Here is a 456,197-nt window from a genome sequence, read left to right as displayed (position 1 = left end):
GGCAAGTGGGCGAACATCGCCAGCCGCACCGCCGGTTTCCTGCACACGCACTTCGGCGGCACGCTCGCCAACCGTTTCGACGTCGAGGCGACCGCGCTCTGGAAGGAGCTGCTCGCGCAGTACGACGGCATCGAGGCGGTGTACGAGGCGGACGAGTTCGCCGAGGTCTCGCGCCGGTTCGTCGCCATGGCCGACGCCGTCAACGGCTACATCGCCGCGAAGGCGCCGTGGGTGATCGCCAAGGACGAGGCCCGCCGCGACGAGCTGCAGCAGGTGTGCACGTTCGCCATCAACGCGTTCCGGCTGCTCTCGGGCCTGCTCAAGCCGATCCTGCCGATCACGGTCGCCGCCGCCGAGGCCTTCCTCGCGGCGCCGATCACCGGCTTCGACGACGCGCGCCGCGAACTCTTCGGCCATACCGTCAACGCGTTCTCGCCGCTGTTCGGCCGCCTCGATCCGAAGAAGATCGACGCCATGGTCGACGCGTCGAAGGAATCCCTCTCGCCGGCGGAACAGGCCAAAGCCGTCGCCGCGGAAAACAAACCCTCCAAGAAAGCCAAAGAAGCACCGAAGCCGATGACCGACGCCACGACCGACACCGCCACCATTTCCATCGACGACTTCGCGAAGCTCGACCTGCGCGTCGGCAAGGTGGTCGCCTGCGAGTTCGTCGAAGGCTCCGACAAGCTGCTGCGCTTCGAACTCGATGCCGGTCCGCTCGGCACGCGCCAGATCTTCTCGGGCATCCGCGCCGCCTATGGCGAGCCGGAGAAGCTTGTCGGCCGCAACGTCGTCTTCATCGCCAACCTCGCCCCGCGCAAGATGCGTTTCGGCATCTCGGAAGGCATGGTGCTGTCGGCCGGCGACGGCGGCAGCGACCTGTTCCTGCTCGATGCCGACCAGGGCGCGGCGCCGGGCGCGACCGTCCGCTGATTCCCCTCCCCGGCACGCGCCAGCCATGACGCCAACGCTCGCCGACCGCATCGACGACCTGCTGCCGCAGACGCAGTGCGAGCAATGCGGTTTCCACGGGTGCCGCCCGTATGCGGAGGCGATCGCCGCCGGCGAGGCGGCGATCGACCGCTGTCCGCCCGGCGGCGCGCTCGGCATCGCCCGGCTGGCCGCGCTGCTCGGCCGTCCGGCGATACCGCTCGATACCTCGCGCGGCGTCGAAAAACCGCGCACGCTCGCGCGCGTCGTTGAAGCCGACTGCATCGGCTGCACGAAGTGCATCCAGGTCTGCCCCGTCGACGCGATCGTCGGCGCGTCGAAGCAGATGCACACGGTGATCGCCGATCTCTGTACCGGCTGCGAGCTCTGCGTGCCCGCCTGCCCCGTCGACTGCATCGCGCTCGACCCGATGCCGCTGGCGCAGGCCGGCGACAAGGCGCACGCCGACGCCGCGCGCACGCGCTTCCAGCGTCGCGAGCGCCGCCTCGCCCACGATCGCGAACAACGCGAACGCCAGCTGGCCGCCAGCAAGGCCGACGTCGCGGCGCCGACCGCGCGAAACGCCGTACTCGAAGCGCTCGCGCGGGCGAAAGCGAAGAAGAAGGATCCGACGTGAAGAAGGCCGACATCGTCGAGATGTTCACGCGCCTGCGCGAACTCAATCCGCATCCGAAAACGGAACTGGAGTACACGACCCCGTTCGAACTGCTGGCGGCCGTGGCGCTATCCGCGCAGGCCACGGACGTCGGCGTGAACAAGGCCACGCGCAAGCTGTTCCCCGTGGCGAACACGCCGCAAAAGATCCTCGATCTCGGCCTCGAGAAGCTCAAGAGCTACATCAGCACGATCGGCCTCTACAACAACAAGGCGAAGAACCTCATCGCCATGAGCCAGATCCTCGTCGACCGCTACGCTGGGGAGGTACCGACGACGCGCGAGGCGCTCGAGGAACTGCCCGGCGTCGGCCGCAAGACGGCGAACGTCGTTCTCAATACCGCGTTCGGCCAGCCGACCATCGCCGTCGACACGCACATCTTCCGCGTCGCGAACCGCACCGGGCTCGCGCCCGGCCCGGACGTCCGCAAGGTCGAGGACAAGCTCGAGAAGGTCATCCCGAAGGAGTTCATCCAGGATGCCCACCACTGGCTGATCCTGCACGGCCGTTACGTGTGCAAGGCGCGCAAGCCGGAATGCCCGACCTGCGCGATCGTCGACCTGTGCGCCTACCGGCACAAGACGAAGGCCTCCTGACCGCGACGAACCGCTGTGGGAGCCGACCTGGCCGGACGAAGCGCTGTGGGAGCGGACCTGGCCGCGACGACGCACTGTGGGAGCGGACCTGGCCGCGACAGCCCTTCGCGATCGGCAGCAGGACCTGTTGCTCATCGCGAAGGGCTGTCGCGGCCAGGTCCGCTCCAACAGATGAGGGAGGACAGGCGGCCGTCAGGCCGCCCGTCGCGATCCTTCCACGCGTCGGCCGAGCTCCTGCCAGTCGACGATCAGTTCGCAACCACGCTTCGACGCGTTCCGGCCCCACTCGCGGAGCAGTTCCAGGGACGCCTGATCGACGTGATGCAGTCGATCCATCATCACCGACAGACGCGTGTTCGGCGGGATCGCCTCCAGCGTGCGGGCCATCGTCGGCACCTTCAGGAACGTGGCCGAGCCTTCGAGATGCAGCGTCGCCGCACCCGGCTCGTCGTGGTGCGTGACATCCATCTTCAGTTTCGACGAGAGCAAGGCGAGGCGCAGCAGCGACAGGCCGAAGCCGACGATCACGCCCGTGAGCAGATCGGTGGCGACGATGGCGACGGTCGTGGCGACGTACACCGCGGCCGTGCCCTTGCCGTAAGCCGCGAGATCCTTGATCTGCTTCGGGTTCACCATCTTCACGCCGGTGAACACGAGGATGCCCGCGAGGCACGAGACCGGCGTCATCCGCATCAGCCACGGCAGCAGCATCACGAACGCCAGCAACATGGCGCCGTGGTAGATCGTCGCCATGCGCGTGGCCGAGCCGGCCTGCACGTTGGCGGCGCTGCGCACGATCACGCCGGTCATCGGCAGCGCGCCGAGGAAACCGCAGACCAGGTTGCCCACGCCCTGCGCGGTCAGCTCACGGTCGTAGTTCGTGCGCACGCCGTCGTGCATGCGATCCACCGCGGCCGCCGACAGCAGCGTCTCCGCGCTCGCGATGAACGCGAACGTCACGGCGGCGATCAGCAGGGTCGAGTCGAGCAGGCCGAAGAGGCTGCCCATCGTCGGCAGCGACACCGCCGAGAACAGGTTCGCCGGCACGTCTACCCGCTTGACGTCGAGCGCGCCGAACTGCGCCGCCGCCGTCATCGCCACGACGGCCAGCAGCGCACCGGGAACGAAGCGCAGCTTCGCCGGACGAAGCTTTTCCCAGAAGAACATGATCGCGATCGTGCCGAGGCCGATCATCAACGCCGCGGGCGCCTGCCCTTCCGCCGCGCCGGTCACCGACTCCCACGCCGCCGCCGGCAGCGCGGCGAAGTTCTCGAGGCCGCGTGCCTTCGGGATCGCGTCGAGCAGCACGTGCGATTGCGACGCGACGATCAGGATGCCGATGCCCGAGAGCATGCCGGCCACCACGGCCGGCGAGGTCATCCGGAACCAGACGCCGACCTTGCACAGGCCGGCGACGAGCTGGATGAGACCCGCCAGCAGCACGACGGGGCCGAGCGCGGCCACGCCGTGCTCGCGCACGAGTTCGAAGACCAGGACCGCGAGGCCCGCCGCGGGGCCGCTCACCTGCAACGGCGAGCCGGCGATGGCGCCCACGACGATGCCGCCGACGATACCGGTGATCAGTCCCGCGCTGGGCGGCATGCCCGACGCGATCGCGATACCCATGCATAGCGGCAGTGCGACAAGAAAAACGACCACCGATCCGAGGAGGTCGCGGCCAAAGAGGCCCTGGGAGAAATAAGCGCGCATGGCTCGATGTTCCTTCGTTAAGCCGCCGTCGCCACCGGCAGCGGCGTGGAGAAGCGCGCGTGCGGCGTGGCATCCGGGTGGTTCGCGTCGTCGGCGAGGAGCGGACGGAAGCGGCCCTCCAGCGGATCGAACGCGGTGATTTCGGTGTTGGCGATGTCGTAGATCCAGCCGTGGATGCGCAGGCTGCCGTTGGCCATCGCGGCGGCGACCGCGGGCAAGGTACGCATGTGCTCCAGCTGGCCGACGACGTTCTCCTCGGTGAGGTAACGCAGGCCTTCTTCGCCCAGGATCGTCGGGCGGTTCTCGGCGACGACGTAACGGGCGACGTCGGCGTGCTTCAGCCACTGCTCGACGGACGGCTTGCCCTTGAGCGCCGCCGGATTCTGCAGGGCCTTCATCGCGCCGCAGTCCGAATGGCCGCAGATCACGATGTGCTGCACCTTCAGCGCCGTCACGGCGTATTCGATGGCGGCGACGACGCCGCTGACGTGCTGCGCGTACGGCGGAACGATGTTGCCGACGTTACGGTAGACGAACAGGTCGCCCGGCTGGGCGTTGAAGATCATTTCAGGCATCACGCGCGAGTCGGCGCAGGTGATGAACATCGTGTGCGGCGTCTGGCCGGAAGCGAGGCGCGCGAAGGTGTCGCGCTGCTCGTCGGTCATGTGGCGGCGGAAGTGATCGAAACCCTGGATGAGACGTTCCATGGTGTATTCCTCGTTGGGGAAGCGGGATGGTCGGGCGCAGGCGCCCGTGGACGATCGGTCCTCGAGGACCGGCGTCGGGAGATGAGGCGATGCAAGGAAACCGCGCGCGGACGCGCACGGTCGGGCCGCTCGATCAGGCGATCGGAGGGCGAAGCTCGGCGTTGGGCGCGTGCGCGTGCGCGCCGGCAGCGATGCCCGGCGGACGCACGGCGATAAGGTGCGACACGGCGACCGCGTGCTCGGTCGGCACGTCGAAGGTGTCGTCGAGTCCGCCGGTATTGTCTTCGAGGGACGGGACGGCGTCCTGGTCGTCGGGCGCGACGCCATCGTCGGCCGCGGCGAGGAGCACCTCGTGCTGCGTCTCCGCGTTGGCCGGGGACGACGGACACGGCATGGCCTGCACGCCGCCGCACACGACGAACAGCGCGATCAGCACGAGGAACGTGCTGGCGATGCGTCGCAGGAGCGTGGTGGGATGGCGGTCCATGCGGCCGAACGTACGCAGCGCACGTAGCGATTGCAAGTGTGGCGACGCACCAAATTCAGAATCGATGCGTACCTTTCGCCAAAAACGTGATATGGCCACGGTTTTTCGCAGTTCGCGAACACGTTTACGGTGCGCTGCGTTCAGGGTTTGGACGTCCGAACGTCCATCACCGGACTGAGACGTTTCGCAATCTGGTCAGTGAGCGCGCCACGCTTGCGAAAACACTCAGAAGAAAACGGCGGGCTTGCGCCCGCCGTCGGTTCGTCCTTGAGTCGAACTCCTTTCCGATACCGGTTCAGAAGCTCAGCATGCCCCAGAAGCCGACTTCGTCGGTCTTGTAGTGGTACGGCGTCGCGAACGGGCCGTCGAGCTTGTTGTGCTTGTAGACGAGGGCGAGCTTCAGGTTCTTCAGCACATCGTACGAGACGCCGGCGTTGTAGTACTTGTCCTTGAGCTTGCGCTCGACGTTCGTGAGGGTCGTGTACTTGTAGTCGACCTTGTCGTAGCGGGCGAAGACGGCGAACTGGTCGTAGAACTTCCAGTCGGCGAACAGCGAGTAGCCGTCGGCCTTGTCCTTCTTCGTGCCCTGCGCCGTGCCGACGCCGTTGCCGCTGCCCGGGTACTTCAGGATGTCGTCCCAGTTTTCGGTGTGGAAGTACTCGAGACCGACACCCCAGGTCTTGTCGCGCCAGGCGACGAGGCCGTCGCCACGCGTCGCGGTGCGGGTCGGCGCGCCGTTCTCGACGTCGTTGCCGCGCTTGCCGGTGTAACCGCCGACGGCAAGGATCAGCTGCTCGATCGGGGAGTAGGCGAAGCGGGCTTCGGTATCGACCGACTTGGAGCGGCTCAGGTTGCGGAAGCCACGGCCGTTGACCACCGAGACCTGGTAGTTGATCGAGTTGTCGCCGGTCGTCGCGCCCAGGGCGTGGACACCCCAGTCGGCCGAGTTGCCGAACGCGCCGACGCCGCCGGCGGTCGCGGTCGAGCCGCTACGACCGCCTTCGAACGAACGGTCGGTGATGGTGTTCTCGACGTAGCGATAGCCGTACACCTTCTCCACGAACGGGATCCAGGGCATGTCGGCAGAACCGAAGCGCACGGTGAAGAGCGGATCGAACTTGCCCTGCACGTAGGCCTTCTTCACGAAGAGGCTGGTCTGCGACAACGTCGACTGGTAGTTGAAGTCGGTGGTCAGGTTGGCCGACCAGACGTCGTCGAAGGTGTGGTCGACGATCAGGTAGAAGCGCTTGACGTCGAAGCCGGTGCCGTTGACGGCGCCGTGGCCGTCCACCTGGCGGCCGCGGGCGTTGCCGACCTTCTCGTTGTGGTCGATGTTCGACACGTCGAAGAACATCGTGCCGCCGACGTGGGTGTTGTCCACGACCTTGGCGAGCTTGTCGAGACGCTTGGTGAGGTCGTCGGTCGGCTTGGCGGCGGCGACCTGGACGTCGTTGATCGTCTTGGCGGTCTCGACCTGCGCGTCGGCCTGCGCTTCCTGCTTGGCTTCCAGCTCGGAAACCTTGGCCTGGAGGGCGGCCAGCTGCGCCTGCAGCTGCTGGAGGGTGGCGGCGTCGACCGTGACCCGGGCCGGCTGCGACTTCGGCGTCGCGGCCAGGGCCGAGAAGCTGGTCAGGCCCAGACCGGCGGCGATGGCCACCGTGAGCAACTTGGAACGCATGGGATGTCTCCGCTTAAGGATGGAATGTGTGTGGAACCCCTGTCCCCCGGCATGAGTTTTTTCTGTCCGAAAAACCTCAACGGGGCCAACGGCGCGAAGAATGGGCCGCGGCGTTTACGGTTCGATGCCGTTTTTGTGACAGAACGGCGACACGAGCACGTTTCCTTAACGCCCGTGCCCGTAGGGGCGCCGGACTGATATCCTTCGTGGATGGATACGACGAGTAACAGCACCGCTACGACCATGGCCGGGCGGTTCAGGGGATTCCTTCCGGTGGTGGTCGACGTGGAAACCGGCGGCTTCGACGCCGAGCGCGACGCCCTGCTGGAGATCGCCGTCGTCACCATCGCGATGGAACCGTCCGGGCTGCTGGTGCCCCAGCCGGTCGTGGCGGCGAACGTCGAGCCGTTTCCCGGCGCGAACATCGATCCGCGCTCGCTCGAGGTCACCGGCATCGATCCGGACCACCCCTTCCGCGGCGCCCTACCCGAGCGCGAGGCGCTGGATCACGTGTTCAACGCGGTGCGCGAGGCGGTGCGGGTCGCCGGCTGCCAGCGTGCGGTGCTGGTCGGCCACAACGCCGCCTTCGACCTCGCCTTCCTCAACGCGGCGGTGCGCCGCGTCGCGCACAAGCGCAACCCGTTCCATCCTTTCAGCTGTTTCGACACGGCGACCCTCGGTGGCCTGGCCTATGGGCAGACAGTGCTGAGCAAGGCCGTGCTCGCGGCGGGCATCGACTTCGACACCCGCGAGGCCCATTCGGCCATCTACGACGCCGAGCGCACCGCCGAACTCTTCTGCGAGATCGTCAATCGCTGGCGACGGCTGGAACTCGGGGCTGCGGAAACGGCCGTTCCGCTGGTCGCGCAAGGCGCTTGAGAGATTTCGTAAGTTCCTGAATATGACAGCAAAGCGGCGGGTGTCATACCGCTGAAACATTCGGTACGTCTCATTGCAACACGGCAGGGCTGGAATACGGCCCCGGGCGGGCCTCGCCCGACACTTTCTCCACCGAGGATCACTCCGTGTTCACACGCAAACTCCGTATTGCCGCGCTGGTCGCCGCCTCCATCTTCGGCATGGGCGCCGCTCAGGCCACCGACATTACCGGTGCCGGTTCGAGCTTCGTCTATCCCGTCCTCTCGAAGTGGTCGGCCAAGTACGCCGAGGCTACGGGTAACAAGCTGAACTACCAGTCCGTGGGCTCGGGCGCCGGTATCGCCCAGATCAAGGAAGGCACCATCGACTTCGGCGCCTCCGACGCCCCGATGAGCAGCGAAGACCTCACCAAGTTCGGCCTGGGCCAGTTCCCCAGCGTCGTCGGCGGCATCGTGCCGGTGGTGAACATCCAGGGCATCCAGGCGGGCCAGCTGAAGCTGACCGGCGCCGTGCTCGCCGACATCTACCTCGGCAAGATCGCCCGCTGGAGCGACCCGGCGATCGCCGCGCTGAACCCGGGCGTGAAGATCCCCGACGTCAAGGTGACGGTCGTGCACCGCTCGGACGGTTCGGGCACCTCGTTCAACTTCACCAACTACCTGTCGAAGGTGAGCCCGGAGTGGGCGTCGAAGGTGAAGTTCGGCACGGCCGTCGAGTGGCCGGCCGGCGTGGGCGGCAAGGGTAACGAAGGCGTCGCCCAGTACGTGCGCCAGATCCCGGGCTCGATCGGTTACGTCGAATACGCCTACGCGAAGAAGAACAACATCGCCTTCGCGCAGATGCAGAACGCCGCCGGCAAGTGGGTGCAGCCGAACGCCGAGTCGTTCGGCGCCGCCGCCGCTACGGCCGACTGGGCCTCGGCCAAGGACTTCAACGTGATCATGACCAACGCCTCGGGCGACCAGGCATGGCCGATCACCGCGACGACCTGGATCATCATGTACAAGAAGTCGAAGAACGCGTCGCACACCAAGGTGGCGTTCGACTTCTTCAAGTGGTCGCTCGAGAAGGGCCAGGCCGACGCCGCTTCGCTCGACTATGTCGCGCTGCCGGCCACGCTGTCGCAGAAGATCCAGGCCTACTGGGCTTCGGACTTCAAGTAATCGGCCGGTCCCTGCCATCCGGCTGACACATCGGCCGGTCAGGGTTACGACCTACCGGGGTCGCCGCCTCCTCGCGGGGCGGCGACCTTCAAGCTTGCAAGAGCCAGGAATCGCATTCGCATGCACGCCACCGTCAGCACCGCCGTTCCCAGCGCCGAACGCGCTTCCGAAGCGGCCCGCAACGCGAAGGACTCGCGCGACGACCGCCTCTTCGGGTGGGTCCTCAAGGGTTGTGCCCTGCTCGTCCTGCTGGCGCTCGTCGGCGCCGCCGGGTCCACGTTGTGGCTCGGCATGGACGCCTTCCATACCTTCGGCTTCGGCTTCCTCACCAGCGCCGCCTGGGATCCGAGCAACGACCAGTACGGCGCACTCGTACCGATCATGGGCACCGTGGGCACCGCCTTCATCGCCCTGCTCTTCGCCGTGCCGGTGAGCTTCGGCATCGCCCTCTTCCTCACCGAGATCGCCCCGCAGTGGCTACGCGGTCCGGTCAGCTCCGCCATCGAACTGCTCGCGGGCATCCCATCGATCATCTACGGCATGTGGGGCCTCTTCATCTTCGCGCCGTTCGTCGCCGAGCACGTCAAGCCATGGCTGATGAACAACTTCAGCGCCGATCCGCCCGACGGCCAGGTCTCGTGGATCGTGCAGCACGTGCCGTGGGTCGCGAAGTTCTTCGCCAGCGAATATCCGTTCTTCGGCGCGGGCGTCTTCACGGCCGGCCTCGTGCTGGCGGTGATGATCATTCCCTTCATCTCCTCGGTGATGCGCGAGGTGTTCCAGACGGTGCCGACGCGCCTCAAGGAATCGGCATACGCCCTGGGCTCCAGCACGTGGGAAGTGGTCTGGGACATCGTGGTTCCCTATACGCGCACAGCGGTCATCGGCGGCATCTTCCTCGGCCTCGGCCGCGCGCTCGGCGAGACGATGGCGGTGGCCTTCGTGCTTGGCAACACCTTCAAGTTCTCCTGGTCGCTGCTGGAGACGGGCAGCTCGATCGCCTCGACCATCGCCAACCAGTTCGGCGAGGCGCAGGGCCTGCAGCGCTCGGCGCTGATGGCGCTGGCCTTCCTGCTCTTCGTGGTGACCTTCATCGTGCTGCTCATCGCGCGCCTTATGCTGCGCCGCCTGGCCACGAAGGAGGGCAAGTAATGTCCACGGCCCTCTACACCACGCGCCGGATCAAGAACGTCATCGCGATGGCGCTGAGCATGGCGGCCACCGCGATCGGCCTGCTCTTCCTGGCCTGGATCCTCTGGGAGACCCTCAGCCAGGGCATCGCCGGCCTGAAGCCGCAGCTGTTCACCAAGATCACCGCATACCGCGAGGAAGGCGGTCTGGCCAACGCCATGGTCGGCAGCCTGATCCTCAACATCCTCGGCATCCTGATCGCCACGCCGATCGGCGTGGCCGCCGGCACGTGGCTGGCCGAGTACTCGATGCGCTCGAAGCTCGGCCCCACCATCCGCTTCCTCAACGACATCCTCCTGTCCGCGCCGTCGATCGTGCTGGGTCTGTTCGTGTACACCGTGGTCGTGCTGCCGTCGAAGTGGCTGACCAACGGCGACGTGACGTTCTCCGGCATCGCCGGCGGCATCGCGCTGGCCCTGATCGCCCTGCCCGTCATCGTGCGCACCACCGACGAGATGCTCCGCCTGGTGCCTGGCACCCTGCGCGAGGCCGCGCTCTCGCTCGGCGTGCCGCAGTGGAAGCTCACGATGCAGATCCTGGTCCGCGCGGCGCGCTCCGGCATCGTCACCGGCGTGCTGCTGGCGCTGGCGCGCATCAGCGGCGAGACGGCACCGCTGCTGTTCACGGCGTTCGGCAACAACTTCATGACGTTCAATCCGATCGACAAGATGCCGAGCCTGCCGCAGGTCATCTACGAATACACGAAGGACCCGAGCCCCGACATCAACGTGCTCGCCTGGGCCGGCGCCTTCGTCCTCACCATGTTCGTGCTGGCGCTCAGTCTGATCGCCCGCTTCGCCTTCTCGCGCTCCAAGGTGTCCCATGACTAACATGAACGAAGTCGCTTCCCAGCCGGGCTTCGGCACGTCGCCCCACGCCGCGACCGCGGACCTCGACCAGGCGGCGCCGAAGATGGTCGCGCGCGACGTGAACTTCCACTACAACGATTTCCACGCGCTCAAGCACATCTCGATGGACGTGCCGGAGAAGAAGGTGACGGCCATCATCGGCCCGTCCGGCTGCGGCAAGTCCACCCTGCTGCGCATCTTCAACCGCATCTACGCGATCTATCCGGGCCTGCGCGCCAGCGGCGAGATCATTCTCGACGGCGAGAACATCCTCGACCCGAAGTACTCGCTCAACCGCCTGCGCAGCAAGGTGGGCATGGTGTTCCAGAAGCCCGTGCCGTTCCCGATGACCATCTTCGAGAACGTCGCCTACGGCATCCGCCACCACGAGAAGCTGTCGCGCTCGGAGATGGAAAGCCGCGTCGAGCAGGCGCTGCGCGGCGCCGCGCTGTGGGACGAGGTGAAGGACAAGCTCAAGAACAGCGCGCTCGGTCTGTCCGGCGGCCAGCAGCAGCGTCTATGCATCGCGCGCGGCATCGCGCTGAAGCCGGAAGTGCTCCTGCTCGACGAGCCGACCTCGGCGCTCGACCCGATCGCGACCAGCCGCATCGAGCAGCTGGTGGAAGAGCTGAAGAAGGATTTCACGATCGTCATCGTGACGCATAACATGCAGCAGGCCGCGCGCGTCTCCGACCTGACCGCGTTCATGTACATGGGCGAGCTGATCGAATTCGACCGGACGGAAAAGATCTTCACCAAGCCGGACAAGAAGCAGACCGAAGACTACATCACCGGCCGTTTCGGCTGAGCCCCCGACTCCGAGGCAAGCGATGAACACCACGCACCAGCACATCATCAAGAGCTACGACGACGAACTGAAGCGCCTGACCCGCGAGATCGTCCGGATGGGCGAGCTCGCCATCGCGCAGCTCGAAGCCGCCATCGACGTCGTCGAGCGCCGCGACGAGCGCGCGGCGCAGCGCGTGGTCGACAACGACGACGCCATCGACTCGCTCGAGCAGGAAGTCAGCCAGGACGTGGTGCGCCTGCTCGCGCTGCGCGCCCCGATCGCCGGCGACCTGCGCAACGTGTTCGCCGCGCTGCGCATCGCCGCCGACATCGAACGTATCGGCGATTACGCCGCGAACGTGGCCAAGCGCTCGATCCCGCTCAGCCGCGTCGCCCCGATCACCGCGGCCGGCGGCCTCGCGAACCTCGCCGAACTCGCCGCCGACCAGCTGCGCAACGTGCTCAAGGCCTACGACGAGCAGGACGCCGAGGCGGCGTACGAAGTGTGGAAGTCCGATGCCGAGCTCGACGAGGCGTACACCGTGGTGTTCCGTGCCCTCCTCACCTACATGATGGAAGACCCGCGCAACATCACGCCGTGCACGCACCTGCTGTTCATGGCGAAGAACATCGAACGCATCGGCGACCACGCGACGAACATCGCGGAAAACGTCTGGTTCGTGGTGCACGGTGAACCGCTGGTCGCGCCGCGCACGAAGCGCGACACCACGGCGAATCCGGACTTCGACAAGACCTGATGCGCACATCGCCGATACGATCGGCTCCCACCCTTCGGTAGGGTGGGAGCCGATCGTATCGGCGATTTCAACCCGACGTCAGCTTCAGCCCGACGATCCCCGCCACGATCAAGCCGACGCACAGCAGCCGCAACGGCTGCGCGGACTCGCCAAACAGCACGATCCCGAGCGTCACGGCACCTACGGCACCGATGCCGGTCCACACGGCGTAGGCCGTACCGAGCGGCAGTTTCTTCGCCGCGAGCGCCAGCAACACGATGCTGACGACCATCGCCGCGCCGGTCAGCACGCTGGGTACGAGGCGGGTGAACCCTTCGGTGTATTTGAGGCCGATGGCCCAGCCGATCTCGAACAGGCCGGCGACCACGAGGACGATCCAGTACATGGCTTGACTCCGCGCTGCGCGGGGTCGTCCCCGAATTCCACAGGCGCCGGCGGGTCGTCCCGCCAGGCGGCATCGCGCGATGCCGTCGTGCATTTTACGATGCCAGCCTGCCCTGCCGTAACCCGCCTACCGAAGGGTGGGAGCCGATCGTATCGGCGATACGAGCCGCGATGGCGTCAGGGCACCACGGTAGCGGCTTTCCTCGCCCGCACGCCCCGCACGATCCCGTAGACGCTGATCAGGAACCACGCCAGCTCCTGCAGGAACGCCGACAGGTTGAACATGCCGAAGATCAGCGACAGCAGGATGCCGAAGGCGCCCACCAGATTCATCCACTGATAGGGATACCCCTGCCCGGAGAGCTTGTGCGCCTGGAGCAGGAAGAACGCCAGGAGCACCAGCGCCACGCCGATCAGGCCGGCCCAGTCGTGCCAGAACAGGTTCATCGCTTGACTCCTCGCTGACGCAGCGCCTCGAACAGGACGATGCCGGTGGCCACGGACACGTTGAGGCTTTCCATGCCCCCGGGCATCGGAATCTTCGCCACGAAGTCGCAGGTCTCGCGGGTGAGCCGGCGCATGCCGTCGCCCTCGCTACCCATCACCAGCGCGACCGGCCCCTTCAGATCGATGTCGTAGATCGACTGGTCGGTGTCTCCGTCCAGCCCCGTGATCCACACGCCGGCGTCCTTCAGCAGCCGCATGGCGCGCGCGAGATTGGTCGCCGCGATCACGGGCACGAGATCCGCGCCGCCGGCGGAGGCGCGACGCACCGTCGGCGTGATGCCCACGGCGCGATCCTTCGGCACCACGACCGCCGTGACGTTCGCCGCCGCCGCGCTGCGCAGGCACGCGCCGAGATTGTGCGGATCGGTCACGCCGTCGAGGACCAGCACCAGCGCATCGGCACCGGCCTTCTCGAGCAGCGCGGGCAGGTCGTTCTCGCCACGCAGCGGCGGCGTTTCGTAACGCGCGATCACACCCTGGTGGCGCGCCTCGCCACCGAGCTTCTCGAGCTGCTCCTTGCCCACCGGTTTCACGGGCAGGCCCAGCTTGCGGGCCTGCGCGGCGATCTCGTTGACGCGCGCGTTCTTCGAATTCTGTTCGATCAATACTTCACGGACACGATCCGGGTCGTTGGCGAGGGCGCCTTCGACCGGATTGATGCCTACGATCCACGTCTCGCTCATACCTGCGGCTTGCTCCTGGGTTTACGCGGTGCGGTCTTCGCCGCCGTCTTCGCGGTGGCGCGCTTCGCCGGTGGCCTAGGCTCCGGAGCGGCTTTCTTCGTCGCCGCCTTCGCGGCGGTCTTCTTCGGGGCGGCCGCGGCCGGCTTCGTCTTCGTGCCGAACAACTTGCCGACGGCTTTCTTCGCGGCGCGGCCGATGGCCTTGCCGGCGGCCGCCATGCCCGAACGCGGCGCCGGTGCCGGCGGCGGCGCGAGCACCGGCGGAGGCGGCTTCGGCAGCGCGTCGAGGCGCGCGACCAGACGGAAGTCGATCTTGCGATCCTCCAGGCTCGCGCGCAGCACCTGCACGCTCACGTAATCACCGAGACGATAGCGCGCCCCCGTGCGCTCACCCGACAGCAGGTGACGCACCGGATCGAACTTGTAGTAATCGTTCGGCAGCTGCGACACGTGCACCAGCCCCGAGACGCGCGACGCCGCGAGCTCGACGAACAGGCCGAACGACGTGACGCCCGTGATCGTGCCGGCGAATTCCTCGCCGACGTGCTTCTCCATCCAGGCGCACTTGAAGCGCTCGTCCACGTCGCGCTCGGCCTCTTCCGCACGGCGCTCGCGCTGCGAGCAGTGCACGGCCATGGAGGCCATCTGCGCTTCGCTGTACGTGTAGTCGGCCGGCTTGGCCTTGGTCAGCGCGTAGCGGATGGCGCGGTGCACGAGCAGGTCGGGATAGCGGCGGATCGGCGACGTGAAGTGCGCGTACGCGTCGAGCGCGAGGCCGAAGTGGCCCTGGTTCTCGGGGTGGTACACGGCCATGCTCTGCGCGCGCAGGAGCACCGACTGGATCAGCTCGGCCTCGGGACGGTCCTGCACTTTCTTCAGCAGCGCAGAGAAATCGGCCGGGGTCACTTCGTCCGCCGGCGGCATCTTGAGCTTGAACTCGCGCAGGAACTGCAGGAGGTCTTCGTACTTCTCGGCCGGCGGTGGCGCGTGCACACGATACAGCGCGGGAATCTTGCGCTTCGAGAGGAACTTCGCCGCCTGCACGTTCGCGGCGATCATGCATTCCTCGATGAGCTTGTGCGCGTCGTTGCGATCGGTGGCGCCCATCGACACGACGTCGCCCGACGGCGCGAGGCGGAACTTCACCTCCGGCGTCTCGAAATCGATCGCACCGCGGCGCTTGCGCGCCTTCGCCATCGACTTGTACAGCTTGTACAGCGTCTCGACCTGCGGCAGCACGTCCGCGATCTCGTCGCGCACGTCGGCGTCGCGCTCGCCGACGGCCTGCCAGACCTTGTTGTACGTGAGGCGCGCATGCGAGTACATCACCGCCTCGTAGAACTTCGACCGCACGACCTCGCCGTCTTCGTCGACCTCCATGTCGCACACCATGCAGAGGCGTTCGACCTTCGGATTGAGCGAGCAGATGCCGTTGGACAGCGTCTCGGGCAGCATCGGCACGACGAAGCCGGGGAAATACGTCGACGTGCTGCGGTCGTACGCTTCGACGTCGAGCGGCGTGCCCACGGGCACGTAGTGCGACACGTCCGCGATCGCGACGATGAGACGGAATCCACCGCCCTTCAGGGACTCGGCATAGACCGCGTCGTCGAAGTCGCGCGCATCCTCGCCGTCGATCGTGACCAGCGGCAGCTTGCGCAGGTCGACCTTGCCCTTGCGCTCTTCCGCGGTGACCTTAGGCTCGACTTCTTCCGCCTGGCGGACGACCTGCGCCGGCCATTCGTGCGGCAGGTCGTGGCTGGCGATCGCCATCTCCACCACGAGCGACGGCTGCAGGCGCTCGCCCAGCACCGCGCGGATCGTGCCAAGGGGGCCACGGTGCGGCGTCGGCGGATCGGTGATCTCGGCCACGACGATCTCGCCCGAGCGGGCACCCGCGTCGCGGCCGGCGGGAATCATGATGTTCTGGTGCAGGCGGCGGTCGTCGGGCTCGACGAGCGTCACGCCGTTCTCCACCACCACGCGCCCGACCAGGCGCGGCGAGCGGCGTTCGAGCACCTCGACGATCGCGCCCTGCCGGCGTCCGCGACGGTCGATGCCGACGACGCTGGCGAGCACGCGGTCGCCGTGCAGCACGCTGCGCATCTGCGACGGCGACAGGTAGAGGTCTTCGCCGCCCTCGTCGGGCCGCAGGAAGCCGTAACCCTCGGCGTTGGCGATGACGCGGCCCGGAATCAGGCTCAGCTTCTGCGCCGGGGCGTAACCGCCGCGGCGGTTCCGGAGCAGCTGCCCGTCGCGGACCATCGCGCCGAGGCGCCGGTCCAGCGCGTTGATCTCGTAATCGGTGAACAGGCGCAGCGCGCGTGCGATGTCCTCGGCCATCAGCAGCTCGCCGCGCTCCTCGAGCAGGGCGAGGATCGCCTCGCGGCTGGGAATGGGCTTTTCGTAGCGCTGCGCTTCGCGATCGGCGTGGGGATCGACGACCGCGGGGGCCGGCATGCGGTCGCGGTACTTCGCCAGCGCCTTGCCGGGTCGGCTGGCCTTGGCTTTGCGGGGGCCGTGACCGGCTTCCGCACCTTTCTTTTTCTTCGTCACGTAAGGACCTTTGAAGGGGGACGCGAAATAGTTTCACATCCTGAGTGCAAAATCGTTGACAAGTTTCCCCGACCTACCTAATCTACGCGGCTCACGGGGCGGCAACATCGCTTCGGGACACCTGCCCAGGTGGCGGAATTGGTAGACGCACTAGTTTCAGGTACTAGCGGGTAAAACCGTGGAGGTTCGAGTCCTCTCTTGGGCACCAATTATAGACGAAGCCCCGCAGCGATGCGGGGCTTTGTTGTTTTCAGGGTTTCGTATTCGCGCGTCGCGCTTTCAGCGCCGCGATTTCACCACCATCAGCACGATGAGCGCCGCGGTCAGCGCGAGCTTGATCGAGGCGTCCATGACGCGATGCGCGCCGTCGGTCGAAAGGGCCGACGACGCGATCATCAGCGCGACGTAGGCGGCGATCGCCAGCCATCCTTCCCAGCTTCGGGGCCCGATGCCCCAGCCCACGCGTTTCCTGCCGAACCATGCCTTGCCCGTCGCATTCATGACCGCACGCCCTCCGAAGCAGTGGTCAGGCGATGCTAGCGCGGCACCGGGCGGTACGCCACGTGGCGAGCCTGCGTCGATTGCCTCGTCATTTCGATAAAACTAGAATAATCGAGACTGATGCCGGGCATGCCGATGACAACCACAGTACCGCACCTGGAAATCGACCACCTTCCCCTGCCCGACGCTGCGCGACTGCGGACGCCGGACGACGGCGGCCATCCGCCACGGATCCTGATTCTTTACGGCTCCCTGCGCCCGGTTTCGTATTCGCGGAAGCTCGCCCTCGAGGCGGAACGCATTCTGCGGCACCTCGGTGCCGAGACCCGGGTATTCGACCCGCACGATCTTCCGATGCTCGACAGCGTCCCGGCGAGCCATCCGGAGGTCCAGCGCCTCAGGGAGCTCTCGCTGTGGTCCGAGGGGCAGGTATGGATCAGCCCGGAGCGGCACGGCACGATCACCGGCGTGTTCAAGAACCAGATCGACTGGCTGCCGCTCGACGACGGTAGCGTGCGGCCGACGCAGGGGCGCACGCTCGCGGTGATGCAGGTATCGGGCGGCTCGCAGTCGTTCAACGTGGTCAACGCGCTGCGCGTGCTGGGCCGCTGGATGCGCATGGTCACGATCCCCAATCAGTCGTCGGTCGCGAAGGCCTGGCAGGAGTTCGACGAGGACGGACGGATGAAGCCGTCCGCTTATTACGATCGCGTGGTCGACGTCATGGAAGAGCTCGTGAAGTTCACGCTGCTGGTGCGCGGCAGGAGCGACTACCTGGTGAGCCGCTACAGCGAACGCAAGGGCGACGCGGCGCAACGGCGCCTCGCGGAAGCGGCGGGCGCGGTGGAGGCGCCCGCGCGGGATCGTTCGTGATTCGTGCCGCTCAGAACGACCGGGCGAGTTACTTCATCCGGCCATTCTCCAGAACGACGACTCCCCTCTCCCCGTCGTCCTGCCTCGACACGGCGACGAACGCGCGTGCGATGTCGTCCTGATCGACGACGCCGAACTTGCCCGGCACGAGGCGGCCCAGCCACGCAACGTAGCCGGGCGTGTGGGCGTTGCCGGCGATGATGCCCGGGCGAAATATCGCGAGGCGCGGGAAACCGACTGCTGTTACCGCCTCTTCCTTCAGGGCCATGACCCTGACGTAGCGGAACCTGCTGGTCGAGGTACTGCCGACCGCCGAAAGCAAGGCGAAACGATCGACACCGCCAGCGCGGCAGCCACGAGCGAAAGCACCGACGACGCCGACTTCCAGGGCGATCAACGCGTCTTCCGACCACTTCAGGCTGCCGGCTCCGACGCCGACGCACGAGACACCAACGACCGGTTCGCCCGATGCCTGCATGTCGCGCGCCAGACGCGCCACGGCGTCGGCGAAGGAGACGGACGACGTGTCGAGCGTGACGTGGCGAAGGCGGTCGTCGGTGGAAGGGCCGACATCGCGGCGATTGATCTGCACGACTTCGGCGCACGCCGGCTCGGCGAGCAGTGAACGCACGACGGCGGCGCCGACCTGCCCCGTGCCTCCGATGATCAGCACCCGAAATGCCATCGCCCACCCCTTACGATCATGTTGAGGATATTCCCGCCACGCGACGGTACGCCATCCCGCGTCACGGCTCGATCGGACGGGCCGATGCCTGCAGGTACGCACGACACATGACCGGGAGTTCCGTTCGAAGCATCGCGAGCGCGCGCGGCGATACGTCGTTTTCGAGTATCGCGCGCACGACGCCGCCGAGCATCGCGCGAAACGCGTCGGTGACACGCGCAAGGTCGTCGAAGCGGACGTCGCTGGCGGTGGCGAGCATGCGTGCGATGGGCGCCTCGCATCGGGCGCAGATGTCACCCATCAGGTCGGTCGTCTCCAGTTCGGTGGCGACCACATAAAGGACCTGCGCGCCCGGCAGATGGCGCATCTTGGCATCGAGATAAGAGTGGACCAGGCCATCGGACATCTCGGCGAGGGGCAGGCCCCGGTAACGATCCGAGGCGGTCTCGAGCGCGCCGACGACATCGTCGAGGTAATCCTCGAGCACCGCGTACAGCAGGGCGTCCTTGTGCGGAAAGTACTGGTACATCGTGCCTACCGATACCCCTGCCCGGGCGGCCACCCGCGTCGTCGTCAGACCAGCGAGTCCATCTGAGAGCAAAACCTGAATCGTCGCCTCGAAAATGGCCTCCACCGTCGCGGCCGAACGGGCCTGGCGCGGTCGTTTACGGGGTTTCAGGGCGTGCTCGGGGGCGACGGGCATATGCGAATGGGAAAGGCAGGCGGCGATACCTAAGTCGAGGGATGGGGATACCCCGCCCGTATTCAACAAGGAACCGCCATGAATCACCAAGACCGCGTCACCCTCGTCACCGGTGCCAACAAGGGCATCGGTCTGGAAGTGGCCCGCCAGCTCGGCAAGGCCGGCCATCGCATCCTCCTCGGCGCCCGCGACGCCGGCCGCGGCCAGGCCGCCGAGGCCACGCTGCGTGGCGAGGGGATCGACGTTCGTTTCGTTCCCCTGGACCTCGGCGACGAGGCCTCGCTGACCCGGGCGGCCGCCGACATCGAGGCCAACGAGGGGCGGATCGACGTCCTCATCAACAACGCCGGCGTGGCGCTCGAAGGCGACGGCAACGTCGCGTCCGCGAACCTGGACGCCGTGAAGCGCGTCTTCGACACCAACTACTTCGGTACCGTCGCGGCGACGCAGGCGCTGCTACCGCTCGTGAAGAAGTCGGCCGCCGGCCGCGTGATCAACGTCTCCAGCCGCCTCGGCTCGATCACCTACAACGCCGACCCGGCCTGGGAATTCGCCGCAGTGAAACTGCTCGGTTACAACGCGTCGAAGGCCGCGCTGAACATGTTCAGCGTGATCCTCGCCGACGAGGTCAGGAACGACGGCATCACCGTCCATGTCGCCTGCCCGGGCTACACGGCCACCGACCTCAACGGCAACAGCGGTCCGCAGACGCTGGAGGAAGGCGCCGAAGAGATCGTCCGGCTCGCCTCGACCGCGAACCCGGCGCCCACCGCGTCGTTCACGGGTCGCGAAGGCCCGGCTCCGTGGTGATGCGCGGTACCCACTGAGCGGAATCGACGTGGCGATGGCATCCATCGCCACGTCGTCGCCTCAGAGCCCCTGCCGGAGCACTTCGACGTACCAGCGCTGGTCGTCGCTGACCGGTGCGAACGATGCCCACGCGTCGTCGATGGGAATGGGCCGCGAGCCGGCCGGTGCCGGCTGCAGGTCCACGCCCGGGCGCGGCGCGTTCGGGTAGTTGGTCCACGGTTCGAGTGGCGTCGCGAAGGGGTTCACCGGGTAGTCCTGGAACCGTCCCGGCGGCGCCTGGAAGCGTACCTGCCCGTTCTCGACGTACAGGCGGTAACGCCCGTGGTCGACGAGCGAGTGCAGGCGATCGGCCCGCCATTGCCACTGCTTCTCGAACGTGACGTTCTCACATGCCTCGGTGACGACGTTGCCGCTGGCGGGCTGTGTCGCGAGGCAGCGCCCCGTGGCCCGGTTCACGTATCGCTTCGCCGCGTCGAGACCCCACATCTGCCGCCTGTCCGTGACGTTGCACGGGGCGAGCCCGACCACGTCGCCCCCGGTGAGGCACGGCCCCGAACCGACCGCGGAACGGATCAGCACGGTGGTCTCCGCCGAAAGGTAGGGATCGGACATGTCGATCGCGAACGATGCCGGAACGTCGCGCTCGTCCTGCGCGAACGTGTGCACCAGATCGACCCGTTTCCAGCGCCACTCATTGCGATCCAGCGTGTAGCCGGCGGCCACCGTGACGGTCGCCATGCCCTCGAAGCCACCCGGCAGCTTCCACTGCGACAGCGTTTCCAGTGTCGCCGAACGCATCATCGGCGTCATCCACTCCTCGGTGAGTTGCGGCTCGTTCGCACGCACGCGTTTCACCAGCACGTTGATCAGTTTGGGCGCCAGCAGCGCGGTCCAGCGGACCGACCGGTTGGCCTCGGGCGCGGCGAGCAGCGAATAGTCCTTGAAGGTGGTGGTGACACTGGACTGCCACTTGTGCTCATAACCGAACGACAGGTTGAACGGCAATTTCGCCGCGAGCAGCTCGTCCGGCTTGCCCGAATGACTGACCTCGGATCCCGTGGAGCCGCCGACCGTGAATCCGCGCATCTTCGTATCCGTCTGCGTGAACTCCGTCCTGCCGTCGGTGAGGGGAAAGTGGTCCACGTACACCGGCGTAGCACCATCCGCGTCGATCGAGTGAGCTACCCGATAACGCGTGGGAAGCCATGTCGCCCAGAGGTTCTGTCCGGTCAGCTTTCCGTCGCTGATCCCGTTCTTCGCGGTGGTCACCGTCGCCTTGGAGGTGATCGTGACGAACTTGATGTCCGCGGCCGCCGTGCGACTACGCAGCACGTCGATCCCGGTGACGCCCGAGACCTCGCCGGCGGCGTCCACGAAGTTCACGTCGAAATGCCGCGCGGGCAGCAGCGGGGTGTCGCCTGCGGTCGCGCTTTCCAGCCGAGCGGAGAAGCGCGCCACGTCCCTGCCCTGGATCGCCGGGGCCGGTGTCGCATGCGAAGAGGCATCGCGATCGGTGGCCATGGCCAGGAGCAGGTCGGCGTCGTCGGCCCCTGCCGTCGGCGCGTAGACGCGGATTCCGCCGTCATCGCGACGGCGCAGGACGACATCGCCGCCTGTCGGCGCGATACCGAAGATCTCGGTCACCCGCGCGAGGTCGGCGGGGCCGGCCTGATCCATGTGGAGCAGGACCGGAACGCCCTTCGAGAACAGCTGCCGGAGCGTCGTCGACTCGGCGGCGGAGAGGGGCAACGTGGCGGTGTCCAGCTCGGATAGCACGGTGCCCGCCGGGGCCGACGCGAGGGCGTCGATGCGTTCGGGCGTCAGGCGGCTGGCGGACGTGGCCGCGCCGTCGTCGCCGAAGGTGATCAGGGTGGGCGCGGCAGGATCGGTGTGGGCGGAAGCCGTCGCGGACAGCGAGGCGGCGATGGCGACGGACAGGGCGGGGATGCACGGGGGGAGTTTCATGGGGGACCTCCTTGTGTAGTCCGGAGACGACGTTATTCCCGCGATTTCATCGCCGCGTGAGAACACTCTCATCAGATCACGGAGAGCGTTGAGAACCGGCGCACCATGTTCACCGCCGTTCGCAGCCCGATCGCTGGAGATGGAAGCAGCCCGACCCGGACACGAGGCGACCGGCATGCGACGCTGGCCCGGATCCCGACACGGCACCACGTCACCGCCCTACCCGGCTCGGGACCGGACGCCGCGTTCCGGCGTCCGGCGAACACGGCTGGCGGCCTGCCTGTATAATCGGCGTGGTAAAGCTCGGTGGGAGAAGCGGACGGACCCGCTGCCGAAGGCGCAACGCCCGTAATCGCTCAGGCCCCCATACCACCGCGCGGTCATCACTCTGGAGAGACCGGTTCGATCCGGCGCCGAAGGTGCAAGAGGCTTCCCGCCTCCAAACTCTCAGGCAAAAGGACAGAGGGGCGCCCCACGTGCCGGCACGGCGCGTTCTTCCGGATGCCTCCCATGAGCCAGAAAACCTCTCCTTCGCTGCGCGACCTCGAGCACCATGGCGCGTTCATCGAACGCCACATCGGCCCCAACGACGCCGAGATCGGCGACATGCTGGCCGTGGTCGGCCATGCCTCGCTGGACGCCCTGACCGACGCCATCGTTCCCGGCTCGATCAAGTCCCCCGCCCCGCTCTCGCTGCCGCGCGCCGTGACGGAAGAAGAAGCGCTGGCGAAGATCCGCGCCATCGCCGACAGGAACACCGTGTTCCGCAGCTTCATCGGCCAGGGCTATTACGGCACGCTCACCCCGAACGTCATCCTGCGCAACGTGCTCGAGAACCCGGCGTGGTACACGGCGTACACGCCGTACCAGGCGGAAATCTCGCAAGGCCGCATGGAAGCCCTGATCAACTTCCAGACGATGGTGGCCGACCTCACCGGCATGGACATCTCCAACGCGTCGCTGCTCGACGAGGGCACCGCGGCCGCCGAGGCGATGACGCTGGCGAAGCGTTCCGGCAAGTCGAAGTCGAACGTCTTCTTCGTCTCGCAGGACGTCCATCCGCAGACGCTCGACGTGCTGCGCACGCGCGCCGACGGCGTCGGCATCGAACTGCACGTCGGTCCGGACGCCGAGGCCGGCACGGTCGACAGCTTCGGCATCCTGCTGCAGTACCCGAACACCTACGGCCGCATCAACGATTACAAGGCCCTTGCGGAGGCCACGCACGCGCGCGGCGCCGTCGTCTGCGTCGCCACCGATCTGCTCGCCCTCACCCTCATCGCCTCGCCGGGCAGCTGGGGCGCGGACATCGTGGTCGGCAACACGCAGCGCTTCGGCGTGCCGTTCGGCTTCGGCGGCCCGCATGCCGCCTACCTCGCCTGCCGCGACGCCTACAAGCGCTCGATGCCGGGCCGCCTCATCGGCGTCTCGATCGATACCGAGGGCAAGCCGGCCTACCGCCTCACACTGCAGACCCGCGAGCAGCACATCCGCCGCGAGAAGGCCACGTCCAACATCTGCACCGCGCAGGTGCTGCTGGCCGTGATGGCGAGCATGTACGCCGTGTATCACGGTCCGGAAGGCCTCGTCCGCATCGCGCGTCGCACGCATCGCCTCGCGGCGATCCTCGCCGGCGCGCTGGGCAAGGCCGGCGTCTCGGTCGGCGGCGATTACTTCGACACGCTGCACGTGACGGGCGTCGACGCGAAGGCGCTGCACGCGAAGGCCGCCGCCGCTCGCGTCAACCTGCGCGCGATCGACGCTTCCAGCGTCGGCATCTCGCTCGACGAGACCACCACGCGCGCCGACATCGTCACGCTCGCCGGCCTCTTCGGCGCGGACGCGAACGACATCGACGCGCTCGACGTCGCCACGCCCGACGCGCTGCCCCAGGGCCTGTTGCGCGACGTCGATTTCCTCCAGCACCCGGTGTTCAATACGCACCACAGCGAGCACGAACTGCTGCGCTACCTGCGCGGCCTGGCCGACAAGGACCTCGCGCTCGACCGCACGATGATCCCGCTGGGCTCGTGCACCATGAAGCTCAACGCCACCGCCGAGATGATCCCGGTGACGTGGCCGGAGTTCGCCAACATCCATCCGCTGGCGCCCGCCGACCAGGCGCAGGGCTACAAGCAGCTGATCGACGAACTCGAAGCCATGCTGGTCGAGTGCACCGGCTACGACGCCGTCAGCCTGCAGCCGAACTCCGGCGCGCAGGGCGAATACGCGGGCCTGCTCGCGATCCGCGCCTACCACCGCTCGCGCGGCGAAGGCCATCGCGACATCTGCCTCATTCCGGAATCGGCGCACGGCACCAACCCGGCGTCGGCGCAGATGTGCGGCATGACGGTCGTGGTCACGCGCTGCGACGCCAACGGCAACGTCGATGTCGACGACATCCGCGAGAAGGCCGAGAAGTACGCCGACCGCCTCGCCGCGATCATGATCACCTACCCGTCCACGCATGGCGTGTTCGAGGAAGACGTCGTGGCGATCTGCGAAGCCGTCCACAAGCACGGCGGCCAGGTCTACACCGACGGCGCCAACATGAACGCGCTGGTCGGCCTCGCCAAGCCGGGCAAGTGGGGTTCGGACGTCTCGCACCTGAACCTGCACAAGACGTTCTGCATCCCGCACGGCGGCGGCGGCCCGGGCGTCGGCCCGTGCGCGGTCAAGTCGCACCTGGCTCCCTTCCTGCCGCGCGCTTTCGGCGGCGAGGGCGAGGTGGGCATGGTCAGCGCGGCCACGTTCGGTTCGGCATCCATCCTGCCGATCTCGTGGATGTACATCACGCTGATGGGCACGGAAGGCCTGCGCAAGGCGACCCAGGTCGCGCTGCTCAACGCCAACTACGTGGCCAAGCGCCTCGAGCCGTACTTCAAGACGCTCTACACCGGCCGTAACGGCCTGGTGGCGCACGAGTGCATCCTCGACCTGCGTCCGCTCAAGGACGCCACGGGCGTCGGTGCGGAAGACGTCGCCAAGCGCCTCATCGATTTCGGCTTCCACGCGCCGACCCTGAGCTTCCCCGTCGCGGGCACGCTGATGGTCGAGCCGACCGAGAGCGAATCGCTGCACGAGCTGGACCGCTTCATCGACGCCATGATCCAGATCCGCGAAGAGATCGCCGCGGTGCAGGACGGCCGTCTGGATCGCGAGGACAACCCGCTGCGCAACGCCCCGCACACCGCCACCATGGTGACGGGCAGCGAGTGGACCCACGCGTACCCGCGCGAGCTGGCGGCGTTCCCGCTGCCGTCGCTGAAGCTGTCGAAGTACTGGCCGCCGGTGTCGCGAGTCGACAACGTCTACGGCGACAAGAACGTGATGTGCGCCTGCATCCCGATCGACGCCTACAAGGAAGACGTGGAGGCGTAAGGCCTCCACGGCACCCGGTGCGCTCCCTCCTCGCCGTAGGAGCGCACCTGGGCGCGATGGCTTTTCGCGTGGCTTCTCGCGACAGCGTCACACGGCCGGATCGGTTCCCACGTCAGCCGCTCCATACCCTCACGCATTCCGTCCCGCCCGCTTTGGCTTAAACTTCCCGTTCGAGCCGCCATGCATTCGCACGGCGCACATGTCGAAGGTGAAGCCATGAGCCAGGAAACCCCCAGCGACGACAGCCTCGTCGGCCTGTTGAAGGGCGTCGAAGACTTCAGTCGGAACGTCTTCCCGGAAACCCAGCAGCTGTTCAGCGAACTGGCCGAAGGCCAGAGTCCTCACACGCTCTTCATCACCTGCGCGGACTCGCGCGTGGTGCCGGAGATGATCACGCAGACCCAGCCGGGCGAACTCTTCGTCTGCCGCAATATCGGCAACATCGTGCCTGGCTACGGCGAGATGCTCGGTGGCGTGTCCGCCGTCGTCGAATTCGCGGTCGCGGTGCTGCGCGTGCGCCACGTCGTCATCTGCGGCCATAGCGACTGCGGCGCGATGAAGGGCCTGCTCAACCCCGAATCCACGAAAGACCTGCCGACGGTTGAGGCGTGGCTGCGCAACGCGCAGGCCGCCCGCAGCGCCGTGTTCGCGCGCAAGATCGAAGGGCCCGAGGCCATCGGCGCCGTGATCGAGGAAAACGTGCGCCTGCAGCTCGTCCACCTGCGCACGCATCCGGCCGTGGCGGCCGCGCTGGCCAACGAGGCGATCCAGCTGCACGGCTGGGTCTACGACATCGGCGAAGGCACCGTGTCGGTCCTCGACGCGGAGTCCGACCGCTTCCTTCCGCTCGCGGACGCGATCCGCCGGGAAAGCCGCGGATGATCGTTCCGGGGCGGGCTCACCTCGGACACATCCTGCGTTACGTCGGGCGGCCGCTGGTCTGGCTGCTCGCGTGGGACATCGCGGTCACGGCGTTCTGGTACTTCGTGGGCGCCCACTGGGTGGAATTCCCCGCGCTGCCGCTCACCCTGCTCGGCTCCGCGGTCGCGGTGTACCTGAGCTTCCGCAACACCACCGCGTACGCGCGCTGGTGGGAGGCCCGCACGCTGTGGGGCGCGATGGTCAACGCGTCGCGCACGCTCGCCCGAGAGGCCCTCACGCTGCTGCCCGACCGCGGCCTCGCGAAGGATGTGATCCACCGGCAGATCGCGTACGTACACGCGCTGCGGCTGCACCTGCGACGCCAGCAGCCGTGGGACGAACTCGCCCACCGCCTGCCGACCGCCGACCTCAGCGCGTTGCGCACCGTCGCCAACGTGCCCAACGCGATCCATGCCCGTACCGCCGGACTGATCGCCGACTCGCGCCCGGACCCGATCCTGCTGGCGACCATCGCGCGCACGCTGTCGGACATCTCGAACGCGCAAGGCGGCATGGAACGCATCAAGAACACGCCGCTTCCGCAGCAGTACGCCACCTACCCGGCGATCTTCACGCACGGCTTCTGCCTGCTGCTGCCGCTGGGCCTGGTCGAGACGCTGGGCCTGTACACGCCGCTCGGCTCGACGGTGGCGGGCTTCCTGTTCCTCGCGCTGCTACAGATCGGCAACGACATCCAGAATCCGTTCGAGAACCTGGAAGACGACGTGCCGCTGACCACCCTCACGCAGGCCATCGAGATCGACCTGCGCGACGCCCTCGGCGAAAACCACGGCCTGGAGCCGTGCAAGCCGGTGAACGGCATCCTCTGGTAAATCGCCTGTGGGAGCGGACCCGGCCGCGACAGCTTCCGCATGCCCTTGTGGGAGCGGACCTGGCCGCGACAGCCTTTCGCCGTGCCCTGGAGCTGGCGCGCAAGACCACATACCGCCGCGAGCGGCCATCGCGGCCAGGTCCGCTCCAACAGCGACATCCTGTGTCGCGGCCAGGTCCGCTCCAACAGGGACATCCTGTGTCGCGGCCAGGTCCGCTCCGACGTCACCATGACCCATGGCACGGGACATCCGGTCCGCCAACGATTTCAATCGATATAAATACCGGTCCCACGGAGAACTCCCCTTGCGCGTGTTTCGTCCGATCGCCCTCGCCGCCGCCCTCGTCCCCGCCGTCGCCGCCGCGTCGTCGGGCCCCGCCGACCTCGTCAACCCGCTGATCGGCACCACGAACGGTGGCAACGTCTTTCCGGGCGCGGTCGTGCCGTTCGGCATGTTGCAGTTCAGTCCCGAGGCGTCGCCGCTGCCGGGCAAGAAGGCGCCGATCGCCGCGCCGGGCGGTTACGAATACCGTGCCGATGCGATCCGCGGATTCAGCCTGACCAATGTCGAAGGCTGGGGCTGCGCCGGCGCGTCGGGCGATGTGCCCTTGATGCCGGTCACGGAAGACATCGTCGCGTCGCCGTCGACCGACTTCCGCCATGCGTATGCGTCGAAGTTCTCGCACGCCAACGAAACCGCGAAAGCCGGCCACTACCGCGTCGCTCTCGACAACGGCGTGACGGCCGACCTCACCGCCGCGTTGCATTCGGGCGCGGCACGGTTCGCCTTCCCCGCCGGCAAGCCGGCGAACGTCCTCGTGCGGGCGTCGGATTCGGAAGTGGGATCGGAGCGCGCATCCGTCACGGTCGACGCGGCCAACCGCCGCGTCAGCGGCCAGGTGACCAGCGGCAACTTCTGCGGCTACATCAACGAGGCGGACCGCCGCAGCTACTACACCCTCTACTTCGTGGCGGAATTCGACCAGCCCTTCGCCTCGACCGGCGCCTGGCAGGACACCACGGTCACGAAGGGTGGCACGCACGCCGAGGGCGGCACGGGTTACGGCCCGAAGGGATTTCCCGAAGCCGGCAAGGGTTCGGGCGCATGGGTGGGATTCGCCAAGGGCACCGGCGCCGTCAACGTGCGCGTCGGCATCTCGTACGTGAGCGCCGCGAACGCGCAGGCGAACCTCGACGCCGAGATCGCGAAGGGCACGACGTTCGAGTCCCTGCGCGACAAGGCCGTCGCCGCGTGGAACGAGCGCCTGTCCCGCATCGACATCGAAGGCGGCACGCCCGACCAGCGCACGGTGTTCTACACCGCGCTCTACCACTCGCTGATGCATCCGAACGTCTTCAGCGACGTCAACGGCGAATATCGGGGATTCGACGACAAGGTGCATCGCGTCGCCGGCATGCAGAGGGCGCAGTACGCGAACTTCTCCGGTTGGGACGTCTACCGCTCGCAGCTGCCGCTGGTCGCGTGGCTGGAGCCGGACACCGCGAGCGACATCGCGCAGAGCCTCTTCAACCAGGCGCAGCAGAACAACGGGGTGTGGGATCGCTGGACGCACAACAACGGCGGCACGCACGTGATGAACGGCGACCCGGCGGCGCCATCGATCGCCGGTATCCACGCCTTCGGCGCGCGCGGGTTCGACGCGAAGGGCGCCCTCGCCTCGCTGGTGCATGCCGCGGACAACCCCACGGCACTCGATACGTCGCACGACGGCTGCGAAGTCGAATGCGTCGGCCAGCGTCCCGGTCTCGACGCGTGGCTCAAGCTGCATTACATCCCGGTCGGCGCACCCGCCTGGGGTCCGGCGGCCGACACGCTCGAAACGGTCGCCGCCGAGTTCGGTATCAGCGCGCTTGCACAGCGCCTCGGTGACGACGCCACGTCGAAACGATTCCTCGATCGTGCGCAGTACTGGCGCAACCTGTTCGATCCGCAGGCCACGCCGGAGGGCGGCTACATCCGCAACCGCAACGCGGACGGCACCTGGGCGCTGGTGAAGGACGACGACGACAAGGAAGCCCATGCGTTCACGCCCGCCACGGGCGACGGCTTCGTCGAAGGCAGCGCCGCGCAGTACGTGTGGATGGTGCCCTTCAACGTCGGCGGCCTGTTCGACGCGATGGGCGGTCGCGAAAAGGCGCGCAAGCGTCTCGACGCGTTCTTCTACCAGCCCGACGGCAGCTTCGCGGTGACGAAGTCCGGTCCGCTGCATGCGGAACTCGACAACGAGCCGTCCATCGGCACGCCGTGGCTCTACAACTACGCCGGCCAGCCCTGGAAGACGCAGGAACTCGTCCGCCGCGTGCTCGACACGATCTGGCTGAACGCACCCAACGGCATCCCGGGCAACGACGACCTGGGCGAGATGTCGTCGTGGTACGTGTTCGCGTCGCTCGGCGTCTACCCGGCCATTCCGGGTCGCGCGGAGCTCGTGGTGGGCAGTCCGCTCTTCAGGCGCGCGACGATCCATCGCGCGAACGGCGACGTCGTGATCGAGGCGCCGAATGCCGGGGCGGGCAAGCCGTACGTCGTCGCGCTGAAGGTGAACGGCAAGCCGTCCGCCCGCTCGTGGCTGCCGGAGGATTTCGCGCTCAAGGGCGGCAGGCTCGAGTTCGATCTCTCGACGAAGCCGAACAAGGCGTGGGCATCGAAGGCGTCGGACGCACCGCCTTCGTTCGACGTTCGCTGACACGGCGACCGTCTCGGGTTCCCATCGCCGATACGATCGGCTCCCACCCTCCGGTAGCTACGCAGCTATCGGAGGGTGGGAGCCGATCGCATCGGCGATCCGGCGCCGCGACTCCGTCAGATCTTCTCGGAACGCAACCGCAACGCGTTGCCCACCACCGACACCGAACTCAGGCTCATCGCCAGCGCGGCGAACATGGGCGACAGCGTGATACCGAACAACGGATACAGCGCGCCGGCCGCGAGCGGCACGCCGATGGCGTTGTAGACGAACGCGAAGAACAGGTTCTGGCGGATGTTCTTCACGGTCGCCTCCGACAGCGCCCGTGCGCGCGCGATGCCGGCGAGATCACCCTTGAGCAGCGTCACGGACGCGCTCTGGATCGCGATGTCGCTGCCGTCGCCCATGCCGATGCCGATATCGGCGGCCGCGAGCGCGGGCGCGTCGTTGACGCCGTCGCCGGCCATCGCGACCACCGCTCCGTCGGATTTCAGCGCGGCGACGAGACGCGCCTTGTCCTCCGGCGAGACACCCGCGTGCACCTCGTCGATCGGCAGCGACGCCGCCAGCGCCCTCGCCGTCGCCTCGTTGTCGCCCGTGGCCATCACCAGGCGCACGCCCGCCTCGCGCAAAGCCTCGAGCGCGGGCGCCGTCGACGGCTTCACCGCGTCCGCGAGGCAGATCAGCGCCGCGAGCCGTCCGTCGATCGCGAGATACATCGCCGTGGCGCCCTTGCGCCGGGCGCGGTCCGCGGCGTCGTGCGCCGCGCCGATCTCGACGCGCTCGTCGTCCATCAGTCGCGCATTCCCCAACGCGAGGTCATGACCGTCGACGCGACCCGACACGCCGCGTCCCACGGCGACGCGGAAGCCGGAAACGGCGGATGTCGCCAGACCCTCGGCTTCCGCGGCCGCGACGATGGCCCGCGCCAGCGGATGCTCGCTCGGACGCTCCAGTGCCGCCGCCAGCGCGAGCGACTCCGCGCGGTCGCGAGCGAACGTCACGATCTCCGTGACCACCGGACGACCTTCGGTGAGCGTGCCCGTCTTGTCGAACACCAGGACGTCGACCTCGCGCAGGCGCTCGATCGCGGCCGCGTCGCGAAACAGCACGCCCGCGCCGGCACCACGGCCGCTCGCCACCATGATCGACATCGGCGTGGCGAGACCCAGCGCGCACGGGCACGCCACGATCAGCACGGACACCGCGGCCACGAGCGCATGCGCGAGGACGGGTTCGGGACCGAGCAACCACCAGGCCACGAACGCGGCGAGCGCGATGACCACCACCGCCGGCACGAACCAGGCGGCCACCCGGTCGGCCAGTCGCTGCAGCGGCGCGCGCGAACGCTGGGCTTCGGCCACCATCGCGACGATGCGCGAGAGCACCGTGTCGGCACCGACATGCCCGACGCGCATCGTCAGGGCGCCGTGCTGGTTCTGCGTGCCGCCGGTGAGCCGGTCGTGCGCCTTCTTCGCCACCGGCATGGGTTCGCCGGTCAGCATCGATTCGTCGACATGGCTCTCGCCGTCGACCACGTCGCCATCCGCGGGCACCTTCTCGCCCGGGCGCACGCGCAGCGTATCGCCGACCCGCAGCGCTTCCAGCGGCACGTCGTGCTCCGACCCATCGGCGTCGATGCGCCGGGCGGTCTTCGGCACGAGGCCGAGGAGTCCGCGCAGGGCTTCGCCCGTCCGCCGACGTGCACGCAGTTCGAGGAAGTCGCCCAGCGTCACCAGCGCGACGATCACGGCCGCGGATTCGAAATAGACTGCGACATGGCCGTGCATGTCGCGCAGGGATGCCGGGAACAACGACGGCGCCACGAACGCGACCGCGCTGTAGACCCACGCGACGCCCGTGCCCAGCGCGATCAGCGTGTACATGTTCGGCGACCACGGCACGAGCGAACGCCAGCCGCGCGCGAAGAACGGCGCACCGCCCCAAAGCACGACGACGGTCGCCAGCACGGCTTCGATCCACCGCGCCGCGCTCGCCCAGGGTTCCGGCCACATCCAGCCGAACAGGTGCGGGCCCATCGCCACGACGAGCACAGGCAGCGTCAGCGCCACGAGGGCGGCGAGGCGACGCCCGAGCGAGCGCACCTCGCCATCGTCGTCGTCCAGCGACGGCATCGCCGGTTCGAGCGCCATGCCGCACTTCGGGCACGATCCCGGGCCGACCTGGCGCACTTCCGGGTGCATCGGGCAGGTGTAGACGGTGCCGGCCGGGACGTCGGCCGGCGCGGGCTTCGGCGCCAGGAACGTGGCCGGCGCGGCGACGAAGCGCTCGCGGCAGCGTGCGCTGCAGAAGTGGTATTCGTGGCCCTCGTGCGTGGCGTGGTGCGCCGTCTTCGCCGGGTCCACGGTCATGCCGCAGACGGGATCCAGCACGGTCGTGGTGGCGTGAGCGGTGTCGTGCGAACAGCAGCCGTGGCTCATGCGACCGGCTCCACGAGGGCCTTGAGGATCGGACAATCCTCGGGCGCACCGTGACCGGGACAGGCATCCACCAGCTCGGCCAGCCCCGCGCGCACCCGCTGAAGTTCCGCGATGCGGTCGTCGATCGCACGCAGCCGGGTGCTCGCCCGTTCCCGCACGCCTTCGACGCCGCCCTGCCGGTCGGTGGACAGGGCGAGAAGTTCGCGGATCTCGTCGAGCGTGAACCCGAGGTCCTTCGCCTTGCGGATGAAGCGCAGGCGCGCCACGGCGCTGGCGTCGTACTCCCTGTAGCCGGAAGGCCGGCGGCGGGGCTCGGGCAGCAGCCCTTCCCGCTCGTAGAACCGGATCGTGTCGATGGCGACACCCGCGCTGCGCGCGATGCGGCCGATGGTGAGGGCGGATTGAGTGGTCATGAATAAAGTCTAGACCCTTGATATAGGTCGAGAGTCAAGAGGGCCCGCGGAGCGCTGCGGCGCTCCGCGGGACGGATGGCCCGGACGGGCCTACTTCAGGCCGTCGTAGACGATCCGGGTGAAGAAATCCGGGTCGATCACGAAATGCCCGTAGACGGCGTCGTACTTCGCGGTGGGCTTGGCCGCGATGACTTCATCCCGCGACTTGCCCTGCTTCTTCAGCGCGGCGACGTTGTCGCGGATACCGGCGAGCATGTCCCGGAAATCCTGCAGTTGCTTCTTCGTGCCGACCGGACCGTGCCCAGGAACGAGGACGACGTCGTCGTTCAGCTGCGCGAGGATCGCGTCGTTCGCCTTGATCATGCCGTCGATGCCGCCACCGTTCTCGTTGTCGATGAACGGGTAGACGCCGTTCCAGAAGAGATCGCCGAGCGAGGCGACGTTCGCTTCCTTGAAGAAGACGTACAGGTCGGTATCCGTGTGCGACGGATCGATCAGCCGGATTTCCACGGTCTGCCCGTCGAAACGGATCGTCCGGTTCGCCTTGACCACGTCGGTCGGGATGCCCGCCTTCGCCATCGGCTTGAACGTGTAATCCCAGTCGTCCACGCGCGTCGACGTCGACACGCGGCGCACCGTGCCCGCCGTCGCGAGGATGGTCGCGCCATCCTCGTGCACCCACGGATTGCCGTCCGTGTGGTCCCAGTGGTAGTGCGTGTTGATCAGGTACTTGATGGGGCCCTTCCCGAGCGCGGTGATCGCGGGTTCGAGGCGCGGCCGCGACACGGCGATACCTGCGTCGACGAGCAGCTTGCCCTCTTTACCCACCAGCACCGTGATGTTGCCGCCCGAACCGGACAGCATGCTCAGCGGTCCGCGCAACGGCGTCGTATCGATCGGCGTGGTCGCCGCCGCTTCGTTGATCTTGATGACCGGGCTCACCGGCTTCGCCGTATCGGCCGCATGAAGCGGAGCGCAGACGAAGGCGACGGCGAACGCGGCGAGGACGGCCGTACCGACGCGGCCATGGTTTGACGAGAGGTACTTCATGCTGGTTCTCCCTGGTGAGGCAGGGCCGGTAACGGCGTCGCCGGTCCGCACGCCATTCTGGATCCCTCCACACGCCCGATCTTGTCGGATCACGCGATAAACGCCCCGAAGCATCCGCCGCGAGCGCATCACGCGTTCCCGCCGTTGGGCAACACGAGGTATTTCCGGTTCGTGCCGCGACGCATGCACTCCCTCAGCGCCTCGACGCTCAGCAACCCGGTGAGCGTGAAGCCGCCCTTGTAGTGGCTGGCGAACGTCGTGCGGATCTCCCTTGCGACACGCGCCTTCATCGCATCCACCGTCACGGCATCCAGCTTCGCGAGCTCCCAGACCATCAACCAGCCGCCGATGCTCCACGCGGTGCCGACGTCGAGATCGACGATGCGCGGACCGGGATCGAGCAGCCCGTAGTTGAAGACCTGCTTGCGCACGGGCGAGCCGTAGGCGCTGTACGAGGTCATGGTTTCCTTTCCGACGCGCTCCATCGCGGCGAGGATGATCGATGCCGTGCGACCGCCACCGATCGCGTCGAAGGCGAGGGTCGCGCCCGACGCACGCACCGCATCGGTCAGCCGGGGGACGAAATCGCTGGTGGAGCTGTCCACGACGTGCCGGGCGCCCTGCGCGCGAAGCAGCGCCACCTGCTCCGCCGAGCGCACGATGTTGACGAGCGGAACATCTTCCGCGATGCACAGACGGTTGAGCATCTGGCCGAGGTTCGATGCGGCCACCGTATGCACGAGCGCGGTGTGCCCTTCACGCCGAAGCGTCTGGACCATGCACAAGGCCGTGAGCGGATTGACGAACGCGCTGGCGGCCTGTTCGGGCGTCACGTCGTCGTCGACGACGATGCAATCGCGTAGCGAAACCACACGATGCGTGGCATAGGCTCCTCGCGCCGTCAGGAAGGCGACCGTGCGACCGACGAGATGGCGCGCGTCCTCTCCCGCCGCGACGACGACACCCGCGCCCTCGTTGCCCACGGGCATGCGCTGCCCGAGTCGGGCCGACACGCTGCCCAGCGCCACCTGCGGTACCCTGCCCTCCACCACCGCGCCGTCGCCTTCGCCCACGACCCTGAGTGTCGTCGGATCGACCGGACCCAACAGCAAGCGGAGGTCGGATGGATTGACCGGCGCGGCACGCACCTCGACGACCAGTTCGTCGCGGCCCGGCGGAGGCAATTCGGCATCCTCCAGCGAAAGGCGCAGCGTCCCGCCGGCGTCGATCGTGGAACGCAGTTCGCGGGTCTTCATGAAACGCATCGCAAGGGTTCTCAGAGTTCGAGTTGCAGGGGCGCCGAGCCTTCGGCCGGTACCGCGCTGCAGATGAGTACCTCGTCGTCCGGTACCTTCAGGGCGGTGGGAACCGGATACGTGACGGCACCGCTGATGAGCTTCGTGCGGCAGCTGCCACAGGTGCCGCTTCGGCAGCTGAACTCCGGTGTCAGTCCGCGCTGTTCCGCGAGATCGAGCAGGCTGCCACTGTCGGGCGCCCAGCGTGCTTCCTTCCCGGACGCCATGAAGAGCACGGGGACGGACGTCGTGGAAGGAGGCACGCCGGGTACCGCGGGCGCACCGGCATCCGGCAGCCGCGCGAGGGACGACGGACCGAAACTCTCGGCGTGGATGCGGGCATCGGAAACGTTCAGTTTGCGCAGGCCGTCGTAGACGTCCTGCATGAAACCCGCCGGTCCGCAAACGTAGAAGTCGTAGTCGTCGAACGGCAACGTCGACTTCAGCAGGTCCGCGCTGAAGCGGCCCTCAACGTCGTAGTCGCTGCCGATCGTCGCACCCTCGACGTTCGCCAGGATGCGGATGTGACGCAGGCTTCCCTTCGCTTCCGCGACCAGCGCGGCGAACTCGTCGGCGAACGCGCGCTCGCGACGGGAACGCGCCGCCTGGAACACCCAGGTAGGCCGCAGATAACGCGTGCGCAGTCCCTCCCGCACCACATGGCGCGCCATCGCCAGCGCGGGCGTCACGCCGACGCCCGCGGCGATCAGCACGGCGGGCCTGCGCACGCGCGAGTCCATCGTGAACGCGCCGTCGGGCGCCCGGGCCTCCAGGATGTCGCCCACGCGCAGCACGTCGTGCAGGTGGCTCGATACCGCACCTTCCCGCTTCACGCTGATGCGCAGGCGCGGGTCGGATGGCGCGCTCGACAAGGTGTACGTGCGCAGCACGGGCGCCGCCGAGCCCGGCAGTGCCACCCGTATCGGCAGGTGCTGGCCGGGAAGCGACGCCGGCAGACCCGCGCCGTCCGCCGGCGACAGATGGAACGAGCGGATCGACTCGCTCTCGTCGACGATGGCCTCCACGCGATACGGGCGCCACTGGCGCGCCAGCTCGGCGGCCCGGACACGGGCCTCCGCATCCTCCCAGCTACCGGTGATCGTCGCATTCGGCGAGGCGCCGCCCTCGACGTCCTGCCAACGCAGCGGGAGGCCGGCGGGCCGGTGGATCACGCGCTCGGGACGGAAGCGCCACAGACGTTCCGCACCCACGAACGCGGCGATCTCGGGCGCGTCGAGGATGACCTCCGCGCTGCCCGTCATCTGCAGCAGGTCGCCCGTGGCGAAATCCACGAAGACCATGCCCGCGCGTGGGTTGAGCAGGAAGTTGCCCAGCGTGTTGAAGAAGAGATTTCCCGAGAAATCGGGAATGGTCAGGACGCCGTCGTCGTCGACGTGGACGAAGCCCGGCTTGCCGCCGCGATGCGACGCGTCGACCTGGCGCGCACCGTCGCGCACCACATAGGAAGCGACATAGAAGCTGTCGGCGGCGCGGATCATCCGCAGCGCCTTTTCGTCGAGCCCGCTCGACTCCGTTACATCTCCCGGCGGCGCCGCGTCGAAGCGGTACTGGCGCAACTGGATGTACTGCGGGCAGTTGCCGTAGCTCTGCGTGGGGACGATACGGAATCCGCTATCGCCCTTTCGCTCGACGTTGCCGTTGAGCCGGTTGCGTCGACGCGTGTGGAGCTCGATTCCGAGCATCCCGATGCCGTCGCCGTCCTCCATCCCCGCGTCCGCCGGATCGCGCGGCTCGCGCGGCAGATCGAACACGAGGCTGCGCGGATCGGGCGAGTGCATGAAGCCCTCCGGGCCGGCACGCAGCGTGGCCCAGACGTCGCCCTTCGGGTCCACCGCGCCGAGCACCACGAACGGCAGCTGCGCGTAGAACTCGCGATGCTGGTCGGGCATGAAGTCCCGGGCCATCTGTCGCTGGCCCGGAATCTTCATGCGCTCCTCGACCCCGACGCTGCGCTGCAGCGTCAGCTCGCCTTCGTGCCAGGGAGACGCGGTGACGGGATTCAGTAGCGTCTCCATGACACGCCTCCTTCAGGCCAGGACCAGGCCGACCGCGGTCTTGTCGAACGGCACGAAGCCCGGCAGCGCCTCCACGCGATCGAGCCAGGCGAGCACGTTCGGGTAATCGGAGGTATCGACGTTGCCCTCGGGTGCCGCGGAGATGTAGCTGTACAGCGCGACGTCGGCGATCGTGGGCTGCGCGCCGGCGAGCCAGTCGCGGGTCCGCAGCTCGCTCTCCATCACGGCGAGAAGCGCATGGGCCTTCTTGATCGCGAGGTCGGCATCGAGCTTCGCGCCGAACACGGTGACCAGACGGGCGGCCGCCGCGCCGTTGGCGAGTTCGCCGGCGGCGACGGAAAGCCAGCGTTGCACGCGGGCGGCTTCGACCGGCGTCTCCGGGAGCCACTCGGTGCGGCCCGTCTTCTTCGCCAGGTAGACGAGGATCGCATTGGAATCGCCGATCGACGTGTCGCCGTCGACGAGCGCGGGCACCTGTCCGAACGGGTTGATGCGCAGGAACGACTCCGTCTTGTGCTCGCCCTTCATGAGGTCGACGAAGACCGGCTCGTAGTCGGCGCCGAGCAGGCCGAGGAAAAGGCGGGTGCGGTGCGAGTGACCGGAAAGGTTGTGGTAGTAGAGCTTCATGGTGTTGTCCCTGGGTCGGTGTGAGTGTCGGTGGAGAAAGTGTCGACGCATCGCCCCGCCCGGGAAACCACGCGGTGCGCAATTGATTCTTTCGCTGCGCGGTTCAATCGCCATGCGCCATGCGGGCGTCCGCCTGCCAGTGCAGCAGCCTGTCGTCGCGCAGCGACTGGCTCGCGAGATCGACGAAGGCGCGAACCTTTCGCGCCGCGTGCCGGCCCTCGTGATGCAGCACGTGCACGGGGAGAGGCACCGATTCGTGGTCCCGCAGCACTTCCACCAGGCGTCCCGACGCCAGGTGATCGTCCACCATGTAGGAGACGACACGCGTCAGGCCGAAGCCGGCGAGCGCGGCGCCGATCGCGGCCTCGTTGCTGGATACCGTCATGCGCGGGCGCACGCGGACGACCGTCGCCTGATCGCCCACGACGAACCGCCAGTCGACGGACGGCGTAATGCCGTTCGCCATGACGATCGTGTGATCCACGAGGTCCGCCGGACTGGAGGGCGCTCCGTGGCGGGCGACGTAACAGGGCGAGGCGCAGACGACGCGTCGCACGCGTCCGACACATCGGGCCTGGTAGGCGGAGTCCTGGAGGGGACCGATCCGCACGGCCACGTCCACGCCTTCGTCGATCATGTTGACGACGCGATCGACGAAACGGCATTCCACCTCGGCTTCCGGATAGCGGCGCAGATACTCGGTGACGATAGGCGTGACGCGCATCGGACCGAACACGCTCGACGCTGTCACCACCAGACGTCCGCGCACTTCACCGTGCGATCCGGCGGCGGCCTCCTCGGATTCGGCGACGTCGGCGAGGATCCGCCGGCAGTCGTTGGCGTAGCGCGCACCCGTCTCGGTGACGCGCACGACGCGCGTCGTGCGCGTCAGCAGGCGTACACCCATCGCGTTCTCGAGTTCGCTCACGGCGCGTGTCGCCATGGGTGCCGACAGTTCCAGTTTCCTCGCTGCGGATGCGAAGCCCCCCTCCTCCACCACCGCAAGGAAGATCGCCATCGCCTGTAGTCGGTCCATTCGCCCTCGCGCCCGTGAACATCATCGATCGGCCAGGCGGACATTCTTGCCGCGGCGCGGGATCATGGCTTGCACGTTAATCCCAAGTGGAAATCAGCTTTCCAGCCGTTTTCGTGCGTACAGGACGTTTTCCCTCACGCCATGGAGGTCAGGTCGTCGCGCAACTTCGGCACCGCGAAATCCATGAACCGGCGCATCTTGAGCGGCATCTGTCCGCGTGACGCGTGCAGCAGGCTCACCGGTATCGCCTCCGGCTCGAATTCGGTCAGGACGATGCGCAACGCACCTCGACGTACATCGTCGGCAACCTGGTAATGCAGCAGCCGCGCCGCGCCAACGCCGGCGACCGCGGCCTGTACGGCGGCCTCGGTCGTCGAGACACGCAACCTCGGCACTACCGCGACATCGACCGCCCCGAGTCCCTGCGCGGCACGGAAACGCCAGTTGGAAGCGAGCAGGTGCGTTTCGGCTACCACCGTTGGCAGCCCCGACAGGTCTTCCGGCGCTCGCGGTACGCCGTGGCCATCGAACAGGGCCGGGCTTGCGCAGACGACCGTACGCATGGCGCCGATGTTCGTCGCCACCATCCCACTGTCCGGAAGGCGGCCGATGCGGACGGCCATGTCGACGTGCGCGTCGATGAGGTCCACGTTCCGATCCGAAAGGAGCAGCCGAACGTTGATGTCCGGGAACCTGGCCAGGAAATCGTTCACCACGGGCAGTACGTACCGTCGACCGAAGTGCAGGGGCGCCGCCAGCACCAGCTCGCCCTTCGGCGTAAGGAACTCACCCGCCGCCTCGCGCTCCGCGTCGTCGAGCTGCTCGAGGATGCGGCGGGCGGCTGCGACATACGCGTTGCCCGCGTCCGTAAACGTTATCCGTCGGGTGGTACGCAGCAGAAGACGTGCGCCGAGCCGGGCCTCCAGATCGTTGATTCGGCGGCTCAAGGTAGGCAACGGTACCCGCAGGAGTCGCGCCGCGCCGGTAAGCGAACCCGCGTCAGCTACCGCGACGAGCATCGACATGGCCTCGAAACGATCCACTCTTCCAGTTCCCGGCAGGATGTTTACCGATCCTACCGTATTATCGAGGATGTCCCGGCGCTCCATCATGGTCTCCAGCGAGGCCACCAACGGCCGATCGCATTTCCAAGGAGAACGTCATGTCCCGCATCAACATCCCCTCGCTCGACGACGCGCCCATTGCTTCGAGGCCGACGCTCGAAGCCATCAGAAAGCAGCTTGGGGTCGTGCCGAACATATTTCGTCTCGCCGGCAACAGCCCAGTCGCGCTCGCCGCACTCACCGGGCTGCAGGGCACGCTCGCGAAGACATTCGACGTAAAGACTCGCGAACGCATTGCTCTCGCGGTCGCAGAGGTCAACGGCTGCGATTACTGCCTTTCCGCACACACGTACATCGGCCTGAACATGGCGAAGATCGGCCCGGAGGAAATCGCGCTGAACCGTCAGGGTGCGTCGAGCGACCCTGCGGCGAACGCCGCCGTGGCGTTCGCGGCTAAGGTGGCACGGGCCCGTGGCCGCGTGAGCGACGCGGATCTGGCGGAAGTCAGGGCCGCCGGTTTCGCCGACGCTCAGATCGTCGAGGTGATCGCCCTGGTGGCGGAGAACGTGTTCACCAACTTCCTCAACGAGGCGGCGCAGACGGATATCGACTTCCCCGTGGTGCGCCGCGGCGAAGCCGCCTGAGCGACGGGAGCCGGTGATCTACGCATCACCGGCTCCCAGCGAATGACTGCTCCCGCCATCGGCATGGTCGCACGTGGCTTCGCGTCGCCACACCAACGGCGTCGTGCGCACACGCCGCGAGAACGCTCGCGTGAAATGCGTCTGGTCGGAGAATCCGCACGCATAAGCGACTTCGCACAGAGGCAACGTCGTGTCCGCGAGCAGTGTCTTCGCTCTTTCAATTCGTTGGTCGAGCAACCACTGGTACGTGCTCAAGCCGGTCGAGACCTTGAAGAGCCGGCTGAAATAGCTTGGAGAGAGACCGCAAGCGCTGGCGATCTCCGGCAGCGAGACCCGCTCCGAGAGACGGGAAAGCATCAGATCGGTCGCCCGTCGCACCTGCCACGCAGCGAGGCCTTCCTGGCGACGCTGCGCATTCGCGGGGTCGGCCCCTCGGGTGCCGACGAGATGGGCGACGAGCGCACGGACGAGGTGCTCGATCGAGTCGCCGTGCGCATCGATGTCCTTCGCGAGCGAGACGAGCGCGCCGGCCATCTGTACCAGGGGTCGGTCCACGCACGGCAGGCCGGGCGCATCCGCCCAGGCGAGGCCCTTGAGTGCCTTCCCGGTGACATCGACGCAATGCATGACCAGCACTCGACCCGGGGATCCCGTGCCTTCCACTAGCCATGGCCGGTTTCCCGGGCGGAGGCGAACCACTCCGGCGTCGACGTCGTCGTCGCGATCGACGGCACGCACGCGGAATTCCGTCGCTTCGTCCAGGGAGACGAACAGGACCTGGGCGTCCGCGCCCAGCGCGGCCACATGACGAATGACACCCGGCCCCACGCTGAGAACGCCGCCATGGCAGAGCGTTTTGCCAGACGCGTCCACGGTCCAGTCTTCGGGCGGAAAAGTTGCCCCTGAAACGATTGTCGCGTCGATTTCTTCGACGTGTGCCATGCGCTGTCCCGTGATTCACGCCGACTCCGGCGCGAACACGATGGCTGCGCGGGACCGCGTATCGAACGTCCCGATGGTAAGCGCGCTAGGGAGAGGCTATCTATCCGTCGTTTTGAAACGCACCGTTTCAGAATCGTGAAGCATCGCCCTTCACGGACCCGACCGCGTTTCGGTCGAGGACGGGTCGGCCACGTCGTGGGTGCTGAACTCCTCGACCAGCATGTCGAGAAAGGCGACGACCTTGGGCGACCCGCGACGCTGTTCGGGGTAGAGCGCCCATACCTCGATAGGCCGACCGACGCGCTCGCCCCACCGCACGAGGCGGCCTTCGCGGATGTCGTCGCGAACGAGCGACGCGGGAAGGATGGCCGCGCCGAGACCTTCGCGAACGGCGTCCCAGATCATCGGCAACGACGACAGGCACAGCACCTCGCGCGGATGCGTGACGAGGACGCCCTCCTCCGTGTCGATGTGCCACGTGCGCTGCGCACGCGCGGCGCTGAGGAAGATGGCGGGGAACCCCTCGCCGTCCTTCGGCACGGGAATCGAAGGCGCCGCGACGATGACGGCCCGGTCGCGGCGGAGACACCGCCCCGCCAGTTCGGTGTTCGGCTCCGGGTTCGCGCGGATGACGAGGTCGAATCCATCCTTGAACGCGTCCACGAAGCGATCGTCGACGACGATCTCCAGCTGGACGTCCGGATAGCGGCGGGCGAATCGCGCCGCCATCTTGCCGATGCCGCGATGCGCGAACAGCATGGGCGCGCTCACGCGCAGGCTCCCCCTGGGATGTTCGGCCGTCGAGGCGAACTCCGTCGCGATGTCGTCGATGCGATCCAGCATCGCCCGTGTCTCCTCGTGGAAGCGCACACCTTCGTCGGTCAGGCGGAACGGCTTCGCGCCGCGGTCGACGAGGGCGACCTTGAGGAATTCTTCAAGCTCGCGAACGCGGCGCGACAACGAAGCCTTCGGTCGCCCCGTCTTGCGGCTTGCCTCGCTGAAGCCGCCATGCAGGGCGACCACGTTGAAATCGGAAAGCGACTGGAGGTCCATGCGATGCCGGCTCGGGAGATGCGAGCAGTGTCATCCAGGCGATCACGACACTCAAGCGCCCAGCGGGTCGAATACCCGAAGCCCTTCCACACCGTGGACGGATCCGGACGCGTCCGCGATGTCCTCCAGCTCCATCGGGATACGCGGCGACGGCGACGCGGCGGACGCGAGCTGTTCGAGGATCATCGCTTCGAGATGCTCGTCCGATGTGGCGACACCGGGAACCCGCTCTTCCCCCAGCATCGTCGAAAGCTCGCCCTGCCGCGCGAGGGCCCGGGCGAGACGCACGCCCCCGAGCATGCGCTTCCTGTCCCCCGCCGTCGCCAGCAGGTTGTAAGTCACACGCGGCGCGACGCGCGGATCGCGTGAGCGAAGCCGCAGGTAACCGACCGACTCCGGGCGGCTCATCGACACGACCAGCGCGATCGAGCGAAGCGCCGGATCGTCCTGCGCGTTCCCGATATTCAGCGGAAGGAGGGAAAGATCGATGTCCGTGCCGGGCACCGGACAGGCGTAGACCGCGTGGGCCTCGACGTTCCGCTCGTCCTTCCCCCGATGCGGCAACCCGTACACGATGTGGTAACGCGGTTTGACGAGGAGGCGCTCGCCGACGGGGAGGTTGCGGACGACGGGAATGCCGAACTCTTCGAGGCGCGCCGCCGGTCCGATGCCCGATCGAAGCAGGATGGCGGGGCCGAGCATCAGTTCCGCCGAGAGCACGACGTTCGCCGATCGGTGCAGGCGCCCGTCGGCGTCGACGACGCCGGCCACGCGATGGCCATCGAAGACGACGCGATCGGCGGCGACGCGTGTGCGCGCGGCAAGCAGCGAAGGCGGCCCGGCCCCGTCGGCGATCGGCGAAGCCACGTCTCCCGGAGCGCGCCATTCCATGTGTAGCACACGCAGTCCGCGTCCAAGGCCGGCGTGGCGCGCCAGCGTGTCCATGGAGCACGTCCGGCCGACGAGGATGACGTCATATCCCATGCACACCGAGCGAACCCCTGGACGGCCGAACACGTCGGACCCTTGTCACCGGATACTAGGCCGCGCGTCCCGAACGGGCTTGCATTCCCCCGCACTTCTTGACGAAAGCGCCACACCTTCCATGACAAGTGATCGCCGTCACGACGGGCTCAGCACGGAACGTCGAATGGCTCGTCGCATCCGGATGGAGGCACGTGCGCGCCCGCCGGATTGCACGACGCGACGCGGCGCCAGACTCGTGGACTCATCTGCATGCGTCGCGAGAACACGCGCGTGAAATGCGTCTGGTCCGCGAAACCGCAGGCATGCGCCACCTCGACGATGGGCAGGTCCGTCGATGCGAGCAGCACGCGGGCACGAGCGACACGTTGCTCGATGATCCACTGGTGCGTGCTCAGACCCGTGGACTTCTTGAAGAGGCGACCGAAATAGCTCGGCGACAGCCCGCACGATCCGGCGACCTCCGGCAGCGATATCTTCTCGCCGAGGCGAGACCGCATCAGGGCCGTCGCCTTGCGGACCTGCCACGCGGCGAGGCGGTCGGACGTTCCGGTCCCGTCGGGCGCGAAGCGCGCTTGCATCGACGCCAGACCGATCAGGAAGGCGTGGAGCATGTGCTCCATGGCTGCAGAGACGTGGGCCGCCGTGACCGGAGCGAGGGCGACGATACCTCGCGCCAGCGCGAGCAGCGCGGAAGCCGCCTGGGGCATCTCGTCGCGGTCGCGCTCGAAGTCGACGAAGCGCGAACCGGCCGGCGCGCAAAGCGACGTCATGCCCCCTGCTTCGAAGCCCACCGCGAGAAACTGCACGGATTCGTCGATGGGTCGCAACGTCCATTCGCGGGCGCGGTCGCACACGTGGATCGATCCTCGCGACTGGTGCCGATCCACGGCTGCGCCGTTCTCGAGCAGGCAGTAAGCGGGCGTGTCCCGCGGCAGCACGAAGGCCACGAAGGAGCCGGGACGTCGCGGCCATGTCAATCCACCACGATCGTCCCGATCGACGGCGACGACCGCCGCGTCGCAGGCGGAGCCATCGCCAAGGCGCGCCTCCCATGCCCGGAGCACGCACATCGCGGAGACGTGTCCGGACAGGCCTTCCAGTAACGCACTAGCCATTCGGGCCCCTGGGTACTTCCATCGTCGTCGTCACCACGTTGCAAGCGCTTTCACCCGATGGTAAGCGGCTCCGACGACGGTACACCACGCGCATTCGCGGCAACCCGGTTTCCGCCCCATGGAAAGAAGCGGTGGCGACGGGCACTCAACCGCCCCGGCGGTCGAACGACGAGGCTTCTTCCGAGAGCCGAGCGCGCAGCCGTGGCGTGACGAACTCGAGGAAGGCGGCCAGACGCCGCGGCATGCGCTGCAGCCCCTGGTACACGACGTGGACCGGCCAGGCGGGCAACTCGTAGCGTTCAAGGACGATCTCCAGGCCGCCGCGGCGGACCGCGTCGCCAACCTGGTATGAAAGGAGACGGGTGATGCCGAGCCCGGCTTCGGCGGCGTCGAGCGCGGCTTCCGCGGCGCTGACGACCAGACGGGAACGGACCGGCACGCTGCGCGTCGTGCCGCCTTCCATGAACCGCCATGCCTCGGGCGTCGCCAGGTTGTCGAAGGTGACGCAATCGTGGACCGCGAGGTCGTCGGGTACGCGTGGCATGCCACGGCGAGCGAGGTAACGCGGGCTTGCGCAGGTGACGCGGCGCACGCTGCCCACTTCGCTGGCGATGAGCGTGCTGTCCGGAAGGTGGCCGATGCGTATCGCGAGGTCGAGCTGCTTGTCGACGAGCGGGATGACCTTGTCGGACAGCTGAAGGCGCACGTCGACCTCCGGATGCATCTGGAGGAACTCGGCGATCAGCGGGCCAATGTGCGTGCGCCCCATCACGACGGGCGCGGTCATGTAGATCGCCCCCTTGGCCTCGCTGTAGGCACCGGCCGCGGCCTGCTCGGCCTGCCTCAGCAGATCGAGGATGCCGCGGATCGAAGCGACGTAAGCCTCGCCGGCCTCGGTAAGCATCGTACGCCGCGACGACCGGACCAGAAGACGCGCGCCGAGTTGTGCCTCGAGTTCGCTCAGATGACGGCTCACCGTCGCGATCGGGATGTCGAGGTCGCGCGACGCGGCGGAAAGGCTTCCCGTCTCCACCACCTTGAGCAGCAGCTGCATCGATTCGAACCGATCGATGCCGCGGCTCCTGGAAGGCTGGTTTCTGATTGTCATACGGCACGGCCCGGAAAAGTGTGATGAAATGCCGTTGCAGGGTCCCCTGCCGTCAGGACCAAACGATGTCTACCGAGCCGTTCGTCATCGATGCGCTTCGCGCGATCAGTCACGACACCATCGCTCTGGTCCGGCTGTTCGAAGCAGGAAATTACGAAGATGCCGCGCATTGCGCACGGCGCATCGTGACCCTTGCGCACGATGCCCGGTTGATGCGCGTATGGTCTGCGGCGATCGTCGTGCAGACGACGCTCGCCCGGGATGATCGCGCGATGCCGCATCCGGTGGACGCGGGCGTGGTGGGCCTCGTCGAGGAAGTCGAACGCGCATCGGCCGCGCTCGACAGCGATTCGCCTGGCGACGACGGTCCCTCGCCCCTCCATCGGGAGAGCGACCTCCACATCACGTCTTTCTAGGCTTGTGCGCCCTCGCCGGGTGCGTCGATCGACCATGGTTCTCCCCGCAGCGCGGCGCGGCGCAACGCTTTCGCGCCACCGGGCGAACACCCGACGGCTGGACACCGAAGTCTACGGAGCCCTGCCGTCCGCTTTATCGGACGAAGCATCGATAATTGTTCATTCCCGGCGACGGTACCGATCAGTCCGCCGCCGACCGGTCGCCCGCGTTGCGCCAGGCGACGACGAGCGCGATGGCGCTGAGCAGGCAGAGCAGCACGCACACGGCCGTCCAGCCATCGAGGCGCCAGGCCTGGATGCCAAGCGTGGTTCCCAGCGCGCCGCCCGTGAAGAACGTCGCGATGTATACCGTGTTGATCCGGCTGTTGGCCAACGGATCCAGCGCGTAGACCTGCGCGAGGCTGCTGACCTGCGTCGCCTGCACGCCGACGTCGATGACGACCGTCGCGAGCGCGAGGAGCCAGACGGATGACGCCCCGGCCGCCGCGAGCAGCGTGCCGACGAGCAGGACGCCGAGCGTGACGAGCTGCATGCGCGACGGCTTCAGCCGGTCGGAGAGCTTTCCGGCCAGCGGCGAAACGGCCGCGCCGAGCACGGCCGCGATGCCGAAGAGGCCGATCTGCCGCGTATCGAAGCCGAACGCGCCGCGCAGTTCGAACGTCAGCGTCGTCCAGTAGGCGCAGAAGACGCCGAAGGTCAGCGCACCGAGCAGCGACACCCGGCGCAGCGTCGCGAACCGCCCCCACTGGGCGGCCGTCGACGCGAGCAGCCTGAGGTACGGCGGCCCATGGCGGACGCCCTCGGACGGCACCATCGCGGCGGTCAGGCACGCGACGCCCGCGGCGGCGACCGCCGAGAGATCGAAGATGGCACGCCATCCCCACGATGCCGCCACCAGTCCGGCGACGATCCGCGCGGAAAGGATGCCCGTGAGCGTGCCCGTGAAGACCTGGCTGACCACGTGCCCCCGCCGTTCCGGCGGAGCGAGCGTCGCCGCGAGCGGCACGATCACCTGCACGGCGGTGGCGCAGACGCCCGTGAGGAACGCGGCGACGTAGACGGCGAGAAGGGTCGGCGCGACGCCGAGCGCGAGCAAGGCGACGCAGAGCATCGCTTCCAGCGCGATGACCAGCCGCTTGCGATCGATCAGGTCGCCGAGCGGCGCGACGAACACGAGGCCGATCGCGAACCCGGCCTGCGAAAGGATGGGCACGACGCCCGCCTGCGCGCCGGTCACGTGAAGTGACGCCGCCATGTCGCCGAGGATCGGCTGGCTGTAGTAGAGGTTCGCGACGGTCGTGCCGGTGGCGACCGCCATGCTCGCGACCTGCGCACGCGTGAGCGTGCCGGCGATCGACGGGATCGTGGACATGGGAATCCTGAAGACGAAAGCGCCGTCGCGCGGTGACCCGGACGACGGCGCGGGAGGGGGGAACGGGCGACGTTACTTGTCGAGGCCCGCCATCAGCGTGTACTTGACGCTCACGTATTCCTGGATGCCGTAATAGCTGCCTTCGCGTCCGTAGCCCGACTGCTTCACGCCACCGAACGGCACCGATTCCGTGCCGACCGAACCGCTGTTGAGGATCACCATGCCGGCCTTGATGTCGCGCGACATCCGGAACGCGCGGCCGAGGTTCGGCGTGAAGGCATAGGCGACGAGGCCGTACTCGCTGTCGTTGGCGCGCCTGACCACTTCCTCTTCGGTCGTGAACCGGTAAAGCGGCAGCACGGGTCCGAAGATTTCCGTGGTGCGCACCTGCGCATCGTCCGGAACGTTGGTCAGGATGGTCGGCTTGTAGAACAGCGAATCCGGCCTGGCCAGCTCACCGCCCGACAGCACCGTCGCACCGTGCTTCACCGCGTCGGCGACCAGCGCATCCACCTTGTTGACCGCCGACTGGTTGATCAGCGGACCGACCACGAAGTCTTCCTGCAGGCCCTGCTCCACGCGGATCCGCTCGATGGCCACCTTGAGCTTCGCGGCGAACGTGTCGTAGATCGCGTCCTGCACGTACACGCGGTTCGGCGAGATGCATACCTGGCCCGAGTTGCGCAGCTTCGCGGCGACCAGTCCGGCGACCGCGTCGTCGACGTCGACATCGTCGAAGACGATGAACGGCGCGTTGCCACCCAGCTCCATGGTCATCTTCTTCAGCGTGTCGGCGCTGTTGCGCGCGAGCAGCTTGCCCACGTTGGTCGAGCCGGTGAACGAGATCTTCTGGATGCGCGGGTCGCTGGTGAACGCCTCGCCGATCGTCTTCGGATCGCCCGTCACCATTTCGAACACGCCCTCCGGAATGCCGGCCTCGCGGGCGTATTCCAGCAGCTTGTACGCGGTGAGCGGCGTTTCTTCCGACGGCTTGATGATCATCGTGCAGCCGGCGGCCAGCGCCGTCGCGATCTTGCGGGTGACCATCATGAAGGGGAAGTTCCAGGGCGTGATCGCCGCGGTGGGGCCCACGGGCTCCTTCGTGACTATGACCTGGGCGTTATGCGCGTGGGTCGGGATGGTGTCGCCGTAGACGCGCTTGGCCTCCTCCGCGTACCACTCGATGAAGCCCAGGCCGTAGGCGATCTCGCCAAGGGCCTCGCTGAGGCACTTGCCGTTTTCCTTCACCATCAGCTCGGCGAACGCGCGGCGATCGGCGCTCACCAGTTCGAACCAGCGGCGCAGCTTCGCGCCGCGCTCCTTGGCCAGCAGGCGCGACCACGCCGGGAAGGCGTCGCAGGTGCGGTCCACGGCGGCCAGCACCTCGGCCGTGGTCATTTCGGGGGCTTCGCCGACGACGCTGCCGTCGGCCGGGTTGTAGACCTTGATCATGTGAAGACTCCTCGACAGGGGGGATATCGACCGCGGATTCGCGGCATGGGAGAGAGTCTCCACCTCGACAGCGGGGAGGACTATCGACTATTTTTGGTCAATCGTTGAGTTTATGGAAAGTGTCATGCGCCCGCTTCCGCCCCTCACCGCGCTGGTCGCGTTCGAAGCCGTCGCCCGGACGGGCGCGGTCGGTGCCGCGGCCGACGAGCTGTTCGTCACGCCCGGCGCCATCAGCCGGCAGCTCAAGGTGCTCGACGAGTTCTTCGAGACCAACCTGTTCGAACGGCAAGGCCGCGGTCTCGCGCTGTCCCCGAGCGGCGCGGCGTATTTCCAGCGCGTGGCCGGTCACATCGAAGGCCTGCGCAACGCGACGGCGGCCATGCTCCGCGACGGCACCCGCACCATCCTCCGCCTGCACTCGTACACCACGTTCGCGACGCGCTGGCTCATTCCTCGTCTGAGCGAATTCCAGGTGACGCATCCGCAGATCGAGATCCGCCTGACGACGTCGTCCGAGTGGACTCCCGGCAACGACGTCGACGCCTCCATCCGGCTCGGCGACGGACACTGGCCCGGCCACGAAGCGACGCCCCTCGTGAGCAACGTGCTCGTGGCGGTCTGCTCGCCGTCGCTCGTGCAGCGCAGCCGCCCGGTCGACGCGAACTGGCTCGCCGAGCAGACGCTGCTGCGCGTCACGGCGCGACCGGACGACTGGGATACCTGGTGCGCGGCCGCCGGTGTCGATCCATCGCACATGGCACGTCGGCGCGACTTCGAGAGTTCGGCCATCGCGTACGAGGCGGCCCAGGCGGGGCTCGGCGTGGTGGTCGCGCAGGAGATCCTCGTCGACGCGGAACTCGCCTCCGGCAAGCTGATCGCTCCGTTCGACGTGCGCGTGGACAAGGGCGACGAGACTTACTACCTCGTCGTCGAACAATCGCGCCGGCAGCGCCCGGCGCTCGTGCAGCTGCGCCAGGCGCTCAGCGAGCCGCCAGCCGTTCCTTCATGAAATCGATGAAACGCTGCGTCTTCGCCGGAACCAGGCGCGTCTCGGTCATCGCGTACACGGAAATGGGGCTGCCGTTCCACCCCGGCAGGATGCGACGCAACTTGCCCTGGGCCACTTCGTCGGCGACGACCTGCTCCGTCATGAGCACGATGCCCTGGTCGAGCGACGCGAGCCGTTTCATCATGCCGATGCTGTTCGCGTAGAAGCGTCCTCCGATCGGAAGATCCACCACGCGTCCTTCGCCGTGCAATTGCCACTGACCGTTGCGGGCGATGCAGAAGCACTCGTGGTGCAGCAGTTCCTCGGGCGTCGACGGTTCGCCGGAGCGCTCGAGATACCGGGGCGATGCGAAGAGATACGGCGTGAGCGTGGCGAGCTTGCGCGCGACGAGGCTGGAGTCGGCGGACTCGCCCATCCGGATCGCCAGGTCGTAGGGCTCGCTCACGAGGTCGACCCGCCGGGGCGTGAGGTCGAAGTCGAACGTGAGTCCCGGATAGATGCCCGCGAACTCCGCGATCAGCGGCGCGAGGAACGTCAGTGCGAAATCCACCGAAAGCGATACACGAAGGACGCCCGTGGGCTGCGCCAGCATGTCGCCGAGCTGTTCGTGCGCGAGGCGCGCCTCGTCGACGATGCGCTTGCTGCGCTCGTAGTACAGCTGCCCCGCTTCGGTGAGTTCGATGCGCCGGGTGGTCCGGTGGAGGAGGCGCAGGCCGATGGACTTTTCCAGGTCGGTGATACGGCGCGAGAGCGTGGAGTTGGGTATGCCCGTCGCCTCGGCGGCCTTGCGGAAGCCCTTCGCTTTGACGACTTCGACGAACAGCGCCATTTCCCGTAGGTAATCGTCCACGACCGTTCCACCAATGGATCAATTTGATCCAGATTACCATCTTTATCCCGCCCGCGAGGCAGCCCAATCTTTGCGTCAAGAGCGGCGGGGTGGTCCCGCCCGAGGATGCTGCGATGAACACCCTGTTTGAAACGGTCCGCCTGGGTCGCCTGACGCTTTCCAACCGCTTCGTCATGGCTCCCATGACCCGCTCGCGCGCGCAGACCAACGGCAGCCCGGGCACCAGCTCGGCCACCTACTACGGCCAGCGCGCCAGCGTCGGCCTGATCATCACCGAAGGCACGCAGCCGTCCGAGGCCGGCCAGGGCTACCTGACCACGCCGGGCATCCATGACGAGGTGCAGGTGGAAGGCTGGAAGGAGACCATCGACGCGGTGCACGCGAAGGGCGGCCACATCTTCATGCAGCTGATGCACGCCGGGCGCATGTCGCATCCGGACAACACGCCCCACGGCACGCAGGGCGTCGCCCCGTCGGCGATCGCACCGGGCGCGCAGATGTTCACGCGCAGCGGCATGCAGGACATCCCGGCACCCCGCGCGCTGACCACGGCGGAGATCGCGCAGACGGTCCAGGATTTCCGTCACGCCGCGCGGCTCGCCATCGAGGCGGGCGCGGACGGCGTCGAGATCCACGGCGCCAACGCGTATCTCGTGCAGCAGTTCTTCGCTCCCAGCGCGAACCAGCGCACCGACGCGTACGGCGGCTCGATCGAGAATCGTGCGCGCTTCGCGCTCGAAGTCGCCCGCGCCATCGTCGACGAGATCGGCGCGGACCGCACCGCGATCCGCCTGTCGCCGGGGCTCACGCACTACGGCATCGACGAGGGTCCGGAGGGCAAGGACCTCTACCGCTACCTCGTCACCGAACTCGACACCCTCGGCCTCGCCTACGTGCATCTGCTGCATCTTGGCGACGACGCGTTCCTGCGCGAGGTACGCGGGATGTGGAACAGCCGCCTCATCGTGAACCGCCCGGGCCGCCCGCGCGATGCCATCGGGTCCGATGTCGCCGCGGGCCTGGCGGACATGGAATCGTACGGCCAGATGGTGCTCGCCAACCCGGACTTCGTCGAACGCATCCGCACCGGCGCGCCGCTGAACGAAGCCCGTCGCGAGTTCTATTACGGCGGCGGCGACGAGGGCTACATCGACTACGCGCCGCTGTCCGCCGACGAAATCGCCTGACGGTGACCGCGATGAACCTCCTGAAGCTGCATCGCATGAACTTCGGTTCGCACTTCCGGGCCACCACGCTACGTGGTGCGCCCGGCGAGCTGGGCCCCTTCCTCGGCGTCGACCACGCCTGGATGAGCGCGCCTACGTTCCCGCCGCACATGCACCAGCACATGTCCGCCGTGTCGTACGTGTTCCTCGATTCCGAGTCCGGCGTGCAGAACCGGGACAGCCTCGGCACCGAGAACCTCATCCGGCCCGGCGGCCTGCACTGGACCACCGCCGGCCGCGGCATCACGCACGACGAGGTACCGGCCGTCGAAGGCAAGACCGTGCACTCGCTGCAGATCTTCGTGGACCTCGCGCCGGCGGATCGGAACATGCCCGCGGCCGCGCTGTCGCTCGAACCCGAGGACGTGCCGACCGTGCTCAAGCCCGGCGTGCGCGTCCGGGTGCCGCTCGGCGGCTACGAGAACGTGCGTTCGCCACTCGCGCCGCCGACGGACGTGACCATGCTCGACGTCTGCCTGAAGCCCGGCGCGGAATGGACGATGCCGGTCGCCGCGGGCCGGGCCCTCTTCGTTTTGCCGATCTACGGAGCGATCACGGTGGACGGCGTGGCGATGGACGCCAACGGCATGACCGCGCCACGCTGGCGGCCCTCCGAGGCCTCACGCACCGTCACCGTGCGCGCCGGTGACGCGCGTGCGCTGGCGGTGTTCTTCTCGGGCCCGCCGGTGCACTGATCGCGTGCGCCCGTCAGGCGATCGCGATCAGCTGCTGCGCCACGTAGCCGACGAGGAAGATCGCCACGATCACGACGAGCGTGGCGAGTACACCCTCCGGCGCGGCGCCCGAGTACTCGTGCAGCTCCTCTTCCGCGATCAGCTGACGGTTGCGGCGGTAGCGACGCGTCGCGAGCAGCGTCATCAGCGCGCCGACGAGGATCAGGCCAAGGCCGACCAGTTCGGACAGGCGGACGTGCAGCGCCGGCACGGCGTGCGCACGCTCCGCCGCGGCGAACGCCAGGAACAGGTCGAACCGTTCGATCAGGAAGCCGAAGGCCATGACGGCGATCGCCGTGCGCACCCAGGCAAGATAGGTACGCTCGTTGGCCGAGTGGTCGGTGAATCGTGGGATCAAGGCGGGCCTCCGCGGGACGATGGCGTCGAGCCTGCTCGCGGTGGCACGTTCACGCAATACCCCGGGCAGCCGAACGCACGAGGTCTGACACGGTGAGCGGGCATCCTGTTCCTTTTCCAGACCGACGTGCGGGTGTTTCAGCCGCGGAACACCGGCGTGGAGCCGGATGCGCGGGTGCGGTCGCCTTCGCGCTCGAGGGCCAGGCGGAGCGTCTCGATGTTCCGTTCGCCGGTGCGCAGGGCCTCCGTCGTCGTGTGCACCGAGTAGTACCCAAGGTGGAGGTCGTGAGGGTGCGGGATCGCCGAGCCGAGCACGAACGTCGCACCCTCGACGCCACCCGCCAGCTCGATCGCGCCGTCGGTCGAATCGAAGATCAGCAGCTCGCCGTTCGCAGCGGCAGACGGCCCCACGAGGCTACCCGCCGACATGGCGAGCCAACCCACGGTATGGCCGAGCGGCGGCCGGTACGTCCACGACTCGTCCGGCGCGAGCGTGACCAGCAGGTAATTGACGCCTGCCGGTGCCCTGACCGGGCTTTGCACGCCGTCGTACCTGCCGACGATCACGTGCGCGGGTCCCGCCCGGTGCATGTCCTTCGCTTCGACGTACTGGCTGTCGACCTCGGCCAGCTCGAGTTCGGGCGGAAGCGAGAGCCAGAGCTGGAAACCGTGGATGCGCTGCGACCGGCCCGACGAGAGCTCCTTGCCGTGCCAGACGCCGCCGCCGGCACGCATCCACTCCACCCCGCCGTAGTCGAGGTACCCGCTGCCGGCGTCGGGATCGTCGAAGCGCACGTCGCCCCGGGTGAAGACGGTGACCGTGCCGATCCCCGAGTGCGGATGCATGCCGCCACGCTCGGCGAACTCGCTCATGACCCCGCCGAAGCTGTCGAGGAAGACGAACGGCTTGAGATGCTCCCCGAGGTCGCCCGGGCTGATGAGTCGGAAAATCTCGCCGTGGCCACGTCCGCGCGTGCGCATGACGACCTTGCGAAGCGCGGTGCCTGCGACGGCGCGCGTCGCGCGGAGCCTGCTGTCGGTGGTGATCATGGGGCGTTTCTCGTGTTCGTTCACGCTAGTGGGCGGTACGGTCAGGCGGTCACGGCACGAGCGACCATCGTCGCGCGCGCCCACCAGGCAAGCTCATCGAGCGCGACGGTGGCGGACGGCAGCAGGCTCGGCTCGATGGTTTCGATCGGCTGGTTGCCGACGGCCGGAAAGATCGTGAAGAAGTCGCTGCCGCCGATGTGGACGGCCGCATGCGTGGACACCATCTGCAGCTCGATCCCGACGAGGCGGAGGTGCTCGATGGCGCGCGCCGCGCCCACCCCGCCATAACCGATCGCGGTGAACGGCTTGTGGTTCCACTCCGAGTAAGCCTGGTCGAGCGCGTTCTTCAGCGCGCCCGTCATCGAGTGGTTGTATTCGGCGACCACGAAGATGAAGCCGTCGAAGCGAGCGATGGTCTCCTGCCAGCGCACGGCCTCGGGGCTCGTGCTCGGCACGTACGCATTCGACGCGAATTCGTCGAAGAACGGCAGGTGGAAGTCGCGCAGGTCGACGAGTTCGACATCCATGTCGTCACGTGCGCGCGCCTGGCGCAGCATCCATTGGGCCGGCACGTCCGCGAAGCGCGATGCGCGGGTGGAGCCGATGATGAGGGCGATGCGGGGCTTGGCGGTGTCCGACATGGGAGGTTCCTCGAAGGCGATGAAGCCCGGCGGTTCCGGGCGGGTCGAGAACGAAGATGGACCACCCGCCGGGCCCACACTAGCCGCCGGTTTTGGCATTCTGTGTCGCGAAATGAGGAACACCCTCGGTGGCGGCCGATACGGTTTTGCCCGACACCTCCCGCGCCACGCCGTTCGTGCAAGACAGTCCGCCGGCAAGGCGCTATGGTCGTACCTCCTTCCGGGACAGGATCGCCATGGAGATCGAGGATCTTCGGACGTTCGTCGAGATCGCCAACGCGGGCGGCGTGAACTCTGCCGCCCGCCGGCTGGGCCTTGCCAAATCCATCGTCAGCCGCAGGCTGCTCCGTGTCGAGGAAACGCTCGGCGTGCAGCTGCTCGCGCGGACGACGCGAGGCGCCGCGCTGACCGAGGCGGGCTCGTCATTCAAGGAACACGCGGCAAACGTCTGCGCGATCATCGACGGGGCGCGCGAAGAGTTGTCGCCGGACGGCCTGCTGCATGGCCTGCTTCGCATCGCCGCCCCGGCCTCGTTCGCCGCGCAGCTCGCACCCACACTTGCCGAACTCGCGCGTCGGCATCCGGCGCTACAGGTGCACACGCGTTTCAACGATCGCTACGTGGACCTCGTAACCGAGGGCTTCGACTGCGGCGTTCGTGTCGGCTATCTGGCCGACTCCAGCCTCGTCGCTCGCAAGGTGGGCGAAGTGCCGGTACGACTCTATGCCAGCCCGGACTACCTCGCGTCGCACGGTGAGCCCGAGGGCCCTTGGGCGGTCGCGAAGCACGCCGCGATCACGCCCGGTACCGATGCCTGGCATTTCCAGCGCGACGACGCGACCTACACCGTTCATCCGCAAGGGCGCTTCAAGGCGGACAGCGCGTTCGCGCTCGCCGAGGCCGCCGCGGCCGGCGTGGGCATCACCGCGCTGGGCGACATCGTCGTGGCGCCGTACCTCGCGAGTGGCGCGCTGAGGCCGATCATGACCGCGTATACCCTGCCCCCGGTCGGTATCTTCGTCGTACGCCCTCAGGCCCAGCATCTGGCCCGCAAGGTCAGGGTGTTCATCGACCTGATGGTCGAACAATTCGCCGAACCGGCGGGCTAAGCGGAACCGTCGCGGCCTGGAACTCCTCGCAAAAGGCGATCGCGGCCAGGTCCGCTCCAACAGGCATCGGGCCGTTGGAGCGGACCTGGCCGCGACAGCTTCTCGCCGGGCGCATCAGGCCCTGCGGCTCACGGCTCCAACGGCGTCGCGGCCGGGTCCGCTCCCACTGAGGATCGCTCGACACGGCCCATGCACCCCCCGCGCGGGATAATGGCGGCATGAAGAAGCGAAACGACGGGATGGACGCCATGGCGAACCAGGGTTTCGTCCGGGTTCGCGGTGCGCGGGAGCACAACCTCAAGGACATCGACGTCGCGATGCCGCGCGACGCCCTCGTCGTGTTTTCCGGTGTCTCCGGCTCGGGTAAATCGTCGCTGGCGTTCGGCACGCTGTACGCCGAGGCGCAGCGCCGCTACTTCGAATCGGTGGCGCCGTATGCCAGACGGCTGATCGACCAGGTCGGCGTCCCCGACGTGGACGACATCGAGGGGCTTCCGCCCGCGGTCGCGTTGCAACAGCAGCGCGGCACGCCGGGCACGCGCTCGTCGGTCGGCAGCGTCACCACGCTGTCGAGCCTCGTACGGATGCTCTACTCGCGTGCCGGCAGCTACCCGCCGGGGCAGCCGATGCTGTACGCCGAGGATTTCTCGCCCAACACCCCGCAGGGCGCCTGTCCGCACTGTCATGGCCTCGGCAAGGTCTACGAGGTGACGGAGAAGACCATGGTGCCGGATCCGTCGCTGACGATCCGCGAGCGCGCCATCGCCTCATGGCCGCCCGCGTGGCACGGGCAGAACCTGCGCGACATCCTGGTCACGCTCGGCTACGACGTCGATGTCCCTTGGCGCGACCTGCCGAAGAAACAACGCGACTGGATCCTGTTCACCGAGGAACAGCCCGTGGTACCGGTCTATGCGGGCTTCACGCCGGCCGAGACGCGCGCGGCGCTCAAGCGCAGGACGGAGCCCAGCTACATGGGCACCTACACGGGCGCGCGGCGCTACGTGCTGCACACGTTCGCCACCACGCAGAGTCCGCTGATGAAGAAGCGGGTGTCGCGCTACATGGTCGGCAGCGTGTGTCCCGTCTGCGGTGGCAAGCGGCTCAAGCGCGAAGCGCTCTCGGTGACCTTCGCAGGCGTCGACATCGGCACCCTCGCCGCGATGTCGTTCGACGAGCTGGCCACGACGTTGCGCCCGGCGGCCGAGGGACGATTCGAGGACGCAGGCACCGCGACGACGCGCAGCCGCGCCGCGGGCAAGGCGGCGACGGCGAAGCGCGTGGCGGGCGGCGGTGCGTCGCACGAAGGTTCCTCGGACGTGCGCCGGACCCCGAATCTCTCGGCGGAAAAACGCATCGCCGCGCAGCGCATCGCACAGGACCTCGTCGCACGCGTCGGCACCCTGCAGGCGCTGGGACTCGGCTACCTCTCGATGGACCGGAGCAGTCCCACCCTTTCGCCGGGAGAACTGCAGCGCCTGCGCCTCGCGACGCAGATTCGCTCCAACCTCTTCGGCGTGGTCTACGTGCTCGACGAGCCGTCGGCGGGGCTGCATCCTGCCGATGGCGAAGCGCTGCTCGCCGCGCTGGAACAGCTCAAGCGTTCGGGCAACACGATCTTCGTGGTCGAGCACGATCTCGACGTGATGCGCCGTGCGGACTGGCTGATCGACGTCGGCCCCGACGCGGGCGAACGTGGCGGCGAGATCCTGTACAGCGGCCCGCCCGAGGGACTCGCGAAGGTACACGGATCGCATACCGCGCGCTATCTGTTCGGCGGGCACAGCGTCGCATCGCGTACGCTCCGGACGCCGCGCGGCTGGCTCGAACTGCGCGGCATCACGCGCAACAATCTCTCGAACCTCGATGTCGCCTTCCCGCTGGGAACGTTCACGGCCGTCACGGGCATCTCGGGCTCGGGCAAATCGAGCCTCGTCAGCCAGGCGCTCGTCGAGCTGCTCGGCGAACATCTCGGCCATGAGCCTTCCCGTCCCGACGACGAGGACGAGGAACCGAGCGTCCTCACCCCTGGCGGCGGCCACATCCACGCCGGTGCCGAAGCGATCACGCGTCTGGTGCAGGTCGACCAGCGACCCATCGGGCGCACGCCCCGCTCCAACCTCGCGACGTACACCGGTCTGTTTGACCAAGTACGCAAGCTGTTCGCGAGCACCAAAGCGGCGAAGGCGAAGCGTTACGACGCGGGGCGCTTCTCTTTCAACGTCGCCAAGGGGCGCTGTGAAACCTGTGAAGGCGAGGGCTTCGTCAGCGTCGAGCTGCTCTTCATGCCGAGCGTGTACGCGCCCTGCCCCACCTGTCACGGCGCGCGCTACAACGAACAGACGCTGAAGATCGTCTGGAACGGCAAGAACATCGCCGAGGTCCTGCGTCTGACCGTCGAGGAGGCCTGTGAATTCTTCGCCGACGAGGCGGCCGTGCTGAAGCCCCTCCTGCTCCTGCGCGACATCGGACTCGGCTACCTGCGCCTCGGACAGCCCGCGACGGAGCTATCCGGCGGCGAGGCGCAGCGCATCAAGCTGGCGACCGAACTGCAGCGCACGCAGCGCGGCAGCAACTTCTACGTGCTCGACGAGCCGACGACAGGCCTGCACCCTTCGGACGTCGACAAGCTGGTGACGCAACTGCAGGGGCTGGTCGACGCCGGCAACACCGTCGTCGTCGTCGAACACGAGATGCGTGTGGTGGCGGGCAGCGACTGGGTCATCGATGTCGGACCCGGCGCGGGCGCGGCGGGCGGCCGGATCGTCGCGTCGGGTCCGCCGACCGAGGTGGCCGCGGCGGCGGATAGCCGCACGGCCCCGTACCTTGCGCGGGAGGTCTCCCGCGGTGGGAGCGGGCCTGGCCGCGATGCCGTTGGAGCCGGGCGCATCGGGACCTGAGCGCCCCGCGAAAAGCTGTCGCGGCCGGGTCCGCTCCCACACGGCACCGAGGCCTGTTGGAGCGGACCTGGTGGCGACGCCGTTGGAGCCGTGAGCCGCAGGGCCTGATGCGTCCGGCGAAAAGCTGTCGCGGCCGGGTCGGCTCCCACACGCTACCTGTTGGAGCGGACCTGGCCGCGACGCCGTTGGGGCCGTGAGCCGCAGGGCCTGATGCGTCCGGCGAAAAGCTGTCGCGGCCGGGTCCGCTCCCACACGCTACCTGTTGGAGCGGACCTGGCCGCGACGCCGTTGGAGCCGTGAGCCGCAGGGCCTGATGCGCCCGGCGAAAAGCTGTCGCGGCCGGGTCCGCTCCCACAAGCGGCCGCTGCCTGTTGGAGCGGACCTGGCCGCGACGCCGTTGAGGCCCTGAGCCGCAGGGCCTGATGCGTCCGGCGAAAAGCTGTCGCGGCCGGGTCCGCTCCCACAAGCGGCCGATGCCTGTTGGAGCGGACCTGGCCGCGACGCCGTTGGGGCCGTGAGCCGCGGGGCCTGATGCGCCCCGCGAAAAGCTGTCGCGGCCGGGTCCGCTCCCACAAGCGGCCGATGCCTGTTGGAGCGGACCTGGCCGCGACGCCGTTGGGGCCGTGAGCCGCGGGGCCTGATGCGCCCCGCGAAAAGCTGTCGCGGCCGGGTCCGCTCCCACAAGCGGCCGATGCCTGTTGGAGCGGACCTGGCCGCGACGCCGTTGGGGCCGTGGGCCGCAGGGCCTGTCGCCCCTGGCGAGAACTGTCGCGGCCGGATCCCACCGAAGGATGCCGGGTCAGGCCTTGTAGTAATCGCGGTACCAGCGGACGAAGCGGTCGACGCCCTCTTCCACCGACACCTGCGGCGCGTAGTCGATCGCACGTTGCAGCTCGCTCACGTCGGCCGCCGTGTCGGGCACGTCGCCGGGCTGCAGCGGGAGCATCTCCAGGATCGCCTCGCGGCCGAGACACTGCTCCAGCCGACGGATGTAGTCGAGCAGCTCGACCGGCTGCTCGTTGCCGATGTTGTAGAGCCGGAACGGCGCCACGCCGCTGGACGACGGATCGGGCGAGGCGCCGTTCCAGTCGGTGTCGACGGTCGGCGGCCGATCGAGGCAGCGGATGACGCCTTCGACGATGTCGTCGACGTAGGTGAAGCTGCGCCGATGCCGGCCGTGGTTGAACACGCGTAGCGGTTCGCCGGCGAGGATCGCGCGGGTGAACAGGAACAGCGCCATGTCGGGACGTCCCCACGGCCCATATACCGTGAAGAAACGCAGGCCGGTGCTCGGGATGCCGTAGAGGTGCGCGTAGCTGTGCACCATCTGCTCGTTGGCTTTCTTCGTCGCGGCGTACAGCGTCAGCGGATGCTCGGCCGAATCGTGCTCCGAGAACGGCATCGTGCGGTTGGCGCCATAGACCGAACTCGTCGACGCGAACACGAGGTGTTCGACGCCGAGGTCGCGGCAGCCTTCGAGCACGTGCAGGAAGCCGGTGACGTTGCTCGACACGTAGACGTGCGGATTCTGCGCGGCGTAACGCACGCCCGCCTGCGCCGCGAGGTGCACCACCCGTCGCGGCTGGTGCGTCGCGAACACCCGGGCGACGGCCTCGCGGTCGGCAAGGTCGGCATGCACGTGGGTGTAGCGCGGATGATCGCGGAAACGGTCGAGGCGCGCCTGCTTCAGCGTCACGTCGTAGTAGTCGTTGAGGTTGTCGAGGCCGATCACCTCGTCGCCCCGCTCGAGCAGCCGCATGGCCACGTGCGACCCGATGAAGCCCGCCGTGCCGGTGACCAGTACCTTCATCGATCCGCTCCGCTTCAGAGTCTGCCGTCCACCGCGTCGCGCGGCAGCACGTATTTGACGTCGTAGATGACCGCGCCCGGCTTGCCGAAGGCGCGGATGCCCTCGGCGCCCAGCGCGTGGAACTGCCGGTGCGCCACGGCCACGACGATGGCGTCGTACGCGCCGGCGTCCGGCGCCGCGACGGTGCGCAGGCCGTACTCGTGCTCGGCCTCCGCGGCATCCACCCAGGGATCGTGGACGTCGATCGTCGCGTTATAGGTTTTCAGCGACGCGATGATGTCGACGACACGCGTGTTGCGCAGGTCGGGGCAGTTTTCCTTGAAGGCCAGGCCCAGCACGAGCACGCGCGCGCCAACGGGGTTGAGCCCCTTGCAGACCATCAGGCGGATCAGCTCACCCGCGATGTACGGACCCATGCCGTCGTTGGTGCGACGACCGGCGAGGATGACGTCCGGATGGTGGCCAACCTCCTGCGCCTTGTGCGTGAGGTAATACGGATCGACGCCGATGCAATGGCCGCCGACGAGCCCCGGTCGGAACGGGAGGAAATTCCACTTCGTGCCCGCGGCTTCCAGCACTTCCAGCGTGTCGATACCAAGCTTGTTGAACAGGATCGCCAGATCGTTGACCAGCGCGATGTTGAGGTCGCGCTGCGTGTTCTCGATGACCTTGGCGGCCTCGGCGACCTTGATGGCGCTCGCCTTATACGTGCCCGCGTCGATGATGCTGGCGTAGAGGCCGTCGACGAACTCCGCGGTCGCCGGCGTCGATCCAGACGTGACCTTGCGGATCGTCGTGACGCGATGCTGCCGGTCGCCCGGGTTGATGCGTTCGGGGCTGTAGCCGACGAAGAAATCCTCGTTGAACACGAGACCCGACTCGCGTTCGAGGATCGGGACACAGACCTCTTCGGTGCACCCGGGATAGACCGTGGATTCGTAGACGACCACGTCACCACGCTTGAGCACTTTCCCCAGCGTCTCGCTGGCACGCGTCAGCGGCGTCAGATCGGGGCGCTTCGCCCGGTCGATCGGGGTGGGCACGGTGACGATGTAGACCGTGCACTCGCGCAACGCGTCCAGGTCGCTGGCGTAGGTCAGCCGGGCCGCGGCGTCGAGCGCGACCTTGTCCACCTCCAGGGTGCGATCGGTGCCGGCACGCAGCTCCTCCACGCGGGAGGCGTCGATGTCGAACCCAAGGGTCGGATAGCGCTTGCCGAACTCGACGGCCAGCGGGAGCCCGACGTATCCGAGGCCGATCACCCCGACCCTTACCTTGTCCAGCTGCTGCATCGGGCATCCGTTGGCGAAAACGGCGCGACCGGGCTCGAACCCGGCATGGCCGTGGAGCCCGGAAGCCTAGCGGATCGTCCGTGCGGCGCGCCAGCGCCGCGCGGTCAGCCGCCTTCCGCGGCCGGCAGCTCGTTGACGTCGCGCACGCTGTAGACGTCGATCCCGTAAGGCGCCTTCGCGTCCCCGGTGGCCTTGAAGCGCCCGAAGACGGTGGCATCGGCCTTCACGCCCTTCTCGCCGACGGTCCGGCGGAACGCCGACACGTCGCGTTTCTTGCTGGCGTTGTCGTCCATGCTCAGGCTCAACGAGGCGGCGCACTGGGTGTCCGAGAGCGTGGTGACCTTGCCCTCGGTGCTGGCGACGCCCCTGACCGTGACCGTGGTCCCGACGTAACGCTGGGCCGTGCCGACGACGCTGCAGATCGAGTCCGGCGGCGTGTCGTCGGACCGGGCCGCGGCGACGCCGCTGGCGAACAGCAGGATGGCGACGCCCGTCGCCCGTGCGAAAGTGACGGCTTTCATAGGTATTCCCCCTTGATACCGGCCCTGCGCGGACCGAGCCGAATGGATGGCTAAACCAAGGACACCGCGTTTTCGGCAAGGGGTCAATAAGAAAAATGGGTAGACGGAGGGCCCGCGCCGGTGCGGTTGCCACATAATGGGCGTCCCCACCCGATCACTGGAACGCCATGGCCTCCTGGGAAGACGACGACTACGACGACCGCTTCGACCACGACGACGACGAGGATGCCGAGGACACCGTCGAGAAGCAGGTCTGGCAGTTGCTGCTGCTCATCAATCCGGGCGACGAGGACGGCGCGCTCCAGCAGTTCAACGCCTACCGCGAGACGACGGAGGAAGAAGGCGATGACGACCCGATGCACATCGTGGCGCGGGTGACGGACTGGCGCTCGGGGTTCGAGGTCGACGAAGACGACACCCGCACGCTGGTGGAGGCCATCAACGAGCTGGTCAGCCGCTGGAACCTCACGATCGACTGGGACGGGGACCCGGACGACGACGAGTTCCACGAGGACCTCGATGGCGCCGAGGTGTTCGCGCGCGCGTTCGATCAGCTGAACCAGCACGGCTACACCCTCTGGTCCCGCGAGGCCGACGACGAGGTGCTGGCCGGCTGGATCACGTCGTCGCGCGACGACGAAGCGATGCGGATCGTCGCCACGCGGCTCGGCATCAACCTGCGGTTGGGCAGCCAGCTGGGCTGAGCCGCCCTTCCGGAGCGGCGGGCGGGGGTGGCGCCCGCTATACTCCGCCGATGAACTACCGCCACGCGTACCATGCCGGCAACTTCGCCGATGTCCTCAAGCACATGGTGCTCGTGGCCCTGATCGACGCCCTCGAGCAGAAGGCCTCGCCCTTCTGCTACATCGACACCCACGCGGGCCGGGGCCGCTACGACCTCAAGGGCTCCGAAGCCCGCAAGACGAACGAAGCGGATGCGGGATTCGGCGTCCTCCGGACCGCGACCGGCCTGCCGCCCCTGTTGTGGAAATGGCTGGAGATCGTCCGCGCCTGCAACGAAGGCGACGAGATGCGCTTCTACCCGGGCTCGCCGTGGATCGCCGCGCACCTGATGCGACCGACCGACAGCGCGCAGTTGTGCGAGCTGCACCCCGAGGAGGCCGGCGCGCTGCGCCAGCTGTTCCACCACGACAAGCGCGTGCACGTGCACCAGCGCGACGGGTACGAGGCGCTCAACGCGCTCGTGCCGCCGAAGGAAAAGCGCGGGCTGGTGCTGATCGACCCGCCGTTCGAGGCGCAGGAAGCCGAGTTCCGCACGATCGAGAAATCGCTGAAGGCGGCCATGGCGAAATGGCCCACCGGCGTGTTCGCCGTCTGGTATCCGATCAAGCTGCGCAGCCACGTGCAGCCGTTCCACCGCTGGCTCGGCAAATGCGGCGCGAAGCGCGTGCTGGCGGTCGAGTTGCTGTTGCGACCGGACGACTCCCCGCTACGCCTCAACGGCACCGGCATGGTGATCGTGAACGCCCCGTGGAAACTCGATGACGCCCTTCGCGACTCGTTGCGGCTGCTGCCGAAGCTGCTCGGCACGCCGGGCGAATCCGAATACCGGCTGACCTGGCTGGTGGAAGAAGGCAAGGATGAAGCTCCCGCCCACGGTCCGCACGCGCCGCATTCAGTCCGGAGGCGCTAAAGTCGCTCCACACGCCAGGAGTCGACCCATGCGCCCGACCAACGCCCGTCTCGCCCTGTCCGCCGCCGTCCTCGCGGCCGCGCTCGCAGGCTGCGCACCCGCCCCCATCTACAAGCCCACGCCCAACAACGCCGCCGTGCCGCCGGCACAGGTCGCGCGCGAGCCGGAGCGCTACGCTTCGGCCGACGTGATCTGGGGCGGCCGCATCGTCAACGTCCGCAACTTCGCGGACCACAGCGAGATCGAAGTCCTCGCCTATCCGCTCGACGGCTCGCAGCGGCCGCAGTCGAACGACACCGGCAACGGCCGCTTCATCGCCGCCATGCCGGGTTACGTCGAAAGCCTCGACTATCCGCCCGGCGGCCTCGTCACCATCGCTGGCCGTCTCAACGGCACGCGCACCGGCAACGTCGGGCAGGCGCAGTACACCTTCCCGCTGGTCTCGGTGAACCAGTCGCACGTCTGGACGGCCAAGGAGATGTCCGGCGGCCATCCGAACGTGAGCTTCGGCGTGGGCGTCGGCGTCATACGGTAAGATCCTGCGGATCGGCCCGCGCGGAAGATGCCGCGGGCCTTCCTTCGACGCTAGGAACCTCATGTCCGGACATGCCGACTCGAAGCGCGCGATCTTTCTCGCGCTCGGTGCTAACTTCGCCATCTTCGTCGCCAAGCTGGTCGCGGCGATCTTCACGGGTTCGGGCGCGATGCTGGCCGAGGCGGTCCACTCGCTGGCCGACTGCGGCAACCAGGGCCTGCTGCTGCTCGGCATGCGCCAGGCGAAGCGGCCGCCCTCGCCGGATTACCCCCTGGGCTGGGGTCGGGCCCTGTATTTCTGGTCGTTCCTCGTCGCCATCCTGCTCTTCAGCGTCGGCGGCATGTTCTCGGTCTACGAGGGCATCCACAAGCTGACCCACCCGGAGCCGCTGCGTTACGCGTGGCTGGCCGTGGGCGTGCTCGCCTTCTCGATCGTGACGGAAGGCATCTCGATGCACGGCTGCATGCAGGAGGTGAACAAGGCGCGCGAGGGCCGGACCCTCTGGCAGTGGTTCCGCGAGACCCGCGCCAGCGAGCTGCTGGTGATCTTCGGCGAGGACCTCGCCGCGCTCGTCGGCCTGTGCCTGGCGCTGGTCGCCGTCCTGCTGACCATGCTCACGGGCGACCTGCTCTTCGACGCGCTGGGCACCATCGCCATCGGCGTCCTGCTGATCGTGGTCGCCGTCGCCGTCGCCCGTGAGGTGAAGGCGCTGCTGATCGGCCAGGGCGTCGAGCCGAAGCAGCGGGCCGCGATGCTCGCGTTCCTCGAGGCCCGCCCCGAGATCGACACCGTCTATAACGTCCTGACCCTGCAGATGGGTACGGACGTCATGGTGGCGATCAAGGCGAAGATGGCGCCGACACCCACGGCCCGCGCCATGGTCGAGGCCATCAACATCGTCGAGGCCGATTTCAAGGCGAAGTTCCGGGACGTCCGCTGGAGCTTCTTCGAGCCGGATATCGCCGACTGAGGGAAGTCTTCCTATCGCCGATGCGATCGGCTCCCACCCCTCCGGTAGATGGCTTGCTACCGGAGGGGTGGGAGCCGATCGCATCGGCGATGGCCGCGCAGCGGCCTTCCCCGAGTGCCGGGACCTTCACCTCCGGGTAGTACAATCGACGACTTGTCCGCAAGGCCGTCGCCCGATTCCATGCCCGTAGCGCTTCCCCGCCCTCCGCTCCCCGTCAACGCCAAGACCCGCCGCTACTGGGCCGCGCCGCACGGCTCGTCCTGGGCGCTGGAAATCGCCGAGGCGGCGCGCGCCCACGACGGCCTGCTGGTCGTCGTGGTGCGCGATACCCGCAGCGCCGACAACCTCGAGAGCGAGCTGGCGGTCTTCGCGGGCGAGCTGCCCGTGCTGCATTTCCCCGACTGGGAAACCCTGCCCTACGACGTCTTCAGCCCGCATCCGGAAGTCGTCTCGCAGCGCGTCGCCACCCTGTACCGCCTGCCGACCACGCGCCGCGGCGTGCTCGTCGTGCCGGTCGCCACGCTGATGCAGCGCATCGCGCCGCGCACGCACATCACCGGGTCGGGCCTCGTGCTGCGCGAGGGGCAGAAGCTCGATCTCGCCGCCGAGCAGCGCCGCCTGGAAGCCGCCGGCTACCGCAACGTGCCGCAGGTGACCGAGCCGGGCGACTTCGCGGTGCGCGGCGCGCTGATCGACATCTACGCGATGGGCGCGAGCGAGCCCTACCGCGTCGAACTGTTCGACGACGAAGTGGAGTCGATCCGCACCTTCGACACGGAAACGCAGCGCTCGCAACAGCAGGTCGACGGCGTCGACCTGCTGCCGGCGCGCGAATTCCCGCTGACGGAAGACGCCGCGAAGACCTTCCGCGCCAACCTGCGCGAACGCTTCCCGATCGACATCCGCCGCTGCCCGCTCTACCAGGACATGAAAGAAGGCATGACGCCGGGCGGCATCGAGTACTACCTGCCGCTGTTCTTCCCGGTGACGGAAACGCTGTTCGACTACATCGCGGGCGACGCGCTGTTCGTCCTCGGCGAGGGCACGCTGGAGTCCTCCGAACAGTTCTGGACCCAGACCGCCGAGCGCTACGACCAGCGCGCGCACGACATCGAGCGCCCCGTGCTTCCCCCGGCGGAGATCTACCTGCCGCCGGAACAGTTGCGCGAGCGCCTGAACCGCCAGGCGCGCGTCGACGTCGTGGCGAAGGGCCACGAGCACGCCGTCGATCTCGGCACGCAGCCCGCCCCCGAGGTGCCCCTCAACCGCAAGGGCGAGGAACCCGGCACCGCCCTGCGCCATTTCCTCGCCAGCTACCCGGGACGCGTGCTGATCGCCGCCGACTCCGCCGGCCGTCGCGAGGCGCTCATCGAGCAGCTGGCCGGCGCGGGGCTGAAACCGGTCATCGTCGACGGCTGGAAGGATTTCCACGCGCGCGGCGAGGCGCTGGCCATCACCGCCGCGTCGCTCGAACAGGGGTTCGCCCTGAGGGAACCGGCGCTCACGGTGCTCACCGAGCGCGAGCTGTTCGGCGAGCGCGTGCGCACCGACCGCAAGCGCCGCGCCGGCGCCGCGCGCGATCCCGAGAGCATCATCAAGGACCTGACGGAACTCTCCGTCGGATCGCCGATCGTCCATATCGACCACGGCGTGGGCCGCTACCAGGGCCTCGTCTCGCTCGACGTCGGCGACATGCCGGGTGAATTCCTCACCATCGAGTACGCCAAGGGCGACAAGCTCTACGTCCCCGTGGCCCAGCTCGGCCTCGTCAGCCGCTACACGGGCACCGCGCCGGAACTGGCGCCGCTGCATTCGCTCGGCGGCGACGCGTGGGAGCGTGCCCGCAAGAAGGCCGCCGAGAAGGTGCGCGACGTGGCCGCGGAGCTGCTGGCCATCTACGCCCAGCGCGAAGCGCGCCAGGGCGAGTCGCTGCCCGTCGACCGGCAGATGATCGAAGAATTCGCCGCGACGTTCCCGTTCGAGGAAACGCCGGACCAGCAGGCGGCCATCGATTCGGTGATCGTCGACCTGGCCGCGCCGCGCGCCATGGACCGCGTGGTCTGCGGCGACGTCGGCTTCGGCAAGACCGAGGTCGCGCTGCGCGCGGCGTTCGCGGCCGCCACCGCGGGCAAGCAGGTGGCGGTGCTCGTGCCCACCACCCTCCTCGCGCAGCAGCACTACCGCAACTTCGCGGACCGCTTCGCTGACTGGCCGGTGCGGGTCGACGTGCTGTCGCGCTTCAAGTCGAAGAAGGAAGTCGACGCGGCGCTCGAGCGCCTCGCCGACGGCCAGGTCGACGTCATGGTCGGCACGCACAAGCTCCTGCAGCCGGACATCCGCTTCAAGAACCTCGGCCTCGTCATCGTCGACGAGGAGCAGCGCTTCGGCGTGCGCCAGAAGGAGCAGCTGAAGAAGCTGCGCGCCGAGGTCGACCTGCTCACGCTGACCGCCACGCCCATCCCGCGCACGCTGAACATGGCGATGAGCGGTTTGCGCGATCTGTCCATCATCGCCACGCCGCCGGCGCATCGCACCGCCGTGCGCACGCTGATCTCGACCTGGCAGCCCGCGCTGATCCGCGAGGCCGTCCAGCGCGAGCTCGCGCGCGGCGGCCAGGTGTACTTCCTGCACAACGAGGTGGAGTCCATCGAGCGCACGGCGCGCGAGCTCGGCGAACTGGTGCCCGAGGCGCGCATCCGCGTCGCGCACGGACAGATGCCCGAGCGCGAACTGGAACAGGTGATGGCGGACTTCCACCGCCAGCGGTTCAACGTGCTCGTGTCGACCACGATCATCGAGTCGGGCATCGACATTCCCACCGCGAACACCATCATCGTCAATCGCGCCGACCGTTTCGGCCTGGCGCAGTTGCACCAGCTGCGTGGCCGCGTCGGGCGCTCGCACCATCGTGCCTATGCCTACCTGATCGTGCCGGACCGCAAGGCGATGACGGCCGACGCGGAGAAGCGCCTCGAAGCGCTCGCGTCGCTGGAGGAACTGGGCGCCGGTTTCACGCTCGCCACGCACGATCTCGAGATCCGCGGCGCGGGCGAGATGCTGGGCGAGGAGCAGTCGGGTCAGATCCAGGAGATCGGCTTCGGGCTCTACACCGAGCTGCTCGATCGCGCGGTGCGTGCGCTGAAATCGGGCAAGGTGCCGGACTTCGACCTCACCTCGGAACACGAGACCGAGGTCGAAATGCACCTGCCGGCGCTGATTCCCGAGGATTACCTGCCCGACGTCCACACGCGCCTGACGCTGTACAAGCGCATCGCGAGCGCACGAAACGAGGAAGGGCTGCGCGAGCTGCAGGTGGAGATGATCGACCGCTTCGGCCTGCTCCCGGACCAGACCAAATGCCTGTTCGCCGTGGCGCAGCTGAAGCTGATGGCGACGCCGCTGGGCATCCGGAAACTCGACTTCGGCGCCAATGGCGGACGCGTCACCTTCCGCGAGAAGCCCGACATCGACCCGATGGCGCTGATCAAGCTGATCCAGCAGCAGCCGCGCGTGTTCAAGATGGACGGGCAGGACAAGTTGCGCGTGATCCTCGATCTGCCGGGTTCGGCGGAGCGGGTGCGCACGGCGCAGGATCTGCTGGTGTCGCTGGGGGCGCCCAGGCCGGGCTAGTCCTCCGGTCACCTGCTCCCCATCGCCGATACGATCGGCTCCCACTCCGGCAGCAGGGCCTTCGACGGCATTGCTACCGGAGGGTGGGAGCCGATCGTATCGGCGATTACGCGCCCTCAGGCCACCGGACTGGACCGCACCAGGTACTGCACGCTGAAGCGGCGGTCCTCGTCCATCCAGACCTTTTCCACCGCGAGTCCGGCCTTGCTCGCCATCTGCGCGAAATCGTCGAGCGAGTACTTGCAGCTGTATTCCACATGCATGGCTTCGTCCTCGCGGAAGGCGAAGGTCTCGCCGCCCACGCGCACGTCCTGCCGCTTCGTGCTGACGAGGTCGGTCTCGATGCGTCCCGCGAGCGCGTTGTAACGCGCGCGGTGGCGGAACGATGCCACGTCGAAGTCGGCGCCGATCTCACGGTTCAGCCGCACCAGCATGTTGAGGGTGAAGTCGCGCGTGACGCCCGCGGCATCGTTGTAGGCGGCCTCGATCTGCGCCGTGTCCTTCTTCAGGTCCACGCCCACGACCACGCCACCGCCGTCGCTCATCTCGGCGCGCATCTGGCGCAGGATCCGGATGGCGTCCTTCGTCTCGAAGTTGCCGATGGTCGAGCCCGGAAAATAGATCACGGTGCGACGCGGTGAGCGCGACGCGACCGGCAGGCGCAGCGGCTGCGTGAAGTCGGCGCACACCGGCTGCATCGGCACGTCCGGGAAACGCGTCGCCAGTTCCGCGACGCTCTCCATCAACGCCGAACGCGAGATCTCCACCGGCACGTACGCGACCGGCGTCTCGAGGTGCTCCAGCAGCATGCGCGTCTTGATGCCGCTGCCGCTACCGTATTCCACCAGGCGAACATCGGGACCGAGCGTCGCGGCGATGTCCGCGGCATGGTCGCGCATGATCGCGATCTCGGTACGCGTGAGGTAGTACTCCGGCTGTTCGCAGATCGCCTCGAACAGGGCCGATCCGCGTTCGTCGTAGAAGAGTCGCGACGGCAGCCGCTTCGGCGTCGCCGCCAGACCGCGACGGACGGTCTCGAGGGTGTCCTCGACATCCGGATGACGGTCGTCGACGCGGATGTCTTTCGGTTGAGCGCTCATCGATCGGTTCCCAGTCGTATCCCCGTGAACTGCCAGCGGGCATGGGGAGGAAAAAAGTTGCGGTACGTCGGGCGGACATGATCGGCGGGCGTGGCGCAGGATCCCCCGCGAAGCACCCACTGGCCGTTCATGAATTTTCCGTTGTACTCGCCGAGGGCGCCGGCCAGGGGACGGAAACCCGGATAACTGACATAAGGGCTCATCGTCCATTCCCAAACGTCGCCGTACATCTGGCCCAGGGATGTCTCGAACGATGTCGCGCGCGGGTGGAACAGGCCCGATTCCTGGAAGTTGCCCTGCACGGGAATGCCGGCGGCCATCGTTTCCCATTCGGTTTCCGTCGGCAGCCGCGCGCCGGCCCATCGCGCGAAGGCGTCGGCTTCGAAATAGCTGACGTGGCAAACGGGCGCGTGCGGGTCGATGGCACGGCGCCCGTGCAGGGTGAATTCGGTTTCGCAGGCCTCGTCCCAGTACAGGGGCCGCGACCAGCCCTCCGCCTGCACCGTCGCCCAGCCGTCGGAGAGCCAGAGCGTCGGCTCGCGATAGCCGCCGTCCTGGATGAAGGCCAGGAACTCGGCGTTCGTCACCGGACGATTGGCCAGCGAACCTGCCTGCCGGTACGTGCGGTGACGCGGGCCCTCGTTGTCGAAATGGAAGCCATCGCCGGCGTGACCGACCTCGACCACGCCCTCATCGAACGGCACGTAGCCCAGGGCCGGCGCCGCCATCGACAGGGCCCGCGGCGCGTCCGGAGCGAAGGCCGGCTCGAGCGGATTCTGCGCGAACGCGTGCTTGATGTCGGTCAGCAGCAATTCCTGATGCTGTTGCTCGTGCTGGCAGCCCAGCTCGATGAGCGTCGCCAGTTCCGGATCGCCATGGCGCACGATGCGTTCCGCGATCGCCTCGTCGACGCGCGACCGATAATCCCGCACTTCGTCGAGCGTGGGCCGGGTTAGCATGCCGCGTCGCGGCCGCGAGTGCATCGGCCCCACCGACTGGTAGTACGAGTTGAAGAGGAAGTGCCATTCCGGATTCGGCGATACGTAGGCCGGATCGCGTTCGAGGATGAACTGCTCGAAGAACCAGGTGGTGTGGGCGAGATGCCACTTCGTGGGACTGGCATCCGGCATCGACTGCACGACCGTGTCTTCCGGCCGCAGGTGCGCGGACAGCTGCACCGTACGTTGGCGTACGCTGGAAAAACGATTCAGAAGCTCCGTGCTGGCCGATGGGTGGGGGGGCGTGCCAAGCGGGCGGACGGTCATGACGCTACGGTTCCGGTGCCGCCGGGGACGCGACGGCCAATGCCCGGAACGATGCCGGAGGAAACGTTCAACGGACGTGAGCGGAGCCGTCCGCCACCTTAACGAGCGGTGCACCCAGGCCGCATGGATACTCGCAACCTCGCCGATTCAGGCTTAACGTGGGACACCCCACGAAAGGACAGCGCCATGAACGTCCGACATTTTCTTTCCGCATCCCTGCTCGCCCTGAGCGCCCTCTCCGCCGGTTGCGCCTCGTCGGGCCTGCAGGCGCGCGACGAGCTTCCCTACGCCGACTGCATGCGTGCCGACCAGATCAACCGCTGGGCGGTCGTCGACGGCAGCACCTTTGCCGTGGCGAACGGTCCCAACTACTACCGCATCCGCACGACGACGGATTGCCCCCGCGCCGACCTCGGTGGCGGCATCCGCTTCCGCCAGTCGAACAGCGACAAGGCGGTGAGCGGCCCGGACATCCGCATGTGCGGCGGCATCAACGAGCAGATCGTCCGCCGCGACGATCCGCCGTGCCAGATCAAGTCCATCGAGAAGGTCGACAAGGGCAGCTTCGACAAGATGCTCGACGCGGCGCAATCCAAGGGCTCGGGCGCCGGCCCGACCGGCGCGGTGCCGTAACCCGGTCGATCCGCTCCAATGAAAAACGCCAGCCTTTCGGCTGGCGTTTTTTTTCGCTTACCGCTGGAATATCAGCAGTCGTCGCCGCCGAACGGGTCGTCGAGGACGATCGTGTCGTCGCGGTCGGCGCCCGTGGCCACGAGGGCGAGCTTGCAACCGGAGAGCTCCTCGACGGCGCGGAGGTACGCGCGCGCGGCCGGCGGCAGCTTGTTCCAGTCGCGGATGCCCGCGGTGGATTCTTCCCAGCCCGGGAACTCGAGGTAGACCGGCTTGCACTCGGCCCAGCCGTCGGCGTCGAGCGGCGCGAGCTCGCGGCGCTTGCCGCGGTACTCGTACGCGATGCAGACCTTGATGGTTTCAAGGCCGTCGAGGACGTCGAGCTTCGTGATCGCCAGGCCGTCGATGCCGTTGATCTGCACCGCGCGCTTCAGCGCCACGAGATCGATCCAGCCGCAGCGGCGCGGACGGCCCGTGCTGGCGCCGAACTCGTTGCCCTTCTTGCGCAGGAGCTCGCCCATGTCGTCGTTGAGCTCGGTCGGGAACGGACCGCCGCCCACGCGCGTGGCGTACGCCTTGCAGATGCCCAGCACGTAGTCGATGTCGCGCGCGCCGACGCCGGTGCCGGCGAGCGCGCCGCCCACCGTCGTGTTCGACGAGGTGACGTACGGGTAGGTGCCGTGGTCGATGTCGAGCAGCGCGCCCTGCGCGCCCTCGAACAGGATGTTGCCGCCTTCCTGGCGGACGTCGTGCAGGATCGTGGCGACGTCGTCGACCATCGGGCGCAGGTACTCGCCCCAGGTCAGCGCTTCGTCGAGGACGGTCTGGTAATCGACCGGCTCGGCCTTCAGCCACTGGGTGAGCACGAAGTTGTGGTACTCGACGGCGGCCTGCACCTTCTCGGGCAGCTCGTGCGGGTACATCAGGTCGGCGACGCGGATCGAGCGGCGGGCGACCTTGTCCTCGTACGCCGGACCGATGCCGCGGCCGGTGGTGCCGATCGCCTTGGCGCCGGAGGCGACTTCGCGCGCCTTATCGACGGCGATGTGGTACGGCATGATCAGCGGCGTGGCCGGGGAAATCTTCAGGCGCGGGCGGACGTCGACGCCCTGCTCTTCCAGCTCGGCGATCTCGCTCATCAGCGCCGCGGGCGAGAGCACCACGCCGTTGCCGATCAGGCAGAGCGCGTCGTCGCGCAGGATGCCCGACGGGATCAGGTGCAGGACGGTCTTCTTGCCCTTGATCACCAGCGTGTGGCCGGCGTTGTGGCCGCCCTGGAAACGAGCGACGGCACCGACGCGCTCCGTCAGGAGGTCGACGATCTTGCCCTTGCCCTCGTCGCCCCATTGCGCGCCGAGAATGACGACTGACTTACCCATGTGATGGTTCTCTTCGTTGCGGTTGCCCTTGCGGGCGATGTGGATCGGGATCAGCGCTGGCGGCCGGGGCCGTCGTTGAGATAGCGCAGGAATTCGGAGTCGGGCTTGAGCACGAACGTGCCCTTGCCGTCGGCGAAGGCCTTCCGGTAAGCGGAAAGGCTGCGATAGAACGCGAAGAATTCGGGGTCCTGGCTGTACGCCTGGGCGTAGATGGCCGCGGCCTGCGCGTCGCCATCGCCCTTGACCTTCGTCGCGTCGCGATTGGCGTCGGCGAGCAGGACGAGCTTCTGGCGATCGGCGTCGGCGCGGATCTTCTCGGCGCTCTCCTGTCCCGTGTAACGCAGCTCGTTGGCGAGCTGGAGGCGCTCGGCGCGCATGCGCTTGTACACCGAGCCGCTGACTTCGTCCGGAAGATCGATGCGCTTGATGCGGACGTCGACCACGGCGATGCCGAGGTTCTTGCGCGCCACGGTGTCGGTCTGCTGGCGCACGCGCTCGGTGATGTCCTTGCGGCCGCCGGCGATGAGGTCTTCGAGCGGACGAGCGTTGAACTCGTAACGCAGGGCGTCCTTCACGATGGGCGTGAGGCGCTGCGTGGCCTGCAGCTGTTCGCCCGACGTGGCGCGGTAGTAGGCGGCGTTGTCGGCGATGCGCCACTTCACGTAGAAGTCGACGTTGACGCTCTTCTTCTCGAGCGTGAAGTAACGCTCGGGCTGGGAGTCGAGGCCGAGGATGCGGTTGTCGAAGCGCATCACCTGCTGGACGACCGGGATCTTGAAGTGCAGCCCGGGCTTGTAATCCGCGCGCACGATGCGCCCGAACTGCAGGAGCAGCGCGTTCTCGCCTTCCTTCACGATGAAGGCGCTGTTGAAGCCGAGCAGGACGAGCGCGACGACGATGAGGCCGGAAACGATCTTCACTGGGCGCTCCCCTGCGGATTCGGATTGGCGTCGGTGGTCGCGGACTGGATGACGGTGCCGACGCCCGGCACGTTGCGGACGGTGCCGTTGTTGGGCTCCACCGGGAGCTGGACGATGTTCTTGCCGTTGCTGCCGTCGACGACCTTCGGATTGCCGGCCATGACTTCCTCGACGGTTTCCAGCCACAGGCGCCGGCGCGTGACCTCCGGCGCGGCGCGGTATTCCTTGAGCAGCAGGCTGAAGCGCTCGACGTCGCCGTTGGCGCGCGCGATGCGCTCGACGCGTTCGGCGTCGGCTTCCGCCGCGATGCGCGCGGCTTCGCCGCGGGCCACCGGGACCACCTGGCTTTCGTAGGCGCGGGCCTTGTTCTCTTCGCTCTGCTTGTCTTCGCGCGCGGCGTTGACGTCGTCGAAGGCGTCCTTCACCTGCGCGGGCGGCGACACGTTCTGGAAGCTGACGCCCGTCACCAGGATGCCGGCGTCGTACTTGTCGAGCGTGGCCTGGAGGATGTCCCGCGTCTGCTGCTGCAGCGTTTCCTTCGCCGCGGGCGCCACGCCGGCCACGGGGGCCTGCGCCGGTGCCGGCGTGTCCACGCCGGGCGTGGTCAGGATGTTGTCCATGATGTTCGCGCCGACGACGGAGCGAACGGCCGCCTCGGCGGCGTTGTGGATGGTGGTCTCTTCGCGATCGGCGTTCGAATACAGGAACTTCCGGGCATCGGAGACCTGGTACTGCACGTTGAAGTCGATGGCGATGATGTTCTCGTCGCGCGTGAGCATCGAGACGTTGTCGGACACCGAACGCACCTGCGTGGTCTCGACCTTGGTGACCGTCTCGACCGGGCTCGGCGCCTTGAGATGGAAGCCCGGCGGGAGCACGCGCGAGAACTGGCCGAAGCGCAGCACGACACCGACCTGGCGGGCGTCGATCACGGTGTAGCTGGAGACCAGCAGCCAGGCCACGATGAAGACCACGACGATGGCGAACACGCCGCCGCTGCCTGCGCCGAACCGGCCGAAACGCGCCTTCAGGTTTTTGATGGCGGCATCGATGTCGGGCTTGCGCCCGCCCGGCCTGTTGCGGTTCCAGGGATCCTTCTGGCCGTTGCCGGGTTCGTTCCAAGCCATGGGCGACAGTCTCCTTCGGGGACCGGAGGGTGGGCGGCTGGCAAGCCAATGGGGGTGAACCCGCGACGGTGGGGGTAGGCTCCGGACGCGCGAGCGCCCGGGACCGCGCCGTTGGGGCACGCAAACGACGTGAATTCTACCAGATGGGTACCGCCGAGTGGTCGCTCAGAACTCGGCGTGCGGGGGATCGATCAGGTCGCGCAGCGGCCGGGCGTGCACATCGTCCCCCAGCAAGGGGGCCAGCACGGAGCGCGGGGCGTCGATGTCGAGGTGCCAGCCGTGCTCGTCGACGGCCTCGCCGGCGATGGCGCCGGCCGCCTTCAGACGGGCATGCAGGCGCCCTGCCGTGAGAGGAAGCTCAAGGCCTGCCCGGATGCGGTCGCCGCCCAGCAGCTCGCCGAGCGCCTCGCGCAGGCCGTCGATGCCGAGGCCGGTCGCGGCGGAGAGCCAGACCTGGCGGGGCTTGCCATCGTCGCCACGGTCGACGCGCGGGGCGGTGTCGACCAGGTCGATCTTGTTCATCACCGACAGCTGGGGCACGTCGCCCGCGCCGATTTCCTCGAGCACCTCGTTGACGACGCGCTGGAGCAGCTCGCGCTCCTCGTCGGCGGCGTCGCTGACGTGGATCAGAAGATCGGCGTCGCGCGCCTCGGCCAGCGTCGCGCGGAAGGCGGCCACCAGGTCGTGCGGGAGCTCGCGGATGAAGCCGACGGTGTCGGCCACCACGGCCGGGCCGCACGCGAGCCCCTCGATCTTGCGGACCGTCGGGTCGAGCGTGGCGAACAGCTGATCGGCCGCGTAGACGCCGCCGGTGGTCAGGGCGTTGAACAGCGTCGACTTGCCGGCATTGGTGTAGCCGACCAGCGCGACGCGCGGCACGGTGTTGCGCAGACGGGCGCGACGCTGCTGGTCGCGCTGGACCTGCACCTTCTCCAGCCGCTTCGTCAGCATCTTCACGCGCTCGGCGAGGAGGCGGCGGTCGGTTTCGAGCTGGGTTTCGCCCGGGCCGCGGTTGCCGATGGCACCGCCTCGCTGGGCGTCGAGATGGGTCCAGCCGCGGACCAGCCGGGTGGCGATGTGCTTGAGCTGGGCCAGCTCGACCTCGAGCTTGCCTTCGTGCGAACGGGCGCGCTGGGCGAAGATGTCGAGGATCAGCCCGGCGCGGTCGACCACGCGGGCCTTCAGATGCTTCTCGAGATTGCGCTCCTGGACCGGCGTGAGCACGTGGTCCACCAGGACCAGGTCGGCCTCCAGCGCGCGGACGGCCTCGGCGACCTCGTCGGCCTTGCCGCTGCCGATGTAGAAACGGGGATTCGGCTCGGCCACGCGAGCGGAAATGCTGGTGAGGATCTCGGCACCCGCCGAGGACACCAGTTCGGCGAATTCCTCGCCACGGCGGATCGCGTCGCCCTCGCCCCGCGAATGCGGAAGCACCAGGATGGCGCGGTCGCCTTTCTTTTGTCTATCGAACACTTAGTGGTGTGACCTCATGGATGAGAAACGGGGCGCGCGCAGCGGAAAGCATACGCGCCCCCGTCCTTGTTCCATATGGGACTCGACGAAGGGCCCCTCAACCCTCGCCGTCACCCGACGACGCATCCGAATGATTCTCGTGACCGCCGACCCGGACGTTCCGGCTCGGCACCACGGTCGAGATGGCGTGCTTGTAGACCATCTGGCTGACCTGGTTGCGCAGCAGCACGACGAACTGATCGAACGACTCGATCGTGCCCTGCAGCTTGATGCCGTTCACCAGGTAGATGGCGACCGGCACGCGCTCACGACGCAGCGCATTCAGAAACGGATCCTGCAACGATTGCCCTTTGGACATTTCTTGTTCTCCCCTACGCCTCTCGAGCGGGTCCGGGAAAAAACGCCTGACGGCGCCCCGGCCCAAGTGTCTTGAATCTTAACTGCATTTAAATGCCCGCTGGAAGCGCCGAGCGTGACGCCCTCGGCATTCCCAGGAACTGCTCCACCGCGCGCTCCACCTCGGGCAACGGATCCCCCCGGTCCGGGTCGAACGTGCGGGCGTCGAGCTCGGCCCGGAGCCACGTGATCTGGCGCTTCGCGAGCTGACGCGTTGCATAGATACCACGGTTGCGGAATTCCGTGGCGTCGCCGTCGCCATCGAGGTACTCCCACGCCTGTCGGTACCCCACCGCGCGTATCGCCGGGAGATCCGGATGAAGGTCGCCGCGCTCGCGCAGCCCACGCACTTCGTCGAGGAAGCCGTCCGCCAGCATCGCGTCGAAGCGTGTGGCGATGCGCGCGTGCAGCGTGGTCCGGTCGGCAGGAAGCAGCGCCAGCTTGAGCACCCGCCAGGGCAGGCGCTCGCGACTCCCGCCCGTCTGCAGTTCGCTCAAGGTGCGCCCGCTGAGCGTCATCACCTCGAGCGCCCGCTGGATGCGCTGCGCATCGCCTGGCCGGATCCGCGCACCGGCGATGGGATCGAGTGCGGCCATGCGGGCATGCATCGCCTCCCATCCGATCGTCGCGGCTTCGGCGGCCAGCGTCTCGCGCAGCGCCGGATCGGCTTCGGGCAGATCGGAGAGGCCGCGCTGCAACGCGCGGAAATACAGACCGGTGCCACCGACGAGCAGCGGCACCCTGCCCTGCGCGGTGATCCGCGTCATGGCGGCCAGCGCGTCGGCGCGGAAATCGGCGGCGGAATACGGTTGCGACGGATCGCGGATGTCGATCAGCTCGTGCGGATAGCGCGAAAGCGTCGCCGCGTAGGGCTTGGCCGAACCGATGTCGAGCCCGCGATACACGAGCGCCGAATCGACGCTGACCAGACCCACGGGAAAGCGATCGGCCAGTTCGCAGGCGAGCGCCGTCTTGCCCGAGGCGGTCGGGCCCATCAGGAAGATGGCGAGGGGGCGTGTATCGAGACTCATGACGGCACTGCGCTGGCGAACGGCCGCAAGGGTAGCGCATGCGCGCTGGTCAGATACTGACCAGCGCGACGCAAGTGCGTGCCACGCAAGGGCGAAACGGACTTGTCCACACGGTTATGCAGGCGGTATCCACACCGGTTGTGGATAAGCGACGGACGCCTGCGCTCAACGCGACGCGGGCACGCCAAGCTCCTTCAGCAGCGCGGGCGACGGATACACCTTGTCGATCAGCCAGCGCATGTAGCGCATGTCGACGTGGATGGCGCGCTTGTACCGCGGGTCGTACATCCAGCTCGCGCTGACCGCCTCCCAGTTGCTGTCGAAGTTCAGGCCGACGAGCTCGCCCTTCGCGTTGAGCACCGGCGAGCCGGAGTTGCCGCCGGTCGTGTCGAGGTTGCTGAGGAAGTCGACGGGCATCGCGCCGGTCTTCGGGTCGGCGTAGCCGGCGAAGTCGCCCTTCGCGATCGCGTCGAGCAACGGCTTCGGTGCGTCGAACGGCGCCTTGCCCGTGTTCTTCTCGACGATGCCGGCGACGGTCGTCAGCGGCGCGTAGGTGACCGCGTCGCGCGCGACGAGCGGCGTGACCTTGCCGTAGCTGACGCGGAGCGTGGAGTTGGCGTCCGGATAGACCGCCTTGCCCTGCGATTCGCGGTAGCCGATCAGCGCCTGCATGTACGCCGGGCGCAGGCGCAGCAGCTCGCCCTCGCGCGCCTTGCGCTCGTCGTCGAGCCGCAGCAGCGCCGGGCGCAGCGTGCGCGCCGCGACCAGCAACGCGTCGTCGCTCTTGCCGACGTCCGCCGGGCTCGCCGCGAACAGACGCATGCGCTCCGCCTCGTCGCCAAGTTTCGTCGATCCGTAAGTGCGGTCGAGCGCCGACGCCAGTTCGGCGGGCGTGCGGCCGAAGACCTTGTCGAGCTCCGGCAGGTGCTGGACGGCCGGCAGCGTCTGGTAGCGAAGCATGAGCGAGGTCACCAGCGCTTTTTCCACGCGCGGATCGTAGCGGCGCTGCGCCTGCTTCAGCTGGCTCTTGATGAGCTCCTCGTCGCGCGTCTGGTAACCCGTCTCGCGCGCGGCGTCCGGCTTCGGCCGTTCGACCGAGAGGCGATCGATGGCGAGCGCGCCGCGCATCAGCTGCGTCTGGCTGGCCAGCAGCGCGAGCACCATGTCGCGATCGCGACTGTCCTTGCCCTGCGCGATGAGCGCCATGACCTGGTCGATCTCCGGCTTCAGGGCGGCGCCGTCGGGTTGTTTCGCCAGCCACGCCAGCATGGCGGCCTCGTCCTGGCGGCGCACGTCGACGGCATCGCTGCGGCGCAGGCCCTCGAGCTCGCCTTCGAAGCGCTTGATGCCGTTCTTCAGCGACTGCAGCTGCGAGGCGTAACGGATGCCGGCCTCCTTGTCCGTCCTGCCCTGTGTCTCGATGACGTCCTGCAGCGCCTTCATCGCGGCGACGTAGGTCGGCAGGCGCCACTCGATCTGGTCGGCGAACTCCGCGGCGGTCCGGTGACGGTAGGTGATGCCGGGATAGCCCGCGAGCATCACGAAATCGCCCTCCGCCACGCCGGCGGTCGAGAGCGTCAGGTGCGACGGCGGACGATAGGGCTTGTTCTCCGGCGAGTAGTCGGCCGGCTTGCCGTCCGGTCCGACGTACGCGCGCAGGATGGTGAAGTCGCCGGCGTGACGGGGCCAGACGAAGTTGTCGATCTCGTCGCCGTAGTTGCCGATGGCCCGCGGCGGAGCGTAGACGAGGCGCAGGTCGCGAAGCTCGAGCTGCTTCACCAGATAGAAGTCGCGCCCGTAGAACATGTTGGCGACGCTGCAGCGGATGCCGTCGCCCTTCTCGCACTCGGCCACGAGCGCCTTGCTCGCGGCGTCGACCGCGTCGTAGTAGGCCTTGCCGGTCTTGCCGCGCGCGGCGGCGAGCACGGTGTCGGTCACCTTGTCGAAGCCGACCGTCACGCGCAGGCGGTAGTCCGGGTTCGCCGGGAGCTCGCCCGCCCGGTCGGGGGCGACGTAGCCGTTCGCGATCAGATCGCGGTCGGGCCGGGAGTTGTACTGGATGACGCCGAAGGCCACGTGGTGGTTGGTGACGACCAGGCCCTCGGCGGAGACGAAGGCGCCCGTCCCGCCACCGATCCGGACGACCGCGTTCAGCGGCGCGCGGGTGAGGTCGGCGAGGTCCCTGGGATCGCCCCGGAAGCCGGCCTCCTTGAGATTCTTCGCAATCGAAGGCAGCTGCGAGGGCATCCACATGCCCTCGTCGGCCTTCGCGTCGATCGTCAGCGCCATGGCGGCTCCCAGCATCATCGAGCGGATTCGCATGTTTCTCATGTCCCCTGTGGGTCGTGCAGAGCGGTCCGACCATAGAGGGCCTCCCCGCCGCTGGCAATGGCGCGACGCACCACGAAAAGCACCCGCCCCGGCATATAATGGCGGTTTGGGTCCGCGCCGCGGGCCGCTCGCAGGAACCCCCGATCCCCATGCAGCAGACGATGAAGGCGCTGGTCAAGCGCAAGCCCGAACAAGGCATCTGGATGGAAGAAGTGCCGGTGCCGCAGGTCGGCCCGAACGAAGTCCTGATCAAGGTCGAGAAAACCGCCATCTGCGGCACCGACCTGCACATCTACAAGTGGGACGAGTGGTCCCAGCGGACGATCACGCCGGGCCTCACGATCGGCCACGAGTTCGTCGGCCGCATCGCGGAGATCGGCCCCGGCGTCACGGGCTACAAGATCGGCGACCGCGTCTCGGCCGAGGGCCACATCGTCTGCGGCCACTGCCGCAACTGCCGCGCGGGCCGCCAGCACCTGTGCCCGAACACGATCGGCATCGGCGTGAACCGCAACGGCGCGTTCGCCGAGTACATGACCATGCCGGCCTCGAACCTGTGGCCGATCCCGGACCAGATCCCGTCCGAGCTGGCCGCGTTCTTCGACCCCTACGGCAACGCCGCGCACTGCGCGCTGGAATTCGACCTGATCGGCGAGGACGTCCTGATCACGGGCGCCGGCCCGATCGGCGTGATCGCCGCGGGCATCGCCAAGCACGTGGGCGCCCGCAACGTGGTGGTGACGGACGTCAACGACTACCGCCTCAAGCTCGCCGCCGACATGGGTGCCACGCGCGTGGTGAACGTCGCCAACCAGTCGCTCCGGGACGTCGTGAAGGACCTGCACATCGAGGGCTTCGACGTCGGCCTGGAGATGAGCGGCAACCCGCGCGCCTTCGCCGACATGCTCGACTGCATGTACCACGGCGGCAAGATCGCCATGCTCGGCATCATGCCGCGCGGCGCCGGCATCGACTGGGACAAGGTCATCTTCAAGGGCCTCACCCTGCAGGGCATCTACGGCCGCAAGATGTACGAGACCTGGTACAAGATGACCCAGATGGTCCTCACCGGCTTCCCGCTGCAGAAGGTGCTGACCCACCAGATCGCCATCGACGATTTCCAGAAGGGTTTCGACCTCATGGACGCCGGGCAGAGCGGCAAGGTCGTCTGTTCCTGGACCTGAATAACCGGCGTTGACGCCACGCTCACGAAGGCCTCCGCCGGGTAGACTCCGGCGGGGGCCTTTTTGATTGCGGGAGCGGCGGCATGGAATCGCTGAGAGAGAGAAGCAGGGCCCACTGGCGCCGGGCGCGCGAGCATGGGATGACGGTCTACCGGTCACGTCGCGCACGCCGCATCGCGGCATGGTGCGCCGGCGTCGTGCTGGTCTTCGCGCTGCTCGGCTTCCTCGCCGCGCCGCCGCTGATCCGCGCGCAGGCCGAGAAGCACGCCAGCGCGGCGCTTGGCCGCCCCGTCACGATCGGCGACATCGACCTCAACCCGTTCACGCTCGACCTGACCGTCGAACGGCTGCACATCGCCGAGGCCGACGGACGCACGCCGTTCGTCGACGTCGACCGCATCGACGCCAACGCCTCGTGGGCGTCGCTGTTCCGCGCGGCGCCCATCCTCGACGCGCTGACGATCGACCGCCCGCGCATCCACCTGCGCCGCGACACGGCACGACGATTCAACATCTCGGACATCCTCGACCGCTTCGCGGGCGATCCGAAGGCTCCCGACACGGGTCCGGCGCGCTTCGCGCTGTCGAACATCGCCCTGCACGACGGCCGGATCGACTTCGACGACCGCGTGCTGGACGCGACGCACCGGGTCGACCGCATCGAGCTCGGCATCCCGTTCATCGCCAGCCTGCCGAGCGCGACGGACATCTTCGTCGAACCGCTGCTGGCGATGACCGTCGACGGCAGTCCGCTGCGCGCGCAGGGACACACCAAACCCTTCGCCAGCAGCCGCGAATCGAGCGTCTCGTTCCGGCTCGACCGTCTCGACCTCTCCCGCTACGTGGGCTTCGTACCGGGCCCCCTGCCCGTCCGTGTTCCTGCCGGTAAGCTCTCCGGCGTGCTCGACCTGCGCTTCCTGATGGCGGAATCCCATCCGCGCATCGTGCTCGGGGGCCGGCTGGTGCTGGACGACCTGCGCATCGAGGACGCGAAGGGCACGCCGTTCGTCGCACTGGCGCACGGCGATGTCGCGCTGACCGCGCTCGAGCCACTGACCTCGCGCTACCGCTTCGGCACGATCGCCCTCGACGGACTCGACGTGCGCTACGCGCGGCTGCCTGGCGGAAAGAGCAGCATCGACGCGCTCCTCCCCGCCCCCGATGCGAAGCCCGCCGCCGACGCCCGGCCGACCGACGTGCGCGTGGACGGCCTGGTCGTGAAGGGGTCGCGGCTCGAGTACGCCGACCTCGCCGCGCCGGCGCCGGCTCGCCTCGTGCTCGACGACCTCGCCGTGAACCTGCGCGGCCTGAGCACCGTCAAGGCTCCCGTCGCCACGCTCGATGCCACCGCGCGCATGGCGGGCGGCAGCCTTGCCACGCAAGGCAAGCTCGACGTCGCCGCGAGCCGCTACCTCGGGCGCCTCACGCTGAAGGACATCTCGCTGGCCGCGCTGATGCCGCTGGCACCGCCACTTCTCGATGCCGACATCACCGGCGGCACGCTCGGCGCCAACGGCGACCTCGCGCTCGAGTGGCACGACGCCGCCACGGTCCGCGTCACGACGGCGAAGGCGAACCTCGACGGGTTCCGCCTCGTGCCGCGCGACGGCCGCATCTCGCCCGTCACCTGGCGCTCGCTCGCCGCCGACGTCGCATCGCTCGACCTGGCGACGAGCGAAGCACGGCTCGACCGGCTGACGCTGGACGGCCTCGCGGTCGACCTGCGACGGCTCGCCAGCGGCGACCTCGACCTGCCGGCGATCCTGCGCACCAGCGCGCCCCCCGCCACGCCCGCGCCCGCCGCGACGCCATGGCGCTGGAGCATCGGCCATCTGGGACTCGGCGACGGCATGGTCACGCTGCGCGACGCGGACGCGGCGAAGCGCCGGCCCATCGCGCTGCAGGCGACGGCGTTCGGCATCGACGGCCTGTCCGACGACCTGACGAAGCCGCTGCGCCTCGACCTCGCCGGCGAACTCGGCAAGGGCGCCGCGTTCGCGATCGCCGGCCAGGTCACGCCGCGACCGCTCGGCGCCGACCTCACCGTCAAGGCGACGCGCCTCGACCTCGCGCCGTTGCAGGCGCTGGTGACCGTCCCGCTCAACGTGCGCATCGCCAGCGCGCTGCTCAGTCTCGACGGGCGCCTGCGCGCCGTGCTGCGTGGAAACGCGCCGGCGCGGATCGATTACCAGGGTGACGCGACGCTCGGCCGCGTGCGCATCCTCGACAAGCTCACCGACGCCGACTTCCTCCGCGTCGGCTCGCTCTCCGCCAGCGGCATGGGCGTGCATCTCGGCAACGGCGCGCCCAAGGTCGACATCGCCGGTATCGCGCTGGACGATTTCTACGCCCGCGTGATCGTCAACGCGAGCGGTCGGCTGAACCTGCAGGACGTCGTCGCCAGCCCCGAGGCGCCTCCGGGTGCCGTGTCCGTCACCGAAGCCCGCGGCACGACGGCGCCACCCGCCGAAGCCGCACCGTCCGACACCGCGCCGTCCGGGCCGGCGCCCGAGATCCGCATCGGCCGCGTCAGCCTGACGCGGGGACGACTCAACTACACCGACAATTTCATCAAGCCCAACTACACGGCCGACGTCACCGGCCTCACCGGCAACGTGGGCGCGTTCGGCACGACGGGCGGCGGGGCGCCGGCCGAACTCACCCTGCAGGGCCAGCTCGACGACAACGCGCCGGTCGACATCCGCGGCACCATCAATCCGCTCACGCCGGTGGCCTTCCTCGACGTCGCCGCGAAGGCCGAAGGCATCCCGCTGGCGAACCTGTCGCCCTACTCTGGCAAGTACGCGGGCTACCCGATCACCCGCGGACGTCTCAACGTGGACGTCCATTACCTGCTCGACCAGCGCAAGCTCACGGCCGAGAACCATATCTTCATCGACCAGCTGACCTTCGGCGACCGCATCGAAGGCCCGGGCATCACGCACCTGCCGGTGAAACTCGCCGTCGCGCTGCTGAAGGACAGCCAGGGCCGCATCGACGTGCGGATACCGGTCTCCGGCTCGCTCGACGATCCGCAGTTCAGCGTCGGCGGGTTGGTCTGGCGCGCCATCGGCAACCTCATCGTGAAGGCCGTCACCTCGCCGTTTCGGCTGCTCGCGTCGATCGGCGGCGGTCGCGAGGACCTCGGCTACATCGGCTTCGCGCCCGGCTCCGCCGAACTCGACGCCGGCGCGCAGGCGAAACTGGCGGACGTGGTCAAGGTGCTGAACGACAAGCCCTCGATCAGCCTGGACATCGTCGGCCGGATCGATCCGGCGAAGGACGAAAACGGGCTGCGCCAGGTGATGGTCGACGACCTGATCCGCCAGGAACAGGTCAACGACAAGGGCGACGACCCGGCGCCGCCCACGGACGAGGAACGCGAGAAGTACCTCGAACGCGCCTACCGCCACGCCTCGTTCCCCAAGGCGAAGAACCTGATCGGCCTGACGAAGTCGCAGCCGCCGGAGGACATGCGCCGCCTGCTCGAGACGAACATGCCCGTGGATGCCGACGCCCTGCGCCACCTCGCGGAACGACGCGCCAACGCCGTGCGCCAGTGGCTCCAGGGGAAGGTGGACGACAAGCGGGTCTTCGTCGTCGCCCCGAAGACGGACGCCAGCGGAATCGACGACGGCGGACCCACGACACGGGTGGATTTCGGCCTTCATTGATACGGGGCGATATCGAGGTTTTCTCACTCGCCCAAAGGCCTCACAATCGGGGGCTTCTCCGTCCCGGAAGCTCCCCGCCATGACTTACCCCGGCCAGAACCGCTTCGCCAGCGAACTCGAATCCATCCGCGAACAGGGTCTGTTCAAGCAGGAGCGGATCATCGTCTCCCCGCAGTCGGCCGAGATCGAACTGGCCGACGGTCGAAAAGTTCTCAATTTCTGCGCGAACAACTACCTTGGCCTCGCCGACCACGCCGACGTCATCCAGGCGGCGAAGGATGCCCTGGACACCCATGGCTTCGGCATGGCGAGCGTGCGCTTCATCTGCGGCACGCAGGACCTGCACAAGGCCCTCGAAAAGCAGATCGCCGAGTTCTTCGGCACCGAGGACACGATCCTCTACGCCGCCTGCTTCGACGCCAACGGCGGCCTGTTCGAGCCGCTGCTCGGCGAAGAGGACGCGGTCATCTCCGACGCGCTGAACCACGCGTCCATCATCGACGGCATTCGCCTGTGCAAGGCGAAGCGCTTCCGCTACGCCAATTGCGACATGGCCGATCTCGAGGCGCAGCTCCAGGCGGCCGACGCCGCGGGCGCGCGCACCAAGCTCATCACGACCGATGGCGCGTTCTCGATGGACGGCTTCATCGCCCCGCTCGACGAGATCACCGCGCTCGCGAAGAAGTACAACGCGCTCGTGCACATCGACGAGTGCCACTGCACCGGCTTCCTCGGCGACACCGGCCGCGGCTCGGCCGAACACCATGGCGTGATGGACAAGATCGACATCTTCACCGGCACGCTGGGCAAGGCGCTCGGCGGCGCGCTCGGTGGCTTCACCACCGGTCGCAAGGAAGTGATCGAGATGCTGCGCCAGCGTTCGCGCCCCTATCTCTTCTCCAACTCGCTGCCGCCGCACGTCGTCGCCGCGGGCAGCAAGGTGTTCGACATGCTCGCGTCCGCGGGCGACCTGCGCGAGCGCGTGAAGGAGAACACCCGCTATTTCCGCGAGAAGATGACGGAGGCCGGGTTCGACATCCGCCCGGGCGAGCATCCGATCGTGCCGGTCATGATCTACGACGCGAAGCAGGCGCAGGCCATGGCCAGCCAGCTTCTCGAGGAAGGCATCTACGTCACCGGTTTCTTCTTCCCCGTGGTCCCGCAGGGCAAGGCGCGCATCCGCACCCAGATGAGCGCCGCGCACACCCGAGAGCACCTCGACCGCGCCGTCGCCGCGTTCACGAAGGTGGCGCGGAACCTGGGCATCCTGAAGGCCTGACACCCCCTCGCATCGGGGCCTGGGCGCCCCGCGAAAAGATGTCGCGCGCAGGGCGCGCTCCTACGAGGGGCCATCGGCGGCACAATGGTTCACGGGATGCCGCCGTGGCCCCGGTAGGAGCGCGCCCTGCGCGCGACATCTTTTCGCGAAGAGCTCACTCCCGCCGCTGCGCCTGACGTCGCCGCAACATCGCCACTTCCGCCTCGGTCAGGGACCGCCATTGGCCTTTCGCCAGTTCACCCAGCGGCAGATCGCCGATCGCCACGCGCACGAGGCGCTGCACGTCGAATCCGAGCGCGGACATCAGCCGGCGGATATGGCGGTTCCGGCCCTCGTCGAGCGTCACTTCCAGCCAGGCGTTCTTCTCGCCCTGCCGGAGCAACGACGCCGTGCCCGCGCGGAGCGTCTCGCCCGCGTCGACGACGCCCGCGAGCATGGCGTCGAGCGTGGTCTGGTCCGGCTGCCCCGCGACCTGCACGTGGTAGGTCTTCGGCACGTGCGTCGCCGGATCGGTGATGCCCGCCGCCCACACCGTGTCGTTGGACAGGAGCAGCAACCCCTCGCTCGCCTTGTCGAGGCGGCCCACGGGGCCGAGCCACGGCAAGCCCGCGTCGGCGAGCAGCGAATACACCGTGTCGCGGCCGCGCTCGTCGGACGCGGAGACCACGATGCCGCGCGGCTTGTTCATCGCGACGTACACGGGCGCCGCCGCCTGCGCGGCGCCGCCGTCGATCTCGATCCGCTCTGGGCCCGCGATCGGGAACTCGGGATCGCGCACGATCTTTCCGTCCACCCGGACCCTGCCCTCCCGCGCCAGCTTCTCGCCCTGGCTGCGCGAACAGAGACCGCGCTTCGAGAGAACGCGGGCCAGGCCGAAGACGGGAACGGTGGGACGGCGCGATCGCGTGGCGGGCGCACGAGGAGGCTGACGGGGCATGGCGCATAGGATACATGCGCGACCGACAGCGCCACCGCCCCTGGAAACGCACAAAAAAAACGGCATGCCGGAGCATGCCGTTTCGGAAATATACGTTGAAGGGCTTCCGTCAGATCTTGGCGATGCCTTCGGGGCGCTTGGCGCCGACGAAGTGCTTGGACCAGTAGGCCTCGTTGAGGCTATCCACGCGGACGGTCTTGCCGGCCGACGGCGAGTGGATGAACTGGCCGTTGTCGATGTAGATGCCGACGTGCGAGATCGCCTTGCCGCGGGTGCGGAAGAACACGAGATCGCCCGTCTTCATTTCGTTGCGCTTGACCTTGAGGCCGGCGAGGAACTGGCTGGCCGAGTTGGTCGGGAGGTCGAGACCGATGCTGTGCATGAACACGTAGCGGACGAAGCCGCTGCAATCGAAGCCGGTGGACGGTGCGCGGCCACCACGGCGGTAGCGGATATCGCGGAGCTTCATGGCGAAGGCCATCAGGGCCTCGCGGGCGTGACCGTCGACATGACCGGCCAGCTTGTCGGTCGCGGCGGCGACCAGGCTGTCGTCTTCATCGTCGGCATCCGGCGCGGCGGCGTCGTTCACGGCGACGGCGGCGGTCTGCGGGGCGATGAGCGAAGCGACATCGGGGATGGTGGACTGCGCGAGACCCGTGGCGGGCGCGAAGACCGGAAGATCGGTGAGCAGGAGCGTGGCGGACTGGTCGAGACCCTGTGGAGCGGTGATCGTGTCGGCGACGGCGGGTGTAACGATGGCGATACAGCAGGTGGCTAACGCGAGAGCGGTCAGTCGCTTTAAGTGCATGAGCGAGAAGGCCTATTCATCGTGGAGTTAAGCCGCCGTGAAGGTGAGACGACCGTGAACGAGTGGTGAAGTTACCAAACCCGTTTGGTCCTGTTGTTGGCATAAAGTTAAAAAACGCCGTTCCTAGGAAACATTCAGACATCTCGCAGAAACCTGCGGCCTGCGGGACGAAATCCTGAACGGATTGAGCCACTTGCCTTCACAAACGTGAGGCCGCGACCGCGTCCGGGGCGTCTTTTCCTTGCCGAAAATGTGTAGGGGTTACCGCGCGGGCTTGTAAGCCCTTGCCCCGAAGATCGAACTGCCGATCCGCACCTCGGTACTGCCCTCGGCGATGGCCAGAGCGAAGTCCCCGCTCATGCCCATGGACAGCCGGTCGACCGCGTGGCCGGCCTGCCGGGCACTGTCACGCAGCCGATACAGGGTATGGAAACAGGCCCTCACCCGGGCTTCGTCCTCGCTCGCCTCGGCCAGCGTCATCAGACCCCGCACACGCAGGCTGGAGAACGCCCGTAGCGCGTCGAGGAAGGCGGGAAGTTCGCCCGGATCGAGGCCGGACTTGGTCTCCTCGGGCGAGGTCTTCACCTGCACCAGCACGTCGATCCCCCGCCCCGCCGCCTGCAGCGCCTTGTCGAGCGCCACGGCGAGGTCGAGCCGGTCGAGCGACTGGACCTCGCTCGCGAACTTCGCGACCGCCTTCGCCTTGTTGGTCTGCAGGTGGCCGATGACGACCCAGTCGAGAGCCTCGGCGGCGAGGGCCGTGGCCTTCGCCTGGATCTCCTGGACCTTGTTCTCGCCGAAGCGGCGCAGCCCGAGCGCCACCGCCTCGCGCACCACGTCCTCGCCGAAGGTCTTGCTGACGGGCAGGAGCGTCACCTCCGCGGGATCGCGCCCGGCGAGCCGGCAGGCCTCCGTGATCGAGGACCGCACGGCGGCAAGGCGCCCCGCGAGGGTGTCCTGCCCGGCCGTCATGCCTTCGACGCTTCCTGGAAGTGACGGGCGACGACGTCGGCGACCACCATGCTCACGCGCTTGCCGGTGGGAATGTGCAGGAACTCGTTCGGGCCATGCGCGTTGGAATGCGGGCCGAGCACGCCGGTGATCAGGAACTGCGCCTGGGGGAACTTCTCGCCCAGCATGCCCATGAACGGAATGCTGCCGCCTTCGCCCATGTAGGCGGCGGGAGCGCCGAAGTAATGCTGCGACGCCTGCGCGACGGCGTCTTCTAGCCACGGCGAAAGAGCGGGCGCGTTCCAGCCACTACCGTCCTTCTCGAGGTCGAAGGTCACCTTCGCGCCGTACGGCGGATCCTTCTCGAGCAGCTGCTTCAGGAACCGGCCGGCTTCCGCGCCCGAGAGCGTCGGCGGCACGCGCAGGCTGAGCTTCACCGCCGTCTTCGGACGCAACACGTTGCCGGCGCTGTCGAGCGGCGGCATGCCGCCGATGCCCGTCACCGCGAGCTGCGGGCGCCACGTGCGGTTCAGCACGAGTTCGGAGAGATCGTCGGTCACGGGCTTCATGCCCTCGACGAACGGGAACTTGTCGTAGACCGCCGTGCCGAGCACCTCGGCCGAACGACGCGCCTGCTCCACGCGCTGCGGCGGGATGTCGACGTACAGCTCGCGCGGGAGGATGGTGCCGGTCTTCGGATCCTCGAGGCGGCCCAGGATGTCGCGCAGGATGCGGAAGCTCGACGGGACCACGCCCGAGGCGTCGCCCGAATGCACGCCCTCTTCCAGCACCTGGACGGTGAGGTTGCCGCCGGTCATGCCGCGCAGGGAGGTGGTCAGCCACAGCTGGTCGTAGTTGCCGCAGCCCGAATCCAGGCACACGACGAGCGCCGGGTTGCCGATGCGGTCCGCGAGGTGGTCGACGTAGTACGGCAGGTCGTAGCTGCCGGACTCCTCGCAGGCCTCGATCAGGATGACGCAGCGCGCGTGCGGCACGCCCTGGTCGCGCAGCGCGAGCAGCGCGGCGAGCGAACCGAAGATGGCGTAGCCGTCGTCGGCGCCGCCGCGGCCGTACAGCTTGTCGCCCTTGATCACCGGCTTCCACGGACCGAGATCCTCGGCCCAGCCCGTCATCTCCGGCTGCTTGTCGAGATGACCATAGAGCACGACGGTCTCATCCGTGCCCTTGCCCTGGACGCCCTGCGCCGGCACGTCGATGTAGATGAGCGGCGTACGGCCTTCGAGGCGGACGACCTCGAGCGTCGCGCCTTCGAACGCCGAAAGCTTGCCGCGCGCCCAGGCCTCCATGAGCGTCACGGCCTGGTCCATGTAGCCGTGTTCCCGCCACTGCGCGTCGAACATCGGCGACTTGTTCGGGATGCGGATGTATTCGACCAGCTGCGGGACGATTTCCGCGTCCCAGAGGCCGCTGACGAAGGAAGTGATGCGGGAGGTATCCATGGGGAACGGACTCGTGGGGGACAAAGACCGATTGTAACAGCGCCGACAGCCGCGCCCGTGGCGCCGTGGGTGCCGGCGAGGCGCCGGCGGTGCGCGCACCCACATGGGACGGCGCGCGCCGCCGGTTCGCGAAAACCGCGGCGCGCCGCAGAGTGCCCCGGCGTCATTCGACGCGTCGATGAGGAGTACCACCATGAAACGCCACCTCGCCGCGCTCGCGGCACTGCTTTTCGCGCCGCTCGCCTTCGCCTCCACGCCGGTGAACGTCAACACCGCGGACGCTTCCACCCTCGCGGAATCACTCGACGGCGTGGGCCTCTCCAAGGCGAAGGCCATCGTCGCTTACCGCGAGGCGCACGGCCCGTTCGAGTCGGCCGACCAGCTGACCGAGGTCAAGGGAATCGGCGCCTCGCTGGTCGACCGCAATCGCGACGCGATCCAGGTCGACGGCGGTAAACCGGCCAAGAAAGCGAAAGCGCCCCGCGCGGCCAAGGCGAAAGCGGAAGCCGACGAGGGCTGACGAGGCCGTCCGGCCGTTCACGGCCCCGCCTGGCGCCGGGCGGGGTCCTCCCCTCTTTCATTACCGGACGATCGCGCTACACTCGCGCCCCATGCCGGGCAGGCACTTGCCTTCCCGCGGGTACAGGGGCGTCATGCAGCAATGATCCTTCCGCGTTACCGCATCGCCGATTCCGCCATCCCCGGCGCCGGCAAGGGCTTGTTCGTCGACGAATTCGTGGCCGCCGGCCAGATCGTGACCGCCCCCGACGGCATCGATGCCACCTACAGCTGGCAGGACATCACGTCGTCGCCCGAGCTCTCCGCGAACCTGTTCGCCGCCGCCCGCTGGTTCGGGGACCGCTACACCGTGTCGCCGGACTGGCCCGACGAGTGCTACGTGAACCACAGTTTCGAGCCGACCGGCCTCTGGCACCTCGGCTTCATCTTCGCGGCGAAGGACCTTCCGCAAGGCACTGAAATCACAGTCGATTATCGCCACCTTCTCGCACCGGGCCAGGAAGAGAGCTTCCAAGACGCCGCCACTGGTGGGAAAATAACGGGCTTGTCCTGGCAGGACAGCCTCGCGCAGAGCACCCGCGCCCTGGCACGCCTGCTCGGCTGACACCTGGTCACTTCGATGCCATTTGCAGACATTCCCGTTCTCGAAACGCCGCGCCTGCGGCTCACCGCCCTCACCGAACGCCACTTCGACGATTACGCGGCCATGCTCGCGGACGCCGACAGCACGCGCTGGATCGGTGACGGCCAGCCTCTGGATCGCATGAACGCATGGCGTTCGATGGCGATGCTGCTCGGTCACTGGGCGCTTCGCGGTTGCGGCATGTGGGCCATCGAGCTGAAGGACACCGGCGAGTTCATCGGCCGCGCAGGTCTGATGAAGCCCGAAGGCTGGCCCGACCTCGAACTCGGCTGGATGCTCAAGCCCGAGCATCGTCACCACGGCTACGCGACCGAGGCCGGCGAAGCCATCCTCGATTTCGCGTGGAAGGAGATGCACGCGCAGCGCGTGATCAGCCTCGTGCGCATCGGCAACGAGGCGTCCGACCACGTCGCCGAACGCCTCGGTGGCGAACACATCGACAACATCGATTTCCTCGGCGGCGCGACGCACCTGTTCGCTTACTACCCGCCGCACCGCGAAGTGCGCCGCGCGGGCTGAGCGCCCGCCGATGGTGACGCGGCTCGTCGGCTACTTGCGCAGCTCGACGAGCCGATAGTCCTTCTTCTCCCCGAAACGCGCGCCGCCCTTGACGATGCGCGCACACAGCCGCCCGTCGCCGCACGGTGCGACGTCGGCCTCGTCCACCGTTTTCAGGTACGCCACCTCCTCGAGCAATCGGGAATACTCCTGCCGGTAATGCCCGAAGAGCACCTGGTACACGATCACGAGACTGACGATCGCCAGGACGAGCAGACTACCGATACCAACGTAGAGGCGCCGGCGGAAGCGGAAGAACGTGTCGTGCGACGCCTCCACCTTGCTTACGGCGGCCTTCAATTGACCGAGAACGACCTGCTGCTCGTCGCGTGCCGTCCTGAGAGATGCCGCGACCTGCACGTCGAAGAGTCGCGCGGCCGCTTCCGCCTCGTTGCGGATGGTCCGCTCCAGCCGCATGATCTGGCTGTCCGCCATTTTCTGCAGCGCGACGATTTGCATGGCGGGTGCCATCGCGCCCCGTTCGTTTCGATAACCGTCCATTGAAGACCTCGCTCCTTCGCCACTGAAAAACTCAACCGCCGCCGTCGCCGCCGCCGAACGCACCGCCCATGTCCGCCGCCGTCAGGGGCTGCAGGTCGAGCGTGAGTACCTTCCCTCGCGGCCCGTGCTGCAGCGACTCGGCCTCCTGTTGCGCGCGTATCATCTCGTCGATCCTGCGTTGCTCGGCGAGCTCCGCCTCACGCTGCGCGGCCAGTTCGACGCGCTCGCGCTCGATGATGTCCGCCGCCTCCTGCAATAGCTGCTGGACCTCGGGCCGCTCACCCAGCTTGTCGAACGCCTTATCGATCGCCTGGGTGTCATTGGACTGCAACGCCAGCCACATGTCGGCCATGTCCTTGTCTTCCTCGGGCATGCCCGGGAGATAGGGGTTGTACGAAAACGGGTCGGCCGGGTCGAGGTTGGCGTAGGGATCGGGCGCGGGCGGGCCGACGACAGGGTGCATCGGCGTCGGAAAGGGGTTCTCATAGGTCCTGCCGCGGCCATGACTGTCGCTGGTGTCCCGGTGAAACACGATGCTCTCGGCCTCCCGGGTGTCATCCCAGCGTGGCGTGTCGAGGCTCATGAACCACGCATCGTCGATCGTCGAGGGATCGTGTGATGTTTCGGCGTTCCGTGCGTCGTGCATCAGCGGATCGTGCCCGGACGTATGGGCGTTCTGCCATGGAGGCGTGTTGTCCCATGAGCGATCCGCGGATGGACTACTCTCGATCCCGTCGTACTCCCGTTCGAGATGCGACGCGTGGCGCCATGCGTTGTCATGCGCGAATGGCGGGCTGTGGGTCGCCGCCTGTGCACTTCGCGCCACCTCGCTCTCGCCGCGCAGGCGATGCTCGTCCGGCGGACCTGGGGCGAGTCGCTCATCGTCGTTTCGTCGCTCACGCTCCGACGCCTCGCGACCCTCCCAGTACCGTTCTTCTTGATCGCGCGCGCGATCGGCCCGTGCGCGTTCGTCGCTAACGCGGTCGTTCTCGTGTCGCCTTTCGTCGCGTGCTTCCCGCGCACGTTCCAAAGCCTCCGCCTGCTCTTCCCGGTGGCGGTTCATCGCTTCGAGGAACAAACGGTGGTGTTCCGCTGCGTCGAAGAGGGGAAAGTTCGCGGGGAGGCCCGATGCGTCATCGGCTTCGTGAAGCGGCGACACCCGCCTGTCGGGCGCGGATGCGGACTCAGCGGCACGTACATCGCCACCACGGCCGACACCCCGCCCTGCCGGTCCGATAAACCGATGCGCGACGCCGACATTATCGATCGATGCGTCACGCTTCGGAACCAAGGCGCCGATGGACGCTGCGTTACCCGAATCGTTCGAGCCGGATGCCGTGGACTCATCGTCTGCCGCGGCAGACGGCCGCTGGAGACGTTCGTACGCCACGTCCAGCTGGTGCTGGAGGCCCGCTTCGGCCGGATTGCGACCGAAGAGCGCGCCGGGCGTAGTCCACCGGCCGTCGTCACCGCGCGTGTAAGCGTGGCCATCGGAAGCGAGCAGGCGCCCGGGATGCTGGATGGCGTCCTGGACCGCAGGCGGCATGTCGCCATGCCGCGACCAGCCGAACCGCTCGTAGGCCGTCTTGTATTGCGCGGCTATCGCTATCGGCGTCGTCTTGAGATTCGCCGCCACGATGTCCTGCGCCTGCCGGTCCAGCGCCGCGGCGCGCTCGCGCGACGCGATCTCGACCCCGAAGCGCTGCATGCTCAACCCGACATGGCTATCGGTCACCTGACGCGACCATCGACCGCTCCGCGCATCGCGCTGCCAGTCGCCTTCGTAGACGTTCCCCGGCCGATGATCCTCCGGCGTCGAGGCGACGTGGTACGGATTCACCGGCGCAGGCGGCGACGCGAGCGCCAGTTCCACCGCCCGGCTGGACGCCTGGTAGTTGAGCCGATCGGCCAGCTCGGGTGCTGCCGTCAGCGTGCGCGAGGTGTAGATGGGAACGCCTCGGTCCACGGTGGCCTGCGCATCGAGTTCGCCGTCGACGCGACGCGTCCAGCCCTGCGCCGGGTGCGCGGGATCGAACGCCCAACGATGTCCTCGCTCGTCGGTCTGGTGGTTGATGCGATGTCGATCGATCCACGCCGCCAGCCGGTCGCCAGCGACCGCACCCGCTATGCCGCCGATGGCACCGCCGAGAAACGCGCCCGGTCCGGTCTCGGCCGTGAGCGCCGCGCCTGTCGACGCGCCCAACGCGGCACCGCCCCACCCACCGACGTTGCGCCCCACCGCCCCGACGATGTGCGACTGCGCGCCGATGTCGTTACCCCGGTCGCTCAGCTGCATCGCCTCGCGAACCGATGCCACGCCATCGTAGACCGTGGTCGCCGCCCCAAGCGCCTTGGTCGCGACCTGCCCCACATGGAACGTCGCGCCCGGCGCGCGGCGCACGCCAGCCACCGGCGCGGCAGCGGGCGTCGACAGCAGGCCAGCAAGGGACGCTTCCCTGACATAGGCAGCCTGGACCTGCGGAAGTACACCCTCCACGCCGTGCGACGCATACGTCTCGCGCAGCAACTCCACCGGCACGCCGCCGAGGCTGCGCACAGCGGGATTGCGCAACGCCGTGGGAATTTCCACCTGCGCGAAGACCCGCTGCGGATTCGCATTGACGGCGATGACCTTCACGTCGCCGCGCAGCGACGAGGCGAAGTCGCGCGAGGCTTCGCACCAGAGGCAGTTCTGGATGCTGGTGGGAGCATGTGTCGGCGCGTTCGCATCGCCGAAGAGGAAGTCGCCTGCAAGCTGCTTTGCGGGTCCATAGCCCGCGCCTTGAGACTGAAAGATGCGCTTCGCCGAAGTCCTTATCGCTGCCTCGACCTGCTCATTAGCTAGAAAGTTGCCACGCGGAGTGTTATTGATGATCGACACACGGCTACTCCGCGCATGCTCGATCGCCAGATCGTTGGCCGATGCCTTTCCCACTAGACCGCTATAGATGGCTGCCGCACCCCCGGAAGATGTTGCGGAATAACCTCGTACGATCTCTCGGATCTGGCCTAAAGTATTCGCGTCCCTGATGCGTGCTACGTCTTCCCTGATGTCCACTAGATCTCGCTCTCGTCCCTGATTAATGCCCAACCGTCCTGAAAAATAACCTCGCCCATGAAGCGTGATTCGAAGTACTCCGTCAGAAACGGTGGTCGATCGTCCAGGCCGCGCCACACTTGAACAGCTTGACAAAGGAGCGCCTGCACCTTCTCAAGCTCCCTCGGCGTGAACGTCGCGCAGTCTCTGGGGTTTGGCTCGATGCCGCGCCACTCATGCTTCGTCCATCCGAATGACACAATCATCAGGTTGTAACGGTTTCCATCAGCTAGAAGTGACTCGCAGATTTCTCCGTAGTAGACGCGGTCGTAGAGTTCTATCGCGAAGGTCTCCATAGGCGGCTCGTCCCTCCCGCGCCTCCCACCCGCATAACGGACCCTTCCCTGCGGAAACTCGATCCATTCGAATGTTTTGCTGTAGTCGCCCACAAAACTCTCCTTGGCGGCGAAGCGAATCGTCGCGAATGCCGCAAATCCATGAAGCAAGACGGGCACGGACGTCGCAAGCACCTAGATCACGATTCCGCTGCGTCGTGGCGGCCGAGGAAGCAACGTTCACAGCGTCGCCGACAATGCGGAGTGTGCCTTATGGCAACCACTTCGTGCGATGTGATAGGCAATTTTTCAGAAAACTTCTATGTTTCGCGCCTGATACGCGCTAACCATCCAGCCGCGCTTCCGCACCCAATGCTCCGCGGGCCGATTGCGCAGTATTCAAACGCTGGACGTCCAGACATCGTGCCGGATCCCAGCGCGGTTGGTGCGATCAACATCCCGTAAGAAATCCACTACTACGAATCGTCGTCATCTTTGAGGATACGACCGAAGGCCTGTCTTCAAGCGCGAGCCATGCAGGCAGTGCCTGAAGGATCAGCTGCTGTACTTCTAACAGCTCTATCGAGCTATCGGAACTAACGGCCGCAGCTTAAGCACTGTAGCCTCCAAGCTCCCCGTGCATATCGTGGGCGACGCAGAAACTACCCGCTGTCATGAATGGTTACTAACGAACCTCACCGCGTGAGAGCGCAATCGACTATCCGAAGACTCAATGCGCTGACGCCGCATAAAAATTCCTGGCCCGATGTCGATTGAAACACAACTCCAAAGAGGTCCTCGCCGGGATTCCTTGCAGGCTCAAACCACCCAAATGCTCCATGCACTTCGACACTTTTAATCCAAATGGTAGGCTCGATTCGCCCGTATACGTCGCCATCGGGCGACACAATCACGATCTGGCGTCGGCCCATACCGTCGCTGGGGATCGTCGCTACAAAGTTCCCACCTTGCACGACGACACCGAGCACTCCCAGAGGCGCCGCAACGTTAACTGCCGCGCCGTTATAGGTCCACTCGAGCGCTATCACTTTTGATGGACTCCAGCCGAGGCCGAGCATTTCTTCGACGGTCATCGTAGAAGGGACGACGTTGCCGTCGGCACGAATTTCTACGAAGTTCGAAATCTTCATTACTCATAGCTCCATGGAAGGGAACCAAACGAACGTCTTCTCGTGTTAACCAAGAAAGAGTTCTCCGCCGCGTTTGGCCCAGATTGGCGCGGTTCATCGGACGCCGCCCTCTTCACTGATCAACGACCATCCATCCCTAAAAACAATCTCGCCAGTAAAGTGAGTTTGAAGAGACTCGTACAGAATGGCTGGCCTGTCCTCAAGACTTCGCCAGATCGACACCGCCGCACAAAGCAAAGACTGTACGTCGCTCAGATCGTTCAGAGTAAAGGACGCGCAATGCTCGGGGTCTGGCTCATTGCCAGACCAGTCGTGCTTTATCCACCCAAACGAAACGACTTCGATGCTGTAGTCGTTCTTCTCAGGCGGGAATAGTTCACGAATTTCGCCGTAATAGATCGCTCCGCGAAGCTCAACAGCGAACGTCTCTATCGATGGCTCATCCCTGCCACGCATCCCTCCTGCGTATCGAACCCTCCCCTGCGGGAGATCAATCCATTCGAACGTTTTGCTGTAGTCGCCCACGAAACTCTCCTTGGCGGCAAACCGAATCATCGCGAATGGCGCGAATCCTTGAGGCAGGTCGGCACGATCCTCGCGAACACATAGATCACGACGGCACAGCGTCATGCCAGGCAGCAACACAGCGCCTGACAGCGTTACCGAGGATGCGGAGTGTGCCTTATGGCAACCGATTCGTGGGCGGCGAGGGCAACTTTTCAGAAAACTTCTATGTTTCTGGACGACGGCGTCGTGGGGCGGGTGCGGTGCGGTGTGGGGCGATTTGGCGGGGATGTTTGACGGTTCATGCTGCATCACTTCGCCGGCGCTGAGGGCGCGAAGATCTCGTGGCTTCACTCGTGGGGTGCCCGCTGCGCGGGATCGCCGATGCGATCGGCTCCCACCGTTCCGTAGGGGGATGCCCGCGAGATTGCCCGCTGCGCGGGATCGCCGATGCGATCGGCTCCCACCGTTCCGTAGGGGGATGCCGCGAGATTGCCCGCTGCGCGGGGTCGCCGATGCGATCGGCTCCTACCGTTCCGTAGGGAGATGCCCGCGAGATTGCCCGCTGCGCGGGGTCGCCGATGCGATCGGCTCCTACCGTTCCGTAGGGGGATGCCCGCGAGATTGCCCGCTGCGCGGGGTCGCCGATGCGATCGGCTCCTACCGTTCCGTAGGGAGATGCCCGCGAGATTGCCCGCTGCGCGGGGTCGCCGATGCGATCGGCTCCCACCCCTTCGGTAGGTGGGGTGTCGCAAGGGTGATCGGCTCCTACCGTTCCGTAGGAGGATGCTCGTCTGCGATCCCGCGCGACGGGGCCTTGGTCACAGCGCCGGGGCGAAGTCCGTGCGGCGGCGGCGGTGGGGTCTGATCGCGGCGAGGCCGGCGAGTGCGAGGAGGCGTGCGGTGCGCATCCACGCCGTGACGATAACGCCGATCTGCACGATCAGGAAGCCCGTCCAGAATCCCGAGCCGGTCGCGGTGGTGTGGCCGCGCCACGATGCGATGGTGACGAGGAGGACGCTGCCGACGAGCGTGATCACGAGATAGACGAAGAGCGTCGCGAACGGTCGGCGCAGGCACTGCACGAATCCGCGACCCAGCGCGACGAATGCGGAGCGCAGGCCGATGTCCGCGATGAACTGGGCGCGTGCCGATTCGACGATCGCCTGCGCGACGACGAACAGCAGGACGGCGACCGCCAGCGCGCCGTGCTCGTACATCTCGGCACGCGATGCCAGCAGGCTCGTCTCGACCCGGTCGTCGGCCAGCGACGTCACGCCGTACGCCGCGGCGATGAAAAGACCATACGGAATCAGGGCGAGGATGCCGAGGCGGAGCATGCGGCCGTACTCGGTCGCCCCGCCCTGCAGCAGTCCGCCGAAGCCGAGCGCGCGGTTGGCGCGTCCGCCGGCGACGACCATGCCGGCGAGGAACGGCCCGAACACCAGTGTGACCAGCGTGCCGGCGACGAGCGCCATGCCGGTCCATGGATTGTCCGTGGTGAGTGCCGTCCATGTATCGCCGAACATCAACCCGTCGAAGTGCGACGCCCAGGCGTCGGCGTGCACGGAGTGGCCGAGCAGGCCATCCAGCACGCGCCACAACGGCAGCGCGACGACCGCGGCCGGCAGCAGCGTCACGAGGATCCACAGCAGCGCGAGGCGCCATTGCAGGCCCCCGAGCGCACCCTGCGCCAGCGCGCCCAGCGACGAACGTTTGCGATCGGTGTTCATAGCGTCCCCAGCAACGCGTAGAGGCCCTGCAGCAGGGCGGCGAAATCGGAACCCCAACGGCGCGAGGCCGCGTGATTTTCCTCGACGGTGCGGCTGTCGTTGAGCTTGTCCAGGTCGAGGTAGATCTTCCGCTCGGGATCCAGCTCCGCGGACTTCGCCCTGACGGAGCCGGTGAACGTGAAGCGCGCCCAGCGGCGATCGTCGTCCCAGCGCACGGTCCGCTCCGAGCCATCCATGAAGGTCACCTTCAGCGTCTGCGGCACGCGGGCGCCGTCGCGCCAGACCGTCACGGTGGTCTTCCACGGAAACGGCCCCGTGCCGGGAGCCGCGTCCTTGTGGGCTTTCTTCCAGTCCGCACGCTGCTTCTCGACGGAGGCATCGATCGACTCGCCATCGACTTCACCGCGGCGCCCGTCCTTCACGACGGTGCCAGCCAGCGGCAACACCTCTTCGCTGACGATGTCGCTCACGCGGTCGTCGATGCGGTCGGTGCCGAACACGAACTGGTTGAATACCTGCGCGACGACCTCCGGCTTGCCGGATACATCGCTTAGCGTCGCCTGCAGGTCGGCGATGGACGGATGACGGAAGTGCCAGGTCGCGTAGTACTGGCGGAAGGCCTTTTCCATGACGTCCTTGCCCAGCCGCTCCTCGAGATCGTGCATGGCCGTCGCCGTGCGCGAATAGACGGTGGCGTAGTTGGCGCTGGAAAGCCGGTTCCACGCGTTCTGACCGAGCGGATCGGCCGGGCGGCGCAGCCTCGCCAGCATGCGTTCGAGCTGGAACGGAGCGATCGGCGCCTCGACGCCGAAGAACTTCCACAGCGGCGTGGTGAGGTACACCGACTGGTTCCGCTCGCGCAGCATGCGATCGTCCCAGTACTCGTTGAGCCCCTCGTCGAGCATCGGCTCCTCGAATTCGTTCGACGCGAGCAGTCCGTAGAAGTAGCCGTGGCCGAACTCGTGGATCGTCACGAAATCGAGCAGGAACTCGTCGAGCGTCTTCGGCGCCACCTTCCGGTAGCTGTCGGCCGTGAAGAACGTCGGATATTCCATGCCGCCCGCTTCCGTCGCGTTGAACGGAGGAATGATCGCCGTCAGCGTCTTGTACGGGTACGGCCCGAGCGTCGAGGAGAAATACGCCAGCGAATCGAGCGACGCCTTCAGCGCCGGCGCGGCGCTCGCCTCGTACTCCGGCGGGTAGATCACGCGCACCTTGACCTTCGGGCTGCCGGGGCCGGTGTATTCGCCGTCGAGCGTCGCGTAGCCCGGGGCCGCCATCCACGCGAAGTCGTGCACGTCGCCCTGGATGAAGTGCCAGGTGAGCTCGTTGCCCTCGGGCGTCGGTTCGCCCTGCTGCTCGCCCACCGCGCCGACCACGTAATCCTTCGGCAGCGTCATGCGGACGTCGTATTCGCCGAAGTCGGCGTAGAACTCGCTGTTGAAATGGAACTCGTGCACGTTCCAGCGTGGCTCGGTGGCGCCGCGCTCGCCCGGCAGTTCCAGCACGCCGATCTTCGGGAACCACTGGGCCACGAGATGGAAGCGGCCGACGTAGCCGGTGCGTTCGATCACGCGCGGCAGCTGGCTGTGGAAGTTCATGTCGAGCGTGACGCTCGCGCCCGCGGGCACGGGCTGCGCGAGATCGACGCGAACGACGGTGTGGTCCGTCTCGGGGCCGCCGTCGGGATGCACGTAGCGCCACTTCAGCGGCGCGCCGTCCTGTTCCACGTCGCCCAGGTCGATGTATCCCCACTCGCCTTTCTTCACGGTGTCGGTGCCGCGCGAACCGCCATGCGCGGCGAGCGTGCGGCGCTCGGTGAAGAACGTGCTGCCCTCCCCTTCGAAGGCGTTCAGATACAGGTGGAGGAACACCGCCGATACGGGGCGGTCGCTTCGATTGCGCCACGTCAGCTGCTGCTGGCCATCCACCGTGTGCTTCTCGGGATCGAGCCGCGCCTGGATGCGGTACGACACCACGCGATCCGACAGCGTCGCCTCGCTACCGGTGCGCGGCCCGCCCCATGCATCGGGCGCGCTGGGCGTCGATACCCAAGCGGCGTCGCGCGATGCGAAGGGAATCTCGACGGGCGGCGGAGGCGGAGCCACGGAAGTGGCGGGCGCCGGAAGCGTCGCCGGTGGCACGGATTGCGGCGCCTGTTGGCCCCACGCGGCTTGAGCGCACAGCAGGCATCCCGCCGCGACGAAACGAACGACCCTGGCAGCCTCGCGGCGCATTGTTCCCCCTTCCCCCTGGACGACGAAGCGTCGACCTTACACCAACGTCAGCCGGGAAAGGCGTGCTCGCGCATCCATTTCGTCAGGATCCACTTCTCGCCCCGGAGCACCGGCGCGCCGCCATGCAGCGACAGCGGATCGAGCGCGCCTTCGGGCGTGGTGTACTCGAAATAGAGCGCCTGCCCAAGGCGTGGGACGTAGCTGAAATCGATGCGCGGGAAGATGGTCTCGCCGCCCGCTTCCACGTCGTTGAGGTACATGATGAGCGTCGACACGCGCTGCCCGCCGCTCGCCAGATGCGCCTTGCTGCCGGGGTCGTCGGGCGGGAAGTAATCGTAGTGGGCGACGTATTCCGCGCCGACGCCGTAACGCATCGCCTGCAGGCCTTCGCCGTGCTCTTCGCCCAGTCGCATGAGGAGCGCCGCGCGCGCGTCGACGCGCGCGATCAGTTCGTTTTCGGAACGGCCGAAGTTGGCCCCCTCGCTGGTGCGGATGGACTGCACGACACCCTGCCCCGTGCCGGGGCTGACGACCTGCGAGCGCGCGAGACGCGACGTCGCCATCTCGCGCAGCGCCGCGCACTCGTCGGCGTCGAGCACGCCATCGAGGATGGCGATGAGCGGACGCGCTACCCGCGCGAGGACGCGGACGCGGCGATCGCCGGCGTCGAGGACGTGCCCCTCGCCCAGGCGGCTGCGGAAGGACGCCGGCACCGCGTCGGACGCCTCGCGCGGCGCGGCCCCGCCGAACACGGCGTCGGCGATCGCGTCGCGCGCGGCGCGCTCGTCGAACCGGTGCTCGCGCATCGTGGCCAGGAGATCCGCGGGACCGTGGCCGGCGGCCAGCGACTCGCCGATCCAGCGATGCCAGTCGGGGGTGATCTTCGTATGAGGACGGGCTTCCATGGCAGTATCTTCGTCGACGGTGGAAGCCGTAAGGGCTCCATTTTCCGACCGGAGGACGTCATGCGTTTCCTGCGCCGGAGCGTGCTTGTCGCGCTCATCCTAAGTCACTCCATCGCCTACGGGTACCCTATGTCACAGCAAGCGCACGGTTCGTTCGACGTCACCATGACGCCTTCCGGCAAGCCGGACGAGCGGGACGGGTCGGCACTCGGGGCGATGACCCTGGCCAAGGTCTTCCACGGCGACCTCGATGGAACGTCCGCCGGCACCATGCTGACCGCCTCCAGCACGGCGACCCCGGGCTCCGCGGCCTACGTCGCGGTCGAACGCTTCGAGGGCACGCTGGGCGGCAGGAAGGGCGCGTTCGCGCTCGTCCATCGCGGCGTCATGTCCGCCGCGGGCCGCGACCTGTCCATCACGATCGTGCCGGATTCAGGCAGCGGCGACCTCAAGGGGATCAGCGGGACGCTGACGATCGACATCCGCGACGGCAAGCACTTCTACGACCTGAGCTACGCGTTGCCCTGATCCACGCCTGGTCACGCAGGCTGCGTCCCGAGCCACGCGAGCTTGCGTGCCTTCGGCAGCCGCTTGACCTCGTGCTCGGCCTTCGACGCCGCCGAGCGATCGGGGAACGGGCGCGAACCGAGCAGGCGCACCGGCGGATTGGCGCGCGTGTAGCGGGCACCCTTTCCGGCGACGTGGGCGGCGTAGCGCGCCTCCAGGTCGTTGGTGATGCCCGCGTACCAGGCGCCGTTACGGCATTCGATGAGATAGACGCACCACATGGTGGGCAAGCCTACAATGCCCGCATGGCGCCGAACTACGATCTTGCCGTCAACCTGCCCCTTCGCCTGAACGCGGCGACGCTGCTCAACGCGCGACTCGCCCGGACCAGGGTGGACGCCGACGCGCTGGCCTATCCCGATCTCGCCGGTCCCCTCGACGTCCGCGAAGCGATCGCGCGCTGGCTCGCGCGGGCATCGGGGCACGCGGAGGTCGATCCGGCGCTGATCGCGCTGACCATCGGCGCGCGGCATGCACTCGGGCTCACCCTGCTCCAGGTGGCGATGCCGCGGAACCGGGTCGTGCTGGTCGAGGAGCGCACGTACCACGGCTTCCGGACCGCCGCGCGGGGCATGGGCATCCAGTGCGTCGACGTCGCGGCGGACGAGCACGGCGCCCGGCCCGAGGCGCTCGCCCAGGCCGCGCGCCGTCACGCCGCGCAGGTCTTCTACGTCCAGCCCACGTATCAGAACCCTACGACGGTCACCATGCCGCTCGCGCGGCGCCAGGCGATCGTCGCCACGGCGCGGGAGCTCGGACTGATCCTCATCGAGGGGGACGTCTATTCGCCGCTCGCGACCTTCAGCGGCGAGGCGCTGCCGTCGCTGGCGTCGCTCGCGCCCGAACGCGTCTTCCACGCGGGCGGCATCGGCAAGATCCTCGGTCCCGGCCTGCGGGTCGGCTGGCTGCTCCACCCGGACCGCGAATCGCACGCGTCGACCACCGCGCTGATCCAGCGGGAGCAGGACGGACTTCCGACCCTCTGGCCGCGCGTCGTCGCGCGCTGCATGGACGACGGCAGCCTCGACGCGCACCTTCAGGGGCTGGCCGGAAGCATGCGCGAACGCGGACGGCTCGCCCGGCGCATCGTCGGTGACGATCTGGTCGTGAACGGCGCGTGCCTGCACGCCTGGCTTCCGGCGACGGATCCCGTGGGCGTGGAGCGTCGCCTGCTCGCTCGCGGCGTGCGCGTGGCGCGCTCGTCGAACTTCGTGTCGCGGCCCCGACGGCCGCGGGGTGTCCGGCTGTCGCTCGGCGCCGAGGAAGACATCGGCCGGCTCGAAGACGCCCTGTCGATCGTCGCCGCGGCGCGCTGATCAGGCCTTCGGTTTCGCGGTCAGTTTCTCGAGCGCCTTGCCCACCGCCGCGAACGCGAAGGCACCGGTGACATGCGTCGCCGCGCCCAGGCCGCCGCCGCAGTCGAGCTTGAGCGCATCGCTGCCCGGCGGACGCACGCCGCACACCGTGCCGTCCGCCTGCGGATACTGCACGTTCTGCATCGAGTACACGGCCGACACCCCGAAGAAGCGATCCGGATTCCGCGGGAAGCCGTGTTCCTGGCGGAGCTTCTTGCGGATCATGCTGAGCATCGCGTCGTGCTCGGTGCGCGAAAGGTCGCGCACGCGGATCTGCGTTGGATCCGTCCGGCCTCCCGCCGCGCCCACGGTGACGAGCGGCACCTTCCGGCGCCGGCACCACACGATGGTCTCCAGCTTGACCTTGAGCGCGTCGCAGGCGTCGATGACGACGTCGTAGCCGCGGTCGAGCAGTTCGTCAAGCGTCGACGGGGTGAGGAAACGCTCCATCGCCTCGAGCCGGATCGTCGGGCTGATGGCATGGGCGCGCTCCGCCACGACGCCGACCTTCGGCTTGCCGTACTGACCGTCCAGCGCGTGCATCTGGCGGTTCGTGTTGGAGAGGCACACGTCGTCGCCGTCGATCAGCGTCAGCCGGCCGATGCCGCTGCGTGCCAGCGCCTCGGCCGCCCACGAGCCCACGCCGCCCACGCCGATCACGCAGACGTGCGCATGGGCGAGGCGGTCGAGGGTGCCGCGACCGTACAGTCGCTCGATGCCGGCGAAACGTTCGGCCTGGGCCGTGCTCACGGGGGACTCGCTGGGGGAATAGGTGCTCATTGTCTCATATTGAACAAAGGTGACCGTGGGCTATGCTGGCGTCCTCGTATGCGATGGACCACCAATGCGCCCGCTGCTACTCGTCATCCTCGGCCTCGTGACAGGCGCGATGGGGGCGACCTTCGCCCTGTCCGCCCTTCACCAGGGCACCCCCTTCCATCGGGGCGTGATGGCCGTGATGCAGCACCACATGGGCGTACTGCGCGCCAACGTGCGGGCGAACCAGTGCGATGCCAAGGCCTCCGTGCTCCGGTTCGGGCGGATGCGCGCCGCGGCCACGGACGTGCGCGATGCCTTCCCGGACATGGACGCGGCGTTCTATGCGGCGGCCGACCATCTCGGCACGGCGCTGGACGCCGCCGTGGCGGCGGCACCCGCGAACTGCGAGGCGCTGACGGCCACGCTCGCCCCGGTCGGCGAGGCGTGCCAGTCCTGTCACCGGCAGTACCGATGAGCGGCGGTGCCCAGCCGTGAGCGAAGACCGAACGACGGACGCCTTGCCGGGCACCGCCGCGACGCCGGACACCACCCGGCCCCGGCAGTTCTTCCGGCTGCAGTTGTGGCTGCTGATGCGCGCGCTCGAGCGCTTTGAAACCACGATGTTCCTGCGGACGCGCTACTCGCAGCCCAAGATGGTGGCCATCGGCGTCGTCGGCAGCTTCTGCCTGGCCGTGTATTACCCCATCTGGGCGTACCTCTTCCCGCAGCCGTACGAAAACCTGCCCATGCGGCTGATCTGCAGCGCCACGTTCATCCCGCTGGCCCTGCTGCCCTGGTGGCCGCGGCGGCTGCGTACGCACCTGCCCACCTACTGGTACTTCGCGATGACCATCGCGATGCCCTTCTTCGTCGGTTACATGACCCTGCGCAACGCGACGCCGGCCTGGCTGATGACGCACCTGGCGTGCGTGATGCTGCTGATGATGCTGTTCGACATCGCCAGCTTCCTCGTCGTCTTCACCATCGGCAGCGCGCTGGCCGCGCTGGTCTTCGCGCTGTCGCCGGAGGCCCACCTGCACGCGCGGACGATGCTCGAATACGTCCCGCTGCTGATGTTCGGCATGGTCGGCGGCGCGACGTGCACGGTCTCGGCCAACATGGCGGAGCAGTCGCGCATCGACGCCCTGACGGCCGCGTCCAACAACATCGCCCACGAACTGCGCACGCCGCTGGGGTCCCTGCGCATCGCCGCCCGCGCCGTGGCCCGGTTCATGCCCGACCTGATCCGCAGCCACCGGCTCGCGGAATCCGAGGGGCTTCCGGTGCCGGAGGTCCGCGCGCAGAACCTGCACGCACTGGAGCGCAGCATCGGGGTCATGGAGCGCGAGGTCACCTACGCGAACACGATCATCGACATGCTGCTGCTGTCGGCCCGGCCGATCGGCGAGGTGCCACTCACTCCGCTGGCAGCCCGCGAACTGGTGGACCAGGCGCTTCGACGTTTCCCCTACGGCTCCCGCGCGGAGCGCGAGCGCATCACCCTCTCGGTGGCGGGCGACTTCCGGCTGCTCGGCGAGGAGGCCCTGGTGGTCCACGTCCTCTTCAATCTGCTGCGGAATGCACTTTTTCATACCGATCGGGCCGGCAAGGGCGACATCCGGGTCTTCGTCGAGCCGGGCGAACTGGTCAACCGGATACGGGTCCACGACACCGGCCCGGGCATCCCTCCGGACGTTCTTCCCCGCATTTTCAACCGGTTTTACTCCCACGCCAGCGACAGCGCGGGGACGGGCAACGTGACCGGGCTGGGGATAGGACTCGCTTTTTGTCGCGCGGCGATGGAGCATATGGGCGGAGGCATCTCGTGCCGTACCAATCTGGGGGAATTCACGGAGTTCACCCTCTCCTTTCCGCATCCGGAGACCGGGGACCGGCAGTGATGACGTTGAACTCGCAGGGCGACATCCAGCCCTTCCATTTCCCGACCACCACCGTGCTGGTCGACGACCACGAGGAATACCTCGACGTGGTCCCGTTGCTGCTCGACCCGATGATGCGGGTGCGGACCTTCAGCTCGCCGCGCAACGCGCTGGCGACGCTGGGCAACAACGGCAGCCGGCCCGTTCCCGGCGGCGGCTGGCTCTACCGCTGGAAAGATCGCCCGTCCGAGACCCAGGAACTGGTCGCGCTGGACATCGATTCCATCCACCGCGTGGTCTACGACCCGGAGCGCTTCGCCGAGATCTCCGTCGTGGTGGTCGATCAGGCGATGCCCGAAATGGACGGCATCAGCTTCTGCAAGCGCCTGCCCAACCCGCACATCGGCAAGATCCTCCTGACCGGCCGCGCGGACGACGCCACCGCCATCGACGCCTTCAATTCGGGCGTCATCGACCGCTTCATCCGCAAGAACGATCCCGAGGCGATCTCCAAGCTGCAGACGGCCATCACGGAACTGCAGCGCCGCTACTTCGAGCGCGCCAGCGCCTTCGTCGCCGAAACCCTGGCGCTCGGCAATTTCCGCTTCCTGCGCGATCCCGCGTTCCGCGAAGTCCTGCAGTCGGTGACCGCCACCTTCCAGCCCGTCGAGTGTTACGTGCACTGCAATCCGACCGGCCTGCTGCTGGTGGACGCCTGGGGCATCGGGCGCTTCCTCCTCGTCCAGACGGACGAGGACCTGCGCACCCACTATGAAATTGCGGCAGATCTCGGGGCGCCTCCGGCCGTCCTCGAGGCGCTTCGCCAGGGTGCGGCCCTGCCCTGGTTCAACTCCCGCGACGGCTTCTACCACCGGGGCGTCCGCGATCCCGAGTCGCAACTGCACCCCGCGACTGCCGTCTCCGGCGAACAGTGGTACTACTACGCCCTCATCGACGATGTGGAGCGTTTCCGGCTGCAACACGTGAAGTCGTACCGCACGTGGCTGCGCGAACAGGATCTTAGCCTGGCCGCGGACAGCCGTTCACACCGCATCTAGGGCCTCTATCCCAGGCTCGCCACTCTCATGCGCCGGCGGGATCGGCGCAGCGGCGTCCTATCGCCCGTGAAATCCAACCGGTGCGGCCCCTGGCCGTGCCCTCTCTGTCTCAAAGCCATGGGGTGCGGCAGGCCCTCGCGGGCGGTCGTTCGCGTACCTCTGTGACGATTTCGCGCCTGGCAGGGCGAGGCCGGCGTGCGTGCGCCGTCCGTCGGGCGGCGGCGAAGTTCGCCCGCTGACAGAGAGAGAAGACCATGGAAAACGTTTCCATCCTCCACCCGATCGTCAAGGCGCCGGAGCTTCCGGCATTCGTCGCACGCAGGGTCGATCGATTTCACAATGAACGGGTGGCCATCGACTGGGGTGGCCGTCACATTTTGCGCGGCCGCCGCCCGTCCGACGGCGACCTGATGCTCCAGAGCAACGACTACCTCGCCATCGCCGGCCATCCGGACATCGTCGAGGCCCAGCGCGACGCGCTCGCGACGGGTGGCCTCGGCATGATGATGTCCGCCCTCTTCCAGCAGGATGCCGATCAGCCCCTGCATCGGGCCGAGGCCGAGCTCGCCCGTGCCGTGGGCAGCGAGGACGGCATCCTCGCCCAGTCGGGCTTCGCCGCGAACGTCGGGCTGATCCAGTCGCTGGCCGGCGAGCGTATTCCGGTCTACATCGACATGCTCGCGCACGCCTCGCTATGGGAAGGCATACGCAGCGCGGGAGCGAAAGCGGTGCCGGTGCTGCACAACGACGTCGCGCACCTGGAAAGGCAGGTGCTGCGCAACGGCGCCGGCGTGATCGTCGTCGACGCCGTGTACAGCACGAACGGCAGCCTGGCGCCGCTCACGGACATCGCCGCCGTGGCGGAAGCGCACGGATGCGTGCTGGTCGTCGACGAATCCCATTCGCTCGGCACGCATGGCGCGCGCGGCGAAGGCCTCGTCGCCAGCCTCGGCCTCAACGACCGCGTGCACTTCATCACGGCGAGCCTCGCGAAGGCGTATTGCTCGCGCGCCGGCTTCATCGCGTGCACGACGCGCTTCAAGGATTACTTCGGTTGCGAGGCGCTGCCGGCGATCTTCAGTTCGTCGTTACTCCCGCATGAGCTCGCCGGCCTCTCGGCGGCGCACCGCGTGATCCAGACGGAGGGCTGGCGCAGGCAGCGGCTGCGCGCCGTCACGCGACGCGTGCGCCACGAGCTGACCGAGCTCGGCTATCCCATCGGCGACGGCACGGAGCAGATCATCGCGTTCGAGGCGGGCCAGGAAATCCTGACCGGCCACGTGCGCGACGTGATGGAGCGGCATGGGATCTTCGGCTCCGTGTTCAGCGCGCCGGCGACGACGGTCAACCGTTCGCTGCTCCGCCTGACGCTAAATGCGGGCATGAGCGACGGCGACGTCGAGCGGCTCCTGCACGCGTGCCGCGTCGCGCGCGACGACATGGCGTTGCCGACGTGGAGCGCGGCGCGCAGGGAGCAGCGCGAACAGGGCAAGGCGGCAGCCGCGGAAGTCGCGTGACGGGTCGCGTGGACGCGTTCAGCGCAGTGAAACGCGTCCACGCAGGATGTCCCGGAACATCGCCCAGTCGCCCATGAAGCTGTAGAACGGATGCCGGAACGTCGCCGGCCGGTTCTTCTCGAAGACGAAGTGACCCACCCATGCGAAACCGTAGCCACCGACCAGGGCCGCCAGGAGCCACCAGGCCTGGCCGGTGGCCACGAGCATCGCGAGCGCGACGAGCACGACCCAGCTGCCCGCGAAATGGAGGCGTCGGCAGCGCACGTCCGCGTGCTCACCGAGGTAATAGGGATAGAACTCGCGGAAACTGGCGAACCGTGCCATGACGCGCCTCGTCTTCAGTACGTGGGCAAGGGAATGCGTTCGTATTCGTCGCCGGGCACGATCGGGAAACGGCCTTCCGACCAGTCGGCCTTGGCCGCCTCGATGAGCTCTGGGGAGCTCGCGACGAAGTTCCACCACAGGTGGCGCTCGCCGTCGAGCGGTGCGCCGCCGAACAGCATGATCAACGAATCCTCGTGCGCGACGAGCTCGGGCGGATCGCCATCGTGCGCCACGGCCATGTCGAGCTTGCCGAGTTCCACGTCGCCGAAGCGCGCGGCACCCTCGACGACGTAGGCGCCCCACTCGGCGTGCTGCGCCGGCATCGCGACACGTGCGCCCTTCCGCAGCCGCGCCTCGACGAAGAACATCGGTGCGAACACGCGTACCGGCGATCGTTCGCCGAACGCGTCGCCCGCGATCACGACGAGCCGCGCACCGTCGCGCTCCACCACGGGCAGTTCGCCCGCGGCGTGGTGGTGGAACTCGGGCTCGATGCGTTCGTGGCTCTTCGGCAGCGCCACCCATACCTGGATGCCGTGCAGATTCCCGTTGTGCGCCTCGCCGGCGGGGCGGACCTCCGGCGGCGTGCGCTCGGAGTGCACGATGCCGCGTCCGGCGGTCATCCAGTTGACTTCGCCGGGACGGATGTCGACGGCGCTGCCGAGGCTGTCACGGTGGCGGATGACGCCATCGAACAGCCACGTGACGGTGGCCAGACCGATGTGCGGGTGCGGACGCACGTCGAGACCGGCGTCGTCCTCGAACGACGCCGGTCCCATCTGGTCGAAGAAAACGAACGGGCCGACGTGACGCGCTTTCAGATGCGGAAGCATGCGGCGTACGACGAAGCCGCCACCGAGGTCGCGTTGCTTGCCGTCGATGGGAATGGTGGTCATGGGCTTCTCCCCGGGAAACAGATGGGAGCCTAGCAAACGTGGGGGTGGACGGATGGTACGCGTGTGTCGCCGTGCGTGCCGCTCAGCCTTGCAACATGCCGTTCGCGAGGCGGCGTGCCACGCTGGCCGGCTGTTTCATCCAGGCGAAATGATCGGCGCGTTCGCCGCCGAGCTCGTCGGGCGTCACGACACCCGTGTCGCGCGACGCGTCGGGCATCTTGTCGAGCAGGAAATCCAGCGACGACGCCGGCGCCAGCCAGTCGTCCTGGAGCCTCAACGCGCGCACCGGCGCGCGCTGACGACCGAGCGCCGCCTCCAGGTCGACCGCGAGCCCCGCCGCGGCGTAAACGCCACGGCGGCCGCTACGGGACCAGTCGTCGATCACGCCGCGCGCCTCGTTGCCGCCGAACCCGATCCGCCTGCCGGGCAGACGGCCGACCATGTGGGCGAGCGCCGGCGCGGCGACGTACGCTAAAAGCACCCACGGCGGGAAGCGGCGCCAGTACGGGGCGCCGCTGGCGACGAGCGCGACGCCGGCCAGCTCGTGCGGCGTCATGCCGGCGAGCAGGCAGGCGAGCTGTCCGCCGAGGCTATGGCCGCCCACGTGCAGCGGGATGTCCCCGACGGTGGTGGCGAGCGTATCGAGGCTACGCGGCAGGTCGTAGGTGAGCAGTTCGCGGTAGCCCCAGTCGCATTGGCGACCAGCCCGGCGGTCGCTCGATCCGTGGCCACGCCATTCGTGGATGCCCACGGTGATGCCGTGCGCGGCGAGCGCCCGGGCGAACGGCTCGTAGTGGCGTGCCGCCACGCCAAGCGCGGGAACCCAGAGCAACGCCGCGAGGGAGCGCTCGCGGGGGCAGAAGAAGAGCAGATCGGCGGTCGCCCCGTCGTCCATCCGGAGGTGGATGGTTTCCCGTGCGACCCGTTCGTCCGTGGCGTCCGTCATGCGGTATCCGTCGTGCGCGCAAAAGCTCCCCCGGCGCAGGGCGCCGGAGGAGCGGAAGTCGTGCAATATCGGGCGGCCGAAGGCCTGCCCGCAAGACTCACTTGGGAATGACGTTGTCCGCCTGCGGGCCCTTCTGGCCCTGGGTCACGGTGTATTCCACCTTCTGACCCTCGGCAAGCGACTTGAAGCCGTTGCCCTGGATCGAACGGAAGTGCACGAACACGTCCGGGCCGCCCTCATCCTGAGTAATGAAGCCGAAGCCCTTGGCGTCGTTGAACCACTTAACAGTACCAGTTGCCATCACACACACCTCTATCCAACACACGAATAACCCGGCTCGCGTGAGCCGGCGACTTACTGGGCATGCAGGACCGGGTGAGGCGATGGAGCGTCGGATTACTCGCTTACATCGGGTCACTCTCGTGACCGCGCAGACACAGTAAGTCGGATGATAACCACATTTCGCCAAAGTTCTGTAGGGGAATGCCTACACAGGTCGATTTTTTGACGCCGATCACGCCAATGAATGCGATTAAAGCCTTATCCGGCTTCACAAATAAGAAAATGGCCTAGGAATAAAGGCGCCGACCCGCGAAGCCTGCACGACCGGCGGGCAAAAAAAACCGGGCGTTTCCGCCCGGTCTTTTCACGAAGCTTGTCGCAAGACGTATCAGGCCTTGTTGACTTCTTCGGCCTGCAGGCCCTTCTGGCCGTTCACGACCTTGAAGGAGACCTTCTCGCCTTCGGCGAGCGACTTGAAGCCGTTACCCTGGATGGCGCGGAAGTGCACGAACACGTCCGGGCCGTTCTCACGGGAAATGAAGCCGAAGCCCTTGGCATCGTTGAACCACTTGACGGTGCCGATCTCACGATCCGACATAGAAACACTCCAATTTTTACGAATGAAACCAGCGACTTGACGTAAGCCGCTGCGTTACTGGTGTGCAAGGAAACGCGAGGAGCGAAGCGATGTTGCGGATACGTGATCAGCTGCATCGGGTCAACGTAACTCTATGACCCCGGCAAACACAGTCCGCCGACTATACTCGCGCTCGACGCAAATAGCGATGGGCGCCGATCGAACCGCCCCGCGCTGACGCGGTTTTCACCCCGTGTGGGAACATGCTTGCGCCGCGTCGCACCCGGGGTGCGACTCGATTGTCCGTTTTTGCCACCGTCACCGTTACCGAAAGGGGGACCGCCGACCATGAACCGCCACACGCTCCGACTGATTCCTTTCTTCGCAGGCGCCCTCGCCCTGGCCGCCTGTTCGGACCACTCGACGAAGCCGGCCCCGACCACCACCCGCACCGTGACCACCACGGCGACGCCGGCGACCGGCGGCACGAAGTCCACCGGCAGCACCAGCACGACGACCACGCGCACGACCACCCGCACGAGCGTCAAGGACGCGCCGCTGCCCGAGAGCACCGGTATCGCGTCCTGCGACGAGTATCTCGCCAGCTACAAGACCTGCCACCTGGCCGCCGGCATCTACGCCCGCGACCAGATCGACACCCGCTACGACATGATGCGGACGAGCCTGCTGAAGCAATCGCAGGATCCGGACATGCGCGACCAGCTCGGCAACCGCTGCACGTCGCTCGCGAACCAGCTCAAGGAAGCCTTGCACGGCAAGTCCTGCGCGGACGTGCCGGCGCCCGCCTCCACCCGCTGATCAGGCGTCCAGCGCCGCCTGGACCAACGCGGCCAGCCCCCTTGGCTGGCCGCGTTCGACGACCACCCTCGGGGTGCCGTGCCACGCGGCGCACGTCGATATCGCTTCGGCCACGCCCTGCACGACCGGCACGGACGCCTGCACGCCGTCTTCGAGCCATATCCCGATCACCTGGAACATGCCCGACTGCCGGTGCGCCTTGGCGTCGACGCGACCGATGAGCCTGCCTCGATGCAGGATGGGCAACGCGTAGTAGCCGTATTTCCGCTTCGCCGCCGGCGTATAGCACTCGATCGTGTATTCGAACCCGAACAGCTCGAGGGCCCGGGCCCGGTCCCACACGACCGGATCGAACGGTGACAGCAAGGTGGTCCGGGAAGCACGCAGCGCGTTGCGCGCGCCCTCTGCAAGAAGATCGCCGTGCTCCCGGTGCACGTACGCGGCGTCGCTCCACCCATCGACCTCGACGCGTGACAGCGTGCCGTCCGCGACGAGCGGCGCGAGCTCGTCGTCGGTGACGCGGGGCTTCAGGCGAAAATAATCGGCGATCCAGCGCGCCTTCGCGATGCCGAGCGCACGCACGCTTTCGACGATGAAATGCCGCCGGACGGTCGCTTCGTCGAGCGTTCCCGAAGTTGGTGGCTCCGGCCAGGCGGCGACGACGCGCTCCGAAAGGTCGTAGACACGCTGGAAGCGATCGCGCCGGGCGACCATCAGCCTGCCCAGCGCGAACCATGCCTCGAGCCAGCGCTTCTCCGGCTTCCAGCCCCACCATCCTTTCGTGCCAGTGCCCTCGCGCTCGAAGTCGGCCGCACGCAACGGTCCTTCGCGGCGGATCCGGTCGAGCAGCGCCTCCATGTCGATCCGCGCCTCGGCGTACGTGCGCTCCGCGCTCCGATGCGCCCAGTGCCCCGCGCGGCCGGAACGGTAATCGCGATGCCAGCGGAACTCGGTCGCCGGAACGAAACATGCCTCGTGGGCCCAGCATTCCGCGATGCGTCCCTCGGCGAGCGCGTCGTCCAGCCAGTCGTTCGCATAGGGTCCGAGGCGCGAGAAGAGCACCATGTAGGGGCTACGCGCGACGACGTTGATCGTGTCGATCTGCAGCACGCCCATGCGTGCGATCGTGGGCACGACATCGCCGCGACGCGCCTTGCGCGTGCTTCGTCGCAGAAGGCCTTGCGCGCCCAGGTGGATCAGCTGGGCGGACCGCGGAGACAGCCGGATCACGGCGCCCGTCGAAGGCACGTCGGTTGCACGTGACGCCACGGTAGAGGCCTTCTCGCAGTTGGGTCGCCATTAAATCGTTCCTTGCTAGCGTCGGCAACGATGCCGTCGTCTCCGCTCGACGGCACCCCCACCGCTGACGAAAGGAGGCCATCCATGAAGTACCGTGCACGCGCCATCGGCTTTGGCGCATCGCTGCTGCTGGCAGGCGCGGCGTTCGCCCAGAACCCGCCATCATCCCCCAATCAGGTTCCGCCACCGCCGCCCGGCGAAGCCACCCCGCTTCCGCCTCCGCCGCCGGGCAACGTGCCTCCGCCGCCTCCCCCGACGGACGCCCTGCCTCCGGATCCGGCCGCGCCGCCGCCGGCCGCCCAGGCCCCGCCGCCGCCTCCGCCGCCGCCCGGTGCACCGATGCCTCCGGCGCCAGCCGCCGGCATGGAGGCGGGCTCCACGGGCGCGACGATGCCGACGCCCCAGGGCCAGGTCACGGTGAACAGCGGCCCGGCTCCGGCGACGAAGGCGGGTCCGCCGCCGTCGTTCGAAACGCTGGCCAAGGGCAAGAAGTCGATCACCAAGGAAGACGCCAAGGCCTATCCGCTGCTCGCCAACGACTGGCTGTACGCGACCAAGGGCGAAACGCTGAGCAAGTCCGCTTATGAGAAGTGGGTGCGCCAGTCGGGTGCCGGCGGTCAGTAATCGCCGCTAGCCGAAGCCGTTCGGGGGCGACGTTCTCCGCGCTCGCCCCCGAACCGGCACGAACGACGCGCCGCATGAACGCGCGCATGACGGCGATCGCGCTCCACGATTCGCAGACATTTGCGGCGGCTACACTCCCGGGTCGCCGGCCCCATGCCGGACCGCAGGGAGTCGAAAGCCATGAAATCCATTCGCGCCGTTGGCGCCGCAGGTGTCTATGCCTGCCTGCACGCGGGGATGGCCTTCGCGCAGAGCCCGAGCCCCACCGACATCCGCGCCTGCGCCGGTATCGAAACCGATGCGCAGCGCCTGCTCTGCTACGACAAGGCCGTGGGCCGCGACCGGCTTCCGCAGGCCGCGAAGAAGGAAGACCCGGCCGCGCGATCGCCCAGTGTCGACCTCGCGACACGCAATTCCGGAGAGGTCGCCCGCCCGCTGTCGTTGCTCGACAGCCGCTGGGAACTGTCGCCGGAATCGAAGCTCGGCACGTTCAACCTGCGCGGCTACAAGCCCACCTACGCGCTGCCGATCTTCGCCAGCTCGAAGCAGAACACGCGCCCGCACAGCCCCGCGCCGGACCACACGGTGAGCACGCCGCAGAAGCTGGACAACGTCGAGGCCAAGTTCCAGATCAGCCTGAAGACCAAGGTCGCGGAAAACCTGTTCGACGACAACGGCGATGTGTGGGTGGGCTATACGCAGTCGTCCCGCTGGCAGGTCTACAACAAGGACAATTCGCGGCCCTTCCGCGAAACCAACTACGAACCCGAGGCCATGCTGGTGTTCAACACGAACTACCAGATCCTCGGCTGGACGGGCCGTCTCGCCGGCATCGGCGTCAACCATCAATCGAACGGCCGCGCCGATCCGCTGTCGCGAAGCTGGAACCGCGTCATCGCGGACATCGGCTTCGAACGCGAAGGCTGGACGGTGATGCTTCGTCCGTGGTGGCGCATCCCCGAGGATCGCAAGGACGACGACAATCCCGACATCCAGGATTACATGGGTCGCGGCGAGATCCAGGTGGTGCACGAGATCGGACGCCAGGAATTCGGCCTCACGGCACGGCACTCGTTCCGCTCGGGCGATCGCTCGCACGGCTCGCTGCGCGGAACGTGGAGCTTCCCGGTCGCGGGTAACCTGCGCGGTTACCTCGAGGTGTTCAACGGCTACGGCGAAAGCCTGATCGACTACAACCATCGCGCCACGTACCTGGGCCTGGGTGTGTCGCTGCTCGACTGGTACTGAGTTGGCGGAGGGCGGTTCTGGGTACACACCCGGCCGCGCCAGCTCCTGGTCGCGGCCTCGAAAGATGTCGCGCGCAGGTGCGCTCCCACAGGTGCGACGGTGGGAGCGGACCTGGCCGCGACGGCTTTTCGCCCCGGTCCGCAAGCTGGCGCGCCAGCTCCGGGTCACGGCCTCAAAGGATGTCGCGCCCAGGTGCGCTCCCACAGGTGCTCTTGCCGGCGCTTAGTGGTGGTGACCGCCGGCGCCGTGGACGTGGCCGTGCGACAGTTCTTCCTCCGTCGCCTCGCGCACGTCGGTGATCTCGACCGCGAAGTGCAGCGTCTGGCCGGCGAGCGGGTGGTTGCCGTCGACGGTGACGTTGTCGCCCTCGATCTTGCTCACGGTGACGTTGATGCTGCCCTGGTCGTTGCGACCCTGGAACTGCATGCCCGGCTGGAGGTCTTCCACGCCCTGGAACGCCGCGCGCGGAACCACCTGCACGAGTTCGTCGTGACGCACGCCGTAGCCTTCCTCCGGCACCACGTCCACCTTGAACTGGTCGCCCGGCTGGCGGCCTTCCAGCGCCTTCTCGAGGCCCGGGACGATATGGCCTTCGCCATGGATGTAGGCCAGCGGCTCGCGGCCTTCCGAGCTGTCGATGACGTTGCCCTGGTCGTCGGTCAGCGTGTAGTGGAAGGAAACGGCGTGGCGGTTGGCGATCTGCATGGAATTCTCGCTCTGGAGGAGATAAAGGACGGCGGGTCACGCCATCCGGGCCCCCAAGGCTAGAAGACCCGCCCCGCGACTGCAAATCACGAAGCGTTCGCGATGCTGCGGCGCAACCCGCCGACATCGCGCGATCTGCTAATTTTCCCGCCTTTCCCCTCCGCCCCTGACCCGTGCCGGGAGTCGCATGTTCGACCGCATCCTGATCGCCAACCGCGGCGAAATCGCCTGCCGCGTCATCCGGACCTGCCGCCGCCTCGGCATCCGCACGGTCGCCGTGTACTCCACCGCCGATGCCGATGCCCAGCACGTGCGCCTCGCGGACGAGGCCTGGCCGATCGGCGGTCCGCGGCCCGCCGAGTCGTACCTGCGTGGCGACGCGATCATCGAGGTGGCGCTCCGCAGCGGCGCGCAGGCGATCCACCCCGGCTACGGTTTCCTCTCCGAAAACACGGACTTCGCGCGCGCCTGCGCGGCCGCCGGCATCGCCTTCATCGGCCCGCGACCGGAAAGCATCGACGCGATGGGCTCCAAGGCCGCCGCCAAGGCGCTGATGGAGCGCCACGCCGTGCCGCTGGTGCCCGGCTACCACGGGGACGACCAGGATCCGGCACATCTCGCCGACGAAGCGAAGCGCACGGGCTTTCCGCTGATGATCAAGGCCGCCGCCGGTGGCGGGGGCAAGGGCATGCGCATCGTGCGCGATGCCGAGGGATTCGCCGAGGCGCTCGCCTCCGCGCAGCGTGAAGCGGCGAACGCGTTCGGCGACACGCGCGTGATCCTCGAGCGCTACGTGGAGCATCCGCGGCACATCGAGTTCCAGGTGTTCGGCGACACGCACGGCAACATCATCCATCTGAACGAGCGCGAATGCTCCGCGCAGCGCCGCTACCAGAAGGTGCTCGAGGAGACGCCCTCGCCGTTCCTCGACGAGGCCCGACGCGAACGCATGGGAGCCGCCGCCGTCGCGGCGGCCCGCGCCGTCGACTACGTCGGCGCGGGCACCGTCGAATTCATCGTCGCGCAGGACGGCGAGTTCTTCTTCATGGAGATGAACACGCGCCTGCAGGTGGAGCACCCCGTCACCGAGGAGACGCTCGGGCTGGACCTCGTGGAGTGGCAGCTGCGCGTCGCCGCCGGCGAGCCGCTGCCGCTGGCCCAGGACGCGATCCGCGCGACCGGCCACGCGATCGAGGTGCGGCTGTACGCGGAAGATCCCGAGGCGAACTTCCTCCCCGGTTCGGGGCGCCTCGTCTCGCTCGACCTGCCCCGCGCGTCGGCGCACGTGCGGCTCGACGGCGGCGTCGTCGCCGGCGACACCGTGACGATCTTCTACGACCCGATGATCGCGAAGCTGATCGTCCACGACCGCGACCGCACCCAGGCGCTCGAACGGCTGCGCGCCGCGCTCGCCGACACGGAAATCGTCGGACCGAAATCCAACGTCGCGTTCCTCGAACGCCTCGCGCGTCACCCGGTCGTGGTCGAGGGCCGCATCGACACCGGCTACCTCGACCGCCATCTGGACGAATTCCTCACCGGCGACGCCGCGCCCACCGATCTGGACCGGTTCGCGGCGGCGACGGCGTTCCTGCTCGGCGACGAGGCGACCCGCCACGCGCCCGCCGCGGATCCGCACTCGCCGTGGGCCGCCTCGGACGCCTGGCGGCTGGGCCATCCGGGCAAGCGCGTCGTCGCGCTCATGGAAGGTGGCCGCCGCCACGAGATCGATGCCCATGGGCACGGTGGCGATTACATCCTCCACCTCGACGACCGCGCGTGCACGGTGTCCGGCGCGCGGCTTGGCGACGGCGTGCTCTCCGCCCGTTTCGACGGCCAGGCCCGGCGTGTGCCGATCGCCGTCCACGGGTCGCGCATCCGCCTGCACGACGCCGACGAACGCCGCTGGACCTTCGAGCGCGCGCCCGCGTTCGCGTGGACCGGCGAGGAGACCGCCGGCGCGCGCCAGCTGGTCGCGCCGATGCCGGGACGGATCGTCCTCGTCCGGGCGGCCGTCGGCGACAGCGTCGAGGAAGGACAGGAACTGCTGGTGATGGAAGCGATGAAGATGGAGCTGGCCTTGAAGGCTCCGCGCGCCGGCACCATCGAATCGATATCGGCGGCGCAAGGCGATTTCGTGGACGCGGACGCGGTGCTCGTGCGCTTCGCCGAAACGGCCTGACCGGAGAGCGCATTGAACACGTCCAGCCATGTCCGCATCGTCGAAGTCGGTCCGCGCGACGGCCTCCAGAACGAAAAGGCCCTGCTTCCGGCCGCGGTGAAGATCGAACTGATCGACCGCCTCTCGGCGACCGGTCTCGCCACGATCGAAGCCACCAGTTTCGTCAGCCCGAAGTGGGTGCCGCAGCTCGCCGACGCCGCCGAGGTCTTCCGCGGCATCCGCAAGGCGCCCGGCGTCGTGTATCCCGTGCTGGTGCCCAACCTGCAGGGTTACGAGCGCGCGATCGAGGTCGGCGCGTCCGAGGTGGCCGTGTTCACCGCCGCGTCGGAAGCCTTCAACCGCGCGAACATCAACGCGTCGATCGACGAGTCCATCGATCGCTTCGTGCCCGTGATGGAACGCGCGCGCGCCGATGGCGTGGCCGTGCGCGGCTACGTCTCCACCGTGCTCGGCTGCCCCTATCAGGGGGAGGTTCCCGTCGCGGACGTCGTCCGCGTCGCGCGCCGGCTGCACGAACTGGGCTGCCACGAGGTGTCGCTGGGCGACACCATCGGCGTCGGCACGCCGGCGAAGGCGCGTGCCATGCTGCGCGCCGTGGCCGCCGAGGTGCCGATGGGCGCGCTCGCCATCCACTTCCACGACACCTACGGCCAGGCGCTCGCCAACATCCTCGCCTGCCTCGAGGAAGGCGTGCGCGTGATCGACAGCGCGGTCTCCGGCACCGGTGGCTGCCCGTACGCCAAGGGTGCCACCGGCAACGTCGCCAGCGAGGACGTCGTCTACATGCTGCACGGCATGGGCATGACGACGGGCGTCGACCTCGACCGCCTCGTGGAGACGGGCGCGTGGCTGGCGGCCCGGCTGGGCAAGGAGACGGCGAGCCGGGTCACGCGGGCGCGTACGGCCGCGTAACGCGTCGGCAGCGCCGCCCAAGGACGCCTTGGCGCGCGTGGTCGTGCGTGGCAGCATCGACGCATGCCTGCCGACTTCCTGATCCGCCCGATCGAACCCCGCGACGATGCCGACATCGCCGCCGTGATCCGCACCGTGATGCCCGAGTTCGGCGCGGACGGGCCCGGCTTCGCGATCCACGACCCCGAAGTGGACACGATGTCCTCGGCCTACTCGGCGCCGCGCTGCGCGTATTTCGTGGTCGAGATGCACGGCCGCGCCGTGGGCGGCGGCGGCATCGCGCCGCTCGAAGGCGGCGACGACGAAACCTGCGAGCTGCGCAAGATGTACTTCCTGCCGGAAGCGCGCGGCTCCGGTGCCGCGACGCAGCTGCTCCGCCGCTGCCTCGACGCGGGACGTCGCGCCGGCTTCTCCCGCTGCTACCTCGAAACGCTGACCGGGATGGACGCGGCGCAGGCGTTGTACCTGCGCCTCGGCTTCACGCGCATCGACGCCCCCATGGGTGGCACGGGACACTTCAGCTGCGACCGCTTCTTCCTCCGTAGCCTCAACGACGGCGACCTGATCGTCCCGCCGACACCGCCGTCGCTCGTGTTCGCCATCGACGATCCCGGCCGTGCCGACGTGCTCTCGCTGATGGAGGAACTGCACATCTACCTGTCCGACCTCGATCGCCCGGTGCCTCCGCCGGCGATCAGCGTGCTCGCGCTGCGCCAGCCGCAGACGACGTTCATGACCGCGCGTGTCGACGGCACACCGCTCGCCTGTGGCGCGGGTGTCGACCACGGCGACTACACCGAGCTGAAATACATGTACGTGCTGCCGGCCTGCCGTGGCATGGGTCTCGGCAAGCAGATGCTGGAGGCGCTGGAACGCGAGATCCGCGCGTCCGGCGGACGCATGGTGAAGCTGGAGACGGGCACGGCGCAGACCGAGTCGATCGAGCTCTACGAACGCGCGGGCTATCGCCGCTGCCGCCCCTTCGGCGACCATCACGCCTCCCCGTCCAGCATCTTCATGGAAAAGCCCCTGTGATCCGTATCGCCGTCGACACCGACGCCGCCGCCTGCCACGCCATCTACGCGCCGATCGTCGAGAGCAGCGCCATCACCTTCGAAACGGAACTGCCGGGCGACGACGCCATGGCCGGCCGCATTCGCACACGACTCGCCCATCACCCATGGCTCGTCTGGGAGGAAGACGGCGAGGTGCTCGCTTACGCCTACGCGGGCCGCTTCCGCGAGCGCGCGGCGTACGACTGGATCGCGGAAACCTCGATCTACGTGCACGAGAAAGCCCGCCGCCGCGGCATCGCCCGCCGCCTCTACGGCACGCTGCTCGACGCCATGCGCCTGCAGGGCATCAACCAGGCGGTCGGCGTCATCACCCTGCCCGGCGATACCAGCGTAGCGATGCACGAGGCCATGGGTTTCGCCCCCGCGGGCGTCTGGCCCAAGGCGGGCTACAAGCTGGGCCGCTGGTGGGATGTCGGCGTGTGGAGCCTCTTCCTCTCCGAACCCGCGAATCCGCCCCGCCCGGTGGTCCCGTTCGCGCGACTGGCGCAGACGCGCGAACTCCGCGGCCTGCTGGCCGCCGTGTAATCCGTAACTCCCACAACCCGTGTGCTGCCGCGGAAAGCATCCGCGGGCCCCCTCGGCTAAGATGCGCTTCTTTGCCAGTTTTCCGGAGTTCCCATGCAGCTCGAACACGTCAGGGCCGTCATCACCGGCGGCGCATCCGGCCTGGGTCATGCCGTCGCGCAGCGACTCGTCGCCGCGGGCGCGAAGGTCGCGCTCTTCGACGTCAACGAGGAGAAGGGCCGCGCCGCCGTCGCCGCGCTCGGCGCGAACGCCTCGTTCCAGCGCACCGACGTCACCTCCGAGGATGGCGTCGCCGCGAACGTCGCCGCCGCCAGCGAGGCGATGGGCGGCCTGAACGTGGTCGTGAACTGCGCCGGCATCCTGGGCGCGGGCCGCGTCCTCGGCAAGGACGGCGCCATGCCGCTGTCCACGTTCTCCACCACCGTGATGGTCAACCTGGTCGGCAGCTTCAACGTCGCCAAGGCGGCCGCGCAGCTGATGCAGTCCAATAGCGCCGGCGACGACGGCGAGCGCGGCGTGATCGTCAACACCGCCTCGGTCGCGGCGTACGAAGGCCAGATCGGACAGGCCGCGTATTCGGCATCCAAGGGCGGCGTGGTGGGCATGACGCTGCCGATGGCACGCGAACTCGCCCGCTTCGGCATCCGCGTGAACACGATCGCGCCGGGCATCTTCTGGACCCCGATGGTCGACGGCATGCCGCCGCAGGTGCAGGAGTCGCTGGCGGCCTCGATCCCCTTCCCGTCCCGCCTCGGCAAGCCGGACGAGTTCGCCGACACGGTCGCCTTCATCCTCACCAGCCGCTACCTCAACGGCGAGACGATCCGCCTCGACGGCGCCGTGCGTCTCGCGCCGAAATAATCCAACCACGACATCGAAGTCGAACACCCATGAAAGCATCCGAAGTCAAGAAAGGTAACGTCGTCGAGAACGACGGCACGGTCTACCAGGTCCGCGACATCGAGCGCAGCTCGCCCACGGCCCGCGGCGGCAACGTCACGTTCCGCTTCACGCTCTACTCGATCCCGGGCAACCGCAAGTTCGACCTGAGCCTGCGCGCCGACGACGACCTGAAGGAAGTGGAGCTCGCGCGCCGCGCGGCGAAGTTCTCGTACATGGATGGCGACGCGTTCGTCTTCATGGACGACGAGGATTACACCCAGTACACGCTCGACGCCTCGGTGGTCGGCGACAACGCCGGCTACATCGTCGAAGACCTCGAGGGCTACTACGTGCAGGTGATCGACGATGCGCCCGTCGGCCTGCAGGTGCCGACCTCGGTCGTCCTGACGGTGACCGACACCGCGCCCGAGCTCAAGGGTGCCAGCGCCACCAAGCGCACCAAGCCGGCGACCCTGAGCACCGGGATCGAAGTGCAGGTGCCCGAGTACATCACCACCGGCGAGAAAGTCACCGTGAACACGCTGACCGGCGATTTCGCAGGTCGCGCTTCGTGATGCACGGGGACGGAAACGCGGCCGCGTTCTCCATCCCCCTCGTCCCGCTTGCCCTCCAGTCAGGCAGGTTTGGGCAGAATGGTCGGCTCAATGGATGAGCCCTCCCGACCCATGAGCAACGGCTACTCGTTACGTGCCAGCGTCATCGAAACGCTGATCCGCACGAAGCGTCCCGACGTCCCGATGCGCGTCGCCCTGCGCAACACGGCGGCGGTGATCCTGCCGCTCGCCCTGGGCATCTGGTCCGGCCATCCGCAGGTCGGCATCGGCATCGCCGCCGGCGCGCTCGACACCATGTTCTCGGACCAGCCCGGTCCCTACCAGCAACGCCTCAGCCGTCTGTTCCTCGCCGCGCTCGCGGCGGGCGTGGCATCGCTCGTCGGCTTCCTCATCGGCAACTACGTCGCGCCGATGGCCCTCGCCTGCGCCGTCTGCGGTTTCGCCGGCGGCATGCTCGTCGTCTTCGGCCCCGACATCGCCCGCGTCGGCATGACCAGCATGCTGCTGCTCGTGATCACGGCGGCGACCCCCACGGATCTGCGCGGTGCCTTCGCGGGCGGCGGCCTGATCTTCGCGGGCGGCATGTTGCTGGCCGTGTTCTCCATCGCCGCGTGGCCGCTGCAGCGCTATCGGCCCGAGCGCGCCGCCCTCGCGGTCGTCTTCCGCGGGCTGGCGGAACTCGCGCGCAAGCCGCAGAAAGACGGCGAGGCTCCCGGCCTCACCGACGCGATGAACACGCTGCAGGTCACCCTGCTCGGCCGGCACCACGCGCATGGGCGCGCCATGGAAGCCTTCCGCGTGCTGCTCGAACTGGCGGAGCGCATCCGTCTCGAACTCGTCGCGATCGCCGAACTGGAATCGGGCCGGCACGGCGTCGGCGAGATGTTCCGCAACGACGCCTCGCGCGTGCTGATCGCCGCGGCCGACGCCCTCGATGCCGCCGAGCCGCCGCAACGGGCCGAGCGGGCGCTCGCCACCCTGCAGGCGAGCGAGCGCGCGTTGCTATCGGGCGCCCCGCCCATCGGCATCGGCGCGCACATCCAGGCGTTGTCCGGCCAGCTCGCCGCCGTCGTGCGCAATACGAACTGGGCCGGCTCGCGAGGCGAGGAACGCGCGCAGCGCGCGGAAACCGCGTTGCCCAAGACGCTGCGCAGCGCATCGGCGCTGTCGATCCTGCGTGCGAACGTCACGCCGGGATCGGTCGCCTTCCGTCACGCCGTGCGTTGCGCGGTGGTGCTCACGGTGGCCTTCGTGGTCTCGCGTCACTTCGCCCTGCCACACGGCTACTGGTTGCCGATGACGGCGGCGATCGTGCTCCGCCCCGATTTCGCCGCGACGTTCAACTTCGGCCTGCTGCGCGTCGTCGGCACGGTGCTCGGCCTCCTTCTGACCACCTTCGTCCTGCGCATCACGCCGGATGCCGTCGTCGCGCACCTCGCCGTCATGGCCCTGCTCTGCGTGATCTTCCGCTACCTCGCCGGCGCGCATTACGGCATCGCGGTGGCCGCGCTGACGGGCACCGTCGTCGTGTTGCTGTCGTTCGAAGGCGTCGATCCGTTCTCGGCCATGTCCGACCGCGTTCTGAACACCGCGCTAGGGAGCGCGCTCGCGCTGCTCGCCTACCTTCTCTGGCCGTCTTGGGAGCGGCACCAGGCCCGCTCGGCTCTCTCGGAGATGCTCTGCGCCTATGCGGACTATCTAGACGCCCTCGTCGCGCCCGCCGACGTGGCGACCCGGTACGAGGTCCGCACGCGCACGCGCACGGCGCGCACGAACGCGCAGGCGTCGGTCGACCGCATGCGCGCGGAACCCGGAACGCCCGCCGTGCTGCTCGAGCTGGCCGAAACGCTCTACGCCAACGGCAACCGCCTCGCACGCACGTCGATGGCGCTCGAATCGCTGATCGACGACGCCTCGGCGGCGCAGGCATGGCCGCACGTCGGCGCATTCATCCGCGAGGCCTCGGCGGCGCTGCGCGCGCAGTCCGGGGCGCTCACGCGCACCGAGGCCGTCGCGCCCCCACCGGCCCTGCGCGAGCACCAGCGCGCCCTGGCCGAGGCGCTGGCGCGCGGCGTCGACCGCGAGCTGGCCGACGCCGTGGAGCGGCTGACCGATCGCCTCACCGATAACGTCGACACCATCGCCCACGTCGTCGCCCGCCGCTCGACCGCCCCGGCCTAGGCTTGCTGCACCGCGAGAGGCTCCGTCATGCGCCCGGCGCTACACTCGGGCGCATGCTGAAGATCGATACGCACGCGCACATCCTGCCCCGTGACTGGCCCGATCTCGCGGCCCGGTACGGCGACGACCGTTTCCCGGTGATGACCCACACCAGCGGTCACCATAGGATCTACAAGGACGGCCGGTTCTTCCGGGAGGTCTGGGAATCGGCGTTCGACGCGGAGGCGCGCATCGCCGACTACGCGCGCTTCGGCGTCGCCGTGCAGGTGGTGTCCACGGTGCCGGTGATGTTCTCGTACTGGGCGAGGGGCCACCAGGCGCTCGAGCTGCACACGCACCTCAACGACAGCATGGCGCAGGTGTGCGAGGCGCATCCCCGGCATTACGCGGGCATCGGCACGGTTCCGCTGCAATCGCCCTCCCTGGCGATCCGGGAAATGGAGCGCTGCATCGACGAGCTCGGATTGCAGGGCGTGCAGATCGGTTCGCACTGCAACGAATGGAACCTCGACGCGCCGGAGCTGTTCCCGTTCTTCGAGGCCGCGGCCGACCTCGGTGCGGCCGTGCTCGTCCATCCCTGGGACATGATGGGCACCGACACCATGCCGAAGTACTGGCTGCCCTGGCTCGTCGGCATGCCGGCCGAGCAATCGCGCGCCGCGTGCGCGCTGATCTTCGGTGGCGTGCTGGAGCGATTGCCGTCGCTGAAGATCATGCTCGCCCATGGCGGCGGCAGTTTTCCGTACTCCATCGGCCGCATCGAGCATGGGTTCCGCATGCGCCCCGACCTGGTCGCCACCGACAACGCGCGCAATCCACGCGAGTACCTGTCCCGCCTCTACTTCGATTCCTGCGTGCACGACGACGCGGCGCTGCGCTACCTGCTCGCCACCGCCGGCACCGACCGGGTCATGCTCGGCACCGATTACCCGTTCCCGCTCGGCGAGCAGGAGCCGGGCGCGGGAATCGAAGCGCTGGGCCTGTCCGATGCCGATCGCGCCCGGCTCTTCCACGGCACCGCGCTCGAATGGCTGGGCATGCCCATGGCGCGCTTCCAGCCCGTCGCCGCGGTGGCGTGACACGCCTCACGGCCGACAGGCGAACGCGTCGCGTCCGCTGTGCCAGAATGCCGCCGTTACGCGGCATGCGCCGCGATCCATTGGGGACCCCACACCGTGAACCGCACCCTGCGCGTCCTTCTGACCGCCCTCGCCTTCGCCAGCCCCGCCCTGGGCGCCACCGACGTCGCCATGGCCGACGGCAAGATCCGCTTCGCCGTTCCCGACGCGTGGGTGCCGATCATGCAGTCGCAGGATCGTGACAGCGAAAGCCAGGTCTTCCAGGTGCCGGGCTCGACGCAGGCGGACGCGACGCTCGCACGCGTGTCGATCACGCTGCAGCCGGTGCCCAACCTCAATGGCTTCCAGCAATTCGCCGGCACCCTGCGCAGCCGCGCGTCCGGCCTCAAGGACTACGCGCCGCGGAAGGCTTCCTCGCCAACCGAGAATGCCTACACGGCCAAGGAAGGTCCGGTGAAGCAGGATTACTACGAGCGCTACTTCTACACGGGCGGCTACGCGATCCAGCTTCGCTGCGTGCGTCCGGCGGACGACGCGAAGTTCGCCGCCGCTTTCGACAAGGGTTGCGCCGAGGTCGCCTCGCGCATCCCGTCCTGATGCTTCCGGATACCCGATCCATGACCGACTTCGAAGCGACGCGCGCCTGGGCCGACGCCCAGGACGCCGCCGATCCCCTGCGTCCCTTTCGCGACGAGTTCCATATCCCGCCGCACGACGGACGCGACAGCCTGTATTTCTGCGGCAACTCGCTGGGCCTGCAGCCGAAGAGCGTGCGCGCGGCGATCGAGGCCGAACTCGACGACTGGGCCGGCCTCGCCGTGGAGGCGCACTTCCGCGGCCGCTCGCCGTGGATGCACTACCACGAGTACGTGCGCGACGCGATGGCCGAGGTCGTGGGCGCACGCCCCGGCGAAGTCGTCGCGATGAACAGCCTGGGCGTGAACCTGCACCTGATGATGGTCAGCTTCTACCGGCCGACCACGGAACGCCCCGCCATCCTGATGGAAGCCGGAGCGTTTCCCACCGACCGCTACGCGCTCGAATCGCAGGTTCGCTTCCACGGTTTCGATCCGGCGACCGACCTCATCGAGATCGAGCCCGACGGTCCGGGCGGCACGCTGTCGATGGATGCCATCGAGCGCGCCATCGCCACGAACGGCCGACGCGTCGCGCTGGTGCTGCTGCCCGGCGTGCAGTACCGCACCGGCCAGGTGTTCGATCTCGCGACCATCGTCCGCCTCGGACACGCGCAAGGCTGCGTCGTCGGCTTCGATCTCGCCCATGCGGTGGGCAACCTTCCGCTCGCCCTGCACGACAGCGGCGCGGACTTCGCCGTCTGGTGCACGTACAAGTACCTCAACGCCGGACCGGGCGCCGTCGCGGGCGCCTTCGTCCACGAACGCCATGCACGCGAGGACGTCCCGCGTTTCGCCGGCTGGTGGGGCCACGACAAGACGACACGGTTCCAGATGGGGCCCACGTTCGTGCCCACGCCCGGTGCGGATGGCTGGCAGCTGTCGAACCCGCCGATACTGGCGCTCGCGCCGCTGCGCGCATCGCTCGACGTCTTCACGCGCGCGGGCATGCCGCGTCTCGCGACCAAGAGCCGTCGCCTCACCGCTTACCTCGACTGGCTCATCCGCACGCGCCTCGACGACACGCTGGACATCGTGACGCCGGCCGACCCGGCGCAGCGCGGCGCGCAGCTGTCCGTGCGTGTACGCGCGGGCCGCGACGCGGGCCGCGCTCTTTTCGCCCATCTCGAGCGCCACGGCGTCATCGGCGACTGGCGCGAACCGGACGTGATCCGCCTCTCGCCCACGCCGTTGTACAACCGCTACGCGGACTGCCTGGACGCGGTGGAAACCATCGAAGCGTGGCGCGGAGCGAACGCATGAGCGAGCAGGAACTGTTCCCCGCTCCGTACAGCGAACGCGGCAACGGTTTCGTCATGCAGGGCGTGACGCGCTGGCTGCGTACCGCGCCCGGACGCGTGATGTTCGGCCTTCGCGCCGGCGGCCTGCCCGTCGCCCTTCCGGAACGGCCGGCACACGTATCGCATACCGGCGTCGAGGCGAAGGTGGACGGCCACGTCACCGCGATCGACGACGTCAGCAGCGTGTGGCTTCGCGAGAACACGGAGGTCACCGACCGTTACGTGGCCGCGTTGCGCGACGTGCTCGCCCACCCGCGCCTGCGCCTGGACGGCTACGCCACGCACGCCATCTTCACCGGCTCGGTCGAGCTGTTCGCCGGGCCACGCATGGATCGCGTGGACCTTTACCTCGACGACGAGGATGGTTCGTACGAACGAGCCCTCGATCTGTTGCGCGAGGCACCGGTCGATGCCCGCACGGCCTTCGCCATGCCACCCGAGCCGGGCACCGCCGCGTTCGAGGATCCGTCGTTCCTCGCCGGCGAACAGGCATGGATCGACGGCCACCGCGTGCTGATCGAATACGTGCCCGACGAAGGTGGCCGCGCGGAAACCGTCGCCCTCGACCGTGCCGAACTCGCCGACGCGCTGGAGCGCGCCTGGACCGCCATGCTGTCGGTCTCGACTCGCATCCGCGCGGGCCTCGGCACCGTCGCCTGACCGCGCTCCGTTGGAGCGACCTGGCCGCGATCGATGCGTTCGCAAGCACCCATCGCGCCCAGGTGCGCTCCAACTGGCTGTTGGAGCGCACCTGGGCGCGATGCGAGCGTCCGGCCAGCCTACGATGACGCGTGCCGCAACACCGATCCGGTCGGCGACGGACAAAGCACATGCCTGCCGGCCCACGGTAGATGAAGTGCAGACGGTTCGTGGCTGGTGACCAGGGCGATTCCGCGTCGCCGAATCAGCCACTCTCGCAAGACGTCTATCGAGGGGACGTCGAGTCCGACAGTCGGCTCGTCGAGTATCACCAGCTCGGCCGACGAGCCGAGAACCATGTGAAGGATCACGCGCTTTCGCCAGCCGAGGGATAGTTCGCCGAAGCGTGCGTCCATGACCGAATCGAGGAGAAACGGATCCTCGCCGAGCATCGTGGATCGATCTGCCGGATCACCGCGAAGAGCGCAGTGCAATCGTATGGCTTCCGCAACCGTCACACCCTCGAAAAAGACGGGCTCGGCGGGGGAGAACGCGATCGCCCTCCGGGAAGCACGTGTCCGGCGCGACACGTCGTGACCATCCAGGATGATCGAGCCAGCTAGCGGCTGCGACATGCCCGCCACCATGCTCATGAGGGTCGACTTTCCCGCGCCGTTCGGCCCTTCCAGCAAATGAGCCCCCTCTTCAAGCCGCGCGGAGGCATCCCGGATCACACACCGCGGCCCGAAGCCCTTCTTTACACGATCCATGGACAGCGACGTCATAGCCACCACCACGACAGCCCGGTGGAAGCCGCCCCGATACCGAGCCAGTCGAACACTTTAGGCATTCCGAACGATCTCGTTCCACAAACGACGAGCCCATTCGCCATCGTGGATGCCAGTAGCGGCGCGCCCATGGGCAGATCTCCAGCACCAGCGCCAAGGACGACAACGACCTCCATGGCGACGACGAACCACGCACCGACAAGGACCCGCGCGGCGCACAGCCATTCAATGCGCGGCGCGATAGCGAGCATCGGAGCCACCCCGAGCATACGTTCGCGCGCAGCCTCAGCCATGCCACGGATGGGAATCACCGCTACGGCACCCGAAGCGATCAGCACCACCGTCGACACAGCCATCCCGTCGTCGGATGCTGCGAAATGCGTGCTCCACGCCACGACGCCTCCAATGGACGCGTACCGCACGAGATTTCCGGCGTGACGCGCTGGACTCATGTCGGTCCATGCGCTGCGCAGAAGCACGGTGGCCGTCCGCTCGCTCGATCGAAGGTCGTGACGCGCATGGAACCGCATTTGCCAAGGCCACCACGTTCTTGCGCCGCCGGCGACCCATGCTGAGCCAACTGCCAGCAAGGCAGTCACGGCCGCTCGCAGGTCGCCAAGAACCGTCAGGCCGATGGTCAGCAACATGACTGGCCAGGATGCGACGAAGGCGCCGACCGCTCTACTAGCGCGAAGGAACCACGGCGAAGCACAGGTCGCGAGCACATGGAACCTCGAGACATCCGGCGAGAAAGGCCTTTGGGACGCCATCCACGTTCTGTACGTCAAAACGATCGCAGCGAAGTCGAGGCCACGAAGCCAAGGGTGCACGGAAGCGTCGCCTGGAACCGAAAAAATCGCCGGAATCATTTCGGGCACCGCCGCGATCGGTGCGAGAAGGAACATGGCGACGAAGAACCTCGAACGCGACGCTTTGAAAAAGCGGCGCGATTTCCACCAGTATGTTTTCCATGTCGCAAGCGACATCATCCAAAGGGACGAGACGGCGCTGGCACTCGTCACAGCAGCCATTTGCTCGAACGCATGTACGCCCTCCAATTGCCTACGTCCCTGCTGGCCGCCCTTCCGAACGGCCGGATGATTTTCTGTCGCCAACCCTAGTTCTGCTGTAGTCCCGTGCTCGAGGGCGCGTAGGTAAGCTCCTCGCAGCATATTGAATGCTTCTGTGTCAGCGACGAGGCTGAATTCAACGACCTGGAACAGTCATCCGGGAGTATTCCCTGCGCACGTGAGCCTGTAGGTACGACGATCTTTCGCAACCGCAGGGCCTGTTGCTCATGGCCTCAAAGGATGTCGCGCCCAGGTGCGCTCCAACTGGCTGTTGGAGCGCACCTGGGCGCGATTCGGGTCAGGTCGGGTGGCGGGTCTGGCCTTCGCCGCGGACGACGAAGCGTTCGATCGTCAGGGATTCGGCCCCCATGGGGCCGTAGGCGTGGAGGCGCGTCGTGGAGATGCCGATTTCCGTGCCCAGGCCGAGTTCGCCGCCGTCGCTGAAGCGCGACGACGCGTTCACCATCACCACCGCCGAACGCAGCGCATGGACGAAGCGGCTTGCCGCCGCGGTATCCGTCGTGGCGATCACTTCGGTGTGATCCGAACCGTAGCGCCGGATGTGCGCGATGGCGTCGTCGACGTCGTCGACGATACGGACGGCGAGGATCAGCGCCAGGAATTCCGCGGCGTAGTCGTCCTCGCTGGCCGGCGACAGGCCGGCGACAAGCGCGCGCGTCGCGTCGTCGGCGCGGACTTCGACGCCGAGTTCGCGCAGTCGCGCGATGGCTGGCGGAAGGAACGCTGGGGCGATGTCGCGATGGACCAGCAACGTCTCGAGCGCATTGCACACACCGGGTCGGCTCGTCTTGCCGTCGACGAGCAGGCGCAGCGCGAGATCGGGGTCCGCCGCGCGGTCGACGTAGAGGTGGCAGACGCCCTTGTAGTGCTTGATCACCGGCACGCGCGCGTGCTCCGTGACGAAGCGGATGAGGCCTTCGCCGCCGCGGGGAATCGCGAGATCGACGATGTCGGCGAGCTGGAGCAGCTCGACCATCGTTTCGCGACGCGGATCGTCCAGCAGGGTGATGGCCGCTTCCGGCAGGCCCTCCTCGCGCAGCGCGCGCCGCAGCGACGCGGCGATGGCGAGGTTCGAGCTCATGGCGTCCGATCCGCCGCGCAGGATCACGGCATTGCCCGCCATCAGGCAGAGCGCGGCGGCATCCGCCGTGACGTTGGGGCGCGCTTCGTAGATCATCGCGACGACCCCGAGCGGAATGCGCACGCGCTCGACGACGATACCGTTGGGTCGCACGTCGCGACGCGTGACGACGCCGACCGGATCGGGCAACGCGGCGACGTCGCGGATCGCCGTGACGATGCCGTCGATCCGCGACGGATCAAGGCGCAGGCGATCGAGCATGGCGTCGCTCGACCCGTTCGCGCGGGCCGACTCCATGTCGAGCGCGTTCGCCGCGACGACGAGCGACGCGTCCTCCGCAAGGCACGACGCCATCCGGTGCAGCAGGCGACGCTTCGCCGCGGTGCCCAGCGCCCCCACCGCGGCGGCGGCGTCCCTGCAGGCCAGTGCGCGTTCGCGAAGATCCGATGTCATGGCGCTCTCCCTCAGCCGGGAAGGACGACGAGGTCGTCGCGGTGGATGATCGTCTCGCCGTAACTGTAGCCGAGCATGGCCTCGATCTCGCGCGTGTGCCTGCCGGCGAGGCGGCGGATGTCGCCCGCCGCGTACTGCGCGATGCCGCGGGCGATGACGCGGTCGCCCTCGCCCACCTCGACGACGTCGCCCCGTGCGAAGTCGCCCGTGGCGCTCGTCACGCCGCCGGGCAGGAGGGACGCCCCGCGCGAACGCAGCGCGGCGGCCGCCCCCGCGTCGACGTCGATACGTCCCGCGATCGGCGCGTGGCGCAGCCAGGACGTACGCGCGGCGACACGGCCGCCCTGCGCGCGGAAACGCGTGCCGGACAGCGATCCGCTGGCGAGCCGGCCCACGACGGCCGCGTTCCGGCCGTCGAAGATGACCGTCTCGATGCCCGCCGAGGCGGCCTTGTCCGCCGCTTCGAGCTTCGTGCGCATGCCGCCCGTGCCGGCCCGACTGCCGGCGCCGCCGGCGCTGGCCAGGAGCGCGGGCGTGACGGCCGCGACATCGTCGATGGCCACCGCGTCGATGACCGCGCGCGGGTCCGCGCTGTACAGGCCGGCCACGTCGGACGCGATGAGCAGGAGGTCCGCGTCGACGAGCGCCGCGACGATGGCCGCGAGGTTGTCGTTGTCGCCGACCTTCAGCTCGTCCACCGCGACGGTGTCGTTCTCGTTGATGACCGGAATGGCGCCGAGGGCCAGCAATTCACGCAGCGTGGAGCGCGCGTTGAGGTAACGGCGCCGGTGGCGCAGGTCGTCGTGCGTGAGCAGCACCTGCGCCACCGCCGCGTCGTCGAAGAACCCCTGCCAGAGCGCGACGAGGCGCGTCTGTCCGAGCGCGGCGAGCGCCTGGCGTCCGACCAGTCCGCTGCCCCGCTGTGGCGCGGCAAGGCCACGGCCCGCCGCCACCGCGCCCGAGGAAACGATCACCACCTCGCGTCCCTGCGCGCGGGAGGCCGCGACGAAGGACGCGAGCGCGGCGGCGTGGGCGCCGGTCAAGGCGCCCTCCGGCGTCGTCAGCAGGCTGCTGCCGACCTTGAGGACGGCGCGCCGCCAGGGTGGCAGCGCTTGTTCGGTGAACGCCATCGATCCTCCCCTGCCACGCCTCTTGCGACCGCCCGGATCGCCGCCCAGCGGCGATCCGCCGTCAGCCCAACGCCGCGAGGCGCGCGCGCAACGTGTCGAGCATCAGGTCGTTGCCCGCGCCGGGCGACGTGCGCGCGGCGAGACTCGATTCGGGCGAGCGCCCCTCGCCCGCCGACGCAGCCGTCTCCGCCGCCGCCCGATACGCGTCGCGGAACGGCACGCCGGCCACGGCCTGCTCGATCGCGACGTCGGTCGCGTACATCGCCGGCTCGATGGCCGCGCGCATGCGGTCGGCCTTCCACTCGAAACGGGCGAGCATGTCCGGCAGCAGTTCCAGGGCGCCGAGCCCCATGGAGAAGCCATGGAACAGCGAGCCCTTGGAGAACTGCAGGTCGCGCTGGTAGCCCGACGGCAGCGAGAGCAGCTGCTCGATCTCGGTACGCGCCGCCGCCACGCTCGCGTAGCTTGCGCGCAGCAGTTCGACGACGTCGGGATTGCGCTTGTTCGGCATGATCGACGAGCCCGTCGTGTACTCCGCGGGCAGCTTCACGAAGTCGAACTCGGCGGTGGTGAACAGCGAGAGATCCCACGCGAGCCGGCGCGTGTCCAGCAGCGCCGTGCCGACGGCGTCGAGCGCCGCCATCTCGAACTTGCCGCGCGACAGCTGCGCGTAGATCGGCGACACCTGCATGCGGCCGAAACCGAGCGCCTGCGTCGTATGCGCGCGGTCGAGCCCCACGTTCACGCCGTAGCCCGCGGCGGTGCCGAGGGGATTCGCGTCGATCAGTTCCAGCGCCTGCCGGGCGCGCAGCGTGTTGTCGATGAACGCCTCCGCGAACGCGGCGAACCACATGCCGGTGGACGAGACCACCGCGCGCTGGATGTGCGTGTAGCCGGGCATCGGCAGCGCCTCGCCGGCGGCCCGCTCGAGGCAGACCTCCGCGATGCGGCGGCACAGGGCCTCGAGCGTCGCCAGCTTTTCCTTCAGCCACAGACGCGTGGCCACGAGGATCTGGTCGTTGCGGCTACGCCCGGTATGCACACGGCGCCCGGCGTCGCCAAGGCGCTCCGTCAGGCGCGCCTCGATCGCCGAGTGCCCGTCCTCGAAACGCTCGTCGAGCACGAAGCTGCCCGCGGAGAAGTCGGCGGCCAGCGCGTCGAGTTCGCGCTTGAGCGCGTCGCGCTCGTCTGTGCTGACGACCCCGATGTTGGCGAGGCCTTCGACGTGCGCCTTGCTCGCGGTGATGTCGTGGAGGAAGAACTCGCGATCGAGCACGACGTCGTTGCCCGCGAGGAACCGCATGATGCGCGCGTCGACCTGCGTGTCGGATTTCTGCCAGAGCGGCTGGGTCATCGATGATTCCTTGGTGCGCTACAGCGGGATGGCGGTGAGCTCGTCGAAGCCGAGCGCGCGATTGACGTTCTGCATGGCCTGGGTCGCCGCGCCCTTGAGCAGGTTGTCGAGGGTGGCCACGACGACCACGCGACGGCCATCTGTCGACAGCGCGAAGCCGCCGACCTCGAGATGGTGACGGTTCGCGATCCGGCTGACCCACGGCGCCTCGTCGACGACATGGATGAGCTTCTCGTTCTCGAACCGGGCCTCGTAGCGGCGCACGATGTCCTCGCGCTTCGCCGGTTTCGCCAGATACAGGTTCGTGGTGACGGTGAGGCCGCGGAAGTGCGGCGCCACGTGCGGCATGAATTCGACGGGCAGGCCGAGGTGGCGGCTCGCTTCCTTCTCGTGCATGTGTCCCGTCAGCGAGTACGGCATCAGGTTGTCGCGCAGCTTCTCGGGATCGTTGCGGTCGGACGGCGTGGTTCCGGCGCCCGAGTAGCCCGATACGCCGAAGGACACCGGAGGTGCCGCGAGCAAGTCCTTGATCGGCGCGATGGACACCTGGACGGCGGTCGCGTAGCAACCGGGATTGCTGATGCGCTTCTCGCCGCGCCAGCGGTCGCGGTAGAGCTCGGGCAGGCCGTAGTACCAGCGCTCGTCGAAGCGATAGTCGGCCGAGAGGTCCACGATCACCGTGGATCCCCCCGCCTTGTCGATCGCCTCCACGTACGGCGCGGCCTTGCCGTTGGGCAGCGCGAGCACCACCACGTCGGCGCCGGCGGCCGCCACGCCGGCCGGATCGAGATTGCTGAAGAGGAGCTCGCCCGCGTAGGCGTCGCTGTGATCGGCCAGGCGCTGCCCGTCGAGCTCGCGCGACGAGACGAACGCGAGATCGAGGCCCGGATGACCGACGATGAGTTTGATCAGTTCCGCGCCCGTGTGGCCACGCGCGCCGACGATGCCGATGGTCTTGTTCGCCATGACCGTTCAGTCCTGCAGGGTGGGTTCGCGCGTGGCGCTGTGCGCGACGCAACGTTCGATGTCGGCGAAGCTGTCCAGGCCGTACCAGAACACCTTCCAGCGCGTCTGCTTGAAGCAGCCGTCCGACTCCGCGTAGTAGAAGTGGTTGATCACGTTGCCGTGGCGCGAACGCCAGAACAGCTTCGGGTTCTCGTCGCGCATCACCTGCCATACGGCCCGACCGAGGCCTTCGCCCTGCGCGTCGTCCAGCACCGCGAACTTGTCGAGATACGCGAAGCCTTCCTCCTGCGTGAGGATCATCGCCGCGCGGTAGTTCTCCGAGACGTAGAGGCGATACAGCTTCGTGCGTTCGAAGTAGTTACCGACGAGCGTGCGGCCGAAGCTCGATTCGATGAGCTGGCGCATGCGGTCGAGATCGACGTCGTTCCACGAATCGAAGCGCAGCACGCGCTCGCCGCGCCGGACCAGCGTGCCGGAACCCTTGTGCGTGAACAGTTCCTTCGCCAGTTCGGCGGGCCGCGTGATCGACACCGACGAGGTCAGCGGCAGGTCGTCGAGCAGGTCCTTGATCTGCTCGATCTTCAGGCGCATGCCCGAATGCAGCCATGGCTGCTGCAGCAACTGGTCGTATTCGGTCGACAGGTTGATCGAATCGATCACGTTGCCGTCGCCGTCGAGCAGGCCTCCCGTACCGGTGAGGAAGACGATCTTGTATGGCTGCAGCACGCGCACGAGCTCGTTAGCGGCGAAGTCGGCGTTGATGTTGAGGATCTGGCCGGCGTCGGTTTCGCCGAGGCTCGCGATCACGGGAATGGAACCCGCGCGCAGGCTCGCCTCGATCGGCGCGAGGTTGATGTCGCGCACGCGCCCCACCAGACCGAAGGTGTCCTGGTCGAGGTAGTCCGCGGTGAACACGCCCGATGGCACGGACGTGGCACGCGTGTCGACCTCCTGCAGGGCCTCGACCAGCCGCAGGTTCTGCGCCTGGAACACGCGGCGCACGATCGCCAGCGCTTCCGGCGAGGTGACGCGCAAGCCGTTGACGGTCTTCTTCTCGATGCCCGCCGCCGAAAGCTCTTCGTCGAGCTGCGGACCCGCGCCGTGCAGCACGATCGGCGTCAGGCCGACCTGCTGCAGGAACGACAGCGACGACGTGAGGTCCGGCAACTCGTCGCGCAGGACCGCGCCGCCGACCTTCACCACGGCGAAGCGCGCGGCGTCCACCTGCGAGAAACGCTTGAGGTACTGCTGGATTTCGCGCGCGCTGCCCATCGACGAGAGCAGGCGGACGATCGTTTTCCTGGTGTGCTTATTAGAGTCCACTGTCCACGATCCGATGGATGGTCTGGGCGTAATGTGCGAGCTGGTCGAGGGCGACCCATTCGTCGGCGCTGTGCGCCTGCGCGATGTCGCCGGGGCCGTAAACGAAGCAGGTGTACCCGGCCTTCGAGAACAGCGCCGCCTCGGTCCAGAAGTCGACGGCGTTGCCGACCGGGATGCCGAGTTCGTCGGCCAGGTCGCGCGCGGCGAGGCGGCGTGCCTCCGCCGTGGCCGTGTCGCCTGCCGGCAGGGAGTCGCCACGGAACGTTTCGCCGTATTCCACGGGATGCGGCTCGACGAGCGTGCGGAACGTCTCGAGGAGACGGTCGGCGTCCATCGACGGCAGCGGCCGGAAGCCGAAGCGCACGTCGGCGGTGGGCGCGATCACGTTGGCCTTGATGCCGCCCTCGACCTTGCCGATGTTGAAGCGCAGGCCGGTGAGGCCACCGAAGCGCTCGTGCGACTGCGCCTGCACGTGGTCGAGCGCGGCGGCGCCCCAGCGGATGGCCTGGTGGAGCGCGCTGTCCGACGGCTTCTGCTCGCCGGACGCATGCCCCGCCCTGCCCTGGAAACGCATCTGCACCGAATGGATGCCGCGATGCGCCAGCACCGCCTCACCCTTCGTCGGCTCGGCGACGATCACCGCCTCGTAGTCGCGCGGCGTCGCGAGGAAGCCGTCGATGCAGCGCGCATCGTTGGCTTCCTCGTCGGTCGACAGCAGCAGCGCCATGTCGCCCTGGCTCGCGTTGGCGACGGCCACGAGCGCGGCCGCGGCGCCCTTGATGTCGCAGGCGCCGAGGCCGATCGCGCGATCGTCCGTCACGCGCAACTCGTGCGGGCTCGCCGTCCAGTGCGGCGAGTCCGGCACGGTATCCAGGTGCACGTTGAACAGGTATTTCGGCTTGCCGCGCACGGCATAGAGGTTCACGGCACCGGCACCGAAATCCGTGACCTCCACCTGGAACCCCGGAAGGTTCGCGCGGAGGTAGTCGAAGATCCCGTCGGTGCCGATGGTTCGTGGCGGGTTGCGCGTGTCGTATCCGACGAGCGCGCGCAGGTGCGTGAGGGTGTCCTGAAGAAGCGTGTCCATGAGTCCGGATCAGTTCCCGTTCGCGCGGTCGACTTCCGCCCAGATGGTCGAGCTCATGCCGTAGAGCTTGATGAAGCCCTCGGCCTCCGCGACGCCCCAGTCGGCGGCCTGCGCGTAGGTGGCCTTCTTCGAATGCAGGATGTTCTTCGATTCGACCTTGACCGCGTAGACGGTGCCGCCGCGCGTCTCGATGACGACCTTGCCGTCGACCTTTCGCTGCGTCGACACGAGGTACGCCTCGAGGTCGGCCTTGATCGGGTCGTTGAAGAAGCCCTCGTACGCCACCTCGGTCCACTTGCGGCCGATCTCCGGCTTGAAGCGGTTCTGCTGCTTCGACAGCACGGTCTCCTCGAGCGCGCGATGCGCGGTGAGCAGCGCGGTCAGCGCCGGCGCCTCGAACACGATGCGGCCCTTCAGGCCGATGTTAGTGTCGCCGGTGTAGAGGCTGCGGCCGACGCCGTACTTCGCCAGCTCGCGGTTGAGGAAGCCGAGGATCTCGGGGCCCGACGCGGCCTTGCCGTTGAGCGACACGGCCGTGCCCTTCTCGAAGCCGAGCTCGATGCGCAGCGGTTCCACCGGCCATTCGGAGCGCGGCGCGCACCAGGCGACGGCGCCTTCTTCCGGAATTTCCCATGCGTCGATCTCGCCGCCCGAGATGGTCACGCCCAGCACGTTCTCGTTGATCGTGTAGTGCTTGGTCTTGGCGCGGACTTCGAAGCCCTTGTCCTCGAGGTACTTCTGCTCGTACGCGCGCACCTGCGTGTGCTCGCGCTGGATCTCGCGGATCGGCGCCACGATGGTGTAGTCGCCGAGGGCCTTCACGGTGAGGTCGAAGCGCACCTGGTCGTTGCCCATGCCGGTGCAGCCGTGCGCGAACAGCTTCGTGCCGAGTTCGTCGCAGCGCTCCAGCGACGCCTTCACGATCAGGTAGCGGTCCGAGACCAGCAGCGGGTACTGGCCCTGATAGAACTCGCCGGCCCAGATCAGCGGCGTGACGAAGGTGTCCCAGATCGCCTGGGCGGCGTCGACGGTGCGATGCGACGCGGCGCCGAGCTCGTGGGCGCGCTGCTCGATGTACTCGCGCTCCTCGGCCGACACGCCGCCCGTGTCCACGAAGACGGTGTGCACGGCGTAGCCGCGCTCGATCAGATAGGGAACGCAGAAGCTGGTGTCGAGGCCGCCCGAGAAGGCGAGGACGATATCGTTGCTGGACATGCGGGCTCCGAGGAAAAAGAGTGGGCTTGGCGGATGGGAAGGATCAGAAACCGAGGCCGGATGTCGTGCCCGGCTGGGAGATGAGGGACGCCATGACCGCCTTCTGCACGTGCAGGCGGTTCTCGGCTTCATCGATGGCGATGCAGGCCGGGGAATCCATCACCGCGTCCGTCGCCTTGACGTTCCGGCGCAGCGGGAGGCAATGACTGAAGAGGCCGTTGTCGGTCAGGGCCATCTTGGCCTCGTCGACGATGAAGTGCTTGTTGGCGTCGCGGATCGCCTTTTCCTCGTCCCAGCGGCCGAAGTACGGAATGGCGCCCCAGCTCTTCGCGTAGATCACGTGCGCGCCGCTGTAGGCCGACTCGATGTCGTGCGACACCTGCAGGGATCCGCCGTTTTCGCGGGCGTTGGTCCGGGCGAATTCCATGTAGCGCTCGTCGAGGATGTATTCGGGCGTCGGGCACAGCAGCGTGACGTCCATGCCCATCTTGGTGGCGATCAGCAGCGCCGAATTCGCCACCGCCGTGTTCAGCGGCTTCGGATGGTACGTCCAGGTCAGCACGTATTTCTTGTTCTGCAGATCCCCGAGATGCTCCTTCAGCGCCAGCGCGTGGGCCAGCTCCTGACAAGGATGGGTGATCGTCTCGAGGTTGATCACGGGCACCGTGGCGTAGCGCGCGAACGCGTTGAGCACCTTGTCCTGGCGATCGACGGACCAGTCGACGAACTTGGGAAACGCGCGGACCGCGATCAGGTCGACGTAGCGCGAAAGCACGCGCGCCACCTCGGCGATGTGCTCTTCCGTGTCGCCGTCCATCACCGAACCGACCTCGAACTCGATCGGCCAGGCGTCCTTGCCCGGGGACAGCACGATCGCATGACCGCCCAGCTGGAACGCGCCCAGCTCGAAGCTCGTCCGCGTCCGCATCGACGGGTTGAAGAACATCAGCGCGATCGACTTGCCGGCCAGCTGCTGGCCCTGCGGCGACCGCTTGAACGCGGCGGCCTGCTCGAGCAGCGCGTCGATCTCGGCGCGGCTGTAGTCCTGGGTGGAGAGGAAATGGCGAACGGTCATGGCGGTCCAGATCGGTCGGTGGCCCGGGGGCCGTGGTGGAAAGGAGGAATCGGAAACGAAAAAACCCGGCGCATGGCCGGGTTTTTTAGTCGGTACGAATGAAACGCGCGCGACAGCCTACCCGGCCGAGTATCCGATGTACGGTCGACGAGCACGCGACGTCATCCCCGCGGCCATACGGGCGCTGGTCAGGACGATCGCGGTGTAGACGGTGTGGGACACAGGGTCGGAGCCTTGAAAGGAACGCCGATGATGCCGGGTATTGGTGCGGCGCGCAATGGGTGGGCGGTAAGGCGGGCGTGGTGGCCGGCCCCGGAAACGAGAAGGCCACGGTTCCCCGTGGCCTTCCGTCGCGCCGCGTCGCCCGCCTCAATCCGCCGGCGAGACGTTCACCCGGACCCGCAGGCGCTCGCCCGGATCGTAGTTCAGGCGGGACACGTAGACCTCGCCGCGGTAGCGGTACTCGACGTCGTAGCCCGCGATGCGGCGCTGCTCGGAGATCGAGCTGACGTCGCGGCAGCGGGTTTCGGTGCTTTCGTACGTGCGGTCGCCGCTGCGGGAGATGTTGTTGCCGACGGCGCCGCCGGCGACCGCGCCGACCACGGTCGCGGCCTTGCGGCCGTCGCCCTTGCCGACGGTGTTGCCGAGCACGCCGCCCACGACGGCGCCCAGGATCGTGCCGGCCGTGGAGTTACCACTGGATTCGCGGCGGACCACCGGCTGGTCGTAGCACTCCTGGCGCGGCGTTTCGACACGCGCGACGCCGTACACCGGATCGACGCGCAGCACGTCGGCCCAGCCGAAATGGGTGTTGTCGTCCGGACCGGCCGGCGGCGGACCCGGCGGCGGGCCATAGCGTCCGTCCTGGGCGCTGGCACCGGTGGCGAAAACCGCGAGGATGAGCGCGGGGATGAGCAGGCGAGACATGTAGGTAAACCTCCAGGCAGGTGCACAGGCGCGCCCGCTGGCGAGCATTTCATCAAGATCACGCTGAATCCACGCTTAGAAGGGCCTGAGAAAAAGGGCGTCCTCCATGTCAACCGATTCGCCCCCCGCGCGTGCAAGGCACGCCGACCCGCCCCAGAACGGGGCCATCCCTTGCTACTATCTCCGGCCGGTCACCCGAAGCGCGCTGCCCCCACGGAACCTCGATGCCGATCTCGCTCTACAACACCCTTTCGCGCCGCACGGAGGCGTTCGCCCCCCTGGATCCGCAGCGGGTGACGATGTACGTCTGTGGGCCGACCGTCTACAACTACATCCACATCGGCAACGCGCGGCCTCCGGTCGTGTTCGACGTCCTGGTCAAGCTGCTGCGCCGGCATTTCCCGCACGTGGTGTATGCCCGCAACATCACGGACGTCGACGACAAGATCAACAAGGCGGCCGCCGCCGCGGGCGTGCCCATCGCCCAGATCACCGAGCGCTTCGCCCAGGCGTACCGCGAGGACACCGCCCGCCTCGGCGTGGCGCCCCCGGACGTCGAGCCGCACGCCACGGACCACATTCCCCAGATCGTGGCGATGATCGAGCGCCTGATCGCCACCGGGCACGCGTACGAGGCCGAAGGGCACGTGCTGTTCCACGTCGAGTCCTTCCCCGCCTACGGCGCGCTGTCGGGCCGCGATCCCGACGAGCTCCTCGCCGGCGCGCGCGTGGAGGTCGCTCCCTACAAGAAGAGCCCGGGCGACTTCGTGCTCTGGAAGCCGTCCGACGACACCCTGCCCGGCTGGGACAGCCCGTGGGGCCGTGGCCGACCCGGCTGGCACATCGAGTGCTCCGCCATGAGCGAGGCCCACCTCGGCGACACCATCGACATCCACGCCGGTGGTGTCGACCTGACGTTCCCGCACCACGAGAACGAGATCGCCCAGAGCATGTGCGCCCACGGCGGCAAGACGTTCGCCCGCTTCTGGCTGCACAACGGCATGCTGACCTTCGACGGCCGCAAGATGTCGAAGTCGCTCGGCAACGTGCTCCAGCTGCACGAGCTGCTCGGCAAGCACCCCGGCGAGGCCCTCCGACTGATGCTGCTGCGCGGCCATTACCGCCAGCCGCTGGACTGGTCGGACGCGGCGATGACGCAGTCCGTGCGCACGCTCGACGGCTGGTACGGCGTGCTGCGCGACATGGCCGACGTCGTTGCGGGCGATCCCGTCGTGCCGGCGGCGGTCGAGGCCGCGCTATGCGACGACCTGAACACGCCTCAGGCGCTGGCGGAGCTCTCGCAGCTCGCCGATGCGGCCCGTCGCGCCACGGGCGGCGAGCGCGCGGCCGCCAAGGCCGCGCTGATCGGCGGCGGCGCGCTGCTGGGCCTGCTCCAGCAGGACCCGGAAGCCTGGTTCCGGCAGGGCAATACCGGCGAGGAGATCGACGCCGCCGCGATCGAGGCGCTCCTCGAGGAGCGCCGCGCGGCCCGCGCGGCAAAGGACTTCGCCCGTTCGGACGCCATCCGCGACCAGCTCAAGGAGCTGGGCATCGCGATCGAGGACGGTGCGCAGGGCACGCGCTGGAGCGTGGTGAAGGCATGAGCACGCCTCTCGAACCCACCGCCCTCGACGCCCAGGCCGCCATCGCCGAGGAGTTCGCCTTTTTCGGCGACTGGACGGAGCGCTACCAGTACCTGATCGACCTCGGCCGGCAGCTGCCGCCCTTCCCGGACGATCGCAAGACCGAAGAGAACCGCGTCCACGGCTGCCAGTCGATGGTGTGGCTGATCCCCTCGGGCGACGCATCGAAGATGCACTTCGATGCCGCGAGCGATTCGGCGATCGTTTCCGGCCTCATCGCGCTGGTCCTGCGGGTGTACTCCGATCGCCCCGCGCAGGAGATCGTCGATACGCCGCCCGATTTCATCCAGCAGATCGGGCTGGCCAAGCATCTGTCGCCGACGCGGTCCAACGGGCTCGCAGCGATGCTGGCGAGGCTGAAAGCGTACGCGGCGGAGGCTCTGGGGCACTGACGGGTTCGCTCGATCGCTCCGTCGGCCCGCCGCCGCGGGATCGCCGATGCGATCGGCTCCCGTCCGGCTCACGGCAGTTAAAAAAAAGCCCCGCGATGCGGGGCTTTTTCATGGCGAAGCCGGAAAGGCTTCAGTCGCCCATCTGCTTCTGCAGGTGCTCGCGGCGCTCCTGCGCATCGAGCGAGAGCGTGGCGATCGGGCGCGCGTCGAGACGGTCCACGCCGATTTCCTCATCGGTCTCCTCGCAGAAGCCGTAGCGGCCTTCCTCGATGCGGCGCAGCGCCTTGTCGATCTTGGAGATCAGCTTGCGGTAGCGGTCGCGTGTGCGCAGCTCGAGCGAGTTTTCCGTCTCGCGGGTGGCGCGCTCGGCTTCGTCGCCCACGTCGCGGACTTCCTCGCGGAGGTTGTCCATCGTCTGGCGCGACTCCTCGACGAGCTGCTCGCGCCAATCCTTCAGCTTGTTGCGGAAGTAGGCGAGCTGGCGAGGATTCATGTACTCCTCGTCGTCGTTCGGGCGATAGCCCTTCGGCAGGTCGATGATGGTGGAAGCGGGCAGCGCGTAGCGGCCGTCTTCGCGCGTGATGCCGTTGTCGGCGGAATTGGGGGCAGTGCTGTTCATGCTGGCTTGCGCGGACTTCTCGGTTCTGGATGAGGATTCGCCACCCACCGCGGACGCCGTCCGGGGCGGTGTGGCGGCAACGGCCGATGCCTTGCGACCCGTGTCGGGCGCGGGTACGGCCGCCGCGGCGGTCTTGGCCGCCGGCTTCGGCGCCGGGGCGGGTGCGGCCTTCGGGGCCGCGGGTGTCTTGCTGGCGGACTTCGCGGGTGCCGCCTTGGTCGTGGCGACCGGCGCGGCCTTGGCCGGTGCCGGCTTTGCCGTGGTCTTGCTGGTGGCCTGCGGCGCTTCCTTCTTCGCGGCGGCGGCCTTCTTCACCGGAGCCGCCTTCGCGACCGGCTTCTTCGCGACGGCCTTCGTCGCCGGCGCGGCAGCGGCCTTCTTCGCGGGCGCGGCCGCCTTCTTGGCCACCGGCTTCGCGGCGCTCTTCGTGGCGGGCTTCGCCGCGGCGCGCACGGCGGCCTTCGCCGGCGCCTTCGTCGCCTTCGCCCCGGCCACGACTTTCCCTGTCTTCTTCACGTCGCCTGCCCCGCCCTTCTTGGCGGCGCCTTTGGCGGCTGCGGAACTACGAGCGTTTTTCGCCATATCCTTCACCTCGGTAGCCGTGGCGGCGGGGTGTTATAGCCCAGATGCGTTACCCCAGCAACCTATCTTCTGGGATACTGTGCATTGGCCTACGCCGGTCGACACCGGACCCACAGTGACCCGCCTCCTCCTATTCCTGTTGTCCTTCTACAAGCGGTGGCTGAGCCCGATGCTGGGAGCCCGCTGCCGCTTCCACCCATCCTGTTCCGATTATGCACGCGTTGCCATAGCGCGCTTCGGTCCGTTGCGCGGCGGCACCCTCGGCGCCTGGCGCCTGTTGCGCTGCCAGCCGATGTGCGCCGGCGGCCACGATCCCGTTCCCGATCACTTCGTCCTGCGCCGCTGCGGCGCCCAAGGAGCACATACCCATGACTGATGCCTGGCTCATCAAGAACGCCGAACTCGTCAACGAGGGCAAGCGGTTCGTCGCCGACCTCCGCGTCCGTGACGGAAAAATCGCGACCATCGCGCAGAACCTGGAAAAGGAACGTGACGAGCAGGTGATCGACGCCACGGGCCTGTGGCTGCTTCCCGGCATGATCGACGACCAGGTGCACTTCCGCGAGCCGGGTCTAACGCAGAAGGCCGACATCGCGCACGAATCGCGCGCCTGCGCCGCCGGCGGCATCACCAGCTTCATGGAGATGCCCAACACGAAGCCGCCCGCGCTCGACCGCGAATCGCTCGAGAACAAGTACGACATCGCGGCCGGTTCGTCCGTGGTCAATTACGCGTTCTACATGGGTGCGAGCAACGACAACCTCGAGGCGATCCGGGCACTCGACCCGAAGGCGGCCCCGGGCGTGAAGGTGTTCATGGGTGCGTCCACCGGCAACATGCTGGTGGACAACCCGGAGACGCTCGACGGCATCTTCCGCGACACCCCGGTACCGATCATCACGCACTGCGAAGACACCCCGATGATCGACGCGAACCTCGCGAAGGCCCACGAGAAGTACGGCGAGGACATCCCGGCGTGGGAGCACCCGAACATCCGCTCGCGCGAGGCCTGCATCAAGTCCACGCGTCTCGCGATCTCGCTCGCGAAGAAGCACGACACCCGCCTGCACGTGCTGCACATCTCGACCGCCGACGAGCTCGCGCTGTTCGAGCCGGGCCCGATCGAGGGCAAGCGCATCACGGCCGAGACCTGCGTGCACTTCCTCCATTTCGGCGGCAAGGCCGATTACGACGAGAAGGGCTTCCTCATCAAGTGCAATCCCGCGATCAAGGAGGAAGCCGATCGCGAGGCCATCACGAAGGCGCTGGCCGAGGGCCGGCTTGACGTCCTCGCTACGGACCATGCGCCGCACCTGCTCGAGGAAAAGGAGCAGAAGTACGACAAGGCTCCCTCCGGCCTGCCGCTCGTGCAGTTCGCTCTGCAGGCCGCCCTGCAGCGCGTGACCGAGGGCAGGCTCACCCTGGAGCGCATCGTGGAGACGGTCTGCCACAATCCGGCGAAGCTCTTCAACGTCGAGAACCGCGGCTTCCTTCGCGAAGGCTATGCCGCGGATCTCGTGCTCGTCGATCCGAACAAGCCGCACACCGTGACGCGCGAAGAGGTGCTGTCCAAGTGCGGCTGGTCGCCGTTCGAGGGTTACACCTTCAGCAGCAGCATCGCGTCGACGTTCGTCAACGGACAGCGCGTTTTCGACGGCAAGACGGTGGACGGAAACGTTCGCGGCCAGCGCCTGACCTTCGATCGATGAGAAGAATCGTAGCGGCGCTCGCCGCGGCGGCGATGGCTGGCACGGCGCTCGCCGCCGTGCCCGACCTTCCCGCCACCGTCTCGCAAGGCGCGCTGGTGATCGGCCACGTGGCGCCCGGCACGAAGGTCGCCGTCGCCGGCAAGCCGGTGCACGTCGGCGACGACGGCGTCTTCGTCTTCGGCGTGGGCCGCGACGAGCAGGGTCCGGTGGCCGTGACGCTCGGCACGACGACGCGAAGCGTGGCCGTCACCCCTCGCGACTGGCCCATCGAGCGCGTGGAAGGCGTGCCGCCGAAGACGGTCAATCCGCCCCCGGCCATCGCGGCGCGCATCGAACGCGAACAGGCGTCGGTGGTCGCCGCGCGCAACCGCGACGACGACCGCGAGGACTTCGCGAAAGGCTTCGTCTGGCCGGTGACGGGGCGGATCAGCGGCCGCTTCGGCAACCAGCGGATCTACAACGGCGATCCGAAGGCGCCGCATTCGGGCATGGACATCGCGGTACCGGAAGGCACGCCGGTGAAGGCGCCCGCGGCGGGCGTGATCACGTTCGCGAACCCCGACCTCTACCTGACCGGTGGCACCGTGCTGCTCGATCACGGGTTCGGCCTGTCGTCGAACTTCCTGCATCTTTCACGGATCGACGTGAAGGTCGGTCAACGCGTCAGCCAGGGCGAGGTGATCGGTGCGGCCGGCAAGACGGGCCGCGCGACGGGACCGCACGTGCACTGGGGCTTCAACTGGTTCGGGGTGAGGCTCGATCCCCTGCTGTTGCCGGGGATCCGGTAGGAGCGCGCCCTGCGCGCGACATCCTTGAGAGCCGTGAGCTACAGAGCCCGAGCTCCTCGCGAAAAGATGTCGCGCGCAGGGCGCGCTCCTACGGTCCTGCGGTTCGCATTAGCGCTGCACCTTCGAAGCGAACGCCACCGCGTCGTGCGGATGCAGGCTTTCGTGGTGCGCCACGCGCAGGTGGAAGTCGGCGATGTTGCCGTCGTCCGAGAGGGCTTTCTGGATGCGGCGGGCGGCGTCTTCGCAGAACATCAGGTTCTGGCCGTTGGCCAGCGCGAAAGCCTGCTCGTCGGCACGCTTCACGGCGGTCTGCACCGGCGTGCCGAGCGCGTTCTCGACGTTGTCGATCATGCCGATCAGGTTGAACACGCCCTCGCCCGTCGGCTTGACGCGGATCGTCGCCGTGCTGCGTTGCGCGTGCGGCGTGGCGACGATGCCCTGCTCCGTGCCGAGCCAGGCGAGGATCGTCTCGCGGTCGAGCGGCTGGTCGGCGGCGAAGGTTTTCGCGAAGTTGTCCTGGATCAGCTGGCGCGACAGCGCGGCCGACGCCGGACACGTGGACGAATAGACGACGTCGGTGGTGATCTGCAGGCAGAACTCCGACCCGCTCAGGGTGGCGTCGATGGTGATCGGGTAGGCGCGCCATCCGCTGTTGTCGCTGCGCAGCGACTTGCGGCGCACCAGGTGCTCGAAACCGATGGTGATGCGCGCATGGTCGGACAGGCCTTCATGCGACGACAGGAACGATTCCAGCAGACCCCGCACGCCCGCGACCGTCAGCGGTCCCGCCGAGAGGGCGTCCGACACCAGCAGGTAGAGGCGCGACATGTGGATGCCGCGCGCTTCCGGCTTGGTGAGGTTCACGAACGCACCGACGCGGGCGCCCGTCGAGCGGACGTCGCCGTCACCGGCATCGAACGCGACGGGCATTTCCATGCCGTCCATGCCCACCCAGTCGAGTGTGCCGATGGCCAGGGCGTGTTCCTGCGAGGCGACATCGGGCAGCAGGCGGGTGGGGGAATCGTGGATGTACATGGGGAAGATCCTTGGGACGAGCCGTCGGCCGGCTTACGGTGACCGAGATGGGGGTCGCGTTGATTGGCTCAATGGCTCGCCGTGGAAACGATCCGTTCAGCCGAACCGGCCGGCGTGCCGGGCGGCGAGCCAGGCGCGGATCGCCGTGGCGGGACCCGTGCGCGCCTGGCGCCGGTGCAGTTCGGCGAACGGCTCGGCGGCGCGGGAGGCGGACTTCGCGGTGGCGAGCGCCGTGCGTCCTTCAACACCCCGGAAGGTACTCAAGGGTTCCGCCAGCGAGAGCGCCTCGCGCAGACCTTGCGCCAGCTCGGCGAGCTGCGCGCGGATCGCGTCGCGGCGCGCGGGCGAGTCGGCCTTGAGCTGCCCGCGGGACAGGCCATGCCGCGCCAGTCGCGACATCGGCAGGGGCAGTCGCTCGCGCTCGGCGTCGAGCTCGAGCCGGGACAGCGCGAACACGAGGTGCGCCAGCGTCGCCACGCGCGCGGCGGATTCCACCGGCGCGTCGACACCGAACCACCAGGCGTTCTCCAACGCCGCGAGCGCCCCGTGCAATCCGCGCGACGCGGCGACCTGCGCGGCGAAGTCCGACGAGGTGCCCTGCTCCAGTTGCGCCATCGCCGCGAGCACGGGAGCGATCCACAGCGCGGACGGCACCTGCTTCGCGCGCGGACTCGCGAACAGGGCCTTGGTGAGCGGATGGCGACCGCCGCTGGCCGCGGCGCCCGAAAGTTCCTCGGCCCACCACTGCAGCTTCGCGGCGGCCACCTGTGGCTCGCGGATGCCGTAGGCGGACGAGATCAGCTCCTGTTCGAGCGCCGCCAGCGCGACGCGTTCGTCGCGCGAGGCCTCGTCCACGAAACCGAGCGCGATCCGCTGCTGCGGCTGTACGGCCAACCACTTGTCGACGAAGTTCTGCGTGGCGCCGTCGCTCATGCCGCGAGCTCCTTCAGGCCGAGCAGCGCGGCGAGATCCGCGACGCCGTCCACGACGACATCGGCACCCCAGGTATCGGGATCGCCGCCGTCGAGGTACCCCCAACGCACGGCCACCGTGTACAGGCCCGCCGCGTTGCCGGCGAGCACGTCGCGACGGTCGTCGCCGACGAAGACCGAGCGCGCCGGGTCGCAGCCCGCGGTCGCGCAGGCGTGCAGCACCGGCGCAGGATCGGGCTTGCGGACGGGCAACGTATCGCCGGACACGACCGCCGCCGGCTTCCAGTGCGGCACCGCGCGCGGCAGCAGCGCGTCGGTGAGGAAGCCCGGCTTGTTCGTCACGATCCCCCAGCGGACGCCGGCCGCGTCGAGCCCGGCCAGCATGGCCTCCACGCCGTCGAACGCCGTGGTGTGGCTCGCCATGTCCGCTTCGTAGACTTCGAGGAAACGCGGCACGAGCGCCACAATCGCGTCCTCGTCGGCCGCGGGGAACGCCACGCCGAGCATCGCGCGCGAACCGCGCGAAACGACCTCGCGCACGCGCTCGAACGGCGGCGCGTCGACGCCCTGCTCCGCGCACAACACGGTCAGCGCGGCGTAAAGATCGCGCGCGCTGTCGAGCAGCGTGCCGTCGAGGTCGAAGAACACCCCGTCGGGCTTGAACGGCAGCGCGTTCATCCCACCTTCCTCGCCGCGAGCACGTAGTTCACGGAAGTGTTCCGCGAAAGACTCGCGTTGCGCGTGATCGGGTTGTACGCCAGACCCTGGATGTCCTCGAGCTCCAGCCCGAAGCGACGCAGCATCGCGGCCAGCTCGGACGGCTTGAGGAACTGCGCGTAGTGGTGCGTGCCACGCGGCAACAGGCGCATGAGGTACTCCGCGCCGACGATCGCCGCGCCGAACGCCGCCGGCGTGCGGTTGAGGGTGGAGAGGAACACCTGCCCGCCGGGCTTCACCATCGCCGCGAGGTCGCGCACGATCGCCAGCGGGTCGGGGACGTGCTCGATCATTTCCATGCAGCAGACGGCGTCGAACGATGCCGGCTCGGCCTCGGCGAGCTCGGTGGACGACTGCACGCGGTAGTCGACCTGGAGATTCGATTCGAACAGATGCAGCTTGGCGATCTGGATCAGCTTCTCGCCGAGGTCGATCGCGGTGACCTTCGCACCGGCGCGCGCCAGCGCCTCGCTGAGCAGGCCGCCGCCGCAGCCGATGTCGGCGACCTTCGCCCCGCGCAGCTCGACGCGGCCGCCGACGTAAGCCGCACGCACGGGATTGAGATCGTGCAGCGGGCGGGATTCACCGTCCGGATCCCACCAGCGTGCGGCGAGTTTTTCGAAGCGCGCGATCTCTTCCGCGCTGACGTTGGCGTTCTGCATGGTTGGGGACTCCATCGGTTCGTTCATGCCGGATCCGCCGCCGCGATGCGTTCGCGCCACGCGCGGGCTTTGGCGCGGATCGCCGCGCTGTCGATGCCCACGAGCTCGCCCGCGGACAGCTTGCGCGCGCCGTCGATCCAGACGTCGCTGACCTGGTGCCGCCCGGTGGCGTACACCAGCTGCGAGGCGACGTGGTACAGCGGCTGGGTTTCCAGCGCGTCGAGCCGCACGGCGACGAAGTCGGCGCGCTTGCCCGGCTCGATTGAGCCGATGCGGTCGCCCAGACCGATCGCCTTCGCGCCGTTGAGCGTGGCGGCACGCAGCGCGTAGGCGGCGTCGAAGGCGGCCGCGTCGCCGGCCACGGCCTTGGCGAGCAGCGCCGCGGTACGCATTTCGCCGAACATGTCGAGGTCGTTGTTCGACGCGCAGCCGTCGGTGCCGATGCAGACGTTGACGCCCGCGGCGCGCAGCTTCTCTGCGGGACAGAAGCCCGAGGCGAGCTTGAGGTTCGATTCCGGGCAATGCGCCACCGACGCGCCGGCTGCCGCGCACGCGGCGATCTCGTCGTCGGTCAGCTGGGTCATGTGAACCGCGACGAGGCGCTCGTTGACGAGTCCCAGCTTCTGCAGGCGCGCGAACGGACGGATGCCGTCCTTGGCCACGGCCTCCTCCACTTCCTGCGCGGTTTCGTGCGTGTGCAGGTGGATGGGAATGCCGAGTTCGGCGGCGAGATCGCGGATGCGCACGAAGTTATCGTCGGACACCGTGTACGGCGCATGCGGCACGAACGCGGTGGTCAGCAGCGACTCGCCGCGCAGGGACGCATGGACCTCGAGCGCGCGGTCGAAGTATTCGTCGGACGTCTTCGCCCACGCGGTCGGGAAGTCGATCACCGGCAGGCCGATGACGGCGCGGAAGCCCATCGAACGATACGTGGCCGCGATGACGTCCGGGAAGAAGTAGTTCTCGTTGGCGCAGGTGGTGCCGCCGCGGATCATCTCGGCCACGGCGAGTTCCACGCCGTCGCGGATGAAGTCCGGCCCCATCACGCGGCCTTCGGCGGGCCAGATGTGCTCCTGCAGCCAGGTCATCAGCGGCAGGTCGTCGGCGAGTCCGCGCAGCAGCGTCATCGGGTTGTGCGTGTGCGCGTTGACGAGGCCGGGAATCACCGCGTGCTCGGTCAGCTCGACGCGCTCGCGCGGCGCGAACGCGGTGCGCGCCTCGGCGATCGGCAGCACGGCCACGATCCGCCCGTCGCGCACGGCGACCGCGTGGTCGTCGAGCACGACGGCATGCGGCTCGACGGGGACGACCCAGCGGGCTTCGACGAGGAGATCGATCGGGGTGGGGCTTTCGCTCATGGGGGCCTCGGTGGGGAAGTCGGGAGCCTCATACAAGAACGGCACGGCGCCTTGGGCTGCCGTGCCGCTCCTGTCGGTCGAACGTGCGGAACCTTACTTGACGCGGCTGTCGTACTCGCCCGTGCGGGTATCGACCTTGATCACTTCGTCCTGGTTCACGAAGAGCGGCACGCGCACGACGGCGCCGGTCTCGAGCGTGGCCGGCTTGCCGCCACCGCCCGAGGTGTCGCCACGGACGCCCGGATCGGTCTCGACGATCTTCAGCTCGACGAACTTCGGCGCCTGCACCGCGATGATCTGCGTTTCGTTGAAGAGCGTGATCTGGCACTCCTCGTCACCCTTGAGCCACTTCCAGGCGTCGCCCATGGCGGCCAGGTTGGCGCGGTACTGCTCGAAGGTTTCCGAGTGCATGAAGACCCACTCGCGATCGTTGCCCGTGCCTTCGATGTACGAGAAGGTGGCGTCGGTGTCGACGGCGTTGGCCTCTTCGTACGAATCGCTCGACTTGAGCGTCAGTTCGGTGGTGCGGCCGTCCTTCAGGTTGCGCACGCGGATGCGCGTGAACGCCTGGCCCTTGCCCGGCTTGATGAAGTCGGCCTCGGTGATGACCCAGGGATCGCCGTTGTGAAGGATCTTCTTGCCCGTTTTGACGTCATTGAGGCCAAGGGTCGCCATGCGCTTTCTGCTCCAGAGTTAAATCCGCCCCGCTGGGCGGCTAAAATGGGGTCGTCACGGGCCCGCGGGCCCGATCCAAGGCCGCCAATGATAACCGCAAGCCCCACTTCCCGCCTATCGCCGCCCGTCCGGGACTGGCGCGAGCTCTGGCGGGAATCGTTCACGGACGCCGCCGCCCTGCTCGCGGCCGTCGGCCTCGCCGACCGCGCCGACCTCCTTCCGCCGGACGACGCCGGCTTTCCGCTGCGCGTGCCGCGCGGCTTCGCGGCGCGCATGCGCCATGGCGATCCGACCGATCCGCTGCTGCTGCAGGTGCTGCCGCGCCGCGCCGAGCACGATGACGCTCCCGGCTACTCGACCGACGCCGTCGGCGACATGGCGTCGAAGGCCGGCCATGGGATCCTGCACAAGTACGACGGCCGCGCCCTGCTCATCGCGAGCGGCAGCTGCGCCGTCAATTGCCGTTACTGCTTCCGCCGTCATTTTCCCTACGGCGATGAAATCGCGGCGGCGGGCCAATGGCGGGAGGCGCTCGCGCGCGTTCGCGAGGACACCTCGATCCGCGAGCTCATCCTGTCCGGTGGCGATCCCCTTTCGCTGGCGACCCACAAGCTCGAGGAACTGACCCGCGGCCTCGCGGACCTGCCCCACGTCATCCGGTTGCGCATCCACACGCGCCTGCCCGTGGTGCTCCCCGAGCGCGTCGACGACGCCTTCACGGACTGGCTCGCGGCGATTCCGCTGCAGAAGGTGGTCGTGCTGCATGCCAACCACGCCAACGAATTCGACGCGGCGGTCGACGCCGCCTGTGCCCGCCTGCGCGGGGCGGGCGCCACGGTGCTCAACCAGGCGGTCCTGCTGCGCGGGATCAACGACGAGGTGAAGACCCTCGCCGCGTTGTGCGAGCGATCGTTCGCGGCCGGCGTCCTGCCGTATTACCTGCACCAGCTGGACCGCGTGCAGGGCGCGGCCCATTTCGAAGTGGACGACGACCGGGCGGTCTGGCTCGTCGACGCCCTGCGTGCCCGCCTGCCCGGCTACCTCGTGCCCAGGCTGGTCCGCGAACTGCCTGGCGACCCGTCGAAGCGCCCTATTGCCGATTTCGCGCGTTAGTATGGTGACCTTCCGGTCAGCATGATCCGACCGGACCGCGCTGGGGGGAGCGGGCCGGCAAGCCGGTTCGCGGGATGGGCAAGCGGCAATTCGGAACGGCATGAAACACGACAACGTCATCAGGATTCTCTTCATCGAAAACTCGGTGGAAGACGCCGAGCTTTTGATCAATGTCTTGCGGAACGGCGGCATCGCCGTCCGCCCCGCGCGGGCGACCACGCCCGACGACATCCAGGCGGCGCTCGACGAGAGCATTCCCGACCTCGTGCTGATGAATCCCGGCGTGCCGGGCATCGACACGGCGACCACCATGCGCCAGCTCGACGCGAGCGGCCGCGACCTCGCGATGATAGCGGTGGTCGACAGCCTGGACGACGACACCATCGCCGACCTCTTCGCCGCCGGCGCACGCGGCGTGGCCCTGCGCAAACGCTCGGACCAGGTGCTCGCCGTCGTCCAGCGTGAATTCGAAGCGCTCTCCACGCGGCGCCAGGTGCGCCGGCTGGAAACCGCGCTGCGCGAGACGGAGCGCCGTTGCGACGCCCTGCTCGATTCGTCGCGCGACGCCATCGCCTACGTGCACGAAGGCATGCACGTCCGCGTGAACCAGGCTTACCTCGAAGCGTTCGGCTTCGCCGAGTTCGACGACATCATCGGCCTGCCGATCCTGGACCTCGTCGCCGGCACGCATGCGGACGACTTCAAGAACACGCTGCGCGGCCTGTCCAAGGGCGACAGGATCCCGCCGCCGATGGAGCTGCTCGCGCGGCGCGACGATGGCGGCACGTTCAAGGCGTCGGTCGAATTCGCGCATGCGACCTTCGAGGGCGAGGCCTGCCTGCAGATCGTCTTCCGGCAGCAGATGGTCGATGCGGCCCTTGTCGCGCAGCTCCAGCGCGACCCCGTCACCGGCCTCTACAACCGTTCGCGCACGCTCGAGTGCATCGACGAAGCGGTCGCTGCGGCGGCGGCCGGTCGCGCCGGCCAGGCCGTCCTGTTGGTGGAACCGGACAACTGGAAGGAAATCGTGGCCAGCGCGGGCATCGGCAACGCCGACCACCTGCTCGCGGCCCTCGCCGCCAAGGTCACGGAATCGATCGACCCCGACGAGGACATCGCCGGCGTGCTCGGCGACCACACCCTGGGCCTGATCCTCTCCCCGCGCGGCGACCTGGAGCACGCGGCGCTCACCGAGCGCCTGCGCACGACCATCGCGGAAACCATCTTCGACGCCGGCTCGCGCTCGCTCACCGTCACGATCACGATCGGCGGCACCCTGATCGCCGAGAAGAACGCCAATACGGAAGCCGTGCTCGACCAGGCCAGCGCCTGCCTGCGCGCGGCGCAGAACCAGGGCGGCAACCGGGTGGAACTGCACGACCCGAGCGCCCGCGAGAAAGCCGACGCCGAGCGCGAGCAGTACTGGCTCGACCTCGTGCGCGAGGCGCTGGCGCAGGACGGCCTGCGCCTCTACCACCAGCAAATCATCAGCCTGCAGGACGCCGCGGGCGAGTTCTACGAGATCCTCGTCCGTATGCGCGGCCCGAAGGGCGACGTGCTGCCGTCGTATTTCTTCCCGGTGGCGGAACGCAACGGCCTGCTCCCCGCGATCGACCGCTGGGTGCTGGGCCATGCCATCGACGCCCTCGCCCACCGCGAGAACGACGGCCTGACCACGACCTACTTCGTGAAGATGACGCTGCAATCGCTCGAAGACCCCGAGCTGCTGCCCTGGCTCGTCCGCCGGCTCGAGTCGGCGAAGCTACGCCGCAGCAGGCTGGTCATCGAGATGCCGGAGTCGAAGGTGCTCACGAGCCTGCGCCCCACGCAGGAATTCGTCGCGGGCTGGCGCAAGGCGGGTGGCGGCTTCGCGATCGAGCAGTTCGGATCGGGCCTCAACTCGTTCCAGATGCTCAACCACGTCGAGGCCGACTTCCTGAAGATCGACCGCAGCTTCATGACCGACCTGCCGCAGCATCCGGAGAACCAGAAGCGGATCGCCGAGATCTGCAAGGAAGGCCACGCGTCGGGCAAGCAGACGGTCGCCGAATGGGTCGAGGACGCCGTGAGCACCTCGCTGCTCTTCGCGGCCGGCGTCGACTTCATCCAAGGCAACTTCCTGCAGGAACCCGCGAAGGTGCTGGCCGAGGAATACATGCCGGTGTAGGAGCGCACCTGGGCGCGATGGGTGCTTGCGGCAAGCACCCATTGCGCCCAGGTGCGCTCCAACGACGGCGAAAACAAAAAAGCCCGCGATCGCTCGCGGGCTTTTTCGTGACCTTGCGGCGACCGATTACTCGGCGGCGGCAGCGGCGGCAGCCTTCTTCGCGACCTTGGCGGCAGCGGCGGCGGCGACGTCTTCCTTGATGCGGGCAGCCTTGCCTTCGAGGCCACGCAGGTAGTACAGCTTCGCGCCGCGGACCTTGCCCTTGCGCTTCACTTCGACCGAGTCGATCGCACGGCTGTGCGACTGGAACACGCGCTCGACGCCCGTGCCGTGCGAGATCTTGCGCACGGTGAAGGCGGAGTGCAGGCCGCGGCTGCGCTTGGCGATGACGACACCTTCGAACGCCTGGACGCGCTCGCGGTTACCTTCCTTCACCTTGACGTTGACGATCACGGTGTCGCCAGGACCGAAATCCGGCAGCTGGCGGGTGATCTGCTCGGCTTCGAACTGTTGGAGGAGTTTGTTCATGGCGCACCTGTCAATTTTTATTACGGCGGTCGATATCGGCCGCACCGTTTAACCGTGAAACTCACGGCGGAATTCATCCAGCAATGCTCTCGACTCATCGTCGAGCGCACGCTGCGTTAGCAGATCCGGCCGGCGCAGCCAGGTACGACCCAGCGACTGCTTGCGACGCCAGCGGCGAATGGCCGCGTGATCGCCGGAAAGCAGGACCTCCGGCACGCCACCCCATACATCGTGCTGCACGGGACGGGTGTAATGCGGGCAATCCAGCAGGCCATCCGAGAAGGAGTCCTGCTGGGCGGACTGCACGTCGTTCAACGCGCCTTCCTGTAGACGACCCACCGCATCGATGACCACCGCTGCGCCGAGTTCCCCGCCAGACAGCACATAATCGCCGATTGAAAGCTCTTCGTCGACCTCGTGCTCGATCAGGCGTTCGTCCACACCCTCGTAACGTCCGCAGATCAGGGCGATTCGCGGCATCTTCGCCAGCGCTTCCACCCGTTTCTGCGTCAGCCGCGCACCTTGCGGGCTGAGGTAAATCACATGCACCGGCTCCGGTGCCGCCGCCCGAACCGCGGCGAGCGTGGCTCGCAGGGGATCGATCAGCATCACCATGCCCGGTCCGCCCCCGAAGGGCCTGCCGTCCACGGTGCGATAGTTGTCGGTGGCGTAGTCGCGAGGGTTCCAGGCTTCCACCTGCAACAATTCGCGCTGCTGCGCCCTTCCGACCACCCCGATCGCGGCCGACTGGCGGACGAAATCGGGAAACAACGAAACCACGTCGATGCGCATGACCGTCCAGGCTTCGTCGATCAGAACTCGGGGTCCCAGTCCACCACGATGCGCCCGGCGACCAGATCGACCGAATGCACGTAGGGGCCCTGGATGAACGGGATCAGACGTTCCTTGTCGCCGTCCTTCGCCACCATGACGTCATTGGCGCCGGTGGCGAAAAGATGACTTACCCGACCCAGGCCGATGTTCTCCGTGGTGACGACCTCGAGGCCCTCGAGATCGGTCCAGTAGAACTCGCCTGGCGCGGGCGGCGGCAGCACGTCACGCGAGACCGTGATCTCGCAGCCGACGAGCGCCGCGGCCTGGTCGCGGTCCTCGATGCCCGGCAGGGTGGCGACGATGCCCTTACCCTGCGCGCGCCCGCGGACTCCGTTCATTTCCCGCTCCACGCCCGGCGCGGTGAGCAGCCATGGCTGGTAGCGGAAGATCTGGATGCGGGGCTCGGTCCAGCTTTCGAGCTTGACCTGACCCTGCACGCCATGGAGTCCGACAATGCGCCCGACCCGGACGCGTTTACCGGACTCCGTCGACATCAAGCAGCCAGCTTGCCGGCTTCCTTCACGAGGGCGCGGACCTTGTCGGTCAGCTGGGCACCCTTCGCGACCCAGGCCTGGACCTTGGCGACGTCGAGCTCGAGACGCTTGTCAGCGCCCGAAGCGACCGGGTTGTAGTAGCCGACGCGCTCGATGTTACGACCGTCGCGCGGGCTGCGCTGGTCGGTAACGACGACGTGATAAAACGGACGGCCCTTGGCGCCACCGCGCGAAAGACGAATCTTGACCATAAGTTACGAGCTCCAGAATGCCGCAGACCGGCAAGGCGCGCGCGAGAAGCGGGCGCGGTAAAGCCGGACATTTTAGCGAAAGTTTAGAAAAATGGAAGGGGTATCAGCCCCTTCCCGACTCATCGGGCCGCCTCAGCGCGGCGGCATCATCCCGCCCATGCCGCCCATGCCCTTCATGGCGCCCCGCATCTGACGGAGAAGGCCCTTGCTGCCGCCCTTGGACAGCTTGGACATCATCTTCTCCATCTGCATGAACTGCTTCAGCAGGCGGTTCACATCCGCCGGCTGCGTGCCGGAACCGCGCGCCACGCGGGCCTTGCGCGATCCGTTGAGGAGGTCGGGATGGCGACGCTCCTTCTTGGTCATCGAGCCGATGATCGCGACCATGCGCTTGAGCTCGTTGTCGTTGACCTTCGACTTGACGCTGTCCGGGATGCTCGACATGCCCGGCAGCTTGTCCATCAGCCCCGCGAGACCGCCCATGTTGCTCATCTGCTCGAGCTGGTCGCGCATGTCGTTGAGATCGAATCGCTTGCCCTTGATGACCTTCTCGGCCAGCTTCTGGGCCTTTTCCTGATCGACCTTGCGCTCGACTTCCTCGACCAGCGACAGGACGTCGCCCATGCCGAGGATGCGCTGGGCCACGCGATCCGGATGGAACGGCTCGAGGGCGTCGGTCTTCTCGCCGGCGCCGAGGAACTTGATCGGGCGGCCGGTGACGTAGCGCACCGAGAGCGCCGCGCCACCGCGGGCGTCGCCGTCCGTCTTGGTCAGCACCACGCCGGTGAGCGGCAGGGCTTCCGAGAACGCCTTGGCGACGTTGGCGGCGTCCTGGCCCGTCATGGAATCGACGACGAACAGGGTCTCGATCGGATCGAGCGCGCCGTGCAGCGCCTTGATCTCGGTCATCATCGCGTCGTCGACGTGCAGGCGGCCCGCCGTGTCGACCAGCAGCACGTCGATCACCTCGCGGCGAGCGGCGACCACGGCGGCCTTCGCGATCTCGACCGGATCCTGCCCGGCTTCCGACGGGAAGAACGACACGTCGACCTGGCCGGCGAGCGTGCGCAGCTGCTCGATGGCGGCGGGACGGTACACGTCGCAGCTGACCACCATCACGCGCTTCTTCTTGCGCTCCTTGAGGAAGCGCGCGAGCTTCGCGACCGTGGTGGTCTTGCCCGCGCCCTGCAGGCCGGCCATGAGCACGATCGCCGGCGGCTGGGCCGCGAGATTGAGCTCGGTGTTCGCCGCGCCCATCAGCGCGGTCAGCTCGTCGCTGACGACCTTGACCAGCGCCTGGCCCGGCGAAAGGCTCTTCAGCACTTCCTGGCCGACGGCGCGGACCTTCACGCGCTCGACGAGGGCTTTCACCACCGGCAGGGCCACGTCGGCCTCCAGCAGGGCGATACGCACCTCGCGCAGGGTTTCGCGGATGTTTTCCTCGGTCAGCCGGCCGCGACCACGCAGGCGGTTGACGGTGTCGGACAGGCGTTGGCTGAGCGATTCGAACATGGGGAATTCGGCATGAGATGCGGTGAATCCCGGATTATAGCTGGATAGCGGGCACGGCGAATGCCATCGTGTCGCATTCACGGTCGCGACCCGCTATGCCACACTGCGCGTCCATGATCGTCACCGCGCTCACCCTGGCCGCCATCGCGCTCTACCTGTCCGCCGCCGGCGTGCTCGCCCGGCCGCTGGCGACGGGCGGGCAGCCGCTCGCGCGCGTCGGCATGACGCTCGCCACGGGGGCCGCGCTGGCGCACGCCGCCGTGCTGCTGACCGCCCATCGGGGCACCCTCGACCTGCACTTCTTCGCGGCGCTCTCGCTCGTCGCCTGGATCGCCTCGGCGCTGACCCTCGTGGTCAACCTGTCGCGACCCGTCGCCGGGCTGGGGATACTCATCTTTCCGCTGTCCGCGGCCCTCGTCGCCATCGACGCCTTCCTGGCGCCGCGCACGGCGCCCGAATCGATGAGCTGGCAGATCGAGATGCACGTGACGATCGCGGTGTTCGCGTTCGGCATCCTCTCGATCGCCGCAGCGCTTGCCATCCTGCTCGCTATCCAGGAGCGCGCGCTGCGACGCAGCCGCTTCGGTCACTGGCTGCGCGCCCTGCCCCCGCTGACCCTCACCGAGGTGCTGCTGTTCCGGCTGATCGCCGTGGGCTTCGTGCTGCTGACCCTCACGCTCGTCACCGGCGCCCTGTTCGTGGGCGACCTGTTCGGCCAGCACCTCGTGCACAAGACCGTGCTCTCGATCATCGCGTGGATCGTGTTCGGCGTGCTGCTCTGGGGCCGCTGGCGCCACGGGTGGCGCGGCATCCGCGCCGTGTACCTCACGCTCGTGGGCATGGGCATCCTGCTGCTGGCGTTCTTCGGCACCAAGGCGGTACTGGAACTGATCCTTCACCGCACGCCCTGAAGCGCCACCCTCAGGCCTGGCCGCGACAGCGCTTGTGGGAGCGGACCTGGCCGCGATGGCTCTCGTTGGAGCGGACCTGGCCGCGACCGCCTTTCGCGACCGGCTGACAGGTCCTGCGGCGTGTCGCGAGGAGCCGTCGCGGCCAGGTCCGCTCCTACCGCACGGGTCGATTCACCTACGCGTCGCGACTGGCGTCGATCGCCTGCCCCAGCCGCTCCACGCCGATCACTTCCATGTCGCCGACGCGGCCGCGCTTCGGCGCGTTCGCCGCCGGTACCACGGCGCGGCGAAAACCATGCGTCGCGGCCTCCTTGAGGCGCTCCTCGCCGTTGGGCACCGGGCGGATCTCGCCCGAGAGGCCGACCTCGCCGAACGCGATCGTCTTCTCCGGCAACGGCCGATCGCGGAGGCTCGAGAGCACGGCCATGAGCACGGGAACGTCGGACGCGGTTTCCTGCACGCGGATGCCGCCGACGACGTTGACGAAGACGTCCTGGTCGTAGGCCGCCACGCCACCGTGCCGGTGCAGCACCGCGAGCAGCATGGCGAGCCGGTTCTGCTCGAGGCCCAGCACCACGCGGCGCGGGTTGCCCAGCGACGACTGGTCGACCAGCGCCTGGACCTCCACCAGTAGCGGACGGGTGCCCTCGCGCGTGACCATCACGGCGCTGCCCGGCGTCGGGCCCGCATGCGCCGAGAGGAAGATCGCCGACGGGTTCGGCACTTCGCGAAGTCCCTTTTCGGACATCGCGAACACTCCCAGCTCGTTCACCGCGCCGAAGCGGTTCTTGAACGCGCGCAGCACGCGGAAGCGGCTGCCGGATTCGCCTTCGAAATACAGCACGGCGTCGACCATGTGCTCGAGCACGCGCGGACCGGCGATTCCGCCCTCCTTGGTGACGTGGCCGACGAGGAAGACGGACGTGCCGGTCTCCTTCGCGAAACGCGTGAGTTTCGCCGCGGATTCGCGCACCTGGCTGACGGAACCCGGTGCCGCCGTCAGCATCTCGGTCCAGATCGTCTGGATCGAGTCGATGACGAGCACGCGGGGCCGCGCGGACGCCGCCTGCTCGAGGATCCGCTCGATGCAGGTTTCGGCCAGCGCGTGCAGCGGTCCGAGCGGCAGATCGAGGCGCTGCGCGCGCTGCGCCACCTGGCCGAGCGACTCCTCGCCCGTGACGTAGAGGCTGGGCAAGGTCGCGCCGAGCGTGCCGAGCATCTGCAGCAGCAGCGTCGATTTGCCGATGCCCGGATCGCCGCCGATGAGCACCACCGAGCCGTCGACCAGGCCGCCGCCAAGCACGCGATCGAGTTCGCCGATGCCCGTGTTCGTGCGCGCCTCCGCCGTCAGCAGCACCTCGGTGAGCGGCGTGATGCGCGGCGCGCCTGCCGCCTCGCCGGCATAGCCGCCGCGGCGCGCGCCGGTCGCCACGGCGTTGGGCTTGGCCGGCTGCACCACGAACTCGGAAAGCACGTTCCATTCGTTGCATTCGGCGCACTGGCCCTGCCACTTGCTGTGTTCGGCGCCGCACTGCGTGCAGACGTAAGCTGTCTTGGCCTTGGCCATCGATGCGTGGATTCCGGGAAGTGATGCGTCTTTGTATCGCGAAGGCGTCGCAGGAGACGATACGGCCCTCAGGATTCGTCTTCGACGAAGAGTACGCGACGGGTCATGCCGCAGGTCAGGTCGTACGAGATCGTGCCCGCGGCGGCGGCGACCGTTTCGACGGGCAGGCCCTCGCCCCAGAGCGTCACGCGATCGCCCGGGCGCGCATCGGGAACGGCGCGCAGGTCGATCGTGATGAGATCCATCGAGACACGGCCGACGAGCGACGCGCGGTGGCCGTTGACGAGAAGCGGTGTGCCCGGCGCGGCGCTGCGCGGGTACCCGTCGCCGTAGCCGATGGCCGCGACGCCGACGTTCATGTCCTCGGGGCACTCGTAGGTACCGTTGTAACCGACGCGCTCGCCCTTCGCGAGGCGATTGATCGCGACGAGCCGCGTGGACAGGGTCATGGCCGCCCGGAACCCGAAGTCGGCGCCCGAGCGCCCTTCCACCACCGATAGCCCGTAGAGCAGCCCGCCGGTGCGGACCCAGTCGCCACGGGCGTCGGGCCAGCCGAGCACAGCCGCCGAATTGGACATCGCCCGCGGTCCGGGCAGCCCGGCGGTCCCTTCCCGGAATCGCAGGATCTGCAGCGCGGTCTCCCTGCCGCCGAACTCCTCCGACGAGGCGAAATGCGTCATAAGGCCGATCTCGGCATCGATCGCCGGCATGGCGCGGAGGGCCGCGTGCACGTCCCTCGCGCGTGCCGGGTCGAAGCCCAGGCGGTGCATGCCGGTGTCCACCTTGATCCACACGCGAAGCGCGCCGCGCGCCGGATCCGCCTTCGCCAGCCACGGCAGTTGGGCGTCGTGGTGGATCAACGCTTCCAGCCGCAGTCGTTGCATTTCGGCGATGTCCGAGGCGGTATCCGGCCCCGAAAGCACCACGATGCGCTGGCGATGCCCCGCCGCGCGCAGGCGCAGGCCATCGGCGATCGCCGCCACGGCGAACGCCTCGGCCTCGCCGTCGAGCGCGCGCGCGACCCGCTCCAGCCCATGCCCATAGGCATCCGCCTTGACCACCGCCATCACCCGGGCGCCCTCCGCGAGCGTGCGAACGCGGGCGAGGTTGTGGCGCAGGGCACCGAGATGGATGGTGGCGACGGTGGTGCGGCTCATGGGCTCGAAGTGCGGGACGCTGGCTGGCAGGCCCACCAGTTTAGCCGCTTACGTCAGGCGACCACGGGGCCACCGCATGACAAAACGCGGCGGCCCGGGAGGCGGCCGCCGCGGATCGGGCGCCAGCGGACGCTCCGATCCGCGCCTGGACTCAGTGAGCCAACTGGATCAGCGTCGAAGAAACCCAACCCTTGTTACCCAGTTCGTCCTGCACTTCCCACATCATGCCTTCTTTGGCACCCGTGGGATAAAGCATCATGCCCGGATCGAGCGTCCTCACGGCCGCGCCGGTGCCTTGCGCGTTCGCCAGCAGTCGCCCCGGCTTCGCCATCGTGACGGCTTGCTGGGCGTTACTCGCGGACGCGTTGCCGTTGAGGCCGCCGAGCTCGTGTACCAGATCCGAATAGGCCTGAAGGTACGCCATGGTGATCACCTGGCCCATTTCGGTGTTCGCGTAGCCACCCACGCCCGCGGCACCCACGCCGGAGTCGCCGAAAAGGGCGCCCGAACCGTTGATACCCAGATCCGTTTTCTTGGCCTGACCCTGCGCCATCGCGACCTGTTCGCTCGACCGGACATCGGTAATGGTGAGCACCACATCCGCGGTCTTGGAGCGGAAGCTCACATTGCTCGCGATGCGCCCCGCCTTGCTGCCCATGAGGCCGCTCAGCAAGCCGCCTACACCGCCACCACTCGAATCCGAGTTGCTCGAGATCAGGTCAGGCACCATGACGTAATCCGCCGCCTTGAGCTGCCCCTTGCCGACGTTGGAACTCACGCGCAATTCGCCATTGGCACCCAGCTCACGCTCGCGCATCGCCGAATCCAGGCCCGCGCCACGATCGACGAGAGTGAAGCAGTGCGACTTGTTGACGAACACCTTGATGAGCTTGGACGGCGCCGGGAGTTGCTGCGCTGTCCACCAGCTCTGTCCGCCGTCGGGCTCCTGCACCGCGAGCGTGCCCAGCGGCTTCGCACAGACCGGGATCTCGGTCATCTTCTCGTTGCGCAACGTCTGCGCGCTCTTGATCTGTGCCTGTGCGGCGGGTACGGCCGTCGCCATCGCGGCGATCGCTACCATGGCCATGCGCCGAGTTCTCGTGCCTTCCATATCATCCAGCCCCTTTGTGATCCGGCGGGTATGCAACCATCGGCCCGCCCGGATCGGAATGCGGGACGACGGACTTTCCACGACGAACGCCGCGATCTGAAAAAACAGTCGCGGTGCGCCATGGATTGAACGAAACGGAATGCGGCGACCGCGACAGCGCGGCCAGCAGATGGACGATCCTTGTCGTGAAGCCGGTCATGCACACGGCACCTTTGCATCCCCCGATGCGTCCCTTTGGTTTCCATCCTGCCGGATGGTGCGCGCCCGATGGTATCAAGTCGTGGCACCCACGACCACCGCAAGGCGTCGACCGACGCGAAAGCCCGGCCCGCGCGCCGGGCTTCCGCAGGAGCGCTAGCGAGCCAGGTCGAAGTTCGCCGACGAGACCCAACCGCGGTTGCCGTGCTCGTCCTCCACCTGCCAGTTCACGCCGGCCTTTTCGCCGGTCGGGTAGACGGTCATGCCGGGGTCGAGCGTGCGTACCGCTTTGCCTTTCATGGTCGAGTTCTCGAACATGCGCGTGGCGACACGGATGCGGCCCGACTGACGGCTGCTCGCCGCCGAAGCGTCGCCCGGCATGCCTCCCATCTCGTTCACGAGTTTCGTGTACGCGTCGAGATAGGCCATCGTGATGACCTGGCCGATGGTGGTGTTTTCGTAGCCGCCGAGGCCGGCCCCCATGCCACCGCTACCCCCACGGAAGAGCCCGGAAGCGCCGAAGCCGATATCGTTCTTCTCACCATGGCCTTCCGTCAGCGCGACCTGCTCCGACGAGCGCACATCGGTGATCGTCAGCGTGACGTCGGCCGTCTTCGAACTGATGTTGAGGGAGCCCGCCAGGCGCCCCACGTTGCCCCCGATCAGCCCGCCCGCGATCGCGCCGAGCGCACTGCCGCCGGCGTCGGCGTTCTTCGAGACGAGGTCCGGCACCAGGACATAGTCGGCCGCCTTGACCTGGCCCTTCCCGACGTTCGCGCCCCCACGCAATTCGCCGCCCGCGGCCAACTCGCGCTCGCGCATCGCGGCGCTCATGCCCATGCCGCGGTCGAGCAGCGTGAAGCAGCCCGACTTGCTCACGAATACCTTGATGAGCTTGGTGGGCGAAGGCAGCTGTTGCTGGGTCCACCAGTGCACATCGCCCTCCGGCTCGATGACCGAAATCGTGCCGAGCTTGCGCGTGCATTTCGGGATGGCGGCGACCTTGGCCTCGTGCTCCTTCTGCGAGCGGGTCACCATCGGGTTGCCGGTCGTACAGCCGGAAATCGCCAGTACGCAGGCAAGCGCGAGCGTCGCCGAAGCGGCGCGCCGGAATGTGGTTTGCATGATCGATCCTGTCTCTGAGGTGCGCCCAACGGCTCGCCTCGCGCGCAGTCGGGCGCTCCCCACGCGAAGGCATCACGGGGGCGTCATGCTAGGAATCGTGGTCCTGACGGTCTTTAGGTCGTGACCCCGAAAAAGACTTCGGATCGCCCGCGGCGCGCTGTCAGGGGCGCCCGTGGACGGCCTGGTCGATCGCCTTCTGCGCCAGAGGCGCCATCACCTCGTAACCTGCCGCGTTCGGGTGGAGGCCGTCGTCGCTCAGCTCTTTCCTGAGCATGCCGTCCTTGTCGACCATGGCCGCGTGATAGTCGAGATAGACGACGTGGTGTCGCGCCGCATAGGCGCTCATCCACGCGTTCAGTTCGCGAATCGACGCGGGCGGCCGCTGCGTCGTCTGCTTCGGATTCTGCACGTCGTTCACGGGCAGCAGGGACGCGAGCACGACGCGAATCCCGTTCGCGCGCGCCAGGTCGAGCATGGACGACAGGTTGTTCTCGATCGCCCCGACGGTGGAGGGCCCGGTGTTGCCGGAAAGATCGTTCGTGCCGGCGAGGATCACGACCACCGCCGGCTTGAGCGCGATGACGTCGGGTCGAAAGCGGATCAGCATCTGGGGCGTCGTCTGCCCGCTGATCCCTCGGTTGATGTAACCGCGGCCGGGAAAGAACTCGCCGACCTCCCTGCCCCAGCCATCGGTGATCGAATCGCCCATGAAGACGACACGCTTCTCACCGGGACGCGGCGCAGGCAGCGACGCGTTCTCCGCGGCGTAGCGCGCGAGGTCGGGCCAGTCGTTGAGGCGGCGCTCGATGCCCGCGCGCTGTTCGGGGGTCGGCGTTTCGGGGAGCACGATGCGCTCGGCGGCGATCGTGGCGGTCGCGCAGAAGAGGAGCGGGAGCATCAGGGCGATAGCGCGCATCGGAGCATCCTTTTCGACAGGTCCGTCGCATCCTAAAGCGTCCGGTCATCCCGAAGCGAGTAGCGGTTCGCTCTAACGACACCTGGGTCGAGCTTGCCCGCTGCCTCGGGATCGCCGATGCGATCGGCTCCCACCAGGTTTTCGTGACGGTGCTACCGAAGGGTGGGAGCGGATCGTATCCGCGATGGGTGCTTGCGGCGAGCTTGCCCGCTGCCGCGGGATCGCCGATGCGATCGGCTCCCACCGGTTTTTCGTGACGGTGCTACCGAAGGGTGGGAGCGGATCGTATCCGCGATGGGTGCTTGCGGCGAGCTTGCCCGCTGCCGCGGGATCGCCGATGCGATCGGCTCCCACCCGGTTTTCGTGACGGTGCTACCGAAGGGTGGGAGCGGATCGTATCCGCGATGGGTGCTTGCGGCGAGCTTGCCCGCTGCCGCGGGATCGCCGATGCGATCGGCTCCCACCCGGTTCTCGTGACGGTGCTACCGAAGGGGCGGGAGCGGATCGTATCCGCAATGGGTGCTTGCGGCGAGCTTGCCCGCTGCCGCGGGATCGCCGATGCGATCGGCTCCCACCGATCCAGCCCAGCTGCTAGTCGAACGTACCGACGTACGAATCCGGCGCCCAGTTCTCGAACTTCGTGTAGTGGCCGAGGAAGGCCAGCTTCACGGTATCGGTGGGGCCGTTTCGCTGCTTGCCGATGATGATTTCGGCGAGGCCCTTATCGGGCGATTCCTTGTTGTAGTACTCGTCGCGGTAGATGAACATGATGACGTCGGCGTCCTGCTCGATAGCGCCGGATTCGCGCAGGTCGGACATCATCGGGCGCTTGTCGGCGCGCTGTTCCAGCGAGCGGTTGAGCTGCGACAGCGCGATCACCGGCACATTGAGTTCCTTCGCCAGCGCCTTCAGGCCGCGCGAGATCTCGGAGATTTCCGTCGCGCGGTTTTCCGAGTTACCGGGCACCTGCATCAGCTGCAGGTAGTCGATGACGATCAGGCCCAGGCCGTGTTCGCGCTGCAGGCGGCGCGAGCGCGAGCGCATTTCCACCGGCGACATCGCGGGCGTGTCGTCGATGAAGATCTTCGCGTCCGCGAGCATCGTGATCGCCGAGGTGACGCGCGGCCAGTCCTCCTCGGCGAGGTCGCCGTTGCGCAGGTGCTGCGCGTGGACGCGGCCGAGCGACGAGATCAGACGGAACGCCAGCTGCGACGCGGACATTTCCATGGAGAACACCGCCACGGATTTCTTCCCGCGCATCGCCGCGGCCTCGGCGAGGTTCAGCGCGAACGCCGTCTTGCCCATCGACGGACGCGCCGCGATGATCACGAGGTCGGACGGCTGCAGGCCGGAGGTCAGTTCGTCCAGGTCGGTGAATCCGGTCGACAGACCCGTGAGCTGGCCGCGCTTCTCGTAACGCTCCGAGAGCATGCGGAACGCCTCGCCCGCGGCTTCGCGCACCGAGACGATGTCCTTCTTGCCACGCGCGCCCGACTCAGCGATGCGGAACACGCGCTGTTCGGCGAGCTCCATCACTTCCTGCACGCTCTTTCCCTCGGGACGGAAACCGTCCTCGGTGATCGCGGTGCCCGCGTCGATCAGCTGGCGCATCACCGACTTCTCGCGAACGATGTCGCCGTAAGCCGCGATGTTCGCCGCGCTGGGCGTCGAGTTCGCCAGTTCCATGAGGTACGTGGCGCCACCGACCATTTCCGCCATCTCGTTCGCGACGAACCAGTCGCCCAGCGTGATGGCGTCGCAAGGCATGCCCTTGTTCGCCAGCTCGTTGATGGCGCGCCAGATCATGCGATGGTCGCGGCGGTAGAAGTCGTCGTCGGTGAGCTTGTCGGCGACCTTGTCCAGCGAATCCGGCGATAGCATCAGGCCACCGAGCACGGCCTGCTCGGCCTCGATGGAATGGGGCGGGATGCGCAGCGAGTCGATGGCGGATGGCTCGCGACGGCGCTTGCGGTCGCCGCGCTCGCCACGCTCGGGATTGAAGGACATGGATTACCTCGTGTTGCGGACGGCGCCCACACCGGATCGGCTGGCCGTGGGGACGATCATACGCGCAGACGTCTCACGCGTTGAGAGGATAAGTCTGTGGATAACTTGTGGACGGAAACGAAAACGGGCGCCTTGCGGCGCCCGTCGTCGTGGATCGCGGTGAATCGGGGCTTACGCGCCGACGACCTTGACCTTGACCGTCTGCTGCACGTCGGCGTGGAGGACGACGATGACGTCGTACTCGCCCACGTTGCGGAAGGGGCCTTCGGCCTGGATCACTTCGCTCTTGTCGACTTCCAGACCCTTGGCGGTCAGGGCTTCGGCGACGTCGCGCGGCGTGACCGAACCGAACAGCTTGCCTTCCGGCGAGGCGTTCACTTCGATCGTGACCTCGGCGCCTTCGAGCTTGGCGGCACGACCCTCGGCACCGGAGAGCTGCTCCTTGGCCTTGGCTTCGTACTCGGCGCGACGGGCTTCGAACGCTTCGAGGTTGGCGGCGGTCGCGCGAGCGGCCTTACCGGTCGGGAGGAGGAAGTTACGACCGTAACCCGGCTTGACGTTGACCTTGTCGCCGAGATTACCGAGGTTCTTCACCTTCTCGAGGAGGATGAGTTCCATGGGATGTTCCTTTTCGTTAGCACGGAATGGGCCCCGTGCAGCCAGGACGGTTGTCCGAAATATCTGCAGGTGAGCGCCCCGGCCTCATGGCGAGGGCGCCCGACGATCAGACGTCGTGGTTGTCGGTGTACGGCAGCAGCGAGAGGAAGCGAGCGCGCTTGATCGCGGTCGCCAGCTGGCGCTGGTAGCGTGCCTTCGTGCCCGTGATGCGGCTCGGGACGATCTTGCCGTTCTCCGTGATGTACTGGCGCAGGGTGTTGAGATCCTTGTAATCGATCTCTTTCACGCCTTCGGCGGTGAAACGGCAGAACTTGCGGCGGCGGAAGAACTTGGACATGTCTGTGATCCCCGATTAGTCGTCGCTGTCGCGATCGTTGTCGTTATCGCGGCCAACGCGGCCTTCGCCGTCGTTGTCGTCGTCACGGCGACGCGAACCCTTCTGCTCGTCCTTTTCCTTGCTCTTGAGGATGAAGGACTGCTCGACGTCGGCTTCGTCGCGACGGATCACGAGGTGGCGCAGGACGGCGTCGTTGAAACGGAAGCCCGTCTCGAGCTCGTTGAGGGCGTTCTGCGAAACCTCGATGTTCAGCATCACGTAGTGAGCCTTGGCGAGGTTCTCGATCGGGTAAGCCAGCTGGCGGCGGCCCCAATCTTCCAGACGGTGGATCTTGCCGTTGTCGCCTTCGATCAGCGTCTTGTAACGCTCGATCATGGCGGGCACCTGTTCGCTCTGGTCCGGATGGACCAGGAACACGACTTCATAATGACGCATGGTGGCTCCTTGTGGATGCACCCCTCGCGGGGATGGCAGCCTCCCGGCGGGCCGGTGAGGCAAGAAACCCCTCCGGGCGGAGAGGTAGCCGCGCATTGTAAGGAGATTGGGCCGCCCAGGGCAAGCGGCCGCTCGGTCAGGAGACCGTGAAGCTCTCGCCGCACCCGCATTCGCCGGTGGCATTGGGGTTGTGGAAGACGAACGAGGCGTTCAGGCCCTGGCGCTGGAAGTCGATGAGGGTGCCCTCCACCAGCGGCAGGCTCTTCGGATCGACCACCACGCGGATGCCGTCGATGTCCAGCACCCGGTCGTCCGCGGCGATGTCGCCTGCGAGGTCGACCACGTAGCCGAATCCGGAGCAGCCCATGCGCTTGACGGAGAAGCGCACGCCGCTGGCCTCGGGGGCTTTCGCCAGGAAGGCGCGCATGCGGTCGGAAGCGGCGGGAGTGATCTGGATGCTCATGAAAACGTTTTCTGGCCGTGGTATATCGATGAACGGTGCCGTTCACGCGACCCTTACATTATCATGCCGGGTCGCGTCCCTTGCGCCTCAACATGCGGCGCCCTTTCTGGAGTTTCAATCGATGACGGTGGTAAGCGTCAAGCAGGCCCTCGCCGGCGGTGCATCCGCGGGCGAACACGAGGTGACGGTCCGCGGCTGGGTCCGCACCCTGCGCGAGTCCAAGGGTGGGCTTTCCTTCGTGAACGTGAGCGACGGCTCCTGCTTCGCCCCGATCCAGGTGGTGGCCACCGCCGATCTCGCGAACTACGAGACGGACGTGAAGCACCTTTCCGCGGGCGCCGCGGTCATCGCCACCGGCAAGCTCGTGCCGTCGCAGGGCAAGGGCCAGGCCTTCGAGATCCAGGCCACCCGCATCGAGGTCACCGGTTTCGTCGAGAACCCCCTCACCTACCCGATCCAGCCCAAGCAGCACTCGATGGAGTTCCTGCGCGAGGTCGCCCACCTGCGTCCGCGCACGAACCTGTTCGGCGCGGTCACCCGCGTGCGCCACACGATGATGACGGCGATCCACCGCATCCTGACGGAGCAGGGCTTCTTCTGGATCAACACGCCGATCATCACGACGTCCGACGCCGAAGGCGCCGGCGACATGTTCCGCCTGTCGACGCTCGACCTCGCCAACCTGCCGCGCGACGACAAGGGCAACATCGATTTCCGCAAGGACTTCTTCGGCCGCGAGGCGTTCCTGACCGTGTCGGGCCAGCTCAACGTCGAGGGCTACGCCCTGGCGATGAGCAAGGTCTACACGTTCGGCCCGACCTTCCGCGCCGAGAACTCCAACACCACGCGTCACCTGGCCGAGTTCTGGATGGTCGAACCGGAGGTCGCCTTCGCCGACCTCAACGACAACGCCGATCTCGCCGAACTGTTCCTCAAGGGCATCTTCAAGGCCGTCCTCGACGAGCGTCCGGACGACATGGCGTTCTTCGCCGAACGCGTCCAGCCCGACGCCATCACGCGCCTGGAAGCCTTCATCGCGAAGCCCTTCGAGCGCATCGACTACACCGAGGCCGTCTCGATCCTGCAGAAGTCGGGCAAGAAGTTCGAGCACCCGGTCGCCTGGGGCGTCGACCTGCAGACCGAACACGAGCGCTATCTCGCCGAGGAACATATCGGTCGCCCGGTGGTCGTCATGAACTACCCGGAGCAGATCAAGGCGTTCTACATGCGCCTGAACGACGACGGGAAGACGGTCGCGGCCATGGACGTGCTGGCGCCGGGCATCGGCGAGATCATCGGCGGCGCCCAGCGCGAGGAACGCCTGGACTACCTCGACCGCCGCATGGACCAGTTCCATCTCGACAAGGCGACGTACGACTGGTATCGCGACCTGCGCCGCTACGGCACCGTGCCCCACGCCGGCTTCGGCCTGGGCTTCGAGCGCCTGCTGGTGTACGTCTGCGGCCTGTCGAACATCCGCGACGCCATCCCCTACCCCCGAGCGGCCGGGAGTGCCGACTTCTGAACCCCTGAGACGATCATGCCCCCTTCCCTACCCCGTCTCCTGCTCCTCGGCGCGGCCCTCGTGGCGCTCGGCGCCTGCCGGAGCATCGTGCCGCCGAACTTCCGCCCGCCGGAGAACCCGACGAACACGATCGACATCGCGCGGAAGACGCTCGAAGGCGCGGCACCCTGCTGCGGCAGCTTCGCCGACCTGTCCTACCAGGACATGCTGCCGTGGCAGCCGCAGCGCTTCGAGCTCAACAAGGACAGCCCGGTCGCCAATCTCAATGGCGACCGCAGCTACTTCCTCGCGTTCCGCCTGCCGCAGGGCGCGGCGCTGCCGTACACCATCGCGATGAAGTCCGAACTCAACGGACGCTGGCTGAGTTCGAGCTATCTGTTCGCACCGACGGTGGTGCTGCTCGACGACGCGTTCCAGCCGCTGCATTCCGAAGACATCCAGCTGTGCGAATACATCGGGTGGACGAGCGAGACGACGGGCGCGTTCGGCAAGTTCAAGGTCGTGGACGACAAGGCGCGCTACCTCGTCGTCTATTCCTCGGCGAAGCAGCAGCAGGGCCAGACGTACTGGGAGCAATCGCCCACCACGTTCTCGGCCGAAGCGCCCGTGAAGATGAACCCGGCCGGCAGCTTCAAGATCGCCCACGGTCCGGACGGCGTGCTCTTCGTCGGCGTCCAGAACGACACCTACAAGCGTGCGATCAACAACGCGGTCTGCAAGCAGCCGCAACAGGGCGACGGCGTGATCCAGACGATCCGCAGCGTGGTCACCACCGACCTGCTGCGCCAGGAGCCGGACACGAAGAAAGACAAGGACAAGGGAAGCTGAGCTGACGCCATGGTGACCGCGGTCTATCTCTATCTCCTGCTCCTGCTCGGCGCCGTGGCGTTCTTCCTGGTGCACTTCGTCGCGCAGTGGCGCTTCACCGTGCTGCTGCGCCAGCGCTACCCGGACCAGTGGAAGACCATCACCGAAGCCGACACCGGCCGGCCGAACGGCATGGCGAACTGGCTTCGGGTGCGGCGCGTGCTGCGCTCGGACGCGCCCGCCCTGTTCAACGACGACGCCCTCAACCGCTGGCAGCGCTGGTGGCGCCTGGCGCCCTGGTTCGCGTGGCCGTGCTGGTTCGCCGCAATGGCGATACAGTGGTGGGCGATGAAGCAGGGCTGATCCGCCCGACCCCAACCGCCCCAGGGAGCGAACGCATGGATCTTCGTCTCACCGGCCGTCACGCACTCGTCTGTGGCGCCTCGCAAGGCCTCGGACGTGCCACGGCGTTCGAGCTGGCCGAACTCGGCGCCAGCGTCACGCTGCTCTCCCGATCCGCCGACGCGCTGGCCGCCCTGGCCGCCGAACTGCCGGCCACGCAGCCGGGCCAGACGCACCGCTACGTCGCCGTCGACATGCTCGACACCGACGCGCTCGCCGCCGCGGTGGAGGGCGTCGTCGCGGACCACTCGGTGCACGTGCTGGTCAACAACAGCGGCGGCCCGCCCCCGGGACCGGTCGCGAGCGCCGACACCGAGGCGTTCCTGAGCGCCTACCGCCAGCACATGATCGCCGCGCAGGTACTCACGCGCGCCTGCCTGCCGGGCATGCGCGAAGCGCGCTACGGGCGCGTGATCAACATCATCTCCACGTCGGTCAAGGAACCCATCCCGAACCTCGGCGTGTCCAACACCGTGCGCGCGGCCATGGCGGGCTGGGCGAAGACGCTCGCCTCCGAGGTCGCGAAGGACGGCATCACCGTCAACAACATCCTGCCCGGCTACACGCGCACGCCGAGGCTCGAGGCGCTGGTCGAGGAAAGCTGCCGGGCCGGGCGCTCACGCGACGAGGTCGAGCGCGGGCTGCTCGCCAGCGTGCCCGCCGCGCGGTTCGCCGAGCCCTCGGAAGTCGCCGCGATGATCGCCTTCCTCGCCTCCCCCGCCGCCGGCTACGTCAACGGCACCAGCATCCCCATCGACGGCGGCCGCACCCGCGGCCTGAACTGAAGGGCGGCCATGCTCGCGCTCGCGAACCTGATCGACGGTCGTTCGCGCGCGCCGCGCGCGGGCGGCTACCTGGACGTGGTCGACCCGGCCGTCGGCGCGAGCTTCGCGCGCTGCCCGGCGTCCGATGCCGACGACGTGGCCGATGCGGTGGCCGCCGCGGTGCGCGCCGCCCCGGGGTGGGCCCGGACGCCGGCCGAGGCCCGGGCGCGATGCCTGCATCGCCTCGCCGACGCGATCGAAGCGCGCCTGGAAGCGTTCGCCGCGGCGGCATCGCAGGAAAGCGGCAAGCCGCTCGCCCTCGCCCGCACGCTCGACATCCCCCGTGCCGTCGCCAACCTGCGCTTCTTCGCGGCGGCCGCGGGCCAGTTCAGCGGCGAGTCGCATGCGATGGAGCAAGGCGCCATCAACTACACCCTGCGCCTGCCGCTCGGCGTGGTGGGCTGCATCAGCCCATGGAACCTGCCGCTCTACCTGTTCACCTGGAAGATCGCGCCCGCGCTCGCGGCGGGCAACACGGTCGTGGCGAAGCCTTCCGAGGTGACACCGTACACCGCGTGGCTGCTGGGCACGCTGCTCGACGAGGCGGGATTTCCACCGGGTGTGCTCAACATCGTGCATGGGACGGGCCCCGTCGTCGGCGAGGCCATCGTCACGCACGAGGCGGTCAAGGCGATCTCGTTCACCGGCAGCACGCGCACGGGCATGGCGATCGCGTCTGCAGCCGCACCACGCCTGAAGAAGGTGTCGCTGGAACTCGGCGGCAAGAATCCCGCGATCGTGTTCGACGACTTCGATTTCAGCGACGCGTCGATGGCGACGATCGTCCGCTCCGGATTCGCGAACCAGGGTGAGATCTGCCTGTGCGGCTCGCGCCTGCTCGTGCAGCGGTCGATCTACGCGCGTTTTCGCGACGCGTACCTGGAGCGCGTCCGTGCGCTACGCGTCGGCGATCCGCTCGACGAGGGCAGCGATCTTGGCGCGCTGGTTTCCGAAGCGCATTTCGCGAAGGTGACCGGCTGCATCGCCCGCGCACGCGACGAAGGCGGCCGCGTCCTCACGGGTGGCGGCCGCGTGGCGGTGGAGGGGCGCTGCGCGAGCGGGTGGTTCATCCAGCCCACGGTCATCGAAGGCCTGCCCGCCGATGCGGCGACCAACCAGGAAGAAATCTTCGGTCCCGTCGTCACGCTGATTCCCTTCGACACGGAGGACGACGCGCTGGCGATCGCGAACGGCACGCCGTACGGCCTCGCCGCCTCCGTCTGGACGCGCGACGTGTCGCGCGCGCACCGCTTCGCCGCGCAACTCGACTTCGGTATCGTCTGGGTCAACTGCTGGATGCTGCGCGACCTGCGCACGCCGTTCGGCGGCAGCAAGCAGTCGGGCGTCGGGCGCGAAGGCGGGTTCGAGGCCATGCGTTTCTTCACCGAAGCCAGGAACATCTGCATCGACCATGGCCACTGACGTCATCCGCGCCGACGGCGCCCCCGCGCCCGTCGGCGCTTACCCGCACGCGCGCCGCGTCGGCCCGCTGCTGTTCCTCTCCGGCATCGGCCCGAGGGTGCCGGGAACCGACGCCATTCCGGGGAACGTCGTGGACGATGACGGCCGCCTGGTCTCGCACGACATCGAGGCGCAATGCCGGCAGGTGTTCGCGAACGTCCGTGCCGTGCTCGAGGCCAGCGGCGCGCGCTTCGAAGACCTCGTCGACGTCACGGTCTACCTCACGGACATGGCGAACGACTTCGCCGCGTACAACCGGCTCTACGCCGAGGCCTTCGCGGGCGTGGACGCCTGCCGCACGACGGTGGAGGTGAACGCGCTGCCGACGGCGATCGCCATCGAGCTGAAGTGCGTGGCGGCGCTCCACACTCCGTAGCAGCGCGCCCCGCGCGCGACAGCTTCTGGGGCCGTGAGCCACAGGACACGTGCAGACCTTCGCGAAAAGATGTCGCGCGCAGGGCGCGCTCCTACTTCAGGGGGTCGGCTCCAGACACACCTTCAACATCTCCCCGATCAACACCTGCACGTTTGCCGCCTTTCTGGGCAGGTATTCGAACGTGTCCTCGTCCATGTAATTGACCTGGGCGAGTTCCAGCTGCACGGCGTCGACGCCGTCGTCGGGCCTGCCGTAGTGACGCGTGATGTATCCGCCCTTGAAGCGGCCGTTCACGGCCCAGGAATAATCGGCCTGGCCCTCCAGAAGCGCAGCGAGTTTCGCCTGCAGCGCCGGCGAGCAGCTGGCGCCGTCGGCGGTGCCGAGGTTGAAGTCCGGAAGCCGCCCGTCGAAGAGCATGGGCACATGGCTGCGGATCGAATGGCCTTCCCACAGCACGACGCGGCCGAACTGCTTGCGCAGGCGCCTCAGCTCGTCGGCGAGCGCCGCGTGGTACGGCTTCCACCAGCGCTTCACCCGATCGGCGACTTCCGTCGCATCCGGCTCGGCGCCGGGGCGGTAGATGGGCTCGCCGCTGAAGAGGACGGTCGGCACGAGTCCCGTTTCGCTCCGGCCCGGATACAGCGCATGACCATCCGCAGGACGGTTGAGGTCGACGACATAGCGCGACGCGAACGGCTTGATCACGCTGGCGCCAAGGGCACGGGCGAAGTCGTAGAGTTCGGCCACGTGCCAGTCCGTGTCCGGACTCCGACGCGCGGGGCGCTTCATGCGCGCGGCGAGGTCGTCGGGAATCGCGCTGCCGTTGTGCGGCAGGCTGATCAGGAGCGGCGCGGTGCCGCGGTTCAGGGTGTACGGAGTCATGCCGCCAGTGTAGCGCTCAACCCGGCACGCGATCGCCCATCAGCACCATCTCCTCCGCCGAGGTCGGATGGATCGCCAGGGTGGCGTCGAGGTCGGCCTTGGTGGCGCCCATCTTGATGGCCACGGCGAAGCCCTGGAGGATCTCGTCCACGCCCGGCCCCAGCATCTGCATGCCGACGATCTTCGAATCGTCGCCGACGCAGATGAGCTTGAACCGCGTCGTCATCGGACGATGCGCCAGCGCCAGCTGCATCGGCACGAACGACTGCTTGTAGAGGTGCACGTCCGCGCCGTAACGCTCGCGCGCCTGCTGCTCGTTCATGCCGATGGTGCCCAGCGGCGGGTGCGAAAACACGACACTGGGGATGTTCTGGTAATCGAGCTTCGCCTCGGTCTTGCCCGCGAACAGACGGTCGGCGAGCTTGCGGCCCGCCGAGACCGCCACGGGCGTCAGCGCGAGGCGCGGCGTGACGTCGCCGATCGCGTAGACCCCGGGAACATTCGTGTTCTGGTAATCGTCGATGGCGATGAAGCCGTCCGCATCCGTCTCCAGACCGATCCGGCCGATATCGAGCGACCCGGTGTTCGCGTGCCGGCCCACCGCCAGGATCAGCGCGTCGTAGGGTCCAGGGTGGTCCCCGGTATCGCAGTCGAGCAGCAGCATGCCGTCCTTCTCGTGCGCCGCGTCGATCTGGCAGCGGTAGTGAATGCGGATGCCGTGCTGGCGCATCTCGTCGCCAAGGCCGTAGGCCATTTCCTCGTCGAATCCGCTCATGAGCCGGCCACGCACGAAGACATCGACATCGCTGCCGAGCGCGCGCAGCACCCCCGCCAGTTCGACCGCGATGTACCCGCCGCCGATGATCGCCGTGCGGCGCGGGCACGCGCGCAGGTCGAAGAAGTCGTCCGACGTCATGGCACGTTCGAAGCCGGGCTTGTCAAGCGTGTTCGCACTGGAGCCGGTGGCGACGATCACGTGCGGCGCGGTGAGTTCGCGCGCACCCGCCTGGATGCGGTCCGCCGCGAGGAAGCGCCCCGCCTCGCGGATCAGCGTGACGTGACCGGTGTCGAGGGTCTGCTTGTACTTGGTGTGGATGCGATCGATGTACGCGTCGCGTCGCTCGATGAAGCGTGGCCAGTCGAGGCTGCCGGGCTTGTCGGCGAAACCGTAATCGACGGCGATGTACTGCGCTTCCGCCATCTGCGCCGCGTACCACATGGCCTTCTTCGGTACGCAACCGACGTTGACGCAGGTTCCGCCCAGCTCCTTCGGTTCCAGCAAGGCGACCCGCGCGCCGTGTTTCGAGGCGCGTATCGCCGCCGCGAGCCCACCCGAGCCACCGCCGATCACGATGAGGTCGAAGGATTCCACGGTCATGCATCACTCCAGCGATGGGGATTGCACACCGTAGCAGAAGCCCTCCGACCCCGGCTTGATCGAAACGCCGTCCAGACGGGGCGTTCGCGCGGTTTGACAGGTATTCCTTGCAACCCATTGATTTGATAACCTCGGTGCGCCGATCCTGACAGGGGAAACGCCCGATGCACCGCTTTGCCCGCTTCGCCCAGCCCCGGACATGGCTCCGCCCGTTCGTCACGAGCGCCGTGCTGGCGCTGCTCGTCGCGTGCGGGAGCGCCCCGCACAAGCCGTCCTCCTCGCAGCGCCGCAATCCGGCCTCGGCGGTTCCCATCGCGAAGAACCTGGGCTGGTCCAACCAGCCCGCCGCCGCGCCGCCGGCCGACGCGGCCAACGACGTGCTGTTCCGCGCCATCGGCCTCGTCGGCACGCCCTATCGTTGGGGTGGCAATACCCCGCAGGGCGGTTTCGACTGCAGCGGCCTGATCAACTACATCTACCTCACCTCCACCGGCCTGAAGCTCCCCCGCACGTCGGCGGAGATGGCCGCGCTGGACAAGCCCCGCGTCGGCGAGGACGAACTCGCCAGCGGCGACCTCGTGTTCTTCGGCCGGGGCCACGTGAACCACGTCGGGGTTTACGTCGGCAAGGGTCGTTTCGTCCACGCCCCGAACTCGGGCGGTACGGTACGGTTGGACGAGCTCGACGGCGCCTACTGGAAAGAGAACTTCGTTTACGGACGTCGCGTCTTGAACTGAACGGATGGCAACGCGAGCGCGAATCGCCGAAAATTTAAGTTGCGCGCTATTCAATAGCGTGCTTTCATTATCTCCGTGGCCGGCGACGCCGGACCTCTCCTCCCCTGATGACGACAAGGACACTGCAATGAGCGACGCATCCAAGTTCGACGGCACCATCTCCCAGTTCGACGGCGACCAGCTGTACTTCGTCAAGGCGAAGGTCGAGGGCGGTCGCACCGGCCACGGCGAAACCCAGGGCGACGACCCGCTGAAGGTCGACCTGCGCCTGCCGAAGTCGATGGGTGGCAATGGCGGTGGCAACAATCCCGAGCAGCTGTTCGCCGTGGGCTACGCCGCGTGCTTCGAGGGCGCCGTGCGCTTCGTCGCCGGCAACCAGAAGGTGAAGGTGGACGGCGTCGGCGTCGACAGCGAAGTGCAGCTCGGCAAGCGCAAGGACGGCAAGGGCTTCGCGATCCGCGCCAAGCTCGACGTGCACCTGCCGAGCCTCGAGAACGATGCCGCCAAGGCCAAGGAAATCGTCCTCCAGGCGCACAACGAGGTCTGCCCGTACTCGCACGCCACGCACGGCAACATCGACGTCGAGATCACCGTGAACGGCACGAAGGTCTTCCCGGCCGCCTGATCGGGCACCGGAAGCGAAGCAAAAAAAAGGCGCCCGATGGGCGCCTTTTTTTTCGTGCGGAGAAGCGCTCAGTGCGCGTCGCCGTTCGGATGCGCGTGACCGTGCGCGATTTCCTCTTCCGAGGCGTCGCGGACGGTCTGCACGTCGATGCTGAAGTCGAGGGTCTTCCCGGCCATCGGGTGGTTCAGGTCGATGTCGACGACGCTGGAGCCCACCTTCTGCACGACGACGACACGATTGCCGCCTTCCTTCAGCGAGAGCACGGTGCTGTCGCCGGCCTTGAGGCCCTTGCCCTGCTGCGGGAAGTACTTCTTCGGCACGCGCTGGGTCATGCCTTCCTGGCGAACGCCGTAGCCCTGCTCCGGCTCGATCGTGAGCTCGACCTTGTCGCCGGCGGACTTGCCTTCGAGGCCAGCTTCCATGCCCGGGATCAGCTGGCCGTGGCCGAGCAGGATCCACAGCGGCTCGCCGCCGTCCAAGGAGCTTTCGACCTTCTCGCCATTCACGGAAAGGGTGTAGTGGAACGAGATGACCTTGTCCTTGCCAGCCTGCATGTTGGTTTCTACCCGAGGAAAACCGCCATTTTAGCCGCGCCGGGGCGCGGCGTCACGCCGTCCCCCGGTCCTTGCCGAAGCCGACGCCCCTCGCCTCCGGACCCAGCCACGTGAGCAGGGCCAGGAGCACGGCCACCGCGGCGATCCACGTGGACATGGCGAAGGCGAAGTCGCCGCCGTGCCGGTCCGCCAGCCAGGTCTGCGCCGTGGCCGTGATGGCGGCCAGCAGGTTGCCCATCTGATAGGCGAAGCCCGGCAGCGTGCCGCGCACCGCGTCGGGCGACAGCTCGTTGAGGTGGGTCGGCACCACGCCCCAGGCGCCCTGCACCATCACCTGGATCAGGAAGGCACCGAGGCCAAGCAGGAGCAGCGAGCCGCCATGCGTCCACAACGGGATCACCGGGATGGCGAGCAAGGCGGCGAGGATGATCGCCCGGCGGCGGCCGATCCTCTCGGACAGCGATCCGAACGTGAGACCGCCCGCGAGCGCGCCGAGGTTGAGCAGCGCCGTGAGCATGAACGCCGTTCCGGAGCCCGCGGGAATCTTCAGCGTCTCCTGCACGAACGTCGGGTACATGTCCTGCGAGCCATGGCTGAACATGTTGAACGCGGCCATCAGCAGCATGAGGTAGACGAAGAGCTTCCAGTGCCCGCGCATCGAGACGAACACGCTCTCTCGCGCATGCGCGCGACGCCCTTCCCAGACCGGCGACTCGGGCACCTTGCGGCGGATGTAGAGCACCAGCAGCGCGGGAAGCGCACCGACCACGAACAGCCCGCGCCAGCCGATGTGGTCGACCAGCAGCCAGTTCGCCAGCGCGGCCAGGAAGAAGCCGCACGGATAGCCGCTCTGCAGCAGGCCCGACACGAACCCGCGCGATTTCGCGGGGATCGATTCCATCGCCAGCGACGCGCCGATGCCCCATTCGCCACCCATCGCGATGCCGAACAGGAAACGCAGACCGAGCAGGATGCCCAGCGACGGCGCGAACGCGCACAGCACTTCGAGCACCGAGAACAGCACGATGTCGAACATCAGCACGGGACGACGCCCGTAGCGGTCGGCGAGACGGCCGAAGATCAGCGCGCCGATGGGTCGCGCCGCGAGCGTCAGGAACAGGCCGTAGGTGACCTCCTGCCTCGGCACGTGGAATTCGGCGGCCACCGCGAGGATGACGAAGGTGAGCAGGAAGTAGTCGAACGCGTCGAGCGTCCAGCCGAGGAAGCTGGCGATGACCGTGTGCCGCTGCGTGTGATCGAGATCGCGCAGCGCGGCAGGCAGTGGCATGAGAAATTCCTTAAGCCATGGGCGGCGCCGAGGCTAGCACAGGGCTAAGATCGACCGGGCGCCTCACGGCGCCATGACGGTGTCTCGTTACACTGGCCCACATCACGACAGACGGAGTACTCGATGAAGTTCTCGCGATCGATCGTTTCATTCGCCCTCCTCGCCACCCTTGGCACCGGCGCCGCTTTCGCGCACGGTACGCCCCAGGACGACGCCGGCAAGAGCGGTGCGCCCGCGTTCTCGGAAGTGAGCAAGGACGGCAAGTACGTCAAGCGCAGCGATTTGCCCAAGGACAACGACGCGGTGAAGGAGCTTCGCGCGCATTACAACGAAGCCGACACGAACCGCGACGGCAAGGTGGACAAGGGCGAGTACGACGCGTACGTCAACAAGGCGAGCGCGCGGCCGCAGAACCAGAACTGAGCGTACGGGCCGGGGCCATCCTCGCCCCGGCCTCTCTAAGGACGGACGAACGCATGATCCCCGACAGCCACACGCGACGCCGCATCGCCTCGCGCTTTCGCCGCCCCGGCGACCGCATCTACATCCACGGCAAGCTCGCGACCGATCCCGTCTACGCCGCCACGGCGGAGGCCATCGCGGGGCGACGTCTCCCGCTGCTCGACATCGGCTGCGGCCTCGGCCTGCTGGGCCATTACCTGCACGACCGCGACGTGCTCGACGGTTATCTCGGGCTGGACCATGACGGGCGGAAGATCGCCATGGGACGCGACGCCGCGGAGCGTGCGGGCCTGGGCGACGCGATCGCGCTGCGCGAGACCGATGCGGCGACGCCACAGCGGGTACGCGGCCACGTCGCCATGCTCGACGTGCTGCATTACCTCCCACGGGAGCGGCAGGGCGAGCTGCTCACGTTCGCCGTCGATCACCTGGCCGACGACGGCGTACTGATCCTGCGCAACGTCATCCGGGACGGCTCATGGCGCTACCGTGCGACGGTCTGGGAAGAAAAATTCATCAAGGCGGTCGGCTGGATCCCGGGCGGCGCCCAGTATTTCCCCACCGAGGACGACATCCGGGGCGTGCTGGAGCCTCGCGGCATCCGGGTCGCGTTCCGGCCCCTGTTCGGCCGCACCCCGTACAACAGCTGGTTGATGACGGCATCCCGTTGACGCCAATCCCATTGTGCGCCGCAATAAGGTATACTGACCCGGTCGTGCCTGCGCTCCGACTCCCTTGCGGACCCCCGGCGTGAGATCTTCCCGCCCGTTCCCCCACCCCCGGAAGCGCGCACGACACCGACCAGCCTGCCGTCTTCGTCACGGCTCGCGGTCGCCGAATCCATAACTCGCAGCGCGGTTCCAGGGAACGCTCGAGTCACGCAGGAGTTCCTCCATGTCTTTCGATTCGCTGGGCCTCGCGCCCGCGTTGCTGCGCGCGCTGTCCGAAGCGGGCTATGAGAAGCCCACGCCGATCCAGGCCGCCGCCATCCCCGAGGTCCTCGCCGGCCACGACCTCATGGCCGCCGCCCAGACGGGTACCGGCAAGACCGCCGCCTTCTCGCTCCCGGTGCTGCAGCGCCTCGCCGGCGACACCCGCACGGAGGGCCGTCGCCCGATCCGCGCGCTGATCCTCACCCCCACTCGCGAACTCGCCGCCCAGGTGCAGGAAAACCTGCGCGACTACGGCAAGTACCTGCGCCTCTCCAGCACCGTGATCTTCGGCGGCGTCGGCATGGGCAACCAGCTGCAGGCGCTGCGCCGCGGCGTCGACATCGTCGTCGCCACCCCGGGCCGCCTCATCGACCACATGCAGCAGCGCTCGGTCGACCTGTCGAAGGTCGACGTGCTCGTGCTCGACGAAGCCGACCGCATGCTCGACATGGGCTTCCTGCCGGCGCTCAAGCGCATCCTCGCGGCCGTGCCGCGCCAGCGCCAGACGCTGCTGTTCTCCGCGACGTTCGCGCCGGAGATCAAGGCGCTCGCGCAGCAGTTCATGCGCGAGCCGCGCGAAGTCTCCACCGCGCCGGCAAACACCGTCGCCAACACGGTCACGCACGTCGTGCATCCGGTGGATGCCGCCAACAAGCGCGACCTGCTCCTGCACATCCTCGCGCAGGACAGCCGCCGCCAGACGCTCGTCTTCAGCCGCACGAAGCACGGCGCCGACAAGCTCGTGCGTCACCTGGAACAGGCGGGCGTGAAGTCCGCGGCGATCCACGGCAACAAGAGCCAGAACGCGCGCACGCGCGCGCTTTCCGACTTCAAGACCAACCGCATCACCGTGCTGGTCGCGACGGACATCGCCGCGCGCGGCATCGACATCGACCAGCTGCCCGTGGTGATCAACTTCGACCTGCCGATGGTGGCCGAAGACTACGTGCATCGCATCGGCCGCACGGGCCGCGCGGGTGCCGAGGGTCAGGCCATTTCGCTGGTCAGCCACGACGAGTCCGGCCTGCTGCGCGACATCGGCCGCCTGCTGAAAACCGATCTCTCGATCAGCAACGTCGCCGGCTTCGAACCCAGCAGCCCGCTGCGCCTCGACGCGGGCGCCCCGCGCCCGAAGCAGCAGCAGCGCCAGCCGCGTTCGCAGGGTGGCGCCGGTCAGGGCCGTCCGGGCGGCAACGGCGGTGCGCGTAACGGCGGCACCGGCGGCAACCGCTCGCCGGCGCACCGTCCGCACGGCCATTCGGCCGCGGGCACCGGCGAAAACACCGGCAACCACAAGCGCCGTCGCCAGCGTCGCGGCCCGGCGACCAACAAGGCCTGATCCGATGTGCCGGCCGCGGGAGCGATCGTTCGCTCCCGCGTCTGGCCCCGCCGTTCAGCCCTGCGTCCTGACCTTCGCCGTCAGGACATGGTCTTCCCATAGACCGTCGATCTTCAGGTAACGCTTCGCGTAGCCCTCCCTCTCGAAGCCGAGTCGCTCGAGCAGCCGCCCGCTCCGCTCGTTGCGCGGCATGTGATTCGCCATCACCCGATGGAAGTCCAGCGGTCCGAACGCATAGCGGACACCGGCGTCGAGCGCCTCGAACATCAGGCCCTTGCCCTCGTGCCGCGCCGCGATGCCATAACCCAGATGGCAGGCCTGGAAGACACCCCGCACGACGTTGGCGAAGGTGAAGCTCGCGATCATCTCCGAGCCGTCGGGGGTGAGCACGGCGAACGGATAGCCGCGATCGGCGCGCGCCGCTTCGAGTCCGGCTTCGATCGCCAGCCGGCAACACTCCAGCGAGTAATGCGACTCCGTGCGCAGCGGCTCCCATGGCCGCAGGTGATCGCGATTCTCCACGCGATAGCGCTGTAGCAGCGGTGCTTCGTCCGTGTCGAGCAGGCGCACGATCGTGCGCGCCGTGCGCATCCTGACCGGCTCGCTCATGCGAGCAGCGCTTTCGCATGATGGCGAAGATGGTCTTCCACGAACGTCTGGATGAAGTAGTAGCTGTGGTCGTAGCCGGGCTGCATCCGCAGCTCGAGCGGTTGGCCCGCCTCTTCGCACGCGGCCTCGAACCGCTGCGGCTGCAGCTGGTTCACGAGGAAGCCATCCGCTTCGCCCTGATCGATGAGGATCGTGCCGTCGAAGCGCGCGCCGTCCTTCACCAGTTCGGTGGCGTCGTACCTCGACCACGCCTTGCGATCGTCCCCGAGGTAACGCGGGAACGCCTTCTCGCCCCACGGCACGGCCGACGGAGCGACGATCGGGGCGAACGCCGAAGCCGAGCGGAACCGTCGCGGGTTGTGCAGCGCGATCGTGAGCGCGCCGTGGCCGCCCATCGAATGGCCGAAAATGCCTTGCCGGCCCATGTCCAGCGGGAACGCCCCGGACACCACGCGCGGCAGCTCGTCGACCACGTAGCTGTACATGCGGAACCGGTCGCTCCACGGCTCCTCCGTGGCGTCGAGGTAGAACCCGGCGCCTTCGCCGAACTCCCAGTCGCCCGTCGCGCCGGGCAGCCCCGTGTCGCGCGGACTCGTGTCGGGCATCGCGAGGGCGAGACCGAGTTCGGCGGCGAGGCGCTGCGCCCCGGCCTTGATCGTGAAGGTCTCGGCCGTGCAGGTCAGCCCCGCCAGATACCACAGCACGGGAACCGGGCCCTTCTCCGCAGCGGGGGGCAGGTAGACGGCGAAGCGCATCGGCCCGCCGCAGGCCTCCGAGCGATGCGTGAAGAAGCCCTGCACACCGCCGAAGCAGCGCTGTTCCGAAACCGTTTCGATATCCGACATCCGCCCGACCCTTCCGAAAGCTGACCGAAGAGTGTAACGCGCACGCGACAGTAGCCCACGCTCACGGCGGAAAGGGCATATCGCTGCTACAATACCGCTACTGCCCGGCGCCGAATGTCGCCGCCGCGCCCCTCCCGAGGTCGCCATGTCATCCCCCGATACAGAAAACGCTCCGGCCCTGCCCGGTTTCAGCGCGCTTTCGCTCGACGCCAACGTCGTCCGCGCGCTGACCGAAGTCGGCTACGAGACCCCCTCCCCCATCCAGGCCGCCACGATCCCGGCGCTGCTCGAAGGCCGTGACGTCATCGGCCAGGCGCAGACCGGCACCGGCAAGACCGCGGCGTTCGCGCTGCCGGTGCTGTCGCGCATCGACCTGAAGCCGGGCAAGCCGCAGGCGCTCGTCCTCGCGCCCACGCGCGAACTGGCCATCCAGGTGGCCGAGGCCTTCCAGAAGTACGCGACGTACCTGCCGGGCTTCCAGGTCCTGCCGATCTACGGCGGCCAGAGCTACGGTCCGCAGCTGCAGGGCCTGAAGCGCGGCGCGCAGGTCGTGGTCGGCACGCCCGGTCGCGTCATCGACCACCTCGACAAGGGCACGCTCGATCTCTCGGGCCTGCGTTTCGTGGTGCTCGACGAAGCCGACGAGATGCTCCGCATGGGCTTCATCGACGACGTCGAGAAGCTGCTCCAGGCGACGCCCGAGGGCCGCCAGGTGGCGCTGTTCTCCGCGACCATGCCGGCGCCCATCCGCCGCATCGCGCAGACCTACCTGAAGGATCCGGCCGAAGTCACGATCAAGAACAAGACCACCACCGCGGCGAACATCCGCCAGCGTTACTGGTGGGTCAGCGGCGTGCACAAGCTGGACGCGCTGACGCGCATCCTCGAGGCGGAAAGCTTCGACGCGATGATCGTCTTCGCGCGCACCAAGTCCGCCACCGAAGAACTCGCCAGCAAGTTGCAGGCGCGTGGCTTCGCCGCGGCCGCGATCAACGGCGACATCGCGCAGGCGCAGCGCGAGCGCGTGATCGACCAGCTGAAGACCGGCAAGCTCGACATCCTGATCGCCACCGACGTGGCCGCCCGCGGCCTCGACGTCGAGCGCATCAGCCACGTGCTCAACTACGACATCCCGCACGACACCGAGTCGTACGTGCACCGCATCGGCCGTACCGGCCGCGCGGGCCGCAGCGGCGAGGCGATCCTCTTCGTCACGCCGCGCGAGCGCAACCTGCTCCGCCAGATCGAGCGCGCGACGCGTCAGCCGATCGAGCAGATGCAGCTGCCCACGATCGAAGCGGTCAACGACACGCGCGTGAGCAAGTTCAACCAGCGCATCACCGAAACGCTCGCCACCGGCGACCTCGGTCTCTTCCAGCAGCTGGTCGAGAAGTACGAGCAGGAACACAACGTGCCGGCGATCGAGATCGCCGCCGCGCTGGCCCGCATCGCCCAGGGCGATCAGCCGCTGCTGCTCGAGCCGCCGCCGAAGCGCGAATACACCGAGCGCCCGCCGCGTGAGTTCGACCGTGAGCGTCCGCCGCGCGACGGTGGCGACTTCAGCGACCGGCGCCCGGTTCGCGAAGGCATGCGCCAGCCGCGTCCGCACGTGACCGAGAACGGCAAGAAGACCTACCGCATCGAGGTCGGCCACGAGCACGGCGTGAAGCCCGGCAACATCGTCGGCGCCATCGCCAACGAGGGTGGAGTCGAGGCGAAGTTCATCGGCCGCGTCAGCATCCGCGACGACTACAGCCTGATCGATCTGCCGGACGGCATGCCGCCCGACGTGTTCAACCACCTCAAGAAGGTGTGGGTCGCGCAGCAGCAGCTGAAGATCAGCGAGTGGGACGGCACGGAATCGCCGCAGAGCGGCGCCCCGTACGGCGGCGCCCCGCGCCCTCGCGGCAACTTCCGCCCGACCGGCAATCGCCCGGGCGGCGGCAAGCCGCCGCGCAAGAAGCGCGATTACTGATCGAAGAAAGGCCCCGGAAACGGGGCCTTTTTTTTGGATTCAGGCCGCGAAGTCCGCCGGGGTCAGCGGTGGCTTGCCATGGCGGATGCGCGCCTTGTCGCACTGCGGGCTGGGCTGGCCGTTTTCCCACGCGGGCTGGAGGTCGTGGCACGGCGAAGGCCGCACCTCGTACACGCCGCAATGCGCGGCGACGCCGACCTCGCCGACGAGCGAGCGGCAACGCGGCTCGTACGCATTGGTGCCGTGCATGGCGACGCGATGCGGGTCGAGGTGTTCGGTCAGCGCGGCCGGCGTGATGCCGCCGGCCAGATCCGTTTCCATCCAGTGGAAGGCGACGCGGTAGGTCGCGCAGCATGCGCCGCAGCGCAGGCAGGGGTGAGTCATGGGTCTAGATCGAGCCTGAAAAGGTGTTGCACTTGCCGACGTCGCCGGATTCGAAACCGGTGCGGAACCAGTGTACCCGCTGCGCCGAGGTGCCGTGGGTGAACGAGTCCGGTACCACCCTGCCCTGCGCCTGTTCCTGCAGCGTGTCGTCGCCGATCGCCGTGGCGGCGTTGAGCGCGGACTCGATGTCGCCGTCCTGCAGCCACTGCAGGCGCTGCTGCGAACGGTTCGCCCAGACACCCGCGAAACAGTCGGCCTGGAGCTCCTGGCGGACGGAGAGGCCGCTCGCACCTTCGAGGCGCGCACCGCGACGGCGCGCGTCGCCGACCTTGTCGAACACGCCCGTCAGGTTCTGCACGTGGTGACCGACCTCGTGGGCGATGACGTATGCCCGCGCGAAATCGCCCGCGGCGTGGAACCGTGTCTGCATGTCCTGGAAGAAACCGAGGTCGAGGTAGACGCGGTGGTCGCCGGGGCAATAGAAGGGGCCGACGGCCGACGACGCCAAACCGCATGCCGTGCGCACGCCGCCACGGAACAGCACCAGCTTCGGCTGCTCGTAGCTCTGCCCGTTCGCCGCGAAGATCTCGCCCCAGGTGTCCTCCGTCTCGCCGAGCACGGCACGGACGAAATCCACCTGCGGATCGTCGCCGGCGGCCTGTCGCGGCGCCTGCTGCGTCTGTGTGGGCGCTCCCGCGCCGGGGTCCCCCTGGCCGAGCAGGGCCGTGGGATCCTTGAAGAAGACGAGGCCGAGGATGGCCAGCACGATGATGCCGCCGATACCGAGCCCGCGGCCGCCGAACGACGGCCCGCCACCGCCCTCGCCCGCGTCCTCCACGTTGTCGCTTCTACGGCCCTTGTTCCACAGCATGGCTGTTCCTCCCATGTAGGCGCCCTCTTTGGGACGCGCTCGGCATGATCGCACGGGCCGTTGCCGGTACACTCCGCGATCGATGACATCCCCCGGATCGTTTCATGACCAGTCAGCTCCCCGCCGTCGTTACCCTGCTCACCCTGCTACTGATGTTCGCCACGGTCTGGATGGTAGGCCGTGCCCGTGAACGTTATGGCATCAAGGCGCCGTCCATCTCCGGCGACCCGGCGTTCGAGCGGGCGTGGCGGGTGCAGATGAACACGCTCGAGAACGCGGTGATGTTCATTCCCGCGCTCTGGCTGGCGGCCCAGTACGTCGATCCGCTGTGGGCGGGCATCGCGGGGCTGGTCTGGCTGGCCGGTCGCGTGTGGTACGCCGTGGCCTACGTGCGCGACGCGAGCCGGCGCGGTCCCGGCTACATGGTCTCGATGCTGGCCTGGGCGGCGTTGATGCTGATGGCGGCCGGCGGCATGGGCATGGCCATCATGGAAAACGCCGCGACGCCGCCGGAAGACGCCGCGGCGCTCTGAGTTCCGTCACTCGTCGTCGTTCGCCAGCGCCATCACGCGCACGCGCTGGATGCGGGCGCCTTCCATCGCGGTGACCTCGAACTCCATGCCGTCGGCCTCGAAACGGTCGCCGGCCGTGGGCAGGCGACCCAGCTGCTGCAGCACGAACCCTGCCAGCGTCGAGAAGTTACCGTCGGCCGCACCCTGGAGGCGGTGACCCAGCAGGTGTTCCACGCGGCGCACGTCGAGGCTGGCGTCGAGCAGCCACGCACCGTCCGGCTCGCTCACCGCCGAGGGATCGCCCTCGCGCGTCTCGTTCGGGAACTCGCCCGCGATCACTTCCAGCACGTCGGCCGGCGTGACGAGGCCGAGGATGCTGCCGTACTCGTCGACCACCAGCGCCATCTGCAACGGGGCGCGGCGGAACTCGTCGATCAGGCGGAGCACGCTGAGCGACTCCAGCACCGTGACGGGCTTGCGGACCACGCCATCGGTGTCGAGCCGGCCGTGGTCGCCCAGGCTGGCGAGCAGGTCGCGCGAGGACACCACGCCCACCAGTTCGTCGAGGTCGCCGCGGGCGACCAGCATCCAGTGATGCGGCGATTCCCGGGCCTCGGCGAGGAGCGTCGCCGCGTCCTCGTCCGGATCCACCCAGACGATCTCCGTGCGCGGCGTCATGATCGAGCGCACGGGGCGCTGGGAGAGATCGAGCACGCCCTGCACCATTTCGAGTTCGTCCTTGCCGAAGACCGATGTTTCGGCCACGGCCGGCACGGCCTCGCCCTTGCCCGTATCGCCTTCCTCGCCGTCCGGCTTGCCGCCGAGCAGGCGCAGCACCGCCTTCGCGGTGCGGTCGCGCATCACGCGGCCACCCACCAGCAGCGAGCGGCGGCGATTGCGCCGCATCGTCTGGTTGAAGACCTCGATCATGATCGAGAAGCCGATCGCGGCGTAGAGGTAGCCCTTCGGGATGTGGAACCCGAAGCCTTCGGCGATGAGGCTGAAGCCGATCATCAGCAGGAACGAGAGGCAGAGGATGACCACCGTCGGGCGGGCGTTGACGAAGGTCGTCAGCGGCTTGCTCGCGGTGATCATCAGCGCCATCGCGATCACCACGCCGATCATCATGATGGAGAGGTGATCGACCATGCCGACGGCCGTGATCACCGAATCCAGCGAGAAGACGGCGTCGAGCACGACGATCTGCGCGACGACGAGCCAGAAGCTCGCGCGCCGGCCGGCCTTGCCGTCGTCGTGCTCCGAGGCCTCGAGGCGTTCGTGCAGTTCCAGCGTGGCCTTGAACAACAGGAACGCGCCGCCGACGATCAGGATGAGGTCGCGCCAGGAAAGCCCGAAGCCACGCCACTCGAAGAGCGGCTGCGTGAGCGTCACCAGCCAGGACATGGCGGCGAGCAGGCACAGGCGCATCACCAGCGCGAGGCCGAGGCCCAGCAGGCGCGCGTGGTCGCGCTGGCGGGCATGGAGCTTGTCGGCGAGGATCGCGACGAAGACGAGATTGTCGATACCGAGCACGATCTCCAGCACGATCAGCGTGAGAAGACCTGCCCAGGCCGATGGGTCGGCTAACCAGTCGAATGCGAACATGGGTCGGCGCGTCGGGGCGCCCGTTTTCCTCCGTCAGGGGTGGACCACTATACAGGCCTCGCGTGACGGTCTGTGCCGGTCGTCGCGTTGCGGGTGACGGGGGGCTTGGCTAGGCTGGCGCATGGCTTACGACGACACCTCCGCTTTTCCACCGACCAACCTCGCTCCCCCGCGCCGCGCTCCGGGCGTCATCGAGACGCTTCTGTGCATTGCCGCCTATTTCGCGATGCAGTTCGCCTTCGGCGGCCTGTTCGGCGGGCTCTCCATGCAGCTGACGCGCCTCTTCCCGGCGTCCGTGCCGGACGCGCCGGACCGCCTGATCGTGGTGGTCATCCTCACGCTGGCGTGCTCGGCCTCGCTCACCTACTGGCTGGTCCTGCGCCGCTGGGGACGGGCCCGGGCGCACGAGGCCGGTCCGGGCGGGCTCGGCTTCAACGCTCCGTCCGGTACGTACATCGCCATCGGCACCGCGATGGGTATCGCCGCGCCCATCCTGGGCGGGCTGTTGACCCAGCTGCTGGCCGGCGGGCACGAGGTGAGCCAGGCCGTTTCCGACATCGCCGACAAGGCCCACATCGTCATGCGCGTCGCGCTGTTGCCCGTGGTGGTGCTCGTCGGCCCCGCCGTGGAGGAACTGCTGTTCCGCGGCGCCCTGCTCTCCCTTCTGCGCACGCGCCTGGGCGACGGCTGGGCCATCGCGATCTCGGCCATCGTGTTCGGCACCGTGCACCTGCCCGATCTGGGCTGGCTCTGGTACGCCGTGCCCAACCTCATCCTCGTGGGCGTGTTCTGCGCCTGGCTCCGCGTGCGCAGCGGCTCGATCTGGCCGGCGTTCGTGACGCACGCGGCGAACAACGCCCTGGCCACGATCGCCTGGTTCACCGCCACGACGAGCTAGAAGGTTTCCAGCGCCGCCACGTGCCGGGCCAGCCGGGGGCTCGCGTAGCACTGCGAGCCGACGGGGATCAGCCCCACCTCGGCGAAGGCCCGGCGATACCACGCGGCCGGGCGACCGATGAACCCGTCGCGATCGCCGCCGGGATCGTCCTCGCGGGTGTAGACCTCGAGGAACGCGAGCCCTTCGACCATCTCGCCGATGCCGACCAGCCCGTCGCGGATCTCGGCGGGCTTGAGGTAGTGCATGACGTCGGTGCAGACGATCAGGTCGAAGCGGGTGTCGAAGCGCAGGTGGGCCAGCTGGCCGAACCGTGCCAGGCCGATGTCGCGGGACCGGCCGTAGCGCGCGACCGCGTATTCGCTGGCCTCCAGGCCACGGTAGGCGATGCCGGGGCGAAGGCGCCGCAGGACGGCGCGCCAGGGGGCTTCGCCGCAGCCGACGTCCAGCACGTTACGCACCGGGCGGCCGAGATAGAACTCGGCCTGGCCGAGCACCATGGCCACCTTGCGCTGCAGCTCGGCGGGCGAGCGGACGGCGTGGTCCGCGCTGCGGTACCACTTGTCGAAATACGCCTGGTCGTAGGTCTTGGTCATGGGCGGTATCGGCAAAGCATGCATGGTAGCGGGGCGTACACTTCAGGCATACATGGCCCGCCGCAGCATCCAACGATATCGAACCAGGAGACCGTCATGCCCCGTATCCAGCTCCGCATCACCGGCGACCGCGACGTCTTCGAGGACGTCCAGACCGCGATCCACGGCCTCGACCGGGTGGAGCGCGTCGAGGAGATCGACGATTTCATGAACGACTTCCGCGACGACTCGAGCTCGCAGAACCTGTCCGACGACATGAGCTCGCGCACGTACACGCTCGAAGTGGAAGTGCCCAACGAAAAGGTCGGCGAGCGCGTCCGCGAGGTCGCCGAGGAGACGGCCGGCACGCGCGAGGCCGCCATCGAGTTCGTCGACCCGGACGAGAACGAGATCTGATGCCGGGCGCGGCGCGCTCCTACGGTTGCCAGACCTGCCCCTGCGGGTTCGATAGCTGGCGATCGAGGTAGTACGCCGCGCTGATGAACGCCAGGTGCGTGAGGGCCTGCGGGAAATTGCCCAGCGGGTCCGAGCGCAGGCTGAGTTCCTCGGAGAACAGGCCGAGGTGGTTCGCGTACACCACTCCGCGCGCCATCACCTCGCGCGCCTCGTGCAGGCGTCCCGCCCGCGCCAGACACTCCACGTACCAGAACGTGCAGGTCGTGAAGGCGCCCTCCCCGCCGTCCAGCCCGTCCGCGTTGCGATAACGGAAGACCAGCCCGTCGTCCGTCAGGTGGTCCCGGATCGCATCGAGCGTCTTCAGCCAGACCGGATCCGTCGCCGAGACGAAACGCACCAGCGGCATCATGAGCAGCGACGCGTCGAGATCCACGCCACCTCGCGTCTGCACGAAGTAACCATGCTCCGGATGGCGGAAGTTCGCCCAGATGTCTTCGGCGATCCGGTCGCGATCGGCGGCCCACTCGACGAGTGGCCCCGGTAGCGAACGCTTGATCGCCAGGCGCACCGCCCGGTCGAGCGCCACCCAGCACATCAGGCGCGAGTGGAGGAAATGGCGCGACGCATCGCGGATTTCCCAGATGCCTTCGTCGGGCTCGTTCCAGTGCGCGCGCACGTGGTCGACGAAGCGCTTCACGTGCTCCCACTCCGCGTGGCTGATCGCGGTGCCGTACTTGTTGGAGAGGTACACGCTGTCCATCAGCTCGCCGTAGATGTCGAGCTGCGTCTGCGTGCGCGCGGCGTTGCCGATGCGCACGGGTCGCGATCCGGCATAGCCGGCGAGATGATCGAGCGTCGACTCCTCCTGCGCCTCCTCGCCGTCGAGCGCGTACATGATGCGCAGCGACGCTTCTTCGTCCAGGTCCATGATGCGTGCCGCCGTCCAGCGGCGGAAATGCTCGGCCTCCTCGATGTGACCAAGCCGCATGAAGGCGTAGACGGTGAACGACGCGTCGCGTATCCAGCTCGCGCGGTAATCCCAGTTGCGTTCCGCGCCCGTGGCCTCCGGCAGGCCGAACGTGGCCGCCGCCGCGATGGAGCCATGCTCGTGCGACGTCAGCAACTTCAGCACCAGGGCCGAGCGCTCCACGCGTTCGCGCCAGCGGCCACGATAGGTGGACCGCCGGGTCCACGCACGCCACGCGTTGGCGGTCGCATCGAGCGCCGCCGCGCTCTCGGCGACGTCCGGCGGATCGATGGCCTCGTCGCAGAGCGCGAACCAGACCTCGTCGCCCGGCCGCAGTTCGAACTCCGCGGAGGCCTCGCCGTCGCCGGCGAGCAAAGGCACGCTCGCGCCAAGCCGCAGCGAATGCGCGCCGTCATGGAACACCACGGTATCGCCGTACGCCTCCGCTTCCGGCACGCAGCGCGCGTAGTCGAGCCGGGGGCGGCAGCAGGCCCGGATGCGCACGGTACCCCGCTGCACGCGGATGCGGCGCATCAGGCTGCGCGGCACGCGGGCATCCGCATCGGGGTGCGGCATGAAATCGACCAGCTCCACGCTGCCCTCGTCGGCCATCCAGCGGGTCAGCAGGACGTTCGTCTCAGGGATGTAGAGCTGGATGTTCTTCGCGTCGCGCAATGCGGGCGAGATCGAGAACTCGCCGCCCTTGTCGGGATCCAGAAGCGACGCGAACACCGACGGGCTGTCCATGTGCGGCCAGCACATGAAGTCGATCGTGCCATCGAGCGCCACCAGCGCGGTGGTGTCCAGGTTGCCGATGATGCCGTGATCGCCGATGGTCCGGCCCGGCATCGGATTGGCTCGGTGTGGCACTGCGGTCTCCTTCGACGCTCGTCCGGCGAAGGAATGCCATAGGCCGCGTGAAGCCCGGCTCTACTCCCTGAACTGGTGGCGCGTCAGAACTCCAGCCGGTACGCCACCTTGACCAGTCCCTCGTTCACATCCTTCAGGCTGAAGCCGTGGCGGAACTGCGATCCGACATCGTCGTCGGTGTCGTCGCGATAGCCGCCACGGTTGTACACGACGTAGAGATTGGACAACGGTGCGATCTCGTAGCGATAGCGGATCTGGAACCCCAGATTCGCCACGCCGAGCCCGTCGATCGGCTCGTCGCTTGGTACCGTGCCGCCCGACGGCGTCACTTCGAGCCGCTGGCGCAGCGTCGCGCCCACCGCCAGCGTCTGAAGTTTGACCCGCAGCTCTTGCCGGTTGCCGAAGTTCCAGTTCACGCCGCTGTCGATGCCCACCGTGCGCCCGTCGAACGAGCCCACGAGGTTGTCATGCTGCCAGATGAGCCAGTTCGGGTCCCACTCGTAACTGGCCCCCGCGAAGACGCTGAAGGCGTCGGTGATGAAGTACGTGGGGGTGAACTTGAAGTAATAACTCAGCCGGTGGTAACCGGTGAGCTGGTTGCCCATGAGGACGCCCTCGGCCTCCCACGCCCAGCGACCGATGCGCGGACGATCGCGCTCGTAGCTGAGCCGCGCGGTCGGCGGCGTGCGCAGCGGGTGACTGCCGCGCGTCAGCAGGTCGTCGTACGCGGCGGTGAAGGTGTCCAGCCGCCACAACTCGTGTCCGCCGTCGCGGCGCTGGCTGTTGCGCTGGATGCGCAGCCGGCGGTTCACGGCACGGCCTTCGGTGTTGTGCAGCGCCGAGATCCGGTAGCGCCACAGGTGCGACGTATAGGCGGAATCCTCCGGCAGACCCGTGACGCGCCGACGCACCTCGTAATGCAGATACGTCATGTCGTTGCGCGGCAGATAGCCGAAATCGTCGATGTCCAGCCGTTTGCCGAAATACATGCCCAGCCATTGCTGGCTCCAGACATCGTTCATCTCCCAGAACGCGACGCTGGTCGCACCCAGGCCCGACGTGCCGGCCCCTGGCTGGTCGATCTTGCTGCCGACGATGTTGCTGGTGATCGTGAAGGCGCCGTTCGGTTGCCAGCGGTGATCGAAGCCAAGGACGTTCGCGTCGCGGTCGAGGTAGGGATGGCCGACGTGCGTGGCGAGCAGGCCGAATGTCTGCGTTCCCGCGTTCTGGCTGAGCCGGAGCGCCCCGAACGACCGCCCCGCGTCGCCCTTCTCCTGCGCGGTGAGGATGCCGTAACTGGTCGAGCCCACGCTGCCGTTGACCTTCACGGCCGCGGAGATGTCCGCGGCGCCGCGGCCGTCGTCGGAGGCGCCACCCACGCGACGGGTATAGACCAGCTGCGAGTCGTCGTTGAGCAGGCTGAAGTCGAAGATGCCCTGGTTTTCGGTGAAGAACGGACGCTTGTCGGTGAAGAACGTTTCCTCCGGCGAGAAGTTCACCACGAGGTCGTCGCTCTCCACCTGGCCGAAATCGGGATTGATCGTGGCGGTCAGCTGCGTCTGGCCGTTCGGCTTCCAGAGGATGTCCGCGCCTTCCTGGAACGACGCGCCGCCGTTCGCGCGGTCGACGCGTCCGACGACGTAGGGCGTCACGGCGAACAGCGACTGCGAATACGCCGGCAGCTCCACGCGCTGGAAGCTGGAGAGGAATCGCCCGCGATCGAAGCTGATCGCCGGCCACGCCATGCGCTCGCCCGTGCTGCCGATGACGCGGTCGATGTACAGCCCGATGGTGCGCGTTTCGCCGCCGGCCTTGCGCATCGGCGCGATGTACCAGGGGATCAGCACCTCGACCGAATAGCCTTCGGCGTCTTCGCTCACCGCATGGTCCCATCGCCCGTCCCAGTCGTAACTGAAATCCGATTCGTTGGTGATCACCTCGTCGGCGATGCCACCCTGCGACTTGATCTCGAAGTCGTAACCGACCCGGCCGTCCGCGTCGAAATCGACCATCACGTTGACGCGGTCGACGCTGGCGTCTTCGTCGCGCCGGCTCTGCTGGCGCGATCGCGGGATGTCCGGCGACTGCGTGACGCGTATCGCCACGGCGAGACCCTTCGGCGTCGACAGCACCCAGGCTTCGGTCGGCTGGCTGCCCGGCTTGCCCGTCATGGGCTGGGTGTCGCGGAAATCGGCGATCCGCCGCGCGCCGGCCCATTCAACGGGATCGATCCGGCCGTCGATCGTCACGTCCGCATGGACGGGCGCGGCGAGGCCGAGCAGGCAGGCAAGGAGGGCGCGACGGCGCATGCGGGATCCGGGGCGTGAGAACTTGCGGGAAAGGATGCCTGTCACGCCGCGAAGGTTTGCCATGACCCTTGGCACATGGCGCTCAGCCGGTCTCCCTGATGAGGTCGATCAACGCGCGGAGCGTCGCCGGCACGTGGCGGCGTCCCGGGTAGTACAGGCACAGCCGGTCGAACGACGGCGTCCAGTCGTCGAGCACGCGTTCCAGGCGTCCGGCCGCGAGCGAGTCGGCCACGTTGAATTCCTCGAGGTAGGTCAGCCCCAGCCCCGCTTCCGCGGCCGCGAGCATCAGCTCCGGCTCGTCGAGGGTCAGCGGGCCGTCGACGTCCACGGCGATCACGTCGCCGCGTTTTTCGAACTCCCAGTGGTAGATGTGCCCGGCCGGCATGCGCGCGCGGACGCAGGCGTGCCTCGACAGATCGGCGGGGCTGCGCGGCCTGCCGTGTTCCGCGAAGTACCCGGGCGAGCCGACGACGGCGAACCGCACGGGCGCGCCGAAGGGCACCGCGACCATGTCGCCGGGCACCGTGTCCGCGGTGCGGAAGCCCGCGTCGAAGCCCTCGCGCACGATGTCGATCAGCCGGTCCTCGGTGACCAGATCCAGATGCACGCCCGGGAAACGTCGCATGTAGGGAATCAGGTACGGCCGCATCACGCGGCGCGCGGCGCCGGCGGAGGTGTTGATCCGCAGGGTGCCCGACGGCTCGCCCGCCTCGTCGCCGGCGCGCTCGATGGCGCCGTGGATGTCCGCGAGCGCCGGGCCGATCTCCGCGACGAAGCGCTCCCCCGCCTCCGTCAGCCGGACGCTGCGCGTGGTGCGGTGGAAAAGGCGCGTCCCGATCCGCGTCTCCAGCGAAGCCACCGCCTGGCTGAGGGCCGACGTCGACATCTCCATCGCCGCCGCCGCCGCGCGGAAGCTGCCCTTCCGCGCCACCGCCAGCACGGCTTCCAGTTCGGTCAATCCCGGTCGCATTGTCCGCCCTCGCTTAACAGGTCATCCGCATTTGTCCGTCTTATCAGATTAATCGCGCGACTGCATCTTTGGGGAAACGGCACGTAGGAGCGCGCCCTGCGCGCGACATGGTCCGGGGCGATGACCCGGAGCTGGCGCGCGAATCCCGGGCCAGCGGCGAGAAGATGTCGCGCGCAGGGCGCGCTCCTACCCCACCCACCTGTTCCGAGGAGTTCCCCACATGCACATCATCAACCACGTCTACATCGACGGCGCCTTCGTCGTCCCCCACGGCGAGGAGCGCTTCGAGCTCTTCAACCCCGCGACCGAGGAAGTCATCGGCACGGTGCGCCTCGCCGACGCCGAGGATGCCCGCCGCGTGATCGCCGCCGCGAAGCGCGCGTTCCGAAGCTTCTCGCGCAGCACGGTCGAGGAGCGCGTCGCGTTGCTCCAGCGCATGCACGATGCGATCGCCGCGCGCGAGGACGACCTCTTCGAGGCGATTCGCCTCGAATACGGCGCCCCCGTGTCGCGCGGCAGCTGGATGGCGAAACACGCCTCGAGCGTCTTCCTCGACGCGATCGACACCCTGCGCCATTACGACTTCGAACGCCGCATGGGCATCGCCACCGTCGTCATGCAGCCGGTGGGCGTCGCGGGCCTGATCACGCCGTGGAACAGCAACGCCGGCTTCATCTGCGGCAAGCTCGCCACCGCCATTGCCGCCGGCTGCACGGTCGTCATCAAGCCCAGCGAGATGAGCGCGCTGCAGACGAAGATCGTGACCGAGGCGCTGCACGAGGCCGGCGCGCCGGCGGGTGTGTTCAACATCGTCACCGGTCGCGGCGACGTCGTCGGCGCGGAAATCGTCGGCAGCCCGGACGTCGCGAAGATCTCGTTCACCGGCTCCACCGCCGTGGGCAAGGGCATCGTCCGCGACGGCGCGGCGACGCTGAAACGCGTGACGCTGGAGCTCGGCGGCAAGTCGCCCAGCGTGATCCTCGACGACGCCGACTTCGGCAAGGCCGTGCCGCTCGCCGTCATGGCGGGGTTCAACAACAGCGGCCAGGCGTGCATCGCGGGCACGCGCATCCTCGTCCCCCGCGCGCGGCTGGCCGAGTTCGAGGCGATGGCGAAGGACGCCGTGGATGCCGTGGTGTCGGGGGATCCGAACGATCCGGCGACCACCGTGGGTCCCATGGTCAGCGCGAAGCAGTGGGAGCGCGTGCAGGGTTACATCCGCAAGGGCATCGACGAAGGCGCCCGGCTGCTCGCCGGTGGCGAAGGACGTCCGGACGGCCACGACCGCGGCTGGCTCGTGCGCCCGACCCTGTTCACGGACGTCACCAACGACATGACGATCGCCCGCGAGGAAATCTTCGGCCCCGTCCTGTCCATCATCGCTTACGACGACGAGGAGGAAGCGATCGCCATCGCCAACGACACGCCCTACGGTCTGCAGGCGTACGTGCATTCGACCGACGACGCCCGCGCGCTTCGCGTCGCCTCGCGGATCGACGCCGGCCGCGTGCTGATCAACACGCTGGCGCACGAGCCCAAGGCGCCGTTCGGCGGGTTCAAGCAGTCGGGCCAGGGCCGCGAATACGGCGTTCTCGGGCTCGAAGCCTATCTGGAGCCGAAGGCGATCCTGTCCGCCTGAGCGCCGCTCTGCTAACGTCCCCGGGGTCCATACACCCCGGGGATCCCATGCTCGCACGCACCTGCCTTGCCCTCGCCATCGCGCTCGCCGCCCTGCCCTCCCTCGCGGACGAGGCGAAGACGCCCACGCCCAAGGAACTGCTCGCGAAGGCCGCGCCCGCCGAGTGGCGGACGCCCGACCCGCAGAACCTCGTCTACATGGACCTGCCGCAGGGACGTGTCGTCATCGAACTCGCGCAGGCGTGGTCGCCGCTGCACGCGGCCAACATCCGCACGTTGATCCGCGAACACTATTTCGACGGCACGCAGGTCATCCGCGTCCAGGACAACTTCGTCACCCAATGGGGCGATCCCGACGGCGACGACAAGAAGAAGGCCAAATCGCTGGGTACGGCAAAGGAAACCCTCGCGCCGGAATTCACACGCAAGGACGGCAAGGCCTATCCCTTCACGAAGCTGCCCGACGGTGACGTCTATGCCGCGGAAGTGGGCTTTTCGGACGGCTTCCCCGTCGCTCGCGACGGCCAGGGCGAGGCCTGGATAACGCATTGCTACGGCACCGTCGGCGTGGCGCGCGACACGGGCGCGGAAACCGGCAACGGCAGCTCGCTGTACGCGATCATCGGACAGGCGCCGCGCAACCTCGACCGCAATCTCGCGGTCGCCGGCAAGGTGATCAAGGGCATGGAGATCCTGTCGGCCTACCCGCGTGGCGGCGAACCGATGGGTTTCTACGACACGCCGGCGCAGCGCGTGACCATCTCTTCCGTTCGCCTCGCCGCGGACGTACCGGAAGCCCAGCGCACGCCGATCCAGGTCCTGCGCACCGAGAGCAAGACGTTCGCCGCGCTGGTCGAAGCGAAGCGCAACCGCAGGGACGCGTTCTACACCCGCCCGGCCGGCAAGATCGACCTGTGCAACATCAACGTGCCGGTGCGCGACCCGTCGAAGAAATCCTGACGGCTGTGGCCGATGCGATCGGCTCCCACCCTCCGGTAACCATGCCTCGTGCCGGTGACCGACGCGTGGGAGCCGATCGCAGCGGCGGTCTTCACTCCGCCACGATCGCCTCGCGCAACGCGCGCAGCTTCGCCTTGAGCTTGGCCTCGTTCTCCGCGCCCACGCGGATCATGAACTTCTGGCCCACGGAGAGCTGCTCGTACGCCGGGTTCGCGTAGACGTAGCCCACCTTCGCGGGAATCAGCTGCAGCGCGCCCTTCGGCTCCGGCGCATCGAGCAGGTGGTCGATCACCTGCACCAGCCGATCGTTGAAATAGCCGCCGGTACCGAGGTCCGCATAGGCCTTCTGGAACAGCGGATAGTGGCGTTTGTACCAGGCCGCCGCGGCCTGCGGATCCACGCGTTCGGCCACGTACATATAGGTGCCGTAGCGTTCGACGTTCTTCTTCGACTCGACGAACATGCCGTCGTCGGACTGCACCTGGAACCGCCCCGTCGGCGTCCGCAGCGGAAGCACGTTCATGCCGATCGTCTGCTTCGGCAGCGCGTCGATGGTGGCGACCATGCGCGAGACGATCGCATCGCCACGCAGCAGCGATTTCAGCGCGTCGTCGCTCGTCAGTCCCAGCAGCCCGGCAAGGATCGCGTCGTCGCTCTGATCGAGCGACGGCAACGCGGCGGTCGACGCATGCGCGGGATCGACCGGATGCAACGGCTGCGACGCGCCCTGGGCGCCTTGCGCCGGCCCGCTCGTGGAGGAACTGGCCACCGGAAGCGGCGGCGCGGACGCGCCGTCGCGCGCCTGTTTCTCGCGATAGACGAACACACCGACCACCACAGCGATGGCCACGACGAGAAGTCCCGCGACCCACTTCGAACCCGACGACTGACTGCTCAACCTGCTGCTCCCACGAAAAACCAAGCTTCCATGGGACTACGAATGGGTGGTCGAGTTCAAATCGACCGTGAAGCCAGGCACGTCCGCACACTTCGGGTGGGAGCGCGCTCGCGCGCGATCGGTGCTCGCGTGATCGCCCGGAATCAACCGCCCCCCGCGAGACCGCCAGTCACATCGCGGGAAATTAGACAGGTCGAAGGCTTTAACAGCCGGTCGACATGCAGCACGCCGTCCGGCAGCGGCGCGCGGTAGTGCACCTCGCCCGCAACGCATGGAGTTCGCGTGGAAGCTACGCCCACCACGACCCTCCACGTCCGCAATGCCATCAGCGCCGTGGTCGCATACCCGGGATGCTGGCCATCCGAGTGCGTCCATGGGAGCGACGGGTATTCCACCATCAGCATGCGCCGCGGCTCCGCGATCTCGATGTACGACGCGCCGATCGCCCGCGCGATCTTCCGCTCGCCGAACTCGAGCGCGGCGTTCGCCGACGCGTTCGCCTGCCACGTGCCCAGATAGAAGAGCCGGCTTCCCGAGGCGCGCGCGAGCCCCGCGAGCTCCGTGGCCGACGTTTCCGCCGCCAGCGTCGCTCTGGAGGACTGGCACTCGGCCGGACAGAACGCGTCACCGCCGCGCTCCTGCAGGACCACATCGGTATATCGGTTGTTCGCCAGCGCGTCGCGCACCACGGGATCATCGACGTAATCTGCGAGCGCCGCGCCCGGACGCGCGATCATGTCGACCTGTATGTCCATCCCGGCGGGAGCGAGCGATGCGAATGCGCTCGGCAGGTCGTTGACGTAGGTCAGGCTGTTCCCGATGAAGAGCACGCGCCGTGGAACATCCGCGGCGTGAGCGCATGACGCGAGGGTCGCGAACAACGTTAGCCAGATAACCGATAAGCGCGTCACAAAATTCACCTCTGGTAACGATGCCAGGCAATCGCGCACGGCGTCTCCCGCACGGTGCGCCGCAATGGATGCGCCCGGGATGTCGAAAAACATTGCACGTATTCGGCAAGATTCTGCACGTCGGGTTCATGAATCGCCCTTTATACCGATTCGCGACCGGCCTGACTTTGCGCTGACGCGTTGGTGGGGTCATCGCTAAGCATGGCGCCCCGGGAAGGGCACGTTGCGGCGGGCCACCGTGTTCGCGGCATCGGGAAAGGGATCACCGTCCGTGCCTCACGGCACCCGCATTCGGTGCCCGACCGGACAAACGAACACGATGAGCTTTCCCATCGCACCATGCCGCGTCTCCAGCGGCAGGCGTCGACGCGCCACCCTCTTCCTCGCCGTCGCCGCGGCGCTCTCCTCCGGAACCCATCGCGCCGACGCACAGACGGTGACGATCGGCGCGTACGATCCATCGATCAACGACAACCAGTCCGGCGCGGCCGTCGTCGATCCGGGCACCACGCTCACCCTGACCGGACCGCAGCGCTTCGCCGCCGGCGACACCGGTACGCGCAACACGACCATCGCATCGCTGCAGGAACGCGGCCGGATCCTCTCCGGCTCACAGTGGATCGGTGCGCCGCGCCTCAATCCCGGCACACGCAACGTTGGCGTGAGCGTGCCCGATCCGATCACGGGCGGTCGTCGCGTCGTATCGACCTACGATACGGCCAACCTCGTCGGCCTGAACGCCGTGGACGGCGGCACCACGGTACCGGACGTCGTCAACGTCAATGGCCAGCAGTATCTCGACGTCCGCGTCGGCACGGTCACCCGCGCGGGTGGAACGCTGAAGGTGAACATAGGCAGCGGCGGTGTCCCCACCGATTCGGCGACCAATGGCTGGACGATGGCGGCCAAGCAAAGCTCGCTCTTCTACGCCGACGGCAGCGGCACCGCGACGAGTGCCATCGACTGGACGTCGCGCAACCGCATCACGTTCACCGGCGAGGTCGCCGACCCCACGCTGCCGCGCAACCTCTACGTCAGCTACGTCGCCCACTACGGCGGCACGTTCGACGTGACCACCTCCGACGGAACGACCTCGTCGCACACCGTCACCAACGCTGCGGAACTGCGCGACTACAACGACTTCCTCATCGCCAACCTGCGAACGGGCAACCTGGATCCCACGCGCTACGGCGCGCTTTTCGCCCAGGGCTACACCAGCACCAGCGAACAGATCGGCTACGCCGTCAGCGCGGACCGGCCGTCGGACGAGGTCGCCCAGGCGATCGGTAACCGCGTGGTGATGCATCTCGTCGGTCCCTCGGCGGTCGGCAACATCGCGTCGGGCGCGGCGCTCGAAGCCGTCAACAGCAACGGCGGCGCGGTCCGCGGCGAGGCAGGTGCGCGCGTAGTGAACAACGGCACGCTGGCCGCCACGCACAATACCGGCGACGGCTCGGCGCTGGTACTGACGGGCGCCGGTACCACAGGCAGCAACAACGGCGTCATCAACGGGAATTTCTTCCGCAACGCCAACAACACCATCACCAACGGCGCGGTCGGTTCCACCGTCGTGGATCTTCAATCCGGCAGCCGTTTCGTCAACGCGAGCGGCGGCGTCATCAATCTCGCGACGGGCTCGGCGAACGGCGCCGGCAAATCCATCGGCATCCGCGTCGGCACCAACGCGCGCGCGACGAATGCCGGCGTGCTCAACGTCGGCGTCACCGGTTCCCGGTCGAACGGTTCGATGGACGGCGTGGCGCTCGGCGATTCGTCGTCGGCGTTCACCAACGCCGCCACCGGGACGATTTACGTCGGGCGCGGACCGCAGACATCGACCGGGTCGCCAGCGGCCGACATCGCCGTCAACCAGGCCACGATGACGACCGGCATCTATGTTCCGTACGCCGCGTCCGTGCGCAACCGCGGCACGATCACCCTCGGCTCCCTCACGCAGAACGCCGCGGGCATCTACGTGACGGCGGCCGGTGCCAACGTCGACAGTTCGGGAACGATCGACGTGAACGGCCGGGCCGCGGCCGTACCGCGGGAGAACGTCGGCATCCTCGCGCAGAACGCCGGTGCCGCGGGCAACGTCGTCAACAGCGGCAGGATCCGCCTCAACGGCGTGAACGGCACGGGCCTGAAGTCGCTCTCCACGAGCGCGACGGAGTCGCTGGTCACCAACACCGGCATCATCGACGTGGCAGGCGTTTCCGATCCCGCGAGCGGCACCCGCAACTACGGCGTGTGGGCCGAAGGCCAGGGCAGCGCGACCGCCCGCGCCAACGTTGGCGGCGCCGTGAACCTGCTGGGCGACGGCGCGATCGGGATCCACGCACGCGGGCGGGCGACCGTCGATGTCGCGACCGTCGATGTCGCGACCGGCGCCGCCCCGCGGTTCGCCTCCGGTTCCCGGCAGATCGGTTTCTACGCGTTCGGCAACGACGCTCGAATCAACGTCGCGGGTAGCAATGCGCTCGACGTGTCCACCGCGCAGTCGACGTTGTTCCGCCTCGATGGCGGCGCGGACTTCGATGCGAGCGGACTCGCGATCACGGCGTCCGGCAGCGAATCCATCGGCATCGTCGGCAGCGGCACCGGTTCGCTCGTCGACATGCGCGGTGCCGACATCACCGTGTCCGGCAACGGTGCGCGGGGCGTGGTTGCGGAAGGCGGCTCCATGGTGGCGATGGATGCCTCGACGCGCGTCACGCTCACCGGAAGCGGCGCCATCGCCGGTGTCGCCGATGGGCAGAAGCACAGCCTCACCGGCGACGCGACGGGGGCGCCGTTGGCGCGCACGTCGCTGACGAGCCAGGCGAACCTCACGTCGTCGGCGAGCGACGTCGTCGGCTACGTCGCCCGGAACGGTGCGAGCCTCACCAACACGGGTGTCGTCGCGTTTTCCGGCGCGCGCGCGACCGGCTTCATCGTCGAAGACCAGGGACGCGGCGCGAATGGAGGCATCGTCGATCTCGGCGGACCGGACGCGACGGGTGCCCTCCTGCGCACAGGCGGCACGTTCGCGAACAACGGCACAATCCATGTCGCCAACGGCACGGGTGTGCGCGTCGAAGGCACCGGCACGCAGCGACTGAACCCGGCCGGCACGATCGCCGTCGACGACGGTATCGCGGGCGTCCACCTCGTGGACGGTGCGAGCCTGATGCTCGGCGCCGGCCAGTCGGCGATCGCGACGGGCGGTAGCGCGCACGGCGTCCTGCTCGGCACAGGCGCCTCGTCCCTCGACGTGCGCGGCACGACGATCGTCACGCGAGGCTCCGGCAACGCCATCGAGAACGCGGCCGGGACCGGCGCGATCACGTTGGCCGACGCCAGGCTGCGGGTACGAGACGGTGCCGCCCTGCGCACGGCCACGCCCATCGATGCGGCGTCGACGGCCACGTTCGAGGTGGACGGGGCTGGTACCGGATACGCGTTCCGATCGGCGGATGGAGGCGCGACGCGCGGCGATCTCGCCGTCGGCAGCGGCTTCACGATCCACGGGAACGGGGCCGGCGCGACCGGCATCCAGGCCCTCACCACGGGCAGCGTCGCGACCGCGGCGAACGTCGACATCGCCTCGGCCGCCGGCGGTTCCGCATTGGTGGCCGGCACCGCCGCGTCGGTGCTTCAGTCGGGCACGCTGACTTCGGCATCGACATCGGCGCCCGTCGTGGACCTCGCCAACGGTAGCGGCACGTCGTTCGTCAACCGCGGCACGATCGCGGGCGCCTCGCCCCGGGCGCAGGCGATACGCGGAAGCGCCGGGAACGACTCGGTCACCCTCGAGGGCGGGCTGGTCCGTGGCGACATCGCGACAGGCGCGGGCAGCGACACCTTCACCTGGACCGGCGGTGCGCTCGACGGCGGGCTGACGATGGGCGATGGAACGAGCAACCGCGCGACGCTGGGCGACGTCGACACGTCGACCACCTATCACCTCGTGGCGGGATCGGGCGGCGGCAACGCCCTCACGTTCGATGGCACGACGGTGCGTGGCGGCTCGGTCGGCACCGACGACCTCGCCAGGGGCGTCAACCTGGGGAGCGGCTGGAGCACGGTCGCGGTGACCGACGGCGCCGGGTTCACGCTCACCGACAACCTGCGCCTCGCCGGCGGCGACCTCCTCATCGGCCCCGCCTCCACCGTTTTCGGCGGCGACGGCGTGCACCCGGTCGTCGCCGGTTCCGCGGCCGGCAGCGCGCGTGTGATCAACGCGGGAACGATCGACCTCACGAACGGTGCGGGGTCGCCGGGCAACCGCCTGACGATCGATGGCGACTATAGCGGCGACAACGGGCACCTGATTCTGGCGAGCACGCTCGACGCCGGTGGGCCGCTGGCGGCGCAGCACACGGATCGCCTGCTGGTGAACGGCGATGCCGCGGGCGAGACCGTGCTGCACGTGACGCCATCCGTCGCCAGCACCGGCGCCCTGACGGACCGCAACGCGAACGGCTACGTCGGCCGCGACGAAGGCATCTCCGTCGTGCAGGTGGCCGGCGCGTCTTCCGGTGGCGCGTTCCGCCTCGACGGCGGCTATGTCGCCGCGGGCCCGTGGCAGTACGGCCTCTACGCGTTCCAGCCCGGCAGCAGCGACGCGTCGCAGCGCGTCGTCGGCGGCGCCGGCAACGCGTACTGGGATTACCGGCTCGCGAACATCCTCGTCTGCGACGGCCCCTGCCCCACGCCCACCGCCGACACCCCGGCGCCGACGCCGGCGCCCGGACAGGCCTATGGCGCGCCGCAGGCGGCCTCCGCCGGCGGCATCACGCCCATCGCGGCGGGCAACGTGCGGCCCGCCGTCGTGCCGCAGCTGCCGTCGTACATCGCCTCGCCGTCGGCACTCGCGCTTTCCGGTTACCGCAGCCTGGACAACCTCCATCGGCGCCTCGGCGAGACGCGCGACATGGCCGACATGGGCGAAGGACTCGGCGGCGAACCGTTCGTCCGCTACATCGGCGGCAACTACGACTACACGACCGACCGCTCGTTCAGCCAGTACGGTTACGACGCCGACATCGACACGCATGCGGTACAGCTCGGCATCAACATCTTCGCGCTCGATGCCGACCGCTCGGTCCTGCGCACCGGCGTCGCCTACACGCACGGCACGACACGCGTCGACCCCAGGGCCGCCGACGGCTACAGCCATGCGAGGTTCGATACCAACTCCATCGCGATGTTCGTCACCTGGCAGCACGCCGACGGCTTCTACATCGACGCCATCGCCCAGGGCGATCGCCACACCGGCGACGTCGATACCGCCAGATCGAAGGACACCGCGCGCATCCGCGGCTCCGGCTGGAGCGCATCCGTCGAAACCGGCTACCCCTTCCAGCTCGGCAAGGGTTGGCAGATCGAACCGCAGCTGCAGCTGACGCGCCAGCACATCGCCCTGCGCGACCAGACGGATGTCGACGGCTCGACGACACACTTCCGGCCCTATGCCCAGACCATCGGGCGAGCGGGCATGCGCGTCGACCGGGACTGGACCGCGGAAAGCGGCGCCAAGGCCACGCCGTACGCTCGGGTCAACTACGTCAGGGGCTGGGGCGGCCGCGCATCCGTCGATGTCGGCGCCGAAGGCTACGATCTGTCGCAACGCTTCACGGGCGGCTCCTTCGGCCGCATGGTCGAAGTGGGCCTCGGCGGAACGTATGCGTTCACCAACCGACTGGCGCTCTATGGCGAAGCCGACTGGCAGAAGCAGCTGGGCGATGCGGGCGCACGCGGCTGGGGATTCAACCTGGGCGCGCGCTGGGATTTCTAGAGCAGGACCTGTGAACCGCCCGCTGCCGTGGGAGCCGATCGTATCGGCGATCCCGCGGCAGCGGGCGACCTTGTGGCGAGCACCCATTCGCGCGCAAGCGCGCTCCCCACAGGGGAGGCGGCACGGTCACATGTTGCGACGATACTCGCCACCCACGTCGTAGAGCGCGTGGCTGATCTGGCCGAGCGAGTTGTGCTGCACGGCTTCCATCAGCTGCTCGAAGACGTTGCGCCGTTCGCGGGCGGTGGCCTGCAGTGTCTTCAGGCTGTCTGGCGCGAGGCCGTTGCGGGCGCGGCCGTAGCGCTGCACGTTCTCGATCTGCTGACCCTTCTCTTCCGGCGTAGAGCGGATCAGCTCGATCTCGGTGGCGATCTCGCCGCCGTGGTCCTTCGGCAGGAACGTGTTGACGCCGATGAGCGGCAGCGAGCCATCGTGCTTCTTGTGCTCGTAGTACATCGACTCTTCCTGGATCTTGCCGCGCTGGTACATCGTGTCCATCGCGCCGAGCACGCCACCGCGCTCGCTGATCGCCTCGAATTCCTTGTAGACCGCTTCTTCCACGAGGTCGGTGAGCTCGTCGACCACGTAGCTTCCCTGCCAGGGATTTTCGTTGAAGTTCAGGCCCAGCTCGCGGTTGATGATGAGCTGGATCGCCACGGCGCGACGCACGCTCTCCTCGGTCGGCGTGGTGATCGCCTCGTCGTAGGCGTTCGTGTGCAGGCTGTTGCAGTTGTCGAACAGCGCGTAAAGGGCCTGCAGCGTGGTGCGGATGTCGTTGAACTGGATCTCCTGCGCGTGCAGCGAACGGCCGGAGGTCTGGATGTGGTACTTCAGCATCTGGCTGCGCGCGCTGGCGCCGTAGCGCTCGCGCATCGCGCGGGCCCAGATGCGCCGGGCCACGCGGCCGATCACGGTGTACTCCGGATCCATGCCGTTGGAGAAGAAGAACGACAGGTTCGGCGCGAAGTCGTCGATCTTCATGCCGCGCGCGAGGTAGTACTCGACGATCGTGAAGCCGTTGGACAGCGTGAAGGCGAGCTGGCTGATCGGATTCGCGCCCGCTTCGGCGATGTGATAACCCGAAATCGACACCGAATAGAAGTTGCGCACCTTGTGGTCGACGAAGTACTGCTGGATGTCGCCCATCATGCGCAGCGCGAACTCGGTGCTGAAAATGCACGTGTTCTGCGCCTGGTCTTCCTTCAGGATGTCCGCCTGCACCGTGCCGCGCACGGTGGCCAGCGTGTATGCCTTGATCCGCGCGTACGTTTCGGCGTCGACGACCTCTTCGCCCGAGACGCCGAGCAGGCCGAGTCCCAGGCCGTCGTTGCCCTGCGGCAGCTCGCCGTTGTAGCGCGGACGGTCGCCGTCGGGGTAGAGCTCGGCGATGCGCGCGTTCGCGGCCTCCCAGCGCGAGGGTTCCTCGTTGAGGTACTTCTCGACGTTCTGGTCGATCGCCGTGTTCATGAACATGGCGAGGATGATCGGTGCCGGGCCGTTGATCGTCATCGAGACCGACGTCGACGGCGCCGAGAGGTCGAAGCCCGAATAGAGCTTCTTCATGTCGTCGAGCGTGGCGATCGAGACACCGGAGTTGCCGATCTTGCCGTAGATGTCGGGGCGTGGCGCCGGATCCTCGCCGTAGAGCGTGACCGAGTCGAACGCCGTCGACAGGCGCGCGGCGCCGCCGCCGAGCGACAGGTAATGGAAGCGGCGATTGGTGCGCTCCGGCGTGCCCTCGCCCGCGAACATGCGGGTGGGATCCTCGCCGGCGCGGCGATACGGGAAGACGCCGCCGGTGTAGGGATAGTGACCCGGCAGGTTCTCGCGCATGAGGAACGACAGCAGCTCGCCCCAGTCCTTCGTCTTCGGCGGCGACACCTTCGGAATCTTCTGGTGGCTCAGCGATTCGCGGTAGTTCTCGACGCGGATCACCTTGTCGCGCACCTGGTACTCGTTGAATTCCGCCGTCACCGACTGGAATCGCGCCGGCCATTCGCGCAGCAGGTGGATCGCCTCGCTCGATAGTTCGCGCACGGCCGAGTTGTAGCGCTGGCGGAGCACGGCGAGCGAACGGTCGCCGTGGATGGCCAGGAGCTCGTGGTCGTAGAGGTCGAACGCGCGCGGGAGGTCTTCGTCGCCGATGTCCCGGAGCGACTCGTAATAGTGCTGGGCCTTGCTCGCCGCTTCCGCCTGCTTCGCGATGCCAGCGTTGACGCCACGCCCCTGCTCCGCGATCTCGGCGAGATAACGCACGCGACTACCCGGGATGAGCACCGTGGCGCGCGGCTCGCGGAGGCTCGTGTCGACGTCGGGCGTCCACTCCGCCGCGGGCAGCGCGAGCTTTTCGCGCATGAGGCGGCACAGGTTCGCGAACATCCAGGTGACGCCCGGGTCGTTGAACTGGCTGGCGATGCTCGGGTACACCGGCACCGCGTCGTCGGCGAGCTGGAACGCCGTCCGGTTGCGCTTCCACTGCTTGCGCACGTCGCGCAGGGCGTCTTCCGCGCCACGCTTGTCGAACTTGTTCAGCACCACCAGCTCGGCGAAATCGAGCATGTCGATCTTCTCGAGCTGGCTGGCGGCGCCGTATTCGCTGGTCATCACGTAGACGGGGAAGTCGACGAGGTCAACGATCTCCGAATCGCTCTGGCCGATGCCGGCGGTCTCGACGATCACGAGGTCGTACGCCTGCGCCTTGAGGAAATCGATGCAGTCGTGCAACACGACGGAGGTCGCCGCGTGCTGCCGGCGCGTCGCCATGGAACGCATGTAGACGCGCGGGCTGCGCAGCGAGTTCATGCGGATGCGATCGCCCAGCAGGGCACCGCCACTGCGACGACGCGTCGGGTCGACCGCCAGCACGGCGATGCGCATCCGCGGGAACGCGTGCAGAAAGCGCAGCAGCAGTTCGTCGACGACCGACGACTTGCCCGCACCGCCGGTGCCGGTGAGGCCGAGCACCGGCGTCTTGCCGCCTGCGAGCTTCCACGCCTTGCGCAGTCGAGCGAGGTCGTCCGCGGAGAGCTGGTCTTCCTCGATCGCCGAAAGCATGGCGCCGATCGATATCTCGTCGTCGACGGAGGCCGTCGCCTGCGCCGCGGTGCCGCGCTCTTTCACGGCGGCGCGCGTGCGCGCCATGACGTCCTCGATCATCTCGGTGAGGCCAAGCTTCATGCCGTCGTTCGGATGGTAGATGCGCTCGACGCCGTACGCCTGGAGCTCCTTGATCTCCTCGGGCGTGATGGTGCCGCCGCCGCCGCCGAACACGCGCACGTGTCCCGCGCCGCGCTCGCGCAGCATGTCGACCATGTACTTGAAATACTCGACGTGGCCGCCCTGGTACGAGGACAGCGCGATGGCGTCCGCGTCTTCCTGCAGGGCCGCGCGCACGACGTCCTCCACCGAACGGTTGTGCCCGAGGTGGATCACCTCGGCGCCCTGGCTCTGGATGATCCGGCGCATGATGTTGATGGCCGCGTCGTGGCCGTCGAACAGGCTCGCCGCCGTGACGAAGCGCAGCGGCGTCGTCTCCGCGTCGGTGTGGCTGGCGGGAATGTGCTTGGGCTGCGAGCTCATGGAAACTCCGGGTACGACCGACGACGGGGATGGGAACCGGTCGATTCTACTGCCGGGGTGCCCGGACCCCTTGCTGCGCCGCAACGTGCGTTAGCGGAACTCCGTGCCGCTCAGGAACGACAGCGCCGCGGCCATGACGGCTTCGTCGTCGACGATGCGGCGATGGCCGAGGTGGCGGGTCTTCAGCAGCGTGGCGCCAGGCCAGTGCTCCGCGTACTGCTCGCCCTCCTCCACCGGCACGTCCCGATCGAAGATGTCGTGCAGGACCAGCACCGGTTGCCTGCGGGCTGGCGCGTGGTGCCGGATATGTAACGTGTCGATCGCGATGCCGGTGCGCTTCGCCAGCGCGTCGTGCAGCGAACCGCGAAGATGTTCGCTCAGCCGGACGAACCGGGCGAACCGTCGCGTCGCCGCCTGCGGGTCCGCCGCCGGAGCGATGAGCACCACGCGTTTCGCCGTCCACCCGTCGTCCAGCGCCAGGGTCACCGCGGCACCGCCGAGCGAATGCGCGACCACGCCCTCCGCATCGCCGTAATGCCGTCCGATCGCGGCGACGGTGCGGACGAAGTCCGGCAACGTGCAGAGCCCGCCGCCGCTGTGGCCATGCGCCGGCTGGTCGAATGCCACGGCGGCCCAGCCTTTCGCAAGAAGCTGCGGGGCCCAACTCTCCCAGCGTAGTCCCATGCTCGACCACCCGTGCGCGAGCAACACGTACGGCTGCGTCGACGGATCGCCCCAGACGTAGGTGGCCACCGCTTCGCCGCCGACCCGCACCGTCTCGCGCCGCGCCGTCATGGTCGCGAGCGCATGCGCCGCGCGTTCGCGGCTGCTCGGCAGCGGTGTCTGGAAGACACGCGCGGCGTGGCCGATCGTCCTGGCGGGCGCGAACCGGCTGCCGAACCGGTAGGCGACGCGGATACCGAGCAGGGTCGCGACGGTGCGTACACCGAATCGGCGAGGTGGCTTCATGCGGGAACCGGTAGTGGATACGGAAGTCGTGCGGCTTGGAGCGCGGAAGCGTGCCTCGGGTTCCCCTGCGCCAGGCTTTCACGAAGCTGAACATTCCGGATGGCCCGCGGTCAACCCGGTGCACCGGCCGGCGTTTTTCCTCGCGAGAACCCGCGCGTCGCGGGCTTACGAGCGAAGGAGATATTCCATGGCCTCCCTGACCCGCACCCTCGCCGCCGTCGCCGCCCTCGGCCTGGCCGTCGGCGCCGCGAGCTACACCCCGCCCGCGGCCGCGCGGGAATACGTCTCCGTCACCGTCGGCACGCGCCCGCCGCCGCCGCGCTTCGAACGCGTCCCGGGGCCGCGAGCCGGCTACGTATGGGCGCCCGGCTACTGGAACTGGGCCGGCGGCCGCTACGTCTGGGTCGGCGGCCATTGGTACGCGGCGCGTCCGGGCTACGTGTACCGTCCGCCCGTCTGGCGCCCTTATGGCCGCGGCTGGCGCATCGAGCGCGAGACCTGGCACCGCGACCCGTACTGGCGCCACCGCTGAGCCCGTGCTGCGGCGCACCCACACGGACGCCCGCAACGGTTTAAACTAGGCAGCTGACACGACATATCGCCCCCTCCTGCCAAGGTCGGGGCGATTTTTTTGGACCGTCACGTCCCACCGGGTCCATGCCGGTTTTCACCTCGAGGGCGGTGCTGCTGCCGCTTGTAACTGGAGTTTTCGTTCGATGATTTTCGAAACCATCGCCAACACGGGCCACGAAGAAGTCGTCTTCTGCCATAACAAGGACGCGGGCCTGAAGGCCATCATCGCGATCCACAACACCGTGCTTGGCCCGTCCCTGGGCGGCCTGCGCATGTGGCCGTACAAGAGCGAGCAGGATGCCGTGAACGACGTCCTGCGCCTGTCGCGCGGCATGACGTACAAGAACGCGGTCGCCGGCCTCAACCTCGGCGGCGGCAAGGCCGTGATCATCGGCGATCCCTCCAAGGACAAGTCCGAAGCGCTGTTCCGCGCCTTCGGCCGCTTCGTCAACTCGCTCAACGGCCGTTACATCACGGCCGAGGACGTCGGCATCGACGTCAACGACATGGAATACGTCTATCGTGAGACCGAATACGTCACGGGCGTGCACCAGGTGCACGGCGGCTCCGGCGACCCGTCGCCGTTCACCGCGTTCGGCACCCTGCAGGGCCTGATGGCCGCGCTGCAGGCGAAGCACGGTAACGAGGACGTGGGCAAGTACAGCTACGCCGTGCAGGGCTGCGGCCACGTCGGCAGCGAATTCATCAAGCTGCTCCGCGAGCAGGGCGCCAAGGTGTTCGTCACCGACATCAACAAGGACGCGGTGCAGCGTTGCGTCGACGAACTCGGTTGCGAGGCCGTCGGTCTCGACGAGATCTACGACGTCGACGCCGACGTCTACAGCCCCTGCGCCCTCGGCGGCACGGTCAACGAGCAGACGATCGACCGCATCAAGGCGAAGATCATCTGCGGCGCGGCCAACAACCAGCTGGCCACCGACGCCATCGGCGACGAGCTCGCCCGTCGCGGCGTGCTCTACGCGCCGGACTACGCGGTGAACGCCGGTGGCGTGATGAACGTGTCGCTGGAGATCGACGGCTACAACCGCGAGCGCGCCATGCGCATGATGCGCACGATCTACTACAACGTCGGCCGCATCTTCGAGATCTCCTCGCGCGACAACATCCCGACCTACAAGGCCGCGGATCGCATGGCCGAAGAGCGCATCAACGCGATCGGCAAGATCCGCCTGCCCCACATGGGCAACGGCGCGCCGCGTTTCCAGGGCCGCATGCGCGGTCAGTAAGCGTCGCTTCGTCGCACCGAAAAGGCCGCCCGCGAAAGCCGGCGGCCTTTTTCTTGCCTGAAACGGGCTCCCGCTCCTACACCCGATGGGAGATCGCGGAGCGAACCGTCCAAGCGTACGGTGGGCACCGGATACGAACCCACCACGAGGGCGAGCGCCATGATCGGCAAAGTAAAGTTCTTCAACCCTGAAAAGGGATTCGGCTTCATCTCTCCCGACGACGGCGGGGCCGACGTGTTCGCGCATCACACTGCGATTGTTGGTTCGTCCAAAGATCTGGCCGAAGGTCAACGTGTGGAGTTCGACATCGTCGACAGCACGCAAGGGCCCAGAGCCAGCAATATTCGACTGATCTGAACGATAGCGGCACGGCAGGCCAGTCACATAACACCAAGATGGCATGGAGCCATCGCTAGACGACCAGGGAGTGGAGCTGAACGATGAAAGGCAAGGTGAAGTGGTTCAATGCGGAAAAGGGGTATGGGTTCATAGCGCCCGACAATGGAGAGAAGGACGTCTTCGTCCATTACAGCGCCATACAGGCCTCGGGATTCAAGTCGCTGAATGAGCAAGAGGAAGTCGAGTTCGACCTCGACCATGGTCCCAAAGGCCCGCAAGCCGTCAACGTGCGAAAGTGCGGGCGCGCCAGCGAAAACCACGCGCACGACAGGGACCAGGCAGCCCATCGGCACCGGTGACAGCAACCGACGGTCTCGAGGCTTGAAGAACGACGCGTGACACGCACACCCCGTGTGAAGTCGAGCCGAGCCGACGAAGGAGCTCGTTGGCCGCCACACGCAGATCAGGGAAGAAACAGTGATTCGCAAACATACGCACGACGGGGATCATCACCGCGCCGAGCCGCTGAAGGCGTCGAAAATCGACGGGACCTTCGGGAACGAGGGCGTGCTGCTCGCGCAGGGCGATCGCGCATGGGCTGCGAACGCCTCCCCGCCTGCCGTTGGCCCCGACGGTAGCCTCTACATCGGCTATTGGGCTGCACGTAGGCAGGCGGACGCACCGGTCCGATGGGCCATCTTCAAATCCAAGCCCGGCGGCACCCCGGATACGGCGTTCGGTCCATCCGGCAATGGCTTCGGCTTCGGGCCGGCAACGGATCCGCGCGAGCCTACGCGCATCTGCGTGTTACCCGAAGGCCGGATACTGATCGCGCTCCATCTAAAGCCCGAAGGCGAGGACATCAATCTTGCGAGTCTTTCGACGATGTCACCGGACGGCGCCTTCGATACGGCCTTTGGCGAGCGAGGCATCCTCGTCCCGAAACTCGGCGACGGTTTCGCGCCGATTCACGGGATCGATCTTTTCATGCGAGCGGCCGACACCATTTATGTATCGGGCCGCGCCCAGAACGCTCTGCAGGAAACGCGGGGATTCGCCATACGCCTCGTACGACCTGATCCGGATACGCCCTTTCAGCAGGACTCATCGTTCAACCGCGACCTCGGATACATGCTCATGCCGTTCCATGTCGGGGACCGCCCGTACGTCGGTGAACGGATGTTCGGGCGGCCGATCGACGATGGCCGCTTTCTGCTCGCCGGAAGCACCCAGAGCCGGGCCGAAGTGCGCCGCTATGTGGCCGGCGACGACGGCGAGATGGCGTTGGACACGACGTTCGGCACGGACGGCACGTACGTGGTACCGAACGATGCCAACCCCAGCGACGCCGCGGACCTGCTGGTCGGATTCGTGGAGACGAACTCCGGCTACGTGCTCGCAGGGCGCAGAAACGCCAATCTCGGCTTCGTGGTCGGCATCACGAAGGACGGCCGTCCTGACACCACGTTCGCCAGGGGAGGAATCGCTACCACTCCGCCCTGGGTCGGCGGCTGCTTCTACATGGATGCTGCGATCGACAGAGCCGGCAGCGTTGTCGTGACGGGCGAACGGACGGAAAGCAACAAGCGCGCCGGCTTCCTTGCCGCCCGGTACCTCGTTGATGGTCAGCTCGACCATGGTTTTGGGGACCGCGGTTTCGCCTGGGACCCACTCGAATACGTCATCCGTTCCGCAGGCGTCGCCGTGCAGGAAGGCAGCCATGTGGTAATGGCAGGACTGACCGGATCCGCTGACAACTATGATCTGAAAGTCATCTTCGGCCGCTTTCGTTTCCCTCGAGCCGGTTTCACCGGACACCCGACGCCCAACGAAAGAGAACCGGTCGACCGATGGTCGCCCTGCGCCTGGCTCCGGACCCTGTGGGCGCGATGGCGGCGCGCGAAGACAGGCTAGTTGAGACGGAGGCATGGAGCTGCCGCTCATGCATCGACACCAGGGAACGGAGTACATCGAAGAATGAGCGCGCCGCCCGTCTGCATCGTCAGCGGCGAAGGCGCCGATCGTTCGACGATGCCTAAGCGAAATCGGAACGGCTCACGCGATGATGTTGATGTGTCATCGCGTTTCGCGCTGCCCCTACGACGCATGGCCGATACCCGGCGATGCGCGGAATCGGCGTGACCGACATACGCTGTCGGTGACGGCAATGTTAAGCCGTCGCAGGCTGCACCACATCAAGGAGTGGATACGGTCATGAGCATTGCAACGAAAGATAGAGCGCGCGCGGTGGGCACTTCCCTCACCGGAACGGTGAAGTGGTTCAACGAAGCGAAGGGGTTCGGCTTCATCACGGCCGATTCAAGCGACGGTTCGAAGGGGACGAAGGACGATGACCACTTCGTCCATTACTCGGAGATCAAAGGCGAGGGCTTCAAGACCCTGCAGGAAGGACAGCGAGTCAGCTTCACGTCCTGCAACGGCCCGAAGGGACTGCAAGCCTGCGCGGTCGTGCCCCGATAGCTCCCGCAGGTCGCCCACCCGTCCTCGCGGACGGGTGGAACTCGCGCCAGGTCATCGCGCAGCCGCGACCAGGTTCGCGGCCGACGGCACGGGCGCGGTCACCATCGCGCCGAACGTCAGGGCGCAGGTCAGGACGGCGACGACGAAGAAGGTCTTCAGGATGGCGGTTTCGAATTTCATGGGGATCGTCCTCGGGCAGTGGTGGGTCAGGCTCTCGCGAGGTGTGTCGCAAGAGGCGTGCCAATCGCGGAAAAGGCCCGCGGACCGCATTCCCGCGCGGTCCGGCGCGCCACGCGCTTCCGCGCGCCGGTGTCCGCGGACGTTGTGTCCGGGACGGCCGGACAGGCCCGGGCGGGACATGCGCTGAGATTTTTCGTAAGTCCGATTGTCATGGACTGCGATCTGGTACACTTTCCCGGCCTTGGCGATCTTGTAAGGCTTTGCCTGCACGACGCTTTTAGGTCAGGGGACGCCATCCGGCGGATGGCAACAACCAGAGCATTCCGATCACCTTCGTCGCCTCGGCGGTGGCGCGGAACCGTTCGCCCTCGCAGGGCACGGTACCGGCGCGACCCGGGGATGAAATGGACTTACCGAGCTATGAGCGCGATCCCAGCTGAAACCTTCACCTCCGACGATGTCCTCGCGCGCCTGCGGTCCGTCCTGCACGAGACGTTCGAGATCGACCCGGCCCGGGTGACGCCCGATGCCAACCTGTTCACCGATCTGGAACTCGACAGCATCGATGCCATCGATCTGGCGATCCAGGTGCAGGACATGACCGGCACGCGCATCAAGCCGGAGGACTTCAAGAGCGTCCGGACGGTCGGCGACGTCGTCGCGACCGTGCAGGCGCTCGTCGCGCGCTGAACGATCCGATGCCGGGCAGCAGCGGACCGCGCGATACTGCGGCGCGAACCTTCGCGCCCTGCGCGGTCGTTCCGATCTACAACCATGGCGGCACCATCGCGGCGACCGCGAACGCGCTCGCCGCGCACGGCCTTCCGGTCATCATCGTCGACGACGGTTCCGACGCGGCGACGCGCGACATCCTCGACGCGCTGGTCGCCGGACGCGCCGACCTGCGCCTGATCCGGCTGCCTCGCAATGGCGGCAAGGGCGCCGCCCTCACGGCCGGCTTCCTCGCCGCGCACGACGCCGGACACTCGCACGTGCTGCAGATCGACGCGGACGGGCAGCACGACACGGCGGACGTGCCGCGCTTCCTCGCCGAAGCCAGAAACGCGCCCGACGCCATGATCTGCGGTCGCCCGGTGTACGACGATTCGGTGCCGAAGGCACGCCTGTACGGCCGCTACCTCACGCACGCGTGCGTGTGGCTCGAGACGCTGTCGTTCGCCATCGACGATTCGATGTGCGGGTACCGGCTCTATCCGCTGGCCGCCACCCGCGCCGAGATCGCGCGCAAACCCCTCCCCGCCCGCATGGATTTCGACACCGAGATCGCCGTACGACTGCACTGGCGGGGCGTGCCGGTGCGTAACGTCGCGACGCGCGTCACCTATCCGGAAGGTGGGCTTTCGCATTTCCGCATGTGGCGCGACAACGTCCGCATCACCGCCATGCACACCCGCCTGATCCTCGGCATGCTCCCGCGCGCGCCTCGCCTGCTCGCGCGCAGGCTCGGCCGTGCCGGCCAACGATGAACGTCAGCACATGAACGCACCGCAGCACCCTACCCCGGGCCGCGCGCCGAAGCGCGTCGTCGTCACCGGCATCGGTGGCATCACGGCCCTCGGCAACGACTGGCCGACGATCGAGGCGCGCCTGCGCCAGTTCCGCAACGCCGTGCGCCGCATGGGCGAGTGGGACTACTTCGACAAGCTCAACGGTCGCCTCGGCGCGCCGGTCGACACTTTCACGCAACCGGCGCACTGGTCCCGCAAGCACGTCCGTTCGATGGGACGCGTCGCCCAGCTCGCCGTCGCGGCGAGCGAACGCGCGCTCGACGACGCCGGCCTCCTCGGCGACGAACGCATCGCCGACGGACGGATGGGCGTCGCGTACGGCTCATCGGGCGGCAGCATCGAACCCGCGCGCACGGTCGGCCGCATGCTCGAGACGGGCTCGATGCAGGGCGTCACGGCCACGAGCTACATCCAGATGATGGCGCACACGACGGCCGTGAACGTCGGCGTGTTCTTCGGATTGAAGGGCCGTGTCGTCACCACGTCCAGCGCGTGCACGTCCGGCAGCCAGGCGATCGGTTACGGCTACGAGGCGATCCAGCAGGGCAAGCAGCTCCTGATGCTCTGCGGTGGCGCCGAGGAACTCTCCGGTCCCGGCGCGGCCGTGTTCGATACCCTCTTCGCCACGAGCACGCGCAACGACGAACCCGCGCTGACGCCGCGTCCGTTCGATGCGCGTCGCGACGGCCTGGTCGTCGGCGAAGGCGCCACGACGCTCGTGCTCGAGGAATACGAGCACGCGATGGCCCGCGGTGCGCGCATCTATGCCGAGGTCGTCGGCTTCGGCACCAATTCCGACGGCGCGCACATCACCCAGCCGACGCGCGAGACCATGGCCGCCGCGATGCGCATGGCGCTCGACGACGCGGGCCTCGCCGCCGCGGACATCGGCTACGTCAGCGCGCACGGCACGGCCACCGATCGCGGCGATGTCGCGGAGAGCCACGCGACCGCCGACGTGCTCGGCGGCGGTGTGCCGATCAGCTCGATGAAGAGCTACGTGGGCCACACGCTAGGCGCCTGCGGCGCGCTGGAAGCGTGGTGGGCCATCGAGATGATGCGCGGCGGGTGGTTCGCGCCGACGATCAACCTCGACACACCCGATCCGGAATGCGCGGCGCTGGACTACGTCACCGGCGAAGGACGCGACATCCGCACCGATCACGTGATGAACAACAACTTCGCGTTCGGCGGCATCAACACGTCGCTGATCTTCCGGGCGCACCGCTGATGCGGCGAGTGGTCGTCACCGGCATGGGCGCGGTGTCCTGCCTCGGCGCAGGTCGCGCCGCCCTCTTCGACGGCCTGCGCGCCGGTCGCGCGGGTTTTCGCGCGATGCCCGACTTCGCCGCGCTCGGCATGCGCTGCCAGGTCGCGGCGCCGGCCGACCTTTCGGCGCTGGAACCTCCGCCGCGCAAGCTGCGCCGCTATCTGCCGCAGGCCGCCGAGCACGCGTGGCACGCCACGCGCGAAGCGCTCGGCGAAGCCGGCCTCGACGCGTCGCGCGTGCGCGAACGCGACGTCGGCATCATCATGGGGGGCGCCGCGGCGCTCAGCGAATACGAGGCCGGCCTCGACGTCTTCCATGCGAAGGGCATCTCGCGCCTGTCGCCCTTCATCGTGCCGCGAAGCATGGGCAGCGCGGTCTCGGCCACGCTGACGCAGGCGTTCGGCTTCGGCGGTCGCGGTTTCACGGTGGGCTCGGCGTGCACCAGCGCCACGCACGCGATCGGCCAGGCCATGGAGCTCATCCAGCTCGGCCGGCAGGAGATCGTGATCTGCGGCGGCGCGGAGGAGCTGCACGACAAGGCCGCCATGTGCTTCGACGTGATGAACGCGCTGTCGACCGCGAGCGTGGCCGGCGAGCGTGTGTCCACGCCGTACGCCGCGCATCGCGACGGCATCCTGCTCGGCGGCGGCGCGGGCGTGCTGGTGCTGGAATCGCTGGATTCGGCGCTCGCGCGAGGCGCGACGATCCTCGCCGAGATGGCCGGGTACGGCGCCGCATCCGATCCCGACGGCATGATCAGCCCCGCCGCCGACGGCATGGCCGAAGCCATGCATCAGGCGATCGATCTGGCGGGGACCTTGCCCGGCTACGTCAATACCCACGCCTGCGCCACGGTGGCGGGCGACCTCGCCGAATGGCAGGCGCTGCGCCGCGTCTTCGGCGATCGCGGGCATCCCGTGCCGCCGATGTCCTCGATCAAAGGCCTCATCGGCCACGCGCCCGCGGCCGCGGGCGCCCTCGACGCCATCGCGGCCATCGGCATGATGGAGAACGACATCCTGCTGGGCCCGGCCTCCACGGGCGAGCGCGACCCGGCGTTCGTCGATGCGCCGCTGGTCGAGGGCGAACTCGCGGCGCCCGTGGACAGCGTGCTCTCCAACACCTTCGGCTTCGGCGGCAGCTGCGCCGCCTTGATGATCCGCCGCTACCACGGGGCCGGCGCATGATCGCGCTGCAAGTCGACGCGTGGCGTGCCTGGGCCCCGGGAATCGACGATGCGGCCGGCTGGGCGGCATGGGCCGCGGCGCCGCGCGCGATCGTCGACAATGGCGAGCAACCGGCCTGCGACTTCGTGCCACCGATGCAGCGGCGACGCCTCAGCCGGCTGGCGCGCATCGTCATGCACGCCGCGTGGCCCCTGTGCGGCGACGACGAGCAGCTGCCGTTCGTCTTCGCCTCGCGGCATGGCGAGACGACGCGCACGTTCGCGATGCTCGAGGAGATCGGCCGCGAGGCACCGCTGTCGCCCACGCAGTTCGGACTGTCGGTGCACAACGCGATCGCCGGCCAGTGGTCGATCCTGCGCGGCCAGCGTGGCGAATCCGTCGCGCTGGCCGGCGAAGCGGACACGTTCGAGCACGCGATCGTCGAGGCGGCCGCCCTGCTCGACGACGGTGCCCCGGCCGTGATCGCCGTCGTCGCCGAAGAGGTGCCTGCCGCCGCTTACGACGGATGGATCGACGACGTGCCGTTCTCGTATACGCTGGCACTGCGCCTCTCGCACGCGGCGGATGGACAGGGCTGGCATCTCTCGCTCGACGCGAACGAGGGCGCGGCACCCGTCCGGGACTTCCCGCATGCGCTGCGTTTCGTGCGCGCCCTGCACGATCGTGCCACCCTCGATCACCCGTGGAAGACGCGACGATGGACCTGGCAGCCGACAGCGTGACCCGCCGCGACGCCTGGGCCTGGCGCTTCGTCGGCACCGCGCTCAGTTTCGCCCTGTTCGGCATCGGGGGCCTGTTGCTGCGCGTGCTGATCCTCCCCGCGGTGCTGCACTGGCCCGGACCGCCCGCCCTGCGCCGCCGCCGCGCGCGACGCACCGTCGGACGCGCCTTCTGGCTGCACTCGCAGTTCATGTATCGGATGGGCGTACTCGATTACCGCTTCGACGGCCTCGACCGGCTCGGCCGGCCGGGTCAGCTGATCGTCGCCAACCATCCCTCGCTGATCGACGTGGTCTTCCTGCTCGGGCACGTGCCCGACGCGAACTGCGTCGTGAAGCACAGCCTCTGGCGGAATCCCTTCATGCGCGGCCCGGTCCGCGTCGCGCAATACATCAGCAACGACGGCAGCGCCGACATGCTCGACCGCGCGGCGGACGTGCTGCGCGAGGGCCAGACGTTGATCGTCTTCCCCGAAGGCACGCGCACCACGCCCGGCGAGCCGCCGGTGTTCCATCGCGGCGCGGCCGCGATCGCGGTGCGGGGTGCCCGGGTGGTGACGCCGGTGTACATCACCGTGCGCCCGACGACGTTGACCAAGGCGGAACCGTGGTACCGCGTGCCGCACCGTCGCGTGCGCATGGAGCTGCGTGTGGGCGACGATATCCCCGTCGCGAGCTTCAGCGACGGCGTTCCCGCGCCGATAGCCTCGCGCCGCCTCAACGAACACCTCCACGCCCTTTACGCCAGGGAACTGAAGGCATGAACGAACTGGAACGCGACATCGCCCGGCTGATCGTCGAGACGCTCGCGCTCGACCACCTCCGCCCGGAAGACATCGCGGCCGAACAGCCGCTGTTCGGCCAGGGTCTCGGCCTCGACTCGGTCGACGCGCTCGAACTGGCGCTCGCCCTGCAGAACCGTTACGGCCTGCGCATCGCGGCGGATTCGCGCGATGCGCGCGCGCATTTCGAAACCGTGCGCAGCCTCGCCCTCTACGTGCAAGCGAGCGGTAGCCCATGCGCCGGTTGAGCAACCTCGTCCTCGTGGTGATCGGGATCCTCTACCCGTTCATCGTCTATTTCGGCATGGACCACGTGTCGACCCCGCTCTTCGGCCTCATCCTCGGTGCCCTGTGGCTGGTTCGGGCGCCTGCCCTGCTGCGCCAGCCCGGCGGGCGCTGGATGCTCGGCATCACGCTCGTGTACTGCGCCGTGCTCGGCTTCGGCGGCGAAGACCACCTGCTGCGCTGGTATCCCAGCCTGATCTGCGCCCTGCTCCTCGCGGCGTTCGGCCTCAGCCTGAAGTTCGGCCCGCCGATGATCGAGCGGATCGCGCGCGTGACGGAGCCCGACCTTCCGCCCGTCGCCGTGCGCTACACGCGACGCGTCACCTGGGTGTGGGTGGCCTTCTTCGCGCTCAACGGCACGGCGTCCGGCGTCCTCGCCGCATGGGGTCCGTTGTCGTGGTGGACGTTCTACAACGGCATCCTGGCCTATTCCGTCATGGGCGCGCTGTTCGTCGGCGAATGGATCCTGCGCCAGCGGCTGCGTCGCCGCATCAACAAGGCACCGATGGACGGCGCGGCGCTCAGGCTGCGGACGCATCCCTGGGTCGCCGACGCCGCTGGCGGCTACGCGGGCAAGCTCGGCCCCGGCATGGTCGTGGCGCTGTCCCCTTCGGGACGTCTTGCGCTACTGCGTCATGGCCGCGCCGGACTGATCAACGAGCTCGGCCAGGAGGCCGCCGGCGACGACGCGTTGTCCACGCCGCTCGTCTGGCGCTTCGTCGACACCCTGCCGGAGCGGACGCAGGTCGACGCGACGCTCCAGGCACCGCTGCCCGCGCTGCCCGACGTGCTCGGCGAGCGACGCGACGGCGATACGTGGCTGGTCGACCTGGCGCTGCCGCTCGACCTGGCCTGCTTCGCGGAGCATTTCCCCGACGCGCCGGTCCTTCCCGGCGTCCTCCAGGTGGAATGGGCACTGGCCATGGCGGCGCCGCGCCTCGGTACGCCTGCCGCATGCCGTGCGATCGACGCGCTGAAGTTCCAGCGCCTGCTGCGCCCGGGCGACCGCGTGCAGCTCGCGCTGCGCCACGATGTCGCGCGCGGCCGCGTGCAGTTCAGCTGGCGCGTCGGCGACGACGCCGTGTCGTCCGGATTCCTGCACGTCGATGGCGCCCATGCTTAAGGCGGCGACGTCGCACTGGGCCGCGCAGAAGGAGCGGGGCAGCTTCGTCGGCATGAAGCTCACGGCGATCGCGGTGAAGCTGCTCGGCCGCCGCGTGGTCACGCCGGTGATCCACCTGATCGTGCTCTACTTCTTCGCCACCGGACGGCAGGCGCGGCACAACGTCCGTCACTACCAGCGACGCCTGGCCGCGTGGAGCGGCCGCACGGACCTCTTTCCCCGCTCGCGCGCCGTCTTCGCGCAATACGTCGCCTTCGGCGAGTGCATGCTGGACCGCTTCGACGTGTGGCGCGGCAGGCTGAAGCTCTCGTCGATCGACATGGACGATCCGGACGGCGTGCGCGACGCGCTGCTTTCGGGCGCTCGCGGCCAGCTGCTCGTCTGCACGCACCTGGGCAATCTCGATGTCTGCCGCGCGATGGCGGAGGTCGGCGAAGGCGTGGCGCTGAACGTGCTGATGCACCTGCCGAAGACCGCCCACTTCAATCGGCTGCTCGGCGAATCGGGCGACCGGCGACTGCGCCTCATGCACGTCGGCGACCTCGACACCGCGGCGATGCTCGACCTCGCCCAGCGCGTGGATCGCGGCGAATGGATCGCCATCGCGGGCGACCGCGTGCCGGAGCACGGGGGCCGCGCCATCGACGTCGACTTCCTCGGGGCCGCGGCTGCCTTTCCGCAAGGCCCGTGGCTGATGGCAGCGATGCTGCGTTGCCCCGTGAACGTCGTCTGCTGCCTGAAGCACGACGGCCGATATCGCATCCACCTGCGCCGTTTCGACGACGCGGCGACATGGGAGCGGGGACGGCGCGACGCCTTCATCGCCGCGTCCATCTCACGCTATGCGGCGTGGCTCGCGCAGCACTGCCTCGCGGCACCGTTGCAATGGTTCAACTTCCACCCGTACTGGCAAGGTACGAACGGAGCTTCCGATGCGCGCTAAGGGTGTGCACGCCACGCGGGTCGACATCACGGTCCCGTTCTTCGACGTGGATTCCATGGACGTCGTCTGGCACGGCCATTACGTGAAGTACCTCGAGATCGCGCGCTGCGCGCTGCTCGACGAGCTCGGCCACAACTACACGCGGATGAAGGACACCGGTTACGTCTGGCCGATCATCGACATCCAGCTGCGCTATGCGCGCGCCGCCCGTTTCGGCCAGGTGCTGGCCGTGCGCGCGGAACTGGTCGAGTGGGAGAATCGCCTGAAGATCCACTACACCGTCAGCGATGCCGCCAGCGGTGAACGGCTGACCCGCGCCAGCACCATCCAGGTCGCCGTCCGCGTCGCCGACGGCGAGATGCAGCTAGTCTCGCCCGGCGTGTTCATCGCCGACATCGAACGCGGCCTGGCGCGGCACGACGCCCGCCGCAGCAACGGAACGCCCCCATGAAGTACGCCAGCGCCACCTACGTCGAAGAAACCCGGATCGGGTTCGTCTTCCTGCGCACGCATACGTGGCAGCACCACGTGCTGCGCGTCGCCATCGACGACCTGAAACGCCTGATCGGCGAGCCGCTGCCACGGGGCGGCACGTTGCTGGACGTCGGCTGCGGTCAGGGCCGCTCCTTCCGCCTGCTGAGCGACGCATTCGCGCCGCAGCGGCTCATCGGGCTCGACGCGGACCCGCACAGCATCGCGATGTCGCACGCCGAAGCGCGGCGCGAGGGCATCGAGGCGACGCTCCTGCTTGGCGACTGCGCCAGCATCGACCTGCCCGACGCATCGGTCGACGTCCTGTTCTGCCACCAGACCTTCCACCATCTCGTGGAACAGGAGCGCGCGCTCGATGAGTTCTGGCGAGTGCTCAGGCCCGGCGGCCTGCTGCTCTTCGCCGAATCGACCAGGGCGTACATCGACACGTGGGTGATCCGCTGGTTCTTCCGCCATCCGATGCACGTGCAGAAGAGCGCCGACGAATACCTCGCGATGCTGCGCGGCCGCGGCTTCGCTTTCGACGACGCCCACGTATCGCTGCCCTACCTCTGGTGGAGCCGCTCGAAGGATTTCGGCCTCCTGGAACGCTGGGGCATCAAGGCGCCGCCACCGCCGGGCAAGCGCGACGAAACGCTGGTCAACGTGGCCGCGCGAAAGCCTCGCGTCGACGCATGAGGACGTACCTGAACGCCCTCGGCGTGGCCTGCTCGCTCGGCGTCGGCAAGGCGGCGGTCGCCGAAGCGCTGTTCGCGGCGGCGGCGCACGGCCTGCGACCGCGCGACGGCTGGGTGCCGTCGCGCGCACTGCCGGTGGGAGCCGTGGATGCGGACCTCCCGCCGATGCCGGCCGGCCTTGAGCACCGGGACACCCGGAACAACCGGCTGCTCCTGCTCGCCGCGCAAGAGATCGAATCCGACGTGCGGGCAGCGATCGCGCGCTTCGGCGCTACCCGCGTGGGCATCGTCGTCGGCACCAGCACCACCGGCATCGAGGAAGCCACGCGCGGCATCGCCACGCGCGGCGTCACCAGCACGTGGCCGGACGGCTATCGCTATGCCGACCAGGAGCTCGGTGCCCCGGCCGCCTTCCTCGCCGAGTGGCTCGGCGCCTCCGGTCCCGCGTACGGCATCTCCACGGCATGCACCTCGGGCGCACGCGCGCTGCTCAGCGCGCGTCGCCTGCTGCGCATGGGCCTATGCGACGCCGTGATCTGCGGCGGCGCCGACACGCTGTGCCGCCTCGCCACCCACGGCTTCCACGCCCTCGAAGCGACGGCGGCAGAGCGCTGCGCGCCGTTCTCGCGCTCGCGGCGCGGCATCAACATCGGCGAGGCCGCCGCGCTGTTCCTGATGACGCGGGAGGATGCGCCGATCGCGTTCCTCGGCGGCGGCGCGAGCTCGGACGCGTACCATATGTCGTCCCCCCACCCGGACGGCGACGGCGCCACCGACGCGATGCGTCGCGCGCTCGACGCCGCGGGCATCGCCGCATCGAGCATCGATTACGTGAACCTCCACGGTACCGCCACCGAGCACAACGACGCGATGGAAAGCCGCGCCATGGCTGCCGTCTTCGGCGCCTCGGCGGTCGCCTGCTCGTCGACCAAGGCGCTCACCGGCCATACGCTCGGCGCCGCCGGTGCCCTGGAAGCGGCATTCTGCTGGCTCGCGCTCGGCGACGCGCGGCGCCGCCTGCCGCCGCATGCATGGGATGGCGACGCCGATGCCACCCTTCCGTCTCTCGCCTTCACGCGGGTGGGCGACGCGCTGCCGGCGGGCCGGCGCCACCTCATGAGCAATTCGTTCGCGTTCGGCGGCAACAACGCGAGCGTGATCCTGGCGGGTGGCGCATGACGACCTGGTCGATCGACGAACTCCTGCCGCACGCCGGCCGGATGATCCTGCTCGACCGCGTGGTCGCCTGGGACGCCGAGCGCATCGTCTGCGAACGCGTGGTGCGGGCCGGCGACGCCTTCGTCGACGCGCACGGTTTCCCGGCCTGGGCCGGCGTGGAGCTCATGGCGCAGGCCATCGCCGCGTGGAACGGCTGCCAGGTGCTCGCCGCGGGTGGCGCCGTGCGCCCGGGTTTCCTTCTCGGCACGCGCGCCTACCGCGCCGACACGGACACGTTCCCCACCGGCACGAAACTCACCGTCGAAGCCGTGCGCCAGTTCCACGACGACGACGGGATGGGCGCGTTCGCCTGTCGCATCGACGCGCCGGGCATGCACGCCGAGGCGCGCCTCACCGTTTTCAGTCCGCCGGATCCCACGCCATTCCTCGATCCGCGCAACCCACTCGATTCCCGGGGTACCCCACCATGACCGACACCGTCCTCGTCACCGGCTCCAGTCGTGGCATCGGCCGCGCGATCGCGCTGAACCTCGCCGACGCCGGCTACGACCTCGTGCTGCACTGCCGTTCGCGGCGCGAGGAGGCGGAGGCCGTGCAACAGGCGATCAAGGCAAAAGGCCGCGCCGCGCGCGTCCTCCAGTTCGACATCTCCGACCGCGCGGCATGCGCCCAGGCCCTCGAGGCCGATGTCGCCGCGCACGGCGCGTACTACGGCGTGGTCTGCAACGCCGGCCTCACGCGCGATGGCGCGTTCCCCGGCCTCACGTCCGAGGACTGGGACCAGGTGCTGCGCACGAATCTCGACGGCTTCTACAACGTGCTGCATCCGCTGGCGATGCCGATGATCCGTCGCCGCGCCGCGGGGCGCATCGTCTGCATCACGTCGGTGTCGGGACTGATCGGCAATCGTGGGCAGGTCAATTACAGCGCCTCGAAGGCCGGCGTGATCGGCGCCGCCAAGGCGCTGGCCGTCGAACTGGCCAAGCGCCGGATCACCGTGAACTGCGTCGCGCCCGGGCTGATCGATACCGACATGCTCGATCCCGACGTCCCGGTGGAGCAGATCCTGAAAGCCATCCCGATGGAGCGCACCGGCACGCCGGAGGAGGTCGCCGCGGCCGTCCGCTTCCTGATGAGCCCGGAAGCGGGTTACATCACGCGGCAGGTGCTCGCCGTGAACGGCGGACTCTGCTGACGGATCGTCATGACCCGCGCGGGGACCCGCTACCGAAGGGTGGGAGCCGATCGTATCGGCGATGCATCCGACGCGGCGTTCGTCGCCTAAGCTAGGGCCATGCGCTCCCTTCGCTCCCTCGCCGAATCCGACCGCTTCGCCGACGTCGTCCGCGTCGCCCTCGCGCTGACGGGCATCGTGGTCTGGTGCGCCACACGCGGACCGGCGACGGCGATCGTTCCCGCGCTGCTCGGCGCCATCGCCTGCGCGCTCGCCGAAACCGACGACGCGTGGCGCGGACGCCTGCGCGGCCTCGCCGTCACGCTGCTGTGCTTCGCCGCCGCGGCCGCGCTGGTCGAAGCCACCATCGCGACACCGCTGCTCTTCGCGCTGGTGCTCGGCCTCGGCACGTTCCTTCTCGTGATGCTCGGGGCCGCGAGCGGGCGCTACGCCACCATCGCGACCGCCACCCTGATCCTCTCGGTCTACGCGATGATCGCGTCCGACGCCGCGGGGGACGGGCGCGAGGTACTCGCCATCCTCGCCGGTGCGGCCTGGTATGGACTGCTCTCGCTGCTGTGGAGCGTCATGGCGCCGCACCGTGCCGTGCGCCACGCGCTCGCCCGGCTGTTCGGCTCGCTGGCGAACCTGATGGAGGCGCGCGCCGCGCTCTTCGAACCCGTGCACGGCCTCGATCGGCATGGCCTCGCGGTGACGTTCGCGCGCCGCAACCGCGAGACGGTCGACGCGCTGGCGGCGGCGCGCGGCGCGCTGGTCGACCGCATCGGACGCCGCCAGCCGCGTGGGCGCGCCGCGGCCCGGCTGGCCATGTTCTTCGTCGCCCAGGACATCCACGAGCGGATCAGTTCGTCGCACTACCCCTACGACGAACTCGCGGCGGCGCTCTACCACAGCGACGTCATGTTCCGGTTCGGACGGCTGCTGCGCCTGCAGGCCATCGCCTGCCGCGACCGCGCGGATGCGATCCGCCGCGGCGCCCCGATCGCTTCCATCGCCCTGCCCGACTCCGCGCTCGCCGACGTACGCGATGCGATCGCCTGGCACCGTGCACACGCACGCGACGACCGTGCCGTCGACGACGCCCTTTCCGCGCTGCTCACGAACATGGAGCGACTGCAGGCCGAGCTCGGCAACGACGGCAGCCTGCGCGCGGACGCGGACAACGCGTTGCACGACGGCGAACCCGCCTCGCCACGCGAAGCGCTCGCGCGCATCCGCGTCCGCCTCAACCGGCGCTCGATGCATTTCCGCCATGCCGTCCGCCTCACGACGGGCATGCTCGGCGGTTACGCGCTGGTGCAGGCGCTGCATCCCGGCCATGGATTCTGGGTGCTGCTGACCACGCTCTTCGTCTGCCAGCCCAGCTACGGCGCCACGCGCCGGCGCACCCTCCAGCGCATCGCGGGAACGACGATCGGCCTCGTCGTCGGCTGGGCACTCCTGCGCCTGCTGCCGGGCGGGGAGTGGCGGCTGCCGGTCATCGTCGCCGCCGGCGCGGCGTTCTTCGCGTTCCGGTTGCGCCGCTATACCGCGGCGACAGCGGTGATCACGCTGTTCGTCCTGCTCTGCTTCGATCTCGTCGGCGCGGGTTACGCGGCCATCGGCCCGCGCCTGCTGGACACGCTCCTCGGGGCGCTCGTCGCCGTCGCGGTCCTCCACTACGTGCTGCCCGACTGGCGCGTCCGCCGGCTCGACGACATCGTCGCCGACGCACTACTGGCGTACGCGCGTTACCTGCAGGCCATCGCGACGCAGTACGTGGACGGCCGCGCGGACGACCTGCCCTACCGCGTCGCGCGGCGCGACGCCCATGCCGCGCAGGCAGCCGTGGCGGGCAACGTCGCGGAACTGCTCGCCGAACCGGGCCATCCGCGCGAGCGGGGCGAGCGGGGGTTGCGGCTCGTGGCCGAGCTCCAGGCCGGGCTCTCGCACCTGTCGACGCTCGGCGCGCACCGGCAGGCGCTGCCCGCGGCGGACGCCGCGACGGCCACGGCGCTCGCCGCCGCGATCGCCCATGGCTTCGATGCGCTGGCGGAACACGTGCGGGCGGGCACGTCCGAGGCTCCGATGGATGGCGCCAGCGTCGCCGATGAGGGTGCCGACGCTCCCGACGCGCTGCGACTGTTCACCGCCCAGTGCCGCCTGCTGACCCAGGTACACGACCGGATCGCCGCCCTCCCGCCCGTCTGATGCTGCGACGCGCCGTGGCTTGACGGCCGCCCCACGCTACGATGGGTAGCTTTTTCCACGCTTACCCCGGAGTTGCATCCATGCGTCCGTTCTCCCTCGGTGAAGACCTCGACCTCCTGCGCGAAAGCGTGCACGCCTTCGCGGAGAAGGAGATCGCGCCGCGCGCCGATCGCATCGACCGCGAGAACGTGTTCCCGGAAGACCTCTGGCGCAAGTTCGGCGACATGGGCCTTCTTGGCGTGACCATTCCCGAAGAGTTCGGCGGTTCCGGTCTCGGCTTCCTGGCCCACATGATCGCGATGGAGGAGATCTCGCGCGCGTCCGCGTCCGTGGGTCTTTCCTATGGCGCGCACTCGAATCTGTGCGTGCAGAACATCTACCACAACGGCAACGACGCGCAGCGGCGCAAATACCTGCCGAAACTCGCCAGCGGCGAGTGGGTGGGCGCGCTGGCGATGAGCGAACCGGGCGCCGGATCGGACGTGGTCGGCTCGATGAGCTGCCACGCGGAACTCGTCGGCGACGTCTGGGTGGCGAACGGCAGCAAGATGTGGATCACGAACGGCCCCGACGCCGACGTGCTGCTCGTGTACATGCGCACGGCGCCGCGTCCCGCGGGCAGCCGCTGCATGACGGCCTTCATCGTCGAGAAAGGCATGAAGGGCTTCTCCACCGCCCAGAAGCTCGACAAGCTCGGCATGCGCGGTTCGAACACCTGCGAACTCGTGTTCGACAACTGCGAGATTCCCGCCGAGAACATCGTCGGGGAGGTCAACGAGGGCGTGCGCGTGCTGATGGGCGGCCTCGACACCGAGCGCCTCGTGCTCTCCGGTGGCCCGATCGGCATCATGCAGTCGGCCATGGATCTGGTGCTGCCTTACGTGCGCGAGCGCAAGCAGTTCAACGCGCCGATCGGCACGTTCGGCATGATGCAGGCGAAGGTCGCGGACATGTATACCGCGCTGCAATCGTCGCGTGGCTTCGCCTACATGGTGGCGCAGCAGTTCGACAATGGCGTGAAGTCGCGCATCGATCCCGCCGCCTGCCTCCTCAACGCGTCGACCAACGCGGTGCAGGTCGCGCTCGAGGCCATCCAGGCGCTCGGCGGCAACGGCTACATCAATGAATTCCCGGCCGGCCGGCTGCTTCGCGACGCGAAGCTCTACGAGATCGGCGCCGGCACCAACGAGATCCGCCGCATGCTGATCGGCCGCGAGTTGTTCCACGGCAAGTCCTGAAGCGACCGATGCGATAACCGATGTCCTGTGGGAAGCCCGCTAGCGGGCTTCCCACAACCGATTTTCGACTTACCACTTCATCCGGAAGGTCGCGCTCGCCGAGCGCGCGTGATCGCGATCCGCGAAGCGCTGGTCCACGTCGAACCCGATCTGCGTCCGGTCGCTCACGTCCCATCCGAGCGTCATGCCCGCCGTGCCGGCGCGACGCGACAGACCGATGCCGTCCACCGGCGCCCACTGGGCGATGCCGGTGTAACGCGCGGAGAACACTTCGCCCTTCGTGGCGAACGCGTTCTGCCAGCCGAGTTTCGCATCGAGGTGCAGCTTGCCCATCGACGTGAACCACGAGGCACCGGCGCGCAGGCCGAAGCCGGCCTGCCAACGCGAGGTCGTCTGCCCGTTCGCGCTGAGGCCGAATCCCTGGCCGCCCGTTTCCTCGAAGGCATCGCGGCGGATGCTGGCGTACTGCACGTTGGCGAACGGCGTCAGCGAGAACGCGCCTGCATCCGTACGATAACCGACCTCGCCGTAAGCGACGTTGTAGTGCCCGGTGTTGTCGCCGCCGGCGAACGCGGCCTGGTCGCCGAAGCGCAGCAGGCGTTGCGTGTTCCCGCGGAAGTTGCCGAAGCCGAGCCGGCCGACGCCGTACCAGTTGGCGCCACGCGAGCCGGCGTAGAGCATGCTTTCGGTCGAACGGTTGCGCTGGCGATCGAAGTTGCCCGACAGCTGCCCGTTGCTCTGCATCTGCGCGAACGCGACGCCCGCGAAGCCGTTGCTGCCGATGCGGATGTCGTTACCCGCCAGGCCACCGTTGAGCTGGAAGCCGACGTTGCCGAAGCCTGAGCGGCTGAGGCCGCCTTGGCCGTCCAACGACTGCATCCACGCGCCGCCCGCACCCTGGCTGTCCAGGTGGCTCATCAGCGCGTCGTTACCGGCCTCGATGCCGGCGAGGGTCACCGCCGTGCTCGCGGCGTAGAGCTGGCCCGAGAGCGATTCGAGCGAGGCGCGCGCCGTCGCCGTGTCGCGCGACTGCTGGATGCCGCCGGCCGCCACGAGCGTGCCCTGCGCCACCGCGCCCGCCGCGGAAGGCGACGTGAGCACCTGGTCGAGCTTTTCGAACGCGCCATCGAGACGCTTCGCCGACGAAACCGCCGCGGCCGAATCGGCCATGGTCGTCGTCGCGACGTTGATGACCTTGATCTGCGACGTGTCGACCCAGACTTCGCTCGCGCCGTACTGCAGCGTCGTCGCCAGGAAGATGTTCGGCTCCGTGGTGAAGCTGGTGAAGCTGCCGTGCACCGCGCTCGCCGTCAGCACCTGCTGGTGCATCGTCGGCACGTAGCCGTCCGTCACCCCGGCGACGTGGAACTCGCCCGCGAGCGTCGCGATACCGTGCACGACGAGTGGCGCGCCGAGTGTCTGCACCAGCGTGCCGGTGCTGGTCTGGGTGAAATCGCCGTCGATGCGCGCGCCCGCCGCGGTCGTCTGCACGCGGCCGCTGTTGGACACGGTGCCACCGATGTTGCGGCGCGCGATCAGCGAGCCACCTTGTTTCACCGTGGCGCTACCCGGGAAATCCCAGAGCGCGTCGAGCGTCGCGTCCGCGTTGATCGTCGACGTGCCCGTGAACGTGTTGTTGTTGCTGGCGAGCACCAGCTTGCCGGTTTTCGCACCGTTGCCGGCGCTGTTTCCGTTGACGAGGAATCCGCCCGCGCCAGCGATGTCGTTGTAGAACGTGACGTCGTTCTCGCCGAGATCGATGGCCATCTGGCCCCAGTCGAGACGGCCAGGGCCACGGATGGCCTTGCCCACGTTGAGCCGGCCGTAGCCGAAGACGGGATCGACGCCCGGATCGCCGAGGTCGTCCGCCGTACCAAGGAGGATCTCGCGAACCGTCGACATGGAGAACGTGGGGAATACGCCCTTGACCACGGCGGCCGCGCCGGACACCTGCGGCGCGGCGAACGACGTGCCCGAGGCGGTCACGTAGGCCGGCTTATCCGCCGTCGAATTGGCCGCGAGGGCCACGACATCGCCAGGCGCGGCGAGGCAGTAGTTCATCGCCTTGCCGCAGTGGTTCGAGTACGAAGCCAGCTGGTCGGGCTTGTTGCCATCCAGCGCCACGACCGCCAGCCACCCTTTCTCGAGCGCCGACACGCGGAACGGCAGGGCCGCGAGGTCGGAGGGGTCGGCCTTGCCCTTGTTGCCGGCGGCGAACACATAGAGCGCACCGCCCGCCGCGGCGCCATAGGCGCTGGCGAAGCTGTTCGTGGTGTCGGTGGAAGCGGCGTCCCAGTACAGCCCGTCCCACGAATTGTTGATGATCTTCGCACCCGCCGCGATCACGTCGCTGTTGATCGAGCCCAACGGGTTGGCTGAGGTGACGACATTACCGTTGCCCGAACCGTCGTCGGTCGGCGCCTTGTCGGCGATGATGCGGGCGGACACGATCTTCGCACCGGTCGCGATGCCGCCGGTGAACGTACCCGACGCCGCGCCCGCGGCGAGTTCGGCGACGACGGTGCCGTGACCCACCGCGTCCGGCACGGAAACGTTGTTCGCCACGGGATCGACGTAGGTCAGGTTCGCGGTGACGCGACCGGCGAGCGCGGGGTTGGCGCCATTCACGCCGGAATCGACGATACCGATGACGACATCGGCGCCGGTCGCGCCCGCCGCGTGCGCGGCCGCGCTGTTCGTGGCCGTGATCTGCACGTCCACCGGGAAGGCGTAGGTCGGGGCGGCCGGGGTCGACGGGGTGGTCGTGGCCGGCGGGGCGGCCGGTGTCGTCGGCGCGACGATGGCCGGGACGTTGTAGCTGTTCTTGCTACCACCACCGCCGCCACCACAGGCGGTCAGGCCCACACTCACGGCAATGGCCAGCGCGAGGTCGCGCTGACGCAGCTGAATGATCGTATTCACGTTGTCCCCTGGTCTTGACGTCAATGTCGTGCACCGCGATCCGTGGTGCCCCTGGCGCGGATAGTGCCACACTTTTTTAAGAAAAAACTCAACGATCATGTCACGTTTTCGCGGTCCTGCCGTTTTTCCTCGAAAGGCCCCTTTCAGCAGGCGGCGGCGGGCGGCAACGCCCGCTACCACGCCTTCCGATAGCTCAATCTGCCGGACCGCGACCTGTCCCGGTCAGCGAAGCGCTGATCGAGGTCCAGCGCCAGCTGGCTGCGTTCATCCATATCCCAGGCCAGGGCCATGCCAGCGGTGGTGGCGTGGCGCGACAGGCCGATGCCCTCGACCGGCGCCCATTCGGCCAGCCCCGTATAGCGCGCCGAAAACACCTCGCCACGGGTGGCGAACGCGCCCTGCCACGCGAGCTTGCCATCGAGCCGCAGGCGCCCCGCCGATGTCAGCCACGTGGCGCCTCCGCGCACACCGAATCCCGCCTGCCAGCGCGAGGTCGTCTGGCCGACGCTGCTGAGGCCGAAGCCGGCACCGCCGGACTCCTCGAACCCGGACCGGCGGATGGACGCGAACTGGACGCTGGCGAATGGCGTCACGGAGAACGCACCGGCGTGCGTGCGATAGCCGGTTTCGCCATAGACGACGTTGTAGCGTCCTGTGCCTTCGCTGCCCGCGAAGGCGGCCTGTTCGCCGAAACGGAGCAAGCGCCGCATGTCGCCCCGGAAGCTGCCGTAGCCGAATCGCCCGACACCGTACCAGCGGTCGCCTCGCGAGCCGGCATAGAACATGCCTTCCGTCGCGCGGTTGCGCTGGCGGTCCACGTTGTCCGACAGCTGGCCGCTGCTGCGCATCTGGGCGATGGCGACACCGGCGAAACCCGCCTGTCCGATGCGCGCGTCGGTGCCCACCACGCTACCGCCGAGGCTGAAGCCGACACTGCCGAATCCACCGCGGCTGAGGCTGCCCTGAGTCCCGAGCGATTGCGTCCACGCGCCCGCTGCACCTTGCGCATCGAGGTGCTCGATGAGCGCGTCGTCGCCCGCGTCGATTCCCGCCAGCGTGACCGCCGTACCGGCGGCGTAGAGCTGCCCGGAAAGCGATTCGAGCGAACGCTGCACCAGCTGCCTACTGCCCGACTGCTGGACGTTACCCGCCGCGACCAGCATCGAGAGGTTCTGCATCGACGGTTCGATGGTCCCGTCCGCGAGCCCGCGGTCGATCCGTGCGAACGCGCCGTCGAGCCGGCGCGCCGACGACTGCGCCGCTACCGATTGCGGCATCGTTGTGGCGGCGACGTTCGCCACGCTGAGGGTACGCGTGTCGAGCCACGCTTCCGTCGGCGTGTACTGCAGCGTCGCCGAGAGCAGCACACCAGTACCCAGCGTCATGGTCTGGAACGCACCGTCGATGGCACCGGCCTGCACCACGGTCTGGTGCGAGGTGGGCACGTAGCCGGGCACCGCTCCGGCGATGGTGAGATCGCCGGTGAGGTGCGCGGTGCCGGCGACGATCAGGGGTGCGCCGAGCTTCACGGTGAGTTTCCCGAAGTCAGGCGTCGGCCAGAAATCCTTGCCGACGCGGACCGCGGTGTCGCCCGTCACCAGCTCCCGATCGATGAATAGGTTCCCTCCGATGTCGCCGTGCGTAACCACTCGCCCCCCGGCATAAAGGTCGGCGGGAAAACCGTGGAGACTTTCGACGTTCCCGTAGACGCTGGTCCGGCCTTTATAGGTATTGGTGCCGGCGAGGATGATCGTCGTGTCGGCATCGGTCTGCAGGCGCAAGGCACCCTTGCCACCGATATCGTTGCGGAAGGTGACCGAGTGCCTGCCGGTCGCCGTCAGGTCGAGGAGCTCGTCGTCGATGCTCGCCGGTCCGCGAATGGCCCGCGCCACGTTCAGGCGACCATTGCCGAATACCGGATCGATGCCGGGCGCGCCCAGATCGTCGGCGGTAGACAGCAGCACCTGCCGCAGCGAGTCGTAATTCATCTCGGGAAACGCCTCCAGCACGAGCGCAGCGGCTGCGCCCACCTGCGCGGCGGCGATACCCGTTCCGCTACGGACTTCGTAAACGGGACGGTCTTTCGTCGACGTCGCGGCGAGCGTGATCACGCTGCCAGGCGCGGCGAGGCAATAGTTCGCGGTCGCGCCGCACTGATTCGAATCCGCCGCCAGCTTCGTCGGGTCCGTGCCGTCGAGCGCCACGACCGTCGTCCAACGCCTCCAGACACCGGTGTTCCGATAGGCCGGTAGCGTCGGAAGCGCCGCGACGTTGTTCGGATCCAGCTTTCCCGCGTCGCCCGCGGCGAACAGATATAGCGCGTTGCCACCGTAGAGCGAGGAATACCACTTTTGCGTCAGGCTCGTATCGGATGTATCCCAGTCGGCTCCGCCCCAGGAATGAACGTCGACGCGCGAATACAGGTTGCCCGACGAACCGTTCTTTACGTTCGTCAGCATCTCGGGAGTCACCGTCGACGTGGGCAGGCCGACGGGAGCCTTGTCCGGCACGATACGCGCGGAGCGGATGCGTGAGCCCGGCGCGATACCACCGCCGAAATCGCCGAGCGCGGATCCCGCGATGATCTGGGCGACCGCGGTGCCGTGGCCCGAGACGTCGCCCTTGCTCGTGTCGTTGGTCGACGAGTCCACGATCGACGTCTGATAGGCGATCTTCCCCGTGAGCGCGGGGTTGGTCGCATCGACGCCGGTGTCGTAGATCGTGACGTCGAAACCGGTACCGGTGAAGCCGGCGGCATGGGCCGCGTCGGCGTGGGTCAGCGAAAGGTGCGCGTTCAGGCGTGGATCGACGGTGGGCGTGGCCGGCGGCGTGACGGGCGGCGGCGTCGTGGGCGGAGCTACGACAACCCCGGAGCCTCCGCCTCCTTTCGTCCCACCACCACCGCCACCACCGCATGCGGTCAGTGCCATGCACACGCACACCGACAGCGCAAGCTCGCGCCTGCGCGGAAAAGCCACGCACTTCATCCGGATCCCCTTGTCGACGTCATTGTCGGGCCGGCGCCCCCGCGCGGCCTCCCCTCGCAAGATCTTGGCACAGGCGTGAGTATCCCCGCCATGCCGCGGCGCAGATTGCCCCGCCACCGGCCGGCTTGCGATACTCGAACGGTTTTCCGCCCGATCGGGCGGCCTTCCGAGCATCACGGAGTCACCATGTCCGACATCGTCATCGCGGGTGCCAAGCGCACCGCCATCGGTTCCTTCCTTGGCCAGTTCACGGGCGTCCCCACCCCCAAGCTGGGCTCCATCGCGATCAAGGCCGCGCTCGAACAGTCCGGCATCGCGCCCGCCGACGTCAGCGAAGTGATCATGGGCTGCGTGCTGCCGGCCAACCTCGGCCAGGCGCCCGCCCGCCAGGCGTCGCTCGAAGCCGGTCTGCCGACCGCCACCGGATGCACCACCATCAACAAGGTGTGCGGATCCGGCATGAAGGCCCTGATGCTCGGCCACGACCTGATCAAGGCCGGTTCGGCCAGCATCGTCGTCGCCGGCGGCATGGAGTCGATGACCAACGCGCCGCACATGGTCGCGGCGCGCACGGGCATTCGCTACGGCGACGGCCAGCTCGTCGATCACATGGCGTGGGACGGCCTCACCAATCCGTACGACGGCAAGGCCATGGGCATCTTCGGCGAGCAGTGCGCCGACAAGTACCACTTCACCCGCGAAGAACAGGACGCCTACGCGATCGCGTCGGTCGAGCGCGCGCAGGCGGCGCAGAAGGCGAACGCCTTCGCGAACGAGATCGTTCCCGTGACCGTGCAGGGCCGCAAGGGCGCGCAGGACTTCGCCGAGGACGAGCAGCCCGGCCGCTCCGACGTCGCCAAGATTCCCACGCTGCGCGCCGCCTTCCGCAAGGAAAACGGCACGATCACCGCGGCGAGCTCGTCGTCGATCTCCGATGGCGCCGCGGCGCTCGTGCTGCTTTCCGCGGACGACGCGAAGGCGCGTGGCGTCACGGCGCTCGCCCGCATCGTCGCCCACGCCACGCACTCGCAGGAGCCGGAGTGGTTCACCACCGCGCCGGTCGGCGCCATTTCGAAGGTGCTCGACAAGGCCGGCTGGAAGGCTGGCGACGTGGATCTGTTCGAGATCAACGAGGCGTTCGCCGTGGTGCCGATGGCCGTCATGCGCGAACTCGGCGTGCCGCACGACAAGGTCAACGTGCATGGCGGCGCCTGCGCGCTGGGTCATCCGATCGGCGCCAGCGGCGCCCGGATCGTGGTGACCCTTCTCAATGCGTTGACGGCACGTGGGGCAAAAAGGGGCGTCGCCGCGCTGTGCATCGGTGGCGGCGAGGCAACGGCGATCGCCATCGAACTGGTGTGAACCGGATGTCTACGACATAAGGCGGAACGTTTCAGGAAAAGGATCACGCCATGTGCATGGGCTTTAATGCCCCCTGAAGCGACACGGCCCCTCATATAGCTAAGCAATTAGAACTGAGCTATTAATACGCCCGCCTAACGGCATTCCACGGCTAAGGAGAACCACAATGAATTTGACGCGTACCCTTCTCGCCTCTGCGCTCGTCGCGCTTCTGGCAGCTTGCAGCAACGGCGCGCAGGATTCCGCGCAAGACGCCCAGAAGTCGGCTGCAGATGCCCAGCAGCAGGCGGACAAGGCCCAGCAGGCCGCCGACCAGTCGGCCAACGCCGCGACCAACCAGGCTGCCGACCAGGCTCAGCAGTCGGCTGAGCAGGCCAAGGACGCCGCTTCGCAGGCCCAGGCCGCCGCTTCGGCTTCGACCGCCGGTGGCGCTTCCGACGCCGCGAAGGACGCCGCTTCCAACGCCGCCGACCAGGCTGAAAAGTCGGCCGACCAGGCGAAGGACGCTGCCGACAACGCCAAGAGCGCTGCGGACGATTCCAAGAAGTAAGCCCTCGCGCTTGCGTGTTGGATCAGGAAACGGCCTCCTTCGGGTGGCCGTTTCTTTTGCAATCGCCAGCTCCCACCTCCCATCTCCCATCCCCCGAACATTGCCGCGCCGCAACGTTCTCCATTAGCCGCCGCCCGCTATCATTCGCGTTTCGTCCTCGCGCGAACGCCTCCATGCCCATCATCACCTCGCAGCTCGACACCCGCTCGGCCGATTACCATGCGGCGAGCCAGCGCCTTCGTAGCCTGACCGACGATCTTCGCGACACGCTCCGGCGCACGGCCGAAGGCGGCGGTGCGAAAGCGCGCGAAAAGCACGTCGCCCGTGGGAAGCTGCTGCCGCGCGAGCGCATCCGCGCGCTGCTCGACCCGGGCTCGCCGTTCCTGGAAATCGCGCCGCTCGCCGCGCACGACATGTACGACGGCGCGGCGCCCGCCGCCGGCGTCATCGCGGGCATCGGCCGCGTGATGGGCCAGGAGGTCGTGGTGCTGGCGAACGACGCCACGGTCAAGGGCGGTACGTATTTCCCCATGACGGTGAAGAAGCACCTTCGCGCGCAGGAAGTCGCGATGGAGAATCGCCTGCCCTGCATCTACCTCGTGGACTCCGGCGGCGCGTTCCTGCCGCTGCAGGACGAGGTGTTTCCCGACCGCGAGCACTTCGGCCGAATTTTCTACAACCAGGCGCGCATGAGCGCGCAGGGCATTCCGCAGATCGCCGTGGTGATGGGCTCGTGTACCGCGGGGGGCGCGTATGTGCCCGCGATGAGCGACGAGACGATCATCGTCCGCGAGCAGGGCACCATCTTCCTAGGGGGGCCGCCGCTGGTGAAGGCCGCGACGGGCGAGGTCGTCGATGCCGAGGCGCTGGGCGGCGCGGACGTCCACACGTCGGTCTCGGGTGTCGCCGACCATTTCGCCGAGAACGACGCGCACGCGCTGTCGATCGCGCGCGACATCGTCGGCTCGCTCAACCACGTCAAGAAACAGCCGCTGGCGGTGCGTGCGCCCGTGGAGCCGCGCTACGCGGCGGAAGAACTCTACGGCGTGATTCCCGAGGACACCCGCCGCCCGTTCGACATCCGCGAGGTGATCGCGCGCCTCGTCGACGACTCCGAGTTCCACGAGTTCAAGGCGCGCTACGGCAAGACGCTCGTCACAGGCTTCGCGCACATCCACGGCTACCCCGTCGGCATCGTGGCGAACAACGGCATCCTCTTCGGCGAATCGGCGCAGAAAGGGGCGCACTTCATCGAACTGTGCAACCAGCGCAACGTGCCGCTGGTGTTCCTGCAGAACATCACCGGCTTCATGGTCGGCCGCAAGTACGAGAACGGCGGCATCGCGAAGGACGGCGCGAAGATGGTCACCGCCGTCGCCTGCTCCCACGTGCCCAAGTTCACGGTCGTCATCGGCGGCAGTTTCGGCGCCGGCAATTACGCCATGTGCGGACGCGCGTACGGCGCGCGCTTCCTGTGGATGTGGCCCAATGCGCGCATCAGCGTGATGGGCGGCGAGCAGGCCGCGTCGGTGCTGGCCACCGTCCGCCGCGACGGCATCGAGGCCGGTGGCGGTTCGTGGAGCAAGGAAGACGAAGAAGCCTTCAAGGCGCCGGTGCGCGAGCAGTACGAGAAGCAGGGCCATCCGTACTACGCCAGCGCCCGCTTGTGGGACGACGGGATCATCGATCCGGCCGATACCCGCCGTGTGCTCGGCCTGGCGATTTCGGCGTCGCTCAACGCGCCGATCGAACAGGGACGCTTCGGTGTGTTCCGGATGTAGCCGACACCTGAGGAATGTCGCCTAAGTCCCCGCCCCATCGACATTCCCTCCGGCCGTGATACCCTCGTCGACCCATGTCCGCCTTTGACGACCGCGCGCCCGCTGAGATCTTCACGCCCTCCGGCCTGAACCGGCTGGTGCGCGATCTGCTGGAGGACGCCCTGCCGATGGGCGTCTGGATCGAAGGCGAGCTCTCCAACGTGGCGCGCCCCGCGTCGGGACACGTGTACTTCACCCTGAAAGACGCCAACGCGCAGGTACGCTGCGCGATGTTCCGCACGGCCGCCTCGCGGCTGCGCTTCCGTCCGGTGGACGGCATGCACGTGCTGATGCGCGCGAAAGTCGGCCTCTACGAAGCGCGCGGCGAGTTCCAGCTGGTGGCCGACCACATGGAGCCGGCCGGCGAAGGTGCGCTGCAGCGCGAGTTCGAGCAGCTCAAGGCGCGACTCGGTGCCGAGGGCCTGTTCGCGCCCGAGCGCAAACGCGCCCTGCCCGCCTTCCCGCGCCGTATCGGCGTCGTCACCTCGCCTTCCGGCGCGGCGATCCGCGACGTGCTGAGCGTGCTCGCCCGGCGCTGCCCGCTCGCCGAGGTCGAGGTCCTGCCCGTGCCGGTGCAAGGACGCGAGGCGCCGCCCGCGATCGCCGCGATGTTGCGACGGGCGTCCGCGAGCGATCGCTACGACGTGCTGCTGGTGACCCGTGGCGGCGGCTCGCTCGAAGACCTCTGGGCGTTCAACGACGAGACCGTCGCCCGGGCGATCCACGCGAGCGCGGTGCCCGTCGTCTCCGCCGTGGGCCACGAGGTGGATTTCACCATCGCGGACTTCGTCGCCGATCTTCGCGCCGCCACGCCTTCCGCCGCCGCGGAACTGCTCGTGCCCGACCGCGCCGACCTGCAGCGTCGACTCGACCGGCTGCGCCAGCGCATGGCCACCGTCATGTCGCGCCGCCTGCAGGCCGCCGCGCAGCGTGCCGATCAATGGCAGGCACGTCTTTCGGCGCAGCGTCCGCAGGCGCGGCTCGCGCGCGACGCGCAGCGGCTCGCGGCGTTGCGCCGCCGGCTCGAGCTCTCCATCGGCCAGTCGAACCATCTTCGCCGCGCGCGCCTGGAACGCTTGCAGGCACGCCTCGCCGCGCAGCATCCGCGCCTGCGCCTGACTCCGTCGCGCGTGCGCCTCGCCGAACTGCGGCAGCGCCTCGCGACCACCATCGAACGTCGCCTGGAACGCGACCGGCTGCGCCTCGCGCAGCAGGCACGCACCATGCACGCTGTGAGCCCGCTCGCGACGCTGGAACGTGGCTACGCGATCGTGTTCGATCAGCGCGACGCCGTGGTCCGTCGTGCCGGCGACGTCGCCGTCGGCGACCGCCTGCGGGTCATGCTCGGCAGCGGCGAGATCCACGTCCGCCGCGAGGACTGATATCCCGCGTCGACGGCGGATGAACGTCGCCGGCGCGACACTCCGGCCATACCGACCCCATCGAGGCATCGCCATGCTCGACAAGAGCTACCCCTACTACCTCGCGAACCGCGCGGTGAAGTCGACCCGCAAACTCGACGTCGTCGACAAGTACACGGGCAAGGTCGCGACCCGCGTGGCGCTCCCCGACGAGGGAGCCCTCGACAAGGCGATCGCCGCCGCGCACGCCGCCGCGCCAGCGATGAAGCGGTTCCGCCCGTACGAACGCCAGGCGGTGCTCGAGCACTGCGTCACGCGCTTCACGCAGCGCCGCGACGAACTCGCCTACGCCCTCTGCGTCGAGGCCGGCAAGCCGATCAACGACGCGAAGGGCGAGGTGACCCGCCTCGTCGAGACGTTCAAGATCGCCGCCGAGGAATCGGTGCGGATCAACGGCGAAACGATCAACCTCGAACTCTCGCAGCGATCGGCGGGATACCACGGTTATACGCGCCGCGTGCCGCTCGGACCCGTCGGCTTCATCACGCCCTTCAACTTCCCGCTGAACCTCGTCGCGCACAAGGTCGCGCCGGCGATCGCCGCGGGCTGTCCGTTCGTGCTCAAACCGTCGGAGCGCACGCCGCTCGGCGCGTTGATCATCGGCGACGTGCTCGCCGAAACGGACCTGCCGCGCGGCGCGTTCTCGATCCTCCCGCTGGACGGCAAGCACGCCGATCCCCTGGTGACCGATCCGCGACTGAAGCTCCTGTCGTTCACCGGCGGCCTGGTCGGCTGGGACCTGAAGGCCCGCGCGGGCCACAAGAAGGTGACGCTGGAGCTTGGCGGCAACGCCGCCTGCATCGTCGATGCCGACCAGGGCGATCGTCTCAACGCCGTCGTCGACCGCCTCGTCTTCGGCGCGTTCTATCAGTCGGGCCAGAGCTGCATCAGCGTGCAGCGCATCCTCGTCCACGACGACGTCTACGACGCGCTGCGGCGCAAGCTGGTCGCGAAGGTGAAGGCGCTGAAGGCGGGCGATCCGAAGAAGAAGTCGACCTTCCTCGGGCCCATGATCGACGAGACGGCGGCCGAGCGGCTGGAAGGCTGGATTCGCGAGGCGAGGAAGGCCGGCGCGCGCGTGCTCTGTGGCGGCGGGCGCAAGGGCAGCATGCTCGAAGCCACGCTGCTGGAGAACGTGCCGCGCGAGGCGAAACTGCAGCGCATGGAGGCGTTCGGTCCCGTGGCGGTACTGCAACGCTTCATGACGTTCGACGAGGCACTCGCGATCGCCAACGACTCGGATTTCGGACTGCAGGCCGGGGTATTCACCAACGACCTGGGCCACGCCATGCGCGCATGGGACGAACTGGAACAGGGGGGCGTCATCGTCAACGACGTCCCGAGTTTCCGCGTGGACAACATGCCCTACGGCGGCGCCAAGTCGTCGGGCATCGGCCTCGAAGGCGTGCGTTACGCCATCGAGGACATGACCGAGCTCCGGCTCATGGTGATGCGGGAGGCCTGAGGTCGCCGACGACGGTCGGGATCAGCTCCGACACCGTCGGGTGGATCGGAACGGCCCACTGCAGGGTGTCGATCGGGGCATCGGCGTTCATCATGTCGAGGATGCCGTGGATCGCTTCGTCACCGCCGGTACCCAGGATCGCGGCACCAAGGATGCGCTTCGTTTCCGCATCGGCGACGATCTTCATGAAGCCGTACGTCTCGCCCTTCTCGACCGCGCGCCCGATGCGCTTCATCGGACGCTTCGACACCAGCAACGGCCGCCCGCTCGCACGCGCCTGCGTTTCGGTCATGCCGACCCGCCCGAGCGGCGGGTCCACGTAAAGCGCGTAACCGAGGATGCGGTCGCTCACCTTGCGATCGCCGCCGTCGAGCAGGTTCGCGGCCACGATCTCGTAGTCGTTCCACGCCGTGTGCGTGAACGCGCCCTTGCCGTTGCAGTCGCCCATCGCCCAGACCCCTTCCGCGGTCGTCGCCAGATGGTCGTCGGTGACGATGTAGCCATGCTTGTCCACCTCGACGCCCGCCTTGTCCAGGCCGAGGTCGTCGGTGTTCGGCACGCGGCCGACGGCGAGCAGCACGTGCGAGCCGGTGACGACGGGCGCGCCTTCGGTACAGTCGACGCCCACCGCGACGCCATCGGCGTGCTTCGCGAGCGTGATGCAACAGGCGCCCGTACGCACCGCGATGCCCTCGTCCTCGAGGAAGGCCCGGATCTCGGCCGAGACGTCCTCGTCCTCCCGCTGCACGAGGCGCGGTCCCTGCTCCACCACCGTCACCTTCGCACCGAACCGGCGATACATCTGGGCGAACTCGAGTCCGATGTAGCTACCGCCGACGACGATCAGGTGCTCCGGCACCGACTCGAGCGGAATGATCGTGCTGTTGGTGAGGTAATCGACCGCGTCGACACCCGGAAAATCGGGAACGCGCGCGCGTCCGCCGACATTGAGGAAAACCTGCGCGGCCTCGAGCGTCTCGCCGTTGACCTCGATCCGGCGCGGTCCGGTGAACCGCGCGTGCCCACGGATCAGCGTGAGTCCCGGCATGCCCGCGAGCCAGTCCTCGTTGCCCTTGCGCGAATCGAGGATCACCTTCCGGGCGCGCGCCGCGACGGTGGGCATGTCGATCGTGATCGTGCCGACACCGACGCCGTACTCGGCACCACGCTGCGCGAGGCGCGCGGCGTAGGCGCTGGCGACGAGCGTCTTGGTGGGCTTGCAGCCGGTGTTCACGCAGGTACCGCCGACGAGGTGGCGCTCGATGAGGGCGACGGTTTTCCCGGCTCCGGTGAGGCGGTTGGCCAGCGCGGGCCCGGCCTGGCCGGCTCCCACGATGATGGCGTCGAACGTACGGGCCACAGTGCTTTCTCCGGAGGCGATGACCCGCCCATCGTAACGGATGGCGGGAAATATGCCTTGCACGAAGCCGCGATGCGGGAATGGTGACCCCGGCCCGATTCGAACGGGCGACCTTCCCCTTAGGAGGGCGTGCGTGTGGCGTCGGAGCGCGCCCTAGCGCACCATCGATATAGATGCTGTGCGTTTCTACTACTACAAAGACCGCGGAGGCAGTCACGTGCTGGGGCCATTTATATTCGCCGATCTCGCAATCCAGAGTACGCTCAACCCATGGTGGCAGTCGGTCGCCACGGCGTTGGCTGCATCTATCTTTACGGCAACCTGGGCACTCGCGATCGATTGGCACCGACGAGTGATTGAGACCCGCCATCTGGGCCTGGCGATTGGGGCAGAGGTCACGGCAATTCGCGGGCTGCTGGCCGACATGATCGAGCATGGGCCGAACGATCCAGAGTTTCTCGACGACACGTTTCGATACACCGAAGCTGACCGACTAGCCGCTCCGATCACTCGGGCTGCCGCTGCAAAGGCGGGGCAATTTCCGGCAGCGGTCGCCGTGGCCGTTGGGGATTTCGTGTCCCGAATGGACAATCTGGTACAGCAGACCCGTACGGTTCGCGAGATGCAAAAGGACAAGGCTTTGACCGAGCAGAAGCTCGCGGCGCGCCGCGACGCAATTCGTCCTTTCGCAAAAAAGTTGGTTGATTCTGGCCTCAGCCTCGCCGATGCCGTTGAGCGCCAGTACGGAAAGTACCGATAGCCATGCGAACGCTTCACGGGCTGCGCTGCCATCCAAGAGCAAGATCGCCGATACGCGCCCTTCTTTTGATCGGCACGCGATAGCGTCGTCGAAGCCGCCCCCCCTACTGCAGTCCGGGCATGCCCTTTCGGCATAGGGTTCGGCTCGGCTGCCTTTGCTACCGTGGTGGGGGGCGCTCGTCACCCTATTCGTACAATCGATCGATCGCCGCAATTGCCTTGTCGGTTGCGACGAGGCACCTCCTCATCAAGGCAATCGTCGAAGCGGTCAATTCTTGGTCGTCGTACGCACATTCACCATACGCCTCGATGTAGTGCCTTTCAAACGACTCGTGGAGATCCTGCATCGTCCTGTAAGCCGCCTGTGTGACTTTTGCCGCAGGGCCGAGATCAGCAATCGCTGGCAGGCGCTCCGTAAGAGTTGAGGGAGGCGAATCGATTCCCGCAATTCCCCACGTAAATCCCTCGTCGTCGTGCGGGCCGGCATGCTGCGGCTTCATCCCCCGATCAAGGTTTTCGAGGGCTTCCTTCAACTCCTTTCGAATGTGTACCAAAGGCGGCTTGACGAAGACGCCAGAGGTTCGAGCACGTGCCTCCCTTTCGATCCTTCGCTCTCTGGCGTCGGCCCGGTTAAGAAAAATCGTCACGAAGAGTGCCAGCACGGCGCCACCTGCTCCTACCCATCCGGCCAAGCCGGGGTGAGCTTCAAACCAGTCGAGCAATATTCCCACGCCTGCAGTCCCCATCCCTTTCAATTGGCCGATGGTGCGCGACGAGCGCAGCTCGATCCAGTCAGCCGCGCTCTTCCCGGCTCTTAGAGCGGTGTCCGGCCAGTCGCTCGGACGCGATATGCTCGCGACTGCGGCGAAGGTAATACCATCCTCCAACCTCCGATATTCGACAGCACGATAAAGGCGTCGGGGTCACTCCACACGGCGAGACAAAAGCCGTCCGGGCCACGGCAGCTAAAAGATCATCTAGAGGTACACCGATCTAATATCGGTCCGCGCGGATGGACGGTGGACAAGCTGACCTTTTGTAGGGCGTGCTTACTATGCTTGAACGGCGCCGCATTGTGGCGAAGCATGGAACTCCACCGCGCCAAAGATCGCTTTATATGGTGACCCCGGCCCGATTCGAACGGGCGACCTTCCCCTTAGGAGGGGGACGCTCTATCCAGCTGAGCTACGGGGCCAGTGATCTGGCAATCGCCTCGGGCAGGGTCGCCTACCGGGCCGCCGCATGATAACCGATCCATTTCGCTGGCGGGCCCGTGACCCCACCGTTAATGCGCGATGCTCCAACCTATCTTGCGCGAACCAGACGAACAGGCGGAAGCGTCGGCACGTGCACGGGTCGCTTGATGTCGCTGCCGAACGGCCGCCAGATCCCATCGGCCCCCTCGACACCGATACTCGCGTCGCCGCCGTCCGCCGACGCCCGGTTGACCGCCGCCTGCAGCGCCTCGAAGCGCGATGCGAAGGTGCCGACGGTCTGTCCGGCGAGGCGAAGCGTCCAGCGCGAGCCGTCGTCGGGGAGGTAGGGAACCTCGTAGACACGTGTCATGGGGCACTCCGTCAACTGGACAAGTTGGGGCAAAGCGTGCACTTGGGCCCGTCTTTGCAAGGTGGTCGCAGGTCGCCCCGGCGCTGACATGCCGCCGACATCCGTCCCGCGCCGCACAACGGGCCGTGAAGGGGGTGTTTGCTAGAATCCCGGTTTTACCCGTGCGCGCGGGCATCCCGTCGGTGCGCCGTCACAGGAAAGCATGATGTCAGCCAAGATTCTCGAAGCGCTCGGTCTCAACGGCAGCGAGTCCGGCACCTACCTCGGCCAGGGCCAGTGGGCCGGCACCACCGATGCCGGGACGCTCAGCCCCACCAACCCGGCGACCGGCGAGGTGATCGCCACGGTGCACGCCTCGAGCGCCGCGGATTACGAGACCATCGTCAAGCGCGCCCAGGACGCCTTCGCGGTATGGCGCACCACCCCGGCGCCGCGCCGTGGTGAGGCCGTCCGCCTGTGCGGCGAGGCGCTGCGCAAGCACAAGGACGCCCTGGGTTCGCTGGTCGCCCTCGAGATGGGCAAGATCAAGCCGGAAGGCGACGGTGAAGTGCAGGAGATGATCGACATCGCGGATTTCGCGGTGGGCCAGAGCCGCATGCTCTACGGCAACACGATGCACTCCGAGCGCCCGGGCCATCGCATGTACGAGCAGTGGCACCCGGTGGGCCTGGTCGGCATCGTCAGCGCGTTCAACTTCCCGGTCGCGGTGTGGGCGTGGAACGCCTTCCTCGCCGCGATCTGTGGCGACATCTGCATCTGGAAGCCGTCGCCGAAGACGCCGCTCTCGGCCATCGCCACGATGAAGATCGTCAACGAGGCGCTGAAGGAAGGCGGTTTCCCGGACATCTTCTTCCTCTTCAACGACGCGGGCACCGAGCTCGCCGAGCGCTTCGTCGACGACCGGCGCATCCCGCTCATCAGCTTCACGGGCTCGACGAAGATCGGCCGCATGGTCGGCGAGCGCGTCGCGAGGCGCATGGGCCGCAGCCTCCTCGAACTCGGCGGCAACAACGCGATCATCGTCGACGCCTCCGCCGACCTGAAGCTGGCCATTCCCGCGATCGTGTTCGGCGCGGTCGGCACGGCGGGCCAGCGCTGCACCACCACGCGCCGCCTGCTCGTCCATTCCTCGCTGCACGACACCGTCGTCGAGACGCTGGTCAAGGCCTACGGTCAGGTCGAGCAGAAGATCGGCGATCCCACGCTGCCGACGACGCTGATGGGCCCGCTGAACAGCCCCGAAGGCGTGCAGGGTTACCTCGCGGCCATCGAAAAGGCGAAGGCCGCCGGCGGCACGGTTCGCACCGGCGGCAAGGCGCTCACCGACCGCAAGGGCAACTTCGTGCTGCCGACCATCGTCACCGGGCTGAAGAACAGCGACGAGGTCGTGCAGACGGAGACGTTCGCGCCGATCCTCTACGTCATGCCGTTCGATTCGCTGGACGAAGCCATCGCGGAACAGAACGCCGTGCCGCAGGGCCTGTCTTCGTCGATCTTCACGCAGGACCTGAAGGCCGCCGAGCAGTACCTCTCGGCGTCGGGTTCGGATTGCGGCATCGCGAACGTGAACATCGGCACGTCCGGCGCCGAGATCGGCGGTGCGTTCGGCGGCGAGAAGGAAACCGGCGGCGGCCGCGAATCGGGTTCGGACGCGTGGAAGGTCTACATGCGCCGCCAGACCAACACCATCAACTACTCCGACGCGCTGCCGCTGGCCCAGGGCATCAAGTTCGAGTTCTGACGGAAGGACCACGCCATGGCCGACCTGTGCTCCACCGAACGATTCTCCGATCGCGTCGAGGACTATGTCCGCTACCGTCCGGACTACCCGGTCGCGCTGGTCGGCTGGCTGCATGGCCTCGGCGTCAACCCCGACTGGACCGTCGCCGATGTCGGCGCCGGCACGGGAATCTCCAGCAAGCTCTTCCTCGACGCGGGACACCGCGTCACCGCCGTGGAACCGAATGCGAAGATGCGCGACGCCGCCATCCGGTGGCTTCGCGACGAAGCGCGCTTCGTCGCCGTCGACGGTTCCGCCGAGGCCACCGGGCTGCCCGACGGCTCGACGGACCTCGTCATCGCCGCGCAGGCGTTCCACTGGTTCGATACGGAGAAGGTGCGCGCGGAGTTCGCGCGCATCCTGTCGCTGCGCGGTCTCGTGGCCGTGTTCTGGAATTCGCGCCGGCTAACCGGCACGCCATTCCTGGAAGGCTACGAACGGCTGCTGCACGAATACGGCGTCGACTACGTCAGCGTCGCCGAGCGCTACGCGGACGACGACGCGATGACGCGCTGGTTCGGCCATGGCTATCGCGGCATGGCGTCGTTCCCGCACGCGCAGAAGCTCGATCACGAGGCGCTGCTCGGGCGCCTCATGTCGTCCTCCTACGCGCCGAAACCCGGCCACCCCAACCACGAACCGATGCTCCACGCGCTGCGGTCGCTGTTCGACGCGACCCAGGACGGCGGCACGGTCGATTTCGAATACGACACCCGCGTCTTCGCGGGTCATCCGGGACCCTGATGTACGACCTGATCCGCCCCCTGCTCTTCGCCCTGGACGCCGAGACGGCCCACGGTCTCACGCTCTACGCCTCGGATGTCGCCCAGCGCAGCGGCCTCTCCGGCCTGATCGCGAAACCGCCCGCGGATCTTCCGGTGCGCGCCTTCGGCATCGATCTTCCGAATCCCGTGGGACTCGCCGCCGGGCTCGACAAGAACGGGGACCACCTCGACGGTCTCGCGGCGATGGGCTTCGGTTTCGTCGAGATCGGCACGGTGACGCCGCGGCCGCAGGCCGGCAACGACAAGCCGCGCATGTTCCGCCTGCCCGAGCACGAGGCCGTCATCAACCGCCTCGGCTTCAACAACGGCGGCATCGACGCGCTGGTGCGCAACGTGGAGAAGGCGAGCTTCCGCGGCGTGCTCGGCATCAACATCGGCAAGAACAAGGACACGCCGAACGAACGCGCGATCGACGATTACCTGTTCTGCCTCGAGCGCGCGTATCCGCTCGCCAGCTACATCACGGTGAACATTTCCTCGCCGAACACGAAAGGCCTGCGCGACCTGCAGGAAGAGGAGACGCTGCGCCGCTTCATCGGCACGCTGCGCGACGCGCAGGAGCGGCTCGCCGGCCAGCACGGCAAGCGCAGGCCGATGCTGCTGAAGATCGCGCCCGACCTCACGGAGGCCGAGCTCGACGCCATCGCCGACGTGCTGCTCGCCTCGGGCATCGACGGCGTGATCTGCACGAACACCACCATCGATCGCGGCCAGGTCGCCGGACATCCGCACGCCGGCGAGACCGGCGGCCTGTCGGGCCGGCCGTTGTTCGCGAAATCCACCGCCGTGCTGCGCGCCATGCGCGCGCGCGTCGGCGACAGGCTGCCGATCGTGGGCGTCGGCGGCATCGTCGACGGCGATACCGCTGCCGGGAAGATGGAAGCCGGCGCCACGCTCGTGCAGGTGTATTCGGGCCTCGTCTATCGCGGCCCGAAGCTGATCGCCGAGGCGGTCGCCGAAATCCGTCGCCGCGGGGTCGTGGCATGAACAACGCACCGGTGGACATGGGCGGCTTCTCGCTCGCCAGCGACGCCCCGCTAGGCCAGCGCAACACGCTGCGCGTCGATGCGCGCGCGAAGCTGCTGGCGGAAGTGCGCGATCCCATGAAGATCCCCGAGCTGCTGGACTACCCGGCGGTCAAGGGCGGCAAGGTGCTCGTGCTCGGCGAAGGCAGCAACCTGCTGATCAAGGGCGACTTCGACGGCACCGTGCTGGCCATGGCCACGCGCGGCGTCGAGACGTTCCAGCGCGACGATCGCGTGCTCATCCGCGTCGCCGCCGGCGAGCGCTGGGACGACTTCGTCCGCTGGTCGCTCGGGCAGGGATTCGCCGGCCTCGAGAACCTCATCCTCATCCCCGGCACCGTGGGCGCCTCCCCGATCCAGAACATCGGCGCGTACGGCGTGGAGGTCGCGGAATTCATCGACACGGTCGAGGCGTGGGACACGCACAAGGGCGAGTTCGTCGTGCTCGACAAGGCCGCCTGCGCGTTCTCGTACCGCGACTCCACCTTCAAGCAGCAGGCCGGACGCTGGATCGTCGTCGCGGTCACGTTCGCCCTGCCCCGCGAGCGTCCGTTGTCGCTCGACTACGCGGGCATCCGCGAGGAAGTGGAAAAGATGGGCGTCGCCCGCGCCACGCCCTACCACGTGGCGGAGGCCGTCGTCCGCCTGCGTTCGCGCAAGCTGCCCGACCCCGCGGTGATCGGCAACGCCGGCAGCTTCTTCAAGAACCCGATCGTTCCGGCCGCGAAAGCGGACGCCCTCGCCCTCGCCCATCCCGGCATGCCCGTATGGCCGCATGCGGGCGATACGGCGAAGATCTCCGCGGGCTGGCTGATCGAAGCCGCCGGATTCAAGGGCGAGCGCGAAGGCGACGCCGGCATGTCCAACCGCCATGCGCTCGTGCTGGTAAATCACGGCAAGGCCACGGGGCCGCAACTGTGGGCTTTCGCGCAGAAGGTGATCGCGGGCGTGCAGGCGAAGTTCGGCGTGACGCTGGAGCCCGAACCGGTGGTGGTGTGAGGCACCAGGTCACGGCCCTGTAACACCCCGGTCATACGCTTCCGCGGGCGGCGTACCATGGGGGCGTCGCGACACGCGACGAGGACGCAGCCCTGGACACGATGACGCCACCCAACGAATCGACCGCGCCGGCCAAGGCCGGCACCGCGCGAACCGCGCCGACGCCGGAGCTGCCCGAGGTCGACCTCAACGACACCAGCCTCTACGTCCACCGCGAGCTGTCGCAGCTGCAGTTCAACATCCGCGTGCTCGACCAGGCGCTGGACGAGTCCAAGCCGCTGATCGAGCGCCTGAAGTTCCTGCTGATCTTCTCGTCCAACATGGACGAGTTCTTCGAGATCCGCGTGGCCGGCCTGAAGCAGCAGATCGCGTTCGACCACGAGATGATCGGCGCCGACGGCATCCCGCCGCGGCGCGTGCTGGCCGAAATCGCCGAGGTCGCGCACAGGCAGATCGAGCGCCAGTACACGATCCTCAACGAGAAGATCCTCCCGGCGCTGGAAAAAGAAGGCATCCGCATCGTCCGGCGCAACCAGTGGTCGCACAAGCAGAAGCTGTGGGTGCGCCGTTATTTCCGGCATGAGGTCGCGCCGCTGGTCACGCCGATCGGCCTCGACCCCACGCACCCGTTCCCGCGCCTGGTGAACAAGAGCCTGAACTTCATCGTGCAGCTGGAAGGCACCGACGCGTTCGGCCGCGATTCGGGCCTCGCCATCGTGCCGGCACCGCGCATCCTGCCGCGCCTGATCCGCCTGCCCGACGAGGTCAGCGAGGGCGGCGACAACTACGTGCTGCTGTCGTCGATCATCCACGCGCACGCCGACGATCTGTTCCCCGGCATGCGCGTGCTCGGCTCGTACCAGTTCCGTCTGACCCGCAACGCCGACCTCACCATCGACCCGGAAGACGTCGAAGATCTCGCGCGCACGCTCCGTGGCGAGCTGTTCTCGCGCCGCTACGGCGACGCCGTGCGCCTGGAGGTGGCCGACAACTGCCCGAAGCCGCTGGTCGACTACCTGCTGAAGCAGTACTCGCTCGAAGCCGATGCGCTCTACGAGGTGAACGGCCCGGTCAACCTCGCGCGCCTCTTCGAGATGACGCTGCAGCCCGCCTACGCGCGCCTGCAGTTCCCGACGTTCGTTCCCGCGTTGCCGAAGGCGTTGGCGGACGCGGAAGACATGTTCTCGGTGATCGGCAAGCAGGACATCCTGCTCTATCACCCGTTCGAATCGTTCTCGCCCGTCGTGGACTTCCTCCGTCAGGCGGCGAAGGACCCGCAGGTGCTGACGATCAAGCAGACGCTGTATCGCAGCGGCGCGAACTCCGAGATCGTCGACGCGCTGGTGGAGGCCGCCCGTGCCGGCAAGGAAGTCACCGCCGTGGTCGAACTGCGGGCGCGTTTCGACGAGGAGTCCAACCTGAGCCTCGCCTCGCGCCTGCAACAGGCAGGTGCGGTGGTGACCTATGGCGTCGTCGGGGTAAAGACCCACGCGAAGCTGATGCTCGTGCAGCGTCGCGAGAACGGCAAGCTGGTGAGCTACGCGCACCTCGGCACCGGCAACTATCATTCGGGCAACGCGCGCCTGTACACCGACTACAGCCTGCTCACGTCGGACGAAGCCCTGTGCGACGACGTGCATCGTCTGTTCCGCCTGCTGACGGGGATGGGCAAGGCGCTAAAGATGAAGCGCATGCTCTACGCGCCATTCACGCTGAAGAAGGGCCTGCTCGACCTCATCGCGCGTGAGGCGGCGCACGCGGCCGCGGGCCGCAAGGCCGAGATCGTCTGCAAGCTCAACGCGATCACCGACCCGAAGCTGATCCGGGCCCTCTACCGCGCCAGCCAGGCGGGCGTGAAGATCGACCTGATCGTGCGCGGCATGTGCTGCCTGCGCGCGGGCATTCCCGGGGTATCGCAGAACATCCGCGTGCGCTCGGTCGTCGGCCGGTTCCTCGAGCACAGCCGCGTCTACTGGTTCCACAACGACGGCGAACCCGCGCTGTTCCTCGCCAGCGCCGACCTCATGGAGCGCAACCTCGACCGCCGCGTCGAGACCTGCTTCCCCATCGAGGGCAAGAAACTGCGCCAGCGCGTGCGCCGGGAGCTCGACATGTACCTCGCGGACAATCACTCGGCCTGGGTCCAGCAGCCGGACGGCACCTATGTCCTGCTCCAGCCCGCGACCGGCCAGCCGGTCCGCGACGCCCAGACACAGTTGCTCGAGCGATTCGGCGGCCTGGCGGCCCCCGAAACCGCCTGAACGATGAATCGATGCGCCCCTCATGAGGGCTATCCCGAAAGACCAAGGCGACAACGCGGCGGGTAACGGGCAGAATGGGGGCGCAGCAGTTGGGGGAGACGGGGTTTCTCGATCGAAACGCTTCCGGATCCACGCCGCGCGGCCCGTCGGGGCGCGCTAACGCGATCTGCGGGAATCGGAATGCGGGCAGGCAACCGGCACGGCGGGTGGATCCATCGTCTCTTGCAGGCGACGCTCCTCTGCTGCCTGCTGTTCGCCGGGTCCGCCGTGGCCAACACGGTCACCGCCAACTGGCGGGAGGTCCGTCCGGGCGATACGCCGGCCGGCGTCCTTCGCGAAGCCGACCAGCGGCCGCTGCCCTCCTTCGACCCGACCCGGTTGCAGATCCTGCCGAACGCGCCGGCCGGGACCTGGGTGGTCGTGCGCACCATGCCGCCGTGGACCGCCGGCGACCGCGTCCTCAGTGTCCGCCATCCCGGCTACGGGCGCGTGTCCCTGTTCGACGGCGACAGGCTCGTCGCCTCGACGGCGCTCGACGATTTCGGGCCGCCCCTGCACGGCCACGGGCGCCTGATCTTCAACGTCCCCGACACGATCCCGCCATCGCGAGCGCTGTTGCTGAAGTTCGACGCCGGTGACGCGCCACCCGGCGCGGTGACCATCGCGATCGATACCTGGCCCGACTACCTGCGCGACGACGGCAGCTGGATGGTCTTCGCCACCGGTTGCTTCGCCGTGATGCTGACGATGGCGCTCATGGCGTTGTGCTTCGCGTTGATCCTGCGCGACATGACCTTCGGCTGGTACACCGCCTACCTGCTCTGCTACGCGCTGATCCAGGGCCTGCGCTCCGGCTTCGCGTTCCACCCGCTGGAAATGGAATCGCTGGCCGGCATGGCGGACGTGCTGGGCGCGACGGCGACCGCGCTTTCCGTTTCGTTCGCCGCCCTGTTCGCGCTGCGTTTCGCGCGCATCGACGAATTCGTGCCGTTGCTTCGCACGCCGGTACTCGCGTTCGCGCTGGTGATGCCCCTGCTCGTGGTGCTGCGCGCGACCGGCATCGACTTCCTGGTCGACATGGCCCAGCTGCTGCTCCAGCCGCTCGTACTCCTCGGTGCGCTGCTGATGCTCGTCGCCGGCGGCATCGCCGCCTTCCGCGGATCGCGCCACGCGTGGTTCTTCCTTGTGAGCTGGACGCCGCTGCTGATCCTGACCGCGCTGTGCGGTGCGCAGCAGCAGGGCATGCTGGCGGGTGCCCCCTGGCTGCCCGACGCCGCGATCGCCGTCGGCGCGTTCGAGGCGATCGTGCTGTCGATCGGCCTGTCCGACCGCGCCCTGACGATCCGTCACGACCGCGACCGGGCCCGTGAGCTGGCCGACGTGGATCCCCTCACGGGGTTGCTCAACCGCCGCGCGTGGACGGAAGCCGCCACGCGGGTGTTCGAGGCCGGCACAGCGCGTCCCGTCGCCCTGCTCTTCTTCGACCTCGATCACTTCAAGGCGCTGAACGATCGCCACGGGCACGCCGCGGGCGACCGCGCGCTGGTCGCCGTCGCCACCGCGCTCCGCCACGAACTGCGCCCATCCGACCTGCTCGCCCGCTTCGGCGGCGAGGAGTTCGTCGCCCTGCTGCAGGGCGTGGACAAGGAAAACGCGATGCAAGTCGCCACCCGGCTGTGCCGGCGCGTGCATCGCCTGGACATGAACGCCGCCGACGCCACGCTGACCGTGTCGATCGGCCTCGCCATGCGCTCGCCGGCCGACACCGTGCAGTCGCTGGTCGAGCGGGCGGACGCCGCGATGTATTCGGCGAAGCTCGCCGGTCGCAACCGCGCGGTCTGCGCGGGGAACGCCGGACCGGTGCTGGTCAGGCGCGCCGAGGCGAAGTAGCCCGCTTCCGCGGTCAGGCCAGCTCGTTCGCCGCCGCGACGATGTCGTCGTCGCCCGGCAGCACCAGGAATGCCGCGCCGGCCAGCGGCGTGAACGTATCGGCGCCGACCACGCGGCGCAGCGGGACGTGGCCGAGGCCGGCTTCCACGATCGCGGTGATCACGCCCTCGCCCACGCCGGCGCTCTTGCGGCCCTCGTCCACGACGAGAATGCGTTTCGCGGTCGCCACCTGCGTGGCGATGAACGCGTCGTTGAGCGGCACCAGCCAGCGCAGGTCCACGACGCGCACCTTCCAGCCGCGCTCGCTTTCGATGCGCCGCGCGGCGCGCAGGCTCATCGGCACGCCATTGCCGAAGGTGACGATCACCAGGTCGTCGGCATCCTCGCCATAGACGCGGCCCTCGCCCAGCGGCATGGCCTCGCCCTGCGGGGGATACGCGAACTGCCACTGCCCGTCGCCGGGTTCGTGGAGGTCCTTGGTCATGTACAGCGCGATGGGCTCGAGGAACGCCGTGACGCGTCCGTCGACCTTCGCCAGGGCCGCGAGCGTGCGCAGCATCGTCGCCGCGTCGTCGCCGCGGCTCGGGCAGCCGACGACGAGCCCCGGGATGTCGCGCAGCGCGGCGATCGAATTGTCGTTGTGGAAATGGCCACCGAACCCGCGCTGGTAGCCCAGCGACGCCACGCGCATGAGCATCGGGTTGCGGTACTGCCCGTTCGAGAAGAACTGCAGCGACGCCGCCTCGCCGCGGATCTGGTCGCAGGCGTTATGGAAATACGCGAGGTACTGGATCTCGGGCATCGGCAGCATGCCCATGTTGGCGTAGCCCTGCGCGAGTCCGAGGATCATCGTCTCGTCGAGCAGCGTGTTGAACACGCGGGCGTTGCGGAACGCCTTGTGCAGGCCCTTGGTCACCGTATAGACGCCGCCCTTCTGCGCGACGTCCTCGCCGAAGAGCAGGCTCTCCGGATACTTCGCCATCAGGTCGTGCAGCGCCTGGCCGATCTGGATCGCGAGATGCCGCGGCGGCTGCTTCTCCGGAAGCTTCGCTTCGCCGCCGAACACGCGCTCGCGCTCGGCGGGATCGGCTTCCCGGGTGGCTTCGGCACGCACGGCATCGGGTGTGTACGGCGCCAGCGGCGCCATGACGTCGGCGAGTGCCGTGAGGCGCGGGCGGCGGTCGGCATCCTCGGCCGCCGCGAAGCAGCGCCGGCGGATGCTCTCGTTGAGCTCGAGCAGTTCGTCGCGCGTGTACAGCCCCGAGGCCAGTGCGATGACCGCGCTGCGCAGCAACGGGTCCGTCGCCTCGAGGGCCACGAGTTCCTCGACCGAGCGCCATTCGATCTCGAAGTCGGTTCCCGCATGACCCATGATGCGCGTCGTCCCGAGGTGCAGGAACGTCGGCCGACGCGTGGCGCGGCAATGCGCGACGGCGCGCTCGACGTCCGCGTAACCGCCCGCGAGGTCGAGGCCGTCGGCGTAGAAGTAATCGAGGTTCGCGCGGTGACGGAAGTTGTTCGCGACCCAGCCGCCGGGCGTCTTCACCGAGATGCCGATGCCGTTGTCCTCGCACACGAAGAGGACCGGCGCGGGCAGCTTCTGGTAGGCCGTCCAGGCGGCGGCGTTGAACGCCGTCTGCGCGGTGGCGTGGTTGGACGACGCGTCGCCGAACGAGCAGATCGCGATCGAGTCGGCCGGGATCGGCAACGTATGGCCGATGCGGCGGGCCTGTTCGATCGCGATCGCGGTGCCGAGCGCCTTGGGCAGGTGCGACGCGATCGTCGAGGTCTGCGGCAGCACCCACAACGGCTTGCTGCCCCACACCTTGTGCCGTCCGCCCGAGGCGGGATCCTCGCTGCTCGCGGCGAACGACAGGGCCGAATCCATCACGGGATCCATGACCGGCAGCTTGCGGAAACGCTCCGCCATGAAGCCGCCGCTGCGGTAGTGCAGGAACGCGGGATCCGTGTGCCGCGTGAGCCGCGCGACCATGGCGTTGCCCTCGTGGCCCGACGAACCGATGGTGTAGAACACCTTGTTCTGCACGCGCAGTACGCGCGCCATCAGGTCGAGGTGACGGCTGATCAGCTGCGACTCGAACAACTCACGGAAGCCCTTCGCGTCCAGCGCGCTCCCGGGGAGCACGGGCTCATCGTCGCGGGGTGGCCGGCCGATGTCGCCCCGCCACTCCCTCACGAACTCCACGAAGTTCTGATCGACGATCTCGGCGCGATTGAAACCCTTGTGACGGGCGGCGATGGGCTGCGGGACGGACATGGCGTGCTCGGAAGGAAAGATCAGGCGGACATCGGCGAGAAACCGGGCCGCGCGCGGACGCGCTCCAGCCAGGTGCCGACGAGCGGCCAGCGGGACAGGTCGAAGCCGCCATCGGCGGCGCAATGCGTATAGGCGAACAGCGCGATGTCCGCGACGCCGAAACCGCCGCCGCTGAAGAAGGGCTCGCGCGAGAGGTGCTCTTCCATGACGTCGAGGGCCTGCGCGCCGCGCTCGCGCAGGCGTGGAAGCTCGGCGCGACGCTCGTGGTCTTCCGGCAGCCAGCGGCAGATGAAGCGCGCCACGGCGATGCAGGGTTCATGGCTGTACTGCTCGAAGAACATCCACTGCAGCGTGCGCGCACGGTCCCACGACGTCGTGGGAAGGTACGGCGTGCCTTCGGCGAGATAGCACAGGATGGCGTTCGACTCGGCGAGCCGGCGGCCGTCGTCGAGAACCAGCAAGGGCACCTTTCCGTTGGGATTGAGCGCGAGGAATTCGGCGGTGCGCGTCGCCCCGCGTGTGCTGTCCGTATCGACCCAGCGATACGGACGCCCGAGCATGTCCAGCAGCAACTGCAGCTTGTAGCAATTGCCCGACGAACGCAGGCCGTAGACGGTCGGCATGCCGGTCATCGGTCAGAACGCGTTGATGCCGGTGAGCTCGCGGCCGACGACGAGCTGGTGCACGGTCTCGGTGCCTTCGTAGGTGATGACGGATTCGAGGTTCAGCGCGTGACGGATCGCCGAATGCTCGGTCGTGATGCCGGCGCCGCCGAGGATGTCACGGCAGTCGCGGGCGATGTCGAGCGCCATGCGCACGTTGTTCCACTTCGCGAGCGACACCTGCGTCGGTTGCAGACGGCCGGCGTCCTTCAGGCGGCCCAGCTGCAGCGAAAGCAGCTGCGCGGTGGTGATGCGCCGGGCCATGTCGGCCAGCCTGACCTGGATGGCCTGGTTGGCGGCGAGCGGACGACCGAACAGCACGCGCTGCGCGCTGTAGTCGAGCACTTCCTTCAGGCACGCCTGCGCGGCGCCGATCGGCCCCCACGTGATGCCGTAACGCGCCTGGTTGAGGCAGCCGAGCGGGCCTTTCAGCCCCTTCACGTTCGGCAGGCGCGCACTGTCCGGCACGCGCACGTCGTCGAAGAACAGGCCCGACGTCACCGAGGCGCGCAGGCTCATCTTCTTGTGCACTTCCTGCGCGGCGAAGCCCTTGGTATCGGTCGGCACGATGAAACCCTGGATGCCGTCGTCCGTCTGGGCCCAGACGATCGCGATGTGCGCGAGGTTGCCGTTGGTGATCCACATCTTGGCGCCGTTGATCACCCAGTCGCCGCCGTCCTTGCGCGCGACCGTCTTCATGTTCGCCGGATCGGAGCCACCGTGCGGCTCGGTGAGGCCGAAGCAGCCGATCACTTCGCCGGCGGCCATCCGCGGCAGGTACTGGCGCTTCTGCTCCTCGGAGCCGTAGGCGAAGATCGGGTACATGCACAGCGAGCTCTGCACCGAGGCGAAGCTGCGCAGGCCCGAATCGCCACGCTCGAGTTCCTGGCAGATCAGGCCATAGCTCACGCCGTTCATCCCGGCGCAGCCGTATTCCTCGGGCAGCGTGGCGCCGAGCAGGCCCAGCGACGCGATCTCCGGCACCAGCTCGGCCGGAAACCGGCCCTGATCGAAGGCGTCGCCGATGATCGGAAGCACCTTTTCGTCGACGAAACGGCCGACGGCGTCCTGCACGGCGCGCTCCTCGTCGGTGAGCAGCGAACGGACGTCGTAAAGATCGAGCGGGTCGAGACGGTGGGCCATGGCGGGCGATCACATGCGGTTGGGGAAACCCCACGATTGTAGCGGCGGCCTTCACGCCGGGTCATGCGGGCATGCAGCAAGAGGACGGCGCGACGGGCCCGGACCGGACGGCGCAAGACGCGCGGCGCCTACAGCCGTCGCCCGTGCCCGGGGCGAATACTCGCCCTCCCCCTCGATACAGGACCTTCCGATGCGCTCCTCACGTTACCTGCTCGCCCTCACCTGCCTCGCCCTCGCCGGGCCCTCCGCCGCGGAGGGCTACATGTTCGGCACCCTCGTCATGCAGTCCACCGATTCCGCGACCTATGGCGAAGTGCAGGCACTGACCCGTAACAGCCCCGTCGTGCTCATGCCCGCCGTGTACCCGGGCGACGGCACCCTGTTCGACAGGTTCAGCACCAAGGAGCTCGACCGTCTCGGCGTCTTTCGCGAAGACAACCCGTTCGAACTGGAGAAGATCAGCCTTCCCAACCCTGGCGATACGGGTCGAGTGGTCAACGATGCCGGCCGCTGCCTGACCCGGACGGTCGGGCTCGAATGGGCGCAATGCGACGGCGGCGACCGGCAGCGCTGGACCTTCCGCGACGATGCCTTGTGGACCCGCGTCGGCAACAGGGATTTCTACGTGGGCTTCCGGCCCGGCACCCCTCGCGGCGGCCCCTGGGTGTTGCTCGACGGCACCTCGGGCAAGCCCACGGTCCGGATCCTTCGCGGCGCCATCTTCCACGACTGGGAGCTCTGAGGCACCAGGCGCCGTCCCGCGCGTGGAGATCACGCGCGGCGGCGCATAATGGGGCTCACGCTTACCCGGGCCCGCCCATGATCAAAGGTGTCATCCTCGGCTTCGCCTGCTACGCCGCTTACGCGTGGAGCGACGCCTTCGTGAAGTCGCTCGAGGGCACGTTGCCCGCGTACGAGGCGGTGTTCTTCGGCGCGGTACTCGCGATGGCGGCCTTCCCGTTCCTGAAGAAGCCCGGCGACCGCTGGAGCGAGATCGTGATCTCGAAGATGCCCGGCCTGTGGCTCCTCCGCGCCATGGCCGGCGCCATCGGCAACGTCACGGCGGTCATGGCCTTCACGGCGCTGCCGATGGCCGAGGCGTTCTCGCTGATCTTCCTCCTGCCGATCTTCGTGACCATCCTGTCCGTGGTGTTCCTGCGCGAACAGGTGGGCTGGCGGCGCTGGTCCGCGGTCATCGTCGGTTTTCTCGGTGTGCTCGTGGTGCTTCGTCCCGGTTTCCGCCACCTCGGTGTCGGACACGTGGCGGCGATCATCTGCGGCATCACCGGCGCGCTCTCGATCATCGCGCTGCGCATGGCCGGGGCGACCGAAAAGCGCATCACGCTCTACGGCGCCGGCGTGATCGGCCCGATGATCGCGGGCTTCATCATGATGCTGCCGCATTTCGTCTGGCCGAACGCCCACCAGTGGTTCCTGGTGCTCGGCTACGGCCTGCTCGCCGCCGCCGGGGCGGTCCTGCTCATGCTCGCGACGCAGCACGCGCCCGCCAATCGCGTGGCGCCGACGCAATACAGCCAGATGCTCTGGGCGATCCTCTTCGGCTACCTCATCTTCCACGACCACCTGGACTGGCCGATGCTCATCGGCATCGTGATGATCCTGGGCGCCGGCCTCTTCACCTTCGTGCGCGAAGAGAAGAAGACGAACTGGTGGCGCTGGACGAACATCGTCTGATGACGAACTAGAGGTTGCTGACCCCGTGCGGCACGTGGCCCGTCGCGACGTGCCGGCGTGCCGACTCGACGTTCGCCGGGGAGTCGTCGAAGAAGATGTCGGCGCCGAACGCGTCGAGGAACGGCCCCTTGTCCCGGCCGCCCAGGAACAGGGCCTCGTCGATGCGCACACCCCAGCGCCGCAGCGTGAGGATCACCCGCTTGTGGGCGGGCGCCGAGCGCGCGGTGACCAGCGCGGTGCGGATGGGCGAGGTCTCGGCCGGGAACGCGGCCTGGAGTCGGTGCAACGCGGCGAGGAAGCCGCGGAAGGGACCGCCGGACAGCGGCTCGGCCCAGCGCTCGGTCTCGCTGCGGTGGAACGCGTCGAGGCCCTGCTCCTGCGACACCCGCTCGCCCTCGTCGCCGAAGATCACGGCGTCCCCGTCGAACGCGATGCGCAGCTGTTCGCTGGAACGCTGCGGCGCCGTGGACGGCAGGATGGTGGCGGCGGCCACGCCGGCCCGCAGCGCGCGGCCGACGTCCTCGGCGTTCGCGGAGAGGAAGAGATCCGCCTTGAACGGCGCGATGTAGTCGGACGTCGGCGCCCCACTGGTGAACGCGGCGCGGGAGATGTTCAGGCCGTAATGCTGGATGGCGTTGAAGATCCGCAGGCCGGTATCGCCCGAGTTGCGCGAGAGCAGGATCACTTCCACCGGCGGCAGGTCGCCGGAGAGCGCGTTCAGGCCCAGCAGCTTCTGCACCAGGGGAAACGCGACGCCGGGTTGCAGCAGCTCGTCTTCGTGGTCGATCTGGAACGCGCGGTACGCGTCGAGGCCTTCACGCTCGAAGAGTTCGTGGCTGTCGCCCATGTCGAACAGGGCGCGCGACGAGATCGCCACGACGAGGCGGTTGTCGCGGACCGAGGAGGCGGCGTGGGCGTTGTGGGTGTCGTCGTTCATGACGGCATCGTAGCGCAATGGGGCTTCTCGAAGCGCCGGCGGCTACTCCGCGAACTGCTCGTCGAGGATGCGCTGCTGGAGGTTGTGCTCCGGATCGAACAGCAACCGCACGGCATGCCGCCGCGACTGTTTCACCTCCACGGAACGCACGTCGCGCACCTCGTGGAAATCCGCCGTGGCGCTGATCGGGCGCTTGTTCGGATCCTTCGTCTCGAAGCCGACGCGCGTGGCATGAGGAAGGATCGCCCCTCGCCAGCGGCGCGGCCGGAACGGGCTGATGGGCGTCAGCGCCAGCACGTTCGCGTCCAGCGGAAGGATGGGGCCGTGCGCGGAGAGGTTGTAGGCGGTGGAGCCGGCGGGCGTCGAGACGAGGATGCCGTCGCACACCAGCTCGTCGAGCTTCATCTCGCCGTTGAGGCTGACCGTCAGGTGCGCGGCCTGGTTGCTCTGGCGGAGCATGGCCACCTCGTTGAATGCCAGGGCGCGGTGCTCGACGCCGTCGCAGCAGGTGGAGTGCATTTCCAGCGGATGAAGGACCGCGGGGTGCGCCTTTTCGATGCGCTCCGGCAGATGATCCATGGCGTGCTGGTTCATGAGGAACCCGAGCCGGCCCAGTTTCATGCCGTAGAACGGGATGCCGAGCGTGCGATGGGCATGCAGCGTGCGCAGCATGAACCCGTCGCCGCCGAGCGAAACGATGATGTCCGCGTCGCCCGGCGCGACGCCGCGGTAACGCTTCTTGAGCGCCGTGAGGGCGCGTTGGGCGACTTCGGTCTCGCTGGCGACGAAGGCTAGGCGCATGGGCTGGGAGCTTCCTGGTCCAGCGGCGAGCTTAGTGCGTCGCGTCGCGTCCGGATAGCCCGAAACGATCCCGCAGATCCGATCGCGGATACGATCCGCTCCCACCCCTCCGGTAGCGAAGTCCGCCTTCTACCGGAGGGTGGGAGCCGATCGATCACACCGGGATCTGCGCCAGCTGCGCCAGCCTGCGGACCGCGACCGAGGCGATCGGGTAATCCGCGTTCTGGGTGAGGATCTCCGCCAGCATCGCGCGGGTGTACTTCAGGGTCGGGTCGTCGCGGTCCAGCCAGGCCTTCACCGGGCTCACATCCGTGCGATCGCCCGCCACGCTGAGCACCTGCAGCGCGAGGGCGCGATGCTGGGCGTTGAGCTCGTCCAGCAACGAACCGCGCGCCTGCGCATGCCATGCGCCCTCGACGGCCAGCGCCTCGATCTGGCCACGCAGCCAGTCGAGGTCCAGCGCCTCGGCCAGTTCGTAGAACACCGTCGCGACCGTCGCGATGTCGCGGCCGCTCTGGCGCGACACTTCCACCATGTCGAGCGCGGAGCGCAGCACCGGCACGCGGGCCAGGCGGATCGCCAGCGCGTTCGGCACGCCCAGGCCTTCCCACTTCTCCTGGCTGGCCGCGAAGTCGCCGCGACCCGTGTTCGTCAGGGCATCGGGCAGTGCCTTGCGCAGCGTCGTGACGTCGTTGGCATAGCGGTCGACGTTGGCGGCGATGTCGAGCGAACCACCCGGGCGGTTCAGCAGCCAGCGCGTCAGGTGGCGCAGCAACGACCAGATCTGCAGGACGGCGTCGATCTGCGTGTCCTCGGCGATCTTCCCGTCGAGCGCTTCGATGTCCGCCCACAGGTCGCGCGCGTCGAGGATCTCGCGCGCGGCGGTATAAGCCTTCGCGATCGCCGCCGGGCCCTGGCCCGTGTCCTCCTGCATGCGCATCATGAACGTCGCGCCCATGCGGTTGATCGTCGAGTTGGTCACCGCGGTGGCGATGATCTCGCGCTTCAGGCGATGGCGCTGCATGTGCTCGGCGTACTTCTCGTGCAGCGGCACGGGGAAGTACCGCACCAGTTCGCGCGAGAGGTACGGATCTTCCGGCACGTCGGAATCGAGCAGCTGCTGGAACAGCCGGATCTTGTCGTAGCTCAGCAGCACCGACAGTTCGGGACGCGTCATGCCCTGTCCACGGAGTTTACGGTCGGCCAGTTCCGCGGCCGTCGGCAGCGACTCCACCTGGCGGTCGAGCAGGCCCTCGGCCTCGAGCGTGCTGATGAAGTGGGCCATCGAGCCGAGACGGCGCACGGACTGGTGCTCCATCACGGTGATCGCCTGGTTCTGTCGATAGTTGTCCCACAGCACGAGGCGGCCGACCTCGTCGGTCATCTCGGCGAGCTGCTTGTTGCGGCCCTCGAACGTGAGCTCGCCACGCTGCACGGCGTCGTTGAGCAGGATCTTGATGTTCACCTCGTGATCCGAGGTGTCCACGCCCGCCGAGTTGTCGATGAAGTCCGTGTTCATCAACACGCCGGCCTGCGAGGCCTCGATGCGGCCCTTCTGGGTCATGCCCAGGTTGCCGCCCTCGCCCACGATGCGGCAGCGCAGTTCGCTGCCGTTGACGCGCAGCGCGTTGTTCGCGCGGTCGCCCACGTCGGCGTGCGTTTCGCTGGTCGCCTTGACGTACGTGCCGATGCCGCCGTTCCAGAGCAGGTCGACCGGCGCCTTGAGGATCGCCGAGAGCAGGTCGGACGGCGCCATGTGCGTCACCTCGGCGCGGATGCCGAGGGCGGCGCGGATCTGCGGCGACACCGGAATCGACTTCGCGCTGCGCGGGTACACGCCGCCTCCGGCCGAGATCAGCGACTTGTCGTAGTCGTCCCACGAGGAACGCGGCAGCGCGAACATGCGCGCGCGCTCCTTGAACGACACCGCGGCATCCGGATCCGGATCGAGGAAGATGTGCCGATGGTCGAACGCGGCCAGCAGGCGGATGTGCTCCGAAAGCAGCATGCCGTTGCCGAACACGTCGCCGGACATGTCGCCCACGCCCACCACCGTGAAGTCTTCCGACTGGCAGTCGCGGCCCAGCGCACGGAAGTGTCGCTTGACCGATTCCCACGCACCCTTGGCGGTGATGCCCATGCCCTTGTGGTCGTAGCCGTTGGAACCGCCCGACGCGAAGGCGTCGTCCAGCCAGAAGCCATGCTCGGTCGAGATCGCGTTGGCGATGTCGGAGAACGTGGCGGTGCCCTTGTCGGCCGCGACGACGAGGTACGGATCGTCGTTGTCGTGGCGCACGACGTCGTGCGGCGGCACGACGCTGCCCTCGACGAGGTTGTCGGTGATGTCCAGCAGGCCGTTGATGAACATGCGATAGCACGCGATGCCCTCGGCCAGCTGCGCGTCGCGGTCCGCACCGGCCGGCGGACGCTTGACGAAGAAGCCGCCCTTCGAGCCGACGGGCACGATGACGGTGTTCTTCACCATCTGCGCCTTGACGAGACCGAGCACCTCCGTGCGGAAGTCCTCGCGGCGGTCGGACCAGCGCAGGCCGCCGCGCGCGACGGGACCGAAGCGCAGGTGGATGCCCTCCACGCGCGGCGCGTAGACGAAGATCTCGCGGTACGGCACCGGCTTGGCGAGGTCGGGCACCTTGTGCGAGTCGAACTTGAAGCTGATGTAGGGACGGAAGGCCCCGTCCCATGCCTGGAAGAAGCTCGTGCGCAGCGTGGCGTGCACCAGCGCGATGAAGCTGCGCAGGATGCGGTCCTCGTCGAGGCTGGAGACGTTGTCGAGCAACGCCTCGATCGCCTCCTCCACCGCCTTGACCTGGTCCGCGCGCGCGCTGCCCAGCGAGGCGACGAGGTTGCCGATCAGGCCCGGATGGGCCGCCAGCGTGTCGGCGTCCATCAGCGTGTGCATCTCGTGCGAGAGCATGCTCTCCGCGCGCTCGCGCTCGGCGCCATCGAGGCTCTCGCGACGTGGATCGAAGCGCGCGTTGAACAGCTCGACGATGAGGCCGGCGATGGCGGGGTAATGGTTGAGCGCGTCTTCCATGTACGCCTGCGAGAACGCCACGCCTGTCTGCAGGAGGTACTTGCAGTAGCTGCGCAGCACGGCGACCTGGCGCCAGCCCAGCTTCGCGCCCAGCACGAGGCGGTTGAAGCCGTCGTTCTCCGCGTTGCCGCGCCAGATCTGCTCGAAGGCGTCCTCGAAGAGCGTGCCGACCTGTTCCACCTCGAACGCGAGGCGGCCGACCGGCTGGACCTCGAAGTCCTGGATGAACAGGCGGCTGTCCGCCACCTTCACCTCGTACATGTGCTCGGTGAGCACGCGCAGGCCGAGGTTCTCCAGCTGCGGCAGCACTTCGGACAGCGCGATGTCGGAGCCGGAACGGTAGACCTTGAAGCGGAGTTCCTCCGGCCGGTGCGGCGGGTGGTAGAACGACATGCTGATCGCGTCGGGGCCATCGAGACCCGCCAGCGCGCGGACGTCGGCCGCGGCGACCTGCGGCGCGACCTCGTCGACGTAGCCGGCCGGCAGCGCCTTGCCGTAGCGGTTGGCGAGGATGATGCCCTGCTGCTCGCCGGCACTCTCGATGAGGCGGTCGCGCAGTTCGTCGTGCCAGTTGCGGGCGATGGAGGCGATCTGCGCCTCGATGGCGGCCGCGTCGTACACCGGATGGTCGCCGATGCGCGGGCGCACGACGACGTGCAGGCGGACCAGCGCCGCCTCGCCCATCAGCACCGCGGAGTCGACGTGCTCGCCGTGGAAGGCCTCGCGCAGCACGCCTTCGACGCGCTCGCGGACCGTGGTGTTGAAGCGGTCGCGCGGGATGTAGACGAGGCAGGAGAAGAACCGGCCGTAGCTGTCGCGGCGGATGAACAGGCGCGTGCGCGTGCGCTGCGCCAGTTCGAGCAGGCCCATGGCCAGCGCGAAGAGCTCATCGGTGCTGCACTGGAAGAGCTCGTCGCGCGGCAGCGTGTCGAGGATGTGGCGCAGCGCCTTGCCCGAATGCGAGTCGCGCTTCAGGCCGGAGCGGGACATCACGGCCTCGCACTTGTCGCGCACGAGCGGCACGTGCTGCGGGTGCGCCATGTACGCGTTGGACGAGAACAGGCCGAGGAAGCGCTGCTCGGCGACCGGCCGGCCCTTGTCGTCGAAACGCAGCACGCCGATGTAGTCCATGTAGCCCGGACGATGGATCGGCGAACGCGCGTTGGTCTTGGTCAGGATGATGGCGTCCGTGGAGCCCGAGCGCGGCAGCTCGTTCGCCGCGAGCGTGCGCAGCGAGCGCGGTGCCAGCGAGCGTTCGGCGGTGCGCAGGATGCCGAGGCCGGACGTTTCGACGGCCTTCAGGACCTCGTCGCCCGCATCGGCGGCGACTTCGTATTCGCGGTAACCCATGAAGGTGAAATGGTCGTCGGCCACCCAGCGCAGGAAATCGGTGGCCTCACGGACTTCGTCGGCGGTGTACGGGAGCGACCGACGGCCGAGGTCTTCCGCGACCTCGACCATCTTCGCGCGCATGGCGCGCCAGTCGTCCACGGCCTCGCGGACGTCGGCGAGCGCGGTTTCCACGTTCGCCTTGAGGGTGTCGAGCTCGGTGTCGTCGATACGATCGATCTCGAAGCGCATGATCGACTCGGTCGTCGGGCCGGAACCGATCGACTCCAGCACGCCCGACGCCGAACGCACGACCGGAACCACCGGGTGGATGATCGCGTGGATGTCGGCGTGGGCCGCGGCCACCATCGACACGGTGTCGACCAGGAAGGGCATGTCGTCGGTGACGACCTCGACCACCGCGCGGGTGCCCGAGACGCCCGGGTTGTACACACGAACCTTCGCTTTACCCGGCGTGCGCTCGCGCGCGAAGCCCAGGAGGTCGGCGATCAGCGCGGCCCAGCGATCCGGCGCGTGCAGCGCGTGGTCGGCGGGGGCGATCCGCTCGAAGAAGGCCTCGATAAAAAAGCGCGCCTCGTTGAGGCGCTCCGCGGGGTAGTCGATCTTTTTGAGTTCATCGAAGACAACGGCGTGGAACGGGCCGTTTTCGGCAGCGCGAATCGCATTCATGGGCGGATTATCGATGTGGGGAAGGTCGGGAAATCCGTGAAAGCATAGCTCTCACGCATGGCATGTAGCCACACCGGCCGGGGCGCGCCGTTGCCGTATTTTCACTGCGTCGCCGCATCGATCGCGCACGAAACGCCCGGTCACGGCATGCGCTGCTCGTCCTCGCCGCATGTGCATCGCAACAATACGCGCGCGAATGCGTGGCATGACCGTTGACGATGGTCCGGCGGAGATTCTAAACTGGACGGTATAGTCCAGCAGGTATGCGAAATGTCGAACCTGGATGCCCGCCCCGCTTCCGATCACCAGCAGCGGGTGCTCCAGGCGGCGTGCGCGCTTTTCCTGCGCGACGGATATCGCGTCAGCATGGGCGCCGTGGCACGCGAGGCGGGCGTGTCCAAGCAGACCGTGTATGCGCATTTCGACAACAAGGACAACCTGTTCCACGCCGCCGTCGAACAACTGGTCTTGCCGCTCCACGCCAGCCTCGCCCCGGAGAGCGCCGGCCTGGCCTCGATGCTCCATGCACTCGCCAGGGCGCACCAGACTTACGTGATCGACCACGCGCACGTGGCGCTGGGTCGCATGCTGATCGCCGAGGCGCCGCGCTTTCCCGCGGCGGCGCGGACGTTCTTCCGGACCGCGATCGATACCGTCGCGACCCGGCTGGCGCGCTGCATGGCCGAGGCGATGGAACAGGGACGCATGCGCGCCGAGGACCCGGACGTCGCCGCGGAGCTGTTCCTGTCCATGCTGCATGGGCTCGAAGGCGACCGGCGTTTGTTCGGAATGCGCGCGAGGGGTCAGAAGGCACAGGACGCGTGGGCCCGCCACGCGGTAACAGTATTTATGCACGCCTACGACATCCACCCGGATGCCGGGGCGCGAACGAACAAGAAACCCGGAAAAGGATCGGAGTCCCCATGAATCCCCTGCCCCTGCGCTCGTCCCTGCTGGCCCTCGGCCTCGCTGCGGCGCTCGCCGCCTGCCACAAGCAGGAAGCTCCCCAGCAGCCGCCGCCGCCCGAAGTCGGCACGATCACCGTCCAGCCGCAGAACGCGCCGCTGGTGCAGGACCAGGTGGGTCGCGTCTCCGCGTTCCGCACCGCGGACGTCCGCGCCCGCGTGCCCGGCATCCTGCTGCATCGCCTCTACGACGAAGGCACCGACGTCAAGGCGGGCCAGAAGCTGTTCCAGATCGACCCGCAGCCGCTCAAGGCCGAGCTCGACGCCCAGCTCGCGCAGCTCGCCTCCGCACGTGCTTCGGCGGTCAACGCCAAGGCGCAGGCGGACCGCGCCCGCGGCCTGATCGGCAAGAACTACGTGTCCCGCCAGGACCTCGACACCGCCGAGGCGAACCAGCGCACGGCCGACGCCGCCGTGAAGCAGGCCGAGGCCAACGTGCAGTCCGCCCGCATCAACCTGGGCTTCACCGACGTGGTCTCGCCGATCGACGGCCGCGCCGGGCAGCAGCAGGTCACCGAGGGCGCCCTCGTCGGCCAGAACGAAACCACGCTGCTGACCCAGGTCGACCAGCTCGACAAGGTCTACGTGAACTTCAGCGTCTCGGTCTCCGATCTCGACGCCATGCGCCGCGCCGCCGCGGCCGGCGCCGCGACGCTGTCGCCGACCGACCAGACGACCGTGCGCATCATGCTGCCGGATGGCTCGGACTTCGGCGAGGCCGGCACGCTCGACTTCTCGTCGGCCACGGTCAATCCGCAGACCGGCACCGTGAGCCTGCGCGCCCTGCTGAACAACCCCGACCAGCGCCTGCTCCCGGGTCAGTTCGTGACGGTGAAGGCCACGCTCGGCGACCTGCACAACGTCTTCCTGGTGCCCCAGGCCGCGGTGCTGCGCGACGCCAACGACGCCTACGTGATGGTCGTCGGCGAAGGCCACGTCAAGGATCCCCAGACGGGCCAGGACAAGACGATCCCGTCGGCCGCCGTCCATCGCTCGGTGAAGACCGACCGCATCGTCGGCCCCAACTGGATCGTCACCGGCGGCCTCAAGCCGGGCGACCAGATCATCGTCCAGGGCCTGCCCAAGGCGAAGGAAAACGCCCCGGTCAAGGCATCGCCCGCGCAGGCCGCTCCGGCCGGCGCGTCGACCGCCGCCGGCGCACCCCACGCCGCGGCCGGGCAGTAAGGGAGTTTCGTCATGCCGAGTTTCTTCATCGACCGCCCCATCTTCGCGTGGGTCGTGGCGATCCTGATCAGCCTGTGCGGCACGATCTCCCTGCTCAACATGGGTATCGAGTCGTATCCGAACATCGCACCGCCGCAGGTCGTCGTCACGGCGACCTACCCGGGCGCGAGCGCGGACACGACCGAAAAGACCGTGACGCAGGTCATCGAGCAGCAGCTGACCGGTATCGACCACCTGCTCTACTTCAGCTCCGCCTCGAGCTCCAGCGGCACGGCCACCGTGACGCTGACCTTCGAGACCGGTACGGATCCCGACATCGCGCAGGTCCAGGTGCAGAACAAGGTGTCGCTCGCGACGCCCCGCCTGCCCTCGGAAGTGACGCAGCAGGGCGTCGTGGTGGCCAAGTCCAACCCCGACTTCCTGATGTTCGTGGCGCTGACCTCGTCCAACCCGACCATCGACGGCAACCGCCTGACCGACATCGTGTCGTCGCAGGTGCTCGACCAGATCGCCCGTATCCCCGGCGTCGGCAGCACGCGCCAGCTCGGTTCGGAATACGGCATGCGCGTCTGGCTGAACCCGGACAAGCTGCGCGGCTACGGCCTCTCGGCCACCGACCTGCGTAACGCCCTCAGCACGCAGAACGTCCAGTTCGCCGCCGGCTCGATCGGTACCGACCCGGCCGTGGACGGCCAGGGCTTCAGCGCCACGGTGTCGGCCGAAGGCCGGTTCACCTCGGCCGAGGAGTTCTCGGACATCATCCTGCGCGCCAACAACGACGGCACGGTCGTGCGCCTGAAGGACGTCGCGCGCGTCGAGCTCGGCCCGCAGACCTACGGCTTCAACGCGCAGTGGAACGGCACCCCGACCGGTTCGTTCGGTGTGCAGCTGCTGCCGGGCGCCAACGCGCTCGACGTCGCCAACGCCGTGCGCGCCAAGATGGCGGAGCTCGCCAAGAGCTTCCCGGACGGCGTGACCTGGTTCGCGCCGTACGACACGACGAAGTTCGTGACGATCTCGATCGAGGAAGTGGTGCACACCCTCGTCGAGGCGATCATCCTCGTCTTCCTCGTGATGCTGCTGTTCCTGCAGAACTTCCGCGCCACGGTCATTCCGACGCTCGTCATCCCGGTGGCGCTGCTCGGCACGTTCCTCGGCCTCTCGCCGCTGGGCTTCACCGTCAACCAGCTCACGCTGTTCGGCATGGTGCTGGCGATCGGCATCGTGGTCGACGACGCGATCGTCGTGATCGAGAACGTCGAACGCATCATGTCCGAGGAAGGGCTTTCGCCGAAGGAAGCCACGCGCAAGGCCATGGGCCAGATCACCGGCGCGGTCATCGCGATCACGGTGGTGCTCGCCGCGGTGTTCGTGCCGTCGGCGCTGCAGCCCGGCGCATCCGGCATCATCTACAAGCAGTTCGCGCTGACGATCGCGGTCTCGATGGGCTTCTCGGCCTTCCTCGCCCTGTCGTTCACGCCGGCGCTGTGCGCGACGATCCTCAAGCCGACGCACGACCACAAGAAGAACATCGTCTACCGCAAGTTCAACCAGGTGTTCGACTGGGTGCAGGGCACCTATTCGGGCCACATCGGCAGCGCCGTGCGCCACGCCCCACGCTGGATGGTGGTGTTCGTGCTGATCGCGGTGGTGATGGGCTTCCTGTTCGTCCGCCTGCCCACCAGCTTCGTCCCTGACGAAGACCAGGGCTACGCGCTGGCGATCGTGCAGCTGCCGCCGGGCTCGAGCATCGCCCGTACCGAGAAGGTGATGACCGACATGCGGTCGATCATCCTCAAGGATCCGTCGGTCGAGGGCGTGTTCCAGATCTCCGGCTTCAGCTTCGTCGGCTCCGGCGAAAACGTCGGCATGAACTTCATCCGCCTGAAGGACTGGGACCAGCGCGACCTCACGGCCACGCAGATCATCCAGCAGATGAACGGCAAGATGCAGGCCGTGCGCGACGCCACGATCTTCGTGGTGAACCTGCCGACGATCCGCGGCCTGTCGCAGTTCGGCGGCATCGACATGTACCTGCAGGCGCGTGCCGGCCAGTCGCGCGCGGAACTTCAGCAGGCGCGCAACATCCTGCTGGGCGCCGCGTCGCAGAACAAGGCGCTGGTCGGCATCCGTCCGAACACGCTGGAAGACGCGCCGCTGCTCCAGCTGCAGGTCGACCGCACGCAGGCGCAGTCGATGGGCCTGTCCGTCAGCGACATCTACACCGCGATCCAGCTCACGCTCGCGCCGGTGTACATCAACGACTTCCAGTACGGCGGCCGCGTCAAGCGCGTCATGCTGCAGGCCGACGCGCCCTACCGCATGGGCACCGACGCCTTCGAGCACATCTTCACCCCGAGCGGCCTCGCCTCCTCGTCGTCGTCCTCGACGTCGTCGACCGCGACGGGCGGCACGGTGGCCAGCGCCTCGACCGGCCTGGACGCCGCGATGATCCCGCTGTCGACGGTGGTCAGCTCGAAGTGGACGATGGCCGCGCCGACGCTCAACCGCTACAACGGTTACTCCGCGGTGGAAATCGTCGGTAACGAAGCGCCGGGTTACTCCACCGGCCAGGCCATGGGCATCGTCGAAGGCATCGTCAACGACAAGCTGCCCAAGGGCTTCGGTTACGACTGGACCGGTCAGTCCTACCAGGAAATCCTGTCCGGCAACTCGTCCACGCTGCTGCTCGCGCTGTCGGTCGTGATCGTGTTCCTCTGCCTCTCCGCCCTGTACGAAAGCTGGTCGATCCCGGTTTCCGTGCTGCTGGTGGTGCCGCTCGGCATCCTCGGTACCGTCGTCTTCTCGATGCTCCGCGGCCTGCCGAACGACATCTACTTCAAGATCGGCATGATCACCGTCATCGGCCTGGCGGCGAAGAACGCGATCCTGATCGTGGAGTTCGCGGTCGAACAGCAGCAGGAAGGCAAGACGCTGCGCGAGGGCATCATCGAGGCCGCTCGCCTGCGACTGCGCCCCATCCTGATGACGTCGCTGGCCTTCATCCTCGGCGTGTTCCCGCTCGCGATCTCCACCGGCGCGGGTGCGAACTCCCGCCACGCGATCGGCACGGGCGTCATCGGCGGCATGCTCTTCGCCACGTTCCTCGGCCTGCTGCTGATCCCGGTGTTCTACGTCAGCGTCCGCCGCCTGCTGGGCGACAAGCTCGACGAGGTGTCGCACAACATGCCGAAGCCCGGCCACGATCCGGACGGCGACGGCCCGCACGGCGGCCCGTCGAACGGTCCGTCAGGCGGTGGCAACCCGTCGACGACCATCGTGCCGCACGCGCCGAATGTGGGAGACGTCACCCACTTCGACTCGGACCCGCGACGCGGAACGGATCGACCTTAACGAAAAAGCCCGGCGAAAGCCGGGCTTTTTTTTGCGGGACCGGACCTTGCGCGTGACCTTGATGACAGCGGCGAAGAGCCGTCGCGGCCAGGTCCGCTCCAACAGGGATAGCGCGGGGCGATCAGCGCAGGCCGGTTTCCGCCCGCGCGATCACGAGGCGCTGGATCTCGCTCGTGCCTTCGTAGATCTCGGTGATCTTCGCGTCGCGGAAATAGCGCTCCAGTGGCATTTCCTTCGAATAACCCATGCCGCCGTGGATCTGCACGGCCTGATGGGTGATCCACATCGCGGCTTCCGAGGCCACCAGCTTGGCCATCGAAGCCTCGGTGCCGAAGCGGCCGCCGGTCTTCTCCACCTGACCCTTGGTCCACGCCGCGCGCAGCGTCAGCAGGAGGGCCGCGTCCAGCTTGCACTTCATGTCGGCGATCTTGGACTGCGTCATCTGGAACGTGCCGATCGGGTGGCCGAAGGCCTTGCGATCGCGCGACCACTGCAGCGTGGCCTCGTACGCGGCGCGCGCGATGCCCACCGCCTGCGACGCGATGCCGATGCGACCGGCGTCGAGCACGCCCATGGCGATGCCGAAGCCCTTGCCTTCGTCACCGAGGAGGTCTTCCTTCGGGCAGACGTAATCGTGGAACTCGATCTCGCACGTGGCCGAGGCGCGGATGCCGAGCTTCGGTTCCGTCTTGCCCGCGAGGAAACCCTCGCGCTTCGTGTCGATGATGAACGCCGACACCCCACGGGCACCGATGCCTGGCGTGGTCACGGCGAACAGCACGATGTAACGCGCGACCGGACCGGAGGTAATCCAGCTCTTCTTGCCATTGATGACCCAGTCGCCATCCGCGTTCTTCACGGCGCGCGTGTGCATGTTCGAGGCATCCGACCCCGACTGCGGCTCCGTCAGCGCATAGGCCCCGATGGCCTCGCCCGAGGCGATGGCGCGAACGTACGTCTGCTTCTGGGCTTCGTTGCCGTACTTCAGGATGCCGTTGCAGAACAGCGAATTGTTCACCGACATGATCGTGGACGTGGCGGCATCGGCGGCGGCGATCTCGACCATGGCCAGCACGTAGGCCACCGGGTCCATGCCCGCGCCGCCGTATTCCTCGGGCACCTCGATGCCCATGAGGCCCAGCTGGCCCATTTCCCGGATGTTCTCGAGCGGGAATTCCCCCTTCGCGTCGAGTTCGGCGGCGACGGGTGCGATGCGCTTCTGGGCGAAGTCCCGGGCGATGGACTGGATCGACAGCTGATCGTCGGTAAAACGGAAATCCATGGGTGTTCCTCGCGCCGGTCCGATGGGCCGGCAAAGTCTGGTGGAATCGAGCCCGCCATTCTAACGACCGTCCGGCGACAAGCCTCCCTGCACTGCAACATGTCCGCTTGACGCACGCGCGCGTCGGCCCCATCCTACGTATCTCTATATCGCGATATAAGGATGTTGGATGGATCTGTCGACGGCCTCCACGGTGCTGCGGCTCCTGGCCGATCCAACCCGTGTCCGGCTCCTCGCCCTGCTCGACCGCGAGGAACTGACGGTGGCCGAACTGGCCGCCGTGCTGCACCTCGCCCAGCCCCGGGTGTCCACCCACCTGGCGAAGCTGAAGGAAGCCGAGCTCGTCCGCGACCGCCGCGCCGGCGTCTCCGCCTACTACCGCGCCAATGTCGAGGCCGATCCGACCCTCGTGGCGCTCGTCGCCTCGCTTCGCGACACGCTGAGCGACGCCCTGCTGCGCGAAGACGCCGAACGCCTCCCCGCCGTGCTGGCCCAGCGGGCCCGCGCGGAAGGCTGGGCCGACACCGTCGCCGGCGACATGGAACGCCACTACTCGCCCGGCCGCACGTGGGAAACGCTTGCCCGCTCGCTCCTCCAGCTACTCGCCACGGGCGACGTCCTCGACATCGCGTCGGGCGACGGCGTGACCGCGGAGCTGCTCGCACCCCACGCCCATTCCATCGTCTGCATCGACAGTTCCGAGCGCGTGGCCGACGCGGCGCGCCAGCGGCTTTCGGCATTCTCCAACGTCGATGTGCGCACGGGCGACATGCACGCGCTGGACCTCGGCGACCGCCAGTTCGACCTTGTCCTGCTGCTCCACGCCCTCACCTATTCCGACCGGCCGCAGACCGTTTTCGACGAGGTCGCCCGCGTCCTCAAGCCGGGCGGTCGCGTGCTGGCCTCGACGCTTGGCGAACACGATCACCGCGCCGTGGTGGAACCGTTCGATCACCGCAACCTCGGCTTCACCTGTGACGGCCTGACCGAGCTGGCCCGCAAGGCCGGCCTCGAGGTGGTCAGCTGCGAGCGCCTCAGCCGCGAACGCCGCGCGCCGCATTTCGAGGTGGTCAGCCTCCTCGCGCGCAAGCCCCAAGGAAACGCATGATGAGCACCCTGCCCTGGCTCCACCCCGACCGCGTCGCCCTGATCCAGAAGGGGCTGGCGGAACGCATCATGATCCTCGACGGCGGCATGGGCACCATGCTGCAGGGCCACCGGCTGGACGAATCCGGCTACCGCGGCGAGCGCTTCGCCGGCGGCCACGACAGCACGCACGACCATGGCCACGAGCATCCGGGCGAGTGCGACCTGAAAGGCAACAACGACCTCCTGCTGCTGACCCAGCCGGACATCATCCGCGGCGTGCACGAGGCCTACCTCGAAGCCGGCGCGGATTTCATCGAGACCAATACGTTCAACGCCACCCGTGTCAGCCAGGCCGATTACCACCTGGAGCACCTGGTGCCCGAGCTCAACCGCGAGGGCGCACGCATCGCGCGCGAAGCCTGCGACGCCATGACGGCGCGCACGCCGGACCGCCCGCGCTTCGTCATCGGCGTGCTGGGTCCCACGAGCCGCACGGCGTCGATCTCGCCGGACGTCAACGACCCAGGTTACCGCAACGTCTCGTTCGAGGAGCTGAAGGCGAACTACATCGAGGCCGCGCGCGCGCTCATCGAAGGCGGTGCCGACACGATCATGGTCGAGACCATCTTCGACACGCTCAACGCGAAAGCCGCCCTGTTCGCGCTCAGCGAGCTCTTCAACGAGCTCGGCGCGCGCGTGCCCGTGATGATCTCCGGCACGATCACCGACCGCTCGGGCCGCACGCTGTCCGGGCAGACCGCCGAGGCGTTCTTCTACTCCGTCGAGCACATCCAGCCGCTGTCCGTGGGCCTCAACTGCGCGCTGGGCGCCGAGGACCTGCGCCCGCACGTGCAGATGCTCGCCCGCATCGCCGGCGCGGCCGTCAGCACGCATCCGAACGCCGGCCTGCCCAACGCGTTCGGCGAGTACGACGAGACGCCCGAGACCATGGCCGCCACGATCGAGAGTTTCGCGGCCGAAGGCCTCATCAACATCGTCGGCGGGTGCTGCGGCACCACGCCGGCCCACATCGCGGCCATCGCCGCCGCCGTGGCGCCGTACGCGCCGCGTGTGCCGAAGGACGACGCGCAAGCCGCATGAGCATCCGATATACGCGCCTCTCCGGCCTCGAGCCGCTGGTCATCACGCCCGACCTGAACTTCATCAACGTCGGCGAACGCACGAACGTCACGGGTTCGGCGCAGTTCCGCAAGCTCATCAAGGAAGGCCGCTACGAAGAGGCGGTGGAGGTCGCGCGCCAGCAGGTGGAGAACGGCGCGCAGATCATCGACATCAACATGGACGAGGGCCTGATCGATTCCGAGGCCGCCATGACGCGCTTCGTGAACCTGATCTCGTCCGAACCGGACATCGCCCGCGTGCCGATCATGGTCGACTCGTCGAAATGGAGCGTGATCGAGGCCGGCCTGCGTTGCATGCAGGGCAAGGGCATCGTCAACTCGATCTCGATGAAGGAAGGCGAGGCCGCGTTCCTCGAGCACGCGCGCAAGGTCCGCCAGTACGGCGCCGCCGTGGTGGTGATGGCGTTCGACGAAGTCGGCCAGGCGGACACGAAGGAGCGCAAGGTCGAGATCTGCTCGCGCGCCTTCGAACTGCTCGTGGACGAAGTGCACTTCCCGCCCGAAGACATCATCTTCGACCCGAACATCTTCGCGATCGCCACCGGCATCGAGGAGCACAACAACTACGCGGTCGACTTCATCGAGGCCACGCGCGAGCTGAAGAGACGCTTCCCCTCGTCGCACGTCTCCGGCGGCGTCTCCAACGTGTCGTTCTCGTTCCGCGGCAACAACCCCGTGCGCGAGGCGATCCATTCCGTGTTCCTCTACCACGCGATCGCCGCGGGCATGGACATGGGCATCGTCAACGCCGGCGCGCTGGCGATCTACGACGACCTGCCGGAGGAGCTGCGCGAGCGCGTCGAGGACGTGGTTCTCAACCGCCGCGCCGACGCGACCGAACGTCTCCTCGAGATCGCCGACCGCTACAAGGGCGGCAAGGGCGAGGTCGCGGTCGAATCCGCCGCGTGGCGCGAGAAGCCGGTGATCGAGCGCCTCAGCCATGCGCTGGTGCACGGCATCGACCAGTTCGTGGTCGAGGACACCGAGGAGGCGCGCCTCGCGGCGAAGCGTCCGCTCGACGTCATCGAGGGCCCGTTGATGGCCGGCATGAACGTGGTGGGCGACCTCTTCGGCGCGGGCAAGATGTTCCTGCCCCAGGTGGTGAAATCGGCCCGCGTGATGAAGAAGGCCGTGGCGCACCTCATTCCGTACATCGAGGAAGAGAAGCTGCGCTCCGGCGACGCCGGCAAGAACAACGGCAAGATCGTGCTCGCCACGGTCAAGGGCGACGTCCACGACATCGGCAAGAACATCGTGGGCGTGGTGCTCCAGTGCAACAACTTCGAGGTCATCGATCTCGGCGTGATGGTGCCGACGCAGAAGATCCTGGACGTCGCCCGGTCCGAGAACGCCGACATCATCGGCCTCTCGGGCCTGATCACGCCCTCGCTCGAGGAGATGAGCCAGGTCGCGCGCGAGATGCAGCGGCAGGACTTCCAGGTCCCGCTGATGATCGGCGGCGCGACGACGTCGCGGGCCCATACCGCGCTGCGGATCGAACCGCACTACAAGTCGCCCACGGTGTGGGTGAAGGACGCTTCGCGCGCTGTGGGCGTGGCGCAGTCGCTGGTCAGCAAGGACCTCGTCGACGAGTTCATGGCGAAGGTGCGCGCCGAGTACGCCGAGGTCCGCGAGCGGCACAAGAGCCGCGGCACCGGCAAGCAACTCGTGCCGCTCGCCAAGGCGCGCGCGCAGCGCTTCCAGGGCGACTGGCAGGCGTACACGCCACCCGTGCCGCGCACGCCGGGCGTGACGGTCTTCGACGACTACGACCTCGCGGAGCTGCGCTCGTACATCGACTGGTCGCCGTTCTTCAACGCGTGGGAACTGGCCGGCAAGTTCCCGGCCATCCTCACCGACGAGGTCGTCGGCACGCAGGCATCGGAGCTCTACCGCGACGCGCAGGCCATGCTCGATCGACTGATCGCGGAGAAATGGCTCACGGCGAAGGGCGTCATCGGCTTCTGGCCGGCCAACCAGGTCGGCGACGATATCGAGGTGTACGCCGAGCCCGGGAGCGGCAAGCGCAAGCCGGTCGCCACCCTGCGCCATCTTCGCCAGCAGGCCGACAAGCCCGTCGAGCGGCCGGATTTCTGCCTGGCCGACTTCATCGCGCCGCGCGACAGCGGTGTCGAGGACTGGGTCGGCGGCTTCGCCGTCACCGCCGGCATCGGCATCGACGCGCACGTCGCGCGCTTCGAGGCGGTGCATGACGATTACTCGTCGATCCTGCTCAAGGCGCTGGCCGACCGGCTGGCGGAAGCCTTCGCCGAGCGGATGCACGAGCGTGTCCGCAAGGAGTTCTGGGGCTACGAGCCGGACGAGGCGCTGGACAACGAGGCGCTGATCTCCGAGGCCTACCGCGGCATCCGCCCTGCCCCGGGCTACCCCGCGTGCCCGGAACACAGCGAGAAGCGCACGCTGTTCGACCTGCTGGACGCCACGGCGCACACGTCGATCGAGCTGACGGACAGTTTCGCGATGTATCCGACGGCGGCCGTCTCGGGATGGTATTTCTCGCACCCGGACAGCCAGTACTTCGTCGTGGGCCGCCTCACGCGCGAGCAGGTCGAGGACTATGCGAAGCGCAAGGGCTGGGATCGCACGGAAGCCGAGCGCTGGCTTGCGCCGTACCTCGATTACGACCCGGACTGAGGGCCGGGGCCCGGCTTTGTGGGCCTGCGCTCAGTCCTCCGCCCCACCCGGCTTCACCGTCTCCTGCTTGTCCCGGTGCTTCAGGTGCGCGAACACGTTGTAGAACGACACCAGCATCGGGAACGCGGTCTGGATGATCCCGACGGAATCGTTCTTGCCCCAGATGAAGTAGGCCAGCGTGAGCACGCTGCCGCTTACCGACAGGTACCAGAAGGACATGGGCACCGTGACTTTCTTGTTCTTCTTCGTGGCGTAGAACTGGACGAACCAGCGCGCCGTGAACAGCAACGTGCCCAGGAGACCGATGATCTTCCATGGGGTCAGGGTCAGGAGATGGAGGTCGGCAAGGGCTTCGTGCATGGCGGTGTCCGGGCGATCGATCGGTGCATTCTAGGCGACAGGCCGTGAGGATGCCTTAGCGGGATATTCATACCGGCGTGCGCTCGGTGGACGCCGTCGCTCGCCATGGACCGGGGACGTGGGTACCGGCGTGCGCCGGTACGACGGGGGCGATGGACCGAAAAAAGAAAACCCGGCGCTGGGCCGGGTTTTCGTCGATTCGATGGTGGGCGGTACAAGGATCGAACTTGTGACACCTGCCGTGTGACGGTTCGCTGCTACGCCGGGCCGGCGGCTTCAAACGACGAAGCCCGGCATTAGGCCGGGCTTCTGGAATCGATGGTGGGCGGTACAAGGATCGAACTTGTGACACCTGCCGTGTGAAGGCAGTGCTCTACCGCTGAGCTAACCGCCCATCGAGCCCGGCATGATACGGTAGGCCCCAGGGAGCGTCAAGGCCGCATCAGGTGGCGTAGCAGGACGACGTCGGGGGCAGCGGCACCACGGTGATCGACCCGGAAGCCCGCAGCGTCAGCAGGGATCCTGGGATGCCGGTGGTGTTCGTTCCGGTCTCGGTCGTGGGTAAACCCGCCTTCCGGGGACACGTCACGAACGTCAGCGTGGTCCGACCGGTCGACGTCACGAACTCGCCTGTCTGGTTGAACGTGATGATCGCGCCATCCTTGCCGCGCACCGATGCGTTCGTGATGCCCGTCGTGTAGCGAAGCAACTGCATGTTGCCGGTGCTCGTACTGTACGTCTGGTTCGCACCGGCCGAGGTCACGTCGTACGAGTACACGATCCAGCCGACGTCGTAGTTGAAGGGCTCGGACGTCGCCACCTGACAACTCGTGCCTGTCGTGCTGCGGCAGAGGGACACGAACCGATGCTGGCTCGCCGCCTGCCCGCGCGCGAGCTGCAGGTCAGCGGCCAGCGCGTTGGTCGCGTTCGCCACGTTGCTCCGGCTCATCACCGCGCGAAAGCTGGGCACGGCGACGGCGGTCAGGATCGCCAGGACGAAGATCGTCACCATCAGTTCGATGAGCGAGAGGCCTCGCATCGAGACCCGGCCAGCGCCCGCCATACGTCGCGCGCCCATCACCAGCAGCGTCCGTTGGCGTTCTTGGCCGCGTCGGTCAGTGCCGGCAGCTTCGTCCCCGTGGAGTCGATGCTGAGCGCGCCGCACTTGTCCTTGGCCTGCGCCCCACCCGCGACCGGAGTCGCGGTGGCGGTGTAGCTCTTCGTGATGTCCGACGACGAGATGGTCACCGTGTAATAGCCCTTCTCGGACGTCGCGCTCTTCAGCTTCAGATCGCCGGTCACGGGGTCGGCGCCATACTTGTTGAATGTCGCGTAGTACCGCTCCTGCGCGTTGGCGACGCGCATGAGCAGCTCCTGGCCGTCCGCGCGACGGGCGCGGAAGGCGTAGCGGCTATACGACGTGATCGCCACGCTCGCGAGGATGGCCATCACCGCGACAACCACCATCAGCTCGAGCAGTGTGAAGCCACCCAGGGTCCGGGCTTTACTGGTCATTGAGGATTCTCCAGGAACGACGGCGCCAGATGGGGGAACCGATCGAGAATGCATCCGTCTTGCCCTTCAGCGTGACACCCGGGACCAGCGTCGTGCCGCCGCCGATCAGCGTCGCCGCCGGCAGGTTGCCCGTGGCGGGTGGATTGTCGACGCGCGCACCGGCCAGCGTGTAGCCGGCACCGAAGGAACCTGTGCCGCCGACACCCGCGCCGGCCGAACCTGTCGCCGCGTCGATCACCATCAACGCACCGGCGCGACCCGGGTTGCAGGGATCGGGACTGGTCGGGATGAGCGTAGTGATGATCGCGCGGTTCGTGTTGAACAACGCCGTTGGCGTCACGACCACGCGTTCGCCCGCCGACACGTCGAGGTCGAAGAACCAGCCGCCCTTGGTCGTGGCGACCGCATTCGATGTCAGGCCACGGTTCTGGCCCGCATCCTCCACCAGGTCCTGTTCCTGCAACTTGTCCCGCGTCCAAGGCAGGCCCGTCGTGCTATTCAGGCCCGTATCGCGAATACCGTAAACGGACTGGGTCTTCGCACCCACGGTCGTGCGATCGTCCGGGCCCAGGAACTTGCCCGTGCCGAACACCACGTCGAAGTACGGCGTGTTGGGATCCGGAAAGAGTCTCGGCATGACGGTGATCGGCTGATCGTTGGCCAGCGTTCCGGCCGGGCTGCCGACCGTCGGCTGGTAGAGCAGGTCCACCGTGCCCTTCGAAATGTCGCGCAGGTCGAAGCGCCAGACGTTGCCGGCAAGGTCGCCCGCGAACGCGACGTCGTCGACCTGGTCGTTGTCGTAGTCGCCGAGCACCGGCGAGGCGAGCCCGAAGCTGTTCACCGCCTTGCCCTTGTACGTGGTCGGCGTCTGGAATTCCTTCAGCACCTCGCCGGTCTGCGCATCCAGAACGAACAGCGAGCTGAAACCGCTGGTGGCCGCGGTGGCTCCCCAGGCCGGATCGGTGCTATCGGTCGGGAAGTAGCCGCCCGGCACAAGAACCACCCATTTGCCGTTCGCCAGGCGTCCCACGTTCGGCTGACCGAACGTGTAGCCGAGGTTCGCGCCATCGGTCGATCCGGCGTTGAACTCCCAGAGCACGTTTTTCGAGACGGCGCTCACGGTGTTCGTGGACGGATCCGTGATGTCGATCGCATAGATGCCACGGCCGCCGTAGCGAAGGCCGCCGACGAGGATGGTGTGCCAGCCCACCGAAGAATTCGGACGTGCGCGGCTGAAATAGACGTCACGAAAGATCGGCGTCGCGTCGACGGTCGGCTGGTAGCCGAAGCCTTCCTTGCGGCTGAAGTACCAGAGCTTTCCGTACGCCGCATCCGGCACGTACGCCCACAGCTCCGAACCCGGCGTGGCGCCCGCCTTACCCGCGAGCCGGGCGTCGAACGCGTGCACCATGCCGTCGTTGGCGGCGACATACAGGACCGGCTGCCGATCGATGTTGTTCGCCACGTACTTCGAATAGCTCTTGTTCGGATCCGCCTGGTAGGCGGCCGTCTCCGGCGCGACCGTGGTGCCGTTGGGCGGGAAATAGTCGCGATAACCGCTGGCGGGGTAGCTGACGTAGACAGGCTGCGCGTTGATGATCGGGCCGAGCAGTGACGCGCGCGTACGCAGAAGCGTCCCTTCGTCGACGCGCGAACCACGGACCCAGTTCACGCGCTTTTCGCCGTTGCTGTCGGACGTGCCTGCGATCGGATTACTTATGTTCCAGATGGCCTGCTGAGCGGTGGTCATGTTCGTGTACAGGAATTCGACGCCGTTGGCTTCTCCCGGGCCCTTGCTCGTCACGATGGTGCGCGCGGCGGTGCGATCGGTAAGCAGCTTGCCCGCGTCCCATAGCTGCGCGCCCTGCGCGCCGGACGACAGCACCCCGTACGCGATGATTTTGCCTGTCCAGTCCGCCGAGGAGAACGACGGCACGTAGGCGACCGAGTCGGTGCTGATGACACCCGAACTGAGGGCGGCGGACACCGCGCTACTCGACGTCGAAATCACCGAGTTGATGATGTTGACGAGGCTGTTGACCAGTGTCGCGGGATCGGAGGCGCTGAAGAAACCGCCGCGACTGTCCACGGCCGCGTGCCAGGTGTCGTCGATGCCCTGCGGCGAGTTGTTGGCCGGGCGCGGCCACTGCTTCGTGCCGTTCACGAGCGACGTGAGGTCGTCGGGAAAGTCGAGCGTGCCGGCGACGCCGAGCGTCACGAAGAACTGCGACACGTGCTGCCACGTCGCGGGGTCGTTCACGTGATTCCAGTAGACCGTGGGCGTATTCTCCGGCTTGGACGTGTCGGTGGCGCCGGTGATGTCGGAAAAATAGGGCTTCAGACCGTTGTCGAGCGACGGCTGAAGATCGGTCGCCCAGTAGTACCAGGCGATGTTCGCCATGGACGAGGCATACGCCGAACCCGCGACGTTGCTATAGCGCTTCGCGTAAGTCGCGCCGGGGTCGTAATCCTTTCCATCGGGCATCGTCTGCGCCGTCTGCGTGATGTTGGCCGTGGTCGTCATGTCCGCCGGTAACGCCGGATCGGGAGACTCGTTCCAGTAGCCGTCGGTCACCAGCATGTGGAAGTTACGGCGGCAGGTCAGGTCCTTGCTGTCGGTTCCGGTAGCGCCGTTCCAATAGGGATCGTTCGCGTCCTGGCTGAGGCGCGCGGCGAAAACTTTCGCGGCGCGGATGGTCGCGCCGCGCGCCGGCGTGGCGTTGCCACCCACGACCTGGGTGATCCAATCGAAGAAATTACGGCGGATGTCGGATCCCGCCGCGCCGATGTCGGAAAAGACGGCCGTGGCACCGAAGCGCGTCGCCACACCCGTGCTGCTGGCCATGTTCTGCCATGCGATGCGCACGGAGTTGCCGATCTTGGAGAACGCCTGGGTCAGCGTCGTACGCGTCATCATGTTGCGCGTACGGTAATAGGCGAACCAGTTGGCGAAATTCTGGTAGTCGGTCTTCGGGACGGCGACGGCCTCCCACTTGTTTGCGTCGTAGAGCTTGGCGAGGTCCAGCGTGTTATCGGCCTTCACCGCGCCCGCGTCCGACTTGAGGCGGTAGTAGTAAGGCCCCCCGTTCGGCTTCAGGCCGTTGGGGTCGGTGACGTTACCGTCGAACGGATTGGTCGCGTCCGGCGTGCAGTCCCAGCGCGCATCGCCAAGTATCGTCTTCTGGCCGTTGAGAATAGCGCGGCGCCCATCGGAGGCGTTGTCCTGGCTGTCCTGGTTGGTGCGGACGATGGGCGCACCGGCCGTCTGCGGGTTGACCCGGCGGTTCACGTCGATGCCGTTCATCCAGACGGCTGCCAGCGTGGCGTCGGCGTCGGGATACACGACGCCGTCGTAGCCGACAGGCGGGGTGTACTTGATGTTCGGGTTGTAATACACGCCGTTCATGGCCTGCGAGCGCGGATCCGAAGTGCTCGTGATCCGCGGATCGATCACGCCGGCGCACACCCATGGTTTCAGATACTGGTCGTCGGTGATGTTGTTACCGTTCTTGTCCTTTCCCACCACGACCGTGTCCGTCCACTTTTTGTTATCGAACGGCCGGTTGTCGCCCATGAAGAACGACTGCATCGAGCCCGAATCGTCGAAGGTCACCGCGATGTTCGGTGCGACGGAGGTCGTCAGATCCGGTGGCGACGCGCCGATATTCGTGCGATCGGCGAGCGCCAGACCCGGCATGGCGCCGAGTGCCGTCATCGCGACGGCGGCCACGGTCGTAAGGAGGCGATGCGGTGCGCTCATGACGGTATCTCAGTTGGCCTTGGCCGCGAACGTGGTTTCGATGGTACGAACGGTATTGTCGTTCGCGCCGGTCGAGCGGGCGGTGATGCGATAGACGTGGCTGTCCACGCTCGTGTTGCCGGTCCCCGGCGAGGACTGCCCCGACTCGTGCTGCGTGCCGGACCCCGGCGGTAACTCGACGCCCAGGTCTTCGATCAGGTACACCGGATCCTTGGTCAGCTTGAACGTATTGTCGGTGCTGGCGGTGGTCAGCGGCTGCGTGGGCGAATACGTCGTGCTCGCCGTGGCATCCCAACCCTTCGCGCCACGGAACTTCTCGACGTCGGCGTTCGTGCTGGAGGCGTCGTACTTGTAGCAGATCGGTCCGGTGGTGGTGCACGCCATCGGGCTCGTGTTGCTGGCGGTCCAGATGCGCCATTCGGCACCGCGCAGCGCCGATTCCGCGCCGAAATCCGCGAGCTGCGAACTGCGCAGGCCACCGACGAGGCGCAGCTGCATCATCGACGTGCCGGAAGCGGCCATGGCCAGGATGGTGATGAGCAGCAGGAAGATCAACGCGACGACCAGGACGACACCGCGCTGGGCGCGCGGCGCGAAGGAGACATGGCGAGGAAAGGAGAGGTTCATGGCGGTTCCGGATCGCGCGGGTCAGGGGTTGTAGTTGCGCAGCATCACGAGCGCGGTGAACTGGCGCCGCAAGCGCTGGGTCTCGAAGCCCTGCGAAGCGGGCTTGATCGCGAGGCCCGCCGTCGAGGCCTGCGCCGGGTAAACCGGCGAGATGGTGCCGCTCGTGGCGTCCGGGGAGTAGAGGAACGCCGTCTCGGGCTCCGTGAGGTTAGGCATCCTTACCTGGCTGACGAGCAACAGCGACACCTCGATGCTTTTCACCGCACGCCATGCACAGCCCGGATCGCTCGGCGACAAGGTATTCGCCGTCGGCGGACAATTGGTGGCCTTGTCGACCTGATCGGCGGTGAGGAACTTGACGTTGCCCTTCGCATCCTCGACGCCGTAGCGGAACGTCAGGCGCTCCACGCCGCGGATCAACTCCTGGTCGGGGACCGACACCGTGGTTCCATTGACGCGACGCATGAGGGCGCCGGTCTTGATGCCCGTGGCCGAGCCGTCGTCGCTGACCACCTGAACGTAATAGGTCACGTTCTGCATGTCGTTGACGAAGTCGTACAGACGCGATGCCGACTGCGGCTGCGGCGGCTGCGGAGCGACGAAATTGTTCGCCGCGGCCGGCTTGAGCACGGCGGTGGTCTGCCCCGTGACGGCGAACACCTGCGCGCCGGTGCAATCGGCCACGAGCGCCATGGGGCTCTTGAAGTCCGTCACCGGCGGCTCGCCGGCCGTCGGCGCGAGATCGATCTCGGTCAGTGCGGTACCCGTCGACTTCACCTGACTGGTGGCGCCCAGGCGCCAGCCGCGCGACCCGTCGAGATAACGCATCGTCAGCACGTCGGTACCGAGGACGCGGTTGCCGACCGCCGTGCCCGCGGTGTCGAGCCCGCCACCCAGGAACGTCACCGGGATCGGCAGGCAGGCGGCCGTACCCGTGCAGTTGTAGCCACGCATGAACATGAACGAGGGCATGGCATAGGCGGCCGCGGGTGCAGCGGGGTACGTGTTGGTACCGGACGTCTCGCCCCACCGGGTCGTGTTCTCGAAAAGGGAACCGATGAAGTTTTTCGCCAGGATCCTCGGGGTACGAAGACCGTCGAGCGCGATGCCCGACGACGACGAGGTCGCGATGCCCCCCGTGTTGTTGCAATACATGCCGTTCGCGGCGGAAAGGTCGTCCGTCAGCTGGCCGATCGCGAACCGACCGTCTTCCTGCATGCGTGCCAGCTGGGTCTGCACCCGATTGCTGTTCGAGGTGGAGAGGAACAGCGTGATGATGCCGCCGGCGACGAGCAGGCCGAGCACCATCGCGACCATCAGTTCGATGAGGGTGACGCCACGGGCGATACGCGGCGGGAAGGAACACGACATCATGGCTGAAACACCCAGGTGAGCGACTGCAGGTTGCCGTCCGCGGTCTTGTCGTCGGTTCCGTCCAGGCCTCGCTCGGCCCATGTGATGACCATCGTGCAGGTGCCGCCGAATGGCGGTCGCATGGCCACGGACGAGGTGGCGTCGTAACTCATGTCGGCCGCCTTGGCGCAGGTGATCGAGCTCGGCCCCAGGCTCGGCAGGAAAGCCTGCAGTTGCGCCGTCCAGATCAGCTTGTCGCGGGTCGCGATTTTCTCCGGACCGCAGGGCGCCGCGGTGTCGCACGCCGGCAAGGTCCCCGTCGCCGGATAGGTGCCGGAATAGTAATCCTTCCAGAGACCGTAAGGATTCGCGCGCATCCGGTCGGCCATGCTGCCGGCGAGGAACGTCACCTGCGTGCGAACGAACGCCGCCTGGTTCGACCGGGTGGAGACGATTAGCAGCCCGGCGAGACCGATGAGGCCGAGGCTGAAGATCAGCACCGCCATCAGCACTTCGATCAGCGACACGCCGCGCGATGCGCGACGCGAACGAATTCTGGCCACGTGGGCTCCCCCTGCATTTTCCCTGTTGCCAGACTAGCGTCGCCGCCGCGCACGGCAAGCGCCATCCGACAGGCGGTAGGCACTCGCCGACGAGCGGATGAGCCGTGCCCGACAACCGGGTTAGGATGCACGCCAACGCCCCGTGCGCGGGGTGCCGCATCCATCTGGGGGAACACCATGCGAACCATCATCGCCCTATCGTTCGCCGCCGCCGCGGCCTGGAGCGTGGCCGCGCTGGCCGCTCCGCCGGCATCCCGGCTGCCGCAGGGGACGGGGCTCGACGACGCGGGCATGGCCGCCTGGTATGCCGGCAACCTCTGCCAGGCCAGCACCTCGACGGTGCAGTCGTACCGCACGAAAGTGGACGCCCTGTCCCCGGGCGGAAGCGGCACGCCGGACTTCCACGAGGGCGAGAGGCAGGCGTTGTCCATCGTCAATCAGATCCGCGCCGAGGGCGGCGACACCAGCGAGCTATCCCAGCGCGTCTGCCCCCGCTCGCTGTCGTTGATCGAGCGGACGATGGCGCTGCCCTGACGCGCGGGCCACGCCGGCTTCACGGCACTGGATGCTCCATGGGGGCCACTCATCAGGAGGCCTCGCCATGAATCACGACCGTAAGGACGTCACCCACCCGGACCATGCTCCGCCCGGGAAGGAAACCGACGCCGAGAAGAAGGCGCGCAAGGAACACACCAGCGACAATCAGGACCATGCGCTCGAGGAGACCTTCCCCGCGAGCGATCCGGTGTCGCCCTTCGTGCCGGCGAAGGCACCCGACTGAACGAATGACCACCGACACGACGCCGGGATGTGCTCCGACACACCGGCGTCGCCTCTGCAACACGAAGTGGTCACGAAAACGCGCGGAAAATGGGCGGGCTAAGAACGGAGTTTCATTCCATGCTCGCCCAGTACGTCTTCACATCCGCCAACGCACCTTTCCGCATCGTTCGCCACGGTCATCGCTGGCGCGCGTTGTTTGGCGATCGCGAGGCGGGCCGCTACGACACGCCGGAAGACGCGATCCGCGATCTGCGGGCCGCGTTCCCTGAAGCGAAGTTGCCACGCCGCCTGAGCGACTGGCGCTACCTCCCGGAAGCCGCCCTCCTCCACCTGCCGCCGCCGAGCGCGGCCGTGGTCGCGAGGCTCGCGGCGGCCTGACTGTAGAGAGGCGCCCTAGCCGGCCGCCGACCACTCCCGCGCCAGCATGGCGAAAATCATGTCGTCCACCCATTCGCCACGGAAGCGATAGCTCTCCACGTGGTGCGCCTCCTGCCGGAAGCCCAGCGACCGTAACAGCGCGATGCTCGCCACGTTCCTTGGATCGACGGAGCCGACGGCGCGGCGATACCCCCACTCACCGAACGCAAGCGTCAGCATTGCGGCCATGGCCTCGCGGGCGTACCCCCTGCCCTGACACTCGGGCCGGAGCGATATACCGAATTCGATCGCGTCGTCGACCGTCGCGGGGAAATGGATGCCGAGGTCGCCGACGAGGTTGCCCGTTCCGCGGTCGCGAACCGCGAGCTGGAACCAGCTGTCCGGCACGGCGAACGCCTGTGCGCTCTGGCGGGCGATGAAATCGTCGGCTTCGGCGGGCGTGGCCGGCTTCCAGCCTTGATACCGCGCGACGGCGTCGTCACCGCGATACGCGAACAGGATGGGTCCATCGGAAGGCTGAAGCCGGTCGAGCAGCAGCCTGGGCGTCGTGTGAGAGGTAAAGAGAGGTCCGTTCATCGCCGCATCGTCGACGCTCGGACGGCGTAAGGCAAGCCGGCCTTCGGCGGCCGCCGAAACTTTACGCAGCGCTTACCCGGAAAGCGCCCGTCCGGCGCAGCTTTTTTACGCACCCCGCATGGACACTGGCGTCCCCCATTCAAGGAACGCATCGATGTCGATCGTCGTCATCACCGGACCGCACGCCGAGTCGGACATGCCGGACCCAGGCAGCTCGGCGATGTGCCGTCTGTGGGAGCGCGCACAGGCGGCCGGTGTCGATCTTGCCTGGCGCCGCTGCGACACCTTCGCGCAGCTCAGCGGATGCCTCGAAGCACCCGGCGACGATGCCGAGTTGCTCCTTCTCGACGTCGACGCCGAGCAACTACCCAGTGCGTTGGTCGACCCAGTCCGCGACGCGCTATCCGCGCTGCGCGTTCCCTACATCGAAGTCCACGATCGCAGCGCCGCGACCGACGCGTCGTCGCTCGCACCCGGCCATCCTTCACTCGTGAGCGTCGTCGTACCCGGCAACGCCATCGCCGGCTACGACATGGCCCTCTCGATCGGCCTACGGTTCCTGAAGGACGCCACGCGCCTCGCGGCATAAGCGCGACCTGTTGGAGCGCACCTGGGCGCGATGGGGTGCTCGCGAGCGCTGATCGCGCCCAGGTGCGCTCCAACGAGGCGTACCGCGGCCCCATAAAAAAACCCGCCTGAAGGCGGGTTTTTCGTGCCCTGATCTTGCGACCGTGGGCGAATGCGTGGTGCCGGAAATAGGAATCGAACCTACGACCTCATCATTACGAATGACGCGCTCTACCAACTGAGCTATTCCGGCGAGAAGCGGAATTCTAGGGAACCTTGGGCCCGGGCGCAAGCCTTCGCGGTCAACCCGCGAGGCGAAGCTCCTTCGGCAGGGCGAAGGTGATGTTCTCGGCCTCGCCGTCGAGCTCGCGGACGGTGCCCGCGCCCCAGGACTGCAGGCGGGCGATGACTTCCTGCACCAGCTTCTCCGGTGCCGACGCGCCGGCGGTGACGCCGATGCGGGCCTTGCCTTCGAGCCATTCGCGCTCGATGTGCTCTGCGCCGTCGATGAGGTACGAGGTGACGCCCTGCTTCTCGGCCAGTTCCTTCAGGCGATTGGAATTGGAGCTGTTGACCGAGCCCACGACGAGCACGAGGTCCACGGCATCGGCGAGGCGGCGCACGGCGTCCTGGCGATTCTGCGTGGCGTAGCAGATGTCGTCCTTGCGCGGTCCTTCGATGGTGGCGAACTTCGCGCGCAACGCGCCGATGATGGCGATGGTGTCGTCGACCGAGAGCGTGGTCTGCGTGACGAACGCGAGCTTGTCCGGCTGCGCCGGTGCCAGCGCCTCGACGTCTTCCACCGATTCGACAAGGTAGATGCTGCCGGTGTTCGCCGGGTTCCACTGCCCCATCGTGCCTTCGACTTCCGGATGACCCGCGTGGCCGATCAGCACGACGTCATGGCCGGCGCGGCCGAGGCGCGCGACCTCCATGTGCACCTTGGTGACGAGCGGGCACGTCGCGTCGAACACGTTGAGGCGGCGGCGGTCGGCTTCCTCGCGCACGGCCTTCGGCACGCCGTGGGCGCTGAAGATCACGGTGGCGCCATCGGGCACGTCGTCCAGTTCCTCCACGAACACGGCGCCGTCGGCGCGCAGGCGCTCGACCACGTAGCGGTTGTGCACGACTTCGTGGCGCACGTAGATCGGCGCGCCGTACGACTCCAGGGCGCGCTCGACGATGGCGATGGCGCGATCGACGCCGGCGCAGAAGCCGCGGGGATTGGCGAGGAGGATGTCCAAGGGGACCTCGGGGCCTTCAGGGCCGTGAAAAGGGGATGGGCGCCGCGCGGGCGCCGGACCTCTCCATTATCGCATGGGAGCCTTCGGGCTGCCGAAGAGGCTGAAGACGATCAGGGCGACGGCGCCGACGCTGATCGCGGAATCGGCGACGTTGAAGACGGGGAACGGGTAACTGCCCAGGAAGACCTGGATGAAATCGGTGACCTTGGCCGCGTGGAGCCGGTCGATGACGTTGCCCAGCGCGCCGCCCAGGATCAGGGCCAACGGGGCCGCGGTGCGCCAGTCGGCGCGCGGCGTGCGCGACAGCCACACGGCGAGCGAGGCGCTGACGCCGACCGCGAGGAGGACGAAGAACCAGCGCTGCCAGCCGGCGCTGTCCGCCAGGAAGCTGAACGCCGCGCCCGTGTTGAAGGTGAGCGTCCAGTTCAGGATGCCCGGGATGACCGGATGTGGCGTCTCGGCCGGCTGCAGGGCCGTGAGCGCCCACCACTTGGTCAGCTGGTCGAGCACGATCATGGCGGCGGCGAGCCAGAGCCAGGACAGGGCGTTGGGTTTGGGGCGTGCGGTCATGCGGATCCGGGCGGTGCGTTGCGAGGGTCCGCGCCGCCGGGCGGCGGCGCGGAAAGGTTCGGCGACGATCGCCGGATCAGAACCAGCGGCGGTCCTCGCCCTGCCCCGTCACGTTCTCCACGCAGCGGCCGCAGATCTCAGGATGGTTCGGGTCGACGCCGACGTCCGGGCGATGGTGCCAGCAACGGACGCACTTCACCGCGTCGCTCACCGCCGCCGAGACGTAGACCTCGGCGCCATCCAGATCGACACGCTCGGCCGTGGCCGGGCGACCTTCCAGCGGCGCGAGCGTCACCTCGGAGGTAATGAAGAAGAAGCGCAGCTCCTTCGCGGATTCCGCGAGCGCGGACTGCGTCGGCAGGTCGGCGTGGATCGTCAGCGTCGCGTCGAGCGACGCACCGATCTGGCCGGCCTTGCGCATGCCTTCGAGGACGCGCGACGACGTCTCGCGGATGGCGAGCAGCGTGCTCCACCAGCCGCGCGCCTCGCCGTCCTGGCGCACGTCGAGGCCGTCGTAGAACGTCTCGAACAGCACCGACTCGCTGCGCGAGCCGGGCATGTGCGCCCAGGCTTCTTCCGCCGTGAACGTGACGATCGGCCCCAGCCAGCGCAGCAGCGCCTCGAGGATCCGGTACATCGCACTCTGCGCGCTGCGCCGGCCGCGGCTGTCCGTCGGCATCGTGTAGAGGCGGTCCTTCGTGATGTCGAGGTACAGCGCGCCCAGCTCGTTGGTGCAGAAATTCTGGATGCGCTGGACGATCTCGGGGAAGTCGTAGCGTTCGTACGCCGCCACGATCGCCGCCTGCGTGTCCGCCGCCTGCTGCACCGCCCAGCGATCGAGATCGAGGCAGGCGTCGGTGGCGAGCAGGTGCTTGTCCGGGTCGAACCCGTCGAGGTTGCCGAGCAGGAAGCGCGTGGTGTTGCGGATACGGCGGTACGTATCCGCGACGCGCTTGAGGATCTCGTCCGAGAGCGACATCTCGTTGCGGTAGTCGGTCGAGCAGATCCACAGGCGCAGGATGTCCGCGCCGAGCGTCTTCATGATGTCCTGGGGCTCGATACCGTTGCCCAGCGACTTGGACATCTTGCGACCCTGCGCGTCCACGGTGAAACCGTGGGTCAGCACGTGGTCGTACGGCGCACGGCCGTTGATGGCGGCCGACGTGAGCAGCGACGACTGGAACCAGCCGCGATGCTGGTCGGAGCCTTCGAGGTACATCACCTTGTATTCGCCCGCGTCGCCGGCCTGCAGTTCGGGACGCGCGCCCACCACCGCGAAGTGGCTGACGCCCGAGTCGAACCACACGTCGAGGACGTCGGTGACCTTTTCGTACTTGTCCGCGTCGTCGCCGAGCAGCTCGCGCGGATCGAGCGTGAACCAGCAGTCGATGCCTTCGAGGGCGACCTTCTTCGCCACCTTCTCCATCAGCGCGACGGAGTCCGGATGCGGATCGTGCGTGACCTTGTCGATGAACAGCGTGATCGGCACGCCCCAGGTGCGCTGGCGCGAGATGCACCAGTCGGGGCGACCCTCGACCATGCCCGCGATGCGCTCCTCGCCCCAGCCCGGCACCCAGCGCACGCCCTTGATGGACGTGAGCGCGGTGCGGCGCAGGTCGGCCTGCTCCATGCTGATGAACCACTGCGGCGTGGCGCGGAAGATCACCGGCGTCTTATGGCGCCAGCAATGCGGGTAGCTGTGCGTGAGCTTCGACGAGGCGAGCAGCACGCCGCGGTCGCGCAGGAGGTCGACGATCTGGTCGTTGGCCTTCCAGATGTGCACGCCGGCGAACGACACGTCGCCCGCCAGCGGCACCTCCGCGCGGTAGACGCCGCGGCCGTCGACATAGTTGAGCGTGCCGATGCCGTAGTGCTGGCCCACGGTGAAATCTTCCGCGCCATGGTCGGGCGCGGTGTGCACGGCACCGGTACCGTCCTCGTCCGAGACGTGCTCGCCGAGGATGATGGGCAGCTGCTTGTCGTAGAACGGATGGCGCAGCGGCTGGTTCTCGAGCACCGCGCCCTGCACGCGCCCGAGCACGTTCACGCGCTCCACGCCGTAGCGCGCGAGCGCCTTCTCCACCAGCGCCGAGGCGATCACGAGCAGCAGCGGATTGCCGCCGCGCGACGGACCCTCGACCAGCGAATACTCGAGCTCGCCGCCAAGCGACACGGCCTGGCTGGACGGCAGCGTCCAGGGGGTGGTCGTCCAGATGGGCACGGCGACGGTGGCGTCACCCGCGGCGACGCCGAACAGCGCGGCGAACGAGATCGAATCCACCGCGTCGTAGGCGACGTCGACGGCCGGCGAGGTCTTGTCGGCGTATTCGATCTCGGCCTCGGCGAGCGCCGAACCGCAGTCGAAGCACCAGTACACCGGCTTCGCGCCGCGCACCACGTGGCCGTTGTCGACGATGCGCGCGAGCGCGCGGATCATGTCGGCCTCGTACGTGAAGTCGAGCGTGCGGTACGGCTTCTCCCAGTCGCCGAGGACGCCGAGGCGCTTGAAGTCGACGCGCTGCAGGTCGATCTGCGCCATCGCGTACTCGCGGCACTTCTGCCGGAACGCGGCGGCGTCGAGCTTGTCGCCGGCCTTGCCGAACTTCTTCTCGATCGCGATCTCGATCGGAAGACCGTGGCAGTCCCAGCCCGGCACGTAGGGTGCCCGGTAGCCGGCCATCAGCTTCGACTTGACGACGACGTCCTTCAGCACCTTGTTGACGGCATGGCCCAGGTGGATCGCGCCGTTCGCGTAAGGCGGGCCGTCATGCAGCACGAACACCTTGTCGCGGCCCGCCGTCTTCTCCTGGATCTGCGCATAGCGCCCCACGCGTTCCCACGTCGCCAGCCAGTTCGGCTCGCGCTTGGGCAGGTCGCCACGCATCGGGAAATCCGTCTGCGGCAGGTTGATGGTGTTCTTGTAGTCCTGGGTCATCGCTTAGAACCGTGGGTTTCGGGGCGTGACGCGCGCGAGGCGCGTTCCGTCGTCAATCGACAAGTATGGGGTTCATCCCAAGGGCTTGCCGGGCGGCGATCTCGTCCTTGCGCATCTGCGCCGTCAGGGCGTCGAGGCCGTCGAATTTTTCTTCGTCGCGCAGCTTCCGCACGAACTCCACGCCGATGCGCTGGCCGTAGAGGTCGCCGGAGAAATCGAAAAGATGGGCTTCCAGCAGGGGCTCCTGCACCGCGTTCACCGTCGGCCGGCGGCCCAGGCTCGCGACGCCCGGCCAGCTGCACGGGCCGTCGCCGATACCGATGCGCACGGCGAAGATGCCCTGGATGGGGCTCACCCTGTCCGTGAGATGGACGTTCGCGGTGGGATATCCAAGGGTGCGACCAAGCTGCTGGCCGTGCTCGACATGGCCGTCGATCACGAACGGCCGCCCCAGCAGGCGGGTCGCGCCGGCGAAATCGCTTTCCGCAAGCAGCGTGCGCACCCGCGAGGATGACACCCGCTCGCCGTCGACGACCACCGGCCGCACCGCGTGCGCGGTGAAACCCAGCTCCGCGCCCATGGACTGCAGCAGCGCGAAATCGCCGCCACGGCGGTGACCGAAGCGGAAGTCCTCGCCCACCCAGACCTCGCGCGCGGCCATGCGGCCGACGATGACCCGGCGGACGAAGTCCTCGGCGGACATCTCGGTCAGGGCCTTGTCGAAGCGTAGCGACAGCAGGTCGCGGATGCCGGCGGCGGTCATGCCCTCGGCTTTTTCGCGGACGCCCGAGAGACGCGCCACGGGCTCCTTCGAGAAGAACGCACGCGGCAACGGCTCGAAGCTGATGACCGCCGGGACCAGGCCCGCGGCCTCCGCGCGGCGACGCACCTCCGAGAGGATCGCCTGGTGACCGAGATGCAGGCCATCGAACGCACCGATCGCGACGATGCTGCCACCGGGCGCGAGGCACGGTCCGTCGACGTCGCGATGCAGTCGCAGCGTCATGCCCGGGGGTCCTGGAATCGATGCGGAATAAAAGCCATCGGGCCAGTATAGCGGCCCCATTGCGCCGCACAATGCGACGCGCGGGAACCTCAGTGGGCGCGCAGGTCGCGCAGGCGGAAGCCCAGCGCGAACAGGCTCGCGACATACGCACCGCCGCCCGCGACCACCAGCGCCGCGAGACGCCCCACCCGCTGCCACTTCTCCACGTCGCTCCATTCCGGCCAGACCCACAGGCCGCCGAGCAGCACCGCGACCATCACGGCGCAGGCCACGCCGAGGCGAAGCAGGTGTCGCGGCCAGCCGGGCTGGCGGGTGTAGACGCCGGCCTTGCCCAGCCAGCGCCAGAGCAGCAGCAGGTTGAGGTAGCTGGCCAGTGCGCTGGCCATGCCCAGCGCCATGTGCAGGCCCGGGATCGTCGCCAGGGCCGTCATCCACGAGCCCGCCTTCTGCGCCGGGCTCGCCCAGAGGAAGAACAGCAGGGCCAGGAACGCGACGTTGAAGACCATGTTGGCGACCAGCGACGCCACGCCCGCGCGGACCGGGGTCTTCGTGTCCTTGCGGGCATAGAACGCCGGCAGCACCACCTTGACCAGCGCGAACGCCGGCAGGCCGAAGCTCAGCGCGGAGATCGACAGCGACGCCATCTTCGTGTCGAACGGCGTAAACCGCCCGTGCTGGAAGATCGTCGCCACCAGCGGCACCGAAAGGATCATCAGCGCGAACATCGCCGGGACGGCGATGAGCAGCGTCGTGCGCAGGCCCCAGTCGAGCGCGCGCGAGAAGCCCGCCTTGTCGGTCGCCACGTGATGGCGCGAGAGCGACGGCAGGATGACCGTGCCCAGCGCCACGCCGAAGACGCCCAGCGGCAGCTCCAGGAAGCGGTCCGCCTGCGACAGCCAGCTCTGCGACCCCGCGATCAGCAGCGAGGCGATGACGGTGTCGAGCAGCAGGTTGATCTGCGCGACCGAGGAGCCGAACAACGTCGGCACCATCAGCGTCATGATCCGGCGCACGTCCGGCGAGCTCCAGCCCCAGCGCGGCAACGCCAGCAGGTCGAGCTGCCGCAACGCCGGCAGCTGGAAGATCAGCTGGAGCAGGCCCGCGACGAGGATCGCCCAGCCCATCGCCATGATCGGCGTCCGCAGCTTCGGCGCCAGCCAGAGCGCGCCGGCGATCATGCACAGGTTGAGGATCACCGGCGTCAGGGCCGGCAGGCCGAACCGGTGGAAGCTGTTCAGGGCGCCGCCACTCAAGGCGGTGAGCGAGACGAAGAGCAGGAACGGAAAGGTGAGCCGCAGCAGGTCGACCGTGAGGCCGAACTTCTCCGGCGTATCGACCGCCCCGGGCGAGAACAGCGCGGTGACCTGCGGCGCGAAGATGACACCCAGGGCCACGACCACGAGCAGGACGCCGCCGAGCGTGCCGGCCGTCAGCCCCATCAGCCGCTTGAGATCGGCATGCGGCCGCGTCTCCTTCACCTCGGTGAACACCGGCACGAAGGCCGTCGAGAACGACCCCTCCGCGAAGAGGCGGCGCATGAAGTTGGGGATGCGGAAAGCCACCCAGAAGGCGTCGGTCGCCGCGTTGGCGCCGAACGAGGCGTTGATCGCCATGTCGCGGACAAGCCCGAGCACGCGCGAAACCATGGTCATGCCGCTGAAACTGAGCATGCCGCGAAGAAGGCTGGGGGTTTTCATCCGGTCGAGGGCTGGCAAAAGGGATAGTTTGACAGGCCGGGAGGGCGATGGGGCGTGGCAAGGGGGGCTCGGGGTGGGAATTGGGGGGCGCGGGTGTGACGGGGGTTGGGGGATGGGAATTGGGGGCGCGATCCCGGCGGGCGGTTGAGGGCACGACAGGCCACCGGCCGGGCGTCGACGCCAGCGCGGAGCTTCCAGCACCCTCTCGCGGCCGCCGGCCACGTCGCGCCCACTTCCCAACTCCCACCTCCCGCCAGCACCGCGCCCCACGCCCATCCACCCTAACCTATTGACCAACCCCACCTTTGAGGTCAAACTAAGCGTCTTTTTTAAAACCAACCGAACTCTGGAGCTTTACCTTGGCCAACATCAAGTCCGCGAAGAAGCGTGCGCGTCAGTCGGAGCAGCGCCGTCTGCGCAACGTCAGCGCGCGTTCCATGGTGCGTTCCGCACTGAAGAAGGTCGTCAAGGCGATCGACGCCAAGGATAAGGCAGCCGCTGCCAGCGCCTACGCCGTCGCCGTGCCGGTGATGGATCGCTACGCCGCCCGCGGCCTGATCCACAAGAACAAGGCCGCTCGTCACAAGAGCCGCCTGAACGCGAAGATCCGCGACCTGGCATAAGCCTGCGCGACATCGCTGTTCACAAAAAAAGCCGGCTTCCGCCGGCTTTTTTTGTGTCTCTGTAGGAGCGCGCCCTGCGCGCGACATGTTTTGAGGCCGTGCGCTACAGCCCCTGCTGCGCCTCGCGATAAGCTGTCGCGCGCAAGGCGCGCTCCTACCGCATCCGCACGTCGTCGCGTTCGTCGGTGCGCTCGCGCTGCTTCGCGCGTTCGGCATCGAAGAACTGCTGCACCTTCAGGCAGACGTCCCAGGTACCCACCTCGCCCGCGGCGGAAACGACGAACCACGGGGCCTTCCAGTCCAGGCGGGCGACGATGTCGTCGACCACGGCCTTCAGCTCGTCCTCGTCGTCGATGACGTCGGACTTGTTGATCACCAGCCAGCGCGGACGCTCGACGAGCTCCTCGTCGAACTGCTGGAGTTCGGCCTCGATCGCACGGACCTGTTCGACGGGATCCGAGCCGTCGATGGGACGGATGTCGACCACGTGCAGCAGGAGACTGGTGCGCGACACGTGACGCAGGAACTGGATGCCCAGGCCGGCGCCTTCGGCCGCACCCTCGATGATCCCGGGGATGTCCGCGATCACGAAGCTCTGGTCCGTGCCGATGCGCACGACGCCGAGGTTCGGATGCAGCGTGGTGAACGGGTAGTCGGCCACGCGCGGCGTCGCCGCCGAGACGGCGCGGATGAACGTGCTCTTGCCCGCGTTCGGGAAGCCCAGCAGACCGACGTCGGCCAGCAGTCGCAGCTCGAGTTTCAGATCGCGCACTTCGCCCGGCGTGCCCGGCGTCGACTTGCGCGGCGCGCGGTTCACCGAACTCTTGAAATGGATGTTGCCCAGGCCGCCACGACCACCCTGCGCCACCTTCAGGCGCTGGCCGTGCGACGTAAGGTCGCCGATCACCTCGTCGGTATCGACGTTGGTGACCACGGTGCCGACGGGCACGCGCACCTCGGTGTCTTCGCCACCCTTGCCGTACATCTGGCTGCCCATGCCGCCCTGCCCGCGCTGCGCCTTGAACGAGCGCATGTGGCGGAAGTCGACGAGGGTGTTGAGGCCTTCGTCGGCCACGAGCCACACGGAGCCGCCATTGCCGCCATCGCCGCCATCGGGACCACCGAACGGGATGAATTTCTCGCGACGGAAGCTGACACAACCGTTGCCGCCGTCACCGGCCGAGACCCTGATTTGCGCTTCGTCGACGAATTTCATGGGGAAAACCTGGAAAGAGTGTGATGCCGCGCTACAAACGAAAAGCCCCGCCTAGGGCGGGGCCTTCGCTATCGCGTCGGGCGAGGCTTACGCCTGGACGACGTCGACGAACTTGCGGCCCTTGTCGCCGCGGGTCTTGAACGACACGGTGCCGTCGACCAGCGCGAACAGGGTGTGGTCGCGGCCGAGGCCGACGCCCACGCCGGCGTGGAACTTGGTGCCACGCTGACGAACGATGATGTTACCGGCTTCGACAGCCTGGCCACCGTAGATCTTCACGCCGAGGTACTTCGGGTTCGAATCGCGGCCGTTACGGCTGGAACCTACGCCTTTTTTATGTGCCATGACTTATATCCTCCGGCGACTCAGGCGTTGATGCCCGTGATCTCGATTTCGGTGTAGTGCTGACGATGTCCCTGCGTGCGCTTGTAGTGCTTGCGACGACGGAACTTGATGATGCGGATCTTATCGGCGCGGCCGTGGGCGCGAACCTTCGCGCTGACGGTGGCACCGGCGACCAGCGGGGCGCCGACCGTGACCGACTCGCCTTCGCCGACGAGGAGGACCTGGTCGAACGTGAAGGTGGAATCGACTTCGGCGGGGAGCAGCTCGACGCGCAGGACTTCGCCTGCCATCACGCGATACTGCTTGCCACCGGTCTTGATGACTGCGTAGCTCATGGTGATTTCCTGTTACTGATTATGTAGTTCTTTTTAGGGTCGTACGGGTGTTGCGAACTGCGAATTATAGCGGGACCCAAAAGGCAAGGTCAATCAGGCGGTTAAGCGGCCGACCAGACCGGCGGCCCGCTCGCCCCATGGAGCATTTGCCATCCAGATCAGACGGTTAGAGCAAGACGCCTACCGAAGGGGTGGGAGCCGATCGCATCGGCGATCCCGCGCCAGCGGGCCGGGCCGCGTCAGGATCGCCGATACGATCGGCTCCCACCCTCTGGTAGGTGGCGTTACTTCTTCTTCGCGGGCGCCGGAGCCGGCGCCGCCGGAGCGGGCTTCGCCGCCGCCCCCGTGGCCGGGCACTGGCCCTGGGCGTTGAGCGTGCCCTGGGTCTGGAGCTGGCCGATCATCTGCTTGCCGCGTTCCTGGCCCCAGGCCTTGCCGATCTGCATGCCCTCGGCCATGGTCGCCGGCATCTGCGTGATCACCTTCTGGCCCAGCGGCGAACGGTAGAACTTCAGCAGGCCGTCGACGTCCTCGGCCGTGAAGTGCTTCTGGTACACGGGCACCATGCGGCCGATCAGCTGGTTCGTCGCGTTGGCGTCCACGAAGCCCTGCCAGTAGCTGGCGGGCACGCACGGCAGCGCGGTGGCCATCACGCCGGCCATCTGGCTGTTCATCTGGCTGAGCATCTTGCCCATGCCCACGGCCTCCATCAGCTGGCGCACCTGCGCCTCGCTGGGCGGCGCCGCCAGCGCCTGGCCCGCACTACACGCCAGCACCAGGCCGGCCGCGATCCCTGTCCACTTACGCATGCGTCGTCTTCCTCTTCGGATGATTGGCTTGGGTCGGATCCCCTCCCCCGAGGGGCCGGCGCCATGGTAGCCGCCGCCGGGGCGGTTCGGGCAACCCGCTCGAAGCATGCGTCCGGAGCCTCATGACAAATGTGATGAACAGTCACAGGTCGACGCGGAATGAAGGCCGAAAACCCTTGGTATAGTCAGTGGCTTCCCCCATCTACGTCGGCACATGGACAGCATTCGCATCCGCGGCGCCCGCACGCACAATCTCAAGAATATCGACCTCGACCTGCCCCGCGATCGCCTGATCGTGATCACGGGGCTGTCCGGGTCCGGCAAATCCTCGCTGGCCTTCGACACCATCTACGCCGAAGGCCAGCGTCGCTATGTCGAGTCGCTGTCGGCCTATGCCCGGCAGTTCCTCTCGATGATGGAAAAGCCGGACGTGGACACGATCGAAGGCCTCTCGCCGGCCATCTCGATCGAGCAGAAGTCGACCTCCCATAACCCTCGCTCCACCGTCGGCACGATCACCGAGGTGTACGACTACCTGCGCCTGCTCTACGCGCGCGTCGGCACGCCCCGCTGCCCGAACCACGGCATTCCGCTCGAAGCGCAGACGGTCAGCCAGATGGTCGACACCGCGCTCGCGCTGGATCCGGACAAGCGCTGGATGCTGCTGGCGCCCGTGATCCGCGAGCGCAAGGGCGAGCACGTGCAGGTGTTCGACCAGCTGCGCGCGCAGGGCTTCGTGCGCGCCCGCGTCGACGGCGAGGTCTACGACCTCGACGCCGTCCCGCCGCTCACGCTGCGCCAGAAGCATACGATCGAAGCGGTCATCGACCGTTTCCGTCCGCGCGAGGACATCAAGCAGCGCCTGGCCGAGTCCTTCGAGACCGCGCTTCGTCTCGGCGACGGCATCGTCATCCTCGTCGACATGGACGACGCGAAGGCCGGCGAACAGCTGTTCTCGTCGCGGTTCTCGTGCCCGATGTGCGACTACTCGCTGCCGGAACTCGAGCCGCGCCTGTTCTCGTTCAATTCACCCGTCGGCGCCTGCCCCACCTGCGACGGCCTGGGCGTGACCCAGGTGTTCGACCCGGCGCGCGTCGTCGGCCACCCGGAGCTCAGCCTCGCGGGCGGCGCCATTCGTGGCTGGGATCGTCGCAACGCCTACTACTACCAGATGATCCTGTCGCTGGCGAAGTACTACGGCTTCGATCCGGAGACACCCTGGCGCGAACTGACGAAGTCGGCTCAGAACGCCGTGCTCAACGGTTCGGGCAAGGACCTGATCCCGTTCCGCTACATCACCGACCGGGGCGGCAAGGTCACGCGCGAACACAAGTTCGAAGGCATCCTGCCGAACCTTGAGCGCCGCTATCGCGAGACCGAGTCCACGGCCGTCCGCGAGGAACTGGCGCGCTACATCTCCGACCACCCGTGCCCGGACTGCGGCGGCCAGCGCCTCAACCCGTCGGCGCGCAACGTGTTCGTGGCCGACCGCGCCATTCCCGAACTCACCTCGCTGGCCATCGACAACGCGCTGGCCTTCTTCGAGACGCTGGCCTTGCCCGGCTGGCGTGGCGAGATCGCGGTGAAGATCGTGAAGGAGATCCGCGAGCGGCTGACCTTCCTCAACGATGTCGGCCTCAACTACCTCACGCTCGATCGCCAGGCGGATTCGCTTTCTGGCGGCGAGGCGCAGCGCATCCGCCTCGCCAGTCAGATCGGCGCGGGGCTCGTCGGCGTGATGTATGTGCTCGACGAGCCGTCCATCGGCCTGCACCAGCGCGACAACGAACGACTGCTCGGTACCCTCACCCGCCTGCGCGATCTGGGCAACACGGTGATCGTGGTCGAGCATGACGAGGACGCCATCCGCGCCGCGGACCACATTCTCGACATCGGCCCGGGCGCGGGCGTGCACGGCGGCGACATCGTCGCCGAAGGCACGCTCGAGCAGGTGCTCGCCTCGCCGCGCTCCGTCACGGCGAAGTACCTCACCGGCGAGCGCGGCATCCGCGTGCCGGAGAAGCGCCGCGAAGCGCGCGACGATCAATGGATCGAGCTCAAGGGCGCCAGCGGCAACAACCTCAAGGACGTGGACGTCCGCATCCCGGTCGGCGTGTTCACCTGCGTCACCGGCGTGTCGGGCTCCGGCAAGTCGACGCTGATCAACGACACGTTCTACCGCCTCGCGGCGATGGAACTCAACGGCGCGAGCGAGCAGCCGGCGCCGTACGAATCGATCGAGGGCCTCGAGCTGTTCGACAAGGTCGTCGACATCGACCAGTCGCCGATCGGCCGCACGCCGCGCTCGAATCCCGCCACGTACACCGGCCTGTTCACGCCGCTGCGCGAGCTCTACGCGCAGGTGCCCGAGGCGCGCCAACGTGGTTACACGCCGGGCCGCTTCAGCTTCAACGTGCGCGGCGGCCGCTGCGAGGCGTGCGAAGGCGACGGCATGATCAAGGTGGAGATGCACTTCCTCCCCGACGTGTACGTCCCGTGCGACGTGTGCCACGGCAAGCGCTACAACCGCGAGACGCTCGAGGTGCTCTACAAGGGCCACACCATCGCCGACGTGCTCGACATGACGGTGGAAGACGCCTTCAAGCTGTTCGAGAACGTGCCGGTGATCGCACGCAAGCTGGAAACGCTGCGGGCGGTGGGCCTCGACTACATCAAGCTCGGCCAGAGCGCCACCACGCTGTCCGGCGGCGAGGCGCAGCGCGTGAAGCTGTCGAAAGAGCTATCGAAGCGCGACACCGGCAGCACGCTGTACATCCTCGACGAGCCCACGACCGGCCTGCACTTCCACGACATCGAGCAGCTGCTCGACGTGCTGCATCGCCTCGTGGATCACGGCAACACCGTGGTGGTGATCGAGCACAACCTCGACGTCATCAAGACGGCCGACTGGCTCGTCGACCTCGGTCCGGAAGGCGGCTCGGGCGGCGGACAGATCCTCGTCAGCGGCACGCCGGAGAAGGTCGCCGCGACGAAGACCTCGCACACCGGCCGCTTCCTGCTGCCGTACCTCAAGCCGGCGGCGCCGGTGACGAAGGCGCCGGCGAAGGCGGCCGCCCGCAAGACCGCCGCGAAGGCCGCTCCGACGAAGGCCGCCGCCAAGAAAACGCCCGCGAAGAAGAAAAGGACCGCATGAGCACCGAAGCCGCCCAGACCCCGAGCCCGACGCCGATCTTCATCACGCCGATGGACGTCCGTTGGCAGGATCTCGACGCGTACAACCACGTCAACAATTCGAACTACCTGGTCTACCTGCAGGAAGCCCGACTGAAGTGGCTCAAGGAGCTGCCCGGCGACTGGTACAGCCCGTCCGCGGCGCCGGTGATGGCCCATAGCGAGATCAACTACCGCCTGCCCATCGAATGGCCGGCGGACATCCAGATCGAGCTGTACGCCAATCGCATGGGCACCAGCTCGATGACGGTCGGCCACCGCATCCTCGATTCGCAGGACGCCACCCGCATCCATTGCGACGGCAGCGTCACCATGGTCTGGATCGATACGAAGACCGGCCGCCCGGTCCCGCTTCCGCAGGTCATCCGCGACGCCGTGGCCGCGGCCCGGCAGGACTAAAAGACGCATCCATCGCCGATACGATCGGCTCCCACCGTTCGAGCCACGAGCGGAATGGTGGGGGCCGATCGCATCGGCGATCCCGCGGCGGCGGGCACGGTTGTCGAACCCTGCCGCAAAAGATCGCGACCGTTCATTTCGCCCCGGTATGATCCGCGAGGATCATCATGGAGAGCATCATGCAACGTTCCCTCGTCCTCGCGATCGCCTGCGCCGTTTCCCTTCCCGCGTTCGCCGCCGATGAGCGCACCGCGCTCACGCTCTACCGCGCCGACGGCGATGCGCTCTTCGCCACGGGAGGCGACGCCGTTTCCGGCGACGGTTACGCCGTGGTGCACGAGCGCCGCGCGTTCGACCTGAAGGGCGGCACGCAGGACCTCTCCATCGACGGCCTCCCCTCCGCGCTCGACAGCGAAGCGCTGTCGCTGCGCTTTCCCGGCAAGGACACCCGCGTCGTCTCGCAGCGCCTGCTGCTCGGCCAGGGCTTCGACGGCGCCGTCGCCGGCCTCGTCGGCCACGATGTGGTCGTGGTCGGCGAAAGCGGCCAGGCGCTCGCCAGCGGCACGCTCGTTCGCGGTGGCGATGCGCTCGTCGTGCGCGACAGCAGCGGCCACGCCACGCTCATCCGCCAGTACGCCGCCCTGCGCGCCGCCGACAGCACGGACTTCGCCCGTGGCTCCACGCTGCAGGTGCGTGTCGCCGGCGGCGCGGCGGGCCGGACGAACGCCAACCTCGATTACCCCACGTCGGGCCTCGGCTGGCGCGGCGCCTACGTCGCGACGCTCGCGCCGGGCAACGCCTGCCGCATGACCTTCGACGCCGCGGCGAGCATTGCCAACCGTAGCGGACGCGACTGGAAGGACGTCTCGCTCAAGCTCGTCGCCGGCGACGCGCGGCGCGCGAAGGCGCCGATCCAGAACAAGCTCTTCATGGTCCGTGCCGCGCCGGCCCCGGCCGCCATGGATGCCGAGTCGATGGCGCCTCGACAGGCCACGCTGGGCGACCTGCGCACCTACACGCTGCCGACGCCGGTCGACCTCCCCGACGGCAGCGTCACCCAGACGCCGCTGTACGACCGCCACACCCTCGACTGCCAGCGCGAGGCCGTGTACGACGGCGGCAACACGTGGTTCCCGCCGCGGCCGAACGCCGAGCGCCAGCCGATCCTCGCCAACGCCGGCACGCCGATCGTGTCCAACCTCCGTTTCAGGGCGTTCGACAGTCTGCCCGCCGGTTACGTCCGCGTGCTGACGACCGACCGCGACGGCAACACCGAACTGCTCGGCGAAGGACGCATCGACGACACGCCGAAGAACAAGGACACCACGGTGTCGCTCGGCAACGCCTTCGACCTGTCCGCCACGCGCGAGCAGACCGCGTTCACGGCGGACATGCCGGGGCACCGGATCGACGAAAGCACCCGTATCGTCCTGACCAACGCGGGCGACACGGCGCGCACGGTCACCGTTCGCGAGCATCCCAACCGCTGGCGCGCCTGGACGATCACGTCGTCGTCGATGAAGCCGTCGAAGGTCACGCCGGAGGTGGCGGAGTTCAGCGTCACCGTTCCGGCGAACGGCAGCGCGACGCTCGATTACGCCGTGCGCTATACCTGGGCGGACGCGGATATCGCCCAGTAAGCGGCATCGCCGAGGCGCCCGATCGCCGATACGATCGGCTTCCACCCTTCGGTAGCTACCTCTCCCATCGCTCGAAAAGGACGGTGGGAGCCGATCGCATCGGCGATCCCGCGGCAGCGGGCAACGAAGCCGGTGAAGCGGCTGCACCACCGGCCGCCGAAACGCCATAATCGACGCAACCCACACCGACGGACGCGCACCCATGCTCGACATCCTGCTGCACGACGGCGACATTCACGAAATCCGCATGGCTCGCGGGCCGGTCAACGCGCTGGACATCGGTCTCGTCGAGGCGTTGCGCGAGGCGATCGTCGGAGCCCCCGCGAACGGCGCGCGCGGCATCGTGCTTTCCGGCGCGCAAGGCATGTTTTCGGCGGGCGTCGACGTCCCCGCCCTGCTCCAGCGCGACCGCGCGGGCGTCCATGACTTCTGGAACGCCTTCTTCGCGCTGTGCGGCGCACTGGCGACCTCGCCCGTACCGACCGTCGCGGCGATCACCGGCCACAGCCCCGCGGGCGGCGCGGTCATTTCGCTGTTCTGCGATTACCGTGTGATGGCGCACGGGGTCTACAAGATCGGTCTCAATGAGGTGCAGGTCGGTCTTTCCGTGCCCGAGCCGATCCAGTTCGCGATGCGCCGCATCCTCGGCGGCTACCGCACCGAGCGACTGCTGGTGGCCGGTGCGATGGTGGACGCCGAGCAGGCCCACGCGATCGGCCTGGTCGACGAGCTCGCGACGGTCGAACAGGTGGTCACCCGTGCCACGCTATGGCTCGCCGACCTGCTGAAGCTGCCGCCGAAGGCGATGCTGCGCACCCGCGAGATCGCCCGCGCCGATCTCGTCGCCGTCTGGGGCGATACGTCGAACCTGCTCGATCCGGGTTTCATCGACGACTTCTTCGCCGAGGAGACGCAGGGCGTGCTGCAGGCGCTGGTGGCGCGGCTGAAGGCCAAGCACTAGCCAAGCTCTCGCAAACCTGTATCGCCGATACGATCGGCTCCCACCCTTCGGTAGGAGGTGGGAGCGATCACCGGCTATCGAGCGAACCCGCGGATGCCGGCCACGCCCTGCGCGGCATGCATCCGCGCCTCTCCCAGATCGTCGGGACCAAGACCGCCCAGCGCATAGACCGGCAACGACGCCGTCTCGGCCAACCGCGCGAACCGCGGCCAGCCCAGCGGTTCGGCGCCGGGATGGCTGGCCGTCGCCTGCACGGGCGACAGCGTCGCGAAGTCGCAGCCCAGCGCTGAGGCGCGTGCGAGCTGCGCGGCATCGTGGCACGACGCGCCCACCATGGACGTCCACGGCAGCGGCCGCTCTTTCAGCTCGCCGAGTTGCTGAGCACGAAGATGCACGCCCGTACCGAGGATCGATGCGCCCTCGATGTCGCCATTGAGCAACAGGTGGGCGCCCACCCGGCGGGCCTCGGGCAGAACCGCCTTCGCCACGTCGCGCGCGACGTCCGTGGAATACCCTGGCAACCGCAGTTGCAGCAGGCGCTCGCCGCGCGCCAGCGCGGCGAGCAGCCCCGCGATGACGACGTCGGGTGACGCATCGGGCGCCGTGATCGGGTAATGGGCCGGCAGGCGGATGGCCGCCAGGACGGGCCGGTCGGCCGGCGCGAGGATGGACGGATCGATGTCGCGCGGCGCATGCCATGCGATCGCCGCGGCGTCGAGCGCACGCGGCGTCCCGGTCCAGCGACGGACGAGCATCGCCTCCAGCAGCATCGACCGCTCGCCATACGCCCACGGCACGCGGATGCACGACTCGAACGACGCGGGATCAACGGCGATCCCCAGCTCTTCGTCCAGTTCGCGCTCGAGCGCGGCGACGGCGGACTCCCCCGCTTCGAGCTTGCCACCGGGAAACTCCCACGCGCCGGCCAGATGCTTGCCGGGTGGCCGCTGCGCGATGAGGATGCGTCCGTTGGCGTCGACCAGCACGCCGGCGACGACCTGCATCAGACGTTCCGGACGTATTCGACCATGTCGAAGGCGTGGGCGTGCTCGGCATCCGCCTCGTGGCGCACCCGCGAAACCTCCGTCCATTCCTTGAAATCGACGCCGGGGAAGAAGACGTCGGCACCATCGACCGCCGCGTACACCCAGGTCAGGTACAGCGTGCGGGCATAGGGCAGCGCCTCGCGGAACACCTCGCCACCACCGATGACCATGAGGCCCGTGTGACCGCAGCTCGCCTGCGCCTCGGGAATCGAACGCACGGTGATCTGTCCGGGAAACGGCGCCTCGCCCTTGCGCGAGAGCACGTAGTTCACGCGTCCCGGCAACGCGCGGCCGATGGATTCGGCGGTCTTCCGCCCCATCAGCACGGCCCTGTCGAGCGTCAGCGTCTTGAAGTACCGAAGATCGTCCGGAAGATGCCAGGGCAGTCCACCCTGTTTGCCGATGGCAAAGTTTTCGTCGAGCGCGGCAACCAGGTGTACGGCCATGGAACATCCTTCACGGTTTCAGTCGGAACGATCGGGCACCGGGCCCGTGCGCTCGCGATAGTAGTCCTGTCCGCGTGATGGTGGAACTAACGATCGTTTGACCGGCGCCCGTCAGGCATCGCTTGCCTTGCCGGTGTGCGCGGTGATGGGCTTCTCCGGCGCCGGCCTGGCCATCGCCCGGCCGAAACGGCCGATCGCGCGTACCAGTGGCGTGAGCGTGCGCCACGCGTCATCGTCGTTGAGCAGCCGGTAGACCCCACGGATGCCCGGCGCGGCGCCCGCCTCGCCCGCACCGGATTCCAGCGCGGTCGCCGCCTCGCGCAGCGCGTCGGCGAACTTGTAGACGGCGCCGGGAGGAACGCGACCGAGCACCATCGCCACCGCGGCCACGTTCTGCAGCGCGTTCCGGGTCGACTCCGCTTCGAAGCCTCGCAGCACGATGCGCGCGATGTCCTGATTGCGGGCCACGAGATCGTTCGCGAGGCGAAGCACGCCATGCTCGTGCAGGGTTCGCAGCAGGCGCTCCCACTCGTCCTGTGCCGTGGGCTCCGTGCGCGTGGGGCGCGGGGCATAATCGATAGGTTCGGCCATCACAGCGTCTCCGGTCGTTCGATCGTTTCCGGCGGCTCGACGTATTCCTCTCGCGCCCACTTGGCCGACGCGTCCGGGCCACCGTTGGGCGTCCGCTTCCCGTAGCGGAAGTTGTGTCGCGGCAACGGCGATGCACCCGTACCCTTCGGCAGGCGCTCGATTCGCACGGCGAGTTCCTTGTACGCGGGCGTATTCACATCCGGATCGTGGTGTTCGCCGGTGAGCGCGTTCACACCGGGCTTCGCATGATGGATCGGCAGGAACAGCGTCCTGCCATGGACCCGATCGGTGACCAGCGCGCGGACTTCGATGCTGGCCCGCCGCGAGGTCACCTTCAGCCACGTGCCGTCCACGATGCCGCGTTCGCGCGCGAGGTCCGCGCCGATCTCGACGAACCAGTCCGGCGAAAGCTGGGTGATACGCCCACCCGGCCCGGTCTGGTTCGTCGACTGGAAGTGCTCGAGCATGCGGCCGTTGTCGAGAAGCAGGTCGAACTGCGCATCCGTATCTTCGACCGGAGGTTTCCACTCGAGCGGATACAGCTTCGCCTTACCGTCGGGAAAGTGGAACGCGTCGGTGTACAGCAAGGGAGTATCCGTGCCGTCCGCGGCGACCGGCCATTGCAGCGAGCGCCAGCCGTCCAGCCGCTCGTACGTCACTCCGGCGAACAACGTGGCGATACTGGCGCATTCATGCATCACGTCCGCCGGACCGGCGTAGCCCCAGTCGTGGCCGAGTCGTTTCGCGACCTCGGTGAGGATCCACCAGTCGGGCCGGCTCTCGCCGAGCGGCGGCATCACTTCATGGAAACGCTGGATGCGTCGCTCCGTGTTGGTGAACGTGCCTTCCTTCTCGACGCTGGGACACGCCGGCAGCACGACGTCGGCGAACTGCGCCGTACGCCCGAGGAACATGTCCTGCACGACGAAGAACTCCAGGCCGCGGAACGCCTTCTCGACGTTGGCGGTGTCAGCGTCGGCGATCGCCGTTTCCTCCCCGATCACCCACATGGCCTTGACGTTGCCCTTCGCCGCCTCGACCACCATCCCGAAGTTGTCGAGGCCGGGCTCGCTGGAGAGGCGTTCCGGCGCCACGCCCCACGCCCTGGCCCATTTCTCGCGCACCTTGTCGTCGGTGACTTTCTCGTAGCCTGGGTACACGTCCTTGAGGCAGCCGAAGTCGCTGGCGCCCTGCACGTTGTTGTGTCCGCGCATCGGGTAGCCACCCGTTCCGGGCCGGCCGTAGTTGCCGGTCACCAGGAGCAGGTTCGACAGCGCGGTGCTCGTATCCGAACCATGGGTATGCTGCGTTATGCCCATCGCCCAGAGCAGGCAGACGCTCCTAGCCCCGGCGATCATCCGCGCCGCCTCCACGATCCGCTCGCGCGCGAGTCCCGTGACCGTCTCCGCGAAGTCCAGCGTGAAGGGCTCGAGCGAGCGACGGTACTCGTCGAGACTGTTGACGCGCTCGCGCAGGAACGCATCGTCCGCCAGCCCTTCGTCCAGGATGTAGCGCGCGGTCGCGCTGGCCCACACCAGATCCGTTCCCGCGCGCCCGTCGAGGTGGATGTCCGCCCGCTCGGCCATCTCGTGGCGACGCGGGTCGAGCACGATGAGCTTCTGGCCGCGCAGCTTCCGCGCGCGCTTGATCCGGGAGGCGATCACCGGGTGGCACTCGGCCGTGTTGGAACCCACCAGCACGACGAGGCCGGCCGCCTCGATGTCGCGGATGGAGCCGGCGTCACCGCCATAACCCACCGTGCGGAACAGCCCCATGGTCGCGGGGTTCTGGCAGTACCGCGAAGAGTTGTCCACGCTGTTGGTGCCGAAGATCAGGCGCGCGATCTTCTGCGTGAGATAAGCCTCTTCGTTGCTCGCCTTGCTCGACCCGATGAAGCCCAGGGCCTTCGGACCATGGCGCTGGTGAATGTCGCGCAGCCGGTTGGCGACGCGGTCGAGCGCCTCGTCCCAGGTGGCTTCGCGAAACGCCCCGTTCTCGCGGATCAATGGATGGGTCAGGCGCTGCGGGCTGTTGACGAAGTCCCAGCCGAACTTGCCCTTGACGCAGGTCGAGATCCCGTTCGCCGGTGCGTCGAGGTTCGGTTGCACCTTGAGGATGTGCCGGTCGCGCGTATACATCTCGAACGAGCAGCCGACGCCGCAGTACGTGCATACGGTCTTCGTGCGGCGGAGTTCGGCCTGGCGCATCGTGGCGTCGATCTCCGACAGCGCCGTGACCGGCCGGGCCCCGATCGTGTTCTCCAGCGACTTCACCAGGTCGATGAGCGGCCGTTTCACCCGTTCGTCCATCGCCGTGAAGGGGCCTGCATCCGGCTGCATGGTCTTTTCCATGAGCGCGTTGCACGGGCAGACCGTCACGCAATGGCCGCAGGAGACGCAGCTCGACCCTTCGATCGTGGTCCCGCCATCCCAGAGCACGCGCGGATGCGCGGACGAGTAATCGATGGCGAGCGTCTCGTTCACCTCGACGTTCTGGCATGCCTCGACACAGCGGCCGCAGAGGATGCACTGGTCGGGATCGTAGGTATAGAACGGATTCGACTCGTCCTTGGTGTAGGGCTTGCGGACGAACGGATAACGCTGAATCGGCATGTCCATCGCCGCCACCGTGTTGTGCAGCGTGCAGTCCCCCGTGTTGTGCTCGCACACGGTGCAGTAGAGCTCGTGCTTCGCGAGCAGGCGGTCCATGCCCTCCTCGCGCGCGGCCCGCGGGCGCTCGCCGAGGGTATCGACCGTGGTGCCGTCACTCGCCACGCACTCGCAGCTGCGAACCAGCTCGCCGTTCACTTCCACCCAGCAGGTGTCGCAGGTACGCAGCGGGCCGAGGGCCTCGTTGTAGCAGACATGCGGAACGTCGATACCGTTGCGGACGAAGAGGTCGACGAGACGTTCGCCCTCGCGTGCGAGGTGCGGCAGGCCGTCGACGACGACCGTGGATTCGATGGCGGACATGAGCCTCCCGATGCGATGGGTTTCATTCCGGAGCGTCATCGTCGCCGCGCGTGCGCCCACGCCGGGTGTACGCACGCCGTACGGGACTTCACGAAGCCCGCACGGAAACGCGACTAGCGTCGACGCGCTACACCGGACCTCGAGGAGGAAATGGCGCAGATCTTCCACCCGCGATCCGGTCTCTACGCGAAGCTGACGATGCTCGCGCTGCTGGTCGTCGTTGTCGGCCTGGTGGCGGCGTGGCGCGCGCTTACCGCGGAGCCGCATGGGGAACACGAAGCCGTGGAGCAGCCGGTGCCCTTCAGTCATCAACACCATGTCGGCGAAGTCGGGCTCGATTGCCGCTACTGCCACGCGACGGTGGAGACGCGGGCATCGGCCGGCATGCCTTCCATCTCGACATGCATGACGTGCCACTCGCAACTTTTTACGAACCAGCCGGTGCTCGCCCCGTTGAGCGAGAGCGCGCGTACCGGCATTCCGTTGCGCTGGATGCGCGTGCACGACCTGCCCGGGTTCGTCTACTTCGATCATTCGATCCACGTCGCCAAGGGCGTGGGTTGCTTCTCGTGCCATGGTCGCGTCGACCGCATGCCACTGACGCGGCGCGTCGCGTCGCTGTCGATGAGGTGGTGCCTCGATTGCCATCGCCATCCCGAGCGCTTCGTGCGCCCGCACGACGAGGTGTTCGCCATGGACGACAGGCAGCCGGGCGACGACGAACGGCTCGGCATGGCGTTGGTGGACGCGTATCGCATCGATCGGCGCCGACTCACCGATTGCTCGGTGTGCCACCGATGAGCGCGATGACCGAGCTCCGCGACGCGTTGCCGGCACCGGGGTCGCCGCGATTCTGGCGCTCGCTCGACGAACTGGTCGCCGATCCGTCGCGCCGCCCGTTGATCGCCGAGGCGTTTCCGCAACTCGCGGACATCGAACCGTCGCTCGACCGTCGTGGATTCCTGCGTCTGCTGGGTGCGTCGATCGCCTTCGCGGGTCTCGCAGCCTGTTCGGGGCCGCCGCCCGAGCGGATCGTGCCGCAGGTCGGCGGCGCCGACGACGCACCGCCCGAGACGGCGCGCTACGCGACCGCGCTCGCCACGGGAGGCGACGTCGTCGGGGTGCTGGTCGAACTGCGCGATGGACGGCCCATCAAGGTCGATGGCAATCCCCGGCATCCGGCCAGTCACGGCGGCAGCGACGCGCGCATGCAGGCGTCGATCCTGGACCTCTGGGACCCGGCCCGCTCGCAAGCCCCGCGCACGAACGGCGCGGCGGCGAGCTGGTCCGCCTTCGAAAGCGACATGGCCACGCTGCGCTCCCGCTTCGCCAGCGGCGGCGACGGCTTGCGCGTGCTCTCGGGCGGAATCGACTCGCCCACGCTCGCCCGGCAGCGCGACGCGTTGCTCGCCCGCTACCCGCACGCGTGCTGGCACGTTCACGAGCCGGCGGCGGGACGCCCGACGGGCACCTGGCCGGACCTCGCAAAGGCGCGGGTCGTCGTCACGCTCGACGCCGATATCCTGGGTACCCTGCCCGGCCATGTGCGCCATGCGCGCGACTTCGCGGCGGGACGCGCGGATCCGGCCGGCATGTCGCGGCTCTACGCGATCGAACCGTCGCCATCGTTGACCGGCCGCAACGCCGACCACGCATGGCCGGTGGCGGCGGCGGACATCGCCACGATCGCCACGGCGCTGGCGGCGGCCACGGGCGTCGACGTCGCGATGCCCGCCCTCGACGCGGCCACGCGCGAGCGCGTCGACATCATCGCGAACGACCTGCGCGCGCACGCGGGCGCGGGGGCCGTGCTCGCCGGTCCGCGCGTCGCGAACGATGTCCACGCGCTGGTCCGCGCCATCAACGACGGGCTCGGCAACAGCGGATCCGTGCTGCGCTACCTCGCACGGGACGATCAGGCGACCGACACGACCTCCGCGCTCATCGAGGACATGCGCGCGGGACGCGTCGATACCCTCGTGATCCTCGACGCGAACCCCGTGATGACGGCCCCCGGGTTCGCCGCCGCGCTGCCGGGCGTGCGACGCGTCGCGCACCTGGGACGCTATCGTGACGAGACCGCGGAGGCGGCGCATTGGCACCTCCCCGCGTTGCATCCCTTCGAGACGTGGTCCGACCTGCGCTCGGTCGAGGGGACCGCGAGCATCGTGCAGCCGATCGTCGCGCCGCTCGTCGACGGACGCTCGGCGCACGACGTGATCGACCTGCTTCTGGGCGACGCGTCCGACGATCCGCTCGCGCGCGTCCGTGCGACCTGGAGAGCCCTCGACGACGACGCCTGGACGGAAGCGCTCCGCACGGGCGTCGTGGATGCCTCCTTCGCGCCCGTGTCCCGGCCGCCCTCCAACGTCGCCTCCGTCGCCGGCACTCCTGCGATGGCTGACGCAAGGGAGCTGGAAGTCGTGTTCCGTCCGGACGATCACCTCTGGGATGGACGCCACGCCCACAACGCGTGGCTGCAGGAGCTCCCCCGGCCGGTGACCACGCTGGCGTGGGAAAACGCCGCCTGGCTATCCCCGGAGCTCGCCCGGGAACGCGGTCTGCGCGATGGCGACATGATCCGCATCGAGAGCAAGGGGCGGTCCCTCGACGCGCCGGTGCTCGTCGTGCCGGGACAGGCCGCGGGCACGATCACTCTCACGCTCGGTTACGGGCGACGCCATGGAATCGCGAAAGGCCATGGTCACGACGCCTATGCGCTGCGCGATGGCGACGGCGCATGGTGGTCCGGCGACATCCGCCTGACGCGACTCGACGGACGGTCATCGCTTGCCCTGACGCAGGCGCACCAGGACATGGGCCGGCGCGACATCGTGCGTAGCGGCACACCCGACCGGCCGCCGGCGTTTCCGGCTCCGGAGCCGCACGCCAGCCTGTACCCGGAGAAACCCGGCGGCGACTACCGCTGGGGCATGTCCATCGACCTCAACGCCTGCATCGGATGTAACGCCTGCACCATCGCCTGCCAGGCCGAGAACAACATTCCGGTGGTCGGCCGCGACGAGGTGGCGCGCGGGCGTCGCATGCACTGGATCCGCGTGGATCGCTATCACGAGGGGGCTGCCAGCGCGCCCCGCACCTACCATCAGCCGGTGCCCTGCATGCATTGCGAGCATGCGCCCTGCGAAGTCGTTTGCCCCGTGGAGGCGACGGTGCATGATCGCGAGGGACTGAACCTGCAGGTGTACAACCGCTGCATCGGCACGCGCTTCTGCTCCAACAACTGCCCCTACAAGGTGCGTCGATTCAATTTCCTCCAGTACGCGGACTTCGCGAACGAGAGCCTGAAGGCGATGCGCAATCCCGAGGTGACGGCGCGGGCCAGGGGCGTCATGGAGAAGTGCACGTACTGCGTGCAGCGCATCCAGCGCGCCCACATCGCCGCGGATCGCGACGGCCAGCCCATCGCGCGCGACGCGGTCACCACCGCGTGCCAGGACGCCTGCCCCACGCGCGCCATCGTCTTCGGCGACAGAGGCGACGATGCGTCGGCCGTGGCGCGCGCCAGCGATTCTCCGCGACGTTACGAACTGCTCGACGAGCTCGGCACGCGCCCTCGGACCACCTACCTCGCCGCGCTGCGCAACCCGGCGCCCGACTGGAGGGACGCATGAGCGACCGCGAACCCGCCCACCCCGCCACGCCCGCCGAGGTCACGGACATCGTGACCGGCATCGTGCTGCACCGGCGCGCGGGGACGGCGTGGAAAGTCGCGTTCGCCGTGTCCTGCGCGCTCACGGCCCTGCTCGCGGCGTCCATCGCGGTGCTGCTCGTCCGCGGCGTGGGCGTCTGGGGCATCGCCATGCCCGTGGCCTGGGGCTTCGCCATCACCAACTACGTGTGGTGGATCGGCATCGGCATGGCCGGCACCTTCATCTCCGCCGCGCTCTACCTCACGCGGCAGGGCTGGCGTTCCGCGCTCAACCGCTTCGCGGAGGCGATGACCGTGTTCGCGCTCGCCGTGTCGGCGCTGTTCCCGGTGCTGCACCTCGGGCGCCCTTGGTTTTCCTACTGGCTCGCGCCTTACCCGGATCGCATGGGACTCTGGCCGCAGTGGCGCAGCGCGCTCGTCTGGGATTTCTTCGCCATCGGCGCCTACGTCGTCGTCTCGCTGCTCTATTTCTACGTCGGCCTGGTTCCCGACCTCGCCGCGGTACGGGACCGCGCGCGGCGACGAGGCCAGCAGGTGTTCTACGGTCTGCTGGCGCTGGGCTGGCGGGGCGAAGCCAGGGAGTGGGAGCGCCATGCGACGTTGACGAAGATCCTCGCCGGCCTGGCGGTACCGCTGGTGTTCTCGGTGCACAGCATGGTGGCGCTCGACTTCTCGGAAGGACTCCTGCCGGGCTGGCATTCGACGCTGTTCCCTCCGTTCTTCGTGGCCGGGGCGCTGTTCTCCGGCACGGCCATGGTCATCGTGCTCGCGGTGCCGCTGCGCCGCGCCTATGCGCTCGGCGACTTCATCACCGACGGACATCTCGACAAGCTGGCCAGGCTGATGCTCGCCGCCGGCCTCGTCGTCACCTATGGCTACGCCGCGGAAGCGTTCACCGCGTATTACGGCGGCGATCCGCAGGAGCTCGCCGTGCAGTCGAACCGCCTGCATGGCGCCTACGCCTGGCTCTATGGCCTGACCATCGCCTGCAACAGCGTCGCGATCCAGGCGCTGTGGTGGCCCCGCGTGCGCCGGAGCACGCCCGCGCTGCTGGTGATCGCGGCGCTGGTGCTGGCCGGCATGTGGATGGAGCGTTTCATGCTCATCGTCACCAGCCTCTACCGCGACTACCTGCCATCGAGCTGGGGCATGTTCTATCCGACGTGGTGGGACGCGGCGTTCCTGGCCGGGTCGATCGGCCTGTTCGCCTTACTGTTCCTCCTGTTCGTTCGCCTCATGCCCGTCCTGTCGATCGTCGAACTGCGCCGGCACGCCGCCGAGCTCGTGGATAGGCGCGCATGAGCGTCCATGGCCGCCTCCTGCAGGTTCGCGACGCCCACGCGCTTTCCGCCGCGGTCGACGCGCTGCGCGAGCGTGGCTACACGCGCCTCGAAGCCTTCACGCCCTACGCCGTCGACGGACTGATGGAAAAGCTCGGACCGCCACCGCGCCGGATACCGCGGGCGATGCTCGCCGGCGGCGTCCTGGGTGGCATCGCGCTGCTCCTGCTCCAGTACTACGCCGCGGCGGTGGACTATCCGCTCGATGTCGGCGGCCGGCCCCTCGCGAGCTGGCCCGCGTTCGTTCCCTCCGCCCTCGAGGTCGCCATCCTCGGCGCGGTGGTCGCCGGTTACATCGCCTTCCTCGTCGGCTGCGGCTTCCCCGCCCTCTATCAGCCTGTCTTCCACGTCGCCTGGTTCGAAGAGGCCAGCCGCGACGGATTCCTGCTCCTCGTGCGCGCCGACGACCCGCGCTGGGACGCGCATGGCACCGCGCGCGACATCGCGGCACTCGATCCCATGCGTCACGCGGAGGTCCCGTCGTGAGCGCGCGCGGTTGGCTCATGGGTGTCGCGGTGGCGCTCTTGTTGTGCGGCTGCGAGCGCGGCATGCACGACATGTACGCACCGTCGGCGTATCGCAGCGGGAGCGACGCCGCGCGGTTCGACGACCATGTGGCGACACGCAGACCGCCGCCGGGCACGGTGCCGACGAGCGGAACCGCGTCGATGCCCGCAACGGCGGCGATCACGCCGGCGTTGCTGGAGCGCGGGCGCGACAGGTACACGGTTTACTGCGCGCCGTGCCATGGGACGGGCGGTGACGGCGACGGCATGGTGGTGCAGCGGGGTTTTCCCGCGCCGCCGAGCTATCACGAGCCGCGATTGCGCAGCGCGGACGATCGCCACCTGTACGACGTGATCGCGCACGGCTGGGGCGTGATGTATCCGTACGGCGATCGCGTCGCGCCGGTCGATCGGCAGGCGATCGTCGCGTACATCCGCGCACTGCAGTTCAGCCGGCATGCCTCCGTCGACCGCCTGGAACCGTCGGACCTCGCGCGCCTGCGCGACCTTCCCGGCAGCGGAGGCGCACGATGATGGCGCACGCATGGCTCGTGTTCTGGCTGGGCCTCACCGGCGCGAGCGCCGGCGCCATCGCCTGGAGCGCGATCCATCGGCTCACCGGCGGCGCGTGGGGCGACGTGCTCGCGCCGCGCTGGCGCATGCTCCGCGCGCTCCTGCCGCTTGCAGCGATGGTGGGCCTGCCGTTGTTGATCGGGGCGGCGCATGTCTTTCCCTGGATGCACGGCCACGTCGACGACGCGCGCCGCTGGTACCTGAATTACCCGTTCCTCGCCGGACGCGCCGTGGGATGTTTCGTCGCGTGGGGTCTGGCCTGGGCGATGCTGGCGCGCGCACCGGCGGGCAGCCTCATCCTCTGGTTCGTCGCGTGCACGGTGTTCGCGAACGACTGGATCGTCTCGCTCTCCCCGGACTGGCGTTCAGCCGCCATGGGCCTCGTCGTCGCGCTGGGCCAGCTCGTGCTCGCCATGGCCACCGCCGTGGCGGCCACGCCACGCGACGAAACCGATGCGACGACCCGGCGCGACATCGGTGCGCTGCTCTTCGCCTTGTGCCTCGGCTGGGCGTACCTCGCCGGCGTCGACTACCTCACCGCCTGGTCGGCCGACCTGCCGTACGAAGCACGCTGGTACCTGCCGAGGACACGCGATACCTGGGGTGCCGTGGTCATCGCCGCGGCCGTCTTCCATCTGGCCGTCCCGTTCGTCCTGCTCCTCGCGCGGCGCGCGAAAGAGCAGGCCGGCATCCTGCGGGCCGCCGCGCTGTCGATGCTGGTCGGTCAACTCGGCCACCTCGCCTGGCTGGTGATGCCATGAGCCATCAGCGACAGGACCTCGACACGCGGCGCATCGTCTGGTCCGGCGCGACGCTGCTCGCGGCGCTGCTCGTCGTGCTCGTGGTGTGCTTCGTCCTCTGGCGAAGCTGGGCGCCGCCGGTGCTCCAGCATGTGCACCGGCCGCCCGAACCGCGCCTGCAACCGGATCCCACGCGCGATCTCGCGACCTACCGCCACGCGCAGCGCAACGCCGACTACTGGGGCTGGGTCGATCGCGAACATGGCATCGCACGCATCCCGGTGGAGCGCGCCATGGAGCTGATGGCGAAACAGCCACCCGAAACGGAGGACGTACGATGAGAGGCCGTCGCGTGGGCATCGCGCTCGCTCGCGCCACGGTGCTGACCGCGGCGCTCGCGCTCGCGGCGCTGGCGCCGCGCGTCACGGGCGCTTCGACACCGCCGCCCCCCGACCTCGCTGCCCGCGCCGGCTTAGATCAGCGGCTCGGCGCGATGGTGCCCATGGAGGCGCGCCTCACCGATGCCGACGGACGCACGCGCTCGCTCGCGTCCATCGCGGACGGTAAGCCGCTGGCGCTCGCGTTCGGTTACTACCGGTGCCCGAACCTGTGCGACCTCACCCTGCATGGCCTGGCACGCGCCGCGGCGACGATGCCGCTCGACCCCGCGAAGGACTACCGGATCGTGTTCGTGAGCATCGCGCAGGACGAAACGACCGCGGATGCGCGCTCGGCCCGGGACATGCTGGCGACCATGGACCCGCACGCGCGGGTCGACGCATGGACGCTGGCGACGACCGCGCCGTCGACCGTGCAATCCCTGACGCACGCTGTGGGGTTCCGCTATTTCCGCGATCCACGCGACGGCCAATACGTGCATCCGGCCGGACTGACGATCGTGACTCCGGACGGCCGCGTCTCCCGGTACTTCTTCGGCGTCGATCACGACCCCGCGTCGCTGCGGCTCGCCCTCGTGGAGGCGTCCGGCGGCCGGCTGGGGACGGTGATCGATCGCCTCGTGCTGTTCTGCCAGCACTACGACCCGTCGACAGGCAAATACAGCGTGCTGGTCACGCGACTGATGATGGTGCTGGGCTCGTTCTTCGTGGTCGCGATGGCGGCAGGCGCGTGGTGGTTGCGCAGGAGGTCGCCATGATGCCGCCGCAGGCATCCAGTCTCGCCGGCCGTGTCGATGGCCTTTTCTACACGATGCTCGGACTGTCCGTCGCGGTGGTGATCGGCGTCTTCGTCACCATGATCGTCTTCGCGGTGCGCTTCCGGCGAGGGCGCCGCGTCGATCGCAGCGGCGAATCGCACCGGGAGCTGGGGATCGAACTGACCTGGACGCTCGTGCCCTTCGCGATGTTCCTCGGCATCTTCGTGTGGAGCGCGCTGCTCTGGGTCGACATGCGCACGCCGCCTGCCGACGCCACCACGATCTACGTCGTGGGCAAGCAATGGATGTGGGAGTTCCAGCATCCCGATGGCCAGCGTGAGATCGGCATCCTTCACGTCGCCCAGGGACAGCCCGTGCGGCTTGTCATGACTTCGCAGGACGTCATCCACGACGTGTCGATCCCGGCGTTCCGCGTGAAGCAGGACGTCTTGCCAGGCCGGTACACCGAGCTATGGTTCACGCCGACGCGCCCGGGCACCTACGACCTGTACTGCGCCGAGTTCTGCGGCACCGATCACTCGCGCATGGGCGGCGCGGTCGTGGTGGGTACGCCGGCCGCGCACGCCCGCTGGCTCGCCGCCCATGCCGACGGATCGCTCGTCGACCGTGGGCGCGAACTGTTCACCCGCTACGGCTGTGCCGGCTGCCACGCCGACCATTCGTCGGTCCATGCGCCGCGTCTCGACGGACTCTATGGCAGCACCGTCCCGCTCGCCGATGGCCGCCAGGTCCGTGCCGACGAACGCTACCTGCACGACGCGATCACCCTCCCCGCCCGCGAAGTCGCGGCGGGCTACGCACCGCTGATGCCGAGCTACAAGGGTCGCATCGGCGAGAGCGACATCCTCGCCCTCGTGGCGTACCTGAAGGTCCGCGGCACGGCCAGGGAGACACCGCATGCGTCACGCTAAGCACGCACCGCCCAGCTACCTCACGGACGGCAGTACGCTGTGGTCGTGGCTGTCCACGCACGATCACAAGCGCATCGCCATCCTCTACGCGGTATCGATCACGTTCTTCTTCTTCCTCGGGGGCATCGCCGCGGCGCTCATCCGGCTGGAACTGGCGACACCCGCCGGCGACGTCATGACCGCCGATACCTACAACAAGGCCTTCACCTTCCACGGCGTGGTGATGGTCTGGTTCTTCCTCATTCCCTCCATTCCCACGACGCTCGGCAACTTCCTGCTGCCTCTCATGATCGGCGCCCGCGACGTCGCCTTTCCGCGCCTGAACCTCTTCAGCTGGTACCTCTACGTCATCGGCGGACTTTTCACCGTCGCATGCCTGCTGCTGGGCGGCGTCGATACGGGCTGGACGTTCTATACGCCGTTCTCGACGATGTTCTCGAACTCGCACGTCATGCTGGCCGTGGTCGGCGTCTTCGTGGTCGGCTTCTCGTCGATCCTCACGGGCCTGAACTTCATCGTCACGATCCACACGCTGCGCACCGAGGGAATGACCTGGTTCCGCCTGCCGTTGTTCGTCTGGTCGATGTACGGCGTGTCGCTGGTGATGATGCTCGCGACGCCCGTGCTGGCGATGACGCTCTCGCTGATCGCGGCCGAACGCCTGCTGGGCGTCGGCATCTTCGATCCCGCGCTCGGCGGCGACCCGCTGCTGTTCCAGCACTTCTTCTGGTTCTATTCGCATCCGGCCGTCTACATCATGGTGCTGCCGTCCATGGGAGTGGTGAGCGAGCTGATCACCGCCAGCGTGCGGCGGAAGATCTTCGGCTACCGCTTCATGGTCTGGTCCATCATCGGCATCGCGATCGTCGGCTTCCTCGTCTGGGGCCACCACATGTTCGTCGCCGGGCAGTCGATGTACGCGAGCATCGTGTTCTCGATCCTCAGCTTCATCATCGCGGTACCGTCGGCGATCAAGGTCTTCAACTGGACCGCCACGCTCTACAAGGGCGACATCACCTTCGGCGCGCCGATGATCTACGCGCTCGGCTTCGTCGGCCTGTTCCTGCTCGGTGGACTCACCGGGCTGTTCCTTGCAGCCACCGCGCTCGACGTCAACCTCACCGACACCTATTTCGTGGTGGCGCACTTCCACTACATCATGGTGGGTGGCGCCGTGATGGCCTACCTCGGCGGCATCCACTTCTGGTGGCCCAAGATCACCGGCCGCATGTACTCGGAGGCCTGGGCGCGTTTCGCCGCGATCCTGATGTTCCTCGGCTTCAACCTGACCTTCTTCCCGCAGTTCCTCGCCGGCGCGGAAGGCATGCCACGCCGTTACCACACCTATCCCGCGGAATTCGCGCTGCTCAACGTGCTGTCGTCGGCCGGTGCGGTCCTGCTCGCCGCGTCCTACCTGCTTCCCGTCGGCTATTTCCTATGGTCCTTCCGGCACGGCGCGCGCGCTCCCGCCGATCCGTGGAAGGCCAGCGGGCTCGAGTGGGAAACCTCCTCCCCGCCGCCGACGGACAACTTCGACGATGTGCCGGTGGTCACCGGCGGTCCTTACGCGTACGTGCATCCATGAACATCAGGCGGGCCCGGACCGCGGAACCCTTCGACGACGTGGCGCAGCAGCGAGAGGCCGCCACGCTGGGCATCTGGGCGTTCCTCGCCACCGAGATATTGTTCTTCGGCGTGCTGTTCGCCGCGTATGCCATCCTGCGGACGCTGTGGCCGGACGCGTTCGCCTCCGGCAGCCGGCACACGGATCTCCTGTGGGGCGGCGTCGAAACGGGCGTCCTCCTCGTCAGCAGCTTCAGCGTGGCTCTCGCGCTGCGCGACGTGCAGCTAGGCGGCAGGCGCCTCGCGGCGTGGCTGCTCGTCCTCACGGCGGTCCTCGGCCTCGTGTTCCTTGGCATCCATGCGGCGGAGTACCACGCGGATTACAAGGCCGCCGTCATACCGGGCTTCCGCTACGAGGAAGTGGGCGGCCTCGCCGCGCAGGAGCAGCTGTTCTTCGTGCTCTACTACGTGACGACAGCCTTCCATGGGCTGCACGTCGCCATCGGCGTGGTGCTCCTTGGCGTGATGGCCTGGCGGACCCGCCGTGGCGATTTCCTCCCCGAGTCGCACAACGCGCTCGAGGTGTCGGCGCTGTACTGGCACCTCGTCGACATCGTCTGGGTTTTCGTCTTCCCGCTGTACTACCTGGTGGGTCGCGCATGAGCGAGCGACCGCCATCGTTCGGAGCACACGTCGCCGCGCTCGCCGGGCTGGCGATCCTCCTGGTCGCCAGCATCGGCATCGCCCGTCTTCATCTCGGCGCGTTCAACGTGTTCGCGGGACCCGCCATCGCCGCGCTGAAGGCCTCGATCGTCCTGTTCTTCTTCATGAGGCTGCGGCGCAGCGGCCCGGCGTCACGATTCGCGTTGGCCTTCGGCGTGATCTGGATCGCCATCATGGTCGCGCTGACGCTCGGCGACGTATTGCTGCGCACGCCCGTGATCGTCAGCTGAGGGATCACCCCTGGTCTTCGTTGTCGTGTTCCTGCTGCGGGGACTCGCGCTCCTTCGGCTTCTTCTCCACCTGTTCGGCCGCCGACCGATCGTAGTCGTGCGGCGAGTTGATCGGTTTGTCGTCTTTGCTCATGGCATGCTCTCCGGTCGCTGTGAACTTTCAGCGTCGGATAGGCGCCGTTGTCATTTGCGCGGCGCGAGGTGAAACGACGTGCACGTGCGTGAAGACGCAGGCCGTTGATCCGCGCTGCACGCGCTGTTCATGAGCCGGGTGCGACATCTTGGGCTCCAGCGCACAGCGCCCAACCGCACGGAGCCATACCATGACACGCATGCCACGCCACGCCCTCGCTGCCGCCCTTCTCGCCGCGGCCGTTCTGCCGGCCGCCGCCTTCGCCCAGGAACACACGCCGGGTTCGAATTCGGCACCTGCGGCGGACGCCATGTTCGTCACCGAGGCCAGCGCGTCGGGCCTCGCCGAAGTCGCGCTTGGCCAGCTGGGCGCGTCGAAGGGTAATTCCGAAGCGACCAAGTCGTTCGGCCAGCAGATGGTCACCGATCACACGAAGGCCAACGACGAGCTGAAGACCATCGCCGGCCAGAAGAACCTCCCGCTGGCCACCGCGCCGAAGCCCGCAGACACGAAGGCCGCCGCCGCGATCGGCGAGAAGTCGGGCGATGCCTTCGACCAGGCCTTCGCGAAGAAGATGGTCGCGGACCACAAGAAGGCCGTCGCGCTCTTCAGCAAGGAGTCGACCAGCGGCAAGGATCCCGAACTGAAAGCGTTCGCGACGAAGACGCTGCCGACGCTGAAGGAACACCTGCAGATGGCGGAGAAGCTGCCCGGCAAGGGTGCGAACGCCATGGCGGGCCACTGACGGCAGGAGCGCGCCCTGCGCGCGACATCGTTCGAGGCCCTGAGCCCCAGGGCCTCGAACGGTGTCGGCGTCAGACCTTCTTCAGCGAGCCCGGTTTGTGCGCGGCTTTACCGCCGCTTTTCTCGCTGACGACGAGGTACTCGGGGTTCTCCTTCGACGCGGCGACCTCGTGTCCCTTGATCTTCGTGGGCTTCGTCAGTTTCTTCTCCACCTTGCCCGTCGTCGTGCCTTGCGAGGTTTTCCAGCTGACCTTGTCGCCGCGCTTGAGCGTGGATGCCATGGCTGCGTTCCCGTTGCTGAGGAATGCCCAGCGTGAAAGCGGCAGGGTGAACGGCATGCGACGCGGGCGTCGTCGGCGATCACCGCGCGGGAAGCGCGAACTCGCCGCCGGGGTACCGGCTGGCCATGAAATCGACGAAGGCACGCACCTTCGGACTCTCGAGCCGACGGGACGTATGCAGCACCCATAGCTCCACATCGTCGCCCGCGACGCCCCAGTCGACGACGTCGCCGCGTTCGATGAGCTCGCCTGCGATGGACTGCGGCAGCAGCGCCACGCCGGCACCGGCGGCGACCGCGTCGCGCACCATGAGCAGCGACGACAGTCGCAGCACCGGCCGCGGCGCCAGCACGAGCGTGCCATCGCGACGCGCCCACGTGTCGCCATCGCGGTAGCTCGCCGCCATCACGACCGCCGGCACCTCGGACGGCTCATCCGCGCCGCCCGAAGGTCGGGCGAACGACGGAGCCGCGACGAGCAGCAGGCGGTCGCGCGCGAATCGGCGGCCGACCAGCCCGCTGTCCTTCGGCGGATTGATGCGGATCGCCACGTCGAAATTCTCCTCCACGAGGTCCGCCCGACGGTCCTCGGACACCGTCTCGATCTCGACTTCCGGATGGAGCCTCAGGAACGCGGCGGCGAGCCGCCCCAGCGCGAGCTGCGAGAACAGCTGGGGCGCGGCGATCCGCAGCAGGCCGCGCGGCGTGTCCACGCCATCGCGAGCGGCGGCGAAGGCATCGGTCACCTCGTGCATCGGTCCGGCCGTGCGTTCGGCCAGCGCGCGGCCGGCCTCGGTCAGCACGAGACGTTGGCCGCCCCGCTCGATGAGCCGGACACCCAGCTGTTCCTCGAGATCGGCCACCCGCCGCGACAGCGTCGCCTTCGAGCGGCCGCTCGCGCGGCTGGCTCGACCGAAGCCGCCATGGGTAGCCACCAGTTGGAAGTCGATCAAGGCGTTCAGGTCCATGCCGTCTCACATTTGGTACAGGATGTCCAAATGCTAGCGACTGTGTTTCGAATTCGATAGCACCTATCGTCTTTCCACACAGCCACTCACCACATCGAGGAGTTACCCATGAACACGATCCGCGCGCTCCAGCTCAACGAATACGGTGGTCCCCAGTCCATCGGCGTCGCTTCCATCGAGGCGCCGAGCCCCGCCCCCGGCCAGGTGCTCGTCAGGGTCCACGCGGCCGGCATCAACGGCCTGGACTGGAAGGTGCGCGAAGGCTACGTCCGCGACGTCTTCCCGCTCGACCTGCCGACCGTTCTCGGCATCGAACTCGCCGGCACCGTCGAGGCCGTCGGCGAGGGCGTCACGGCTCTGAAAGCCGGCGACCGGGTGATGGGCCCCCGGGGCGGCCTGGGCGCCTACGCCGACCTCGTCGCGGTCGACGAAGCCATCCTTAGCCGGATCCCGCCCTCGATGAATTTCGTCGAAGCGGCCGCGCTGCCGGTCGCGGCGATCGCGGCCTGGCAGAGCCTGCACCATGCCGGCCCCATTCGGGCGGGTCAGCGCATCCTGATCCACGGCGCGGCCGGCGGCGTGGGCGGTTTCGCGGTGCAGTTCGCCCGCCGTGCCGGCGCGGAAGTGTTCGCCACGGCCCGCGCCGCGCACCGCGACGAGGTGCTCGCCCTGGGCGCCGACCACGTGATCGCGTATGACGAGGAAGCCTTCGAGAAGACCGTCGCGAACATCGACCTCGTGCTCGATTACGTGGGTGGCGAGGTCCTCGACCGGTCGTGGTCGGTGCTCGCCGACGATGGCGCCATCGTCAGCAGCGCGTCGCCGGCGATCGCTTCGACGGCGCCGGCCGGTCGGCGTGGCCTCTGGTTCGTCAACACGCCGGACGCCGCGCGCCTCGAAACGATCGCGAACGAGGTCGCCGACGGCCAGCTGCGCTCGCGCATCGCCGCCACCGTTCCCTTCGACGACCTGCCGGCCGCCATCGAGCGGAACCGCACGGCGTCGCAGCCGGGCAAGACCGTCGTCGACTTCTCGCTCTGACGGCCGTAGATCAGTGCACCGGGCCGATCCAACGCTCCAGGTCGGCCACGCCGAGAGGCTGGCCCGGTGCCTTCACCGTGTCGCTGCGTACCGCGCTCGTCACACGCCCCTGCGCATCGACCCGCATGAGCGTGGGATAGACCGCGACGCCGGCGGCATCGATCAGGGCCTGCTGGCCGGCGACGACCGGCCAGTTGAGGCCGCGCGCGCGGACGAACTCACGAGCCGTCTCGCGATCGTCGAAGGTGAAGGCCAGCACGGGGACCTCCGGATGCTTCCGGTGGTACGCGGAGAGGACCGGCGTTTCGGCGATGCAGGGCGCGCATTGGGCGAAGAAGAAGCTGGCGACGAAGGGCTTGCCGCGCAGGGAAGCCAGCGAGACGGGCTTTCCATCGATCGTCGACGTGGCGAAGTCCGGAAAGGCGCGCGGCGCGGCGGCCTGCGGCGCCGGCGCCGCCTCGGCCGCGCGACGCTGCGCGATGACGGCATCGCTTTCGAGCCTCAGCGTGGCGCGGTGCGCCTTCGCGTCCTTGATCACATCGAACGGACGCGACGCCATCGCCGCCTTGAAGCGTTCGTACGGGATGACCTTCCCGTCCGGGTCCTGGAACACGACGTCGTAATCGTCGGGCACCGCGAGTAGGGACAGCATGGAAGACGCCTCGGCGGGGCGACGACCGTCGGCCGCCGAGGCAGTCGGGCCGAGGCCGACGAGGGCGGTGAAAAGAAGCGTACGGATCACGGGCGCACCTCGACGGGCTACATGTGTAGGCGATACGCTACATGTGTAGCATGACGCACGCAAGCCGTTGCCGTCCTTCGATCACCTCACCGGCGCGACATGGCAGGCGCCGTCGATACGACCCAGCGACCGTCCTTCGCCTGGCTGAAACGCACGCGGTAGACACCGGGGGCCGGCGTGCTTCCGCTCGATGCCCCGCCCACGGTCGATACCCGGTAGGTGCCGGACGCATCGCCGACGGCTGCGAAACGAATGGACATCCCGCCCAATCCCGCGATCGCTTCCGCCGCGGATCCTGCCTGCCGGACGATCGCCGCCCCGCCGGTGGCGAGCGCCAGCGCGACGAACGCCGCGAGCCATCGTCCCGGATGTGCGGCCCGCGCGGGACCATCGGGCGCGATGATCGCCGCCACGCGGCGCCGGGCCGCGAACGCGGGGCCGGCGATGGTGGATGCGACGCCCGCCGCGCTCGCCGAACGCCGGAGCGCGTCGAGCAAGGCACGGGCATAGCCGGCCCGCGTCTCGCCATCGAGGCCGCGCAGGGCGTCGGCGTCGCAGAGTTCTTCGCGCGCGGCGAGTAGCTGGGCATGCAGGTCCCGCAGCGGACGGCACCACGGCAGCATCGCCAGCGCGGCGTGCTCGGCGAGCAGTCGCCAGTTGTCACGCCGCCGCGCGTGCGCCCGCTCGTGGCGTACGAGCGCGTCGACCACCTCCCGAGGATGCGTCGCGACCGACATCGGCAGCAGGATCGCGGGTCGACGGTATCCGACCAGCATCGCCCCCGGAACGTCCGCGATGCGCACCGGGAGCGTATCGCGGCGATCGCTTTCGCCCAGAAACGCCAAGGCACGGAAGCGCCGAAGCTGTCGAACGAGACGCAGGCAGCGCCAGACCGCCCACCCTGCCGCCAGGCCCACGATGGCGCGGGCCAGCCAGAGCAGCCAGCGCTGCGCCGGCAAGGCGTCCGGCAGCAGCGGCCCGAGCATCGATAGTCCCGTCGTCGGCGCCGCGTTCGGGAAGCAGGCCACCGACGCGACGACCACCGCGGGCACCGCCGCGGTGATCCAGAACGCCACGGACGCGGCGAGATGCCGGCGCCGCGCGTCCAGGGCGGGATCGACGAAGCGCAGCGCCAGCGCGAGCCCGGCGCCGACGATCACGCCGCACGCCCCGCTCATGACCAGCGCGATGGCGTTCATCCGCGGCCGCGCGAGTTGAGCATGCGCTCGAGTTCCGCGAGTTCGGCATCGTTGAGCAGCGCGCTGCCGGTGAACGCGGAGACCGGCACGCGACCGGACACTTCGAGGACGTTGCGGAACAGATGGCCCAGCGATTCGCCGAGCACCTCGACCTTGGTCTGCGCCGGGGAAAAGACGGCCAGCCCGTGGCTCTCTTCGCGCACGACGAGCTCCTTCACCCGCATGCGTTCGAGCACCGTGCGCGTGGTCGAGACGGCCCATCCCGTGCGCTCCGCGAGCGCGTCGTGCAGTTCACGGGCGCTTTGAGGACTGCGCTCCCAGAGCGCCTTCAGTACTTCGAGTTCGCTGTCGGCCGGGACCATCGTCGCTCCGCGCATCGCAGTTGGACCGATGCTACTACATCTGTAGCGCGCTCACGGGCGTCGCGGAGATGCCTCACCTGTCGACGCGCAGGATGGTGTCCCTGACGATGCTGAAGAGCCTCTCGGACCGGGCCGCGTGCGCCGGCTGTTCGCGCAGCCATGCGAGCGCGGCGATGAGATCGAAGAGCTCGGCGCCGTCCAGGTCGGCCCGCGCCAGCCCGGCGTTCTGGGCGCGGCGCAGCAGCGAGGCCCCCGCCCCCTTCAGCCGCACGCACGCGTCGTGCAGGGCCGAATCCGGATCTTCGATGGCGCTCATCATCGGCGCGAGGATCCCGCGGTGCTCATGGGTGAAGCCGATGATGTCGGCCAGCCACGCCACCAGTGCCTCGTCGGCGGCCGCGTCGTTCTCGAGTGCCGCGGCCTTCGCGGCCAGATCGTCGAAGCTCGAGCGAAGCAGCGTTTCCAGCAGCGCTTCCCGCGTCGGGAAGTGGCGGTAGAGCGTGCCGACGCCGACATCCGCCTGGCGCGCGATGTCGCGCATGGAAACGTCCGCGCCCTGTTCCTGGAGCACTTTCTGGGCGACGGCGAGGAGGTGGTCGTAGTTTTTTCGGGCGTCTGCGCGCATGGGCCTTGATATCCGGAACGGCGTTCCGTATATTTGGAACACTGCTCCGTTAAAGATACCCCACTTTCGCTCCGAGGAGAAATCCCATGTCGACGTCCCTGATGAAAGCCGTCCGCCAGCATGCCTTCGGCGGTCCCGACCAGCTCCGCTACGAAGACGCGCCGAAGCCCGTGGCAAAGGCCGGCGAGGTGCTCGTCCGTGTCCACGCCGTCGGCGTCAACCCGCCGGACTGGTATCTGCGCGAAGGCTACAAGACGCTTCCGCCGGAGTGGCGCCCTGCCGCGACCTTCCCGCTGATCCTCGGTACCGACGTCTCGGGCGTGGTGGCCGACGTGGGCGACGGCGTCGAGGGCTTCAGCGTCGGCGACGAGGTCTATGCGATGGTCCGCTTCCCGGATGGCATGGCCGGCGGCAGCCAGGCTTACGCCCAGTACGTGAGCGTTCCGGCCGCCGAACTCGCCATCAAGCCGGCCTCCGTCGACCATGCGCATGCCGCCGGCGCGCCGATGTCCCTGCTCACCGCCTGGCAGTTCCTCGTCGACCTGGGTCACGACGAACCCAACGCCGTGCAGCCCGGTCCGCATCATCCGGTGCCGCTCGCCGGCAAGACCGTCCTCGTCAACGGCGCGGCGGGCGGCGTCGGTCATTTCGTGGTGCAGGTGGCGAAGCTGAAGGGCGCGCGCGTCATCGCGACCGCGTCGTCTCGACATAGCGAGATGCTGAAGTCGCTCGGTGCCGACGAAGTCATCGACTATACGAAGACGGTTCCCGAAGACGTGGTGCGCGACGTCGACCTCGTCGTGGACGCCGTCGGCGGCCCCACCAGCGGCCGTTTCCTGCGCAGCATCAAGCGCGGCGGCGCCCTCTTCCCGATCTTCCCGCTGGGCTTCGCGGATGCCGACGAAGCTGCCCGTCTCGGCGTCACGGTGTCGGCGACGCAGGTGCGCTCGAGCGGCGCCCAGCTGCACGAACTCGCGGCCCTGCTCGATTCGGGCGCCATCCGCGTCGTGCTGGACAGCACGTATCCGCTGGCGGATGCTAACCGTGCGCACGAACGTGCGGAGCGCGGTCATATCCAGGGAAAGATCGTGCTGACCGTGGACTGATCACACCAGCCACCCACCGTGGAGCCATTCCCATGACGATCCTGCGCAAGGCCATTCTCGATCTCTTCGATCCCGGCGTGCCGACGACCGACGCCGCGGAGCGACATTTCGATCCGTCCTTCCGGCAGCGTGTCGACGGCGCATGGATCGACCGGGCGGCGTTCGTCGCCGGCATCGAGGCACTGAAGGAGGACCTGGTCCGCGTCGATGTGTCCGTGCTCGACGAACTCGTCGTCGACGACCGCTACGCGGAACGCCACGTCATCGATCTCGAACTGCGCAACGGCGCACGGATCGCACGCGAGGTCTACGTCTTCGGGCGGCGCGGACCCGACGGCCGGTTCGTCAGCATCGAGGAAGCCACGATCGCGCCATGACGCGATCGTGGGTCGGGGCGCCGCTCAGACCGCGACCGGTGCCTTGATCGCGGGATGCGGGTCGTAGTCTACGATGGCGATGTCCTCGAAGCGGAAATCGAACACCGAGCGTACCTCGGGGTTCAGCACCAGCCTCGGCAGCGGACGCGGTTCGCGCGTGAGCTGTTTCGTCGCCTGTTCGATGTGATTCGAGTACAGGTGCGCGTCGCCGATCGTGTGGACGAAGTCGCCGGGCTGCAGGCCCGTCGCCTGCGCGACCATGTGCGTCAGCAGCGCGTAGCTCGCGATGTTGAAGGGAATGCCGAGGAAGATGTCGCCCGAACGCTGGTAGAGCTGGCACGAGAGCTTGCCGTTCGCCACGTAGAACTGGAACATCGTGTGGCACGGCATCAGGGCCATTTTCGGCAACTCGCCGACGTTCCACGCGGAAACGATCAGGCGCCGCGAATCCGGGTTGCGTTTGATCTCCTCCACCACCCACGCGATTTGGTCCACGACCTTGCCGTCCGCCGTGGGCCACGCACGCCACTGCCGTCCGTAGACAGGTCCGAGGTCGCCGTTGGCGTCGGCCCACTCGTCCCAGATGCTCACCCCGTTTTCCTTGAGGTAGGCGATGTTCGTATCGCCCTTGAGGAACCAGATGAGCTCGTGAACGATGGAGCGCAGGTGCAGTTTCTTCGTCGTGACCAGCGGGAAACCGCGGCCGAGGTCGTAGCGCATCTGCCAGCCGAACACACTGCGTGTGCCGGTGCCGGTACGGTCGGACTTCTCGGCGCCGTGCTCGAGAACGTGACGGAGGAGATCGAGATAGGGCTGCATGGGCGTCGACTTTACCCGTTCGCCGTCGCGGTGACCGGCGCGACGGGGGCATAGGGCGCCCGCCGCGAAAGCAGCAGCAGGAAGATGCCCACCGCGATCAGCGGCAGCGACAGGATCTGGCCCATCGTGACCCAGCCGAACGCGAGGTAGCCCAGCTGCGGGTCGGGCACGCGCACGAACTCGATGGCGAAGCGGAAGCATCCGTAGAGCAGACCGAACAGGCCCGACACCGCGTAGCGCGGACGGGGCTTCATCGAATACAGCCACAGCACCACGAACATCACCACGCCCTCGAGCGCGAATTCGTAGAGCGGATTCGGGTGGCGCGGCAGCGCGTCGGGCGCGTGGGGGAAGATCATGGCCCAGGGCAGATCGGTGGGTTTGCCCCACAGCTCGCCGTTGATGAAGTTGCCGAGGCGGCCGAGGCCGAGACCGAGCGGGACGAGCGGCGCGACGAAGTCCACCGTGTCGAAGAATTTCACGCCGTTGCGCCGCGACCACCAGAGGCCCGCCACGAGCACGCCCAGCAGGCCGCCGTGGAACGACATGCCGCCGTCCCAGACGCGGAAGAGCGCGACGGGATCGGTCCAGATCCAGTCGATGTTCGTATAGAACAGCATGTAACCGACGCGACCGCCGAGCACCACGCCCATCATCAGGTAGAACATCAGGTCGCCGAAGCGCTCGGAGCTGACCGGCAGCCTGCCCTGGCGGCGACGGTACTCGCCGAGGGCCCAGCCGCCGAGGAAACCACCGAGGTACATCAGCCCGTACCAGTGGACCTGGACCGGACCGAGCGAGAGCGCGACGGGATCGATGTTGACGACGTACGGAGTGGCCATGGAACGCCCGGATGAGATGCAGGCGCCAAGTGTACCGCCCCACCCTGTCCGCAGGTCGCCTTGTGGCGAGGCCGGGGATCGGCTATATCGGCCCACGGAGGCCGTCCGGGGGGACGGCACGATACGGACACATCGAACAGGGGAGACTCCATGATCAACCGCCTCGCGCGGCCCATGCTGGCCGCGCTTTGCCTCGCCTCGACCGCCGCCTCGGCCGCCGACCTGGTACCCGTCGCCGATTTCGCGCGGCGCATGCCGCTGACCAGCCCGAGCCTGTCCCCGGACGGCCAGTACGTCTCGCTCGCCTTCCACGACCCGGACGGCAAGACGCACGGCCTCGCGATCTACCGCGTGGGCGACATGAGCAAGGCGGTCACCCTGATCCGCATGCCACCCTACGAGGCACCGGCGAAGATCGCCTGGGCCAGCCCGACCCGTCTCGTCGTGGCGCGCGGCAAGGTTGACGGTTCCATCGGCCGGACGATGCTCACCGGCGAGATCATGTCCATCGACGTCGATGGCAAGAATCCCGACTACCTGTACGGCTACCAGGCCGTGGGCAAGCGCGCGGCGACCCGCGCCACCGACGAGGGCTGGGGCGAGATCGAAGGCCTGCCGGTGCAGAACAACGGGCACTTCTACATGCGGGCCACGTCGTGGCTCGACCAGAATCGCAGCACGCTCTACGACGTGGACGCGAAGACGAGCACGCGCAAGCAGATGGCCGACATCGGCATCGGCGGCATGAGCTTCATGATCTCGCCCGACGGCCAGGCGCGCTTCGCGTTCGGCACGGACGACTCGTTCCGCTGGGTCGTGTTCCATCGCGAGGGCAGCGGCTGGAACAAGCTTTCCGGCAGCGCGCAGCAGCAGAACTTCACGCCGGTCGCGAGCGTGGCGGGCAGCAACCGCATCTACGCGAAGTACAGTCCCGACGGCAAGGGCGGCGCGTTCGTCGAACAGGACGAGGACGGTGGCAACCCGAAGATCATCCGCAAGGACGACTTCAGCGAGGTGAGCGCGTCGGGCCTGTGGACGCCCGCGCCACTGCGTCCCTTCGGCACGATCGCCGACACGGGCATCCCGCAGCCGACCTACATCGATCCGGCGTCGCCGATCGCCAAGCTGCACATGGCGCTGTCGCAGAAATTCCCGGGCCAGTTCGTCAGCTTCGTCGATTACAGCGAGGACGGCGGCCAATTGATGTTCAGCGTGTCGAGCGACCGCGAGCCGGGCCGTTACATGATCATCGACACGAAGACGTTCAAGGTCAGCAAGCTGTTCGACGCCAAGCCGTGGATCGATCCGGCGAAGATGTCGGAGCGCCGGCCACTGCGCTTCAAGGCGAGCGACGGACTCGAGCTCGAAGCCATCCTTACCTTCCCGAAGGGCAAGCCCGAAACGAACCTGCCGTTGGTCCTCATGCCCCACGGCGGTCCGCACGGCGTCTCCGACGACTGGTTCTACGAGGACGACGCGCAGTTCCTCGCGAACCGCGGTTACCTCGTGCTGCAGGTGAACTATCGCGGCTCCGGCAGCCGCGGCAGCACGTTCGAGCAGGCGGGTTACCTGAAGTGGGGCACGCGCATCCAGGAAGACCTGATCGACGGCGTGAAGTGGGCCATCGCGCAGCGTTTCGCCGACCCGGGACGCGTGTGCGTCTACGGCGCGAGCTTCGGCGGTTACTCGGCGATGATGGTGCCCGTCCGCGCGCCCGGCATGTTCCGGTGCGCCGTGGGTTACGACGGCATCTACGACCTGGACATGATGTACAACAAGGGCGACATCAAGGACAGGAAATCCGGCCGCAGTTACCTGACCACCGTGATCGGCAAGGACCAGGCCGATCTCGCCGCCAACTCGCCCACCCACCTGGCGGACAAGATCGACGTGCCGGTGTTCCTCGTCCATGGCGAAGACGACCAGCGCGCGCCGTTCGCGCAGTTCAAGGCGATGCGCGCCGCGCTCGACGCCGCCCACAAGCCGTACGAGACGCTGACCAAGCCCGACGAGCGGCACGGCTTCGTCAAGCCGGAGAACGTCGAGGAGTTCTACAACCGGCTGCAGGCGTTCCTGGACAAGCACCTGGGCGGCGACAGGCCGGCGACGGCACAGGCGGCGCCATAGGCCCATCCGCAGCGAGGTTGCCCCCCCGGCCCGCAGGCGCTATGTTGGCGCGATCGTCGGGCCCGGGTGGGGTGAGGCGGGGCTTGGGAGGTTTTGGGGTATGCACGTGAGTACCGGGCACACGCGCCAGGTCGCGAGGCGACGTATGGCGCTCGCGAGTGCGCTCCTGGCCGCCTTGTCCGGAACCGCCGTGCATGCCCAGCAGACCGCGCCGGCCGAAATGCTGGCACCGGTCAACGTCACCGTGACGGGCTCGCGCATCCGCGGCACCGATGTCGAAACCGCGCAGCCCGTTTTCACCATGGACCGCGCGGCCATCCGCGCCACCGGCCTGTCCGATCTCGGCAGCATCGTCGCGCGCATGCCCTCGGCAGCGACGCCCGAGGTCACGCCGCAGGACACCCTCTCCTCCAGCGGTGACGCCGGCGGCCGTTACGCGAACCTGCGCAATCTCGGCGCCGTGCGCACGCTCGTGCTCGTCAACGGCCGCCGCTGGACCACGAGCCTCGGCGGACTGACCGACCTCTCCACCATTCCCGTCGCGATCGTCGAGCGCATCGAGGTACTCAAGGACGGCGCGTCCTCCATCTACGGCTCCGACGCGATCGGCGGCGTGGTCAACATCATCACGACCGACCGCTTCGAAGGCGCCTCGGCCGACGTCCTCTACGGCCAGAACGGCAAGGGCGACGGCGCCACGAAGCATGGCGCCTTCACCTGGGGCCGGAGCGGCCAGCGCGGCTCGCTGATCCTCGGCGCGAGTTACGACGACGCGGACGACCTGCGCGACGCGAAGCGCTCGCTCACGCGCAGCGCGTACGGCCCACGGCACGCCGATGCCGGTCTCGGCATGGGGCCATGGGGCGGCGTGGTCGACCCGCGCGCACCGGGCACCCCCGGCGCGGGCAACTACGCCGGCGACGGCAGCTGGATCGCCAACCGCTACGTCGCGAACCATCCCGGCGTCGTCGATACGTCCAACCTCGCGAACTACCACCCGTACGACGTCGACAGCAACGCCGACAAGTACGCGACGGCCCGCGATATGACGTTCCGCGCCGGCAGCAAGTTGCGCAACCTGTTCGCGACGGGTCGCTACAACCTCACCGACGACATCGCCCTGCGCGGCATGGCCGACTACGGGGTGCGCGACACGCGCTGGCAGGCGGCAGGCTATCCGCTGCAGAGCGGTTCGGGACGCGACGCCGGCCTCGCGATCGACGCCGACAACGCTTACAACCCGTTTCCCGGTTACGACACCGCGTTCTTCCGTCGCACCACCGAAGTGCCCCGCGTGAACTGGGCGAAGAGCAAGGCGCTGCATCTCGACACCGGTGCCGAAGGCACGTTCGACTGGCTCGACCACGCGTGGAACTGGGACGTCACCTACGCCTATTCGGAGACGCGCGCGAGCCAGACGACCAGCGGCAACATCAACCTAGTGAATGCGCGCAAGGCGCTGGGACCGACGACGACGCTCGACGGCCAGCCCGCCTGCACCAGCGCCGCGGATCGCGCGGCAGGCTGCGTGCCATGGAACATCCTCGCGGGCCCCGGCGGCACGCCGGACGCCGTCTGGCGTTACGTGACGTCGACGGGCACGTCGCACCAGACCACGCGAACGAACGACGTCATCGCCAACCTCACGGGCGGCCTGGTCGATCTTCCCGCGGGGACGCTGCGCGTCGCCGGCGGCATCGAGCACCGTCGCGAGAACGGTCGTTACGTACCGTACCCCGCCGATTCGGCGGGACTGACGACCCAGCTCGCCAGCGCTCCGACGAACGGCGGCTACATCGCGAACGAGGCCTATCTCGAACTCGACGTGCCGCTCCTCGCGGACCTCCCGCTCGCGCGCGAACTGGCGGCGAACGTGTCGAGCCGTTACTCGCACTACTCCGCCTTCGGCGGCCGCACGAACAACAAGTACAGCCTGCGCTGGAAGCCGGTGGACGACCTGCTGCTCCGCGCCACGTTCGCGGAAGGGTTCCGTGCCCCCACGGTGGCCGACCTGTACGCCGGCGCGAGCGAGAGCTTCGAGAGTTTCCTCGATCCCTGCGACAGCGTGTACGGCGCCTCCGCCACCGATGCCGCGGTGCGCGCACGTTGCGCCGCCGCCGGCGTGCCGGCGAACTATCGGCAGATCGACCAGTCCGGTGCGCGCATCGGCTCCGCCACCGGCGGCCAGAACCCGACCGCCTTCACCACGGGCGCGAACCCCGCGCTCAAACCGGAGACGTCGATCACCCGCACCGCCGGTGTGGTGTACAGCCCGAGCTACGTCGAAGGACTGGACATCACGCTCGACTATTACAAGGTCGACATCCGCGACGTGATCACGCCCGTGCTCGCGGGCGACATCCTCAATTTCTGCTACGTCCGCAACGACCCCTCGTTGTGCGGCCGCTTCACGCGCGCGGCGGACGGCCAGATCGTATCGCTCGACGAGAGCCTCGCGAATCTCGGCTCGCTGCGCACCGAAGGCTACGATCTCGGCCTGCATTACCGGTTCCCCGAGACGCGCTACGGCGAGTTCACCCTGCTCTCCGACAGCACCTATCTGAAGGATTACACGCAGGTCGGCAGCCCCGGCGGCGCGCCGCGCCATCTGGCAGGATACATGAACGGGGTGCAGGGGCTCTACCGCGTTCGCTCGAACCTTTCGCTCGACTGGTCGTGGCGGCGCTTCGGTGCGACGTGGACCACACGCTGGTTCTCGGGCCTGAAGGATTCGTGCTGGTCCGCGGATGTCGAATGCAACCGCCCCGACGCGATCAACGCGCTCACGGGCGCCACCGGCCTCAGCCGCAAGGGCGGCGTCGCCTTCAACGACCTGCAGGTGCGCTGGCTGGCACCGTGGAACGGCAGCTTCCGCGTCGGCGTGAACAACGTCTTCGCGCGCAAGGGCCCGCTCTACTACAACGTGTCGAGCGCCGGCGGCGGCAGCCCGCCGTACAACCCGGCGTTCGACATCGACCGCTACTGGTACGTCGGATACCAGCAGAGTTTCTGAGCCGCCGGGCGGCTCCCCTTACCGTCGCACCGGCGTACGCCGGTGCCTACGGCGGAGCGATCGTCGAACGGCGCTACCGCCACGCACCGATGGGAACCGAGGCCGTGGATCCCGGTTTGCACCGGGATGACGCTGCGGAAGCGCGGCGAACGAAGGCATCCGGATCACAGCACCAGCGGATGATCCGGTAACTGGTTCTTGCGAGGTTCGCCGTCGCCCGGGAAATGGCGGGCCAGGAGGTCGCCGGCTTCCGCCACGCCGGTCTGCACGGCCTCACGGTAGCGCCCCTGCGCGAACGCATCGCGCATGTGCGCCGTGATCGCCGCCCATTCGGCCGGCGCGACCGCCTTCGCGATACCGCGGTCCGCGACGATCTCGATGCGGTGCTCGGCGAGCAGCACGTAGAGGAGCACGCCGCAGTTCTCCTCGGTGTCCCAGACACGCAGGTGCGAGAACAGCGCGGTGGCGCGGTCGCGGGCCGTGACGCCCGCCGCCACGTCGGCCAGGGACAGGCGCGATTCGATCACGACGCGAAGTTCCCCACGGTGACGTCCCTCGCCTTCGGCGACCGTCTTCGTGATCGCGTCCAGCGTCTCACGCGGAAAATGGCGACCGATCTGGAACCAGGCGCCGAAGAGGTTGCTGGCCATGCGTCCGAAATTCATCACCAGTTCCCCGATGCGCCGCCGCCACCGAAACTGCCGCCGCCTCCGCTGAAGCCGCCGCCTCCCCCGCCGCCGCCGAAGCCGCCGCCACCGAACCCGCCGCCACCGCCCCAGCCGCCGAAGCCGCCCCAGCCGCCACCGCCGATCGAACGGCCGGCGCCGAGGGGAATCGCCATGATCAGCGCGCCGGCGATGAGGCCGACCACGCCGCCGAGGATGGACTGCAGGAACAGCCAGCCGAGGCCGCCGGCGATCGCGCCACCGACCGGCATGCGCAGGCCGAGCGGCGCGCGGCCGAGGATGCCGCGCAGGAAGATCGCCCCGAACAGCAGCGGAATCAGCAGGTGGCCGAGGCCCCCGCGGCGCCGCTCGTGGCTCTCGTCCGGCGCGACGGGTGGCGGCAACGCTTCGCCCTGCACGATCTGGGTGATCGCGTTGAGCGCTTCGTTGATGCCACCGAAGTAATCGTTCGCGCGCAGCTTCGGCGCCATGTATTCGCGGATGATGCGCGACGCGATCGCGTCCGGCAGCGCCCCTTCCAGGCCGTAGCCGACTTCGATGCGAACGCGGCGATCGTTCTTCGCCAGCAGCACGAGCACGCCGTCGTCGGGCCCTTCGCGCCCCACCTTGTTCGTCTCCGCTACCTTGAGCGAGTAACTCTCGAGGTCCTCCGGCTGCGTCGTCGGCACCATCAGCACCACGACCTGCGCGCCCTTGGCCTTCTCCAGGTCAACGAGGCGCGCGTCGAGCTGCGCCACCTGCGCCTCCGTCAGCGTCCCGGTGAGGTCCGTGACGTGCCGAGCGAGCTTAGGTACCGCGACGTCGTCCGCCAGTGCCGCCGCAGGCGGCACCAGCAGGGCGACGGCGAACAGCAGGGCTGCCGCGAAACCACGCATCAGCGACCGGCCGTGGATGCCGGGGCCGGGGTGGAACCGAAATCGACGGTCGGGGCGGTGGAGATCGCCTTCTCGTTCTCGACGCTGAAGTTCGGCTTGACCTGGTAACCCATGACCTTCGCCGTGAGGTTGTTCGGGAACGAGCGGATCAGCGTGTTGTAGCTCTGCACCGCGGCGACGTAGCGGTTGCGCGCCACGGTGATGCGGTTCTCGGTGCCTTCCAGCTGCGCCTGCAGGTCGCGGAAGGAGCCATCGGCCTTGAGCTGCGGATAGTTTTCGCTCACCACCATCAGGCGCGAAAGCGCGCTGGTCAGCTGCCCCTGGGCCGCCTGGAACTTCGCCAGCGCCTCGGGATCGTTGAGAAGTTCCGGAGTGATCTGGGTCTGGCCGACCTTCGCGCGGGCGTTGGTGACCTCGGTCAGCACGCGTTCTTCGTGCTGCGCGTAGCCCTTCACCGTGTTGACGAGATTGGGCACCAGGTCGGCGCGGCGCTGGTACTGGTTGAGCACTTCCGACCAGGCGGCCTTGACCGCCTCGTCTTCGCGCTGGATGGCGTTGTATCCGCAGCCGCTCAGGAAGCCGGCGAGAAGGACGAGGGCGAACGCGCGGAGGAGTGTCTTCATGGCGGCGGTTTCCTTGGAGGTGTGCGGGGCACAACTTACCGCAAAGCCGGGCCGCGTGGACGCCTAGCCCAACAGCCGCGGCCCAAGGATCAGCGCCCAGCTGACCAGCACCATCATCATGAGGAGGAACACGGCCGCGGAGCCCATGTCCTTCGCCCGGCCGGCCAGTTCGTGGAATTCGGGACTGACCTTGTCGACCACGGCCTCGATGGCGGAGTTGAGCAGTTCGGCCGACAGGACCAGCATGGGAAAGGTGATCAGGACGATCTTCTCGATCGCCCCCTGCCCGAGCCACAGGCCGAGCGGCACCACCACGATGGCCAGGAGGACTTCCAGCCGGAACGAGGCCTCGTGGCGGAAACAGGCGCGCAGGCCCTGCATCGACCAGCGGAAGGCCGCATAGATCTGCCGCGGCCCGCGCCGCTCGGTCGATGCCATGCCGGTCAGGCCGCCGAAGCGGACGCCGGGCAGAGGCGCCTGGCGGTGAGGAAGTGGGTGCGGTGCGGCATCGGAGCGGATTCGGGCGCGGGAAACGGCCCGTATCATGCCACAGGCCGCCTTCCGGCCGGCTTAGGGCGAAGCGCCGTGGCGAATCGCCGCGCCCCTCTGGCGCTGCAACACGACCCGTCGGACCATTTGTATTACGCTTGAACGGTTGTGCCTTCGTTCAGGAGGCCGGCGATGGGAGCCGGGCGATCCGCCCGACTCGCTGCTTCCAATGTGTCCGGAAAATACATGCCCATCCAGAATCCACCCGTTTCTCAGACCAAGTCGTTCAGCACGGTCTTCCTCATCGAAATGTGGGAGCGCTTCGGCTTCTACGGCATGCAGGTGCTGATGGTCACCTACATGGTGAAGAAGCTCGGCTTCGCCGATACCGATGCGAACCTCGTCTGGGGCGCGGCCGCCGCGCTGATCTACGCCACCCCCGCCATCGGCGGCTGGATCGGCGACAAATTCCTCGGCACCCGTCGCACCATGCTGACGGGTGCGGTCGTCCTGATGGTCGGTTACGCCCTCCTCTGGATCCCGACCAACAACACGTACGCCCTTTATCTCGCCCTCGGCGTGATCGTCTTCGGCAACGGCCTGTTCAAGCCCAACGCCGGCAACCTCGTGCGCAAGATCTACGAGGGCGACGAGGTCCGCATCGACAGCGCGTTCACCATCTACTACATGGCGGTGAACATCGGCTCCACCGTCTCGATGCTGCTCACGCCCTGGATTCGCGACTACGTCGGCCAGCACTACGGCGACGCGCTCGGCTGGCATACCGCGTTCGGCGTCTGCTCCATCGGCCTCGTGCTCGGCCTCGTCAATTACTACTTCATGCGCCAGACGCTCGCGCACGTCGGCTCCGCGCCCGACGAGCGTCCGCCCGTCGCGAAGAACGTCATCGGCGTCGTCATCGGCGGTCTCGCGGTCGTCGGCGCCTCGGCGTACATCCTGCAGAACCAGAGCGTCGCCAAGGCCTGCGTCTACCTCGCGGGCGTCGTGATCCTCGGCATCTTCATCCACCTCATCCGTTCGAGCGAGCGCGGCGAGCGCGCCGGCCTGATCGCGGCGCTGGTGCTGACGGTGCAGACGATCTTCTTCTTCATCTTCTACCAGCAGATGTCGACCTCGCTGAACCTGTTCGCGCAGCGCAACGTCGACCTGTCGTTCAGCCTGTTCGGCTTCGAGCTGTTCCGCTGGATTCCCGAGCAGTTCCAGTCGCTCAACGCGATCTGGATCGTGATCCTGTCGCCGATCCTCGTGTGGCTCTACAACTCGCTCGGCAAGCACGGCAAGGACTTCCCCGTCGCCGCGAAGTTCGCCCTCGGCTTCGCCGCCGTGGCCGCCGGCTTCTTCATGTACGGCCTGGGTGCCACCACCGCGGTGAACGGCGCGATCTCGTCGTGGTACATGGTGTGGGGCTACGGCCTCTACTCGCTCGGCGAGGTGCTGGTCAGCGGCCTGGGCCTCGCGATGATCGCCCGTTACGTGCCGGCGCGCATGGGCGGCTTCATGATGGGCGCCTACTACGTCGCCGTGGGCGTCTCGCAGTACATGGGCAGCGTCGTGGCGAACGTCGCGGCGATTCCCGACAACATCACCAACCCGCTCGAATCGCTGGCGATCTATACCAGCCTGTTCAACAAGCTCGGCTTCGTCGGCCTCGGCTGCACGCTGATCGCGCTGGCCATGCTGCCCCTGATGAAGAAGCTTTCACTCGATCATGCGCTGGCGAACGTGCCGCCGGTGCCGCCCGTCCACAACGAAGACCTGTAACGCGGCGAAAGGGCCGTCCAGCGGGGCGGCCCTTTCGCGTTGAAGAGAACGCCGTGAGCGACACCCTGCATACGCCATCGTCCCGCTCCGGCCCGTTCGTGCTCGCACGAACCCTCGCCTGGCTGCGTCTGTGCGCGATCGCCGGGCAGAGCGTCGCCATCCTCTCCTGCGTCACGCTGCTGAAGCTCGACGTGCCGCTGCTGCCCCTGATGATCGGCGTCTGCGTGCTCGCGGTCTTCGCCGCCGCGGCCTCCTTCCGCCTCGGCATGCCGTGGAAGGTGACGGAGGTCGAGGCCGTGGTGCACATCGCGGCCGACACGCTCGTGCTGGGGTACCTTCTGTATTTCACCGGCGGCGCGTCGAATCCCTTCGTCACGCTCCTTCTCGTGCCCATCGCGCTCTCGGCCGCCGCGCTCTCGATCGCGGGCGTGTCGCTGGTGGCGATCCTCACCGGCGTCGCGTACGTGCTGCTGGTGCCTTATCACCTGCCCCTGCCGACCCTCGGCAACAAGAGTCTGGATTTCGACCTGTACGTCGCGGGCATGGGCGTCAACTTCGTGATCATGGCGATCCTGCTGGGCGTGTTCATCAGCAACCTCGCCAAGGCGATCCGCGTCCAGCAGGGCGAGGTGCAGCGCATCCGTGAACGCGCGCTGCGCGACGAGGGCATCCTCGCCATCGCCACGCAGGCCGCCGGGGCGGCGCACGAACTGAACACGCCGCTGTCGACGATGCGCACGCTGCTTCCCGAAATCCGGCGCGAGCACGCGACCGACAACCTGCTGGGCGAAGACCTCGACCTCCTCGACGGCCAGGTGGAGCGGTGCCGCACGATCCTGCGCGAGATGGTCGCCTTCGGCCAGGCGCAGCTCTCGCAGGTGCCGGAACGCATCACGCTCGACGAATTCGTGCACGTCTGCCTCGAGCGCTTCCAGTTGCTGCGACCCGAAGCCGACGTGGACGTCCGGCTCGAACCCGGCGCGGGGCGCATCGCGCTGCGCTCGCCACCCGGGCTACGCCACGCGCTGATCAACCTGCTCAACAACGCGGCCGACGCCTCCGCGATGAACGACAGCACGGCGGTGTCGCTGCGCATCGGCATCGTGGGCTCGTGGCTGGAGCTGACGGTGACGGACGAGGGCCCCGGTTTCGACGAGTTCGACGACCTGGGCACCCTCGGCCTGTCGCAGAAGGACACCGGACTCGGCATCGGGCTCGCGCTCGCCGAAGCCACCGCGGAACGCCTCGACGGCGAACTAGCGGCCAGCAACACGGGCCATGGCGCGCAGATGCGCCTGCGCCTGCCTCTTTCGGTCATCGGAGACCACGCATGAACGATCTCGTTCCACCCACCGGCCGCCCGCTGCTGATCGTCGACGACGACGCCACCTTCGCGCGCGTGCTGGGGCGTGCCCTCACCTCGCGCGGCTTCGAGGTGATCTCCTGCGACAACGCGGACGACGCGCGCGCGCTGACCCGCCGGCACCAGCCGCGCTTCTGCGTCCTCGACCTGAAGCTCGGCGACGAGAACGGCCTGCGCCTGATCCCCGAGCTGCAGTCGCTCGTGCCCGACATGCGCGTGCTGCTGCTGACCGGCTACGCCTCGATCGCGACCGCCGTCGAGGCGATCAAGCGTGGCGCCCACGATTACCTCGCCAAGCCCGTCGACGCCGACGCGGTGGTGCGCGCGCTGCTCGACGGCGACTCCGGCCCGGACCTCGACGACCTGGTCGACGCGCCCGATGCGCCACTACCGCTGCGGCGCCTGGAATGGGAGCACATCCAGCGCGTGCTCACAGAGTGCGAGGGCAACATTTCGGAAACTGCACGCCGCCTTGGCATGCACCGCCGCACGCTGCAGCGGAAGCTCAGCAAGCACCCCGTCCGCGAACGCCCCGACGAGCACTGAACATGCGCCGCATCCTCGCCCTCGCCTTCCTTCTCGCCTGTACCGCCGCCGGGCAGGCGCGCGACGCCATGGCCGGCATGGCGATGGGCCACGAGGCGCCGCTCGGATTCGACGCGGCACTCGACGACGCGGGACACCTCTGGGTCGTCGATAGCGTGGGCGAGCACGTGCGCGTGCGTCGTTCCGACGACATGGGCCGCACTTTCGCTCTGTCGACCATCGTCAACCCGACCGGCGAGCCCGTTTACGCCGAGGGCGAGAACCGGCCGAAGGTCGCGTTGGGCCCGGCAGGCGAGCTCTATGTGACGTGGTCGCAGCCGCGCAAGCTGCCATGGACGGGCTTCGTGCGCTTCTCGCGATCGCTCGACGGCGGTGCGCATTTCGACCCGCCGAAGACGGTGCACACGGACACCGCGGAAATCACGCACCGTTTCGACTCGCTGGCCGTCGACGCCCAGGGCAACGTGATCGTCGCCTGGATCGACAAGCGCGACCTCGTGGCAGCGACCGCGAAGAAGGCGCCCTACCTCGGCGCCGCCACCTATTACAGCTGGTCGACCAATCGCGGCGCCACGTTCGCGCCCGAACGCAAGATCGTCGACCAGAGCTGCGAATGCTGCCGCATCGCGCTCGCGCGGACGCCCGATGGCCGCGTCGACGCGTTCTTCCGTGCCATCTACGGCGACAACATCCGCGACCACGCCTTCGCGACGCTGCCGACGGACGGTGGCGCACCGAACGTGAAGCGCGCGACGTTCACGCGGTGGCACATCGAAGGTTGCCCGCATCACGGCCCCTCGCTGGCGATCGACGGACGCGGCACGCGACACGCGGTGTGGTTCAGCGCGGCCGACGGCAAGCCCACCATCTGGTACGGGCAACTCGCGCCGGGCGCCGACCCGAAGCACCTCGTCGCGGTGGCCGGGAACGGCGCCTCGCATGCGGACGTCGCGGTCAGCGGCGCGCATGTGTGGATCGCCTGGCACCAGATGACCGCGAACGGCCTCGACCTTACGCTGCGCGAGTCCACCGACGGCGGTGAGCACTTCAGCGAGCCGCGCGCCATCGCGCATGCCGACGGCCCCTCCGGCTGGCCGAAGCTGGTCGTCTGGAAGGATCGCGCGTTCGTCGCATGGAACCCCGACGGCCGGTTCCGTCTGGTGCCGACGGAGGCGCTGTGATGCGGCGGCTGCTTGCGGCGTTCGCCGCGCTAATCCTTGCGGCGCCCGCCTTCGCGGTCCCGCCGACGGCGTTGCAGGCCGAGGATGTTTCCACCCTGCTGAAGCCACCGGCGCAAGGGACGCGGGTGATCGCGCTGTGGGCCCTCGACTGCGCGTATTGCGAAGCCAATCTGGACGCACTGGCGACCTTCCGCGCATCGCATCCCGGGATCGAGCTCGTGATCGTCGCCACGGACCCCGTCAGCCAGGCCGCGGCTCTCGAAGCGCGACTGAAGACGGCGAAGCTCGATAGCCTGCCCACGCGCGCCTACGCCGACGCGACGCCCGACCGCATCAACTTCCTGCTCGATCCATCATGGGGCGGCGAGACGCCGCGCACGCTGGTGATCCGCGCCGACGGGACGCGCGACGCGGCCAGCGGTCTGCTCGACGCCGCCCGGATCGATCGACTGATCCGCTGACGGCGGGGAACGCTCAGGCTTCCACGGGCTGCGGATGCGGGAAGCGCACGCTGGCGATACGGCTGGCGCCCGGCAGCGCACGCAGTTCCAGCGGCCACTGGAAGCGATCCGAGAGACGACGTGCGATGGCGAGGTCGAAGCCGTGCCGGTCGACCGCCGCATGGCGGCGGCTGCCTTCCTCCGGCGCGTCGAGCGCGGGATTGATCACGCTGACGCTGCCGGGCATGACCGTCACGACGATCGTGCCCTGGTCGGTCTGCTGCAGCGCGTGGCGGATCAGCTGCCCGCAGAGCACCGCGAAAACGCGCGGCGAGGCATGCAGCGCGAAACTGGCCGGCTCGTCGAGCACGAGCTCCACCGGACGCCCGGCGATGAGCTCCCGCGCGTAATCCACCTCCTGGCGGAGCACGGCGTTCACCACGAAATCCTCCTCGGCCAGCCCCTGGTCCGACTCGCGCGAGAGGATCAGGAACGCCTCGACGAGGGCTTCCAGTTCCCGCGTGGAACGACGGATGCGCTCCAGCGAGCGGTGGCCGAACTCGGAGAGTTCCGCTTCGTCGGCGAGCATGTCCGACGACATCTTGATGACCGTGAGCGGACTGCGCAGTTCGTGGCTGGCATCGCGGGTGAAGTTTCGCTCCCGTTCGCCGTAACCCTCGATTCGCGTCGCCAGTCCATGCAGGCCCCGGATCAGGCTGCCGATGTCGCCGTCCGCGCGCTTGTCGCCCTCGCGATCGAGCCCTTCCATGTTCGGGCGATCGGGATCCCAGCCATCGAGCAGGCGGGCAAGCGCCGCCACGGGAATCCACTCCCGCGACACGGCGAGCCAGGCCAGCCCGCCCGAGCACAGCATGATCGCGATCACCGCGCCGACGGGGGCTACGTTGTTGGCCGCCATCAGCGAGGCGATGATCATCACCGCCGTCTGCAAGACGAACACGACGGCCACGCGCGCGCGAAACGAGCCGCGCCGTCGCCGTTTTTCCTTCGGTGCCCTGCCTTCCATCGATCAGTTCCGACCTTGCTCCCGCGTCATGCCGTCTGCGACGCGGCGACTTCGGAGTCGAGGTCGGCCAGGCGGTATCCCGCGGAGTGGATCGTGTGCAGCAGCGGACGATCGAACGGCTTGTCGATCACGCGGCGCAGGTTGTAGAGGTGCGAGCGGAGGGTATCCGAATCGGGCAGCGTGTCGCCCCAGATCTCGCGCTCGATGTCCCGACGGCTGACCACGCGCGGCGATTCGCGCATCAGGATCGCGAGCAGCTTCAGGCCGATGGGCGACACCGTGAGTTCCTGGCCGCCACGGGTGAGGCGCAGGGTGGCGGTGTCCAGCGTCATGTCGCCGACGTTGAGCACCTCGGACGACACCTGGCGGCGATCGCGGCGGATCAGCGCGCGCAGGCGCGCTTCGAGCTCACGGACTTCGAACGGCTTGACGAGGTAGTCGTCGGCGCCGGCCTCGAGGCCCACGAGCTTGTCTTCCAGCGTGTCGCGCGCGGTGAGCATGAGCACCGGGGTGGACTTCTTGCCGTCCTTGCGCAGCTTGCGGCAGACGTCCAGGCCGTCCATGCCGGGCAACATCAGGTCGAGCACGATCACGTCATAGCTGTTGGACACGGCCAGGTGCAGGCCGCTCACGCCATCGGCGGCGTAGTCGACCGAATAGCCCCGGCGCTCCAGGAATTCACCGACCATCTCGGCGATCTGGCGGTTGTCCTCGACCAGAAGGATCAGGCCTGCCTGTTCGTCGCGGTTGCTCATCGCTCCACTCCTTTCGCTGATTCACAAATGTGAAGAGTTAACGGCCGGACCGGTGAGAACAGCGTGAAGACCGAAAACGAGAATTCATTGTGGGTAGGGAAACGTGCAGGCGGCGTCGACTAACGCAGCATCGGGCTAAGCGCTTTCCACACATTCTCCGCCACCCGGGGTTCGCCCGCGGCCTTCGGATGCAGGCCGTCGTCCTGCATCAGCGCGGCGTCCAGCGCCACGCCGTCGAGCAGGAAGGGCACCAGCGCGACACCGTGCTTGCGCGCGGCATCGGCGTACACCTTGCGCAGGCCGTCGCGGTACTGCGGCCCGTAGTTCACGGGCAGCTCGATCCCCAGCAGGAGCACCTTCGACCCGGCCGCCTTGGCGGCGCCGATCATGGTGTCGAGATTCTGCGCGAGCTGGGCCAGCGGCAGTCCCTGCAGCCCGTCGTTGGCGCCCAGTTCGATGATCGTGACGCCCGGGCGCTGCTTCTGCAGCAGGCCCGGAAGGCGGTTGCGGCCGCTCAGGGACGTCTCGCCGCTGATGCTGGCATTGACCATCGTCCACGGCGTCGCCATCTTCGAAGTGCGCGCGTCCAGCAGACGCACCCAGCCGGCCTCCACCGGGATGTTGTGCGCCGCCGACAACGAGTCCCCGAGCACCAGCACCTTGCGCGGCGTTTCGGCCGCCTGGGCGATGGCGCATCCGACGAACAACAGCAACAGGACAAGGCAACGGCGCATGAGCGATTCTTCCCAGGTTCTTCTCGAAGTGACGGATGTTAGCAAGTCGGTTTTCGGCCCGGAGGGCAGGCTCGACATCCTCTCGGGCGTGAACCTGCGCGTCGCGGAGGGAGAAAGCTTCGCCATCGTCGGCGCTTCCGGCTCGGGCAAGACCACGCTCCTGGGACTGCTGGCGGGCCTCGACGTTCCCACGACGGGTGGGATCCGGCTCGACGGCCAGGCGCTGGAGGCGATGGACGAGGAAGCCCGGGCCGCGATCCGCCGGCGCCTCGTGGGCTTCGTGTTCCAGTCGTTCCATCTGCTCCCGGCCCTCACGGCCGAGGAGAACGTGATGCTCCCCCTCGAACTCGAAGGCGACGACTCGGCGCGCGAACGAGCCCACGCCGCGCTCGACGCGGTGGGCCTCGCCGCGCGGCGCCGGCACTACCCGGCCCAGCTCTCCGGCGGCGAACAGCAGCGAGTGGCCCTCGCCCGCGCCTTCGTGCACCGTCCGCGCATCCTCTTCGCCGACGAGCCGACCGGCAACCTCGACCAGCACACCGGCGAGCACATCGGCGACCTGCTTTTCGACATGAACCGGCAGCACGCCACCACGTTGATCCTCGTGACGCACGACCCGCGCCTCGCCGCCCGCTGCGCGCGCTCGGCGGAACTGCACGAAGGCCGTCTCGGAGTCACCGCATGAACGTGCTGCGCCTCGCCCTGCGCACGCTGCGCCGCGAGTGGCATCTGGTCGAGCTGCGCACGCTCGCCGCCTCGCTCGTGCTCGCGGTGATCGCCCTGGGCGTCGTCGCCACCCTCTCCACGCGCATCGAGCGCGGCATCCTCGCCAGCGCGGCCGAACTCATCGGCGGCGACCTCGGCGTCTCGGCACCGGCGACGCTCCCCGAACCCATGTCGCGTTCGGCGCAAGCGAACGGCCTCGCGGTCACCCGCGGCGCCTCGTTCCGCAGCGTCGCCTTCGTCGGCGACCGCAGCCAGCTCCTCGACGTGCTCGCCACCGACCGCGCGTATCCGCTGCGCGGCACGCTGGAAGTCCGCGGTGCCGACGGCCGCGACCGCGTCGCGCACGGACCCGGTCGCGGCGAAGTGTTCCTCGACCATCGTGCCATGGTCGGCCTCGGGATCCGCGCGGGGCAGACGATCCAGGTCGGTGGACGCGACCTCACCGTCGCCGCTGAACTGCTGCGCCAGCCGGACGGCGGCGAGCTCTTCGCGCTCGCGCCGCGCGCCCTGATGAACCTCGACGACGCCAGCGACGCCGGCCTGCTGTCCATCGGCAGCCGCGCGCGGCACCGCCTGCTCGTCTCCGGCGCGCCGGGCGCGGTCGCCGCGTGGCGCGCCAGCGCGGAACGGGAGTCCCTTCCGCAGGGCGCCGAGCTCATCACGCCGGAGAAGATGCAGGAACGCATGCGCACGGCCTTCGACCGCGCGAGCAGCTTCCTGCGCCTCACCGCGTTGCTGTCGGCGCTCCTCGCGGGCGTGGCCATCGCCCTCGCGTCGGCACGTTACGCGCGGCGCAAGGCCGGCGAGGTCGCGCTGCTGCGCGCGCTCGGCACGCCGCGACGACGCGTCGCCGCTCTCCTCGTGACCACGCTGGCCGCGCTGGCGCTAACCGCCGCCGCGCTCGGCATGGCGATCGCGCTGGCCCTCGCCCAGGGCGCGTGGTATTTCGCCAGCCAGCTGTTCGACAACATCCCGACCAGCCTCCCTCTGGGCCCCGCCTTCGCGGCGGCGGCGATGGGCCTCGCCGTGCTCGCCGGCTTCGCGCTACCGCCGCTCGTGCGGCTGGCGGAAGTGCCACCCGTCGCCGTCTTTCGCGAATCGATGCAGCGGCGCGTGCGCCGCTTCGACGCCCTGTACCTCGTGCCGCTGGTGACCGCGATCGGCCTGCTCTGGGTGCAGAGCGATTCCGCGAAGCTTGCCGGCATCCTCGCCGCCAGCCTCGCCGGGGTCGCGGTCGTCGCCGCCTTGCTGTCCGCGCTGCTGCTCGTGATCGCGCGGCGCGTCGCGCCCGGCGCGCACCCGGCGTTGCGGCTGGGCCTCGCGGCGCTCGCGCGACGCCGCGGCCTGTCGTTGGTACAGGCCACCGCGCTTTCGCTGGGTCTGTGCGCGCTCCTGCTCCTGGCGGTCATCGCGCCGTCGCTGCTCGAAGGTTGGCGACGCGAGCTTCCCGTCGACACGCCGAACTGGTTCGCGCTGAACCTGCAGGACGACCAGCGCGACGCGTTCACGCAGGCGCTGGGCGCCCTCGGTGCGAGCCGCACGAACATGATGCCGCTGGCCGTCGGCAAGCTCACCGCGATCAACGGCCAGCCGATCGACCGCATCGCCTTCGCCAACGACGAGGCCAGGGATTCCGCCGATCGTCAGCTGCGCCTGTCGTGGAGCGCCGAACTGCCGCCCTCCAACGAAGTCGTCGCGGGCCAGTGGCCCGGCGCGGCGCCGGCGCAGGCGGAGGTCTCCGTGGATACGTCGTGGCGCGATCGCTACCAGCTGAAGCTCGGCGACACGCTGAGCTTCGAAGTCGGCGAAGGCACGCTCGACGCACGCGTCACCAGCGTGCGCAAGGTCGACTGGAGTTCGTTCCGCGTGAACTTCTTCCTGCTGCTCGACCCGGCCCATGCGAGCGAACTACCGCACACGTGGCTGACCAGCTTCTACCTTCCGCGCGGCCACGGCGACGCGCTCGCTAAGGTGTCGCGCGACTTCGGCAACCTCAGCCTCATCGATGTCGACGCGCTGCTCGATCGCGTGCGCGAGATCGTCGACCGCGTCGGCGGCGCCGTGCGCTGGGTGCTCGGATTCAGCCTGCTCGCCGGGGCGCTGGTGCTGACCGCCGCGCTCGCGGCGAGCGCGCAGGAGCGTCGCAAGGAGGCCGCCCTGCTCCGCACGCTAGGCGCGACGCGCGCGCAACTGCGCGCCGCCGCGGCCTGCGAGTTCGCGCTGCTCGGACTCGTCGCCGGCCTCACGGCGGCGTTCGGTGCGCTGGGCGCGGGTCTGTGGCTGGGCAACGCGGTGTTCCGCATCGAGGACTTCGTGCCGCCGGTATGGCCGCTCGTCGCCGCGGCCGCGATCGCCGCTTTCATCGTGATGATCATCGGGCTGCTCGGCACGCGAAAGGTGCTGCGCACGTCGCCGATGGCCCTGCTGCGGGACGGGTGATGCCAGGAGGGTGGCTCAGTCCGGCGCCACCATCTCCAGCGACATCACGATCGCGTCCTCGCGACCGCCCTTCGCCGGGTAGTACGAGGGGCGTCTGCCGATCTGGGTGAATCCGAGCGAGTCGTACAAGGCTTTCGCCACCGGATTCGACGGTCGCACCTCGAGGAAGATGCGCTCCGCGCCGTACCAGCGGGCGAGATCGATCAGCCGGCGCATCATGCGCCGGCCGTAGCCGAGCCCGCGATGCGTATCGGCGATGCAGACGTTGAGCACGTGGGCCTCCCCCGCCGCGACGGAAAGGATGCCGTAGCCGGCGATCTCGCCGTCGTGCACCAGCACCCAACAGTTGTGCCCGGCCTGCAGGCAGTCGCGAAAGATGCCGGCGCTCCAGGGGAAGTCGTAGGACGCATGTTCGATGGCGACGACGGCGTCGAGGTCCTCGCGGCGCATGGCGCGGACTTCCGTCGAGGGGCGGGCCACGGCGACCATCGATTCAGGCTCCGCGAAGCGTGCGTCCGAGCGCGCGCAGACCGTTCCACAGCCGTCGCTTCGCCGCGGCGTCCGCGACGATCGCCGCCGGCGGATCGACGAGAACGATCTGGGCTTCGCTCATGACCGCCGCCGGAAGCTCGTGACCCAGTGCCCGTGCCTGCGCCTCACCGAAGACGAGGTACGACCGCGCCACCGGCACACCCGTAAGGCCCTTCGCGTCGACGTGCATGCGCGGGGCGCGTCCGAGAACGGGGCCTCGACCGCGCAGGGCACGTCCGACGAGATCCAGTTCGCGCTCGGTGGCGTTCGCGGGCAGCACGACGACGCAGTCGACGCGACCGCGCGATGCATCGTTGGCGGCGTCGACGGGCATCTCCGGCATGGCCGGTGCGCTGCGCAGGCGCCAGGGCGTGACCCCCATCACCCTGAGCAGACGATCCCGACGTTCCGGTCCGGCGACCACGGCGTTACTCCGGCGCCCTGGCGTGACGACGTGCCCGGCGACGGCGCGTGGCGCGCCCCCACAGTGTCATGATCGGGCCGGAGATCGTGTAGATCACCGCCACGGCGAACAGCACCCGGGCGGTGTCGACCAGCAGGAGCACGACGATCAGCACCGCCGCGATGAGCCAGATGAAGGGCACCCGGTCGCCCTTCGGCCACGCCTTGAAGCTGTAATAGCGTACGTTGCTGACCATCAGCAGACCGGCGATGACCGCCAGGGGCATGGCGACGAACGCGACCGACGGGCCGGCGATGTCGAACTTCTCCATCGTCCAGACGAACGACATGCAAAGGCCCGCCGCGGCCGGGCTGGCCAGGCCCTGGAAGTAACGCTTGTCGGCGACCCCGACCTGCGTATTGAAGCGGGCGAGGCGCAATGCCGCGCACACCGCGTAGATGAAGGCCGCTGCCCAGCCGATCTTGCCCCAGACCGGGCCATACGCCGCCAGCGACGACAGGGCCCACGTGTACATGACCAGCGCCGGGGCGAGGCCGAAGCTGACCAGATCCGAGAGCGAATCGTACTGAACGCCGAATTCGCTCTGCGAGTTGGTCAGGCGGGCGACCCGTCCGTCCATGCCGTCGAGGATGCCGGCGACGAAAACGGCCAGCGCCGCCACCGCGTAATGCCCGCCGATCGCGGACACGATCGCGTAGAAACCGGCGAACATCGCGCCCGTCGTGAAGAGGTTCGGCAGCAGGTAGATGCCGCGATGACGCGGCCCCTGGGCCTGGATCGGATCGCTCATGGGCCATTCCGTGACGTGGGCCGACAGTGTATCCCAGGCGCCGTGAAGCGTCAGTGCGGCGCCGCCGGGCGAGAATCGCGATCCCGTCGCTTGCGCGGCCGACGGGCCGGTGATACTTGTGTCGCCCACCTCTATCATCGTTGCCGGAAGGCCCCCATGCGTCGTTGCCTCGCCCTTGCGATTCTCGTGACGGTCTGCCCGCTCGCCTTCGCCCAGGCCTATAAGTGGAAAGATGCGCAGGGTGTGACGCACTACGCGGACGCGCCGCCGCCGGGCAGCGTCCGCTACGAGAAGATCAAGACCACGGGCACCGTGGAAGCGCCCGCTCCGCCCCCCGCCACCGCGAAATCCGGGTCTGCGGACGACGGCAAGACTTCCGCCAACCCGGCCTCGGCCGAGGACACCCCGGCGAACCGCAAGAAGCTCTGCGACCAGCTGCGGAAAAATACCGACATCCTGACGAACGAGCGGGTCGTGACGATGGACGACGGGAAGGGTGGCCAGGCCCCCCTCGACGACGCGGCTCGCAAGCGGCAGATCGAGACCACGCAGGCGCAGATGACGCTTTACTGCAAGTCGTGACGGAGCGAGCGGCGGCTGCGCGGCGTAAACGCCTATAATCCCGGCTTTACCGTCCGGACCGCTCGCCGATGCGCCTCAGCCAGTTCCACCTCGCCACCGTCAAGGAAGTCCCCGCCGATGCGGAAATCGCCAGCCACCAGCTGATGCTGCGCGCGGGCATGATCCGCAAGCTCGCCTCCGGCCTGTACACCTGGACGCCGCTGGGCCTGCGCGTGCTGCGCAAGGTCGAGCAGGTCGTCCGCGAGGAAATGGTCCGCGCGGGCGCGGTGGAAATGCTGATGCCGTCGGTGCAGCCGCGCGAACTGTGGGAGGAGACGGGCCGCTGGGAGAAGTTCGGCGGCCAGCTGCTCAAGATGAAGGATCGCAAGGAACAGGACTTCTGCTACGGCCCCACGCACGAGGAGGTCGTGACCGACTTCGCGCGCAACGAGCTGAAGAGCTACAAGCAGCTTCCGCTCAACGTCTTCCAGATCCAGACCAAGTTCCGTGACGAGATCCGCCCTCGCTTCGGCGTGATGCGCGCGCGCGAGTTCCTGATGAAGGACGCCTACTCGTTCCACCTGACGCAGGAATCGCTCGCCGAGACCTACCAGGTGATGTACGACGCCTATTCCCGCATCTTCACCCGGCTGGGCCTCGCGTTCCGCGCGGTGGATGCCGACACCGGTGCGATCGGCGGCAGCGCGAGCCACGAGTTCCAGGTGCTGGCCGATGCCGGCGAGGACGCCCTCGCCTTCTCGGACGAATCGGCCTATGCCGCCAACATCGAACTGGCGGAAGCGGTCGCGCCAGCCACGGAACGCCCTGCCCCGTCCGCCCCGCTGACGCGCGTCGACACGCCGAAGCAGCGCACGATCGAGGAAGTCACCGCGTTCCTGGGCGTGCCGGCGTCGCAGGTCGTCAAGACGATCCTCGTGCGCGGCCGGGAGGGCCTCGTCGCCCTTTGCGTGCGCGGCGACCATGAAATCAACGAAGTGAAGGCGGCGCACCTGCCCGAGCTGCCGGACGACTCCGAGCTCGCGAGCGAGGCCGAGATCCTCGCCGCGACCGGTACGCGCCCGGGCTTCATCGGTCCGGTGGGCCTGCCCGATTCCATCCCGGTGATCGTCGATCGCAGCGCGGCCGTGCTCGCGGACTTCGTCTGTGGCGGCAACGCGGACGGCACCCATTACACCGGCGCGAACTGGCAGCGTGACGCGCGCATCAACCGCGTCGCCGACATCCGCAAGGTCGTCGAGGGCGACCCTTCCCCGGACGGCAGGGGCACCATCCGCCTCGGCCGCGGCATCGAGGTCGGCCATATCTTCCAGCTCGGGCAGAAATACGCCGAGGCGATGGGTGCCGGCGTTCTCGACGACCAGGGCAAGATGCGGACCATGTTCATGGGTTGCTACGGCGTCGGCGTCAGCCGGATCGTCGCCGCGGCCATCGAGCAACGCCACGACGATGCCGGCATGATCTGGACCGATGCGATGGCGCCCTGGCGCGTCGCGGTATGCGTCATCAATCCGAAGAACGACCCGGTGGTCGCCGAGGCCGCCGAGTCGCTTTACCAGGCGCTCGCGCAGGAAGGCATCGATGCGGTGCTCGACGACCGTGGCCTGCGCCCGGGCCCGATGTTCGCGGACATGGAATTGATCGGCATCCCGCACCGCGTGGTCGTCAGCGGTCGCGGCCTGGAGGCCGGCACGTTCGAATACCGAGCGCGCACCGACAGCGAAGCGCGCAACGTGTCGCGCGAGGAGCTCTTCGCCATCCTGGCATGAGCCAACCGCACGTCCGATGGATTATGCCCGCGTGCTTTTCATGCACGCGGGTTAATTCGATTAATGCGAAACATCCAATGCGATGACCGCCCTAAGCCCGTCTCGATACGCGGCCGAATCCCATGCGAATGATCCATCTAGGGAATGGTCGGCGCCATTTCGGGAAAGGCACGCGTAAAGACCGGACTGTAGGGCGTTTCCGATACTAACGTCGGAAACATGCAAAGGTCTCGATAATGGATGACATTATTTCGCGGATTAGGTCACAATTCAGTGTGTCCGCATTAATCGCGCACTACGCGACCCGTAATTCGCCGGGTCGACGCTGATCAAATCCACGCAATGGGAGATGCCAATGGCCGTCGATATCAAGAATCTCAACCATAACCAGCTCGAAGAGCTGATCGCCAAGGCCCAGACCCGTCAGACCGAACTGCGTAAGGAAAAGGTCGGCCGGCTGCGCGAGAAAATCAACGCGCTGATCAAGGCCGAGGGCTTCACGTTCGACGACGTGTTCGGCGCCCGCGCCCCGAAGTCGAAGCGCGCCGGCGCCACCGTCGCCGCCAAGTACCGCAACCCCGCCGACGCCTCGCAGACCTGGTCCGGCCGCGGCAAGCGCCCCCGCTGGTTCAACGATGCGCTCAAGGCCGGCAAGAAGGAAAAAGACCTCCTGGTCTGATCCCCATCACCGCACCGCGGCATTCATAGGGAGCCACTCATGCCTCTCGTCCGGATCGATCTGCGTCGCGGCAAGGATGCCGCCTACCGCACCGCCCTTGGCCGCGCCGTGCACGATGCCCTCGTCAGCATCGGCGTGCCCGCCGACGATCGTTTCCAGGTCATCGCCGAACACGACACGGAAGGCCTCGTCTACGACGCCCATTACCTCGGCATCGAACGCACCGACGACATCGTTCTGGTGCAGATCACGTTCAACGACACGCGCACTGTCGAGCAGAAGAAGGCCCTGTACAAGGCGATCGCCGAGAACCTCGGCCGATCGCCGGGGGTGAAGCCCGGCGATGTCTTCGTCAGCCTCGTCGAGGTGAAGAAGGAGAACTGGTCGTTCGGCAACGGCGTGGCGCAATACGCCAGCTGAGCGGCGTGCTTTGGTAGGAGCGCGCCCTGCGCGCGACATCTTTTGAGGCCACGCCCCCGAGCTGGCGCGCCAGCTTGGGGATCGGGGCGAAACGATGTCGCGCCCGGGTGCGCTCCCACAAGTGGGTGGTCGCGGTTACAACGACCGCCGTGGCGCCACCAGCAGGTCGCCGAACAACAGCCCCGCGACCAGCGAGACCAGCAGCGTCACACCGAGAAGACCCGTGTCGACACCCAGCGAGGCGTCGCGATCCAGCAGGTACGACACGCTGCGGAAACTGACCGATCCGGGTACCAGGAGGATGATCCCCGGCTCGCGAACCACCGCGCCCGGTTGCTGCGCGTAACGGGCATACACGTTGCTCAGCGAGCCCAGCAGCACGCCACCTACGAAGACGCCGAAGGGTGCGCCGGGCAATGAACCGGAGATGCTTCCGCCCCACGTGGTGGCGAGATAACCGAGGATCACCGAGGCCATCACGACGAGCCAGTCGCGGCGCGCGGCCCGGAAAAGGATCGCGAACGAGAACGCGCCCAGCAACAGGATGGGCCAGTCCGCCCAGCCGGGCAGCGGCGGCAACGCGTAGTTACGCGGCTCGATGCCGAATGCCTCACACAGCTGGCTCGCGGCCACGGTACCGAACGTCAGCTTGAGCAGGGTCGCCATGGCGCCGCCCATGCGGGCGACGCCGGAAACGAGGTGCTGGCTCGATATCTCGCGAACGGCGGTCGTCAGCGCCATGCCGGGCATGAGCACGATCAGGCTACCGAGGATCACGGACTTCACGGCCAGCGGCACCAGATAGGCGCTGACGACGATGGTGATGACGGTCGCGACCATCGCGCTGATCGCCTCGCTCGCCGCCGCCAGGCGCGGCCGGCTGCCCGAGGCGACGGTGATGAGTCCGATGATCACGCCGATCACGCCGGCGGTGATGAGGTCGGGCCAGGAGCTGTGCAGCAACAACGCCACGACGGCGGCGGCGCAGAGACCATAGCTGGCGATGACGCCGAGTTCCGCGCGGAAGGTTTCGGGCGCCCCCAGTTTGCGCAGCAGATGAAAGCCTTCGCGCAACTCCATCTTGCCGTCGATGACGGCGTCCGCGATCCGGTCGGCCTCGCACAGGCGCCCCAGGTTCACGTCACCGGGGGGCAGGCGCATCACCTGCGTGACCTGGGCGACGCTCTCTTCGCCCTGTCCCAGATCCGCGAACGACACGATGATGGCCGTGGGACTGGACCATACCTCGGCGGACAGGCCCAGCCGTTGCGCCGAGCGCGAGACGGCCGTCTCGAGACGGGGTGCGGTCGTGCCGTACTGATGCAGCCGGCGGGCGAGTTCGGTAAGGAAGGCGATGCGGGTGTTGATCGCCGTCGTGGCGAAACTCACCGGTACCGCCAGCGGCACGGCTTCAGCCAACGTCCACCGCCTTCACGCGCAGGGTCGTGCCGTCGATGCCGATGACTTCCACCGGCGCGCCGAGCGGCAGGTCGGGTCCCGCGACGAGCCACATGCCGTCGCCGACCTTCGCCTTGCCGCGCCCGTTCACGATCGCCTCGCAAAGAACGAAACGCTGGCCGACCAGCTGCTCACCGCGGCGGTTCAGGCGCTCGTTGCCGTGCGGAACGCGCTCGATGCGCGGGCGCACCAGCTTCCAGTAGGCGAAACACGAGACGAACGCGAAGACACCGAACACGATGGCCTGCGCCAGAGCGCCCATGTCGGGCACGGCGAGCAGGACGATGCCCATGGCGGCGGCCGCGATGCCGATCCAGAGCATGAAGTAGCCCGGCAGCACCACCTCTCCGCCGATCAGCAGCAGCGCGACGATCCACCAGACGTAGTGCATGGCGACGTTTTCCATGGCGTCAGCGCGGCAGGGGCGGCGTGCGGTTGGGCGCGGCGTCGGCCGGAGGCCGGCCCTGCGCCGCCAGCGAATCCTTCGCCAGTTCCGCGATGCCGGCGAGCGAGCCGAGGATGCCCGTGGTTTCCATCGGAAGCAGCAACGTCTTCTGGTTGGGCGACTTCGCCATTTCCTTCAGCGCCTCGACGTAGTTGTTCGCCACGAAGTAGTTCAGCGCGTTGACGTCGCCTCCGGCGATCGCCTGCGAAACCATCGTGGTGGCTTTCGCTTCGGCCTCGGCGAGGCGTTCGCGCGCCTCGGCTTCACGGAACGCGGCTTCCTTCTTGCCTTCGGCCTCGAGGATGGCCGACTGCTTCTCGCCGTCGGCCTTGAGGATCGCCGCCTGGCGGAAGCCCTCGGCATCGAGGATGTTGGCGCGCTTCTCGCGCTCGGCCTTCATCTGGCGCGCCATGGCGTCGACGAGGTCGCGCGGCGGGGAGATGTCCTTGATCTCGATGCGGGTGACCTTGACGCCCCAGGGATGCGTCGCGTCGTCCACCACGCTGAGTAGCTTGGCGTTGATCGCGTCGCGCTGGCTGAGGCTCTCGTCGAGATCCATGGAGCCGAGCACCGTGCGGATGTTGGTCATGATGAGCGCGAGCGCCGCGGTTTCGAGGTTCGACACCTCGTAAGCCGCCTTCGCCGCGTCGAGCACCTGGTAGAACACCACGCCGTCGACGCGCACCACCGCGTTGTCCTTGGTGATGACGTCCTGCGAGGGAACGTCGAGCACCTGCTCCATCATGTTCATCTTGCGCCCGATCGCGTAGACGAACGGAATCAGGAAATGCAGACCGGGTGTCAGGGTGCCGGTGTACTTGCCGAACATCTCGACCGTCCACTCGTAGCCCTGCGGCACGATGCGGATCAGCTTCGCCAGCACGATCACGACCACCGCCACGACGACCAGCGCGACAAGACTTCCCATGGCCCGTTTCTCCCTCTCCCGATGTGTTCCCGGAGTATAGGGGAAGCGCCTCAAGGCGATTGCGTGGGCAGCACCAGCGTCACGCGGAGGCCGCCGCCGTCGCGATTGGCCAGCGCGATGCGCCCGCCATGCGCCTCAGAAATTTCGCGTGCCAGGGCCAGACCGAGGCCCGTCCCGGACCGCTTGGTCGAGTAGAACGGCAGCAGGGCCTGCGCGAGGACCGTTTCGCTCATCCCGGGGCCGCGATCGGCGACCTCCACCAGCATCTCGCGGCCGACATGGTGCACCGCGAGCGTGACCTCGTTCGCGTCGCCGCCGGCCTCGTGCGCGTTCTTGATCAGGTTGATCAGCACCTGTTCGACCTGGGTCGGATCGAACCAGCCCGGTTGGTCGGGCGCCGCCGCCACGAGCCGGAACGACGCGTGCAGCGCCAGGCCGTCGAGGAACGGCCCCCAAGGCACCTCGCGCGCCTGCGGGGTCGGTAGCTTGGCGAAGCTGGCGTAGCCGGCGATGAAGCTGTGCAGGTGCTTCGCGCGGTCGCCGATCGAGGCGAACACGCCCGGCAATCGGGCGAGGTCGCCGCGCCGGGCGAGCTCGGCGCCCGAATGCGACAGCGACGAAATCGGCGCCAGCGAGTTGTTGAGCTCGTGGCTGATGACGCGGATGACGCGCTTCCACGTGTGGACTTCCTGCCGCGAGAGCTCGCGCGTCATGCGCCGGTAGAGCTGCAGCCGGTGCGGGCGTCCCTGCAGCCGGAACCCACGCTGCGACAGATGGAAGGTCTCTTCGCTCCCCTCCATCTCCACGGAGAAAAGGGCGTCCTCTCCTCCCTTCGCCGCCTCGCGCAGGCTTTCGGGCATGGATTCGAGCACCGTCCCGAAATCGAGGCCGGCGAGCGCCCTTCCCTCGTTGAACAGATGGCGCGCGGCGATGTTGGCGTAGGTCACCTTGCCCGCCGCGTCGGTGAGGATCAGGGCGACCGGCGTGTTCTGCACCACCGTATCGAGCAGCAGCTCGCGCTGCGCCAGGTGCTGCCGCTGGTCGCGGAGCGTCTGACCCAGCGTGTTGTGCATGCGGATCAGGTCGCCGAGCTCGTCGCCACGCGAGGTGCCGATCGACATGCTGAAGTCGCCGTCGCGGTAGCTCGCCACCGCGCTCTCCAGCGCGCGCATCAGGCGGCGCAGCGGTTCCACGAGCGCATGCGCGACCCATGCGGAAAGCGGCAGCAGCACCAGCAGGCAGATGACCAGCGCGGTGCGGCCGTCGAACGATTCCACCACGTGGATCGCGGGCGCCCTGCCCGCCTTCTCCGGCACCTCGCGGATCCAGGCGAGCACCTGCGGGAAGGGCCAGATGGAGACGCCGGCGAAGACCAGCGCGCCGACGATGGCCGAGCCGGCGACGACCAGCGTCATCTTGCCTTCCAGCGAGAGCGTCTTCATCCCGGCGCCCTGGTCAAACGGCCAGCCCGTAACGCTCCATGCGCCGGTAAAGCGCCTGTCGGGAGAGGCCGAGGTTGCTCGCGGCGCGACTCACCACGCCGCCCGCCGACGCCAGCGCGGCCTCGACCGATTCACGGCTGGGCTCGTCGAGGTTGCGGGTCGCCACCGGTGTCGGCGGCGGCAGGTTCAGGTGCACCGGCTCGATGCGTCCGTCGGCGGCCAGCAGCGCGGCGCGCGCGATGGCGTTCTTCAGTTCGCGCACGTTGCCGGGCCACGCGTGCGCCAGCAGCGCTTCGCGCGCGTCCTCGCTGAGCGTGGCACGGCCATCGAGGAAGAACTCGGCGAGCGGAAGGACGTCGTCCACGCGTTCGGAAAGCGGCGGCAGGTTCACGTCGATGACGTTGAGGCGATAGTAGAGGTCTTCGCGGAAGGTGCCCGCGGCGATCATCGCTTTCAGGTCCGCGTTGGTGGCGCTGACCACGCGGACCTTGGCATGGCGCGTGCGACCCGAGCCGAGACGTTCGAACTGCCCCGTTTCCAGCACGCGCAGCAGCTTCATCTGCCCGGGCAACGGCAGGTTGCCGATCTCGTCGAGGAACAGGGTGCCGCCATCGGCCATCTCGAAGCGACCCTCGCGCGCCTTGTTCGCGCCCGTGTACGCACCCGCGTCGGCGCCGAACAATTCGGCCTCGATCAGTTCCCCCGGCAGCGCGCCGCAGTTCACTGCGACGAACGGACCGCGACGGACCGCGGAATTGGCGTGGACGATCGCGGCGATGCGTTCCTTGCCCGCGCCGTTCGGCCCCGTGATCAGCACGGGCACGTCCGAGCGGGCGACCTGGCAGGCCAGCTCGACCGTCCGGCTCATGGCTTCCGAGGCGAAAACGAGGCCGTCGAGGTCGTAGCGGCTTTCCAGCGCCTCGCGACGGCGGCGCCGTTCCACGCGCGCGCGCGTGACCTCACGCGTGGATTCCGAGAGTTCGAGCAGGTTCTCGACCGTCGCCAGCAGCTTGGTGTCGTCCCACGGTTTGGCGAGGTAATCCGCCGCGCCCGCCTTGACGAGTTCCACGGCCGCCTCGAGATGCGTCCAGGCCGTGAGCAGGATCACGGGCAGATCGGTGTAGCGCGACCGGATCTGCTTGAACAGCGCGATGCCCTCTTCACCCGACGTCGTGTCGGCGGTGAAGTTCATGTCCTGGATGACGACGTCGACGCGCTCGCGCGCGAGCGTGGCCAGGCCGTCGTCCGGGGTCAGCGCGACGAGCGCGCGGATGTCGCGCAGGCTCAGCGCGAGCGAGAGCGCCTCGCCCACGGCGGGGTTGTCGTCGATGATCAGTACGCAGCGCATCTTGTCCCTTCGCATGAACGCATGGATGCCTCTCCCGGCGAAAGGGTTGCATCCCCGCCGGCATTCTTTCCCATTCTAGCCACGGGTGGCGACCACCGGGGGCACCGAGGCCGCCCGCAGCGCGGGCGCCAGCACCGCCGCCTGGCCCAGCGCCCAAAGGATCGCCGCTCCCACGGGCAGGTAGACCAGGGGCAGGCCCGGCAATTCGTACTCGCGCATGAGCACGATGTTGATGCCGTAGGCGAGCACCATTCCGAGACCGATCCCCATGCTCGCCAGCAGGAAGTTCTCGGTCTGGAAGTAGCGGAGGATGTCCTTGCGGCTCGCGCCGAGCGCCCGGCGGATGCCGATCTGGCGCCGCCGCTGGCCGACCCAGAAACTCGCCAGGCCCACGATCCCGAGCGCCGTGATCACGAGCAGCGCGATCGAGACGGCGGCGAGCGTGACCGCGGTCGCGCGGTCGTCGGCGAAGAATCGCGCGCGGATGGCCGGATACGTCCGCGCACTCACGATCACCCGGCGTGGATCCAGCCGCTTCAGCGCCTTGACCGCATCCACGAGCGCCTTTTGCGTCTCGCCCTCGCGCGCTCTCACGATATAGCCGCCCCCGGAGGCCGGCACCATCCGCCACGGCAGGACGATCGAGTCGTTGGCGCGGTCGCGCGTGAAACCCGCCGCCCCGGGCAACCGTTCCAGGACACCGACGACGCGGAGGACGTCGCCATGCATGTACAACGTCCTGCCGAGCGGATCGTCGTCTCTGAACAGACGCGTGGCGAGCTCCCGCGTGATCAGGGTCACCGTCGGACCGGGCGCCTTCCCCTCCAGGTGATCGTCGAGCCAGGCGTATTCGTCGGAACGAAAGAAACGCCCCGCGACGAGGCGACTCCCGAGGAGCTCCGCCAGGCCCTCGCCGTAGTAGAGGGTGACGGCGGTGGCCGGCGCGCCCTGCACGGGCGACCGGCTCACGTCGCTGTTCCACGTGGTACCGCTGAACGGCAGGGAGTTGCCGATCGTCGCGGCCTCGACACCGGGCAACCCACGCAGTTCGGCGAGATCGGCCTGCGCGCGCGCGTGGATGTCGCCACGCCGGCCAATGTCCGAGACGACGATGCGCATGAGGCGATCCTCGGCGATGCCGGTGGGCGTCATCATCCAGCCCAGCCGGTCGCCGATCAGGAAGATCGCGTTGCTCACGATCGCGCACGTGAGCGCGATCTGCAGCACGAGGAGCGTCGCGGTCAGCCGATGCCGGCGCAGCGTCGAGAGGATGGGCAGCACGTCGAGGCGCATGATCATTGGCTCTTCAGTTGCAGGGCGGCCGGGACGCGGCACGCGCGCCATGCGGGCACGACGCCCGCAAGCGCCGTGGCGACGATCGACGCCGCGAACGTCGCGGCCAGCATCGTGCCGTCAAGATGCGCCAGCTGCGCCGCGGCGGTCGACTGGAGGCGGACCAGTGCCAGTCCGAGCAACGCGAAGAGAAGACCGCCGACGCCACCGGCGACGCCGATCAGCGTCGCCTCGACGACGAGCTGCGTGAACACGCTGCGCCGCGATGCTCCCAACGCCCGCCGGACCCCCAGCTCGCCCGCGCCTCGCATGAACTTCGCCAGCATCAGCCCCACCGTGTTGACGAGGCAGACGACGAAGAAGCCGAGCGCGATCCACACCTGCAGGCGGACGTCGCCGGGTACGACCTGCCGCTCGTCGAGGTAACGCCGCACGTTGGTCAGGTCCGACGCCGGCGGCCGGGTGAAGCGTCCGAGTGCGACCTGCTCATGCGCATAGCCATCGAGGAACGCGCGATACGACGCGACCGCGGACGCGTCGTCCAGCTGCACCCAGAACTGCAGCCAGAGGCACGACGCGGCCTCCATCCGGTCGTCGTCCGTCCTGCCCTGTCCCCAGCACTCGACACCGCCGTTGCGCTTCAGCTTCAGCTCCCGCGCCACGAACAGCGGCACGAAGACTTCCTCGGCGCCCGCGTATTCGCCGGTGGCGAGGTCGTAGAAATGCGGCACGGCGCGCCATGGCTCCAGCACACCGACGATCCGCAGATCCGCGCCGTCCACGTGCAGCGTGCGACCGACGCTGTTCCTGCCGTGGAAGAGCCGATCGTTCAGCGACGCGGCGATCACCGCGACGCGCGCGTGTCCGTCATCTTCCGCGGCGCTCCAGCCCGCCCCGAAGCGGAATGGCACGCCGAACATCGGGAAGAAATCGCCCGTCGTGTAACGCGCCGTCACCAGATAAGGATCGACCTCGCGCTCGTCGGACTGCACCGCCGTCGCGCCCCCGACCATCAACGCCTGGCGCGCAGCCCGACGCGCGTGGAGCAGATCGACCCCGTCGGTCCACGTCACCTGCGACGGCAGCGCGGCGTACGGGTCGTAGCCGTCGCGGTCGCGTGGATCGAGCCGCGGCAGGAAGACCGATCCGCTGCGCCCCGGCAGCGGATCGCCCGACAACACGTGCAGGACGGTCAACGTCGTCATGCTTGCCCCGATGCCCAGGGCGACGGCCACAATCATCAGCGCCGTCAGCGCCCTGCTTCGCCGAAAGCTGTGCAGGGCGAGTTCCAGGTAGTAACCGAACATCGACGACCCTTCAGACGCTGCGCGTGGCCTCGACCGGCGACACTCTGGAGGCCTTCAGTGCCGGCGCGAACACCGCCGCCTGACCGAGCGCCAGCAAGGCGACCACGCCGACGAGGATGTACGTGAACGAAAGACGCTGCATCTCGAAGTGCGTGAACATCCACTGGCTCATCCCGATGGCGAGGACCACGCCGACCACGACACCCGCCAGCGCGATCAGGAAGTTTTCGGTCATGAAGTAGCTCAGGATGTCGCTGCGCCGCGCGCCGAGCGCCCGTCGCACGCCGATCTGCTTGCGCCGCTGCCCGACCCAGAAGCTCGACAGACCCACGATGCCGGCGGCCGTTATGGCGAGAAGGACCGCGCAGACCACGCTCATGAGGATCGCCATGCCGCGGTCCTTTTCGTAGGCGCGGCTGCGGACCATCTCGAACGTGCGCACGCCGTACTTCTCCGGCAGCACGCGCATGCGGTTCACGTCGTAGAGCGTCTTCGCCACGGACCTGAACACGGCATCCTGCTGGCCCGGCTTCGCACGCACCAGGAAGATCTGGTAGCTGCTATTGAACGTCAGCGGCATGATCGTCACCATCTCCTGAAAGTCGACGTCGGTCCACGGCACGGTCAGCCTCGCGACGATGCCGATGATGGTCGAGGGGCGGCCCTTGGAGTAATACACCGTCTTGCCCAGGGCATCGCCATTGGGGAACAACTTGTCCGCGAGTTTCTTGGTCACGATGACCTGCGGCGGCGCCGGACGATCGTCGCGATTGAAAGGCGTGATCTCGCCGGCGTTGAAATTGCGGCCGGCGATCAGCTGCACGCCAAGCGTCTTCAGCGCGTGCTCGTCACCGAAGTACAGCGCCGTCTGGACGCCGTCCTTCTGGCCGTCCGGCTTCAGCTGCACGCCGGTGGACCAGCCACCCTGGCGCAGCGGAAAAGCGTTGGTGGCGTACGCGTCCTCCACGCCCGGCATCGCGCGCAGGGCCTGGATGTCCGTCTTCACCAGCGGCACGTACGACGCCGGCGTGCCGACGTAGCGATTCTGGATCGCCACGACGTCCGATTCGTTCATGCCCGTGGTGCGGCTCACGCGCTCGACGCGTTCGTGGACGATGAACAGGGCGTTGCACACGATGGCCAGCGTCAGCGCGATCTGCAACGCGATGAGGATCGTGCCGGCCTTGTGCCGCCGGAGGGCCGAAAGAATGGGTCTGATCTGCATGGGACGATCCTCAGTTCGACTTCAGCTGCCAGGCCGGCTGGACCTGGGCGGCACGCCATGTGGGGTAGAAGGCGGCGATCACCGAGGCGGCGATCGAGACGACGAGCGTCAACACGACCAGCACCGGATCGAGCTTGGCGAGCCGCGCGATGGGTTCCGGGAAGACGAGACCGACGCCAAGGACGCCGAGGCCGGTCAGCAGGAGGCCCAGCAGGCCGCCCGCGACGCCGATGGTGCCCGCCTCGATTAGGAACTGCGCGTAGATTTCCTTGCGCGAGGCCCCGAGTGCGCGACGCACGCCGATCTCGGGAGCGCGACGAAGGAACTTCGCCAGCAGGAGACCCACCGTGTTCACCAGGCAGATCGCCAGGAAGCCCAGCGAGACGATCAGCGACACCTGCGACTCCGGCGGCACCACCTCCTGCACCGACAGCCAGTCGACGACGTTGCGCAGGCGGACGTTCGGCGCCCAGCGGAAGCGACCCGTGCGCTGCTGCTCGGCGGCGTAACCCGTGAGGTACTGGCGGTACGCCTGTTCGTCGGCCTTCGTCGGCAGTTCGGTCCACAGCGACAGCCAGATGCACTCCGAACGCAGATAGGCGTCCCACCCCTCGCCCGGCTCGGACACGCAATTGTTGTTGCCGTCGTTCGGGAACTTCAGGTCGACCGCGCGGTTGAAGGGAACATAAAGTGCCGCGCCTTCGTCGAAGCCCTGGGTGTTCGGCACGTCGAAGAACAGGGGCTGCGGCGCCCAGTCCTCGATGACGCCGGTCACGCGGAACAGGTGGCCGTCGAGGTTGACCTGCTTGCCGACGCTCTGTCCGCCGTTGAACAGCTTGTCGTTGAGCGACTTCGTGATCACCGCGACGCTGGCGTGCTTCTCGTCGTCGTCCAGCGTCCAGCCGCTGCCCTGCAGGAACGGCACGTCGAACATCGGGAAGAAATCGGCGCCCGTCGCGTACGCGCCTTCGCGCACCGGCAGTCGCGCCGGATCCTCGGGGATGACCGACACGCCGATCGGGTACGTCACGGTCTGGCGCTTGGCGTTGTGCGCGCGCAGCAGCGTGGTCGCGTCGATGTACGTGAGCGCCGGCGGCGGCTCGTTCTTCTTGATGTTCTCCGGGCCCCAGTTGTCCACCTGCACGTTGAAGAGCACGTCGGACTTCTGCGGAATCGGATCGCGCGACGTCGCGCGGAACACCGAATAGGTGGTCATCGACGCGGCCACGCCGAACCCGATGGCCATCACCATGAGGGCGGTGAGCATCGGGTTGCGGCGCAGGCTGCGCAGGCCAAGCTGGAGGTAGTAACTGAACATGGGGCCCCCGGGACGGTAGGGTCGGGATCAGGAATGCGCGGCGTGGGCGTGCGCGTGGAAGCGCGGCTCCTCCGCGAGATCGACCACCTGCCCGTCGATCACGTGGACGTTGCGCTGCGCGCGGGCGGCGAGTTCGGGGTCGTGCGTGACCATCACGATGGTCGCGCCCTCGCGGTGGATCTCCTCGAGCAGCTCCATCACGCCGCGCGCCATCTGCGTGTCGAGGTTGCCTGTGGGTTCGTCGGCCAGGAGCAGGCGCGGCGAGCCGGCCAGCGCACGCGCGATGGCGACGCGCTGCTGCTGACCGCCCGAGAGTTCGGCGGGGTAATGCTTGGCGCGCGATGCCAGTCCGACGCGCTCGAGCGCGTCCATGATGCGCTGCTTGCGCTCGGCCGCCTTCATGCCGCGGTAGCGCAGCGGCACCTCGACGTTGTCGAACACGTTGAGGTCGGGAATGAGGTTGAACGCCTGGAAGATGAAGCCGATCTTCTCGTTGCGGATGCGCGAGCGCGCGTTGTCGTCCAGCTGGCTCACCTCGACTCCGTCGAGATGATAGTGGCCACCCGTGAACGTCTCGAGCAGGCCGGCGATGGTGAGGAAGGTGGTCTTGCCCGACCCCGAGGGACCGGTGACGGCGACGAACTCGCCCTCCTTCACGTCGATGTTGAAGTCGCGCAGGGCGTAGGTCTCGACGACTTCCGTGCGGTAGACCTTGGCGAGGTGGGTCATCTTGAGCATGGGGTGTCCCTCGGGTGATGGTGTGTGGTGTGGTCGGTCAGCGGCTGATGGCGACGTGTTTCGCGTCGCCGAAGGTATCGGCGCCGGAAACGACGATCTTGTCGCCTTCCTTCAGGCCGTCCAGGATTTCGACCTTGTCGATGCTGCTCGCACCGACGCGGATGTCGCGGCGGTCCGCCATGCCGTCGTTGACGACATAGGCGTAGCGGCCGGCGCTCTCGTCGACGAACGAGCCACGCTGCACGGTGAGCACGTTGTCGCGACGATCGAGCAGGATGCGCACCGAGAGGCGCTGGCTCTGCCGAAGCTGTTTCGGCGTGTCGCCGTCGAAGCGCAGGCGCGCCGACACTTCCCCGTTCACCACCTCGGGCGACACGGCGCTCACCTTGCCGTCCCACTGCTTGCCGTTGCCGCTGATCTCGCCCGGCATGCCGATGGCGAGGTCGCGCGCGAAGCTCTCCGGCACCTTCATCTCGACTTCGAGCGCCGACAGGTCGATGACGCTGAGCAGCTGGGCATCCTTGGCGACCGTGGCGCGCTCGGCGATGAAGAGCTGGCCGACCTGCCCGTCGACGGGCGACTTCACTTCGAGGTCGTCGACCTGTCGCTCCAGGTCCTTCACCATCAGCACCTGGCGGTCGTGGGCGAGCTTCTTCGCCTGCACGTCGAACGTGAGGCTGTCGTTGTCCATCGCGAGGTCGGTCTTCGCGTGCTTGGTGGTGATCTGCGCCTTGTCGAGCGTCGACTTGGCCTTGTCCACGTCGGCTTCGGGCACGGCGCCCTTGCTGAAGGCGCCCTGGTAGCGCTTGAGATCGCGCTCGGCGGTGGTCTCGTCGACGCTCGCGTTGTCGAACGCCTTCTGCAGCTCGGAGCGTTTCTTCTTCGCTTCGATCTGCGAACGGAGGTACTCGACCTCCATCGCGTCGGCGGCGGATTTCTCCTGCGCGAGCTTGCTGGTCAGCTCGGGGCTGGTGACGACGGCCAGCACCTGACCCTTCTTCACCACATCGCCCGCATGCACCTTCAGCACGACCGCGCCGGCGGATGCCGCGTACATGGTCGGGCTCACTGCCGCGACCACCTTGCCCTCGGCCGCGATGTCGCGGACGAAGGGGCCGCGGGTGACCGTGGCGAAGTTCAGGCGCGACGCGCTGACCGAGCTGTCCGCCGAAAACATCGTCGCGACGCGCGGCGCCGCCAGCGCGAGCAGCGCCACGGCCGCGACGCCGCCTCCGATGAGGAGGAGCTTGCGGTGCCGGTTCGGGCGGACTTCGACGAGACGGTCCTGAGCGGAGGTATCGCGGATCATGTTGGCTTCCCTGAGGTGCTTGCCGATCCATGCAGCAAGCGCCGTGCCAAGAAATGAACCACCATGGCATCAATAACTTAGCCTCGCACTCGCAGGCAACATAGTGTCCGCGGACAGATCGCGCGGACACTTGGCCGCGGCCGGGCAGACGGGTACAAATCGTGTCTTTCCGCCAACGACCGTCCGGCGCGGGTTACATGACGAGCGCGCGGACTGCTACGCGGTTGCTTACGTCGAACGGCATATCGACGAATGCAACTCGACGCGGCAAAACGGAACAACATCCAGGGAGGGTAAGATCATGGCCACTAAGGCAGCGATCAGAGTCATGGTGCTCGGTGAGCCGGGGCAGGGAAAAACGACGCTTCTGAATGCGCTGTCGAAAGTGAGCAACTCACTCTACGGCACCCGCGTTCTCACATATGAGGATATCCCGACCCGCCGCGAACGAGTGAACGATTCCGACATAAGGTACGAGTGGAAGGAGATGAAGGCTCAATCCAGCACCCGTACGCTATATTTGGCCGAAACCTCCGACACAAACGCACTGACGACCTGGATTTTCGCGCAGCCGAACCGGCTCTCCGGTACCGGTGCCCTCTGGGTTTGCTCGGCTCTGGAATATCCTGGTGAAACGGCGCGGAAGCAGCTGGAATTGTTGCGCGTAGCCGCTATCCGCGACATCGTCGTCTTCCTTGGCAAGGCAGAGACCGCATCCGAACGACAACTGGTCAATGTGGAGGCAGCGATTCGCTCGATGCTGCAGGAGCTTGGTTTCGCGGCGGATTCCACACCTGTCATTCGAGGATCGGCGCAGGACGCTCTGAACGATATAGAACCCGCCCTTGGCGCCGAAGCGGTGGCCGCATGCATGGACGCCTTCGATGTCGCAGTGACGCTTGAAGCGGACAAGCCGCTGATCATGGAACTGAAAGATGTTTCGACCGACGGTAGCAGTTTCTGGGGCCTAGTCCGGCGCGGAACCCTTAGGACTGGACAGGCCGTTGATCTCGTAGGCCCTCGCGCAAGACAGACGGCGAATGTAACGAGAATCATCCGATATGGCGAAGAGGTGACCGAAGCATCGCCGGGTGACGTGACCTGCAGTCTGAGTATCCCGGTCGACCAGCCTTTGGCGGTCATGAACCGCTCGGGTCCGGTTGTGGTCGGGGCGCAGTCTATGGACGCTCACACCTCCGTGGAGATCCACGCGTACGTGGTAAAGGCAGAGAACACCGGCGGGTATGGCCTACCCCTGATCTCCGACACGCGGGCGATCTCCGCCAGACTTCGGGTGTGGCATTTCGACGTTAGCTGCACAGTGCAAATGCTGACGGGAGAGTTGGCCACGCCTGGCAGCCGGGTGGTCTTGTCCTGTGTTGTCCACGATGCGGTGGCACTCGAAGCGGGGACTTCCGTCACCGTGTTCGTTGACAAAAGCACGGGACCAATCGTTGTTAATGGCTTCGTATCAGTCTTGAAGGAGTGAGGGGCGCGGCGCCGACTCACCATACGTTATACGTTGGAGGCACCAAGCTGCGATCCGCGATCAGCTTCTTGCGCGCCCTTCGCCTCAACGCTGTTCCGTGGCGGCGCAAGAGGAACCGTAGCTCACTTCCGCGGCCACCGACACGGCGATGTCGCGCGCGACTCCGCGACCGAGGGACGAGATCGGCGCGTCGCAGGTGCCGAGTACGGTGAAGCCGGCCATGCGGCGGCGCGTGAAGCAGAGCACGCGGGCGCGCGACGCCCGGAGCCAGTCGCGATCGGGAGCGCGGTGAACGGGCGCATCGGACGGCGTCGCGCCAGCGAACAGGCCGTCCCACGCCAGGTAATCGGTGTCCGGCAGGAGATAGATGCGGGCGACCGTGTCGCCGTCGCGGCTCACGCAGTCGATCCACTCGCGCGGGCCTTCCGCGGTGATCGCGCAGGTGAGGCCGACATGGTGGGTCGCCAGCAGCGGCGCGAGTCCCGCGGATTCGACCAGGCAGCCGTGCGGTCGTGCGGTTTCGGCCGACGTCGCGATGTCCTGCCGCGCGAGGTAAAGCACGCCACCGAGCTGCCCGAGCCCCTCGAAGAGCGTGCGAGGCTTCAGTCGCAGCCAGCGCGTGGTGGCGTTGGAACGGGCGCGCGACTGCACGCCGAAGGATGCGAGCCAACCGAACATGGACGTCTCCCGAAGACGAAAGCGTTGCGAAGGGTGCCTGGCTGGGCGGTCCGGGGAGAACCCGCGTGGCTTGGCGTCGGGGAGAGGGTGACGCTTATTTCGTGAGGATCAGCTTGTCGTTGCGCGTCAGGCGCAGGTGGTACTCGCTGCCCTCGTGCTCGATGACGAGTTCGCGCGATCCATCGAGCAGGTTTTTGCTCTGGATGCGGCGTGCGGCGACCGGCGCCGGACGGAGCGGCACGACCCTGTCACGGCCGCCGTTGTCGGTCAGGGGGAGCGTACGAAGAAGCATGGTCTTGACTCCGCTGATGGGTGCGGAGTTGATGATAATGATTCTCACTTGCGCGTCAAGCGATCCTCTCCGCGTGGGAGCGCACCTGGGCGCGATTCGGTCTTGCCGAGGCTCCGGGATCGCGCCCAGGTGCGCTCCAACAGCCTCTCTTGTCACCCCGTTTGTGCTTTTTCTCATACCCGGAACTATCAAGCCGTGAAATGAAGGGCCTACAGAACCCACGTAGCCAGCGGCCCACAGCATCGTTCGACATCTTCCGATTGTCATAAGCCCACCTCATGGGTAAGCATTCCGCGTCGTTCACAAGGAGTGTTTCCATGATGCTCGCCTGGAAGGCGCTGGTCATCGTCCTCGCGACGCTCGTCGCGTCCGCCGCCGCGGCCTACGGGTCCGGCTTCCTGATCTACCTGCTCCTGTCCATCGACGCGCCGGTGCACTGGGATACCGCGTGGGGCTACGCGCGGGTGCTCGATGAGCCACCGTACCGGGCCTTCGCATGGCGCATCAAACTGGGCATCGGGCTCGGATGCGCCCTGCCCCTTCTCGCTTGGTGCGCGCTGCTGTGGCCCGTCGTGCGTTCGCTCTTCCGGGACGGCCCGGGCGAAGAGTCGACGCATGGCGACGCCCGCTTCGCGACGCTGGCCGACCTGAAGAAAGCCGGCCTCCTGACCCGCACGAGGCAAGGCATCCTCATCGGCAAGTACCGAGGCCGGGAACTGTGGCTGGGCGGCGCCCAGCACGTCATCACCATCAGTCCGACACGCTCGGGCAAGACCGCGAGCGTCGCCAAGCCGGTCGCGCTCTCTTACGAGGAATCGATGGTGGTGCTCGACGTGAAGGGCGAGCTGTACCAGGACACCAGCGGCTGGCGCGAAGCGCAGGGCCAGCTGATCCGCGTGTGGGCACCGTACGACGACGCAGGCAACACCCATCGCTTCAACCCGATGACCGTGCTCGACGGCATGGTCCCGGGCAAGCGCATCGGCGAGATCCAGACCATCGCGGCCATCCTCTATCCCGACGCACCCGGGCAGGATCCGTTCTGGATATCGCAGGCCCGCGCGGCGTTCACGGCGTTCGCCTCGTACCTGTTCGAAGCGTGGGACCACGGCCTGGCGACCACGCGCGGGCCGGGACCTGACGTCAACACGTCCGATGCCTTCCCGTCCTTCGAACGGATCCTGCGGCTCTCCAGCGGCGACGGCGAACGCGGCACGAAGGCCATGCTGCAGCTGATCCTGAAGAAGCCCTGCTTCGCCTTCGTCAGCACGCAGACGCGCACCGTGTTCCGGAACCTCGCAAGCCTCTCCGAAGACACCTTCTCGTCGGTCATCGCATCCATGCAGGCGCCGCTACAGCAGTTCCTGAGTCCCATTCTGGCGGCGGCGACGAACGCCACCGACATCGACGTGACCAGCCTGCGCCGCCGGCTCACCACCCTGTACGTGATCATTCCGACCAACAAGCTCGACGAGAGCGCGAAGCTGCTCAACATCTTCTTCAGCAGCGTCATCGGCAACAACCTGGACAAGCAGTTGGGCGAAGAGCCGGATCTCAGGCACCAGATGCTCATGCTGATGGACGAGTTCACGGCCATGGGCAGAGTCGACGTCTGGGCGAAGCGGATATCGATCTCCGCCAGCTACGGCGTGCGCGACCTCTGCATCGTGCAGAGCCGCGCCCAGCTCGACGGCACCTACGGCGAGAACGACGCACAGAACTTCATCACCAACCATGGCGCGCAGATCGTCTTCGCCCCGCGCGAGCAGGCCGATGCCAACGCGTACAGCGAAATGCTCGGCTACCGGACCGTCCGCAGGAGCCAGCGCAGCACTAGCCGTGGCGGCAGCGGGCACCAGGTGTCGACCAGCCACTCGGAAGAGCGCCGCGCCCTGCTCCTTCCGCAGGAGATCAAGGAACTACCGTCCGACGACGAACTGATCTTCTACGAAGGCTGCAAACCCATCCGCGCGCAGAAGAATTGGTTCTTCAAGGACAAGGTGTACCGGCAACGGGCGAGCCTGCCGCCCGCGCGGATCGTGCGGCCCACGGAGCATGCGGCACCTCCCGCAACCCAGTCCGAGTTCGCGGCGAAGCCGGCGACCGAGGCCACGCGCGTCGCGCTGGCCAGCTGACGATCAAGGATGCGCATGAGTCTTCTCACATGGATCCTCTTTTTTCTGCTCCAGCCTTCGACACCGGCTTCCACCGCGCCAACGAAGCATTTCAGCCCGCCCCCGTTGAACCCGCATCCCAAAGAGGCCCTGCACGTCACGGTGTCCTTCGATCGCCCGGAAGATGCAAGTCGATACACCGTAGCCATGAAAGCGCGCTACTGGAATCAGCAAAGGGAATGCGGATACGTCGAGCCTGACTGGAACCGTCGTTTCGTTTATCCGGAAGGGATCGTTGATATTCCCAATCAGAGCCGCAGAGCAGACCGGGCAGAGTTCGACATCTATCTGGATCGCTACATCAGGGGAACCTGCAGCTGGGAGTTTGCATCCCCCGACTTCACCATTCGTGACACCTATACGGGCATCGAACTGACGGGCGACTGGGGACTCCGCGATGACCTGAATCCCGGCGCCGAATACAGAGCGATCTGCCCCTTTCGGCGCAGTAAGTATTCGAAGGGCTGCTTCGGCAGGCACCCGGTCCCGGATTCGCCTTGGCACAACCAAATTCCCGCCGAGAACCGCATACCCATCACAGTTCGGGTCTCGCAGAACTCCACCTCGCTTCGTCAGCGAGTTCCGGGCTTCTTCGACAACTTCCTCGAACCAGTGACGCCAAGCGAACCAACCTCCTCGGCATCACCAAGCGAAACCCATTTATAGAAGCACCCATCCAAGGAATCGGATATGCATCGACCACGCGAGAAACGGTTCGACCCTATCGGGCACCTGATTCCGAAGCCTCACCAGACCCACGCGCCATTCGGGCACATGGCACGAGAGAGCACGATCGGAATGACATCTCCGAAGCCATTTCGACACGGCATTGCAGCTGCAATCCTGATGATGGCCCTTCCAAGCGCGGTCGCGCAGACAAAGGTATTTACGCCACCCCCTCTGAATCCTCATCCGAGAGAAGCGTTGCATATCACCGTTTCGTTCGATCGACCGGAGGACGGCGATCGCTATTCCATCATTCTGAGCGCGCACTACCAGAACCAGCAGCGCGAGTGCGGTCACGTCGAGGACAACTGGAACCGGCTGTTCATCTATCCAGAGGGCACGTTCGAGATCCAAAACAAGAGTCGCAACCCAAGACAGGCAAAGTTCGACGTCTACCTCGATCGCTACAACCGAGAGCAGTGCAACTGGGAATTCACCTCTCCACAGATTCGAGTGCTCGACACCTATACGGGCAAATTTCAAATTCCGGATTGGGGTGGGCGCGAAGACCTACGTCCCGGCACGACATACCGGGCGACATGCCCGTTCCGAAACAGCGAGTTCGCGCAACAGTGCTTTGGTAAACGCCCTGTGCCCGAGACAGCCCTTTACGAGGCCGTCCCCCAGAGCCGACGCATCCGAATCACCGTATATGTTCGAGAAGACTCCGCACCGTTACGACCCAGGAGCCCGAGCCATTTCGACAATTTCGTGAGTCCGTTGCCACAACTCGATACGCAGACCGTGCCACCAGCGCCTGGCGGCAGAGACTAACCGCAGTCATCCAAGGAGTCGGCTATGCCTTTGCCCCATGATCAAGGAACTCAGAGCGCCCGGGCGGAAAGGGAGTCGCACCCTACGAGCAAAGCGAGCAGGCAGTCCACCGCATCCGCGCTGCCGGTGAGAGGAAGAACGGTCACATGAACGCTCGTCAACAGATGGTCATCTCACTCATCCTGCACTCGATGCTCTTCGGCTGCACCGAAAAGAAGGATCTGAGCCCACCACCACTAAACCCCCATCCCACCGAGGCACTCCACGTCACCGTTTCCTTCGATCGTCCAGACGATGCCAATCGCTACACGATCATCATGAACGCGCTCTACCAGAATCAACAGAGCGAATGCGGCTACACCGAGGGCAGTTGGAACCGTCGCTTCATCTATCCGAAGGGATCGTTCGAGATTCCGGCCACTGCGCGCTACGCGGGACAGGCGGACTTCGACATCTATCTCGACAGATATAACCGGGCGTCCTGTAACTGGGAGCTCGCTTGGCCAGACTTTTCAGTGCGTGATAACTACACGGGAAAGGTGCTGACTGGCGAATGGGGAACGCGCAAAGACCTTTCTCCCGGCAAGACGTATAGAGCGATATGTCCGTTCAGCGACTCCGAGTATGCACAGCGATGCTTCGGTAACCAGCCCATCCCGAACACGCCTCTCTACAACAGCATTCCTAGAGAGAGGCGCATACCAGTGACCCTTCATGTATCGAAGGATTCCGCGCCGCTGCACCCCGAACCGCCCAGTCACTTCGAGAATTTCGTTCGGCCCGTGCCGTAAGCCGACGTTCCATCGCCGACACCAGTGAACAGCAACCATCAGCAACCACAACCATCCAAGGAATCGGATATGACATTCTCCTCCGACCAATATGCATTTTTGTCGCAGACGATCTACGAGCCGCTAGATGTTGGTAGCAAGCTCCGAAGCGATACGCGCGAGTTCAGGGTTCGCTACATTTCGCCGCTGTCCTCCACAAACTATCGCGGCATGGTGGTGCAGGACGTTGCGACCGGGCAGCTCGTCGTCGTAAACAAGGGCACAGATCCAACAAATGTTCACGACCTTATCGCCGACCTTGGCATGGGCATGATGGGTGCGCCCACGCAGTGGCCGGAGGCCGCGAGAACCATGCGATGGGCGCTGGACTACGCGGAGCAAAACCATATTCCGAAGGGCCACATCAGCATTACCGGCCATTCTCTCGGCGGGGCGCTTGCCCAGCTGCAAGCCAGCCTTCCCGAGGCTGCCGGTATCCGAGCGGAAACGTTCAACGCCTACGGTGCGGAAGCCATGGCGGCTGCACTCGGCAGAACCCAGCCCCTCGACGTCGATTCAGCGAGAACTCGCGTGGTCAATCACCGCATGTTTCATGATCCAGTGTCCAAGTTTGCGGGACATATCGGCTCCGACAAGTTCTACATGGACCAGAGCGACTATCCGCGGCACAAGGAGGGCAGCCTCTTTCCCATTGGCGAGGCCGTCTCGACCGCGGCGGCGCACGGCATCGGCAACTTCTGGGACAAGGAACGCAATGAGCCGGGCGCGGTTTTCGCGCACAGCTACATGCTTGATCTGCAGCATCGCCCGCTGGACGACCTTCCGCCCGGCGTTCCGCTCGACCTGTCGGCACCATGGAACATTCTGGGCGAACAGCAGCGCGCGCCGGTGTCGCCCCACGGCGTCGGTCACCTCGGTGACGAGACGCGGGCGCTGTACAGCGCCCTGCAGGAACGCGTTCCCGACGCGGGGCCGAAGCGACTCATGCAGTTCACCGCGGCGTGTCATGAGAACGGCATCACGGCCGGGAACCTCGACCGGGTTTATCTCAATGAAGAGGCGATGACGATCGAGTTCCACGGCAAGAGCTGGCTCGCGGTGCCGACGGTCATCGATCTGAAAAAGCCATCCCCCGAGCCGGAGCATTCGGTCCGCCAGATCCAGCAGGTCGACCAACAACAGCAGGCAATCGACCAGTACATCGCGCAGACCGCCCAGCTCGGCCGGCAGGGGCCGACGCGATGAGGTGGCCATTGTTCGGACGCGACGAGAGCGCCAAGCGCATGGCCCGATACGACGTGCGCACCGCCGAACTGACGGCGCTGCGCCGTCACCTTCCCGCGATGCGGACGACGGCGGATGAACTCGCGCACGGTGTCGCCCATCTGCAGGTGCTGACCGGCACGGCGGCGCTGCAGCAGTCGGTGTACGGAGTCACCGCGCTGAGCGATCTGCACGCGGCGGCGATCTCGGACCTCGAGCAGGGACGCGACTTCGGCGCGATGATCCTGGCGAAGGAAGGCATTCGCCTCGCGGTGGACGCGACCTATGTGTTCTGCGATCCGGAGGGCAGCCGTCTGGAGGCGCTGATACGCCATCAGCTGGATGCCGAGCGGGAGCGGCTCGCCCATTGGAAGCGCGCCTTTCCCGAAGACACCCAGCCAGGTCCGTGCCTCAGGCGACTGGACGACCTCTGCCGCCGGTCGCCCTGGTACGCCCAGGCGCCCGAATGGCCGTCGTTCGTCACGCGGGCGGAAGCCGTGGGCCTCGACTCATGGGTTCACCCCATCTTCTCGGCCGCGAGCGGCGCGAGCGAAGCGGCTACGCGGCAATTCATCAACGCGGTGGAACGCGAACAGCTACCGGAATCCGAGCTTGCCGCCGCGTCGCGCTACCGGACGGCACGCGACCTTTCGGACACCCTTTACGTGGAAGCGGTGGCGCTGCTCCTCTTCGCCCACGTGTTGCACCAGCTGTCGGTCAATGTCGGCGATGCCGTGGCGACCACCGTGGCGGAGTGCGCCAAGGAACGCATGGAGTCGCTCCTCGCCGAGCACGACGCGCTCGCCGAAGCGCATGTCGATGACAGGAACGTGTACTTCGCGGTGCGTTCTGCCGGCGGTTGACGGCGTTTTTTCGCGCCCAGGTGCGCTTCAACGGTGGGGACGCGATCAGGCTTCCGCGAGCATGCCGACGAGCGTGGTCTCGAGCTCTTCCAGGTCCGGGATGATCGCCGTGTCGTCGCGCACGAGGACGCGGGCGCGTACGCCGAACGGCAGCTCGTGCCCGTTGTGGGTGGGCAGGAGCAGTTCGGCGTTGAGCGTCGTCAGGCGCGGGAAGCCATGGGTGAGGACCGCGATGTAGGGAAGCTCTGCGTGCTCGCTCACGGACTTCAGCACGGCGACGCGCGATGCCTGCGCGGGGGCGTCCTCCGGCAGGCTGGCGACGTGGTCGAAGCTGACGAGCGGAATGCTCCAGCCGCGCCAGGCGATGCGCCCGAGTAGCCACGAGGGCGCGTCCGCCACCGGCTCGACGCCGGCCAGCGTGATCACTTCGGCCACCGCGGCGTTGGGCAGCAGGAGGCGCACGCCGCCGCTGGGAATCAGGACGCAGCGGATCTCGCGCGGTAACGGCTCGCTCATGGGAATTCCTCGATCAGTTTCTGCGCCAGGGCACGTGCGTCCCCGGCGAACCCGGCCACCCGCTCTTCGCGAATGCCGGTGACCATGTGCCCAGCCTCGAACTCGGGCGGCACGGTCTCGACCCAAACGCGGCCACCGCCGTCGTACACGGCCTGCGCGCCGGCGACCGCGTCGTTGCCCTGTCCGGCGAACACGATCGCCAGGGCATCGGCGCCGAAGCCACCCGCGAGGGTGCTCAGGATGCCGTCGATCGAAGGGCCAGTCGCGTTAGCGGAGCTGCCATCGTCGTGGAGGGTGACGCTGCCGTCGCGACGGACCTGGACATGCGAACCGCGCGGCACGACGAGGCAGTCGCCGTGGTTCACGTGACTGCGATCGGTGGCGACACGGCCGCGACCGAGCCGCGCGGCGAGCGCGTCGGCATCGCCGTGATGGTGGGCCGCGACGATCAGCACGGCGGGCACCCGGGAGGGCAACGCCGCCAGGAAACTCGCGATGGAGGCTTCGCTCTCGTGCGTGCCGCCGACCACGACCACCCGGCGCACGGCGCGCGAGGCACCTTCGAGAAACATTTCGTGCGAGAAGGCACCGTCGGTGGGGGGCGCGACCGCCTCCTCCATCGATACCAGTTCGAGCGAGAGTCCGGCCTCGAGCCCGTGCGTTCCGTCGTCGACGACATCCTGCGCGAGGAACTCGGCGGCACTCAAGGTCTCGATGCCGAACTCGGCCGGTGGGGCGCGATCGACCGGCTGCACGACCACGGCGTCGTGGTCGACCAGGTCCCACTCGGGGACCGGCGGCGGCACGTATTCGGTCGCACGGGATTCGATGTCGAGGGTCGGCAGCGCGGCGTCGGTCGGCGGCGGTGCCGATTCTTCGATCGACGCGAGGCTGAAGCGGCTCACGTCGAATTCGCGCTCGACCGGCGCGGCCGCCAACGGCTCGTCTTCGACGACCTCGAAACCGGACAGATCGAGCGACGCCAGTTCCGTCAGCTCGACCGGCGACGAAGCGATGGACTCGATGTCGTCGCCGCCGATCGGGCCGGAACCGGTGTCGGCCAGCAACGCCTCGAGTTCGGCGGCGAGTTCGGTGGGATCCGCACCCTGCCCTTCGTCGTCCACGACATCGAGCGGCGTGGAGAAGTCCAGGTCGTCCATGCGGTCGGCCTCGATGCCGGAGACCTCGTCGAACGCGACATCGGCGGCCGCGTCGACCGGCGCCGGCGCCGGCGCCGGCGCGTCGGGGTAGCCGTGGCTGCCGGTGATCGCGAGATCGTCGACCAGCGGCTCGGCCAGGAGCTCTTCGGACGGCGCCGCGATGCCGGCGATCGCGCTCACGCGCGGCTCGATGGCGCGCGCGTCGTCGGGCCGGGGCGGATCGAGCGCGATCTCGCCCACGAGCTTGGCCGCGAGGTGCCGCGCCCAGCGGGCACGATCCCATCCCTGCAGCTGGCGGCTGGCATCGGCGTCGTTGAAGACGAGGCGCGGGTGGCCTCCTTCCACGGTGTCGTAGAGGCGATCGAGATCGTCGTCGCCGGGATCGTCGAGGTCGACCACGACGACGTCCGCCGACGAGCCGACGAGCTCCGCCGGGGCGAACGACTTGAGGTCGGACTCGTAGACGATGCGGGCGCCCTGCGCGACGAGCGCCTCGCGCAGGTGGGCGGACAGTCCTTCATCGTCGAAGAGCAGCGCGACCGTCGCCTGCCGGTCAACCATGGTGGACTCCGAGCACGTCGTTGATCTGCACGATGAGGTCGTTCTCCTGATACGGCTTGCCGATGTAGCGATCCACGCCGATGTCGAACGCGCGCTGGCGATGCTTGTCGCCGGTGCGCGACGTGATCATGATGATCGGCACGCCGGCCAGCCGTTCGTCGGCCTTCATCTGCGTCGCGAGTTCGTAGCCGTCCATTCGCGGCATCTCGATGTCGAGCAGCATCAGGTCGGGCACGCGTTCATTGAGCTTCTCGAGCGCGTCCACGCCGTCCTTCGCCGTCATCACCTCGAACTCGTGGCGCTCCAGCACTCGGCCGGTGACCTTGCGCATCGTGATGGAGTCGTCGACCACCATCACCAGCGGTTTCACGCGGACCTCGTCCTGGGCACGCGGCGCATGCGGCACCTGCGCCTCGGCCTCGAACGCGCGGCGGGCGACGCCATGGCGCACCAGCGGCGCGAGGTCGAGAATCATCAGCACCGAGCCGTCGCCCATGATCGTCGCGCCGAGCACGCCCGGCACCGAGCTGACCTGCGGACCCACCGGCTTGACGACGATTTCGCGCGAACCCAGCACGGCGTCGACGCGGATCGCGGCGCGCAGGTCGCCGGAGCGGGCGAGCAGGAGCGGGATGTCCCCTTCGTCCGGCGACGAGATCACATGCACGCCGAGCAGCTGCGGCAGGTCGTGGATCGCGTATTCCTCGCCGACATAATCGAACGACGGCGACTCGTCCGCCATGCGATGGGCGAGTTCGTTCGGTTCGACGCGCGCCACGCCGTGGACCGACGTCATCGGGATCGCGTAGTTCGTCTCGCCGATGCGGACGATCAGGGCCTGCGTCACGGCGAGCGTGAACGGCAGGCGCATCACGAACGTGGTGCCCTCGCCCTTCTGCGATTCGATCGCGAGCGTGCCGCCGAGCTGCTTGATCTCGTTGGCCACGACGTCCATGCCGACGCCACGGCCCGCCACCTGGGTGACCTTCTCCGCCGTGGAGAAGCCGGGCACCTGCGTGAGCTGGAAGATCTGGTCGTCGGAAACGCGGGCGTCCGGACGCAGCAGGCCGCGTTCGATCGCCTTGGCGCGGATCGCGTCGCGATCCATGCCCGCACCGTCGTCCGAGAGGCGCACGACGACCTCGGTCGCCTCGCGTGCCACCTGGATGCGGACGGTACCTTCGGCGTTCTTGCCCGCGGCCTCGCGGGCGTCCGGGGTTTCGATGCCATGCGCGACGGCGTTGCGCAGCATGTGCTCGAACGGCGCCTTGATGCGGTCGAGCATGTTGCGGTCCATTTCGCCGTTGGCGCCCTCCACCACGAGCTGGGCGCGCTTGCCCACGTCCGAGGCGGCCTGGCGCAGCGTGCGGCGAAGGTTCGGCACCATCGCGTCGAACGGCAGCATGCGCGTCTGCATGAGGCCTTCCTGCAGTTCCGCGTTGACCTTCTGCTGCTGGAGCAGGAGGTTCTCGGACTGACGGGTCAGCTCGTCGAGGATCGTCTGCAGCGACACGAGATCGGAGACCGATTCGGCCAGCGCGCGCGAGTACTGCTGGAGCTGCGAGAAGCGATCGAGTTCGAGCGGATCGAAGCTCGTCACGCCGGTGTCGCGATGCTCCTGGTGGTAGCGCGCGATGATCTGCGCTTCCGTTTCGATCTCCAGCATGCGCAGCTGGCTGCGCAGGCGGCTGACCGTCTGCTCGTGCTCGGTGAGTGCCGAGCGGAAGCTCGCGGTCTGCTGCTCCAGGCGGGAGCGGTAGATCGAGACTTCACCCGCATGGTTCACGAGCGTGTCGAGCATGTCCGCGCGGACGCGGATCTGCTCCTGCGACGCGCGCTGGATTTCTTCTTCCTCGAACTCCGGCAGCAGGTCCGGCAGCTCGCGGTCGAGCACCGGCGGTTCCGGCTCGGGCGTGGCTTCGTACGCGGGGGCCGGCACCATGACGGCGGCCTCGCGTTCCTCGCGGTACGCCTCCGCGGTGAGGGTGTCCGGCGCGATGGGCGCACCCGCCAGACGCGCGAACGGCTCGATGTCCGCGTCGACGAGGCCGATCGCCCTGCCCTGCGCGATGCTCTGGATCATGCCGTGCAGGCGGTCGAAGCCGACCTCCATCGCCTCGATGGCGGCGCGATCGCTCTCGCGCTGACCACCGGCGACGGCGTCGAGCAGGGCCTCCATGGCGTGCGACAGGTCGCCCACCGCGGCCATGCCCGCCATGCGTGCGCTGCCCTTGAGCGTGTGCAGATCGCGCTGCAGCGCGGTGACGTGCTCGGCCTGCTCGGGCTCCGCGCGCCACGACGCGAGCGACGCGTCCGCGTGATCGAGGATCTCGCGGCCTTCCTCGATGAAGACCTCGAGCAGGTCCGTGTCGATGTCCGCGTACGGCGACAGTTCGGGAACCAGTGCCGGCGCGGGTTCGTCGATCGGCGTGTGCACCGGCTCGGCGACGGCTTCGTGCGACTGGTCTTCGATGACGACGGGTGCCCCATCGACCCGCTCCGCCTCGACTTCGGGCTCGAACTCGGGCTCGAACTCGGGCTCGGCCTCGGGCGTCACCTCGGCGACGGATTCGAAGGCGGGCTCCGCGTCGGCCGCGGTGTCTTCCAGGAACGAGGGCTCGTCCAGCGCCGCCGCATCGTCGGTGGATGCCATGTCCGCGGCGATCAGCTCGTCGGCCAGGAAACCCTCCTCCTCGGACACCGTCTCGTCGATCGCTTCCGCGTCGACGCGCGGCTCGACCATGCCGTCGTCCGTGTGCAGCACCTCGCCGTCGTGCGACATCGGCTGCGGCAGGGGCTCGTCGTGCGGCACGACGGGGGTCGTGCCTTCGATGTCGCCGACCAGCGCGCGCCAGGCCGCTTCTTCGTTCGCGTCGTAGGTGAGGATCGGCTTGACCTCGCCCTCGGGCTTTTCGACCTCGAAGCGCTCGATCGACGCCATGAGTTCGGCGGTCAGGTCGTCCGCCGACTGCGACGGTTCGAACGACCCCACGTCGACGACCGGCAGCTCGTCGAACGGTTCCTCCTCGGGTTCCGCTTCGACAGGCGCGGACTCGATCGCCTCGTCGGCAAGCTCGTCTTCGAGCAGCGCCTCGTCGAGCGTCGGCGCGGCCGGCTCGGGCTGGTCTTCCGGCAGCCAGGCGTCCGCTTCGTCGACTTCCACCGACGATACGACCGGCTCGTCGAGCGCGAGGTCCGCCTCGGCGTCCTCTTCCGCCAGGACCGGGTCCGCCTCGTAGAGGATGTGCGCGACCGTCGCTTCCGGTTGTTCGTCGCGCAACGACGCGATACGCGCGGCGAGCCCGGAGACGTCGGGAACACGCGGATCGGGCTCGTCGAACAGCGCCATGACGTGGTCGACGAGGTCGGCGGCTTCCGTGAGCGCGGCCACGCCGTCGGCGCCGAGCGGGAGACCCGTGGCGCGCACGCGCTTGACCAGACCCTCCAGCGGCGCGAGCACCTGGATCAGGACCGGGATGTCGACCATGCCGATGGCGCCATGCAGCGTGTGCACGGCGCGCAGCAGGCCGTCGTCGACCGGGAGCGCTTCCTCGCCGGCGCGCGCGAGGTGCGCGCGGATGACATTGAGGTACTGCCCGACTTCCGTGCGCAGGATGTCGAGCAGGACGGCATCGACCGGGGGCAGCGAAGGCGCGTTGAACGCCGGTTCGGCGGCCACCGCTTCCGGGGCCTGGAACGCTTCCACCGGCTCCGGCTCGACGGACGCTTCCGCTGTCGACTCGACGGGGGTTTCGACCGGCGCCTGGCCATAGGCCGCGAAACCCGCGACCGGCACGGCGGCGATCGTGTCGCGCGGAACGCGACGCTTCACCTTGCTGCGGACGCGATGGATGGAATGACGCGCGATGTCCTCGACGTAGGCGGTGTCGCCCATGGCGAGTCGATCGGCGGTCTCCATGATCGCGGCGATCGGTGCCGCCGGCGTCGCGTCGCCTTCCAGCGCCGCCTTGAGTTGCGGCAAGGCGTCGACAGCGTGACGCACCAGCGCCTGCACGCCGTCGTGCGCGCCGATGGTGCCGTCGAGCACGCGATTGAGCATGTTCTCGACCTTCCAGGCGAATTCGCCCAGAAGACGGGCGCCGACCAGGCGGCCGGAACCCTTCAGCGTATGGAACGAGCGGCGGATCGGCACGAGCGCGTCGTTGCGCTCCGGCTCGACCAGCCAGTTCGCCAGGCCCGTACGCAGGTTGCCGATCTCCTCCTCGGTTTCCTCCAGGAAGATCTCGCGGATCTCGTCGTCGATGCCGTCGACCGTGATCTGGAAACCGGCGAACTCGGCCATGCCGGTTCCACCCACTTCCTGCTCGATCTCTTCCTCGATCTCGACCCAGTCGTCCTCGTCCGCGACGGCGGGCGCTTCCGGATGAGCCGCGGCGATCTCCGCCTCGGTGGGCGGTTCGTCGACGAGGTCGAAACTGTCGGCGAAGCTCGACACCGTCTCGCCCGCGTCGACGCTCGTCGACGGCAGCACGATGTGCGCGATGGCTTCCGCTTCGATGTCGTCGAGCGCGATCCGGCCGAGTTCGTCACCGGCTTCGTCGTGCGCCGACTGCGCGTCGACCGGCACCGGCCAGTAACCCAGCTCGGCGAGGCTCTGCTGCGTGACGTCGAGGATGTGCTCGAGGCCGCCGCGGTGCTCGCGCGCCGCCTCGAGGTAATACTCCAGCGCCGCGAGCGCGTCCGCCAGGCGATCCATCTGCGTGCCGTTGGGCACGCGCCGGTCGCCGAGGAGCTCGCGGTGGATGAACAGGCCGATACCGTCCGCCAGTTCCGCGGGGCGGCCGGCGCCGAGCATGCGCATCGCGCCGCCGATCTCCGCCATCAGTTCGGGCGTTCCGGCCAGCTGCTCGTGGTCCCAGGACGATTCGACAAAGCCGACGATCGCGTCCTTCACCTTCGAGGTGTTGGCCGTCGCCTCGCGCATCAGCGTCGAAAGGATGTGGCGCGCCTCGCTGCGCGGCAGCGGCGACGGGCCGAGGTCCGCGGCGGAAACCTGTTCGCCTTCGGCGCCCAGGCGTTCGATGTGGTCGTCGAGCGACGCTTCGACATAGAGCAGCGCGCCGGCGACGTCGAGCAACGATTCCTCGTCCGGTGCGCGCGCGCCCGTGGCGATCTCGCCGAGGATCCGGCGCTGCTCGCCCACCACGCGGCGCGGCACGCCGAGCGCCAGCATGCCCAGGGTGTCGCCGACGCGGTCGAGCACGTCGGTCTGCTGGCCGAGCTGGGCCGGATCGCCGTCGGGGCGACGCAGGAACAGGTCGAGCGCTTCCTTCACGCGCAGCAGGTCGTCCTTGATGGCGGCCGACACGGTGTCGAGCAGCGCGCGGTTGTGGCCCGACATCGAGCCACGCGCGTGTTCCACTTCCGCCGCCTGGGGCAGCAGTCCGTCCAGACGATAGGTCTGGCGCAGCTCCTCGATGCGCTCGCTGCCCGGCTTGGCCTGGGCGACGTAGTACAGGAGCTTGCGCGCCAGCTCGTCGGAATCGCCGCTGAGCAACGCTTCCTCGCCGCCATCCACGAGTTCGCGGATGACGCGGTCGACGCGGCCGATCAGCTGGCGCACGTCCTTTTCATGGGCCCGCAGCACGCCACGCTCGAGGCCTTCGAGCACGCCGGCGGCGATCCACCACAGGCGGCGGCCGGCGATCGTGTAGCAACGCGCGGCCAGGCTGTCGAGCGTGGCCCGCATGCCGAGAAGCTGTCGCTCGTTGCCCTGCCCGCGGAACCAGGCCAGCAACTGCTGCTGGAAGCGCACGCGTAGCTCGGCGACCTCGGCGCGGTTGGCCTCGGCCATCGCGGGATCGCTCGCGCCCGGCGCGGCGGGCGGCAAGAGCGTGTCGAGGTTCGGCGTGAACAGCGCGGACTCGTGCAGCGATTGCTCGCCACGGCTCGCGCGGAGGTCGTTGAGCAACGGCAGCAGCACGATCGGCACGTCGCGGTGACCGCTCTGCAGGCGCTCCAGGTAATCGGGCATCTGCATCATGCCGCGCATCAGCGCGGCATAGGCGTCGTCGCGATGGGCCACGCGATCGTCGATCAGCGCGGCGACCAGCTGCTCCATTTCGCCCACGACCATCGCGGCGCCGTAGAGCTCCACCATGCGCAAGGTGCCGTGGACCTGGTGAAGATCCGCGGCGCAGGTGTGCATGACGTAGGCGTCGCGAGAGTCCTCGACGTACGACTCGAGGGCCTGGCGTGCCTTGGACAGGGCGTCGTCGAGCTCGGCCTTGACCCAGTGCAGCGTGGTGAAATCGTTGTGGTCTTGAAGTCTCACCGCATCAGCCCGGCAGCTTGAAGTTCGCGACGGAAAGGCGCAGGTCGTTCGCGAGCTGGGCCAGGTTGCCGATCGATTCGGCCGTCTGGCTCGCGCCGAGCGACGTCTGCGACGTGATCTCCTGGATGACGTTCATGGTGGCCGACGTATCCGTCGCCGCGGCCGACTGTTGGCGCGCGGCGGCCGAGATGTTCTGAATCAGCGCCGAAAGATCGTTCGAAACGCGTTCGATATCGCCCAGCGCCGTACCCGCGTCTTCCGCGAGACGGGCACCGGCCACCACTTCCGCGGTGGTCTGTTCCATCGAGCTGACCGCCTCGTTGGTATCGGACTGAATCGTCTGCACCAGCGTTTCGATTCGCTTGGTCGCGCTCGCCGAACGTTCGGCGAGGCGCTGCACTTCGTCCGCGACGACCGCGAAGCCGCGACCCGCCTCACCCGCCGACGCGGCCTGGATGGCCGCGTTCAGGGCGAGGATGTTCGTCTGCTCGGCGATGTCGTTGATGAGTTCCACGATCGAGCCGATCTCCTGCGACGATTCGCCGAGGCGCTTGATTCGCTTGGAGGTCTCCTGAATCTGGTCGCGAATCGAGTCCATGCCCTGGATCGTCTCGCGCACCACTTCCGCGCCGCGCGACGCGATCTGCACCGAGCGCTGCGCCACGTCGGCCGACTCGGCCGAATCCTTCGACACCGTGTCCATCGAGGTCGCGATCTGGTTGATCGCGGACGTCGCGGAGGTGATCTGCTGCGCCTGCTGTTCCGCCGCGTCGGCGAGGTGCATGGCGGTCGCCTGCGTTTCCTGGGCCGCCGCGGAGACGCGCACGGCCGTCTCGTTGATGGTGGTGACGAGGTTGCGCATCTCGTCCACGGCGGAGTTCATGGCGTCCGCGATGGCGCCCGTGATGTCTTCCGTCACGGTGGCCTTGATGGTCAGGTCGCCTTCGGCGAGCGTGCCCATCTCGTCCAGCAACCGCATGATCGCGGTCTGGTTACGCTGGTTCAGTTCCGAGGTGGTCTCGAAGCGGCGGCGCTGGTCGCGCACGAGGTTGTAGACGAGCAGCAGCGCGAAGAGGACCGCGCCGATGGCGCCGAGCAGGCCCCACCACACGTTGGGGAACAGGCGGGTCAGCGGCAGCTTGGCGATCTGGTCGGCGGACTCGTTCGCGCGCAGCAGCACCGTCTGCGAGTCGAGGGAGGCCTGGTTACCCGCGCGCTTCACGTCCTGCAGGTTCGGCGAGGCGGCGACCAGCTGACCGACGGGATCGACCAGGTCGCCCCACGACGTCTGCATGCCTTCGAGAATCTTGCGGGCGTTCGCGTCGCTGATCGCGCGCACGCCGCCATCCGGATTGCCGTCCACGAGGCCCTTGAGCACCGCGCCGTACAGCTGCGCGTCGCGCGAGAGACCGTCGGCCGCGGACTGCGCACCGTCGCCGCCCTGCAGGATCTCCTGCACGCGGCGGATCATGCGGTCGGCCATGAGCATCCAGCGCGCGATGGTGAAGGTCTGCTCCACCGAGGCGTTCTTCTGCTGGACGATGTTGAGCACCTCGTCGGTGCGGGCGTTGAGCAGCGGCATCTGCCGGGAGAACAGGTCCGCGCGTTCGCCCGAGGACAGCACGAGGTCCTTGTTCGAGAGGATCTTGCCGATGTCGGCATCGAGCTGGTGCCAGGCGTTGGCGAGCGCGCCGATCGCGCGGCCGGACTGGGTGGCGTTGTCGTCGGCGTAGGCGGGCATGCCGCTCTTCTCGTCGCCCTTGACCAGGCGCTGCACGGCCGAATCGATGGTATTGCGCGTGGCCGACAGTTCGCGGAAGGAATCGCGGTTGCCGTCGGACGCCTCGAGGGCGTACTTCGCGGTCTGCTGCGAAAGCACCTGCACCTGGGTCGTCAGCGCGATGGCTTCGCGATCCTCGCCGTTCTTGTTGTTCAGCCACCAGAAGTCGACCGACGCCAAACCGATCGCCAGGAGCAGGAACACGATGACGATCGTGTAGCCACGTTCCCGGCCTGCGCCGCCTGCTGTCGTGCTCATATCCACCTCATCCAAACCTGGCAAAACCAGCCGCCGTCGCCTCGACGAGGTCGCCGGCATGACGAAACGGTCGTAACGACCGCCCCTCCGTTCCCATCGCGCGGACGGCCCTGACCGCCGCGCCCATCCTGTGAGGGGACCGGCCGGACGACCGCTCCCCTTCCCCCTGGAGACGCCTTACAGCGCCGCCTGCCGGAAATCCGGCGCACGAACCAGACGGCTCATGCTGAACAATCCGAACGCCTGCTCGCCCAGCTGGACATTGCCGGTGACGAAACGCGCCAGACGCGGATCGCGCTCGTCCTCGCCGGTGCCGCGCTGCTCGTCGTCCATCGTACGCTGGCCGAACACCTCGTCCACGAGCAGTCCGACCGTGCCGCCGTGCTGGCGCACCAGCAGCAGGCGGGTGCGCTCCGACGAAGGCGTCCGCTCGTCGAAGAGGAACCGACCCAGATCGATCGCCGGCACCAGGTTGCCGCGGACGTTCGCCACGCCCATCAGCCAGGGCTGCGTGCCCGGCACGTTGGTCAGCGGAGGGACGGCCAGCAGTTCGTTGATCTCCTCGATGCCGCTGACGAACGCGCGGCGTCCGACGCGGAAACCGATGCCACGCCACAGGCCGAGCGATTCGACGCGCTCCGGCGCGTCGGCCGAATGGGCGAGACACGCGCGCTCGTAACGGGCCAGCAGCTCGAAAGGCGAAAGGGTCGCGATCTCGCTCATGGCCGCCTCAGTGCGTCTTGTTCGGCAGGAGGTTGGCGATGGTGGCGAGCAGTTCCTTCTCGTTCACCGGCTTGGTGATGAAGGCTTTCGCACCCTGCCGCAGACCCCACACGCGGTCCGTTTCCATGGATTTGGTGGTGATCATGACCACGGGCACGTCCGCCGTCGCCGGATCGCGGCTCAGCGTTCGGGTGGCCTGGAAGCCGTTCATGCCGGGCATGATGACGTCCATGATCACGAGGTCGGGCTTGGCCGCGCGGATGCGGTCGATGCCGGCCTCGGCGTTGTCCACGCTCGCAACGGAGAAACCCGCCTTCTCGAGCAACGTGGTGAACACGCGGACGTCGGTGGGCGAGTCGTCGATGATGAGAATATTTGCCACACGTCCCCCTGGACGCCTTGAAGCCGTGATGAAGGTCAGCTCGCCTTCGCGTAACGATGGATCGCGCCGAGGAGTTCGTCGCGGGTGAAGGGCTTGGTCAGGTACTGCTCCGCGCCGACGATGCGCCCGCGCGCCTTGTCGAACAGGCCGTCCTTCGAGGACAGCATGATCACGGGCGTTCCGCGGAAGTGGGCGTTGTTCTTGATCAGCGCGCAGGTCTGGTAGCCGTCCAGCCTCGGCATCATGATGTCGACGAAGATGATGTTCGGCTTCTGGTCGGAAATCTTGGCCAGCGCCTCGAAGCCGTCGACCGCGGTGAGCACGTCGCAGCCTTCCTTCTTCAGCAACGTTTCCGCCGTGCGTCGGATGGTTTTCGAATCGTCGATGACCATGACCCGCAAGCCGGCCAGGTCGTTACCGCGTCCGTTTTCGTTCACTACGCCCCCGTCACCACGCACAAAAAACCGCAAATCCCCTCGCAGGATAGCCGGTTTTGCACCGGTCGTTCCGTGCGCCAGGTCGATGTCCGGGACGGCGACGTCCCGGCGGCACGCTCTTTGGCGTTCCTCCCGTTCGCTGTTTAATGGTTGGCCCCTGTCCCGTCAAGATGAATTGTTCTTAAAGGCCGCCTTCACATTCCCGAACGGGCCCCGCCTTCACTAGACTTGACCCCTTTCCTGCCTTTCGGGACCCGCCCCATGCCGCTTTCCGTCGCCGTCCTGATGGACCCCATCCGCGCCATCAAGATCGCCAAGGACACCACGTTCGCCATGCTGCTGGAGGCCTCCCGCCGGGGCCACGCCCTTCTCTACATGGAACAGGGCGATCTGGCGCTGCGTGGCGGCGAGGCCTGGGCGCGCCTGCGCCCGCTCACCGTGAAGGAAGACCCTTCGGGCTGGTTCACCCTGGGAGAGCCCCAGTGGCGCCCGCTGGCGGAGGTCGACATCGTGCTGGCCCGCAAGGACCCGCCGGTCGATCCGCAGTTCGTCTACGACACCATGGTGCTGGAGCGCGCCCAGCGTGCCGGCTGCAACGTGGTGAACGATCCGCGCTCCCTGCGCGACTGCAACGAGAAGCTCTTCGCGCTCGACTTCCCGCAGTGCATCGTGCCGACCCTGGTGTCCCGCGACCGCGCCGAGCTCAAGGCCTTCGTCGCCGAGCACGGCCAGGCGGTGCTCAAGCCGCTGGACGGCATGGGCGGCCGCGGCATCTTCAAGGTGGCCGCTGGGGACAGCAACCTCAATTCGATGCTGGAAACCCTCCTGGACGGCGGGCACGCCTTCACCATCGCCCAGAAATACATCCCCGAGATCACCTCCGGCGACAAGCGGATCCTGCTGATCGACGGCGAGCCCGTGCCGTATGCGCTCGCGCGCATTCCGCAGGGGGACGAGTTCCGCGGCAACCTCGCCGCCGGCGGCAAGGGCGAGGGCATTCCCCTCTCCGACCGCGACCGCTGGATCGCCGCCCAGGTCGGCCCGGAGCTGGTGCGCCGCGGCCTGCGTTTCGTCGGCCTCGACGTCATCGGCGATTACCTGACCGAGATCAACGTCACATCTCCGACGGGGGTCCGCGAACTCGACGCGCGGTTCGGCATTAACATCGCGGGGCTGCTGTTCGACGCGATCGAGGCCCGATGACGACCCGCACCACCGGCGCCGACCTGTTCGGCGCGACCCTGCTGTTCTCCCTGCTCCTGCATGGCGTCGTCATCCTCGGCATCACCTTCGAGATGGAGAAGCCGCGTCCCGCCGTGCCCACGCTGGACGTGACGCTCGTGGACGTCGCGAACCAGGAGGCGCCGGACAAGGCCGATTTCCTGGCGCAGGCGAACAACGCGGGCGGTGGGGACCAGGAAAAGGCGGCGCGCCCCTCCGAGCAGGTCTCCGGCCTGTTGCCGACGCCGGAGGCGAAGGGTGCGGCCGAGCCGAAGGAAGCCCAGGCGCCGGCACCCCGTGAGGCGGTGCCGGAACAGCTGCTGACGACCTCCGGCGAGACCGCCTTCGCGGTCGACACGTCGCGCAAGGACAGCGAACGGAAGGAGCGCCCCCTCCCGGTCTCCGACGAGGAGGTGCAGCGGCGCGAGGAAATGGCGCGGCTCGCCGCCGAGGTACGGGAGCAGTCGCAGGCGTACGCGAAGCGCCCGACGAAGAAATTCATCTCCTCGAACACGCGCGAATACGTCTACGCCGCCTACATGAAAGGCTGGGTCGGTCGCGTGGAGCGCGTGGGCAACCTCAACTACCCCGACGAGGCGCGCCGCCAGGGCGTCTACGGCGAACTGGTGCTCACCGTCGGGCTCAACCGCGACGGCTCGATCAAGAGCATGGACGTCATCAAGAGCTCCGGCCACAAGCTGCTGGACGACGCCGCGCAGCGAATCGTGCGCCTCGCGGCGCCCTTCCCCGCGCTCCCACCGGACAAGACCCGGGTGGACGAGCTCTACATCACGCGCACGTGGCAGTTCCTGCCGGGCAATGTGCTGCGTAATTACTAGGGCCGCGGTTCCTCGAGAAGCCGGATCTTCTGTGGGAGCGCGCTTGCGCGCGAAGGGTGCTTGCCGCGAGCACCCTTCGCGCGCAAGCGCGCTCCCACAACAGCATTTTCATTTTCCGGGAATTGGGCCCTCAACGGGGCAGCAGCTGATCGGCCTCGCTCACGTAGGCCTTGTTCGCCTTGCGATCCCAGACGCAGAGCTCGCGGCCGGGCCGGTTGTTCATGTGCTTCTGCGGGTATCGGCCGGCCAGTACCAGCGCGGTCACCGGCACGCGATCGTCGTACTGGATCGGGCCGCCGACCGGCTTGACGTCCTTCAGCCCGCTCGCCGCCACGCAGGCGCGCGTCAGCCGTTGGTTGTAGTCCTTCCAGGCGTCCGGCGACGAGGCCAGGGCCGCGCCCGAAAATGCCATCGCCGCGACGACAAAACCCTTTGCAAACATGCGCTTCCTCATCGGCTTTCCTCCTGTAATCCGGTCCACACGGTAAGCATCGCCGGCTGAACGTTCGCGTACGACAGACGGCGGGAGCGGCTACAATGCGGCCATGACGTTCGCCAACACCTTCGCCGGCCAATTCCTGATCGCGATGCCCTCGCTCGCGGAGCCGCCTTTCGCCCGCGGTGTCGCCTTTCTCTGCCAGCACGGCGAAGACGGCGCGGTCGGCCTCCTGATCAACCAGATCTCGGAATACCGCCTCGGCGACGTCCTCGCCCAGATGAAGCTTCCCTGCGACGATCCGGAGATCGCCGACAACCCCGTCCTGATCGGCGGACCCGTGCAGCAGGAGCGCGGCTTCGTGCTCCATCGCGAGCCGGGACACTGGGATTCCAGCTATCGCGTCAACGAAGACTGGTCCGTCACCACGTCGCGGGACATCCTCGTGGCCATGGCCAAGGGCGAAGGCCCGCGACGCGCCATCGTCACGCTCGGGTACGCGGGCTGGGAGGCCGGTCAGCTCGAGCAGGAAGTGATGGACAACGCCTGGCTCACGACGCGTGCCGACGAGCGCATCGTCTTCGACACCCCGCTCGAAGAGCGCTGGTTCGCCGCGACGAAGAAGATGGGCGTGCGCGACCCGTCGCAGTTGACCGGCTACGCCGGCCACGCCTGACGCCGCCGGCACCATGAGCTGCCTGTTCGGGTTCGATGTCGGCACGAAGATCGTGGGCGTCGCCGTCGGCAATCGCCTCACGGGCACCGCCCGTGCGCTCGCCGCCATACCCGTGCGCGACGGCCAGCCCGACTGGCAGGCACTCGACACCCTTCGCCGCGAATGGTTGCCGGCCGAACTCGTCGTCGGCCTGCCGCTGGACAACGAGGGGAAGGAACAGCCGATGACGAAGACGGCGCGACGCTTCGCCGAGAGCATCGGCGCGCGTTACGCCCTGCCGGTGGCGTTCGCCGACGAGCGCATGAGCTCCCAGGAAGCCGCACGGCGTTTCGCGGCGGGTCGCGCGGCGGGTACGCGCAAGCGCTCCGACGCGAAGTCGATCGACGCCGAAGCCGCGGCCGTCATCCTGGAAAGCTACCTCGTATCGTGATTCCGCGCGTTCCGTGTATCGTCCCCCGCATCGCATCCGAATCCGAACCGTTCCCTTCCGTTTGAGGACGTCATGTCACAACGCCTGCGCCATCTGACCACCCTCGAAAACCTGCCGCGCGAAGCGATCGAGCGCCTGCTCGACCGCGCCAACAGCATGCGCGACGCGACCGCCCACGGAACGCGCAAGCTCGACCTGCTCGCGGGCCGCACGGTGCTGAACCTGTTCTTCGAACCGTCGACGCGCACGCGCACGTCGTTCGAGCTGGCCGCCCGTCGCCTCGGCGCGGACGTCGTCAACTTCGACATCGGTTTCTCGTCGACCGCGAAGGGCGAGGAACTCTTCGACACGCTGCACACGCTCGAAGCCATGCACCTCGACACGATCGTCGTGCGGCACAAGGAATCCGGTACGCCGGAGTCGCTGGTCAAGCACGCCATGAGCGGCGTCTCGGTGGTGAACGCGGGTGACGGTAATCGTGCGCATCCGACGCAGGGCCTGCTCGACGCGCTGACGATCCGCAACCACCATCCCGATTTCCGCAAGCTGCGCATCGTCATCTGCGGCGACGTGCGGCACTCCCGCGTCGCGCGTTCCGACGTGCACGCGTTCAGCGCGCTCGGTGCGAAGGACATCCGCATCGTCGGCCCATCGGCCCTGCTTCCGGCGGAAAGCGAGCTTTCCAACGTCAGCTACCACGAGGACTTCGACGAAGCGATCAAGGGCGCGCACGTGGTGATCATGCTCCGCCTGCAGAAGGAGCGCATGGCCGCGACCGACCTACCGGACGAAGCGGCCTACTTCGACCGTTTCGGTCTCTGCACCCGCCGCCTCGCGCTCGCGGAAAAAGGCTGCCTGGTGATGCATCCGGGCCCCATCAACCGGGGCATCGAGATCGCGCCGGAAGTCGCCGACGGCGCCCAGTCGCGGATCCTCGAACAGGTCGGCAACGGCGTGTTCGTGCGCATGGCGGTGCTGGCGGAAGTGATGGGGCGCTAACCGGCGCCGCGCCAGGGCGAAAGCGTCCAGGGGATATAGACATCGCCTTCCCCGCGCGCATTCGCCCATGGCCTGACCGTCAGCGACTTCAGAAGCGCGACGTCCGCGCGGGCGTTCTCGTAGACGCAGCGCAATCGGCGGATGCGGACGTCGCCGGCGTCACGTCGTGCCACGCGCATGCCCGTCAACGACTCGGCGCCCACGTCTTCGCACTCGATGAACGACTCGTTGGCGTACGTCCATTCCAGTCGGTGCGGCAACGTCGTCGCGTATTCCAGTTCGACCGTCGAGACGGGGTCGGCGAAGTCGAGGGCGAACGATTGCATGCCTTCGCTCTCGAGCCGAAGGAACGTCGCCCCGTCGCCGAACGCGGGCACGATGACCTGCGTACCGCGAGGGCCCGGACGGTCGACGACCATGTCGACGCGAAGCCCTTCCGACACGACCACCGCCCTCGAGCCTTCGGCGTTCACGAGGAGATCGTCGGTCAGGTCGAGGTACATCGCGGGGCGCGGCGTGTAGGGTCTGGCGGGTGCCGGCGTCGCCGCCATGCCGCGCACCCACTGGGACGCTCGCCCCACCCAGCCGCGGTCCGACGCCGCCGGCACCTCCACGCTGCGCAGGCACACGATCGCGGGCGACCGCAGTGGAAATTCGCAGCGCAGGCTCGCCACGCGCGTTCCGCCCACCGCCCATCGCGCCGTGCGGAAACCCGTGAGGTCGGAGGGCCCTACCTCCTGCGGGTGCACCGTGCCGCGCTCGTCGGTCCAGTACAACTGATGGCGCGTGTCCGCGAGGTAGGTCAGCGCGGCGTCTTCGACCGGTTCGTCGAACGCGAGGTCGAACGCCCAAAGGCTGTGCCGAATGGCACGCAGAACCGGTGGACCCGATGCCGGCACCGCGACGTCCCAGACGGCCTGTGGCTCGCCGACCTCGTCGACCGTGATCGTGAAACCGGGCTCACCCCGATGTATCGCGCGGCCACCTTCGATGGCGAACCGTCCGGCTTCGAAAAAATGAATGTGCATGTCGCCTTCCATGGCATGATGCGCCCGCTTGCGCGGCAATGCGGGTCGCGCGGATCGCGACGTGAGGCGACCCACGCACCCGCCGCGACATGACTTGCGGTTCAGACCCAATCTCGCACGGTCAAGGACATTTACGACATCCTTGCGATCGTCGTCGAAGAACTCTGAGGACGCCAAATGCTACCTGGTAGCTCCGGGCGACCAAGGTTTTGCTCGCGCCCGCGCGCGTGAGAGGGATTGCCGCCGCCCCCCGGCTTTGCATGACGGCAATCCTCGCGCACATAACGCGGACCCGAACGCCCATGAACGCGCACAGTTCGTGACCATCCGGGCCTGGCGGGGAGCACGTCGGCAGCCTCAGAGTTCTTGCACGATGATGGAAAGAATGTCGACGATGCTCTCGTCCCTGGGTATGTAAGCATCAACCTTGATTTTCGAAATGTTCTCGCCCACCTTGCGATCGACTGAGATGCCCCCGGCGGCTTCTCCAATGCTGGAACCGCCGGTCGGAATATAAACAAAGGTGACCGCTCCCGTAATCGGCTTGCTCTCGCCGGTCGTAGGGTCGCTGAATTCGAGGGTGAAGCAGTCGGCGCTATAGTGCAGAAAGGTGAGGCTTTCGTACGGAGCCGTGGTTCCCGCCTTGAATTCGCCGACGTCGCCGAATTGTCCCTTCGTCGGAGTAAGCGTGAATTTGAGCGACGCCCCATCTTCTGTGACAGTTTCGGTGTAGACGCCGTTGGTGAACTGACCCTTCACGCCATTCATGGCGTTCATCCTGAAAGTAGCCATATCGTCACTCCTTGAAGAACGCGCCGTGCGTCGGCGCACCGTTTGTCTCGTCGCTCCGAAACCTCAGCCGTTATCGCTCGATGCATTCCGGTTGGCATGGCACATGCGTCCATCGCATCGGCGCAAATAGCATCGGCTCGCCCGATGTTGTCGACCATAGGTCATCGGTCGTAGGTCGACGACTCATGAGCCCCCCGATCAGATGTTTGACTCCTGCCAACCGGAAAAGACCTCTCGTTCGCAGTTATCGACGTGACGGAACAGAAGATGGGGGCAGCGGAAGCCTTCGATGCTCGATAAAGGAAAACGACCCTGATACGCGTCTGCGACGCGATCGTCTCGGTACCCGTGGTGCGAAGTCCGAGGGTCTCGCTGCACGCCGATCCGGCACACGCGGTGCCGGTGTGTTGGCTTGAGCAGGTAAAGCGTGAAGGGCCTTCAACGATTCGCAAGAATGCACAAACGCGGCGGCCTGCGCGCGATGCAACTGAAAGCCCGATCCCCTCGCAAGCGTGCCCTACGACCGAAGATGGATGGCTTGCGCCGTGATGGCGGCGCAAGATGTTCGAGGCGTCGCATTCGCACGCCGGCATCGACGGACGATGCCGTTCATTCAGGGAGAACCCATCATGGCAAGGCATGAGTTCAAGAATTTCCAGCAGGTCGACGGCAGGAATTACTGGTCGGCTACCAACGACGAAGGCGAGACGGTTTACATTGAGCCTCAAGCCAACACCCAGCTGAAGAAGGACGGGGACTACCTCGTCATCTTGTCCGGGGACGACACCGATCAGGCTCTCGTCTTTTTCACCGAGGACTTCAATGTCGACGACTCGCACGTGGTCGTCGCGACGGTGGGCTTTCAGGCGAACATTCAAGAGACTTATGTCGATTATCTCGACGGCGAGGGCAACTACTATTCGGTGACCATCGTGGACGGCCCGGAGATGACCGCGACTGCGACTCTGCCGGACTCCACGCCGAACAGCACTTCCCCGAGCGAGGAGGCGAAGAAACGCTGGCAGCATCTGTACGGAGACAAGCATCCGCCGGCGAACAAGGACCCTTTGAAGCACATCCGCTGGCTCGGTTTCACCACCTTCGCGGAGGTAAAACTCAAGTATCTCGAGGTCACGAAGAGAACGAAGGCATAAGGGCGACGTCAGGCTGACCTCTCCGCTTCCGGTTGCCGCGCTCGCGGCGCGGCAACCGTCGAATTGTTCCGGGCTGTCGATCGGGCATTTTTTCGCACCTGCCGAGTCGTTTCACCGCCCGCTGCGCCCCCGCGGATCGTCGCACGCACAGGATTCCGTGACCCCGTGCCCCCCCTAGCGCCCCCGTTACCCATGCGCGGGCAAGGCATCCGGCGCCTTGCCGATATGCATCGGACTTCCGCGCCCCTCGGTCCAATCCGGCATAATGGCCGCTCCAGGGACCAACTCAACGGGATACAAGATGCGACCGACCAAGCGACTCATCGCGCTCGGCCTCGCCAGCGTGCTGCTGGCGGCCTGCGGCCACAAGGACAAGGATGCCCCGCTGGCGTTCGTACCGGCGGACACGCCGTACGTGCTGGCCAACCTCGACAAGCTCGACGACGACGCCTACGAGGCGGTGATCGCCCAGGCGAACAGCGAGCTGCCGGGCCAGGTGGTCCAGATGAAGTCGGTCGCGCAGGATCTCGAAACGAAGGGCAACGTCGAAGGCGCCCGCCTGCTGCGTGCCTTCGCCGCCGAGTTCGACGGCAAGACCGCCGAGGCGGCGCTGAAGAACATGGGCCTCGACGTGAAGACCGGCTCGGCGTTCTACGGCCTCGGCCTCAGCCCGGTCGCGCGCGTCGCGCTGGCCGACACGGCCGCCTGGGACGCTTTCCTCGGTCGCCTCGAAGCCGCCTATGGCAAGAAGCTGGACGCCGCCGACGCCGGCGGCCAGGCGTATCGCCACGTGACCCTCGGCGACACCGGCGTGCAGCTGATCATCGCGACGGTCGGCAAGCAGGCCGTCGTGTCGCTGCTCCCGGCCGATGCCGCGCAGCCGATGATCCGCCAGGCGCTCGGCGCCGACCGTCCGGACAAGAGCCTGCAGGACGACGGCCGCCTCGCCGACCTCGCCAAGGCGAAGGGTTACAAGGACTACGTGGTCGGTCAGCTCGACCTCGTCCGCCTGCTGCCCCTCGTGGCCGCCGGCAAGGACCCCCTGTTCTCCACCTTCCTGAAGCACCAGTCGGCGAAGACCGGCGAACCCATTCCGCCGCTTCCCGCCAGCTGCGTGCCGGAAGCGTCGCGCATCGCCGCGCGCGTGCCGTCGATCAGCTTCGGCTACACGCGCCTCGACCTCCACCACCAGGAACAGCGCGTCGACATCGCCCTCGCCGACGACATCACGAAGGCCTTCTCGGGTCTCAAGGTCGAGCTGCCGGGCCTGGGCCAGGACGCGAAGGATCCGTTCGACCTCAGCATCGCGCTGCCGATGGAGCAGCTGCGCACCTTCGCGACCGCGCAGGCGGAAGCCGTCGCGGCGAAGCCGTTCGAATGCCCCGCCTTCGCGAGCATGAACGACAGCTTCGCGAAGTTCGGTTCCACCATGCAGCAGTCCGCGATTCCGCCGTTCGGCGACATCCGCGGCGTGCGTATCGCGCTCGACTCGTTCAAGCCGGCCGCCGCTGGCCAGCAGCTGCCGTCGTTCACCGGCCGCGTGCTGCTCGCCACGCGCAACCCGGCGGGCCTGCTCGCCATGGGTCAGGCGATGCTCGGCGGCGACTTCAAGCTCGCCGGCGACGGCAAGCCCGCTCCCCTGCCCCAGAACATCACCGCGATGCTCGGCATGCCGGGCTGGGCGGCCATGAACGGCCAGGCGATCGTGATCGGCGTGGGCGAAGGCGAGGATGCGAAGCTCGACGACATGCTCATGGGTTCCGTCGGCGATGCCGGCCGTCTCAGCCGCCTGCACCTCACGGGCGACATGTACCGCACCTGGGTCGACGTGATGGCCGACAAGGCGACGTCGTACGCCGCGTCGATGGCCGAAGCCGCGGGTGCGGATGGCGCCCCGGACGACCAGCAGGCGCAGGCCATGGCGGCGGAGCGCTCGAAGGCGCAGTTCGATGCCATGAAGGCACAGGCCGCACGCATCGTGCGCGTCTCCGGCGAATCGCACATGGAAGAGAAGGGTCTCGTACTCTCCGGCGCGGTCGAATACAAGTAACGATCCGCGCAAGACCGCATGAAAAAAGGGGCGCCTTCGGGTGCCCCTTTTTTCGTGCCCCATGACTTCTTGACCTACCTGAACGGAGAAAATTTCCCGGCACGAATCGTTCACGGATGCGCTGTTTCCATTGGCCCCGCGATACGGCAGCCACAGAGCGTGGCGCCATCGCCAGACCCATTCAGCGTGTAACGAAGGAGTTCGATCATGATCAACGCCAACCTCCGCAAGGCCCTGTTCGCCGCCGCCCTCGTCGCCGGTCTCGGCACGGTTCCGTTCGCGCAGGCATATGCTCAGGACTCCGCTGCCGCCGCGTCCAAGGGCGACAATCAGACGGTCGCCGGCAAGGCCGACGATACGTGGATCACCACCAAGGTGAAGAGCGAGTTTGCCGCCAACAAGTCGGTCAAGGCCACCGATATCTCGGTCAGCACGACCGAAGGCGTCGTGACCCTCACGGGTACGGTCGCCACGGCGAAGGAGAAGAGCCACGCCGAAGCCATCGCCAAGAAGATCAAGGGCGTGAAGAGCGTGGACGCCAGCGGCCTGACCGTCTCGGCTGCCGCCGCGAACTAAGCGTCGCTTAGCGCAGGACGAGAAAGGGAGCCCCTCGGGCTCCCTTTTTTTGTTGGAGCGGACCCGGCCGCGACAGCTCTTCGCCCCTCCCTGCGAGCAGGCGCGTGAGCTCGAGAACCGCGGCGAGAAGCTGTCGCGGCCGGGTCCGCTCCTACATCGGTTGGGCGCGTCGGCGTCAGCGGTGCAGCATGCCGCCGAAGGTGTTGCGATCGGTGGTCTTGTCGATCTCCACGCCCTCGAGGCCCTGCGACAGCGTGTGCGCGTCGCCGCCCTGCGCCAGCTTGATGCGCAGGCGCACTTCGTTCGAACTGTCGGCGTGGCGCAACGCGTCCTCGTAGGAGATCTCGCCCGCGTGATACAGCTCCACGAGGCTCTGGTCGAAGGTCCGCATGCCGAGCTGGTTCGAATCGCGCATGAGTTCCTTCAGCTTGTGGATCTCGCCCTGACGGATGTAATCCTGCGCGAGCGGCGTGCCCAGCAGCACTTCCACCGCGACGCGGCGCGCCTTGCCGTCGGGCGTGGGGATCAGCTGCTGCGCCACGATGCCCTTGAGGTTCAGCGACAGATCCATGAAGAGCTGCTGGCGACGGTCTTCCGGGAAGAAATGCAGGATGCGGTCCAGCGCCTGGTTGGCGTTGTTCGCGTGCAGCGTGCACAGGCACAAATGGCCCGTTTCGGAGAAGTTGATGGCGTGCTCCATCGTCTCGCGCGTGCGCACTTCGCCGATCATGATCACGTCGGGCGCCTGGCGCAGCGTGTTCTTCAGCGCGTTCTCCCAGCTGTCGGTGTCGATGCCGATCTCGCGCTGGGTGATGATGCAGCCCTCGTGCTTGTGCACGTATTCGATCGGGTCCTCGATCGTGATGATGTGACCCGTGGAATTCTGGTTGCGGTAACCGATCATCGACGCGAGCGAGGTCGACTTACCGGTGCCCGTGCCACCCACGAAGATGATGATGCCGCGCTTGGTCATCGCCAGCTGCTTGATGATCGGCGGCAGGCTGAGTTCCTCGGGCGTGGGGATCTTCGACTCGATGCGGCGCAGGACCATGCCGACGCAGTTGCGCTGGTAGAAGCACGATACGCGGAAGCGCCCGATGCCCGACGCGCTGATCGCGAACTGGCATTCGTGGGTCTTTTCGAACTCCTCGCGCTGGGCGGGCGTCATCACGTTCAGCACCATGTCGCGCGACTGCTGCGCGGACAGAGGGCTCTGCGTGATGGGCACGACGCGCCCCTGAACCTTGAGCGAGGGCGCGACGCCAGCGGTGATGAACAGGTCGGAGGCCTGCTTGTGCACCATCAGCTTGAGGAAAGAAGTGAAGTCGAAGTCGCTCATGGCCTGTATCCCATGCCGGACCGGGCCGGCGTCCCCTGTGCCGCGATCATATACCCGCCACGCGGGCGGGTGCAGCGACTGCCTTCACGTTAAGGCGGGCTCAGCGGAACCCTTCCTTGTTCTTGGCGTACATCAGGGCTTCCTGGCGGGAGATCAGGCCGCGCTTGACCAGGTCGCTGAGGTTCTGGTCCAGGGTCTGCATGCCGTGCTGCTGGCCCGTCTGGATCGACGAGTACATCTGGGCGACCTTGTCCTCGCGGATCAGGTTACGGATCGCGGGGATGCCGACCATGATCTCGTGCGCCGCCGTGCGGCCACCACCCACCTTCTTCAGCAGCGACTGCGAGATCACCGCGCGCAGCGATTCCGAGAGCATCGAGCGGACCATGGGCTTCTCGCCCGCCGGGAACACGTCGATGATGCGGTCGATCGTCTTGGCGGCCGACGACGTGTGCAGCGTGCCGAAGACCAGATGTCCCGTTTCCGCCGCGGTGAGCGCGAGGCGGATGGTCTCCAGGTCGCGAAGCTCGCCCACGAGGATGTAATCGGGATCTTCGCGGAGCGCGGAACGCAGGGCCTCGTTGAAGCCATGGGTGTCGCGGTGCACTTCGCGCTGGTTGACCAGGCACTTCTGCGAGGTGTGCACGAACTCGATCGGATCCTCGACGGTGAGGATGTGGCCGTATTCGTTCTTGTTGATGTGGTCGACCATGGCCGCCAGCGTCGTCGACTTGCCCGAACCCGTCGGGCCGGTGACGAGGATCAGGCCCTGCGGCTGCTCGATCAGCTCGCGGAAGATGCGTGGCGCCGCCAGGTCTTCCAGCGTGAGCACTTCCGAGGGAATGGTACGGAACACGCCGCCCGCGCCACGGTTGTGGTTGAACGCGTTGACGCGGAAACGCGCCAGGCCCGGGATCTCGAAGGAGAAGTCGACTTCAAGGAATTCCTCATAGTCGCGACGCTGCTTGTCCGACATGATGTCGTAGATCAGCGAGTGGACCTGCTTGTGCTCCAGAGCCGGGATGTTGATGCGCCGGACGTCGCCGTCGACACGGATCATCGGCGGAAGACCCGCGGAAAGGTGCAGGTCGGAGGCCTTGTTCTTCACGGAGAAGGCAAGGAGTTCGGCGATATCCATGGTGGTCCCCTGTCTTGGTCGGCATAGGTAACCATGCCCGGGGGTCGGCGGCAAGGCGCGGCACCGTATATGCTCTGCACGTTGTGAACGTCGTCGCCTACGGAGTCTGCAAAACCCATGAATCGGATCGCCTTCATCGGTGGCGGCAACATGGCTACCGCGCTGATCGCCGGGATGATCCGCCACGGCGCCCAGCCGGGCGGCATCGCCGTGGCGGAGCCCCGCGCGGAGTCCCTCCAGGAACTCTCCCGCGAATATGGGGTGGCCACGTACACCGATAACCTGGACGCCGCCGAGGGCGCATCGATCCTCGTGCTCGCCGTGAAGCCGCAGATGCTCGCCGAGGTCTGCCGCGGCCTGCGCCCCGCCGTGCAGAAGTACCGGCCGCTGGTGATCTCCATCGCGGCCGGCATCCGCATCCATCAGATCGAACGCTGGCTCGACGCCGCCCTGCCCGTCGTCCGCTGCATGCCCAACACGCCGGCCATGATCGGCGCGGGGGCCACGGCCCTGTTCGCCAATGGCCGCGTCAGCGCGCCGCAGCGCGCGGAGGCCCAGCACGTGCTGGACGCCGCGGGGCTCACGGTCTGGGTGCCCGACGAGGACCAGCTGGACATCGTCACGGCCCTGTCCGGCTCCGGCCCGGCGTATTTCTTCCTGCTCGTCGAGGCGCTGGAGAACGCCGCGTTCTCGCAGGGGCTGTCGCGTGAAACCGCTCGCGCGCTGGCCGCGCAAACGGCCCTCGGCGCCGGCCGCATGCTGATCGAGAGCGGCGAGAGCGCCGCGACGCTGCGCGCCCGGGTGACCTCGCCGAACGGCACCACCCAGGCCGCGCTCGACAGTTTCCGGGCCGACCATTTCCCCACCATCGTGGCACGCGCGGTGGACGCCGCACGCCGCCGCGGCGTCGAACTCTCCGAAGACATGGAATCCAGAACGTGAACTACCTGACCAATGCCGGCGCACTGATCCTCCAGTTCGTCTTTGGGGCCGTCGTCACCCTGTTCGTGCTGCGCCTGCTGGCGGAGGCCCACCGCGCGGACTTCAACAATCCGATCTGCCAGTTCCTCTACCGCTTCACGAATCCGGTGCTGCGTCCGCTGCGCAGGGCGCTGCCGAACGTCCGCCGCGTGAACACGGCGGCGCTGCTGATCATCCTGGCGCTGGAATGCCTGAAGGTCGTGCTGATCGTCGCGCTGGCCGGCTTTGCACCCGCGATCGCGGGCGTGATCGTCGCCGGCATCGCCGAAACGGTCGACTTCTTCCTGCTCACCTGGATCGTGCTGGTCTTCGTCTGGTCGCTGATGAGCATGCTCTCGACCGACCGTTACCACCCGGTAGCGCGCCTCGTGTCGAGCCTCGCGGAGCCACTGGTGCGTCCACTGCGTGGCCGCATGACGATCGGCGGGCTCGATTTCTCGCCCACCGTCGTGCTGCTGGGGCTTTTCCTGCTGCGGATCCTCGTCGCCCAGCCGCTGTCCGACTGGGGCACGCGTCTGCTGATGGGCGGTTGATGGGTAACGGTGGGAAGCGCACTCGCGCGCGAATGGGTGCTCGCGACAACCACCCATTCGCCCGCCCGCGGGCTTCCCACAGAAGCCCGCTACGAAATGGACGTCACCGCCCGCCGAGGCGCCGGGCGTCCGTCACGTTCGGCAGCGCGCTCAGCCTGCCGAGCAGCGTCGAGAGCTGTTCGTAGTCCTTCACGCGCAGCGTGAAGCGCATCTCGACCTCGCCCGTCCGCACATGCACGCGGCTCGACGACGCGACGATGTGCGGACCGACGTTGTTGATCGTGGTCGCGACGTCCTTCTGCAGTCCCTTGCGGTCGTAGCCGCGCAGCTCGACGTCGACCTCGTAGCTCTGGACGTCGACCCGGCCCCAGTTCACGTCGATGACCCGCTCCGGATTGCGCCGGGCGAGCCTCGCCAGCGACGCGCAATCGGCGCGATGCACGGATACGCCGCGCCCCCGCGTGATGAACCCTCGCACGGGATCGCCCGGCAGCGGTTGGCAGCAGCGCGCCAGCGTCGTCAGCAGGTTGCCGACGCCCTCGATCGACAGTGCGCCACGGTCGTGCTGCGCGGCGCGCGAGGCGACCGGATTGCCCGACTGCGTGATTTCCGGTTCGACCGGTTCCTGCAGCGAGCGCGCGATCTGCCCCAGCGTGACCTCGCCGAGCGCGACCGTGACGTACAGATCGTCGACGCCCTTGAGACGGAAGTGCGCCGCGAGCTTGGCGAGGTCGACGTCGTCGAGCGCGAGGCGACGCAGCTCCTTTTCCAGCGCGGCCTTGCCGGCGAGGATGTTCGCGTCGTGCGCCTCGCGGCGGAACCACGCGCGCACCTTTTCCTTCGCGCGCGACGTGTGCAGGTAGCCATGGTGCGACGAGAGCCAGTCGCGGCTCGGTTCGGAGAGCTTCGCGGTGAGGATCTCCACGCGGTCGCCGCTGCGCGGCGCGGTGGTCAGCGGCACGATGCGTCCGTTGACCTTGGCGCCACGGCAACGATGCCCGACCTCGGTGTGGATGTGGTACGCGAAATCCAGCACGGTCGCGCCGCGCGGCATGTCGATCACCTCGCCCTTCGGCGAGAGCACGTACACGCGGTCTTCCATCAGCTCGGTTTCGAAGCCCGCGGCCAGTTCGGCCTCGTCCTCACCGCGCGGCTCGAGCAGCTTGCGCATCCAGGCGATCTTCGCCTCGAATTCGGCATCCGCGCCGCCACCCTCCTTGTAACGCCAGTGCGCCGCGACGCCGAGTTCGTTGGCGCGGTGCATCTCGTGCGTGCGGATCTGTACTTCGAGCGTCTTGCCCTCGGGCCCGATCACGGCCGTGTGCAGCGAACGGTAGCCGTTGCCCTTCGGCCGGGCCACGTAGTCGTCGAACTCGCCGGGCAGGTGCGGCCACAGGCTGTGCACGAGACCGAGCGCCGCGTAGCAGTCGGCCACGCTGTCGACGAGGATGCGCACCGCACGGATGTCGTAGAGATCCGAAAACTCCAGACCCTTCTTCTTCATCTTCTTCCAGATGGAGAAGATGTGCTTCGGCCGGCCGGCAAGGTCGGCGCGGACGCCCGCGCCGTCGAGCACCGCGCGCAGGTCGGCGAGGCTGGCGGCGATGAAGTGTTCGCGGTCCGCGCGGCGTTCGTCGAGCAACCGGGCGATGCGCCGATAGGTGTCGGGCTCGAGGTAGCGGAACGCGAGGTCCTCGAGCTCCCACTTCAGCTGCCAGATGCCGAGCCGGTTCGCGAGCGGGGCGTGGATGTCCGACGTGAGCTGCGCGAGTTCGCGGCGCTCGTGGTCCGGCAAGGCCATCGCCGTGCGCATCGCGGCCAGTTGCCGCGCCAGCAACACGAACACGACGCGCAGGTCGCGGATGATCGCCAGCAGAAGACGGCGCAGGCCTTCGGCGCCGCTCCTCGGACCGCGCTGCGCGTGCAACGCCCAGACCTTCTCGGCCTCGCCCTGCCCTTCGATCAGGCGCCGCAACGAGGCCGGCCAGGTCTTCTCCGCCTCGTCGGTGGCGCCGGGCAGACCCCGGGCCAGCGCGAACCAGAGCGCGGAGGCGCAGGTCTCGTCGTCGCACCCCAGCAGGCGCAGGAGTTCGATCACCGTCTCGACTTCCGCGCGGGCCACGACCGGCAGCGGCGCGCAGGCTTCCCGCGCACGCTCGGTCAGCGGCATCGGCTGCGCCTTCGCGTCGGGGGAGCGGACCTCGCTCATCGCCTTGTCTCCGGTGGATTCATCGTGCGGCCTGCGCCGTTTCCAGCGCTCGGGCCAGCCGCTTGGCGGACACCGGCTCGGCGGTTTTCAGCTCCTGTGCGAACAGCGATACGCGCCACTCCTCGAGTAGCCAGCGCAGTTCGCCCCAGGTGGTGTCCCCGAGTCCCGTGCCCCCCGCGTTGAGCAGGGCCCGCCAGTAAGGCAGCACCTGCAGCATACGCGACTGGTCGCGCGCCGGGTCCTGGCGCAGACGCTCGGCGCGCAGGCGCATCGCCTTCAGGTAGCGCGGGATGTGCGCGAGACGCGCCGGGGACAATTCGCGCAGGAAACCCGGCTGCAGGAGCGCGGCGAGCTGCTCGCGCAGGTCGTCGTAACTGGCCTTGGCGAAGCCCATCAGGGGCGGGTCCATCCATGGCTTCAGTTCCGCCTGCGCCTCGATGATCGGTTCGGCCAGCTTCTGCCGTGCCATCGCGGCACCGAAGAGCTCGCGGCCGAGTTCCGTGCGCAGCGCCTCGAACTCGCCCTGGGTTCGGGCATCGAGGCGGCGACCCGCGATCAGATCGGCGAAACCGCCCTCGACGAGGTCGTCGCGCAGACCGTCCACGCTTCCCATCGGCGCGTATTTCAGCGAAAGCGGATTCGCGATCGGCAACTGCCGCCGCGCCCGCTTGAACTCGGGCGCGAGCGCCTGGCGGAGCAGCCGCTCGACGCCGCCGACGTGCGCGGCCGCCGCTTCGTCGGCGCGTTCGAACACGCGCAGCGCCACGGCCTCGCCAAGGTCGACCAGCGCCGGGTAGGCCTCGAGGCCGCCCTCCGAGCGCACCGCCTTCGGGATCGATTCGAAGTCCCAGGCGACGATGTCCTCGCGCGTGAGCTCGACGTCCGTCTTGCGGGAGAAGGCCTCCCGGGCCTTGCCCTCCCACTGCGCGCGGATCGCGGCGAGGTCGCGGCCCTCCGCGACGGTGCGGCCGTTCTCGTCGTGCACGCGATAACGCATGAGCAGGTGGGGCGGCAGCTCGGCGCCCTCGAACGCGGACGCGTCGATGTCGACGCCCGTCGTCCGCTTGAGGAACGCCGCGAGGGCGACGACCAGCGACTGGTCGCGCGGCGCTTCGGCCTCGGCGAACGCCCTCGCGAAATCGGGCGCGGGCACGAAGTTGCGACGCTGCGCCTTCGGCAGCGAGCGGATCAGCTCCGCCACCTTGTCCGTCAGCAGCCCGCCGACGAGCCAGTCGCCACGTGCCGCGGGCAACGCGTTGAGGAAGGCGAGCGGGACGTGGATGGTCACGCCATCGGCCGGGTCGCCGGGCACGAAACGGTATTCGAGACGGTAAGTGTGCTGGCCGATGGCGAGCGATGCCGGGAACGCCTTGGGGTCGAGCCCGGCACCGGCATCCATGACGTCCGCGAGCGTCCAGCGCAGCGCGGCCTGCTCGCCGGGCGACGCCTTGCGATACCAGGCGTCGAGCGCGCGCGTGTCCGAGATGCTCTCCGGCAGCTTGCCGTCGAAGAACGCGGCGAGTTCCTCGTCCGTCTTCAGAAGACCGGCGCGGCGCTGCTTCGCCTCGATGTCGTGCGCCTGTTCGAGCACGCGAGCGTTCGCCCGGACGAAATCGGCGCGGCTGTCGAGGTCGCCGCGCACCAGCCCTTCGCGCAGGAAGATCTCGTGCGCGAGCCGGGGGTCCTGCCGCTGGAACGTCACCGGACGACGCTCGACCAGCACGAGCCCGAAGAGGGTCACCTGCTCGTACGCGACGACGGTGCCGCGCTTGCGCGACCAGTGCGCGTCGCGCGCCGTCGCGCGGACGAGGTGCGCCGCCTGGCTTTCGATCCACGCCGGATCGACGCGCGCGTTCATCATCGCCCATACGCGGCCGCCGATATCGAGGATCTGCGCCGAGAAGATCCACGCCGGCGGCGCCTTCGCCAGCGCGGAACCGGGGAAGATCTGGAAGCGGCGCTCGCGCGTGCCGCGGAACACGCCCTTTTCGTCCTTGTGCCCCACCTGCGTCGGCAGGCCGGCGAGCAGGCTGCGGTGGACGGCCTCGAAGAGCGCGTCGCCCTCGGGAGCGGCCGGACTGCCGTTGGAGCGCACCTGGGCGCGATCCGGGCGTCGGCGGCGTCCGCCTGAGCCCTGTTGCGCGTCGCGAGGAGCTGTCGCGGCCGGGTCCGCTCCTACCGGAGCGGCTTGACTCGCGGCGCGGGCGTCGTCGGACCAGCCGAGGTCGCGCATCACCAGCACCAGCTGGCGGTGCAGTTCGCGCCACTCGCGCATCCGCATGAAGCTCAGGAAATGGCGGGAGCACCAGTCGCGGAGTTTCGAGGAGGTGAGCTCCTCCGCGGCGGCGAGGTAGGCGCGCCACAGGTTGAGCACGCCGACGAAGTCGGATTTCGGATCCGCGAACTGCGCATGGGCCGCGTCGGCCTGGCCGCGCGCCTCGGGCGGGCGCTCGCGCGGGTCCTGGATGCTCAGGAAGGCCACGATCGTCGTCAGTTCCGCCGCGCTGCCGAGCCGGCGGGCCTCCACCATCATGCGCGCGAGCTGGACGTCGATCGGCAGGCGCGCGACCGTGCGACCGACCTCGGTAAGGCGGCGGTCGTCGTCGATCGCGCCGATCTCGGCGAGCCGGCGGTAACCGTCGGCCACGACGCGGGGATCCGGCGCTTCGAGGAACGGGAAATCGTCGACCTCGCCCAGGTCGAGTGCCAGCATGCGCAGGATCACGTTGGCCAGCGACGAGCGCAGCAGCTCGGGATCGGTGAACGCCGGGCGCAGCGCGAAATCGGCCTCTTCGTAGAGGCGGTAGCAGACGCCGGGCCCCACGCGCCCGCAGCGGCCCTTGCGCTGGTTGGCGGCGGCCTGCGAGATCGGTTCGATGTGCAGGCGCTCCAGCTGGCCCCGCTGGCTGTAGCGCTTCACGCGCGCCGTGCCCGAATCGACCACGAAACGGATGCGCGGCACGGTGAGCGACGTCTCGGCCACGTTGGTGGCGAGCACGATGCGCCGCTTCGGACCGGGCCGGAACACGCGATCCTGCTCGCTCGCCGACAGGCGCGCGTACAGCGCCAGCACCTCGGTCTCGCGGTACTGCCTGCGCGAGAGCAGGAGGTGCGTATCGCGGATCTCGCGCTCGCCGGGGAGGAACACGAGCACGTCGCCGCGCGGGTCGTCGCGCGTGATCTCGTCCATGGCGTCGGCCACCTGCTGGGCGACATTGCCCTCGACGCGCTCGCCCGGCGGGCGGTAGCGCACCTCGACGGGGTACGTGCGGCCCTCGACCTCGACCACCGGCGCGTCGCCGAAGTGCGCGGCGAAGCGCCCGGTGTCGATGGTGGCGGACGTGACGATGAGCTTCAGCTCGGGCCGCCGCGCCGCGAGGCGCTTCAGGTAGCCGAGGAGGAAATCGATGTTGAGGCTGCGTTCGTGGGCCTCGTCGATGATGATCGTGTCGTACGCCGACAGCCAGGGATCGGACTGCGTCTCGGCCAGCAGGATGCCGTCCGTCATGAACTTGATCAGCGCCTGGTCGGACACCTTCTCGGTGAAACGGACCTGGAAACCCACCTTGTCGCCTATCGGCGTGCCCAGCTCCTCGGCCACGCGGGTCGCGACGGAGCGCGCGGCGAGACGGCGGGGCTGCGTGCAGCCGATCAGGCCGGCCTCGCCGCGACCGGCGGCGAGGCACAGCTTGGGCAGCTGCGTCGTCTTGCCCGATCCCGTCTCGCCCGCCAGTACCACCACCTGGTTCTCGCGGATCAGCTTCACGATGTCGTCCGCGCGGGCCGCGATCGGCAGCGAGGCGTCGACCGTGATCGTCGGCTTGGCCGCCTTGCGCGCCGCGCGGCGGGCGGCCGAGGCGGCGATCTCGGTGGCGAGGGCATCCAGCTTGCCCGCGTCGGGCTTGCGCGAGAGGTTGCGCCAGCGGCCGAGGAGGCGGCCGAAGTCGCGACTGGCGACCTGATCCAGCGCGTGACGCAGCTCACGCAATCGGGGATCCGGGGAGGACGGGCGGGCGGGGGTTGTGGGCGTACTCATGGGAACCCCAATAATAGCGTGCGCCTATCGGCCACATCGGAACGTTTCATTTCTCGTCCGCCGGTCCGCTCGTTAAAATTTCACCTGAAACAACGAAAAACACCAAGGAGAGTCGCAACATGGCCATCGATATCGGCATCGCCAAGAAAGATCGCGAAACCGTCGCGAAGCATCTGTCCAAGCTCCTCGCGGACACCTATTCGCTGTACCTGAAGACCCACAGCTTCCACTGGAACGTGACCGGCCCGCAGTTCAACAGCCTGCACGCGATGTTCGAGACCCAGTACAACGCCCTGTGGCTCGCCGCCGACGAGGTCGCCGAGCGCATCCGCATCCTCGACATCTTCGCCCCGGGCTCCTACAGCCAGTTCGGCAAGCTGACCTCGATCAAGGAAGAGACGGGCGTGCCCGACTGGAAGGACATGGTGGCCCAGCTGGTGGAAGGCCACGAGATCGCCGCCGCCACGTCGCGCGACACGATCAAGGCCGCCGAGTCGGTCGGCGACGACGGCACGGCCGACATGGTCACGGGCCGCCTGAAGGATCACGAGAAGACGGCCTGGATGCTGCGCTCCCTGCTGAAGTGAGTGCTGGATGGGGGGCGGTCGTCGTCGCGCCGCCCCCTTCCGACCCCGCCCGAACTGAGCTATCCCTGACCGTGCGACCCTTCATGCGTTGAGCCGTCACGCCCCGTTCGTTAAGCTCCCCCGGTTACCTCATTGATGCCACTCGGGGGCCGACCGGTCCGGGGATTGTTTTGAGCGCTGCCACGAAGACCGAACGAAGCCACCCGATCCTCGCCGCGCTGATCCTCGCGATCCTCGTCGCGGCCCTGAATGTGGGGCTCTGGTTCGTCGCCAACCTCCCGAACGGCCCCGACGACTGGCACGGCCCCATCCCCGGATTCGCGTTCACGGCGTACCAGCGCTACCAGAACCCGATCAAGGGCGATGTCTCCACCGATCCGGAAATCGACAGCGACCTGCGGCTGATCAAGCGCTATTCGCCGCGCATCCGCACCTATTCCGTGCTGGAGAACCCCCAGGTCATCCGCCTCGCCGACAAGGAAGGGCTCGACGTGATGGCCGGCGCGCAGATCGACACGCGCCTGGAGAACAACGAGCGCGAGATCGAGGCCCTGATCGCCCAGGCCCGGCGCTACCCGAAGACGGTCACCCGCGTCATCGTCGGCAACGAGGTCCTTTTCCGCGGCGACCTGAAGCCGGCGCAGGTCATGTCCTACCTCGATCGCGTGCGTGCCGCCGTGCACCAGCCGGTCTCGGTGGCCGAGCCGTTCCACATCTGGCTGCAGAACCCCGAACTGGCGGACCACGTCGACTTCATCACCGTGCACCTGTTCCCCTACTGGAACGGTATCGAGGCACGGGCGGGTGTCACCGACTCGGTCGAAAGCTACAAGGCCCTGCGCCAGCAGTTCCCGGGCAAGCACATCGCCATCGGCGAAATCGGCTGGCCTTCCAACGGCGACCGCTACAAGTACGCCTATCCCAGCGTTTCCAACGAGGCGATCTTCCTGCGCTCGTTCTTCAACGCCGCGAAGACGAACGGCATCGACGACTACTACGTCCTCGAGGCTATCGACCAGCCGTGGAAGGAGAACCTCGGCGAGGGCCGCACCGGCGCCTACTGGGGCATGTTCAACGCGGACCGCCAGCTGAAGTTCCCCTTCACCGGTCCGGTCACCGAGGACGTCAACTGGCCCTGGAAGGCCATCGCCGCGTCGCTGCTCGCGTTCGTCCCGATGCTCTGGTTCGGCATGCGCTTCAGCCGCTTCAGGCTGACCGGCCGCCTGTTCTTCATGGCGCTGATCCAGCTGGCCTGCGGCCTGATCGTGTGGTCGGCCACCCTGCCCTTCAATTTCTACCTCAGTCCCTTCGACTGGGCGATGCTGATCCTGCTGTTCCCGGCGCAGATCGCGATCCTCGGCATCCTGCTGATCAACGGCTTCGAGTTCACCGAAGTGCTCTGGCGGCGCAGCTGGGTACGCCATGCCGGCATGCTGCCGCCCGATCCCGTCGAGAAGCAGCCGTTCGTGTCCATCCACCTGGCGTGCCACAACGAGCCGCCGGAGATGGTGCAGATCACCCTCGACTCGCTGGCCGCGCTCGATTACGAGAACTTCGAGGTCCTGGTGCTGGACAACAACACCAAGGATCCGGCGGTGTGGCAGCCGGTCGAGGAGTACTGCAAGCAGCTCGGCCCGAAGTTCCGCTTCTTCCACCTCGAGCCGTGGCCGGGTTACAAGGCGGGCGCGCTCAACTTCGGCCTCACCGCCACCGACGAGCGCGCCGAAGTGGTGGCCGTCATCGACGCCGACTACGTGGTGCGCGAGGACTGGCTCTCGACGCTCACTGGCTACTTCCACGACGCGAAGGTCGCCGTGGTGCAGTGCCCGCAAGCGCATCGCGACTTCGAGAAGAATCGTTTCCGCCGCATGACGGCGTGGGAATACGACGGCTTCTTCCGCATCGGCATGCACCATCGCAACGAGCGCAACGCGATCATCCAGCACGGCACGATGACCATGGTCCGCCGCTCGGCGCTGGAAGGCACCGGCGGCTGGTCCGAGTGGACGATCTGCGAGGACGCCGAGCTCGGCCTGCGCCTGATGCACGCCGGATACGAGCTGGTCTACGTCGACGAACTGATGGGCAAGGGCCTCACGCCCGCCGACTTCAAGGCATACAAGAGCCAGCGCTATCGCTGGGCCTTCGGCGCGATGCAGATCCTCAAGGGCCGCTGGAGCTGGATGACGCGCAAGGGCCCGCTCTCCGCCGGCCAGCGCTTCCACTTCCTGACGGGCTGGTTCAGCTGGTTCGCCGACGCGTTGCACTTCGTGTTCACGATGATGGGCCTGTTGTGGACCGCCGGCATGATCTACGCGCCGGAATACTTCAACCTGCCGATGCAGCTGTTCCTGATTCCCGTCATCGGGTTCTTCTTCGCCAAGGCCATCTTCGGCGTCGTGCTCTATCGCGCGCGTGTGCCATGCGGCTGGTACGACACGATCATGGCCTCGGTGGCCAGCATGGGCCTCTCGCACGCGATCGCGCGCGGCATCCTCCATGGTCTCACGCGCGAGAAGACCGCGTTCGTGGTCACCGCGAAGAGCCGGCGCATGGGTGGCAGCAGCTTCGCCGCCTTCGCGCCGGTGCGCGAGGAAGGCCTGATGGCGATCGCCCTGCTCTGCGCCATCGTCGGCATGGCGCTGCACTACGGCACGAACTACGTCGAAAGCACGCTGTGGATGTTCATCCTCGCGGCGCAGTCCATCCCGTATGTTTCGGCGCTCGTCGGCGCCTGGATCGCGCACCGCGCGGGTGACGAGGCGGGCTGAGGGCTCGCTGGCACGCCCTTTTCTGAGCCGTCGTTCACGTTCGTGTATCGACCTCTCACACGCCGCGCGGTAAGTTACGGCAAGACATAACGTCAGGGGTCGCCGGAGGCACCCCGTAAGCCGGCCGTGACCACGGCCTTGGATCACGACCGGAACGGGACGCTCATGCGCCGAACCAGACGCCATGGACTGCTGCTTCTGCCGTGGTTCCTCGTGCCCACGATCGCCCAGGCGGGCATCGTCCTGACTGTCGACGGCGTCGACGAAAACCTGCGCAACGCGGTAGTCTCGGGCGTGGAGCTCAGCCAGTACGCCGCGCGCGACGTCACGGCCGCCCAGGTGCGCCGCCTTTACGAAAACGCTCCCGACGAAGTGCAGGCCGCGCTGCGGCCGTACGGCTACTACGAGGCCACGGCCACCGGCGACATGCGCCAGGTCGGCAAGGACTGGCAGGTGACGCTGCACGTGGTGCCCGGCGTTCCCGTGAAGGTGACCTCCGTGAACGTCGAGATCGACGAGGAGGCGGGCAAGGTACCTGCGATCCGCCGCGCCGTGCGCGGCATCCAGAACCTGAAGGACCAGCCCCTCAACGACGGCGTCTACGATGGCGCGCGCGACGCGGTGAGCGGCGCCCTCACCGCGACCGGCTTCCTCGACGCGCGCATCGTCACGCGGCGCGCCGAGGTGAACCGCGCCGAACACACCGCCGCCGTGAACCTGAAATGGGAGGCCGGCCGGCGTTACCGATACGGCGTGGTGCGGTTCAAGAATTCGCAGTTCCGCGAGGATTTCCTCGATCGCTACGTGCCCTTCAAGAAGGGCGACTATTTCTCGCAGAGCCAGCTGCTGGAGCTGCAGCAGGCACTGAACGGCGCCGACTACTTCGCGGTGGTCAACGTCATCCCCGATACCGACGACGCGAAGGACGGCACGATCGACATCAACGTCGAGCTCGCACCGGCCAAGCGCACCATCTACACGGGCGGTCCGTTCTTCGGCACCGACACGGGCGCGGGCCTGCGTGGCGGCATCGAAAAACGCTGGATCAACGATCGCGGGCACAAGTGGAAGAACGAGCTCGTGCTGGCGCAACGACTCAAGACCGTTTCCACGCTGTACCAGATTCCGATGCCCGGCCCCAACCAGCGCAGCTTCAACTTCGGCGCGAATTTCCGCGATGCGAACACCGTCACGTCGAAATCGCGCACGGTGCAGCTCGTGGCCAACGAAACCCGTCTGTGGCACGGCTGGACGCGCACCATCGGCGTGAACGTGCTCTCCGGCACGTTCACCGTCGGCAAGCGCGGCGGCGAGGGGGATAACGCCGAAGGCCTCGAACGCGGCCGCAGCACCCTGCTCTATCCCGAGGTCACGCTGAGCCGCAAGAAGGGCGACAACCCGACGTTCGTCCGCAACGGCTGGTCGCTCACGCTGACGGGCCGCAGCACGGCAGGCACGCTGCTGTCCGACGCCAGCTTCTCGCAGGTGATCGGCGACGCGAAGTGGATCCACTCCTTCTGGGGCCGCAATCGCCTGATCCTGCGCGGCACCGCGGGCAAGATCTGGACGGACAACTTCAGCGACCTGCCGCCGCAACTGCGTTTCTTCGCCGGCGGCGATCGCTCCGTGCGTGGTTACGACTTCGAGAGCATCGGCCCACGCAACGCCTTCAACCGTGTCATCGGCGGCGAAGGCCTGCTCGTCGGCAGCACCGAGGTCGAGCATTACTTCACGCGCAACTGGGGCATGGCCGCGTTCGTCGACGCCGGCAACGCATTCACCGGTACCGACTACAGCCCACGTGTCGGCGCCGGCCTGGGCGTACGCTGGCTGTCACCGGTGGGCATGATCCGCGCGGACATCGGCGTGCCCGTCGGCAACAAGAACGAGCACGGCATCCATCTCCACGTCGTCATCGGACCCGACCTGTGAGGGGCGCCGGCATGACATGGCTCATCCGTATCGGCGCGGCCCTCGCGGTCGTGCTGCTCGTCATCGTCCTGGGCGTCTGGTGGCTCGTCGGGAGCGCCTCCGGCCTTCGATTCGCGCTCGCCCGCGCCCAGGCCTTCACCGACAACGCGCTCACCGTCGACAAGGCCGAGGGCCGACTGGCGGGTCCGCTGGATCTTTCCGGCGTGCGCTATCGCGATGGGAAGGGCATGGACGTGCGCGTCGCCACCGCGCATCTGGATTTCTCGTTCGGCTCGCTGCTGCGCAAGCGGGCGCATGTCTATTCGCTCACCGCCGACGGCATCGACGTGGAGCTCGGGCCGCCGCAGCCGGAGCCTGATACCCCCTCCGAGCCCTTCTCGCTGAAACCGCCCCTCGATGTCGTGCTCGATGCCGTGAAGGTCGGCCATGTGCGCGTGACGCAGGAAGGAAAGCCGCTTTTCGAATCGAACTCGCTCGATCTCGCCGGCTCCTGGACCGATGCCGGCGTCGCGCTGAAATCGCTCGCCCTGCGCGCGCCCGACGGGCAGGCGGACCTCGGCGGGACACTCGCCGTCGGCGACGGCTACAAGGGCGACGGCAAGGCGAGCTTCCGCTGGAAAGTGGGTGACGTCGATTACGCCGGCGACATCGAGGCCCATAGCGATGGCGCGAAGGCCCACACGATCGTGAAGCTGACACTGCCCTTCGTCGCGCAGGTGGACGCGAACCTGGTGCAGAGCGGCGACTATGCCTGGAGCGCGTCGATCGACGCGCCACGTTTCGACCCCAAACCCCTGCTCGGCGAGGGTACGCTCGACACCTTCGGCGTCGCCCTCAAGGGGACGGGCGACCGGTACAGCGCCAACCTCACCGGCGATGTCGACCTCAACGACTACCGCGTCCGCCTGGCTCCGCTGAAGGGCGCGTTCGACCACGAGTACAAGCGCTTGGTACTGGAAGAGGCGACAGTCGGATCGCTACAGGTCAAGGGCGCGCTATCGGCGAGCGGCAGTGTCGAACTCGCGGCGAATCCGGTGTCGGCCGATCTGACGCTGCGCTGGAAGGACGTGCTCGTGCCCGCGAACCTCGCCGGCCAGGATCTCGCCAGTGCCGGGCAGCTGCGTTTCAAAGGTAGCGCCGAGGCTTACCACGCCGACGGCGACGTCGACATCGGGCCGCCTGGCAACCTCGGCAAGTTCACGCTCGACGTCGACGGCAAACCGGACGTCGTGACGCTGCGTTCGGTGAAACTCGCACAGCCGAAGGGCAGTCTCGCGGCCAGCGGCACGCTCACGCTGAAGCCGGCGCTCGCCTGGAAGCTCGACCTCAAGGGCGATCGATTCGATCCCGGCCAGCTCCTCGCCGAATGGCCCGGCGCGCTCGACCTCGACCTCGGCACGGAAGGTCGTCTGGTGAACGACGAACCGCTGGGAACCCTCGACCTGCGCAGGCTCGACGGCACGCTGCGCAAGCGCCCGCTTCGCGGCAACGGCATGCTGACCCTGAAGCCGAAACAGGTGATCAACGGCACCCTCGACCTCGCCTCGGGCGGCAGTACGATTCGCCTCGATGCCCGTGGCGACACCGCCAACGACGCGACGCTCAAGCTCGCGATCGCATCGCTCGGCGACTGGCTGCCGGATGCCGGCGGCCGCGTCTCGGGCGACATCACGGCGAAGGGCAACCTGCCGAAGCTCGCCGTGACCGCGAACCTGCGCGGCGCCGCGATCCTCTATGCCGACCAGAAGATCGATGCGCTCGCCGTCGACGCCAACGTGCCCGACATCAGCACGCCCGGTGGCAAGGTGAACATCACCGGCACGAACCTCGTCAGCGGTGGACTGGTGTTCGGCAGCGTCGCCATCGCCGCCGACGGCACGCAGGAGCGCCACCAGCTCAGCATCGATGCGAAGGGACGTCCGCTCGCGGCGGACCTGAAGCTCTCCGGATCGATGAAGGGCGGCGCCTGGAACGGCACGCTCTCCGCCCTGAACATCGATTACCAGGGCATTCCGCCGTGGCGCCTGCAGAATCCCAGCCAGCTGTCCTGGAAGGATGGCGCGGCGAGCATGAGCGACCTCTGCCTCACCGCGGGCGATCCGCTGCTCTGCGTCGCCGCGAAGCAGGACAAGGCCGGCAACCTCGATGCGAGCTATCGCCTGCGCCGCGTGCCCATCGCCCTGCTGATGTCCGTGGCGGAGGCGTCGAACAGCCCCATGCGCGCGGAAGGCATCCTCGAGGGCGACGGCTCCATTCGTCGCACGTCCGCGGGCGCGTTGTCGGGCCAGGCGAGCATCACCTCGGCGCATGGCTCCGTCGCGTACGCCGATCGCAGCGAACAGCCGCTGCTCGTTTACGACAATCTCTCGGCGAACGCGCAGCTCGCACCCGGCAACCAGCGGCTGACGCTCCGCGCGGCGCTCAACGACGGCGGGACGCTCGACGGCAACGTGTCCATCACCGGCGCGCAGCAAGCGCTGGGCGGAACGGTCGCGCTGCACCTGAAGAACCTCTCGCTGATCGAACTCTTCACAGCCGAACTGGCCGAAGTGAAAGGCGCGCTCAACGCGAACTTCAACCTCGGCGGCACCGTCGCGGCGCCTGCGATCACAGGTCAGGCCGTCGTCGGGGGCTTCGCGGCCGAAGTCCCCAGCGCCGGTCTGAAACTCAAGGATGGCCGGATCAGCATCGACACCAGCGACGCGAAGAACTATCTGGTCGATGGAACGATTCGCTCGGGCGAAGGCACGCTGTCGATCAAGGGCTCCGCCGCGCTCGGCGCCGGCGCGCAGATGCGCCTGGGCATCGAGGGCTCGAAGTTCACCGCGGTCGACATCCCCGCCGCCAAGGCAGTCATCTCCCCCGACCTCACGATCGTGCAGGATGCCAAGGGCATGAACGTCGGCGGCAAGGTCAAGGTCGAGATGGCCGACGTGAACGTCGAACGCCTGCCCGGCGCCGGTGCCACCAAGGCGTCGCCCGACGTCATCGTGCTCGACGACAAGCAGCGCGAAGCGGCCGAGGAATCCGCCCCGATCAGCGCCGACATCCGCGTCGACCTCGGCAACAAGGTGCACCTGGTCGGTTTCGGCATCGACGGCCGGATCACCGGCCAGCTCGACGTGCGCGAGCGTCCGGGCCGCGCCACCACCGGCCAGGGCCAGATCGGCGTCGACGGCACATACAAGGCGTATGGGCAGGACCTGCGCATCGAGCAGGGCCAGCTGCTTTTCGCCAGCACGCCTATCGACAACCCCGGCATCAACATCCGCGCGGCACGCACCCTCAATCCGAACGCCACGATCGACGACGGGCAGAAGGTCGGCCTCTACGTCTCGGGCACGGCGCGCCGCCCAATCCTCACCGTGTTCTCGAACCCGGTGATGGAACAGTCCGACGCCCTCTCCTACCTCGTCACCGGCAAGCCGCTGTCGCAGGTGAAGGGCGGCGAAGGCAACATGGTGGGCGCCGCCGCGCAGGCCCTCGGCTCCGCCGCGGGCGATCTCCTCGCCAAGAGCGTCGGCAGCAAGATCGGGGTCGACGACATCGGCGTCAGCAACAACGACGCGCTCGGCGGCACGTCCGCCTTCACGGTCGGCAAATACCTCTCGCCCCGCCTCTACCTCAGCTACGGCGTCGGCCTGTTCGACCCCGGCCAGGTCATCACTCTCCGCTACCTGCTCAGCCATCGCTGGAACTTCGAAGCGCAGAACGCCACGGATTTCAGCCGGGCGAGCCTCAACTACCGTCTGGAGCGGTAGTCATTCGCCACTTGCTCAACCCCATTACCAAGCCCTTTCTCGGAAAACCGCCGCTAGGCACTCGGCCCAGACTCGCGTCAACGGCGTGGATACCCCTCTGAGAGAGCAAACCGATCGATGGAAGGCCTACGCGAAGGCGAGCCATATTTCCAGATGCGTGATCCAGCTCGGGCGCTAAAAAAGCGCAGCATTCCGACATACCGAGAACTTCCGATCGGCTCAAATGTCCTTGCGCACGAGTGTGCGGAAAAGGAGATAGCGAAATGCGACAACTGACGTCTGATGAGTTGAATCACGTAAGTGGGGGGCTGCGCCATATCGAGTTTTGTACGGGCGCGACATCGGCACTTTTCGGCGTTGCCGGTGCCGTTCTAGGCAGCGGGGCCGGCTTAGGATTTGGCGCCGGGGTAGGGTTTAGCGCAGGGCTCTCCGTCGGTAGTGCCGTAGGAATGATGGCATGCTCACACTTCTTCCGCGACTGACCATGGACCCGTGGACCCTGGTCATCATGATCGGCGGAATCATTGGCGCCATGACAAGAAATCGCCGGGCACGGATTGCCGTGATTATATGCCTAACAGCAGTCACGGCGGGGAAGATCTTCGACCTACTCCCTTAATATCGTTAAATCAGTCGCAGAGCGCATCGCTCTGCGACTGATTCGCACACGCCACCAGCGCAACTGCTGTACTGGCGGCAGGTCTGCCAAAGAAACACGCCCAAGGCGGCGCAATCGAGTCGACATGTACGGGGAAGACGTCTTCTGGGTAGCCTGAAGGCGAGACAAAACAAAAGCAGCATTTTCCTACGCGATTGCAGCTTTTTTCTGGCATCGAGTGCTCTGGCAGCCCGCTTATGCTCAGGCTTTAGACCAAACGGGAAGTCGAGGATGCAAGACATCGCTCCGTCGCTACGTTGCTGGTGATTGGCGAATCGGGCGATTTGCGATCCACTCGGCAACATCCATACTGCACGGTGCCTGCACCGGAACGACCTCCTGTGTCGTTGGGTTCGGCCTTTGCTTTGAAAAAGGCCTCGTTGGCGTGATTGTTCGCAGATGAACGACAGTCTATACAGGCGCGAAGCTCTCGATAACGCTGCGCCCGCCCACCTCGGTGTGGTGGCGAGGCTACCTAATGTACAGGTGCTTGCAGCAACCGTGTCGATAGCCAGCGCTATCGCAATCATAGCGTTTCTTTTCCTTGGCTCGTACACCCGACGTATCACGGTAACCGGGATTCTTGAGCCGCGAAATGGTGTGATCAACCTTCGGTCGTCGACGCCAGGCAAAGTCGAGAAGGTTCATGTGTCTCCCGGAGCGAGAGTCAAGGCCGGAGATCCAATCTTCACGGTTACAACGACCCGAGAGACAGAGCGACAGGGAGACGAAAGCTCGGCACGGCTAGATCGTCTACTTGAGGATCGGCGACGTCTACACGCAGAGCTCGCAGCGATAAAGACCTCCTTCGCCGAACAGGAAAGTGCACTGATAGCCGAACTTACAACCTCACGCACGATGACAGGACGAGTCGCAGCTCAGCGAACTCTGCAGGCTCGGAGAGTGGAGATCAAGCGAGGCATTCTGCAACGGACCGCACCGCTCGTAGAGAAGGGTTACGTATCTTCCCTCCAGTACCAAGAAGGTGAGTCCGATCTACTTAAGTTGCAGTCGGAGCTCGAATCGCTATCCGCGCAGCTTGAAAAGTCTCGGCAAACGGAAATCAACCTGGCATCCCGGCTAAAGATTCTCTCGAATGAACTAACAGAGAAACTTGGCCTGACCAGCAACCAATTATCTAGCATAGAACAGTCCATCATTCAGACGGAGGCCGAACGCGCCGTCCTGATCACTGCACCATTCGATGGCGAAGTGAGCAATATCTTGATGCCCGAAGGAAGCAGCACATTAACTTCTGAAGCTCTTGCAACGCTGTTACCAGATGGCGACGCTCTCGTCGCGCGTATCTTGGTAGATAACAGGGCCATCGGATTCCTCAAGGTGGGCACGCCTGTGGCCATCCGCTATCGGCCGTTCCCTTACGAAAAGTTCGGACTTCACCAGGGAAGCGTTTCCCGAATCCCAAGCTCCGCACTCGATACCCAAGCATTCATGCGCTTGCCCGGCCAGACACCAACAAACTCTGTATACAAAGTTGATGTCGACCTTCCACAACAGAGCATTACTGTCTATGGAAGGAGCGAGCACCTCCGGGCAGGAATGGAGGTTGCGGCGGACCTGCATCTGGATCGCCGGACGCTCGCGGAATGGATTTTTGAGCCGATTATCGGAATGAAGAAGCGATTCGACGTAGATGGATCTCGCCATGAACAACCAGACTAAACGGCGCTATAGCTCATGGCATTTCCGAGCACGAATGAAATCGCCCACACGGACGCCTATCATCCGTCAGGATGCTCGAAATGAATGTGGACTAGCTTGTCTCGCGATGGTCCTAGGTCACCACGGGCAACACGTTCCACTGCGTGAGCTTCGGGACCTTTCCGGGATATCTTCGCGGGGAGCTACCTTAAACGACCTACTACAGGTCGCGCGGAATCGCGGCCTGCTATGCAGGCCATTAAGGCTGGAGCTTGATGAAATCCATCAACTCAACACACCTTGCATCTTGCATTGGAGAATGGATCATTTTGTCGTACTCCTCGGCGTCTCAGCGACTCATGCAATCATCAATGACCCAGCGGCAGGACGGGTTCACGTTACGTTGCAACAAGTATCGCAAGCCTTTACCGGAGTTGCTCTGGAACTGGCTCCTTCGGAGCAGTTCGTCGAGTCACCTAAGCAGCCGGAGATTCGGTTCCGGACACTGTTCTCTCTGTTGAAGGGATTCGCACCTTCACTCTGGTCGATTCTTGGATTCTCACTCGCACTAGAGGTTCTAGCTCTCCTCCTGCCGCAGTTAGTTCAGGTGATCGTCGACCAGGTTCTCGCAAATGGCGATCACGAACTGCTCACGCTTCTCGGGGCCAGCTTTATCCTCCTGATACTCATCTCCTCCGCAGTTTCGGCCTGTCGCAGTTGGTCAGTCGCTTGGCTTCGAGCGCGGGGCGGTATGCGATGGACCAGCTCGCTCGTCGACCGACTGCTGCGTCTACGACAGGACTATTTTGAACGTCGACACGTCGGTGACGTCGTGTCGCGAGTAGACGCCGTTCATGCCATCCAGACGACTGTAACCGGACAGCTGATAACCGCACTAATGGACGGTCTAGTCAGCTCGCTCACACTCATCATGCTTCTCGTCTACAGCCCGATGCTTGCATCCATTGTGGCCTCAGGAACCTTGCTTTACGTAGCACTACGTTTGTCAATCTACCGACGCTTTGAACAGGCGAATATTGAAAAGATCGAGGCTGCAGCTGACCAGAGAACCGACCTCATTGAATGCCTCCGCGGAATGAGTACGATACGCCTAAACAACAAGGCAGGGGTTCGGTCATCACTGCAAGCCAACAAGACAGCTCGATTCCATACGTGCGAGTTTCGATGCGATAAACTCGCCCTCCTGTTCGATGGTGCCGGAAGCGCGCTGAGGGGAGTCCAACGAGTAGTCGTCCTCTGGCTGGGCGCATCGCTAGCCATCAGCGGTCACATGACGGCAGGCGCGCTCATGGCCTTTTCTGCGTATGCGGATCAGTTCTCTAGTCGATTCAGCTCGCTCGTCGACTACATCGTCCAACTCCGACTACTGAAGACGCACTCTGAACGAGTGGCGGATATCGCTTTAGCTCCTGAGGAGCCAAATACGCGTGGATGCTATCAAGGACCAGTGCCTCCGCCGTCCGTGTGCTTCAAAAATGTTAGCTATCGCCATTCGGATACTTCTCCCTGGATAATGCGAAACGCCTCGTTGACAGTTGAACCGGGCGAGTGCATAGCCCTTGTAGGCGCTTCCGGCTCAGGGAAGACCACGGCGCTTCGACTGCTTCTAGGACTGATCGACCCATGCGAAGGAAGTATTCTCTTTGGCGGAATCAGCCTCAGCAGTCTCGGAAAGTCCGCTGTGCGAGATCGAATTGGCGTGGTGCTTCAGGATGACCACCTTTTCTCCGGGACCATCGCCGACAACATATCGTTCTTCGACACCGCACCTCGCATGGAGGACGTTTACACTGCGGCTTCCATTGCTAAGATTCATGAAGAGATATGCGCCATGCCAATGGGTTATCGGACATCAGTCGGCGACATGGGCTCTGGTTTGTCCGGCGGACAGAAGCAGCGCATCATCCTTGCCAGGGCCATCTATCGAAAGCCGTCTCTACTCATACTTGACGAGGCCACGAGTCACCTTGACATCGTGACTGAAAGCGAAGTATCGACTCAGCTCAAGAGGCTGAGCATGACCCGAATCACGGTCGCACATCGTACGGAGACGATTCGAGCCGCAGATCGTGTGCTCACACTGGTAGACGGGCAGTTTCTTGAATTAGAGTCGCCGGCCTAACGAAACTAGAAGGCTTACCCGGCCTTTTCACGAATAATCCCGTCGTTGCGGAGCAATTTTTTCTCCCTATGTTGCGTCCGACGTTTTTTTACCTAGGCTTCTGGGGCAGCATGATCACCCTTCTTGCGAGCATTTCGACTCGATAAGCTGCCGCTCGCCATGAGACTGGCGCCCCCTCCGATCCTTGAAGGTACGGATCTATGGTTTCTACGAAGCCGGAGAGTGACCGGCAGAGAGCAATGACTACCGGCCATTCCCGTCCGACAGGTACCGGCACCAGCACCTTGCCGGAGAAGACCGCCGGACATAGTTCGAATGCGGCAGCCGCGACGCGAAACGTAACCGCCTGACTGTCGACGGTTTCGTGCGGTACATCTTCCGACTCACCATCTCGATCAAGCATCGGAACCCTTTCGAGCACGTCGAGCATCGCGCGTGCACTTACGACGCTACCCTCGGATAGCGCGTACTCGCGACCGAGATCGACATCGGCAGTGATGCTGGCGTCTGGTGGGATGCGCATGTAGCTCGTCGGCCCCGGACTTCGGATCAGTACGGAGCGGCCGGTATAGCGGACTTCGGCGCCCGATTCGTCGGTCAATAGAATCCAGCGCCCTGTCGTACGCCCCTCCGGCTGTGCGAACACCGAATGATAGGTCAAGACGTAGGCATCGCCGGACCCATGGTTTGTCGCCACCACCCGGAGGTTGTTCGGTCGTCCGTCCATGGGTACGTGTTGCAGCGTCAGGTCGACACTCGGCGCGCCTGCCGCGACCGCGCTGGCCGATAGAGCGACGCCCGCCATGACCGTGATGATTTGCCGCATGATGCACCTTCCTTCACATCGTCCATCGCGATGGTTGGGAACCTAGCGGCTTGCACGACCGGTCGATATGGAAGGATTCTGAAAAGTGCTCCAGGTGCCGTACACCGTGACGTAGGACACACCGACCCAGCTCCCCGTTCCTTCAGCAGATCCCGGCGACCCCACGGGCTGCCAGCACTTCCCCTCGACAGGCGTCGGCGCGATCATCTGTGCTGACCTCCGGGGGGAGTCATCGCATGTCGCACGCGCAGGAGCAGCAGCTCCGCTTCCGTGAGCGAGATGCCGCAGGTCTCGGCGATGTCCTGCGGGGTGGCACCCTGGCGCGCGAGGCGCTGCGCCAGCGCCAGGGCGCGGTCGTTAGTGGCGCCGGCGTCGCTCGCCATGCTGACAGCCGGCGTGCGGCGGACCTGATCCTCGATGTCGACACGTTGTGCGCCACGGATTTCAGCCGAGCGAGCCTCAACTACCGTCTGGAGCGGTAGGCGCGGGAAATGCGCTCGTATGCAAGGGCGGCCGCGGGCGGGAGACCACTTCCGCCGCGACGGCCTGCCATCGCGACCGAAGCCGCGGCTAAGGCGACCGTTCCAGAATAGCGATGCGGCATCTCCGTCACGCGAGGTACGGTTCGTGGACATCCTTGTCATCGAGGACGACGTGCTCCTTGGCGCAGCGATCCAGCGCGCCTTGCGTCATGCTGGTTACGAGACCACATGGGAACGGACGGGCGCGCGTGGGCTGGAGCGACTGCAAGCTCTTGGGGACGGCGTGGCCCTCGTCGACCTCGGCCTGCCCGACATCGATGGACTGGAGGTCCTGCGCGCGGCGCGGTCCGGGAACGTCACCGCGCCGATCATCGTGATGACGGCGAGGGACGATGTCGGCTCCAAGGTGACGGCGCTCGACGCGGGTGCCGACGATTACCTGAGCAAGCCGTTCCACCTCGACGAGCTACGCGCGCGCATCCGGTCCGTGACGCGGCGTTGCCAGGCACGGGCGACCCGTCGCGTAGAGGTCGGTACGCTGCACATCGACCTCGACAACTACGACGTGCAGTCGAACGGCGAACGGGTGGAACTGACGGCGAAGGAATTCGCGTTGCTGCGAGCGCTCGCCGAACACCCGGGTCGCATCGTGCGTCGTGAGGTACTGGAACGCATGCTTTACGACTCCCCGACCGGCGTGAGCAGCAGCGCACTCGAAGTCCTCGTCCACGGCGTCAGGCGAAAGATCGGTCCGGAGAGAATACGAACCGTTCGCGGCATGGGTTACCTCATCCTCGCCGACGGTCCGGCCGAAACGAATCGGTCACCGTCACATGACAGGCTCTCCTAAGGTCCGGCGTGCATCGTCGGCGGCGACTTCCTTCTTCCCGTCACCCCTCGGTGTGCCATGTCGATCGAACTGCCCCTGGTCCATCCCCGTGCGCCATCGCCGGCGCCGGCGCCACGGCACGGACGCCTCCAGGATATCCGGCGCCGCCTCATGCACTGGCTCGTGGAGCGCGTGCTACCTCCCGGTGCCCAGGATGTCGGCGCCGGGCGGCTACCCGCCGTCGGCATCCAGCGGATCCTCGTGACGAGACCGAACCATCGGCTCGGCAACGCCGTCCTGATGACCCCACTCGTCGCGGCGCTCGAAGCGCAGTATCCCGGCGCCGAGATCGACGTCCTCGGCGCCGGGGCCGCCACGGCGCAGGTGTTCAGCGGCTATGGCGCGATCGGCCGCGTCCATCTCATTCATCAGCGCGCCCTGTGCCACCCGGTCGGCACATTCAAGGTGCTACGCGCCATCCGCGGGAGATCCTATGACCTCGTGATCGACGCGGCGACGGGTTCCTCGTCCGGACGCATCGTCGCCACGCTGGCCCGTGCGCGCTTCAGGTTGCGTGCCAGCGCGCCGGGTGCGCTGGTTCCTCCTCACCTCGCCGCGCGTCCCGTCCACGCACTGCGCTGGGCGCTAGGTGGTGTGCTCGACGCGCCATTGCCTCCGCTGGACCTCCAGATGTCCGACGACGAACGGCGCGCGGGACGCCAGGCGCTCGAGCGCGTCCTCGCGGCGGGTCCTCGATCCGATGCACGCGTGCTCGCGATCTTTCCAAACGCGACCGGCCGGAAGCGTTTCGGAACGGCGTGGTGGAAGCAGTTCCTCGAGGCGCTTACCGCGCAGCTCGGACCCATGCGCGTCGTCGAACTGATCGCGGCCGACGGCAAGTCGCGCGTCGACGATCAGTATCCTGCGTACTTCACCAGCGACATCAGAAAGCTCGCGGCTTTCATCGAGGCCGCCGGCACGTACGTCAGCGCCGACTGCGGCGTCATGCATCTGGCCGCCGCGACACGGGCGGCCACCGTGGGACTTTTTTCCACGACGGACCCGAAGCGGTATGCGCCCTACGGCGAGGCGAACGCGGGCATCTCGCCCGCCGATGGCGATCCCCTGGTCGCCGCACGTCGTGTCGCGGACCATCTCAGGCGCGTCTGGCACGATGGCGCCCATGTCACGAACGCACTTCCCTGATCGTCCGCAGTACCTGTGGAATGGGACGCGAATCGCAGGGCGATCGTTTGGAACCTAGCGGCAGACGCCGCCAGCCGATTTGGATGGACTCCGAAGAACGGGCATCAAGGCGAGCCTCCTGGCTGCGAGCACTTCCCCTCGGCCGGCGTCGGCGCGATCATCTGCGCTGACCTCAGGGGGGAGTCATCGCATGTCGCACGCGCAGGAGCAGCAGCTCGAACGGCTGACGTTTTTCTCGGATGCGGTTTTCGCCATCGCCATCACCTTGCTGGTGATCGAAATCCATGTACCACACCCGGCCGACGCCTCGGATGGCGCCTGGGCGCATGCGCTGCTCGAGCTGGTGCCGCACTTCATCGGTTTCGTGCTGAGTTTCTTCGTCGTGGGCGCGCTGTGGGTCGCCCACCATCGTGTGTTCGGCCTGCTGCGTCGTTACGACCCGGGCATCGTATGGCCGAACCTGCTGCTGCTCATGGCGGTCGCGTTCATGCCCTTCTCGTCGGCGTTGATGAGCACGCATCCCGCGGAGCGGGTCCCGGAATGGTTCTACGCGGGGAACCTGCTGGTCGCCGGACTGTTCCAGCACTTGCTGATCCGGCGGGCCCTGCGTGCGCCGTTCCTGCGCGAGGACGTCAGCCCCGACGTGGTCGCGATGACGCTGCGCCGGACGCTGGCGCTGCCGTTGATGGCGCTGATCGCCGGACTCCTGGCCATTCGCTGGCCCGGTCCGAGCAACCTGCCGCTGATGCTCATGCCGCTGGCCGTGCGTCTGTTCGCGCGTGGAAGGAAGCGCGCCGCGGAAGGTGCCGCTCTCGATAACGCAGGTTAGCGGTGTCGGTGCCGCCTAGCGCGGCGAATGCAGCCGGTGCAGCAGCTCCGCTTCCGTGAGCGAGATGCCGCAGGTCTCGGCGATGTCCTGCGGGGTGGCACCCTGCCGTGCGAGGCGCTGCGCCAGCGCCAGGGCACGGTCGTTCGTGGCGCCGGCGTCGCTCGCCATGCTGACGGCCGGCGTGCGGCGGACCTGATCCTCGATGTCGCCGAGGCGATGGTCCAAGCGGCGGAGCATGCCCGCGAGGGCCTCCGTCGGGATGGTCGCTTCGTCGGTCGCGACGGGTTCCGGTACGGGGGCGACGACGGGCTCGCTGGTCGTGGCCGGCGACGACACATGACCGAGACGGCGGAAGAGCAACAGCAGACCGACGAGGTTGAGGATCGCCAGGGCGATCAGCACGTATCCGATGACGTCGTTCATGCAGGCGGCACTCCGTTGGGTCGCGGCACACGGTAACGCAACGCGGAGCGATTTCGAAGCGTCGTCTCCAGCATGCCGCCGCGCTGTCCAGGAGCCTCAGCCGAAGAACACGGCTGGTGGTCAGGCCCGGCAGAGTCGTGCGACGTCCACTAAGGCGATGAAGCCGTCGTCGCGGGTGATGACACCGCTGACCGGATCGTCGCGGCGTTCGGCACGTCCTGGCGGCGGCGGTGCGACCTCGTCGGCGGCGAACGTGAGCATGTCCCCGATGACGTCGATGCGCATGCCCACCACGCTTCCGCTGTCGTCGAAGACGATGACGCGCTGGCTATCCGCGGCGCCGACTTCGGTCGCGGCGTCCAGGCCGAAGCGGCGGCGACCGTCCAGCACCGGCACGATCTGCCCACGCAGGTTGACGATGCCGAGGACGTCGTCGGGGCTACCGGGAACGGGCGTGATGTCGCCCGGACGGATGACTTCGCGAACGCTCGCGAGCGACACCGCATAACGCTGGCCTTTCAGCGAAAAGCCCAGCCACGCGCCACCTTGGGTTTCGGTCACGGACCCAGCTCCTTTTCCAGCCATTGCACCAGCGCCGTGGTACCGACCACGCCGCACTTGGGTTCGAGGGACATGCCGGCCAGCCACGGACGCGTGGTCGCGCCGATGCGCCACTGGATGGCTTCCGGCAGGAGATCGACCGGCTCGTCGTCCACCACGCAGGCCAGTGCCCAGACACGATCGCGAAGGATCACCAGCGTGCTGACCGGCGCGCCGGCCATGTCGGGCGATAGCACCGCGGCGAGGTCGGCGACACGCGCCTCACCGCTCGGATGGCGCCAGCGGCCGAGGCAGATGGGGTTGGACGAGTTCGGCGGCGACAACGGCGGCATGGGCAGCAGATGCGTGACGTCGGCCATGGGCACCGCGAGCCTGACGCCGGCGGCGACGCAGAGCAGATAGCGCGTATCGCCGGCGGCGATCGGCTCGCCCAGGGGAGCGGCCTTCCACGGCTCGATGGCGACGACCTGCACGTCCGCGGCGGGTTCGGGCGCGGCGGCGGCGACGGGCGTCAGCAGTTCCGCCAGGTAGTCGGCGACGATCTGCTCGGCGTCCTGCATCGCGCGCATCACGCGGCGGCGTCCGTGACGGAGGCCGCCGGCAGCGCCAGCAGCTCCTCGAGGAGCTGACGGTAGGCGAGACCGCCGCGGCGTGCGGCCGGCCACGAGGCGAGTGGCACGCCCGCGGCGCTGGCCTCCCGGATCTGGGTGTCGGTCGGAATGACGGCTGCGCTGACGACGTCGCCGTACTGCTCGCGCAACTGCGCGAGGCAGGCGCGCGACGCATGCGTGCGCGCGTCGAAGAGGGTCGGCACGATGGTGCGCGGCATCCGCTTGCCGCGCGAGCGTTCGATCATCGACAGGCTGCGCAGCATGCGCTCGAGCCCCGCGAGCGCGAGCGCCTCGGTCTGCGTCGGCACCAGCAGGCGGTCGCTCGCGGCGAGGGCGTTGACCATCAGCACGCCGAGCGTCGGCGGACAGTCGAGCAGCACGTGATCGAAATCGGGTGCCAGTTCCGCGAGCGCCTGCGAGAGGATCAGGCCCATCCCGGCCCGCGTGCCGAGCTGGCGGTCGAGCGTGATCATCGCGGCGGACGCCGGCAGCACGCTGAGGCGATCCCACGGGGTCGCGTGCACGAGCGTACCGACGGGCAGCGGGTTGCCGCCCACGCCGAAGAGATCGTAAACGCTGCCATGCGCACCGCCTTCCACGCCGATGTATCCCGACAGCGACGCGTGCGGATCCATGTCGATCAGCAGCGTGCGCTTGCCCGAGGCGGCGAGCAGGCTTCCGAGCGCGACGGCGGTGGTCGTCTTGCCCACGCCGCCCTTCTGGTTGGAGATCGCCCATACGCGCATCAGCGTGCTCCTCCGGCCGGGGCCGCGAGCCGCGCGGCGCCTGCGGTGGGCGCCTCGACCTCGGTCGCGGCCGTGGCGGCCGGGGGTGGCGTGGTGGACGGTGTCGCCGCGGCGAGATCGACGCGGTCGGCGTCGCTGTAGAAACGCGCCGGCGCGGCCTTGTCGCTCATCACCACGATCAGGACGCGCCGGTTGCGATTGCGCCCTTCTTCGCTGGCGTTGTTGGCCGTCGGGCGGAATTCGCCCCAGCCGATGATGCCGACACGATGCGGGTCCACGCCCGTGGTGGTGATCAGTCGCGCCACCGTCGCCGCGCGCGCGGCCGACAGTTCCCAGTTCGACGGGAAGAGCGCGGTCGCGATCGGCGTGTTGTCCGTGTATCCCTCGATGCGCATCGCGTTGGGAAACGGCGCGAGGATGCCCGCGAGCTTGCGAAGAACGTCTTCCGCGGCGGGCTGCAGCTTCGCCACGCCGACGGGGAACAGGATGTCCGTCCGCACTTCGATCTCCAGCCAGTCCGGGGTCTGCCGGACGCTGACGAGGCTCTTGTCGATCAGCGGCTTCATCGCGCGCTTCACTTCGTCGGAGATCTGGCTGAGGCTGGCGTTCTCGGTCTTGCCCACCGTGGTGTTCGCCGCGGTGGCGGTGTTGACGTTGGCGGCGTCCTGGCGTTCGGCGGCCGCGCCTTCGTGTCCCGGCAACGGCAGGTTGCGCGGCGGGATCGGTACGTCGATCTTCGCGATCGGCGCGGCCGTCGGCGAGCGCGACTGGTTCGGCAGCGGCACCTGCGCGGCCGGCGTCGCGTCGCGGATCGGTTCGATCACCTTGCCGGTGCCGTTGAATGCCTCGTTGATGGACTGCGCCATCACGCGGAACTTGGTCTCGTTCACGGCCGACACCGCGTACATCACCACGAACAAGGCGAGCAGCAGCGTGATCAGATCGCCGTAGGGGATCGCCCAGCGTTCGTGGTTGATGTGTTCTTCGTGGTGCCGTCGCTTCACGACAGGAACCCTTGCAGCTTGCTCTCGATGTGCCGCGGGTTGTCGCCCTGCGCGATCGAAACGAGCCCTTCGACGAGGATCTCGCGCATCTGCGAGCGCTGGCGGGCGAGGCCCTTCAGACGCGAGGCCATCGGCAGCGCTAAAAGGTTGGCGAGGCCGATGCCGTAGATGGTCGCGACGAACGCCGCCGCGATGCCGTGGCCGAGCTTGCTCGGTTCGGCGAGGTTCTGCATGACCGACATCAGACCCATCACGGCGCCGATGATGCCCATCGTGGGGGAATAGGCGCCGGCGTTCTCGAAGACCTTGGCGGCTTCGATGTCGGTGTGCTCGCGCGCGAGCATTTCCACTTCGAGCACCGAGCGCATGGCGTCGGGCTCCGTGCCGTCGACCAGCAGCTGGAGGCCCTTGCGGATGAAGGGATCGGTCTCACGCTCGATGGCCGGCTCGAGACCGAGCAGGCCCGTGCGGCGCGAGATTTCGCTCCAGCCGACGATGCGGCTGACGAGGTTCTCCGACTCGATGTCGGGCGGACGATACACCCAGGGCAGCATGCTCCATGCACGCTTGAGCACCGCCCCGGGCGTCTGCACGAGCAACGCGGCGAAGGTACCGAGGAAGACGATCACGAAGGCCGCCGGGTTCCAGAGGGCGTCGAGGCTCGAGCCCTTGAGGATGGTTCCCACGATGATGACCACGAAGGCCAGGATCGTCCCGACGACGCTCACGATATCCATGTCAGACAGCCATCCTTAGCGAGGGCAGCACCTGGCCGCCGTCGTCGGCGAGGCCTGCGAGATCCAGCACCAGCGCGATCCGGCCGTCGCCGGTGATGGTCGCGCCGGCGACGCCGGGAACATCCTTGAGAAACGGACCGAGCGGCTTGGCCATGACGTCCTCGCGGCCGAGCACCTCGTCGACGAGGCAGCCGAGCGTCTGGTGCCCGATCTGCACCACGACGACGTGACCGCCCTTCCCCGCCGCGCCGGCCCAGCGGCCGAGGTCGGCCAGCGGTAGCGCGCGCTGACGGTGCGCCGCGACGATGCGTCCGTCCAGCTCCTGGATCTGGCCGGGAACGAGTTCGAAGACCTCGGCGACGTTCGACATCGGCAGCGAGAGCAGACGGTCGCCGACGCGTACCATCAGCACGCGAAGGATCGCGAGCGTGAGTGGCACCGAAAGGCGGACCGTGCTGCCGTGCCCGACGCGCGAGTCGATCGACAGCGTGCCGCCGAGCTCGACGATCTTGGTCTTGACGACGTCCATGCCGACGCCGCGGCCGGAGATGTCGGAGACTTGGCTCGCCGTGGAGAAGCCCGGACGGAACACGATCTCGTAGCACTCGCGCTCGTCGAGGCGCGCGGCCTGCTCCTCGTCCATCAGCCCCTTTTCGACCGCCTTGCGGCGCAGGACCTCGGGATCCATGCCCTTGCCGTCGTCGGTGACGGTGATGACGATGCGGTCGCCGAACTGGCCCGCCGCGAGGCGCACCGTGCCGGCGCGCGGCTTTCCCTCGCGGGCACGCGCGTCGGGCATTTCGACGCCGTGGTCGACCGCGTTGCGCAGCAGGTGCACCAGGGGATCGGCCAGCGCCTCGACCACGGTGCGGTCGATGTCGGTGTCCTCGCCCTCGGTGACGAGCTCGATCTCCTTGCCGAGCTGGCGGGCGAGATCGCGCACGATGCGCGGGAAGCGCGAGAACAGCTTGCCCACCGGCTGCATGCGCATGCGCAGCACGGCGTTCTGCAGGTCTTCGGCCACGCGCTCGAGCTCGCCGATCGCGCGCTCCATGGGATCGTTCGTGCCGCGTGGCGCGAGGTTGCTCAGGCGGTTGCGCACCAGCACGAGTTCGCCCGCGGCGTCGACGAGACCGTCGAGGCGGTGCGTGTCGACGCGGACGGTGGTGTCGGCCGCCTGGGCGCCGCGTTTTTCGGTCGCGGCTTTCGGCTTCGCCGATGTGTCGTCGGTGCTGGACGCGGGAGCCGGGGCGACGGGCGCCGCGGTCGCTGCCACCGCCGCCGGCGCGAGCGGCTCGGGCGCCGCAATCGGCGTGGTGCCGGGCGCGGCCGTGCCATGCAGGCTGTCGAGCAGCGCCTCGAATTCGTCGTCGCTGATGGCGTTCGTGTCGGTGGCTGGCGCCGGAGCCGCAACCGCCGGCGGCACGCCGCCGACGGGCTCGGAGCCCGGCGCAGCCGTGCCGTAAAGCGAGTCGAGCAGCGCTTCGAACTCGTCGTCGGAAATGGTGCCGGACGGTGCCGGCGTGGGCGCCCGATCGCTGCGGGCGGCGTCGAGCATCGCCTCGAATTCGTCTTCGATCGGATCGTGCGCGCGCGCGGGTGCGCTGGCGGCGACCGCCACGGGTGCCGCGAGCGCCACCGGTGCCGCCGTCGCCGCGCGGCCGGGAATGAGCAGGCGATCGAGCAGCGAACGGGGCGCGGCTTCGATCGGCACGCCACCGTCGGCGGCGCGCATCATGTCGTTGAGCAGGTCGAGCGATTCCAGCAGCGCGTCCATGAAGCCCGCATCGAGCACGATCGCCCCGTTGCGGGCCTCGTTGAGGAGATCTTCCGCGCGATGGCACAGCTCGACCATCGGATTGAGGCCGAGGAAGCCCGCGCCACCCTTGACGGTATGGAACGCGCGGAACACCGCGTTCAGCAGTTCGACGTCGCCGGGCGTGGACTCAAGGTCCACCAGCTGTTCGCCCAGGCTCTCGAGCAGTTCCCGCGCCTCGATGAGGAAGACGTTGAGAAGCTCGTTGTCCAGCTCCACGCTCATAAGCGCGCTCAGAACCCGAATTCGCTGAGCAGGCGGTCCACTTCGTCCTGGCTGACCTTGTCGGCCGCCGGTGCCGCGCCGCCCGCGAGCGACCCGGTGAGTCGCACCAGCTCCACGAGCGAGGATTCGACCTTCGCCATGAACGCCTCGACCTGCGCCACGCGCTGGCCGGAGAGGTCTTGCCAGGACTGGGCTTCGACCATTTCGCCGAACCCGATGTCGCAGCTCTGCGCGAAGTCGCCCACGCGCACGGCCAGTGCCGTGGCGTTGCTGGCGAACGCCGGATCGGCCTGGTCGAGCACGAGCACCTCGTCGGCCTGGCGGGCCAGCGCCTGCGCCTGGGGGCGCAGCTTCTCGCTGAAGTCGAGCGTGCGGTGGGCCGCCTGCGAGCTCATCTCGAGGACGTCGCGCAGATGCTTGCGCGCGTCGCTCATGTTGCCCGGGACGCCGTCGGTGGAGATATCGGCGGCAAGGCGCCGCGCCGACTCGTGCAGGTCGCGCGCGAGGTGACCGAGCGCGAGGAAGATGTGCTGCTCGCGCGTGCGCAGGAGGTTGTCGAGCGCGTGCTCGAAGGCCACGGTGTCGTCGGCCTCGAAAAGTTCGCGCAGTTCGGGGGCGACATCGCGGCCGCTGGAAAGCATCGTGTTCATCGTCATCCTTAGCCGGCGGCCGCGGCGAGCCGCTCGAAGATCTTGTCGAGTTTTTCCTTCAGCGTGACGGCCGTGAACGGCTTCACGACGTAGCCGTTCACGCCGCTCTGCGCGGCGGCGATGATCTGGTCGCGATTGTTCTCGGCGGTGACCATCAGCACCGGCAACGCTTTGAGCGCGGCGTCCGCGCGGATGGCGCGCAGGAGCTCGATGCCCGTCATGTTGGGCATGTTCCAGTCGGTGACCACGAGGTCGAAGGATTGCGAGCGCAGCATCGCGAGGGCCGCGTTGCCGTCTTCGGCTTCCTGGATCAGGGTGTTGGTGAAGCCGAGCTCCACCAGCAGGTTCCTGACGATGCGTCGCATGGTGGAGAAATCGTCCACCACGAGGATCTTCATGTTCTTGTCCAAAACTCGTCTCCGCCTTGCTGACCGCGCGTGCTTCTTACCGGCGACGGCACCGGGATGCCGTCAATGCTTGTCTTTCCAACCCGACATGCGTGCACGGAGGCGGATCAGGGCCTGGCCATGGATCTGGCACACCCGCGATTCGCTCACCCCCAGCACCGCACCGATTTCCTTCAGGTTGAGTTCTTCATCGTAGTACAGCGACATGACCAGCTTCTCGCGCTCGGGCAGTCCGTCGATGGACTGCGCCAGCGCGTCGCGCAGGCCTTCCTGCTCGAACAATCCTTCCGGGCCCGTGGCGTCCGGGTCCGCGACGTCGATCGCCGCGCCCTCGTCGCCTTCGGGCGCCGTCAGGCTCAGCAACCGCGCGCTCGCCGCGTCGGCCAGGATCTGGTTGTATTCCATGGCGTCGATGCCCAGCCGCTTCATCACTTCCGCGTCTTCGGCATCCGCGCCCGTCTCGTTTTCGATCTGCCTCGTCACCTCCGCCACCTCGCGCAACTTCCGGTGGACGGAGCGCGGGGTCCAGTCCGTCTTGCGCAGTTCGTCCAGCATGGCGCCACGTATGCGGATGCCCGCATAGGTTTCGAAGCTGGCCGCGCGAGTCGGCGAATAATTCCTCGCGGCCTCGAGCAGTCCGATCATCCCGGCCTGCATGAGGTCGTTCGCATCCACGCTTGGCGGCAGCCTGCCCATCAGGTGATAGGCGATGCGACGCACCAGCGGCGCGTGAGTCCTCACCAGTTGGTCAGGCGGAATCCGCGTGATCTCCAGGTATTCGGTCGCGACGCTCACAGTGGCAGCCCTCCCCCCAGGTGGGACCGTTCGGCGAAGAAACCGATACGGCCCTGCGCACGGGGCTCGGGTTCACCCCATGTATCGACCGACCTGGCCAGATTCTTGAATCCGACCGCGGAGCGGCTGCTCGGCCAGGCGTCGACGACCGCCGCCTGGCGGCGGATGGCCTGGCGCAGGTACTCGTCGTGCGGCACCATCCCCATGAAATCGAGCGACACGTCGAGGAAGCGGTTGGTGACCCGGGACAGCTTCTCGAACAGCTGGCGGCCTTCCTGGGCGTGCCGGACCATGTTCGCCACGATGCGGAAGCGGTTGACCGCGAACTCCCGGCTCATGACCTTGATCAGGGCATAGGCGTCGGTCAGCGAGGCCGGCTCGTCGCAGACGACCACCACCACCTCGTCGGACGCCGCGGCGAACATCGACACGCTGTCGGAGATGCCGGCGGCCGTGTCGACGATCAGGTATTCGGGGGGCAACGTGTACTCGTCGAACGCGCGGATGACCGCGGCGTGCTCGATGTTCGGCAGCTGGGCCATGCGACGGGCGCCGGACGTGGCCGGGATGACCTTCAGGCCGTGCGCGGCCGGGAGCACCAGGTCCTCGATGGCGCATTCGCCTTCGAGCATGTGCCCGAGGTGCCGCGTGGGCTGGAGGCCGAGGAGCACGTCGATGTTCGCCATCGCGAGGTCGGCATCCAGCAACAGCACGTCGCGCCCGCCCATGGCCAGCGCCATGCCGAGGTTCACGGCCACCGTGGTCTTGCCGACGCCGCCCTTGCCGCCCGCGATCGCGATGCTGCGGGTGGGCCGGCGGTCGGCGAGCCAGTTGAGGCCGGCGGCCTGGGTCGTATCGACGTGTGTGTTCATAGAAAGATCACTGCAGGAATGGGACGGAGTCACGCAGGGAGTCGGGCGGGTGCGGCGCGGCCGGTCAGGCCATCGCCGGGGGTGAGAGGCCGAACCGTTCGGCCAGGACGGCGTCGTCGGGTTCGTCGTTGCGCTGCTTGAGGAGCTGCGCGGCGAGGCAGACGAGCTTGTGCGCGTCGGCCGTGGCGATGTCCTCGGGCACGCGCTGACCGTCCGTGGTGTAGTCCAGCGGCATGCCGTGGCGGATCACCGCCGATAGGGCGCCGCCGATCAGCGGCGCCTCGTCGAGCTTGGTGAGGATCGCGCTCTGCGGCGCCAGCGGCGCATAGGCGCGGATGGCGTTGTCGATCGCCTGCGCCTGCGCGTTGGCGGCGAGCACCAGGCAGACGCGGACGTCGGAGGTCGCGCGCAGCGTCTCGAACTGCTGCTGCAGCTTGGGATCGTTGCCGGCGAGGCCCGCGGTGTCGACCAGCACGGTATGGCGGCCGCGCAGCTGCAACAGCACGTTGCGCAGGCTGGTGGCGTCGTGGGCGTTGAACACGCGCACGCCGAGCAACCGGCCGTAATGCTCCAGCTGGGCGCCGGCGCCGATGCGGTACTGGTCGGCGCTGATCAGCGCGACGTTCGACGCGCCGTGGCGAAGCACCGCGCGCGCGGCGAGCTTGGCGATGGTCGTCGTCTTGCCGACGCCCGTGGTGCCGACCAGCGCGGTGACGCCGCCGCCGACGGTGTCGAAGTTGCGACCCGACGTGCGGATGTGACGGGACAGGATACCGAGCGGCAGATAGCGCGCCTGCTCGGCCGTCATGCCCGGCGGCAGTTCGGCGCTGAGCGAGCGGGCGACGTCGCCGTCGATGCCCAGACGGGTCATCTCGCGCAGCACGCGGGCGCGCAGCGGCTGGTCGCGGTCCATCTGATTCCAGGCGAGCGTCGAGAGCTGCACTTCGAGCATCTCGCGCAGGTTGTTGATCTCGGCGCGCACGCCGTTGACGGCGGCATCGTTGGCCGGGGCGACCGTGGCCGCACGGACCACGTCGGCGACGCTCGCGGCGAGCGCGGCGCTGGACTGACGCTGCGGCGCGTTGCCCGTCCCGGCGAAACCCGCCTTCGCGGCGCGTTCCACGGCGGCGGCGGTCGCGGCGCGGGCCTGGTCGATGCGCGCGGCGCGCTCGGCCTCGTCGCGCTGGGCCCGGATCGGCGCCTCTTCGCGCTTCGGTGCCGGCGCGTCGATGCCGAAGCCGGCCTCGCGAACCAGGGCCTCGTCGTAATCGAGGGCGGCGATGATCTCGATACCGTCGTCCATCCGACGCGTCGACAGGATCACCGCGTCGGGACCCTGTTCGTCACGGACCTGGCGCATGGCCTGGCGCATGTCGGGAGCAACGAATCGTTTGATTTTCATGCCTTCGATCCTGTCTTCGTCCTGACGCCCGTCGCGGGGACGCCATCAGTTTCTTCCGCTTGCGTCGCGCGTTCTCCGCGCGACGTCTCAAGTCCTATCGCCCGAGGGCCGTCACCAGCTTGACGCGCCGGTTGTCCGGAACCTCGTTGTAGGCGAGTACATGCAGGTTTTGGGCCACATGACGCGTGAAGCGCGAAAGCCATGGACGCAACGCCGGCGACACCAGGAGCACGGCCGGTTCCCCGGCCGCTTCCTGCCGCCGCGAGGCCTCCGCGACCGACTGCTGGAGGCGATCCGCCAGACCCGGCTCGACCGCGGCGCCGGCGGGGCCGCCACCCTGGAGCGATTGCAGCAGGATCTGTTCGAGATCCGGCGCCAAAGTAATGACAGGCACTTCCGTGCCGAGGCCCGCGATCTCCTGCACGATCTGGCGGCCGAGGGTGACGCGCACCGCGGCGGCGAGGACGCCGGGATCCTGGCTCTGGCCCGCGTGCTCGGCGAGCGATTCCACGATGCCGCGGAAGTTGCGGATGGGCACGCGCTCGGCGAGCAGATTCTGCAGCACCTTGACCACCGCGCCGAGCGACAGGCGCTTGGGCACCAGGTCTTCCACGAGCTTCGGGGTCTGCTGCGCGAGGCGGTCGAGGAGTTGCTGGACGTCCTGGTGGCCGATGAGCTCGTGCGCGTGGTTCTGCAGGATGTGCGAGAGGTGCGTCGCGATGACCGTGGCGGGATCGACCACCGTGTAGCCCAGCGTCTGCGCATGCTCGCGCAGGCCCGGCTCGATCCAGACGGCGTCGAGGCCGAAGGCCGGATCGCGCGTCGCGATGCCGTTGATCGTGCCGTGCACCCGGCCCGGATCGATCGCCAGCATGCGTTCGGTGTGGATCTCGGCCTCGCCCATCGGCACGCCCATCAGCGAGATGCGATAGCCGTGGGGCACGAGGTCGAGGTTGTCGCGGATGTGCACGGACGGCACGAGGAAGCCGAGTTCCTGCGAAAGCTTGCGACGCACGGACTTGATCCGCGCCATGAGTTCGCCGCCCTGCGCCTTGTCCACGAGCGGGATCAGGCGGTAGCCGACCTCGAGGCCGATCGTGTCGACCTGGGCCACGTCCTCCCACGACAGTTCGAGACGCTCGGCCGGCGGCGCCGACTCGAGCGCCAGCTCGGTGCCCGGCGTGCCGGCGCCGGACACGATGCCCGCGGCCGCGTCGAGCTGCTTGCGGTGCAACTTCCACGCGCCGAAGCCGGCCACGCCGGCGAGGATCAGGAACGGGATGTTCGGCATGCCCGGGATCAGGCCCATCGTGCCCAGCACGGCCGCCGCGACGCCCAGCGCCTTCGGCTGGCCGAACAGCTGCCCCATGACGTGCTTGCCCATTTCCTGGGACTTCGACACGCGGGTGACGATCACGGCGGTGGCGATCGAGAGCATCAGGCCCGGCACCTGTGCCACCAGGCCGTCGCCGATGGTCAGCAGCGTATAGGTGCGCGCCGCCTCGCCGGCCGAGAGGCCGTGCTGGAGCATGCCGATGAAGAAACCGCCGATGATGTTGATCGCGAGGATCAGGATGCCGGCCGTCGCGTCGCCGCGGACGAACTTCGAGGCACCGTCCATCGAGCCGTAGAAGTCGGCCTCCTCGCGGACCTCCTGCCGGCGCTCGCGCGCCTGCTCCTGCGTCAGCAGACCGGCGTTGAGGTCGGCGTCGATCGCCATCTGCTTGCCGGGCATCGCGTCGAGGGTGAATCGCGCCGTCACTTCGGACACGCGGGTGGCGCCCTTGGTGACGACCACGAAGTTGATGATCGTCAGGATGGCGAACACGACGAAACCCACGGCGAAGTTGCCGCCGATGACGAATTCCCCGAACGCCTCGATCACCTTGCCCGCCGCCCCCGGACCGTTGTGGCCATGGAGCAGGACGACGCGCGTCGACGCGATGTTCAGCGCCAGGCGAAGCAGCGTGGCGAACAGCACCACGGTGGGGAACGACGCCAGCTCCAGCGGCCGCATCACGTACATCGTGGCGAGCAGGATCACCAGCGACAGCGCGATGTTGAAGGTGAACAGCAGGTCGAGCATGAACGGCGGCAGGGGCAGCATCATCATGCCGAGCATGATCAGCATCGCCACCGGCGCCGCGATGCCGCGGCGGCCGATCTGGCGGAACGTGCCCATGAAGCTGGAGGAAGCTGCCATCGTCAGTTATCCATTCTGTAAGGACCCATGAGGTCCGGGTCGATCTCCTGCCGGGGCAGGTCGGGCGGCAGGTCGCCCATGGCGATCGCCTGCTTCAGCCGGAACACGTAGGCCAGGATCTGGGCCACCGCGACGTACAGCCCCGCGGGGATTTCGCGTCCGATTTCCGTCGTGTGATACAAGGCGCGTGCCAACGGAGGGGCTTCGACCACCGGAACCTTCGCGCCGCCACCGATATCGCGGATCTGCTGGGCGATGACGTCCATGCCCTTGGCCACCACGCGCGGCGCTCCCATGCGGTTTTCGTCGTATTTCAGGGCCACGGCGAAGTGGGTCGGATTGGTCACGATCACGTCGGCCGTCGGCACGTCTTCCATCATCCGGCGACGCGCCATCTGGTGCTGCATCTGGCGGATTTTTGACTTCAGCTCGGGACTGCCCTCGTTCTCCTTGTGCTCGTCCTTCACTTCCTGCTTCGTCATCTTCATCTTCTTGGTGAAGCTGAACTTCTGCCAGGGAGCGTCCACGAGCGCGATGGCGCCGAGCGCGCAGCCGAAGACGAGCGAGGCGTGTCCGAAGATGCCGAACGCCTTGGCGATCCCGTCCGCGACCGGACCGGTGCCGACGCTGTACATGTCGTGCGTGGAGCGCAGCAGGAACCACGCGAGGGCGCCGCCGATCAGGATGAGCTTGAGCACCGATTTGCCCAGCTCGACCAGACCGTTGACGGACACGAGCCGGCCGAAGCCCTTGATCGGGTCGAGGCGATCGAATTTCGGGGCCAGCGCCTTGGTGGAAAAGTTCAGCCCGCCCATCACCGCCGGCGCCGCGACCGCGGCGACCATGGTCACGGCGAAGACGGGTCCGAGCAGCTTCAGGCCCTCCAGCGCGGCGGTCATCAGCGCCCGGGACAGACCGTTCGTGGCGAACAGGTCGTCGCGGCCGTAATGCAGGCCGACGCGCATGATGTTCGCCGCGTGGACCGACATCTGGTCGCGCGAGGCGATCAGCGTGGCGACGCCCGAGAGCACGACGATCGCGGTCGACAGATCGCGCGAACGCGGCAGATCGCCCTTCTCGCGCGCTTCGCGAAGGCGTTTTTCACTAGGGGCTTCGGTGCGGTCGTCCTTTTCGCTCTCGCTCACGGGGAAGGCCTCCCGATGAGCTGGCGCATGGTGTCCCACGCGTCCGTCTGCAGCGAATCGAACGCGCCCGGGAGCGCGCGCAGGGCGAGCCAGACGGCCAGCAGGCCGAGGCAGATGGTGATCGGGAAGCCCACCGCGAACAGGTTCATGGACGGCGCCGAACGGCTGATCGCGCCGAAGCCGAGGTTGACCACGAGCGTGGCCGTCAGCGCGGGCAAGGCCACGCGCACGGCGCCGGAGAACAGGTGCGTCGCGAAGTCCAGCACGCCCCAGATGCCGTTCGCTCCGATGCCCTGCTCGCCCACGGGAAGCGTGCGGAAGCTGTCGGCCAGCAGGGCGATGAGCTGCAGATGGCCGTTCATGACCAGGAACAGCAGCGTCACCAGCATCATGTAGAACTGGCTCAGCACCGACACCGTGCCGCCCAGACCCGGGTTGATCGTCTCGGCGAAGCCGAGGCTCATCGCCTGCGACACCAGCTGGCCGGCGAACGACACGGCCTCGAAGATCAGCCTGAGGATGAAACCCAGCGCGGCGCCGACCAGCACCTGCTGGGCCAGCGTCGCGATGCCCTGTGCCGAGATCGGACGGACGTCGAGCGGCGCCAGCGGGGCGAGCACCATGGTCAGGACCAGCGCCAGCCCCAGGCGAACGCGCATCGGGATCGTCGTCGCGCCGAGCACGGGGGCGACCAGCAGCAGGCCCGAGATGCGCGCGAGCGCCCAGCAGGCGCCGCCGACCCATCCCTCGAGCTGGCCGAAGTCGATCGGCATCAGCGGACCGCCTGGGGAAGGTTCTCGATGAGCGTGCGGGTGAACTGCACCAGCGTCCGCAGCATCCACGGGCCGGCGATGATCATGACCAGCGCCATCGAGATGAGCTTCGGGATGAAGCTCAGCGTCTGCTCGTTGATCTGCGTCGCCGCCTGGATCATGCCGATCAGCAGGCCGACCGCGAGCGCCGTAAGCAGCAGCGGCGCGCCGATGAGCATCGCGATGTGCAGGGCCTGCTGGCCGAAGCCGATGACGGATTCCGGCGTCATTGGAAGAAACTCCCCGCCAGCGTGCCCAGCAGCAGCGTCCAGCCGTCGACCAGCACGAAGAGCATGATCTTGAACGGCAGCGAGATGATCATCGGCGACACCATCATCATGCCCATCGACATCAGCACGGAGGCGACGACCAGATCGATGATGAGGAACGGGATGAACAGCAGGAAGCCCATCTGGAACGCCGTCTTCAGCTCGCTGGTGACGAACGCCGGGAGCGCGACGCGGTACGGCACCGCGTCCTTGTCGGCGTACGGCTGTTCGCCGGCCAGCTTCGTGAAGAGCTGCAGATCGGGCTCGCGCGTCTGTTCGAGCATGAAATGGCGGAACGGCGCGGCGGCCAGCGGCAGCGCCTGCTGCACGCTCATCTGGCCGTCCATGTACGGCTTGATGCCCGCGTCGTACGCCTTGTCGATCACGGGCGTCATGACGAAAAGCGTGAGGAACAGCGACAGGCCGAGGATGACCTGGTTCGGCGGCGTGCTGTTGGTGCCGAGCGCCTGGCGCAGGAAGCCGAGCACGATGATGATGCGCGTGAACGACGTCATCATCAGCAGGATCGCCGGCAGCGCGGTGAGCGCCGTCATCAGCGCCAGCAGCTGGATCGACAGCGACCATGTCTGGCCGCCGTTGGCGCCCGGCTGCACGTTCAGCAGCTGGATGCCCGGGGGATCGGCGGCGAACGCCGGAAACGGGGCCAGAAGGAGAAGAAGGAGGACGAGCCAGGGCCAGCGCTTCATGGGCGCTTCCACTGGGCCAGGACGTCGCGGAACCCGCGGATCGGAGGCGTCGGGCCCGCCGGGGTGTCGACCTCGACCGGCGTCTCGAGCACGTGCAGCGTGCGCAACCCACCCGTCGGCGAGGCGCCGACCAGCAATTGCGTACCGCCGACTTCGAGCAGCATGACCTTTTCCTTGATGCCGACCGGCATCGATTCGATGACGCGGATCTTGCGTCCGCCCGGACGCACGCGCGCCTGGGCACGGCGGCTGAGCCAGCCGACGAAGAAGATGAGCGCCACGACGCCGAGCAGGCTGATCAGCACGCGGAACAGTTCCGCGCCGGTGTCGACCGCCGGGGCGGCGGCCGGAGCCGCCACCAGGGCGCAGGGCAGGAAGCCGCCCGCGAGGGCGGCGACGGTACGGCGCACGTGGATCACCGCAGCTTGCGGACGCGCTCGGCCGGGCTGATCACATCGGTCAGCCGGATGCCGAATTTCTCGTTGATGACGACGACCTCGCCATGGGCGACGAGGGTGCCGTTGACGAACACGTCGAGCGGTTCGCCGGCGGCGCGGTCGAGTTCGACGACCGAACCCTGGTTGAGCTGGAGCAGGTTGCGGATGCTGAGCTTGGTGCGGCCGACTTCCATCGCCATGGTGACCGGCACGTCGAGGATGACGTCGAGGTTCACCTCGTTGCCGAGGCCGATGGACGAGGCCAGCGAGGCGTCGCTGGAGTCGATTGCGTCGAGGGTGGTGGGTTCGTTCATGTCCGTTCCAGTGAGAGACGTTGCCGGGTGCAGGCCATGTGAAGCAAGCGGCGTGCCACGGTTCTGGTCGACGGGAAGGATGGTGAAAACGGCGTCGCGACGCGGTTCGGGAAATGCGGGCGGCGTCGCAGTCGGGATGTGACGCAACGCGACAGTCAGAAAGCTGACGCTCGACGGCAGTTAGTCACCAAGACGGGCCATTGACGGGGTCGCTTTCCGGACATGGATCGCCGATACGATCGGCTCCCACCCCTTCGGTAGCCGGGTCCGGCCAGCAGCTACCGAAGGGTGGGAGCCGATCGCATCGGCGACGCCGGCCGACGGCCGGCCACGGCGCGTCAGACCGGCTCGGTCACCGGCTGGGCGGGTGCCACCGCGGGGCGCGGCGCGTTTCGGCGCAGCAGCGAGTCGAACTGCACCGCCTTGTTGCCGCCCGAGTTCGCCATGCGGCCACGGAAGATGGGCACGTCTTCGGCGAAGACGGTCGCCGTCTCCGGCAGACTGATCGGAATCACGTCGCCCTTGCGCAGGTGCAGGAAGTCGCCGATGGTCAGGCGCGCCTCGGCCAGCAGCGACGTGATCTCGACCTCGGCGTCGAGGATTTCCTCGTGCAGGTTCTGGATCCAGCGATCGTCGCGCTCGGCGCGGTCGCTCTGCACGCCCGCGTCGAGGAGCTCGCGGATGGGCTCCACCATGGAATACGGTAGCGTCAGGTGCACTTCGCCGCCGCCACCGTCGAGCTCGATATGGAAGCGCGAGACGACCACCGTCTCCGTCGGGCTGACGATGTTCGCGAACTGCGGGTTGATCTCGGAGTTCAGGAACTCGAACTGCATCTTCAGCACCGGTGCCCAGGCCTCGGCCATCGCGGTGAAGGCCTCCTGCAGCACGATCTGGATGACGCGGTTCTCGGTCGGCGTGAAGTCGCGTCCTTCGATGCGGGCGTGGTAACGACCGTCGCCGCCGAAGAAGTTGTCGATCACCGTGAAGACGAGGCGCGGCTCGAACACCATCAGCGCGGTGCCGCGCAGCGGTTTGATGCGGATGAGGTTGAGGTTGCTCGGCACGGCCAGCGAATGGACGTACTCGTTGAACTTGGTCATCTTCACGCCGAGGACCGACACCTCGCACGATTTCCGCAGCACGTTGAACAGATTGGCGCGGAAATAGCGGGCGAAGCGGTCATTGACCATCTCCAGCGTCGGCAGGCGGCCGCGAACGATGCGGTCCTGCTGGGTGAAGTCGTAGTCCTGGATGCCGCCAGGCGGCGGGAGTTCGACCTCGGTCTCGACCGCGCCACCTTCCACGCCCGCGAGCAGGGCGTCGATTTCTTCCTGGGTGAGGATGTCGCTCATGGCCGCGGAGTCCCCGTCACTGCATGATGAAGCTGGTGAAATAGACCGCGTCCACGCCGGGACGCCCGATCTTCGCCTTGAGCACGCGCTGGATCTCCGCGAGCGCCGACGCCTGCAGCTTCTGCTTGCCCTTCACATCCGACAGCGACTTCACGTCCTGTGCCGAGAACAGCATGAGCAGGGCGTTGCGGATCTCGGGGTCCGCCTCTTTCGCCGCGGCGATCGCTTCCGGGTCGTGCGACATCACGTTGACGCCCACCTGGAGGAAACGCAGCGCGTTCTCGTCCTGGAAATTGACGACGAACGCCGGATCGAGCTGGAGGTAGACCGCCGGCTTCGACTTCGCGACCTCGGCTGCGCTCTCGGCGCCTTTGTGGCCGCCCTTCAGCATGAACCACGCACCGGCGCCGCCCGCGGCAAGGACGACAAGCGCGCCGACGATGAGCACGAGGCCCTTCTTTTTCTTTTTCGGTGCGCCTTCGGCGTCGGTGGGAGCTGCTGCGGCCATGCTTGGAAACCTCTGGTGCGAATTCGTCGGATGTATCGGCCCTCGCGGGCCCCGGTACTAGTGTGCAATCGGCGTGCCAGTGGCGACGCAACGGAAAAGGCCCAATTTACCGGGGTGTGACGTGGTTTGCGTCAGTCGGAATAACGGCACAAGTCGAAACTTTGACGCCCCGTCGGAGCGGACCCGGCCGCGACGGCTCCTCGCCGAACGCCACAGGCCCTGTTGCTCTTCGCGAAAACATGTCGCGGCCAGGGCCGCTCCAACCCCAGCCGTTACCCTGTGGGAGCGGACCCGGCCGCGACGGCTCCTCGCCGAACGCCACAGGCCCTGCCGCTCTTCGCGAAAAGATGTCGCGGCCGGGGCCGCTCCAACCCGAGCCGTTACCCTGTGGGAGCGGACCTGGCCGCGACGGCTCTTCGCCGAACGCCACAGGCCCTGCCGCTCTTCGCGAAAAGATGTCGCGGCCGGGGCCGCTCCCACAGCGTCCGGGCGGGCCCGGTGCTCTGGTCATGCCACCTCGTCGACCAGACCACGCGGCGAGATGCGCGTGGTGGCGACGACGTCGGGAGCGGAGCCCTCGATATCGCCGCTCTGCCCCGTCACGCCATTCTGGCCGTCGGCGCCCTGCCCCGCCTGGCGCTGCCCGACGTCAGCCTGGCCGAGGGAGAGCCCGTGGTGCGCAAGCATGGTGTCGAGATGCGACAGCGTCTGCTGGACGGCATGAACCGCCGCCGGATGCTGCGCGATGATCGCGACGTTGACCTTGCCGCCATCCATGTTGACGCGCACGTCCATGCTGCCGAGCTCCTCGGGGTGCAGCTTGATCCGCGCCTCCTTCACCTGGCCCGAGCCCATCCACGCGATCTGGTCGCCCAGTTCCTGCGCGAACTGCGGCGATGTGGCCGCCTGGGTGGCCTGCATCTGCACGACGGGCGCGGCGCCATGCGCCATCGGCTGGCCATGCACGAGCGGCATCGGGCTTCCGTTCGCCATGTCGATCGCCGAACCCGGATCGTCCTTCCCGATGGCGGCACCGCTCGCCTGGGCGGCCATCAGCGCGTCGAAAGGCGATGCCGTCGCCGCCGGCGCCACGGCAGCCGCCGCGAGCGCACCGCCCGCGTCGGCCGCCGTCGCCAGAAGGCCGGCCTCGGCGTTCTGCGGCTTCGCCGCGTCGCCGGGCAACAGCGCCGCAAGGGCAGCCGTCGCACCCAGGGCACCGCCCACGGGGCCTGCGGTCGCGTCCTTCACGGCGCCCAGGACGCTCGTCGCGGCCTCCGTGACCTTCACGGGCACGCCGATGAGCGAAAGCATCGTCGCGGCGATCGACGGATCGCCGGTGACCGCGGCGTCGTCTTTCTTGTCGGCCGCCTTTTCGTCGACGGCGGCGTCCTTCGCGGGCGGCGCCTTCGACGGAGGAGCCGCTTTGTCGGTGCCCGTCGCCGTCGACGGATGCTGCGTCTGGCGCGCGTCCGCGTGAGCGGCGTCGAGGGCGGCGTCGAACCGCTTCGACGGTGCCGCATCGTCCTGCACGCGCGGGCCCGTGGGCGCCGGGGACGAAGCGGCAGCGTGCGCGGTCTGAAGGGCGAGCGTGGCGTTGTTCATGGGGTGATCCGTGCATTTCGTTCGGTGATGGGACAGGCGCGTCAGCCGTCGTCGCGCGGCGCGCGGCGATACTGTGAGCGCTCGTCGGCCTGCTCCTGCTCGCGGCGGTCCTGCTGCTTGCGCTCCTGGTCCCGGTATTTCGTGGTGACGGAATCCAGCGCCTTCGCGCGACCGCGCGCCGTCGCCCAGTCGTCGCGCGCGCGCTCGAGCGCCTTGCCGCGCCGTTCCACTTCGCTCATCTGCTGGACGATGGCCATGTCGATCTTCTGCAGGAACTGCTGCCGGTTGAGCAGCGCCGTGACGCCGATGCCGTCCGGCATGCCCGCATACTCGTTGCGATAGCGGCGCAGTTCCGACAGCTGATGCTCGGCCTCCGCCACGGCGCGCTGGTGCGTGGCAAGCGCGAGCGTCGCCTTCTCCGCGCGCTCGGCGGCAAGGTCGACGACGGGTTGCAGACGGTCGGCGCGGGAAGGCATCAGCCGGCCTGCGTCGTTTCGGCGAGACCCGCTTCGGCCTCGTCGAGATTCACGGGCACGTCGGTCTCCTGCTGCAGGAACGCCGAGAGACGCGGATACAGCGCGATGGCCTCGTCGGTGCGGGGATCGCTGCCCTTCTGGTACGCGCCCACGGCGATGAGGTCGCGCTGCTGGCGGTAGGCCGAATAGACCTGGCGGAAGCGCTGCGCGGAGCGCATGTGCTCCTTCGACACCACCGCCGGCATGACGCGGCTGATGGAGGCCTCGATGTCGATCGCCGGATAGTGTCCGGCCTCGGCCATGTCACGCGATAGCACGATGTGGCCATCGAGGATCGCGCGCGCGGAGTCGGCGATCGGATCGTGGCGATAATCGTCGCCCTCGGTGAGCACCGTGTAGAACGCGGTGATGGAGCCACGGCCCTCGGCGTCGTTGCCGGCACGCTCGACGAGCGCCGGCAGCATGGCGAACACGGACGGCGGATAGCCCTTGGTCGCGGGCGGCTCGCCGATCGCGAGCGCGATCTCGCGCTGCGCCTGCGCGTAACGCGTCAGGGAGTCCATCAGCAGCAGCACACGCTTGCCCTGGTCGCGGAAATGTTCCGCCACGGCGGTCGCCACCTGCGCCCCGCGCAGGCGGGACAGCGGCGGCGCATCGGCCGGCGCGGCGATGACGACCGCGCGGCGGCGACCTTCCTCGCCCAGCGTGTGGTCGACGAATTCCTTCACTTCGCGGCCGCGTTCGCCGATCAGCCCGACGACCACGACATCCGCGTCCGTGAAGCGGGTCATCATGCCCATGAGCGTGGACTTGCCCACGCCGGAGCCGGCGAACAGGCCGATGCGCTGGCCGCGACCGACCGTCAGCAGCGAGTTGATGGCGCGGACGCCCGTATCGAGCGGCGTGTCGATCGGCTGGCGCAGCATCGGATTGATCGGATCGCGGCGCAGCGGCACGCGCTCGCGCGCGTGGAGCGGCCCCTGTCCGTCCAGCGGCGCGCCATCCGGACCGATGACGCGTCCCAGCAGCGAATCGCCCACCGGGATGCCCGAGACGGCCGCGACCGGCGTCACCCTGGCGTTCGGCAGGACGCCGTGCATTTCGCCCGTGGGCATGAGCAGGAGACGGCCGTCGGAGAAGCCGACGACCTCGGTTTCGAGCTGCTTGCCGTCGGCGCCGGCGACCATGCACCGCGCGCCCACCGGGGCTTCGCAGCCGACGGCCTCGAGCGTGAGGCCCACCACGCGGCGCAGCTTGCCCTCGGCCTGCATCGGCCGGACGTGTTCCGCGCCGGCGCGCTGGGCGGCGAGCGTCTCGCGCCAGCGCGCGTTGCGCGACGCGACGTGCTGCTCGGCGTTCACGGGGCGTCGGCCTCCTCGTCGTGGAGTTCGGGCTGCCCCTGCAACACGCTGTCGATGACGGCAGCCATGCGCGTGCGCACGCGACCGTCGAGGCGCGAGTGTTCGCTTTCGAGACGCACGTCGCCACGCGATAGCGCGGCGTCGTCGACGACGGTCCCTTCGTGATCGAGCGACGAACGATGCTCGCGAACCAGCGCCGCGTCGGCGGGATGCAGGTGGATCTTCAGGTGTCGGCTCGCCGCCGGCAGCGCGTCGACCGCCTGGCGCACCACGTCCACGATCTTCTCCGGTCGCGTCGCGATCTCGTAGCCGAGGACGCGCTCGGCGATCACCGTCGCGAGCTGCGCGAGGTCGCCCGCCACCTCGTCGTCGAGGTCGGCGAAGGGACGCTGGACGGCCGCGACCAGCGCGTCGAAGCGCGCGACCTGCTCGGCGAGCTCACGCTTCGCCATCGCGCGACCTTCCGCGAGGCCGGCGTTGAAGCCCTCCTCGCGCGCCTGCCGTTCGATCGCCTCGATCTCGGCGACGGTGGGCCGATGCGGCCCCTCGTCGTCCTGCCCCGCGGGATCGGGCGCATCGACCCCGCCAACGATCGGGAGCTCCCAGCGCTCGAACTGTGCGACGCTCTCGCGGGCGAGGATCGAGGTCAGGCTCATCAGACGAATTCTTCCCCGCCACCGGCGAGATTGATCTGGCCGGCGTCGGCGAGACGCCGCGCGGTGGCCAGCACTTCTTTCTGCGCCGCGTCCACTTCGGACAGACGCACCGGGCCCTTGACCTCGAGGTCGTCGCGCAGCATGTCGGCGGCACGCTTGGACATGTTCGAGAAGATCTTCTCGCGGATGGCGGCTTCCGCGCCCTTGAGCGCGGTGATCAGCCGTGCCGACGGCACTTCGCGCAACAGCGTCTGCATGCTGCGGTCGTCGAGATCGGCGAGATCGTCGAAGACGAACATCAGCTCCTCGATGCGCTCGCCCAGGCCCGAATCGATGCCGCGGATCGACGCCATCAGCTCCGCCTCGCGCGAGGTCTCCATCGCGTTGAGGATATCGGCGGCCGCCTTGAGGCCACCCACGCTGGCGGATTTCAGCTTGTTGGAATTGCCCGAGAACTGGCGCTCCATGATTTCGTCGAGCTCGTTCAGCGCGTGCGGCTGCACGCCGTCGAGCGTCGCGATGCGCATGACGACGTCGCTGCGCGTGCGCGCCGGCAGGTAACCGATGACTTCGGCGGCCTGGTCGGACTCGAGGTGCGCCATGACGAGCGCGATGATCTGCGGATGTTCCTGCCCGATCATTTCGGCGATCGCGCGGCTCTCCATCCACTTCAGCGACTCCAGGCCCTTGCTGCTGCGGCCGAGGAGGATGCGGTCGATGAGGCCGCCGGCCTTGTTCTCGCCCAGCGCGTTGACCAGGATGCGGCGGATGTATTCCTCGGTGCCGACACCGATGGAGGTGTGCTGGCCGACGTCCTCCTGGAGGCGCGTCAGGACCTGGTCCACCTGCTCCTTGCTCACGTTCTTCAGCGCGGCCATCGCCGTGCCCACGGCCTGCACGTCGCGTGCGCCGAGGTGCTTGAGGATCGATGCCGCGTCTTCCTCACCGAGCGTGAGGAGCAGGATCGCGGCGCGCTGCGCGCCCGTCAGGGCTTCCTTCTGCTCAGCCGCCATCGTCGGACACCCAGCTCTTCACCACTTGCGCCACCTGCTTTGGATTCTCGGCGGCCATGCGCTTGGCGAGGCCCACCTTCTGTTCATAGGCCAGCAGCGCGGGCGAACCGAGCTGTGCCTGGGAGCCCGTGCTGACGCGATCGGGCGTCATGTCGTCGTCGTCGACCATGACCGACACGGTCGGCATGGGGCCGGCGAGCGCGACATTGTTCATGGCCAGCGGCGCCGGCTTCAGCAGGCCCTTGAGGATCGGGCGCAGCACGAAGAAGCCGACGATCAGCGCGATCATCACGCCGAGGCCCTGCTTGATCAGGTCGAGCATGCCCGGGCGTTCCCAGAACGGCGTGCTCTGGGGCGCCTCTTCGGCCACGTTGCCGTGGAAGGCCTCGTTGATCACGCTGACGCTGTCGCCGCGCGCCGCGCTGAAACCCACGGCGTTCTTGGTCAGCTCGGTCAGGCGCGTGAGCTCTTCCGGCGTGAACGGCACGCTCTTCGTCTTGCCGTCCTTGTCGGGCACCTGCTTGTTGTCCACCACCACCGCGACGGAGAGGCGCGCGACCTTGCCGGCCGGATCGGTGACATGGCTGACGGTGCGGTCCAGCTCGTAGTTGCGTGTCGCGTTCTGCGTCTGCTGCGTGGGCGTCTGCGTGGCCTGCGTGCTGGCCGTCTGCGCGCCCGCCTTGCCACCGGCGGCGGGATTCGCCGCCGTGGCGTTGGCGCCGGTGTTCGGCGGCTGGTTGCTGAGCGCGCCCGGCACGCCGCCGTTGTTCGCCGGCTCCGTGCGCGTGTCGCTGCTGGTCTGCTCGCTGCGCAGCGCGGGATTGTCGTGGTTGAACGTTTCGCTCGCCTTTTCGGTCTGCGAGAAATCGAGATCCGCGAACACCTGCGCACGCACCTTGCCCGCGCCGACCAGTGGCGTCAGGAGGTCTTCGACGCGCTGGGTGTACGTCGCTTCGATGCGGTTCGACAGGCGCAGCCGGCTATCGCCGATCGCCGAGGCGCTGTCGGGATCGCTGACGGTGAGCAGGTTGCCGGCCTGGTCGATGACCGACACCTGGCGGGTGTCGAGGTCGGGAACGCTGGCCGCGACCAGATGGACGATCGCGGCGACCTGGCCCTGGTCGAGCTGGCGACCGGGATACAGCGTCACGACGACGGACGCGCTGGCGGGCTTGTTGTCGCGGATGAACGCCGACGGCTTGGGCAGCGCGAGGTGGACGCGCGCCGCACGCACGGACTGCAGGCCCGCGATGGTGTTCGAAAGATCGTTTTCCAGCAGCGACTGGTAGCGGGAGCGCTCGGCCATGTCGCTCATGCCGAA

At 67.8% G+C, this 456,197-nt stretch carries 408 protein-coding genes, 4 tRNA genes, 3 pseudogenes and 1 riboswitch (2 of these 416 only partly in view); of the genes and pseudogenes, 189 read left to right on the top strand and 226 right to left on the bottom strand.

Annotated elements, in window-relative coordinates:
* The 3 genes in view from metG to nth are tightly spaced (at most 25 nt apart) and all read left to right on the top strand, a layout consistent with a single transcriptional unit that may run on beyond the window.
* A protein-coding gene (metG, locus tag BMW54_RS02670) for a methionine--tRNA ligase (RefSeq protein ID WP_090052776.1) crosses the window boundary here: on the top strand, positions 1-933 show its 3' end. The gene continues 1,167 nt to the left of window position 1, outside the view; 933 of the gene's 2,100 nt are visible here — the last part of the coding sequence; its start codon lies off the left edge, out of view; it ends in the stop codon at positions 931-933.
* Between the two features lie 25 nt (positions 934-958).
* A complete protein-coding gene (gene rsxB, locus BMW54_RS02665; protein ID WP_090052774.1) occupies positions 959-1,567 on the top strand; it encodes an electron transport complex subunit RsxB in 609 nt (202 codons plus the stop codon).
* Positions 1,568-1,587: 20 nt separating this feature from the next.
* Positions 1,588-2,202 (top strand): endonuclease III, encoded by a 615-nt coding sequence (gene nth / locus BMW54_RS02660; RefSeq protein WP_090055624.1) that lies wholly within the window; start codon positions 1,588-1,590, stop codon positions 2,200-2,202.
* A 192-nt stretch (positions 2,203-2,394) separates the two neighbouring features.
* Here the strand turns inward: nth and BMW54_RS02655 are convergent, their stop codons facing one another.
* The 4 genes from BMW54_RS02655 to BMW54_RS02640 form a co-directional block, all read right to left on the bottom strand.
* The gene (locus tag BMW54_RS02655) at positions 2,395-3,912 is read right to left on the bottom strand and encodes a SulP family inorganic anion transporter (protein WP_090052772.1); all 1,518 of its coding nucleotides are present in this window, start codon (positions 3,910-3,912) and stop codon (positions 2,395-2,397) included.
* 17 nt (positions 3,913-3,929) lie between these two features.
* Positions 3,930-4,619 carry a carbonic anhydrase gene (locus tag BMW54_RS02650; protein WP_090052770.1) on the bottom strand — a complete coding sequence of 230 codons (690 nt, stop codon included), beginning with the start codon at positions 4,617-4,619 and terminating at the stop codon, positions 3,930-3,932.
* A 133-nt stretch (positions 4,620-4,752) separates the two neighbouring features.
* Positions 4,753-5,106: a hypothetical protein gene (locus BMW54_RS02645; RefSeq protein ID WP_139206017.1), complete on the bottom strand. Its 354-nt coding sequence runs from the start codon at positions 5,104-5,106 to the stop codon at positions 4,753-4,755.
* A gap of 295 nt (positions 5,107-5,401) precedes the next feature.
* Positions 5,402-6,784, bottom strand: coding sequence for a hypothetical protein (locus BMW54_RS02640; protein ID WP_090052766.1), 1,383 nt, complete (start codon positions 6,782-6,784; stop codon positions 5,402-5,404).
* 210 nt (positions 6,785-6,994) lie between these two features.
* On the opposite strand from BMW54_RS02640, the gene rnt reads away from it, so the two are divergent.
* The 6 genes from rnt to phoU all read left to right on the top strand — a co-directional run bounded on the left by rnt (position 6,995) and on the right by phoU (position 12,412).
* Positions 6,995-7,663, top strand: coding sequence for a ribonuclease T (rnt, locus tag BMW54_RS02635; RefSeq protein ID WP_090052764.1), 669 nt, complete (start codon positions 6,995-6,997; stop codon positions 7,661-7,663).
* A gap of 146 nt (positions 7,664-7,809) precedes the next feature.
* Positions 7,810-8,826, top strand: a complete 1,017-nt coding sequence (pstS, locus tag BMW54_RS02630; RefSeq protein WP_090052762.1) for a phosphate ABC transporter substrate-binding protein PstS — start codon at positions 7,810-7,812, stop codon at positions 8,824-8,826.
* Positions 8,827-8,946: 120 nt separating this feature from the next.
* On the top strand, positions 8,947-9,978 hold the full coding sequence (pstC, locus tag BMW54_RS02625; protein WP_090052760.1) for a phosphate ABC transporter permease subunit PstC: 1,032 nt from the start codon (positions 8,947-8,949) through the stop codon (positions 9,976-9,978).
* Complete coding sequence (gene pstA, locus BMW54_RS02620; protein WP_090052758.1) at positions 9,978-10,847, top strand: phosphate ABC transporter permease PstA; 870 nt, start codon at positions 9,978-9,980, stop codon at positions 10,845-10,847. Before pstC ends, pstA begins: the two co-directional genes overlap by 1 nt.
* 82 nt (positions 10,848-10,929) lie before the next feature.
* On the top strand, positions 10,930-11,673 hold the full coding sequence (pstB, locus tag BMW54_RS02615; RefSeq protein ID WP_254779228.1) for a phosphate ABC transporter ATP-binding protein PstB: 744 nt from the start codon (positions 10,930-10,932) through the stop codon (positions 11,671-11,673).
* Between the two features lie 22 nt (positions 11,674-11,695).
* Positions 11,696-12,412: a phosphate signaling complex protein PhoU gene (gene phoU / locus BMW54_RS02610; protein ID WP_090052755.1), complete on the top strand. Its 717-nt coding sequence runs from the start codon at positions 11,696-11,698 to the stop codon at positions 12,410-12,412.
* A 67-nt stretch (positions 12,413-12,479) separates the two neighbouring features.
* On the opposite strand, the gene sugE is transcribed toward phoU, so the two are convergent.
* The 4 genes from sugE to rnr all read right to left on the bottom strand — a co-directional run bounded on the left by sugE (position 12,480) and on the right by rnr (position 16,445).
* Positions 12,480-12,797, bottom strand: coding sequence for a quaternary ammonium compound efflux SMR transporter SugE (sugE, locus tag BMW54_RS02605; RefSeq protein ID WP_090052753.1), 318 nt, complete (start codon positions 12,795-12,797; stop codon positions 12,480-12,482).
* Positions 12,798-12,973: 176 nt separating this feature from the next.
* Positions 12,974-13,243, bottom strand: coding sequence for a CBU_0592 family membrane protein (locus BMW54_RS02600; RefSeq protein ID WP_090052751.1), 270 nt, complete (start codon positions 13,241-13,243; stop codon positions 12,974-12,976).
* Positions 13,240-13,986, bottom strand: coding sequence for a 23S rRNA (guanosine(2251)-2'-O)-methyltransferase RlmB (gene rlmB / locus BMW54_RS02595; RefSeq protein WP_090052749.1), 747 nt, complete (start codon positions 13,984-13,986; stop codon positions 13,240-13,242). Before rlmB ends, BMW54_RS02600 begins: the two co-directional genes overlap by 4 nt.
* Positions 13,983-16,445, bottom strand: a complete 2,463-nt coding sequence (gene rnr, locus BMW54_RS02590; protein WP_090055622.1) for a ribonuclease R — start codon at positions 16,443-16,445, stop codon at positions 13,983-13,985. The genes rlmB and rnr overlap by 4 nt, the downstream gene beginning before the upstream one ends.
* 219 nt (positions 16,446-16,664) lie before the next feature.
* Here rnr and BMW54_RS02585 point away from each other — a divergent pair.
* Positions 16,665-16,749, top strand: a tRNA-Leu gene (locus BMW54_RS02585).
* Between the two features lie 71 nt (positions 16,750-16,820).
* On the opposite strand, the gene BMW54_RS02580 is transcribed toward BMW54_RS02585, so the two are convergent.
* Entirely contained in the window at positions 16,821-17,042 is a 222-nt protein-coding gene (locus tag BMW54_RS02580; RefSeq protein WP_090052747.1) for a hypothetical protein, read from the bottom strand.
* Between the two features lie 135 nt (positions 17,043-17,177).
* Here BMW54_RS02580 and arsH point away from each other — a divergent pair, with 135 nt between their 5' ends.
* Complete coding sequence (gene arsH / locus BMW54_RS02575) at positions 17,178-17,915, top strand: arsenical resistance protein ArsH (RefSeq protein WP_175472738.1); 738 nt, start codon at positions 17,178-17,180, stop codon at positions 17,913-17,915.
* A 28-nt stretch (positions 17,916-17,943) separates the two neighbouring features.
* On the opposite strand, the gene BMW54_RS02570 is transcribed toward arsH, so the two are convergent.
* The gene (locus tag BMW54_RS02570; RefSeq protein ID WP_217642585.1) at positions 17,944-18,702 is read right to left on the bottom strand and encodes an NAD-dependent epimerase/dehydratase family protein; all 759 of its coding nucleotides are present in this window, start codon (positions 18,700-18,702) and stop codon (positions 17,944-17,946) included.
* Positions 18,662-19,303 carry a TetR/AcrR family transcriptional regulator gene (locus BMW54_RS02565; protein WP_175472737.1) on the bottom strand — a complete coding sequence of 214 codons (642 nt, stop codon included), beginning with the start codon at positions 19,301-19,303 and terminating at the stop codon, positions 18,662-18,664. The genes BMW54_RS02570 and BMW54_RS02565 overlap by 41 nt, the downstream gene beginning before the upstream one ends.
* Positions 19,304-19,381: 78 nt before the next feature.
* Here BMW54_RS02565 and BMW54_RS02560 point away from each other — a divergent pair, with 78 nt between their 5' ends.
* Entirely contained in the window at positions 19,382-20,113 is a 732-nt protein-coding gene (locus BMW54_RS02560; protein ID WP_090052743.1) for an SDR family oxidoreductase, read from the top strand.
* 60 nt (positions 20,114-20,173) lie between these two features.
* On the opposite strand, the gene BMW54_RS02555 is transcribed toward BMW54_RS02560, so the two are convergent.
* Positions 20,174-22,078, bottom strand: coding sequence for an RICIN domain-containing protein (locus BMW54_RS02555; RefSeq protein WP_090052741.1), 1,905 nt, complete (start codon positions 22,076-22,078; stop codon positions 20,174-20,176).
* A gap of 378 nt (positions 22,079-22,456) precedes the next feature.
* Positions 22,457-22,551: riboswitch (glycine riboswitch) on the top strand.
* A gap of 28 nt (positions 22,552-22,579) precedes the next feature.
* On the opposite strand from BMW54_RS02555, the gene gcvP reads away from it, so the two are divergent.
* The 4 genes from gcvP to BMW54_RS02535 all read left to right on the top strand — a co-directional run bounded on the left by gcvP (position 22,580) and on the right by BMW54_RS02535 (position 29,920).
* Positions 22,580-25,459 carry an aminomethyl-transferring glycine dehydrogenase gene (gene gcvP / locus BMW54_RS02550; RefSeq protein WP_090052740.1) on the top strand — a complete coding sequence of 960 codons (2,880 nt, stop codon included), beginning with the start codon at positions 22,580-22,582 and terminating at the stop codon, positions 25,457-25,459.
* 216 nt (positions 25,460-25,675) lie between these two features.
* Positions 25,676-26,341: a carbonic anhydrase gene (locus BMW54_RS02545; RefSeq protein WP_090055614.1), complete on the top strand. Its 666-nt coding sequence runs from the start codon at positions 25,676-25,678 to the stop codon at positions 26,339-26,341.
* A complete protein-coding gene (locus BMW54_RS02540; RefSeq protein ID WP_090052738.1) occupies positions 26,338-27,213 on the top strand; it encodes a bestrophin family protein in 876 nt (291 codons plus the stop codon). The genes BMW54_RS02545 and BMW54_RS02540 overlap by 4 nt, the downstream gene beginning before the upstream one ends.
* Positions 27,214-27,523: 310 nt before the next feature.
* A complete protein-coding gene (locus BMW54_RS02535) occupies positions 27,524-29,920 on the top strand; it encodes a GH92 family glycosyl hydrolase (protein ID WP_254779226.1) in 2,397 nt (798 codons plus the stop codon).
* A gap of 116 nt (positions 29,921-30,036) precedes the next feature.
* Here BMW54_RS02535 and BMW54_RS02530 read toward each other — a convergent pair whose 3' ends face one another.
* The 8 genes from BMW54_RS02530 to BMW54_RS02495 all read right to left on the bottom strand — a co-directional run bounded on the left by BMW54_RS02530 (position 30,037) and on the right by BMW54_RS02495 (position 39,948).
* Positions 30,037-32,361 (bottom strand): heavy metal translocating P-type ATPase, encoded by a 2,325-nt coding sequence (locus BMW54_RS02530; protein ID WP_090052734.1) that lies wholly within the window; start codon positions 32,359-32,361, stop codon positions 30,037-30,039.
* Positions 32,358-32,774: a heavy metal-responsive transcriptional regulator gene (locus tag BMW54_RS02525; RefSeq protein WP_090052732.1), complete on the bottom strand. Its 417-nt coding sequence runs from the start codon at positions 32,772-32,774 to the stop codon at positions 32,358-32,360. The genes BMW54_RS02530 and BMW54_RS02525 overlap by 4 nt, the downstream gene beginning before the upstream one ends.
* Positions 32,775-32,864: 90 nt before the next feature.
* Positions 32,865-33,824 carry an MBL fold metallo-hydrolase gene (locus BMW54_RS02520; RefSeq protein WP_175472736.1) on the bottom strand — a complete coding sequence of 320 codons (960 nt, stop codon included), beginning with the start codon at positions 33,822-33,824 and terminating at the stop codon, positions 32,865-32,867.
* 128 nt (positions 33,825-33,952) lie between these two features.
* Positions 33,953-35,080 carry an MDR/zinc-dependent alcohol dehydrogenase-like family protein gene (locus tag BMW54_RS02515; protein WP_139206016.1) on the bottom strand — a complete coding sequence of 376 codons (1,128 nt, stop codon included), beginning with the start codon at positions 35,078-35,080 and terminating at the stop codon, positions 33,953-33,955.
* A 20-nt stretch (positions 35,081-35,100) separates the two neighbouring features.
* Positions 35,101-37,155 carry a 2Fe-2S iron-sulfur cluster-binding protein gene (locus tag BMW54_RS02510; protein ID WP_090052726.1) on the bottom strand — a complete coding sequence of 685 codons (2,055 nt, stop codon included), beginning with the start codon at positions 37,153-37,155 and terminating at the stop codon, positions 35,101-35,103.
* 12 nt (positions 37,156-37,167) lie between these two features.
* Positions 37,168-37,782 carry a glutathione S-transferase family protein gene (locus BMW54_RS02505; protein WP_090052724.1) on the bottom strand — a complete coding sequence of 205 codons (615 nt, stop codon included), beginning with the start codon at positions 37,780-37,782 and terminating at the stop codon, positions 37,168-37,170.
* 103 nt (positions 37,783-37,885) lie between these two features.
* Positions 37,886-38,800 carry a LysR family transcriptional regulator gene (locus tag BMW54_RS02500; protein ID WP_254779224.1) on the bottom strand — a complete coding sequence of 305 codons (915 nt, stop codon included), beginning with the start codon at positions 38,798-38,800 and terminating at the stop codon, positions 37,886-37,888.
* Between the two features lie 152 nt (positions 38,801-38,952).
* Complete coding sequence (locus BMW54_RS02495) at positions 38,953-39,948, bottom strand: LysR family transcriptional regulator (protein ID WP_254779017.1); 996 nt, start codon at positions 39,946-39,948, stop codon at positions 38,953-38,955.
* 32 nt (positions 39,949-39,980) lie between these two features.
* On the opposite strand from BMW54_RS02495, the gene BMW54_RS02490 reads away from it, so the two are divergent.
* On the top strand, positions 39,981-40,526 hold the full coding sequence (locus BMW54_RS02490) for a carboxymuconolactone decarboxylase family protein (RefSeq protein WP_090052719.1): 546 nt from the start codon (positions 39,981-39,983) through the stop codon (positions 40,524-40,526).
* Between the two features lie 18 nt (positions 40,527-40,544).
* Here the strand turns inward: BMW54_RS02490 and BMW54_RS02485 are convergent, their stop codons facing one another.
* From BMW54_RS02485 to BMW54_RS02465, 5 genes are all read right to left on the bottom strand, one after another.
* Complete coding sequence (locus BMW54_RS02485; protein WP_090052717.1) at positions 40,545-41,468, bottom strand: helix-turn-helix domain-containing protein; 924 nt, start codon at positions 41,466-41,468, stop codon at positions 40,545-40,547.
* Between the two features lie 150 nt (positions 41,469-41,618).
* A complete protein-coding gene (locus BMW54_RS02480) occupies positions 41,619-42,521 on the bottom strand; it encodes a LysR family transcriptional regulator (protein WP_090052715.1) in 903 nt (300 codons plus the stop codon).
* A gap of 51 nt (positions 42,522-42,572) precedes the next feature.
* Positions 42,573-43,466, bottom strand: coding sequence for a GMC oxidoreductase (locus tag BMW54_RS02475; RefSeq protein ID WP_175472735.1), 894 nt, complete (start codon positions 43,464-43,466; stop codon positions 42,573-42,575).
* 188 nt (positions 43,467-43,654) lie between these two features.
* Positions 43,655-44,623, bottom strand: coding sequence for a helix-turn-helix domain-containing protein (locus BMW54_RS02470; protein ID WP_090052711.1), 969 nt, complete (start codon positions 44,621-44,623; stop codon positions 43,655-43,657).
* A 145-nt stretch (positions 44,624-44,768) separates the two neighbouring features.
* A complete protein-coding gene (locus tag BMW54_RS02465; RefSeq protein WP_217642584.1) occupies positions 44,769-45,677 on the bottom strand; it encodes a LysR family transcriptional regulator in 909 nt (302 codons plus the stop codon).
* A gap of 47 nt (positions 45,678-45,724) precedes the next feature.
* Here BMW54_RS02465 and BMW54_RS02460 point away from each other — a divergent pair, with 47 nt between their 5' ends.
* The gene (locus BMW54_RS02460; protein WP_139206015.1) at positions 45,725-46,147 is read left to right on the top strand and encodes a hypothetical protein; all 423 of its coding nucleotides are present in this window, start codon (positions 45,725-45,727) and stop codon (positions 46,145-46,147) included.
* A gap of 181 nt (positions 46,148-46,328) precedes the next feature.
* Here BMW54_RS02460 and BMW54_RS02455 read toward each other — a convergent pair whose 3' ends face one another.
* The gene (locus tag BMW54_RS02455) at positions 46,329-47,519 is read right to left on the bottom strand and encodes an MFS transporter (protein ID WP_090052707.1); all 1,191 of its coding nucleotides are present in this window, start codon (positions 47,517-47,519) and stop codon (positions 46,329-46,331) included.
* Positions 47,520-47,591: 72 nt separating this feature from the next.
* Positions 47,592-48,971, bottom strand: coding sequence for an NAD-dependent succinate-semialdehyde dehydrogenase (locus tag BMW54_RS02450; protein WP_090052705.1), 1,380 nt, complete (start codon positions 48,969-48,971; stop codon positions 47,592-47,594).
* 124 nt (positions 48,972-49,095) lie between these two features.
* Here BMW54_RS02450 and BMW54_RS02445 point away from each other — a divergent pair, with 124 nt between their 5' ends.
* On the top strand, positions 49,096-49,980 hold the full coding sequence (locus BMW54_RS02445) for a LysR substrate-binding domain-containing protein (RefSeq protein WP_090052703.1): 885 nt from the start codon (positions 49,096-49,098) through the stop codon (positions 49,978-49,980).
* Here BMW54_RS02445 and BMW54_RS02440 read toward each other — a convergent pair.
* Positions 49,952-50,830, bottom strand: a complete 879-nt coding sequence (locus tag BMW54_RS02440; protein WP_090052701.1) for a LysR family transcriptional regulator — start codon at positions 50,828-50,830, stop codon at positions 49,952-49,954. The two genes, BMW54_RS02445 and BMW54_RS02440, sit on opposite strands and share 29 nt — an antisense overlap.
* A gap of 113 nt (positions 50,831-50,943) precedes the next feature.
* On the opposite strand from BMW54_RS02440, the gene BMW54_RS02435 reads away from it, so the two are divergent.
* Both BMW54_RS02435 and BMW54_RS02430 read left to right on the top strand, forming a co-directional pair.
* Complete coding sequence (locus tag BMW54_RS02435; protein ID WP_090052699.1) at positions 50,944-52,017, top strand: alkene reductase; 1,074 nt, start codon at positions 50,944-50,946, stop codon at positions 52,015-52,017.
* 11 nt (positions 52,018-52,028) lie between these two features.
* Positions 52,029-52,751, top strand: coding sequence for a pirin family protein (locus BMW54_RS02430; protein ID WP_090055609.1), 723 nt, complete (start codon positions 52,029-52,031; stop codon positions 52,749-52,751).
* A 13-nt stretch (positions 52,752-52,764) separates the two neighbouring features.
* Here BMW54_RS02430 and BMW54_RS02425 read toward each other — a convergent pair whose 3' ends face one another.
* The 3 genes from BMW54_RS02425 to BMW54_RS02415 form a co-directional block, all read right to left on the bottom strand.
* A complete protein-coding gene (locus tag BMW54_RS02425; RefSeq protein ID WP_090052697.1) occupies positions 52,765-53,148 on the bottom strand; it encodes a YidH family protein in 384 nt (127 codons plus the stop codon).
* Between the two features lie 137 nt (positions 53,149-53,285).
* Positions 53,286-54,197: a pirin family protein gene (locus BMW54_RS02420; protein WP_090052695.1), complete on the bottom strand. Its 912-nt coding sequence runs from the start codon at positions 54,195-54,197 to the stop codon at positions 53,286-53,288.
* 41 nt (positions 54,198-54,238) lie between these two features.
* Positions 54,239-54,838 carry an NADPH-dependent FMN reductase gene (locus BMW54_RS02415; protein ID WP_090052693.1) on the bottom strand — a complete coding sequence of 200 codons (600 nt, stop codon included), beginning with the start codon at positions 54,836-54,838 and terminating at the stop codon, positions 54,239-54,241.
* A 128-nt stretch (positions 54,839-54,966) separates the two neighbouring features.
* On the opposite strand from BMW54_RS02415, the gene BMW54_RS02410 reads away from it, so the two are divergent.
* On the top strand, positions 54,967-55,947 hold the full coding sequence (locus BMW54_RS02410) for a LysR family transcriptional regulator (protein WP_254779015.1): 981 nt from the start codon (positions 54,967-54,969) through the stop codon (positions 55,945-55,947).
* Positions 55,948-56,165: 218 nt separating this feature from the next.
* Positions 56,166-58,847, top strand: a complete 2,682-nt coding sequence (locus tag BMW54_RS02405; protein ID WP_090052689.1) for an excinuclease ABC subunit UvrA — start codon at positions 56,166-56,168, stop codon at positions 58,845-58,847.
* A gap of 799 nt (positions 58,848-59,646) precedes the next feature.
* Here BMW54_RS02405 and BMW54_RS02400 read toward each other — a convergent pair.
* The 3 genes from BMW54_RS02400 to BMW54_RS02390 all read right to left on the bottom strand — a co-directional run bounded on the left by BMW54_RS02400 (position 59,647) and on the right by BMW54_RS02390 (position 62,470).
* Positions 59,647-60,657, bottom strand: a complete 1,011-nt coding sequence (locus BMW54_RS02400; RefSeq protein ID WP_090052687.1) for an NAD-dependent epimerase — start codon at positions 60,655-60,657, stop codon at positions 59,647-59,649.
* Between the two features lie 14 nt (positions 60,658-60,671).
* Positions 60,672-61,949 carry a Vi polysaccharide biosynthesis UDP-N-acetylglucosamine C-6 dehydrogenase TviB gene (tviB, locus tag BMW54_RS02395; protein ID WP_090052685.1) on the bottom strand — a complete coding sequence of 426 codons (1,278 nt, stop codon included), beginning with the start codon at positions 61,947-61,949 and terminating at the stop codon, positions 60,672-60,674.
* 104 nt (positions 61,950-62,053) lie between these two features.
* Positions 62,054-62,470, bottom strand: a complete 417-nt coding sequence (locus BMW54_RS02390) for a hypothetical protein (protein WP_090052682.1) — start codon at positions 62,468-62,470, stop codon at positions 62,054-62,056.
* Positions 62,471-62,637: 167 nt separating this feature from the next.
* Between BMW54_RS02390 and BMW54_RS02385 the strand changes: the two genes are divergently transcribed.
* The 5 genes from BMW54_RS02385 to mfd all read left to right on the top strand — a co-directional run bounded on the left by BMW54_RS02385 (position 62,638) and on the right by mfd (position 69,259).
* A complete protein-coding gene (locus tag BMW54_RS02385; RefSeq protein WP_090052681.1) occupies positions 62,638-63,174 on the top strand; it encodes a DUF6630 family protein in 537 nt (178 codons plus the stop codon).
* 50 nt (positions 63,175-63,224) lie between these two features.
* Positions 63,225-64,124 (top strand): 23S rRNA (adenine(2030)-N(6))-methyltransferase RlmJ, encoded by a 900-nt coding sequence (gene rlmJ / locus BMW54_RS02380; protein ID WP_090052678.1) that lies wholly within the window; start codon positions 63,225-63,227, stop codon positions 64,122-64,124.
* A 28-nt stretch (positions 64,125-64,152) separates the two neighbouring features.
* A complete protein-coding gene (locus tag BMW54_RS02375) occupies positions 64,153-64,659 on the top strand; it encodes a Slp family lipoprotein (RefSeq protein ID WP_090052675.1) in 507 nt (168 codons plus the stop codon).
* Between the two features lie 61 nt (positions 64,660-64,720).
* Positions 64,721-65,629, top strand: a complete 909-nt coding sequence (locus BMW54_RS02370) for a cation diffusion facilitator family transporter (RefSeq protein WP_090052673.1) — start codon at positions 64,721-64,723, stop codon at positions 65,627-65,629.
* Positions 65,630-65,809: 180 nt separating this feature from the next.
* Entirely contained in the window at positions 65,810-69,259 is a 3,450-nt protein-coding gene (gene mfd / locus BMW54_RS02365; protein WP_090052671.1) for a transcription-repair coupling factor, read from the top strand.
* A gap of 116 nt (positions 69,260-69,375) precedes the next feature.
* Here mfd and egtD read toward each other — a convergent pair whose 3' ends face one another.
* Together egtD and egtB are read right to left on the bottom strand one after the other, a co-directional pair.
* Complete coding sequence (gene egtD, locus BMW54_RS02360) at positions 69,376-70,359, bottom strand: L-histidine N(alpha)-methyltransferase (protein WP_090052669.1); 984 nt, start codon at positions 70,357-70,359, stop codon at positions 69,376-69,378.
* Positions 70,356-71,624, bottom strand: a complete 1,269-nt coding sequence (gene egtB, locus BMW54_RS02355; RefSeq protein ID WP_090052667.1) for an ergothioneine biosynthesis protein EgtB — start codon at positions 71,622-71,624, stop codon at positions 70,356-70,358. The genes egtD and egtB overlap by 4 nt, the downstream gene beginning before the upstream one ends.
* A gap of 186 nt (positions 71,625-71,810) precedes the next feature.
* On the opposite strand from egtB, the gene BMW54_RS02350 reads away from it, so the two are divergent.
* On the top strand, positions 71,811-72,257 hold the full coding sequence (locus tag BMW54_RS02350; RefSeq protein ID WP_090052665.1) for a DUF6491 family protein: 447 nt from the start codon (positions 71,811-71,813) through the stop codon (positions 72,255-72,257).
* A gap of 71 nt (positions 72,258-72,328) precedes the next feature.
* On the opposite strand, the gene BMW54_RS02345 is transcribed toward BMW54_RS02350, so the two are convergent.
* From BMW54_RS02345 to BMW54_RS02315, 7 genes are all read right to left on the bottom strand, one after another.
* Positions 72,329-73,633 carry an adenylosuccinate synthase gene (locus BMW54_RS02345; RefSeq protein WP_090052663.1) on the bottom strand — a complete coding sequence of 435 codons (1,305 nt, stop codon included), beginning with the start codon at positions 73,631-73,633 and terminating at the stop codon, positions 72,329-72,331.
* Between the two features lie 50 nt (positions 73,634-73,683).
* The gene (hflC, locus tag BMW54_RS02340) at positions 73,684-74,553 is read right to left on the bottom strand and encodes a protease modulator HflC (protein ID WP_090052661.1); all 870 of its coding nucleotides are present in this window, start codon (positions 74,551-74,553) and stop codon (positions 73,684-73,686) included.
* Complete coding sequence (locus BMW54_RS02335) at positions 74,550-75,680, bottom strand: protease modulator HflK (RefSeq protein ID WP_090052659.1); 1,131 nt, start codon at positions 75,678-75,680, stop codon at positions 74,550-74,552. The genes hflC and BMW54_RS02335 overlap by 4 nt, the downstream gene beginning before the upstream one ends.
* Before the next feature lie 165 nt (positions 75,681-75,845).
* Positions 75,846-77,153 (bottom strand): ribosome rescue GTPase HflX, encoded by a 1,308-nt coding sequence (gene hflX, locus BMW54_RS02330; RefSeq protein WP_090052657.1) that lies wholly within the window; start codon positions 77,151-77,153, stop codon positions 75,846-75,848.
* Between the two features lie 97 nt (positions 77,154-77,250).
* The gene (gene hfq, locus BMW54_RS02325) at positions 77,251-77,511 is read right to left on the bottom strand and encodes an RNA chaperone Hfq (RefSeq protein ID WP_090052656.1); all 261 of its coding nucleotides are present in this window, start codon (positions 77,509-77,511) and stop codon (positions 77,251-77,253) included.
* Positions 77,512-77,599: 88 nt separating this feature from the next.
* Positions 77,600-78,580: a tRNA (adenosine(37)-N6)-dimethylallyltransferase MiaA gene (gene miaA, locus BMW54_RS02320; protein WP_090052654.1), complete on the bottom strand. Its 981-nt coding sequence runs from the start codon at positions 78,578-78,580 to the stop codon at positions 77,600-77,602.
* A gap of 165 nt (positions 78,581-78,745) precedes the next feature.
* Positions 78,746-80,902 (bottom strand): S46 family peptidase, encoded by a 2,157-nt coding sequence (locus BMW54_RS02315; RefSeq protein ID WP_090052653.1) that lies wholly within the window; start codon positions 80,900-80,902, stop codon positions 78,746-78,748.
* Between the two features lie 158 nt (positions 80,903-81,060).
* Here BMW54_RS02315 and tdh point away from each other — a divergent pair, with 158 nt between their 5' ends.
* The 3 genes from tdh to kbl all read left to right on the top strand — a co-directional run bounded on the left by tdh (position 81,061) and on the right by kbl (position 87,048).
* Entirely contained in the window at positions 81,061-82,095 is a 1,035-nt protein-coding gene (gene tdh / locus BMW54_RS02310; RefSeq protein WP_175472734.1) for an L-threonine 3-dehydrogenase, read from the top strand.
* 83 nt (positions 82,096-82,178) lie between these two features.
* Complete coding sequence (locus BMW54_RS02305; protein WP_090052651.1) at positions 82,179-85,769, top strand: DUF748 domain-containing protein; 3,591 nt, start codon at positions 82,179-82,181, stop codon at positions 85,767-85,769.
* A gap of 79 nt (positions 85,770-85,848) precedes the next feature.
* Positions 85,849-87,048 carry a glycine C-acetyltransferase gene (gene kbl / locus BMW54_RS02300; RefSeq protein WP_090052650.1) on the top strand — a complete coding sequence of 400 codons (1,200 nt, stop codon included), beginning with the start codon at positions 85,849-85,851 and terminating at the stop codon, positions 87,046-87,048.
* 154 nt (positions 87,049-87,202) lie between these two features.
* On the opposite strand, the gene BMW54_RS02295 is transcribed toward kbl, so the two are convergent.
* From BMW54_RS02295 to BMW54_RS02280, 4 genes are all read right to left on the bottom strand, one after another.
* The gene (locus BMW54_RS02295) at positions 87,203-87,985 is read right to left on the bottom strand and encodes a pseudouridine synthase (RefSeq protein ID WP_090052648.1); all 783 of its coding nucleotides are present in this window, start codon (positions 87,983-87,985) and stop codon (positions 87,203-87,205) included.
* A gap of 109 nt (positions 87,986-88,094) precedes the next feature.
* Positions 88,095-88,793 (bottom strand): C40 family peptidase, encoded by a 699-nt coding sequence (locus tag BMW54_RS02290; protein WP_090052646.1) that lies wholly within the window; start codon positions 88,791-88,793, stop codon positions 88,095-88,097.
* 261 nt (positions 88,794-89,054) lie between these two features.
* The gene (locus BMW54_RS02285) at positions 89,055-89,765 is read right to left on the bottom strand and encodes a YggS family pyridoxal phosphate-dependent enzyme (protein ID WP_090052644.1); all 711 of its coding nucleotides are present in this window, start codon (positions 89,763-89,765) and stop codon (positions 89,055-89,057) included.
* Positions 89,762-91,204: a M20 family metallopeptidase gene (locus BMW54_RS02280; RefSeq protein ID WP_090052642.1), complete on the bottom strand. Its 1,443-nt coding sequence runs from the start codon at positions 91,202-91,204 to the stop codon at positions 89,762-89,764. Before BMW54_RS02280 ends, BMW54_RS02285 begins: the two co-directional genes overlap by 4 nt.
* A 193-nt stretch (positions 91,205-91,397) precedes the next feature.
* Here BMW54_RS02280 and BMW54_RS02275 point away from each other — a divergent pair, with 193 nt between their 5' ends.
* The 3 genes from BMW54_RS02275 (at position 91,398) to BMW54_RS02265 (ending at position 92,885) form a co-directional block, all read left to right on the top strand.
* On the top strand, positions 91,398-91,724 hold the full coding sequence (locus BMW54_RS02275) for a ComEA family DNA-binding protein (RefSeq protein ID WP_090052641.1): 327 nt from the start codon (positions 91,398-91,400) through the stop codon (positions 91,722-91,724).
* Between the two features lie 141 nt (positions 91,725-91,865).
* Entirely contained in the window at positions 91,866-92,327 is a 462-nt protein-coding gene (locus BMW54_RS02270; RefSeq protein ID WP_090052639.1) for an SET domain-containing protein-lysine N-methyltransferase, read from the top strand.
* Between the two features lie 15 nt (positions 92,328-92,342).
* Positions 92,343-92,885, top strand: coding sequence for a GNAT family N-acetyltransferase (locus BMW54_RS02265; RefSeq protein ID WP_090052637.1), 543 nt, complete (start codon positions 92,343-92,345; stop codon positions 92,883-92,885).
* Positions 92,886-92,915: 30 nt separating this feature from the next.
* On the opposite strand, the gene BMW54_RS02260 is transcribed toward BMW54_RS02265, so the two are convergent.
* The 8 genes from BMW54_RS02260 to BMW54_RS02230 form a co-directional block, all read right to left on the bottom strand.
* Entirely contained in the window at positions 92,916-93,383 is a 468-nt protein-coding gene (locus BMW54_RS02260) for a hypothetical protein (RefSeq protein WP_139206014.1), read from the bottom strand.
* A 73-nt stretch (positions 93,384-93,456) separates the two neighbouring features.
* Positions 93,457-96,306: a hypothetical protein gene (locus BMW54_RS02255; protein ID WP_090052633.1), complete on the bottom strand. Its 2,850-nt coding sequence runs from the start codon at positions 96,304-96,306 to the stop codon at positions 93,457-93,459.
* A 176-nt stretch (positions 96,307-96,482) separates the two neighbouring features.
* Complete coding sequence (locus tag BMW54_RS02250) at positions 96,483-96,992, bottom strand: hypothetical protein (protein ID WP_090052631.1); 510 nt, start codon at positions 96,990-96,992, stop codon at positions 96,483-96,485.
* A gap of 500 nt (positions 96,993-97,492) precedes the next feature.
* Positions 97,493-97,948: a hypothetical protein gene (locus tag BMW54_RS18400; RefSeq protein ID WP_139206013.1), complete on the bottom strand. Its 456-nt coding sequence runs from the start codon at positions 97,946-97,948 to the stop codon at positions 97,493-97,495.
* A 93-nt stretch (positions 97,949-98,041) separates the two neighbouring features.
* Positions 98,042-98,473: a hypothetical protein gene (locus tag BMW54_RS02245; protein WP_139206012.1), complete on the bottom strand. Its 432-nt coding sequence runs from the start codon at positions 98,471-98,473 to the stop codon at positions 98,042-98,044.
* An 800-nt stretch (positions 98,474-99,273) separates the two neighbouring features.
* Complete coding sequence (locus BMW54_RS02240; RefSeq protein ID WP_090052626.1) at positions 99,274-100,185, bottom strand: hypothetical protein; 912 nt, start codon at positions 100,183-100,185, stop codon at positions 99,274-99,276.
* Positions 100,182-102,293 carry a M1 family metallopeptidase gene (locus tag BMW54_RS02235; RefSeq protein ID WP_254779013.1) on the bottom strand — a complete coding sequence of 704 codons (2,112 nt, stop codon included), beginning with the start codon at positions 102,291-102,293 and terminating at the stop codon, positions 100,182-100,184. Before BMW54_RS02235 ends, BMW54_RS02240 begins: the two co-directional genes overlap by 4 nt.
* A gap of 176 nt (positions 102,294-102,469) precedes the next feature.
* A complete protein-coding gene (locus tag BMW54_RS02230) occupies positions 102,470-103,327 on the bottom strand; it encodes a 2OG-Fe(II) oxygenase (protein ID WP_090052623.1) in 858 nt (285 codons plus the stop codon).
* Positions 103,328-103,456: 129 nt separating this feature from the next.
* Here BMW54_RS02230 and BMW54_RS02225 point away from each other — a divergent pair, with 129 nt between their 5' ends.
* The gene (locus BMW54_RS02225; RefSeq protein WP_090052621.1) at positions 103,457-103,855 is read left to right on the top strand and encodes a DUF3224 domain-containing protein; all 399 of its coding nucleotides are present in this window, start codon (positions 103,457-103,459) and stop codon (positions 103,853-103,855) included.
* Between the two features lie 11 nt (positions 103,856-103,866).
* Here BMW54_RS02225 and BMW54_RS02220 read toward each other — a convergent pair whose 3' ends face one another.
* On the bottom strand, positions 103,867-104,115 hold the full coding sequence (locus BMW54_RS02220; RefSeq protein ID WP_090052619.1) for a GIY-YIG nuclease family protein: 249 nt from the start codon (positions 104,113-104,115) through the stop codon (positions 103,867-103,869).
* A gap of 24 nt (positions 104,116-104,139) precedes the next feature.
* Here BMW54_RS02220 and BMW54_RS02215 point away from each other — a divergent pair, with 24 nt between their 5' ends.
* On the top strand, positions 104,140-105,210 hold the full coding sequence (locus BMW54_RS02215) for an aminotransferase-like domain-containing protein (RefSeq protein WP_090052617.1): 1,071 nt from the start codon (positions 104,140-104,142) through the stop codon (positions 105,208-105,210).
* On the opposite strand, the gene BMW54_RS02210 is transcribed toward BMW54_RS02215, so the two are convergent.
* On the bottom strand, positions 105,211-106,029 hold the full coding sequence (locus tag BMW54_RS02210) for a tRNA threonylcarbamoyladenosine dehydratase (protein WP_090052615.1): 819 nt from the start codon (positions 106,027-106,029) through the stop codon (positions 105,211-105,213). It abuts the gene before it with no gap.
* Between the two features lie 64 nt (positions 106,030-106,093).
* Between BMW54_RS02210 and BMW54_RS02205 the strand changes: the two genes are divergently transcribed.
* From BMW54_RS02205 to cqsA, 4 genes are all read left to right on the top strand, one after another.
* Complete coding sequence (locus tag BMW54_RS02205; RefSeq protein WP_090052612.1) at positions 106,094-106,483, top strand: cytochrome c; 390 nt, start codon at positions 106,094-106,096, stop codon at positions 106,481-106,483.
* 16 nt (positions 106,484-106,499) lie between these two features.
* Complete coding sequence (locus BMW54_RS02200; RefSeq protein ID WP_090052610.1) at positions 106,500-107,909, top strand: sensor histidine kinase; 1,410 nt, start codon at positions 106,500-106,502, stop codon at positions 107,907-107,909.
* Entirely contained in the window at positions 107,909-108,946 is a 1,038-nt protein-coding gene (locus BMW54_RS02195) for a response regulator (RefSeq protein ID WP_090052608.1), read from the top strand. Before BMW54_RS02200 ends, BMW54_RS02195 begins: the two co-directional genes overlap by 1 nt.
* A 254-nt stretch (positions 108,947-109,200) precedes the next feature.
* The gene (gene cqsA, locus BMW54_RS02190) at positions 109,201-110,463 is read left to right on the top strand and encodes an alpha-hydroxyketone-type quorum-sensing autoinducer synthase (protein ID WP_090052606.1); all 1,263 of its coding nucleotides are present in this window, start codon (positions 109,201-109,203) and stop codon (positions 110,461-110,463) included.
* Between the two features lie 18 nt (positions 110,464-110,481).
* On the opposite strand, the gene BMW54_RS02185 is transcribed toward cqsA, so the two are convergent.
* The 5 genes from BMW54_RS02185 to BMW54_RS02165 form a co-directional block, all read right to left on the bottom strand.
* Entirely contained in the window at positions 110,482-110,787 is a 306-nt protein-coding gene (locus tag BMW54_RS02185) for an Mpo1-like protein (RefSeq protein WP_090052604.1), read from the bottom strand.
* A 14-nt stretch (positions 110,788-110,801) separates the two neighbouring features.
* A complete protein-coding gene (locus BMW54_RS02180; protein WP_090052603.1) occupies positions 110,802-111,683 on the bottom strand; it encodes a pirin family protein in 882 nt (293 codons plus the stop codon).
* Between the two features lie 82 nt (positions 111,684-111,765).
* Entirely contained in the window at positions 111,766-112,629 is an 864-nt protein-coding gene (locus BMW54_RS02175) for an alpha/beta hydrolase family protein (RefSeq protein WP_254779011.1), read from the bottom strand.
* A 97-nt stretch (positions 112,630-112,726) separates the two neighbouring features.
* Positions 112,727-112,930, bottom strand: a complete 204-nt coding sequence (locus BMW54_RS02170; RefSeq protein WP_090052602.1) for a transcription antiterminator/RNA stability regulator CspE — start codon at positions 112,928-112,930, stop codon at positions 112,727-112,729.
* A gap of 369 nt (positions 112,931-113,299) precedes the next feature.
* Entirely contained in the window at positions 113,300-113,509 is a 210-nt protein-coding gene (locus BMW54_RS02165) for a cold-shock protein (protein ID WP_046967385.1), read from the bottom strand.
* Positions 113,510-113,836: 327 nt separating this feature from the next.
* On the opposite strand from BMW54_RS02165, the gene BMW54_RS02160 reads away from it, so the two are divergent.
* Positions 113,837-114,307, top strand: a complete 471-nt coding sequence (locus BMW54_RS02160; RefSeq protein ID WP_090052600.1) for a hypothetical protein — start codon at positions 113,837-113,839, stop codon at positions 114,305-114,307.
* Here BMW54_RS02160 and BMW54_RS02155 read toward each other — a convergent pair whose 3' ends face one another.
* Positions 114,308-115,576 carry a winged helix-turn-helix domain-containing protein gene (locus BMW54_RS02155; RefSeq protein WP_254779009.1) on the bottom strand — a complete coding sequence of 423 codons (1,269 nt, stop codon included), beginning with the start codon at positions 115,574-115,576 and terminating at the stop codon, positions 114,308-114,310.
* Between the two features lie 114 nt (positions 115,577-115,690).
* Between BMW54_RS02155 and BMW54_RS18900 the strand changes: the two genes are divergently transcribed.
* Positions 115,691-116,230 carry a hypothetical protein gene (locus BMW54_RS18900; protein WP_090052598.1) on the top strand — a complete coding sequence of 180 codons (540 nt, stop codon included), beginning with the start codon at positions 115,691-115,693 and terminating at the stop codon, positions 116,228-116,230.
* 237 nt (positions 116,231-116,467) lie between these two features.
* Positions 116,468-117,478, top strand: a complete 1,011-nt coding sequence (locus BMW54_RS02145) for a phospholipase A (protein ID WP_254779223.1) — start codon at positions 116,468-116,470, stop codon at positions 117,476-117,478.
* 222 nt (positions 117,479-117,700) lie between these two features.
* On the opposite strand, the gene BMW54_RS02140 is transcribed toward BMW54_RS02145, so the two are convergent.
* Complete coding sequence (locus BMW54_RS02140) at positions 117,701-118,183, bottom strand: FKBP-type peptidyl-prolyl cis-trans isomerase (protein WP_090052594.1); 483 nt, start codon at positions 118,181-118,183, stop codon at positions 117,701-117,703.
* Between the two features lie 187 nt (positions 118,184-118,370).
* Between BMW54_RS02140 and BMW54_RS02135 the strand changes: the two genes are divergently transcribed.
* From BMW54_RS02135 to BMW54_RS02085, 12 genes and pseudogenes are all read left to right on the top strand, one after another.
* A complete protein-coding gene (locus tag BMW54_RS02135; protein WP_090052592.1) occupies positions 118,371-120,365 on the top strand; it encodes an ATP-binding protein in 1,995 nt (664 codons plus the stop codon).
* Between the two features lie 12 nt (positions 120,366-120,377).
* The gene (locus tag BMW54_RS02130) at positions 120,378-121,277 is read left to right on the top strand and encodes a hydroxymethylglutaryl-CoA lyase (protein ID WP_090052590.1); all 900 of its coding nucleotides are present in this window, start codon (positions 120,378-120,380) and stop codon (positions 121,275-121,277) included.
* A 63-nt stretch (positions 121,278-121,340) separates the two neighbouring features.
* A pseudogene (locus tag BMW54_RS18960) lies at positions 121,341-121,826 on the top strand (GNAT family N-acetyltransferase); the annotation flags it as partial.
* A gap of 87 nt (positions 121,827-121,913) precedes the next feature.
* On the top strand, positions 121,914-122,312 hold the full coding sequence (locus tag BMW54_RS18955) for a GNAT family N-acetyltransferase (RefSeq protein ID WP_256374583.1): 399 nt from the start codon (positions 121,914-121,916) through the stop codon (positions 122,310-122,312).
* The gene (locus tag BMW54_RS02120) at positions 122,309-122,878 is read left to right on the top strand and encodes a GNAT family N-acetyltransferase (RefSeq protein ID WP_090052588.1); all 570 of its coding nucleotides are present in this window, start codon (positions 122,309-122,311) and stop codon (positions 122,876-122,878) included. Before BMW54_RS18955 ends, BMW54_RS02120 begins: the two co-directional genes overlap by 4 nt.
* 93 nt (positions 122,879-122,971) lie before the next feature.
* Entirely contained in the window at positions 122,972-123,739 is a 768-nt protein-coding gene (locus tag BMW54_RS02115) for an SDR family NAD(P)-dependent oxidoreductase (protein WP_090052586.1), read from the top strand.
* Between the two features lie 29 nt (positions 123,740-123,768).
* Positions 123,769-124,335 (top strand): elongation factor P-like protein EfpL, encoded by a 567-nt coding sequence (gene yeiP / locus BMW54_RS02110; protein WP_090052584.1) that lies wholly within the window; start codon positions 123,769-123,771, stop codon positions 124,333-124,335.
* Positions 124,336-124,446: 111 nt separating this feature from the next.
* Complete coding sequence (locus tag BMW54_RS02105; RefSeq protein ID WP_254779007.1) at positions 124,447-126,516, top strand: FUSC family protein; 2,070 nt, start codon at positions 124,447-124,449, stop codon at positions 126,514-126,516.
* A gap of 53 nt (positions 126,517-126,569) precedes the next feature.
* A complete protein-coding gene (locus BMW54_RS02100) occupies positions 126,570-127,595 on the top strand; it encodes an amidohydrolase family protein (protein ID WP_090052581.1) in 1,026 nt (341 codons plus the stop codon).
* Positions 127,596-127,691: 96 nt separating this feature from the next.
* Positions 127,692-128,192 (top strand): hypothetical protein, encoded by a 501-nt coding sequence (locus tag BMW54_RS02095; RefSeq protein ID WP_090052580.1) that lies wholly within the window; start codon positions 127,692-127,694, stop codon positions 128,190-128,192.
* A gap of 20 nt (positions 128,193-128,212) precedes the next feature.
* A complete protein-coding gene (kynU, locus tag BMW54_RS02090; protein WP_090052578.1) occupies positions 128,213-129,493 on the top strand; it encodes a kynureninase in 1,281 nt (426 codons plus the stop codon).
* A complete protein-coding gene (locus BMW54_RS02085) occupies positions 129,490-130,191 on the top strand; it encodes a hypothetical protein (protein WP_090052576.1) in 702 nt (233 codons plus the stop codon). The genes kynU and BMW54_RS02085 overlap by 4 nt, the downstream gene beginning before the upstream one ends.
* Positions 130,192-130,310: 119 nt before the next feature.
* Here the strand turns inward: BMW54_RS02085 and BMW54_RS02080 are convergent, their stop codons facing one another.
* The 11 genes from BMW54_RS02080 to BMW54_RS02030 all read right to left on the bottom strand — a co-directional run bounded on the left by BMW54_RS02080 (position 130,311) and on the right by BMW54_RS02030 (position 142,660).
* Positions 130,311-130,955 (bottom strand): ATP-binding cassette domain-containing protein, encoded by a 645-nt coding sequence (locus tag BMW54_RS02080; RefSeq protein WP_090052574.1) that lies wholly within the window; start codon positions 130,953-130,955, stop codon positions 130,311-130,313.
* Entirely contained in the window at positions 130,952-131,863 is a 912-nt protein-coding gene (locus BMW54_RS02075; RefSeq protein ID WP_217642583.1) for a hypothetical protein, read from the bottom strand. Before BMW54_RS02075 ends, BMW54_RS02080 begins: the two co-directional genes overlap by 4 nt.
* A gap of 463 nt (positions 131,864-132,326) precedes the next feature.
* The gene (locus BMW54_RS02070) at positions 132,327-133,583 is read right to left on the bottom strand and encodes a glutamate-5-semialdehyde dehydrogenase (protein ID WP_090052570.1); all 1,257 of its coding nucleotides are present in this window, start codon (positions 133,581-133,583) and stop codon (positions 132,327-132,329) included.
* Positions 133,584-133,594: 11 nt separating this feature from the next.
* On the bottom strand, positions 133,595-134,713 hold the full coding sequence (gene proB / locus BMW54_RS02065; protein ID WP_090052568.1) for a glutamate 5-kinase: 1,119 nt from the start codon (positions 134,711-134,713) through the stop codon (positions 133,595-133,597).
* 61 nt (positions 134,714-134,774) lie between these two features.
* The gene (locus tag BMW54_RS02060) at positions 134,775-136,067 is read right to left on the bottom strand and encodes an argininosuccinate lyase (RefSeq protein WP_090052566.1); all 1,293 of its coding nucleotides are present in this window, start codon (positions 136,065-136,067) and stop codon (positions 134,775-134,777) included.
* 18 nt (positions 136,068-136,085) lie between these two features.
* The gene (argC, locus tag BMW54_RS02055) at positions 136,086-137,033 is read right to left on the bottom strand and encodes an N-acetyl-gamma-glutamyl-phosphate reductase (protein ID WP_090052564.1); all 948 of its coding nucleotides are present in this window, start codon (positions 137,031-137,033) and stop codon (positions 136,086-136,088) included.
* A 6-nt stretch (positions 137,034-137,039) separates the two neighbouring features.
* Entirely contained in the window at positions 137,040-138,356 is a 1,317-nt protein-coding gene (locus tag BMW54_RS02050; RefSeq protein WP_090052562.1) for an acetylglutamate kinase, read from the bottom strand.
* Complete coding sequence (locus BMW54_RS02045) at positions 138,346-139,443, bottom strand: acetylornithine deacetylase (protein WP_090052560.1); 1,098 nt, start codon at positions 139,441-139,443, stop codon at positions 138,346-138,348. The genes BMW54_RS02050 and BMW54_RS02045 overlap by 11 nt, the downstream gene beginning before the upstream one ends.
* Before the next feature lie 9 nt (positions 139,444-139,452).
* On the bottom strand, positions 139,453-140,658 hold the full coding sequence (locus BMW54_RS02040; RefSeq protein WP_090052558.1) for an argininosuccinate synthase: 1,206 nt from the start codon (positions 140,656-140,658) through the stop codon (positions 139,453-139,455).
* A 43-nt stretch (positions 140,659-140,701) separates the two neighbouring features.
* Entirely contained in the window at positions 140,702-141,733 is a 1,032-nt protein-coding gene (locus BMW54_RS02035) for an N-acetylornithine carbamoyltransferase (RefSeq protein ID WP_090052557.1), read from the bottom strand.
* Positions 141,734-142,102: 369 nt separating this feature from the next.
* A complete protein-coding gene (locus BMW54_RS02030) occupies positions 142,103-142,660 on the bottom strand; it encodes a glycine zipper 2TM domain-containing protein (RefSeq protein ID WP_090052555.1) in 558 nt (185 codons plus the stop codon).
* Positions 142,661-142,884: 224 nt separating this feature from the next.
* On the opposite strand from BMW54_RS02030, the gene cysS reads away from it, so the two are divergent.
* Together cysS and BMW54_RS02020 are read left to right on the top strand one after the other, a co-directional pair.
* On the top strand, positions 142,885-144,264 hold the full coding sequence (cysS, locus tag BMW54_RS02025; protein ID WP_090052553.1) for a cysteine--tRNA ligase: 1,380 nt from the start codon (positions 142,885-142,887) through the stop codon (positions 144,262-144,264).
* The gene (locus BMW54_RS02020; protein ID WP_090052551.1) at positions 144,261-144,695 is read left to right on the top strand and encodes a SufE family protein; all 435 of its coding nucleotides are present in this window, start codon (positions 144,261-144,263) and stop codon (positions 144,693-144,695) included. Before cysS ends, BMW54_RS02020 begins: the two co-directional genes overlap by 4 nt.
* Positions 144,696-144,825: 130 nt before the next feature.
* On the opposite strand, the gene dksA is transcribed toward BMW54_RS02020, so the two are convergent.
* The gene (gene dksA / locus BMW54_RS02015) at positions 144,826-145,314 is read right to left on the bottom strand and encodes an RNA polymerase-binding protein DksA (protein ID WP_090052550.1); all 489 of its coding nucleotides are present in this window, start codon (positions 145,312-145,314) and stop codon (positions 144,826-144,828) included.
* Between the two features lie 751 nt (positions 145,315-146,065).
* On the opposite strand from dksA, the gene yidD reads away from it, so the two are divergent.
* Genes yidD through BMW54_RS02000 form a run of 3 tightly spaced genes read left to right on the top strand, consistent with a single transcriptional unit; the run spans position 146,066 to position 148,393 of the window.
* Entirely contained in the window at positions 146,066-146,272 is a 207-nt protein-coding gene (gene yidD, locus BMW54_RS18950) for a membrane protein insertion efficiency factor YidD (RefSeq protein ID WP_254779219.1), read from the top strand.
* Positions 146,265-147,605, top strand: a complete 1,341-nt coding sequence (locus BMW54_RS02005; RefSeq protein ID WP_090052548.1) for a dihydroorotase — start codon at positions 146,265-146,267, stop codon at positions 147,603-147,605. The genes yidD and BMW54_RS02005 overlap by 8 nt, the downstream gene beginning before the upstream one ends.
* On the top strand, positions 147,602-148,393 hold the full coding sequence (locus BMW54_RS02000) for a M23 family metallopeptidase (RefSeq protein ID WP_090052546.1): 792 nt from the start codon (positions 147,602-147,604) through the stop codon (positions 148,391-148,393). The genes BMW54_RS02005 and BMW54_RS02000 overlap by 4 nt, the downstream gene beginning before the upstream one ends.
* Positions 148,394-148,501: 108 nt before the next feature.
* Here BMW54_RS02000 and folE2 read toward each other — a convergent pair whose 3' ends face one another.
* From folE2 to efp, 6 genes are all read right to left on the bottom strand, one after another.
* The gene (folE2, locus tag BMW54_RS01995) at positions 148,502-149,428 is read right to left on the bottom strand and encodes a GTP cyclohydrolase FolE2 (protein ID WP_090052545.1); all 927 of its coding nucleotides are present in this window, start codon (positions 149,426-149,428) and stop codon (positions 148,502-148,504) included.
* 96 nt (positions 149,429-149,524) lie between these two features.
* The gene (locus tag BMW54_RS01990) at positions 149,525-150,361 is read right to left on the bottom strand and encodes a squalene/phytoene synthase family protein (protein WP_090052543.1); all 837 of its coding nucleotides are present in this window, start codon (positions 150,359-150,361) and stop codon (positions 149,525-149,527) included.
* Positions 150,358-151,038: a phosphoglycolate phosphatase gene (gene gph, locus BMW54_RS01985; RefSeq protein ID WP_090052541.1), complete on the bottom strand. Its 681-nt coding sequence runs from the start codon at positions 151,036-151,038 to the stop codon at positions 150,358-150,360. Before gph ends, BMW54_RS01990 begins: the two co-directional genes overlap by 4 nt.
* The gene (gene ubiG / locus BMW54_RS01980) at positions 151,035-151,739 is read right to left on the bottom strand and encodes a bifunctional 2-polyprenyl-6-hydroxyphenol methylase/3-demethylubiquinol 3-O-methyltransferase UbiG (RefSeq protein WP_090052539.1); all 705 of its coding nucleotides are present in this window, start codon (positions 151,737-151,739) and stop codon (positions 151,035-151,037) included. Before ubiG ends, gph begins: the two co-directional genes overlap by 4 nt.
* Before the next feature lie 23 nt (positions 151,740-151,762).
* On the bottom strand, positions 151,763-153,100 hold the full coding sequence (locus tag BMW54_RS01975; protein WP_090052537.1) for a TRZ/ATZ family hydrolase: 1,338 nt from the start codon (positions 153,098-153,100) through the stop codon (positions 151,763-151,765).
* A 93-nt stretch (positions 153,101-153,193) separates the two neighbouring features.
* Positions 153,194-153,775, bottom strand: a complete 582-nt coding sequence (efp, locus tag BMW54_RS01970) for an elongation factor P (protein WP_090052535.1) — start codon at positions 153,773-153,775, stop codon at positions 153,194-153,196.
* Positions 153,776-153,862: 87 nt separating this feature from the next.
* Between efp and epmB the strand changes: the two genes are divergently transcribed.
* Both epmB and BMW54_RS01960 read left to right on the top strand, forming a co-directional pair.
* Complete coding sequence (gene epmB, locus BMW54_RS01965; RefSeq protein ID WP_090052534.1) at positions 153,863-154,888, top strand: EF-P beta-lysylation protein EpmB; 1,026 nt, start codon at positions 153,863-153,865, stop codon at positions 154,886-154,888.
* Between the two features lie 100 nt (positions 154,889-154,988).
* A complete protein-coding gene (locus BMW54_RS01960; RefSeq protein WP_090052533.1) occupies positions 154,989-157,055 on the top strand; it encodes an EAL domain-containing response regulator in 2,067 nt (688 codons plus the stop codon).
* A 126-nt stretch (positions 157,056-157,181) separates the two neighbouring features.
* Here BMW54_RS01960 and rplS read toward each other — a convergent pair whose 3' ends face one another.
* From rplS to ffh, 5 genes are all read right to left on the bottom strand, one after another.
* On the bottom strand, positions 157,182-157,583 hold the full coding sequence (gene rplS, locus BMW54_RS01955; RefSeq protein WP_090052532.1) for a 50S ribosomal protein L19: 402 nt from the start codon (positions 157,581-157,583) through the stop codon (positions 157,182-157,184).
* A 48-nt stretch (positions 157,584-157,631) separates the two neighbouring features.
* Complete coding sequence (trmD, locus tag BMW54_RS01950; protein ID WP_090052531.1) at positions 157,632-158,375, bottom strand: tRNA (guanosine(37)-N1)-methyltransferase TrmD; 744 nt, start codon at positions 158,373-158,375, stop codon at positions 157,632-157,634.
* 20 nt (positions 158,376-158,395) lie between these two features.
* A complete protein-coding gene (gene rimM / locus BMW54_RS01945; RefSeq protein ID WP_090052529.1) occupies positions 158,396-158,911 on the bottom strand; it encodes a ribosome maturation factor RimM in 516 nt (171 codons plus the stop codon).
* Complete coding sequence (gene rpsP, locus BMW54_RS01940; protein ID WP_029213716.1) at positions 158,911-159,162, bottom strand: 30S ribosomal protein S16; 252 nt, start codon at positions 159,160-159,162, stop codon at positions 158,911-158,913. Before rpsP ends, rimM begins: the two co-directional genes overlap by 1 nt.
* 132 nt (positions 159,163-159,294) lie before the next feature.
* Positions 159,295-160,674: a signal recognition particle protein gene (gene ffh, locus BMW54_RS01935; RefSeq protein WP_090052526.1), complete on the bottom strand. Its 1,380-nt coding sequence runs from the start codon at positions 160,672-160,674 to the stop codon at positions 159,295-159,297.
* 113 nt (positions 160,675-160,787) lie between these two features.
* On the opposite strand from ffh, the gene ccsA reads away from it, so the two are divergent.
* The gene (ccsA, locus tag BMW54_RS01930; RefSeq protein WP_090052525.1) at positions 160,788-161,585 is read left to right on the top strand and encodes a cytochrome C assembly family protein; all 798 of its coding nucleotides are present in this window, start codon (positions 160,788-160,790) and stop codon (positions 161,583-161,585) included.
* A gap of 175 nt (positions 161,586-161,760) precedes the next feature.
* Here the strand turns inward: ccsA and radA are convergent, their stop codons facing one another.
* The 11 genes from radA to BMW54_RS01880 all read right to left on the bottom strand — a co-directional run bounded on the left by radA (position 161,761) and on the right by BMW54_RS01880 (position 171,519).
* Positions 161,761-163,152: a DNA repair protein RadA gene (radA, locus tag BMW54_RS01925; RefSeq protein WP_090052523.1), complete on the bottom strand. Its 1,392-nt coding sequence runs from the start codon at positions 163,150-163,152 to the stop codon at positions 161,761-161,763.
* A gap of 68 nt (positions 163,153-163,220) precedes the next feature.
* The gene (alr, locus tag BMW54_RS01920) at positions 163,221-164,309 is read right to left on the bottom strand and encodes an alanine racemase (RefSeq protein ID WP_090052521.1); all 1,089 of its coding nucleotides are present in this window, start codon (positions 164,307-164,309) and stop codon (positions 163,221-163,223) included.
* A 151-nt stretch (positions 164,310-164,460) separates the two neighbouring features.
* Complete coding sequence (locus BMW54_RS01915) at positions 164,461-165,390, bottom strand: CsgG/HfaB family protein (RefSeq protein ID WP_254779005.1); 930 nt, start codon at positions 165,388-165,390, stop codon at positions 164,461-164,463.
* A gap of 31 nt (positions 165,391-165,421) precedes the next feature.
* A complete protein-coding gene (locus tag BMW54_RS18385) occupies positions 165,422-165,619 on the bottom strand; it encodes a hypothetical protein (RefSeq protein WP_139206010.1) in 198 nt (65 codons plus the stop codon).
* A gap of 155 nt (positions 165,620-165,774) precedes the next feature.
* A complete protein-coding gene (locus tag BMW54_RS01910) occupies positions 165,775-166,743 on the bottom strand; it encodes a CsgG/HfaB family protein (protein ID WP_254779003.1) in 969 nt (322 codons plus the stop codon).
* Between the two features lie 160 nt (positions 166,744-166,903).
* The gene (locus tag BMW54_RS01905) at positions 166,904-167,659 is read right to left on the bottom strand and encodes an SGNH/GDSL hydrolase family protein (RefSeq protein WP_090052517.1); all 756 of its coding nucleotides are present in this window, start codon (positions 167,657-167,659) and stop codon (positions 166,904-166,906) included.
* 591 nt (positions 167,660-168,250) lie between these two features.
* Positions 168,251-169,666 (bottom strand): replicative DNA helicase, encoded by a 1,416-nt coding sequence (locus BMW54_RS01900; protein ID WP_090052515.1) that lies wholly within the window; start codon positions 169,664-169,666, stop codon positions 168,251-168,253.
* 171 nt (positions 169,667-169,837) lie between these two features.
* The gene (gene rplI / locus BMW54_RS01895) at positions 169,838-170,284 is read right to left on the bottom strand and encodes a 50S ribosomal protein L9 (protein WP_090052513.1); all 447 of its coding nucleotides are present in this window, start codon (positions 170,282-170,284) and stop codon (positions 169,838-169,840) included.
* A gap of 106 nt (positions 170,285-170,390) precedes the next feature.
* Positions 170,391-170,621 carry a 30S ribosomal protein S18 gene (gene rpsR, locus BMW54_RS01890; protein ID WP_045830959.1) on the bottom strand — a complete coding sequence of 77 codons (231 nt, stop codon included), beginning with the start codon at positions 170,619-170,621 and terminating at the stop codon, positions 170,391-170,393.
* Positions 170,622-170,636: 15 nt separating this feature from the next.
* Positions 170,637-171,056 (bottom strand): 30S ribosomal protein S6, encoded by a 420-nt coding sequence (rpsF, locus tag BMW54_RS01885; RefSeq protein ID WP_090052511.1) that lies wholly within the window; start codon positions 171,054-171,056, stop codon positions 170,637-170,639.
* A gap of 136 nt (positions 171,057-171,192) precedes the next feature.
* Positions 171,193-171,519 (bottom strand): HesB/IscA family protein, encoded by a 327-nt coding sequence (locus BMW54_RS01880; protein WP_090052510.1) that lies wholly within the window; start codon positions 171,517-171,519, stop codon positions 171,193-171,195.
* Positions 171,520-171,640: 121 nt separating this feature from the next.
* Here BMW54_RS01880 and asnS point away from each other — a divergent pair, with 121 nt between their 5' ends.
* Genes asnS through BMW54_RS01850 form a run of 6 tightly spaced genes read left to right on the top strand, consistent with a single transcriptional unit; the run spans position 171,641 to position 176,914 of the window.
* Positions 171,641-173,044 (top strand): asparagine--tRNA ligase, encoded by a 1,404-nt coding sequence (asnS, locus tag BMW54_RS01875; protein WP_090052508.1) that lies wholly within the window; start codon positions 171,641-171,643, stop codon positions 173,042-173,044.
* A 15-nt stretch (positions 173,045-173,059) separates the two neighbouring features.
* Positions 173,060-173,872, top strand: coding sequence for a MalM family protein (locus BMW54_RS01870; RefSeq protein WP_090052506.1), 813 nt, complete (start codon positions 173,060-173,062; stop codon positions 173,870-173,872).
* 9 nt (positions 173,873-173,881) lie between these two features.
* Positions 173,882-174,214 (top strand): hypothetical protein, encoded by a 333-nt coding sequence (locus tag BMW54_RS01865; RefSeq protein WP_090052504.1) that lies wholly within the window; start codon positions 173,882-173,884, stop codon positions 174,212-174,214.
* 35 nt (positions 174,215-174,249) lie between these two features.
* Positions 174,250-175,038, top strand: a complete 789-nt coding sequence (locus tag BMW54_RS01860; protein ID WP_090052502.1) for an SDR family oxidoreductase — start codon at positions 174,250-174,252, stop codon at positions 175,036-175,038.
* A gap of 9 nt (positions 175,039-175,047) precedes the next feature.
* Positions 175,048-176,499, top strand: coding sequence for an aldehyde dehydrogenase (locus BMW54_RS01855; protein WP_090052500.1), 1,452 nt, complete (start codon positions 175,048-175,050; stop codon positions 176,497-176,499).
* On the top strand, positions 176,489-176,914 hold the full coding sequence (locus tag BMW54_RS01850; RefSeq protein WP_090052498.1) for a RidA family protein: 426 nt from the start codon (positions 176,489-176,491) through the stop codon (positions 176,912-176,914). Before BMW54_RS01855 ends, BMW54_RS01850 begins: the two co-directional genes overlap by 11 nt.
* Before the next feature lie 96 nt (positions 176,915-177,010).
* Here the strand turns inward: BMW54_RS01850 and hutG are convergent, their stop codons facing one another.
* On the bottom strand, positions 177,011-177,796 hold the full coding sequence (gene hutG, locus BMW54_RS01845) for an N-formylglutamate deformylase (protein ID WP_090052496.1): 786 nt from the start codon (positions 177,794-177,796) through the stop codon (positions 177,011-177,013).
* Between the two features lie 16 nt (positions 177,797-177,812).
* Positions 177,813-179,174 (bottom strand): glutathione-disulfide reductase, encoded by a 1,362-nt coding sequence (gene gorA / locus BMW54_RS01840; protein WP_090052494.1) that lies wholly within the window; start codon positions 179,172-179,174, stop codon positions 177,813-177,815.
* A 164-nt stretch (positions 179,175-179,338) separates the two neighbouring features.
* On the opposite strand from gorA, the gene BMW54_RS01835 reads away from it, so the two are divergent.
* Together BMW54_RS01835 and BMW54_RS01830 are read left to right on the top strand one after the other, a co-directional pair.
* Positions 179,339-179,911, top strand: a complete 573-nt coding sequence (locus tag BMW54_RS01835) for a C40 family peptidase (protein WP_090052492.1) — start codon at positions 179,339-179,341, stop codon at positions 179,909-179,911.
* Between the two features lie 127 nt (positions 179,912-180,038).
* On the top strand, positions 180,039-180,536 hold the full coding sequence (locus tag BMW54_RS01830; RefSeq protein ID WP_090052490.1) for an Ohr family peroxiredoxin: 498 nt from the start codon (positions 180,039-180,041) through the stop codon (positions 180,534-180,536).
* 68 nt (positions 180,537-180,604) lie between these two features.
* Here BMW54_RS01830 and BMW54_RS01825 read toward each other — a convergent pair whose 3' ends face one another.
* Complete coding sequence (locus BMW54_RS01825; RefSeq protein ID WP_090052488.1) at positions 180,605-181,090, bottom strand: FKBP-type peptidyl-prolyl cis-trans isomerase; 486 nt, start codon at positions 181,088-181,090, stop codon at positions 180,605-180,607.
* Between the two features lie 52 nt (positions 181,091-181,142).
* Complete coding sequence (locus tag BMW54_RS01820) at positions 181,143-182,378, bottom strand: MFS transporter (RefSeq protein ID WP_090052486.1); 1,236 nt, start codon at positions 182,376-182,378, stop codon at positions 181,143-181,145.
* Between the two features lie 123 nt (positions 182,379-182,501).
* On the opposite strand from BMW54_RS01820, the gene BMW54_RS01815 reads away from it, so the two are divergent.
* The 3 genes from BMW54_RS01815 to BMW54_RS01805 all read left to right on the top strand — a co-directional run bounded on the left by BMW54_RS01815 (position 182,502) and on the right by BMW54_RS01805 (position 185,111).
* On the top strand, positions 182,502-182,801 hold the full coding sequence (locus BMW54_RS01815; protein ID WP_090052484.1) for a hypothetical protein: 300 nt from the start codon (positions 182,502-182,504) through the stop codon (positions 182,799-182,801).
* A gap of 53 nt (positions 182,802-182,854) precedes the next feature.
* Entirely contained in the window at positions 182,855-183,511 is a 657-nt protein-coding gene (locus BMW54_RS01810) for a class I SAM-dependent methyltransferase (protein WP_090052481.1), read from the top strand.
* A gap of 223 nt (positions 183,512-183,734) precedes the next feature.
* Complete coding sequence (locus tag BMW54_RS01805; RefSeq protein WP_090052479.1) at positions 183,735-185,111, top strand: DEAD/DEAH box helicase; 1,377 nt, start codon at positions 183,735-183,737, stop codon at positions 185,109-185,111.
* A 54-nt stretch (positions 185,112-185,165) separates the two neighbouring features.
* On the opposite strand, the gene rimJ is transcribed toward BMW54_RS01805, so the two are convergent.
* Together rimJ and fghA are read right to left on the bottom strand one after the other, a co-directional pair.
* The gene (gene rimJ, locus BMW54_RS01800) at positions 185,166-185,720 is read right to left on the bottom strand and encodes a ribosomal protein S5-alanine N-acetyltransferase (protein ID WP_090052477.1); all 555 of its coding nucleotides are present in this window, start codon (positions 185,718-185,720) and stop codon (positions 185,166-185,168) included.
* Positions 185,717-186,565 carry an S-formylglutathione hydrolase gene (gene fghA, locus BMW54_RS01795; protein ID WP_090052475.1) on the bottom strand — a complete coding sequence of 283 codons (849 nt, stop codon included), beginning with the start codon at positions 186,563-186,565 and terminating at the stop codon, positions 185,717-185,719. Before fghA ends, rimJ begins: the two co-directional genes overlap by 4 nt.
* Before the next feature lie 145 nt (positions 186,566-186,710).
* Between fghA and BMW54_RS01790 the strand changes: the two genes are divergently transcribed.
* Positions 186,711-188,540, top strand: a complete 1,830-nt coding sequence (locus BMW54_RS01790) for a DEAD/DEAH box helicase (RefSeq protein WP_090052473.1) — start codon at positions 186,711-186,713, stop codon at positions 188,538-188,540.
* Between the two features lie 39 nt (positions 188,541-188,579).
* On the opposite strand, the gene BMW54_RS01785 is transcribed toward BMW54_RS01790, so the two are convergent.
* Positions 188,580-188,924 (bottom strand): YkgJ family cysteine cluster protein, encoded by a 345-nt coding sequence (locus BMW54_RS01785; RefSeq protein ID WP_090052471.1) that lies wholly within the window; start codon positions 188,922-188,924, stop codon positions 188,580-188,582.
* A gap of 4 nt (positions 188,925-188,928) precedes the next feature.
* Positions 188,929-189,795 (bottom strand): KPN_02809 family neutral zinc metallopeptidase, encoded by an 867-nt coding sequence (locus BMW54_RS01780; protein ID WP_090052469.1) that lies wholly within the window; start codon positions 189,793-189,795, stop codon positions 188,929-188,931.
* A 104-nt stretch (positions 189,796-189,899) separates the two neighbouring features.
* Here BMW54_RS01780 and BMW54_RS01775 point away from each other — a divergent pair, with 104 nt between their 5' ends.
* Positions 189,900-190,328, top strand: coding sequence for an MAPEG family protein (locus BMW54_RS01775; protein WP_090052467.1), 429 nt, complete (start codon positions 189,900-189,902; stop codon positions 190,326-190,328).
* 6 nt (positions 190,329-190,334) lie between these two features.
* On the opposite strand, the gene BMW54_RS01770 is transcribed toward BMW54_RS01775, so the two are convergent.
* Positions 190,335-191,912, bottom strand: coding sequence for a TerC family protein (locus tag BMW54_RS01770; RefSeq protein ID WP_090052465.1), 1,578 nt, complete (start codon positions 191,910-191,912; stop codon positions 190,335-190,337).
* A gap of 121 nt (positions 191,913-192,033) precedes the next feature.
* Here BMW54_RS01770 and BMW54_RS01765 point away from each other — a divergent pair, with 121 nt between their 5' ends.
* On the top strand, positions 192,034-192,810 hold the full coding sequence (locus BMW54_RS01765) for a CPBP family intramembrane glutamic endopeptidase (protein ID WP_090052463.1): 777 nt from the start codon (positions 192,034-192,036) through the stop codon (positions 192,808-192,810).
* Here BMW54_RS01765 and BMW54_RS01760 read toward each other — a convergent pair.
* Complete coding sequence (locus BMW54_RS01760) at positions 192,807-193,403, bottom strand: methyltransferase (RefSeq protein WP_090052461.1); 597 nt, start codon at positions 193,401-193,403, stop codon at positions 192,807-192,809. The genes BMW54_RS01765 and BMW54_RS01760 overlap by 4 nt on opposite strands.
* A 96-nt stretch (positions 193,404-193,499) precedes the next feature.
* On the opposite strand from BMW54_RS01760, the gene BMW54_RS01755 reads away from it, so the two are divergent.
* The gene (locus tag BMW54_RS01755) at positions 193,500-193,799 is read left to right on the top strand and encodes a hypothetical protein (RefSeq protein WP_090052459.1); all 300 of its coding nucleotides are present in this window, start codon (positions 193,500-193,502) and stop codon (positions 193,797-193,799) included.
* A gap of 19 nt (positions 193,800-193,818) precedes the next feature.
* Here the strand turns inward: BMW54_RS01755 and BMW54_RS01750 are convergent, their stop codons facing one another.
* The 3 genes from BMW54_RS01750 to BMW54_RS01740 all read right to left on the bottom strand — a co-directional run bounded on the left by BMW54_RS01750 (position 193,819) and on the right by BMW54_RS01740 (position 198,915).
* Positions 193,819-195,636, bottom strand: a complete 1,818-nt coding sequence (locus BMW54_RS01750; RefSeq protein WP_217642582.1) for a glycoside hydrolase family 15 protein — start codon at positions 195,634-195,636, stop codon at positions 193,819-193,821.
* Between the two features lie 83 nt (positions 195,637-195,719).
* Positions 195,720-197,945: a DUF5916 domain-containing protein gene (locus tag BMW54_RS01745; protein ID WP_090052456.1), complete on the bottom strand. Its 2,226-nt coding sequence runs from the start codon at positions 197,943-197,945 to the stop codon at positions 195,720-195,722.
* Positions 197,946-198,027: 82 nt separating this feature from the next.
* Complete coding sequence (locus tag BMW54_RS01740) at positions 198,028-198,915, bottom strand: LysR family transcriptional regulator (RefSeq protein WP_090052454.1); 888 nt, start codon at positions 198,913-198,915, stop codon at positions 198,028-198,030.
* Positions 198,916-199,135: 220 nt separating this feature from the next.
* Between BMW54_RS01740 and BMW54_RS01735 the strand changes: the two genes are divergently transcribed.
* Positions 199,136-200,554, top strand: coding sequence for an aldehyde dehydrogenase family protein (locus BMW54_RS01735; RefSeq protein ID WP_090052452.1), 1,419 nt, complete (start codon positions 199,136-199,138; stop codon positions 200,552-200,554).
* Positions 200,555-200,601: 47 nt separating this feature from the next.
* Positions 200,602-201,513: a peptidylprolyl isomerase gene (locus BMW54_RS01730; RefSeq protein ID WP_090052450.1), complete on the top strand. Its 912-nt coding sequence runs from the start codon at positions 200,602-200,604 to the stop codon at positions 201,511-201,513.
* 91 nt (positions 201,514-201,604) lie between these two features.
* On the opposite strand, the gene BMW54_RS01725 is transcribed toward BMW54_RS01730, so the two are convergent.
* The gene (locus BMW54_RS01725; RefSeq protein ID WP_090052448.1) at positions 201,605-202,411 is read right to left on the bottom strand and encodes a DUF3014 domain-containing protein; all 807 of its coding nucleotides are present in this window, start codon (positions 202,409-202,411) and stop codon (positions 201,605-201,607) included.
* 143 nt (positions 202,412-202,554) lie between these two features.
* Complete coding sequence (locus BMW54_RS01720) at positions 202,555-203,415, bottom strand: SGNH/GDSL hydrolase family protein (RefSeq protein ID WP_139206009.1); 861 nt, start codon at positions 203,413-203,415, stop codon at positions 202,555-202,557.
* 226 nt (positions 203,416-203,641) lie between these two features.
* Between BMW54_RS01720 and BMW54_RS01715 the strand changes: the two genes are divergently transcribed.
* Positions 203,642-209,101, top strand: a complete 5,460-nt coding sequence (locus BMW54_RS01715) for an autotransporter outer membrane beta-barrel domain-containing protein (RefSeq protein WP_090052444.1) — start codon at positions 203,642-203,644, stop codon at positions 209,099-209,101.
* Positions 209,102-209,227: 126 nt separating this feature from the next.
* Here BMW54_RS01715 and BMW54_RS01710 read toward each other — a convergent pair whose 3' ends face one another.
* Both BMW54_RS01710 and BMW54_RS01705 read right to left on the bottom strand, forming a co-directional pair.
* The gene (locus BMW54_RS01710) at positions 209,228-212,680 is read right to left on the bottom strand and encodes a methylmalonyl-CoA mutase family protein (protein WP_090052442.1); all 3,453 of its coding nucleotides are present in this window, start codon (positions 212,678-212,680) and stop codon (positions 209,228-209,230) included.
* 90 nt (positions 212,681-212,770) lie between these two features.
* Positions 212,771-213,649, bottom strand: a complete 879-nt coding sequence (locus tag BMW54_RS01705) for an alpha/beta hydrolase (RefSeq protein ID WP_090052440.1) — start codon at positions 213,647-213,649, stop codon at positions 212,771-212,773.
* Between the two features lie 187 nt (positions 213,650-213,836).
* Between BMW54_RS01705 and BMW54_RS01700 the strand changes: the two genes are divergently transcribed.
* From BMW54_RS01700 to BMW54_RS01675, 6 genes and pseudogenes are all read left to right on the top strand, one after another.
* Entirely contained in the window at positions 213,837-214,181 is a 345-nt protein-coding gene (locus BMW54_RS01700; RefSeq protein WP_090052438.1) for a YXWGXW repeat-containing protein, read from the top strand.
* 184 nt (positions 214,182-214,365) lie between these two features.
* Complete coding sequence (locus tag BMW54_RS01695) at positions 214,366-215,469, top strand: Glu/Leu/Phe/Val dehydrogenase dimerization domain-containing protein (protein ID WP_090052436.1); 1,104 nt, start codon at positions 214,366-214,368, stop codon at positions 215,467-215,469.
* Positions 215,470-215,628: 159 nt separating this feature from the next.
* Positions 215,629-215,826, top strand: coding sequence for a cold-shock protein (locus tag BMW54_RS01690; RefSeq protein ID WP_090052434.1), 198 nt, complete (start codon positions 215,629-215,631; stop codon positions 215,824-215,826).
* Positions 215,827-215,909: 83 nt separating this feature from the next.
* Positions 215,910-216,101 (top strand): annotated as a pseudogene (locus tag BMW54_RS01685) (cold-shock protein); the annotation flags it as partial.
* Between the two features lie 184 nt (positions 216,102-216,285).
* Entirely contained in the window at positions 216,286-217,722 is a 1,437-nt protein-coding gene (locus BMW54_RS01680; protein WP_090052431.1) for an NHL repeat-containing protein, read from the top strand.
* A gap of 300 nt (positions 217,723-218,022) precedes the next feature.
* The gene (locus BMW54_RS01675; RefSeq protein ID WP_090052429.1) at positions 218,023-218,289 is read left to right on the top strand and encodes a cold-shock protein; all 267 of its coding nucleotides are present in this window, start codon (positions 218,023-218,025) and stop codon (positions 218,287-218,289) included.
* A 51-nt stretch (positions 218,290-218,340) separates the two neighbouring features.
* On the opposite strand, the gene BMW54_RS19100 is transcribed toward BMW54_RS01675, so the two are convergent.
* Entirely contained in the window at positions 218,341-218,469 is a 129-nt protein-coding gene (locus tag BMW54_RS19100) for a hypothetical protein (RefSeq protein WP_255364475.1), read from the bottom strand.
* 420 nt (positions 218,470-218,889) lie between these two features.
* Between BMW54_RS19100 and BMW54_RS01670 the strand changes: the two genes are divergently transcribed.
* The 16 genes from BMW54_RS01670 to BMW54_RS01595 all read left to right on the top strand — a co-directional run bounded on the left by BMW54_RS01670 (position 218,890) and on the right by BMW54_RS01595 (position 233,278).
* Complete coding sequence (locus BMW54_RS01670; protein WP_090052427.1) at positions 218,890-219,159, top strand: acyl carrier protein; 270 nt, start codon at positions 218,890-218,892, stop codon at positions 219,157-219,159.
* A gap of 8 nt (positions 219,160-219,167) precedes the next feature.
* Complete coding sequence (locus tag BMW54_RS01665; protein ID WP_090052424.1) at positions 219,168-219,956, top strand: glycosyltransferase family 2 protein; 789 nt, start codon at positions 219,168-219,170, stop codon at positions 219,954-219,956.
* Between the two features lie 10 nt (positions 219,957-219,966).
* The gene (locus BMW54_RS01660) at positions 219,967-221,229 is read left to right on the top strand and encodes a beta-ketoacyl-ACP synthase (protein ID WP_090052422.1); all 1,263 of its coding nucleotides are present in this window, start codon (positions 219,967-219,969) and stop codon (positions 221,227-221,229) included.
* The gene (locus tag BMW54_RS01655; RefSeq protein ID WP_090052420.1) at positions 221,229-222,455 is read left to right on the top strand and encodes a beta-ketoacyl-[acyl-carrier-protein] synthase family protein; all 1,227 of its coding nucleotides are present in this window, start codon (positions 221,229-221,231) and stop codon (positions 222,453-222,455) included. The genes BMW54_RS01660 and BMW54_RS01655 overlap by 1 nt, the downstream gene beginning before the upstream one ends.
* The gene (locus tag BMW54_RS01650) at positions 222,452-223,177 is read left to right on the top strand and encodes a beta-ketoacyl synthase chain length factor (protein WP_090052418.1); all 726 of its coding nucleotides are present in this window, start codon (positions 222,452-222,454) and stop codon (positions 223,175-223,177) included. Before BMW54_RS01655 ends, BMW54_RS01650 begins: the two co-directional genes overlap by 4 nt.
* Complete coding sequence (locus BMW54_RS01645) at positions 223,153-223,938, top strand: lysophospholipid acyltransferase family protein (RefSeq protein WP_090052416.1); 786 nt, start codon at positions 223,153-223,155, stop codon at positions 223,936-223,938. The genes BMW54_RS01650 and BMW54_RS01645 overlap by 25 nt, the downstream gene beginning before the upstream one ends.
* Positions 223,935-224,204 (top strand): phosphopantetheine-binding protein, encoded by a 270-nt coding sequence (locus BMW54_RS01640; RefSeq protein WP_090052414.1) that lies wholly within the window; start codon positions 223,935-223,937, stop codon positions 224,202-224,204. The genes BMW54_RS01645 and BMW54_RS01640 overlap by 4 nt, the downstream gene beginning before the upstream one ends.
* On the top strand, positions 224,192-225,364 hold the full coding sequence (locus tag BMW54_RS18945; protein WP_254779001.1) for an ApeI family dehydratase: 1,173 nt from the start codon (positions 224,192-224,194) through the stop codon (positions 225,362-225,364). Before BMW54_RS01640 ends, BMW54_RS18945 begins: the two co-directional genes overlap by 13 nt.
* A complete protein-coding gene (locus BMW54_RS01630) occupies positions 225,348-226,307 on the top strand; it encodes an LpxL/LpxP family acyltransferase (RefSeq protein WP_090052413.1) in 960 nt (319 codons plus the stop codon). The genes BMW54_RS18945 and BMW54_RS01630 overlap by 17 nt, the downstream gene beginning before the upstream one ends.
* Positions 226,297-226,758, top strand: coding sequence for an acyl-CoA thioesterase (locus BMW54_RS01625; RefSeq protein ID WP_090052411.1), 462 nt, complete (start codon positions 226,297-226,299; stop codon positions 226,756-226,758). The genes BMW54_RS01630 and BMW54_RS01625 overlap by 11 nt, the downstream gene beginning before the upstream one ends.
* A complete protein-coding gene (locus BMW54_RS01620) occupies positions 226,755-227,477 on the top strand; it encodes a class I SAM-dependent methyltransferase (protein ID WP_090052409.1) in 723 nt (240 codons plus the stop codon). The genes BMW54_RS01625 and BMW54_RS01620 overlap by 4 nt, the downstream gene beginning before the upstream one ends.
* The gene (locus tag BMW54_RS01615) at positions 227,474-228,655 is read left to right on the top strand and encodes a beta-ketoacyl-ACP synthase (RefSeq protein ID WP_090052407.1); all 1,182 of its coding nucleotides are present in this window, start codon (positions 227,474-227,476) and stop codon (positions 228,653-228,655) included. Before BMW54_RS01620 ends, BMW54_RS01615 begins: the two co-directional genes overlap by 4 nt.
* Positions 228,652-229,125: a hotdog family protein gene (locus BMW54_RS01610; RefSeq protein WP_090052405.1), complete on the top strand. Its 474-nt coding sequence runs from the start codon at positions 228,652-228,654 to the stop codon at positions 229,123-229,125. The genes BMW54_RS01615 and BMW54_RS01610 overlap by 4 nt, the downstream gene beginning before the upstream one ends.
* Positions 229,122-229,850 (top strand): 3-oxoacyl-ACP reductase FabG, encoded by a 729-nt coding sequence (gene fabG / locus BMW54_RS01605; protein ID WP_090052403.1) that lies wholly within the window; start codon positions 229,122-229,124, stop codon positions 229,848-229,850. Before BMW54_RS01610 ends, fabG begins: the two co-directional genes overlap by 4 nt.
* Before the next feature lie 99 nt (positions 229,851-229,949).
* Positions 229,950-232,040 carry a YccS family putative transporter gene (gene yccS / locus BMW54_RS01600; RefSeq protein ID WP_090052401.1) on the top strand — a complete coding sequence of 697 codons (2,091 nt, stop codon included), beginning with the start codon at positions 229,950-229,952 and terminating at the stop codon, positions 232,038-232,040.
* Between the two features lie 80 nt (positions 232,041-232,120).
* Positions 232,121-233,278, top strand: coding sequence for an isovaleryl-CoA dehydrogenase (locus BMW54_RS01595; RefSeq protein WP_090052399.1), 1,158 nt, complete (start codon positions 232,121-232,123; stop codon positions 233,276-233,278).
* 69 nt (positions 233,279-233,347) lie between these two features.
* On the opposite strand, the gene BMW54_RS01590 is transcribed toward BMW54_RS01595, so the two are convergent.
* Complete coding sequence (locus tag BMW54_RS01590; protein WP_175472732.1) at positions 233,348-236,200, bottom strand: S8 family serine peptidase; 2,853 nt, start codon at positions 236,198-236,200, stop codon at positions 233,348-233,350.
* Positions 236,201-236,373: 173 nt separating this feature from the next.
* The gene (locus tag BMW54_RS01585; RefSeq protein ID WP_139206008.1) at positions 236,374-239,130 is read right to left on the bottom strand and encodes an autotransporter domain-containing protein; all 2,757 of its coding nucleotides are present in this window, start codon (positions 239,128-239,130) and stop codon (positions 236,374-236,376) included.
* Between the two features lie 243 nt (positions 239,131-239,373).
* On the opposite strand from BMW54_RS01585, the gene BMW54_RS01580 reads away from it, so the two are divergent.
* The 5 genes from BMW54_RS01580 (at position 239,374) to BMW54_RS01560 (ending at position 245,805) form a co-directional block, all read left to right on the top strand.
* Positions 239,374-240,549, top strand: coding sequence for a thiolase family protein (locus BMW54_RS01580; protein ID WP_090052392.1), 1,176 nt, complete (start codon positions 239,374-239,376; stop codon positions 240,547-240,549).
* A gap of 166 nt (positions 240,550-240,715) precedes the next feature.
* Positions 240,716-241,099 (top strand): hypothetical protein, encoded by a 384-nt coding sequence (locus BMW54_RS01575; RefSeq protein ID WP_090052390.1) that lies wholly within the window; start codon positions 240,716-240,718, stop codon positions 241,097-241,099.
* A gap of 173 nt (positions 241,100-241,272) precedes the next feature.
* The gene (locus tag BMW54_RS01570; RefSeq protein ID WP_090052388.1) at positions 241,273-242,880 is read left to right on the top strand and encodes a carboxyl transferase domain-containing protein; all 1,608 of its coding nucleotides are present in this window, start codon (positions 241,273-241,275) and stop codon (positions 242,878-242,880) included.
* 74 nt (positions 242,881-242,954) lie between these two features.
* Complete coding sequence (gene xseA / locus BMW54_RS01565; protein ID WP_090052386.1) at positions 242,955-244,301, top strand: exodeoxyribonuclease VII large subunit; 1,347 nt, start codon at positions 242,955-242,957, stop codon at positions 244,299-244,301.
* Between the two features lie 73 nt (positions 244,302-244,374).
* Positions 244,375-245,805 (top strand): aldehyde dehydrogenase family protein, encoded by a 1,431-nt coding sequence (locus BMW54_RS01560; RefSeq protein ID WP_090052384.1) that lies wholly within the window; start codon positions 244,375-244,377, stop codon positions 245,803-245,805.
* Here the strand turns inward: BMW54_RS01560 and BMW54_RS01555 are convergent.
* Complete coding sequence (locus BMW54_RS01555; protein ID WP_090052382.1) at positions 245,783-247,165, bottom strand: FAD-containing oxidoreductase; 1,383 nt, start codon at positions 247,163-247,165, stop codon at positions 245,783-245,785. The genes BMW54_RS01560 and BMW54_RS01555 overlap by 23 nt on opposite strands.
* Before the next feature lie 178 nt (positions 247,166-247,343).
* Here BMW54_RS01555 and BMW54_RS01550 point away from each other — a divergent pair, with 178 nt between their 5' ends.
* The gene (locus BMW54_RS01550; protein ID WP_090052380.1) at positions 247,344-247,925 is read left to right on the top strand and encodes a hypothetical protein; all 582 of its coding nucleotides are present in this window, start codon (positions 247,344-247,346) and stop codon (positions 247,923-247,925) included.
* A 184-nt stretch (positions 247,926-248,109) separates the two neighbouring features.
* Here the strand turns inward: BMW54_RS01550 and BMW54_RS18380 are convergent, their stop codons facing one another.
* The 3 genes from BMW54_RS18380 to BMW54_RS01535 all read right to left on the bottom strand — a co-directional run bounded on the left by BMW54_RS18380 (position 248,110) and on the right by BMW54_RS01535 (position 249,490).
* Positions 248,110-248,811: a hypothetical protein gene (locus BMW54_RS18380; RefSeq protein ID WP_139206007.1), complete on the bottom strand. Its 702-nt coding sequence runs from the start codon at positions 248,809-248,811 to the stop codon at positions 248,110-248,112.
* A 231-nt stretch (positions 248,812-249,042) separates the two neighbouring features.
* Positions 249,043-249,119 (bottom strand) — tRNA-Arg (locus BMW54_RS01540).
* Between the two features lie 110 nt (positions 249,120-249,229).
* Positions 249,230-249,490: a DUF2188 domain-containing protein gene (locus BMW54_RS01535; RefSeq protein ID WP_090052376.1), complete on the bottom strand. Its 261-nt coding sequence runs from the start codon at positions 249,488-249,490 to the stop codon at positions 249,230-249,232.
* Positions 249,491-249,695: 205 nt separating this feature from the next.
* On the opposite strand from BMW54_RS01535, the gene BMW54_RS01530 reads away from it, so the two are divergent.
* The 6 genes from BMW54_RS01530 to BMW54_RS01505 all read left to right on the top strand — a co-directional run bounded on the left by BMW54_RS01530 (position 249,696) and on the right by BMW54_RS01505 (position 258,230).
* Positions 249,696-251,231 (top strand): L-piperidine-6-carboxylate dehydrogenase, encoded by a 1,536-nt coding sequence (locus tag BMW54_RS01530; RefSeq protein WP_090052374.1) that lies wholly within the window; start codon positions 249,696-249,698, stop codon positions 251,229-251,231.
* A gap of 15 nt (positions 251,232-251,246) precedes the next feature.
* Entirely contained in the window at positions 251,247-252,014 is a 768-nt protein-coding gene (locus BMW54_RS01525) for a class I SAM-dependent methyltransferase (protein ID WP_090052372.1), read from the top strand.
* The gene (locus BMW54_RS01520; RefSeq protein ID WP_090052371.1) at positions 252,014-253,042 is read left to right on the top strand and encodes a quinone-dependent dihydroorotate dehydrogenase; all 1,029 of its coding nucleotides are present in this window, start codon (positions 252,014-252,016) and stop codon (positions 253,040-253,042) included. The genes BMW54_RS01525 and BMW54_RS01520 overlap by 1 nt, the downstream gene beginning before the upstream one ends.
* Before the next feature lie 17 nt (positions 253,043-253,059).
* Positions 253,060-254,079, top strand: coding sequence for a UDP-N-acetylmuramate dehydrogenase (murB, locus tag BMW54_RS01515; protein WP_090055584.1), 1,020 nt, complete (start codon positions 253,060-253,062; stop codon positions 254,077-254,079).
* Positions 254,080-254,180: 101 nt separating this feature from the next.
* A complete protein-coding gene (ppk1, locus tag BMW54_RS01510) occupies positions 254,181-256,340 on the top strand; it encodes a polyphosphate kinase 1 (RefSeq protein ID WP_090052369.1) in 2,160 nt (719 codons plus the stop codon).
* A 180-nt stretch (positions 256,341-256,520) separates the two neighbouring features.
* Entirely contained in the window at positions 256,521-258,230 is a 1,710-nt protein-coding gene (locus tag BMW54_RS01505) for a GGDEF domain-containing protein (protein WP_090052367.1), read from the top strand.
* A 13-nt stretch (positions 258,231-258,243) separates the two neighbouring features.
* Here the strand turns inward: BMW54_RS01505 and BMW54_RS01500 are convergent, their stop codons facing one another.
* From BMW54_RS01500 to BMW54_RS01490, 3 genes are read right to left on the bottom strand one after another with little or no spacing between them, the layout of a single operon-like run.
* Positions 258,244-260,508, bottom strand: coding sequence for a thiamine pyrophosphate-dependent enzyme (locus BMW54_RS01500; protein WP_090052365.1), 2,265 nt, complete (start codon positions 260,506-260,508; stop codon positions 258,244-258,246).
* A 20-nt stretch (positions 260,509-260,528) separates the two neighbouring features.
* Positions 260,529-261,140: a glutathione S-transferase family protein gene (locus tag BMW54_RS01495; protein WP_175472731.1), complete on the bottom strand. Its 612-nt coding sequence runs from the start codon at positions 261,138-261,140 to the stop codon at positions 260,529-260,531.
* 3 nt (positions 261,141-261,143) lie between these two features.
* Positions 261,144-262,313 (bottom strand): acyl-CoA dehydrogenase family protein, encoded by a 1,170-nt coding sequence (locus BMW54_RS01490; protein ID WP_090052361.1) that lies wholly within the window; start codon positions 262,311-262,313, stop codon positions 261,144-261,146.
* A gap of 190 nt (positions 262,314-262,503) precedes the next feature.
* On the opposite strand from BMW54_RS01490, the gene BMW54_RS01485 reads away from it, so the two are divergent.
* Together BMW54_RS01485 and BMW54_RS01480 are read left to right on the top strand one after the other, a co-directional pair.
* Positions 262,504-263,055 (top strand): hypothetical protein, encoded by a 552-nt coding sequence (locus BMW54_RS01485; protein ID WP_090052360.1) that lies wholly within the window; start codon positions 262,504-262,506, stop codon positions 263,053-263,055.
* A gap of 77 nt (positions 263,056-263,132) precedes the next feature.
* Positions 263,133-264,008: a DMT family transporter gene (locus tag BMW54_RS01480; RefSeq protein WP_090052358.1), complete on the top strand. Its 876-nt coding sequence runs from the start codon at positions 263,133-263,135 to the stop codon at positions 264,006-264,008.
* 7 nt (positions 264,009-264,015) lie between these two features.
* Here the strand turns inward: BMW54_RS01480 and BMW54_RS01475 are convergent, their stop codons facing one another.
* The 3 genes from BMW54_RS01475 to BMW54_RS01465 all read right to left on the bottom strand — a co-directional run bounded on the left by BMW54_RS01475 (position 264,016) and on the right by BMW54_RS01465 (position 270,820).
* Complete coding sequence (locus tag BMW54_RS01475; RefSeq protein WP_090052357.1) at positions 264,016-264,945, bottom strand: 5'-nucleotidase; 930 nt, start codon at positions 264,943-264,945, stop codon at positions 264,016-264,018.
* A gap of 42 nt (positions 264,946-264,987) precedes the next feature.
* On the bottom strand, positions 264,988-265,746 hold the full coding sequence (locus BMW54_RS01470; RefSeq protein WP_090052354.1) for an NAD kinase: 759 nt from the start codon (positions 265,744-265,746) through the stop codon (positions 264,988-264,990).
* Positions 265,747-265,900: 154 nt separating this feature from the next.
* Complete coding sequence (locus BMW54_RS01465; RefSeq protein ID WP_090052352.1) at positions 265,901-270,820, bottom strand: NAD-glutamate dehydrogenase; 4,920 nt, start codon at positions 270,818-270,820, stop codon at positions 265,901-265,903.
* Positions 270,821-271,090: 270 nt separating this feature from the next.
* On the opposite strand from BMW54_RS01465, the gene BMW54_RS01460 reads away from it, so the two are divergent.
* The 3 genes and pseudogenes from BMW54_RS01460 to BMW54_RS01450 all read left to right on the top strand — a co-directional run.
* Positions 271,091-271,747 (top strand): TetR/AcrR family transcriptional regulator, encoded by a 657-nt coding sequence (locus BMW54_RS01460; RefSeq protein WP_090052351.1) that lies wholly within the window; start codon positions 271,091-271,093, stop codon positions 271,745-271,747.
* On the top strand, positions 271,744-272,970 hold the full coding sequence (locus BMW54_RS01455) for an efflux RND transporter periplasmic adaptor subunit (RefSeq protein WP_090052349.1): 1,227 nt from the start codon (positions 271,744-271,746) through the stop codon (positions 272,968-272,970). Before BMW54_RS01460 ends, BMW54_RS01455 begins: the two co-directional genes overlap by 4 nt.
* A 12-nt stretch (positions 272,971-272,982) precedes the next feature.
* A pseudogene (locus tag BMW54_RS01450) lies at positions 272,983-276,144 on the top strand (multidrug efflux RND transporter permease subunit); the annotation flags it as partial.
* A gap of 301 nt (positions 276,145-276,445) precedes the next feature.
* On the opposite strand, the gene BMW54_RS01445 reads toward BMW54_RS01450, so the two are convergent.
* Positions 276,446-277,630, bottom strand: coding sequence for an acyl-CoA dehydrogenase family protein (locus BMW54_RS01445; protein WP_310047921.1), 1,185 nt, complete (start codon positions 277,628-277,630; stop codon positions 276,446-276,448).
* A gap of 145 nt (positions 277,631-277,775) precedes the next feature.
* On the opposite strand from BMW54_RS01445, the gene BMW54_RS01440 reads away from it, so the two are divergent.
* The 3 genes from BMW54_RS01440 to metH are packed head-to-tail and all read left to right on the top strand — an operon-like array spanning position 277,776 to position 282,492.
* Positions 277,776-278,714 (top strand): ArsR/SmtB family transcription factor, encoded by a 939-nt coding sequence (locus BMW54_RS01440; RefSeq protein WP_090052344.1) that lies wholly within the window; start codon positions 277,776-277,778, stop codon positions 278,712-278,714.
* Positions 278,714-279,796: a homocysteine S-methyltransferase family protein gene (locus BMW54_RS01435; protein ID WP_090052342.1), complete on the top strand. Its 1,083-nt coding sequence runs from the start codon at positions 278,714-278,716 to the stop codon at positions 279,794-279,796. The genes BMW54_RS01440 and BMW54_RS01435 overlap by 1 nt, the downstream gene beginning before the upstream one ends.
* Positions 279,793-282,492 (top strand): methionine synthase, encoded by a 2,700-nt coding sequence (gene metH, locus BMW54_RS01430; RefSeq protein ID WP_090052340.1) that lies wholly within the window; start codon positions 279,793-279,795, stop codon positions 282,490-282,492. The genes BMW54_RS01435 and metH overlap by 4 nt, the downstream gene beginning before the upstream one ends.
* A gap of 30 nt (positions 282,493-282,522) precedes the next feature.
* On the opposite strand, the gene BMW54_RS01425 is transcribed toward metH, so the two are convergent.
* The 8 genes from BMW54_RS01425 to pilV form a co-directional block, all read right to left on the bottom strand.
* The gene (locus BMW54_RS01425) at positions 282,523-282,852 is read right to left on the bottom strand and encodes a lipid-A-disaccharide synthase N-terminal domain-containing protein (protein ID WP_090052338.1); all 330 of its coding nucleotides are present in this window, start codon (positions 282,850-282,852) and stop codon (positions 282,523-282,525) included.
* A 319-nt stretch (positions 282,853-283,171) separates the two neighbouring features.
* Positions 283,172-283,246 (bottom strand) — tRNA-Val (locus tag BMW54_RS01420).
* Between the two features lie 48 nt (positions 283,247-283,294).
* On the bottom strand, positions 283,295-283,930 hold the full coding sequence (locus BMW54_RS01415; RefSeq protein ID WP_090055581.1) for a GspH/FimT family pseudopilin: 636 nt from the start codon (positions 283,928-283,930) through the stop codon (positions 283,295-283,297).
* Positions 283,930-284,367, bottom strand: coding sequence for a type IV pilin protein (locus BMW54_RS01410; RefSeq protein WP_090055578.1), 438 nt, complete (start codon positions 284,365-284,367; stop codon positions 283,930-283,932). The genes BMW54_RS01415 and BMW54_RS01410 overlap by 1 nt, the downstream gene beginning before the upstream one ends.
* Positions 284,357-288,127, bottom strand: a complete 3,771-nt coding sequence (locus BMW54_RS01405; protein WP_090052336.1) for a pilus assembly protein — start codon at positions 288,125-288,127, stop codon at positions 284,357-284,359. The genes BMW54_RS01410 and BMW54_RS01405 overlap by 11 nt, the downstream gene beginning before the upstream one ends.
* A gap of 9 nt (positions 288,128-288,136) precedes the next feature.
* A complete protein-coding gene (locus tag BMW54_RS01400; protein ID WP_090052334.1) occupies positions 288,137-288,754 on the bottom strand; it encodes a pilus assembly PilX family protein in 618 nt (205 codons plus the stop codon).
* A 21-nt stretch (positions 288,755-288,775) separates the two neighbouring features.
* Positions 288,776-290,128 carry a PilW family protein gene (locus BMW54_RS01395; RefSeq protein ID WP_175472730.1) on the bottom strand — a complete coding sequence of 451 codons (1,353 nt, stop codon included), beginning with the start codon at positions 290,126-290,128 and terminating at the stop codon, positions 288,776-288,778.
* Entirely contained in the window at positions 290,125-290,670 is a 546-nt protein-coding gene (gene pilV, locus BMW54_RS01390) for a type IV pilus modification protein PilV (RefSeq protein ID WP_090052330.1), read from the bottom strand. Before pilV ends, BMW54_RS01395 begins: the two co-directional genes overlap by 4 nt.
* A 177-nt stretch (positions 290,671-290,847) precedes the next feature.
* Here pilV and BMW54_RS01385 point away from each other — a divergent pair, with 177 nt between their 5' ends.
* The 3 genes from BMW54_RS01385 (at position 290,848) to BMW54_RS01375 (ending at position 291,831) form a co-directional block, all read left to right on the top strand.
* The gene (locus tag BMW54_RS01385; RefSeq protein WP_090052328.1) at positions 290,848-291,204 is read left to right on the top strand and encodes a hypothetical protein; all 357 of its coding nucleotides are present in this window, start codon (positions 290,848-290,850) and stop codon (positions 291,202-291,204) included.
* Between the two features lie 67 nt (positions 291,205-291,271).
* Positions 291,272-291,451 (top strand): hypothetical protein, encoded by a 180-nt coding sequence (locus tag BMW54_RS01380; RefSeq protein ID WP_090052326.1) that lies wholly within the window; start codon positions 291,272-291,274, stop codon positions 291,449-291,451.
* A 119-nt stretch (positions 291,452-291,570) separates the two neighbouring features.
* On the top strand, positions 291,571-291,831 hold the full coding sequence (locus BMW54_RS01375) for a hypothetical protein (RefSeq protein WP_090052322.1): 261 nt from the start codon (positions 291,571-291,573) through the stop codon (positions 291,829-291,831).
* 15 nt (positions 291,832-291,846) lie between these two features.
* On the opposite strand, the gene BMW54_RS01370 is transcribed toward BMW54_RS01375, so the two are convergent.
* A complete protein-coding gene (locus BMW54_RS01370; protein WP_090052320.1) occupies positions 291,847-292,407 on the bottom strand; it encodes a GNAT family N-acetyltransferase in 561 nt (186 codons plus the stop codon).
* A 154-nt stretch (positions 292,408-292,561) separates the two neighbouring features.
* On the opposite strand from BMW54_RS01370, the gene BMW54_RS01365 reads away from it, so the two are divergent.
* Positions 292,562-292,996 carry a hypothetical protein gene (locus BMW54_RS01365; protein ID WP_090052318.1) on the top strand — a complete coding sequence of 145 codons (435 nt, stop codon included), beginning with the start codon at positions 292,562-292,564 and terminating at the stop codon, positions 292,994-292,996.
* Between the two features lie 155 nt (positions 292,997-293,151).
* On the opposite strand, the gene BMW54_RS01360 is transcribed toward BMW54_RS01365, so the two are convergent.
* The 6 genes from BMW54_RS01360 to murJ form a co-directional block, all read right to left on the bottom strand.
* Positions 293,152-293,227 (bottom strand) — tRNA-Thr (locus BMW54_RS01360).
* Positions 293,228-293,276: 49 nt separating this feature from the next.
* On the bottom strand, positions 293,277-294,218 hold the full coding sequence (gene ispH, locus BMW54_RS01355) for a 4-hydroxy-3-methylbut-2-enyl diphosphate reductase (protein ID WP_090052316.1): 942 nt from the start codon (positions 294,216-294,218) through the stop codon (positions 293,277-293,279).
* Between the two features lie 66 nt (positions 294,219-294,284).
* Complete coding sequence (lspA, locus tag BMW54_RS01350) at positions 294,285-294,788, bottom strand: signal peptidase II (RefSeq protein ID WP_090052314.1); 504 nt, start codon at positions 294,786-294,788, stop codon at positions 294,285-294,287.
* A gap of 76 nt (positions 294,789-294,864) precedes the next feature.
* Positions 294,865-297,723, bottom strand: a complete 2,859-nt coding sequence (gene ileS / locus BMW54_RS01345) for an isoleucine--tRNA ligase (protein ID WP_090052313.1) — start codon at positions 297,721-297,723, stop codon at positions 294,865-294,867.
* Between the two features lie 52 nt (positions 297,724-297,775).
* Positions 297,776-298,729 carry a bifunctional riboflavin kinase/FAD synthetase gene (locus tag BMW54_RS01340; RefSeq protein WP_090052311.1) on the bottom strand — a complete coding sequence of 318 codons (954 nt, stop codon included), beginning with the start codon at positions 298,727-298,729 and terminating at the stop codon, positions 297,776-297,778.
* An 89-nt stretch (positions 298,730-298,818) separates the two neighbouring features.
* Positions 298,819-300,426, bottom strand: a complete 1,608-nt coding sequence (gene murJ / locus BMW54_RS01335; RefSeq protein WP_090052309.1) for a murein biosynthesis integral membrane protein MurJ — start codon at positions 300,424-300,426, stop codon at positions 298,819-298,821.
* Between the two features lie 359 nt (positions 300,427-300,785).
* Here murJ and rpsT point away from each other — a divergent pair, with 359 nt between their 5' ends.
* Entirely contained in the window at positions 300,786-301,049 is a 264-nt protein-coding gene (gene rpsT, locus BMW54_RS01330; protein ID WP_090052307.1) for a 30S ribosomal protein S20, read from the top strand.
* A gap of 154 nt (positions 301,050-301,203) precedes the next feature.
* Here rpsT and cgtA read toward each other — a convergent pair whose 3' ends face one another.
* The 4 genes from cgtA to BMW54_RS01310 form a co-directional block, all read right to left on the bottom strand.
* Positions 301,204-302,265: an Obg family GTPase CgtA gene (gene cgtA / locus BMW54_RS01325; RefSeq protein WP_090052305.1), complete on the bottom strand. Its 1,062-nt coding sequence runs from the start codon at positions 302,263-302,265 to the stop codon at positions 301,204-301,206.
* An 87-nt stretch (positions 302,266-302,352) separates the two neighbouring features.
* On the bottom strand, positions 302,353-302,610 hold the full coding sequence (gene rpmA / locus BMW54_RS01320) for a 50S ribosomal protein L27 (RefSeq protein ID WP_072321611.1): 258 nt from the start codon (positions 302,608-302,610) through the stop codon (positions 302,353-302,355).
* A gap of 20 nt (positions 302,611-302,630) precedes the next feature.
* Positions 302,631-302,945 (bottom strand): 50S ribosomal protein L21, encoded by a 315-nt coding sequence (gene rplU / locus BMW54_RS01315; RefSeq protein ID WP_090052303.1) that lies wholly within the window; start codon positions 302,943-302,945, stop codon positions 302,631-302,633.
* Between the two features lie 284 nt (positions 302,946-303,229).
* Complete coding sequence (locus tag BMW54_RS01310; RefSeq protein WP_090052301.1) at positions 303,230-303,754, bottom strand: DUF2059 domain-containing protein; 525 nt, start codon at positions 303,752-303,754, stop codon at positions 303,230-303,232.
* 214 nt (positions 303,755-303,968) lie between these two features.
* Between BMW54_RS01310 and uvrA the strand changes: the two genes are divergently transcribed.
* The 4 genes from uvrA (at position 303,969) to BMW54_RS01290 (ending at position 309,946) form a co-directional block, all read left to right on the top strand.
* Entirely contained in the window at positions 303,969-306,908 is a 2,940-nt protein-coding gene (uvrA, locus tag BMW54_RS01305; protein WP_090052299.1) for an excinuclease ABC subunit UvrA, read from the top strand.
* Positions 306,905-307,345 carry an acyl-CoA thioesterase gene (locus BMW54_RS01300; protein ID WP_090052298.1) on the top strand — a complete coding sequence of 147 codons (441 nt, stop codon included), beginning with the start codon at positions 306,905-306,907 and terminating at the stop codon, positions 307,343-307,345. Before uvrA ends, BMW54_RS01300 begins: the two co-directional genes overlap by 4 nt.
* Before the next feature lie 179 nt (positions 307,346-307,524).
* The gene (locus BMW54_RS01295; protein WP_254778999.1) at positions 307,525-308,985 is read left to right on the top strand and encodes a DUF4139 domain-containing protein; all 1,461 of its coding nucleotides are present in this window, start codon (positions 307,525-307,527) and stop codon (positions 308,983-308,985) included.
* Positions 308,986-309,187: 202 nt separating this feature from the next.
* Positions 309,188-309,946 carry an enoyl-CoA hydratase/isomerase family protein gene (locus tag BMW54_RS01290; protein ID WP_090052294.1) on the top strand — a complete coding sequence of 253 codons (759 nt, stop codon included), beginning with the start codon at positions 309,188-309,190 and terminating at the stop codon, positions 309,944-309,946.
* 74 nt (positions 309,947-310,020) lie between these two features.
* On the opposite strand, the gene BMW54_RS01285 is transcribed toward BMW54_RS01290, so the two are convergent.
* The 4 genes from BMW54_RS01285 to fdhF form a co-directional block, all read right to left on the bottom strand.
* Entirely contained in the window at positions 310,021-310,950 is a 930-nt protein-coding gene (locus BMW54_RS01285) for a Nudix family hydrolase (RefSeq protein ID WP_090052293.1), read from the bottom strand.
* Complete coding sequence (locus BMW54_RS01280; RefSeq protein ID WP_090052291.1) at positions 310,950-311,438, bottom strand: dihydrofolate reductase; 489 nt, start codon at positions 311,436-311,438, stop codon at positions 310,950-310,952. The genes BMW54_RS01285 and BMW54_RS01280 overlap by 1 nt, the downstream gene beginning before the upstream one ends.
* A 111-nt stretch (positions 311,439-311,549) precedes the next feature.
* Positions 311,550-312,029: a helical membrane plugin domain-containing protein gene (locus BMW54_RS01275; protein ID WP_090052288.1), complete on the bottom strand. Its 480-nt coding sequence runs from the start codon at positions 312,027-312,029 to the stop codon at positions 311,550-311,552.
* Positions 312,029-315,001 (bottom strand): formate dehydrogenase subunit alpha, encoded by a 2,973-nt coding sequence (gene fdhF / locus BMW54_RS01270; protein WP_090052287.1) that lies wholly within the window; start codon positions 314,999-315,001, stop codon positions 312,029-312,031. Before fdhF ends, BMW54_RS01275 begins: the two co-directional genes overlap by 1 nt.
* A gap of 150 nt (positions 315,002-315,151) precedes the next feature.
* On the opposite strand from fdhF, the gene BMW54_RS01265 reads away from it, so the two are divergent.
* Genes BMW54_RS01265 through BMW54_RS01210 form a run of 12 tightly spaced genes read left to right on the top strand, consistent with a single transcriptional unit; the run spans position 315,152 to position 326,437 of the window.
* On the top strand, positions 315,152-315,802 hold the full coding sequence (locus tag BMW54_RS01265) for a cytochrome c3 family protein (protein ID WP_090052286.1): 651 nt from the start codon (positions 315,152-315,154) through the stop codon (positions 315,800-315,802).
* A gap of 5 nt (positions 315,803-315,807) precedes the next feature.
* Positions 315,808-318,636 carry a TAT-variant-translocated molybdopterin oxidoreductase gene (locus BMW54_RS01260; protein WP_254778997.1) on the top strand — a complete coding sequence of 943 codons (2,829 nt, stop codon included), beginning with the start codon at positions 315,808-315,810 and terminating at the stop codon, positions 318,634-318,636.
* On the top strand, positions 318,633-319,976 hold the full coding sequence (gene nrfD / locus BMW54_RS01255) for an NrfD/PsrC family molybdoenzyme membrane anchor subunit (RefSeq protein WP_090052284.1): 1,344 nt from the start codon (positions 318,633-318,635) through the stop codon (positions 319,974-319,976). The genes BMW54_RS01260 and nrfD overlap by 4 nt, the downstream gene beginning before the upstream one ends.
* Entirely contained in the window at positions 319,973-320,500 is a 528-nt protein-coding gene (locus tag BMW54_RS01250) for a DUF3341 domain-containing protein (protein ID WP_090052283.1), read from the top strand. Before nrfD ends, BMW54_RS01250 begins: the two co-directional genes overlap by 4 nt.
* Positions 320,497-321,054, top strand: a complete 558-nt coding sequence (locus BMW54_RS01245; protein ID WP_254778995.1) for a c-type cytochrome — start codon at positions 320,497-320,499, stop codon at positions 321,052-321,054. Before BMW54_RS01250 ends, BMW54_RS01245 begins: the two co-directional genes overlap by 4 nt.
* The gene (locus tag BMW54_RS01240) at positions 321,051-321,854 is read left to right on the top strand and encodes a hypothetical protein (RefSeq protein WP_090052282.1); all 804 of its coding nucleotides are present in this window, start codon (positions 321,051-321,053) and stop codon (positions 321,852-321,854) included. The genes BMW54_RS01245 and BMW54_RS01240 overlap by 4 nt, the downstream gene beginning before the upstream one ends.
* Positions 321,851-322,174 carry a hypothetical protein gene (locus tag BMW54_RS01235; protein WP_090052281.1) on the top strand — a complete coding sequence of 108 codons (324 nt, stop codon included), beginning with the start codon at positions 321,851-321,853 and terminating at the stop codon, positions 322,172-322,174. The genes BMW54_RS01240 and BMW54_RS01235 overlap by 4 nt, the downstream gene beginning before the upstream one ends.
* Entirely contained in the window at positions 322,171-322,989 is an 819-nt protein-coding gene (locus tag BMW54_RS01230; RefSeq protein ID WP_090052280.1) for an SCO family protein, read from the top strand. Before BMW54_RS01235 ends, BMW54_RS01230 begins: the two co-directional genes overlap by 4 nt.
* Positions 322,986-323,921 carry a cytochrome c oxidase subunit II gene (gene coxB / locus BMW54_RS01225; RefSeq protein ID WP_090052279.1) on the top strand — a complete coding sequence of 312 codons (936 nt, stop codon included), beginning with the start codon at positions 322,986-322,988 and terminating at the stop codon, positions 323,919-323,921. The genes BMW54_RS01230 and coxB overlap by 4 nt, the downstream gene beginning before the upstream one ends.
* Positions 323,908-325,506 (top strand): cytochrome c oxidase subunit I, encoded by a 1,599-nt coding sequence (ctaD, locus tag BMW54_RS01220; RefSeq protein WP_090052278.1) that lies wholly within the window; start codon positions 323,908-323,910, stop codon positions 325,504-325,506. The genes coxB and ctaD overlap by 14 nt, the downstream gene beginning before the upstream one ends.
* Entirely contained in the window at positions 325,503-326,147 is a 645-nt protein-coding gene (locus BMW54_RS01215; RefSeq protein ID WP_090052276.1) for a cytochrome c oxidase subunit 3 family protein, read from the top strand. Before ctaD ends, BMW54_RS01215 begins: the two co-directional genes overlap by 4 nt.
* On the top strand, positions 326,144-326,437 hold the full coding sequence (locus BMW54_RS01210) for a cytochrome C oxidase subunit IV family protein (protein ID WP_090052274.1): 294 nt from the start codon (positions 326,144-326,146) through the stop codon (positions 326,435-326,437). Before BMW54_RS01215 ends, BMW54_RS01210 begins: the two co-directional genes overlap by 4 nt.
* 4 nt (positions 326,438-326,441) lie before the next feature.
* Here the strand turns inward: BMW54_RS01210 and BMW54_RS19095 are convergent, their stop codons facing one another.
* Positions 326,442-326,570 carry a hypothetical protein gene (locus tag BMW54_RS19095; protein ID WP_256374569.1) on the bottom strand — a complete coding sequence of 43 codons (129 nt, stop codon included), beginning with the start codon at positions 326,568-326,570 and terminating at the stop codon, positions 326,442-326,444.
* Positions 326,571-326,760: 190 nt separating this feature from the next.
* On the opposite strand from BMW54_RS19095, the gene BMW54_RS01205 reads away from it, so the two are divergent.
* Positions 326,761-327,315, top strand: coding sequence for a DUF4142 domain-containing protein (locus BMW54_RS01205; RefSeq protein ID WP_217642581.1), 555 nt, complete (start codon positions 326,761-326,763; stop codon positions 327,313-327,315).
* 70 nt (positions 327,316-327,385) lie between these two features.
* On the opposite strand, the gene BMW54_RS01200 is transcribed toward BMW54_RS01205, so the two are convergent.
* Both BMW54_RS01200 and BMW54_RS01195 read right to left on the bottom strand, forming a co-directional pair.
* Entirely contained in the window at positions 327,386-327,595 is a 210-nt protein-coding gene (locus BMW54_RS01200) for a hypervirulence associated TUDOR domain-containing protein (protein WP_090052273.1), read from the bottom strand.
* Positions 327,596-327,674: 79 nt separating this feature from the next.
* Entirely contained in the window at positions 327,675-328,562 is an 888-nt protein-coding gene (locus BMW54_RS01195; RefSeq protein WP_090052271.1) for a LysR family transcriptional regulator, read from the bottom strand.
* 108 nt (positions 328,563-328,670) lie between these two features.
* On the opposite strand from BMW54_RS01195, the gene BMW54_RS01190 reads away from it, so the two are divergent.
* Positions 328,671-329,603, top strand: coding sequence for an NADP-dependent oxidoreductase (locus BMW54_RS01190; protein WP_090052268.1), 933 nt, complete (start codon positions 328,671-328,673; stop codon positions 329,601-329,603).
* A gap of 10 nt (positions 329,604-329,613) precedes the next feature.
* Here BMW54_RS01190 and BMW54_RS01185 read toward each other — a convergent pair whose 3' ends face one another.
* The 4 genes from BMW54_RS01185 to BMW54_RS01170 form a co-directional block, all read right to left on the bottom strand.
* Complete coding sequence (locus BMW54_RS01185) at positions 329,614-330,255, bottom strand: TlpA family protein disulfide reductase (protein ID WP_139206004.1); 642 nt, start codon at positions 330,253-330,255, stop codon at positions 329,614-329,616.
* A gap of 176 nt (positions 330,256-330,431) precedes the next feature.
* Positions 330,432-331,544 carry a M56 family metallopeptidase gene (locus tag BMW54_RS01180; protein WP_090052264.1) on the bottom strand — a complete coding sequence of 371 codons (1,113 nt, stop codon included), beginning with the start codon at positions 331,542-331,544 and terminating at the stop codon, positions 330,432-330,434.
* Complete coding sequence (locus BMW54_RS01175; RefSeq protein WP_090052261.1) at positions 331,541-331,906, bottom strand: BlaI/MecI/CopY family transcriptional regulator; 366 nt, start codon at positions 331,904-331,906, stop codon at positions 331,541-331,543. The genes BMW54_RS01180 and BMW54_RS01175 overlap by 4 nt, the downstream gene beginning before the upstream one ends.
* 73 nt (positions 331,907-331,979) lie before the next feature.
* Positions 331,980-332,531: a TetR/AcrR family transcriptional regulator gene (locus BMW54_RS01170; RefSeq protein WP_090052259.1), complete on the bottom strand. Its 552-nt coding sequence runs from the start codon at positions 332,529-332,531 to the stop codon at positions 331,980-331,982.
* A gap of 86 nt (positions 332,532-332,617) precedes the next feature.
* Between BMW54_RS01170 and BMW54_RS01165 the strand changes: the two genes are divergently transcribed.
* Together BMW54_RS01165 and BMW54_RS01160 are read left to right on the top strand one after the other, a co-directional pair.
* Complete coding sequence (locus BMW54_RS01165; protein ID WP_090052258.1) at positions 332,618-333,637, top strand: NADP-dependent oxidoreductase; 1,020 nt, start codon at positions 332,618-332,620, stop codon at positions 333,635-333,637.
* A 32-nt stretch (positions 333,638-333,669) separates the two neighbouring features.
* Positions 333,670-334,014: a hypothetical protein gene (locus tag BMW54_RS01160; protein WP_090052256.1), complete on the top strand. Its 345-nt coding sequence runs from the start codon at positions 333,670-333,672 to the stop codon at positions 334,012-334,014.
* Between the two features lie 24 nt (positions 334,015-334,038).
* Here the strand turns inward: BMW54_RS01160 and BMW54_RS01155 are convergent, their stop codons facing one another.
* Both BMW54_RS01155 and lgt read right to left on the bottom strand, forming a co-directional pair.
* On the bottom strand, positions 334,039-334,833 hold the full coding sequence (locus tag BMW54_RS01155; protein ID WP_090052254.1) for a thymidylate synthase: 795 nt from the start codon (positions 334,831-334,833) through the stop codon (positions 334,039-334,041).
* An 11-nt stretch (positions 334,834-334,844) separates the two neighbouring features.
* Complete coding sequence (lgt, locus tag BMW54_RS01150) at positions 334,845-335,675, bottom strand: prolipoprotein diacylglyceryl transferase (protein WP_090052253.1); 831 nt, start codon at positions 335,673-335,675, stop codon at positions 334,845-334,847.
* A gap of 150 nt (positions 335,676-335,825) precedes the next feature.
* On the opposite strand from lgt, the gene BMW54_RS01145 reads away from it, so the two are divergent.
* Positions 335,826-337,802, top strand: a complete 1,977-nt coding sequence (locus BMW54_RS01145) for an alpha/beta hydrolase family protein (protein ID WP_254778991.1) — start codon at positions 335,826-335,828, stop codon at positions 337,800-337,802.
* A gap of 100 nt (positions 337,803-337,902) precedes the next feature.
* Positions 337,903-340,815 carry a TonB-dependent receptor plug domain-containing protein gene (locus BMW54_RS19130; protein WP_090052251.1) on the top strand — a complete coding sequence of 971 codons (2,913 nt, stop codon included), beginning with the start codon at positions 337,903-337,905 and terminating at the stop codon, positions 340,813-340,815.
* Positions 340,816-340,979: 164 nt separating this feature from the next.
* On the opposite strand, the gene BMW54_RS01135 is transcribed toward BMW54_RS19130, so the two are convergent.
* The 4 genes from BMW54_RS01135 to BMW54_RS01120 all read right to left on the bottom strand — a co-directional run bounded on the left by BMW54_RS01135 (position 340,980) and on the right by BMW54_RS01120 (position 343,437).
* Complete coding sequence (locus tag BMW54_RS01135) at positions 340,980-341,480, bottom strand: TPM domain-containing protein (protein WP_090052250.1); 501 nt, start codon at positions 341,478-341,480, stop codon at positions 340,980-340,982.
* Positions 341,480-342,376: a TPM domain-containing protein gene (locus BMW54_RS01130; protein WP_090052248.1), complete on the bottom strand. Its 897-nt coding sequence runs from the start codon at positions 342,374-342,376 to the stop codon at positions 341,480-341,482. Before BMW54_RS01130 ends, BMW54_RS01135 begins: the two co-directional genes overlap by 1 nt.
* The gene (locus BMW54_RS01125; RefSeq protein ID WP_090052246.1) at positions 342,376-342,999 is read right to left on the bottom strand and encodes a LemA family protein; all 624 of its coding nucleotides are present in this window, start codon (positions 342,997-342,999) and stop codon (positions 342,376-342,378) included. The genes BMW54_RS01130 and BMW54_RS01125 overlap by 1 nt, the downstream gene beginning before the upstream one ends.
* 63 nt (positions 343,000-343,062) lie before the next feature.
* Positions 343,063-343,437, bottom strand: a complete 375-nt coding sequence (locus tag BMW54_RS01120) for a diacylglycerol kinase (RefSeq protein ID WP_090052244.1) — start codon at positions 343,435-343,437, stop codon at positions 343,063-343,065.
* A 297-nt stretch (positions 343,438-343,734) separates the two neighbouring features.
* Between BMW54_RS01120 and BMW54_RS01115 the strand changes: the two genes are divergently transcribed.
* Genes BMW54_RS01115 through BMW54_RS01095 form a run of 5 tightly spaced genes read left to right on the top strand, consistent with a single transcriptional unit; the run spans position 343,735 to position 348,821 of the window.
* Positions 343,735-345,270 (top strand): peptide MFS transporter, encoded by a 1,536-nt coding sequence (locus BMW54_RS01115; RefSeq protein ID WP_090052242.1) that lies wholly within the window; start codon positions 343,735-343,737, stop codon positions 345,268-345,270.
* A gap of 53 nt (positions 345,271-345,323) precedes the next feature.
* Positions 345,324-346,604, top strand: a complete 1,281-nt coding sequence (locus BMW54_RS01110) for an ATP-binding protein (RefSeq protein WP_254778989.1) — start codon at positions 345,324-345,326, stop codon at positions 346,602-346,604.
* Positions 346,601-347,179, top strand: a complete 579-nt coding sequence (locus tag BMW54_RS01105; protein WP_090052240.1) for a response regulator transcription factor — start codon at positions 346,601-346,603, stop codon at positions 347,177-347,179. Before BMW54_RS01110 ends, BMW54_RS01105 begins: the two co-directional genes overlap by 4 nt.
* 2 nt (positions 347,180-347,181) lie before the next feature.
* Entirely contained in the window at positions 347,182-348,360 is a 1,179-nt protein-coding gene (locus tag BMW54_RS01100; protein ID WP_254778987.1) for a sialidase family protein, read from the top strand.
* Positions 348,360-348,821: a TlpA family protein disulfide reductase gene (locus BMW54_RS01095; RefSeq protein WP_090052239.1), complete on the top strand. Its 462-nt coding sequence runs from the start codon at positions 348,360-348,362 to the stop codon at positions 348,819-348,821. The genes BMW54_RS01100 and BMW54_RS01095 overlap by 1 nt, the downstream gene beginning before the upstream one ends.
* Positions 348,822-348,834: 13 nt before the next feature.
* On the opposite strand, the gene BMW54_RS01090 is transcribed toward BMW54_RS01095, so the two are convergent.
* The 3 genes from BMW54_RS01090 to BMW54_RS01080 all read right to left on the bottom strand — a co-directional run bounded on the left by BMW54_RS01090 (position 348,835) and on the right by BMW54_RS01080 (position 351,316).
* Positions 348,835-349,827, bottom strand: coding sequence for a sensor histidine kinase (locus BMW54_RS01090; RefSeq protein WP_090052236.1), 993 nt, complete (start codon positions 349,825-349,827; stop codon positions 348,835-348,837).
* 26 nt (positions 349,828-349,853) lie between these two features.
* Entirely contained in the window at positions 349,854-350,582 is a 729-nt protein-coding gene (locus tag BMW54_RS01085; RefSeq protein ID WP_036111366.1) for a response regulator transcription factor, read from the bottom strand.
* Positions 350,583-350,701: 119 nt separating this feature from the next.
* Entirely contained in the window at positions 350,702-351,316 is a 615-nt protein-coding gene (locus tag BMW54_RS01080) for an arylesterase (RefSeq protein WP_090052234.1), read from the bottom strand.
* Here BMW54_RS01080 and BMW54_RS01075 point away from each other — a divergent pair.
* Complete coding sequence (locus BMW54_RS01075; protein WP_090052232.1) at positions 351,315-352,001, top strand: ABC transporter ATP-binding protein; 687 nt, start codon at positions 351,315-351,317, stop codon at positions 351,999-352,001. The genes BMW54_RS01080 and BMW54_RS01075 overlap by 2 nt on opposite strands.
* On the top strand, positions 351,998-354,481 hold the full coding sequence (locus BMW54_RS01070; RefSeq protein ID WP_090052230.1) for an ABC transporter permease: 2,484 nt from the start codon (positions 351,998-352,000) through the stop codon (positions 354,479-354,481). The genes BMW54_RS01075 and BMW54_RS01070 overlap by 4 nt, the downstream gene beginning before the upstream one ends.
* Positions 354,482-354,496: 15 nt before the next feature.
* On the opposite strand, the gene rimI is transcribed toward BMW54_RS01070, so the two are convergent.
* The 3 genes from rimI to pssA are packed head-to-tail and all read right to left on the bottom strand — an operon-like array spanning position 354,497 to position 356,226.
* The gene (gene rimI / locus BMW54_RS01065; RefSeq protein ID WP_090052228.1) at positions 354,497-354,970 is read right to left on the bottom strand and encodes a ribosomal protein S18-alanine N-acetyltransferase; all 474 of its coding nucleotides are present in this window, start codon (positions 354,968-354,970) and stop codon (positions 354,497-354,499) included.
* Between the two features lie 4 nt (positions 354,971-354,974).
* Positions 354,975-355,436: a hypothetical protein gene (locus BMW54_RS01060; protein ID WP_254778985.1), complete on the bottom strand. Its 462-nt coding sequence runs from the start codon at positions 355,434-355,436 to the stop codon at positions 354,975-354,977.
* A gap of 4 nt (positions 355,437-355,440) precedes the next feature.
* Complete coding sequence (gene pssA / locus BMW54_RS01055) at positions 355,441-356,226, bottom strand: CDP-diacylglycerol--serine O-phosphatidyltransferase (RefSeq protein WP_090052225.1); 786 nt, start codon at positions 356,224-356,226, stop codon at positions 355,441-355,443.
* 156 nt (positions 356,227-356,382) lie between these two features.
* Between pssA and BMW54_RS01050 the strand changes: the two genes are divergently transcribed.
* The 4 genes from BMW54_RS01050 to BMW54_RS01035 all read left to right on the top strand — a co-directional run bounded on the left by BMW54_RS01050 (position 356,383) and on the right by BMW54_RS01035 (position 359,673).
* Positions 356,383-356,808 carry a DUF4124 domain-containing protein gene (locus BMW54_RS01050; protein WP_090176599.1) on the top strand — a complete coding sequence of 142 codons (426 nt, stop codon included), beginning with the start codon at positions 356,383-356,385 and terminating at the stop codon, positions 356,806-356,808.
* A gap of 68 nt (positions 356,809-356,876) precedes the next feature.
* Positions 356,877-358,574, top strand: coding sequence for a proline--tRNA ligase (locus tag BMW54_RS01045; RefSeq protein WP_090052220.1), 1,698 nt, complete (start codon positions 356,877-356,879; stop codon positions 358,572-358,574).
* A gap of 355 nt (positions 358,575-358,929) precedes the next feature.
* Positions 358,930-359,253 carry an H-NS histone family protein gene (locus BMW54_RS01040; RefSeq protein ID WP_090052216.1) on the top strand — a complete coding sequence of 108 codons (324 nt, stop codon included), beginning with the start codon at positions 358,930-358,932 and terminating at the stop codon, positions 359,251-359,253.
* 39 nt (positions 359,254-359,292) lie between these two features.
* Positions 359,293-359,673, top strand: a complete 381-nt coding sequence (locus BMW54_RS01035; RefSeq protein ID WP_090052214.1) for a tautomerase family protein — start codon at positions 359,293-359,295, stop codon at positions 359,671-359,673.
* A gap of 135 nt (positions 359,674-359,808) precedes the next feature.
* Here BMW54_RS01035 and BMW54_RS01030 read toward each other — a convergent pair whose 3' ends face one another.
* From BMW54_RS01030 to BMW54_RS00980, 11 genes are all read right to left on the bottom strand, one after another.
* Positions 359,809-361,092 (bottom strand): threonine/serine exporter family protein, encoded by a 1,284-nt coding sequence (locus tag BMW54_RS01030; RefSeq protein WP_254778983.1) that lies wholly within the window; start codon positions 361,090-361,092, stop codon positions 359,809-359,811.
* Complete coding sequence (locus tag BMW54_RS01025; protein ID WP_254778981.1) at positions 361,085-361,522, bottom strand: NfeD family protein; 438 nt, start codon at positions 361,520-361,522, stop codon at positions 361,085-361,087. The genes BMW54_RS01030 and BMW54_RS01025 overlap by 8 nt, the downstream gene beginning before the upstream one ends.
* Positions 361,523-361,541: 19 nt before the next feature.
* Entirely contained in the window at positions 361,542-362,504 is a 963-nt protein-coding gene (locus BMW54_RS01020) for an SPFH domain-containing protein (protein WP_090052210.1), read from the bottom strand.
* Positions 362,505-362,554: 50 nt separating this feature from the next.
* The gene (locus BMW54_RS01015) at positions 362,555-363,946 is read right to left on the bottom strand and encodes a sensor histidine kinase (RefSeq protein ID WP_090052208.1); all 1,392 of its coding nucleotides are present in this window, start codon (positions 363,944-363,946) and stop codon (positions 362,555-362,557) included.
* Positions 363,947-363,959: 13 nt separating this feature from the next.
* Positions 363,960-365,294 (bottom strand): sigma-54-dependent transcriptional regulator, encoded by a 1,335-nt coding sequence (locus tag BMW54_RS01010; protein ID WP_090052206.1) that lies wholly within the window; start codon positions 365,292-365,294, stop codon positions 363,960-363,962.
* A gap of 75 nt (positions 365,295-365,369) precedes the next feature.
* The gene (locus BMW54_RS01005) at positions 365,370-366,593 is read right to left on the bottom strand and encodes an ABC transporter permease (protein WP_090052204.1); all 1,224 of its coding nucleotides are present in this window, start codon (positions 366,591-366,593) and stop codon (positions 365,370-365,372) included.
* Positions 366,590-367,894 carry an ABC transporter permease gene (locus tag BMW54_RS01000; RefSeq protein ID WP_090052202.1) on the bottom strand — a complete coding sequence of 435 codons (1,305 nt, stop codon included), beginning with the start codon at positions 367,892-367,894 and terminating at the stop codon, positions 366,590-366,592. Before BMW54_RS01000 ends, BMW54_RS01005 begins: the two co-directional genes overlap by 4 nt.
* A gap of 10 nt (positions 367,895-367,904) precedes the next feature.
* Positions 367,905-369,119, bottom strand: a complete 1,215-nt coding sequence (locus tag BMW54_RS00995) for an ABC transporter permease (RefSeq protein ID WP_090052200.1) — start codon at positions 369,117-369,119, stop codon at positions 367,905-367,907.
* A gap of 10 nt (positions 369,120-369,129) precedes the next feature.
* Positions 369,130-370,437, bottom strand: a complete 1,308-nt coding sequence (locus BMW54_RS00990) for an ABC transporter permease (protein ID WP_090052198.1) — start codon at positions 370,435-370,437, stop codon at positions 369,130-369,132.
* 27 nt (positions 370,438-370,464) lie between these two features.
* Positions 370,465-371,175, bottom strand: coding sequence for an ABC transporter ATP-binding protein (locus BMW54_RS00985; RefSeq protein ID WP_090052197.1), 711 nt, complete (start codon positions 371,173-371,175; stop codon positions 370,465-370,467).
* Between the two features lie 37 nt (positions 371,176-371,212).
* Positions 371,213-372,484: an efflux RND transporter periplasmic adaptor subunit gene (locus tag BMW54_RS00980; protein ID WP_090052195.1), complete on the bottom strand. Its 1,272-nt coding sequence runs from the start codon at positions 372,482-372,484 to the stop codon at positions 371,213-371,215.
* A 301-nt stretch (positions 372,485-372,785) separates the two neighbouring features.
* Here BMW54_RS00980 and BMW54_RS00975 point away from each other — a divergent pair, with 301 nt between their 5' ends.
* Positions 372,786-373,973: a hypothetical protein gene (locus BMW54_RS00975; protein ID WP_090052193.1), complete on the top strand. Its 1,188-nt coding sequence runs from the start codon at positions 372,786-372,788 to the stop codon at positions 373,971-373,973.
* Positions 373,974-374,057: 84 nt separating this feature from the next.
* On the opposite strand, the gene BMW54_RS00970 is transcribed toward BMW54_RS00975, so the two are convergent.
* Positions 374,058-374,651 carry a hypothetical protein gene (locus tag BMW54_RS00970; RefSeq protein WP_090052191.1) on the bottom strand — a complete coding sequence of 198 codons (594 nt, stop codon included), beginning with the start codon at positions 374,649-374,651 and terminating at the stop codon, positions 374,058-374,060.
* Between the two features lie 94 nt (positions 374,652-374,745).
* Positions 374,746-374,943: a hemin uptake protein HemP gene (locus BMW54_RS00965; RefSeq protein WP_090052189.1), complete on the bottom strand. Its 198-nt coding sequence runs from the start codon at positions 374,941-374,943 to the stop codon at positions 374,746-374,748.
* A 317-nt stretch (positions 374,944-375,260) separates the two neighbouring features.
* On the opposite strand from BMW54_RS00965, the gene BMW54_RS00960 reads away from it, so the two are divergent.
* The 6 genes from BMW54_RS00960 to BMW54_RS00945 all read left to right on the top strand — a co-directional run bounded on the left by BMW54_RS00960 (position 375,261) and on the right by BMW54_RS00945 (position 381,534).
* Complete coding sequence (locus BMW54_RS00960) at positions 375,261-377,078, top strand: type IV secretory system conjugative DNA transfer family protein (RefSeq protein WP_254778979.1); 1,818 nt, start codon at positions 375,261-375,263, stop codon at positions 377,076-377,078.
* Between the two features lie 15 nt (positions 377,079-377,093).
* Complete coding sequence (locus tag BMW54_RS18375) at positions 377,094-377,783, top strand: hypothetical protein (protein WP_139206003.1); 690 nt, start codon at positions 377,094-377,096, stop codon at positions 377,781-377,783.
* 24 nt (positions 377,784-377,807) lie between these two features.
* A complete protein-coding gene (locus tag BMW54_RS18370) occupies positions 377,808-378,617 on the top strand; it encodes a hypothetical protein (RefSeq protein ID WP_139206002.1) in 810 nt (269 codons plus the stop codon).
* 146 nt (positions 378,618-378,763) lie between these two features.
* Positions 378,764-379,408 carry a hypothetical protein gene (locus BMW54_RS00955; RefSeq protein ID WP_090052187.1) on the top strand — a complete coding sequence of 215 codons (645 nt, stop codon included), beginning with the start codon at positions 378,764-378,766 and terminating at the stop codon, positions 379,406-379,408.
* Between the two features lie 69 nt (positions 379,409-379,477).
* A complete protein-coding gene (locus BMW54_RS00950) occupies positions 379,478-380,653 on the top strand; it encodes a Tle-like phospholipase domain-containing protein (protein ID WP_090052185.1) in 1,176 nt (391 codons plus the stop codon).
* Complete coding sequence (locus tag BMW54_RS00945; RefSeq protein ID WP_139206001.1) at positions 380,650-381,534, top strand: hypothetical protein; 885 nt, start codon at positions 380,650-380,652, stop codon at positions 381,532-381,534. The genes BMW54_RS00950 and BMW54_RS00945 overlap by 4 nt, the downstream gene beginning before the upstream one ends.
* 45 nt (positions 381,535-381,579) lie before the next feature.
* Here BMW54_RS00945 and BMW54_RS00940 read toward each other — a convergent pair whose 3' ends face one another.
* The 7 genes from BMW54_RS00940 to pilG form a co-directional block, all read right to left on the bottom strand.
* Positions 381,580-382,050, bottom strand: coding sequence for a chemotaxis protein CheW (locus tag BMW54_RS00940; RefSeq protein ID WP_090052182.1), 471 nt, complete (start codon positions 382,048-382,050; stop codon positions 381,580-381,582).
* Positions 382,047-383,771 (bottom strand): chemotaxis protein CheB, encoded by a 1,725-nt coding sequence (locus BMW54_RS00935; protein ID WP_090052180.1) that lies wholly within the window; start codon positions 383,769-383,771, stop codon positions 382,047-382,049. The genes BMW54_RS00940 and BMW54_RS00935 overlap by 4 nt, the downstream gene beginning before the upstream one ends.
* Positions 383,764-390,066, bottom strand: a complete 6,303-nt coding sequence (locus BMW54_RS00930) for an Hpt domain-containing protein (protein WP_090052179.1) — start codon at positions 390,064-390,066, stop codon at positions 383,764-383,766. Before BMW54_RS00930 ends, BMW54_RS00935 begins: the two co-directional genes overlap by 8 nt.
* Positions 390,067-390,070: 4 nt before the next feature.
* On the bottom strand, positions 390,071-392,104 hold the full coding sequence (locus BMW54_RS00925; protein ID WP_090052178.1) for a methyl-accepting chemotaxis protein: 2,034 nt from the start codon (positions 392,102-392,104) through the stop codon (positions 390,071-390,073).
* 177 nt (positions 392,105-392,281) lie between these two features.
* Positions 392,282-392,827: a chemotaxis protein CheW gene (locus BMW54_RS00920; protein ID WP_090052177.1), complete on the bottom strand. Its 546-nt coding sequence runs from the start codon at positions 392,825-392,827 to the stop codon at positions 392,282-392,284.
* 7 nt (positions 392,828-392,834) lie between these two features.
* Positions 392,835-393,209, bottom strand: coding sequence for a response regulator (locus tag BMW54_RS00915; protein WP_090052176.1), 375 nt, complete (start codon positions 393,207-393,209; stop codon positions 392,835-392,837).
* Between the two features lie 35 nt (positions 393,210-393,244).
* A complete protein-coding gene (gene pilG / locus BMW54_RS00910) occupies positions 393,245-393,646 on the bottom strand; it encodes a twitching motility response regulator PilG (RefSeq protein ID WP_304441822.1) in 402 nt (133 codons plus the stop codon).
* Between the two features lie 261 nt (positions 393,647-393,907).
* Between pilG and gshB the strand changes: the two genes are divergently transcribed.
* Positions 393,908-394,849: a glutathione synthase gene (gshB, locus tag BMW54_RS00905; protein ID WP_090052175.1), complete on the top strand. Its 942-nt coding sequence runs from the start codon at positions 393,908-393,910 to the stop codon at positions 394,847-394,849.
* Positions 394,846-395,706, top strand: coding sequence for an energy transducer TonB (locus BMW54_RS00900; RefSeq protein ID WP_090052174.1), 861 nt, complete (start codon positions 394,846-394,848; stop codon positions 395,704-395,706). Before gshB ends, BMW54_RS00900 begins: the two co-directional genes overlap by 4 nt.
* A 130-nt stretch (positions 395,707-395,836) precedes the next feature.
* Here BMW54_RS00900 and BMW54_RS00895 read toward each other — a convergent pair whose 3' ends face one another.
* A complete protein-coding gene (locus BMW54_RS00895) occupies positions 395,837-396,148 on the bottom strand; it encodes a hypothetical protein (protein ID WP_090055552.1) in 312 nt (103 codons plus the stop codon).
* Positions 396,149-396,251: 103 nt separating this feature from the next.
* On the opposite strand from BMW54_RS00895, the gene BMW54_RS00890 reads away from it, so the two are divergent.
* From BMW54_RS00890 to BMW54_RS00880, 3 genes are all read left to right on the top strand, one after another.
* Positions 396,252-396,818 (top strand): YqgE/AlgH family protein, encoded by a 567-nt coding sequence (locus BMW54_RS00890; protein WP_090052172.1) that lies wholly within the window; start codon positions 396,252-396,254, stop codon positions 396,816-396,818.
* 13 nt (positions 396,819-396,831) lie between these two features.
* Positions 396,832-397,248, top strand: a complete 417-nt coding sequence (gene ruvX / locus BMW54_RS00885) for a Holliday junction resolvase RuvX (protein WP_090052171.1) — start codon at positions 396,832-396,834, stop codon at positions 397,246-397,248.
* Positions 397,249-397,320: 72 nt separating this feature from the next.
* Positions 397,321-398,247, top strand: coding sequence for an aspartate carbamoyltransferase catalytic subunit (locus BMW54_RS00880; protein ID WP_090052170.1), 927 nt, complete (start codon positions 397,321-397,323; stop codon positions 398,245-398,247).
* Here the strand turns inward: BMW54_RS00880 and BMW54_RS00875 are convergent.
* Together BMW54_RS00875 and BMW54_RS00870 are read right to left on the bottom strand one after the other, a co-directional pair.
* Positions 398,244-399,275 (bottom strand): hypothetical protein, encoded by a 1,032-nt coding sequence (locus BMW54_RS00875; RefSeq protein ID WP_090052169.1) that lies wholly within the window; start codon positions 399,273-399,275, stop codon positions 398,244-398,246. The genes BMW54_RS00880 and BMW54_RS00875 overlap by 4 nt on opposite strands.
* 357 nt (positions 399,276-399,632) lie before the next feature.
* A complete protein-coding gene (locus tag BMW54_RS00870) occupies positions 399,633-400,043 on the bottom strand; it encodes a hypothetical protein (RefSeq protein WP_139206000.1) in 411 nt (136 codons plus the stop codon).
* Positions 400,044-400,696: 653 nt separating this feature from the next.
* On the opposite strand from BMW54_RS00870, the gene BMW54_RS00865 reads away from it, so the two are divergent.
* From BMW54_RS00865 to BMW54_RS00855, 3 genes are all read left to right on the top strand, one after another.
* Positions 400,697-401,221, top strand: a complete 525-nt coding sequence (locus BMW54_RS00865) for a hypothetical protein (protein ID WP_139205999.1) — start codon at positions 400,697-400,699, stop codon at positions 401,219-401,221.
* Positions 401,222-401,522: 301 nt separating this feature from the next.
* Positions 401,523-403,271: a hypothetical protein gene (locus BMW54_RS00860; protein ID WP_090052162.1), complete on the top strand. Its 1,749-nt coding sequence runs from the start codon at positions 401,523-401,525 to the stop codon at positions 403,269-403,271.
* A 207-nt stretch (positions 403,272-403,478) separates the two neighbouring features.
* On the top strand, positions 403,479-403,847 hold the full coding sequence (locus BMW54_RS00855; RefSeq protein ID WP_090052160.1) for a BON domain-containing protein: 369 nt from the start codon (positions 403,479-403,481) through the stop codon (positions 403,845-403,847).
* A gap of 175 nt (positions 403,848-404,022) precedes the next feature.
* Here BMW54_RS00855 and BMW54_RS00850 read toward each other — a convergent pair whose 3' ends face one another.
* Both BMW54_RS00850 and BMW54_RS00845 read right to left on the bottom strand, forming a co-directional pair.
* Positions 404,023-405,186: a PilT/PilU family type 4a pilus ATPase gene (locus BMW54_RS00850; protein WP_090052159.1), complete on the bottom strand. Its 1,164-nt coding sequence runs from the start codon at positions 405,184-405,186 to the stop codon at positions 404,023-404,025.
* 100 nt (positions 405,187-405,286) lie between these two features.
* Positions 405,287-406,324: a type IV pilus twitching motility protein PilT gene (locus BMW54_RS00845; protein ID WP_090052157.1), complete on the bottom strand. Its 1,038-nt coding sequence runs from the start codon at positions 406,322-406,324 to the stop codon at positions 405,287-405,289.
* A gap of 117 nt (positions 406,325-406,441) precedes the next feature.
* Here BMW54_RS00845 and proC point away from each other — a divergent pair, with 117 nt between their 5' ends.
* Positions 406,442-407,266 carry a pyrroline-5-carboxylate reductase gene (proC, locus tag BMW54_RS00840; protein WP_090052155.1) on the top strand — a complete coding sequence of 275 codons (825 nt, stop codon included), beginning with the start codon at positions 406,442-406,444 and terminating at the stop codon, positions 407,264-407,266.
* Positions 407,263-407,838 carry a YggT family protein gene (locus BMW54_RS00835; RefSeq protein WP_090052153.1) on the top strand — a complete coding sequence of 192 codons (576 nt, stop codon included), beginning with the start codon at positions 407,263-407,265 and terminating at the stop codon, positions 407,836-407,838. The genes proC and BMW54_RS00835 overlap by 4 nt, the downstream gene beginning before the upstream one ends.
* 103 nt (positions 407,839-407,941) lie before the next feature.
* On the opposite strand, the gene BMW54_RS00830 is transcribed toward BMW54_RS00835, so the two are convergent.
* Both BMW54_RS00830 and hrpA read right to left on the bottom strand, forming a co-directional pair.
* Positions 407,942-410,047, bottom strand: a complete 2,106-nt coding sequence (locus BMW54_RS00830; protein WP_090052152.1) for a bifunctional (p)ppGpp synthetase/guanosine-3',5'-bis(diphosphate) 3'-pyrophosphohydrolase — start codon at positions 410,045-410,047, stop codon at positions 407,942-407,944.
* 19 nt (positions 410,048-410,066) lie between these two features.
* Entirely contained in the window at positions 410,067-414,083 is a 4,017-nt protein-coding gene (gene hrpA, locus BMW54_RS00825) for an ATP-dependent RNA helicase HrpA (RefSeq protein WP_090052150.1), read from the bottom strand.
* Between the two features lie 119 nt (positions 414,084-414,202).
* Here hrpA and BMW54_RS00820 point away from each other — a divergent pair, with 119 nt between their 5' ends.
* From BMW54_RS00820 to BMW54_RS00795, 6 genes are all read left to right on the top strand, one after another.
* Positions 414,203-414,670, top strand: a complete 468-nt coding sequence (locus BMW54_RS00820) for a Dps family protein (protein WP_090052149.1) — start codon at positions 414,203-414,205, stop codon at positions 414,668-414,670.
* Positions 414,671-414,834: 164 nt separating this feature from the next.
* A complete protein-coding gene (locus BMW54_RS00815) occupies positions 414,835-417,441 on the top strand; it encodes a glycosyltransferase (RefSeq protein ID WP_175472831.1) in 2,607 nt (868 codons plus the stop codon).
* A gap of 165 nt (positions 417,442-417,606) precedes the next feature.
* Positions 417,607-419,373 carry an autotransporter assembly complex protein TamA gene (locus BMW54_RS00810; RefSeq protein ID WP_090052146.1) on the top strand — a complete coding sequence of 589 codons (1,767 nt, stop codon included), beginning with the start codon at positions 417,607-417,609 and terminating at the stop codon, positions 419,371-419,373.
* A gap of 11 nt (positions 419,374-419,384) precedes the next feature.
* Positions 419,385-423,134 carry a translocation/assembly module TamB domain-containing protein gene (locus BMW54_RS00805; protein WP_090052144.1) on the top strand — a complete coding sequence of 1,250 codons (3,750 nt, stop codon included), beginning with the start codon at positions 419,385-419,387 and terminating at the stop codon, positions 423,132-423,134.
* Between the two features lie 1,561 nt (positions 423,135-424,695).
* A complete protein-coding gene (locus BMW54_RS18935) occupies positions 424,696-425,475 on the top strand; it encodes a putative HlyD family type I secretion protein (RefSeq protein ID WP_254778977.1) in 780 nt (259 codons plus the stop codon).
* Positions 425,447-427,597 (top strand): cysteine peptidase family C39 domain-containing protein, encoded by a 2,151-nt coding sequence (locus BMW54_RS00795; RefSeq protein WP_090052141.1) that lies wholly within the window; start codon positions 425,447-425,449, stop codon positions 427,595-427,597. The genes BMW54_RS18935 and BMW54_RS00795 overlap by 29 nt, the downstream gene beginning before the upstream one ends.
* 88 nt (positions 427,598-427,685) lie before the next feature.
* On the opposite strand, the gene BMW54_RS00790 is transcribed toward BMW54_RS00795, so the two are convergent.
* The gene (locus tag BMW54_RS00790; RefSeq protein WP_090052139.1) at positions 427,686-428,423 is read right to left on the bottom strand and encodes a hypothetical protein; all 738 of its coding nucleotides are present in this window, start codon (positions 428,421-428,423) and stop codon (positions 427,686-427,688) included.
* Positions 428,424-428,659: 236 nt separating this feature from the next.
* Between BMW54_RS00790 and BMW54_RS18930 the strand changes: the two genes are divergently transcribed.
* From BMW54_RS18930 to BMW54_RS00770, 4 genes are all read left to right on the top strand, one after another.
* Complete coding sequence (locus BMW54_RS18930) at positions 428,660-428,905, top strand: hypothetical protein (protein ID WP_254778975.1); 246 nt, start codon at positions 428,660-428,662, stop codon at positions 428,903-428,905.
* Positions 428,906-429,050: 145 nt separating this feature from the next.
* Positions 429,051-429,755: a response regulator gene (locus tag BMW54_RS00780; RefSeq protein WP_090052137.1), complete on the top strand. Its 705-nt coding sequence runs from the start codon at positions 429,051-429,053 to the stop codon at positions 429,753-429,755.
* A gap of 150 nt (positions 429,756-429,905) precedes the next feature.
* Entirely contained in the window at positions 429,906-430,940 is a 1,035-nt protein-coding gene (locus tag BMW54_RS00775) for a glycosyltransferase family 9 protein (RefSeq protein ID WP_090052136.1), read from the top strand.
* Positions 430,941-431,130: 190 nt separating this feature from the next.
* Positions 431,131-431,769, top strand: coding sequence for a TMEM175 family protein (locus BMW54_RS00770; protein ID WP_090052134.1), 639 nt, complete (start codon positions 431,131-431,133; stop codon positions 431,767-431,769).
* Between the two features lie 15 nt (positions 431,770-431,784).
* On the opposite strand, the gene BMW54_RS00765 is transcribed toward BMW54_RS00770, so the two are convergent.
* The 27 genes from BMW54_RS00765 to fliF form a co-directional block, all read right to left on the bottom strand.
* Positions 431,785-432,192, bottom strand: a complete 408-nt coding sequence (locus tag BMW54_RS00765) for a DUF2802 domain-containing protein (RefSeq protein ID WP_090052133.1) — start codon at positions 432,190-432,192, stop codon at positions 431,785-431,787.
* A 120-nt stretch (positions 432,193-432,312) separates the two neighbouring features.
* A complete protein-coding gene (locus BMW54_RS00760; RefSeq protein ID WP_254778973.1) occupies positions 432,313-432,753 on the bottom strand; it encodes a chemotaxis protein CheW in 441 nt (146 codons plus the stop codon).
* Positions 432,750-433,322, bottom strand: coding sequence for a hypothetical protein (locus BMW54_RS00755; RefSeq protein WP_090052130.1), 573 nt, complete (start codon positions 433,320-433,322; stop codon positions 432,750-432,752). Before BMW54_RS00755 ends, BMW54_RS00760 begins: the two co-directional genes overlap by 4 nt.
* Positions 433,322-434,110 carry a ParA family protein gene (locus BMW54_RS00750; protein WP_090052128.1) on the bottom strand — a complete coding sequence of 263 codons (789 nt, stop codon included), beginning with the start codon at positions 434,108-434,110 and terminating at the stop codon, positions 433,322-433,324. Before BMW54_RS00750 ends, BMW54_RS00755 begins: the two co-directional genes overlap by 1 nt.
* Complete coding sequence (gene motD, locus BMW54_RS00745) at positions 434,110-435,114, bottom strand: flagellar motor protein MotD (protein WP_090052126.1); 1,005 nt, start codon at positions 435,112-435,114, stop codon at positions 434,110-434,112. The genes BMW54_RS00750 and motD overlap by 1 nt, the downstream gene beginning before the upstream one ends.
* Positions 435,111-435,851 carry a flagellar motor protein gene (locus BMW54_RS00740; protein ID WP_090052125.1) on the bottom strand — a complete coding sequence of 247 codons (741 nt, stop codon included), beginning with the start codon at positions 435,849-435,851 and terminating at the stop codon, positions 435,111-435,113. The genes motD and BMW54_RS00740 overlap by 4 nt, the downstream gene beginning before the upstream one ends.
* A 1-nt stretch (position 435,852) precedes the next feature.
* The gene (locus BMW54_RS00735) at positions 435,853-437,892 is read right to left on the bottom strand and encodes a chemotaxis protein CheA (RefSeq protein ID WP_090052123.1); all 2,040 of its coding nucleotides are present in this window, start codon (positions 437,890-437,892) and stop codon (positions 435,853-435,855) included.
* An 8-nt stretch (positions 437,893-437,900) separates the two neighbouring features.
* Entirely contained in the window at positions 437,901-438,542 is a 642-nt protein-coding gene (locus tag BMW54_RS00730; protein WP_254778971.1) for a protein phosphatase CheZ, read from the bottom strand.
* An 8-nt stretch (positions 438,543-438,550) separates the two neighbouring features.
* Positions 438,551-438,952, bottom strand: a complete 402-nt coding sequence (gene cheY / locus BMW54_RS00725; RefSeq protein WP_090052120.1) for a chemotaxis response regulator CheY — start codon at positions 438,950-438,952, stop codon at positions 438,551-438,553.
* Positions 438,953-439,012: 60 nt separating this feature from the next.
* Positions 439,013-439,744, bottom strand: a complete 732-nt coding sequence (locus BMW54_RS00720; protein WP_090052119.1) for an RNA polymerase sigma factor FliA — start codon at positions 439,742-439,744, stop codon at positions 439,013-439,015.
* Positions 439,741-440,616 carry a P-loop NTPase gene (locus BMW54_RS00715; protein ID WP_090052117.1) on the bottom strand — a complete coding sequence of 292 codons (876 nt, stop codon included), beginning with the start codon at positions 440,614-440,616 and terminating at the stop codon, positions 439,741-439,743. The genes BMW54_RS00720 and BMW54_RS00715 overlap by 4 nt, the downstream gene beginning before the upstream one ends.
* 64 nt (positions 440,617-440,680) lie before the next feature.
* On the bottom strand, positions 440,681-442,018 hold the full coding sequence (gene flhF / locus BMW54_RS00710) for a flagellar biosynthesis protein FlhF (RefSeq protein ID WP_090052116.1): 1,338 nt from the start codon (positions 442,016-442,018) through the stop codon (positions 440,681-440,683).
* A 94-nt stretch (positions 442,019-442,112) separates the two neighbouring features.
* Entirely contained in the window at positions 442,113-444,221 is a 2,109-nt protein-coding gene (flhA, locus tag BMW54_RS00705) for a flagellar biosynthesis protein FlhA (RefSeq protein ID WP_090052114.1), read from the bottom strand.
* Positions 444,222-444,223: 2 nt separating this feature from the next.
* On the bottom strand, positions 444,224-445,366 hold the full coding sequence (gene flhB / locus BMW54_RS00700; protein ID WP_090052112.1) for a flagellar biosynthesis protein FlhB: 1,143 nt from the start codon (positions 445,364-445,366) through the stop codon (positions 444,224-444,226).
* Complete coding sequence (gene fliR, locus BMW54_RS00695; RefSeq protein WP_254778969.1) at positions 445,363-446,139, bottom strand: flagellar biosynthetic protein FliR; 777 nt, start codon at positions 446,137-446,139, stop codon at positions 445,363-445,365. Before fliR ends, flhB begins: the two co-directional genes overlap by 4 nt.
* The gene (gene fliQ, locus BMW54_RS00690) at positions 446,139-446,408 is read right to left on the bottom strand and encodes a flagellar biosynthesis protein FliQ (protein WP_089974172.1); all 270 of its coding nucleotides are present in this window, start codon (positions 446,406-446,408) and stop codon (positions 446,139-446,141) included. Before fliQ ends, fliR begins: the two co-directional genes overlap by 1 nt.
* The gene (fliP, locus tag BMW54_RS00685) at positions 446,405-447,154 is read right to left on the bottom strand and encodes a flagellar type III secretion system pore protein FliP (protein WP_090052111.1); all 750 of its coding nucleotides are present in this window, start codon (positions 447,152-447,154) and stop codon (positions 446,405-446,407) included. Before fliP ends, fliQ begins: the two co-directional genes overlap by 4 nt.
* Positions 447,151-447,564, bottom strand: coding sequence for a flagellar biosynthetic protein FliO (gene fliO, locus BMW54_RS00680; protein WP_254778967.1), 414 nt, complete (start codon positions 447,562-447,564; stop codon positions 447,151-447,153). Before fliO ends, fliP begins: the two co-directional genes overlap by 4 nt.
* A 5-nt stretch (positions 447,565-447,569) precedes the next feature.
* Entirely contained in the window at positions 447,570-447,905 is a 336-nt protein-coding gene (fliN, locus tag BMW54_RS00675) for a flagellar motor switch protein FliN (RefSeq protein WP_090052109.1), read from the bottom strand.
* Positions 447,906-448,243: 338 nt separating this feature from the next.
* Positions 448,244-449,260, bottom strand: a complete 1,017-nt coding sequence (gene fliM / locus BMW54_RS00670) for a flagellar motor switch protein FliM (RefSeq protein WP_090052108.1) — start codon at positions 449,258-449,260, stop codon at positions 448,244-448,246.
* Between the two features lie 16 nt (positions 449,261-449,276).
* Positions 449,277-449,768, bottom strand: coding sequence for a flagellar basal body-associated FliL family protein (locus BMW54_RS00665; protein WP_090052106.1), 492 nt, complete (start codon positions 449,766-449,768; stop codon positions 449,277-449,279).
* Between the two features lie 507 nt (positions 449,769-450,275).
* Positions 450,276-451,370: a flagellar hook-length control protein FliK gene (locus tag BMW54_RS18680; RefSeq protein WP_090052104.1), complete on the bottom strand. Its 1,095-nt coding sequence runs from the start codon at positions 451,368-451,370 to the stop codon at positions 450,276-450,278.
* A 41-nt stretch (positions 451,371-451,411) separates the two neighbouring features.
* The gene (gene fliJ, locus BMW54_RS00655) at positions 451,412-451,846 is read right to left on the bottom strand and encodes a flagellar export protein FliJ (protein WP_090052102.1); all 435 of its coding nucleotides are present in this window, start codon (positions 451,844-451,846) and stop codon (positions 451,412-451,414) included.
* Complete coding sequence (fliI, locus tag BMW54_RS00650) at positions 451,846-453,207, bottom strand: flagellar protein export ATPase FliI (protein ID WP_090052101.1); 1,362 nt, start codon at positions 453,205-453,207, stop codon at positions 451,846-451,848. The genes fliJ and fliI overlap by 1 nt, the downstream gene beginning before the upstream one ends.
* Positions 453,204-453,863 carry a flagellar assembly protein FliH gene (locus BMW54_RS00645; RefSeq protein ID WP_090052099.1) on the bottom strand — a complete coding sequence of 220 codons (660 nt, stop codon included), beginning with the start codon at positions 453,861-453,863 and terminating at the stop codon, positions 453,204-453,206. The genes fliI and BMW54_RS00645 overlap by 4 nt, the downstream gene beginning before the upstream one ends.
* On the bottom strand, positions 453,863-454,852 hold the full coding sequence (gene fliG / locus BMW54_RS00640; RefSeq protein ID WP_254779213.1) for a flagellar motor switch protein FliG: 990 nt from the start codon (positions 454,850-454,852) through the stop codon (positions 453,863-453,865). The genes BMW54_RS00645 and fliG overlap by 1 nt, the downstream gene beginning before the upstream one ends.
* A 13-nt stretch (positions 454,853-454,865) precedes the next feature.
* A protein-coding gene (gene fliF / locus BMW54_RS00635) for a flagellar basal-body MS-ring/collar protein FliF (protein WP_090052095.1) crosses the window boundary here: on the bottom strand, positions 454,866-456,197 show its 3' portion. 378 nt of this gene lie beyond the right edge of the window; the window shows 1,332 of its 1,710 coding nt (coding positions 379-1,710); its start codon lies beyond the right edge, outside the window; it ends in the stop codon at positions 454,866-454,868.

Source organism: Luteibacter sp. 329MFSha (assembly GCF_900111665.1).
Taxonomy (GTDB): Bacteria; Pseudomonadota; Gammaproteobacteria; order Xanthomonadales; family Rhodanobacteraceae; genus Luteibacter.
The sequence above is the reverse complement of the archived record's forward strand: the minus strand, read 5'-3'. Positions and strand labels throughout refer to the sequence as shown.

What these genes read in the sequence shown, in the direction of transcription:
- BMW54_RS01530 (WP_090052374.1), top strand. Translation starts at nt 249,696, where the DNA reads ATGTCAGCCAAGATTCTCGAAGCGCTCGGTCTCAACGGCAGCGAGTCC.
- yidD (WP_254779219.1), top strand. Translation starts at nt 146,066, where the DNA reads ATGCTGGGAGCCCGCTGCCGCTTCCACCCATCCTGTTCCGATTATGCA.
- egtD (WP_090052669.1), bottom strand. Translation starts at nt 70,359, where the DNA reads ATGAGCGCTCAACCGAAAGACATCCGCGTCGACGACCGTCATCCGGAT.
- BMW54_RS01675 (WP_090052429.1), top strand. Translation starts at nt 218,023, where the DNA reads ATGAGCATTGCAACGAAAGATAGAGCGCGCGCGGTGGGCACTTCCCTC.
- BMW54_RS02510 (WP_090052726.1), bottom strand. Translation starts at nt 37,155, where the DNA reads ATGGAGACGCTACTGAATCCCGTCACCGCGTCTCCCTGGCACGAAGGC.
- BMW54_RS01275 (WP_090052288.1), bottom strand. Translation starts at nt 312,029, where the DNA reads ATGGCCGAACCTATCGATTATGCCCCGCGCCCCACGCGCACGGAGCCC.
- ruvX (WP_090052171.1), top strand. Translation starts at nt 396,832, where the DNA reads ATGAGCTGCCTGTTCGGGTTCGATGTCGGCACGAAGATCGTGGGCGTC.
- fabG (WP_090052403.1), top strand. Translation starts at nt 229,122, where the DNA reads ATGACCGACACCGTCCTCGTCACCGGCTCCAGTCGTGGCATCGGCCGC.
- BMW54_RS02175 (WP_254779011.1), bottom strand. Translation starts at nt 112,629, where the DNA reads ATGACGGACGCCACGGACGAACGGGTCGCACGGGAAACCATCCACCTC.
- BMW54_RS01785 (WP_090052471.1), bottom strand. Translation starts at nt 188,924, where the DNA reads ATGACTCACCCCTGCCTGCGCTGCGGCGCATGCTGCGCGACCTACCGC.
- BMW54_RS02565 (WP_175472737.1), bottom strand. Translation starts at nt 19,303, where the DNA reads ATGCCCGTCGCCCCCGAGCACGCCCTGAAACCCCGTAAACGACCGCGC.
- cgtA (WP_090052305.1), bottom strand. Translation starts at nt 302,265, where the DNA reads ATGAAATTCGTCGACGAAGCGCAAATCAGGGTCTCGGCCGGTGACGGC.
- BMW54_RS01905 (WP_090052517.1), bottom strand. Translation starts at nt 167,659, where the DNA reads ATGCGCGCTATCGCCCTGATGCTCCCGCTCCTCTTCTGCGCGACCGCC.
- BMW54_RS02650 (WP_090052770.1), bottom strand. Translation starts at nt 4,619, where the DNA reads ATGGAACGTCTCATCCAGGGTTTCGATCACTTCCGCCGCCACATGACC.
- BMW54_RS02205 (WP_090052612.1), top strand. Translation starts at nt 106,094, where the DNA reads ATGCGCCCGCTGCTACTCGTCATCCTCGGCCTCGTGACAGGCGCGATG.
- BMW54_RS01475 (WP_090052357.1), bottom strand. Translation starts at nt 264,945, where the DNA reads ATGAACGACGACACCCACAACGCCCACGCCGCCTCCTCGGTCCGCGAC.
- BMW54_RS02225 (WP_090052621.1), top strand. Translation starts at nt 103,457, where the DNA reads ATGTCACAGCAAGCGCACGGTTCGTTCGACGTCACCATGACGCCTTCC.
- BMW54_RS01670 (WP_090052427.1), top strand. Translation starts at nt 218,890, where the DNA reads ATGAGCGCGATCCCAGCTGAAACCTTCACCTCCGACGATGTCCTCGCG.
- BMW54_RS02645 (WP_139206017.1), bottom strand. Translation starts at nt 5,106, where the DNA reads ATGGACCGCCATCCCACCACGCTCCTGCGACGCATCGCCAGCACGTTC.
- BMW54_RS01395 (WP_175472730.1), bottom strand. Translation starts at nt 290,128, where the DNA reads ATGATGTCGTGTTCCTTCCCGCCGCGTATCGCCCGTGGCGTCACCCTC.
- BMW54_RS01415 (WP_090055581.1), bottom strand. Translation starts at nt 283,930, where the DNA reads ATGGGCGCGCGACGTATGGCGGGCGCTGGCCGGGTCTCGATGCGAGGC.
- epmB (WP_090052534.1), top strand. Translation starts at nt 153,863, where the DNA reads ATGATAACCGCAAGCCCCACTTCCCGCCTATCGCCGCCCGTCCGGGAC.
- dksA (WP_090052550.1), bottom strand. Translation starts at nt 145,314, where the DNA reads ATGAACAGCACTGCCCCCAATTCCGCCGACAACGGCATCACGCGCGAA.
- BMW54_RS01990 (WP_090052543.1), bottom strand. Translation starts at nt 150,361, where the DNA reads ATGAGCGACGGCGCCACGCAGAACTTCGTCGACAAGTGGTTGGCCGTA.
- BMW54_RS02370 (WP_090052673.1), top strand. Translation starts at nt 64,721, where the DNA reads ATGTCCGGACATGCCGACTCGAAGCGCGCGATCTTTCTCGCGCTCGGT.
- fliN (WP_090052109.1), bottom strand. Translation starts at nt 447,905, where the DNA reads ATGAACGAACCCACCACCCTCGACGCAATCGACTCCAGCGACGCCTCG.
- BMW54_RS02285 (WP_090052644.1), bottom strand. Translation starts at nt 89,765, where the DNA reads ATGACGGCCGGGCAGGACACCCTCGCGGGGCGCCTTGCCGCCGTGCGG.
- arsH (WP_175472738.1), top strand. Translation starts at nt 17,178, where the DNA reads ATGACAACCACAGTACCGCACCTGGAAATCGACCACCTTCCCCTGCCC.
- BMW54_RS01810 (WP_090052481.1), top strand. Translation starts at nt 182,855, where the DNA reads ATGATCCCCGACAGCCACACGCGACGCCGCATCGCCTCGCGCTTTCGC.
- BMW54_RS01455 (WP_090052349.1), top strand. Translation starts at nt 271,744, where the DNA reads ATGAATCCCCTGCCCCTGCGCTCGTCCCTGCTGGCCCTCGGCCTCGCT.
- BMW54_RS00795 (WP_090052141.1), top strand. Translation starts at nt 425,447, where the DNA reads ATGGATCTCGCCATGAACAACCAGACTAAACGGCGCTATAGCTCATGG.
- BMW54_RS01975 (WP_090052537.1), bottom strand. Translation starts at nt 153,100, where the DNA reads ATGAGCGAAAGCCCCACCCCGATCGATCTCCTCGTCGAAGCCCGCTGG.
- BMW54_RS00855 (WP_090052160.1), top strand. Translation starts at nt 403,479, where the DNA reads ATGATCAACGCCAACCTCCGCAAGGCCCTGTTCGCCGCCGCCCTCGTC.
- BMW54_RS02420 (WP_090052695.1), bottom strand. Translation starts at nt 54,197, where the DNA reads ATGATCACCACCGACAGCAGGCTCCGCGCGACGCGCGCCGTCGCAGGC.
- BMW54_RS00805 (WP_090052144.1), top strand. Translation starts at nt 419,385, where the DNA reads ATGACATGGCTCATCCGTATCGGCGCGGCCCTCGCGGTCGTGCTGCTC.
- BMW54_RS02485 (WP_090052717.1), bottom strand. Translation starts at nt 41,468, where the DNA reads ATGGCACACGTCGAAGAAATCGACGCGACAATCGTTTCAGGGGCAACT.
- lgt (WP_090052253.1), bottom strand. Translation starts at nt 335,675, where the DNA reads ATGGCCACTCCGTACGTCGTCAACATCGATCCCGTCGCGCTCTCGCTC.
- BMW54_RS01075 (WP_090052232.1), top strand. Translation starts at nt 351,315, where the DNA reads ATGAGCGATTCTTCCCAGGTTCTTCTCGAAGTGACGGATGTTAGCAAG.
- BMW54_RS01080 (WP_090052234.1), bottom strand. Translation starts at nt 351,316, where the DNA reads ATGCGCCGTTGCCTTGTCCTGTTGCTGTTGTTCGTCGGATGCGCCATC.
- argC (WP_090052564.1), bottom strand. Translation starts at nt 137,033, where the DNA reads ATGGCGAACAAGACCATCGGCATCGTCGGCGCGCGTGGCCACACGGGC.
- BMW54_RS00880 (WP_090052170.1), top strand. Translation starts at nt 397,321, where the DNA reads ATGTCACAACGCCTGCGCCATCTGACCACCCTCGAAAACCTGCCGCGC.
- BMW54_RS01105 (WP_090052240.1), top strand. Translation starts at nt 346,601, where the DNA reads ATGAACGATCTCGTTCCACCCACCGGCCGCCCGCTGCTGATCGTCGAC.
- BMW54_RS01155 (WP_090052254.1), bottom strand. Translation starts at nt 334,833, where the DNA reads ATGCAGCCCTATCTCGATCTCCTCCGTCACGTTCTCGAGCACGGCGCC.
- BMW54_RS02270 (WP_090052639.1), top strand. Translation starts at nt 91,866, where the DNA reads ATGATCCTTCCGCGTTACCGCATCGCCGATTCCGCCATCCCCGGCGCC.
- BMW54_RS01765 (WP_090052463.1), top strand. Translation starts at nt 192,034, where the DNA reads ATGGCTTACGACGACACCTCCGCTTTTCCACCGACCAACCTCGCTCCC.
- BMW54_RS00860 (WP_090052162.1), top strand. Translation starts at nt 401,523, where the DNA reads ATGCGACCGACCAAGCGACTCATCGCGCTCGGCCTCGCCAGCGTGCTG.
- BMW54_RS02035 (WP_090052557.1), bottom strand. Translation starts at nt 141,733, where the DNA reads ATGACCGTTCGCCATTTCCTCTCCACCCAGGACTACAGCCGCGCCGAG.
- rimI (WP_090052228.1), bottom strand. Translation starts at nt 354,970, where the DNA reads ATGGTCGCCGTGGCCCGCCCCTCGACGGAAGTCCGCGCCATGCGCCGC.
- BMW54_RS01865 (WP_090052504.1), top strand. Translation starts at nt 173,882, where the DNA reads ATGGTGACCGCGGTCTATCTCTATCTCCTGCTCCTGCTCGGCGCCGTG.
- BMW54_RS02435 (WP_090052699.1), top strand. Translation starts at nt 50,944, where the DNA reads ATGAACACCCTGTTTGAAACGGTCCGCCTGGGTCGCCTGACGCTTTCC.
- BMW54_RS02030 (WP_090052555.1), bottom strand. Translation starts at nt 142,660, where the DNA reads ATGTCTCGCCTGCTCATCCCCGCGCTCATCCTCGCGGTTTTCGCCACC.
- BMW54_RS01805 (WP_090052479.1), top strand. Translation starts at nt 183,735, where the DNA reads ATGTCTTTCGATTCGCTGGGCCTCGCGCCCGCGTTGCTGCGCGCGCTG.
- BMW54_RS02040 (WP_090052558.1), bottom strand. Translation starts at nt 140,658, where the DNA reads ATGTCCAGCAACGATATCGTCCTCGCCTTCTCGGGCGGCCTCGACACC.
- BMW54_RS01470 (WP_090052354.1), bottom strand. Translation starts at nt 265,746, where the DNA reads ATGCGCCTAGCCTTCGTCGCCAGCGAGACCGAAGTCGCCCAACGCGCC.
- BMW54_RS02580 (WP_090052747.1), bottom strand. Translation starts at nt 17,042, where the DNA reads ATGAATGCGACGGGCAAGGCATGGTTCGGCAGGAAACGCGTGGGCTGG.
- hutG (WP_090052496.1), bottom strand. Translation starts at nt 177,796, where the DNA reads ATGACTCCGTACACCCTGAACCGCGGCACCGCGCCGCTCCTGATCAGC.
- BMW54_RS01260 (WP_254778997.1), top strand. Translation starts at nt 315,808, where the DNA reads ATGACCGAGCTCCGCGACGCGTTGCCGGCACCGGGGTCGCCGCGATTC.
- BMW54_RS01400 (WP_090052334.1), bottom strand. Translation starts at nt 288,754, where the DNA reads ATGAACCTCTCCTTTCCTCGCCATGTCTCCTTCGCGCCGCGCGCCCAG.
- BMW54_RS01710 (WP_090052442.1), bottom strand. Translation starts at nt 212,680, where the DNA reads ATGAGCTCGCAGCCCAAGCACATTCCCGCCAGCCACACCGACGCGGAG.
- proB (WP_090052568.1), bottom strand. Translation starts at nt 134,713, where the DNA reads ATGGCGTTCACCGAACAAGCGCTGCCACCCTGGCGGCGCGCCGTCCTC.
- pstA (WP_090052758.1), top strand. Translation starts at nt 9,978, where the DNA reads ATGTCCACGGCCCTCTACACCACGCGCCGGATCAAGAACGTCATCGCG.
- hrpA (WP_090052150.1), bottom strand. Translation starts at nt 414,083, where the DNA reads ATGAGTACGCCCACAACCCCCGCCCGCCCGTCCTCCCCGGATCCCCGA.
- BMW54_RS01185 (WP_139206004.1), bottom strand. Translation starts at nt 330,255, where the DNA reads ATGCTGTCCCTACTCGCGGTGCCCGACGATTACGACGTCGTGTTCCAG.
- BMW54_RS01200 (WP_090052273.1), bottom strand. Translation starts at nt 327,595, where the DNA reads ATGGCATCCACGCTCAAGCGCGGCGACAAGGTCAGCTGGAAAACCTCG.
- BMW54_RS02400 (WP_090052687.1), bottom strand. Translation starts at nt 60,657, where the DNA reads ATGAAGGTACTGGTCACCGGCACGGCGGGCTTCATCGGGTCGCACGTG.
- BMW54_RS02080 (WP_090052574.1), bottom strand. Translation starts at nt 130,955, where the DNA reads ATGACGTCGCTGTCCATGGATCGTGTAAAGAAGGGCTTCGGGCCGCGG.
- BMW54_RS00665 (WP_090052106.1), bottom strand. Translation starts at nt 449,768, where the DNA reads ATGGCCGCAGCAGCTCCCACCGACGCCGAAGGCGCACCGAAAAAGAAA.
- BMW54_RS01240 (WP_090052282.1), top strand. Translation starts at nt 321,051, where the DNA reads ATGATGGCGCACGCATGGCTCGTGTTCTGGCTGGGCCTCACCGGCGCG.
- mfd (WP_090052671.1), top strand. Translation starts at nt 65,810, where the DNA reads ATGCCCGTAGCGCTTCCCCGCCCTCCGCTCCCCGTCAACGCCAAGACC.
- tviB (WP_090052685.1), bottom strand. Translation starts at nt 61,949, where the DNA reads ATGCAGCAGCTGGACAAGGTAAGGGTCGGGGTGATCGGCCTCGGATAC.
- BMW54_RS02230 (WP_090052623.1), bottom strand. Translation starts at nt 103,327, where the DNA reads ATGGAAGCCCGTCCTCATACGAAGATCACCCCCGACTGGCATCGCTGG.
- BMW54_RS01835 (WP_090052492.1), top strand. Translation starts at nt 179,339, where the DNA reads ATGCACCGCTTTGCCCGCTTCGCCCAGCCCCGGACATGGCTCCGCCCG.
- BMW54_RS18945 (WP_254779001.1), top strand. Translation starts at nt 224,192, where the DNA reads ATGCGCCGGTTGAGCAACCTCGTCCTCGTGGTGATCGGGATCCTCTAC.
- BMW54_RS02020 (WP_090052551.1), top strand. Translation starts at nt 144,261, where the DNA reads ATGAGCACGCCTCTCGAACCCACCGCCCTCGACGCCCAGGCCGCCATC.
- rplS (WP_090052532.1), bottom strand. Translation starts at nt 157,583, where the DNA reads ATGAACAAACTCCTCCAACAGTTCGAAGCCGAGCAGATCACCCGCCAG.
- BMW54_RS00735 (WP_090052123.1), bottom strand. Translation starts at nt 437,892, where the DNA reads ATGAGCGTGGAGCTGGACAACGAGCTTCTCAACGTCTTCCTCATCGAG.
- BMW54_RS18385 (WP_139206010.1), bottom strand. Translation starts at nt 165,619, where the DNA reads ATGACCGGCTTCACGACAAGGATCGTCCATCTGCTGGCCGCGCTGTCG.
- BMW54_RS01045 (WP_090052220.1), top strand. Translation starts at nt 356,877, where the DNA reads ATGCGCCTCAGCCAGTTCCACCTCGCCACCGTCAAGGAAGTCCCCGCC.
- BMW54_RS00975 (WP_090052193.1), top strand. Translation starts at nt 372,786, where the DNA reads ATGGCCACTAAGGCAGCGATCAGAGTCATGGTGCTCGGTGAGCCGGGG.
- BMW54_RS01855 (WP_090052500.1), top strand. Translation starts at nt 175,048, where the DNA reads ATGCTCGCGCTCGCGAACCTGATCGACGGTCGTTCGCGCGCGCCGCGC.
- BMW54_RS00715 (WP_090052117.1), bottom strand. Translation starts at nt 440,616, where the DNA reads ATGAACACACACGTCGATACGACCCAGGCCGCCGGCCTCAACTGGCTC.
- BMW54_RS01520 (WP_090052371.1), top strand. Translation starts at nt 252,014, where the DNA reads ATGTACGACCTGATCCGCCCCCTGCTCTTCGCCCTGGACGCCGAGACG.
- BMW54_RS02430 (WP_090055609.1), top strand. Translation starts at nt 52,029, where the DNA reads ATGAACCTCCTGAAGCTGCATCGCATGAACTTCGGTTCGCACTTCCGG.
- BMW54_RS02655 (WP_090052772.1), bottom strand. Translation starts at nt 3,912, where the DNA reads ATGCGCGCTTATTTCTCCCAGGGCCTCTTTGGCCGCGACCTCCTCGGA.
- BMW54_RS00940 (WP_090052182.1), bottom strand. Translation starts at nt 382,050, where the DNA reads ATGAGCGAGCCGTTACCGCGCGAGATCCGCTGCGTCCTGATTCCCAGC.
- rpsP (WP_029213716.1), bottom strand. Translation starts at nt 159,162, where the DNA reads ATGGTCAAGATTCGTCTTTCGCGCGGTGGCGCCAAGGGCCGTCCGTTT.
- BMW54_RS02555 (WP_090052741.1), bottom strand. Translation starts at nt 22,078, where the DNA reads ATGAAACTCCCCCCGTGCATCCCCGCCCTGTCCGTCGCCATCGCCGCC.
- BMW54_RS02070 (WP_090052570.1), bottom strand. Translation starts at nt 133,583, where the DNA reads ATGACATCGGATCTTCGCGAACGCGCACTGGCCTGCAGGGACGCCGCC.
- BMW54_RS01250 (WP_090052283.1), top strand. Translation starts at nt 319,973, where the DNA reads ATGAGCGTCCATGGCCGCCTCCTGCAGGTTCGCGACGCCCACGCGCTT.
- BMW54_RS01860 (WP_090052502.1), top strand. Translation starts at nt 174,250, where the DNA reads ATGGATCTTCGTCTCACCGGCCGTCACGCACTCGTCTGTGGCGCCTCG.
- rimM (WP_090052529.1), bottom strand. Translation starts at nt 158,911, where the DNA reads ATGTCGACGGAGTCCGGTAAACGCGTCCGGGTCGGGCGCATTGTCGGA.
- BMW54_RS18680 (WP_090052104.1), bottom strand. Translation starts at nt 451,370, where the DNA reads ATGAACAACGCCACGCTCGCCCTTCAGACCGCGCACGCTGCCGCTTCG.
- BMW54_RS01280 (WP_090052291.1), bottom strand. Translation starts at nt 311,438, where the DNA reads ATGGCCGTACACCTGGTTGCCGCGCTCGACGAAAACTTTGCCATCGGC.
- BMW54_RS01005 (WP_090052204.1), bottom strand. Translation starts at nt 366,593, where the DNA reads ATGATCATGCGCCTCGACGTGCTGCCCATCCTCTCGACGCTGCGCCGG.
- BMW54_RS01170 (WP_090052259.1), bottom strand. Translation starts at nt 332,531, where the DNA reads ATGCGCGCAGACGCCCGAAAAAACTACGACCACCTCCTCGCCGTCGCC.
- BMW54_RS00645 (WP_090052099.1), bottom strand. Translation starts at nt 453,863, where the DNA reads ATGAGCCTGACCTCGATCCTCGCCCGCGAGAGCGTCGCACAGTTCGAG.
- BMW54_RS02515 (WP_139206016.1), bottom strand. Translation starts at nt 35,080, where the DNA reads ATGAAGACCCGCGAACTGCGTTCCACGATCGACGCCGGCGGGACGCTG.
- BMW54_RS02405 (WP_090052689.1), top strand. Translation starts at nt 56,166, where the DNA reads ATGAAGAAGCGAAACGACGGGATGGACGCCATGGCGAACCAGGGTTTC.
- BMW54_RS01160 (WP_090052256.1), top strand. Translation starts at nt 333,670, where the DNA reads ATGACGATCCTGCGCAAGGCCATTCTCGATCTCTTCGATCCCGGCGTG.
- sugE (WP_090052753.1), bottom strand. Translation starts at nt 12,797, where the DNA reads ATGTACTGGATCGTCCTCGTGGTCGCCGGCCTGTTCGAGATCGGCTGG.
- BMW54_RS01340 (WP_090052311.1), bottom strand. Translation starts at nt 298,729, where the DNA reads ATGACGCTGCGACTGCATCGCGACGTCGACGGACCGTGCCTCGCGCCC.
- pssA (WP_090052225.1), bottom strand. Translation starts at nt 356,226, where the DNA reads ATGAGCGATCCGATCCAGGCCCAGGGGCCGCGTCATCGCGGCATCTAC.
- BMW54_RS01135 (WP_090052250.1), bottom strand. Translation starts at nt 341,480, where the DNA reads ATGAATTTCGGACGCATGGCCAGCAACCTCTTCGGCGCCTGGTTCCAG.
- BMW54_RS00945 (WP_139206001.1), top strand. Translation starts at nt 380,650, where the DNA reads ATGAGGTGGCCATTGTTCGGACGCGACGAGAGCGCCAAGCGCATGGCC.
- murJ (WP_090052309.1), bottom strand. Translation starts at nt 300,426, where the DNA reads ATGAAAACCCCCAGCCTTCTTCGCGGCATGCTCAGTTTCAGCGGCATG.
- asnS (WP_090052508.1), top strand. Translation starts at nt 171,641, where the DNA reads ATGACGGTGGTAAGCGTCAAGCAGGCCCTCGCCGGCGGTGCATCCGCG.
- BMW54_RS01705 (WP_090052440.1), bottom strand. Translation starts at nt 213,649, where the DNA reads ATGAAGCCACCTCGCCGATTCGGTGTACGCACCGTCGCGACCCTGCTC.
- BMW54_RS00900 (WP_090052174.1), top strand. Translation starts at nt 394,846, where the DNA reads ATGACGACCCGCACCACCGGCGCCGACCTGTTCGGCGCGACCCTGCTG.
- BMW54_RS00730 (WP_254778971.1), bottom strand. Translation starts at nt 438,542, where the DNA reads ATGAACACGATGCTTTCCAGCGGCCGCGATGTCGCCCCCGAACTGCGC.
- BMW54_RS00770 (WP_090052134.1), top strand. Translation starts at nt 431,131, where the DNA reads ATGTCGCACGCGCAGGAGCAGCAGCTCGAACGGCTGACGTTTTTCTCG.
- BMW54_RS00875 (WP_090052169.1), bottom strand. Translation starts at nt 399,275, where the DNA reads ATGCACATTCATTTTTTCGAAGCCGGACGGTTCGCCATCGAAGGTGGC.
- BMW54_RS01700 (WP_090052438.1), top strand. Translation starts at nt 213,837, where the DNA reads ATGGCCTCCCTGACCCGCACCCTCGCCGCCGTCGCCGCCCTCGGCCTG.
- BMW54_RS01025 (WP_254778981.1), bottom strand. Translation starts at nt 361,522, where the DNA reads ATGCACTACGTCTGGTGGATCGTCGCGCTGCTGCTGATCGGCGGAGAG.
- BMW54_RS01505 (WP_090052367.1), top strand. Translation starts at nt 256,521, where the DNA reads ATGCGGGCAGGCAACCGGCACGGCGGGTGGATCCATCGTCTCTTGCAG.
- BMW54_RS01010 (WP_090052206.1), bottom strand. Translation starts at nt 365,294, where the DNA reads ATGCGCTGCGTACTGATCATCGACGACAACCCCGCCGTGGGCGAGGCG.
- phoU (WP_090052755.1), top strand. Translation starts at nt 11,696, where the DNA reads ATGAACACCACGCACCAGCACATCATCAAGAGCTACGACGACGAACTG.
- BMW54_RS01070 (WP_090052230.1), top strand. Translation starts at nt 351,998, where the DNA reads ATGAACGTGCTGCGCCTCGCCCTGCGCACGCTGCGCCGCGAGTGGCAT.
- BMW54_RS01650 (WP_090052418.1), top strand. Translation starts at nt 222,452, where the DNA reads ATGATCGCGCTGCAAGTCGACGCGTGGCGTGCCTGGGCCCCGGGAATC.
- rnr (WP_090055622.1), bottom strand. Translation starts at nt 16,445, where the DNA reads ATGCCGGCCCCCGCGGTCGTCGATCCCCACGCCGATCGCGAAGCGCAG.
- BMW54_RS02265 (WP_090052637.1), top strand. Translation starts at nt 92,343, where the DNA reads ATGCCATTTGCAGACATTCCCGTTCTCGAAACGCCGCGCCTGCGGCTC.
- BMW54_RS01735 (WP_090052452.1), top strand. Translation starts at nt 199,136, where the DNA reads ATGCACATCATCAACCACGTCTACATCGACGGCGCCTTCGTCGTCCCC.
- BMW54_RS01535 (WP_090052376.1), bottom strand. Translation starts at nt 249,490, where the DNA reads ATGACACGTGTCTACGAGGTTCCCTACCTCCCCGACGACGGCTCGCGC.
- fliR (WP_254778969.1), bottom strand. Translation starts at nt 446,139, where the DNA reads ATGCCGATCGACTTCGGCCAGCTCGAGGGATGGGTCGGCGGCGCCTGC.
- BMW54_RS01500 (WP_090052365.1), bottom strand. Translation starts at nt 260,508, where the DNA reads ATGTCCGTCCCGCAGCCCATCGCCGCCCGTCACAAGGGTTTCAATCGC.
- uvrA (WP_090052299.1), top strand. Translation starts at nt 303,969, where the DNA reads ATGGACAGCATTCGCATCCGCGGCGCCCGCACGCACAATCTCAAGAAT.
- rlmJ (WP_090052678.1), top strand. Translation starts at nt 63,225, where the DNA reads ATGAACTACCGCCACGCGTACCATGCCGGCAACTTCGCCGATGTCCTC.
- metH (WP_090052340.1), top strand. Translation starts at nt 279,793, where the DNA reads ATGAGCATCCGATATACGCGCCTCTCCGGCCTCGAGCCGCTGGTCATC.
- BMW54_RS01585 (WP_139206008.1), bottom strand. Translation starts at nt 239,130, where the DNA reads ATGGCACTGACCGCATGCGGTGGTGGCGGTGGTGGTGGGACGAAAGGA.
- BMW54_RS01370 (WP_090052320.1), bottom strand. Translation starts at nt 292,407, where the DNA reads ATGAACGGACCTCTCTTTACCTCTCACACGACGCCCAGGCTGCTGCTC.
- BMW54_RS18370 (WP_139206002.1), top strand. Translation starts at nt 377,808, where the DNA reads ATGCATCGACCACGCGAGAAACGGTTCGACCCTATCGGGCACCTGATT.
- BMW54_RS01230 (WP_090052280.1), top strand. Translation starts at nt 322,171, where the DNA reads ATGAGAGGCCGTCGCGTGGGCATCGCGCTCGCTCGCGCCACGGTGCTG.
- BMW54_RS01130 (WP_090052248.1), bottom strand. Translation starts at nt 342,376, where the DNA reads ATGCGTGGTTTCGCGGCAGCCCTGCTGTTCGCCGTCGCCCTGCTGGTG.
- BMW54_RS01015 (WP_090052208.1), bottom strand. Translation starts at nt 363,946, where the DNA reads ATGAAGACGCTCTCGCTGGAAGGCAAGATGACGCTGGTCGTCGCCGGC.
- BMW54_RS00935 (WP_090052180.1), bottom strand. Translation starts at nt 383,771, where the DNA reads ATGGTTGACCGGCAGGCGACGGTCGCGCTGCTCTTCGACGATGAAGGA.
- BMW54_RS02450 (WP_090052705.1), bottom strand. Translation starts at nt 48,971, where the DNA reads ATGATCAAGGTCTACAACCCGGCCGACGGCAGCGTCGTCGGCGAAGCC.
- BMW54_RS01755 (WP_090052459.1), top strand. Translation starts at nt 193,500, where the DNA reads ATGCCCCGTATCCAGCTCCGCATCACCGGCGACCGCGACGTCTTCGAG.
- BMW54_RS02045 (WP_090052560.1), bottom strand. Translation starts at nt 139,443, where the DNA reads ATGGACACGCTTCTTCAGGACACCCTCACGCACCTGCGCGCGCTCGTC.
- kbl (WP_090052650.1), top strand. Translation starts at nt 85,849, where the DNA reads ATGACTTACCCCGGCCAGAACCGCTTCGCCAGCGAACTCGAATCCATC.
- BMW54_RS01205 (WP_217642581.1), top strand. Translation starts at nt 326,761, where the DNA reads ATGACACGCATGCCACGCCACGCCCTCGCTGCCGCCCTTCTCGCCGCG.
- BMW54_RS01960 (WP_090052533.1), top strand. Translation starts at nt 154,989, where the DNA reads ATGAAACACGACAACGTCATCAGGATTCTCTTCATCGAAAACTCGGTG.
- BMW54_RS02100 (WP_090052581.1), top strand. Translation starts at nt 126,570, where the DNA reads ATGCTGAAGATCGATACGCACGCGCACATCCTGCCCCGTGACTGGCCC.
- BMW54_RS02520 (WP_175472736.1), bottom strand. Translation starts at nt 33,824, where the DNA reads ATGAAGTACCTCTCGTCAAACCATGGCCGCGTCGGTACGGCCGTCCTC.
- rplU (WP_090052303.1), bottom strand. Translation starts at nt 302,945, where the DNA reads ATGAGCTACGCAGTCATCAAGACCGGTGGCAAGCAGTATCGCGTGATG.
- BMW54_RS02295 (WP_090052648.1), bottom strand. Translation starts at nt 87,985, where the DNA reads ATGCCCCGTCAGCCTCCTCGTGCGCCCGCCACGCGATCGCGCCGTCCC.
- BMW54_RS02530 (WP_090052734.1), bottom strand. Translation starts at nt 32,361, where the DNA reads ATGAGCCACGGCTGCTGTTCGCACGACACCGCTCACGCCACCACGACC.
- gcvP (WP_090052740.1), top strand. Translation starts at nt 22,580, where the DNA reads ATGCCTCCCATGAGCCAGAAAACCTCTCCTTCGCTGCGCGACCTCGAG.
- BMW54_RS01040 (WP_090052216.1), top strand. Translation starts at nt 358,930, where the DNA reads ATGGCCGTCGATATCAAGAATCTCAACCATAACCAGCTCGAAGAGCTG.
- BMW54_RS01815 (WP_090052484.1), top strand. Translation starts at nt 182,502, where the DNA reads ATGAAGTTCTCGCGATCGATCGTTTCATTCGCCCTCCTCGCCACCCTT.
- BMW54_RS02180 (WP_090052603.1), bottom strand. Translation starts at nt 111,683, where the DNA reads ATGACCACCATTCCCATCGACGGCAAGCAACGCGACCTCGGTGGCGGC.
- BMW54_RS00765 (WP_090052133.1), bottom strand. Translation starts at nt 432,192, where the DNA reads ATGAACGACGTCATCGGATACGTGCTGATCGCCCTGGCGATCCTCAAC.
- proC (WP_090052155.1), top strand. Translation starts at nt 406,442, where the DNA reads ATGAATCGGATCGCCTTCATCGGTGGCGGCAACATGGCTACCGCGCTG.
- BMW54_RS02115 (WP_090052586.1), top strand. Translation starts at nt 122,972, where the DNA reads ATGCAGCTCGAACACGTCAGGGCCGTCATCACCGGCGGCGCATCCGGC.
- yeiP (WP_090052584.1), top strand. Translation starts at nt 123,769, where the DNA reads ATGAAAGCATCCGAAGTCAAGAAAGGTAACGTCGTCGAGAACGACGGC.
- gph (WP_090052541.1), bottom strand. Translation starts at nt 151,038, where the DNA reads ATGAACGCGCTGCCGTTCAAGCCCGACGGGGTGTTCTTCGACCTCGAC.
- BMW54_RS01640 (WP_090052414.1), top strand. Translation starts at nt 223,935, where the DNA reads ATGAACGAACTGGAACGCGACATCGCCCGGCTGATCGTCGAGACGCTC.
- BMW54_RS01695 (WP_090052436.1), top strand. Translation starts at nt 214,366, where the DNA reads ATGATTTTCGAAACCATCGCCAACACGGGCCACGAAGAAGTCGTCTTC.
- BMW54_RS00960 (WP_254778979.1), top strand. Translation starts at nt 375,261, where the DNA reads ATGATGCTCGCCTGGAAGGCGCTGGTCATCGTCCTCGCGACGCTCGTC.
- BMW54_RS00965 (WP_090052189.1), bottom strand. Translation starts at nt 374,943, where the DNA reads ATGCTTCTTCGTACGCTCCCCCTGACCGACAACGGCGGCCGTGACAGG.
- BMW54_RS02215 (WP_090052617.1), top strand. Translation starts at nt 104,140, where the DNA reads ATGGCGCCGAACTACGATCTTGCCGTCAACCTGCCCCTTCGCCTGAAC.
- BMW54_RS01050 (WP_090176599.1), top strand. Translation starts at nt 356,383, where the DNA reads ATGCGTCGTTGCCTCGCCCTTGCGATTCTCGTGACGGTCTGCCCGCTC.
- BMW54_RS01145 (WP_254778991.1), top strand. Translation starts at nt 335,826, where the DNA reads ATGATCAACCGCCTCGCGCGGCCCATGCTGGCCGCGCTTTGCCTCGCC.
- BMW54_RS02500 (WP_254779224.1), bottom strand. Translation starts at nt 38,800, where the DNA reads ATGGCGATCTTCCTTGCGGTGGTGGAGGAGGGGGGCTTCGCATCCGCA.
- BMW54_RS19095 (WP_256374569.1), bottom strand. Translation starts at nt 326,570, where the DNA reads ATGAGCAAAGACGACAAACCGATCAACTCGCCGCACGACTACGATCGG.
- BMW54_RS01625 (WP_090052411.1), top strand. Translation starts at nt 226,297, where the DNA reads ATGCGCGCTAAGGGTGTGCACGCCACGCGGGTCGACATCACGGTCCCG.
- BMW54_RS01770 (WP_090052465.1), bottom strand. Translation starts at nt 191,912, where the DNA reads ATGTTCGCATTCGACTGGTTAGCCGACCCATCGGCCTGGGCAGGTCTT.
- lspA (WP_090052314.1), bottom strand. Translation starts at nt 294,788, where the DNA reads ATGACCGCACGCCCCAAACCCAACGCCCTGTCCTGGCTCTGGCTCGCC.
- BMW54_RS02490 (WP_090052719.1), top strand. Translation starts at nt 39,981, where the DNA reads ATGTCCCGCATCAACATCCCCTCGCTCGACGACGCGCCCATTGCTTCG.
- BMW54_RS01085 (WP_036111366.1), bottom strand. Translation starts at nt 350,582, where the DNA reads ATGAGCAACCGCGACGAACAGGCAGGCCTGATCCTTCTGGTCGAGGAC.
- ctaD (WP_090052278.1), top strand. Translation starts at nt 323,908, where the DNA reads ATGCGTCACGCTAAGCACGCACCGCCCAGCTACCTCACGGACGGCAGT.
- fliJ (WP_090052102.1), bottom strand. Translation starts at nt 451,846, where the DNA reads ATGCCTTCCCGCGCCGACCGTCTGCAACCCGTCGTCGACCTTGCCGCC.
- BMW54_RS02305 (WP_090052651.1), top strand. Translation starts at nt 82,179, where the DNA reads ATGGAATCGCTGAGAGAGAGAAGCAGGGCCCACTGGCGCCGGGCGCGC.
- BMW54_RS02135 (WP_090052592.1), top strand. Translation starts at nt 118,371, where the DNA reads ATGTTCGACCGCATCCTGATCGCCAACCGCGGCGAAATCGCCTGCCGC.
- tdh (WP_175472734.1), top strand. Translation starts at nt 81,061, where the DNA reads ATGCAGCAGACGATGAAGGCGCTGGTCAAGCGCAAGCCCGAACAAGGC.
- BMW54_RS01035 (WP_090052214.1), top strand. Translation starts at nt 359,293, where the DNA reads ATGCCTCTCGTCCGGATCGATCTGCGTCGCGGCAAGGATGCCGCCTAC.
- trmD (WP_090052531.1), bottom strand. Translation starts at nt 158,375, where the DNA reads ATGCGCATCGACGTGGTTTCGTTGTTTCCCGATTTCGTCCGCCAGTCG.
- BMW54_RS01235 (WP_090052281.1), top strand. Translation starts at nt 321,851, where the DNA reads ATGAGCCATCAGCGACAGGACCTCGACACGCGGCGCATCGTCTGGTCC.
- BMW54_RS01645 (WP_090052416.1), top strand. Translation starts at nt 223,153, where the DNA reads ATGGACCTGGCAGCCGACAGCGTGACCCGCCGCGACGCCTGGGCCTGG.
- BMW54_RS01425 (WP_090052338.1), bottom strand. Translation starts at nt 282,852, where the DNA reads ATGCACGAAGCCCTTGCCGACCTCCATCTCCTGACCCTGACCCCATGG.
- BMW54_RS01375 (WP_090052322.1), top strand. Translation starts at nt 291,571, where the DNA reads ATGCTCGCCCAGTACGTCTTCACATCCGCCAACGCACCTTTCCGCATC.
- BMW54_RS01745 (WP_090052456.1), bottom strand. Translation starts at nt 197,945, where the DNA reads ATGCGCCGTCGCGCCCTCCTTGCCTGCCTGCTCGGCCTCGCCGCGCCC.
- BMW54_RS01100 (WP_254778987.1), top strand. Translation starts at nt 347,182, where the DNA reads ATGCGCCGCATCCTCGCCCTCGCCTTCCTTCTCGCCTGTACCGCCGCC.
- egtB (WP_090052667.1), bottom strand. Translation starts at nt 71,624, where the DNA reads ATGACCGTCCGCCCGCTTGGCACGCCCCCCCACCCATCGGCCAGCACG.
- cqsA (WP_090052606.1), top strand. Translation starts at nt 109,201, where the DNA reads ATGGAAAACGTTTCCATCCTCCACCCGATCGTCAAGGCGCCGGAGCTT.
- BMW54_RS02210 (WP_090052615.1), bottom strand. Translation starts at nt 106,029, where the DNA reads ATGAGCACCTATTCCCCCAGCGAGTCCCCCGTGAGCACGGCCCAGGCC.
- rpsR (WP_045830959.1), bottom strand. Translation starts at nt 170,621, where the DNA reads ATGTCCAAGTTCTTCCGCCGCCGCAAGTTCTGCCGTTTCACCGCCGAA.
- rlmB (WP_090052749.1), bottom strand. Translation starts at nt 13,986, where the DNA reads ATGAGCGAGACGTGGATCGTAGGCATCAATCCGGTCGAAGGCGCCCTC.
- BMW54_RS00845 (WP_090052157.1), bottom strand. Translation starts at nt 406,324, where the DNA reads ATGGATATCGCCGAACTCCTTGCCTTCTCCGTGAAGAACAAGGCCTCC.
- BMW54_RS02480 (WP_090052715.1), bottom strand. Translation starts at nt 42,521, where the DNA reads ATGGACCTCCAGTCGCTTTCCGATTTCAACGTGGTCGCCCTGCATGGC.
- BMW54_RS01465 (WP_090052352.1), bottom strand. Translation starts at nt 270,820, where the DNA reads ATGAATGCGATTCGCGCTGCCGAAAACGGCCCGTTCCACGCCGTTGTC.
- BMW54_RS01880 (WP_090052510.1), bottom strand. Translation starts at nt 171,519, where the DNA reads ATGAGCATCCAGATCACTCCCGCCGCTTCCGACCGCATGCGCGCCTTC.
- BMW54_RS02195 (WP_090052608.1), top strand. Translation starts at nt 107,909, where the DNA reads ATGACGTTGAACTCGCAGGGCGACATCCAGCCCTTCCATTTCCCGACC.
- BMW54_RS01310 (WP_090052301.1), bottom strand. Translation starts at nt 303,754, where the DNA reads ATGCGTAAGTGGACAGGGATCGCGGCCGGCCTGGTGCTGGCGTGTAGT.
- flhA (WP_090052114.1), bottom strand. Translation starts at nt 444,221, where the DNA reads ATGGCAGCTTCCTCCAGCTTCATGGGCACGTTCCGCCAGATCGGCCGC.
- BMW54_RS01525 (WP_090052372.1), top strand. Translation starts at nt 251,247, where the DNA reads ATGGCCGACCTGTGCTCCACCGAACGATTCTCCGATCGCGTCGAGGAC.
- BMW54_RS02290 (WP_090052646.1), bottom strand. Translation starts at nt 88,793, where the DNA reads ATGCACTTAAAGCGACTGACCGCTCTCGCGTTAGCCACCTGCTGTATC.
- BMW54_RS01460 (WP_090052351.1), top strand. Translation starts at nt 271,091, where the DNA reads ATGTCGAACCTGGATGCCCGCCCCGCTTCCGATCACCAGCAGCGGGTG.
- rimJ (WP_090052477.1), bottom strand. Translation starts at nt 185,720, where the DNA reads ATGAGCGAGCCGGTCAGGATGCGCACGGCGCGCACGATCGTGCGCCTG.
- BMW54_RS01570 (WP_090052388.1), top strand. Translation starts at nt 241,273, where the DNA reads ATGCCCATCATCACCTCGCAGCTCGACACCCGCTCGGCCGATTACCAT.
- BMW54_RS01435 (WP_090052342.1), top strand. Translation starts at nt 278,714, where the DNA reads ATGAGCACCCTGCCCTGGCTCCACCCCGACCGCGTCGCCCTGATCCAG.
- miaA (WP_090052654.1), bottom strand. Translation starts at nt 78,580, where the DNA reads ATGAGTCTCGATACACGCCCCCTCGCCATCTTCCTGATGGGCCCGACC.
- BMW54_RS02465 (WP_217642584.1), bottom strand. Translation starts at nt 45,677, where the DNA reads ATGCAGCTGCTGCTCAAGGTGGTGGAGACGGGAAGCCTTTCCGCCGCG.
- BMW54_RS01740 (WP_090052454.1), bottom strand. Translation starts at nt 198,915, where the DNA reads ATGCGACCGGGATTGACCGAACTGGAAGCCGTGCTGGCGGTGGCGCGG.
- BMW54_RS01120 (WP_090052244.1), bottom strand. Translation starts at nt 343,437, where the DNA reads ATGGCATCGACCGAGCGGCGCGGGCCGCGGCAGATCTATGCGGCCTTC.
- ccsA (WP_090052525.1), top strand. Translation starts at nt 160,788, where the DNA reads ATGATCGTCACCGCGCTCACCCTGGCCGCCATCGCGCTCTACCTGTCC.
- BMW54_RS00755 (WP_090052130.1), bottom strand. Translation starts at nt 433,322, where the DNA reads ATGCGCGCGATGCAGGACGCCGAGCAGATCGTCGCCGACTACCTGGCG.
- BMW54_RS01485 (WP_090052360.1), top strand. Translation starts at nt 262,504, where the DNA reads ATGCGCTCCTCACGTTACCTGCTCGCCCTCACCTGCCTCGCCCTCGCC.
- gorA (WP_090052494.1), bottom strand. Translation starts at nt 179,174, where the DNA reads ATGACCGTGGAATCCTTCGACCTCATCGTGATCGGCGGTGGCTCGGGT.
- BMW54_RS02600 (WP_090052751.1), bottom strand. Translation starts at nt 13,243, where the DNA reads ATGAACCTGTTCTGGCACGACTGGGCCGGCCTGATCGGCGTGGCGCTG.
- fliQ (WP_089974172.1), bottom strand. Translation starts at nt 446,408, where the DNA reads ATGACGCCGGAATCCGTCATCGGCTTCGGCCAGCAGGCCCTGCACATC.
- BMW54_RS19100 (WP_255364475.1), bottom strand. Translation starts at nt 218,469, where the DNA reads ATGAAATTCGAAACCGCCATCCTGAAGACCTTCTTCGTCGTCGCCGTC.
- BMW54_RS02640 (WP_090052766.1), bottom strand. Translation starts at nt 6,784, where the DNA reads ATGCGTTCCAAGTTGCTCACGGTGGCCATCGCCGCCGGTCTGGGCCTG.
- BMW54_RS00895 (WP_090055552.1), bottom strand. Translation starts at nt 396,148, where the DNA reads ATGTTTGCAAAGGGTTTTGTCGTCGCGGCGATGGCATTTTCGGGCGCG.
- BMW54_RS00985 (WP_090052197.1), bottom strand. Translation starts at nt 371,175, where the DNA reads ATGCTCAAGATGACCCACCTCGCCAAGGTCTACCGCACGGAAGTCGTC.
- BMW54_RS02260 (WP_139206014.1), bottom strand. Translation starts at nt 93,383, where the DNA reads ATGCAAATCGTCGCGCTGCAGAAAATGGCGGACAGCCAGATCATGCGG.
- cysS (WP_090052553.1), top strand. Translation starts at nt 142,885, where the DNA reads ATGCCGATCTCGCTCTACAACACCCTTTCGCGCCGCACGGAGGCGTTC.
- BMW54_RS01655 (WP_090052420.1), top strand. Translation starts at nt 221,229, where the DNA reads ATGCGGCGAGTGGTCGTCACCGGCATGGGCGCGGTGTCCTGCCTCGGC.
- BMW54_RS01820 (WP_090052486.1), bottom strand. Translation starts at nt 182,378, where the DNA reads ATGCCACTGCCTGCCGCGCTGCGCGATCTCGATCACACGCAGCGGCAC.
- pstB (WP_254779228.1), top strand. Translation starts at nt 10,930, where the DNA reads ATGGTCGCGCGCGACGTGAACTTCCACTACAACGATTTCCACGCGCTC.
- BMW54_RS00870 (WP_139206000.1), bottom strand. Translation starts at nt 400,043, where the DNA reads ATGAATGGCGTGAAGGGTCAGTTCACCAACGGCGTCTACACCGAAACT.
- BMW54_RS00750 (WP_090052128.1), bottom strand. Translation starts at nt 434,110, where the DNA reads ATGCGCGTATGGGCGATCTCCAACCAGAAGGGCGGCGTGGGCAAGACG.
- rpmA (WP_072321611.1), bottom strand. Translation starts at nt 302,610, where the DNA reads ATGGCACATAAAAAAGGCGTAGGTTCCAGCCGTAACGGCCGCGATTCG.
- BMW54_RS01385 (WP_090052328.1), top strand. Translation starts at nt 290,848, where the DNA reads ATGCGAACCATCATCGCCCTATCGTTCGCCGCCGCCGCGGCCTGGAGC.
- BMW54_RS00955 (WP_090052187.1), top strand. Translation starts at nt 378,764, where the DNA reads ATGAACGCTCGTCAACAGATGGTCATCTCACTCATCCTGCACTCGATG.
- BMW54_RS02165 (WP_046967385.1), bottom strand. Translation starts at nt 113,509, where the DNA reads ATGTCGGATCGTGAGATCGGCACCGTCAAGTGGTTCAACGATGCCAAG.
- BMW54_RS01405 (WP_090052336.1), bottom strand. Translation starts at nt 288,127, where the DNA reads ATGAGCGCACCGCATCGCCTCCTTACGACCGTGGCCGCCGTCGCGATG.
- BMW54_RS02075 (WP_217642583.1), bottom strand. Translation starts at nt 131,863, where the DNA reads ATGTTCCTTCTCGCACCGATCGCGGCGGTGCCCGAAATGATTCCGGCG.
- ubiG (WP_090052539.1), bottom strand. Translation starts at nt 151,739, where the DNA reads ATGCAGAACGCCAACGTCAGCGCGGAAGAGATCGCGCGCTTCGAAAAA.
- xseA (WP_090052386.1), top strand. Translation starts at nt 242,955, where the DNA reads ATGTCCGCCTTTGACGACCGCGCGCCCGCTGAGATCTTCACGCCCTCC.
- BMW54_RS01660 (WP_090052422.1), top strand. Translation starts at nt 219,967, where the DNA reads ATGAACGCACCGCAGCACCCTACCCCGGGCCGCGCGCCGAAGCGCGTC.
- BMW54_RS00995 (WP_090052200.1), bottom strand. Translation starts at nt 369,119, where the DNA reads ATGCAGATCAGACCCATTCTTTCGGCCCTCCGGCGGCACAAGGCCGGC.
- nrfD (WP_090052284.1), top strand. Translation starts at nt 318,633, where the DNA reads ATGAGCGACCGCGAACCCGCCCACCCCGCCACGCCCGCCGAGGTCACG.
- BMW54_RS01020 (WP_090052210.1), bottom strand. Translation starts at nt 362,504, where the DNA reads ATGGGAAGTCTTGTCGCGCTGGTCGTCGTGGCGGTGGTCGTGATCGTG.
- BMW54_RS01780 (WP_090052469.1), bottom strand. Translation starts at nt 189,795, where the DNA reads ATGCTGTGGAACAAGGGCCGTAGAAGCGACAACGTGGAGGACGCGGGC.
- BMW54_RS01175 (WP_090052261.1), bottom strand. Translation starts at nt 331,906, where the DNA reads ATGGTCCCGGCCGACAGCGAACTCGAAGTACTGAAGGCGCTCTGGGAG.
- BMW54_RS02385 (WP_090052681.1), top strand. Translation starts at nt 62,638, where the DNA reads ATGGCCTCCTGGGAAGACGACGACTACGACGACCGCTTCGACCACGAC.
- BMW54_RS01290 (WP_090052294.1), top strand. Translation starts at nt 309,188, where the DNA reads ATGCTCGACATCCTGCTGCACGACGGCGACATTCACGAAATCCGCATG.
- BMW54_RS02375 (WP_090052675.1), top strand. Translation starts at nt 64,153, where the DNA reads ATGCGCCCGACCAACGCCCGTCTCGCCCTGTCCGCCGCCGTCCTCGCG.
- fliP (WP_090052111.1), bottom strand. Translation starts at nt 447,154, where the DNA reads ATGAAGCGCTGGCCCTGGCTCGTCCTCCTTCTTCTCCTTCTGGCCCCG.
- BMW54_RS01620 (WP_090052409.1), top strand. Translation starts at nt 226,755, where the DNA reads ATGAAGTACGCCAGCGCCACCTACGTCGAAGAAACCCGGATCGGGTTC.
- coxB (WP_090052279.1), top strand. Translation starts at nt 322,986, where the DNA reads ATGATGCCGCCGCAGGCATCCAGTCTCGCCGGCCGTGTCGATGGCCTT.
- BMW54_RS01790 (WP_090052473.1), top strand. Translation starts at nt 186,711, where the DNA reads ATGTCATCCCCCGATACAGAAAACGCTCCGGCCCTGCCCGGTTTCAGC.
- BMW54_RS01690 (WP_090052434.1), top strand. Translation starts at nt 215,629, where the DNA reads ATGATCGGCAAAGTAAAGTTCTTCAACCCTGAAAAGGGATTCGGCTTC.
- BMW54_RS19130 (WP_090052251.1), top strand. Translation starts at nt 337,903, where the DNA reads ATGCACGTGAGTACCGGGCACACGCGCCAGGTCGCGAGGCGACGTATG.
- BMW54_RS01090 (WP_090052236.1), bottom strand. Translation starts at nt 349,827, where the DNA reads ATGGAAGGCAGGGCACCGAAGGAAAAACGGCGACGGCGCGGCTCGTTT.
- BMW54_RS01715 (WP_090052444.1), top strand. Translation starts at nt 203,642, where the DNA reads ATGAGCTTTCCCATCGCACCATGCCGCGTCTCCAGCGGCAGGCGTCGA.
- BMW54_RS02335 (WP_090052659.1), bottom strand. Translation starts at nt 75,680, where the DNA reads ATGGCTTGGAACGAACCCGGCAACGGCCAGAAGGATCCCTGGAACCGC.
- BMW54_RS01195 (WP_090052271.1), bottom strand. Translation starts at nt 328,562, where the DNA reads ATGGACCTGAACGCCTTGATCGACTTCCAACTGGTGGCTACCCATGGC.
- BMW54_RS01580 (WP_090052392.1), top strand. Translation starts at nt 239,374, where the DNA reads ATGTCCGACATCGTCATCGCGGGTGCCAAGCGCACCGCCATCGGTTCC.
- BMW54_RS01760 (WP_090052461.1), bottom strand. Translation starts at nt 193,403, where the DNA reads ATGACCAAGACCTACGACCAGGCGTATTTCGACAAGTGGTACCGCAGC.
- BMW54_RS02315 (WP_090052653.1), bottom strand. Translation starts at nt 80,902, where the DNA reads ATGCGAATCCGCTCGATGATGCTGGGAGCCGCCATGGCGCTGACGATC.
- BMW54_RS01910 (WP_254779003.1), bottom strand. Translation starts at nt 166,743, where the DNA reads ATGCAAACCACATTCCGGCGCGCCGCTTCGGCGACGCTCGCGCTTGCC.
- BMW54_RS02145 (WP_254779223.1), top strand. Translation starts at nt 116,468, where the DNA reads ATGGCCTTCGCGCAGAGCCCGAGCCCCACCGACATCCGCGCCTGCGCC.
- folE2 (WP_090052545.1), bottom strand. Translation starts at nt 149,428, where the DNA reads ATGTACATCCACGATTCCCCCACCCGCCTGCTGCCCGATGTCGCCTCG.
- BMW54_RS01265 (WP_090052286.1), top strand. Translation starts at nt 315,152, where the DNA reads ATGGCGCAGATCTTCCACCCGCGATCCGGTCTCTACGCGAAGCTGACG.
- BMW54_RS01595 (WP_090052399.1), top strand. Translation starts at nt 232,121, where the DNA reads ATGCGTCCGTTCTCCCTCGGTGAAGACCTCGACCTCCTGCGCGAAAGC.
- rplI (WP_090052513.1), bottom strand. Translation starts at nt 170,284, where the DNA reads ATGGAACTCATCCTCCTCGAGAAGGTGAAGAACCTCGGTAATCTCGGC.
- gshB (WP_090052175.1), top strand. Translation starts at nt 393,908, where the DNA reads ATGCCGCTTTCCGTCGCCGTCCTGATGGACCCCATCCGCGCCATCAAG.
- BMW54_RS01915 (WP_254779005.1), bottom strand. Translation starts at nt 165,390, where the DNA reads ATGGTAGCGATCGCCGCGATGGCGACGGCCGTACCCGCCGCACAGGCA.
- yccS (WP_090052401.1), top strand. Translation starts at nt 229,950, where the DNA reads ATGCGCTCCCTTCGCTCCCTCGCCGAATCCGACCGCTTCGCCGACGTC.
- BMW54_RS00830 (WP_090052152.1), bottom strand. Translation starts at nt 410,047, where the DNA reads ATGAGCGAGGTCCGCTCCCCCGACGCGAAGGCGCAGCCGATGCCGCTG.
- BMW54_RS02475 (WP_175472735.1), bottom strand. Translation starts at nt 43,466, where the DNA reads ATGGACACGCTGGCGCGCCACGCCGGCCTTGGACGCGGACTGCGTGTG.
- pstC (WP_090052760.1), top strand. Translation starts at nt 8,947, where the DNA reads ATGCACGCCACCGTCAGCACCGCCGTTCCCAGCGCCGAACGCGCTTCC.
- BMW54_RS01720 (WP_139206009.1), bottom strand. Translation starts at nt 203,415, where the DNA reads ATGTTTTTCGACATCCCGGGCGCATCCATTGCGGCGCACCGTGCGGGA.
- BMW54_RS00740 (WP_090052125.1), bottom strand. Translation starts at nt 435,851, where the DNA reads ATGGATATCGTGAGCGTCGTCGGGACGATCCTGGCCTTCGTGGTCATC.
- BMW54_RS02185 (WP_090052604.1), bottom strand. Translation starts at nt 110,787, where the DNA reads ATGGCACGGTTCGCCAGTTTCCGCGAGTTCTATCCCTATTACCTCGGT.
- BMW54_RS02220 (WP_090052619.1), bottom strand. Translation starts at nt 104,115, where the DNA reads ATGTGGTGCGTCTATCTCATCGAATGCCGTAACGGCGCCTGGTACGCG.
- BMW54_RS00810 (WP_090052146.1), top strand. Translation starts at nt 417,607, where the DNA reads ATGCGCCGAACCAGACGCCATGGACTGCTGCTTCTGCCGTGGTTCCTC.
- BMW54_RS00865 (WP_139205999.1), top strand. Translation starts at nt 400,697, where the DNA reads ATGGCAAGGCATGAGTTCAAGAATTTCCAGCAGGTCGACGGCAGGAAT.
- ppk1 (WP_090052369.1), top strand. Translation starts at nt 254,181, where the DNA reads ATGACGCCACCCAACGAATCGACCGCGCCGGCCAAGGCCGGCACCGCG.
- BMW54_RS00790 (WP_090052139.1), bottom strand. Translation starts at nt 428,423, where the DNA reads ATGCGGCAAATCATCACGGTCATGGCGGGCGTCGCTCTATCGGCCAGC.
- BMW54_RS01665 (WP_090052424.1), top strand. Translation starts at nt 219,168, where the DNA reads ATGCCGGGCAGCAGCGGACCGCGCGATACTGCGGCGCGAACCTTCGCG.
- BMW54_RS01870 (WP_090052506.1), top strand. Translation starts at nt 173,060, where the DNA reads ATGCCCCCTTCCCTACCCCGTCTCCTGCTCCTCGGCGCGGCCCTCGTG.
- BMW54_RS01115 (WP_090052242.1), top strand. Translation starts at nt 343,735, where the DNA reads ATGCCCATCCAGAATCCACCCGTTTCTCAGACCAAGTCGTTCAGCACG.
- BMW54_RS01490 (WP_090052361.1), bottom strand. Translation starts at nt 262,313, where the DNA reads ATGGCCCACCGTCTCGACCCGCTCGATCTTTACGACGTCCGTTCGCTG.
- BMW54_RS02160 (WP_090052600.1), top strand. Translation starts at nt 113,837, where the DNA reads ATGAACCGCCACACGCTCCGACTGATTCCTTTCTTCGCAGGCGCCCTC.
- BMW54_RS02415 (WP_090052693.1), bottom strand. Translation starts at nt 54,838, where the DNA reads ATGTCGGACACCGCCAAGCCCCGCATCGCCCTCATCATCGGCTCCACC.
- BMW54_RS00925 (WP_090052178.1), bottom strand. Translation starts at nt 392,104, where the DNA reads ATGAGCACGACAGCAGGCGGCGCAGGCCGGGAACGTGGCTACACGATC.
- BMW54_RS18900 (WP_090052598.1), top strand. Translation starts at nt 115,691, where the DNA reads ATGAAGTACCGTGCACGCGCCATCGGCTTTGGCGCATCGCTGCTGCTG.
- hfq (WP_090052656.1), bottom strand. Translation starts at nt 77,511, where the DNA reads ATGTCCAAAGGGCAATCGTTGCAGGATCCGTTTCTGAATGCGCTGCGT.
- BMW54_RS01295 (WP_254778999.1), top strand. Translation starts at nt 307,525, where the DNA reads ATGCAACGTTCCCTCGTCCTCGCGATCGCCTGCGCCGTTTCCCTTCCC.
- rpsF (WP_090052511.1), bottom strand. Translation starts at nt 171,056, where the DNA reads ATGCGTCATTATGAAGTCGTGTTCCTGGTCCATCCGGACCAGAGCGAA.
- rsxB (WP_090052774.1), top strand. Translation starts at nt 959, where the DNA reads ATGACGCCAACGCTCGCCGACCGCATCGACGACCTGCTGCCGCAGACG.
- ileS (WP_090052313.1), bottom strand. Translation starts at nt 297,723, where the DNA reads ATGACCCAGGACTACAAGAACACCATCAACCTGCCGCAGACGGATTTC.
- BMW54_RS01480 (WP_090052358.1), top strand. Translation starts at nt 263,133, where the DNA reads ATGATCAAAGGTGTCATCCTCGGCTTCGCCTGCTACGCCGCTTACGCG.
- BMW54_RS00850 (WP_090052159.1), bottom strand. Translation starts at nt 405,186, where the DNA reads ATGAGCGACTTCGACTTCACTTCTTTCCTCAAGCTGATGGTGCACAAG.
- BMW54_RS01285 (WP_090052293.1), bottom strand. Translation starts at nt 310,950, where the DNA reads ATGCAGGTCGTCGCCGGCGTGCTGGTCGACGCCAACGGACGCATCCTC.
- fdhF (WP_090052287.1), bottom strand. Translation starts at nt 315,001, where the DNA reads ATGTCCGCCATCGAATCCACGGTCGTCGTCGACGGCCTGCCGCACCTC.
- BMW54_RS01775 (WP_090052467.1), top strand. Translation starts at nt 189,900, where the DNA reads ATGACCAGTCAGCTCCCCGCCGTCGTTACCCTGCTCACCCTGCTACTG.
- BMW54_RS00820 (WP_090052149.1), top strand. Translation starts at nt 414,203, where the DNA reads ATGGCCATCGATATCGGCATCGCCAAGAAAGATCGCGAAACCGTCGCG.
- BMW54_RS01380 (WP_090052326.1), top strand. Translation starts at nt 291,272, where the DNA reads ATGAATCACGACCGTAAGGACGTCACCCACCCGGACCATGCTCCGCCC.
- fliM (WP_090052108.1), bottom strand. Translation starts at nt 449,260, where the DNA reads ATGAGCGACATCCTCACCCAGGAAGAAATCGACGCCCTGCTCGCGGGC.
- BMW54_RS01575 (WP_090052390.1), top strand. Translation starts at nt 240,716, where the DNA reads ATGAATTTGACGCGTACCCTTCTCGCCTCTGCGCTCGTCGCGCTTCTG.
- BMW54_RS02505 (WP_090052724.1), bottom strand. Translation starts at nt 37,782, where the DNA reads ATGAAGCTCTACTACCACAACCTTTCCGGTCACTCGCACCGCACCCGC.
- BMW54_RS02005 (WP_090052548.1), top strand. Translation starts at nt 146,265, where the DNA reads ATGACTGATGCCTGGCTCATCAAGAACGCCGAACTCGTCAACGAGGGC.
- BMW54_RS00920 (WP_090052177.1), bottom strand. Translation starts at nt 392,827, where the DNA reads ATGAGCGAGATCGCGACCCTTTCGCCTTTCGAGCTGCTGGCCCGTTAC.
- BMW54_RS02455 (WP_090052707.1), bottom strand. Translation starts at nt 47,519, where the DNA reads ATGTCCACGATCCCGTCGATCGCCGGCACGCTCACGCGTGCGCAGGTC.
- BMW54_RS01560 (WP_090052384.1), top strand. Translation starts at nt 244,375, where the DNA reads ATGCTCGACAAGAGCTACCCCTACTACCTCGCGAACCGCGCGGTGAAG.
- fghA (WP_090052475.1), bottom strand. Translation starts at nt 186,565, where the DNA reads ATGTCGGATATCGAAACGGTTTCGGAACAGCGCTGCTTCGGCGGTGTG.
- BMW54_RS00970 (WP_090052191.1), bottom strand. Translation starts at nt 374,651, where the DNA reads ATGTTCGGTTGGCTCGCATCCTTCGGCGTGCAGTCGCGCGCCCGTTCC.
- BMW54_RS18375 (WP_139206003.1), top strand. Translation starts at nt 377,094, where the DNA reads ATGAGTCTTCTCACATGGATCCTCTTTTTTCTGCTCCAGCCTTCGACA.
- BMW54_RS01165 (WP_090052258.1), top strand. Translation starts at nt 332,618, where the DNA reads ATGTCGACGTCCCTGATGAAAGCCGTCCGCCAGCATGCCTTCGGCGGT.
- BMW54_RS02085 (WP_090052576.1), top strand. Translation starts at nt 129,490, where the DNA reads ATGAGCGAGCAGGAACTGTTCCCCGCTCCGTACAGCGAACGCGGCAAC.
- BMW54_RS02170 (WP_090052602.1), bottom strand. Translation starts at nt 112,930, where the DNA reads ATGGCAACTGGTACTGTTAAGTGGTTCAACGACGCCAAGGGCTTCGGC.
- BMW54_RS01850 (WP_090052498.1), top strand. Translation starts at nt 176,489, where the DNA reads ATGGCCACTGACGTCATCCGCGCCGACGGCGCCCCCGCGCCCGTCGGC.
- BMW54_RS01365 (WP_090052318.1), top strand. Translation starts at nt 292,562, where the DNA reads ATGTCGATCGTCGTCATCACCGGACCGCACGCCGAGTCGGACATGCCG.
- murB (WP_090055584.1), top strand. Translation starts at nt 253,060, where the DNA reads ATGGGCGGCTTCTCGCTCGCCAGCGACGCCCCGCTAGGCCAGCGCAAC.
- BMW54_RS02390 (WP_090052682.1), bottom strand. Translation starts at nt 62,470, where the DNA reads ATGAAAGCCGTCACTTTCGCACGGGCGACGGGCGTCGCCATCCTGCTG.
- BMW54_RS00890 (WP_090052172.1), top strand. Translation starts at nt 396,252, where the DNA reads ATGACGTTCGCCAACACCTTCGCCGGCCAATTCCTGATCGCGATGCCC.
- BMW54_RS02140 (WP_090052594.1), bottom strand. Translation starts at nt 118,183, where the DNA reads ATGCAGATCGCCAACCGCCACGCCGTTTCCTTCCACTACACGCTGACC.
- BMW54_RS01630 (WP_090052413.1), top strand. Translation starts at nt 225,348, where the DNA reads ATGGCGCCCATGCTTAAGGCGGCGACGTCGCACTGGGCCGCGCAGAAG.
- BMW54_RS01190 (WP_090052268.1), top strand. Translation starts at nt 328,671, where the DNA reads ATGAACACGATCCGCGCGCTCCAGCTCAACGAATACGGTGGTCCCCAG.
- BMW54_RS01180 (WP_090052264.1), bottom strand. Translation starts at nt 331,544, where the DNA reads ATGAACGCCATCGCGCTGGTCATGAGCGGGGCGTGCGGCGTGATCGTC.
- BMW54_RS02345 (WP_090052663.1), bottom strand. Translation starts at nt 73,633, where the DNA reads ATGGGTAAGTCAGTCGTCATTCTCGGCGCGCAATGGGGCGACGAGGGC.
- rnt (WP_090052764.1), top strand. Translation starts at nt 6,995, where the DNA reads ATGGATACGACGAGTAACAGCACCGCTACGACCATGGCCGGGCGGTTC.
- BMW54_RS18955 (WP_256374583.1), top strand. Translation starts at nt 121,914, where the DNA reads ATGGAGGAACTGCACATCTACCTGTCCGACCTCGATCGCCCGGTGCCT.
- BMW54_RS01900 (WP_090052515.1), bottom strand. Translation starts at nt 169,666, where the DNA reads ATGTCCTTCAATCCCGAGCGTGGCGAGCGCGGCGACCGCAAGCGCCGT.
- BMW54_RS01300 (WP_090052298.1), top strand. Translation starts at nt 306,905, where the DNA reads ATGAGCACCGAAGCCGCCCAGACCCCGAGCCCGACGCCGATCTTCATC.
- BMW54_RS02000 (WP_090052546.1), top strand. Translation starts at nt 147,602, where the DNA reads ATGAGAAGAATCGTAGCGGCGCTCGCCGCGGCGGCGATGGCTGGCACG.
- ffh (WP_090052526.1), bottom strand. Translation starts at nt 160,674, where the DNA reads ATGTTCGAATCGCTCAGCCAACGCCTGTCCGACACCGTCAACCGCCTG.
- BMW54_RS01215 (WP_090052276.1), top strand. Translation starts at nt 325,503, where the DNA reads ATGAACATCAGGCGGGCCCGGACCGCGGAACCCTTCGACGACGTGGCG.
- alr (WP_090052521.1), bottom strand. Translation starts at nt 164,309, where the DNA reads ATGAGCCGCACCACCGTCGCCACCATCCATCTCGGTGCCCTGCGCCAC.
- BMW54_RS01610 (WP_090052405.1), top strand. Translation starts at nt 228,652, where the DNA reads ATGACGACCTGGTCGATCGACGAACTCCTGCCGCACGCCGGCCGGATG.
- BMW54_RS01125 (WP_090052246.1), bottom strand. Translation starts at nt 342,999, where the DNA reads ATGAAGACACTCCTCCGCGCGTTCGCCCTCGTCCTTCTCGCCGGCTTC.
- BMW54_RS02445 (WP_090052703.1), top strand. Translation starts at nt 49,096, where the DNA reads ATGCGCCCGCTTCCGCCCCTCACCGCGCTGGTCGCGTTCGAAGCCGTC.
- BMW54_RS01830 (WP_090052490.1), top strand. Translation starts at nt 180,039, where the DNA reads ATGAGCGACGCATCCAAGTTCGACGGCACCATCTCCCAGTTCGACGGC.
- BMW54_RS01615 (WP_090052407.1), top strand. Translation starts at nt 227,474, where the DNA reads ATGAGGACGTACCTGAACGCCCTCGGCGTGGCCTGCTCGCTCGGCGTC.
- BMW54_RS00775 (WP_090052136.1), top strand. Translation starts at nt 429,906, where the DNA reads ATGCACTGGCTCGTGGAGCGCGTGCTACCTCCCGGTGCCCAGGATGTC.
- BMW54_RS01730 (WP_090052450.1), top strand. Translation starts at nt 200,602, where the DNA reads ATGCTCGCACGCACCTGCCTTGCCCTCGCCATCGCGCTCGCCGCCCTG.
- BMW54_RS01495 (WP_175472731.1), bottom strand. Translation starts at nt 261,140, where the DNA reads ATGACCGGCATGCCGACCGTCTACGGCCTGCGTTCGTCGGGCAATTGC.
- BMW54_RS02280 (WP_090052642.1), bottom strand. Translation starts at nt 91,204, where the DNA reads ATGGATACCTCCCGCATCACTTCCTTCGTCAGCGGCCTCTGGGACGCG.
- flhF (WP_090052116.1), bottom strand. Translation starts at nt 442,018, where the DNA reads ATGAAAATCAAACGATTCGTTGCTCCCGACATGCGCCAGGCCATGCGC.
- kynU (WP_090052578.1), top strand. Translation starts at nt 128,213, where the DNA reads ATGACCGACTTCGAAGCGACGCGCGCCTGGGCCGACGCCCAGGACGCC.
- BMW54_RS00950 (WP_090052185.1), top strand. Translation starts at nt 379,478, where the DNA reads ATGACATTCTCCTCCGACCAATATGCATTTTTGTCGCAGACGATCTAC.
- BMW54_RS02560 (WP_090052743.1), top strand. Translation starts at nt 19,382, where the DNA reads ATGAATCACCAAGACCGCGTCACCCTCGTCACCGGTGCCAACAAGGGC.
- BMW54_RS00980 (WP_090052195.1), bottom strand. Translation starts at nt 372,484, where the DNA reads ATGATCCGCGATACCTCCGCTCAGGACCGTCTCGTCGAAGTCCGCCCG.
- efp (WP_090052535.1), bottom strand. Translation starts at nt 153,775, where the DNA reads ATGGCGACCCTTGGCCTCAATGACGTCAAAACGGGCAAGAAGATCCTT.
- BMW54_RS02470 (WP_090052711.1), bottom strand. Translation starts at nt 44,623, where the DNA reads ATGGCTAGTGCGTTACTGGAAGGCCTGTCCGGACACGTCTCCGCGATG.
- nth (WP_090055624.1), top strand. Translation starts at nt 1,588, where the DNA reads ATGTTCACGCGCCTGCGCGAACTCAATCCGCATCCGAAAACGGAACTG.
- BMW54_RS02350 (WP_090052665.1), top strand. Translation starts at nt 71,811, where the DNA reads ATGAACGTCCGACATTTTCTTTCCGCATCCCTGCTCGCCCTGAGCGCC.
- BMW54_RS18400 (WP_139206013.1), bottom strand. Translation starts at nt 97,948, where the DNA reads ATGAAGATTTCGAACTTCGTAGAAATTCGTGCCGACGGCAACGTCGTC.
- BMW54_RS02105 (WP_254779007.1), top strand. Translation starts at nt 124,447, where the DNA reads ATGAGCAACGGCTACTCGTTACGTGCCAGCGTCATCGAAACGCTGATC.
- BMW54_RS02060 (WP_090052566.1), bottom strand. Translation starts at nt 136,067, where the DNA reads ATGACCCAGCCGCTCTGGCAGAAATCCGACACGCAGGTCGACGCGCGC.
- BMW54_RS01095 (WP_090052239.1), top strand. Translation starts at nt 348,360, where the DNA reads ATGCGGCGGCTGCTTGCGGCGTTCGCCGCGCTAATCCTTGCGGCGCCC.
- BMW54_RS01210 (WP_090052274.1), top strand. Translation starts at nt 326,144, where the DNA reads ATGAGCGAGCGACCGCCATCGTTCGGAGCACACGTCGCCGCGCTCGCC.
- BMW54_RS02545 (WP_090055614.1), top strand. Translation starts at nt 25,676, where the DNA reads ATGAGCCAGGAAACCCCCAGCGACGACAGCCTCGTCGGCCTGTTGAAG.
- BMW54_RS02540 (WP_090052738.1), top strand. Translation starts at nt 26,338, where the DNA reads ATGATCGTTCCGGGGCGGGCTCACCTCGGACACATCCTGCGTTACGTC.
- BMW54_RS01825 (WP_090052488.1), bottom strand. Translation starts at nt 181,090, where the DNA reads ATGCAGGCTGGCAAGGACAAGGTCATCTCGTTCCACTACACCCTTTCC.
- BMW54_RS02240 (WP_090052626.1), bottom strand. Translation starts at nt 100,185, where the DNA reads ATGAACACCGATCGCAAACGTTCGTCGCTGGGCGCGCTGGCGCAGGGT.
- BMW54_RS02275 (WP_090052641.1), top strand. Translation starts at nt 91,398, where the DNA reads ATGAAACGCCACCTCGCCGCGCTCGCGGCACTGCTTTTCGCGCCGCTC.
- BMW54_RS02525 (WP_090052732.1), bottom strand. Translation starts at nt 32,774, where the DNA reads ATGACCACTCAATCCGCCCTCACCATCGGCCGCATCGCGCGCAGCGCG.
- BMW54_RS01410 (WP_090055578.1), bottom strand. Translation starts at nt 284,367, where the DNA reads ATGACCAGTAAAGCCCGGACCCTGGGTGGCTTCACACTGCTCGAGCTG.
- BMW54_RS01000 (WP_090052202.1), bottom strand. Translation starts at nt 367,894, where the DNA reads ATGTTCGGTTACTACCTGGAACTCGCCCTGCACAGCTTTCGGCGAAGC.
- radA (WP_090052523.1), bottom strand. Translation starts at nt 163,152, where the DNA reads ATGGCCAAGGCCAAGACAGCTTACGTCTGCACGCAGTGCGGCGCCGAA.
- BMW54_RS00990 (WP_090052198.1), bottom strand. Translation starts at nt 370,437, where the DNA reads ATGTTCAGTTACTACCTCCAGCTTGGCCTGCGCAGCCTGCGCCGCAAC.
- BMW54_RS01440 (WP_090052344.1), top strand. Translation starts at nt 277,776, where the DNA reads ATGGATCTGTCGACGGCCTCCACGGTGCTGCGGCTCCTGGCCGATCCA.
- BMW54_RS18930 (WP_254778975.1), top strand. Translation starts at nt 428,660, where the DNA reads ATGTCGCACGCGCAGGAGCAGCAGCTCCGCTTCCGTGAGCGAGATGCC.